General features: G+C 66.1%; 428 protein-coding genes and 14 tRNA genes (2 of these 442 running past the window's edge). 207 read left to right on the forward strand and 235 right to left on the reverse strand.

Annotated elements, in window-relative coordinates:
- Window positions 1-1,132, reverse strand: the 5' portion of a protein-coding gene (locus MG068_RS12360) for a TonB-dependent receptor plug domain-containing protein (protein ID WP_132810337.1). Its footprint begins 1,595 nt before the window's first position; the window shows 1,132 of its 2,727 coding nt (coding positions 1-1,132); it begins with the start codon at window positions 1,130-1,132; its stop codon lies off the left edge, out of view.
- A 218-nt stretch (window positions 1,133-1,350) separates the two neighbouring features.
- On the opposite strand from MG068_RS12360, the gene MG068_RS12365 reads away from it, so the two are divergent.
- Entirely contained in the window at window positions 1,351-1,950 is a 600-nt protein-coding gene (locus tag MG068_RS12365) for a GNAT family N-acetyltransferase (protein ID WP_132810338.1), read from the forward strand.
- On the opposite strand, the gene MG068_RS12370 is transcribed toward MG068_RS12365, so the two are convergent.
- Window positions 1,947-2,723, reverse strand: coding sequence for a CDP-diacylglycerol diphosphatase (locus MG068_RS12370; protein ID WP_107431455.1), 777 nt, complete (start codon window positions 2,721-2,723; stop codon window positions 1,947-1,949). The genes MG068_RS12365 and MG068_RS12370 overlap by 4 nt on opposite strands.
- A 67-nt stretch (window positions 2,724-2,790) precedes the next feature.
- Window positions 2,791-3,447, reverse strand: a complete 657-nt coding sequence (locus MG068_RS12375) for a hypothetical protein (RefSeq protein ID WP_049463092.1) — start codon at window positions 3,445-3,447, stop codon at window positions 2,791-2,793.
- Between the two features lie 171 nt (window positions 3,448-3,618).
- Between MG068_RS12375 and MG068_RS12380 the strand changes: the two genes are divergently transcribed.
- A complete protein-coding gene (locus tag MG068_RS12380; protein WP_006373100.1) occupies window positions 3,619-3,915 on the forward strand; it encodes an I78 family peptidase inhibitor in 297 nt (98 codons plus the stop codon).
- A 95-nt stretch (window positions 3,916-4,010) separates the two neighbouring features.
- Here the strand turns inward: MG068_RS12380 and MG068_RS12385 are convergent, their stop codons facing one another.
- The 5 genes from MG068_RS12385 to lldP all read right to left on the reverse strand — a co-directional run bounded on the left by MG068_RS12385 (window position 4,011) and on the right by lldP (window position 10,380).
- Window positions 4,011-4,895 carry a hypothetical protein gene (locus tag MG068_RS12385; protein WP_132810339.1) on the reverse strand — a complete coding sequence of 295 codons (885 nt, stop codon included), beginning with the start codon at window positions 4,893-4,895 and terminating at the stop codon, window positions 4,011-4,013.
- Window positions 4,896-5,056: 161 nt separating this feature from the next.
- Complete coding sequence (gene dld, locus MG068_RS12390; RefSeq protein WP_132810340.1) at window positions 5,057-6,763, reverse strand: D-lactate dehydrogenase; 1,707 nt, start codon at window positions 6,761-6,763, stop codon at window positions 5,057-5,059.
- Entirely contained in the window at window positions 6,760-7,899 is a 1,140-nt protein-coding gene (lldD, locus tag MG068_RS12395; protein ID WP_010485059.1) for an FMN-dependent L-lactate dehydrogenase LldD, read from the reverse strand. The genes dld and lldD overlap by 4 nt, the downstream gene beginning before the upstream one ends.
- A 4-nt stretch (window positions 7,900-7,903) precedes the next feature.
- Window positions 7,904-8,668 (reverse strand): transcriptional regulator LldR, encoded by a 765-nt coding sequence (gene lldR, locus MG068_RS12400; RefSeq protein WP_132810341.1) that lies wholly within the window; start codon window positions 8,666-8,668, stop codon window positions 7,904-7,906.
- 53 nt (window positions 8,669-8,721) lie between these two features.
- Window positions 8,722-10,380, reverse strand: coding sequence for an L-lactate permease (gene lldP / locus MG068_RS12405; RefSeq protein ID WP_132810342.1), 1,659 nt, complete (start codon window positions 10,378-10,380; stop codon window positions 8,722-8,724).
- Window positions 10,381-10,618: 238 nt separating this feature from the next.
- Here lldP and MG068_RS12410 point away from each other — a divergent pair, with 238 nt between their 5' ends.
- Entirely contained in the window at window positions 10,619-11,011 is a 393-nt protein-coding gene (locus MG068_RS12410; RefSeq protein WP_049422813.1) for a hypothetical protein, read from the forward strand.
- Between the two features lie 70 nt (window positions 11,012-11,081).
- Here the strand turns inward: MG068_RS12410 and MG068_RS12415 are convergent, their stop codons facing one another.
- Both MG068_RS12415 and MG068_RS12420 read right to left on the reverse strand, forming a co-directional pair.
- On the reverse strand, window positions 11,082-11,531 hold the full coding sequence (locus MG068_RS12415; protein WP_032129616.1) for an MgtC/SapB family protein: 450 nt from the start codon (window positions 11,529-11,531) through the stop codon (window positions 11,082-11,084).
- A 145-nt stretch (window positions 11,532-11,676) separates the two neighbouring features.
- Window positions 11,677-12,435 carry an SDR family NAD(P)-dependent oxidoreductase gene (locus tag MG068_RS12420; protein ID WP_132810343.1) on the reverse strand — a complete coding sequence of 253 codons (759 nt, stop codon included), beginning with the start codon at window positions 12,433-12,435 and terminating at the stop codon, window positions 11,677-11,679.
- A gap of 446 nt (window positions 12,436-12,881) precedes the next feature.
- On the opposite strand from MG068_RS12420, the gene MG068_RS12430 reads away from it, so the two are divergent.
- Window positions 12,882-13,835: a helix-turn-helix transcriptional regulator gene (locus tag MG068_RS12430; RefSeq protein WP_049398445.1), complete on the forward strand. Its 954-nt coding sequence runs from the start codon at window positions 12,882-12,884 to the stop codon at window positions 13,833-13,835.
- Here MG068_RS12430 and MG068_RS21275 read toward each other — a convergent pair.
- The 4 genes from MG068_RS21275 to MG068_RS12445 all read right to left on the reverse strand — a co-directional run bounded on the left by MG068_RS21275 (window position 13,821) and on the right by MG068_RS12445 (window position 18,010).
- A complete protein-coding gene (locus MG068_RS21275) occupies window positions 13,821-13,946 on the reverse strand; it encodes a hypothetical protein (protein WP_260467346.1) in 126 nt (41 codons plus the stop codon). The genes MG068_RS12430 and MG068_RS21275 overlap by 15 nt on opposite strands.
- Before the next feature lie 189 nt (window positions 13,947-14,135).
- The gene (locus tag MG068_RS12435; protein WP_132810344.1) at window positions 14,136-16,046 is read right to left on the reverse strand and encodes a CocE/NonD family hydrolase; all 1,911 of its coding nucleotides are present in this window, start codon (window positions 16,044-16,046) and stop codon (window positions 14,136-14,138) included.
- Window positions 16,047-16,265: 219 nt separating this feature from the next.
- Window positions 16,266-16,652, reverse strand: coding sequence for a DUF4440 domain-containing protein (locus MG068_RS12440; RefSeq protein WP_132810345.1), 387 nt, complete (start codon window positions 16,650-16,652; stop codon window positions 16,266-16,268).
- Window positions 16,652-18,010 carry an MFS transporter gene (locus MG068_RS12445; protein WP_132810346.1) on the reverse strand — a complete coding sequence of 453 codons (1,359 nt, stop codon included), beginning with the start codon at window positions 18,008-18,010 and terminating at the stop codon, window positions 16,652-16,654. The genes MG068_RS12440 and MG068_RS12445 overlap by 1 nt, the downstream gene beginning before the upstream one ends.
- A 105-nt stretch (window positions 18,011-18,115) precedes the next feature.
- On the opposite strand from MG068_RS12445, the gene MG068_RS12450 reads away from it, so the two are divergent.
- Window positions 18,116-19,012 (forward strand): LysR family transcriptional regulator, encoded by an 897-nt coding sequence (locus MG068_RS12450; RefSeq protein WP_132810347.1) that lies wholly within the window; start codon window positions 18,116-18,118, stop codon window positions 19,010-19,012.
- A gap of 100 nt (window positions 19,013-19,112) precedes the next feature.
- On the opposite strand, the gene MG068_RS12455 is transcribed toward MG068_RS12450, so the two are convergent.
- Entirely contained in the window at window positions 19,113-21,908 is a 2,796-nt protein-coding gene (locus MG068_RS12455; protein ID WP_132810348.1) for a beta-glucosidase family protein, read from the reverse strand.
- 337 nt (window positions 21,909-22,245) lie between these two features.
- Here MG068_RS12455 and MG068_RS12460 point away from each other — a divergent pair, with 337 nt between their 5' ends.
- Together MG068_RS12460 and MG068_RS12465 are read left to right on the forward strand one after the other, a co-directional pair.
- The gene (locus MG068_RS12460; RefSeq protein WP_049422820.1) at window positions 22,246-22,680 is read left to right on the forward strand and encodes a VOC family protein; all 435 of its coding nucleotides are present in this window, start codon (window positions 22,246-22,248) and stop codon (window positions 22,678-22,680) included.
- A 289-nt stretch (window positions 22,681-22,969) separates the two neighbouring features.
- Window positions 22,970-23,674, forward strand: coding sequence for an AraC family transcriptional regulator (locus tag MG068_RS12465; RefSeq protein ID WP_132810349.1), 705 nt, complete (start codon window positions 22,970-22,972; stop codon window positions 23,672-23,674).
- A gap of 9 nt (window positions 23,675-23,683) precedes the next feature.
- On the opposite strand, the gene MG068_RS12470 is transcribed toward MG068_RS12465, so the two are convergent.
- A complete protein-coding gene (locus MG068_RS12470; protein ID WP_012511388.1) occupies window positions 23,684-24,574 on the reverse strand; it encodes a sterol desaturase family protein in 891 nt (296 codons plus the stop codon).
- 132 nt (window positions 24,575-24,706) lie between these two features.
- Between MG068_RS12470 and MG068_RS12475 the strand changes: the two genes are divergently transcribed.
- The 7 genes from MG068_RS12475 (at window position 24,707) to MG068_RS12505 (ending at window position 33,478) form a co-directional block, all read left to right on the forward strand.
- Window positions 24,707-25,657 carry a LysR family transcriptional regulator gene (locus MG068_RS12475; RefSeq protein ID WP_193391257.1) on the forward strand — a complete coding sequence of 317 codons (951 nt, stop codon included), beginning with the start codon at window positions 24,707-24,709 and terminating at the stop codon, window positions 25,655-25,657.
- A 92-nt stretch (window positions 25,658-25,749) separates the two neighbouring features.
- On the forward strand, window positions 25,750-26,400 hold the full coding sequence (locus MG068_RS12480; RefSeq protein ID WP_132810350.1) for a DsbA family oxidoreductase: 651 nt from the start codon (window positions 25,750-25,752) through the stop codon (window positions 26,398-26,400).
- Window positions 26,401-26,435: 35 nt separating this feature from the next.
- Window positions 26,436-27,443: a cyclase family protein gene (locus MG068_RS12485; RefSeq protein ID WP_049422824.1), complete on the forward strand. Its 1,008-nt coding sequence runs from the start codon at window positions 26,436-26,438 to the stop codon at window positions 27,441-27,443.
- A gap of 296 nt (window positions 27,444-27,739) precedes the next feature.
- A complete protein-coding gene (gene imuA, locus MG068_RS12490) occupies window positions 27,740-28,354 on the forward strand; it encodes a translesion DNA synthesis-associated protein ImuA (RefSeq protein ID WP_012511391.1) in 615 nt (204 codons plus the stop codon).
- A gap of 9 nt (window positions 28,355-28,363) precedes the next feature.
- Window positions 28,364-29,773, forward strand: coding sequence for a Y-family DNA polymerase (locus tag MG068_RS12495; protein WP_132810351.1), 1,410 nt, complete (start codon window positions 28,364-28,366; stop codon window positions 29,771-29,773).
- A 6-nt stretch (window positions 29,774-29,779) separates the two neighbouring features.
- On the forward strand, window positions 29,780-32,890 hold the full coding sequence (locus MG068_RS12500) for an error-prone DNA polymerase (protein WP_132810352.1): 3,111 nt from the start codon (window positions 29,780-29,782) through the stop codon (window positions 32,888-32,890).
- Window positions 32,891-32,971: 81 nt separating this feature from the next.
- Window positions 32,972-33,478, forward strand: a complete 507-nt coding sequence (locus MG068_RS12505) for a hypothetical protein (RefSeq protein WP_012511394.1) — start codon at window positions 32,972-32,974, stop codon at window positions 33,476-33,478.
- Between the two features lie 134 nt (window positions 33,479-33,612).
- On the opposite strand, the gene ptsJ is transcribed toward MG068_RS12505, so the two are convergent.
- Window positions 33,613-34,899 carry a MocR-like B6 salvage transcription factor PtsJ gene (ptsJ, locus tag MG068_RS12510; RefSeq protein ID WP_132810353.1) on the reverse strand — a complete coding sequence of 429 codons (1,287 nt, stop codon included), beginning with the start codon at window positions 34,897-34,899 and terminating at the stop codon, window positions 33,613-33,615.
- 76 nt (window positions 34,900-34,975) lie between these two features.
- Here ptsJ and MG068_RS12515 point away from each other — a divergent pair, with 76 nt between their 5' ends.
- The 9 genes from MG068_RS12515 to MG068_RS12555 all read left to right on the forward strand — a co-directional run bounded on the left by MG068_RS12515 (window position 34,976) and on the right by MG068_RS12555 (window position 42,859).
- Window positions 34,976-35,749, forward strand: coding sequence for a YggS family pyridoxal phosphate-dependent enzyme (locus tag MG068_RS12515; protein ID WP_132810354.1), 774 nt, complete (start codon window positions 34,976-34,978; stop codon window positions 35,747-35,749).
- Window positions 35,746-36,447, forward strand: a complete 702-nt coding sequence (locus tag MG068_RS12520) for a glutamine amidotransferase (RefSeq protein ID WP_107432356.1) — start codon at window positions 35,746-35,748, stop codon at window positions 36,445-36,447. The genes MG068_RS12515 and MG068_RS12520 overlap by 4 nt, the downstream gene beginning before the upstream one ends.
- Complete coding sequence (locus tag MG068_RS12525) at window positions 36,444-36,668, forward strand: hypothetical protein (RefSeq protein WP_032129370.1); 225 nt, start codon at window positions 36,444-36,446, stop codon at window positions 36,666-36,668. The genes MG068_RS12520 and MG068_RS12525 overlap by 4 nt, the downstream gene beginning before the upstream one ends.
- Before the next feature lie 98 nt (window positions 36,669-36,766).
- Entirely contained in the window at window positions 36,767-37,273 is a 507-nt protein-coding gene (locus tag MG068_RS12530; RefSeq protein ID WP_132810355.1) for a hypothetical protein, read from the forward strand.
- A 124-nt stretch (window positions 37,274-37,397) separates the two neighbouring features.
- Window positions 37,398-37,907 (forward strand): RNA polymerase sigma factor, encoded by a 510-nt coding sequence (locus tag MG068_RS12535; RefSeq protein WP_132810356.1) that lies wholly within the window; start codon window positions 37,398-37,400, stop codon window positions 37,905-37,907.
- The gene (locus MG068_RS12540; RefSeq protein ID WP_132810357.1) at window positions 37,904-38,830 is read left to right on the forward strand and encodes a FecR family protein; all 927 of its coding nucleotides are present in this window, start codon (window positions 37,904-37,906) and stop codon (window positions 38,828-38,830) included. Before MG068_RS12535 ends, MG068_RS12540 begins: the two co-directional genes overlap by 4 nt.
- Before the next feature lie 64 nt (window positions 38,831-38,894).
- A complete protein-coding gene (locus tag MG068_RS12545; RefSeq protein ID WP_132810358.1) occupies window positions 38,895-41,366 on the forward strand; it encodes a TonB-dependent receptor in 2,472 nt (823 codons plus the stop codon).
- The gene (locus MG068_RS12550; protein ID WP_132810359.1) at window positions 41,353-42,153 is read left to right on the forward strand and encodes a ChaN family lipoprotein; all 801 of its coding nucleotides are present in this window, start codon (window positions 41,353-41,355) and stop codon (window positions 42,151-42,153) included. The genes MG068_RS12545 and MG068_RS12550 overlap by 14 nt, the downstream gene beginning before the upstream one ends.
- Window positions 42,146-42,859 (forward strand): energy transducer TonB family protein, encoded by a 714-nt coding sequence (locus tag MG068_RS12555; protein WP_049398426.1) that lies wholly within the window; start codon window positions 42,146-42,148, stop codon window positions 42,857-42,859. Before MG068_RS12550 ends, MG068_RS12555 begins: the two co-directional genes overlap by 8 nt.
- Here MG068_RS12555 and MG068_RS12560 read toward each other — a convergent pair.
- The 8 genes from MG068_RS12560 to MG068_RS12595 form a co-directional block, all read right to left on the reverse strand.
- Window positions 42,856-43,290: a RidA family protein gene (locus tag MG068_RS12560; protein WP_132810360.1), complete on the reverse strand. Its 435-nt coding sequence runs from the start codon at window positions 43,288-43,290 to the stop codon at window positions 42,856-42,858. The genes MG068_RS12555 and MG068_RS12560 overlap by 4 nt on opposite strands.
- A gap of 176 nt (window positions 43,291-43,466) precedes the next feature.
- The gene (locus MG068_RS12565) at window positions 43,467-44,369 is read right to left on the reverse strand and encodes a cation diffusion facilitator family transporter (protein WP_132810361.1); all 903 of its coding nucleotides are present in this window, start codon (window positions 44,367-44,369) and stop codon (window positions 43,467-43,469) included.
- Between the two features lie 28 nt (window positions 44,370-44,397).
- The gene (locus tag MG068_RS12570; RefSeq protein WP_132810362.1) at window positions 44,398-46,686 is read right to left on the reverse strand and encodes an Orn/Lys/Arg family decarboxylase; all 2,289 of its coding nucleotides are present in this window, start codon (window positions 46,684-46,686) and stop codon (window positions 44,398-44,400) included.
- Window positions 46,687-46,706: 20 nt separating this feature from the next.
- The gene (gene adiC, locus MG068_RS12575) at window positions 46,707-48,059 is read right to left on the reverse strand and encodes an arginine/agmatine antiporter (protein ID WP_132810363.1); all 1,353 of its coding nucleotides are present in this window, start codon (window positions 48,057-48,059) and stop codon (window positions 46,707-46,709) included.
- A 76-nt stretch (window positions 48,060-48,135) separates the two neighbouring features.
- A complete protein-coding gene (locus MG068_RS12580) occupies window positions 48,136-49,569 on the reverse strand; it encodes a DcaP family trimeric outer membrane transporter (protein ID WP_132810364.1) in 1,434 nt (477 codons plus the stop codon).
- 517 nt (window positions 49,570-50,086) lie between these two features.
- Window positions 50,087-50,929, reverse strand: a complete 843-nt coding sequence (gene dsbG / locus MG068_RS12585) for a thiol:disulfide interchange protein DsbG (RefSeq protein ID WP_049422839.1) — start codon at window positions 50,927-50,929, stop codon at window positions 50,087-50,089.
- A gap of 30 nt (window positions 50,930-50,959) precedes the next feature.
- Complete coding sequence (locus MG068_RS12590; RefSeq protein ID WP_132810365.1) at window positions 50,960-51,763, reverse strand: TlpA disulfide reductase family protein; 804 nt, start codon at window positions 51,761-51,763, stop codon at window positions 50,960-50,962.
- 80 nt (window positions 51,764-51,843) lie between these two features.
- Window positions 51,844-52,911 carry a GlxA family transcriptional regulator gene (locus MG068_RS12595; protein WP_132810366.1) on the reverse strand — a complete coding sequence of 356 codons (1,068 nt, stop codon included), beginning with the start codon at window positions 52,909-52,911 and terminating at the stop codon, window positions 51,844-51,846.
- A gap of 187 nt (window positions 52,912-53,098) precedes the next feature.
- On the opposite strand from MG068_RS12595, the gene MG068_RS12600 reads away from it, so the two are divergent.
- From MG068_RS12600 to MG068_RS12630, 7 genes are all read left to right on the forward strand, one after another.
- The gene (locus MG068_RS12600) at window positions 53,099-53,509 is read left to right on the forward strand and encodes a heavy metal-responsive transcriptional regulator (protein ID WP_132810367.1); all 411 of its coding nucleotides are present in this window, start codon (window positions 53,099-53,101) and stop codon (window positions 53,507-53,509) included.
- Window positions 53,510-53,598: 89 nt separating this feature from the next.
- Window positions 53,599-53,674: transfer RNA gene (locus tag MG068_RS12605), tRNA-Ala, on the forward strand.
- Between the two features lie 54 nt (window positions 53,675-53,728).
- Window positions 53,729-53,804 (forward strand) — tRNA-Glu (locus tag MG068_RS12610).
- Between the two features lie 185 nt (window positions 53,805-53,989).
- Window positions 53,990-54,065, forward strand: a tRNA-Ala gene (locus MG068_RS12615).
- A 49-nt stretch (window positions 54,066-54,114) separates the two neighbouring features.
- Window positions 54,115-54,190: transfer RNA gene (locus MG068_RS12620), tRNA-Glu, on the forward strand.
- A 46-nt stretch (window positions 54,191-54,236) separates the two neighbouring features.
- Window positions 54,237-54,312, forward strand: a tRNA-Ala gene (locus MG068_RS12625).
- A gap of 47 nt (window positions 54,313-54,359) precedes the next feature.
- Window positions 54,360-54,435, forward strand: a tRNA-Glu gene (locus tag MG068_RS12630).
- A gap of 165 nt (window positions 54,436-54,600) precedes the next feature.
- On the opposite strand, the gene MG068_RS12635 is transcribed toward MG068_RS12630, so the two are convergent.
- Window positions 54,601-55,017: a GNAT family N-acetyltransferase gene (locus tag MG068_RS12635; RefSeq protein ID WP_010484960.1), complete on the reverse strand. Its 417-nt coding sequence runs from the start codon at window positions 55,015-55,017 to the stop codon at window positions 54,601-54,603.
- A gap of 77 nt (window positions 55,018-55,094) precedes the next feature.
- Here MG068_RS12635 and MG068_RS12640 point away from each other — a divergent pair, with 77 nt between their 5' ends.
- Entirely contained in the window at window positions 55,095-56,051 is a 957-nt protein-coding gene (locus MG068_RS12640; protein ID WP_132810368.1) for an SOS response-associated peptidase family protein, read from the forward strand.
- 45 nt (window positions 56,052-56,096) lie between these two features.
- Here MG068_RS12640 and MG068_RS12645 read toward each other — a convergent pair whose 3' ends face one another.
- Window positions 56,097-56,294 carry a hypothetical protein gene (locus tag MG068_RS12645; protein ID WP_010484956.1) on the reverse strand — a complete coding sequence of 66 codons (198 nt, stop codon included), beginning with the start codon at window positions 56,292-56,294 and terminating at the stop codon, window positions 56,097-56,099.
- Window positions 56,295-56,363: 69 nt separating this feature from the next.
- On the reverse strand, window positions 56,364-56,744 hold the full coding sequence (locus tag MG068_RS12650; protein ID WP_132810369.1) for a response regulator: 381 nt from the start codon (window positions 56,742-56,744) through the stop codon (window positions 56,364-56,366).
- A gap of 132 nt (window positions 56,745-56,876) precedes the next feature.
- Between MG068_RS12650 and MG068_RS12655 the strand changes: the two genes are divergently transcribed.
- The 3 genes from MG068_RS12655 to MG068_RS12665 all read left to right on the forward strand — a co-directional run bounded on the left by MG068_RS12655 (window position 56,877) and on the right by MG068_RS12665 (window position 59,127).
- Window positions 56,877-56,962 (forward strand) — tRNA-Leu (locus MG068_RS12655).
- 70 nt (window positions 56,963-57,032) lie between these two features.
- Window positions 57,033-57,575 (forward strand): GNAT family N-acetyltransferase, encoded by a 543-nt coding sequence (locus MG068_RS12660; protein ID WP_032129386.1) that lies wholly within the window; start codon window positions 57,033-57,035, stop codon window positions 57,573-57,575.
- 115 nt (window positions 57,576-57,690) lie between these two features.
- Window positions 57,691-59,127, forward strand: a complete 1,437-nt coding sequence (locus MG068_RS12665) for a GGDEF domain-containing protein (RefSeq protein WP_132810370.1) — start codon at window positions 57,691-57,693, stop codon at window positions 59,125-59,127.
- On the opposite strand, the gene MG068_RS12670 is transcribed toward MG068_RS12665, so the two are convergent.
- Both MG068_RS12670 and MG068_RS12675 read right to left on the reverse strand, forming a co-directional pair.
- The gene (locus MG068_RS12670; protein WP_132810371.1) at window positions 59,124-60,950 is read right to left on the reverse strand and encodes a methyl-accepting chemotaxis protein; all 1,827 of its coding nucleotides are present in this window, start codon (window positions 60,948-60,950) and stop codon (window positions 59,124-59,126) included. The genes MG068_RS12665 and MG068_RS12670 overlap by 4 nt on opposite strands.
- Window positions 60,951-61,205: 255 nt before the next feature.
- Complete coding sequence (locus tag MG068_RS12675; RefSeq protein WP_240792074.1) at window positions 61,206-61,808, reverse strand: GNAT family N-acetyltransferase; 603 nt, start codon at window positions 61,806-61,808, stop codon at window positions 61,206-61,208.
- Window positions 61,809-61,903: 95 nt separating this feature from the next.
- On the opposite strand from MG068_RS12675, the gene MG068_RS12680 reads away from it, so the two are divergent.
- Both MG068_RS12680 and MG068_RS12685 read left to right on the forward strand, forming a co-directional pair.
- On the forward strand, window positions 61,904-62,992 hold the full coding sequence (locus MG068_RS12680) for a DUF5694 domain-containing protein (RefSeq protein ID WP_132810372.1): 1,089 nt from the start codon (window positions 61,904-61,906) through the stop codon (window positions 62,990-62,992).
- A gap of 64 nt (window positions 62,993-63,056) precedes the next feature.
- Window positions 63,057-64,016: a right-handed parallel beta-helix repeat-containing protein gene (locus MG068_RS12685; protein ID WP_071228832.1), complete on the forward strand. Its 960-nt coding sequence runs from the start codon at window positions 63,057-63,059 to the stop codon at window positions 64,014-64,016.
- Here the strand turns inward: MG068_RS12685 and MG068_RS12690 are convergent.
- The 10 genes from MG068_RS12690 to MG068_RS12735 form a co-directional block, all read right to left on the reverse strand.
- Window positions 63,990-64,274, reverse strand: coding sequence for a hypothetical protein (locus MG068_RS12690; RefSeq protein WP_223276933.1), 285 nt, complete (start codon window positions 64,272-64,274; stop codon window positions 63,990-63,992). The two genes, MG068_RS12685 and MG068_RS12690, sit on opposite strands and share 27 nt — an antisense overlap.
- 62 nt (window positions 64,275-64,336) lie before the next feature.
- A complete protein-coding gene (locus MG068_RS12695) occupies window positions 64,337-66,526 on the reverse strand; it encodes a PAS domain S-box protein (protein ID WP_049461919.1) in 2,190 nt (729 codons plus the stop codon).
- A gap of 207 nt (window positions 66,527-66,733) precedes the next feature.
- Window positions 66,734-69,121, reverse strand: coding sequence for a Tex family protein (locus MG068_RS12700; RefSeq protein WP_132810373.1), 2,388 nt, complete (start codon window positions 69,119-69,121; stop codon window positions 66,734-66,736).
- 207 nt (window positions 69,122-69,328) lie between these two features.
- Window positions 69,329-69,544 (reverse strand): hypothetical protein, encoded by a 216-nt coding sequence (locus MG068_RS12705; protein ID WP_005410085.1) that lies wholly within the window; start codon window positions 69,542-69,544, stop codon window positions 69,329-69,331.
- A gap of 730 nt (window positions 69,545-70,274) precedes the next feature.
- Complete coding sequence (locus MG068_RS12710) at window positions 70,275-70,727, reverse strand: hypothetical protein (RefSeq protein ID WP_071229598.1); 453 nt, start codon at window positions 70,725-70,727, stop codon at window positions 70,275-70,277.
- Window positions 70,724-70,927, reverse strand: a complete 204-nt coding sequence (locus MG068_RS12715; RefSeq protein ID WP_006452007.1) for a PspC domain-containing protein — start codon at window positions 70,925-70,927, stop codon at window positions 70,724-70,726. Before MG068_RS12715 ends, MG068_RS12710 begins: the two co-directional genes overlap by 4 nt.
- Before the next feature lie 65 nt (window positions 70,928-70,992).
- Entirely contained in the window at window positions 70,993-71,364 is a 372-nt protein-coding gene (locus tag MG068_RS12720) for a YfeK family protein (RefSeq protein WP_429000102.1), read from the reverse strand.
- Between the two features lie 54 nt (window positions 71,365-71,418).
- A complete protein-coding gene (locus MG068_RS12725; protein ID WP_132810375.1) occupies window positions 71,419-72,486 on the reverse strand; it encodes a class III poly(R)-hydroxyalkanoic acid synthase subunit PhaC in 1,068 nt (355 codons plus the stop codon).
- Complete coding sequence (gene phaE / locus MG068_RS12730) at window positions 72,483-73,544, reverse strand: class III poly(R)-hydroxyalkanoic acid synthase subunit PhaE (protein ID WP_132810376.1); 1,062 nt, start codon at window positions 73,542-73,544, stop codon at window positions 72,483-72,485. The genes MG068_RS12725 and phaE overlap by 4 nt, the downstream gene beginning before the upstream one ends.
- 22 nt (window positions 73,545-73,566) lie before the next feature.
- Complete coding sequence (locus tag MG068_RS12735) at window positions 73,567-74,181, reverse strand: CDP-alcohol phosphatidyltransferase family protein (RefSeq protein WP_032130352.1); 615 nt, start codon at window positions 74,179-74,181, stop codon at window positions 73,567-73,569.
- A 344-nt stretch (window positions 74,182-74,525) separates the two neighbouring features.
- Here MG068_RS12735 and MG068_RS12740 point away from each other — a divergent pair, with 344 nt between their 5' ends.
- Complete coding sequence (locus tag MG068_RS12740; RefSeq protein WP_132810377.1) at window positions 74,526-75,176, forward strand: class I SAM-dependent methyltransferase; 651 nt, start codon at window positions 74,526-74,528, stop codon at window positions 75,174-75,176.
- Between the two features lie 44 nt (window positions 75,177-75,220).
- Here MG068_RS12740 and MG068_RS12745 read toward each other — a convergent pair whose 3' ends face one another.
- The 5 genes from MG068_RS12745 to ppsR form a co-directional block, all read right to left on the reverse strand.
- A complete protein-coding gene (locus tag MG068_RS12745; RefSeq protein WP_132810378.1) occupies window positions 75,221-76,585 on the reverse strand; it encodes an MATE family efflux transporter in 1,365 nt (454 codons plus the stop codon).
- Window positions 76,586-76,703: 118 nt separating this feature from the next.
- A complete protein-coding gene (locus MG068_RS12750) occupies window positions 76,704-77,333 on the reverse strand; it encodes a DUF2239 family protein (RefSeq protein ID WP_132810379.1) in 630 nt (209 codons plus the stop codon).
- Window positions 77,334-77,458: 125 nt separating this feature from the next.
- Window positions 77,459-77,947: an NUDIX hydrolase gene (locus MG068_RS12755; RefSeq protein ID WP_049422442.1), complete on the reverse strand. Its 489-nt coding sequence runs from the start codon at window positions 77,945-77,947 to the stop codon at window positions 77,459-77,461.
- A gap of 40 nt (window positions 77,948-77,987) precedes the next feature.
- Entirely contained in the window at window positions 77,988-78,497 is a 510-nt protein-coding gene (locus MG068_RS12760; protein ID WP_132810380.1) for a DUF1249 domain-containing protein, read from the reverse strand.
- Window positions 78,498-78,645: 148 nt separating this feature from the next.
- The gene (ppsR, locus tag MG068_RS12765) at window positions 78,646-79,467 is read right to left on the reverse strand and encodes a posphoenolpyruvate synthetase regulatory kinase/phosphorylase PpsR (RefSeq protein WP_006452040.1); all 822 of its coding nucleotides are present in this window, start codon (window positions 79,465-79,467) and stop codon (window positions 78,646-78,648) included.
- Between the two features lie 145 nt (window positions 79,468-79,612).
- On the opposite strand from ppsR, the gene ppsA reads away from it, so the two are divergent.
- Window positions 79,613-81,991: a phosphoenolpyruvate synthase gene (ppsA, locus tag MG068_RS12770; protein WP_132810381.1), complete on the forward strand. Its 2,379-nt coding sequence runs from the start codon at window positions 79,613-79,615 to the stop codon at window positions 81,989-81,991.
- A gap of 136 nt (window positions 81,992-82,127) precedes the next feature.
- Window positions 82,128-83,021 (forward strand): mechanosensitive ion channel family protein, encoded by an 894-nt coding sequence (locus MG068_RS12775; protein WP_050509854.1) that lies wholly within the window; start codon window positions 82,128-82,130, stop codon window positions 83,019-83,021.
- 132 nt (window positions 83,022-83,153) lie between these two features.
- On the opposite strand, the gene MG068_RS12780 is transcribed toward MG068_RS12775, so the two are convergent.
- The 5 genes from MG068_RS12780 to MG068_RS12800 all read right to left on the reverse strand — a co-directional run bounded on the left by MG068_RS12780 (window position 83,154) and on the right by MG068_RS12800 (window position 87,050).
- On the reverse strand, window positions 83,154-84,269 hold the full coding sequence (locus MG068_RS12780) for an alkene reductase (RefSeq protein WP_132810382.1): 1,116 nt from the start codon (window positions 84,267-84,269) through the stop codon (window positions 83,154-83,156).
- 140 nt (window positions 84,270-84,409) lie between these two features.
- Window positions 84,410-85,285, reverse strand: coding sequence for an EcsC family protein (locus MG068_RS12785; protein WP_132810383.1), 876 nt, complete (start codon window positions 85,283-85,285; stop codon window positions 84,410-84,412).
- Window positions 85,286-85,443: 158 nt separating this feature from the next.
- Window positions 85,444-86,016 (reverse strand): oligoribonuclease, encoded by a 573-nt coding sequence (orn, locus tag MG068_RS12790; protein ID WP_110712728.1) that lies wholly within the window; start codon window positions 86,014-86,016, stop codon window positions 85,444-85,446.
- Between the two features lie 74 nt (window positions 86,017-86,090).
- Window positions 86,091-86,615: a tRNA adenosine(34) deaminase TadA gene (tadA, locus tag MG068_RS12795; RefSeq protein WP_110712729.1), complete on the reverse strand. Its 525-nt coding sequence runs from the start codon at window positions 86,613-86,615 to the stop codon at window positions 86,091-86,093.
- Window positions 86,616-86,690: 75 nt separating this feature from the next.
- A complete protein-coding gene (locus tag MG068_RS12800) occupies window positions 86,691-87,050 on the reverse strand; it encodes a winged helix-turn-helix transcriptional regulator (RefSeq protein WP_132810384.1) in 360 nt (119 codons plus the stop codon).
- 78 nt (window positions 87,051-87,128) lie between these two features.
- On the opposite strand from MG068_RS12800, the gene MG068_RS12805 reads away from it, so the two are divergent.
- The 3 genes from MG068_RS12805 (at window position 87,129) to MG068_RS12815 (ending at window position 88,666) form a co-directional block, all read left to right on the forward strand.
- Window positions 87,129-87,896, forward strand: coding sequence for an NAD(P)H-dependent oxidoreductase (locus MG068_RS12805; protein ID WP_132810385.1), 768 nt, complete (start codon window positions 87,129-87,131; stop codon window positions 87,894-87,896).
- A 67-nt stretch (window positions 87,897-87,963) separates the two neighbouring features.
- Window positions 87,964-88,401: an acetyltransferase gene (locus MG068_RS12810; protein WP_032129515.1), complete on the forward strand. Its 438-nt coding sequence runs from the start codon at window positions 87,964-87,966 to the stop codon at window positions 88,399-88,401.
- 58 nt (window positions 88,402-88,459) lie between these two features.
- Entirely contained in the window at window positions 88,460-88,666 is a 207-nt protein-coding gene (locus MG068_RS12815) for a hypothetical protein (protein ID WP_005410107.1), read from the forward strand.
- 22 nt (window positions 88,667-88,688) lie between these two features.
- Here MG068_RS12815 and MG068_RS12820 read toward each other — a convergent pair whose 3' ends face one another.
- Complete coding sequence (locus MG068_RS12820; protein ID WP_071227605.1) at window positions 88,689-89,195, reverse strand: GNAT family N-acetyltransferase; 507 nt, start codon at window positions 89,193-89,195, stop codon at window positions 88,689-88,691.
- Between the two features lie 258 nt (window positions 89,196-89,453).
- Between MG068_RS12820 and MG068_RS12825 the strand changes: the two genes are divergently transcribed.
- The 3 genes from MG068_RS12825 to MG068_RS12835 are packed head-to-tail and all read left to right on the forward strand — an operon-like array spanning window position 89,454 to window position 92,129.
- Entirely contained in the window at window positions 89,454-90,110 is a 657-nt protein-coding gene (locus MG068_RS12825; protein WP_206138647.1) for a hypothetical protein, read from the forward strand.
- 40 nt (window positions 90,111-90,150) lie between these two features.
- Window positions 90,151-90,804, forward strand: a complete 654-nt coding sequence (locus tag MG068_RS12830; RefSeq protein WP_132810388.1) for a hypothetical protein — start codon at window positions 90,151-90,153, stop codon at window positions 90,802-90,804.
- Window positions 90,801-92,129 carry an XVIPCD domain-containing protein gene (locus MG068_RS12835; RefSeq protein WP_132810389.1) on the forward strand — a complete coding sequence of 443 codons (1,329 nt, stop codon included), beginning with the start codon at window positions 90,801-90,803 and terminating at the stop codon, window positions 92,127-92,129. The genes MG068_RS12830 and MG068_RS12835 overlap by 4 nt, the downstream gene beginning before the upstream one ends.
- Window positions 92,130-92,183: 54 nt before the next feature.
- Here MG068_RS12835 and MG068_RS12840 read toward each other — a convergent pair whose 3' ends face one another.
- The 21 genes from MG068_RS12840 to MG068_RS12945 all read right to left on the reverse strand — a co-directional run bounded on the left by MG068_RS12840 (window position 92,184) and on the right by MG068_RS12945 (window position 112,717).
- Window positions 92,184-93,452 carry a hypothetical protein gene (locus MG068_RS12840; protein WP_240792075.1) on the reverse strand — a complete coding sequence of 423 codons (1,269 nt, stop codon included), beginning with the start codon at window positions 93,450-93,452 and terminating at the stop codon, window positions 92,184-92,186.
- Window positions 93,453-93,549: 97 nt separating this feature from the next.
- A complete protein-coding gene (locus MG068_RS12850; protein ID WP_132810390.1) occupies window positions 93,550-94,554 on the reverse strand; it encodes an XVIPCD domain-containing protein in 1,005 nt (334 codons plus the stop codon).
- 57 nt (window positions 94,555-94,611) lie between these two features.
- Window positions 94,612-95,148 carry a hypothetical protein gene (locus MG068_RS12855; RefSeq protein WP_010484878.1) on the reverse strand — a complete coding sequence of 179 codons (537 nt, stop codon included), beginning with the start codon at window positions 95,146-95,148 and terminating at the stop codon, window positions 94,612-94,614.
- A 733-nt stretch (window positions 95,149-95,881) separates the two neighbouring features.
- Complete coding sequence (locus MG068_RS12860; protein WP_343144039.1) at window positions 95,882-96,349, reverse strand: DUF4189 domain-containing protein; 468 nt, start codon at window positions 96,347-96,349, stop codon at window positions 95,882-95,884.
- A gap of 421 nt (window positions 96,350-96,770) precedes the next feature.
- Window positions 96,771-97,313 (reverse strand): DUF4189 domain-containing protein, encoded by a 543-nt coding sequence (locus MG068_RS12865; RefSeq protein WP_125893923.1) that lies wholly within the window; start codon window positions 97,311-97,313, stop codon window positions 96,771-96,773.
- A 39-nt stretch (window positions 97,314-97,352) separates the two neighbouring features.
- Window positions 97,353-97,793, reverse strand: a complete 441-nt coding sequence (locus tag MG068_RS12870; protein WP_343144040.1) for a hypothetical protein — start codon at window positions 97,791-97,793, stop codon at window positions 97,353-97,355.
- Between the two features lie 42 nt (window positions 97,794-97,835).
- Window positions 97,836-98,174, reverse strand: coding sequence for a DUF4189 domain-containing protein (locus tag MG068_RS21245; RefSeq protein ID WP_343144041.1), 339 nt, complete (start codon window positions 98,172-98,174; stop codon window positions 97,836-97,838).
- Between the two features lie 531 nt (window positions 98,175-98,705).
- On the reverse strand, window positions 98,706-99,245 hold the full coding sequence (locus MG068_RS12880) for a DUF4189 domain-containing protein (RefSeq protein WP_080356581.1): 540 nt from the start codon (window positions 99,243-99,245) through the stop codon (window positions 98,706-98,708).
- 39 nt (window positions 99,246-99,284) lie between these two features.
- Window positions 99,285-100,430, reverse strand: a complete 1,146-nt coding sequence (locus tag MG068_RS12885) for a TrbL/VirB6 family protein (RefSeq protein ID WP_010484868.1) — start codon at window positions 100,428-100,430, stop codon at window positions 99,285-99,287.
- Window positions 100,431-100,491: 61 nt separating this feature from the next.
- On the reverse strand, window positions 100,492-101,343 hold the full coding sequence (locus tag MG068_RS12890; protein WP_010484866.1) for a hypothetical protein: 852 nt from the start codon (window positions 101,341-101,343) through the stop codon (window positions 100,492-100,494).
- A complete protein-coding gene (locus tag MG068_RS12895; protein ID WP_132810391.1) occupies window positions 101,340-103,787 on the reverse strand; it encodes a VirB4 family type IV secretion/conjugal transfer ATPase in 2,448 nt (815 codons plus the stop codon). The genes MG068_RS12890 and MG068_RS12895 overlap by 4 nt, the downstream gene beginning before the upstream one ends.
- An 81-nt stretch (window positions 103,788-103,868) precedes the next feature.
- Window positions 103,869-104,177: a VirB3 family type IV secretion system protein gene (locus tag MG068_RS12900; protein WP_080347493.1), complete on the reverse strand. Its 309-nt coding sequence runs from the start codon at window positions 104,175-104,177 to the stop codon at window positions 103,869-103,871.
- Entirely contained in the window at window positions 104,170-104,580 is a 411-nt protein-coding gene (locus MG068_RS12905) for a TrbC/VirB2 family protein (protein WP_010484857.1), read from the reverse strand. The genes MG068_RS12900 and MG068_RS12905 overlap by 8 nt, the downstream gene beginning before the upstream one ends.
- Window positions 104,581-104,653: 73 nt before the next feature.
- Complete coding sequence (locus MG068_RS21335; protein ID WP_049463037.1) at window positions 104,654-105,637, reverse strand: lytic transglycosylase domain-containing protein; 984 nt, start codon at window positions 105,635-105,637, stop codon at window positions 104,654-104,656.
- Between the two features lie 3 nt (window positions 105,638-105,640).
- Window positions 105,641-106,684, reverse strand: coding sequence for a P-type DNA transfer ATPase VirB11 (gene virB11 / locus MG068_RS12915; protein ID WP_032976212.1), 1,044 nt, complete (start codon window positions 106,682-106,684; stop codon window positions 105,641-105,643).
- Between the two features lie 14 nt (window positions 106,685-106,698).
- Window positions 106,699-107,952, reverse strand: a complete 1,254-nt coding sequence (locus tag MG068_RS12920; protein WP_132810392.1) for a TrbI/VirB10 family protein — start codon at window positions 107,950-107,952, stop codon at window positions 106,699-106,701.
- The gene (locus MG068_RS12925) at window positions 107,949-108,728 is read right to left on the reverse strand and encodes a TrbG/VirB9 family P-type conjugative transfer protein (RefSeq protein WP_101765724.1); all 780 of its coding nucleotides are present in this window, start codon (window positions 108,726-108,728) and stop codon (window positions 107,949-107,951) included. The genes MG068_RS12920 and MG068_RS12925 overlap by 4 nt, the downstream gene beginning before the upstream one ends.
- Window positions 108,725-109,780, reverse strand: a complete 1,056-nt coding sequence (locus MG068_RS12930) for a VirB8 family type IV secretion system protein (protein WP_032129528.1) — start codon at window positions 109,778-109,780, stop codon at window positions 108,725-108,727. Before MG068_RS12930 ends, MG068_RS12925 begins: the two co-directional genes overlap by 4 nt.
- Window positions 109,781-109,869: 89 nt before the next feature.
- Window positions 109,870-110,316 (reverse strand): hypothetical protein, encoded by a 447-nt coding sequence (locus tag MG068_RS12935; protein ID WP_032129529.1) that lies wholly within the window; start codon window positions 110,314-110,316, stop codon window positions 109,870-109,872.
- Window positions 110,317-110,743: 427 nt separating this feature from the next.
- Window positions 110,744-112,423, reverse strand: coding sequence for a type IV secretory system conjugative DNA transfer family protein (locus MG068_RS12940; RefSeq protein ID WP_132810393.1), 1,680 nt, complete (start codon window positions 112,421-112,423; stop codon window positions 110,744-110,746).
- 36 nt (window positions 112,424-112,459) lie between these two features.
- The gene (locus tag MG068_RS12945; protein ID WP_006374755.1) at window positions 112,460-112,717 is read right to left on the reverse strand and encodes a hypothetical protein; all 258 of its coding nucleotides are present in this window, start codon (window positions 112,715-112,717) and stop codon (window positions 112,460-112,462) included.
- A 235-nt stretch (window positions 112,718-112,952) separates the two neighbouring features.
- Here MG068_RS12945 and MG068_RS12950 point away from each other — a divergent pair, with 235 nt between their 5' ends.
- Window positions 112,953-114,164, forward strand: coding sequence for an MFS transporter (locus tag MG068_RS12950; protein WP_132810394.1), 1,212 nt, complete (start codon window positions 112,953-112,955; stop codon window positions 114,162-114,164).
- 16 nt (window positions 114,165-114,180) lie between these two features.
- Here MG068_RS12950 and MG068_RS12955 read toward each other — a convergent pair whose 3' ends face one another.
- On the reverse strand, window positions 114,181-114,660 hold the full coding sequence (locus MG068_RS12955; protein WP_132810395.1) for a MerR family transcriptional regulator: 480 nt from the start codon (window positions 114,658-114,660) through the stop codon (window positions 114,181-114,183).
- A gap of 89 nt (window positions 114,661-114,749) precedes the next feature.
- Here MG068_RS12955 and MG068_RS12960 point away from each other — a divergent pair, with 89 nt between their 5' ends.
- The 7 genes from MG068_RS12960 (at window position 114,750) to MG068_RS12990 (ending at window position 120,297) form a co-directional block, all read left to right on the forward strand.
- Window positions 114,750-115,988, forward strand: coding sequence for an NADH:flavin oxidoreductase/NADH oxidase family protein (locus MG068_RS12960; protein ID WP_132810396.1), 1,239 nt, complete (start codon window positions 114,750-114,752; stop codon window positions 115,986-115,988).
- Between the two features lie 94 nt (window positions 115,989-116,082).
- Window positions 116,083-116,559, forward strand: coding sequence for a hypothetical protein (locus tag MG068_RS12965; RefSeq protein ID WP_049398236.1), 477 nt, complete (start codon window positions 116,083-116,085; stop codon window positions 116,557-116,559).
- A gap of 133 nt (window positions 116,560-116,692) precedes the next feature.
- Window positions 116,693-117,337: a hypothetical protein gene (locus MG068_RS12970; protein WP_132810397.1), complete on the forward strand. Its 645-nt coding sequence runs from the start codon at window positions 116,693-116,695 to the stop codon at window positions 117,335-117,337.
- 86 nt (window positions 117,338-117,423) lie between these two features.
- Window positions 117,424-117,693: a hypothetical protein gene (locus MG068_RS12975; RefSeq protein WP_049422469.1), complete on the forward strand. Its 270-nt coding sequence runs from the start codon at window positions 117,424-117,426 to the stop codon at window positions 117,691-117,693.
- A gap of 125 nt (window positions 117,694-117,818) precedes the next feature.
- Window positions 117,819-118,064, forward strand: coding sequence for a hypothetical protein (locus tag MG068_RS12980; RefSeq protein ID WP_132810398.1), 246 nt, complete (start codon window positions 117,819-117,821; stop codon window positions 118,062-118,064).
- A 98-nt stretch (window positions 118,065-118,162) separates the two neighbouring features.
- On the forward strand, window positions 118,163-118,411 hold the full coding sequence (locus tag MG068_RS12985; protein WP_049422470.1) for a hypothetical protein: 249 nt from the start codon (window positions 118,163-118,165) through the stop codon (window positions 118,409-118,411).
- Window positions 118,412-118,593: 182 nt separating this feature from the next.
- Entirely contained in the window at window positions 118,594-120,297 is a 1,704-nt protein-coding gene (locus tag MG068_RS12990) for a hybrid sensor histidine kinase/response regulator (protein ID WP_049422471.1), read from the forward strand.
- An 8-nt stretch (window positions 120,298-120,305) separates the two neighbouring features.
- Here MG068_RS12990 and MG068_RS12995 read toward each other — a convergent pair whose 3' ends face one another.
- Window positions 120,306-121,829, reverse strand: coding sequence for an FAD-dependent monooxygenase (locus tag MG068_RS12995; protein WP_132810399.1), 1,524 nt, complete (start codon window positions 121,827-121,829; stop codon window positions 120,306-120,308).
- An 82-nt stretch (window positions 121,830-121,911) separates the two neighbouring features.
- Here MG068_RS12995 and MG068_RS13000 point away from each other — a divergent pair, with 82 nt between their 5' ends.
- A complete protein-coding gene (locus MG068_RS13000; RefSeq protein WP_049398239.1) occupies window positions 121,912-122,556 on the forward strand; it encodes a TetR/AcrR family transcriptional regulator in 645 nt (214 codons plus the stop codon).
- A 73-nt stretch (window positions 122,557-122,629) separates the two neighbouring features.
- Complete coding sequence (locus MG068_RS13005; RefSeq protein WP_132810400.1) at window positions 122,630-124,771, forward strand: TonB-dependent siderophore receptor; 2,142 nt, start codon at window positions 122,630-122,632, stop codon at window positions 124,769-124,771.
- 56 nt (window positions 124,772-124,827) lie between these two features.
- Here the strand turns inward: MG068_RS13005 and MG068_RS13010 are convergent, their stop codons facing one another.
- Entirely contained in the window at window positions 124,828-125,109 is a 282-nt protein-coding gene (locus MG068_RS13010; RefSeq protein WP_012511452.1) for a hypothetical protein, read from the reverse strand.
- 208 nt (window positions 125,110-125,317) lie between these two features.
- Between MG068_RS13010 and MG068_RS13015 the strand changes: the two genes are divergently transcribed.
- From MG068_RS13015 to MG068_RS13050, 8 genes are all read left to right on the forward strand, one after another.
- Window positions 125,318-125,992 carry a response regulator transcription factor gene (locus tag MG068_RS13015; protein ID WP_032128606.1) on the forward strand — a complete coding sequence of 225 codons (675 nt, stop codon included), beginning with the start codon at window positions 125,318-125,320 and terminating at the stop codon, window positions 125,990-125,992.
- Window positions 125,992-127,341, forward strand: coding sequence for a sensor histidine kinase (locus tag MG068_RS13020; protein ID WP_032128607.1), 1,350 nt, complete (start codon window positions 125,992-125,994; stop codon window positions 127,339-127,341). The genes MG068_RS13015 and MG068_RS13020 overlap by 1 nt, the downstream gene beginning before the upstream one ends.
- Window positions 127,342-127,664: 323 nt before the next feature.
- Window positions 127,665-128,081, forward strand: a complete 417-nt coding sequence (locus tag MG068_RS13025) for a hypothetical protein (RefSeq protein WP_132810401.1) — start codon at window positions 127,665-127,667, stop codon at window positions 128,079-128,081.
- Between the two features lie 135 nt (window positions 128,082-128,216).
- Window positions 128,217-129,407 (forward strand): efflux RND transporter periplasmic adaptor subunit, encoded by a 1,191-nt coding sequence (locus tag MG068_RS13030; protein ID WP_132810402.1) that lies wholly within the window; start codon window positions 128,217-128,219, stop codon window positions 129,405-129,407.
- Window positions 129,404-131,368: a MacB family efflux pump subunit gene (locus MG068_RS13035; RefSeq protein ID WP_132810403.1), complete on the forward strand. Its 1,965-nt coding sequence runs from the start codon at window positions 129,404-129,406 to the stop codon at window positions 131,366-131,368. The genes MG068_RS13030 and MG068_RS13035 overlap by 4 nt, the downstream gene beginning before the upstream one ends.
- Window positions 131,369-131,458: 90 nt before the next feature.
- On the forward strand, window positions 131,459-131,854 hold the full coding sequence (locus tag MG068_RS13040; RefSeq protein ID WP_132810404.1) for a BA14K family protein: 396 nt from the start codon (window positions 131,459-131,461) through the stop codon (window positions 131,852-131,854).
- 26 nt (window positions 131,855-131,880) lie between these two features.
- A complete protein-coding gene (locus MG068_RS13045; RefSeq protein ID WP_132810405.1) occupies window positions 131,881-132,258 on the forward strand; it encodes an EF-hand domain-containing protein in 378 nt (125 codons plus the stop codon).
- 115 nt (window positions 132,259-132,373) lie between these two features.
- The gene (locus MG068_RS13050) at window positions 132,374-132,571 is read left to right on the forward strand and encodes a hypothetical protein (protein ID WP_032128612.1); all 198 of its coding nucleotides are present in this window, start codon (window positions 132,374-132,376) and stop codon (window positions 132,569-132,571) included.
- Window positions 132,572-132,680: 109 nt separating this feature from the next.
- Here the strand turns inward: MG068_RS13050 and MG068_RS13055 are convergent, their stop codons facing one another.
- From MG068_RS13055 to MG068_RS13065, 3 genes are all read right to left on the reverse strand, one after another.
- Window positions 132,681-134,003, reverse strand: a complete 1,323-nt coding sequence (locus MG068_RS13055) for a Smlt3024 family type IV secretion system effector (protein WP_132810406.1) — start codon at window positions 134,001-134,003, stop codon at window positions 132,681-132,683.
- Between the two features lie 31 nt (window positions 134,004-134,034).
- A complete protein-coding gene (locus tag MG068_RS13060; RefSeq protein WP_071227577.1) occupies window positions 134,035-134,898 on the reverse strand; it encodes a Smlt3025 familytype IV secretion system inhibitor in 864 nt (287 codons plus the stop codon).
- 203 nt (window positions 134,899-135,101) lie between these two features.
- Window positions 135,102-135,449 (reverse strand): winged helix-turn-helix transcriptional regulator, encoded by a 348-nt coding sequence (locus MG068_RS13065; protein ID WP_132810407.1) that lies wholly within the window; start codon window positions 135,447-135,449, stop codon window positions 135,102-135,104.
- 101 nt (window positions 135,450-135,550) lie between these two features.
- Between MG068_RS13065 and acuI the strand changes: the two genes are divergently transcribed.
- Window positions 135,551-136,540 (forward strand): acrylyl-CoA reductase (NADPH), encoded by a 990-nt coding sequence (gene acuI, locus MG068_RS13070; protein WP_107431663.1) that lies wholly within the window; start codon window positions 135,551-135,553, stop codon window positions 136,538-136,540.
- A gap of 128 nt (window positions 136,541-136,668) precedes the next feature.
- The gene (locus tag MG068_RS13075; protein ID WP_049463018.1) at window positions 136,669-136,989 is read left to right on the forward strand and encodes a hypothetical protein; all 321 of its coding nucleotides are present in this window, start codon (window positions 136,669-136,671) and stop codon (window positions 136,987-136,989) included.
- 69 nt (window positions 136,990-137,058) lie between these two features.
- On the opposite strand, the gene MG068_RS13080 is transcribed toward MG068_RS13075, so the two are convergent.
- Complete coding sequence (locus tag MG068_RS13080) at window positions 137,059-137,283, reverse strand: hypothetical protein (RefSeq protein WP_132810408.1); 225 nt, start codon at window positions 137,281-137,283, stop codon at window positions 137,059-137,061.
- A 163-nt stretch (window positions 137,284-137,446) separates the two neighbouring features.
- Here MG068_RS13080 and MG068_RS13085 point away from each other — a divergent pair, with 163 nt between their 5' ends.
- The gene (locus MG068_RS13085; protein WP_132811144.1) at window positions 137,447-140,200 is read left to right on the forward strand and encodes a UvrD-helicase domain-containing protein; all 2,754 of its coding nucleotides are present in this window, start codon (window positions 137,447-137,449) and stop codon (window positions 140,198-140,200) included.
- On the opposite strand, the gene MG068_RS13090 is transcribed toward MG068_RS13085, so the two are convergent.
- The 4 genes from MG068_RS13090 to MG068_RS21340 all read right to left on the reverse strand — a co-directional run bounded on the left by MG068_RS13090 (window position 140,155) and on the right by MG068_RS21340 (window position 143,260).
- Window positions 140,155-140,778: a hypothetical protein gene (locus MG068_RS13090; RefSeq protein ID WP_132810409.1), complete on the reverse strand. Its 624-nt coding sequence runs from the start codon at window positions 140,776-140,778 to the stop codon at window positions 140,155-140,157. The two genes, MG068_RS13085 and MG068_RS13090, sit on opposite strands and share 46 nt — an antisense overlap.
- Window positions 140,775-142,157, reverse strand: a complete 1,383-nt coding sequence (locus tag MG068_RS13095; protein WP_132810410.1) for a competence protein CoiA family protein — start codon at window positions 142,155-142,157, stop codon at window positions 140,775-140,777. Before MG068_RS13095 ends, MG068_RS13090 begins: the two co-directional genes overlap by 4 nt.
- 197 nt (window positions 142,158-142,354) lie before the next feature.
- Window positions 142,355-143,068, reverse strand: coding sequence for an HNH endonuclease (locus tag MG068_RS13100; RefSeq protein WP_132810411.1), 714 nt, complete (start codon window positions 143,066-143,068; stop codon window positions 142,355-142,357).
- Between the two features lie 48 nt (window positions 143,069-143,116).
- Entirely contained in the window at window positions 143,117-143,260 is a 144-nt protein-coding gene (locus tag MG068_RS21340) for a ribbon-helix-helix protein, CopG family (RefSeq protein WP_223276969.1), read from the reverse strand.
- A 325-nt stretch (window positions 143,261-143,585) separates the two neighbouring features.
- On the opposite strand from MG068_RS21340, the gene MG068_RS13110 reads away from it, so the two are divergent.
- On the forward strand, window positions 143,586-143,891 hold the full coding sequence (locus tag MG068_RS13110) for a hypothetical protein (RefSeq protein ID WP_132810413.1): 306 nt from the start codon (window positions 143,586-143,588) through the stop codon (window positions 143,889-143,891).
- 301 nt (window positions 143,892-144,192) lie between these two features.
- A complete protein-coding gene (locus tag MG068_RS13115; RefSeq protein WP_132810414.1) occupies window positions 144,193-144,507 on the forward strand; it encodes a hypothetical protein in 315 nt (104 codons plus the stop codon).
- A gap of 148 nt (window positions 144,508-144,655) precedes the next feature.
- Here MG068_RS13115 and MG068_RS13120 read toward each other — a convergent pair whose 3' ends face one another.
- Both MG068_RS13120 and MG068_RS13125 read right to left on the reverse strand, forming a co-directional pair.
- Entirely contained in the window at window positions 144,656-146,398 is a 1,743-nt protein-coding gene (locus MG068_RS13120) for a hypothetical protein (RefSeq protein WP_132810415.1), read from the reverse strand.
- A 28-nt stretch (window positions 146,399-146,426) separates the two neighbouring features.
- A complete protein-coding gene (locus tag MG068_RS13125; RefSeq protein ID WP_132810416.1) occupies window positions 146,427-146,855 on the reverse strand; it encodes a hypothetical protein in 429 nt (142 codons plus the stop codon).
- Window positions 146,856-148,841: 1,986 nt separating this feature from the next.
- On the opposite strand from MG068_RS13125, the gene MG068_RS13135 reads away from it, so the two are divergent.
- A complete protein-coding gene (locus tag MG068_RS13135) occupies window positions 148,842-149,450 on the forward strand; it encodes a hypothetical protein (protein ID WP_132810417.1) in 609 nt (202 codons plus the stop codon).
- A gap of 334 nt (window positions 149,451-149,784) precedes the next feature.
- Here the strand turns inward: MG068_RS13135 and MG068_RS21345 are convergent, their stop codons facing one another.
- From MG068_RS21345 to MG068_RS13145, 3 genes are all read right to left on the reverse strand, one after another.
- Window positions 149,785-150,003, reverse strand: coding sequence for a zincin-like metallopeptidase domain-containing protein (locus tag MG068_RS21345; protein ID WP_165929937.1), 219 nt, complete (start codon window positions 150,001-150,003; stop codon window positions 149,785-149,787).
- Complete coding sequence (locus MG068_RS13140; protein ID WP_165929938.1) at window positions 150,000-150,404, reverse strand: ArdC-like ssDNA-binding domain-containing protein; 405 nt, start codon at window positions 150,402-150,404, stop codon at window positions 150,000-150,002. Before MG068_RS13140 ends, MG068_RS21345 begins: the two co-directional genes overlap by 4 nt.
- A gap of 137 nt (window positions 150,405-150,541) precedes the next feature.
- A tRNA-Ser gene (locus tag MG068_RS13145) sits at window positions 150,542-150,631 on the reverse strand.
- A 124-nt stretch (window positions 150,632-150,755) separates the two neighbouring features.
- Here MG068_RS13145 and MG068_RS13150 point away from each other — a divergent pair.
- Window positions 150,756-151,829 (forward strand): DUF4241 domain-containing protein, encoded by a 1,074-nt coding sequence (locus tag MG068_RS13150; protein WP_132810419.1) that lies wholly within the window; start codon window positions 150,756-150,758, stop codon window positions 151,827-151,829.
- Between the two features lie 54 nt (window positions 151,830-151,883).
- Here MG068_RS13150 and MG068_RS13155 read toward each other — a convergent pair whose 3' ends face one another.
- Window positions 151,884-152,876, reverse strand: a complete 993-nt coding sequence (locus tag MG068_RS13155; protein ID WP_005410175.1) for a LysR family transcriptional regulator — start codon at window positions 152,874-152,876, stop codon at window positions 151,884-151,886.
- A gap of 122 nt (window positions 152,877-152,998) precedes the next feature.
- Here MG068_RS13155 and MG068_RS13160 point away from each other — a divergent pair, with 122 nt between their 5' ends.
- Window positions 152,999-153,586, forward strand: coding sequence for an FMN-dependent NADH-azoreductase (locus MG068_RS13160; RefSeq protein ID WP_132810420.1), 588 nt, complete (start codon window positions 152,999-153,001; stop codon window positions 153,584-153,586).
- A 222-nt stretch (window positions 153,587-153,808) separates the two neighbouring features.
- Entirely contained in the window at window positions 153,809-154,159 is a 351-nt protein-coding gene (locus tag MG068_RS13165; protein WP_049460795.1) for an SH3 domain-containing protein, read from the forward strand.
- Between the two features lie 179 nt (window positions 154,160-154,338).
- Here the strand turns inward: MG068_RS13165 and serS are convergent, their stop codons facing one another.
- Complete coding sequence (gene serS / locus MG068_RS13170; RefSeq protein WP_132810421.1) at window positions 154,339-155,619, reverse strand: serine--tRNA ligase; 1,281 nt, start codon at window positions 155,617-155,619, stop codon at window positions 154,339-154,341.
- 113 nt (window positions 155,620-155,732) lie between these two features.
- Between serS and MG068_RS13175 the strand changes: the two genes are divergently transcribed.
- The gene (locus tag MG068_RS13175) at window positions 155,733-156,371 is read left to right on the forward strand and encodes an energy transducer TonB (protein ID WP_049399657.1); all 639 of its coding nucleotides are present in this window, start codon (window positions 155,733-155,735) and stop codon (window positions 156,369-156,371) included.
- Window positions 156,372-156,490: 119 nt separating this feature from the next.
- The gene (locus MG068_RS13180) at window positions 156,491-157,063 is read left to right on the forward strand and encodes an energy transducer TonB (protein WP_032127721.1); all 573 of its coding nucleotides are present in this window, start codon (window positions 156,491-156,493) and stop codon (window positions 157,061-157,063) included.
- Between the two features lie 174 nt (window positions 157,064-157,237).
- On the opposite strand, the gene aroA is transcribed toward MG068_RS13180, so the two are convergent.
- From aroA to MG068_RS13200, 4 genes are all read right to left on the reverse strand, one after another.
- Entirely contained in the window at window positions 157,238-158,545 is a 1,308-nt protein-coding gene (gene aroA, locus MG068_RS13185) for a 3-phosphoshikimate 1-carboxyvinyltransferase (protein ID WP_132810422.1), read from the reverse strand.
- A 76-nt stretch (window positions 158,546-158,621) separates the two neighbouring features.
- A complete protein-coding gene (gene pheA, locus MG068_RS13190) occupies window positions 158,622-159,827 on the reverse strand; it encodes a prephenate dehydratase (protein WP_005410182.1) in 1,206 nt (401 codons plus the stop codon).
- A 51-nt stretch (window positions 159,828-159,878) separates the two neighbouring features.
- Window positions 159,879-160,964: a 3-phosphoserine/phosphohydroxythreonine transaminase gene (gene serC / locus MG068_RS13195; protein ID WP_132810423.1), complete on the reverse strand. Its 1,086-nt coding sequence runs from the start codon at window positions 160,962-160,964 to the stop codon at window positions 159,879-159,881.
- Between the two features lie 194 nt (window positions 160,965-161,158).
- On the reverse strand, window positions 161,159-161,965 hold the full coding sequence (locus MG068_RS13200; RefSeq protein ID WP_132810424.1) for an FHA domain-containing protein: 807 nt from the start codon (window positions 161,963-161,965) through the stop codon (window positions 161,159-161,161).
- Between the two features lie 126 nt (window positions 161,966-162,091).
- Between MG068_RS13200 and MG068_RS13205 the strand changes: the two genes are divergently transcribed.
- The 3 genes from MG068_RS13205 to MG068_RS13215 all read left to right on the forward strand — a co-directional run bounded on the left by MG068_RS13205 (window position 162,092) and on the right by MG068_RS13215 (window position 164,187).
- Window positions 162,092-162,367 carry a polyhydroxyalkanoic acid system family protein gene (locus tag MG068_RS13205; protein WP_108270211.1) on the forward strand — a complete coding sequence of 92 codons (276 nt, stop codon included), beginning with the start codon at window positions 162,092-162,094 and terminating at the stop codon, window positions 162,365-162,367.
- 80 nt (window positions 162,368-162,447) lie between these two features.
- Window positions 162,448-162,939 carry a phasin family protein gene (locus MG068_RS13210; protein ID WP_012480721.1) on the forward strand — a complete coding sequence of 164 codons (492 nt, stop codon included), beginning with the start codon at window positions 162,448-162,450 and terminating at the stop codon, window positions 162,937-162,939.
- 237 nt (window positions 162,940-163,176) lie between these two features.
- On the forward strand, window positions 163,177-164,187 hold the full coding sequence (locus tag MG068_RS13215) for a restriction endonuclease (protein WP_132810425.1): 1,011 nt from the start codon (window positions 163,177-163,179) through the stop codon (window positions 164,185-164,187).
- A 142-nt stretch (window positions 164,188-164,329) separates the two neighbouring features.
- Here the strand turns inward: MG068_RS13215 and MG068_RS13220 are convergent, their stop codons facing one another.
- From MG068_RS13220 to MG068_RS13235, 4 genes are all read right to left on the reverse strand, one after another.
- Window positions 164,330-164,722 carry a type II toxin-antitoxin system HicB family antitoxin gene (locus tag MG068_RS13220; protein ID WP_049399649.1) on the reverse strand — a complete coding sequence of 131 codons (393 nt, stop codon included), beginning with the start codon at window positions 164,720-164,722 and terminating at the stop codon, window positions 164,330-164,332.
- A 13-nt stretch (window positions 164,723-164,735) separates the two neighbouring features.
- Entirely contained in the window at window positions 164,736-164,912 is a 177-nt protein-coding gene (locus MG068_RS13225; protein ID WP_132810426.1) for a type II toxin-antitoxin system HicA family toxin, read from the reverse strand.
- A 94-nt stretch (window positions 164,913-165,006) separates the two neighbouring features.
- Complete coding sequence (hutC, locus tag MG068_RS13230) at window positions 165,007-165,735, reverse strand: histidine utilization transcriptional repressor HutC (RefSeq protein ID WP_132810427.1); 729 nt, start codon at window positions 165,733-165,735, stop codon at window positions 165,007-165,009.
- A 28-nt stretch (window positions 165,736-165,763) separates the two neighbouring features.
- On the reverse strand, window positions 165,764-167,134 hold the full coding sequence (locus MG068_RS13235; protein ID WP_132810428.1) for a formimidoylglutamate deiminase: 1,371 nt from the start codon (window positions 167,132-167,134) through the stop codon (window positions 165,764-165,766).
- Between the two features lie 67 nt (window positions 167,135-167,201).
- Between MG068_RS13235 and hutI the strand changes: the two genes are divergently transcribed.
- The 7 genes from hutI to MG068_RS13270 all read left to right on the forward strand — a co-directional run bounded on the left by hutI (window position 167,202) and on the right by MG068_RS13270 (window position 177,567).
- Window positions 167,202-168,425: an imidazolonepropionase gene (hutI, locus tag MG068_RS13240; RefSeq protein ID WP_132810429.1), complete on the forward strand. Its 1,224-nt coding sequence runs from the start codon at window positions 167,202-167,204 to the stop codon at window positions 168,423-168,425.
- A complete protein-coding gene (hutH, locus tag MG068_RS13245; RefSeq protein ID WP_132810430.1) occupies window positions 168,422-169,963 on the forward strand; it encodes a histidine ammonia-lyase in 1,542 nt (513 codons plus the stop codon). The genes hutI and hutH overlap by 4 nt, the downstream gene beginning before the upstream one ends.
- Complete coding sequence (gene hutG, locus MG068_RS13250) at window positions 169,960-170,814, forward strand: N-formylglutamate deformylase (protein WP_132810431.1); 855 nt, start codon at window positions 169,960-169,962, stop codon at window positions 170,812-170,814. Before hutH ends, hutG begins: the two co-directional genes overlap by 4 nt.
- The gene (gene hutU, locus MG068_RS13255) at window positions 170,811-172,478 is read left to right on the forward strand and encodes a urocanate hydratase (protein ID WP_132810432.1); all 1,668 of its coding nucleotides are present in this window, start codon (window positions 170,811-170,813) and stop codon (window positions 172,476-172,478) included. Before hutG ends, hutU begins: the two co-directional genes overlap by 4 nt.
- A 149-nt stretch (window positions 172,479-172,627) precedes the next feature.
- Entirely contained in the window at window positions 172,628-174,064 is a 1,437-nt protein-coding gene (locus tag MG068_RS13260; protein WP_132810433.1) for a serine hydrolase domain-containing protein, read from the forward strand.
- Window positions 174,065-174,372: 308 nt separating this feature from the next.
- On the forward strand, window positions 174,373-175,335 hold the full coding sequence (locus MG068_RS13265; RefSeq protein WP_132810434.1) for an IS110 family transposase: 963 nt from the start codon (window positions 174,373-174,375) through the stop codon (window positions 175,333-175,335).
- 120 nt (window positions 175,336-175,455) lie between these two features.
- Entirely contained in the window at window positions 175,456-177,567 is a 2,112-nt protein-coding gene (locus MG068_RS13270; protein WP_132810435.1) for a TonB-dependent receptor family protein, read from the forward strand.
- Between the two features lie 46 nt (window positions 177,568-177,613).
- Here the strand turns inward: MG068_RS13270 and MG068_RS13275 are convergent, their stop codons facing one another.
- The 3 genes from MG068_RS13275 to MG068_RS13285 form a co-directional block, all read right to left on the reverse strand.
- Entirely contained in the window at window positions 177,614-178,138 is a 525-nt protein-coding gene (locus tag MG068_RS13275; RefSeq protein ID WP_132810436.1) for a hypothetical protein, read from the reverse strand.
- A 254-nt stretch (window positions 178,139-178,392) separates the two neighbouring features.
- Window positions 178,393-178,776, reverse strand: coding sequence for a nuclear transport factor 2 family protein (locus MG068_RS13280; RefSeq protein ID WP_049463189.1), 384 nt, complete (start codon window positions 178,774-178,776; stop codon window positions 178,393-178,395).
- A 52-nt stretch (window positions 178,777-178,828) separates the two neighbouring features.
- Window positions 178,829-179,404 carry a TetR/AcrR family transcriptional regulator gene (locus MG068_RS13285; RefSeq protein ID WP_049422101.1) on the reverse strand — a complete coding sequence of 192 codons (576 nt, stop codon included), beginning with the start codon at window positions 179,402-179,404 and terminating at the stop codon, window positions 178,829-178,831.
- 69 nt (window positions 179,405-179,473) lie between these two features.
- Between MG068_RS13285 and MG068_RS13290 the strand changes: the two genes are divergently transcribed.
- Complete coding sequence (locus MG068_RS13290) at window positions 179,474-180,019, forward strand: thioesterase family protein (protein WP_132810437.1); 546 nt, start codon at window positions 179,474-179,476, stop codon at window positions 180,017-180,019.
- Between the two features lie 6 nt (window positions 180,020-180,025).
- Here MG068_RS13290 and MG068_RS13295 read toward each other — a convergent pair whose 3' ends face one another.
- Window positions 180,026-181,159, reverse strand: a complete 1,134-nt coding sequence (locus tag MG068_RS13295) for an agmatine deiminase family protein (RefSeq protein ID WP_132810438.1) — start codon at window positions 181,157-181,159, stop codon at window positions 180,026-180,028.
- Between the two features lie 105 nt (window positions 181,160-181,264).
- Between MG068_RS13295 and MG068_RS13300 the strand changes: the two genes are divergently transcribed.
- Window positions 181,265-182,149: a LysR family transcriptional regulator gene (locus MG068_RS13300; protein WP_132810439.1), complete on the forward strand. Its 885-nt coding sequence runs from the start codon at window positions 181,265-181,267 to the stop codon at window positions 182,147-182,149.
- On the opposite strand, the gene MG068_RS13305 is transcribed toward MG068_RS13300, so the two are convergent.
- Window positions 182,124-182,912 (reverse strand): SGNH/GDSL hydrolase family protein, encoded by a 789-nt coding sequence (locus tag MG068_RS13305; RefSeq protein ID WP_132810440.1) that lies wholly within the window; start codon window positions 182,910-182,912, stop codon window positions 182,124-182,126. The genes MG068_RS13300 and MG068_RS13305 overlap by 26 nt on opposite strands.
- Before the next feature lie 49 nt (window positions 182,913-182,961).
- Window positions 182,962-183,927, reverse strand: a complete 966-nt coding sequence (locus MG068_RS13310; protein WP_032127700.1) for a DUF2268 domain-containing putative Zn-dependent protease — start codon at window positions 183,925-183,927, stop codon at window positions 182,962-182,964.
- Between the two features lie 138 nt (window positions 183,928-184,065).
- Between MG068_RS13310 and MG068_RS13315 the strand changes: the two genes are divergently transcribed.
- Entirely contained in the window at window positions 184,066-185,049 is a 984-nt protein-coding gene (locus tag MG068_RS13315; RefSeq protein ID WP_132810441.1) for a hypothetical protein, read from the forward strand.
- A 10-nt stretch (window positions 185,050-185,059) separates the two neighbouring features.
- On the opposite strand, the gene MG068_RS13320 is transcribed toward MG068_RS13315, so the two are convergent.
- From MG068_RS13320 to MG068_RS13335, 4 genes are all read right to left on the reverse strand, one after another.
- Window positions 185,060-185,380 carry a hypothetical protein gene (locus tag MG068_RS13320; RefSeq protein WP_132810442.1) on the reverse strand — a complete coding sequence of 107 codons (321 nt, stop codon included), beginning with the start codon at window positions 185,378-185,380 and terminating at the stop codon, window positions 185,060-185,062.
- Window positions 185,381-185,513: 133 nt separating this feature from the next.
- Window positions 185,514-186,266: a hypothetical protein gene (locus MG068_RS13325; protein WP_132810443.1), complete on the reverse strand. Its 753-nt coding sequence runs from the start codon at window positions 186,264-186,266 to the stop codon at window positions 185,514-185,516.
- A gap of 109 nt (window positions 186,267-186,375) precedes the next feature.
- Entirely contained in the window at window positions 186,376-188,838 is a 2,463-nt protein-coding gene (locus MG068_RS13330) for a S9 family peptidase (protein ID WP_132810444.1), read from the reverse strand.
- Window positions 188,839-189,005: 167 nt separating this feature from the next.
- The gene (locus tag MG068_RS13335; RefSeq protein ID WP_006376346.1) at window positions 189,006-189,335 is read right to left on the reverse strand and encodes a hypothetical protein; all 330 of its coding nucleotides are present in this window, start codon (window positions 189,333-189,335) and stop codon (window positions 189,006-189,008) included.
- Window positions 189,336-189,907: 572 nt separating this feature from the next.
- On the opposite strand from MG068_RS13335, the gene MG068_RS13340 reads away from it, so the two are divergent.
- From MG068_RS13340 to MG068_RS13355, 4 genes are all read left to right on the forward strand, one after another.
- The gene (locus MG068_RS13340) at window positions 189,908-190,414 is read left to right on the forward strand and encodes a hypothetical protein (protein ID WP_223224724.1); all 507 of its coding nucleotides are present in this window, start codon (window positions 189,908-189,910) and stop codon (window positions 190,412-190,414) included.
- A 12-nt stretch (window positions 190,415-190,426) separates the two neighbouring features.
- The gene (locus MG068_RS13345; RefSeq protein ID WP_132810445.1) at window positions 190,427-191,848 is read left to right on the forward strand and encodes an XVIPCD domain-containing protein; all 1,422 of its coding nucleotides are present in this window, start codon (window positions 190,427-190,429) and stop codon (window positions 191,846-191,848) included.
- A 70-nt stretch (window positions 191,849-191,918) separates the two neighbouring features.
- Window positions 191,919-192,695: a HipA family kinase gene (locus tag MG068_RS13350; protein WP_132810446.1), complete on the forward strand. Its 777-nt coding sequence runs from the start codon at window positions 191,919-191,921 to the stop codon at window positions 192,693-192,695.
- The gene (locus MG068_RS13355) at window positions 192,673-193,065 is read left to right on the forward strand and encodes a DUF3037 domain-containing protein (protein ID WP_049400180.1); all 393 of its coding nucleotides are present in this window, start codon (window positions 192,673-192,675) and stop codon (window positions 193,063-193,065) included. Before MG068_RS13350 ends, MG068_RS13355 begins: the two co-directional genes overlap by 23 nt.
- Window positions 193,066-193,077: 12 nt before the next feature.
- On the opposite strand, the gene MG068_RS13360 is transcribed toward MG068_RS13355, so the two are convergent.
- The 3 genes from MG068_RS13360 to MG068_RS13370 all read right to left on the reverse strand — a co-directional run bounded on the left by MG068_RS13360 (window position 193,078) and on the right by MG068_RS13370 (window position 195,920).
- A complete protein-coding gene (locus MG068_RS13360) occupies window positions 193,078-193,302 on the reverse strand; it encodes a hypothetical protein (protein ID WP_132810447.1) in 225 nt (74 codons plus the stop codon).
- A gap of 62 nt (window positions 193,303-193,364) precedes the next feature.
- On the reverse strand, window positions 193,365-194,795 hold the full coding sequence (locus tag MG068_RS13365) for a serine hydrolase domain-containing protein (RefSeq protein ID WP_132810448.1): 1,431 nt from the start codon (window positions 194,793-194,795) through the stop codon (window positions 193,365-193,367).
- A 219-nt stretch (window positions 194,796-195,014) separates the two neighbouring features.
- Window positions 195,015-195,920 (reverse strand): LysR family transcriptional regulator, encoded by a 906-nt coding sequence (locus MG068_RS13370; protein ID WP_132810449.1) that lies wholly within the window; start codon window positions 195,918-195,920, stop codon window positions 195,015-195,017.
- A 119-nt stretch (window positions 195,921-196,039) separates the two neighbouring features.
- On the opposite strand from MG068_RS13370, the gene MG068_RS13375 reads away from it, so the two are divergent.
- Window positions 196,040-197,029 (forward strand): zinc-dependent alcohol dehydrogenase family protein, encoded by a 990-nt coding sequence (locus tag MG068_RS13375; RefSeq protein WP_032127690.1) that lies wholly within the window; start codon window positions 196,040-196,042, stop codon window positions 197,027-197,029.
- Window positions 197,030-197,072: 43 nt separating this feature from the next.
- On the opposite strand, the gene MG068_RS13380 is transcribed toward MG068_RS13375, so the two are convergent.
- The 7 genes from MG068_RS13380 to ligA form a co-directional block, all read right to left on the reverse strand.
- Entirely contained in the window at window positions 197,073-199,601 is a 2,529-nt protein-coding gene (locus tag MG068_RS13380; RefSeq protein ID WP_132810450.1) for a membrane-bound PQQ-dependent dehydrogenase, glucose/quinate/shikimate family, read from the reverse strand.
- A 131-nt stretch (window positions 199,602-199,732) separates the two neighbouring features.
- Window positions 199,733-202,447, reverse strand: coding sequence for a DNA gyrase subunit A (gyrA, locus tag MG068_RS13385; RefSeq protein WP_088431503.1), 2,715 nt, complete (start codon window positions 202,445-202,447; stop codon window positions 199,733-199,735).
- A 218-nt stretch (window positions 202,448-202,665) separates the two neighbouring features.
- Window positions 202,666-203,730: an S-methyl-5-thioribose-1-phosphate isomerase gene (mtnA, locus tag MG068_RS13390; protein ID WP_132810451.1), complete on the reverse strand. Its 1,065-nt coding sequence runs from the start codon at window positions 203,728-203,730 to the stop codon at window positions 202,666-202,668.
- 47 nt (window positions 203,731-203,777) lie between these two features.
- Window positions 203,778-204,506, reverse strand: coding sequence for a DUF3011 domain-containing protein (locus MG068_RS13395; protein WP_087923014.1), 729 nt, complete (start codon window positions 204,504-204,506; stop codon window positions 203,778-203,780).
- A gap of 142 nt (window positions 204,507-204,648) precedes the next feature.
- Complete coding sequence (gene epmA, locus MG068_RS13400; RefSeq protein WP_132810452.1) at window positions 204,649-205,605, reverse strand: EF-P lysine aminoacylase EpmA; 957 nt, start codon at window positions 205,603-205,605, stop codon at window positions 204,649-204,651.
- Window positions 205,602-206,087: a GNAT family N-acetyltransferase gene (locus tag MG068_RS13405; RefSeq protein ID WP_032127684.1), complete on the reverse strand. Its 486-nt coding sequence runs from the start codon at window positions 206,085-206,087 to the stop codon at window positions 205,602-205,604. Before MG068_RS13405 ends, epmA begins: the two co-directional genes overlap by 4 nt.
- Before the next feature lie 49 nt (window positions 206,088-206,136).
- On the reverse strand, window positions 206,137-208,608 hold the full coding sequence (gene ligA / locus MG068_RS13410; protein WP_206138719.1) for an NAD-dependent DNA ligase LigA: 2,472 nt from the start codon (window positions 208,606-208,608) through the stop codon (window positions 206,137-206,139).
- A gap of 364 nt (window positions 208,609-208,972) precedes the next feature.
- Here ligA and MG068_RS13415 point away from each other — a divergent pair, with 364 nt between their 5' ends.
- Window positions 208,973-210,097 (forward strand): pyridoxal phosphate-dependent aminotransferase, encoded by a 1,125-nt coding sequence (locus tag MG068_RS13415; protein WP_132810454.1) that lies wholly within the window; start codon window positions 208,973-208,975, stop codon window positions 210,095-210,097.
- A gap of 141 nt (window positions 210,098-210,238) precedes the next feature.
- On the opposite strand, the gene zipA is transcribed toward MG068_RS13415, so the two are convergent.
- From zipA to MG068_RS13450, 7 genes are all read right to left on the reverse strand, one after another.
- Window positions 210,239-210,976, reverse strand: a complete 738-nt coding sequence (gene zipA / locus MG068_RS13420; RefSeq protein ID WP_006376490.1) for a cell division protein ZipA — start codon at window positions 210,974-210,976, stop codon at window positions 210,239-210,241.
- 46 nt (window positions 210,977-211,022) lie between these two features.
- Window positions 211,023-214,526, reverse strand: a complete 3,504-nt coding sequence (gene smc, locus MG068_RS13425; RefSeq protein ID WP_132810455.1) for a chromosome segregation protein SMC — start codon at window positions 214,524-214,526, stop codon at window positions 211,023-211,025.
- Between the two features lie 259 nt (window positions 214,527-214,785).
- Window positions 214,786-215,235, reverse strand: a complete 450-nt coding sequence (gene rplI, locus MG068_RS13430; protein WP_005410227.1) for a 50S ribosomal protein L9 — start codon at window positions 215,233-215,235, stop codon at window positions 214,786-214,788.
- A gap of 105 nt (window positions 215,236-215,340) precedes the next feature.
- A complete protein-coding gene (rpsR, locus tag MG068_RS13435; RefSeq protein WP_002804494.1) occupies window positions 215,341-215,571 on the reverse strand; it encodes a 30S ribosomal protein S18 in 231 nt (76 codons plus the stop codon).
- 11 nt (window positions 215,572-215,582) lie between these two features.
- Window positions 215,583-216,020 (reverse strand): 30S ribosomal protein S6, encoded by a 438-nt coding sequence (gene rpsF / locus MG068_RS13440; protein ID WP_005410228.1) that lies wholly within the window; start codon window positions 216,018-216,020, stop codon window positions 215,583-215,585.
- A 162-nt stretch (window positions 216,021-216,182) separates the two neighbouring features.
- A complete protein-coding gene (locus MG068_RS13445; RefSeq protein WP_132810456.1) occupies window positions 216,183-216,725 on the reverse strand; it encodes a CbrC family protein in 543 nt (180 codons plus the stop codon).
- A gap of 78 nt (window positions 216,726-216,803) precedes the next feature.
- Complete coding sequence (locus tag MG068_RS13450; protein ID WP_006376495.1) at window positions 216,804-217,142, reverse strand: HesB/IscA family protein; 339 nt, start codon at window positions 217,140-217,142, stop codon at window positions 216,804-216,806.
- Window positions 217,143-217,270: 128 nt separating this feature from the next.
- Between MG068_RS13450 and asnS the strand changes: the two genes are divergently transcribed.
- From asnS to MG068_RS13510, 12 genes are all read left to right on the forward strand, one after another.
- The gene (gene asnS / locus MG068_RS13455; protein WP_132810457.1) at window positions 217,271-218,665 is read left to right on the forward strand and encodes an asparagine--tRNA ligase; all 1,395 of its coding nucleotides are present in this window, start codon (window positions 217,271-217,273) and stop codon (window positions 218,663-218,665) included.
- Window positions 218,666-218,695: 30 nt separating this feature from the next.
- Entirely contained in the window at window positions 218,696-218,995 is a 300-nt protein-coding gene (locus MG068_RS13460) for a hypothetical protein (protein ID WP_005417403.1), read from the forward strand.
- Window positions 218,996-219,002: 7 nt separating this feature from the next.
- A complete protein-coding gene (locus MG068_RS13465; RefSeq protein WP_006453002.1) occupies window positions 219,003-219,317 on the forward strand; it encodes a hypothetical protein in 315 nt (104 codons plus the stop codon).
- A gap of 7 nt (window positions 219,318-219,324) precedes the next feature.
- Window positions 219,325-219,963, forward strand: a complete 639-nt coding sequence (locus MG068_RS13470; protein ID WP_132810458.1) for an FMN-binding negative transcriptional regulator — start codon at window positions 219,325-219,327, stop codon at window positions 219,961-219,963.
- Window positions 219,964-220,035: 72 nt separating this feature from the next.
- The gene (gene can, locus MG068_RS13475) at window positions 220,036-220,698 is read left to right on the forward strand and encodes a carbonate dehydratase (protein ID WP_132810459.1); all 663 of its coding nucleotides are present in this window, start codon (window positions 220,036-220,038) and stop codon (window positions 220,696-220,698) included.
- Window positions 220,699-220,717: 19 nt separating this feature from the next.
- The gene (locus MG068_RS13480; RefSeq protein ID WP_132810460.1) at window positions 220,718-221,239 is read left to right on the forward strand and encodes a 3-hydroxyanthranilate 3,4-dioxygenase; all 522 of its coding nucleotides are present in this window, start codon (window positions 220,718-220,720) and stop codon (window positions 221,237-221,239) included.
- Window positions 221,240-221,442: 203 nt separating this feature from the next.
- A complete protein-coding gene (kynU, locus tag MG068_RS13485; protein WP_032127677.1) occupies window positions 221,443-222,717 on the forward strand; it encodes a kynureninase in 1,275 nt (424 codons plus the stop codon).
- A gap of 31 nt (window positions 222,718-222,748) precedes the next feature.
- Window positions 222,749-224,116 (forward strand): FAD-dependent oxidoreductase, encoded by a 1,368-nt coding sequence (locus tag MG068_RS13490; RefSeq protein WP_132810461.1) that lies wholly within the window; start codon window positions 222,749-222,751, stop codon window positions 224,114-224,116.
- A complete protein-coding gene (sbcB, locus tag MG068_RS13495; RefSeq protein ID WP_132810462.1) occupies window positions 224,116-225,555 on the forward strand; it encodes an exodeoxyribonuclease I in 1,440 nt (479 codons plus the stop codon). The genes MG068_RS13490 and sbcB overlap by 1 nt, the downstream gene beginning before the upstream one ends.
- Window positions 225,552-226,238, forward strand: a complete 687-nt coding sequence (locus MG068_RS13500; RefSeq protein WP_032127674.1) for a DUF2461 domain-containing protein — start codon at window positions 225,552-225,554, stop codon at window positions 226,236-226,238. The genes sbcB and MG068_RS13500 overlap by 4 nt, the downstream gene beginning before the upstream one ends.
- Window positions 226,238-227,218 (forward strand): aldo/keto reductase, encoded by a 981-nt coding sequence (locus MG068_RS13505; protein ID WP_049422074.1) that lies wholly within the window; start codon window positions 226,238-226,240, stop codon window positions 227,216-227,218. The genes MG068_RS13500 and MG068_RS13505 overlap by 1 nt, the downstream gene beginning before the upstream one ends.
- Before the next feature lie 42 nt (window positions 227,219-227,260).
- Window positions 227,261-227,812 carry a DUF2939 domain-containing protein gene (locus MG068_RS13510; RefSeq protein ID WP_132810463.1) on the forward strand — a complete coding sequence of 184 codons (552 nt, stop codon included), beginning with the start codon at window positions 227,261-227,263 and terminating at the stop codon, window positions 227,810-227,812.
- Between the two features lie 129 nt (window positions 227,813-227,941).
- Here MG068_RS13510 and MG068_RS13515 read toward each other — a convergent pair whose 3' ends face one another.
- The 3 genes from MG068_RS13515 to MG068_RS13525 form a co-directional block, all read right to left on the reverse strand.
- Window positions 227,942-228,886: a 5'-nucleotidase gene (locus tag MG068_RS13515; RefSeq protein ID WP_005417414.1), complete on the reverse strand. Its 945-nt coding sequence runs from the start codon at window positions 228,884-228,886 to the stop codon at window positions 227,942-227,944.
- Window positions 228,887-228,933: 47 nt separating this feature from the next.
- The gene (locus MG068_RS13520) at window positions 228,934-229,707 is read right to left on the reverse strand and encodes an NAD kinase (RefSeq protein ID WP_006376667.1); all 774 of its coding nucleotides are present in this window, start codon (window positions 229,705-229,707) and stop codon (window positions 228,934-228,936) included.
- Window positions 229,708-229,915: 208 nt separating this feature from the next.
- Complete coding sequence (locus tag MG068_RS13525; protein ID WP_132810464.1) at window positions 229,916-234,892, reverse strand: NAD-glutamate dehydrogenase; 4,977 nt, start codon at window positions 234,890-234,892, stop codon at window positions 229,916-229,918.
- 250 nt (window positions 234,893-235,142) lie between these two features.
- On the opposite strand from MG068_RS13525, the gene MG068_RS13530 reads away from it, so the two are divergent.
- The 4 genes from MG068_RS13530 (at window position 235,143) to MG068_RS13545 (ending at window position 241,603) form a co-directional block, all read left to right on the forward strand.
- Entirely contained in the window at window positions 235,143-235,799 is a 657-nt protein-coding gene (locus MG068_RS13530) for a TetR/AcrR family transcriptional regulator (protein WP_032127669.1), read from the forward strand.
- Entirely contained in the window at window positions 235,799-237,067 is a 1,269-nt protein-coding gene (locus tag MG068_RS13535) for an efflux RND transporter periplasmic adaptor subunit (protein ID WP_049422071.1), read from the forward strand. The genes MG068_RS13530 and MG068_RS13535 overlap by 1 nt, the downstream gene beginning before the upstream one ends.
- Before the next feature lie 15 nt (window positions 237,068-237,082).
- Window positions 237,083-240,256, forward strand: a complete 3,174-nt coding sequence (locus MG068_RS13540) for a multidrug efflux RND transporter permease subunit (RefSeq protein ID WP_132810465.1) — start codon at window positions 237,083-237,085, stop codon at window positions 240,254-240,256.
- 112 nt (window positions 240,257-240,368) lie between these two features.
- A protein-coding gene (locus MG068_RS13545) for an IS3 family transposase (RefSeq protein ID WP_240792077.1) occupies window positions 240,369-241,603 on the forward strand; the annotation gives its coding sequence in 2 pieces (ribosomal slippage) (window positions 240,369-240,720 and window positions 240,720-241,603; 1,236 coding nt in all).
- Window positions 241,604-241,738: 135 nt separating this feature from the next.
- Here MG068_RS13545 and MG068_RS13550 read toward each other — a convergent pair.
- Window positions 241,739-242,002, reverse strand: a complete 264-nt coding sequence (locus MG068_RS13550; protein ID WP_080355173.1) for a hypothetical protein — start codon at window positions 242,000-242,002, stop codon at window positions 241,739-241,741.
- 155 nt (window positions 242,003-242,157) lie between these two features.
- On the reverse strand, window positions 242,158-243,306 hold the full coding sequence (locus MG068_RS13555; protein ID WP_049463155.1) for an acyl-CoA dehydrogenase family protein: 1,149 nt from the start codon (window positions 243,304-243,306) through the stop codon (window positions 242,158-242,160).
- Between the two features lie 153 nt (window positions 243,307-243,459).
- Here MG068_RS13555 and MG068_RS13560 point away from each other — a divergent pair, with 153 nt between their 5' ends.
- The 3 genes from MG068_RS13560 to metH are packed head-to-tail and all read left to right on the forward strand — an operon-like array spanning window position 243,460 to window position 248,236.
- Window positions 243,460-244,389 carry an ArsR/SmtB family transcription factor gene (locus MG068_RS13560; protein WP_032127664.1) on the forward strand — a complete coding sequence of 310 codons (930 nt, stop codon included), beginning with the start codon at window positions 243,460-243,462 and terminating at the stop codon, window positions 244,387-244,389.
- 13 nt (window positions 244,390-244,402) lie between these two features.
- On the forward strand, window positions 244,403-245,494 hold the full coding sequence (locus MG068_RS13565) for a homocysteine S-methyltransferase family protein (protein WP_049422067.1): 1,092 nt from the start codon (window positions 244,403-244,405) through the stop codon (window positions 245,492-245,494).
- A gap of 57 nt (window positions 245,495-245,551) precedes the next feature.
- Window positions 245,552-248,236 carry a methionine synthase gene (gene metH / locus MG068_RS13570; protein ID WP_132810466.1) on the forward strand — a complete coding sequence of 895 codons (2,685 nt, stop codon included), beginning with the start codon at window positions 245,552-245,554 and terminating at the stop codon, window positions 248,234-248,236.
- Window positions 248,237-248,448: 212 nt separating this feature from the next.
- On the opposite strand, the gene MG068_RS13575 is transcribed toward metH, so the two are convergent.
- The 6 genes from MG068_RS13575 to MG068_RS13600 form a co-directional block, all read right to left on the reverse strand.
- Window positions 248,449-250,521 (reverse strand): acyltransferase family protein, encoded by a 2,073-nt coding sequence (locus tag MG068_RS13575; RefSeq protein ID WP_132810467.1) that lies wholly within the window; start codon window positions 250,519-250,521, stop codon window positions 248,449-248,451.
- 48 nt (window positions 250,522-250,569) lie between these two features.
- Complete coding sequence (locus tag MG068_RS13580; protein ID WP_132810468.1) at window positions 250,570-251,253, reverse strand: DUF2058 domain-containing protein; 684 nt, start codon at window positions 251,251-251,253, stop codon at window positions 250,570-250,572.
- A gap of 10 nt (window positions 251,254-251,263) precedes the next feature.
- The gene (locus tag MG068_RS13585) at window positions 251,264-251,503 is read right to left on the reverse strand and encodes a SlyX family protein (protein WP_019660397.1); all 240 of its coding nucleotides are present in this window, start codon (window positions 251,501-251,503) and stop codon (window positions 251,264-251,266) included.
- Complete coding sequence (locus tag MG068_RS13590) at window positions 251,496-252,845, reverse strand: UDP-glucose dehydrogenase family protein (protein WP_032127659.1); 1,350 nt, start codon at window positions 252,843-252,845, stop codon at window positions 251,496-251,498. Before MG068_RS13590 ends, MG068_RS13585 begins: the two co-directional genes overlap by 8 nt.
- Window positions 252,846-252,868: 23 nt before the next feature.
- On the reverse strand, window positions 252,869-253,846 hold the full coding sequence (locus MG068_RS13595; protein WP_019337358.1) for an FKBP-type peptidyl-prolyl cis-trans isomerase: 978 nt from the start codon (window positions 253,844-253,846) through the stop codon (window positions 252,869-252,871).
- 96 nt (window positions 253,847-253,942) lie between these two features.
- Window positions 253,943-254,530, reverse strand: coding sequence for a glutathione peroxidase (locus tag MG068_RS13600; RefSeq protein ID WP_019337359.1), 588 nt, complete (start codon window positions 254,528-254,530; stop codon window positions 253,943-253,945).
- Window positions 254,531-254,898: 368 nt separating this feature from the next.
- On the opposite strand from MG068_RS13600, the gene MG068_RS21350 reads away from it, so the two are divergent.
- From MG068_RS21350 to MG068_RS13635, 7 genes are all read left to right on the forward strand, one after another.
- Window positions 254,899-255,144, forward strand: a complete 246-nt coding sequence (locus MG068_RS21350; protein WP_080355172.1) for a hypothetical protein — start codon at window positions 254,899-254,901, stop codon at window positions 255,142-255,144.
- A 2-nt stretch (window positions 255,145-255,146) separates the two neighbouring features.
- On the forward strand, window positions 255,147-255,506 hold the full coding sequence (locus tag MG068_RS13610; RefSeq protein ID WP_006453095.1) for a GntR family transcriptional regulator: 360 nt from the start codon (window positions 255,147-255,149) through the stop codon (window positions 255,504-255,506).
- Entirely contained in the window at window positions 255,506-256,381 is an 876-nt protein-coding gene (locus MG068_RS13615) for an ABC transporter ATP-binding protein (RefSeq protein WP_032130455.1), read from the forward strand. The genes MG068_RS13610 and MG068_RS13615 overlap by 1 nt, the downstream gene beginning before the upstream one ends.
- Window positions 256,378-257,406 carry an ABC-2 transporter permease gene (locus tag MG068_RS13620; RefSeq protein WP_132810469.1) on the forward strand — a complete coding sequence of 343 codons (1,029 nt, stop codon included), beginning with the start codon at window positions 256,378-256,380 and terminating at the stop codon, window positions 257,404-257,406. Before MG068_RS13615 ends, MG068_RS13620 begins: the two co-directional genes overlap by 4 nt.
- Window positions 257,407-257,431: 25 nt before the next feature.
- Entirely contained in the window at window positions 257,432-258,319 is an 888-nt protein-coding gene (locus tag MG068_RS13625; protein WP_032130457.1) for a DUF4097 family beta strand repeat-containing protein, read from the forward strand.
- A gap of 31 nt (window positions 258,320-258,350) precedes the next feature.
- Entirely contained in the window at window positions 258,351-258,956 is a 606-nt protein-coding gene (locus MG068_RS13630) for a YggN family protein (protein WP_132810470.1), read from the forward strand.
- A gap of 106 nt (window positions 258,957-259,062) precedes the next feature.
- The gene (locus MG068_RS13635; RefSeq protein ID WP_107433067.1) at window positions 259,063-259,488 is read left to right on the forward strand and encodes a hypothetical protein; all 426 of its coding nucleotides are present in this window, start codon (window positions 259,063-259,065) and stop codon (window positions 259,486-259,488) included.
- Window positions 259,489-259,592: 104 nt separating this feature from the next.
- Here MG068_RS13635 and MG068_RS13640 read toward each other — a convergent pair whose 3' ends face one another.
- Window positions 259,593-261,020, reverse strand: a complete 1,428-nt coding sequence (locus MG068_RS13640; RefSeq protein WP_049462122.1) for a class II fumarate hydratase — start codon at window positions 261,018-261,020, stop codon at window positions 259,593-259,595.
- Between the two features lie 293 nt (window positions 261,021-261,313).
- Here MG068_RS13640 and purB point away from each other — a divergent pair, with 293 nt between their 5' ends.
- Entirely contained in the window at window positions 261,314-262,681 is a 1,368-nt protein-coding gene (gene purB / locus MG068_RS13645) for an adenylosuccinate lyase (RefSeq protein ID WP_107433064.1), read from the forward strand.
- A 474-nt stretch (window positions 262,682-263,155) separates the two neighbouring features.
- On the opposite strand, the gene MG068_RS13650 is transcribed toward purB, so the two are convergent.
- A protein-coding gene (locus tag MG068_RS13650) for an IS3-like element ISStma2 family transposase (RefSeq protein ID WP_132809301.1) occupies window positions 263,156-264,507 on the reverse strand; the annotation gives its coding sequence in 2 pieces (ribosomal slippage) (window positions 263,156-264,060 and window positions 264,060-264,507; 1,353 coding nt in all).
- Window positions 264,508-264,777: 270 nt separating this feature from the next.
- Between MG068_RS13650 and MG068_RS13655 the strand changes: the two genes are divergently transcribed.
- The 5 genes from MG068_RS13655 to lpdA all read left to right on the forward strand — a co-directional run bounded on the left by MG068_RS13655 (window position 264,778) and on the right by lpdA (window position 272,857).
- Window positions 264,778-266,193 carry a ribosomal protein uL16 3-hydroxylase gene (locus MG068_RS13655; RefSeq protein WP_132810471.1) on the forward strand — a complete coding sequence of 472 codons (1,416 nt, stop codon included), beginning with the start codon at window positions 264,778-264,780 and terminating at the stop codon, window positions 266,191-266,193.
- 9 nt (window positions 266,194-266,202) lie between these two features.
- Entirely contained in the window at window positions 266,203-267,099 is an 897-nt protein-coding gene (locus MG068_RS13660; protein ID WP_132810472.1) for a GNAT family N-acetyltransferase, read from the forward strand.
- Window positions 267,100-267,285: 186 nt separating this feature from the next.
- Window positions 267,286-270,117, forward strand: a complete 2,832-nt coding sequence (locus tag MG068_RS13665) for a 2-oxoglutarate dehydrogenase E1 component (RefSeq protein ID WP_132810473.1) — start codon at window positions 267,286-267,288, stop codon at window positions 270,115-270,117.
- A 40-nt stretch (window positions 270,118-270,157) separates the two neighbouring features.
- A complete protein-coding gene (sucB, locus tag MG068_RS13670) occupies window positions 270,158-271,357 on the forward strand; it encodes a dihydrolipoyllysine-residue succinyltransferase (RefSeq protein ID WP_032129627.1) in 1,200 nt (399 codons plus the stop codon).
- Window positions 271,358-271,420: 63 nt separating this feature from the next.
- On the forward strand, window positions 271,421-272,857 hold the full coding sequence (gene lpdA / locus MG068_RS13675) for a dihydrolipoyl dehydrogenase (RefSeq protein WP_049398740.1): 1,437 nt from the start codon (window positions 271,421-271,423) through the stop codon (window positions 272,855-272,857).
- A 148-nt stretch (window positions 272,858-273,005) separates the two neighbouring features.
- Here lpdA and MG068_RS13680 read toward each other — a convergent pair whose 3' ends face one another.
- The 11 genes from MG068_RS13680 to MG068_RS13730 form a co-directional block, all read right to left on the reverse strand.
- Entirely contained in the window at window positions 273,006-273,254 is a 249-nt protein-coding gene (locus tag MG068_RS13680; protein WP_132810474.1) for a hypothetical protein, read from the reverse strand.
- On the reverse strand, window positions 273,251-273,463 hold the full coding sequence (locus MG068_RS13685; RefSeq protein ID WP_010486834.1) for a hypothetical protein: 213 nt from the start codon (window positions 273,461-273,463) through the stop codon (window positions 273,251-273,253). The genes MG068_RS13680 and MG068_RS13685 overlap by 4 nt, the downstream gene beginning before the upstream one ends.
- Window positions 273,464-273,632: 169 nt before the next feature.
- Complete coding sequence (locus MG068_RS13690) at window positions 273,633-275,222, reverse strand: alkaline phosphatase D family protein (RefSeq protein WP_132810475.1); 1,590 nt, start codon at window positions 275,220-275,222, stop codon at window positions 273,633-273,635.
- A complete protein-coding gene (locus MG068_RS13695; RefSeq protein WP_121505103.1) occupies window positions 275,222-277,465 on the reverse strand; it encodes a TonB-dependent receptor family protein in 2,244 nt (747 codons plus the stop codon). The genes MG068_RS13690 and MG068_RS13695 overlap by 1 nt, the downstream gene beginning before the upstream one ends.
- Window positions 277,466-277,638: 173 nt before the next feature.
- Window positions 277,639-279,069: a replicative DNA helicase gene (locus MG068_RS13700; RefSeq protein ID WP_010486827.1), complete on the reverse strand. Its 1,431-nt coding sequence runs from the start codon at window positions 279,067-279,069 to the stop codon at window positions 277,639-277,641.
- A gap of 212 nt (window positions 279,070-279,281) precedes the next feature.
- On the reverse strand, window positions 279,282-279,842 hold the full coding sequence (locus tag MG068_RS13705; protein ID WP_132810476.1) for an NADPH-dependent FMN reductase: 561 nt from the start codon (window positions 279,840-279,842) through the stop codon (window positions 279,282-279,284).
- A gap of 66 nt (window positions 279,843-279,908) precedes the next feature.
- Window positions 279,909-281,852 carry an asparagine synthase (glutamine-hydrolyzing) gene (gene asnB, locus MG068_RS13710; protein WP_132810477.1) on the reverse strand — a complete coding sequence of 648 codons (1,944 nt, stop codon included), beginning with the start codon at window positions 281,850-281,852 and terminating at the stop codon, window positions 279,909-279,911.
- 3 nt (window positions 281,853-281,855) lie between these two features.
- Entirely contained in the window at window positions 281,856-284,135 is a 2,280-nt protein-coding gene (locus MG068_RS13715) for a thiamine pyrophosphate-dependent enzyme (protein ID WP_132810478.1), read from the reverse strand.
- Window positions 284,136-284,213: 78 nt separating this feature from the next.
- The gene (locus tag MG068_RS13720; protein ID WP_107433133.1) at window positions 284,214-284,870 is read right to left on the reverse strand and encodes a glutathione S-transferase family protein; all 657 of its coding nucleotides are present in this window, start codon (window positions 284,868-284,870) and stop codon (window positions 284,214-284,216) included.
- Window positions 284,871-285,045: 175 nt separating this feature from the next.
- Entirely contained in the window at window positions 285,046-285,588 is a 543-nt protein-coding gene (locus MG068_RS13725; protein WP_049460564.1) for a GNAT family N-acetyltransferase, read from the reverse strand.
- A 126-nt stretch (window positions 285,589-285,714) separates the two neighbouring features.
- On the reverse strand, window positions 285,715-286,560 hold the full coding sequence (locus tag MG068_RS13730; RefSeq protein ID WP_132810479.1) for a glycine zipper 2TM domain-containing protein: 846 nt from the start codon (window positions 286,558-286,560) through the stop codon (window positions 285,715-285,717).
- A 163-nt stretch (window positions 286,561-286,723) separates the two neighbouring features.
- Between MG068_RS13730 and MG068_RS13735 the strand changes: the two genes are divergently transcribed.
- Both MG068_RS13735 and MG068_RS13740 read left to right on the forward strand, forming a co-directional pair.
- On the forward strand, window positions 286,724-286,939 hold the full coding sequence (locus tag MG068_RS13735; protein ID WP_049398753.1) for a DUF6116 family protein: 216 nt from the start codon (window positions 286,724-286,726) through the stop codon (window positions 286,937-286,939).
- Window positions 286,936-287,715, forward strand: a complete 780-nt coding sequence (locus MG068_RS13740; protein ID WP_049420901.1) for a TatD family hydrolase — start codon at window positions 286,936-286,938, stop codon at window positions 287,713-287,715. The genes MG068_RS13735 and MG068_RS13740 overlap by 4 nt, the downstream gene beginning before the upstream one ends.
- A 71-nt stretch (window positions 287,716-287,786) precedes the next feature.
- On the opposite strand, the gene MG068_RS13745 is transcribed toward MG068_RS13740, so the two are convergent.
- Window positions 287,787-288,614 carry a tRNA threonylcarbamoyladenosine dehydratase gene (locus tag MG068_RS13745; protein WP_049460567.1) on the reverse strand — a complete coding sequence of 276 codons (828 nt, stop codon included), beginning with the start codon at window positions 288,612-288,614 and terminating at the stop codon, window positions 287,787-287,789.
- 70 nt (window positions 288,615-288,684) lie between these two features.
- Between MG068_RS13745 and MG068_RS13750 the strand changes: the two genes are divergently transcribed.
- Window positions 288,685-289,119, forward strand: a complete 435-nt coding sequence (locus MG068_RS13750) for a cytochrome c (RefSeq protein ID WP_049398757.1) — start codon at window positions 288,685-288,687, stop codon at window positions 289,117-289,119.
- 136 nt (window positions 289,120-289,255) lie between these two features.
- Entirely contained in the window at window positions 289,256-289,750 is a 495-nt protein-coding gene (locus tag MG068_RS13755) for a glycine zipper 2TM domain-containing protein (RefSeq protein WP_010486804.1), read from the forward strand.
- 71 nt (window positions 289,751-289,821) lie between these two features.
- Here the strand turns inward: MG068_RS13755 and MG068_RS13760 are convergent, their stop codons facing one another.
- Window positions 289,822-290,031, reverse strand: a complete 210-nt coding sequence (locus tag MG068_RS13760) for a cold-shock protein (protein WP_005410290.1) — start codon at window positions 290,029-290,031, stop codon at window positions 289,822-289,824.
- Window positions 290,032-290,267: 236 nt separating this feature from the next.
- On the opposite strand from MG068_RS13760, the gene MG068_RS13765 reads away from it, so the two are divergent.
- From MG068_RS13765 to arsC, 3 genes are all read left to right on the forward strand, one after another.
- Entirely contained in the window at window positions 290,268-290,753 is a 486-nt protein-coding gene (locus MG068_RS13765) for a DUF456 domain-containing protein (protein ID WP_049398758.1), read from the forward strand.
- A gap of 119 nt (window positions 290,754-290,872) precedes the next feature.
- Window positions 290,873-292,027, forward strand: coding sequence for a phospholipase A (locus MG068_RS13770; protein WP_019337376.1), 1,155 nt, complete (start codon window positions 290,873-290,875; stop codon window positions 292,025-292,027).
- Entirely contained in the window at window positions 292,027-292,368 is a 342-nt protein-coding gene (arsC, locus tag MG068_RS13775; protein ID WP_132810480.1) for an arsenate reductase (glutaredoxin), read from the forward strand. Before MG068_RS13770 ends, arsC begins: the two co-directional genes overlap by 1 nt.
- Before the next feature lie 71 nt (window positions 292,369-292,439).
- Here the strand turns inward: arsC and MG068_RS13780 are convergent, their stop codons facing one another.
- From MG068_RS13780 to MG068_RS13795, 4 genes are all read right to left on the reverse strand, one after another.
- Complete coding sequence (locus MG068_RS13780; protein WP_049398760.1) at window positions 292,440-293,075, reverse strand: glutathione S-transferase family protein; 636 nt, start codon at window positions 293,073-293,075, stop codon at window positions 292,440-292,442.
- A 58-nt stretch (window positions 293,076-293,133) separates the two neighbouring features.
- On the reverse strand, window positions 293,134-293,469 hold the full coding sequence (locus tag MG068_RS13785; RefSeq protein WP_132810481.1) for a hypothetical protein: 336 nt from the start codon (window positions 293,467-293,469) through the stop codon (window positions 293,134-293,136).
- 77 nt (window positions 293,470-293,546) lie between these two features.
- Window positions 293,547-293,942, reverse strand: a complete 396-nt coding sequence (locus tag MG068_RS13790; protein ID WP_049421524.1) for a hypothetical protein — start codon at window positions 293,940-293,942, stop codon at window positions 293,547-293,549.
- A gap of 119 nt (window positions 293,943-294,061) precedes the next feature.
- On the reverse strand, window positions 294,062-295,579 hold the full coding sequence (locus tag MG068_RS13795) for a fumarate hydratase (RefSeq protein WP_006377486.1): 1,518 nt from the start codon (window positions 295,577-295,579) through the stop codon (window positions 294,062-294,064).
- A 147-nt stretch (window positions 295,580-295,726) separates the two neighbouring features.
- Here MG068_RS13795 and MG068_RS13800 point away from each other — a divergent pair, with 147 nt between their 5' ends.
- The 5 genes from MG068_RS13800 (at window position 295,727) to MG068_RS13820 (ending at window position 300,824) form a co-directional block, all read left to right on the forward strand.
- Window positions 295,727-296,623: an RNA polymerase sigma-70 factor gene (locus MG068_RS13800; protein WP_132810482.1), complete on the forward strand. Its 897-nt coding sequence runs from the start codon at window positions 295,727-295,729 to the stop codon at window positions 296,621-296,623.
- A gap of 36 nt (window positions 296,624-296,659) precedes the next feature.
- Window positions 296,660-297,109, forward strand: a complete 450-nt coding sequence (locus MG068_RS13805) for a carboxymuconolactone decarboxylase family protein (protein WP_049460578.1) — start codon at window positions 296,660-296,662, stop codon at window positions 297,107-297,109.
- 66 nt (window positions 297,110-297,175) lie between these two features.
- A complete protein-coding gene (locus tag MG068_RS13810) occupies window positions 297,176-297,997 on the forward strand; it encodes a hypothetical protein (RefSeq protein ID WP_132810483.1) in 822 nt (273 codons plus the stop codon).
- A gap of 96 nt (window positions 297,998-298,093) precedes the next feature.
- On the forward strand, window positions 298,094-299,965 hold the full coding sequence (locus tag MG068_RS13815) for an ABC transporter ATP-binding protein (RefSeq protein WP_132810484.1): 1,872 nt from the start codon (window positions 298,094-298,096) through the stop codon (window positions 299,963-299,965).
- A gap of 79 nt (window positions 299,966-300,044) precedes the next feature.
- Window positions 300,045-300,824 carry a ferredoxin--NADP reductase gene (locus tag MG068_RS13820; protein ID WP_046984352.1) on the forward strand — a complete coding sequence of 260 codons (780 nt, stop codon included), beginning with the start codon at window positions 300,045-300,047 and terminating at the stop codon, window positions 300,822-300,824.
- A 77-nt stretch (window positions 300,825-300,901) separates the two neighbouring features.
- On the opposite strand, the gene MG068_RS13825 is transcribed toward MG068_RS13820, so the two are convergent.
- Window positions 300,902-301,381: a glutathione peroxidase gene (locus MG068_RS13825; protein ID WP_132810485.1), complete on the reverse strand. Its 480-nt coding sequence runs from the start codon at window positions 301,379-301,381 to the stop codon at window positions 300,902-300,904.
- A 130-nt stretch (window positions 301,382-301,511) separates the two neighbouring features.
- On the opposite strand from MG068_RS13825, the gene MG068_RS13830 reads away from it, so the two are divergent.
- Window positions 301,512-303,680: a M3 family metallopeptidase gene (locus tag MG068_RS13830; protein WP_132810486.1), complete on the forward strand. Its 2,169-nt coding sequence runs from the start codon at window positions 301,512-301,514 to the stop codon at window positions 303,678-303,680.
- Between the two features lie 125 nt (window positions 303,681-303,805).
- Here the strand turns inward: MG068_RS13830 and cfa are convergent, their stop codons facing one another.
- From cfa to MG068_RS13845, 3 genes are read right to left on the reverse strand one after another with little or no spacing between them, the layout of a single operon-like run.
- Window positions 303,806-304,921, reverse strand: coding sequence for a cyclopropane fatty acyl phospholipid synthase (gene cfa, locus MG068_RS13835; RefSeq protein WP_049421515.1), 1,116 nt, complete (start codon window positions 304,919-304,921; stop codon window positions 303,806-303,808).
- A 19-nt stretch (window positions 304,922-304,940) separates the two neighbouring features.
- Window positions 304,941-305,822: a DUF3298 and DUF4163 domain-containing protein gene (locus MG068_RS13840; protein WP_071229774.1), complete on the reverse strand. Its 882-nt coding sequence runs from the start codon at window positions 305,820-305,822 to the stop codon at window positions 304,941-304,943.
- A gap of 37 nt (window positions 305,823-305,859) precedes the next feature.
- Window positions 305,860-306,162 carry a GNAT family N-acetyltransferase gene (locus MG068_RS13845; RefSeq protein WP_006455911.1) on the reverse strand — a complete coding sequence of 101 codons (303 nt, stop codon included), beginning with the start codon at window positions 306,160-306,162 and terminating at the stop codon, window positions 305,860-305,862.
- A 209-nt stretch (window positions 306,163-306,371) separates the two neighbouring features.
- On the opposite strand from MG068_RS13845, the gene MG068_RS21095 reads away from it, so the two are divergent.
- On the forward strand, window positions 306,372-306,533 hold the full coding sequence (locus MG068_RS21095; protein WP_165929939.1) for a hypothetical protein: 162 nt from the start codon (window positions 306,372-306,374) through the stop codon (window positions 306,531-306,533).
- Window positions 306,534-306,576: 43 nt separating this feature from the next.
- Here MG068_RS21095 and MG068_RS13850 read toward each other — a convergent pair whose 3' ends face one another.
- Together MG068_RS13850 and MG068_RS13855 are read right to left on the reverse strand one after the other, a co-directional pair.
- Complete coding sequence (locus MG068_RS13850; RefSeq protein ID WP_032129656.1) at window positions 306,577-307,203, reverse strand: rhomboid family intramembrane serine protease; 627 nt, start codon at window positions 307,201-307,203, stop codon at window positions 306,577-306,579.
- Between the two features lie 7 nt (window positions 307,204-307,210).
- Window positions 307,211-308,776 carry a POT-type proton-dependent oligopeptide transporter gene (locus MG068_RS13855; protein ID WP_132810487.1) on the reverse strand — a complete coding sequence of 522 codons (1,566 nt, stop codon included), beginning with the start codon at window positions 308,774-308,776 and terminating at the stop codon, window positions 307,211-307,213.
- Window positions 308,777-308,939: 163 nt separating this feature from the next.
- On the opposite strand from MG068_RS13855, the gene MG068_RS13860 reads away from it, so the two are divergent.
- A complete protein-coding gene (locus tag MG068_RS13860) occupies window positions 308,940-309,788 on the forward strand; it encodes an endonuclease/exonuclease/phosphatase family protein (protein ID WP_071229750.1) in 849 nt (282 codons plus the stop codon).
- A gap of 132 nt (window positions 309,789-309,920) precedes the next feature.
- Here MG068_RS13860 and MG068_RS13865 read toward each other — a convergent pair whose 3' ends face one another.
- On the reverse strand, window positions 309,921-310,532 hold the full coding sequence (locus MG068_RS13865; protein WP_005410310.1) for a superoxide dismutase: 612 nt from the start codon (window positions 310,530-310,532) through the stop codon (window positions 309,921-309,923).
- A 219-nt stretch (window positions 310,533-310,751) separates the two neighbouring features.
- Between MG068_RS13865 and MG068_RS13870 the strand changes: the two genes are divergently transcribed.
- A complete protein-coding gene (locus MG068_RS13870) occupies window positions 310,752-311,204 on the forward strand; it encodes a guanyl-specific ribonuclease (RefSeq protein ID WP_132810488.1) in 453 nt (150 codons plus the stop codon).
- Window positions 311,204-311,617, forward strand: a complete 414-nt coding sequence (locus tag MG068_RS13875) for a barstar family protein (protein WP_032129660.1) — start codon at window positions 311,204-311,206, stop codon at window positions 311,615-311,617. Before MG068_RS13870 ends, MG068_RS13875 begins: the two co-directional genes overlap by 1 nt.
- Before the next feature lie 490 nt (window positions 311,618-312,107).
- Here the strand turns inward: MG068_RS13875 and MG068_RS13880 are convergent, their stop codons facing one another.
- Together MG068_RS13880 and MG068_RS13885 are read right to left on the reverse strand one after the other, a co-directional pair.
- Complete coding sequence (locus MG068_RS13880; protein ID WP_132810489.1) at window positions 312,108-313,880, reverse strand: hypothetical protein; 1,773 nt, start codon at window positions 313,878-313,880, stop codon at window positions 312,108-312,110.
- Between the two features lie 10 nt (window positions 313,881-313,890).
- The gene (locus MG068_RS13885; RefSeq protein ID WP_032129662.1) at window positions 313,891-314,490 is read right to left on the reverse strand and encodes an NfuA family Fe-S biogenesis protein; all 600 of its coding nucleotides are present in this window, start codon (window positions 314,488-314,490) and stop codon (window positions 313,891-313,893) included.
- A 90-nt stretch (window positions 314,491-314,580) separates the two neighbouring features.
- On the opposite strand from MG068_RS13885, the gene MG068_RS13890 reads away from it, so the two are divergent.
- The 3 genes from MG068_RS13890 (at window position 314,581) to zupT (ending at window position 316,252) form a co-directional block, all read left to right on the forward strand.
- A complete protein-coding gene (locus tag MG068_RS13890; RefSeq protein WP_006456031.1) occupies window positions 314,581-314,931 on the forward strand; it encodes a 4a-hydroxytetrahydrobiopterin dehydratase in 351 nt (116 codons plus the stop codon).
- Window positions 314,928-315,344, forward strand: coding sequence for an energy transducer TonB (locus tag MG068_RS13895; protein WP_032129663.1), 417 nt, complete (start codon window positions 314,928-314,930; stop codon window positions 315,342-315,344). Before MG068_RS13890 ends, MG068_RS13895 begins: the two co-directional genes overlap by 4 nt.
- A 98-nt stretch (window positions 315,345-315,442) precedes the next feature.
- Window positions 315,443-316,252, forward strand: a complete 810-nt coding sequence (gene zupT / locus MG068_RS13900) for a zinc transporter ZupT (RefSeq protein WP_006456115.1) — start codon at window positions 315,443-315,445, stop codon at window positions 316,250-316,252.
- Window positions 316,253-316,788: 536 nt separating this feature from the next.
- Here the strand turns inward: zupT and MG068_RS13905 are convergent.
- Window positions 316,789-317,763 (reverse strand): RluA family pseudouridine synthase, encoded by a 975-nt coding sequence (locus MG068_RS13905; protein ID WP_132810490.1) that lies wholly within the window; start codon window positions 317,761-317,763, stop codon window positions 316,789-316,791.
- A gap of 407 nt (window positions 317,764-318,170) precedes the next feature.
- On the opposite strand from MG068_RS13905, the gene rne reads away from it, so the two are divergent.
- Window positions 318,171-321,407 carry a ribonuclease E gene (gene rne, locus MG068_RS13910; protein WP_132810491.1) on the forward strand — a complete coding sequence of 1,079 codons (3,237 nt, stop codon included), beginning with the start codon at window positions 318,171-318,173 and terminating at the stop codon, window positions 321,405-321,407.
- 481 nt (window positions 321,408-321,888) lie between these two features.
- Here the strand turns inward: rne and MG068_RS13915 are convergent, their stop codons facing one another.
- From MG068_RS13915 to MG068_RS13960, 10 genes are all read right to left on the reverse strand, one after another.
- Window positions 321,889-322,776 carry an endonuclease/exonuclease/phosphatase family protein gene (locus tag MG068_RS13915; protein WP_132810492.1) on the reverse strand — a complete coding sequence of 296 codons (888 nt, stop codon included), beginning with the start codon at window positions 322,774-322,776 and terminating at the stop codon, window positions 321,889-321,891.
- Between the two features lie 2 nt (window positions 322,777-322,778).
- Window positions 322,779-325,946, reverse strand: a complete 3,168-nt coding sequence (locus MG068_RS13920) for a discoidin domain-containing protein (RefSeq protein WP_132810493.1) — start codon at window positions 325,944-325,946, stop codon at window positions 322,779-322,781.
- Window positions 325,943-326,779, reverse strand: a complete 837-nt coding sequence (locus MG068_RS13925; protein WP_006378064.1) for a carbohydrate ABC transporter permease — start codon at window positions 326,777-326,779, stop codon at window positions 325,943-325,945. Before MG068_RS13925 ends, MG068_RS13920 begins: the two co-directional genes overlap by 4 nt.
- Complete coding sequence (locus MG068_RS13930) at window positions 326,776-327,657, reverse strand: carbohydrate ABC transporter permease (protein ID WP_032129770.1); 882 nt, start codon at window positions 327,655-327,657, stop codon at window positions 326,776-326,778. The genes MG068_RS13925 and MG068_RS13930 overlap by 4 nt, the downstream gene beginning before the upstream one ends.
- The gene (locus MG068_RS13935) at window positions 327,654-328,994 is read right to left on the reverse strand and encodes a sugar ABC transporter substrate-binding protein (RefSeq protein WP_132810494.1); all 1,341 of its coding nucleotides are present in this window, start codon (window positions 328,992-328,994) and stop codon (window positions 327,654-327,656) included. Before MG068_RS13935 ends, MG068_RS13930 begins: the two co-directional genes overlap by 4 nt.
- 4 nt (window positions 328,995-328,998) lie before the next feature.
- Window positions 328,999-330,603 carry a glucoamylase family protein gene (locus MG068_RS13940; RefSeq protein WP_032129772.1) on the reverse strand — a complete coding sequence of 535 codons (1,605 nt, stop codon included), beginning with the start codon at window positions 330,601-330,603 and terminating at the stop codon, window positions 328,999-329,001.
- 251 nt (window positions 330,604-330,854) lie between these two features.
- Window positions 330,855-333,941 carry a TonB-dependent receptor gene (locus MG068_RS13945; RefSeq protein WP_049401101.1) on the reverse strand — a complete coding sequence of 1,029 codons (3,087 nt, stop codon included), beginning with the start codon at window positions 333,939-333,941 and terminating at the stop codon, window positions 330,855-330,857.
- A 76-nt stretch (window positions 333,942-334,017) separates the two neighbouring features.
- Window positions 334,018-335,055: a LacI family DNA-binding transcriptional regulator gene (locus MG068_RS13950; RefSeq protein ID WP_032129774.1), complete on the reverse strand. Its 1,038-nt coding sequence runs from the start codon at window positions 335,053-335,055 to the stop codon at window positions 334,018-334,020.
- A gap of 149 nt (window positions 335,056-335,204) precedes the next feature.
- Entirely contained in the window at window positions 335,205-335,480 is a 276-nt protein-coding gene (locus MG068_RS13955; protein ID WP_434060509.1) for a BolA family protein, read from the reverse strand.
- A complete protein-coding gene (locus MG068_RS13960) occupies window positions 335,477-335,776 on the reverse strand; it encodes a YciI family protein (RefSeq protein ID WP_032129789.1) in 300 nt (99 codons plus the stop codon). Before MG068_RS13960 ends, MG068_RS13955 begins: the two co-directional genes overlap by 4 nt.
- A gap of 375 nt (window positions 335,777-336,151) precedes the next feature.
- Here MG068_RS13960 and MG068_RS13965 point away from each other — a divergent pair, with 375 nt between their 5' ends.
- The 3 genes from MG068_RS13965 to MG068_RS13975 are packed head-to-tail and all read left to right on the forward strand — an operon-like array spanning window position 336,152 to window position 339,585.
- Window positions 336,152-337,057: a segregation and condensation protein A gene (locus tag MG068_RS13965; RefSeq protein ID WP_006456456.1), complete on the forward strand. Its 906-nt coding sequence runs from the start codon at window positions 336,152-336,154 to the stop codon at window positions 337,055-337,057.
- Between the two features lie 13 nt (window positions 337,058-337,070).
- The gene (gene scpB, locus MG068_RS13970; RefSeq protein WP_132810495.1) at window positions 337,071-337,946 is read left to right on the forward strand and encodes an SMC-Scp complex subunit ScpB; all 876 of its coding nucleotides are present in this window, start codon (window positions 337,071-337,073) and stop codon (window positions 337,944-337,946) included.
- The gene (locus MG068_RS13975) at window positions 337,939-339,585 is read left to right on the forward strand and encodes a pseudouridine synthase (protein ID WP_110712888.1); all 1,647 of its coding nucleotides are present in this window, start codon (window positions 337,939-337,941) and stop codon (window positions 339,583-339,585) included. The genes scpB and MG068_RS13975 overlap by 8 nt, the downstream gene beginning before the upstream one ends.
- Window positions 339,586-339,691: 106 nt before the next feature.
- Here the strand turns inward: MG068_RS13975 and MG068_RS13980 are convergent, their stop codons facing one another.
- On the reverse strand, window positions 339,692-340,480 hold the full coding sequence (locus tag MG068_RS13980; protein WP_132810496.1) for an AraC family transcriptional regulator: 789 nt from the start codon (window positions 340,478-340,480) through the stop codon (window positions 339,692-339,694).
- 90 nt (window positions 340,481-340,570) lie between these two features.
- On the opposite strand from MG068_RS13980, the gene MG068_RS13985 reads away from it, so the two are divergent.
- Together MG068_RS13985 and MG068_RS13990 are read left to right on the forward strand one after the other, a co-directional pair.
- A complete protein-coding gene (locus MG068_RS13985; RefSeq protein ID WP_132810497.1) occupies window positions 340,571-341,686 on the forward strand; it encodes an MFS transporter in 1,116 nt (371 codons plus the stop codon).
- 95 nt (window positions 341,687-341,781) lie between these two features.
- Window positions 341,782-342,075 (forward strand): hypothetical protein, encoded by a 294-nt coding sequence (locus tag MG068_RS13990; protein ID WP_032129780.1) that lies wholly within the window; start codon window positions 341,782-341,784, stop codon window positions 342,073-342,075.
- Here MG068_RS13990 and MG068_RS13995 read toward each other — a convergent pair.
- The 3 genes from MG068_RS13995 to MG068_RS14005 form a co-directional block, all read right to left on the reverse strand.
- On the reverse strand, window positions 342,062-342,496 hold the full coding sequence (locus MG068_RS13995; RefSeq protein ID WP_032129781.1) for a hypothetical protein: 435 nt from the start codon (window positions 342,494-342,496) through the stop codon (window positions 342,062-342,064). The genes MG068_RS13990 and MG068_RS13995 overlap by 14 nt on opposite strands.
- A gap of 103 nt (window positions 342,497-342,599) precedes the next feature.
- Window positions 342,600-343,406, reverse strand: coding sequence for an amidohydrolase (locus MG068_RS14000; RefSeq protein WP_107431716.1), 807 nt, complete (start codon window positions 343,404-343,406; stop codon window positions 342,600-342,602).
- Between the two features lie 14 nt (window positions 343,407-343,420).
- On the reverse strand, window positions 343,421-344,569 hold the full coding sequence (locus tag MG068_RS14005; RefSeq protein ID WP_032129783.1) for a pyridoxal phosphate-dependent aminotransferase: 1,149 nt from the start codon (window positions 344,567-344,569) through the stop codon (window positions 343,421-343,423).
- A 187-nt stretch (window positions 344,570-344,756) separates the two neighbouring features.
- Between MG068_RS14005 and ccmA the strand changes: the two genes are divergently transcribed.
- The 11 genes from ccmA (at window position 344,757) to MG068_RS14060 (ending at window position 353,114) form a co-directional block, all read left to right on the forward strand.
- Window positions 344,757-345,386 (forward strand): heme ABC exporter ATP-binding protein CcmA, encoded by a 630-nt coding sequence (ccmA, locus tag MG068_RS14010; protein ID WP_032129784.1) that lies wholly within the window; start codon window positions 344,757-344,759, stop codon window positions 345,384-345,386.
- Complete coding sequence (gene ccmB / locus MG068_RS14015) at window positions 345,383-346,078, forward strand: heme exporter protein CcmB (RefSeq protein ID WP_132810498.1); 696 nt, start codon at window positions 345,383-345,385, stop codon at window positions 346,076-346,078. The genes ccmA and ccmB overlap by 4 nt, the downstream gene beginning before the upstream one ends.
- 43 nt (window positions 346,079-346,121) lie before the next feature.
- A complete protein-coding gene (gene ccmC, locus MG068_RS14020) occupies window positions 346,122-346,892 on the forward strand; it encodes a heme ABC transporter permease CcmC (RefSeq protein WP_010486688.1) in 771 nt (256 codons plus the stop codon).
- Complete coding sequence (locus tag MG068_RS14025) at window positions 346,889-347,077, forward strand: heme exporter protein CcmD (protein ID WP_032129786.1); 189 nt, start codon at window positions 346,889-346,891, stop codon at window positions 347,075-347,077. The genes ccmC and MG068_RS14025 overlap by 4 nt, the downstream gene beginning before the upstream one ends.
- Entirely contained in the window at window positions 347,074-347,535 is a 462-nt protein-coding gene (gene ccmE / locus MG068_RS14030) for a cytochrome c maturation protein CcmE (RefSeq protein ID WP_132810499.1), read from the forward strand. The genes MG068_RS14025 and ccmE overlap by 4 nt, the downstream gene beginning before the upstream one ends.
- Window positions 347,536-349,455 carry a heme lyase CcmF/NrfE family subunit gene (locus MG068_RS14035; protein WP_132810500.1) on the forward strand — a complete coding sequence of 640 codons (1,920 nt, stop codon included), beginning with the start codon at window positions 347,536-347,538 and terminating at the stop codon, window positions 349,453-349,455.
- An 8-nt stretch (window positions 349,456-349,463) separates the two neighbouring features.
- Entirely contained in the window at window positions 349,464-350,081 is a 618-nt protein-coding gene (locus MG068_RS14040; protein WP_132810501.1) for a DsbE family thiol:disulfide interchange protein, read from the forward strand.
- 4 nt (window positions 350,082-350,085) lie between these two features.
- On the forward strand, window positions 350,086-350,535 hold the full coding sequence (locus tag MG068_RS14045; protein WP_032129419.1) for a cytochrome c-type biogenesis protein: 450 nt from the start codon (window positions 350,086-350,088) through the stop codon (window positions 350,533-350,535).
- Window positions 350,529-351,518, forward strand: coding sequence for a tetratricopeptide repeat protein (locus MG068_RS14050; protein WP_132810502.1), 990 nt, complete (start codon window positions 350,529-350,531; stop codon window positions 351,516-351,518). Before MG068_RS14045 ends, MG068_RS14050 begins: the two co-directional genes overlap by 7 nt.
- A gap of 138 nt (window positions 351,519-351,656) precedes the next feature.
- Entirely contained in the window at window positions 351,657-352,769 is a 1,113-nt protein-coding gene (metX, locus tag MG068_RS14055; protein ID WP_032129417.1) for a homoserine O-acetyltransferase MetX, read from the forward strand.
- On the forward strand, window positions 352,770-353,114 hold the full coding sequence (locus tag MG068_RS14060) for a DUF1294 domain-containing protein (RefSeq protein WP_049401133.1): 345 nt from the start codon (window positions 352,770-352,772) through the stop codon (window positions 353,112-353,114).
- Between the two features lie 91 nt (window positions 353,115-353,205).
- Here the strand turns inward: MG068_RS14060 and cydC are convergent, their stop codons facing one another.
- Window positions 353,206-354,879, reverse strand: a complete 1,674-nt coding sequence (gene cydC / locus MG068_RS14065; protein WP_132810503.1) for a thiol reductant ABC exporter subunit CydC — start codon at window positions 354,877-354,879, stop codon at window positions 353,206-353,208.
- The gene (gene cydD, locus MG068_RS14070) at window positions 354,876-356,621 is read right to left on the reverse strand and encodes a thiol reductant ABC exporter subunit CydD (protein ID WP_132810504.1); all 1,746 of its coding nucleotides are present in this window, start codon (window positions 356,619-356,621) and stop codon (window positions 354,876-354,878) included. Before cydD ends, cydC begins: the two co-directional genes overlap by 4 nt.
- Before the next feature lie 228 nt (window positions 356,622-356,849).
- On the opposite strand from cydD, the gene MG068_RS14075 reads away from it, so the two are divergent.
- The 10 genes from MG068_RS14075 to pgaD all read left to right on the forward strand — a co-directional run bounded on the left by MG068_RS14075 (window position 356,850) and on the right by pgaD (window position 367,542).
- Window positions 356,850-358,439 carry a cytochrome ubiquinol oxidase subunit I gene (locus MG068_RS14075; RefSeq protein ID WP_071229725.1) on the forward strand — a complete coding sequence of 530 codons (1,590 nt, stop codon included), beginning with the start codon at window positions 356,850-356,852 and terminating at the stop codon, window positions 358,437-358,439.
- A gap of 15 nt (window positions 358,440-358,454) precedes the next feature.
- Window positions 358,455-359,606 carry a cytochrome d ubiquinol oxidase subunit II gene (cydB, locus tag MG068_RS14080; RefSeq protein ID WP_014037846.1) on the forward strand — a complete coding sequence of 384 codons (1,152 nt, stop codon included), beginning with the start codon at window positions 358,455-358,457 and terminating at the stop codon, window positions 359,604-359,606.
- A gap of 58 nt (window positions 359,607-359,664) precedes the next feature.
- The gene (cydX, locus tag MG068_RS14085; protein ID WP_005410354.1) at window positions 359,665-359,781 is read left to right on the forward strand and encodes a cytochrome bd-I oxidase subunit CydX; all 117 of its coding nucleotides are present in this window, start codon (window positions 359,665-359,667) and stop codon (window positions 359,779-359,781) included.
- A 55-nt stretch (window positions 359,782-359,836) separates the two neighbouring features.
- Window positions 359,837-359,913, forward strand: a tRNA-Pro gene (locus tag MG068_RS14090).
- A 140-nt stretch (window positions 359,914-360,053) separates the two neighbouring features.
- Window positions 360,054-360,130: transfer RNA gene (locus MG068_RS14095), tRNA-Pro, on the forward strand.
- A gap of 222 nt (window positions 360,131-360,352) precedes the next feature.
- Entirely contained in the window at window positions 360,353-361,558 is a 1,206-nt protein-coding gene (locus MG068_RS14100) for a CynX/NimT family MFS transporter (protein ID WP_132810505.1), read from the forward strand.
- Window positions 361,559-361,901: 343 nt separating this feature from the next.
- Window positions 361,902-363,929: a poly-beta-1,6 N-acetyl-D-glucosamine export porin PgaA gene (gene pgaA, locus MG068_RS14105; RefSeq protein WP_071229724.1), complete on the forward strand. Its 2,028-nt coding sequence runs from the start codon at window positions 361,902-361,904 to the stop codon at window positions 363,927-363,929.
- A gap of 1 nt (window position 363,930) precedes the next feature.
- Entirely contained in the window at window positions 363,931-365,817 is a 1,887-nt protein-coding gene (gene pgaB / locus MG068_RS14110) for a poly-beta-1,6-N-acetyl-D-glucosamine N-deacetylase PgaB (RefSeq protein WP_071229723.1), read from the forward strand.
- Window position 365,818: 1 nt separating this feature from the next.
- Window positions 365,819-367,075, forward strand: coding sequence for a poly-beta-1,6-N-acetyl-D-glucosamine synthase (gene pgaC / locus MG068_RS14115; protein WP_010486660.1), 1,257 nt, complete (start codon window positions 365,819-365,821; stop codon window positions 367,073-367,075).
- On the forward strand, window positions 367,072-367,542 hold the full coding sequence (pgaD, locus tag MG068_RS14120) for a poly-beta-1,6-N-acetyl-D-glucosamine biosynthesis protein PgaD (RefSeq protein ID WP_132810506.1): 471 nt from the start codon (window positions 367,072-367,074) through the stop codon (window positions 367,540-367,542). Before pgaC ends, pgaD begins: the two co-directional genes overlap by 4 nt.
- A gap of 137 nt (window positions 367,543-367,679) precedes the next feature.
- On the opposite strand, the gene MG068_RS14125 is transcribed toward pgaD, so the two are convergent.
- The 11 genes from MG068_RS14125 to MG068_RS14175 all read right to left on the reverse strand — a co-directional run bounded on the left by MG068_RS14125 (window position 367,680) and on the right by MG068_RS14175 (window position 379,111).
- Window positions 367,680-368,951, reverse strand: a complete 1,272-nt coding sequence (locus MG068_RS14125; protein WP_132810507.1) for a glutamate-5-semialdehyde dehydrogenase — start codon at window positions 368,949-368,951, stop codon at window positions 367,680-367,682.
- Window positions 368,948-370,105 carry a glutamate 5-kinase gene (gene proB / locus MG068_RS14130; RefSeq protein ID WP_049401148.1) on the reverse strand — a complete coding sequence of 386 codons (1,158 nt, stop codon included), beginning with the start codon at window positions 370,103-370,105 and terminating at the stop codon, window positions 368,948-368,950. The genes MG068_RS14125 and proB overlap by 4 nt, the downstream gene beginning before the upstream one ends.
- Before the next feature lie 11 nt (window positions 370,106-370,116).
- A complete protein-coding gene (locus MG068_RS14135) occupies window positions 370,117-370,380 on the reverse strand; it encodes a YciI family protein (protein WP_032129404.1) in 264 nt (87 codons plus the stop codon).
- A complete protein-coding gene (argH, locus tag MG068_RS14140; RefSeq protein WP_049461415.1) occupies window positions 370,380-371,675 on the reverse strand; it encodes an argininosuccinate lyase in 1,296 nt (431 codons plus the stop codon). Before argH ends, MG068_RS14135 begins: the two co-directional genes overlap by 1 nt.
- 20 nt (window positions 371,676-371,695) lie before the next feature.
- Window positions 371,696-372,649, reverse strand: coding sequence for an N-acetyl-gamma-glutamyl-phosphate reductase (gene argC / locus MG068_RS14145; protein WP_049401150.1), 954 nt, complete (start codon window positions 372,647-372,649; stop codon window positions 371,696-371,698).
- Complete coding sequence (locus tag MG068_RS14150; protein ID WP_049401159.1) at window positions 372,646-373,248, reverse strand: GNAT family N-acetyltransferase; 603 nt, start codon at window positions 373,246-373,248, stop codon at window positions 372,646-372,648. Before MG068_RS14150 ends, argC begins: the two co-directional genes overlap by 4 nt.
- 3 nt (window positions 373,249-373,251) lie before the next feature.
- Entirely contained in the window at window positions 373,252-374,580 is a 1,329-nt protein-coding gene (locus MG068_RS14155; RefSeq protein WP_032129401.1) for an acetylglutamate kinase, read from the reverse strand.
- Window positions 374,581-374,655: 75 nt separating this feature from the next.
- Window positions 374,656-375,744, reverse strand: coding sequence for an acetylornithine deacetylase (locus MG068_RS14160; RefSeq protein WP_049401151.1), 1,089 nt, complete (start codon window positions 375,742-375,744; stop codon window positions 374,656-374,658).
- A gap of 152 nt (window positions 375,745-375,896) precedes the next feature.
- A complete protein-coding gene (locus MG068_RS14165; protein WP_032129399.1) occupies window positions 375,897-377,093 on the reverse strand; it encodes an argininosuccinate synthase in 1,197 nt (398 codons plus the stop codon).
- A gap of 119 nt (window positions 377,094-377,212) precedes the next feature.
- Entirely contained in the window at window positions 377,213-378,223 is a 1,011-nt protein-coding gene (locus MG068_RS14170) for an N-acetylornithine carbamoyltransferase (RefSeq protein ID WP_032129398.1), read from the reverse strand.
- Between the two features lie 318 nt (window positions 378,224-378,541).
- Window positions 378,542-379,111 (reverse strand): glycine zipper 2TM domain-containing protein, encoded by a 570-nt coding sequence (locus tag MG068_RS14175; RefSeq protein ID WP_032129397.1) that lies wholly within the window; start codon window positions 379,109-379,111, stop codon window positions 378,542-378,544.
- Window positions 379,112-379,299: 188 nt separating this feature from the next.
- Here MG068_RS14175 and cysS point away from each other — a divergent pair, with 188 nt between their 5' ends.
- The 3 genes from cysS to MG068_RS14190 are packed head-to-tail and all read left to right on the forward strand — an operon-like array spanning window position 379,300 to window position 382,426.
- Entirely contained in the window at window positions 379,300-380,676 is a 1,377-nt protein-coding gene (gene cysS / locus MG068_RS14180; RefSeq protein WP_132810508.1) for a cysteine--tRNA ligase, read from the forward strand.
- Window positions 380,677-380,729: 53 nt separating this feature from the next.
- Window positions 380,730-381,182, forward strand: a complete 453-nt coding sequence (locus MG068_RS14185) for a SufE family protein (protein WP_049435092.1) — start codon at window positions 380,730-380,732, stop codon at window positions 381,180-381,182.
- Window positions 381,179-382,426 carry an MFS transporter gene (locus MG068_RS14190; RefSeq protein WP_032129395.1) on the forward strand — a complete coding sequence of 416 codons (1,248 nt, stop codon included), beginning with the start codon at window positions 381,179-381,181 and terminating at the stop codon, window positions 382,424-382,426. The genes MG068_RS14185 and MG068_RS14190 overlap by 4 nt, the downstream gene beginning before the upstream one ends.
- Window positions 382,427-382,934: 508 nt before the next feature.
- On the opposite strand, the gene dksA is transcribed toward MG068_RS14190, so the two are convergent.
- Window positions 382,935-384,164, reverse strand: coding sequence for an RNA polymerase-binding protein DksA (gene dksA, locus MG068_RS14195; RefSeq protein WP_107432038.1), 1,230 nt, complete (start codon window positions 384,162-384,164; stop codon window positions 382,935-382,937).
- Between the two features lie 272 nt (window positions 384,165-384,436).
- On the opposite strand from dksA, the gene yidD reads away from it, so the two are divergent.
- The 3 genes from yidD to MG068_RS14210 are packed head-to-tail and all read left to right on the forward strand — an operon-like array spanning window position 384,437 to window position 386,887.
- Entirely contained in the window at window positions 384,437-384,691 is a 255-nt protein-coding gene (gene yidD, locus MG068_RS14200; protein WP_014037867.1) for a membrane protein insertion efficiency factor YidD, read from the forward strand.
- Between the two features lies 1 nt (window position 384,692).
- Window positions 384,693-386,039, forward strand: a complete 1,347-nt coding sequence (locus tag MG068_RS14205; RefSeq protein ID WP_132810509.1) for a dihydroorotase — start codon at window positions 384,693-384,695, stop codon at window positions 386,037-386,039.
- The gene (locus MG068_RS14210; RefSeq protein ID WP_049401255.1) at window positions 386,039-386,887 is read left to right on the forward strand and encodes a M23 family metallopeptidase; all 849 of its coding nucleotides are present in this window, start codon (window positions 386,039-386,041) and stop codon (window positions 386,885-386,887) included. The genes MG068_RS14205 and MG068_RS14210 overlap by 1 nt, the downstream gene beginning before the upstream one ends.
- A gap of 46 nt (window positions 386,888-386,933) precedes the next feature.
- On the opposite strand, the gene MG068_RS14215 is transcribed toward MG068_RS14210, so the two are convergent.
- The 5 genes from MG068_RS14215 to efp form a co-directional block, all read right to left on the reverse strand.
- Complete coding sequence (locus MG068_RS14215; protein ID WP_132810511.1) at window positions 386,934-387,638, reverse strand: isoprenoid biosynthesis enzyme family protein; 705 nt, start codon at window positions 387,636-387,638, stop codon at window positions 386,934-386,936.
- Window positions 387,639-387,649: 11 nt separating this feature from the next.
- Window positions 387,650-388,345, reverse strand: coding sequence for a phosphoglycolate phosphatase (locus MG068_RS14220; protein ID WP_110712927.1), 696 nt, complete (start codon window positions 388,343-388,345; stop codon window positions 387,650-387,652).
- On the reverse strand, window positions 388,342-389,058 hold the full coding sequence (gene ubiG / locus MG068_RS14225; RefSeq protein WP_049401248.1) for a bifunctional 2-polyprenyl-6-hydroxyphenol methylase/3-demethylubiquinol 3-O-methyltransferase UbiG: 717 nt from the start codon (window positions 389,056-389,058) through the stop codon (window positions 388,342-388,344). Before ubiG ends, MG068_RS14220 begins: the two co-directional genes overlap by 4 nt.
- Window positions 389,059-389,082: 24 nt before the next feature.
- Window positions 389,083-390,426, reverse strand: a complete 1,344-nt coding sequence (locus MG068_RS14230; RefSeq protein ID WP_014037873.1) for a TRZ/ATZ family hydrolase — start codon at window positions 390,424-390,426, stop codon at window positions 389,083-389,085.
- 197 nt (window positions 390,427-390,623) lie between these two features.
- On the reverse strand, window positions 390,624-391,190 hold the full coding sequence (gene efp / locus MG068_RS14235) for an elongation factor P (RefSeq protein WP_005410381.1): 567 nt from the start codon (window positions 391,188-391,190) through the stop codon (window positions 390,624-390,626).
- A gap of 96 nt (window positions 391,191-391,286) precedes the next feature.
- On the opposite strand from efp, the gene epmB reads away from it, so the two are divergent.
- Window positions 391,287-392,327 (forward strand): EF-P beta-lysylation protein EpmB, encoded by a 1,041-nt coding sequence (gene epmB / locus MG068_RS14240; RefSeq protein WP_132810512.1) that lies wholly within the window; start codon window positions 391,287-391,289, stop codon window positions 392,325-392,327.
- A gap of 73 nt (window positions 392,328-392,400) precedes the next feature.
- On the opposite strand, the gene MG068_RS14245 is transcribed toward epmB, so the two are convergent.
- The 3 genes from MG068_RS14245 to MG068_RS14255 all read right to left on the reverse strand — a co-directional run bounded on the left by MG068_RS14245 (window position 392,401) and on the right by MG068_RS14255 (window position 396,273).
- The gene (locus tag MG068_RS14245; protein WP_132810513.1) at window positions 392,401-394,527 is read right to left on the reverse strand and encodes a putative bifunctional diguanylate cyclase/phosphodiesterase; all 2,127 of its coding nucleotides are present in this window, start codon (window positions 394,525-394,527) and stop codon (window positions 392,401-392,403) included.
- Window positions 394,524-395,399: a phosphate/phosphite/phosphonate ABC transporter substrate-binding protein gene (locus MG068_RS14250; RefSeq protein ID WP_424143769.1), complete on the reverse strand. Its 876-nt coding sequence runs from the start codon at window positions 395,397-395,399 to the stop codon at window positions 394,524-394,526. The genes MG068_RS14245 and MG068_RS14250 overlap by 4 nt, the downstream gene beginning before the upstream one ends.
- Before the next feature lie 103 nt (window positions 395,400-395,502).
- Entirely contained in the window at window positions 395,503-396,273 is a 771-nt protein-coding gene (locus tag MG068_RS14255) for an RNA methyltransferase (RefSeq protein WP_005414025.1), read from the reverse strand.
- A 120-nt stretch (window positions 396,274-396,393) separates the two neighbouring features.
- On the opposite strand from MG068_RS14255, the gene MG068_RS14260 reads away from it, so the two are divergent.
- On the forward strand, window positions 396,394-397,221 hold the full coding sequence (locus MG068_RS14260; protein WP_132810514.1) for an inositol monophosphatase family protein: 828 nt from the start codon (window positions 396,394-396,396) through the stop codon (window positions 397,219-397,221).
- Window positions 397,222-397,920: 699 nt separating this feature from the next.
- On the opposite strand, the gene htpX is transcribed toward MG068_RS14260, so the two are convergent.
- A complete protein-coding gene (htpX, locus tag MG068_RS14265) occupies window positions 397,921-398,787 on the reverse strand; it encodes a protease HtpX (RefSeq protein ID WP_049401243.1) in 867 nt (288 codons plus the stop codon).
- Between the two features lie 93 nt (window positions 398,788-398,880).
- Here htpX and gluQRS point away from each other — a divergent pair, with 93 nt between their 5' ends.
- The 3 genes from gluQRS to phaR all read left to right on the forward strand — a co-directional run bounded on the left by gluQRS (window position 398,881) and on the right by phaR (window position 401,282).
- Window positions 398,881-399,801: a tRNA glutamyl-Q(34) synthetase GluQRS gene (gene gluQRS, locus MG068_RS14270; RefSeq protein ID WP_049463080.1), complete on the forward strand. Its 921-nt coding sequence runs from the start codon at window positions 398,881-398,883 to the stop codon at window positions 399,799-399,801.
- Window positions 399,802-399,818: 17 nt separating this feature from the next.
- Window positions 399,819-400,559, forward strand: coding sequence for an acetoacetyl-CoA reductase (gene phbB, locus MG068_RS14275; RefSeq protein WP_032130254.1), 741 nt, complete (start codon window positions 399,819-399,821; stop codon window positions 400,557-400,559).
- Window positions 400,560-400,742: 183 nt separating this feature from the next.
- Window positions 400,743-401,282, forward strand: coding sequence for a polyhydroxyalkanoate synthesis repressor PhaR (phaR, locus tag MG068_RS14280; RefSeq protein WP_032130258.1), 540 nt, complete (start codon window positions 400,743-400,745; stop codon window positions 401,280-401,282).
- Between the two features lie 74 nt (window positions 401,283-401,356).
- Here phaR and MG068_RS14285 read toward each other — a convergent pair whose 3' ends face one another.
- The 7 genes from MG068_RS14285 to MG068_RS14315 form a co-directional block, all read right to left on the reverse strand.
- Window positions 401,357-402,310 (reverse strand): TraB/GumN family protein, encoded by a 954-nt coding sequence (locus MG068_RS14285; RefSeq protein ID WP_132810515.1) that lies wholly within the window; start codon window positions 402,308-402,310, stop codon window positions 401,357-401,359.
- A gap of 1 nt (window position 402,311) precedes the next feature.
- On the reverse strand, window positions 402,312-403,244 hold the full coding sequence (locus MG068_RS14290) for a DUF1684 domain-containing protein (protein ID WP_132810516.1): 933 nt from the start codon (window positions 403,242-403,244) through the stop codon (window positions 402,312-402,314).
- A gap of 11 nt (window positions 403,245-403,255) precedes the next feature.
- Window positions 403,256-405,163, reverse strand: a complete 1,908-nt coding sequence (gene mutL, locus MG068_RS14295; RefSeq protein ID WP_132810517.1) for a DNA mismatch repair endonuclease MutL — start codon at window positions 405,161-405,163, stop codon at window positions 403,256-403,258.
- A gap of 53 nt (window positions 405,164-405,216) precedes the next feature.
- Window positions 405,217-406,179: an IS110 family transposase gene (locus MG068_RS14300; RefSeq protein WP_132810518.1), complete on the reverse strand. Its 963-nt coding sequence runs from the start codon at window positions 406,177-406,179 to the stop codon at window positions 405,217-405,219.
- Between the two features lie 309 nt (window positions 406,180-406,488).
- Entirely contained in the window at window positions 406,489-408,051 is a 1,563-nt protein-coding gene (locus MG068_RS14305) for an N-acetylmuramoyl-L-alanine amidase (protein ID WP_032130507.1), read from the reverse strand.
- Window positions 408,052-408,133: 82 nt separating this feature from the next.
- Window positions 408,134-408,616, reverse strand: a complete 483-nt coding sequence (gene tsaE / locus MG068_RS14310) for a tRNA (adenosine(37)-N6)-threonylcarbamoyltransferase complex ATPase subunit type 1 TsaE (protein WP_107431257.1) — start codon at window positions 408,614-408,616, stop codon at window positions 408,134-408,136.
- Window positions 408,613-410,097, reverse strand: a complete 1,485-nt coding sequence (locus MG068_RS14315) for an NAD(P)H-hydrate dehydratase (RefSeq protein ID WP_132810519.1) — start codon at window positions 410,095-410,097, stop codon at window positions 408,613-408,615. The genes tsaE and MG068_RS14315 overlap by 4 nt, the downstream gene beginning before the upstream one ends.
- A gap of 23 nt (window positions 410,098-410,120) precedes the next feature.
- Here MG068_RS14315 and queG point away from each other — a divergent pair, with 23 nt between their 5' ends.
- Window positions 410,121-411,191: a tRNA epoxyqueuosine(34) reductase QueG gene (queG, locus tag MG068_RS14320; protein ID WP_107431255.1), complete on the forward strand. Its 1,071-nt coding sequence runs from the start codon at window positions 410,121-410,123 to the stop codon at window positions 411,189-411,191.
- 44 nt (window positions 411,192-411,235) lie between these two features.
- Entirely contained in the window at window positions 411,236-412,567 is a 1,332-nt protein-coding gene (xseA, locus tag MG068_RS14325) for an exodeoxyribonuclease VII large subunit (RefSeq protein ID WP_049401233.1), read from the forward strand.
- Window positions 412,568-413,279: 712 nt separating this feature from the next.
- Here the strand turns inward: xseA and MG068_RS14330 are convergent.
- On the reverse strand, window positions 413,280-414,176 hold the full coding sequence (locus MG068_RS14330; protein ID WP_071229694.1) for a M48 family metallopeptidase: 897 nt from the start codon (window positions 414,174-414,176) through the stop codon (window positions 413,280-413,282).
- Between the two features lie 89 nt (window positions 414,177-414,265).
- A complete protein-coding gene (locus MG068_RS14335; RefSeq protein WP_132810520.1) occupies window positions 414,266-416,152 on the reverse strand; it encodes a formylglycine-generating enzyme family protein in 1,887 nt (628 codons plus the stop codon).
- An 84-nt stretch (window positions 416,153-416,236) separates the two neighbouring features.
- Between MG068_RS14335 and rnd the strand changes: the two genes are divergently transcribed.
- Together rnd and MG068_RS14345 are read left to right on the forward strand one after the other, a co-directional pair.
- Window positions 416,237-417,316, forward strand: a complete 1,080-nt coding sequence (gene rnd / locus MG068_RS14340) for a ribonuclease D (RefSeq protein ID WP_132810521.1) — start codon at window positions 416,237-416,239, stop codon at window positions 417,314-417,316.
- Between the two features lie 119 nt (window positions 417,317-417,435).
- On the forward strand, window positions 417,436-419,508 hold the full coding sequence (locus tag MG068_RS14345) for a DUF4034 domain-containing protein (protein ID WP_132810522.1): 2,073 nt from the start codon (window positions 417,436-417,438) through the stop codon (window positions 419,506-419,508).
- An 88-nt stretch (window positions 419,509-419,596) separates the two neighbouring features.
- Here MG068_RS14345 and MG068_RS14350 read toward each other — a convergent pair whose 3' ends face one another.
- Complete coding sequence (locus MG068_RS14350; RefSeq protein WP_032130294.1) at window positions 419,597-421,927, reverse strand: TonB-dependent receptor; 2,331 nt, start codon at window positions 421,925-421,927, stop codon at window positions 419,597-419,599.
- A gap of 237 nt (window positions 421,928-422,164) precedes the next feature.
- On the opposite strand from MG068_RS14350, the gene MG068_RS14355 reads away from it, so the two are divergent.
- Window positions 422,165-422,240 (forward strand) — tRNA-Ala (locus MG068_RS14355).
- Between the two features lie 62 nt (window positions 422,241-422,302).
- Here the strand turns inward: MG068_RS14355 and MG068_RS21100 are convergent.
- Window positions 422,303-422,473, reverse strand: coding sequence for a hypothetical protein (locus MG068_RS21100; protein ID WP_165929940.1), 171 nt, complete (start codon window positions 422,471-422,473; stop codon window positions 422,303-422,305).
- Between the two features lie 161 nt (window positions 422,474-422,634).
- On the opposite strand from MG068_RS21100, the gene MG068_RS14360 reads away from it, so the two are divergent.
- Entirely contained in the window at window positions 422,635-423,120 is a 486-nt protein-coding gene (locus MG068_RS14360) for a hypothetical protein (RefSeq protein WP_132811145.1), read from the forward strand.
- Window positions 423,121-423,126: 6 nt separating this feature from the next.
- Here MG068_RS14360 and MG068_RS14365 read toward each other — a convergent pair whose 3' ends face one another.
- The gene (locus MG068_RS14365) at window positions 423,127-423,888 is read right to left on the reverse strand and encodes an SDR family oxidoreductase (protein ID WP_132810523.1); all 762 of its coding nucleotides are present in this window, start codon (window positions 423,886-423,888) and stop codon (window positions 423,127-423,129) included.
- A 132-nt stretch (window positions 423,889-424,020) separates the two neighbouring features.
- Here MG068_RS14365 and MG068_RS14370 point away from each other — a divergent pair, with 132 nt between their 5' ends.
- Complete coding sequence (locus MG068_RS14370; protein WP_132810524.1) at window positions 424,021-424,863, forward strand: bifunctional transcriptional activator/DNA repair enzyme AdaA; 843 nt, start codon at window positions 424,021-424,023, stop codon at window positions 424,861-424,863.
- Window positions 424,864-424,972: 109 nt separating this feature from the next.
- On the opposite strand, the gene MG068_RS14375 is transcribed toward MG068_RS14370, so the two are convergent.
- Complete coding sequence (locus MG068_RS14375; protein WP_132810525.1) at window positions 424,973-425,998, reverse strand: NADP-dependent oxidoreductase; 1,026 nt, start codon at window positions 425,996-425,998, stop codon at window positions 424,973-424,975.
- Window positions 425,999-426,332: 334 nt separating this feature from the next.
- On the opposite strand from MG068_RS14375, the gene MG068_RS14380 reads away from it, so the two are divergent.
- The 7 genes from MG068_RS14380 (at window position 426,333) to dxs (ending at window position 432,911) form a co-directional block, all read left to right on the forward strand.
- Window positions 426,333-426,408, forward strand: a tRNA-Phe gene (locus MG068_RS14380).
- Between the two features lie 73 nt (window positions 426,409-426,481).
- Window positions 426,482-426,557, forward strand: a tRNA-Phe gene (locus MG068_RS14385).
- Window positions 426,558-426,698: 141 nt separating this feature from the next.
- On the forward strand, window positions 426,699-427,250 hold the full coding sequence (locus MG068_RS14390) for a lipocalin family protein (protein WP_132810526.1): 552 nt from the start codon (window positions 426,699-426,701) through the stop codon (window positions 427,248-427,250).
- 162 nt (window positions 427,251-427,412) lie between these two features.
- The gene (locus MG068_RS14395; RefSeq protein ID WP_132810527.1) at window positions 427,413-427,889 is read left to right on the forward strand and encodes an LEA/WHy family protein; all 477 of its coding nucleotides are present in this window, start codon (window positions 427,413-427,415) and stop codon (window positions 427,887-427,889) included.
- 65 nt (window positions 427,890-427,954) lie between these two features.
- Window positions 427,955-429,745 carry an acyl-CoA dehydrogenase C-terminal domain-containing protein gene (locus tag MG068_RS14400; protein ID WP_071229676.1) on the forward strand — a complete coding sequence of 597 codons (1,791 nt, stop codon included), beginning with the start codon at window positions 427,955-427,957 and terminating at the stop codon, window positions 429,743-429,745.
- 487 nt (window positions 429,746-430,232) lie between these two features.
- Complete coding sequence (locus MG068_RS14405) at window positions 430,233-430,898, forward strand: HNH endonuclease (protein ID WP_019336875.1); 666 nt, start codon at window positions 430,233-430,235, stop codon at window positions 430,896-430,898.
- Between the two features lie 105 nt (window positions 430,899-431,003).
- Window positions 431,004-432,911: a 1-deoxy-D-xylulose-5-phosphate synthase gene (dxs, locus tag MG068_RS14410; RefSeq protein WP_049462121.1), complete on the forward strand. Its 1,908-nt coding sequence runs from the start codon at window positions 431,004-431,006 to the stop codon at window positions 432,909-432,911.
- Window positions 432,912-433,063: 152 nt separating this feature from the next.
- On the opposite strand, the gene MG068_RS14415 is transcribed toward dxs, so the two are convergent.
- The 3 genes from MG068_RS14415 to MG068_RS14425 all read right to left on the reverse strand — a co-directional run bounded on the left by MG068_RS14415 (window position 433,064) and on the right by MG068_RS14425 (window position 434,337).
- Window positions 433,064-433,267 carry a hypothetical protein gene (locus tag MG068_RS14415; protein ID WP_005417823.1) on the reverse strand — a complete coding sequence of 68 codons (204 nt, stop codon included), beginning with the start codon at window positions 433,265-433,267 and terminating at the stop codon, window positions 433,064-433,066.
- A gap of 167 nt (window positions 433,268-433,434) precedes the next feature.
- Window positions 433,435-433,998, reverse strand: coding sequence for a DUF3011 domain-containing protein (locus MG068_RS14420; protein ID WP_049401711.1), 564 nt, complete (start codon window positions 433,996-433,998; stop codon window positions 433,435-433,437).
- A gap of 132 nt (window positions 433,999-434,130) precedes the next feature.
- Complete coding sequence (locus MG068_RS14425) at window positions 434,131-434,337, reverse strand: hypothetical protein (RefSeq protein WP_049423877.1); 207 nt, start codon at window positions 434,335-434,337, stop codon at window positions 434,131-434,133.
- Window positions 434,338-434,740: 403 nt separating this feature from the next.
- Here MG068_RS14425 and MG068_RS14430 point away from each other — a divergent pair, with 403 nt between their 5' ends.
- From MG068_RS14430 to MG068_RS14445, 4 genes are all read left to right on the forward strand, one after another.
- A complete protein-coding gene (locus MG068_RS14430) occupies window positions 434,741-435,025 on the forward strand; it encodes a hypothetical protein (protein ID WP_125894318.1) in 285 nt (94 codons plus the stop codon).
- A 12-nt stretch (window positions 435,026-435,037) separates the two neighbouring features.
- Window positions 435,038-435,271: a DUF1653 domain-containing protein gene (locus tag MG068_RS14435; RefSeq protein ID WP_032128669.1), complete on the forward strand. Its 234-nt coding sequence runs from the start codon at window positions 435,038-435,040 to the stop codon at window positions 435,269-435,271.
- Between the two features lie 86 nt (window positions 435,272-435,357).
- Entirely contained in the window at window positions 435,358-435,930 is a 573-nt protein-coding gene (locus tag MG068_RS14440) for a TetR/AcrR family transcriptional regulator (RefSeq protein WP_049401207.1), read from the forward strand.
- Window positions 435,931-435,943: 13 nt separating this feature from the next.
- A complete protein-coding gene (locus MG068_RS14445; protein ID WP_132810528.1) occupies window positions 435,944-436,276 on the forward strand; it encodes an SMR family transporter in 333 nt (110 codons plus the stop codon).
- A gap of 22 nt (window positions 436,277-436,298) precedes the next feature.
- On the opposite strand, the gene MG068_RS14450 is transcribed toward MG068_RS14445, so the two are convergent.
- The 5 genes from MG068_RS14450 to MG068_RS14470 all read right to left on the reverse strand — a co-directional run bounded on the left by MG068_RS14450 (window position 436,299) and on the right by MG068_RS14470 (window position 438,659).
- Entirely contained in the window at window positions 436,299-436,472 is a 174-nt protein-coding gene (locus MG068_RS14450) for a DUF1328 domain-containing protein (protein ID WP_006380555.1), read from the reverse strand.
- A gap of 94 nt (window positions 436,473-436,566) precedes the next feature.
- On the reverse strand, window positions 436,567-437,208 hold the full coding sequence (locus MG068_RS14455; RefSeq protein WP_132810529.1) for a LysE family translocator: 642 nt from the start codon (window positions 437,206-437,208) through the stop codon (window positions 436,567-436,569).
- 98 nt (window positions 437,209-437,306) lie between these two features.
- Window positions 437,307-437,915 (reverse strand): ATP-dependent Clp protease proteolytic subunit, encoded by a 609-nt coding sequence (locus MG068_RS14460; protein WP_132810530.1) that lies wholly within the window; start codon window positions 437,913-437,915, stop codon window positions 437,307-437,309.
- 37 nt (window positions 437,916-437,952) lie between these two features.
- Window positions 437,953-438,303: an SRPBCC family protein gene (locus MG068_RS14465; RefSeq protein ID WP_049423870.1), complete on the reverse strand. Its 351-nt coding sequence runs from the start codon at window positions 438,301-438,303 to the stop codon at window positions 437,953-437,955.
- Entirely contained in the window at window positions 438,303-438,659 is a 357-nt protein-coding gene (locus MG068_RS14470; RefSeq protein ID WP_240792078.1) for a metalloregulator ArsR/SmtB family transcription factor, read from the reverse strand. Before MG068_RS14470 ends, MG068_RS14465 begins: the two co-directional genes overlap by 1 nt.
- Before the next feature lie 41 nt (window positions 438,660-438,700).
- Between MG068_RS14470 and MG068_RS14475 the strand changes: the two genes are divergently transcribed.
- Window positions 438,701-439,393, forward strand: coding sequence for an aspartate/glutamate racemase family protein (locus tag MG068_RS14475; protein ID WP_132810531.1), 693 nt, complete (start codon window positions 438,701-438,703; stop codon window positions 439,391-439,393).
- 24 nt (window positions 439,394-439,417) lie between these two features.
- Here the strand turns inward: MG068_RS14475 and MG068_RS14480 are convergent, their stop codons facing one another.
- Entirely contained in the window at window positions 439,418-439,813 is a 396-nt protein-coding gene (locus MG068_RS14480) for a hypothetical protein (RefSeq protein WP_012511691.1), read from the reverse strand.
- Between the two features lie 240 nt (window positions 439,814-440,053).
- On the opposite strand from MG068_RS14480, the gene MG068_RS14485 reads away from it, so the two are divergent.
- Together MG068_RS14485 and MG068_RS14490 are read left to right on the forward strand one after the other, a co-directional pair.
- The gene (locus MG068_RS14485; protein WP_132810532.1) at window positions 440,054-440,563 is read left to right on the forward strand and encodes a DUF3011 domain-containing protein; all 510 of its coding nucleotides are present in this window, start codon (window positions 440,054-440,056) and stop codon (window positions 440,561-440,563) included.
- 85 nt (window positions 440,564-440,648) lie between these two features.
- Complete coding sequence (locus MG068_RS14490) at window positions 440,649-441,086, forward strand: GNAT family N-acetyltransferase (protein WP_132810533.1); 438 nt, start codon at window positions 440,649-440,651, stop codon at window positions 441,084-441,086.
- On the opposite strand, the gene MG068_RS14495 is transcribed toward MG068_RS14490, so the two are convergent.
- The 11 genes from MG068_RS14495 to thrS form a co-directional block, all read right to left on the reverse strand.
- Entirely contained in the window at window positions 441,065-441,406 is a 342-nt protein-coding gene (locus MG068_RS14495; RefSeq protein WP_204260625.1) for a low molecular weight protein tyrosine phosphatase family protein, read from the reverse strand. The two genes, MG068_RS14490 and MG068_RS14495, sit on opposite strands and share 22 nt — an antisense overlap.
- A complete protein-coding gene (locus tag MG068_RS21165) occupies window positions 441,403-441,603 on the reverse strand; it encodes a hypothetical protein (RefSeq protein ID WP_206138650.1) in 201 nt (66 codons plus the stop codon). The genes MG068_RS14495 and MG068_RS21165 overlap by 4 nt, the downstream gene beginning before the upstream one ends.
- A gap of 117 nt (window positions 441,604-441,720) precedes the next feature.
- A tRNA-Pro gene (locus MG068_RS14500) sits at window positions 441,721-441,797 on the reverse strand.
- Between the two features lie 68 nt (window positions 441,798-441,865).
- The gene (locus MG068_RS14505) at window positions 441,866-442,222 is read right to left on the reverse strand and encodes a MerR family transcriptional regulator (protein WP_005410431.1); all 357 of its coding nucleotides are present in this window, start codon (window positions 442,220-442,222) and stop codon (window positions 441,866-441,868) included.
- Complete coding sequence (locus MG068_RS14510) at window positions 442,203-442,502, reverse strand: integration host factor subunit alpha (RefSeq protein ID WP_005410432.1); 300 nt, start codon at window positions 442,500-442,502, stop codon at window positions 442,203-442,205. Before MG068_RS14510 ends, MG068_RS14505 begins: the two co-directional genes overlap by 20 nt.
- Window positions 442,503-442,529: 27 nt before the next feature.
- Window positions 442,530-444,926 carry a phenylalanine--tRNA ligase subunit beta gene (pheT, locus tag MG068_RS14515; protein ID WP_132810534.1) on the reverse strand — a complete coding sequence of 799 codons (2,397 nt, stop codon included), beginning with the start codon at window positions 444,924-444,926 and terminating at the stop codon, window positions 442,530-442,532.
- A gap of 121 nt (window positions 444,927-445,047) precedes the next feature.
- Complete coding sequence (locus tag MG068_RS14520; RefSeq protein WP_014037935.1) at window positions 445,048-446,043, reverse strand: phenylalanine--tRNA ligase subunit alpha; 996 nt, start codon at window positions 446,041-446,043, stop codon at window positions 445,048-445,050.
- Between the two features lie 193 nt (window positions 446,044-446,236).
- Entirely contained in the window at window positions 446,237-446,596 is a 360-nt protein-coding gene (gene rplT, locus MG068_RS14525; RefSeq protein WP_005410435.1) for a 50S ribosomal protein L20, read from the reverse strand.
- An 11-nt stretch (window positions 446,597-446,607) separates the two neighbouring features.
- Window positions 446,608-446,805 carry a 50S ribosomal protein L35 gene (rpmI, locus tag MG068_RS14530; protein WP_005410436.1) on the reverse strand — a complete coding sequence of 66 codons (198 nt, stop codon included), beginning with the start codon at window positions 446,803-446,805 and terminating at the stop codon, window positions 446,608-446,610.
- 266 nt (window positions 446,806-447,071) lie between these two features.
- Entirely contained in the window at window positions 447,072-447,614 is a 543-nt protein-coding gene (gene infC / locus MG068_RS14535) for a translation initiation factor IF-3 (protein WP_005410437.1), read from the reverse strand.
- 48 nt (window positions 447,615-447,662) lie between these two features.
- Window positions 447,663-449,564, reverse strand: a complete 1,902-nt coding sequence (gene thrS, locus MG068_RS14540) for a threonine--tRNA ligase (RefSeq protein ID WP_132810535.1) — start codon at window positions 449,562-449,564, stop codon at window positions 447,663-447,665.
- A gap of 429 nt (window positions 449,565-449,993) precedes the next feature.
- On the opposite strand from thrS, the gene MG068_RS14545 reads away from it, so the two are divergent.
- The 3 genes in view from MG068_RS14545 to MG068_RS14555 are tightly spaced (at most 10 nt apart) and all read left to right on the forward strand, a layout consistent with a single transcriptional unit that may run on beyond the window.
- The gene (locus MG068_RS14545) at window positions 449,994-450,290 is read left to right on the forward strand and encodes a hypothetical protein (protein ID WP_005410439.1); all 297 of its coding nucleotides are present in this window, start codon (window positions 449,994-449,996) and stop codon (window positions 450,288-450,290) included.
- Window positions 450,290-450,553, forward strand: a complete 264-nt coding sequence (locus MG068_RS14550; RefSeq protein WP_049401219.1) for a hypothetical protein — start codon at window positions 450,290-450,292, stop codon at window positions 450,551-450,553. The genes MG068_RS14545 and MG068_RS14550 overlap by 1 nt, the downstream gene beginning before the upstream one ends.
- Window positions 450,554-450,563: 10 nt before the next feature.
- A protein-coding gene (locus tag MG068_RS14555; protein ID WP_132810536.1) for a PepSY-associated TM helix domain-containing protein crosses the window boundary here: on the forward strand, window positions 450,564-450,966 show its 5' portion. Its footprint extends 1,157 nt past the window's final position; 403 of the gene's 1,560 nt are visible here — the first part of the coding sequence; its start codon is at window positions 450,564-450,566; the stop codon falls past the right edge of the window.

Here is a 450,966-nt window from a genome sequence, read left to right on the forward strand (position 1 = left end):
GCAGGCCGCCGATTTCCTCCGGCGCGAAGCGGCGGTACCAGCTTTCCAGGTTGCCGGTGGTCTGGTTGTAGAAGTAGTTGCGGGCCGAGGTCCAGGTCGGCGCACGCGTGTTGTTGTAGATCCGCGCGCTGCCCACGGCGACATCGGCAAACAGGTCAGTGGTCTCGTTGACGTGGAAGGTCAGCAGGCCATAGCCATTGAGGTTGCGCTTCTGGGTCTGCACGGTCCAGTAGCTGGCGGCGGCCTCGTTGCTGCCGCAGTACCAGCCCTGGCGAGGGTTGAAGGCGCGGAACACGCTGCCGCCATAGATGTCAGACGCCCCGTCGCAGCCAGTGACGCCCGGATCGATGTTGCGGCCGGTGGCGGCATTGCGGCGATAGGCGATCGCGGTCGCCTGCGGTGCCTTGCCGGCCGGATCATCGTCCAGCGAATCCATGAAATCGCGCTGGCGCGCGTGGATCGCCTTGCGCACATCGAACTCGAAGCCGAACAGCGCATCCCAACGCTCGCCGGAACTACCACCGACCACCTGCGCGCGCTGGTTGTCGCCGCCGCCCTGCTGGGTGCCACCGGCGCGCACGTTCACATCCACGCCCTCAAAGCGGTCCTTGAGGATGATGTTGACCACGCCGGCGATCGCATCGGAGCCGTATACCGCCGACGCACCTGCCGCCAGGACCTCGATGCGCTCGATCAGCGCACTGGGAATGTTGGCCAGGTTGACCACGTTCACCGACCCTTCGTAGGCCAGCGGGTAGTCGGCCTGGCGGCGGCCGTTGACCAGCACCAGCGTGCGGTTCGGGCCCAGCCCGCGCAGGTTGATGGTGTTGGCGGCCGGGGTGAAGGTGTTGCCGAAGTCCTCGCCCTGTACGTTGCCGGTGTTCTCGGTCAGCGCGCTCAGTGCGTCGAAGGCATTGCGGTAGCCCTGCGCATCGATCTGCTCGCGGCTGATCACCGTCACCGGCGACGGGCCCTCGACACTGGCGCGTGGAATGCGCGAGCCGGTGACCTTCACTTCCTGCAATGTGGTGGGTGCGCTTTCCTGCGCGAAGGCCGGCATCGAGACCAGCATCAGGGACGACAGTGCGAGCACCAGCGGACGCGGGCGCAGCGCCTTGTGGGAGGCGGACATGGGCTTCCTGGGGAGTTGGGCGGTTGTGGTACGGGGGCAGCGGCCTGTACGGCGCATAACGATCCCGTAACGAAAGTGTCCTGAATGGGGGGTTTCAACGGAAATGACCAGGCCTGATGGCCTTATGCCTGAACCGAATCAGACCCGCAGTGCCATCCACCACACTTTTGCAATGTTTTGAATGGTGCAGGGCTGCAGGCACGGCCATCGTGCCGGGGATGATGACCCCGTACCCCACTTCCCTCCTTCCCCCATTGCGCCCAGTGCTGCGCCGTCACCTGCTGCAGCTGCAGGCCGCACCGGTCACCCTGCGCCCGTTCCAACGCACCGATCTGCCACGCTGGCGCCTGTTCGATGACCGCCGCCGGCGCGGCCGCCGCGATCCGTCCGTCATCGATGAGGAAGCGCGCTTCCTCGCCCACATGCATCGCTCACGCCTGGAACAGGACAACGACCAGCTGCTGCTGGGGGTGTTCGATGACGAGCACGGCAACGTACTGGACCAGCTGCACGTACGGCTGCAATCACTACACGCGCGCAGCGCCGAACTGCTGTCGCTGCAGCATTGGCACCCGCATGCCGACGCGGCGCTGCAGGCGCTGTGCCCGTTCCTGTTCGAGGACGTCGGCCTGCATCGCCTGTTCGTGATGCTGCCACCGGACTGCAGTGATCCGTTCGCCACCGCGCTGCGGGCCTTCGGCTTCGAGCAGGAAGGCCTGCTGCGCGACCATCATCTGGATCTGGATGGCTGGCAGGATCGCCAGCTGCTGGCGCTGACCGCACCCATGTGGCGGAGCAAGCACAGGATGCTGGACTAGCGCACCCGCTCCAGCGCGTTGCCGGCACCGGTCAGCACCGAGCAGGCGTGGTCCTGCAGCTCTTCGGCGCTGGCCTCGTTGCCGGTGCCGGCGTCCACACGGGTGGCCAGCAGGATGAAGCCCGGGCCGCCCTGCACGGCGTCCCGGCCCGCCACAACCAGGCTCCACTGGCCGACGTCGTCCACGCCTGCGAGGTCATAGGCCAGCAGATTGAGCGGATTGGCGGTCAGTTCTGCGCCCGGCAGCAGGCGTGCCTGGTACTGATGGCCGCGCAGCAGCACCGGCAGCGGTGCCCACTGGCTGCCCAGGGCGGCAGCATGCGTATCCAGCGCCTGCAGCACGTCGGCACGCAGGCAATCCACATGAATATGCAACTGGTGCTGCGAGCGGCCGTGCGGCGAGTTCAACGCCAGGCTGGCGACGTTGCGCGGCAGCGGTTGGCCCAGCGCCCGTTCGGTGTGGCTGCGCGCCTGCCAGGCTGCAGCGAAGTAGTTCGGTGCACCACGCTGGTACAGGCTGCGGCTCTCGATGCCGCTGACCTTGTCCAGCGGCATCAGCAGGAACTGGTAGTCGCCGTGCGCGTCCTTGACCAGCACATCGCGGCGGTCTGCTGCCGTCTCCACCCGCAGGCAATCGCCACGCGGGCCTTCGGCGCCCTGGCAGTCACGTTCAATCAATCGCCACAATGCATCGGAATGGGCCGGCGGCGGAGGCGCGCTGGCACAGGCAGACAACAGCAGCAGGGACGACAGCAGGAAGGGGCGCAAGGACACGGCACGACTCACGGAGCAGGCACGGCAGACAGCGCCGCGCTGCATTCTAGCCAGTGCAACGCTGCAATCAGTAGGTGCCGAACGGCACTTCAACCACGATCGGGGCGGCACCCTCGCCGGCCTGCAGGCTGTAGCGGTCCAGCGCGCCATCGTCATCGGCGTGCGGCTGGCGCTGGAAATGCAGCGGGTAGCGGCTGTCCCCCAGGCGCACGGCACTGCCGTCGGCCTCCAGCGCGGCACCTTCCGGAATCAGCAGACCGCCCAGGTCGCTGTAGGCGCCAGGTACATCGGCGAAGCTGTAGTCGGCCAGCTCGTCCACCCGCTGCATCGCATAGACGTGCGGCACATAGGGTCGTGCAGGGCTACGGCCATTGCTCAGGTCCGTCACCCAGGCCTGCGGCAGGTGGTACTCCCCGCGCAGCGCAGCTACGCCCAGCGAGGGGCTGGCCACCTGCAGGCAGCACACCGCCCGCTTGCCCTCGCGGTCAAGGATGGCGAAACGGTCGCCGCGGGTAGCCGCCTGCGGCAGCATGGCGAAGGCCAGGTTACGCTGCGCCGGCGCGTAGCCGGATTCGGTCTGCAGGTTGCGCCAGGCGCCGAATACCGGGGATTGGACCTGCTCGGGTTCCGGATCGGCAGCGGAGGCGGCAAACGCCACGCCCAGCAACGACAACATCAGGGCCGTCATTGTCTTGTCCTTGCCGCGGAAACTGCCTGCCGTCATACCGTATCCAACACCTGCGCCGGAAAGGCCCGGCCTGCCCGCTGGCGTACTGCCAGCTATTCCTCCCACTATGCAATGACCACGCTGTGCCGGCAATGACCGGGGCGCTGACGCCTTTCGCACGCTCGGTGCTATCGTTCCCGCCATCGTCCCCTGCGCAGGAGCGCTCACATGTCTGCATTCCGTCTGTCCCTGTTGCTGCCGGCCTCCGCCCTGCTGCTGTCGGCCTGCGTCAGCACCCCTGGCCCGGAAGTCAAAGGCAGTGGCCGCTGCGACGCCAGCCAGCTGGGCTGGGCGATCGGCCAGCCGGCCAACGAGCCCAACATCCGTCGCCTGTCCCGCGAGAGCGGTGCCGGCCTGGTCAACCCGATCGGCCCCAGCACCATCACCACCAAGGACATCCGCCCGGACCGCCTGCGCGTGTTCGTGGACAAGGACAACATCATCACGTCCACCCGCTGCGAGTAAGCGCGGCAGCAGGCTTTTGTAGAGTCGAGCCATGCTCGACTGGTTTTCGGATGGGTCGCGCAGAAAACCAGTCGAGCATGGCTCGACTCTACATTTCAGGGTTCGGTATACCCCGCGCAATCCGGCAGCGCCTGGTCGGGGTGGAATACCCCATCGCTGAAGCGGAACAGCCGCGTGTAGGTGCACGCCGGGTCCTGCTCGGTGCGCAGATCCTGCTTCTTCAACGGCCCCTTGGCCAGCGAATCCTCGAAGCGCGAAACACCGGCCGGGAACCGGGTCGCCACGGTCTGGTAGCGCAGCACCGGCATGCCCTCGGCGACCGTATCCAGCGCCAGCTTCGCCGAGAAGCCGTATTCGTCATGGCAGGCACCTGCGCGCTGCTTGATGTCCTGTTCGCTGAAACAGGCGCGGATCATCGCATTGCCCAGCCATGGCACGGTCAACACGTCGTCGTCCACCTGGATGTCGTCCTGCAGGTGGCGCACGCGTGCCAGTTGCAGCGTGGACGCGTCGGCACCTCCACCGGAGTACATGGCGCTGAACGTGACGATGCCACCCACCAGCACATTCTGGCGGGCGCGCTGCTGCGGGTCGGTCACCGGTTCATCGCTGCCCACGCCAGGTGCCAGCCGCACGATCCACGGCCACAGCGACAGCTCGCTTTCCTGCGGCACGTCGATGCTGACGTGGTAGGTGTGTGGCGTGCCCTGGCCCGGTTCCTTCTCAAGTACTTCCAGCACGGTCGGCCGGTCACCATCTTTGGCAACCGGCTGCACGCGCACGCACCAGTTGCCGTCCCGCGTGCACTCGTAGAGCCCCGCCGGCCCCGTCTCATTGGCGATCAGCACCTGCCCCAGCGGCTCCATCACGTTGCCCGCAGCGTCACGCTGCTGCGGCAGGATCGAGCCTTGGGCGAGCACCAGCAGCGGGGTCGCCAGCAGTGCAACGCACACGGTCGTGCGGGCAAGGACGGGGGGCATGGATGAGATTCCTGCTCGTGGAATCCAGATGGTAACCGCTGCTCCGGTAGAGTCGAGCTTGCTCGACTTTGCATTTGTAGAGTCGAGCTTGCTCGACTGTGCCTGTCGGGAATTGCAGCCGAGCATAGGCTCGGCTCTACAGTAAAGCCACGTTGTATCCGTCAATGCCCACTACAGTCGCAGCCACCCCACCCCTTCGCCTTCGACGTCTGGCCGATACCCGGGTTGAAGGTATTGCTCGGGTCCAGCTGCCTGTAGAACCCGGCCAGCGCCGGCTTGGCCGGGTACAGGTGGCCGACGTTGTGCTCGGCTGGATACTCGGCGCCACGCTGGTCCAGCAACGCCCACATCGCATGCTCGATCGCCATCGGGTCTTCGCCTTTGCGCGCGATGTAGTCCTGGTGGAACACGTGGCACAGGAAGTGCCCGTAATACAGCTTGTGCAGCAGGCGGCCATCGATATCGACCGGCAACTGCTCGAACCAGTCGGCATCATCGCGGCGCAGGGCGATGTCCAGCGCCACGATGTCCTGCACCTGGTCGCGATGCACCTCGCGGTAGCGCACCGCGGCACCGGCCACGGCGAAGCGATGCAGGAACGCCTTGCGCCCCTCGTCGGCCGTGCAGTGGAAGTAACCACCCTCATGGTCGGCGAAGAAGTCGCGCAGCCAGGCCTCGGTTTCCCCTGCGTCCTGCGCGGAGACCTTCAGCAGCAGATGATGCTCGTAGCGCTGGCGGAACTCGCCCATCCGCTTGGGCAGGTGCGAGGGCAGCAGGCCGGTCAGCACCTGCAGCGCCCGGTCGGTCACCCCGCGCAGGCCCAGCCGCTCGAACCAGCCGTCAACCCGGCTCTTCAATGCGAACGCGGCCGGCACACGCGCGGTGCCGAGGCGATCGATCAGCAGGAAACTGTCCTTGCCGTAGCGCTCGCCGATGTCATAGGCATCGCGGTGGATGTATTCGCCGGCAATCGGCAGGCGTTCGAAGCCGGTCAGCAGCTGGCGCCGGATCGCGGTGAGGCTGCCGGTGCGGTTGCTGCCGATATAGAAGACCTCGGCCGCCTCCTTCTCGAAGGTGTCCAGGCGCACCGCGAACACTGCCAGCTTGCCGGCAGATCCCGCTGCCTCGAAGTGGCGGCTGGGGTCGGCATTGAAGCGTGCCGGCGTATCGGCATCGACCCGGCGCACTTCTTCGGCGTAGCGCGGATCGGAGGCGGCACGGCCATCACCGTCACCCACGTCGGCAGCACGGTAGTCGCCCGCCTGCAGGCGCTGCAGGATCTGCTCGGGCGTATCGCCCAGCGCGATGCCCAGATGGTTGACCAGCTGCAGCTGGCCCTGCGCATCGACCTGCGCATACAGTGCCAGCTCGGTGTAGGCCGGGCCGCGACGCACCAGCGCGCCGCCGGAGTTGTTGCAGATGCCGCCCAGCACCGAGGCACCGATGCAGGACGAGCCGATCACCGAATGCGGTTCGCGGCCGAGCGGTGCCAGCGTCTGCTCCAGGCGGTCCAGCGTCGCGCCAGGCAGACACAGCACCTGGCGGCCTTCGTTCAACAGCTGGATGCCGGTCAGGCGCAGCGTGCTGACCAGCACGATCGGACGCCCATAGTCGCTGCCATCCGGGGTCGAGCCACCGGTCAGGCCGGTGTTGGCCGCCTGCAGGATGATCGCCGCTCCGCCCTGCACCGCCGCCTGCAGCACACGCCACAGCTCCAGCAGCGTCCCCGGGCGCACCACCGCCAGCACCGGGCCGTCGCCGAAACGGTAGCCACGGCGAAAACGGCGGGTGGCCTTGTCGCCGGTCAATACATGGCGGTTGCCGACCGCATCGCGCAACTGCGCCAGCACGGCATCGTGGCCACTCATGGCAGGCTGACCAGCGAATCGCGACCGATGTCGGCGATGCGGCGCGCACCGGTCAGTGTCATCGCCACGCGCATTTCCTTCGCGATCAGGTCCAGCAGGTTGGCCACGCCCGCCTCACCCTGCGCTGCAAGTGCATAGACGAAGGCACGGCCCAGCAGCACGGTATCGGCACCCAACGCCAGCATGCGCACCACGTCCAGGCCAGTGCGGATGCCGGAATCGGCGAGGATCTTCAGATCGCCCTGTACCGCATCGGCAATCGCCGGCAGTGCGCGTGCGGTGGACAGCACGCCGTCCAACTGGCGGCCACCGTGATTGGAGACCACGATGCCATCGGCGCCGAACTTGACCGCATCACGTGCGTCATCCGGGTCGAGGATGCCCTTGATCACCATTGGGCCCTTCCAGAACTCGCGGATCCACTCCAGGTCCTTCCACGAAATGGAAGGATCGAAGTTGCTGCCGAGCCAGCCGATGTAATCCTCCAGCCCGGTCGGGTTGCCGCGGTAGGTGGAGATGTTGCCCAGATCATGCGGGCGGCCGAACAGGCCCACGTCCCACGCCCAGTGCGGGTGGGTGATGGCCTGGCCGATGCGGCGCAGCGAGGCGTTCGGACCGCTCATGCCGGAGTGGGCATCGCGGTAGCGCGCACCCGGCACCGGCATGTCCACGGTGAACACCAGGGTGGTCACGCCCGCAGCCTGCGCGCGCTCCAGCGCATTGCGCATGAAGCCACGATCGCGCAGCACGTACAGCTGGAACCACATCGGCCGCTGGATGGCCGGTGCCACTTCCTCGATCGGGCACACCGATACGGTGGACAGGGTGAACGGGATGCCTCGGCTGTCGGCCGCGCGCGCCGCCTGTACCTCACCGCGCCGGGCATACATGCCGGTCAGGCCGACCGGGGCCAGCGCCACCGGCATCGCCAGTTTTTCGCCGAACAGCTCGGTTTCCAGGCTCAGGTCGGACATGTTGCGCAGGATGCGCTGGCGCAGCGCGATGTCGGACAGGTCGGAAACGTTGCGCTTCAGCGTGTGCTCGGCATACGCGCCGCCATCGATGTAGTGGAACAGGAACGGCGGCAGCCGGCGTTGCGCTGCGGCACGGTAATCGGTGGAGGCGGAGATGATCATGGGGTCAACCGTGTGGGGAAGGTAGACGCGAAGCCCGCGCACGCCGGGCTTCGTTGTCATCGAGGGTGCGCAGCGTGGTGTGCACGAACTCGAGATGGGCATGCGCGGCGGCGCGCGCGCGTTCGGGGTCGCCGGCCAGCACCGCGTCCATCATCTCGCGGTGCTGGTCGGACAACGGCGAGAAGGTCCTCGCCGAGGTATAGAGCTTCTCGCGGCTCTGCGAGATGTTGGTCTGCAGCAGCTCGAACAGGCCGCGCATCACCTGCAGCAGCACCAGGTTGTGCGAGGCCTCGGCGATGGACAGGTGGAAGGCCGCGTCGGCCTCGGCTTCACCGGTGGGATCGTCCTTGCCGTGCGCGTCCATCATGGTCTGGAAGGCCTGCGCGATGCGCGTACGATCCTCACCGGTGGCGCGCAGCGCGGCGTGCCAGGCGGTGGCACCTTCCAGCGCGTGGCGGATCTCCAGCACGTCGAAGCGGTATTCCGGGTCGCCCTGGAACAGCGGCAGGTACGGCGCCAGCGGTTCATCCAGCGCCTGCCGCGCGCGCGCCGCGGGTTCGGCCACGTAGGTGCCGCCACCGACCCGTGCGGTCAGCAGGCCCTGGCTGGCCAACTGCGCGATGGCCTCGCGCAACGCCGTTCGCGAGACCCCCAGCTGCACCGCCAGGGTGCGTTCGGCCGGCAGCCGGTCACCCGGCTGCAGCCGCTGTTCCTGCACCAGGCCGCGCAGCTGCGCGGCCACCTTGTCCGAAATACGTTGCGTGCTCATGGCGTCATTGTGGCCCGAAGCGCGCAGCGGGTGGTCGGCTGACCGTGCATGGCTCAGGGAATCATCCAGGTCAGCCAGTAAGCCTGGGCCAGGGTGATCAGGCCGACCATCGTGGTGAAGATCAGGCTGTGCTTGACCGTGAAACGGAACAGGTCCGATTCCTTGCCGGCCAGGCCGACCGCCGCGCAGGCAATGGCGATCGACTGCGGCGAGATCATCTTGCCGGTCACGCCACCAGTGGTGTTGGCCGCCACCAGCAGCACGTCGGACACGCCGATCTGCTGCGCGGTGGTCGCCTGCAGTGCCGAGAACAAGGCATTGGACGAAGTATCCGAGCCGGTCAGGAACACGCCCAACCAGCCCAGGAACGGCGAGAAGAACGGGAACGCATCACCGGTGTGCGCCAGTGCCAGCGCCAGCGTCGCCGAAAGGCCCGAGTAATTGGCGATGAAGGCGAAGGCCAGCACCATGCCGATCGAGTAGATCGGCATGCGCAGCTCACGCACGGTCTCACCGAAGGTCTGCAGCGCCGAACGGGCCGGCATGCGCAGCGCGATGATGGCGATCACAGCGGCGAGGATGATCGAGGTGCCGGTGGCCGAGAACCAGTCGAACTTGTAGATCGCCTCGTAGCTGAGCGGTGCATCCACGATCGGCGGCATCTTCTGCACCATCTGGTCCAGGCCCGGCACCGGGATCTTCAGCACCCAGCTTTCCAGCGGGCCGTCCGCCGCGAACAGCGACTTGAACGGTTTGATGCTCCACAGCGTGACCATCGCGGTGAGGATCAGGAACGGCGACCATGCCTTGGCGATCTGGCCGACGCTGTAGCGCGGCGCCTCCAGCGCCTGTGCGGCCGCCTCGGCGCTGGTTTCGGTATCGAAACGGAAGATCCGCACCGGCTTCCAGCGGCGCAGGAACAGCGTCAGGCAGACAAGCGAGGCCAGCGACGCGGTGATGTCCGGCAGCTCCGGGCCGATGAAGTTGGAGGTCAGATACTGCGCGATGGCGAACGAACCACCGGCCACCAGCACTGCCGGCCAGGTTTCCTTGATGCCGCGCCAGCCATCCATGATCGCCATGATCCAGAACAGCACGATGATCGTAAGGAACGGCAGCTGGCGCCCAGCCATCTGGCCGATCTCGAATGCATCCAGGCCGGTGACCTGCCCGGCCACGATGATCGGAATGCCCATTGCACCGAACGCCACCGGCGCCGTGTTGACGATCAGGCACAGGCCGGCGGCATACAGCGGTTTGAAGCCCAGCCCGACCAGCAGTGCCGCGGTGATCGCCACCGGTGCACCAAAACCGGCTGCACCCTCCAGGAAGGCACCGAAGGCGAAGCCGACCATCAGCATCTGCAGGCGCTGGTCCTCGGTGACCGACAGGATCGAGGCGCGGATGATGTCGAACTGCCCGGTCTTGACCGAGACTTTGTAGAGGAATACCGCGCCGATGATGATCCAGGCGATCGGCCACAGGCCGTAGACGAAGCCGAAACCGGCCGCGCCCAGCGCCTGGCTCAGCGGCATGCGGTAGAACAGCAGGGCGACGCCGAGCGCGATGGCCACGGTGATCGTGCCGGCCAGCCAGCCCTTCATGCGCAGCACGGCCAGGGCGACGAAGAAGAACGCGATCGGCAGCAGCGCGATCAGGCTGGACAACCACAGGTTGCCGGCGGGGTCGTACAGGTGTTGCCAGGGCTGCATGAAGACTCTCGACTGGGGACGGGTTCAACACCGCAGGGGTAGGCGGTCATGGGCTCCAGCATTACTGGTCGTACCAATAATGGATTTATGGAGCCACTGGACGCAGATTGAACCGCTGATTGCGCGAAGAGCCTATTAGACCATAGGGCTAGAATCAATTATTGGTACGACCATTAAGACGGTTGAGACAGTGGCGCGCATCCACCACACTGGATCCTGCCCCATCTCTGGTACACGAATGACACTCGCCCCCACCCGCGACCTGCAGTCCATGCAGCAACAGGCAGCTGACTGCCTGGCCGGCTACGCTGAAGCGAACCTTCTCAATCATGCAGGCTTGGATGCGCTCATCGCCCACCTGCGCGCATATCCGGATTCGGGCGAACCCATGGCCCTGCCAGACTGGGATCAGGCAGGCTCAGAGCTTCAGATCGCGGGTCGAGGCGATCCATTGCCGCCATCTCTGTTGGGGCAGATCGCCACAGACAAGCACGAGGAGTTGAATGACCTGATCTGTTCCTGCGTTGAAGTGGGAATCGCAGATCTGTACGGCGCTACGACGGATGTTCCTGACCAGATGCTGGCCAGAGCACTGGCCATCCTGCAGCGCAACACTTCGCAGCAGACCTGACTGCTTCAACTCCGCCTTGGAATCACGATCAGATCCCCCGAAGGGACTCTGATCCCACTCCCTCAACCCCTTAGATCTTCTTCTCCAACCGCCGCATCACCGCCAGCACCAGCACGCACAGCACGCTCACCCCGATGGCAATCACGTACTTGCCGATGCCCACGGCGATGCCGATGGCCGCTGCCATGATCAGCGAGCTGGCCGTGGTCAGGCCGCTGACCTGGTCCTCGCGTGACCCACGCAGGATGGTGCCAGCGGCAACGAAGCCGACACAGGCCACCACCGCTTCGATCAGGCGCACCGGATCAACCTGCAGCAGGTCGCGGTAACGCTCTTGCTGGAAATGCTCGGCCACCGAGTCGCCGAGGCCGACGATCAACGCGGCGGCCCCTGCGATCAGCATGTGCGTACGCAGGCCAGCGGCGTGCTTGCCCATCTCGCGCTCGACGCCGAGCACGCCGCCGAACAGCATCGCTGCGGCAACGCGCAGCAGGATCGAGACATCCTGGGTGAGTTCCATGGCAAAGGCTCCGGCGGTTTTTCCCGGAGCCTTGCTCGGCGGTCGTAGGGCGGGAGTGAAGGCGATGGCACGCCTTCTTCACCGCACGCCTTCTTCACCGCACGCATTCCTCCACGCATGGCGTGGATCTACTGACCGCATTCGCTCACTGCGCCAGGTAGCCACCATCGATGGCGTAGTACGCGCCGGTCGCGAACGAGGCATCGTCGCTGGCCAGCCAGGCCACCAGCGCCGCCACTTCCTCGGCCGTACCCAGCCGCTTCAAGGCGTGACGGCCTTCCAGCGTGGCGCGCACCTTCGGGTCCATCTTCTCCAGCAGGGGTGTGCTGATGAAGCCCGGGCCGACCGCGTTGACACGAATGCCGTCGGCGGCATGTTCCCACGCGGCGGTCTGGGTCAGCCCGACCACGCCGTGCTTGGCCGCCACGTACGCGGTGGAACCGGCATAGCCCACCTGGCCCAGGATCGAGGCCATGTTGATGATGCTGCCACCGGTTCCGGCCGTGCGCATCGCCTGGATCTGCGCACGCTGGCACAGGAACACGCTGGTGAGGTTGACGTCGATTACCCGCTGCCAGCCATCGATCGGATAGTCACCGCTGCTGGCGGCCGGCCCGCCGATACCGGCGTTGTTGACCGCCACATGCAGGCCGTCGAGTTCCTTGATAGTGCGCTGCACCGCCGCTTCCACCGCTGCATCGTCGGTGACGTCCAGCGCGATGCCAATCGCCTGTGCACCGGCATCGCGCAACTGCGCCACGGTGGCATCCACCGCATCCTGCTTCAGGTCCCAGACCGAGATCCGCGCGCCGGACGCCGCCAGGGTCTGCGCCACGGCCAGACCAATGCCGGACACGCCGCCGGTCACGATCGCGGTCTTGCCGGTGAGCTGGTAGTCAATCATCTGCGTTCTCCATCAGTGGGGGTATCGATGTGACCTGCAATGGCCAACCGCCCCACCCTACGCGCCCGCTCGTGATGGCCCGGCCGACATCGCGTCTACGGGTGATCGTTCCAGCCATGAAACCTCAACTCAAGTTGATGTATGGAATTGCGTACGGATATGCATGCAAAACGCTGGCGTATGTTCGGCGGCATTTTCACTTTGGCCGTAATCGTCAATCGTTTTGACCATATTGAAATCAAAAGCGCGCGAATCAAGGCGACAATGGGAAACGTTTCCAGTTTCTTCGACACATTCCATTCAACCTGGTGTTCCCCCACCATCCAGCGTGCCCACGCCCCTGCTTCCCAGCATGTCTGCACGGGTAACGACGGGATCTGCATCTGCATTGCAGAGCGCGTGGGCGAGGTAATGCCAGCGTCCACCTCCAAAGCACGTGCCGAGCGATGTCCCGATATTTCACTTTTGCTGATTACCGCCGCTTCGGCCACCGCCATGGCTTCGATTACCGCGCCGACCCGGAACACCTGCGTGACGACCAGTGGGCCGGCCATGGCGAGGTCAACGAGCAGTTCCTGCGCGGCGGCATGAGCCTGATCGCCTCCGACGTCCATAATCGCTTCCCTTATGTCGCCACCGCCCAGCAGAGTCCCGGCCTGGCCATCCGCGTGATGCTGCAGGGCCAGGTTGATGTGCGCATTCCGCGACGTGGTGGTTTCACCCTGCGTGCTGGTACGGCGATGACCGCGCACCACCGCGAACAGGTTGAGATGACCGGTGCGCATCCTGGCGAAACGCGCATGCGCGGCGTCAGCGTGATGGTGCCCGGCCAGATCGATCCGGACCTGTTCCAGCTGCCACAGTTGGAGACCGCGCTCAACACCCACCTGGAATGCCGCCACTGGGCCATTCCGCATACCCTGCTGCCGGTGCTGGGCCAGCTGTTCGAAAGCCCATGGGAGGACGGCATCGACGCGTTGTGGCGCGAAGGCGTCGCGCTGCAGCTGCTGGCCGTTGGGCTGAAGGCCGAGGATCTGCAGACCGACCATGTACGAACGCTGCGGGCTGGCCAGCGCGAGCGCCTGGAGCGCGTGCGTGCCTACCTGCATGACGATCCCAGCCACGCCCATAGTCTGATCGAACTGGCCCAGCTGGCCTGCATGAGCCCAAGTTCGCTGCGCCGTCATTTCGCCCAGCAGTACGGCTGCTCGGTGTTCGACTACCTGCACGAACAACGCATGCGCCACGCCGAGCAGGGCCTGCGCGAGGACGGCTGGACTGTCGAGCAGGCTGCGGCCGCCAGTGGTTACCGCCACCCCAGCAACTTCGCGGCTGCATTCCGTAAGCGTTTCGGCCTGGTACCCAGCCGCTGGCGCACCGGACCCTCAAAGGTCGGATAGCAGCTTCTGCTTCACGCCATCGCGGATGCCGGCCAGCGGACGGCACGACCGCAGCCGCCTGAATCGACCTGCCATGGCTCCGCTCTGGTAGGTGTCGACCTTGGTCGACACGCTTTCACACCATCCCAGATGCCGGCAAGCGGCCGGCAGGATCGCGGCCGCCTGAATCGACCTTCCATGGCTCCCCTCTGGTAGGTGTCGACCTTGGTCGACACGCTCTCACACCATCACGGATGCCGGCCAGCGGACGGCACGACCGCGCACCGCCGGGTATCGCGCACCCGGCGCACCCCATCAACCTCAATACACCGGCAGATCGATGTAACTGGCCTGCGCCGCGCTGTGCCAGACCCGCTGCGTGGCCTTCTGGTAATCGCTTGGCTTGGCCAGGTAGATGTTCGGCACGTAGGTCTGCGGGTTGCGGTCGTACAGCGGGAACAGGCTGGACTGCACCTGCACCATCACCCGGTGGCCCTTCTGGAACGTGTGGTTGGCATTGGGCAGGTCGAAGCGGTACGGCAGCACCTGGTTCGCCGCCAGCGGCTTCGGATCGCTGAAGCTTTCGCGGTAGCGGCCACGGAAGATCGCCAGCGACACAGGCAGCTCGTAGCCACCCATCTCCGGCGTCGACGCTTCCTGGTCCGGATACACGTCGATCAGCTTCACCACCCAGTCACTGTCGGTGCCACTGGTCGAGGCCTGCAGGTGCACCACCGGCGCGCCGCCGATGCGCAGCGGCGCGGCCAGCGGTTCGGTGATGAAGGTCAGCACGTCCGGGCGGCCATCAACGAAGCGCTGGTCCTTGACCAGCCAGGTGGTCCACATGTCACGGTCACCGAAACGCACCGGGCGCGGCACGAACGGCACCGGCTTTGCCGGGTCGGACACGTACTCCTCGAAGTCCCCCTCGCCCGCCGCCGGCGCCTGGAATGCCAGCTTGCCGCCGGCCCGCAGGTACAGCGGCTTGCTGCTGGCGGCACAGCCCTTGTCGCAGCTGCGCGGCCAACCCTTCAGGCGATCCCAGTGGTTCTCGCCGGTGTTGTAGATCAGCACCGGCGGCGTGTCCGCCTTCGGCGCACCGTCCACCAGGTACTGGTCGAAGAACGGCTTGAGTACATCACGGCGGAACTGCAGCGCGGTATCGCCGTCGAACTTCAGCGCGCCCAGTTCGCTGCCGCTGTAGTTCACCTGGCTGTGCCGCCACGGCCCCATCACCAGGTAATTGCGGTTGTTGCCGCTGTCGCGCCCTTCCATTGCCTGGTAGGCGTGGTTGGCGCCCCACATGTCCTCCTGGTCCCACAGGCCCTGCAGCCACATGGTCGGCACCTTCAACGGTGTTTTCGCCATCACCGCGTCCAGCGCCTGACCCTGCCAGAAGCCGTCATAGGCCGGGTGCTCCACCAGTTTCTTCCACCAGGTCAGCTGGTCCACGCCGGTGAAACGCGCGTAGTCGCCGGCCGAACCGATACGCAGGAAGGTGCTGTAGTCATCGTAGCCGAGGCTGGGCAGCGGCGTGCCCTTGCCGCGCTTCTCGGTCTGCATCGCGAAGTAGTTGAAATTGACCTGGCGGAACGCGCCGTAGTTGAGCCAGTCGTCGCCCATCCAGCCATCCACCATCGGGCTCTGCGGCGCGGCCACCTTCAGCGCCGGGTGCGGGTCGGTCAGCGCCATCACCACGGTGAAGCCCTCGTACGACGAGCCGAGCATACCGACCTTGCCGTTGCTCTCCGGCACGTTCTTCACCAGCCAGTCGATGGTGTCCCAGGCGTCGGTGGAGTGGTCCACCTTGGTGTTGTTCAACGGTCCGCGCAGCGGCCGGGTCATCACGTAATCGCCCTCGGAGCCATACTTGCCGCGGATGTCCTGGAATACGCGGATGTAACCGCCATCGACAAATACCTCGTCGCCCTGCGGCAGCAGGTCGCGCATGCGCGGCGAATCACTGCGGCTGGCGCGGCCGGCAGCATCGTAAGGCGTGCGGGTGAGCAGGATCGGGGCATTGCGCGCGCCCTTGGGCACCACGATCACCGTATACAGCTTGGTGCCATCGCGCATCGGCACCATCACCACGCGCTTGTCGTAGTCACGACCGACATCAGGGGCAACGAAGGGCTTGCCGCTGATGTCCGGGGTCATCGGCGGGGTTTCGGCGGCCAGCACGGTGCTGGACAGGCAAAGGGCAATGGCTACAGCGACGGCACGCACACGCATGGACAACCCCTCCCGGCAGGAAAGCCTCAAGCCTACTCCTGCCTTGAGCCGTGAAGTGTGTGCAGGCTTTGCATTCTGCGGTGGATGCAGGCAGGACTGATGGCACATGTGCGACCAGCTGCTGCGCTCGTCGGCAACCGGTAGTGCCGGCCGCTGGCCGGCAACTTCATCCACCTCGGGCACGGTACGCGGTTGCCGGCCAGCGGCCGGCACTACCGATCAGGCTGCCGTTACCTCATGCAGCGCCAGCCAGCGCCAACGCCCCTCTTCCCGCCGCAGCACCGCCAGCGATTCCCGCCATACGGGCTCGCCGCCATCGATCGCATGCCCTTCGCGATAGCGCAGCACCGCCAGCGGTGATGGCGCCTCCACCGCCTGCACGGCGTCGATGGAAATCTGCAGCCCTGGACGCGCGCCATGGCCACCCGCGAACAGTGCCTGCAAGGCATTCCGATCCAGCCTGCGACCCGCGATGCCGACCATGCTGAAGTCCGCGCAGAAATGCGCCATCAGGTCCTCCAGTGCGTCGGTGCCGGCGTCGGCGCGGAACCAGGCCTGCAGCTTGTCGTGCAGGTGGTGGACTTCGTGTTCTGCGATGGTATCCATCAGGTGTCCTCCGGTTGTGAAAGGGTGAGCAACTGCGGCCGGCGCAGCAGCGCCATCGGCAGCAGGGTCAGTACGGCGGCCAGACCCAGCGCCGCGCCGGTGGCGCGGGCCGGCAGCCACTGCATGGCCAAGGCCAGCAGCAGCGCGATGGCCGCGGTGCCCAGGCAGAAGCTGAGCTGGCGATTGAGGTTCCAGAGCGCACTGGCATCGCCCAATGCTTCGCCCTCGACCCCATGGAAGGCCAGCGTCTGCGCCGTGCTGCTGCACAGGCTGCCGCCGGCGCCCATCAAGGCAAACAGCCATGCTGCAATGGCAAAGACCGGGTGTGGCAGCAGCGCCATCAACAACAGGCCGCAGGCCTGCAGGAGCATGCCCGCACGCAGCACCGAGGCTGGTCCGAAGCGAGCCAGCAGGCGCTTGCTGGCCGTGATCGCAATGGCCGAGGCCAGCGCCCACGGCAGCATCAGCGCGCCGATGCGCGCGGCACTATAGCCGGCCTGGTGCAACTGCAGGGTACTGACCAGCTGGCTGCCGATGAACACACCGGGTACGGCCAGATAGATCAGCATCGCCAGGCGCAGCCCGCGATGGGACAGCAGCGACCAGCGCAGCAGGGGCTGCGCCTGCTGCCGTGCATGCCGCAGGTGGGCCGCCGCCAGCAGCAGTGCGACCAACAGCAACACGGCACCGGCGCCGCGATGTCCGGGCTCGCCCAGCCAGGTCAACGCCAGCAGCAGCGCGCCCAGCGCCGCCATCGCGGTGGACAGCGCATAGGCCTGCAGGCGTGGCGCACTACGCGCGCCATCGGCCGGCATCCACGCCAGCACCAGTCCAATCGCCACCACGGCCAGCGGCAGGCTGGCCCAGAGCACACCGCGCCAGGACAACCACTGCACCAGCAGCCCACCGAGCGCAGGCGCCAGTGCCGGCACCAGCAGCGCCACCAGCAGGATGCGGCGGGTCAGCGCGCCACGCTGGTCAGGCGTGCACTGTCGGTACGCTGCCGCTTGTGCCACCGGAATCAGCAGGCCACCAGCCAGGCCCTGCAGCAGGCGCCAGCCCAGCAGCCAGCCGATACCCGGTGCTGCGCCGGCCAGCGCAGCGGCAACCGCGAACAGCAGCAACGCCACCAGCAGCAGGCGGCGCTCACCACAACGCGCGGCCAGCCAGGGCGCCAGCGGAATCACCACGCTCAGGCCCAGCATGTAGGCGGTGCCCACCCAGGCCAGGGTACTGATATCGGCGTGCAGCTCCGCTGCCAATGCCGGATAGGCCACCGTGGCGATGAACATGTTGACCAGATCCAGGGCGAACACCAGCAGGAAGATCGCCTCATGGCGCAGGCGGGGGGACGGCATCGGCGGCACTCCAGCGGGCAAGCGGCCAGCATGCGGTCCGGGCCTTGTTGGAAAAACACGACGACAGCTGCAACACTGTCAAATATGTTTTGACAATGGACCGCCATGGTCAGCCTCGATCGTTTCGATATCTTCCGCGCCGTGGTCGAGGCCGGCAGCCTGACCGCTGCGGCCGATCGCCTCGGCCTCAGCCGCGCGGTGGTCAGCTTCAACCTGAAGCGGCTGGAGCAGGAGCTGGGTGTGACCCTGCTGCTGCGCAGTACCCGTCACCTGGCCCTGACCGACGCCGGCGAACAGTTCCTGCAGCACTGCGTGCAGGCGTTGGATGCAGCGCAGGCGGCGATCGATGCCGCCCGCCGCGACCAGCACCAGCTGCAGGGTGTGTTGCGCCTGACCACCACCCCGGAGTACGCGCAGCTGCGCCTGATTCCCGCACTGGAAGCCTTCCGTGCGCGGCATCCGGCCCTGCAGTTGCACCTGTCGACCTCACCGGCGCCGGCCGACCTGATTCCCGAACGCTTCGACCTGGCGATCCGCCTCGGCCGTCTGCCCGATTCGGGCCTGCACGCCAGCGAACTGGAACGGCACCCACTGTGCGCGGTAGCGGCGCCGTGCCTGCTGGCACGCCTGCCCTCTGCCGATGCTGCCGATGACCCCGTGCAGCTGGGCACCCTGCCCCGCCTCGGCTACCCGCGCCTGGCCGACGTGCCGGTGGTGGCACCGGATGGCAGCGACGCCTTGTTTGCCACCAACCCGGGCAACGCAGTGGTGCGCGTGGATGGCGCCAGCAGCCTGCGGGCGTTCGCCCTGGCCGGCGCCGGGGTTACCGTGCTGCCGCGTTGGCTGATCGAGGACGACCTGGCCCAGGACCGGCTGCGGCCAGTACTGCGCCAGCACCGGTTCCCGCAGCAGAGCGTGTACGCGGTCTACCCGCACAGCACGCAGCCCTCACCGAAGGTGCGGCAGCTGATTGATTTCCTGCGCGGGTGGTTTGTCACCTGAAAAAAGGGGACGGAGGGGATTAAGTCGTTTATGCATAAACGACTTAATCCCCTCCGTCCCCTTTTTTGCATGGCCCCTTGCGGGGCCATGCCTTCAGGCATCAGCGCAGCACCTGCTCCACCAGCTGCACATCCACCGTCTGCAGCGGCTCGGCAGCGTTGCGCGACAGCTGCACCTGGTAGGTGCCGCCATCGATCTTCCACTGGCGGGCCTGCGCATCGTAGTGAGCCAGCGTCTTCGGCTCGGCTTCGATGCGGATGCGGCGCTGTTCGCCCGGCTGCAGGGTCACCTTGTCGTAGCCGATCAGGCGGATCGGCGTGGTGCTGCCGGCCGGCAGCTTCAGGTACAGCTGGGCCACGTCGGCGCCGGCACGCTTGCCGGTGTTGCGGATGTCGACGCTGGCGACCAGGCGCGAGCCCTCCACGCTCACCTTCAGATTTTCATAGGTGAACGAGGTGTAGGACAGCCCGTGGCCGAAGGCGAAGGTCGGGGTCAGGCCCTTGGCCGCCATCCACTTGTAGCCGACGTTGGCGCCTTCGATATCGAAATCGAACACATCACCGAACGGCTTGGCCGGCTTGAAGCCGAGGCCATCAATGTGCGGGCGTGGCAGCTGCGATTCGTCCGTCACCCAGGTCACCGGCAGGCGGCCGGACGGATTGGCCTGGCCGGTCAGCAGCGCGGCGATGCCTTCGCCACCACGGATGCCCGGGTACCAGGCCTGCAGCATCGCCGGCACCTGCGCCAGCCACGGCGTGCGCACCGGGCCATTGGTTTCCAGCACCAGCACGGTCTTCGGGTTGGCCTTGGCCACTGCCGAGATCAGGGCATCCTGGTTGTCCGGCAGCTGCATGTCCGGCAGGTCCACCGATTCGGCGGCCCACTGGGTGGCGAACACGATGGCCACGTCAGCCTGCGCTGCGGCCTTGGCCGCAGCGGCGGCATTGGTCCCGTCCACATACTCGATGGTCGCGTCCGGGCGCGCCGCACGCAGCGATTCCAGCGGCGAGGACGGATGGAAGATCACCGGGCCCGGCCAGGTGGTCGGCATCACGCCCGGCACCGCATTGGTGCCCTTGGCGGTGACGCCCACCATCGACGAACCACCGCCGCCGATCACGCCCTTGTCGGCATGGCCGCCGATGATGACGATGCGCTTCACGCTGTCGGCCAGCGGCAGCAGGTTGCCCTCATTGCGCAGCAGCACGCTGCCCTCTTCCACCGTGCGCTGGGCAACGGCGAAGCCGGCCTCGGCATCCACCTTCTGGTGCTGCGGCGGGTTGTCGAAGTTGCCATGCAGGAACATCGTGCGCAGGATGCGCGCCACCATGTCGTTCAGGCGCGCCTGCGGCACCACGCCGCCGTGCACGGCCAGGCGCAGCGGTTCGTCGAAGAACACCGCCGCGTCGAACACTTCACCGGCCGACTGCTGGTCCAGGCCGGCCAGCGCTGCCTTGGAACCGCTGTGCACGCCGCCCCAGTCGGACATCACGAAACCGGGGAACTTCCATTCCTGCTTCAGCACCTGGTTCATCAGGTAGCCGTTCTCGCAGCCGTAGGTGCCGTTGATCTTGTTGTACGAGCACATCGCCACGCCCGGGCGACCGGCTTCCAGCGCGATCTCGAAGGCCAGCAGGTCCGACTCGTGCATGGCCTGTTCGCCGATGCGCACGTCGTGGAAGTTGCGACGGGTCTCCATGTCGTTCAGCGCGAAGTGCTTCATCGACGAGATCACGTGCTGGCTCTGCACGCCCTGGATCAGCGCGCCAACCATCGAGCCGGCCAGCAGCGGATCTTCACCGGCATATTCGAAGTTACGGCCGTTGCGCGGGTCGCGCTGCAGGTTGACGCTGCCCGACAGCAGGATATTGAAGCGCTGCTGCCATGCCTCGCGGCCCATCGTGGCGCCACCGGCGAAGGCGACTTCACGGTTCCAGCTCGATGCGGTGGACGGGCCCGACGGCATCGCCGTGGCGAAATCGCCCGGGCGGATGCCACCCGGATTGGTCACGCCGACGCCGGCATCGGCTGATTGCTGCGACGGAATGCCCAACCGCGCCACGCCCGGCACGAAACCGGCCGAACCGACTGCGCCTTCCGGCAGCGGGCCGCCGTCCTTGCCCAGCCCGAAGTAGCTGTGCAGCATCTGGAACTTCTCATCCTCGGTCATCGCCTTCAGCAGCAGCGCAGCGCGCGCGTCGGCGTTGAGGGTGGTGTCCATCCACGGCCTGTCGCCATGCGTGTCGGCGGCGTAAGCCAGGGTCAGCAGGGTGGCGCGCAGGGTACTGCCTTCCACCTTGAACGGCGCACTGCTGGCGGCCTGGAAGCCATCGCTGAAATAGCTGGCATCGGCTTCCAGCGCGACACGCGCCGGATCGAAGCCTGCGGCCTTGGCCGATTCACCGGCCACCGCGCCGAGCAGCACCGCCGGTGCACCCAGCCGCGAACGGGTGACCAGCGCCGGCAGCTGCGCCGCACCTGCACCGGCATCGGTATAGACCGCCACGGTGTGGCGGCCGTCGTCCAGGCGCAGGTAGTTCAGGCCCGGCTGGTCGGGGCCGGATTCAGCGGCGATCGGCAGCCGGGTCAGCACTGCCTGGCCGCGCTGGGTCTGGCCATCGTCCTTGCCGGCAGCAATGAAGCGGTACGCGTAGCCCAGGCCATCGGCCAGCACCTGCAGCGGATCGACCTGGCCGATGCCGCGCTGCACCTGGCGCACGCTCACCGCGTCCACCTGCAGGGTCTTCAGCTGGGCGGCCAGGGCCGGCATCGCCTCGGCGGTCGGGGCCTGTTCCAGGGTCAGCACAGTGAACGCGGCGGGGTCGGCCCAGGCCGGGGCGGCCAGTGCGGCAGACAGGGCCAGGGACAGTGCAAGCGGCTTTGTAAACGTTTTCATCGGCAGGCGTAATTCCGTTGCCAAGGCAATCGGTCCAGGGAAAGTGCCGCCGAAGGGTGCAGCGTTCATGCCGCGCAGGGGTTGCCAGGCAACGTCCCGCAGGCCGATGGACGGGCCGGTCTGCGCGCGGGACCCTCCTCCCGGCGTGACAACCTGCCTGCCCGGGCCGCGCAGGGCGACCCAATCCTGTGAAGATTGTGCGAGGGCGTTCACACCTGTCAACAGGACCTAAGTCACAGGGGCAACCCGGCCAGCGGTTATCAGGCCATCACCGGCGGTCATCAGCGCGCCGCGCGAGGCTGCCGATAATGAGGGTCCCTGGCCACGAACCGAGCCCATGACCGTCCATCGCGACTTCGACCATCTCTGGCGCGACCGCTGTGATACCTCCAGCCAGCGCGCGCCGCGCGTGTTGATCCGGGTGTTCGTGGCCCCCGGTGAGCTGGAGCGCAGCGTGGCGTTCTACGAGCAGTTGCAGGGCGTGGTGGCCGATGCCGGGTTCCCGTTTCCGGAGGCCGGCCTGCGTCTGGCGATGGTCGGTGCGTTCCTGTTGATCGAGGGCAGCAAGGCGGCGCTGGCGCCGTTCACTTCGACCACGGGGACGCTGCTGGTCGATGACGTTCGGCCCTATCACGACAAGCTGGTGGCGGCTGGCGCTGAAATCATCTTCCCGCTGCAGGTGGTACCGACCGGGGCGGCGTTCAATGCGGTGCATCCCGATGGCACCGTGGTCGAGTACGTGCATCACCGGCCGGATCCGCAGGGGCGGTGAGGTGACGGCCGGGCTGCGCCCGGCACCCGCAGAGGCGACATCAACGTCAACAGCCAGAGCAACAGCAAAAGCTGGGCTCCTGCCGGTAGGCGGGGTGGGTCCGGTTGCGGGGGCCGCTGCAAGTACGTCCATGTAAGCTCGGTCGCCGCATCCATGCGGCTCACGCCCCCGCAACCGGACCCACCCCGCCTTCGACAATTCGCCGCAATCTGCAGTAGATCCACGCCATGCGTGGATGCTCTTCGATCAATCGTCGAATCAATCGATTTCGATGGAGATTCATCCACGCATGGCGTGGATCTACAATCCCTCCATGTCCTCTCCCGCCCTGCCCTGGAATGGCACGCTGCTGCTGGATGCTCACGTGGCCGTGCTGCAGGGCCACGCCGGTGGCAGCGATACGCACGCGCACTACGCCCATCAACTGTTGCTGAGCGAAGCCGCGCCCTGGCAGGTCGAGGTTGATGGCGTGCGGCACCAGGGCCAACGGCTGTGGCTGCCGTCATTCCAGCCGCACGCAATCCTGTCGGCGCCGGAAGCGGGCTGTACGGTGTTCCTCGAGCCCGCACATGCCGATCCCGGGCAGATCGAGCAGCACCTGCACGCGCTGCCGGGCAACGCGCTGGAGCTGCACGACTGGCTGCCACGGCTGAGTCGCCCGCAACCGCTGGACCGCCGCGTGCAGGCCGCGCTGTCCCGTATCGACCAGCACCTGCCCGGCCCGGTGCCGGCTGCCGATATCGCCGAGGCGGCGCATCTGTCGGCCAGCCAGCTGCATCGGCGCTTCCAGTCCGATCTGGCGGTGACCCTGCGCGGCTGGGTACTGTGGCAACGGCTGCGCCGCGCACTGATGCATCATCTGCGCGGGCACAGCCTGACCGACAGCGCGCACGCGGCCGGATTCGCTGACCTGGCCCATCTGTCACGCAGCCTGCGCCGCATGTTTGGCATCGGTGCCGCGCAGCTGCAGGGCCTGCAGCTGCACGCGGTCTGACATGTTCGATCATTCGCGCCTGCGCAGACCTTCCGGCAGCTCCGGTACCTCGCCATGCGGCAGTTCGCGGAACGGCGCCAGCAGCTGCCCGGGATAGTCACGCGGATAGTCCGGCTGGCTGCCGATGCCGAGGTCGCGTTGCTGCAGCCGATAGCCGGGCGCATCGAAGGCGGTCCCCAGCAGGTGATCCCAGACAGTCAGGAACAGGCCGAAGTTGACGTCGCCGGCGGTGCCGTAACGCATGTGGTGGAAGCGATGCAGCGGTGCCCAGGCCATCACCCGGCCCAGCACGCCGGGGCGCATGTCCACGTTGGAATGCTGCAGCAGCAGCTGGATGGCAATGGCGAAGGCCAGCACCGCGGCTACCGGCATCGGCAGGCCCAGCACCAGCAGCGGCAGCACGCCACCGACCGCTTCGGCCGCCTGGTGCAGCGGATGCTTCATCAGTCCGTTGAAACCATACATGCGGGTCACGCTGTGATGCACCGCATGCAGCCGCCACAGCCAGCCGATGCGATGGCTGGCGTAGTGCACCAGGGTGATGCCGAGATCGGCGCAGATGACGGCCAGCAGCACCTGCAGCGCGAATGGCCACTGCAGCGGCCAGGCCTGCCACGGAATGATGGCTGCCAGCAGTGGCACCGCCGCGATCGACAGCAGGTTCAGGCTCTCGTTGACCAGCGCATGCAGGGTGTCACGCAGGCTGTCGCCGTGATCGTGGTTGAACGCGGGGTCATACGGCCAAGCACGTTCGGCAGCGAACGAGACCGCGATGGCAACCGCCAGCAAGGCCAGCAGCCATAGCGGGTCGCCGTGGAGGTGGCCGACCCAGGCCACGGCGGCGGCAACGAAACCCAGCAGGAACAACGGGGCATACAGGCGGAGCATCCAGTGCTTCATGGGCAATCCGGAAAGTAAGGGGCCTGCATGCTGGCGCCGCGTATGGGGCGCCGGCTTGAACAAACGGCGCAACCCGGCGCGCTCCCCGGTGGATGACCATCGTGGACGGCACCACGTTTCCCACATCCATGCATGGCGTGGATCTACAATGGCGCCCTCATCGCGCCCGGGACCGGCATGGATTCCTTCAACCTGATGCGTGCCTTCCGCCGCATCGTCGAACGCGGCGGGCTGGCCCGCGCCGCCGAAGACCTGGGCATGTCGCCGGCCGGCCTGAGCAAGCAGCTGCGCACCCTGGAAGCGCACCTGGGCGTGGTGCTGCTGCAGCGGACCACGCGGCGCATGAGCCTGACTGAGACCGGCCACGCCTATTACCGCGAATGCTGCCGCCTGCTCGACGAGCTGGAGGCGCTGGAACGCGGCATCGCCGAACAGCGCGGCGACGTGGCCGGGCGCCTGCGCGTCAATGCACCGCAATCATTCGCGCTGAGCACGCTGTCGCCGCTGCTGCCGCGCTTCCTGCAGCAGCACCCGCAGCTGTCGCTGGACCTTGTGATGGAAGACCGCCTGCTCGATGCGGTGGGCGAAGGTTTCGATGTGTCGCTGCGGTTGCGTGCCGAGCTGGATGACTCGCGGCTGGTGGCGCGCCGGCTGGCCTCGCTGCAGCAGGTGCTGTGCGCGGCCCCGTCCTACCTGCGGCAGCATCCGGCACCGCAGGCGGTGGACGATCTGCAGACGCACAGCGTGCTGGCTTACAGCCTGTCCGACTCGCCCGGCAGCTGGCCGCTGCTCGGCCCTGATGGGCAGGTAACGATCACCCTGCCGGCGCGCGTCACCGTCAACAACAGCCTGCTGCTGCGCGACCTGCTGGTGGCCGGCATGGGCATCGGCGCCCTGCCCTCGTTCCTGGCGGCACCGGCGCTGGCCCGTGGCGAACTGCAGCAGGTGCTGCCCGACCACCGCTATCCGCCGCGCTTCGTGCATGCGGTCTACCCCACCTCGCGCCACCTGCAGCCCAAGGTGCGTGCCTTCATCGATTTCCTGCACGCCGAGCTGCCCGGCTGCGCTGGCCTGGATTCGTAACCGCCAGCGAAAACTGAGCTGCCCGCGGCGTGCTGTTTCAGACGCGCCGCGCTGCCTACTCTGCCGCCTCCCCTCTCACCGATGGCAGGCAGATGTCTTCCGTTCCTTCCCCCGCCACCGCCGCGCCGGTGGTCGATTTCTTCCACGACGTGGTCTGCGGCTGGTGCTTCGTGCTGGCCCCGCGCCTGCAGCAGGTCTCCGCCGAACTCGGCATCCAGGTGCGTCACCGCAGCTTCGTGCTGCAGGACTCGCGCGCGCAGATGATCGAGGTGTTCGGCTCGATGGAGCGCGCCAAGGCGATCATCCTGCGCCACTGGACCGACTGCGCCGCGCATGAAGACACTGCGCGCATCGATATCGAAGGCATGCGTGCACAGGACTTCGAGTATCCGTCCGGCTGGCTCGGCGCACTGGCCTGCCAGGCCGCCGGCATGCTCGGTGGCAACGACGCCCATGGCGCGATGTTCGATGCCGTGCAGTGGGCGCACCTGCACCAGCACCGCAACATCGGCGACGCCGAAGTACTGCTGGATATCGCCGAAGCACTGGGCCACCCGCGTGGCGCCTTCGCTGACCACATGCGCAGCGACGCAGCAGCCCGGCGTGTGCAGGCTGACCGTGCCGAAGCCGCGACCCTCGGCATCCGCTCCATTCCCACCGTGATCGGCGGCAACGGCCTGCGCCTGCAGACCCTGCCGCTGCCGCAACTGCGCCAGGCCCTGGCGCACCTGGTCGCGGCCTGAGCCGCACCGTCCCCCACCCTGCAAGGAGATTCCCCATGACCTCACGTACCCTGGCCACCGCGCTGGCCCTGCTGCTGGCCGGCACCGCCGCTTCCACCACCGTGTCCGCGCACGAACGCGTTCCCTCCGGCCAGCAGGTCGGCACCAGCCCCTGGGGGCCGAAGGACGAGATCGGCCGCCTCAACCTGATCACCGAGGCCTCGCGTGCGGCGATCCTGTCGCGGGTCAGCGGCGGCAAGGCCTATGATCTGGCCACCGAATACTACGTTGGCATGCCCAGCTGGCAGGATGCCGGCGACCCGCACTACCAGTTCTGGATGACCCACACCCCGCGCGGCACGGTGATGGATGATCCGATGGGCGTGGGTGAAACCATGAACCTCACCCGCAGCTACACCGGCACCGCGTTCTCGATGTACAGCCACACCGGCACCCACATCGATGCGCTGAACCACTTCGGCATCCACGGAAAGATCTGGAACGGCTTCGAGGCCGACAAGCACCTCGGCGACCGTGGCTGGAATGTCACCGGCATCGAGAAATTCCCGCCGCTGATCGCGCGTGGCGTGCTGATCGACGTGGCCGGCGCCAAGGGCGTGGACATGCTGCCTGACAGCTACCGCGTCACCCGCCAGGACCTGAAGGATGCGCTGGCACGCCAGCAGGTGAAACTGCAGCAGGGCGACGTGGTGCTGATCCGCACCGGCCGCATGCGCCTGTTCGAACAGCCCAAGGCCTACATGGCCAACCCGCCGGGCATGGGCCTGGACGCGGCGCGCTTCCTGGTGGAGGACAGCGGCGCGATGATCGTCGGCGCCGACAACCTCAGCTTCGAGACCTTCCCCTCGGAGGTGTCCGACGACTACGTGCCGCTGCACACCTACCTGCTGGCCCAGCAGGGCGCGCCGATCATCGAGCTGGTGGCGCTGGACGAACTGGCCCGCGACAAGGTCTATGAGTTCGCCTTCATCGGCGGCCCGCTGAAGATCCGCGGCGGCGATGCCGCGCCGCTGCGCCCGGTCGCGCTGCCGGTGCGCCCGTAACCGGGAGTGCCCGTGCCTGTAGGTGCCGACCCTGGTCGGCACCGTTTTCCCATCCACGCATGGCGTGGATCTACTGGAGAGAACCCTGGTAGATCCACGCCATGCGTGGATGCTTTACCCCTTCAGCAACCTGAAACCCGACCTTCCGATTTCATTAGTAATTCTACTCACAAGGCGAGTAGCATGTCCGGTCTCAGCCCCTGATACCGGCTCGTCGATACTCGCGCCATGCCCGCCGTTTCCGCCCGTTCCTGCCGCTTCCAGCCCGCTCGGCGCCTCCCTTGGAGGACCGGCTGATGGGTGCTGTCGTCGCCCTCGACCGGCTGCTGGACGGGCGCCAGCTGTGGCGCGGCCCGGCTCGCCAGGGACCGGCCAGCGACCACCTGGCCAGCGGTCACCCGGCACTGGACGCACGCCTGCCCGGCGGTGGCTGGCCAGCCAGCGGGCTGTGCGAGGTGCTGCAGGCCGCGCCCGGCGTGGGCGAGCTGGCCCTGGTCTGGCCGGCGCTGGCGAAGCTGAGCCAGCGCGACCGCCCGATCGTGCTGGTCGCCCCGCCCTACCGCCCGCATGCCCCGGCCTGGGCTGCAGCCGGGCTGGACCTGGCCCAGCTGCAGATCATCCACGCCGCGCCGAAGCAGGCGTTGTGGGCTGCCGAACAGTGCCTGCGCTCGGCCGCCTGCGCGGCGGTGCTGTGCTGGCCACACCAGGCCGACGACCGCTCACTGCGCCGCCTGCAGGTGGCTGCCGACAGCGGCCAGTGCCTGGGCTTCGTGTTCCGCGAGGCGCAGGCAGCGCGCAACCCCTCCCCGGCCAGCCTGCGCCTGCAGCTCGACCACGGCCAGGTGCGGGTGCTGAAGTGCCGTGGCGGCCTGCCACCCGCACAGCCGTTGCCACTGGCCATCGCCCACTGAGGCCGCGTCATGCATTGGGCCTGCCTGTTGTTGCCGCAGCTGGCACTGGACAGCGTGCTGCGCCTGCAGCCGGACCCGCAGCGGCCACTGGTGCTGCTGCAGGGGCCGGCACAGCGTCGCGTACTGCGTGCGGTCAGCCCATCGGCACGCGCAGCGGGGCTGCGCCCGGGCATGCTGCTGTCGGCTGCGCAGGTGCTGGTGCAGGACATGCACCTGCACGACTACGACCCGAACGCCGAACAGCACACCCGGCAGCTGCTGGCCAGTTGGGCCTACGCCTACAGCTCGCAGGTCAGCCTCGATTTTCCGCACGCGCTGGTCATGGAGATCGGAGCCAGTCGCGCCCTGTTCGGTGACTGGCTGACGATCGAAAAGCGCCTGCGCGGCGAACTGCATGAGCTTGGTTTCCGCCATCGCCTGGTGGCCGCACCCACCGCGCATGCCGCGCGCGTGCTGGCCAACGTCCACGACGGCCTCGGCATCGATGCGCAGCAGCTGCCAGCAGCACTGGCGCAGCTGCCGTTGCCGCGTTGCGGCCTGCCCAGCGACGCGGTGACCGTGCTCGGTCGTTCCGGGCTGCGCACGCTGGGTGCGGTGCTCGAACTGCCGCGCGACAGCCTGGCCCGGCGCTTCTCACCCGAGGTACTGCAGCAACTGGATGCGCTGCGCGGCCTGCCCACCGCGCCACTGCGTTACTACCAGCCACCGGACCGTTTCGATGCGCGCATCGAATTCGAATACGAGATCGAATCCAGCCAGGCCCTGCTGTTCCCGCTGCGTCGCCTGCTGCTGGACCTGGCCGCGTTCCTGTGTTCGCGCGATGGCGGCGTACAGCGCTTCGACCTGCACTTCGAGCATGACCTGCTGCCGGCCAGCGTGCTGACCATCGGCCTGCTGGCACCCGAGCGCGATCCCGCGCTGCTGTTCGAGATCGCGCGCAACCGCATGGAAGCCTTTGCCCTGCCCGCCGGCAGCCGTGCACTGCGCCTGCAGGCCGAGCAACTGCCACCATTCGTGCCCGCTGCGCGGGATCTTTTCGATACCCGGCCGGCACAGGCGATGCCCTGGAACCAACTGCGCGAGCGCCTGCGCGCGCGGCTGGGCGATGACGCCGTGCAGCCGCTGGCGGTGCAGGCCGACCATCGTCCCGAACGCGCCAGTGGCAGCCAGCCTGCGGCCAAGCCTCCGTCGTACTGGCCGCTGCGCCCTGGCTGGTTGCTGGACACCCCGCAACCGCTGCGTGATCCGCGGCTGCGCATCGTCACCGGCCCGGAGCGGATCGAATCGGGCTGGTGGGACCAGGCCGACGCGCGCCGCGACTACTACGTGGTGGAAACCGCACACGGCCAGCGCGGCTGGGCTTTCCGTGAGCGCAACGATCCGCATGCGCCGTGGATGCTGCACGGCTGGTTCGGCTGAGCCGCCATGCACAGCGAACTGCCCGGCTACGCCGAACTGCACTGCCTGTCGGCCTTCAGTTTCCAGCGTGGCGCCTCGATCGCCGAAGAACTGTTCGCGCGCGCTGCCGGCCAGGGCTACCGCGCGTTGGCGATCACCGACGAATGCTCGCTGGCCGGCATCGTGCGCGCCTGGCAGGCCGCCAAGACGCATGGCGTGGCGCTGATCGTCGGCGCCGAATTCCAGATCGAGGACGGGCCGAAGCTGGCCCTGCTGTGCACCGACCAGGCCGCCTACGCCGGTCTCTGCCAGTTGATCACCACCTGCCGGCGGCGCGCGGCCAAGGGCGAATACCGCTGCCTGCGCGAGGACCTGCTCGGCCTGCCCGAGGGCCTGCTGTGCCTGTGGCTGGACCGGCAACCGGCCGCCACCGATCTGGAACTGCTGCGCGCCGGCTTCGATGATCGGCTGTGGCTGGCGGTGGAACTGCACCATGAGCATGACGACGCGCGTCGCCTGCAGCAGCTGCAGGCCTTCGGCGAACGCCACCACCTGCCGCTGGTGGCCAGTGGTGATGTGCACATGCACGTGCGCCGCCGCCGCGCCCTGCAGGACACACTGACCGCCATCCGCCACCGCTGCAGCGTGGCCGAGGCCGGCTGGCGCCTGTTTCCCAACGGCGAGCGCCACCTGCGCCCGCGTACCGCGCTGGCCCAACTGTATCCGCCCGAACTGCTGGCCGAGACCCTGCGCATCGCCGAGCGCTGCCACTTCACCCTGGAGCAGCTGCAGTACACCTATCCGCGCGAACTGGTACCCGAGGGCCACGACCCGGACAGCTGGCTGCGCGTGCTGGTCGAGCGCGGCATCCCGTGGCGCTGGAAAGGCGGCATCGAACCGGCACAGCGCAAACAGATCGAGCACGAACTGGCATTGATCCGGGAAAAGAACTACGCCTCGTACTTCCTCACCGTGCAGGACATCGTGCGCTTCGCGCGCAGCCAGGACATCCTCTGCCAGGGTCGTGGCTCGGCGGCCAACTCCGCGGTGTGCTTCGTACTGGGCGTGACCGAGATCGACCCGGCACGCAGCAACCTGCTGTTCGAGCGCTTCATCTCCGCCGAGCGCGACGAACCACCGGACATCGACATCGACTTCGAGCACGAGCGCCGCGAGGAAGTGCTGCAGTACGTGTTCAAGCGCTATGGCCGCGAGCGCGCCGCACTGACCGCAGTAGCAATCAGCTACCGTGGCCGCAGCGCGATCCGCGACGTGGCCCGCGCGCTCGGCCTGCCGATGGACCAGGTCAACGAATTGGGGGCGGCGATGGACCACTGGGGCGGCCACGTACCGTTGCCGGAGACCCTGCGCGAGCGCGGCTTCGATCCGGATACGCCGTTGATGCAGCGCCTGCTGGCACTGACCACCGAACTGATCGACTTCCCCCGCCACCTGTCGCAGCACCCGGGTGGTTTCGTCATCTCCGAGCATCCGCTGTCGACCCTGGTGCCGGTGGAAAACGCGGCGATGGCCGACCGCACCGTCATCCAGTGGGACAAGGACGATCTGGATGCCACCGGCCTGATGAAGGTCGACTGCCTGGCGCTGGGCATGCTCACCGCCATCCGCAAATGCCTGGCGATGTTGAAGCAGCACGGCCTGCATGAAGGACGCATGGATGCGATCCCGCCCAAGGATGCAAAGACCTTCGACATGATCTGCGCCGCCGACACCATCGGCGTGTTCCAGATCGAATCGCGCGCCCAGATGGCGATGCTGCCGCGCATGCAGCCACGCACGTTCTATGACCTGGTGATCGAGGTGGCGATCGTGCGCCCTGGCCCGATCCAGGGCGACATGGTGCACCCCTATCTGGAGCGGCGCCGGATCCTGCGCGAAAAGGGACCGGACGCGTTGAACGACCCGGACAACCCGCTCTACCCACCGCAGCTGGAACGCGTGTTCGCACGCACGCTGGGCGTGCCGCTGTTCCAGGAACAGGTGATGCAGCTGGCGGTGGAAGCGGCCGGCTACACGCCGGGCCAGGCCGATGCCCTGCGCCGCTCGATGGCGGCGTGGAAGCGCCGTGGCGGTCTGGAACCGCATCGCGAGAAGCTGCTGGCCGGCATGCTGAAGAACGGCTTCAGCCGCGAGTACGGCGAGCACCTGTTCGAGCAGATCAAGGGCTTCGGTGACTACGGTTTTCCGGAAAGTCACGCCGCCAGTTTCGCCCTGCTGACCTATAACAGTTGCTGGCTGAAGTGCCATCACCCGGCCGCGTTCACCGCCAGCCTGATCAACAGCCAGCCATTGGGCTTCTACAGCCCCGACCAGCTGCTGCAGGATGCGCGCCGGCATGGCATCCGCGTGCTGCCGGTGGACGTGCGCCACAGCGACTGGGACTGCACGCTGGATTTCAGCAAGGGCGCGGCGGCGATCCGGCTCGGCCTGCGCCTGGTCGATGGCTGCAACGAGCCCGCCGTGCAGGCCATCATGCGTGAACGTGCGCGGCGCCCGTTCGACGATGTGGGTGACCTGTGCCAGCGTACCGCTCTGGACCGCCGCCAGCAGGGCCTGCTGGCCGATGCCGGGGCGCTGCGTGGGCTCAGCGGCCATCGCCATCGTGCGCGCTGGGATATCTCCGGTGTGGAAAACCGGTTGCCGCTGTTCGACCAGGCCCGCGCCACCACCGAAGCCCGCGTGCCACTGCCACTGCCCAGCGCCTGGGAAGACATGCAGGCCGATTACCGCAGCACCGGCACCACGCTGGGCCGCCATCCGATCTCGTTCCTGCGCGCGCAACTGCGCAGCCGTGGCTGCCTGGATGCCGCACAACTGGCTGCCCACGGCCATGGCCGGCGCGTGCGCATCGCCGGCCTGGTGCGCATGCGGCAGCGCCCGCAGACCGCCAGTGGCGTCACCTTCCTCACCCTTGAAGACGAGACCGGCATGGTCAACGCCGTGGTCTGGCGGCACCTGGCCGATCGCCAGCACCGGGTGCTGGTCGATACCCAGCTGATGCAGATCGATGGCCGCCTGGAACGCGTCGATGGCGTGCAGCACGTCATCGTGCAGCGCATGCACTGCCTGGATGAACTGCTGCAGGGACTGCGCAGCCACAGTCGCGATTTCCACTGACGATACACAACGTCACACAACGAACTGGCCATTGCCGGTCCGCATCCGCTATCGTCGGCACATCCAAGGAAGGACGACCCGATGTCCCGTGCGCTGCTGCTGACCACCCTGGTGGTCTCGACCCTCGCCCTGCTTGTTTCCGGCTGGACCGCCTGGAACCTGCATCGCAGCCAATCGCCACAGCGCATCATCGAGGCACGCGGGCTGATCATCCACGATGCAAGCGGCCAACCGCGGGTAATCCTCGGCGCACCGGTTCCCGATCCGCTCAGCCAGGGCCGCACCCAGGGGCCGCGCGCCACCGCCTTGTCCGGCCTGATCCTGCTCGGCCCCGACGGCTCCGAACGCGGCGGCTACGGCACCAGCGACCGCGGCGGCGAAGCCCTGCTCACCCTGGACGATGCCACCGGCACCACCGAAGTGTTCAAGGTCGTCGCCAACCCCGACCGCGGTGCCAGCCTGATGGTCAAGCACCAGAACAACACCGGCGCCATGCTCACCTCCTGGCAGGGCAAGCCGGAGCTGATGTTCGTCGATGACAGCGGCCAGTCCTACTACGTGCGCCCCGGCGCCAACGCCGCGCCCTGATCGGCTTCTGTAGCGTCGAGCCATGCTCGACTGCCGGTCATGTAGAGTCGAGCCATGCTCGACTGCTTCTACACAACAGCAGCCGAGCATGGCTCGGCTCTACAAAAGCGAAGCAAAGTCGAGCAAGCTCGACGCTACAGACCGCACACCGCTGCCAGGTCATCGGCCAGCTGCCGCAGCTGCGCCGATCCCAGCGCCGCACACGTAATGCGCAGCCCATGTCCCGGCGCTGCCACCGCGAACACTTCGCCTGCGCGCACATGCCATCCGCGCGAAGCCAGTGCCAGCACCTGCGGATGGCTGTCGGTTGGCAACGGCAGCCACAGGTTCAATCCTTCCATCGGTTGCGGTGTCGGCACGCCCCGCGCACGCAGCAGTTCCTGCAGCGACTGCAGGCGCTGCTGGTAACGCTCACCTGCCGAGGCGATCTTCGCCCGCTGCGTCGCCGACGCCAGCACCGAAGTCGCCGCATCCTGCAGCAGATGGCTGACCCAGCCGGTGCCGGACGCCAACCGCAACCGCAACCGCGATGCGGTCTCCTCATCGCAGGCCAGCCAGGCCAGCCGCAGGTCCGGACCCAGTGGCTTGGACAACGAACGCAGCACGGCCCAGCGACGACCATCCAGCGGCAGCACCGAGTGATAGGCCTGCTGCGAAAGCAGCGCGTAGTGATCGTCGATCAGCACCGCCACCTGCGGGTAGGCCGCCAACAGCTGCCGCAACGCCCGCGCCCGCTTCGCATCCAGGCTGGCCCCGGTCGGGTTGTGTGCCCGCGGGGTCAGCAGCACCGCGCGTGCGCCGGCCTCCAGCGCCTGCCGCAGCGAATCGACCTGCATGCCATGCGCGTCCACCGCCACCGGCAACGGCGCATGGCCCACCGCATTGAGCACGTTGAGGCTGCCGAGGAAGCACGGATCCTCCACCGCGATGCGATCCCCCGGCAGCAGCCACGCCGCCAGCAGGCGTTCGATGCCGTCGACCGCGCCATGGGTCAGCTCCAGCGCATAGCCCTCCGGGCAGTCCGCATCCAGCGAGGCCCTTGCCAGCGCCTGCAACCTCGGGTCGACCGTGCCTACGCCGTACAAACGCGGCGCGGCCGGCGCCAGGCGCAGGTTCGGCAGCAGGCGCGGGTCCGGGTTGCCACCGGCGAGGTCCTGCAGCGCCAGCCCTGGTGTGCTGCCCTCGCGCGCCAGCGTCGGCGGCAATCCGCGCACCACCGTGCCACGACGGCCCGCCGTGCTGGCCAGGCCCGCCGCATCCAATCGCTTGTAGGCAGCGGCCACCGTATTGCGGTTCACCCCCAGCTGCTCGGCCAGCTCACGCACCGGCGGCAGCACGCTGCCAGCCAGCAGACGGCCCTTGCCGATGCCGTCGCGGATGCTGTCGAAGATCGACTCGGCGCTATGCCCGGTGATTTTCATTTTGTCCTATGCCAAAATATCTCTTGTCCTGTGCCAGTGTATCCCACCCTGGCCACCCTGCATTGGAGGTACCCGCATGCCCCTTGCCGCTGCCGACTGGCCCGTCGCCCAGTCCGTTGAACAGATCGCCGCCAACCTGGTCACGGTGCGCCAACGCATCGCCGACGCCTGTGCACGTGTCGGCCGCGACCCGGCCAGCGTGCGCCTGCTGCCGGTCAGCAAGACCGTCGATGACGCCCGCATCCGCATGGCGGTGGCCGCAGGCTGTCACGAACTGGGCGAGAACAAGGTGCAGGAGGCGCAGCGCAAGGCCGAAGCAATGGCCGACCTGGGCGTGCACTGGTCGATAATCGGCCATCTGCAGACCAACAAGGCGCGCTACGTGGCACGCTTCGCCAGCGAGTTCCAGGCGCTGGACAGCCTGCGCGTGGCCGAGGCCCTGCAGCAGCGCCTGCAACTGGAAGACCGCACGCTGGATGTGTTCGTGCAGGTCAACACCTCGGCCGAACCGAGCAAGTACGGACTGGAACCCGACGCAGTCGAGGCCTTCGTGCAGCAGCTGCCGGCCTTCGATCGCCTGCGCGTGCGCGGCCTGATGACCCTGGCCATCTTCACCCCCGAGGTCGAGCGCGTGCGCGCCTGCTTCGTGCGCCTACGTGACCTGCGCGACCAGCTGCAGCGCGTCGCCCCACCCGGCCTTGACCTGTCGCAGCTGTCGATGGGCATGTCCGGTGATTTCGAAGTGGCCATCGAGGAAGGTGCCACCGTGGTCCGCGTCGGCCAGGCCATCTTCGGTGCCCGCGCCACCCCGGACAGCTTCTACTGGCCGAACAGCGGAGCCCCGGCATGAAGCACGCGGTTGTGCTGCAACACGTTGCCTTTGAAGACCTCGGCACCCTGCAACCGTTGCTGCTGGCCCAAGGCTGGCAGCTGCAGGTGCTGCAGGCCGGTATCGACGCGCTGGACTCCGCCGCAACAGCCGACCTGCTGGTGGTGCTGGGCGGCCCGATCAGTGCCAATGACACAGCGACCTATCCCTTCGTCACCGACAGCATCGCCCTGCTGCAGCGCCGGCTGCAGCAGCAGCGGCCAACCCTGGGCATCTGCCTGGGTGCACAACTGATGGCGCGTGCACTCGGTGCCAGTGTCGCTCCCAGCGGCGGCAAGGAGATCGGCTTTGCGCCACTGCTGCTGACCGATGAAGGCCAGCGCTCGCCGCTGCAGGCCCTGCAGGGCATTCCGGTACTGCATTGGCATGGTGAGGCGTTCGACCTTCCGGCCGGTGCACGCCGCCTGGCCAGCACGCCGGCCTGCCGCCACCAGGCCTTCGCCATCGGCAACCACGCACTGGCCCTGCAATGCCATCCGGAACTGGACGCCCGCCAGTTCGAGCGTTGGCTGGTCGGCCACACGCTGGAGCTGGCCCAGGCCGGCATCGATCCGAATGATCTGCGCGCGCAGGCGCGTCGCTATGGCGCACCACTGGCCGCGGCCGCCACCGCGATGTTCGACCATTGGCTGCAGGACCTGCCGGAGACACCGCGATGAACTATCGATTGCAGATCCACCGCGATGGCGTCTATTGGGGCCACTTCGACTGCAGCGGCCCTGATGCCCTGCAGCGCATGGACGCCATCGCGGCACAACTGCCTGCGGATCAGGGCTTCCAGCTGAAACGGCAGAAAGGTGTTGGCGAAGAGCGCATCCTGTCCAGCAATGCCGACGGCCTGCGCGTACTGGCTTCGCAGATCCAGTACCGCGACCTCTGATGATCGTCACGGTAGTGCCGGCCGCTGGCCGGTACTCGAATCTGCCGGCCAGCGGCCGGCACTACCGCGGCTGTTCGGCCGCGTGCGAAGCTTCACCGATGCTGACCCTGCAACGCGGCAACCACCACGGACTGCTCATCGCCCCGCGCTGGCCCTCCACCCGCATCCAACTGGAAGAAGAGGTACTGCAACGCCTGCTCGACGCGCAGGCAATGCTGCCTGTGGGGCTGCGGCTACTGCTCACCCGTGGCTTCGAACCCAGCCACAGCCGTCTCGGTGGCTTCCGCCGCCTGGTGCGTCGGCTCGGCATCACCCTCTTCCGTGCCTGTTATCCGCAGCGCCGGGATGAAGTCGACGCCATCTTCGGTGCCAACGGCCACGACATCGATGGCCGTCATGTCGATGTCTCACTGGTACTGCACGGCAAGCGGCTGCGGCTGCTGCCCCTGGGCGTGTTCACCCCACTGCGCTGGCAGGATCGTCGCGTTGCCCTTCATTCCGAAGCCGTCGCGCAGGTGAAGCGCAGCCTGCAGCAGTGCGGCTTCGAGCTGCATCACAACGCCACCGAAGCCCTGCAGATCCACTGCGACTATCGTCCGCGCTGACGCCGCGGTGACCCATGCGTGCCGTGCCTCGCGCCATGGATGCAAATGATTCTCTTTTGCTGTAAGGTGCAGCCGCTGCCCTTGCCGCCGCGGGCTGTTCCCTTTCCCAGTTGTCGCCCGCCCCGTGTCCACGCCTGTCGAACCGACGGATGTCGCGCAGCTGTGCGCGGCCCATTACCGGCCGCTGCACGCCCATGTCCGCCGCAAACTCCCGCAACGCAGCGACGCCGATGACGTCGTCCAGGAAACCTGGCTGCGTGTCGTCAAAGTCGCCGCCAGCGGCCTGCTGAGCAACGGCCGCGCCTATCTGTACCGCGTCGCCCACAACCTGATCGCGGATCACTACCGGCAGCGCCAGCGCCGTCGCGAAGAGGTACTGGATGACACGCAGCTGCAGGCCATCGCCGATCCTGCACCACTGCCCGAGCAGCGACTGCTCGACGCCGAACAGCTGCGCCGCCTCGACGCGATCATCGCCGCGCTGCCACCGCGCTCGCGCCAGGTGTTCCTGCTGGCGCGGGTTGAACAGTTGGCGCTGGCCGAGATCGGGCGCCAGCTCGGCATCAGCCGGCAGACCGCGCATGGCCATCTGCTGCGCGCACTGGTCGCCCTGCAGCAGGTGCCGGGCGCATGAGCCTGGACGCGATCGCGCGCGAAGCTGCACGCTGGTGGCTGGACGGGCACGACGGTGGCCGCGACGAGAACGCGTTCGAGCAGTGGTACCAGGCCGACCCCCGCCATGCTGCGCAGTACCGGCATCTGCAACACCTGTGGCAGGCCGGTGCGACGCTGCCCAGCCTGCAGCGGCAACAGCAGCGCAGGCAACGCCGTCGCCTGCGCGAAGCCGGCATTGCGGTTCTGTTGCTGTGCGCGCTGGGTCTCTACAGCCGCCATGTGTCGCCGCCTGTAGCGCAGGTCCTGCGAACGGCCGCTGGCGAGATCCGCGAGGAGACCCTTCGGGATGGCTCGCATGTCCTGCTGTCACCCGGCAGCGAAGTGAAGGTGCGCATCGATGGGCAGCGCCGCCAGCTCCAGCTGCAGCGCGGCCAGGCCTGGTTCCAGGTCGCCGCCGATGCCGACCGGCCCTTCCAGGTGCATACCCCACAGGGCACCGTCACTGCACTGGGGACCGCATTCGATCTTGCCGTGCAGGGCAACAGCAGCGTGGTCACCGTTACCGAGCATCGCGTGCGCGTGGACAGCGGCAACGTCAGCATGCTGGCTGACCACGGCGAACAGCTGCGCTTCGATGGGCAGGCAACAGCCCATGCAACAACGACCGCCCCCGGAGCATTGGCCTGGCGCGAGCGGCGCCTGCATTGGGTCTCGGCCCCACTGGCCGACGTCACGCAGGGCCTGGACCGCTGGCATGGCGGGCACACGTGGGTCGTCGGCGAGCAGCTGCGCCAGCAGCCGGTCACCCTGCTTGGCAGTGCCGACGGTGCGGCCGGCAACCGCGACCAGTTGGCCACTCAGTTGCAGGTGCGCGTGCTGCGCCTCGGCGCGGGCATACAGGTGTGGCTGCCGCCACGCAGGGAACAGCGTGATGGACCCTGACATCCGGCCTGCGGCTGCGTCTACCCAGGATGACGACGCTCTGCGTCAGCCCCTGGAGCCCCCGATGCTGTGCCCCCGCCCCCTTGTCCTCGCCCTGTCGCTGGCCTGTACCAGTGCCCTTCCGCTGCTGCCCGGCAGTGCCCACGCACAGACCGCCACCCGTACCTACGATCTGCCCGCACAGCCGCTGGCTGCCGCGCTGGATGCCTACAGCCGGCTGACCGGAGTCGATCTGGTGATCGGCGCGGCGCTGCCCGCTGGCCATTCGGCGCCTGCGCTGCGCGGTGACTTCGACGATGCGCAGGCCCTGTCGCGCCTGTTGGCAGGCAGCGGCCTGCGCCCGCGCTTCGTCGATGCGCGTCGTGCCGCCCTGGAGCCGGCACCGGCTGAACGCGCCGATGGCAGCCGTCGCACTGGCCCGCTGCGTGTGCAGGGTACTACCGCACACGGTCAGGCACCGGGTGCCGGCGCCAGTCAATATGTACCGGCCACCCGCGATGGCTTTGCGCCCTCGGTGGGCAGCGAGCGCGTGGCGATGGCCGAACGCCAGGAAGGCAACAGCCTGCTGCGTTCGATGCCGGGCACCCACAGCTTCCATTCGCGCAGTCAACCTGGCCTGCAGGTCAACATCCGCGGCATGACCGGTGCCGGCCGGGTCAACACCATGATCGACGGTGTCACCCAGACCTTCCGCAACAATGCCGGGCACGGCTCGGGCGGCCCGTTCGCCTATGTCGATCCCTTCCTGCTGGCCGGTGTGGACGTGCAGCGCGGTGCGGTCGCCGGTGGTGATGGCGCCGGCACGCTGGCCGGCAGTGCCAACTTCCGCACGCTGGACATCGACGATCTGCTCGGCGAGGGGCGCGACTGGGGCCTGCGTGCGGGCTACCGCCACGGCAACAACGGCTACGGCAGTGGCCGTACCTTCGCCGGTGCCTGGCGCCACAGCGAAGAGGGTGGCGACCGCCAGTTCGGCCTGCTGGCCGCCGCCAGCAGCAGCCGCAGCAGCGAATACGCGACCGCACGCGGGCAGAAGAACAACGCCGATCCGGGCAGCCAGCAGCCCAGCAGCTGGCTGTTGAAGGCGCGCCTGCAGCCCAGCGACCAGCATCGGCTGGACCTGAGCCACATGCGTTACGAAAACGACTTCTACCACAACTATCCGTGGCAGATTTCCGCGCGCAACCAGCGCGCCAGTTACCACTACACACCCTATTCGCCGTGGATCGACCTGCGTGCGACCTTCGCCAGCAACAAGACCCGGCTGTTCTACCCGCCGGTGGAGGACTCCAGCTACATCGGCCGCCGCACCCACAGCAGCCTTAGCAGCTGGACCGTGGACAACACCAGCCGCTTCGACATCGGTGCACTGCAGGCGCGCTGGAACACCGGCATCAAGCACCAATCGGACATCTATGTGGCCGATACGCCCATCCTGCGCGGTGCCAACCCGCAGGGTCGCAGCCAGCTGGACAGTGTGTTCAGCACGCTGGAGCTGCAGTACGACATCTATGCCCTGACCGCAGGACTGCGCCAGGACCGCTTCGGCATCCGTGGTCACATCCCGGTGTGCTCGGATGTGCCCGGCCAGTGCGCGGAGATCAATGGCGGCGACATCGACGTGCGTCGCACAGAGCGCGCACTCAGCCCGAGCCTGGCGGTTTCACTGCAGGCCACCGACTGGCTGCAGCTGTTCGCCGAGGTCTCGCGCACGTCGCGGCCGCCGCGCGTGCAGGAAATGTTCTTCGAGAAGATCCCGCTGGAGGACGCCAGCGTCGCCGACGGCATCGGCGCCAATCCGTTCCTGCGCCGCGAGCGCTCGCGCAACCTGCAGTTCGGCGCCAACCTCAGCACCGACTCGCTGCTGGTCGACGGTGACCTGGCACAACTGCGGGTCACCCGCTTCGACAACCGCATCCGCGACTACATCAAGCCGCAGTACCTGCTGATCGTGCATCCGCCGGAAGTGGAACCGTTCGTGGTGCCGATCGACAGCGATCCGCAGCTCAATGCCTGGACCGATGTGCTGGACGCCGACGACTTCAGCGCCACCACGCGCTGGATGAACCACCCCGGCGTGGTGCGCATGCGCGGCATCGAACTGGAAGCCCATTACGCCAGCGAGCACTACCACGCCACGCTGAGCTGGACCCGCTCGCGCACCAGCGCGCCGGCCATCGAGTTCGTCAACCTGGAAGACATCACTGCCCTGCCCGACCGCTACTGGACGCTGGACGTGGGCGGCCGCTGGTGGCAGCAGCGCGTGCAGGCCGGCCTGCGCGCCGAGTACTCCGGCCCGACCGAGGAAGGCTACGACTTCTTCCAGACCCGCAAGACCGGCGGCACCGGCGTGCTGCTGGACTTCTACGCCAGCTTCAAGCCGCAGGCCAACACCACGCTGTGGCTGAACATCGAAAACCTGCAGAACAAGGCCTATGACAACAATGCCTCGATCGACAGCATCTTCAGTCCGATCCTGGACCGCGGCAACGGCCGTGGCCGCACCGTCTCGATGGGCGTCAATGTGGCGTTCTAGCCGCCACTGGCTGCCGCTGTGCCTGCTCGCGCTCGCGTCGATGGCCAGCGCGCAGCCGATGCCCGGCAAGGTGCTGGACCTCGCCAGCGGCCAGACCCTGGACGAAGCTGCGTTCGTGAAGCGCGCAGCGAACGCTCCGCGACTGCTGCTGGGCGAACGCCACGACCTGGCCGGTGACCACGCTGCCCAGCGCTGGCTGCTGCACGCGCTGCAGCAGCAGCGTCCACAAGGCGCGCTGGTGCTGGAGATGATTGCCAGCGAACGCCAGCCGCGCCTGCAGCGGGTGCAGCGCTGGCTGGCCAAGGGCAACCATGCCGACGGTGCGCGCCTGCAGGAGTTGCTGGGCTGGGATACACGATGGCCGTGGACCGCCTACGGCGGGCTGGTGCAGGACGCCACCGCTGCCGGCATCCCCTTGTTCGGCGGCAATCTCGCGCGCGTCGAGGTCAACGCCCACCTGGCGTCCGCTGATGCGGCGCGGTTCCCGGTGCCCGCCGCCCGCCAACGCCTGTCGGATGTGGTACTGGCCCAGCACGCAGACGCGGCACCGATGCTGGAAGGGATGCTGGCCGTGCAACAGGCCCGCGACACGCGCATGGCACAGGTGCTGACCGCAGCACCCACACCCGCGCTGCTGGTAGCCGGTCGCTGGCATGTGCTGCGCGGCACCGGGGTGCCGGGCTACCTGTCACCGGATACGCCTGCGCTGGTGATCGCATTGGCCTCGCCGGGTGAAACCGTCGGTGCTGCTGATGCCGATCTGCTGTGGGTGCTGGACGATGAGTGAGCGCGGCCAACACTGGCAGGCGATCGTGATCACCGTCGTCCTGCACCTGCTGCCCCTGCTGCTGTTGGTGCACTGGGTTGCAATGCCGCCGATGCTGCCACCGCCGGAGCAGGACGTGCGCATCAGCCTGCGCCTGCTGGCACCGGCCACGCCGCCACAGCCCGTAGAGGAGCGCCAGGCCGATACCCCCAGCCAGGCGCAGCAGGCGCGTGCATCGCAACCGACCAAGTCGCCGCCACCACCGAAGCCTACCGCCGCGCGCGAGGGCGAGTTGGCCGCCAGCGAAACGGGCGGGACGGGTCGAAAGCCGCTGCCGGTCGCCCCGCCTGCGGCCGCGACCGATGCAAGTCCCGCACCGGCATCGATCACGGCCGCGCCGCCCGCTCCAGACGCGCCACCGGCGGACTTCCAGGCCGGCGCCGCCAGCGACCAGTGGGAAGCCCGCCTGATGGCGCGGCTGGAGCGTTACCGCTATTACCCTGCCGCCGCGCGCTCGCGCCGGCAGCAGGGCACTGCCTGGGTCAGGGCCAGCATCGACCGCGAAGGTCGCCTGCTGGCGCTGCGGCTGGAGCAGTCCAGTGGCCAGCCGATGCTCGATGACGCTGCGCTGCAGACCTTCCGTCGCGCGCAGCCGCTGCCGCCCATTCCCGATGAACTGAAGGCACCACAGGAACTGGTGGTGCCGGTGGAGTACTACCTGCGCTAGGCGGCGTAGGCCTCCGCCTCGATCTCGAACAGCATGCCGTCCAACGCCAGTCGCGGCACCGGGATCAGCGTGCAGGTGGGCGCCGCGCGGTTCGGCCAGCGCCGTCGCACCTGGTGGGCGATGATGCCCAGCCGGTCCTCATCGTGGTCGACCACCAGGATGCGCAGCCGCGCCACATCGGCCAGACTTGCCTGCGCCGATCGCAGCGCGGTCTGCAGGTTGTCCAGCGCCTGCCCGACCTGTTCTTCGAAGCCGGGCGAGAGGCGGCCCTGGGCATCTTCGCCGCCCTGCCCTGCGACATGGATCACCCGCGCCGGCAGGCGCACCACCGCCACGTGAGAGTAGCCGTTGGCCGAAGGATCGTAGAGACCCGGTGGATTGAACAGTTCCATCAGGCCATGGCTGAGGTCCGGTGTGGTCAGCAGGTTCATGCCGCGCGCCTCGTGGGGGATGCCGGCAGTCTGTGACCTCAACTCCGGTTGAGGTCAAATGGGTCCTGTGCAACAGAGTAGTCCGCCATGCGCAACGATCGCGCGTTCCCGTGGACTCGAGCCTGCTCGACTTCCACCGACCAGAAGCAGTCGAGCAAGACTCTACAGAAGCGTGGTCACGTCCACGCTGGGTCTGCGGTGAAATCAATGGTCAACCAGAACGTGCTGCCCCGCGCATCCAGCCGCACTGCAATCTCGTCACGCATCGCATCGACCTCGCCCACTGAACCCAGCGGCGTGGCCGGGTCGGCCAGCACGTGGATCTCGATGAAGCGCATCCGCCCCATCTTCGCCACATGGCTGGTGAAACCGGCATAGCCACGCTCGGCGACGAACGCCTGCATCACCCGCTGCACGCGCCGGTCCAGATCATCCGGTGCCACCTGCAGCACTTCGCGCATGGCCTTCCAGGCACTCCGCGCCGGCACCGGCAACACCGCCAGGCTGATCAACGCCAGCACGATCGAATCCAGGTACGGCACCCAGTGGTGCCACTCGCCACCGTGCAGGACCAGCGCCAACACGAAGGCCAGCACCACCGCCAGGCTCATCAACCCGCCCAGCAGCCAGCCGCGCACATCCAGCCACAACAGCGCGGAGCGCAGATGCCGCGCCCGCTGGGCGACGAACGCCGCCATCGCCAGGTTGCTGGAACTCAGCAGCGCCGCCCACCACAGCGCGGGCCCGAATTTCACCTCGTGTCCGCCCGTGGTCAAACCGATCACCGCGTTGGCCAGCGCATACACGCAGGCCAGCGACAGGATCACACCGCCCAGCGCCTCGACCATCGGCTCCAGGTGCCAGTAGCCGTACTGGAAGCGCGGGCTCTGTTCCCGCGCCACCAGCCGCAGCACCGACAGCGACACCAGGGTCAGGGCAACGTCGACCAGGCTGTACACACCGTCGAACAGGATGGCCTGCGATCCCACCAGCAGGCCACCGCTGAAGCCGACCACGCTGACCGCGATGGTGACCCCGATCGAGAACTTCAGGATGCGTTGCTCGCGCGCGGTATCCATCGTTCGCCGAAGGGCCGACCGTCGCCGGTCAGGCCTTCAGTACCTCCACCTTGTACGAGGTCACATCGCCGTCGTTCTCGATGATGAGCCCGTGCACGTCCGACTCGAAGCCCGGGAAGCGGGCATTCTGCTCACGGGCGATGCGCAGCGACTGGATGATCGGCTCATCGCTGTCGCCGAAGCGCTCGCCCGGCATGATGGTCGGAATGCCCGGCGGGTACGGCACCAGCATGGTCGCGGCGATGCGACCACTGACCTGCTCGATGTCGACCCGCTCGATCTCGCCCTTCACCAGGTGGTTGTAGGCATCGGCCGGGGTCATCACCGGGGTTGGCAGATCCACGTACATCTCGCGCATCACCTTGGCCACCGCGAACTCCTGGTTGAACGCATGCAGCGCGTCGCACAGGTCACGCAGGCCCCAACCGGCGTAGGTATTCGGATAGTCGGCGGCCAGCGTCGGCAGTGCCTGGCTGAGCGGCGCATTGCGGTCGTACAGTTCCTTGAACGCCATCAGTTCGGTGACCAGGGTGCTCCACTTGCCCTTGGTGATGCCCATCGAGAACAGGAACAGCACCGAGTACAGGTTGGTCTTCTCCACGGTGATGCCGCGGCCCCACAGGAACTTGCTCAGCACCGCCGCCGGAATGCCCAGCTTGCCCATGCTGCCGTCCATCACCAGGCCCGGCGTCAGCAGGGTCACCTTGATCGGGTCGATCAGAACATAGTCATCCACCAGGTTCTCGAAGCCGTGCCAGTGCGCATCCGGCTGCAGGTACCACTCCTCGCGTTTGGCCACCATCGGTGCCGGCGTATCGCCCTTGTCCAGACTGCGCTCGACCTGGGTCGGCTGCCACACGCTGAACCACCAGTCGTCGCGGCCGAGATCATCGCGGACGTGCAGCATCGCGCGGCGGAACGCGATCGCCTCGTCGTGCATTTCCTGTACCAGCGAACGGCCGGCATCGCCTTCCATCATCTTCGACGCCACATCGCAGGCCGCGATCACCCCGTAATGCGGGCTGGTCGAGGTGTGCATCATGAACGATTCGTTGAAGCGCTCGGCATCCAGGTCGCGCTGCGCCGAGTTGCGCACGTGGATCATCGAGGCCTGCGAGAACGCGGCCAGCAGCTTGTGCGTGGAATGCGTGGTGAAGATGATCGCATCCTGCTCGCGCGGCTTGCCCTTGGCCATGCCGTAGTGGTTCTCGTAGAACGGATGGAACGCAGCGTAGGCGTACCAGGCTTCGTCGAAATGCAGGAAGTCCACCGCGCTGCCGATCTCGTCGGCGATCTTCTCGGCGTTGTAGCACAGGCCATCGTAGGTGGAGTTGGTGACCACCGCGATGCGCGGCTTGGAGCCGGCCTTGTAGGCCTTGCTGGCCAGCGGGTTGGCGGCGATACGCTGCTGCAGCGACTCGGGCGTGAACTGGTCCAGGCTGATCGGGCCGATGATGCCATGCGCGTTGCGGCTGGGAGTGAAATACACCGGCACCGCGCCGGTCATGATCAGCGCGTGCAGCAGCGATTTGTGGCAGTTGCGATCGACGAACACCACATCGCCACGGGCCACCGTGCCATGCCAGACGATCTTGTTGGCGGTGGAGGTTCCATTGGTGACGAAGAAGGTATGGTCGGCACCGAAGTTGCGCGCCGCCTCGTTCTCGGCATCCTTGATCGGGCCGGTGTGGTCGAGCAGCGAGCCCAGTTCCGGCACCGAGATCGACAGATCGCTGCGCAGCGTGTTCTCACCGTAGAACTGATGGAATGCACGACCGACCGGCGACTTGGTGAACGCCACGCCGCCGGCATGGCCTGGCGTGTGCCAGGAGTAGTTCGACTCGGCCGCATGGTGGATCAATGCCTTGAAGAACGGCGGCAGCAGGTTCTTCATGTAGTCTTCGGCCGCGCGCATCACCTGCCGCGAGATGAAGCTCTTGGTATCTTCGAACAGGAAGATGAAACCGTGGATGTACTTGAGCAGCTTGCTCGGCACCTTCTCGATGGTGCGGCGCTCGCCGTACAGGAACACCGGCAGATTGGCGCGGCGTGCGCTCTGCTCGCGCAGGAAGGCGGTCAGGCGCTGGAACTCGCCATCCACCTCTTCACTGCCGTCGATCGAGATCAGCACCGCCGAGGCCGCCACGTAGGTGCGGGCACCGGCGCGGGCATCATCCAGGTTCAGGCCGCACAGCACGCGCTGGTCGTTGCTGCGCAGCTCTTCCACCAGGGCGCGGATCAGGATGCCACCGATGCGCGGCGACTCGTAGTCGTTGTCGATGACAATGACCGGGTAATCCAGGGACTTGAAGTACACGTTGATTCTCCTTGACTAACTCAGGAACGCTGGGCGCCGGCGCTGATGGCCGATGCCTCGCGGGCGCGCTGCCGCTGCTGGCGGCGCTCCTCGCTGAAGAAGGGATAGAACACGGTGATGAACAGCACGAACAGGAACGCGTACTGCACGATGGTTCCCGACGAGCCGTAGATCGCCCACAGGCAGTAAACGACGGTCAGGCTGGTCAGGGTCCAGAACGCACCGGTGTGGACCAGGGTGTGCGAGCGCTCGACCACGAAGTAGCAGGCCACGCACGAGTAGATGTAGGGCAGCAGGGTCAGCACCACCGCCGCCGATGTGATCACGTCGAACTGTGCCGACGCGGTTTCCGAGGTGGAGGTGACCAGCACCGCCAGGGTCATCAGCACGGCCACGATCAGCACACCCTTGACCGGCACGTCGTCCTTGTTGGTCTTGCTGAAGATGCTCGGGAACAGGCCGTCATCGGAGGCCGCCTTGGCGCTCTGCGCGGTCAGCAGGATCCAGCCGCCCAGCGAACCGGCGGCACCGATGAAGGCACACAGGCTGACCAGCGCACCACCCCAGCCACCGACGGCCTTGGCCGCAGCCAGTGCGAACGGCGCATCGGAAGTCTGCAGTTCGCCATTGGGCACCATGCCCATGATCACCGAGGAACTGGCGATGTAGGCGATGGCGGCCAGGAACACACCCGCCAGGGTGGCGCGGGCCACGTTCTTTTCCGGATTCTCCACCACGCCGGCAGTCACCGAAGCGGATTCGACGCCGATGAAGGCCCACAGGGTGAGTGCCGCGGCACTGGAGATCGCGCCGAAGTTGGATTCATCCGACACGTTGTAGGCGCCCTTGAAGATGTCGGCATCGAAGAAGAACCAGCCGAAGATGGCGATACCCAGGATCGGCACCAGCGCAAAACTGGTGGTGACGGTCTGCACCCGGCTGACGAACGCCGGACCGATCACGTTGGCGAAACTCAGCGCCCACACCAGGATCAGCACCGCGATGCAGCGCACCAGCGGCTCGGACAGGATCGGGAAGAAGTAGCTGAAATAGCCCACTGCGGCGATCGGAATGGCGACGTTGCCGATCCAGTTGGCGAACCAGTAGATGGTGTTGGTCTGGAAGCCCATGTACGGCCCGAACCAGTCGCGCGCATAGGCGTACGGGCCGCCCGCCTTGGGTGCCAGCTTGCCCAGCTTGGCGAACACGAAGGCCAACAACAGCGCACCGGCGGTGGTGATCAACCAGCCCCAGATCGAGGCGGTGCCAATCTTGGCCAGGCTCGATGGCAGCAGGAACACGCCTGAGCCCATCATGTTGCCGGCGACGAGGAAGGTGGCTCCGACCACCCCGATTTTCTTTGCTTCTGCCATGACGATCTCCGGTACTGGCATGAGCCCGGCAGCACCGGGCGTGGGGACGGTTGCGCTGGCGTACGACCGCTGGCGCCTATTTGATGAAGTTGTATTGCAGGCTGCCCTGCACCCGGACCGTGTCGCCGCGTGCGCCGCCCTGCTGTTCCAGGCGGCCGTACAACAGCTCCATGCCCATCGTCCAGGACGGCGCGGGGCTCCAGATCAGGTTGAATACGCCGTACCGGCTCTGCCGGAAGGCATCGGCCGCCAGTGCGGCGTTCCGCTCCAGGGTCAGCTGGCCGAAGATCAGGTTCGATCGCCACAACTCGGACCAGTAGTGGGTATAGCCGACGAAGCCGCCGTGCAGATCCAACGCGTCGAGGCGGCCATCGGCACCGACCACCGCGTCCAGCCCGGAGCCGGTCAGGTCGGCGGTATAGCGGCTGAGGCCGCGTCCTCCCAGCGCACCGAACAGCAGCAGGTCGCGCTCGCCCACCGAGGCCGAGCCACTCAGCTGCAGGCCGCCGGCCATTCGCCGGTCGTGCTCGCCATCGCCGTCATAGGCCAGACTGCGCGCCACCGCGCCCACCTGCAGGTGGCCCCAGTCGCGCTCCATGCGCGCGGTCACGGTTACGTCCGGCAGACGGTTCACCGCAGCCCGCTCATCACTGGCACCGGCAAGTTCAGTCTTCGGGTCTTCGGCCGCCACGGTCAGCGTGTTGCCCTTGCCCATCGTGAAGCTGTGGTGGATGCCGGCCACCAGCAGATAGCCGGCGCCGCCCGGCCCGGCGAAGTCCAGCGTGTCGGGCAGGCTGTCCGGGTCCATGAAGCTGGAGTAGCCATAGCCGGCATAGGTATTGCCGAGCTGTCCATAAGCATGCCGCAGGCGGAACTCGTAGCCATCGCTGCTGCCGAAGAAGTCGTTCTCCAGGTAGAAGCGCAGGTTGCCGTGCGTGGTCGGACGTCGCGCCTCGAAGCTGAAGCGGGTCTGCTTGGCATGGATGTTGAAGTTCGAGACATCACGATGACTGCCACCGACCGGCATCGACGAGGGAATGAACTGATCCTCATCCCCCGCTGCACGCGAATCGGCGATGGCATCCAGCTTGGCGTAGCCGCCGATACGGATCACCGTGTCAGTACCCGGAATGGCGAAGAAGCCCTTCAGATCCGGATCGGTCGGGCCGGCCGCACTGTCCGGTCGCGACGCGGCGGTGGACGGATCGGCCACCGATTCGCGCTGCGGCAGCACCGGCTGTGCCACGCCCGGTACCTGGGTGGGGTGCAGCAGGTTGGCAGTGCTGGCAGGCGCGACCACGGCGGCGGGTGCCTGCGCGGTGGCAGGCCCAACGGTTGCATCGTGCTGCTCAAGGCGGTCCAACCGCTGCTGCATGCCCTCCAGCGCCTGCCGCATGGCCGCAATCTCGCGACGCAGCGCCTGTGCGTACTCCTTGTCATCCACCTGTGCATACGCCGGCGTGATCGCCAGTGCTGTCACACAGGCCAGGCTCAGTACCGCCGCGCGCATTGCATCCTCCCTGGACGACCCCTGTTCGCAGCACGCAGACGGGACGCACGCATGCGCCACTCCGGCCTCGTGCTGCCGTTGCTGGAAATGCGGATACTGCGTCGACGACACCGGCCAGCCTGCGCATGGCAGGCAACAGGACGATGACACTGCCCTGCCCGCACCGATGTCGACGCCATCAAGGCCGCGCTGCCAGAGAGGTGACGACCGCAGCGGTCTGGGTAACAAGCACAGAGTGAGAGTGTCGTGAATGGCTGTGCCAGCCGACCCTGATCAGGGCGTGGCGAGCGCGGCATCCATCGCGCATTGACGCTGTATTCCATGCGTCACAGGCTAATCCGCCTGTCGTTTTTGGCCTTGATTGGAATCAAGGCGGGATGCTTGATGTCAGTCACGATTCATACGTGACGATGAACCACTGTTGCGCGGGCCCGCAACCGCAATGCCCGCCATGGAATGTGACAGGCCCGCATGCTGCCATGCGGGCCTGCGCAATGTTTCATGGGGCTGGCGCCACTCAGCGCGGGCCAAGCACCGTCTGCAGATCGGCACCCTGCGGCAGACCCGCACGACGCTGCACCTGGCCCTGTGCGTCCTGGAACAGGATGCCCGGGGTGCCCTGGAAGCCCATCTCGATCATCAGCACCTGATTGGCGTCGAGCTTGCCAGCGATCTCGCGGCTGATGTTCGGCAGCGCCTTGATGCCACCGCGATCAAAATCGTGCTCGTTCTGCAGCAGCGCCGCACTCGGGTCACGCGCGGCAAGGATCGCCGCGGCCTTGGCCGGGCTGTCCTCGCGGATCACGCCGACCATGATGTGACGCAGCTGCACCTTGCCAGCATCGACCCACGGCCGTGCCGCTTCCCAGAACTTGTGGCAGTACGGGCAGTTGGCATCGCTGAAGGTATAGACCACGCGCGGCGCATCGGCCTTGCCATCACGCACCCAGGCGCTGGCTTCCAGCTTGGTCCACATCTTGGCCGACATCGGCGAAGCCACCAGCTTTTCAACGGCCTCAGCGGCTACATCGTTGCCCTCCGCATCGAACAGGCTGCCGACCAGTACGTGCTTGCCATCAGCGGTGACATAGGCCGCTGCCGGCTGCTGGCCGCCGACCACGCCGGCGAAGCCCCGCAGGCCACCGGGGGCATCGAATTCTGCGACGACCTCGAAACCATGCTTCTCGATGCCCTTCAGCACCGCAGGGCGATCGCCCTTGTTAGCCGTGGCTGTGGCGCTCGCTGCCGGTGCCGCGGCGGTCTTGCCCGGTGGCGTCTGTGCCTGGCTGCAGGCGGCCAATGCCAGCAGGACCGGCAGCAACAGCACCGCCGGGGCGGTGCGCAGGGAAGTCGACAACATGGGAACTCCGTAGTGAGATGCCCGCGCAGGCTACCGCAGCCGGCGCAGTTTGTGTTCAAGACCGGCTGCCGTCAGTTCGCCCAGGTGCAGTTCACGCAGGCGCCCTTCGGCGTCGAAGAACAGGGTCGAGGGATAGGCCTGCACGCCCAGCACCGTGGATGCCGCAGCGTCATCGTCCAGCAATACGTTGTGCAGCAGGAGCCGTTCGCGCGCAACGAAACCCTGGACCTCCTCAAGGGTTTCACCCTGATTGAGGAACACGAACTGCACGTCCGCATGCGCCTGCTGCGCCGCAGCCAGGACCGGCATCTCGCGCCGGCAGGGCCCGCACCAGGTCGCCCAGAGATTCAGCACAAGCGGTTTTCCCCGGAACTGCTGCAGATCAACCCTGCCCCCCTGCAGATCAGCAACCTGCAGTACCGGCAAGGGCATCTGCCGCTCCTGCCATGCGGACAGCAGCTGACTACCGCCCGCCCATAGCAGCACACCCGCCAACGCCGCGCCCAGCACCGGGGCGCGCAACGCCCGCCATGGGCGCACCCGCCACAGCCCCCATGCCGATCCCGCAACCAGGACAACCACCAGGTGGTAGCCACCATCGGCAATCTGCAGAATGCTCCACGGCGCCTCGCGATACAGGGCGAAGTTCAAGGCCACGAAGCTGATGCGACCACACAGCAGGCCCACCAGCAGCATGTCCAGAACCATGCTGGGTGCAGAAGGCAGCGGCATGCCGTCCTTCCTGCGTGACCACAGACGCGCCACGGCCATGGCAATCACTACGCACACGAGAATCAACACCACCGGCATCGGCACCGGCCCAACGCTCGACATCAGACCACCTGTTCAATCGTCCACTGACTGCATGGTCGAAGTGTCGCGCTCCGGTTGCAAGCGCGACGATGCCGCCGACATCAGGCCGCGCTGCGCCCCAGTTGCATCACCGACGGCGATTGCAGCCCGCGCAGGCTGCCTGCCACCGACGGCATCAAGGGCCGCTCGCGACGCTTGCTGCTGACGTGACGCCGATAGTTGGCCGGCGTCATGCCAACGATGCGCAGGAACAACCGGCGGAAAGCACTCTGATCAGCATAGCCGACACCCCACGCCACCTCATCGATACCCGCCCCCTGCTGCAGCAGGGTCTGCGCCTTGGCGATGCGCAGCCGTTGGCAGTATTCGATCGGCCGCAGGCCGGTGGCCTTGAGGAACCGCCGCTGCAGTGTGCGCGGCTCCAGCCCGGCGACCTCGCAGATCGCGGCAAGGGTGGCGCCGCGTGCCGCCGTGGTGTGCAGCCAGCGCTGTGCCTTCAGCACATCACGATCGCCATGTGCGAAGTTGGCGCTGAAGCGCTCCAGGTCCTGCTGGATCGTGGCGGGCACGGTGATGCCCAGTTGCTGTGCGACCGCACTGGCCACGCCCTGCCCGTGCAGCCGGTACAACAGTCGCAGGCCAAGGAAGCGCCAGGCCTGGGCCCCGCCGACCGTCAGCAGGTCACCGTCATCCACCAGCGCCCGCTCGCTCGGCACCCAGCTCGCGGCCTGCGCCTGCAGGCCTGGATGGCGTCCGAGATCGGGGCCACTGACCGTACGCCCGGCCAGCAACCCGGCGCGTGCCAGCACGCTGACGCCATCACTGGCGGCGGCCAGCAGGCTGCCGCCGTCATAGTGCGCACGCAGCCAGTCCAGCAGGACCTCGTCCGCGCGCAGGCACGCGCCGGCACTGATCTGGCCGGGAACCGCGATCACAGCCGGGATGGCCGCATCGAGCATTTCCGCACCCGCAATACGATGCACCCCTGTCTGGCTGGCCGGCACGATCCAGCGGGTGACCAGCACCCGCTTGAACGGCCGACGCTGCTGCTGGGCAAGGCGATTGGCAACGTGCGCCATTTCGGCCAGTACGGAGGCGGCAGACGGATCACCTCCCGGGTATTCAACCACCGCGATCTCGACGAATCCTTCGTTCCTGAATCCTTCCACAGACCACCTCCTCGGTTCGTTGCAGGCCATCGAACGGCCGGTTCAGGCGAAGGGTAGGAACTGGTCCATCGGCGGGGCTATGAAGAAAGTTGCAAAGTGCGCTGAATGCGCGCACCCGGGCCAAGCATTGACTCTCGACCAGACTCCAGGCTTCACAATGGCCGGCAGGATCCGCAGGAAAGCTGCCATGAACATTGGACAACTGGCCCGTCAGGCGGGCGTGCCGATCGATACGGTCCGCTATTACGAACGGCAGCAGCTGCTGCCGACGGCGGCGCGCTCGGCGGGGGGTTACCGCATCTTCGGCGAGCCGGATCTGCGCCGGCTGCGCTTCATCCGCCGCGCCAAGGCACTGGGCTTCAGCCTGGAGGAAATCGGAGAACTGCTCGCGCTCAGTGATCACCACCAGCAGGACATGGGCAGCGTGCGTGACACCGCGCAGGCCCGCCTGCAGGACATCACACAACGGATGGCCGAACTGCAGCGCATGCACATCGCGCTGTCGCAGCTGGTCGACGCCTGCCCCGGCCATGGCGCGCTGGACCAGTGCCCGATCCTGGCCGCTCTGACCGACGACACTACGGCCGCAGGCGACTGACATCGGCTTCGCAACACGCGTGAAGAAAAGTGCAACAAATGCTTGCCAACCCCCTGGGGCAAGGCTATTATTTCGCTCCTCAGCGACGTGGGGCCATAGCTCAGCTGGGAGAGCGCCTGCATGGCATGCAGGAGGTCAGCGGTTCGATCCCGCTTGGCTCCACCAATCTTTCGGCATTAGGCCGTCGAAAGGTCGCTAAAGAACATTGATGAGAATTGCGTCCCCATCGTCTAGAGGCCTAGGACATCACCCTTTCACGGTGGCGACCGGGGTTCGAATCCCCGTGGGGACGCCACTCATCACGAACAACGAGGACCCGGCCGATAACCGGGTCTTTTTTGTTCACCGCCTACCGGCATTCAGGTTGTGGCGTTGCGGTTCCCCTGCCCTCGTGGTCGCGGTTGAACCGGAACGAAAAAAGCTCAAAAAAAAGCTTCCACAAACGTGAACACGCAGGTATGATAGGCGGCTCGGTAACACGGGGCCATAGCTCAGCTGGGAGAGCGCCTGCATGGCATGCAGGAGGTCAGCGGTTCGATCCCGCTTGGCTCCACCACTTTCGACATTAGGCCGTCGAAGGTTCTACAACTTGAAGTTTTTCGTGCGTCCCCATCGTCTAGAGGCCTAGGACATCACCCTTTCACGGTGGCGACCGGGGTTCGAATCCCCGTGGGGACGCCAGTTTCAAAACGGACTCTGCTCCCGGCAGATCATCCGGAGTTTCATTGGGGCCATAGCTCAGCTGGGAGAGCGCCTGCATGGCATGCAGGAGGTCAGCGGTTCGATCCCGCTTGGCTCCACCACTTCGACATTAGGCCGTCGAAGGATCTACAACTTGAAGTTTTCGTGCGTCCCCATCGTCTAGAGGCCTAGGACATCACCCTTTCACGGTGGCGACCGGGGTTCGAATCCCCGTGGGGACGCCAATTCTTTAAAACCCCGGCTTCGGCCGGGGTTTTTCTTTGCCTGTGATTCCTGGGAAGGCCCTATCCACGCATGGCGCGGATCTACTGCAGGGCCGGGATGGATCCGGCGGCCGGTTGGCCCAGTAGATCCACGCCATGCGTGGATGGCTTCAACTCGGCCACACCTCAGAACCGGCGATACATCCCGATCGATGCAGGTGCGGTGGGTGCGAAACCAAACTGCGCGTACAACCGGTGCGCTTCACCATCCGCCAGAAGGCTGACGTATGCCGACGGCGGCAGGTTCGCCTGCATCCAGCCCTCCAGGCGACGCATCACTTCCTTGCCCAGGCCCTGCCCCTGCAGGCGCGGCAACACAGCGATATCGCAGACCTGCAGGTGGCAGCCCCCATCGCCGACGATGCGCCCCATCGCCACCAGCTCGTTACCCTGGTAGGCACACACGCCATACAGGGTATTGGGCAGCGCGCGTGCCGCCGCCTCCTGGCTCTTGGCACTGAGGCCCGCCAGCACACGCAGCTGGCAATAGTCTTCGACCGTGGGCACGGCGTCGCGGAACTGGCAGGCGACGGAATCATTCATGCGCTATCTCCCTGTAGGTCGGGCTATCCTGCCTCATCCATGTCGCAGCTGCTGCGACCCACGCCCGCAGAGTTCCCATGTGCTATTCCGCCCTCATCCGCGCCGACTACGCCAAGCTGGTGCGCGAGTTCGGCGCCATCCTGTCGCTGGAAGAATTCGCGGAGCTGTACGCGCACGATCCTGGCAAGAAGCGCCCCAGAACTCCCAAGGCGATGGATGACGGCTTCGCCGGCGCGCGCACCGAGCAGGGCCGCGACATCGTCGCGAAAATCCAGCAGTGGCATGCGCAGGAACGCCAGGATCTGGAAGCGGAGCTGGCCCGCCAGCGCGAGCGACGCGATATTGCCAATGCCACGCTGGCGACCCGCCCCACCCAGAAGGCACGCAACGACCTGCGCGTGGCCGGCAACCGCATCGATCGTGCGCAGGCTCGGCTGGAAGACCTGCACCGGGTGCAGCTGCTGCCGCGCGACAACCGTATTTTCCCCGGTACCTACGCACCGGTGATGGTCGGCGAGGGCGGCAAACGTGTGATCAAGCCAATGCGCTACCAGTGCCGGCTGCCGGACAAGCCTGCGCGCAACGACATCCTCTATCCCGGCACCTACAACGCGCGGCGCGACAGCCTGGAAGGCTATTGGCGCGGTGCATTCGGGCTGCGCCACGGCGTGGTGGTGGTGCAGGCGTTCTATGAGCATGTGCCACGCCATGCCATCGCCGGCCATACACTGGGTGCCGATGAGAAGGATCAGGACGTGGTGCTGGAGTTCCGGCCCGATCCCCCGCGCGACCTGCTGCTGGCCTGCCTGTGGGCGGAATGGGAAGGACCGGAAGGTCGCCTCCTGTCATTTGCCACGATCACCGACACGCCTCCGCACGACGTCGCCGCTGCGGGCCATGACCGCGGCGTCGTTCCCATCCGCAAGGAACACCTCGATGCCTGGCTCAATCCCGATCCGGATGACCTGGCGCGGCAGTACCGCATCCTCGACGACCGCGAGGAGATCCGCTACGTATACGAAGAAGCGGGCTGAACACCGCGCACAGATGAAAAACCCCGCCTGGGCGGGGTTCATGGATCAGGGATTGCCGCCGCACATCGCCTCTTCGCAGAAGGCCTGTTCCTGCAGGCATTGTTCGACCTCTCCACCCCGCGCGATGCAGCTCTTGTAGAGCTGGAAACAGGGCTGGCCACACCACGCGGCAGAGGCCGTACCACCGAAGACCGCCATCGAAAGGACACCCGCAGCAACCATGCGCTTGATCCACTTCTTCATGCCACTCTCCTTGTAGGCCTGAGCATTCAGGCCCGGGCAGGATACGCCCACCGCTTCAGCACGCGCCAATCAAGCGCTGGCGCTGGCGCGGCCCACTGCGCGTACCAGCGCCTGGCTCAGCTCTGCCGAGAGATAGGGCTTGACCAGCAGCACGCCGGCCAGCATCGGCTCGGGCAGCTGCTCGGCCTGCATCCCGGTGGCCAGCACGAACGGCACCCCGCGCGCCGACAGTGCCGCAGCCACCGGCTCGCTGGTCTCATTGCGGGCCAGGCGGTAGTCGAGCAGGGCCACGTCCGGGGTCGACGCCTGCAGCAGGCGCAGCGCTTCAGCCACGCTCGCGGCCAGCCCCACCACCGTCGCACCGGCATGCACCAGCTGCATCTGCAGCAGTGCGGCACTCATCTCGTCGTTCTCGACCACCAGCACCCTCAGGTCCTGCAACACTGTCATCGGCTACCGCTCCTGGAGGCATTCAAGCCGCCGCAGTATAGCCATGACAGGGCCGAAGCCGACAGGACGCGCCCCGATCGGCCTCCCCACTATGAAAGCCATGCCGACCTCGGTTACACTCGCACGCTGCCTGCCGGTGTGGCGGAATGGTATACGCAGCTGACTCAAAATCAGCCGGGGGTGACCCCATGAAGGTTCGAGTCCTTTCACCGGCACCACTGCATCAAAGGCCAGGTCACCGACCTGGCCTTTTGCATTTTCAGGGCCCGTGCGCCGACACTGGCGACGATGCCAACGCCCGCCCTGCCCACGCTCCCTGCCACCCTGCCCGCACGGCTGCGTCCACTGCACGTGGATGATGCTGCCGCCTGGGCCGGCTATCTCTCGCTGCCGGGCGTGACCGAGCACACCAGCTGGGGCGACGTTTCCGAAAGAGCACTGCGCTGCCAGATCGCCGGTTACCTGCCCACGGCAACGGACCAGCGCTGGGCGCTGGTGGGCGCCGACAGCCAGCTGATCGGCACCGTTGGCCTGAACGGAATCGACCTGTCGCATGGCCGCGGCGAACTTGCCTATGATCTCGATCCGCGCTGGCAGGGTCAGGGACTGGCCACGCACGCAGCACGCGCGGTGCTCGAATGGGGCCATGCCGCACTCGCCCTGGTCCGAATCCAGGCGACTGTCCTGGACAGCAACGCCCGCTCGATCGCCGTGCTGGAACGCCTCGGCATGCAGCGCGAAGGCCTGCTGCGCGCTTACCGGCGGGTTCGAGGACAGCCCCGTGACTTCTGGATGTACGCCCGCGTCGAAGGCTCCGCGTCACCATGCTGAAACACAACTGCGACTTCCGGCAAGCTTCGAAATAGACGCAGCGCACACTTTTCTTGCAAGCCACACGTGCTTCTGCCTATCGTGATCCCAGCCGGAGCTGGGGGCGGGGGAATGCATGACGTTGCGTGCGGCACTGTTTTTTCTGGTCACGCACGCGCTCGTCATTGCCTTTGTTGGCCCGCAGGACCCGGTCGGCTCCTACCTGATGCTGATCACCGCCCCGTTGCTGGCTGCACTGGCCTGCGTGCGGCGTGCACGTGACAGCCGCCAGGCGGCCTGCAAATGGCGGACGCTGGGCGCTGCCGTGGGCCTGTTCTCGCTGGCCCTGCTCGCCCTGCTGTACCGCAATGTGGCCGGCCTCGATCCTGCGCAGATGACCGTGTCTTCGCTGATCCTGTACGTGTTCTACCGCATCCCCCTGACCTACGTGGCCGCCAGCCCGGGCGGCGGCAACCGCTGCATCCGCGCGGTGGACCTGCTGATCATCGCACTGCTGTGGCTGCTGTACTTCGGGCACACGCGGGCGATGGCGCATTTCAACGCCGCATTGTGGACGCAGTGCCTGAACGCCATGAGCAACCTACAGAACAGCCTGGTGTTCTGCTTCGCGCTGATCCGCTTCCTGGCCGAGGACAATCCCGACCGCCGCGATTTTTTCCGGACACTTGCGATCTACGCGCTGGGCTACTTCCTGCTGGCGTTCTACATCAACACCTGCCAGCCGCAGCTGCCTGACGGCAACTGGGGGGACCTGCTGATCAGCGGACTGTTCGTGATGCTGGCCGTCATGGCCGCCAGCAAGCGCCGCTATCCGGCGGTGGAGGTATCGCGCAGCCTGCGCCGCATCGTCGACGCCGGCGTGCCGTTGATGCTGCCCTTGCTGCTGATGATGGTGGCGCTGCTGGTCGCGCGCCTGCAGCCCACCCTGGCCACGGTGGGCTTCATTGGTGCCATGCTCGGTTATGCCCTGCGCAGCGTGCTGAGCCAGGTGGAGATCCAGCGCCAGCGCGATGAGCTGGAAACGCTGGCGCGGCGCGATCCGCTGACTGGGCTGGGCAACCGCCGCAGCTTCGACGAATCTCTTGGCAATGCCCGTGGCCGCGCACGCCGCCAGGGACTCGGGCTGGCGGTACTGATGATCGACATCGACCACTTCAAACGGCTCAATGACACCTATGGCCATCCGGAGGGCGATCGTCGCCTGCAGTCGGTCGCCGCCATTCTTGATGGCTGCCTGCAACGGGGTGACGATCTGCTGGCGCGCTATGGCGGCGAAGAGTTCATCGCCGCCCTGCCCTCGCCCGATGCCGCCCACGCCCTGGGCCTGGGCGAACGGCTGCGCGCTTCGGTCGAAGCCGCAGCCCTGCCCGCCCCCGAGGCCACCGTCACCATCAGCATCGGCGTGGCCTGGCAGGCACCCGGCGAAGACCGCGATCCGCGCGACCTGGTCGAACGCGCCGACCAGGCCCTGTACCGCGCCAAACATGCCGGTCGCAACTGCGTACGCGGCGACACCGATAGCAAGGAAGACCCGTCCGGTCGCCGCGCCTAGACCGCGTGCAGCCCCGCTGTTCCGTGCCGGTGCCCGGCCCCGCCCTGCACGCGGAAACTGGCCACGGTCTGCAGCAGCTGCGCCGACTGCTCTTCCATGCTGCGCGCCGCCGCCGACGCCTCCTCGACCAGGGCCGCGTTCTGCTGGGTGCCCTGATCGATCAGGTCGACCGCATGATTCATCTGCTGGATATCGTCGCTCTGCTGCTGCGAGGCCGTGCTGATTTCAGTCATCAGGTCACTGACCCGGCGCACGTTGGTCACGATTTCATCCATGGTACGGCCCGCGCTCTCAACCTGCGCCGTGCCGGCGCCCACATTGGCAACCGACTCATCGATCAGGTGCTTGATCTCCTTGGCTGCGCTGGCCGAACGCTGCGACAGCTCGCGGATCTCAGTGGCGACCACGGCAAAGCCGCGGCCATGTTCACCGGCACGCGCAGCCTCCACCGCTGCGTTCAGCGCGAGAATGTTGGTCTGGAAGGCGATGCCGTCGATCACTCCGATGATGTCGACGATGCGCCGCGACGAGGCATTGATCACCGCCATCGTCTCGACCACTTCATGCACCACAGTGCCGCCTCGAGCGGCGACGTCGGCCGCTCCGCCGGCCAGCTGGCTGGCCTGGCGCGCGTTGGTGGCCGTGCGCTGCACGGTCTCGGCCAGGCCCTTCATCGACACAGCGGTTTCCTCCAGCGAGGCCGCCTGCTGCTCGGTACGCTGCGAGAGGTCGCTGTTGCCCTGTGCGATTTCGGTCGCGCCGACTGCGATGGTGTCCGCGGCGAACTTGATCTGGCCGATGATCGCGGCCATCGCCTCGACCAGCGAATTCACGCCTTCGCACAGTTCGGCGATCGACCCGTTCTTGTCGGCGGTGGCCACGCGCCGGGTCAGATCGCCCTGCTTGGCGGCAGCCACCACCTCGCGGGTCTGCGCCACGGCGCGCTGCATGGCCTGGTTCTCGTGCACCTGCGCAGTGATGTCGGTGGCGTACTTGACGACCTTGAACGGCTTGCCATTGAGGTCCAGGATCGGGTTGTAGGATGCCTGGATCCAGACCTCGCGCCCGCCCTTGCCCAGGCGCCGATACTGGCCGGCGTCATATTCGCCGCGCCCGAGCTTCTCCCAGAACTGGCGATACTCGACGCTGCTGCGATGCTCAGGCTCGACAAACAATGAATGGTGCTGCCCGCGCACCTCGTCCAGGCTGTAGCCGGTAGCGGCCAGGAAATTGTCATTGGCCGACAGGATGCGGCCATCCATGCTGAACTCGATCACCGCCTGCGATTTGGCGATCGCGGCCAGTTGCCCCGCCGAGTCGGCCGCCTGCAGCTTCTGCGCGGTGATGTCGGTCGCGAACTTGACCACCTTGTACGGCCGCCCCTGGCGGTCCAGCACCGGGTTGTACGAGGCCTGGATCCAGATCTCACGCTGGCCCTTGCCGAAGCGCCGGTACTGTCCGGCGTCATATTCGCCACGCCCCAGGCGCACCCAGAAGTCGCGGTATTCCGCGCTGCGCGCCTGCTCGGGGTCGACGAACAGGGAGTGATGCTTGCCCTGGATCTCCTCCAGCCGGTAACCCATCGCCTGCAGGAAATTGTCATTGGCCCGCAGGATGGTGCCGTCGAGAGCGAACTCGATGACGGCCTGCACGCGATGCAGCGCGGCCACCTGCGCTTCCAGCTCGGTGCGGTCGGTCATCGCCGCCTCTGTGCTGGTGCGTTGCTGCGGCGCCAGCACGCCAAGCAGCGCACGCCAGGGCGACCAACGGGTATGCAGCTCGGCCGGCGCCTGCGCGCCTGCCGTGAAGCCTGGAATGAGCATTGTCTGATCCTCGGTGTCCGGTAAGCGGTTGTGACCCGACGGGCGGGATGCCCGGCGGCAACATCAGTTGCCAGGGACTACAGGTGCCAACGGGCACCTCTCGAGCGACTGCCAAGAACGTCTGCTGCGGGTGCGATCGGCATCTGGAAACGGCGGAACACACTGCGCGGACCACCCGTCGGGGGCAGCCTGGGGTCCTGCGGCGGGTGACTGGAGCGGGATCCAGAGGGAGTATCGGCGACGCCGTCGGCCGCTTTAGCGGGATTCCGCGACGTCCGTCGCAACTCTGTGCATTGCAGCCGGAATGCGGTAGACGATTGCCGTGTACTTCACGCCCTGCTCACGTGCCACAGCCTGCCCACCAAGGGACTCAGCCAATGCACGGCTGGACCGGTTCCGTTCCGCCACCGGGTAGCGGAACGCAGCACAGCGCAGGCGCCCGGAGGCCGCCGACCACACCGCCGCCACTGCCTCGCGGCCATAGCCGTGCCCATGCATCACTTCTGCGATCCAGATGCCCAGTTCGGGTTCTACTTCACGGGCTCGATGCAGGCCTGCCAGGCCAAGGAATACCCCATCCCCGCGCCTGCGGATCACCAACGTGATGTCGGTCCCGTCGGCGATGGTAAGCAGCCACGTCCGCCAGACGGCAACAAACGCCTCCTTCGAGGGTGGCGGCTCGAACGCCATATAGCGGGTCAGCCCGGGTGTGATTGCCACAAATGCCTCGTCGGCGTCACCGGGCGTGAAAGGGCGGAGGTGCAGCCGCGGACTGTCGATGGTCCAGTCGTCCAATGTCATCTTCTGCATCGCCTGGGCATTGCGTGCAGCATCGCTCAGCAGAAGGATGCAGCTCAAGGCAGAAAGGTTTACATGACCAATGCGGGATTCCCCAGCAGGAGAAAATGACCAGCATGAAGGTCCCGCAGGATGCTTATCGACATGGAGATCGCATGTTCCCTCGCTTAGCCAGCCTTCTCTTCCTGGCCCTGTGCAGCAGCAGCGCGCTGGCCAACGACGCCGCCTATCGACCCGCCTTCCACCCCGACCAGCTGAAGGGACCACCCGCAGGACGCCCGAACGAAGTGCTGGTGCTGGGCAGCCCGCACCTGTCCAGCCTGCCGGAGACCTTCACGCCGGCGATGCTGGAACCTCTGCTGCAGCGCCTGGAAGCCTGGCGGCCCACCGCGATCGCGGTGGAGAACCTGTCCGGCCTGCAGTGTGACTTCATGCGCCGCAATCCGGCCCGATACGCGGAGAGCGTAGCGGACTACTGCGTCGATCCGGCACCGGCGCAGGCCGCCACCGGCCTGGACGTGCCCAGCGCCAACGTGGAGATGGAACGCCTGCTTGCGGATTGGCCGAAGGCGCCGACCGCTGCCCAGCGGCGCCGATTGGCCGCCGTGTTCCTGGCCGCGGGCGAAAGCAGCTCGGCAGTCGTCCAATGGCTGCGGCTGCCCAGGGAAGAGCGACGTGCTTCGGACAGCCTGACACCGGAACTGGTGCAGTTCCTCGACACGCGCATGGCCCGCCGCAACGAGGCCGGACTGGTGGCCGGCGTACTTGCGGCACGCCTGGGGCTGGAGCGCCTGTGGTCGGTCGACGACCACACTGCAGATTCGCCAACACCGGAATCGCAGCAGAAGGCCTACGCTGCCGCCATACGCGGTGCCTGGGACAATTCCTTCGTCAAAGCGCGCAGGGCGGCCGATGAACGACTGGAGGCCAATCTTGCTCAACCGGATGGATTGCTCGCAATGTATCGCGCCTACAACGCCCCCGCGGCCGCGATGGTGGCCTTCAACAGCGATTTCGGCGCGACCCTCGTCGAGCCCTCGCCGGAAGGCTTCGGCCGCAACTACGTGGGCTTCTGGGAAACCCGCAACCTGCGCATGGTCGCCAACATGCGCGACATCCTGGGCCAGCATCCAGGCACCCGCATGCTGACCATCGTCGGTGCCTCGCACAAGGGCTACTACGAGGCTTACCTCAACCTGATGCATGACGTGCAGCTGGTCAGTTCGGATGAAGTACTGCGTTGACGTCAAGCCGGTCGGCTGCGGTATCTTGGATGCAACTTCAACCACTCCACGGAAGGAACCCATAATGAAACAACGCATTTCCGCCGTACTCTTTGCCATAGGCCTGGCCGGTGCTGCACAGGCCTCGGCATGCGATCTCACTCTCGACAGTGGTGGTGACCTTGCTGCCGCAGTGACCGCCGCACCTGGCAAGAAAATCTGCCTGCGGCCTGGCGCCTACGTCACTGGGCCTGCACCACTGGAAGTTCCCTCCGGCACGACCATCGAGGGATTGGGTGCGAGCATGGCCGACGTCGTGATCTCCGCCCATGGCTCCCCACAGAAGGCAATCGGGCTCGGCAGCGGCACCATGCTGCACAACTTCACATTGTCCACCGGTGCAGGCGGAAACTTCGGTGTACTGGCCTATCATCAGGACCGCATCATCATCTGGAGCCTCGATATCGTCGGCTTCCAGATCAGCACTGGTGTCGTGGGCGGGAAAGGTGTGGATATATGGGACACCTTCATGCGTGCCAACGGCATAGCGGGCAACAATGTGGCAGACCCGAATCTGTGGATCACCGATTCCCGCGACGTCACCATCCTCTATGGGCAGCTGACCGGACGCAAGGATGGCCCGGGGGGCGATGGCGAGATGGCCATCTACAACTCGAGCAACGTCATGATTGATGGCGCCCGCGTCATCGACTCCGGCGCCAGCGCCATCTATCTGGTGAACTGCGTCGACTGCACCATCAAGAACTCGGTGATCGAACGCCCTGGTGAATGGGGTATTGACGTCGTACAGGGTTCACAGCGCTTTTTTGCAGAAAACAATGCTGTAAGCGGTGCGAACTATGGTGGAGCGGTGTTTGAGACATCGGGCGGTACCACGGCAACATTCCGCTCCAACCGGTTCATTCAGAATCGTCGCTTGGGTGTTGGAAACTGCAACGGCATCAATGCAAAGGGTGGTGTTGCAGGCGTTCTATCGACAGGTAACATCTCTTTCCCTTCAGGTGATCTCTGCGCCTTCCCGTGAAGCATGGGCCTGAGCATCAAAAGCATGAGGCGGTACTTCCTTCCCGCCCGTCCGCCACAGCACGATGCTGGCGGCACCGATACAGGACAGCGTGAACACCAGCAGGGCGACCGCGCCGCCCTGCAGTACCGGCAGCAGGGCCTGCGCGTGAAGGTCGCCGCGCAGCTGTTCCGCACGCAGGCAGGCGGCCAGCGCGAGGCACCAGCCAACCATCGCCGGGGCGTAGGCCCGCATCGCAACCGGGTTCCAGACCTTCATGGGATCACCTGCATGAGTGGATGTGCGCGCAGTATTCGCGCACGTCCTCTCACAGGCTGAGATCAGCCTTCGGCGGCTTCGGAATCATCGCCGGGCAGCTCACTGGCCTCGCCCTGCACCTGTACGTTGTTGCGACCCATTGCCTTGGCCCGGTAGCACTGGGCATCAGCCGCTGCCACGGCCTGGTCCACGCTCATCCCACCCGCCAATGGCGCGATACCGATGCTGGCACCCACATGCAGGCGGTCCCGGTCCCACGGAATCGACAGCGACGCCAGGGTGTGCAGCAGTTCACCGCCGATGCGCGCGGCACGACGCGGCGTGCAGCCGGACAGGATCACTGCGAATTCGTCGCCGCCCAGACGCGCCACTACGTCCGAATCACGCACACCGTGGCGCAGCACGCTGGCCACCGCCCACAGCACGGCATCGCCGGCCAGATGGCCCCAGGTGTCGTTGACCGGCTTGAAGCGGTCCAGGTCGATGTACATCAACGACGCGGCCTGGCCAGTTCGCTCGACGCGGGTGATCGCCTGCTGCAGATGCACCTCGAAACCGCGACGGTTGCTCAGCTCGGTGAGCGGATCGATCTCGGCCAGATGGCGCGCTTCGCGCTGGCGCGCGCGCTGCTGGGTGTCATCACGCAGTACCCACACTGCACCGCGTACATGACCTTCATCATCGCGCAGCCAGGCACGGGTCAGGTCGACCGGGATCGTGGCCGTGCCCAGGCGCAGCAGAAGATCGGCGTGCAGGTCCACCGCATTGCTTTCCGGGTCCAGCAGGACCGACACATCCAGTACCGAGCCGGGCGCATATTCGGTGGTGAGTGCCAGCACGTCCTGCACCTTGTGCCCGGCCAGCGACAGCGCGCCATCACCCGCCAGGGTGCGTACTGCGGCGGCATTGGCGTAGTCGATACGGCCATCCAGGCTGACACTGAGCACCAGGTCGGCAACCGCATCAAGCGTGATACGGCTGCGCTGCTCGCTCTCGAACAGGCGCTGCTCGCTGCTGCGCTGGGCGCTGATGTCCTGGATCTGCGACACGAAATGCAGCGGTTCACCGTGCTCGGTGCGCACCAGCGACACCGACAGCCGCGCCCAGATCACCTTGCCGTCGCGATCGAGATAGCGCTTTTCCAGGTGGTAGTGGCTGCGCCGCCCGGCCAGCAGATCCTGCACCAGGGCCAGGTCGGTCTGCAGGTCATCGGGGTGGGTCAGGCGCTGGAAATCAACCTGCAGCAGTTCTTCGCGGGGGTAGCCCAGGATCCGGCACAGTGCGTCATTGACGTCCAGCCAGCGTCCTTCCAGCGACACCAGCGCCATGCCCAGCGCCGCCGACGTGAACGCACCGGCGAATTTCTCTGCCGACAGGCGTGCTTCGGCGCGCGCCTGCAGGATCTCGGTGATGTCGATGGACATGCCGACATAGCCGATCCGCGCGCCGCCGGCACCATCCATGCGGCTGATCGACAAGCGCACCTGGCGTGGCTGGCCATCCTTGCGCCGCAGTGTCCACTGCCGTGAATAGGTCTGCTCATCGGCGCGGGCGCTGAGTGCTTCAAACGCGCCCGGTAGGCTTCCATCCGCAGCCGCCAGCGGCCGCAGCCAGGCCGCCAGCTCGTCCGGATCGTGGAAATCACCCAGTCGCCGCTGGCCGACCACTTCTTCCGCGCTGTAACCCAGCAGGCGTTCCGCGCCGGTATTGAACAGGGTGATGGTGCCTTCGGTATCGGTCGCGATCACCGCCACCTCATCGGACGCGTCGACCACGGCCTGCAATCGCTGCCGGCTCTCGGCCGCATCCTGCCGCGCCTGCTGCAGCTCGGTCACGTCGGCGTGCGCACCGGCCATCCACAGCGGTCGTCCCTGCCCGTCCCATTCGAACACGCGGCCACGGTCGTGGATCCATATCCACTGGCCATTCTTGTGGCGCATGCGCAACAGGCAGACGTAGTTGTCGCTGCGGCCTTCGAAATGGTCCTCGAGCGCCGCGTCGGACAGGACGATGTCGTCGGGGTGGACCAGCTTCAGGAACGTCTTCTGGCACACCGGCTCCAGCTCTTCCAGGCGATAGCCGACAATCTCCGCCCAGCGCGCATTGACCCGCATTTCGCCGGTCTGCACGTTCCATTCCCAGGTACCGGCAGCGGTGCCGTCGATGATCATGGCCAGGCGCCGGCGCTCCTCTGCCAGTTCCTGCAGGCGCCGCTCGAGCAGCCCGTTGCCGTTGTTTCCCTGGCCCGCCATCAATCCGGTCCCCGGCCCGCACAGGCGGGCAGCAGCCGCAGCACAACGCTGCAGCCCTCAACGAAGACAACGGGTCCTGCTGGCGTCATGGCCCTCCCCAGCGACAGCGGGGAGGCCAAACGCCCCCCTCAGGCGCAAGTGTGCGCAATCACGGGGAAAATCGACAAGTCCCCCGCCACGAATCAAGCGTGACGGGGGACACGGTCCTCAACTGCGCTTGGCGCGGGCGAAGGCCTCCGCCAGGGCGTTGTTGGCCGGGGGCGCGGACTGAGCGGGACGGCCGCCATTGCCCTGGCCCCGGTTTGGCCCGCGGTTCTGGCCGCCTGCGTCGCGGCGCGGCCCCTGCCCTTGGCCGCGGTCATCACGCTGGCCCGGGCGGCTGGTGGCCTGCCCGGGGGTGTCGTCCAGGCGCCGGGTCAGGGCGATGCGCTTGCGCGCCACGTCCACCTCCAGCACCTTGACCTTGACGATATCGCCGGCCTTGACCACGTCGCGCGGGTCCTTCACGAAGGTATCGGAGAGCGCCGAGATGTGGATCAGGCCATCCTGGTGCACGCCGATATCGACGAAGGCGCCGAAGGCGGCCACGTTGCTGACCACACCTTCCAGCACCATGCCCTCGCGCAGGTCCTTGATGTCCTCGACGCCCTCGGCGAAGCGCGCGGCCTTGAACTCCGGACGCGGGTCACGGCCCGGCTTTTCCAGTTCCTTCAGGATGTCGCGCACGGTCGGCACGCCGAAGGTGTCGTCGGTGAACTGTTCTGCCTTCAAGCCGCGCAGGAAGCTGCCATCACCGATCAGCGCCTTGATCGGGCGCGCGGTGCTGGCCACGATGCGCTCGACCACCGGGTAGGCTTCGGGGTGCACCGCCGAGGCGTCCAGCGGCTGGTCACCATCGGCGATACGCAGGAAGCCGGCGCACTGCTCGAAGGTCTTCTCGCCCAGGCGCGCGACCTTCAGCAGGTCCTTGCGGCGCTTGAACGGGCCATTGTCGTCACGATGGCGCACGATGTTCTCGGCCACCGTGGACGACAGGCCGGACACGCGCGACAGCAGCGCGGCCGAGGCAGTGTTCACGTACACGCCCACGGCATTCACGCAGTCCTCGACCCGCGCATCCAGTGCCCGCGCCAGGCGGTACTGGTCCACGTCGTGCTGGTACTGGCCGACACCGATCGCCTTGGGTTCGATCTTCACCAGTTCGGCCAGCGGATCCTGCAGGCGGCGCGCGATGGACACCGCGCCACGCAGCGACACGTCCAGCCCCGGGAATTCCTTGGCCGCGAACTCGGACGCCGAGTACACCGACGCGCCCGCCTCGCTGACCACCACCTTCTGCAGCTTCGGGTTGGCGGCAGCCTTGATCGCTTCGCCGGCCAGCTTGTCGGTTTCGCGGCTGGCGGTGCCGTTGCCGATCGCGATCAGTTCCACGTTGTACTTGGCGCACAGCTGCTTGATCGTCTGCAGCGACTGCTCCCACTGGCGGCGCGGCTCGTGCGGGTAGATGGTGTCGGTGGCGACCAGCTTGCCGGTCGCATCAACCACGGCGATCTTGCAGCCGGTACGAATGCCCGGATCCAGCCCGAGTACAGTCTTCGGGCCCGCCGGGGCGGCCAGCAGCAGGTCCTTCAGGTTGTCGCCGAACACAGCGATGGCTTCGGCTTCGGCCTTTTCGCGAGCCTGGTTGAACAGGTCCAGCAGCAGATGGGTGTGCAGCTTGGCACGCCAGGTCAGGCGGCAGGCATCCAGCAGCCAGCGGTCGGCGGCACGGCCCTGATCGGCGATGCCGGCCTTGCGCGCCACGCGTCCTTCGGCGTACTGGTGACCGGCCTCGGCCTCGCTGCCCGGGTCCAGTTCCAGGAACAGGATTTCCTCGCGGCGCGCACGGAACAGCGCCAGCAAGCGGTGCGAGGGAATCTTCGCCAGCGCCTCGGCGTGTTCGAAATAGTCACGGTACTTGGCGCCTTCGGTTTCCTTGCCCTCGGCCACGCGGGCACGGATCACGCCGGTCTCGCCCAGCCAGGTGCGCAGCTCACCGACCAGCGCGGCATCTTCGCCCCAGCGCTCCATCAGGATCGCGCGTGCACCTTCCAGCGCGGCCTTGGTGTCGGCCACGCCCTTGTCGGTGTCAATAAAGGTGGCCGCGAAGACCTGCGGGTCCTGCGTCGGGTCGGCCAGCAGGCCATCAGCCAGCGGTTCCAGACCGGCCTCGCGGGCGATCTGGGCGCGCGTACGGCGCTTGGGCTTGTACGGCAGGTACAGGTCTTCCAGCCGGCTCTTGGTGTCGGCGGCCAGGATGTCGTTGCGCAGTTCGTCGCTGAGCTTGCCCTGCTCACCGATGCTGGCCAGCACCGCCGCGCGACGGTCTTCCAGTTCGCGCAGGTAGGTCAGGCGCACTTCCAGGTTGCGCAGCTGGGTGTCGTCCAGGCCCCCGGTCACTTCCTTGCGGTAGCGCGCGATGAACGGAACGCTGGCGCCCTCGTCGAGCAGGCCGACGGCGGCACGTACCTGGGCGGACTGGGCACCGATCTCGTCGGCGATGGTCTGGGCGATCTGCTGGGCGAGCGCGCTCTGGGCGTTCTTGGCGTCGTGCATTGCTTCAGGTCTGTGCCGCGTTACGGGAAGACCCCATTCTGGCAATCCACGACGGAGCCGGACAAGGCATTGACAGGGGGCGAGGTTCAGCAGCGAGGCCGGAGTGGACGCCGGCATCCTGGCGAAAAGAGGGCTCGGACTGGCCCTGGGCTGGGATGCCGGCGCGGGCGCGCGATGGTGGGCGCGCCCTGCCGCGTGTTGCGGAGGTCAGCGGTAGTGGCGGGCGGCGCGCTGCATGACGATCTCGTCACGCATGCCTTCCAGGGCCATCAGGCGGACCTTGCCGACACCCTGCAGTTCCATGAACCGCTCCGTGTAGAACTCCGGCCCCAGCGCGGTGTCGGCGCGGGATTTGCTGAAGCCGTAGGGCACCACGCCCTTCTCGCCATCCTTGCTACCACCGACATAAAGAACGATTGCCATGTGATGTATTCCTCCAAATTGCTACTGCGTACTGCACTCGATGAGCGATGCTGCGAGCTCATCGAGGGAGAGCTTACCGCGTCGAACCTGACTGGAACGTCACGAAGGCTAATGACGATCGGTTGCATGCAGATGACTGCGGGATCGCAGCAGAATGCTTACGGATCTTTAACTTCCGACTAACGAATCGGGGGTTTCCAGCCAACGGCGCAGCCCCTCGTGGGTGGTTTGGTTGTTCGCGGAAAGCTGGTTTCCCGGGGGCTGGCCGGGAGGGTGGGTAGTGCGGGGACGCCGTGAACCCGTCCCTGGGGGCTTGGCCGCGGCATCCATGCCGCGGACACCCCGCCCCACCCACCCTCCCGGCCGCTGACAGGTTCCTGATGCCTGCCTCCCCCCACGGAAAAGAAAAAAGAAGATCAAAAGCAAAAACAGCTTGGCCGGCTGATTTGTTGCTTCCTGTAGAGCCAAGCCAAGCCAAGCCATGCCCCGCTCGCGAGCAAGCGCAGCGCGCGACCCGCTTTTGCCTTGCTTTTTCTTCTCCGTGGCGGGCCGCGCAGGAAACTGTCAGGGGCCGGGCGGGGTGGGTTCGCGGGACCGTTGGCGCCATGGATGGCGCCATCGAGCCCCCAGGGACGGGTTTACGGCGTGTCCCGCGAACCCACCCCGCCCGGCCCAATCGCATGAACGCATTCCGCGACCACCCACGAGGGGCTGCGCCGTTGGCTGGAAACTACGGCCACCAGCCACGCCCGAACCGGGCGAAATGATCGGCCGCGCGCTCGAACGGGTTGCGCGCACTCACCCCGCCACACAGCAGGTACACCGGCAGGTACAGCGGCCCCAGCACCATGTACTGGTAGACGTGCGCGCGTTCGTGGTCATCCAGCCGGATCAGCGGCTCCACGCCCCACCCCGCCTGGTGTGCATAGGTGCGGCAGGAAATGCCCAGGTCATGCCCGGTGTGCAGGATCACATTGCCCAGGGTGATCGCCCCACCCGGCCCCCACGGCCAGCGATCGAACACCAACGCGCTGTCACGGCCGCTCCAGCGCAGCGTCGCGCCGCCGAGCATGCCGGCCAGTCCACCGATCAGGCCGAGCAGTGAATTGGGGGACGTCCACACCGCGCCCAGCACCTGCAGCGCGCGCAGCCAGACCGGCCAGGGCGTCACGGGAGTCTTCAATCGGCCTCGTTGGGAATCAGCAGCCACAGGATCAGGTAGACCAGGATGCCGGGGAAGGCCGCCGAGCCGATCGAGACCAGCACGAACACGATCCGTACCAGGGTGGCATTCCAGCCGAAGCGATGGGCAATGCCGCCCATCACGCCGGCAATCATGCGGTCGTTCAATGAACGCGACAGCGTGCGCGGCGTGGTGTTCATGGCGGTTCTCCTGGGCTACGGGAAAAAGCAGTCGAGCAAGGCTCGACTCTACACCGCTCCTATGTCTACGGAGCGCGGTGGCGCAGGGCCTGCAGGCGCGCGCCGAACCAGGCGGCTGCAGTCTGTTCAGGCTGCCCCGGGCACTGGATGCGATAGGGCTTGCCGCTCATGCTGCTCTGGCTGGCGGCGCGCTCGATGAACTGCTCGGCGCTGTCCACCATGTTCTTCTTCAGCAGATAATCATACTTGCGCTGCAGGTGCGACCGCGCATCGCTGCCGTCGTACCAGCTGCCATTGCGCTGGAACCGGCACTGGGAGCCGTCCAGGCTGGAGATCAGCTGGGCGATCTCCCGGCGTGCATCCGTACTGGGTGCGGCGTGGGCAACAGGTGCTGCCAGCAGCAGCGTGGCAAGCAGCAGCGTGAACCGTTGCGACATCATTATTCTCCAAGGCAGTCGAGCAAGCTCGACTCTACAAAAGCGAAGCAAGCCTTACACGTCGCGCGCCTTCAACCAGCCATCGATCGTGGCCGGCACTTCGCGCTGCGCGCGACCGGACACGTAGATGCCGATATGGCCGCCACGGAAACTGGACTCGGTGTAGTCCTCGGTGCCCAGGCGCCCACGCATTGCGCGCGAGGCATCCGGCGGCACCAGATGGTCCTGCTCGGCATAGATGTTCAGCACCGGCAAGGTCACCTGCGACAGATCCACCGCTTCCTCGCCGATCCGCACCGTGCCGTTCACCAGCCCGTTGCCCTGGTAGAACTGCTTGATGAAGTCGCGGAACGCCTCGCCCGCCAGGTCCGGTGAATCGAAGATCCACTTCTCCATGCGCAGGAAATCCTCCAGCGCGGCCTTGTCATCGAGAATGTCGAGCAGGCCGACGTACTTCTGCACGTTGAGGCGAAACGGCTTGAGCATCAGGTAACTGGCATTCATCAGGTCGGCCGGGATGTTGCCCAGCGTGTCAACCAGCAGGTCCACATCCACCTGCCGCGCCCAGTGCGAGAGCATGTTGTCGGCGGTGTGGAAATCGACCGGGGTGACCATGGTGATCAGCTTGCCCAGCTTCTGTCGGCGCAGCGCGGCATAGCACAGCGCGAACACGCCGCCCTGGCAGATGCCGAGCAGGTCGACCGGTCCACCACTGCGCGCGCGCAGCGCATCGACCGCGCCATCGATGTAGCGCAGCAGGTAGTCCTCCAGGGTCTGGAAGCGCTCCGAGCGATCCGGGTAACCCCAGTCCAGCACGTAGACGTCCTGCCCCAGCGCCAGCAGCTTCTGTACCAGTGAGCGATCGGCCTGCAGGTCGACCATGTACGGCCGGTTGACCAGCGCGTAGACGATCAGCAACGGCGTGCGGCGGGTCGGTGTCTGTTCGCCGACGAAGCGGTACAGCACCACCTTGTCGTCGCGCCAGACTTCCTCGCGCGCGGTCACGCCGTAGTCCACGTCTTCCACCTGCGGCAGCAGCTTCAGCCCTTCCATCAGCTTGCGCTGCATGGCCAGGGTTTCCTGCATCAGGTCATCGGCGTTGAAGCCCAGCGGTCCTTTCATCGGTCACGCGTCCGCGTGGAAGTACGGGGCGCTGCCTTTGGTGCAGCCTTTTTCGCAGGCGCCTTCTTTGCCGGCGCGGCCTTCTTCGCGGCCTTGCGCGCGACCGGCTTCACCTTCGCCGGCGCCGGCTGTGCCACCGGATCGACCTCGCCCCTTCCGGCCATGGCCGCCACCTGTGCCTGCAGGCGGCGCAGGCTGCGCTCCAGCTCGGCGATGCGGCGGTGCGCGGCGTCCATCTCACTGCGGGTCGGCAGGCCGATCCGTTCACTCATCTGTTCCACCTCGCGCTGCAGGCCGGCGCGCAGGCGCATCTGAGCGTTGCCCAGCGCGGCATACACCTGCTGGAACGGTTCGGACATGGCGACCTTGGCGTAGGCCTCCTCGGCCACTTCGATCCACAGGTCGAACATTGCGCGGGCGCTGGTCAGCTGGCTGCCCGGCTGCTCGTGCTCGGCCAGGCGCTGCTCGAACAGCGCGAAGGCCTCGTCCAGTGCCTGCTTGATCTGATCGACGTAGGCGCGTGAATGCTGCTGGTATTCCTCCTGCGCCCGCAGCAGCGCCTGCCAGCGCGCCTGGTGCTCGCGGCCGGGCCCGAACGCCGGGCTCTGCAGCCACGGACCGGCCTGCAGCTGGAACTGCTGCAGCCAGGCGGCAAACTCCGGTACAGCGGCGCCAGCGTGGGTGCTGCCACGGGCGCCCTGCAGCATCCACTGCAGCATGCCGTCGCCCTGCCCCTGCACCGCCTCGCGCCAGGCTTGTGCCACATCGGCACTGCTGGCGTCGCGGCCGGCGAAACGCGCGGCCACTTCCTGCATGGTGCCGTACCAGCTGCCCGCCTGTTCGCGGAAGCGGCGCACGGCATCTTCCGGCGCGCCCTGCCCCTGCTCGGGCAACAGCTGGCCCCACCAGTCGAACAGCCGTTGCCAGCTGCCGGGGTCGTCACCTGCCGGCGCACCGGGCGTGCTGGCGTGGCGCAGGGCATCGCCCCAGGCGCCGAAGTACTGCCGGGCCAAGGTTTCGAAATCACTGCTGCCGGCGTCGTGGGCCGAGCTGGTCATCGCAGGCCTCCGCAGGGCTGGCTCATGGCTTGGGGATACGCAGGGTCTTGCTGATCATCAGCGACCCGGACAGGGCGAACAACAGCACCATCGGGTGCAGCTGCCACGGGCCGATCTGCCACTGGCCGAACCAGATGTTCTGGCCGATGGCATCGGTACCGGCGGCGATCGCCAGCACGATCACCAGCACCAGGCTGGTCGGGATCGGGGTGCCCTCGAAATACGCGACCTTGCCCTCGTCGCCGGCCAGCGCCTCGGCGGTGACGTTGTAGCGCGCCAGGCGGCTGACGCCGCAGCAGACGAAATAGCTCAGCACCAGCCAGTCCCAGCCGCCCTGCATGCCGCAGGCGTAGGCCAGCGCCGCCGGGGCCACACCGAAGGAGATCACGTCGGACAGCGAGTCCAGCTCGCGGCCCAGGGTGGAGCTGGACTTGCGCCAGCGCGCGATGCGCCCATCGAGGGCGTCGAAAATGAAAGCCAGCGGGATCAACGCCATGCCGAACAGCAGGTAGCCGCGCTCGCCGTCCTGCAGGAAGCGCATTGCGGCAAAGACCGCACCGGTGCCGCAGAAAGCATTGGCCAGGGTGAACCAGTCGGCCAGCTGGAATTCGCGCAGCATCGAGAAGTGACGTTTCATGGGGTCTCACGGAGCATCAAGGCCCACAGGTTACCGCGAGCGCCGCCGCTGGCGACAGCGTTGGCAGGCCCCAGCCTTCACCGCTCCCTCACCTGTCCTCACCGGCGGTGAATTTTTCGCCACCCATCTTGACAGCCTAGGGGGGTGGCGCCTGTCGCGGCTTATCCACAAAGTTGCCCACGCGTAATCCACACCCCCTGTGGACAACCAGATCTCACCGACTGCGACGCTGGACATTTCCTCATCACCCCGAAGCGGGGTTTCCCTACTTCCCAAGCCACAAGGTCGGCGCTATGGTCACCGGCGGACCCGCCGCCGCCACGCCCGAAACTCTGCAACGGACGATGATGATGCTGGATGCTCCCACTCTGGCCGCACAGCTGCGGCAGCCCCATGGCGAGGCCGCGCTGGCGGTGGCTGACTCGATGAACCGCAGCAACAGCGCACTCAACCTGGCCGCGATCGGGCTGCTGGCCGTCGGTACTGGCGAACGGGTCCTGGAGATCGGCCCCGGCAATGCGGCCTTCGCGCCGCTGATGCTGCAGGCCACCGGCAGCCACTATCTGGGTATTGAGCTGTCCACCGCCATGGTCGAGGCCGGCAACCAGCGCCTGGCCAGCGCCGGGTTGGCCGAGCGTGCCGCGATGCGACACGGCGACGCTCATGCGCTGCCGGTCGCCGATGCCGCGATGGATGCCGCGCTGGCGGTCAACACCCTGTACTTCTGGCCGAACCTGGCGTCGGTGCTGGACGAGCTGGCGCGGGTGCTGCGCCGGGGCGGCCGCCTGTGCCTGGCCTTTGGCGACGCCAGCTTCATGCGAAGCCTGCCATTTGCTGCCGACTTCCAACTGCATGAGCTGGACGCGGTGGAGCTGGCGCTGCGTGTGTCGGGCTTCCGCGTCTCGGCCTGGCGCAGCCACCGGGAATCCGCAGCCGGCAATGACGGCCAGATCCGCGAAAAGCACTTCCATCTGCTGCTGGCACAGCGGCGCTGAAGTGGTAGAGCCGGCCGTTCCGCGTTGCCGGCCAGCGGCCAGCACTACCCAGCCTGCACCCGCCGCCGCCAATGCGCGAAGCAGAACACCTGCATCACCAGCATCGCCAGCAACCCCAGCGGCCACGCCCACCACAGGCCGGCCAGACCATGCCGCGCCTGCAACCACATCGCCAACGGCAGCTCCAGCAGCAGTACCGCTGCCATGCCCAGCAACGCTGGCAACATCACCGTGCCACTGCCTCGCATCACTCCGACCAGCACCGCGCTGCCTCCCATCGCCAGCACGCCCCATACCACCGTGCGCAGCTGCGATGCGGCCAATTCGCGCACCTCTGCGGCCGCCAGAATCAGCCCGGTCAGCCAGGGCGCCAGCGCCATCACCAGCAGCACCACCACGCTCAGCATCGCCAGCCCAAGCAGCACACCGGTGCGAGCGATGGCGGGCAGCCGTGCCGTACGCCCCGCGCCCATCGCATGCGCCGCGAGGATGGTGGCGGTGATCCCCAGCGACATCGCAGGCAGTTGCACCCAGCTCATCAACTGGTTGACCGCACCGTAGGCGGCCGTGGCCGTGTAGCCGTAGCGGTTGATCCAGCCCAGCAACACGATTTCGGCAATGGCCAGGCTGAGCATCTGCAGCGATGACGGTACGCCGATGCGCAGCATCGCGCGGATGAGCACGCCATCGAAACGGATGGCACGCAGCAGCTCACGTCCCGGCGCCAACGGGTGCTCCATCCTCTGCCACCGCCACATAAGGCAGGCCAGGGCCAGCAGCGAGGCGAACGCCGCCGAGACTGCCGCACTGGCCGAACCCAGCTGCGGCAGGCCGGCCCAGCCGAGGATCAGCAGCGGCGTGCACAGCAGGCCGACCACCGTTGCCAGCAGCAGCGCATGCAGCGGTGTCTTCGCATCGCCCACCGCGCGGCTCACCGCAGTGGCCAGCCACAGCAGGAAGAACACCGGTGCCGTCAGCAACAGCACGCGTGCGTAGACAATGGACTTACTGAGGACCGCTGCCGGCGTGCCCAACGCCACCAGCAGTTGTGGCGCGAAGCCGCCGCCCACAGCCATCACCAGCACCGACAGCAGCAGGATCAGCGCCACCGCGCTGCCAGCCACGGCGCGTGCCTGCTGCGGGCGGCCCGCGCCCCAAGCCTGGCCGATCAGCACCATCGCACCGGTCGCCAGGCCCATTACCAGGGCCAACAGCAGGAAGAAGACCGGAAAGAACGCAGCCGCTGCAGCCACTGCCTGTGTGCCGAGCAGATGGCCGAGGTAAATGTTGTCCAGCGTGCCTGCGGCCAGCTGCAGCGCATTGGTCAGCAGCATCGGCAGCAGCAGGGTCAGATAGGTGCGCCACAGCGGGGGTGCTGCCGGAGGTATCGGATGTACAGGGGTGCTCATGGGGTTCTCTGGGCAACGCGCCGCCCTGCCCGGCGTTTCCGCCAGCAAAGCACGCACAGGGGAAGCGGGCCTGGACCCGCGGTCAGGTGGGGCCGTCGCTCAGGAACGGCGCGATGGCTCAGCCGTCGGCGTGGTCCGCAGGATCGTCGAAGGCCAGGCGCAGGGCGTGGGCGCGTACATCCTCGGGCCAACTCCGTAGCGCTGCTTCCAGGCCCGCGCGGTCATGCGCGAACAGGACGCGGATGGCTTCCTCGAAGCCAGGCAGGTCACCAGCGATGGCCTGCAGGAAGTGATAGGCACGCTCGCTGTCACGACGCTGGCGGTCCTTGTCAGCACCGGCACGGCTGGCCGCCTCCACCAGCCTGCGCAGCACCACCGAGGCACCGCCAGGCTGCTCGGCCAGCCACGCCCAATGGCGCGGCAGCAAGGTCACTTCTCGGGCGACCACACCCAGCTTGGGGCGGCCACGGCCACGTGGGGTTGCGGGCGCCTCTTCGGCCGTGACGTCGGCATCCGTCTCCACGGCGGCGGGAAACGCTTCGTTTACCCGCGCCAGGAGTTCTGCGTCGCTGCCACGCGTATCGAAATCACGGGTGCGGCCGGTGGCGTTGTCGAACACCAGCAGCGGACCGGCAGCGTTGTTGGCACGCAGCTGCTTCAGCGCCAGCGCGGCCACTTCCGGCGTACCGGAAGCGACCAGGTGATGGCCGTCGAAACAACTGAAGGGAGGAAGTCGGGACGCAGGCATGGCAACGGCATCAGAGGCGGTGCGCGAATATTGCCCGGGTAATTCTCTCCCGTCAATATTGCCCGGGTATTAATATGCCAGAAGAGCGTGCCGACCAAAGGTTGGCAGCTACCCGATTTCCCGGCTCACAGGCGGCTGAAGGACCAGCTCACCATGCGCCCGTCCTTGTACGGCATCACGCCGTGGAACGGGCGCGGGTCGGCGTCGAACACCAGCGGCAGGAAGTTGCGGTCGCCCTCCCACATCGGCAGGGTGTCCAGCTTGTCCAGGTCCACCCACTCCAGCGTGCCTTCGTGGTTGCCGCCGTGCGGGGTGCCCTCGAATCCATCGATGACGAACACGAAACCCAGCCAATCCTCGCCGTGCTTGCCGAAGCCTGGCCAGCTGATGGTGCCGCGCAGGCGCATGTCCGTGCAGTCGATGCCGGCTTCCTCGGCGATCTCGCGGCGCATGCCAGCCGCCACATCTTCGGTGGGTTCGATCTTGCCGCCCAGGCCGTTGTACTTGCCCAGGTGATGGTCACCGGGACGGGTGTTGCGGTGGATCATCAGCACCTGGCGACGATCGGGCGACAGCACATAGCCCAGGGTGGCGACGATCGGGGTATACGGCATGGCAGCATCCAGCGGCAGGTCAGCCGTGGATTATGGCCGATCAGCGCACCAGCGACAGGTGGCGCTCTGCCGGCGTGCTGGCGCCGTCGGGATCGCGGCGCAGGGTGGCGACGCCGTGGCCACGTTCGGCCAGGTATTCCAGCCACTTGCCGAGGAAGGTGTTCATCCGCATGCGGTGGCTGATCAGCTCCGCCGGCGGCGGGTACAGACCCATCGTGTCCTGCCAGCGGCGGCCGACGTAGCAATGGGTGGTCTCGGCCTGGCGCGCGTCACGGTACAGACGCACATAGGCCGACGGATCCGGCTCACCGGTGACCGGGTCGGCCAGGTCGTAGGTCAGGCGCAGTTCCACCGTGTAGCGGTGGCACTCGATCACGTCCAGGCGGACATCCAGGCCGTCGCCGATCGAGGAAATGTAGCTGCCCGCCACCAGTCCGGCCGGTTCGAACAGACGCACCAGATGGCGGTAGTTTTCCGCGTACAGGCCCATGAGCCAGCTCAGCCGGCTCAGGCGGGGAATGCGTTCGGTGCGGGGCAAGGCTCGGGCCATGGGTCGATCCTACACGTTGGTGCTTCAACGTGGGGGCGCGCGCGTGCAAGCCAACCCCTGGGTAGTGCCGGCCGCTGGCCGGCAGCCCTGCATCGCGGCCGAAGGTTCATCCACCAGCCGGCCAGCGGCCGGCTCTACCAGATGAGGATCAATACAGCTCGCGCTGCAGCCCCAGCGTGGCCAGCACCTTGCTGGAAATCTCCTCGATCGAGGTATGGGTGGTGCTCAGGGTCGGGATCCGCTCCATCTGGAACATCACCTCGGCCGCAGCCACCTCGCGCTTGCAGGTGTCCAGGTTTGCGTAGCGCGAGTTCGGGCGGCGCTCCTGGCGGATCTGCTGCAGCCGGTCCGGGTCGATGGTCAGGCCGAACAGCTTGCGCCGGTAGTTGCGCAGGCGCGGCGGCAGGCGGTCGCTTTCCAGATCCTCGTCGGTCAGCGGGTAATTGGCCGCGCGCACCCCGTAATGCAGGGCCAGGTAGATGCAGGTGGGCGTCTTGCCGGCGCGTGACACCGCCACCAGGATCACGTCGGCATCGTCGTAGTTCACCGCGATGCCGTCGTCATGGGTCAGGGCGAAGTTCATCGCGTTGATGCGGCGGTGGTAGGTGTCGAAATCGACCATGCCGTGGGCCTGGCCGACCCGGGCCAGGCGCGGACTGGCCAGTTCACGCTCCAATGGCTCGATGAACGGCGCGAACACATCGAGCATCAGCGCGCCGCTGTCGGCCAGGATCAGGCTCAGGCTCTGGTCCACGCAGGAGTTCACCACGATCGGCCGGACCTGGTACCGCTCCCCTGCCGCCTGGATCCGGGCACAGGCTTCACGCGCTTTTTCGGGGTCGTCGACAAACGACATGCGATCGGTAATGAAGCTGAACCCGGAGAACTGGGTAAGCAGGCTATGCCCAATGGTTTCAGCGGTGATACCGGTTCCATCGGAAACGTAGAACACCGGACGGATGGTCGACATGCGCGCTTTTACCCCCTACGAAGCCTAAAAAGGCCGCCAGCACAAGCTTGTGCCGACGGTACTCTGCCCGGCATCATATCGGCTTCTTCCTACGGACGCGGCCATTCCAGCCCGCCTCGGGCGATGGCCAAACGGAGCATCGCGCTTGAACGAGAACATCCTGTGGTTGCACGAACTGCGTCTGGCCGACCTGGCCCGCGTAGGCGGCAAGAATTCGTCGCTGGGCGAGATGATCGGCAACCTGGCCGGTCTGGGCGTTTCGGTGCCGGGCGGTTATGCCACCACCGCTGAAGCCTTCAAGGACTTCATCGCGCACAACGATCTGTCCAAGCGCATCTTCGACAAGCTGGCCACGCTGGACGTCGAGGACGTCAACGCGCTGACCGCAGCGGGCAAGGAAATCCGCACCTGGGTGATCGATGCCCCGCTGCAGCCGCAGCTGGACCAGGACATCCGCACCGCCTACGCCCAGCTGAGCGCCGACAACGGCGGCGGCGACGTGGCCGTGGCCGTGCGTTCGTCGGCCACCGCCGAGGATCTGCCGGATGCCTCCTTCGCCGGCCAGCAGGAAACCTTCCTCAACGTCACCGGTGCCGACGACGTCGTGCACAAGGTCAAGGAAGTGTTCGCCTCGCTGTACAACGACCGTGCCATCGCCTATCGCGTGCACCACGGTTTCAAGCATGAGGACGTGTTCCTGTCCGCCGGCGTGCAGCTGATGGTGCGTTCGGGCGTCGGTTCCTCCGGCGTGCTGTTCACACTGGACACCGAGTCCGGCTTCCGCGATGTGGTGTTCGTCACCTCGTCCTTCGGCCTGGGCGAAATGGTCGTGCAGGGCGCGGTCAACCCGGACGAGTACTACGTCTACAAGCCCACCCTGCAGGCCGGCAAGCCGGCGATCCTGCGCCGCTCGCTCGGCAGCAAGGCCATCCGCATGGTGTATTCGGATGTTCCGGGTGAGCGCGTCAGGATCGAGGACACCCCGGTCGAACTGCGCAACACCTTCTCGATCAGCGACGAGGACGTGCAGGAACTGTCCAAGCAGGCGCTGGTCATCGAAAAGCACTACGGCCGCCCGATGGACATCGAGTGGGCCAAGGACGGTGTCAGCGGCAAGCTGTTCATCGTGCAGGCGCGCCCGGAAACGGTGAAGTCGCGCAGCCATGCCACCCAGATCGAGCGTTTCGCGCTGACTGAAAAGGGCGGCAACGTGCTGGCCGAGGGCCGCGCCGTAGGTGCCAAGATCGGTTCGGGCGTGGCCCGCGTGGTGAAGACGCTGGACGACATGAACCGCGTGCAGCCGGGCGACGTGCTGATCGCCGACATGACCGATCCCGATTGGGAACCGGTGATGAAGCGTGCATCGGCCATCGTCACCAATCGCGGTGGCCGTACCTGCCACGCCGCGATCATCGCGCGCGAGCTGGGCGTGCCGGCCGTGGTCGGTTCGGGCAACGCCACCAAGGTCATCGAAGATGGCCAGCTGGTCACCGTCAGCTGCGCTGAAGGCGATACCGGCTTCATCTACGAAGGCAAGCTCGGCTTCGAGCGCACCACCACCGATCTGGGCAACATGCCGCCGGCACCGCTGAAGATCATGATGAACGTGGCCAACCCGGAACGTGCCTTCGACTTCGGCCAGCTGCCGAACGCCGGCATCGGCCTGGCCCGTCTGGAAATGATCATCGCCAGCCACATCGGCATCCACCCGAACGCGCTGCTGGAATACGACCGCCAGGATGCGGCAACCAAGAAGAAGATCGACGAGAAGATCGCCGGTTACGGTGATCCGGTCAGCTTCTACGTGGATCGCCTGGCCGAAGGCATCGCCACCCTCACCGCCTCGGTCGCACCGAACGCCGTGATCGTGCGCCTGTCGGACTTCAAGTCCAACGAGTACGCCAACCTGATCGGCGGCAGCAACTACGAGCCGCACGAAGAGAACCCGATGATCGGCTTCCGCGGCGCCAGCCGTTACGTCGATCCGAGCTTCTCGGCCGCCTTCGCGCTGGAGTGCAAGGCCGTGCTGCGCGTGCGCAACGAAATGGGCCTGGACAACCTGTGGGTCATGATTCCGTTCGTGCGCACCCTGGAGGAAGGCCGCAAGGTCATCGAGGTGCTGGAACAGAACGGCCTGAAGCAGGGCGAGAACGGCCTGAAGATCATCATGATGTGCGAAGTGCCGTCCAACGCACTGCTCGCCGATGAGTTCCTGGAGATCTTCGACGGCTTCTCGATCGGCTCCAACGACCTGACCCAGCTGAGCCTGGGCCTGGACCGCGACTCGTCGATCGTCGCGCACCTGTTCGATGAACGTAACCCGGCGGTGAAGAAGCTGCTGTCGATGGCGATCAAGGCAGCACGTGCCAAGGGCAAGTACGTTGGCATCTGCGGCCAGGGCCCGTCCGACCACCCGGATCTGGCCGAGTGGCTGATGCAGGAAGGCATCGAGTCGGTGTCGCTGAACCCGGACACCGTGGTCGATACCTGGCTGCGCCTGGCCAAGCTGAAGGCCAACGGCTGAGACCGTGATTGCTGAGGGCTGACGTCGCTTTCATCGGCGCCGGCCCATACTTCAGCTGCATGCAAGCCCCGCCTCTGCGGGGCTTGTTGTTTCTGGCGTCTGCGCGCGCCACCTCCCCCGCTGCAAAGGAGCCCGCATGCTCGCCACTGCCCCACCCGCCCCCGCCGCAACACCCTGGTTCCACTCGCTCGATTGGGAACGCCTGCTGGAGACCTACGGCGTGCCATTGCTGGCCGCGATCGTGGTGCTGCTGGTCGGCATGTGGGTGGCACGACGCCTGTCCAATGCGATGCCACGCGCCACCGCGCGCATGGGCGTGGACCCGATGCTGGGTAACTTCCTGCGCAACGTGGTGTACGCCGCGTCGCTGGTGATCGTGGTGGTGCTGGCAATCGGCACGCTGGGCGTGCAGATCACCCCGCTGCTGGCCGTGCTCGGCACCGCCGGCCTGGCGGTAGGCCTGGCACTGAAGGATTCGCTGTCCAACATCGCCTCGGGCGTCATGCTGGTGACGCTGCGCCCGTTCCGCGTCGGTGATGTAGTGACGGTGGCCGGACAGACCGGCACGGTGCGCGAAGTGCGCATCTTCCAGACCGTCATCACCGGTGCCGACAATCAGCACACCACCATTCCGAACACGCTGATCACCGCTGCGCCGATCATCAACCTGACCGCCGAGCCGACCCGCCGCGTCGAACTGGTGGTGGGCATCGGCTATGAAGACAACATCCAGCTGGCGCGCGACACCGCGCTGGCGCTGATGAAGGCCGACCCGCGCGTATTGCAGACGCCGGCACCGGACGTGGTGGTGTACGAACTGGGCGCGCACGCGATCAATCTTGGCATCCGCTGCTACGTGAAGTCGGCCGACTGGTTCGGTACCAAGGTCACGCTGTTGGAGCAGCTCAAGCTGGGCTTCGACAAGGCCGGCATCAACATCCCGTATCCGCAGCAGGACATGCACCTGTACCTGCACGGCAAGGATGGCGGCGTGGTCGAGGCCGACGCGCTGGTGCGCGACAAGCCCTGATCCGACACAGAAATGCCGGCCAGCGGCCGGCACTACCCTGCCCCGCACATCCTGGTAGTGCCGGCCGCGGGCCGGCACCCACCCCATCTCCATACATCGGTAGTGCCGGCCGCTGGCCGGCAGCCTCCGGGATCAGGCGGCGACGCTTTCTTCCAGCGACGCGTAATCGGTGAACCCGACCGCACCACCGCCGAAGAACGTTGCGCGATCCGGCGGGTTCAGCTCCGCCCCCAGACGCAGGCGCTCGGGCAGGTCGGGATTGGCAATGAACGGGCGACCGAAGCCGATCAGGTCGGCCCAACCTTCAGCCAGTGCCTGCTCGGCGCGCTCGGCGGTGTACTTGCCGGCGTAGATCAGGGTGCCCGGGTAGACCATGCGCAGCGCCTGCTTGAACGCCACTGGCATCAGCGGTGCGTCATCCCAGTCGGCCTCGGCGATGTGCAGGTAGCCCACGCCCAGCTCGCCCAGCAGGTGTGCCGCCGCCAGGTAGGTGGCCTGCGGCGTATCGTCCACCGCGCCCTGCAACGTCGTCAGCGGCGCCAGGCGCACGCCAACGCGCTCACCACCGGCTTCTGCAGTCACCGCCTGCACGACCTCGCGCAGGAAACGCAGCCGGTTCTGCAGCGAGCCACCATAGCCGTCGGTGCGCTGGTTGGCCTGCGAATCGATGAACTGGTTGATCAGATAACCATTTGCACCGTGAAGCTCGACACCATCGAAGCCGGCGGCCAGCGCATTGCGGGTGGCCTGCGCGTAGTCGGCGATGATGCCCGGAATCTCGGCCTCGGCCAGCGCGCGCGGCATCGAGTGCTGGATCATCTCGCCCACGCCCGCTTCCGGGCCGGCGCCGGTGGGGTCGACAAACACCTTCACGCCCTCGGCCAGCAGCGCCGACGACGACACCGGCGCGGCACCGCCGGGCTGCAGCGCCACGTGCGAGACCCGACCCACATGCCACAACTGGGCGTAGATGCGACCGCCTGCAGCGTGCACGGCATCTGTCACCTGTCGCCAGCCCTGCACCTGTTCCGGGCTGTGGATGCCCGGCGTCCAGGCATAGCCCTGGCCCTGCGGGCTGATCTGGGTACCTTCGCTGACGATCAGGCCCGCGCTGGCCCGCTGCGCATAGTAGGCGGCCATTTCCGCGGTGGCAACGTTGCCGTCGGCAGCGCGCGAGCGGGTCATCGGCGGCATGACGATTCGGTTGGGCAGGGTCAAGGCGCCCAAGCAGTGGGAGGTGAACAACATGGCGGACATCTCTTGCGGGGGGAGTGCCAGCAAGAATGGGGACCGCCTGCGAAAGGCAACAGGCGTGTTGTGGCAAAACAGTTGTGCCCGGCAGGCAAAGGATGGCCTGGCATGAAGGCTCATCCATGCATGGCGTGGATCTACTCCAGGCGGGGTTCTATCCTGATCGTGCCATGCGCTACGCGGTCATAACAGGTGCGCACCACGTCTTCGCCGTACTTGATCTCCAGCCGGCGCACGATGAAGTGGCCGCGCGCCATGTCCTGGTAGTAATCGGTGAACATCGTATTGAGCGTCGCACCGGCGGCCGCACCCACAATCGGCACCGCCTGTGCGGCGAATTTCTCGGTGACCACCACGCCGAAGCGCGCGGCCACCTTCTCCACCATCTTCGCCAGCAGCTTGCCGGCTTCCTTCGGCGCCACGCCCAGGGTGAGGTCGCGGCCGGTCACCACGCGCCCGGCCAACTCGGCCGACAGGTGGCGCATCACATCGGTGGTGAAGCCACGGGCCAGGTAGTAACCGGTCTCGCTGGCGTCATCGCGCGGCGAGTTGCCACCCAGCGCGAACACCTCCAGGCAGGCCTGGCGTGTGCTGAACTCGGACAGGTCGAAGCCCTCGCTACGGGCCACGTCGGCTACCGCACGCATCATGATGGTGGTCGATACCGGCAGCTCGATGAACAGCGCGGCAAAACCAAAGGCGCCGCCCACCGCACCGGACGTCGCTGCCGCCAGCTTGTGCCAGCGGGTGGATGCCCCCTTGCCGGGCGTGTTGTCCATGCTCCACAGCGCCGCCTGCGCCGACTTGGACAGTGCTGCCTGCACCGCACCGTGGATGCGGCCGGAGACCGAGCTGGGCAGCGCCTTCACCGCGAACTCCAGCGGCGTGCCGACCAGGTTGGCCATGCGCGCGGTCAGGGTCGGTGCTTCCAGCAGGGTCACCGCCCGCTGCAGGTCAGACCAGTCGCGGGCGTCGTGGGCAATGTCGCGGGGGAGCAGGATGGGCTCGTTCATGGCGCCGATCTTAGCGCCAGGGAGTTGAACGGTTCGTCGCGGGGATCAGGGCCCTTTCCGCTGGAAAGGGAACCGCCCCCGGCGCCTTGCCGGCCAGCGGCCGGCACTACCAGTTCGCGTGTCACCCGGTAGCGCCGGGCCATGCCCGGCGGCGGCGTTCAAGCAGTCGGCAGGCCCGACAGCGCGCCCATGAACTGGCGGTAGTGGCGCAGCTCGGCGATCGAGTCATGCACGTCGCTCAGTGCGGTGTGGTTGCTGTTCTTGCCGACGCCGGCGGCCACGTTCGGCGCCCAGCGCTTGGCCAGTTCCTTCACCGTGGACACGTCCAGATTGCGATAGTGGAAGTACTTCTCCAGGCGCGGCATCTGGCGGTGCAGGAAGCGGCGGTCCTGGCAGATGGAGTTACCACACATCGGCGACAGGCCGGCCGGGATCCACTGCGCCAGGAAATTCACCGTCTGTGCCTCGGCCTGGCCGAGGGTGGTGGTGCTGTCCACCACGCGCTGCCACAGGCCCGAACGGCGGTGCTGGTTGCGGTTCCACTCGTCCATCGCTTCCAGCGTTTCCAGCGGGTGGTGGATGGCAAATTCCGGGCCTTCGGCCAACACGTTGAGCTGGGCATCGGTGACAACGGTCGCGATCTCGATGATCGAATCATTGTCGGTATCCAACCCGGTCATCTCCAGGTCGATCCAGATCAGTCGTTCGTTGGCCGCGCCGTTGTCCGCCATGTGTCGCCTCGCTGCTGGGCAGGCGCGCGGCCTACCGGTGGTGGAAAGAGGCGCCCATCATACCCGTTCGCCCCTCAACCCTCGCCGCCGTGGTCTTCCAGCAGCAGCGGTGGCTTGCCACGCTTGGCGCGGAAATAGTTGGTCAGGCGCATGCTGGCGTCCTTGGCCAGCACCCCGCCGTGGATCTCCACCCGGTGGTTGTGGCGGGCATCGCCGAGCAGGTCGAACACGCTGCCGCAGGCACCGGTCTTGGGATCGCTGGCGCCGTAGACCAGCCGCGAGACACGCGCATGCACGATCGCCATCGCGCACATCGCGCACGGCTCCAGGGTCACGTACAGCGTGCTGCCAAGCAGGCGATGATTGGCCAGCCGCTTGCCACCGGCACGCATGGCCACGATCTCGGCATGTGCGCTTGGGTCGTGCGAGGCGATGTTGAGGTTCCAGCCCTCGCCCAGCAGTTGGCCGTCGGCGCCCACCAGCACCGCCCCCACCGGAATCTCATCGAACTCGCGCTGCGCGCGTTCGGCCAGCGCCAGTGCATGGCGCATCCAGTGTTCATCGGCGTCGTGCACCGGTACACCCAGGGCATCGGTCATGGCGGTTCTCGTGTGTCTGCAGGGCCAGGATGGCCGCCGGGGCCGCATTGTACGCCCGGGGCCGTGCAGGCGCCGCTAACGCGCGTCGAAGCGCTCGCGGGCCGCATCCAGCGCCGGGAAGTTGTGCTCGGCCCAGCGGTCCAGGGCGGACAACGTCTCGACCAAGCCGTGCGCAACCTCGGTCAACCGGTACTCGACATGCATCGGCTTGCTGCCCAGATCGCAGCGCTCGACCAGGCCGTTGCGCTCCAGTTGGCGCAATGTCTGCGTCAGCACTTTCTGCGAGATGCCTTCGATCTTCCGCAGCAGCGCGCCGTTGCGTTGTGGGCCCTGCGCCAACGCTGGCAACAGCAGCATTACCCACTTGCCGGAGATCAGTGCCAGCGCATCGCGCGCCGAGCAGTCGGCGGCATAGACATCACCGGGATAGGCCATGGTTACCTCAAGGTACGTAATTGCGACAGTTCGCCGGCATCGCGAGGATGGTCGCACACTCCAACACGCCCTCTGCTGATGCGCGCCCTGATCCTGCTGGCCCACCCCGAACCCCGTTCCTTCAATGCCCACCTGGCCATGCAGGCGGCCGAGCAGCTGCGGCACGACCATCTGCAGGTGGACATGGTCGACCTGTATGCAGAAGGCTTCGATCCGCTGGAAGCGGCCTGGCACCATCCACGGCGCCTGCAGCCCGAACGCTTCGATGCCCAGCGCGAACAGCGCTACAGCGCCGAACACGACCAGTTGCCCGCCGATGTGCGGCATCACCTGCAGCTGCTGCAGGCCGCGGACCTGGTGATCCTGCAGTTCCCACTGTGGTGGTTTGCGGCGCCGGCCATCCTCAAGGGCTGGCTGGACCGCGTGCTGGTCTACGGGCCGATGTACAACAGCCGGCAACGCCACGAGCGCGGCGTGATGCAGGGCAAGCGTGCGTTGCTGAGCGTCACCACCGGCTCTTCGGCGCGGGCGTGCGCGGTCGATGGCCGCGAAGGCGATACCCGGCTGTTGCTGTGGCCGTTGATGTACAGCCTGCGCTACGTCGGCTTCGAGGTGATGGAGCCGCATATGGTGCACGGCGTGCGCTCAGGGCTTGCAGCGGAACGCGTGCAGGCCCACGACGAAGCAATGGTTGCAGCCACCCTTTCCTACCGCGAGCGACTGTCGCGATGGCGGCAGTGGCCGACCGTGCCCTTCAACAGCAGTGAGGACTTCGAGGATGGCGTGTTGCTGCGCGCGGAAGCGACTGCGTACAGTCCCTTCATCCGCCATCGCAACGCCGGATGAACCCGCACCTGCAGGCACGGCCGGAAAGCTTCATACTTCGCATTCCTGCAAGCACCTTGGTGAACATATGACCACCCTCCGTCCCTCTCGCGCTGACGACGGCGCCGCCCTTGTCGATCTCTGGCGCCGCGCCGTCGACGCCACCCACGACTTCCTCAGCACTGAAGATCGCCTGGCGATCGATGCCGAAGTCGCCGGTTTCCTGCCGCAGGCGCCGATGACCGTTGCTGTCGATGCACAGGATCGGCCGCTGGGCTTCATGCTGATCGACGGCACCCACATGGAAGCACTGTTCATCGATCCGGACGTGCGCGGCACCGGTATCGGTCGGCAGCTGCTGCAGCACGCACTGGCCCTGCACCCGCAGCTGAGCACCGACGTCAACGCACAGAACGCGCAGGCCGTGGGCTTCTACCTGCGCATGGGCTTTGTCGAAACCGGTCGTTCGCCGCTGGATTCGCAGGGCCGCCCGTATCCGCTGATCCACCTTCGGCATAAGGCCTGACATCCGTTGGCAGCAACTGCGTGTTAGCGTGGCTGCTTTCGATCAAGGAATGCCGTACATGGATGGTGCAAAAGCCCTGTTGACCCTGTTTGCGCTGGGCATCAGCCTGGTCTGGATCCTGGTGCCGTTCGCCATCTTCGCCGTGCGCAACCTGCTGCGTGAGGTACTGGTCGAGCAGCGTCGTACCAATGAACTTCTCGAGCATATCGGCGGCTACCGCATTCCGAAACCGCAACCCGAACCGACCGTCTGGCGTGCGCCCTGAGCGGGCGCACGCCAGCCGTGGCTCAGGCTGTCGCCTCGAAGGCCGGTGAGTACTGCACCTCGCCCTGAGCCAGCGGAGGCTGCAGGCAAAGCGCCTGGAAGTACTCCGCCGGCACGCCCGGCAACACCAGGCCCGGCTCGGCACGGAAGCCGAAGCGCCCGTAATAGGCCGGCTCGCCCAGCAATACACAGCCATGCGCACCCTGCTGACGCAGTGCTTCAAGTGCGGCGCGCATCAGGGCCGCACCGATGCCCTGCCCCTGCCACGCGGGCACTACCGAGATCGGGCCCAGACCAAACCAGCCCGCGCTGCCATCGCTGACCGTCACCGGCGACAGGGCAATGTGACCGACCACCTGGCCCTGAGTTTCGGCGACCAGCGAAATGCTCAACTCCCCGCGGGTGCGCAGGGCGTCGACGATGAACTGCTCGGTGTGGCTGCTGTGCGGGGCTTCGCGGAAGGCGGCCTCGGTGAGTGCATGGATGGCGGCGTGGTCGGCCGTGGTTTCGGTGCGGATCATGCAGTTCAAGAGAACGCCTTTGATAATGTGATGAATGCGTGAATTATTGATTTACGTCGCAGATTCAACCGCGAGCAGCCCCTGCCAGCAAGGCCAACGCGACGCCCGAATCCCCTGTGCTGCAATCGATTCGCCGGAATACACCGCATCGGGCGCGTCAAAAAGCCGTCGCGGCGGTGGCGCAGCGTTCCTGACACGCTCCATAATCGAGAAACCTGTCACCCAGGAAGGATATATGGACATGGACGCACGATGCAGGATCAGGCCATGGGAGTAGCGCTCCCTGAAAGGAAAAGGCAGCCGCTGCTGGCGTTGCTCGCCCTTATCCCACTGGCCGCATGCTCGCCCTATGCTGATGCCGAGCGCGACGTCGCCGCTGGTGGGCGCGGCCTGGCCAAACTCAATCCTGCACCAAAGCAGGGCTACGAGCTGGTGCTGATACTGAAGGATGCCCCCGGTCCCTTCGCGGTGGTCGAGGGCGTTGCCCAGTACGACGCACGCAACTACGCAGCATGTGGGCGGATCGTACCTGCAACGGGCACTGCGGGCCGCATCACCAGTCAGGAACCTATCGCACTGCGCCAGGTGGGCGAGAACGAATACCGCGGCACGTTCTACCTCGACCGAATGCAGGACGAGGATTACTACGGGCGTGGTGTCTGCCATTGGGCGCTGACGGGAGTCGGTGCGATGTTGCGCGCTACGACCGGCGAGGCGGATACGCGATTCCTGACGTTCATCGACAAGGAGCGCATGGAGAACGAGTCTCCTCTGACGCTCTACTACCCAAAGTTGATCTATCCACTCGCCGCCACCGTCGCCAACTATGGCGCCAGTGGCGAGGAGAATCCATCAGAGTACAGCGAAGATCTGCGCGACGCGCTGTTCTCGACCACCACCACTGTGCAGAAACTCGCGCCATGAGCTGCCAGTTCAACCATTCCTACCCCCAAGGAGGCCGACATTGCGCCACAAGATGATCCCGTGCCTTGCTCTGCTTCTATTGACCGCCTGCAATCCGGAGACCGCCATGAACCAGGAACGTGCCGCTGCTGAAGCCGATGTCGCCCAGGGTGGGCGTGGCCTCGCCAAGCTCAACCCCAGCCCGCGCAAGGCCTATGAACTGGTGCTGCGCCTGAAGGATGCACCCGGTGAGTTCGCGGTGGTTGAAGGTGTCGCGCAGTACGACGTGACCAACGAAGACCAGTGCGGGCACATCGAACCGGCCACCGGTACCGCCGCACGCATCACCAGCCAGGAACCGGTGGAGCTGCGCAAGGTCGCCGACGGCGAATACCGCGGCACCGTGTACCTCGACCGGATGCTGGATGAGGACTACTACGGTCGTGGCGTCTGCAAGTGGGAATTCAGCGGCGCCGGCGCGATGCTGAAAGCCACCGGCGCCGAGGGTGAAACGCGCTTCCTGTCGTTCATTGAGGCAGCGCCGTTCGTCAAAGGCGAGACCGAAACTCGCCACTATCCTCGCGCAGACTATCCGCGTGTGAACGAGATTCCTGATTACGGCGCAAGCGGCCAGGAAGATCCCACCAAGTTCCGGCCTGAACTGCAGAATGCGCTGTTCTCCGCTTCGCTTGAAGCCAGTGAGGTGCGCCAATGAGCCTCAACAGCCAGGACTATGCTGCACTATCCGAAGATGCATACAAGGATTATGCGGTCGGTCGTCGTGCACCTGGTCAAGAAGAGATCGTCCCGATCAACGGCCACAAGTACAAGATTCTTGAGCATGTTGATAATCGACTGAACGGCTATCAGGGAACGATCTACCAGCGAGTCGACACCAATGAAATTGTCGTCGCACATCGCGGCACCGAACAGATCGCACGCGATGCAATTCTGACCGATGGTGGCATGGTCGTCGCCCGCACCAACGTGCAGGCTCCGGACGCCATCGCGCTGACTCAACGCGCCCTCGCCTACGCCAAGAAGGAAGGGCAGGATCTCGGACAACGTCCGCCCGAAGTTACCGTCACAGGCCACTCCCTCGGCGGTGCCCTGGCCCAGATCACCTCGCACCACTTCAACGTCAAGGGCGAGACCTTCAACGCCTACGGCGCGGTCAGCCTCAGCTACCGCATTCCGGAAGGCGGCAACACCATGATCAACCACGTCATGGCTTCCGATCCGGTCAGCGCCGCCTCGCCGCACTTCGGCCAGGTCCGCATCTACGCCAAGCCCGATGAGATCAAGACGCTCGCGGCAAATGGCTTCAGCAATCACGCCCTGCGTGATCTGATTCCAGACCGTCCGATCATCGCGGCCACCAGTTCATTCGGCGCGCACAAACTGGGCAACTTCCTCAACGAAGGCTCGGTGCTGAAGCACCCGGAAACGCAGAAGCTGGCGAAAGACAACGCCAAGATGATCGAGGAGTACCGCGACGACGTGGAATCACTGCGTCGTGGCGTCACCCGCGCGGCACGCGGCATCCCTGGCGGCGCCATCGATCTGTACGACCACATCCGCGGCCCGCTGCAGCCCGGTGAACCAGCACGCCGCGAAGCAGAGAAGAACGGCCATCACACCAGCATGCTGCGCATGGACGATGCCAATCACCTGGGCAACCCGCTGTTCAACGACGCGATCCGTGGCGTGCATGCGCAGGACGTTCGCGTCGGCCGCGTGCCGGATGTGATGAGTACGCAGTTGGCCGGTAGCCTGGCGGCGGAGATGCACGCTGCAGGCGGCAAGCGCATCGACGAGGTGGTGATGAATGCCGATGCTTCGCGCAGCTTCGCGGTGCAGGGCCTGGGCGGCGACCCGGCGCATCTGCGCGTGTCGGTGGACACGGCCGTGGCGATGAACACCCCGCTGGAGCAGAGCAGCCAGCGCATTGATCAGCAAGCCGCGGGACAGCGCCTGGCACAGGACCGCGATCAGCAACTGGAACAACAGCAGAACCAGACCCGCAGCATGCAGGCCTGATGAACAGCGCGGGAGCCGGTCATTCCGGCTCCCGCGTCACTTCGGCCCTCTGCCTCAGGGGCTGGAGGCCACGACCGGCGCGGACGCACCGGCGGTCACGAACAGATCCGGCCCGGAATCCGGGAAGCCACCACAGGCGCGATCGCCCGGTGCTACCGGATCACAGGGCCACTGCGCCCGCGCGACCTTTTCGCGCAACTCGAAGCGATCCCCAGTCCAGACCACGAAGGCCAGGTGCTCGCGGTTCCAGTCACTGTAGGCACGCGGACCGCCCTTCTGCGCTGCCTCCGGGTACTGCACGAACCACCGCATGGCCGGGCCGTACTGCAGCTTGCTGTGGTCCAAGCTGATCCGGCCGTCGCGCGACAGCTGCCGAGCACGATCGGCCTCCGTCACTTGGGGCATGGACGGCATGACATCGGCGGTCACATCCCTCGGCGCGGCGTCCCCGCGAACCTGGTACACACGCTGGGCCACATAGGCCTCGCGGCAGTCACCCGCTGGCACACGTACCGGCTCCGCGCCGTACTCATCGCGGTTGGCGACCCGGTCGCTGCAGGTGAACGGTGCCGACACCAGGTAGAACGTGCTGTCGGCGTCGCGTCCTTCCAGCGAGCGCACCCAGATGTCGCCCATCCGCGCGATGAAGTCCGGGCGCTGGCCGTAGCCCGGCACCGCCTTGAACCAAACCTTCTGTTGCACCTCACGCTCGCGCCAGCTGCGCGGCAGGTGGATGTCCTGCTGGGGCAGCGCGACCAGCAGCGCGGCCAGATGCGCCGGCATCGTGCCCTGGCAGGCGCCGATCAGCAGCTCGCCCTGCGTCGCCAGCCGCCCAGCAAGATCCACCGGGCAGCGGGCGCCAAGCGCACGCTCGGTCGCCTGCTCGGGCGGCAACGGCGCGATGACCAAGGCGGGTGGCGCGGGAGCTACCGCCGGGACGGCTGGCTCGACGACAGCAGGCGGTGCAGCGACAGGCGCCGCCGCTGCGGGCGCAACGGGCACATGCGTCGGGTCTGCAGCCGGCGCCGGCTGCGCGTCCACCACTGGTGTCGCAGGAGGTGTCACGGCAGCCGGTACATCGGGAGCCAGCGCCGCGACAACGGCTTCGGTGGCCATGGGCGCTGCAACAGGTGCCATCCCTGCAGGCGCGTCAACGATCGCCTCGGCGGCGATGGGCGCCTCCACGACGGGCGCCGCTGTCTCCTGAGCCTGAGCCGACGCCGCGGCAAGTCCAAGTGACAGAAGCCAGAGCGGCGGCAGGCGGCGCACGGATGCATTGCAGCAGACAGCGGCGTGCCGGGCATTCGAGGGAACGATTCGCATGTGGTGTCCTTCCGAGTGGGTTTCCATGTCGGCGCCACAGGGCGCCACGCGTCGTACGTAAAGCGCCGGCGGGTCCCCTGCCCGCCGGCATCAGGTGTTACAGGGATCGAGAACGCTGCTCCTGCTCGCGGGCGAGCGCGGCCGCCGGGTCCTGCTGGGCGACACTGGCAGCCAACTGCTGGCTGCTCTGCGCCAGCGGCTGCTGCGCCGCCTGCTCGCGATCGACCGATGCGCGCAGCATGGCCGGATCGCCCAGCCCACCCTGTACCGCAAACAGCGTGCGACCGTCATTGCCGGCCAGGAGATGATCGATGCGCGACAGGCCGGCCTTATGCGCCCCCAGCGCCAATGCGCCAGCGGCATTGTCGAGCTCTTGTACGCTGCGCAGTCCACTCTGTGCTCCCATCTGCTGCAGGCGTCGGCGTGCATCCTCGAACAACGCGTTGCCGGGCTCACCGGTCTGCGACATGTCTCGGGCAACACTCTGCGCCGGCGCACCGACCTCACCCCGCTCCAGCCGCGCCATCACATCCGGCGTCAGCTTCTGTTGCCAGACCTCGAAGCGTTGCCGGCGAGCCTCAATGCCATTGAACGCGCCATTGAGCGCATGTGTTGCCTCGCGCACATCCTCGCGCGCCGCCTCCGGTACTCGCGTCTGCCACTGCCACACCGCAATACGGCCTGCGTGCGCGGGCTGCGCGGCCAGTTCCGGCTGATTCACCAGATCCAGATCCAGCGCTTTGCCGGCACGCTCGTAATTCTCCTTGCCGACCAACGGCAGATAGCCGCGGCCGTGGTACTTCAATGCGTCGCCGGGCACATCATTGCCCATGCGTCCGCCGTACATCAGCTCAGCCAGGTTTTCCGGGCGGCCACGCAGCGCTTCCTGGCGGGCGCTCTCCAACGCAGCGTTGCCATTGCGCCACGCAGCTTCCACCGGGATCTGCGAGATTCCCCGGGTGAAGTTGAAACTTTCATTGAGCCGGCTCAAGCCGCGCGACTCGTGCCCTGCCTGGGCCATGAAATTGGCCAGTTCAAGCGGGGAGTCGATGCCGGCTTTGGTCGCCTGCCGCAACAGCTGCGACTCTCTATCGGTCGACACAGTGCAACTCCTGAATCTTCATCAGCGCGGATTCCCTTCCGCCGGTTGGAGCTTGGCTCATGGAAGCGACACCTCCGCGACACTGGACGGGTCGAAGTCCTCGAACCGCACCCTGCCCAGCTCCGCCACCGAGTAATCCCGGATGTTGGTCGCTTCGGTCTCGATATCCACGACCTTGCGTCTCACCCCGTCCACCCAGCAGGCCTTGTCCGCGGGCGCATAGCGGAACCGGTAGGTGCTGCTCCAGCGCTCGCGGCTACCGCCGTTGGTGATCACGCTGAAGGTGCCCTCCTCGACCATTGCATACGCAAAAGGGTCGCCGGCCAAGCCACCTCGGGTGGAACACGGCACCAGCTTGTCGTTGCGCGCGGCCAGCTGCCAGCGCCCGCGCCCGTCACCGCGTAGCAACAGCAGCACCCGGTTCGGTCCGTGTTGGCCGGGCACCAGCCCTTCCGGCGTCGGCTGGTCGATGACCAGCAGCTGATACTCGATGCCATCGCCGTTGAGCTCGCCCCTGACGGCTTCCAGCAGGTTCGCACCGGACGGAACAAATGCCAGGGCATCGTCCATGTGTGCGCCAACCCTGTCTTCCATCCCCTCCCACTCCTTCAATATCGTCCCGCCGATGCTCGCGTCGTAGGCGGGCATAGTGGCGTTGCCCAGTCACGCCAGTCACCCTGCAGATGCGGATGATAGCTCCGGGAGCACCATGGCAGCGTCGGTGGCATGCGTCACCCGTTGAGCGGAGGGACAGGGTCCTCATGGACGGGAAAGCTCCTGCAATCGGTAGCGCCGAAGCGTCATTTTTCTGACGCCAGGAGAGCTTAGCGCGAGGAGGTCGCTTGCGTCGAAGATCGAAAGCTTGAAATGGCGCTACCAGTCACAGAATCGGGGACCGCATCCACGAAGCAAGACGGGCGCAGGCGGCGCAACACCCCCAAATCGCCTGTAGCTTCACATGCAGTTGTTGAATGCCAGAGGACAGGCTTTCGCATCGGCGTCGATACATTCTCCCACTGCCTTTTCCTCCGCCTCGGGCAGCGTCCGGCCGCGTACGCCTGATATCTCTTGAAAAGTGGAATAGCACACGCGACGTAGACGGATCTGCATTGTGCTCCCGCCGCAGCTCTGCAGTCCCGCAAGGCAATCTAAGTTGCCCAGCTTACCGTACTAGCATTAACGCATTCCGTCCCAGTGAACATCAGCGCAGTAGAAGAGACTGCTGAGACACATTCAGCCGGAAGTAGGCGCGCAGCATTTTATGCCGTGGCTCTCCAACGACAACATTCTTCGAGACTATACCAGCGAGCCCGCCGACACATTTACATCAAAATTCTTCAAAAATAGGCTTGGTACAGTTTTCATACAGCACCGCGCACTTCCCGCTCACATCATTCTTGCACTTGGAGTGCGCCATTATCAGCGCCATTTCCGGCGTAGCACCACGCCCCAGCGCCGACATTCCACGACCCGTCTTCCCACTTGGAATGACCCAAGCCACACACTGATTTCGATACGCCAAACTGACGGAGCAATCGGCGGCACCAGTTGAACTGCACTTCCGCAACGCCTCTTGCTCTGCCGCTAGCTGTGACCGAAGGCCAGTCGATGCTCCTGCGTCCTGAGTAGACCGGGACTCGGCGATTGCCCCCCAAGTCTTTATCCACCGCCCCGTCGGAGAGTTTGCGGGCAATTCGGAAATCCCGCCACTCGATGTGCTACTCGGTGCGCCACTTGGAATGGGGCACAACCGCCGGCGCCCTGACCTCCAATCGGATAGTACCCTGGCGGACAATTGCCTTCAGCGAACGCAACTTCGGTCAATGAGACGAGAAGAAAGAAGAAAAGAATCACCCATTGCTTTGCTCCATTCATGAAACTGTCCTCACCCCCTTCTCATTGGACCAGCTGGACGGCACCGGAATTGGCATTCCCCCTAAGACCAGAGGCTGACGGCACCGAATCGCCTCCGCCATACAATCGTGGACTGACCACCTGCCCCACACCACCAACATCAGCTTGCGTCACAGAAGGCGAACTCGGTTTATAGCTCTGCCCGCCCGTCGAACCCGGCGGCTGACCATTCGGGCCCGGCGATGCTCGGGAGGTGCGCGCTTGGCTGACCGTTTGGGGTACTCAGACAACGCATTGACTCGACCGGCGCGTGTACCTCCTGGTGTGCCATTGCTCTGATATTCCTTGCCGCATGCCCTTGATCAGAATTCATCAAACAAAGGCTTGGTACAGTTCGAATAGAACACTTCACACCGTCCTGCGCGATCATTGCGGCACATTGCTTCCGAAGCGACAAGCGCCAACTCGGGGGTAGCCCCTGTCCCAAGTCCCGCACGTCCAGTACCGGATCGTCCGCTTGGAATGACCCAGGAAATACACTGGTTGAAATAGCTCATGCTGACCGTGCAGTCCCGGGCACCTGACGCTCCACACTTTGAAACTGCTTCGCGCTCGGCCTCATTCTTGGATCGCAACCCCGTTGAAACCCCTGCATCCTGAGTACTTTTCGACTCCGCAATTGCCCCCCAGGTCTTGGTCCATTTGCCAGTCGGAGTTGCGAGACGGATCTCAGAGGAGCCAGTGCTTCCAGTGGCACCTCCCGGAATCGGCGCACATCCGCGCGCGCCCTGCCCGCCAATAGGGTAATACCCGGGCGGGCAGTTTCCTTCTGCCCACGCACGATCAACACCACCCAATAGCAGCAGGCACGAGGCGAGCAATACCCAATGTGCAATCAACTTCATAGCGAACGTACCTCCACCGTCTCCAGCCAAGCGATCAAACTAGGCAACTCCTGAATTGGCGTTCCCTCTGAGGCCAGAAGACGGATGCTGAGGCTCATGTCCACCTTGCAATCTTGGCATTACCGCTTGTCCTCCACCCAACTGAGATCCCGCAGCTGAGGACGGTGCCTCTGGCTTGTAACTCTGACCACCGCCCGTCGAACCCGGCGGCTGACCATTCGGGCCCGGCGATGCAGGTACTGCACTACCGCCTATCTGCGAATATGCCATGAAGCTGCCCAATGTTCCCTGGAAGAACATCGCCGCCATTGGGGGCGCAGTCAGAATCAGCGTGGTCAGGATCAGGCCCATGCCGCCTTGCTGCAGTGCCATGCTCGACACACCTTCACTGAAATTCTGACCCATCAGCGTGCCCGTCAACGTGCTTCCCCAGAAGGCGAACGCAACCTTGGACACCATCTTCATCGCGATGCCGGTCACATCAATGGACCGGAATATCAGGGCGCGACATAAGCCTGCAACTTAGAACTCATCAAATATCGGTTTACTGCAGTCCGAATAGATCTCTTCGCAATATCCCGGCTGATCATTCTTGCACATGGCTTGCGAGTTGAATTTTGCCCTTTCGGGCGTGGGACCAGATCCAATCCCGGCACGACCTGCGCCAGAACGCCCCCTTGGAATGACCCACGAGACACACTGATTTTGATACGTGAAGCTAACCGAACAATCAGCGGCACCAGCTGATCCGCATTTTGAAATTGCCTCACGAGAAGCCTCCTCCTTGGATCGCTTACCGACAGAGGTGCCCGCGTCCTGAGTCGTTTTCGATTCAGCAATCGCCCCCATGTCTTGGTCCATCGCCCAGTAGGAGAGTTTGCGGGCAATTCGGAAACCCCGCCACTCGATGTGCTACTCGGTGCGCCACTTGGAATGGGGGCGCAACCTCGGGCGCCCTGACCTCCAATTGGATAATACCCTGGCGGACAATTGCCTTCAGCGAACGCAACTTCGGTCAATGAGACGAGAAGAAAGAAGAAAAGAATCACCCATTGCTTTGCTCCATTCATGAAACTGTCCTCACCCCCTTCTCATTGGACCAGCTAGACGGCACCGCGATTGACATTTCCTTCGTCTCATAGATCGACTCAGAACAAGCGGAACAGGCCGCTTTACATTGCACTCCATCAGAGCACATACCGCGCGAAGCCGGCAGCTCCAGTCGCTCGATGAAACACACACGGCGCTGCCGCTTGAGTCGTAACGCGGTACAGCACCACACGTGGCGCCCCTCACGCCCTATCGCTCGTAGAAGGCGAATCGCCAATAGCGCCCACCAGCGGCTATTTGGCATGGCAATTTCCGAGGCCATCAATTAACTATTTAAGAGAACTAGAACTCCTCAAAAATCGGTTTCGTGCAGTTGGCATAGAACTCCACACATTTTCCTGGCTGATCATTCCTGCACATTAACTGGGCCACAAATAGCGCTCGCTCCGGCGTGGGCCCACCACCCACTCCCGACTGCCCGCCCCCAGAACGCCCACTTGGAACGACCCAAGAAGCGCACTGATTAAAGTAGGCCAAATCGACCTTGCAGTCACGCGCTCCTCCCGATGCACACTTGGAAAGAGCCTCTTGCTCTGCCAGCTCTTTGGCTCTCTTTCCCGTCGACACTCCTGCGTCTTGAGTGTTCTTGGAAGACGCTATCGCCCCCCAGGTTCGCACCCACTTGCCAGTAGGACTGGCAAGCTGAATCTCCGCTGTGGTACCACCTCCACTAGCGGCCCCGGGTATAGGCGCACACCCCCGTGCCCCTTGCCCCCCAATCGGGTAGTAACCAGGAGGGCAATTACCTTCGGCAAAGGATTGATATGCCACGCCCAAGATCAAAGAACTGGCGAGAATCGCTTGCGATACAAGAATTTTCATCGCCCGCCAACTCCACCTTTATCATGCATATCGAACTCGCTATGCAACGCTGCCATTCGCATTTCCTCTAAGCCCAGACGATGGTGGCGGAGAGTCAAAGGCACCCTGCAATCTCGGAGTGACTGCAGAGCCTACACCCATCGGTTGAGATTCGTGAGTCGCCGGTGCGTTCGGCTTGTATTGTCCGCCTCCCGTCGAACCCGGCGGCTGACCATTCGGGCCCGGCGATGCCGGTACTGCACTACCGCCTATCTGCGAATATGCCATGAAGCTGCCCAATGTTCCCTGGAAGAACATCGCCGCCATTGGGGGCGCAGTCAGAATCAGCGTGGTCAGGATCAGGCCCATGCCGCCTTGCTGCAGTGCCATGCTCGACATACCTTCACTGAAATTCTGACCCATCAGCGTGCCCGTCAACGTGCTTCCCCAGAAGGCGAACGCAACCTTGGACACCATCTTCATCGCGATGCCGGTCATCGCTGCCAGAACCGCCATGGAGAACATCGTGCCTATGCCGTAGAGCAGCCACTTCTGGAACAGCTGCTTGGTCTGGTCAAACAGCAAGCACAGGATGAACAATGGCCCCAGGCCGATGAACAACGCCAGCGCGACCTCATATAGCAAAAGCATTGAGCCAGCTGTGACTGCCGGACCACCCGTACCCATGCCAATGAACCACATGGCACGGGTCTTCGCGTTGTCCAGCGTCACGTCGCTCATCACGTCCAGCGCGTCAACGCTGGATAGCGCCAGCTGCATGTAGCCCAGGTTCTCATCGATCAGATCCTCCGGTGAGTCCTTCTTCCCGGTCACGACGTAAGTGATCTCGTTCTTCACGTCATTGATGAGAAAGCCATGCATCTCGCGACCGAACATACCCATGGTCGTGGCAACCGACACGATCAGCGCGGCCTTGGCCATGTTGGTCACGAGCACCATCATCGAATCGCGGCTGCGACCGGTGGCGATCCGGAAACCCTGAATCAGCACCCAGAGCGTCATGAGAGTCAGTGCAATGCCACCGACCCACGCCATCATGCGTCCAAGCAGCTTGACGCCGTACTCCGCGATTTCCTTATGCAGGTAATCGAGGATCAGCCGGAAGAACACAAAGTCACCAATTGAGGATGACGCGTGCAGATTCTGCAGCATGTGCAGGGGGCCTTGCCCCAACATGCCATCCATCAGCCCAAGATCCATAACTTCACCTAGAATGTGATTGCAGCTCGACCGGAGCAGCGTCTAATCAGTTGGAGAGCGCTGCCTTCAGTGCCGCGGCCTTCACTACGGTACCGAGAGGTGACTGACCGGTACCCTTCAATGCGCGCTGCGCAAGAATCTGCTGCATCTTGGTCAGCGCCTGAATCTGCTTGTCATACCCTTCAGTCTTCTTTTCCCAGGTCGCAAAATCCGCCTGCATATAGGCGTCAGAAACGACTGCATTCGCGGAGGCCTCTGCCATCGCACCCTCGCCGCTCCACAGATCGCGGATATCCTTGATCCTGTCCAGCACCTTGCGCATGTCGGGCATCGTCTTCTGCACAACTTCCACGGTCTCGTTGTACTTCTGATTCTCCATGACCTGGATTGCAGCGCAGATGTTGCGCTGCTGGGCGATGATGTCCCCACCCGGGCTCAAGTCCAACGCAGTGAGGATACCGCTCAGGCTCATGATATTGCCGGCGCCGCAGCGCTCGGCGACATTCCACTCAAGCGGAACCGGCTCCAGCTTCACGCCTTGAGGCATCAGTGGCGAGGCGATGATCTGATTGAACTTCGCCAGCTTCTGCGCCCAGTTCTGAGTTGTTTCCAGAAACCGTTGCGCCTGGGTACTGTACTCGAGCAAGGCTTCCCCCTGAGCGGCAAGCGTATGGACCTCAGTCAGCGTGCTGTTGAAGGTATTCAAGCCAACCTCAACCACCGGGATGGTGTATCCCTTCACGGGGAAGCTGAGCAATGCGGCGACGGAAATCGCCATGGCGGTGGAACGGAGCCGGGAGACTGCACTCGGCGTCTTGGCAGTACGGGCAGTGGTTTCCATGTTCTTCTCCATCGAATTCAAGGGGCTTGCTGCGTTCACGTCTGTTGCGACAGTCATGCTGCAACCTCCTTACTGTTGGATGCGGGCTTTCCGGAGCCCTTGCGGTTCTTGTAGAAATCTTCCAGCCACTGTTCCGGCGTCAGCTCATCCACCGTCACGCGTGCACGCACGGCGGCGGTCTGCAGGACACGATGCATGATGTCGATGTTGTCGGTCGACGCCGAGATCACCGACAGGATGTCGTCCATGCCGCGCAGGTTGAGCTGGCAGACACTGGACGCATGGCCCTGCTTGACCAGGAAGCAACGCGAGCGCTCGTCCAAGGCGGTAACCACATTGAACTCGGCCTCGGTCAACTTCAGGCCATCCATATAGTCGCTCTTGCTGGCATTCGGGTTCGGCAGCAGGATCAGGGTAGCGGTCTGTTCGATCAGGGCGGCGGAGATATCACTCTTCAGCGCGTCCTCCGGGCTCTGTGTGGCAAAGATGCCGAGACCATTCTGCTTACGGATGGTCTTCTGCTTGTTCTTCGCGAACTCCTTCAGGCCACCCTCGCCATCCAGGATCTTCCAGAACTCGTCCATCACATAGATCAGCGGACGGCCGTCGATCAGCGACTCCAGGCGGTGCAGCAGGTAATTAATGACCGGCACGCGCACTTCAGGGTTGTCGATGATGTCGGTGTAGTCGAAGCCGATGATGTTGGCCTTGCTCAGGTCAACGGTATCCACGGGATTGTCGAACACCCAGCCCAGCGAATTGCCCGAGGTCCAACGGCGCATGCGCGCGTAGAGGCCATCGTCGCCCATGTTGGGCAGGCTCTTCTGGAAGTTGGTCATGCTGCGCAGATGCATCGGCGTATCGAGCATGCTTTCCACGGCGCGGTAGATGTCTTCTTCCTCGCGTGCGCTGTACTCGCGCTTGCCGGCCAGCACCTTGATCAGGTCGGCCAGGAACTGCACGTTGGCTTCGTTGTTCTCGCACTGGAACGGATTGAAGCCGGTGGGCGCGCCGTTCTCCAGGGCCAGATAGTTACCTCCGCAGGCCCGCACGAAGATCTCAGCACCGCGGTCCTTGTCGAAGAAGAAGATGGTCGGCGACGGCTCGTACTTCTGCACCTGGCTGAGCAGGAAGTTGATCAGCGCGGTCTTACCGGTACCGGACTTGCCGATCACCATGGTGTTGGCGATCGCCTTCTCGCCCAGCGAGTTTTCCGACGGATGGGTCGCGTGGAAATTGAAGTAGTACGGCTGGCCGTTGGTGGTCTGCAACGTGGTGACGCAGTCGCCCCACGGATTGTTGTGCTGCTTGCCGGTGGCGAAGTTGTGCAGCGGCGACAGTCCCAGGAAGTTCAGCGAACTGACATTGGCCAGGCGAGTGCGGTAGCGCCAGTTACCCGGCAGCTGCGAATAGAAGGACGAGGTAACCGCCAGGTCTTCCTTGGTCGACACGAATCCGGCGTTTGACAGCTCGGCACGGGTCGAGGCGACGTTCTGCGAAAGCTTGGCCTGCGTGTCGCCGTAGACCGCCATGATGAAGTGGTATTCACCCAGCACGAAGTTGCCCGACGACAGCTGATCCATGGCCTGGTCGAGCTCGACGATCTGGCTGACCGCCTTGTCGCCGGAGGAGATCATCATGCCCTTGGTGCGGTCGAGCACCTTCAGCGCATCCTGACGCCCCATCGGGCTGAACGAATGGGTGATGACGTACTCGTAGTCCAGATATTTCAGACCGTTGAGGATGCCCGGATAGGTCCCCTCGGCATACTCCTTGATGTTCAGAATGGCGCCGTAGTGATTGGCACCATTCGGGGTATTGATCGCGAAATCGCCGGTCTTGGCCGAGAACATATGGCGGCTGACCGGCAGGTAATCCTTGATCGGTGCCGAAAGCACCGGCACCGGCTCGTCGATGCGATTGATCAGGTAGCCGAACAGCTCCAGCGTTTCCGAAAACACAACGCCATTCTTGGCTTCGTACATACCCAGGCGATACGGCGCGTAGTCGCGGATCACGGCCTCGACGTTGCCGGCCAGTTCCATCAACTTCTCTACCGCCTGCTCCTGCTCGGCGCGCAGCTTCTCCACGTTCGCCGACTTTTCGACGAAGCGTTTACCCGCCACCACCGGGCGGTAGATCATGGTCAGGTACAGCTCGTTCTGCATGATGCGCTGCGAGGACAGCATGCCCATGTACTGGTCGGACACGTCCTGGTTGAAGCGCTGCTTGTAGCTGCTCTTGCCCTTCAGCGTGCGGCGGCGACGGATGTCGTGCACCCAGAAAGCCACGTTGACAAAGTCCGGTGCGCGCAGGGTCTGCAGCAGGCGGTTGAACGTGTTGTGGCGATGCTCGAGCTCCCACTCCTCTCGGCCGACGAACGGCAGCCCTTCCAGATGCCAGGTCAGCAGGTAGTCGCCGCCCGTGGTCTTGACCACGTTCGGGGCGACATGCGACGACAACGGGATGAACTCACTGATGGAGGTGTCAGGACTGAACATACGACTGCTTCCAAAGAGGTACTGCCAAGGAGTTTCAAGAGACCTGGCGAGCGCGGACGCCCGCCAGGCCGGATCCGGACCTCAATCCATTCGGGCCGGCTTGTTGCGGTAGTGATTGGGGTTGAACACCCACATGCCATCGTGTTCCGGCACGTTGCGCACCTTCAGCTTGAACATCAGTCGCAGGCCCAGCAGGCGGAAGATCATTTCGTCACGCTTGGCCATGTGCCGCATGATGAAGATCGCCACCGGGATGGTGAGCAGGAACCAGAAGTTCGTGTACACACTGAGCAGCAACAGCCCGCCTGCCACCATGAAAAATGGCAGATAAGGCACGCCCAGGAACATCGCTGGGCGCGTGCAACCGCGGAACAGGACGTTCTTATGCACTGTAGTACTGAATCGCGTTGTTGATCAGGTAGTAGGTCGTGCTGGTGCCAGCACCGCACTTGCCGTCGCTGCCTTCACCCAGCAGCATGCGCGCGATCTGGCCGGCGGCACCGATCAGCACGCCACCGATCAGGATCGGCGCGACGTCGCTGATGCGCTTGTGAGCAAAAGCGATCTGGTAGCCGGCGAAGATCACCGCAATGGTCACCACGGCGATCGAGGCCATGTTCAGCAGGCCGTTGATGTTGGAGAAGAAACCGCAGACCTTCTTGTCGGTGCCGCCGAAGTCGGTGTTGGTAGCGAACACCTGCGGGGCGAACAGTGCGCCAACGAAGATCGTGGCCATCAGCAGGGTCTTCAGCGTGCGCTGGGCCTGGACGAGGTCGAGATTGGATCGCTTCATGGATTGATTTCCTTGTTGATGGACTAACACAACTGAATCGACCAGCCGGGGGACTGGCCGCACCACGACTTCGTCAGAACACGAAGGCCGCATCCCCTGCGGGAATCTGCTGCAACGGCGCAGCCTGCACCGGTGCATTGAATGAATTTTCGCCACCGGCCACAGGCTGGTTGCGCTCGCTCCAGGGCCGCAGCATCACGGGCCCCTCGCTGCCGGCGCTGGCAGCGCCCGGCAACTGCTGCGGCATGGCCATTGTCTGCGCCGGACCCTGCTGAGGCAGCTGCTGAGGCAGGCCACCGGCCTGTTGCTGCGGATAGGCGGCCCCTTGGGTGGGCTGCGCCTGCGGCTGCATCATCCGATCCACCGAGCCCAGTACCACTTTGGAAAGCGCCTGGTCGGCGATGTTCAGCAGGCTGCCCCGCGCCATTGCACCGGTGGACGGATACACGACATACGCACGTGCCGGATCTTCCGACGGCACGTACACCGGGCCACTCGCCTGCGCAACGATGCGCGCCTGCGCCGGCGAAGCGAGCTGCGGGTGATGCTCGACCTTCACGCTGCGGCGTTCGCCGCGACTCACCACGTCGATCGGTGCAACACCATTGCTGGCAAGCTGCTGCCCACGGCGCATCGAGTCATAGACCTTCTGCACATAACCATGACGGAAGCCGGTCTCGAAATTGCCCGAGTAGTAGCAGCTGAACGACTTGCCCCAGTCACCACCGGAGCGCTTGTAGCACTCGGCGAGGATGCGCGAACCGGCCTGCAGGTTCGGGCACTGCTGGAAGGCCTTCTCGTAGGAATCCAGACCGTACTTGCCGAGGTTGTAGCGATTGACCTGGGCCAGGCCAATGGAGAAGTTGTAACCCTTCTCCTCCAGCATGCGAACGGTGGCCAGCGCCTCGTCCAGGGCCTTGGGCTGGCGCACCAAGGCACCGCCGACCACGCCGATGGCGTAAGGGTTGCGCGACGATTCCACGTTGATGACGTGCTGCATCACGTCCATCGAGACGGCCATTTCCGGGCACGCCATCATTTCCAGTCCTGGCAGCATTGGTCAGCCCTCCTGCCCCTGGGCACGCCCAGGATTGAAATCAATACCGGTGATATAGCGCGAGCCTGCGTGCGCCTTGATATGCACGACGATGTCGATGGTCATCATCAGCAGTCGCTTGATCACGTTGAATTCCAGGCCCGAACCTTCGGTCGAGGCCTTGACCATCAGCGCCAGCTGATCCCAGGTCTGCTCCGGGCTGCCGGCATGGCAACTGGTGATCGAGCCCGGATGGCCCGATGCGCAGTTGCGGATGAAGTAGAACGCCTCGTCACCGCGCAGCTCGGCGAGGATGATGCGCTCGGGCTTCATGCGCAGGCAGGCTTCCATGCAGCTCTTTGCGCTGACATTGCTGGTGCTCTGCCCCCCCTTGGAGTACAGCAGGTGCACCACATTGGGTTGGGTCAGAAACAGCTCGCGCGCATCCTCGATCGTGACCAGGCGCTCGCTGTCCGGGATATGATTGACCAGCGCTTTCATGAAGGTGGTCTTGCCGCTACCGGTCGCACCGGATACGACGATGTTCTTGCGGTACATGACCGCACGCCGGAAGAACTCGGCGTACTCGCGCTGCTGGCGCAGCTCCAGCAGCTCGCGATCCTGCTCGCTCAGACTGCCATCCTGTTCCAGAATCTGGTTGAAGAAACCATCCTCGTGGTACTGGGTGAGCGACTTGGTGTGCTTGGACGGCAGGCGGATAGTGATCGAAACCTTGCCGGCATCGCAGGCAGGCGGAATTACGAACTGCGCACGCTGCCCGGTCGGGAAGGTCAGCGAGACGACCGGATCAGCATCGGTGATGCGCTGGCCGGTATTGCTCTCATTGACGACGGCCGTGCAGAACTGCCGGGCCCGCTCGAAGGTCAGGCTCGGCACGTCTACCCGCTGCCACCCCGCCCGGGTTTCCAGGTACAGCTCACCGGGACGGTTGATGCAGATTTCCGTCACTTCCGGGGAAGTCATGTACTCGGCGATGCCCAGCACTTCGTACTGATAGCGCAGGAAATCGCTGGAGACGAGGGCGAGGGGTGACACTTCGGCGTCCATGATCGTTCGTTGGGTTACCGGCGGGGGTGGAGCACGTTGGTGAAGTCGACGTCCTTGGCGACGTAGACGTTCACGATCGTGCCCTGGTTGATGGTGACTGTCGGCGGACGACGGTTGCTGCTGAGTGCCTCGTTGGCCAGGCGCTCCATCGTGCGTGCGGTAGCACTCTCATAGGGCGACTGCACCGTCATGCCGTTGTTGGCGATGGTGGTCGTCTCCGGACCGTGTTCGGCAGCCGCGTACTTGAAGGCATCGGAAATCAGGCTGATCATCAGCGCCGAGGCGATACGGCTGCCCCAGTGCGCGCTGTACTGGCCCGGATGACCGGCGCCGCCCAGCTGATCCACGCCCGGGCTGGACATCGCAACATCGATGCCATTGGGGGTGGTGATGCGATCCCAGATCACTTCCACGCGCTTGCCGATCGGACCACCGCCGTAGGCGCCATAGATCTTGGAGCCCTTGGGCAGCAGCAGGTTGCGACCGTTGATCGAGTACACCGGCTCGGTCAGCAGGCACGACGTGTAGCCGGCCAGATCGGTGATGATGCGGGTTTCCAGCACGCACCGCAGGTAGGTGCCGCGCACCAGCAGCGCATCGGGGCTCTGGATGTAGGTGGCACTGGAAACGTCTTCCACATCCGGCCCACGGCGGATCTTCTGCTGCCCCTGCTGGTTGGGCATCATGTTCGCAAGCAGCGCCTGGCGGGTCTGTTCGTCGAGCGCACTGCGCTGCGGTTGCGGGCGATTGCCTGCCGCAAGCGCGGCATCATCCACGCCAGCCATCCGGCGCTCGACCAGCGTCGGCTCACGGGGTCCCATGGCTTCCGGCCGGGATGCGATGGGCACCAGCTTCGGACCTTCGTCCTGTGGCATCGGCGGAAGCATGGGAATCGGTTCGGCGGCAGTCGGCGGCGCCTGCGGAGGCGGCGCAACGTCCGGCAATGTCGGCGTGCTGGCACGTGCGACATCCGGCACCTTCTGCACGGCGTCATCACTATCCTGGCCCTTGCGGAACAGCAGGAAGCCCATTGCCATCAGCAGCAGCACGATGCCGCCGAGGAACAGCAGGGCCTTGCGATTCAACCGCTGCTCTTCGGCCGAGCGCAGCTGCGGCGCGGCCGCATCAAGGTCCGGCGCTGGCTCGGCCTGGGCCGTGCCGAAGTAGGGATTCGACGGCGCGTCCGGGGCACCCTGTGCGCCATACGGGCTCTGGCTCTCGTCGCGTCCGTTGTTCGGGTCGTTTCCGGGAGTGTTCTGCTGGCTCATTTCTTCACGTTCCTTCGCAGGCCGACGACGAAGTCGCCGTGGCGGATGACCAGGTACGGGTGCGTCCCGTGCACGATCAGCGTATTGCCTTCAACCGTGGTGTTGACCACGAAGTCTTCACCGTATTCCGTTTCGCGACCGAAAACCGCCGGGAAGATGCCGGTCTTGTACTCCGGCGAATTCGGCAGTTTCAGATAGGTGAAACGACCATCGTCATAGGCGTTGACCGGGATCAGCCATCCCATCTTCTTCGCCTTGCTGGTCGAATAGGAGTAGTTGAAGTTGTACTGGCGGTCCTTGGCCAGTTCAGAGCTCAACAATGGCTTGGCCTCTTCTTCGACCGCTTCCTGGGCGACGCCGAACACGGTGTCGTTCGGATAGACGAAGGCGATCTTGTACTGCACTCCTGCACGACGGGCCTGTTCCAGCTGGCGCCAGTCGGTGGCCACCACCTTCAGCTCGAAAATGTAGGAATGAGTCTCGGTGCGCACCATCATGTTGGTGTCCACGTCGACGTTCTTCGGCTTGATGTAGAACACGTTCTCACGACGGGTCAGCTCCCAGCCGCTGCTGAAGCCGGTGCTGTAGTCGAGGATCTTCTCGTTCGGGCTCAGTTCGATCTGGGTGGTCAGGCCCAGACCGGTGCGAACCGGATAGATGCGGTCCTTCTCGTACTCGTAATGGTCCACCGCCTGCGCCATCGCCGCTGCTGAAAACAACAGCGACAACATCGACAGCAGCGCCAGCGCGCTTCCCCTGATATTTCGACTACTCATCGGTTGCTTGCTCCATCAGCAGTTCCGGTGGAATTGTTCTGCGCCGGCCTCATGGCCGGCTGTCCGGGCATGGCCTGCCCCGGCATTGCTTGCCCCTGCACCGGCTGACCCGGCATGGGCTGCCCCTGTACGGGCTGACCCGGCATCGGCTGGCCCGGCGTCGGGCCATTGGCCGGGACGGCGACCGGCTGGCCGGTGGCCGGATCGATCATCGTGGCCGCGGCCGGGTTGTTGGGATCGTAGACACCCTGGGCCTGCTGCGCGGCCTGTGCAGCCTGCTGCGCCTGCGCCTGCATGGCGCCGTCATCCGGCACCGGGACGCCACGGGAATAGTCGTTGTCGACGCGATACTCGGTGACCTGGAAGGCCAGCGGATTGAGGATGCGATCCTGCTCGGACAGCGCGAGGTTCTGGTTGTAGCCGAAGCGCATCGTCACCAGCTGGTTGTCCAGGTAGGTGGCAACGCCAGTGCGCTTGTCCAGCAGGCTGCGCTGGATGCGCACCGAAGCGCCGCGGAAGCTGCCGTTCGCTTCGGCGCCCAGCGGCGTGATGCTGAGGATCTTGACCCGGATGGCACGCTCGCGGCCATACATCACGAACGGGTTCTGCGGGTTGTTGCCGGCATAGCGCACGCGCATGGACTGCGCCACCGGATCGGTGGACATCACGAACACCAGTTCCCAATCGCGCAGGCCCATCACCGCCGAGTCGTACGACTCGCGCGCCAGTACGTACTGGGCCACATTGCTGCGATTGATCGCTTCGTTGCTGGTAATCGTCTCGCCCTGGAAGGTCCCGCTCAGGCGTGCGACCGTCGCGGTACCCGTGTACGCATCGGCCATCACCAGGAACGGCACCTTCTCCTTCAGCGGCAGCATGTAGTAGTAGCCGCCCGCCAGTGCGAGCGACATCAGCAACGAGCCCGTGGCGACCCACCAGGCACGGCGCTCGCTGCGACGCGCCATGTCGGCCACGGTGATCTCGTAGCTGACCGCCTTGGCGACCGACTGCTCGACCTTGGGACTGTTGCCGGGATCCTTCTTGCGGAACATGGATTCTTCCGTACTGCTGAAACATCAATGGGCATGGAGCCCCTGCGACAGGCGCGGGGAGCGGCACGTTCGATGGTTTCGAGGTGGACTCAGGTGCCGCTGTTGGAATCAGCGCCCTGCGCCGACGCGGTGGGCGTCGAGCCTGCGCTCTGCACAACGATCTGGTTGCCAACAATGGAGACGGAGATGCCTTGCGCCGAATACGCCGAAGTCAGATCGATCACGGCCTGCTGCGCATTGGTGGTGTCGATCTTCGAGACCGCGCCATACAGCGTGAAGTCCGAGCTGAGGCGGTAGTCCAGTGTTCGTCCGGAATCCTTGGCCCAGCGCTCGAGCATGGCTTTGAGCGTGCCATCCATCGGCGAGGCCTGGTAGACGTAGCTGGAATACAGCGGGATCTCGGTCGTCGCCACGGCAAAGCGGTTGACCGGCTTCCAGCGCCCACCGAAATCGGGGGCGGACTTGGTGGCACACCCTGCCACCATCAGCGCCGCGACTGCGGCGATGGAGATTTTCGCGATAAACGCCTGATTCATACGGGCTTCACTTTGACGTACGAAAAAGCAGTCCCGAGCGTTGGTTCCCTGGCCGTCCGGCGCTGCATGGCGCACGCCGGAATCGGGGAGACGCGCTGGCATGCAGCACACCTGCCCCGGCTCCCCTGCAGCCCGAAAGCTGCCAACCAGGTCGCGGGGCCGCCAGACGTTGCCGACGACACACCCGCACACCCTCACCAACGTCGAAACCATCCTTGTTTCCATGGCACAAACTCCTGGCCACCCTGCGTTACAACTTTTGGCATCCAGCACACACTTCTGGATGACGCACACAGAGTTACACAACCACGCGTCAATTCCATGTCAGACAAGTCTGAAAATCTATGAACAGATGCCGAATTTTTGACTCAGCTCACGGTTTCACGTCGGTGAATATGAATCTACGTCACAAATTTAGCGACGTGAATTAGACGTTAAGCATCGGAACGTCGACCTTCGGCAGCAGCCGCGATGTGAAATAGCGATCCTTGTAATAGCGGATCTTGTCGCACTTCACCGGATGCGGTATGCCCTCGTAGAGGAATACTTCCTTGTCCGGCCCCATCGCCTTCAGCTCCTGCGGCAGCATCAGTGCACGCCGCTCTTCGGTGAAGTTGTGGGTCTTCTCACGGGCATGGGTGACGTTCTTCTTGCGGACGGTGGTGTAGCCCAGCATGTCCGAGTAGTCGTTGGCGTCCTGCTGCTCGCGCGGCGCGTACAGGATCTGCAGTGCGTGGTTGGTGATGATCGTGCGTGACACTTCCCGGCCGTAGGTGGCATCAAGCTGGGACATGCTCTGGATGATCGGCAGCAGGCGGATGTTGTAACCGGCCATGTAGGACACCGCCGAGGCGATGATCTCGACCTTGCCGATCGAGGTGAATTCGTCCATCAACAGCAGGCACTGGTACTTCAGGTCCGGGTTGGACTTGGGCAGTTCCTTGGTGTTGAGGTTGATCAGCTGGCTGAAGAACAGGTTGATGATCAATCGGCTCTCGGCCAGCTTGTTGGGCTGGATGCCGATGTAGATGGTCATCTTCTTCCTGCGCACGTCGGTCAGCAGGAAGTCGTTGCTGCTGGTGGCCTTGTCCAGCACCGGGTTGATCCAGGGATTGAGCGGCTCCTTGAAGGTGCCCAGGATCGAGGCGAAGGTCTCATCGGCCTGGGACAGCATGTTGGCGAATGCCGAACGTGCGTTGCCACTGAGGAATGACCGCTCCGACAAGGCCTTGAGGTACTTCTTCAGGTCTGTGCCGTCGCCCGATGACAACCGGTAGACAGCGCCCAGCGTCGGCGTGCCCGAGCCGCCCGGGAATCCGCTGCTGCGCTCGTCATCCCAGTTCTCGAACAGATACAGGGTGAAGGCCATGAACGCATTGCGCGCCTGGCTGACCCAGAACTTCTGGTCCTCGGCACCATCCGGATACAGCATCGCGGCGATGCTCATCAGGTCCGAGACACGGAACGCCGGGTCATCGGACACATAGCTGAGCGGGTTCCAGCGGTGCGTGCGCCGATCTTCAGCGAAGGGATTGAACAGGTAGATCTCCTGCCCTTGGCTGGCACGCCAGCCACTGGTCAGGTCGAAGTTCTCCTGCTTGATGTCCAGCACCACCAGCGATTCGCCGTACTCCAGCAGGTTCGGGATGACGACGCCCACGCCCTTGCCTGAACGGGTAGGCGCTGCAAGGATCACGAACTGCTGGCCGTCCAGCCGCACCAGCTTGCCGCCATGGCTGCCAACCACGATGCTCTGGCCGGTCTTCTTGAACATGCCGTGCTTGGACAGGTCGGCGCCGGTGGCAAAGCGCGCGTCGCCGTGCAACGAGCGCTTGTCCTTCTTCAGTAGCAGCACCAGGCCGGTCACCAGCAGCACCAGCAGCGGCAGGCCGAAGCCGAGATAGCCGGCCCACTTGATCTTGCCCACGAACGGCGCGACCTGAGGCTGGCCCAGCGCGTTGAAGTACTGGTAGTAGGTGTTCCAGGTGAACAGCTTGGTGTCCAGCCCCAGCAACAGCAGGGTCAGGTAACCGGAAAACACGAAACCAAGCAGCAGGGTCGCCAGCGTGATGATGGCGATGAGCAGATACTTCTTACTGGGCAACACCCGGATCCTCCATGATGCGCACAAGGGCGCGACGGCCTAGCGGCGGCGCCAGCGCGACGCCTTCTTCCGCAGGTGGTTTTCGTTCTCCAGCCCGGGCTCTTCGCCCTCTTCACGCACCAGTGCCTGCAGGCGTTGGCGCGCTTCGGCCAGCGACATCAGGTCGGTCAGACGATCCCCATCGTCGGCGACGACCGCATGGCCGACCACATCGCCCGGAGCGTACACCGGCGCGTAGGACACCGCTACCAGCTGATAGCGGCCGCGCGTCTCCAGCACATGCCTGAATTCCTGCATCGACATCCTCCTTGTTCCAGCACTCCGCAGCCCCTGTGTTTCGCATCATGCCGACGTCCATGTCGTCATTACATGCAGGACGCCGACAACAATGCGCCGAACCTGCTTTCGTACCGAGCCCGTGCCCGGCTTGCCGCAACCCCACGGATCAAACGCTGATTTACCCTCAGCATGGCTGCTGCTGTTGCGGTGCAGCAGTACAATGCACGGCTCCCCGCCCCCATCGCGCCCCCGCATGAGCCCCAACTCTTCCCTGGCTGCGCGGCTGACGCCCCGTCAGCGCACCCTGATCATCCTTGCCCTGTCCCTGGGCGGCTTCGCCATCGGTACCAGCGAGTTCGCCAGCATGGGCCTGATGCTGGAGATCAGCCGTGGCCTGTCGATCTCCGAAACCCAGGTCGGCCACCTGATCAGCGCCTATGCCATCGGCGTGGTCGTCGGTGCGCCGATCCTCGCCTTCGTCGGCGCCAGCTTCCCGCGCCGCAAGCTGCTGCTGGCGCTGATGGGCTTCTACGCCGTCGGCAACCTGGCCAGCGCCCTGGCCCCGAACTACGGCACGATGCTCATTGCGCGTTTCGTCGCCGGCCTGCCGCATGGCGCCTACTTCGGCGTGGCGATGCTGGTGGCCGCCGCGATCAGCCCTGCCGGCCAGCGCGGCCAGGCGATGTCGCGCGTGTTGCTGGGCCTGTCGATCGCGATCCTGGTCGGCAATCCGCTGACCACCTGGCTGGGCCAGCAGCTGAGCTGGCGCACCGCCTTTGCCCTGGTCAGCGTGCTGGCCATCGCCACCGTGGCGATGATCGCGCGCTTCCTGCTGCCGGACCCGGACGAGGTGCGCACCTCGCCGATGCGCGAACTGCGTGCCTTCAACACCCCCCAGGTGTGGCTGGCGCTGGCGATCGGCGCGGTCGGTTTCGCCGGCATGTTCTGCGTGTTCACTTACCTCGCGCCGACGCTGGTGCAGGTCACCGGCGTGGCCGAATCGTGGATGCCACTGGCCGTGGGCGTGTTCGGCATCGGCGCGATCATCGGCAACATCGCCGGTGGCTGGCTGGTCGACAAGTTCCACTTCAAGGCCGCTGCGGTGGTGCTGCTGTGGTCGATCGTGATGCTGCTGCTGTATCCGCTGGCCGCGCAATCGGTGTGGACCATCGGCCCGATGATCATCACCGTCGGCACCATGGGTGCGCTGGCGGCAGTGCTGCAGACGCGCCTGATGGACGTGGCCGGCGAAGCCCAGACCCTGGCTGCCGCCTCCAACCATGCCGCCTTCAATACCGCTAACGCGCTCGGCCCGTGGCTGGGCGGCATGGCGATCAGCGCCGGCTTCAACCCGGCCAGCACTGGCTACGTCGGTGCAGCCACCGCGATCGGCGGCCTGCTGCTGTGGTGCGTGGCGGTGATGGTGGACAAGAAGCGCAAGATCACCGTCACAGGCAGCCACTGAACACCGCGCCGGGTCGTCAGCCGTTGCCCATGCGGCGGCGGCGATCCGGTCGCAGCATCGCCACGTCGCCGGCCGCCAGCGTCGGCCGCGCCAGCTCACCGCGCTTCACGCGGTCCAGCACCCGCCGGGAATTGGCCGCGCAATCGATGCCCTCCGGCCGCGCCTGGATATCTTCGATCAGGGCCAGCAGGTGCGCACGGCTCTCTGCCAGCCGCAACTGCAGCGCTTCGATGTCGGCCACCTTCTGCTGCAGCATCGTGATCAGTGCCTCGTGCTGCCATTGGCCCATGTCCGGCGGCAACAGCGCGCGGATTTCTTCCAGGCTGAAACCGGCGCGCTGCGCACCGGTGATCAGTTCCAGCAGCAGCACCGCCTGCTCCGGATAATCGCGGTAGCCGTTGGCCTGGCGCTGGACCACCAACAACCCGGCCTCTTCGTAGAAGCGGATGCGCGACGCTGCCAGGCCCGTGCGGCGGGCCAGCTCACCGATCTTCATCTGCCTGAATCCTCGACATGGAAGCCTGTTGACCTTCAATCAAACTTGAAGGTTAGCGTAGCCCCATTCCCCTGTCCTGGAGCTGTCCGATGTCGCTGTTCTCGCCCCTGGCACTACCCTCCGGTGCCGTCATCCGCAACCGCATCGCCAAGGCGGCGATGGAGGAAAACATGGCCGACGCCGACCACGCTCCCTCCGAAGCGCTGCTGCAGTTGTACCAGCGCTGGGCCGACGGCGGCGCCGGACTGATCATCACCGGCAACGTGATGGTCGATGGGCGCGCCATGACTGGGCCCGGCGGCGTGGTACTGGAGGATGACCGCCACCTCGACCGCTTCACTGCCTGGGCGGACACTGCCCGCTCGCGGGGTGCGCAGATGTGGATGCAGATCAATCACCCGGGGCGGCAGATGCCGGCCGCACTCGGTCAACCCGCGCTCGCGCCGTCGGCCGTTGCATTGCAGATGGGCGCGCTGTCCAAGCAGTTCGCACCGCCGAAGGCGATGACCGAGGACGACATCGACTCGGTGATCGCGCGCTTCATCCGCAGTGCCGAACTGGCCGAGCGCGCCGGTTTCAGCGGGGTGGAGATCCATGCCGCGCACGGCTACCTGCTCAGCCAGTTCCTGTCGCCGTTGTCGAACCGGCGCGAAGACCACTGGGGTGGCAGCCTGGAAAACCGTGCGCGCCTGCTGCTGGAGATCGTGCAGGGTGTACGCGCGGCGGTGGCGCCCACGTTCGTGGTGGCGGTGAAGCTCAATTCCGCCGATTTCCAGCGCGGCGGTTTCTCGCCCGAGGATGCGCGCGCCGTGGTGGAGATGCTGGCCCCCCTCGGTGTGGATCTGGTCGAGCTGTCCGGCGGCAGCTATGAAGCACCGGCCATGACCGGCGCCGCACGCGACGATCGCAGCGTGGCCCGCGAAGCGTACTTCCTCGAATTCGCGCGCGAGATCGCCACGGTGGCAACGATGCCGCTGATGGTCACCGGCGGCATCCGCCGCCGCGAAGTGGCAGAGCAGGTGTTGGCCAGCGGCGTGGCCATGGTCGGCATCGCCACGGCGCTGGCGATCGAGCCGGATCTGCCGCAGCACTGGCAGCAGGGCCGCGATCCGGTGCCGACACTGCGCAACATCAACTGGCGCAGCAAGCCGCTGGCGGCCAGTGCGCACATGGCCGCAGTGAAGTATCAGCTGGGCCGGTTGAGCCGGCGCCGCCCCACCGCACCCACGATTTCACCGGTATGGGCCCTGCTGCTGGCACAGGCGGCCGCAAAGTGTCGGACCCGCCGCTACCGGCGCTGGATCGGCGCCCGCGCCCTCGCACACTGAGCCGCGCGGTCTTCTCATCGCCGCAGCGATGCTCCACCATCTGCAGGATCGGCGGCAGTTCCGCCGCCGGTCGCAGCATGGAGACGGAACCCACGTGGCAGCAGGATCGACCAGGAACCGGGAGAAGCTGCTCGATGACCTGCTCTCGCTGGGCCGTAACTGGGCGCTGGCGATCGCCATCGCAGGTGCCGGGGCTGCCGTCCATTACAACGAATCGGTCTACGAGGCCGGGCTCTGGCGCGGCCTGTTGCCCACGCTCTGCTTCCTGGTCGCGATCATCTGGATTGTGCTCAGCATCATCCGCTTCGACCTGACCATCCAGCAGCACTTCGAGCGCAAGCTGTCACGCTGGCTCAGCCGCCTGCTCTACGTGGTGCTGCTCGGTACCGGCATCACCGCCGTGTTCTTCGTCACCGAGCTGGCAGAGAACAATCATATTGCGCGGATGTGCGACTCGGTAGCCAACGAACCCGGCAGCCGCATCCACAGGTCGGCCGAATGCCAGCGCCTGTATCAGCACCGCGCTGCCTACCGGCAACGGCTGGAATCGGCCGAGGGTGAGTTCGACTGAGCAGATGCGTGGGCGAAGGCGCACGAGGACTCACACAGAGGTCCAGCACGGGTGGATTCGAAATAGTTGCATGGACTTCATTGCAACGCGACGCGACCCTCTCTTGCCGGAAAGCCGTGATCGAACACAGTCCATGAAGTTACCCATCGCCCACTCCCGCCTCCCCGCCCGGCCCCGGAAGATCGACAGTGAAGTGCGCATCTTCAGGCGCTATCACCAGTACGCCATGTTTGCCATCGGGGCCGTACCACTGGCAATACTCCTGTTCGCCCGCGCACCCGAACTTGGACTTCTCACCGCACTGGGTGCGGCAGCGGTTTTCACGCTGTCGGCGTTGATCCTCGCCTTCGCTGTCTATCCCCCTCGACGGGACCGGGTGGCACTGGAACATGATCGTCTGGTATTCCAGCACCGTGCTCCTCTCCCGTTCAAGCAGATCCGGTCCTACAACCTGGACGATCATGTTGATCTGACCCTGATCGATGGACCGAGCGTGCTGCTCCAGCGCACACGGGCATCGACGCATGAATTCTCAACCTTCCGGGACGCGCTGGCAGAGGCTCTCGCGAAGCGGCCCGCCAATGCTGCCGCCGCTCCGCAACGTCGCCACTTCTTCGGTGCCTGGCCCGCACGCGCTTGGGGTGCGGTCCTGTTGCTGGCGACGGCGGCACTGGTGATCACGGGCGTACTGCAGGGCTGGCCGTTGTACAAAGCACCGATGCTTGGAATCGTGCCCGTGGTGGGCATTGGGCTATTGCTATCGCGCCGCCGTCACTGATTACGTCGTCGGCGAAGTACACATGGCGTGGATGTGCATTCGGGCACAGTACGCGCGCCGCTCACGCTTGGAACCATCCAGCCACCATGCTTCACGCGCCTGCCCCCGCACATCACGATGCCATTGCCCTGCAGGCGGGAGTGCTCGGCAGCGTGTTGGGCGTGGCTCTGTACAAGGCCATCGCGTTGTCGGCGCTGGCGACCGGATCCTTGATTGTGATCGGGCTGTGGCTGCTGGCCTGTGCGCTGCTGGCTGCCTGGGCACTGGCCGCCTGCCTGGCCTGCCTTGCGCTCAGCCGGCGCGTATTCGTGCTGATGCTGGCGCTGAGCATGATGCTGATGATCTGCGTCGCCTGACAGCAGCAGGCGCCGGACTATCGCGCATCTGTTACAGAATAACAAGTGCGATTGGTCGGATTGTCTGCGCCCGGTGTCACGGATTTGAATTCCATGGCCAGCCCGGCACCACCCGAGACCTCCCCATGATCCTGCAGCGCCTGCTTCGCGCCTCCCTCACCGCCTTTGCCCTGGCCCCGCTCAGCGCCTGTGCCACGTATGACGACAGCAACATGCACCAGGCCTGCGAGGAGTCGCCGCATCTGAAGGACCTGCCGCCCGAAGTGGCTGCCCGCGAGAGCCGCTGCAACAAGAGCATGGAAGTGTGGTCGAGCGAGCGCAAGGGCAGTGACAGGCCGATCGACCTGAGCGGCAAGAAGAAGGATCTCTGAGCCGCCGGGCATCTTGATCGTTCCAATGCATGCGGATGACCAGCCCGTCACGATCGGGGGGGGCAGGATAAGGCCTCCCCATCACGACGACTTTCCCGATGCCGGCCACTGGTCACCCTGTCATCCATGCCTTTGAAGCTGTGTTCGACCTGTCTGGCGGGGTGGAGCGCATTACGGCGCTCACTGTCATCTGCCGGCATTGCTCTGAAACCCGCTCGGCCAACGAAGACAATCTGGTCCAGCTGCCGGGCGGCGCCTTGTTCCGCTGCGACGGATGCGGCAGTCATCAGGCGGTGAGCCATGCGCGGGTTGCCGATTGGCAGGTGAATTCGCTTCTGGGTGTCTGAGGCTGCAATACGACGGTGCCACGACGCAGGCTGTTGGCGCAGGGATGATGGTGCAGTCAGAGGGCGCCCCGTGAGCCATCTCGTCCGCCGCGCAGGGCCGATGACAGCCAGGGCAAAGGAGCTGTGCAGGGCGCAATGACATCACCTCGGCTAAGCTGCGGCACCTTTCTTCGCGCACGGCCATGCATCCCTTCCCCCTTCCTGTCTCGGCACCCGATCAACTCGCCTACCGACTGCTGCAGGACAGCGACTGGGCCCGTTCCACCGACGCGATCAACACGCCTCCCGAACTTCGCGCTCTGCTGGCGATGATCCTGGATTCTCCGGAGCCGCTGTGGATCGCATGGGGCCGCGACAACAAGGCGTTCTTTTTCAACGATGCCTACCTGCCGATGCTGGGCGGCAAGCTGCACGGCGCCATGGGCAGCCGATTGGAAGACGTCTGGGCGGACGTCTGGGCCGACGTCGTCGATGCTGTCAACGACGCCTTCGGCGGCACGAGCCGCAGTTTCAAGAACATGCCGTTGATGATGGACCGTGATGGCACGTTGCGCGAGACATTCTGGACGTTCTCCTACTCGCCGCTGCGTGCCGGTTGCGGAGGCGTGGCCGGCATCATCTGCATGGTCAGCGAGCAGACCGAACGGGTGATCGAACGCGACCGGCACACCCGCCAGGTAGCGGCCATCACCGAGCAGGCACGCGAGGCCCATCTTGAACTGGTACGCGCCCGCGAACAGCTGCGGCAGTCGCAGAAGCTGGAGGCCATCGGCCAGCTGACCGGCGGCGTTGCCCACGACTTCAACAATCTGCTGCAGGTCATCACCGGCTCCGTAGACATGCTGCTGCATACCTGGCCGGCCGAAGATGCGCGCCTGCGCTATGTACAGGCGATCGAAACCGCCGCTGACCGCGCCACTCGCCTGACCGCCCAGCTTCTGGCGTTCTCGCGCAGGCAGAGCCTGTCGCCGCAGGTATTCGACCTCTGCGAGAGCATACGCGCGCTTTCAGACATCATCACCACAGTGCTGGGTGCACGCATCTCCGTGTCGGTGAACCTGCCCGACGCCCCGTTGCCGGTGCTGCTGGACCGGACCCAGCTCGACACCGCACTGATCAACATCGCGGTGAACGCGCGCGACGCCATCGACGGCCACGGCAAGGTGACGATCGATGTGGAACAGCTGACATCGGTGCCTTCCGTGCGGTTCGCGGCGCCGATGAAAGGCAACTTCGCTGCGATCAGCGTCAGCGACACCGGTTCCGGTATCGATCCGTCCGTGGTGGACCGGATCTTCGAGCCATTCTTCACCACCAAGGGAGTGGGCGCGGGCACCGGGCTTGGCCTCAGCCAGGTGTTCGGCTTCGTCAAGCAGTCCGAGGGCGAAGTGGACGTACAGAGCCAGGCCGGTGTCGGTACGCGCTTCACGCTGTATCTGCCGCTGGCGCAGGCAAACGCCTCCATCGAGCTGCCGACCGCGCAACCGGGATTGCTGCATGGTCACGGATTGTGCGTGCTGGTGGTGGAAGACAATGTGGATGTGGCCGAATTTGCAGTCGGTGCGCTGCGCGAGCTTGAGTACAACGTCGTACTCGCGCGCAATGCCGACGAAGCACTGGCGGAGCTCGAGCGCGACGCTGCGCGTTTCCACGTGGTGTTCAGCGACGTGGTCATGCCCGGGACCAATGGGCTGGATCTGGCCCGCACCATCCGCAGCCGCCTGCCCGATCTTCCGATCATCCTCACCAGTGGCTACAGCGAACTGCTGGCCCGCGATCCAGGCCACGGTTTCACGCTGCTGCGCAAGCCCTACTCACTGAAGCAGCTGGCCTCGGTGATGACCGAGGCCAGCTGTCGCTCGCAGACGATGGTGACTGCGTATTAGCCGGCAGATCACCGGGTCGGACCGGTCCAGGAAGCAAGCGCTGAATCGAGGCCGGACATATCCCCGCGTGTGCCACAGGCCCAGGCAACGATGCCATCCGGGCGCACCAGCAACGCCCCCAGGCCCGACGCCGCATCCCCGGTATCTGCGGCGCAGGCGATGGAAGGTTGCCAGCGTCGGCCATGCTGCGGCGGCGAAGAGGCCGGGTCGAAAACAAGCAGCGCCCCCTGCCCCGCTCTCAGCAGTTCGCCCAGACGGCGGCCATCGACCAACCGGAAGTCCGGCGCGCTCCTGCCGACCAGCGGGTGGTCTCCGTCAAGATCCAGCTGCTGCGAAACACCCCAGATCCGCTCGGCCAGATACGTGGCCCCATCGCGGGTGCCGGCCAGGTCGGCCATGATCGCTGCCAGCGCGCGCGAACCGGGCCCGGGTCGCATCAGCGCAACCTGCGCGCGCGACCAGTCCAGCACCTTGGCACCCACCGGATGGCGTTCCGCGTGATAGCTGTCCAGCAGCGCCTCATCGGCCTTGCCCCGCGCTACGGCGGCCAGCTTCCAACCGAGGTTCATCGCATCGCCGATGCCGAGGTTCAGTCCCTGGCCGCCCAACGGCGAATGCATGTGCGCGGCATCACCTGCCAACAGCACACGTCCGCTGCGATAGGCCGTCGCCTGGCGCGCAGCATCGGTCCATGTCGTGGCCAGGTGCAATGCAGTGATCGTTGCCCCGCGGCCAGACACCCGCCGCAGCAACGCTTGCGCGGTGTGCCGGTCCAGTGGCGTGCGATGGCCGGCGCCACCATCGAAATCGGCCAGCGCCAGCATGCCTGGCGGGTTGAAATTGCACATCCCGTGATCGGTGAACTGTCGGCCTGGTGTGAGTACACACCCATCTGCCAGTTCGACCAGCAGCGTGTAACCGGTGAACTCTGGCCCGGTTCCAGCGAAGAGGAAGCCCGATTGTTTGCGTACCGTGCTGCGGGCCCCATCACAACCGACCAGCCAGCGGCCGTGGACCCTGCCGGAGCCGGTGTGCACGGCAACCTGCGCCTCGTGCGCATCCACCGCCTGTACCGCACGCCCGCGTTCGATGCGCACGCCCAGCGCAGTCGCACGTTCGGCAAACACCGCTTCCAGGGCCTGCAGCTCCACCGCCATCTGGGTGCCCACCGGTGTCGGCAGGCGCCAGCTCCAGCGCGTCTGGTCCACATCGTCCAGTGCAAATGGAATACCCGCGAAGTGCCCACCCAGCGCACGCGGCTGCGCCAGCCAATGGGCGGTGCCGGGCGGCGGCGCGCCCTTGTCGGGCTTGAGCACCTGCGTCGCGGCGACCGCGTCCAACAGGCCGCGCCGATCCAATGCCTCCAGCGTAGGGGCGTTCAAGCCGCGGAGCCCGAATGGCAAGCGCTTCAACGGCGAACCGGCGGACCTGGCCTGTTCCAGCACCAGCACTGAACACCCGGCCAGGGCCAGTTCACAGGACAGGAACAGGCCCACCGGGCCAGCACCGGCAATGACGACGTCGTACAGCATGGGGAATCCTTGTGAGCGCCGGGTCGGCGCTCTGGCGGGTCAAATGTTACACTTGGTGTACGTTTCCACAAGTGAACCGCCCATGACCCCGCCTCCAGGTCGTCGCGAACAACGCAAGGCCGAGACCCGACAAGCGATTTCGGACGTCGCCACCGAGCTGATCATCCGGCGTGGCTTCGAGGCCGTCTCCATGTCCGAAATCGCCGAAGCCGCGGGCGTCTCACGCAAGACGGTCTTCAACTACTTCGCCAGCAAGGAAGACCTGGTGTTCGATCGCGATGAGGAGGCGCGCATGCTGCTGCGCGAGGGCATGATGGCGCGCAGCGGCATGACCCCGCTGGCGGCCTTCCAGTCACTGGTGCGCGAATTGCTGGAGGCTGGCCATCCGCTGCTGCGCATCAATGCCGGCGCTGCCGCCTTCTGGGGCACCGTGGCGGAGAGCCCGGTACTGGTCGCGCACGCGCGACGGCTCCAGGCGCAGTTGACTGACGACCTGGCGCGATTGATGGCCGACGCTGCCGGCCGGCCAGAACATGACGCCGAAGCGCGATTGGGCGCGGCCATGCTGCTGGCGTCGATGGTGGCGGCCTATGAGAAGGGATTGGCAAGCCAACTGCAGGGCGAGGACCCGCGTGAGGCCATGCTGCAGCTGATCGTGCGCGGCGCCACCGGGGTACTGGTGGCCTTGGCGGGCACCCCGTATACGGACCCCGGCGCGCGTCCATAACGCATTCGGGGGATAGGTCACGAAGTGTTGCAAATGCTAATCTTTCTCATTTGCAGACACACCCCCTCTCCCGATGCCTTTTCCAATGCCCCTGAAACGCGCCTTGTGCCTGGCACTGACCCTGCCCCTGGCAACCCTTGCCCATGCTGTCGAGCCCTCCACTGCCGCGCCAAAGGACCTGGACAAGGTCGAAGTTCGCGGACGTGCACAGACCCTGTACCGGGTGGACGATGCTGCGGTCGGCACCCGCACGGATACACCGCTGGAGCTGGTCCCACAATCGATCCAGGTCATCCCGCGTGAACTGATCGACGATCAGGCCGCGCGTCAGGTGACCGACCTCTATCGCAGCATCAGCGGCATCAGCTACTTCAGCTATGCCGGGGTGACCCTGCGCGGCTTCCGCCAGGAGAACGTGCTGTATGACGGCCTGCGCGGCGACCCATATGCAGGTTTCTCGGTCCCGCAGTTGTTCAACATCGAGCGCGTGGAAGTGCTGAAGGGACCGGCAGGTGCGCTGTATGGCGGTGGTGATGCAGGCGGCGTCATCAACTATGTAACCCGCAAACCGAAAGCCAGTGCCGGACGCAACATCGAGATCCAGCTGGGCGACAAGAACTTTCGTGCCGGATCGTTCGAGGGTACCGGGCCGTTGAATGCCTCCGGCAGCGTGCGCTATCGCGCCGGGCTGTATGCCGACAGTGAAAAGGGCGTGCGCTGGAACACCGACAGCGAAAGCGTGATCGGCGACGCCTCGCTGGCCTTCGACATCGGCCAGACCGGCGAGCTGGTGCTGCAGTTCACCGACATCACCCAGAACCTCGGCGGCAACCGCCTGCGCGGCGTGCCGGTGAATGATGCGGGCACCTTCCTGACCGATCGCCGCTGGAACCACAACGAGGCCAGCGACTTCCTCGACATGCGCGCCAAAGTGGCGCTGGCGCAGTACCGCTTCGCACCACGCGACAATCTGGATGTGGACTTCGCCGCTCGCTGGTTCAGCAACAACGAGCACCAGATGTACCACGAGCCGATGGGCCTGATCGATCGTGACCGCGATGGCGTGGCCGAGTGGATGACCCGCCAGCTGCGCAACCAGATCCGCGACAACGAAGCATTCACTGCCAACGGCAATGCCGTCTGGCGGGTGACGACCGGCGCGGTTGAGCACAAGGTGTTGTTCGGTGCCGATGTGTACCAGCTGGATGCGGATTTCACTGCACAGACCGCCAACAGCGCCGACCTTGCCCGTGGTGCGGGGCCGGTGCGCGGCATCGACCTGTTCAATCCCGTGTACGGCGCCAGTACCTGGCACGACTACAACCTGGCGGCCCTGCCCTGGCGCAGCACGTCCACCCGCAGCACGCGCTATGGCGGCTACCTGCAGGACGAACTGGCACTGGGCACACGCTGGCATGTGCTGGCCGGGTTGCGCTGGGATGGCTTCAAGGACGACGACCGCATTGCCGGCAGCAGCGTGGACGGCAACGACCTCAGCTGGCGGCTGGGCAGCACGTTCACCGTGCGCGAGGGCCTGAATGTCTACGCCAACGTGGCCAGCGGCTTCGTACCGCAGAGTGCTGCCAACCAGAACCCCGCCGCTGGCGGGCCGTTCGATGCCGAGCGCAGCAAGCAGTGGGAAGTGGGCATGAAGTCCCTGCTGGCCGACCGTGTGACCTTGAACATGGCCGCCTACCGGATCGACCGCAGCAATATCGTGCAGGCCACCGGCGAAGTGATCGGTGGCGTGAACCAGTTGGCCGCGCTGGGCCTGGTGCGCAGTACCGGCATGGAGCTGGATCTGCTGGCCGACCTCAGCGAGCGCTGGGTGCTGAATCTGACCTACGCCTACAACGATGCGCGGGTGAAGGATGCAGGCCCGAATGGCATCACCAACGCTTCCGGCGACCGATTCGCCAATGCGCCGCGCAACAAGCTGGGGCTGTGGACGCGTTATGACCTTCCGGCGATCAACTCCGCCATCGGCTTTGGTGCTGACCATGTGGGTGAGCGCGTCAGTCTGGACGGGCAGACGGTCAAGGCTTACACCGTGTTCGACATGAGCTGGAAGACCACATGGAAGCAGTGGCAGTTCCAGGCCAACGTCAAGAACCTGTTCGACAAGGTATATGCAGCCAGCGGTTTCATCGCGCGCAACGGGCATTTCCCGGGTGAGCCGCGGCGGGTGTACGTGCAGGCCGCTTACAGCTTCTGACGCAGGGCTGGGGGCGGTGATGACGGGGAGGTGGCAACCCACCTCCCCTGTGGGTGTCAGTGCGAGCAGGCCACCAGCATCGAGCGGGTGGCCATCTGGGTGGAAGTGAAGCCGTTCTTGTTGCCCACCGCGATGGCGTTGCCGTCGTCGCCATCCTTGCTGAAGACTACATAGCCGCCTGGGCACATCTGTCCGGCCTTTTCGTAGCAGCCACTCCAGGAACTGGAGCCGCTGCAGTCGATGGAGACGCCGCGCCGGCCATCAGGGGTAACGGTCATCTTCGCGGTGGTACAGCCACTCAACGCGGCCACGAGCAACAACGGAACGAACAACTTCATGGGTACTCCAGGGATTGGGGGGCAGCGAGTGGGCGCCAAGGCTGGAGTGCCTGGATTGCGCGAACCTTGCGCCGACAGCGTGTTTCCTGCGTCACCACAGCCGTGCGGAAGATCGGGAAGGCACGCCATGTTCACGCAATGTTCCTGTAATACGGTGCCGGCGCGTGCCGGACCGCCCTGCCACGCCCTTCCTGCCCAAGCCCTGCCGATGCACATCCTGCTGATCGAAGACGAAGCCGAACTGGCCGCCACCCTGAAATCCGCCCTGCAGCGCGAGCGCTACGTGGTGGACCTGGCCAACACGCTGGCACTGGCCCGCGAAGCGGCCCTGTGCGGTTCGCACGATCTGGTGCTGCTGGACCGCACCCTGCCCGACGGTGACGGGCTGGGATTGATTTCCCTGCTGCGTGAGCGCAACCCCGGGGTGCCGATCATCGTGCTGAGCGCGCTGGGGCAGCTACCGGACCGCATCGCCGGCCTGGATGAGGGCGCGGACGACTATCTGACCAAGCCCTTCGCGCTTGAGGAACTGTTCGCCCGCATCCGCGCTGCAGGGCGCCGGCCGAGCGGCATGCAGGTGGAACTGGTCAGCATCGGCCGGTTGGTGTTCGACCCGGCATCGGGTGAAGCCAGTGTGGGCGGGCAACGGCTTGAGCTGCCGCGCCGCGAGATCCGTGTGCTGACCGCGTTGGCCCGGCGGCTGGGGCGCACCGTGCTGCGCGAGTCGATTGAGATGGCAGTGTATGGATTCGATGACGGCATCCATTCCAATACGCTCGACTCTCACGTCTCGCGCCTTCGCCGCAAGCTGGCCGATGCCGATGCAGGAGTAGAGATACACGCCATCCGCGGCGTCGGCTATCTGATGCGGGAAGCCAAGTAATGGCGCGTCGTCCCTCGCTGAAGCGCCCGTTGATCGTCAAGACGCTGATCTATCAGCTGCTGGCGTTGCTGGTGGCGTTCTTCGCGCTGCTGATGGTGCTGATACGTGCCGACAGCGGTGGCTACTACACCATCCAGACCTTCGCGCCGGTGGCGGCCGACGCGGTGCACCGCGACCGCAATGGCGACCTCTACGTGCAGAACACGCCGGAACTGGCCGAACTGCTGAAGGTTGTTCCCGGTGCATGGTTCATCGCCGAGGATGAGCACGGCCACCACGTTACGTTCGGGCCTGTGCCGCCGGCCTATGCCTCGCTGGTTGGCGCACTGGATGGCATCCCCTTTGGCGACCTGCGCGGGCGCGACCGCAGCGATGGCCTGGCCGTCGTGGTCCGCCAGCACAGCGGGCCGGCCGGCAAGCTGACCATCATGGCCCACGGCGAAACCGATACGCTGACCTGGCAGATGGCGTTGGCGGCACACATCATCACCCTGCCGATCTTCCTGCTGCTGGGCCTGGCCACCATCGTCCTGACACCGATCATCGTGAGACGAGCTCTGGCCGGGGTGGAGCGCATCGCCCAGGAAGCCCGCAACATCTCCGCCAGTCGGCGCGGTGTCCGCCTGACAGAAACCGCGGTGCCGGTGGAGATCGCTCCGTTGGTGACGGCGGTGAATGAAGCACTGGAGCGGCTGGACGAGGGGCACGAGCGGCAACGCCGCTTCATCGCCGCCGCCGCGCATGAGCTGCGCACCCCCATTGCGATTCTGAGGGTGAAGGTCGATGCGGCCGACGACGCCACCTCGCGCAACCTGGCCGTGGAAGTGGCACGGTTGGCGACGCTGGCAGAGCAGTTGCTGGATCTGCACCGCATGGACGAAGACGGGCCGAAGGAAACCATCAACCTGGCGCGGGTGGCCAAACGGGTGGCCGCCGATCTGGCGCCGCTGTTGATCCAGTCGGACAAGACCGTAGCCGTGGCGGTGGAATCGCACTTCCCGGTGTTCGGCGAGACCGGCGCAGTGGAGCGGGTAATCTCCAACCTGGTGCTGAATGCTGCCGAACATGGCGGACGCCAGATCATCGTGCGCGTTCAGGGCAGCTGCCTGGAGGTCGAGGACGACGGCCCCGGCATACCGGTCGACCAGCGCGAACGGGTTTTCGAACCCTTCCAGCGGCTGCGGCCACGGCAGACAGGCGCAGGACTGGGGTTGAACCTGGTGCGCCAGGTGATCGACCGCCACGGCGGCCACGTCACGATTCTGGATGCGCCTGGCGGTGGTGCATTGATCCGTGTTGAGTTTCCACTGCACCCGGGCGTGACCAGCGCGCCACCGCTGGAGCACTGAACACACCGCGTGCACCTGTGTAACTGGCACCTGTCCATGCGATGCCGGTAGCGAGGACAGGCAAGGTTGCGGCAATGTTCGCTGCCCAGCATCGGGGTGTGGCACCTGCCGTGCCACCGCGTTCCGATCTGACAGGAAGCCTGCATGTGACCCAGGGAGCTCCGCCACCGTCCTCTTCCACGCGCACTGTGCCACCGCGGAATTCGCCGGGCCTTACCGCTGCCGCATGGAATCGCCACCCGCGCACTGGCCGTGCACTCGGCCTGGAACATTGGCCGCTCTGGCTGCGGGAAGTTCCCGAAGCCGAGCGCGCAGGTGTATTGATGCGGCTGTTCGGCGCCCTGTTCCTGCTGCTGCCCGGCATTGCACTGGTGGCTTCAACGTATAGGCACGCCAGCGCTGCGGCGGCCGCTGCTGTGCTCCTGTTCATTGCCGTGCATGCCGCGCTGCATGGGTTGGCGGCATGGCGCGCGGCAACCTCGCGCCCGATGTCACCACTGCTGCGCGTCCTGGATGGTCATGCCACCGGGATGATGATTGCCAGCGCGCTGCTGATCAGCATCGGTGCAGGGATGGCGAAGCTGCCTGTTCCAGCATTCTTCTGGTTGTTGGCCGGAGCGGTGAGTCAACTCTTCGCTGCGCGATTGGCAGGTCACCGGCTGCGCAATGCAATGCTGGTTCTCGGTAGCGCCCTGCAGTTCATCGCCGTAGCATTGCTCGCCCTTCTTGCCGCACGCTGACACAGCGATAGCCCCGCAAGGTTCACGCAACCCAGCGCATCGAGACTCGACGGCCAACCCCGTCTGCCACGCCAGACGTGTGTCTCTTCTGCTGCGAGGACCCGCGATGACCTGTCTCTACTGGATGCTGCGACGATGAGCGCCGCACCACGCAAGCGCCGCCGCGCGCTCATGATTGCTGCCGCCCTGCTGTGCAGCGCGCTGATTCTGTTTGCATGGTTGCGGCCCGCACCACCTCCGCAACTGCAGGTTGCGCCGGTCGTTCGCGGCAACATCGAACAGGTGGTGGAAGCCACTGGCACGCTGAAGCCCTCGCGGCTGGTCAGCGTGGGTGCGCAGGTCTCCGGCCGCATCGACACCCTGCATGTGAAACTGGGCGACAAAGTGAAAGCCGGCGATCCCATCGCCGATATCGATTCGCGTACTCAGCGCAATGCATTGCTGAGCGCGCAGGCCGCACAGCGCACCGCGCGCGCCAACCGCGATGCACTGGCCACCGACCTGCGCCAGTTCGAGTTGACACTGCATCGGCAGCAGCAACTGGCTGCCGTGCAACTGGTGGCCCGCGCCGACTTCGATGCAGCCCAGGCCAAGGTCGACGCCACCCGTGAACAGATCGCCGCGTTGGACGGTGAAGTTGCGCGCCGACAGACCGACGTCGATGTCGCGCAGACCAATCTCGAGTACACCCGCATCACCGCCCCCACCGACGGCACCGTACTGGCCGTGGTCGCGCGCCAGGGGCAGACCGTGAATGCGGTGCAGAGCGCACCGACCATCGTGATGCTGGGCAATCAGGACGTGATGACGGTATACGCCGAGATCTCCGAGGCTGACGTCGTACACACCGCTGTTGGGCAGGAGGCGTTCTTCACCATTCTTGGTGATGCCGGTCGCCGCTACAGCAGCAGGCTTCGGGATATAGCGCCAGCACCGGAATCGATCACCAACGAAGACAGTTCCAGCCTCGCCGCACCGGCGGTGTCGGGTGGCAGCCGCACGGCCATGTACTACAACGGCCAGTTCGACGTGGACAACGCCGATGGCCGCCTGCGCAGCTACATGACCGCGCAGGTTCGCATCGTGCTGGGCCGCGCCAACGACGTACTGACCATTCCCTCGGCCGCATTGGGGGCGCGCACCGCCGATGGCAGCTACAGCGTGCAGGTCCGTGGTGCCGACGGCCGCGCCAGCACGCGGCGCATCACCACCGGGCTGGATGACCAGATCCAGGTGGAAGTACGCGACGGGCTGAAGGAAGGCGAACAGGTCGTGCTGGCGCAGGCCAACGTCGAAGCCACCAGCGCACCCGCGCAACCCGAATGAGTACGACCATGACCGAGCCACTGCTGCGCGTTCGCGGCGTACGCCGTGAATTTGCCGCGGGCGAGCAGACACTGGTGGTACTCGACGGCATCGACCTGGATGTTCACGCAGGTGAACTGGTGGCCATCGTAGGCCAATCCGGTTCGGGCAAGTCCACGCTGATGAACATCCTGGGTTGCCTGGATCGCCCTTCCGCCGGCGTCTATCAGATCGCCGGGCGCGAGACCGCGCAGATGTCGCCTGATGAACTGGCCGAACTACGCCGCGAGCACTTCGGCTTCATCTTCCAGCGCTACCACCTGCTGACCGATCTGACTGCACTGAGCAATGTGGAGGTGCCTGCGATCTACGCCGGCATGCCTGCCGAAGCACGCCATGCACGGGCAGCCACCCTGCTGTCGCGGCTGGGTCTGGGCGAGCGCATGCAGCATCTCCCTGGCGAGCTCTCGGGCGGCCAGCAGCAACGCGTTTCGATTGCGCGTGCGCTGATGAATGGTGGCGCGGTGATCTTCGCCGACGAACCCACGGGTGCGCTGGATACGCATTCCGGAAAAGAGGTGATGAAGATCCTCGGCGAGCTGCACGCCGAGGGCCATACTGTGGTGCTGGTCACGCATGACATGGCCGTGGCCGAGCATGCGCAGCGCATCATCGAAATCCGCGATGGGCGGATCGTGGATGATCGTGCAACCGGTACAGCTCTGGCAGCGGGCGTGGCGACGCCAGCCGCGCCCCAATCCACGGGTAGCAGCGGCTGGCAGGTCTGGCGGGACCGGTTCGCTGAAGCCTTCCGCATGGCACTGCGCGCGATGAACGCCCACCGCATGCGCACCTTCCTGACCATGCTCGGAATCATCATCGGCATTGCTTCGGTCGTGGCGGTGGTAGCACTGGGCACCGGTGCACGGCAGGCCATCCTGTCCAACATCTCCTCGTTGGGTACCAACACCATCGAGATCTATCCCGGTTCCGGTTTTGGCGACCTGCACTCGGCGCGGGTGGAAACACTCACTCCCGGCGACAGCGTGGCCCTGGCCCGGCAGCCATTCGTGGACAGCGCCACCCCGGGTGTTGCCACCAGCGGCACCGCCCTGCGCGGCAATCGCTCTGCCAGTGTGCAGGTGCAGGGCGTCAGTGAGCAGTACTTCCGCGTGCATGGCCTGAAGCTCGGCGAGGGCGCCTTCTTCGGTCCACCCGGCGTGGCCGGCTACCAGCAGGTGGTGGTGATCGACGCCAATACCCGCGCACGCTTCTTCGCCGCGACCGACAATCCGATCGGGCAGACCCTGCTGCTGGGCAATGTCCCGGTGCGCGTGGTGGGTGTGGTGAAGAAGGACGCCGGTGCGGCCGGTGGTGCATCGCTGCTGCGGGTATGGCTGCCCTACACCACCGCAATGGCGCGCGTACTGGGGCAGAGCCACGTCTCCAGCATCACCGTGCGCGTCTCGGATGCGATCAGCATGGAAGCGGCCGAGCAGGCCATCGCGCGACTGCTGACTCGCCGCCACGGCAGCACCGATTTCTACATGAGCAACAACGCGCAGATCCGTAGATCCATTGAACAGACCACCGGCATCCTGACCATGATGATCAGCTCCATCGCTGCCATCGCACTGGTGGTGGGCGGAATCGGGGTCATGAACATCATGCTGGTCTCGGTGACCGAGCGAACCCGCGAGATCGGCGTGCGCATGGCGGTGGGCGCGCGACGCAGCGACATCCTGCAGCAGTTCCTGATCGAATCGGTGCTGGTCTGCCTGCTCGGTGGCGTGCTCGGCATCGGCGTGGCGCTGGCGCTGGGCGCGGTCATGGAGCTGGCCGATGCGGGCTTCAGCCTGGTGTTCTCCGTCAATTCGATTCTGGCTGCATTCGTGTGTTCCAGCCTGATCGGCGTTGGTTTCGGCTTCCTGCCGGCACGCCGTGCCGCACAGCTGGATCCTGTGGAGGCGCTGGTTCGATAGCCGCTGCAATTGCTCGCCCTGACGGCAGGTTCGCGCAATGTCTGCAGGGTGTACTACGGCTACCAACGATGTCCGCACAGGAGCTGGACGATGTTTCTGAAGACAGGAAGAACCGCGCTGATTCTGGCGGTCGCTGCGCAGCTGGTGTTGATGCCGTACGCCGGCGACGCCCATGCGCAGCGTGGCGGCCGCTACAACCCGCAGTGGAACCAGGACTACCGCGATCGGGAGCGCGATGCATGGGAACGGCGCGAACGTGAGCGGAATCATGAGCGCGAACGCGAGCGCCGGCACGATGCCAAGACCGCCGGTGTCGTGGTGGGCGTGGTAGGTGCAGCGGTGGTGGCCGGCGTGATTGCCGCTGCCGCCAAACGCGAGCGCGAGACCCGCGAGCGCGCCGACTACTGCATGAACCGCTACGGCAACTACGACCGCCGCAACGACACCTATCGCGGCTTCGACGGCTACACCTATCCCTGCCGCTGATCTGCAATTTTCAAGGAGAATCACCCATGACCAGGATCACTCTGTTGATCGCGCTGTGCACTGCCCCGTTGCTGGCCCAGGCCTCACCGACCGACCCGAAGCAGGCCTACATCGACGCCACATTCACCGCCATGGATGCCAACAACGACGGACGCGTTGACAAGGTCGAGTACGCGACATTTCAGCAGGAACGTTTCAGCAAGCAGGCCGATTCCATCGACGCCGCGTTTTCCGCGATGGACAGGAACAAAGACGGCAGGATCAGCAAGGAGGAAGCCAACGTGGTGCCGGAGATCGCGAAGTACTTCGCGGGCCTGGACGCCGATGGTGATGGCTATCTGTCGCTGAAGGAAATGCAACAGGCCATGGTTGCCGCTCAGACTGCAGACGCGCCAACAAAGTAAATGCAGGGCGGGGCGCTGAAGATGGATACCCATCCGGGCGCGGTGCGGGTTGAATACACCCTCTTCCCACGTTAGCCTCCGAGGTGCCCAAGGAGGGCTATCAACGGAGTGAAGCATGAAGATTGGATTCAAGCTGTCTGTTGCTATTGCGGCTGCTGCACTGACCCTGGGAATCGGCAGTGCCTCCGCGCAGTCCCGCTGTACCCCGTGCTACACCGCGTACGAGGCCTGCCTCGCAGCGGGCAATGGCGAGAAGGTGTGCTACCCGGCTTTTGCCCGCTGCCTGCGGAACAGCGGCTGCACCATCCCGTAAGTCACGCACTGCCGTGATGTGTGCCGGCCCCCATTTCGGGGGCTGGCATTGGCTGCCAGGCGCTGCCCCTTGCTACTGAAGAGGTTCCATACGCGTGGGCGGAGTGATTTCATCCCATCCGCATCGCGTTATTTTCGCGCGCCTGCACTCCGATATCCTGCTGGTGTTGCCCGGCGGTCTGCTGCCGCTCCAGACTGGCGGCTTCCATCTGCTGCAACGACTGTGCAACCGGCGTATGCACTGCTACATCTGTGGGCATTGAAACGCGCAGGTGGGCGGGATCGTTCATCTCGCCCTGCACCACGAACACGTTCCGCCCTGCGGGAGCGTCGTCCGTCTGGGCGCTCAGCAGCACGTGATCGGCGCGTTCAAGCTGGTTGCGGCGGGCCAAGGCCATCACGCTCGCCACAAGACGCTCGCTGCTCTCATCGTGGGTGCGCCCGGCGCTGGCATCGATCGCGGCAACGCCTTCGCGCACCTGCTGCATCAGTGCGTACTCCCGATGGCCTGGGCCGATGTCCGCCAGGCGGGTCAGCGCCTGTGAGGGATCCGGCACGTCGTCCACCGCTGCGGTCAGCGGGCTGCGGGTAATGGTCCGATACGGGTCGTCCGGGTGGAACTGGGTACGTTTTTCCTGGCGTTCCAGACGAACCTCGCGCGCGTCGTTGAGTTCAGCGATACGGGCGGGATCGGTGATCTCGCGCAGCGACATGTGACCGCCGCCCGCATTGACGCTGGCCCATTTTCTGTCCGCTTCGAAGTACATCGCGTAATAGCTGTTGCCACCGATGATGTTCGGATCGACCGCCGAGCGCCCTTCCAGGGCCTGGGTGGCTTCCAGCACACTCAACCGGGTCAGGTACTGGCCGCCCTTCGTCCATCCCATCTGGCTGATGGCATCGACGCTGGTGTTGCCTACGCGGGGGCCTCCGGCGTAGTCGTTGTTGAGCATGTTGGTCCAGATCTGTTCCAGCTTCGCGGGGCCGCTCTTCTGCTCCGCCGCCTGCAGCAGCACGCGCGGCGTCCAGCAGTTGGGATCAAGCTCATGCCGTTCAAATGCCCGGTCGTGGGCCAGCATCACATCCTTGCCGGGAAGATTCAGTGCCAGGTCTGGGCGGCGTTCGTTCATCCACTGCCGCCGCAGTTCAAGATCTCTTTCGAGCAGGGTCTGCCCGAAGGACTCCCATTGCCGCTCGGTCAACTGTGCATTCGAGAAACGGGATCCCTCTTCCTGCTGGGTCTTCGCGTAGCTCTGTGCATAGCTGTTCGCTACGCGCCCCGGCAGGCTGTCATTGCGTACAACACCCAGCGCCAGTGTCCCGTACCCATCGGCGCCCGGCAGCTGCGACAGGTAGTTCCAGTAAAGCTCGCGGTTGCCATCTCTGGCATAGCTGCCAAGGATTCTGAGATCGTGTTCGGTCAATCCACTCATGCCTTACCCCTTCTCTTCCCTGAACCACCGATCACTTGGACCGGGTGCGCGCGATGACATCCCTGACGGCCTCTTCCATACGCTTCCAGTCCTTCAGAAACGCTCTCTTGTAGTCCAGGCTGATGGACAGCCTGTTGTCGATGTCCACGAAATAGTGAACGCAGCCCGCTGCCACTTCTCCCGGCTCGCTGATCACCTCGCCCCCCTCCAACCGCACGCCATCGCGTCGGAATTCCTCGCCGTCACATTTGATGAACGAGCTGATCCGGCCATCGCCCTGGCGTGCGATGTACCAGTCTCTCTCATAGGCCGGATTGCGGACAGGCGGCTTCCCGTACCGCGCCTCATGCTTCTTCGCGTACAACACCATCTTCGCTTCATCGATTGCATAGGGCGTCAGACCCAAGGTCTCCGGCTGTGCAACGCGTTGATCTAGACGGTCCCTGGGATCCTCCCTTTCCACAGAGCCCTCCTCCGTGATGGCTTCATTTGACGACAGCCTTGAGAGCAGTGTTTCGACGGGAACCCGATCAACGTAGTTGATCCGAATGGGAATCTCCTTCCGGAAATCATTCGTACGTGGGTTCGCCCGGGCGCCCGGCGGCGTCGGCTTCATGTCCGGCCATTCGATGACCAGGGTCACACCTTCTCCGGGCCACGGTGCGATCTGGCTGTCCAGATAATTGGCCGGAATGCGGAAGGTATTCGGCCCGAGCTTCACGTCCACGGGCGCATCGGTATAGGTGTGGCCGTTGATCGTGCGGCCGGTCTGGGTTGCGCCGGACATGGCGGGATTCCTTTCATTCTCGGTGGACGGCGGCCGTGCACACGCGCTGGCACTCACTGCGATGGCAAGTGCCAGCGGCAGACAACGGCGGGGGGACATCACGTGCATGGGCATTCCATTGCAGGGCTCCTGGGCCACTATAGGCAAGCGGGCGTCAACGGAACAGGAACCGCATCGCCGCCCTTCACGAAGCGAGGCAGCGCTCCACATGCGCTGCCTGCGGCAATACCACTACCGCGATTGCTATGGCCTCCGAAACGCTGCGGGGTGCGCGGGCCATGTCGACCACACTCGGCGCTACGCTTCAGACCTCAGCTGTCGGTGTCCGTGCTTCTATGGCCACGATAGGTTTCGCCCCACTCGCGCATGGCCAGCAGCACCGGCACCAGCGTGCGCCCGAATTCGGACAGCTCGTACTCGACCTTCGGTGGCACCTCTGCATAGACATGGCGGATCACCACCCCATCAGCTTCCAGCTCCCGCAGCTGGCTGGTCAGCATGGACTGGGTGGCATTGGGCACCCGCCGCGTCAGCTCCATGAAGCGACGCTTGCCGGTCATCAGGTGAAAGAGGATGACAGGCTTCCACACGCCCCCCATGACCGACAGCGTGACCTCCACGGCGCAACCGCTCTTGCCATCCCAACGCTTGCTACGCATGCATACTCCGGAAAACCATAGTACCTACGGAAAATCATCGTTCTTGTTGCAATAGCAGTGCGAGCCTAGCATGGCCCCATTCCTTGAATGTGAGCCCCTCCATGACGTTCAAAGCACTGCTCGCCCGCAAGACGAACAACCAGGTTTCGACCGATCTGGTCGATTTTGATGAGGCCGATCTGATGGACGGCGACGTCCTGGTGCAGGTCGAGTACTCCACGCTCAACTACAAGGATGCGCTTGCCCTCACCGGCAAGAGCCCGGTCATCCGGACTTTCCCGCTCATTCCCGGCATCGATCTGGCAGGCGTGGTGCTGGAATCCAGCAGGGCCGACTTCAAGCCAGGCGACCGCGTTGTGCTCAATGGCTGGGGCCTGAGCATGAGTCACCACGGCGGCCTGGCACAGCGCGCCCGCGTGCGCGGCGAATGGCTCAACCGGATTCCCGACAACCTGAGCACCCGCGACGCAATGGCCATCGGCACCGCGGGCTATACCGCCATGCTGTGCGTGCTGGCCCTGGAACATGCCGGCGTGACGCCCGACAAGGGCGATGTGCTGGTGACCGGCGCCAACGGCGGTGTCGGCTCGATTGCGGTGGCGATCCTTTCAAAGCTGGGCTATCGCGTGGTGGCCGCCACCGGGCGCCCGGAGCATGCTGAGTATCTGCACAACCTGGGTGCGAGCGAAATCATCGACCGCGCGCAGCTTTCGGAACCACGCGACCGGCCGGTGAGCGCCGAACGCTGGGCCGGCGTGGTGGATGTGGCCGGCGGCCCTACCCTCGTCAACGCCATCGCCGAGACCAAGTACCGCGGTGCCGTGGCCGCGTGCGGCCTGGCGCAGAGCGACGCGCTGCACGGCTCGGTGCTGCCTTTCATCCTGCGCAACGTGACCCTTGCGGGCGTGGATTCGGTGAACGCGCCGCAGGACGTCCGCCAGCGCGCGTGGGACCGGCTTGCCACCGACCTGGATCCGCAGAAGCTTGAAAGCACGGTGCAGCTGATTGGGCTTGCCGACGTGCTTGAGGTTTACGAGCAGATCATTCCGGGCAAGGTGCGTGGGCGGATAGTGGTGGATGTGAATGCCTGAGGAAGCCTCCCCAGCGGATTCCATCCGGCAACGAATGGTGAACACGCCGTGAAACCATGCGTGCGGCAGTGGCCGTTTGCCACTGCTGCTCGCATACGCTCAGGTTTCCGCCGACTGTGGACACCGCCATGTCAATGACTGCACTCGCACTTGCGACCGCTCTTTCCGGCCTGCCCGACATTGCCTGGGAGCGCGAGCGCGGCGAAGACGCACATCAGCTGATGCTCTGCCAGATCCATCGCGATGAGCTGATGCAGGATGACGCGAAGAGCGATGCCTACCAACGCGCCAAGGCTGTCTGCGATCTCCTGGCGCGTGAGTACAGGAACAAATGGGATTTCGATGCGCAGGAGGCATTGGCGGCATCGGCAGTGGATCTGGATGAGCTGATCCGGCGGGGAGACCTGGTTGAGGTGCCTCCAACAAGGCAGGACCGCGTCTACGAGTGATTCCGTGCCGGCAGGTGCTGGCACCTGGAGCTGCCGCAGGGCAACCAGGTCCAGTGCCGATCGGCGAGGCTAGCGGATGCGACTCCGCGCCAGTGCCAGGCGCCTGATCTCGACTGGCAGAAACACGACGCCGTCCTCCATTTCGATGCGCATCTGCGAGGCATCACCTTCGTGCCCCTGCATTGCAGCGGCCACCAGAATCTTCAGTGCATCCGTGCGGATATCGTAGCCGCCGACGGTGTGCTTCAAGGTACCCACACTGTTCCAGTCGATTTCCATGATCGGCGTCCACATCCACAGGCTTCATGCTGGCAACGGCCTTCGCCCACGTCAATGAAACCGGTCGCACGGCCGACCATGAAGCGAAAGGCCACGCGCGTGGTCAAGGCCCCTTATCATGGAGGGGTAAGGGCTCTGCAAGCCCAGTTGACGTACGCAAGGCAGTATCTGGATGTCTATGGAATGGCGCCCCTCGGGCTGGGGCCTACGTGTGACCCGCTCGCCGAACTGGTGGCTGCGACTTGACGGCGAACATGTTGAGCTTTTGATTGAAGGTCGCCAGTACCGGCAACACGTGGCTGACGACGAGCGCGTGCAGGTCATCCCTGGACTATTCTGGGCCAAGGTCGTCCTGCAGACCCAGGGCGACGGCGTCCTGACCGTGGATGGACTGTCCAACAGCCAGGCTTCCCGGCTTGCGGCAGCGCTGCAGCAGCTGCGCTTTACGGGTACCACGCGCGGGCGCAAGGCACTGTTCGACACGATTCTGGAGCAGATCCAGTCGTGGCTGGCCGAAGCAGATGCCCTCATCGACCGGGGCAGCACCGGCCGCCGCTGGATCACGCACGAACAACAGCAGGCACTGCTGGCCGGTCGCCCCGCCCTGCCGCTCCCGCCGCGCGAGCTGGAACAATTGTTCCTGGATGAGGATGTGCACGAGGACCTGCATTCGCCCAGCCACCGTGCAGCACTGGACGCCCTGCACGACTGGCAGCTGGACTGGCCCGCGGCGTGGGCCGACGCCAACGCAACCATGACAGCGCGCGAACGGGTACTGGCCAAGGACTTCCTGGACCGGGTCGAGAGCAAGCCGCTGACCGACGAGCAGGCCCGCGCGGTCATATGCTTCGACAATCGCGTGCAGGTCGTGGCCGCAGCCGGCTCTGGCAAGACCTCCACCATGGTCGCCAAGGCCGCTTATGCCATCGATCGCGGCTTTGTCGAACCCGAACGGATCGTGATGCTCGCCTTCAACAAGGACGCCGCCAGGGAGCTTGAAGAGCGCGCGGAGCGATGCTTCGACCGGCTCGGCATGGGCGACACCGTGGTTGAAGCCCGGACCTTCCACGCCCTCGGCCTGGCCATCGTCGCCAAGGCCACCGGACGCAAGCCCGACATCCCCGAATGGACCACTGACGCCACGCTGGGCTTCAACAAGCTGGCCGAACTGGTGGACGACCTGAAGGACCGCTCGACCCACTTCCGCACCCAGTGGGATATGTTCCGCCTGGTGTTCGGGCGTGACCTGCCGCCATTCGGCGCGGAAATGGAGGCCGACGGCTACGACCGCGATGGCACGCCCTACATCCGTACCCTGCAGGGGGAACGGGTGAAGAGCCTGGAAGAGTGCGTGATCGCCGACTGGCTCTTCTACAACGGCGTGACGTACGACTACGAGCGGCGCTACGAGTTCGACACTGCGACAGACACCCATCGCCAGTATCGTCCGGACTTCTACTATCCGGACGCCCAGCTGTATCACGAGCACTTTGCGCTGGATGCCGATGGCCAGCCGCCGAAGCACTTTGCCAACTACAGCGAAGGGATGCACTGGAAGCGCCAGCAGCATGTGGCGCGCGGCACGGCCCTTGTCGAGACGACATCCTTTGGCCTGCGCAGCGGGCATGCCCTGCTGGATCTCGCAGAGAAGCTTGGCGAGTGCGACATCGAGCTCGACCCGAACCCGGACCGCGAGCTGCCCGATCAGGGCGCCAAGCCGATGCCCGATGCGGACCTGATCGGCTTGATGCGCACCTTCATTGCCCACGCCAAGAGCAACTGCCTGACGCTGGACGATATGGCCGCACGCCTGCGGCAGATGCCCGAGGATCAGTTCAAGGAGCGACACCGTCGCTTCCTGGAAATCGCAGGGCCGGTTTTCCAGGCCTGGGACAACGCGCTGGCTGACGAGCGCGGCATCGACTTCGAGGACATGCTCAACATGGCGGCCGGGCTGCTGGAACAGGGCCACTATGAATCACCCTACGATCTGGTGATGGCCGATGAATTCCAGGACGCTTCGCGCGCCCGTGCGCGCCTCTGCCGTGCATTGGTCAGCCGCCCCGGCCGCTATCTGTTTGCGGTGGGCGATGACTGGCAGTCGATCAACCGCTTCGCCGGTGCCGACGTTTCGGTGATGACCGGATTCCGCGAGTGGATGGGCCATGGCCAGGTGCTGAAGCTCGAGCAGACATTCCGCTGCCCGCAGGCACTGTGCGATGTGTCCAGCCGCTTCATCAGCCGCAACTCCGCGCAGATCGCCAAAGCAGTTCGCTCAACTGCAACGGCCATGGGCCCGGTGCTGCAGGCGTTCCAGATGAATCGGCGTGAGGAGGTGCAGGATGGCGTTCGCCAGTACCTCGCCAAGCTGCATCAGCAGTTGTTGTCCGGGGCGGTGCCGCAAGGGCGCAACGGGCGCGTGACGGTCTTCATCCTGGGGCGCTACCGCGCCGATCGCAGCGCGATGCCTTCGGATTGGAAGACAGCCTTCGGCAGCACGATGGAGGTCGAATTCCTGACCGCACATCGATCGAAGGGGCGCGAAGCGGACTACGTGATCCTGCCGGGCATGATCAACCGCAGCTTTCCGAGCTTGCGCGCGGATGACCCGGCGCTTTCGCTGGCGATGCCGGATGGGGATACCTATCCGCTGAGCGAAGAACGGCGGTTGTTCTATGTCGCGCTTACGCGGGCGCGACGGTCGGTGGCGATGTTCACCGTGCAGGGGAAGCATTCGCCGTTCCTGGATGAGCTGGTGAAGGACGGGGCAGTGGAAATAACAAGCCTGTCTGGCGTGACCATCAATGAAGAACGCTGCCCAGTGTGCAAGGTCGGCGTGTTTGTGGACCGCAATGGGCCGCATGGGGCTTTCCGGTCGTGCTCAAGTTATCCGTTGTGCCACAACAAGCCGAAGGTTGGGCGACGCGGGTAAGTGCGTTCAGCTGAACCCATATGCGCCCGCCCATACCGACCCACCCGGCCCCCTGTTGCCATGACGACGCTGATTGAACTAAACATGTTGGAGCTCAACGCAGCGGAGGCCAGCAGCCACGTTGAACTGAACCCACCGGGGTCCGCGGCCAGGTCTTTGAGGGCAATAGCCACCCACTTTCCTTTCTCGTTCTTCTTTCGGGGGCCGCGATCTTCCCGGAGAAAGTCCTCCAGCTGTTCGTCGTCGGCAAGGAACTGGACAAACACTGCCCGCAGGAATTGCTCAATCTGGGAGCGGTGCATCGCCAAGGCCACTGCGGGGAGATCGATGGGATGGGTCTCCAGGAGGAACAGCAGCGCACGGCCGTAGTCCATCGATGCCCTCAATAGCTGGAAGGTCACCCGGTGGCGCTCACTGCCGGCGGGAACAGTGATGCGGGCCATGCAGGACATGTTCGATTCCAGGCTGACCTTGGCCTCTCTGGCCTCCTGTGCGATGTCCAACGCCGTGGGCTGGCGCTTGGCAGCACGAGCGTCCAGCGCCGATTGAATGCCGCGGCTCAACGGGTCTTCCTTCATGCCATCGCCTCTTGGGGTTTCTTTGCCTGCTGGCGCGGCTTCAAGGCATCTGTCGCCACCTGCCTTGGATCCGCCAACCACAAAGGCGCCACCTCGGGGAACAGTCGGAGCATGAGAGGATCCCAGGACCGGTGGGGCGCAAAGGTCGTCTCCCCCCGGGCCAAACTGGTGAGCACGCCTTTCATCTTTGCCTGGAGCTTGCCGGTGCGATCTTGGGACACGACCGTCTTCAATTGGTGGTGTGCACGGAGCATGCAACGGTAGAACCACAAGCTCTTGGGCCAGATTTTGTGGGCGTGGTGGCCCAGCTCGGCCAGCGTTTCAAACCCGATGCCCAACGGCCGCCCTTCGCCGTGCTTGATCGAATAGCCAATCACCAGCAGTCGGTCCAAATCGGGGGCTTCCTTGGCATAAGCCGGCAGCGCGATCCCCACCGGGGAGAACAAGCGGCGCAAGTCTTCCCAACGGCGATCGCGCTCCTTGTAGTCGGTGATCTCTCCCCGCAGCAGGGCCACGTAGAAGGTTTCGAAAGCCTCTCGCCGATGGCTCCAGACCTGCTCCTCCTGCCAGGCCATCCGGTCCATTTCTGCTTGAGCTTTGCGCCCTTCGTAGTCGAAGGCGTAGGCCCGAGGGATGCCTCGGCTGCAGGTGTCGAACGTGAGATCGTCGAAGAAAACCTCCCGCCGCACCTCCTCGTCGTGGATCGTGCCGCCCTCCAGGCGGGGCTCCAGCCAAACACCTTCGAGGCAGAAGCGACCCTCACGCTGGGAACGGGCCACGGTGGCGGGCGTGACCCGAAACGCATTGCGGTTGTTGGCAAAAAACAGGTCGTCTTCGGACAGTCGGAACTGGTCCAGATCCAAGTCCTTAAAGAGCCACAGCATGCGCCCTCCGTTCTTTCGGTAATGCCGCATCCGCTCGGCGATGACGTGAACGAACGTGGTGGAGAGCTGGATCTCAATGGCCCACCGCTGGCCGTCCCGCTGCGTCTGCACGTCGGGCTGGCGCCACTTCACGCCCTCAATGTCCCACCACCGCTCTTCCAGCTTGGTCTCCTGGAAAGACGGATCAGCGTCCAAGCTGTCCCTCACCCACCCCTTGAACGCCTTGTGGAGCGCGCCCTCCTTACACAGCCCAAACCGTCGCGCCAGGATGGCTTGGGGCGAATGTCCCTTACGCCCGGTGCAGGTTTCGCGGTGGCGAGCCGTGAGGTGATCGAAGTAGAAACGGTATTCGGTTCGGGCACGGATGGCTTTGGACCTCACGCCCATGGTGTCCTGGCAATAGGGGCACATGAACCTCGGGATGCCGCCGAGCACCTCCAGTTCGGCCGCCAGCCGCCCATCCCGGACGACCTCTCCGTAATCCCGGCCTTCCATGAAGGCCTCCAACGTCAAGCATTCGCCACCCTTCCGATCCCAGACCAAATCGTGGGATCGCTTCGCAGCTGGCATGTAAAGGACGGTTCTCTCCATGGAACTACTTTAGTCAGAACCTGTCTCGCCAGATGAGACCCTGATCCGAAAGGCATTGGCACCCAACACATCAACGCCGGCAGGGGAACAGCAACCAAGGGTCAATCGTCGCCAGCATCCACCACCACCTCAACCACCAAGCGAAAAGCGTTCGCTGCTCGATTCTGGTGGATACGCAACAATTGACGGCGTCTCGCCAGCGTTGCTTGCTCGAGCTCGAGCGCCTCCCGAACGAAATCGTCCCCATGCAGATCCGATTTGCGCGAGTTGCAACTCACACATGCCAACACGATGTTGGAGATGAAGTGGCTCCCCCCGTGATGCAAGGACACGTAGTGATCCTCGTGGCAACTGGTGGGCTCGCCTGGGCCGTTTACAGCACCACCCGGTCCCTCGAGGGATCTGTAGCAGTAGTAGCAGCGACGCTCCTGGAGTGCCAGCAGCGCCCTAATCTGCTCAGCGGTGCGCGAGCCCGGCGCCGCCTTCGACTTCAAGGCCCGGTGAAACGACGTTCGTCGACGTGTCTCTCGGACGCGGACTTTCCAATGTGCATGAAAGGTATCCAAGGGCAAGAGCACCTCCAGATCGGAGGACTGGAAGAAACGGCGAGCACCTGCTTTGCACGCCTCGTGAATGCTCCAATCCTCCAGCGTTTCGTTGCAGCGTGCACATCGCCCATGCTGGGTAAAAAACTGCCTCAGCTCGTCGCTGATCCCAAAACGTGCGTTGAGATCCACACGCTGAAACCGGCAACCGATCATGCCGTCGGAAAAGACCTGATCTCCCAGGCGCTCATAGGGATAACGACGGACCATGCCCCCCCCCCGCCTTTGTCAGACACCCGAGAATGGTGCCCGCTTTCCCTACCAGCTGCCAGCAGAGATCGCCCGTGGTTGGTCCAGACCATCTCTCAGCAACAGCCGCACCAACTCGCTGACGTGAACCCCCTCCCGGGCCGCCGCCTGCTCCAGCCGCTCTTTCAGCTGCCGTGGCACGCGAACGGCCATCTGCACGTAAGGTGGCCGGCTCACGTGGACAGCCTCGCCACGGTGAGCACCCACGCCAACGCCGAACCACTTGTCGATCAGCGGTGATCCGCATGGCTACTGGGGCCGGAACCGTGTCGGCCCGGGCTGAGCGAACTTCGACTACCCAGATGCAAAACGGCGGCGAGTGGCCGCTATTTTTTCTCGCGGCTGTCTTTCCTCCCCCCCCCAAACCTCCGGACGCGGCCAACAAACTGACCTAGCCCAGCAATAGGAGGTTCGCTTGAGCGCAACTTTGTACCTGACTGATGCATGAGAACATTCCAGAAGGAATCTGGAGAACGCCATGTCCACCATCACCACCTACGCTCTCATCGCGGCTCTCGCCGTGGTCGTTGTTGCGGCGCTGTTCTACGCCTTCAGGCGAGACGCCGAAGCTGAGCGAATTAAGACGACGAAGGTGCTAATGCTCAAGCAGGTGCTCCCAGCTTCTCGACCACACGACGAAGCAGCCAGCGAGGCAGACGCGACACTGCCGAAAATCGAGATATCCTTGTTCAGTAACACGGACGATGCGTATCGCAGGAACCACGTTTCGGTGATCGGTGAACGCGATGGATTCCACGGAACAAGTAACATCGGCCCTCCTTAAGATCGAATGACAGTAAGACCATTGAAACCCGATTTCAGCTAGCCATACTGGAAACGCATCTAGAAACCTTAGGACTATTGTTTTTGACCAGTGACCGAGAGTGCGGGGAACCACCAAGTGACGCGCCACAAGGGAGTGTCACCGGGCAGCTTCTATCCATTTTCTGCAGGACAGCCTGGCCAGAACATGGCAAGTCAGAATATCAAGATTCTCGCCGTCGTTCCGATACACCTAAGTGCCAAACACGTGGCGCGCACATGCTTGGAATCCAAGCGAATTGACAAAATCTCAAGGACTCGGGATGAAACTATTTTATTGCACCACCACCGTCGCTCTCGTTGCTGTCCTGGCCCTGCCAGCGCTTGCCCATGCGGAAATCCTGAAGGGTGAGCGCATCGTCGGCCATTATGGATGCGGGACCATGACCTGCAACTTTGAAACCCCCGATGCAGGCACTTTCGATTTCGAGATGGAAGACAAGAACGTTGCACCGAAGATCTTTGCTTCTTGCAAGATCGACGACATCTGCGCCATCACCGGAGACTTTGACATCGACAATGCGACCATCGTCAAAGTGACCAAGGTCGAGAATAGCGACCAGAAGCACCAAGACTGACACCGCGACGCAGAGATGCCCACGGAGCAAAAGAAGACCCAGAGCCTAATCAGGCGCTGGGTCTTTTCTTAGGGGACGCTCGAAGAGACTTTCAGCGCCCCCCCCCCCTAATACCCGGTACCAACTCTCCGGGCCACGGCCAGCCGCGTTACTCAACCTCGTTCAGCACCTCTTCCTCGATCTCGTCGAGGGAAGCCTGAACGACGGCCTCCTTCGGCAGCGTGACCGTTGGGCGCGCCTTGGCCATCTTTTCGCAATCCGGTTCGAAGGCTTGGTAGACGAACCGAGCCCTGTCCTTGCTCGCATACATGTCCCTCAAGAACGACGCGTTGAGCCGAGACTTGATGATCTCAACCAACGCATTGGTCTCCGATTCGGACAGCAAGTAGTCGTTCGCCACGGCTTCTACATAGCCAGGAAGCAGGCGTAGCATCTCCTTGGCATCGTCCTCCACCAGCCCATCAAGCAGGTATTTGGACGCCACACTGGACGCAGTACCACCCGCCAGCGCTCCCAGAATGCCACCGATCACCCCACCAGCAGCGGTGCCAATGACCGGAACCACCGAACCAACGGCAGCCCCACCCGCAGCGCCAGCCATCCAGCCGCCAGCACCGCCCGCTACGCTTGCGCCGTTGACCGCGAGGTTCTTACCGAACTGCGCCCAAGAGATGTTGCGGCTGAACGCGGCCCGGTAGAAGTCCGGCCCAGAAATCACGGCAGTGGTCACAGCCCCTGTGATGGCGTTGGTGCGCAACAGCTTGGCGACGTGATTGACCGCAGCGGCGCCGTAGACTGCCTTGCCCAACGACACCTGAGCGACCTTCTGAATTGCACTGCGGCCAAGGGCGCTCTGGGACACGAACTTGACCCCATCACGGGCTGCCACCACTCCAATGGCCGCGGCCTTGGTTCGCAGGATCTGGGCGGTAGCGATCCCAGAAACAAAGGAAGTTGCACCGGATTCCAGTGCCATGGTCAGCGCACCATTCAGCGCCTCCATACTGGTTCGCCCATCCCACTTTTGCCGAGCGAAGTTGATGGAGAAGGAGATCGCGAATGCATAGCTGGAAGCGATGCTCTGCGTCTTCATGTCATAGGTCAGGCTATCGATGTTGCCAGCCCGGGCGATGTTCCTCGCCTGACGGTAAGTCGTGCTGCCCTTCTTAATGATGCGCTCGGCTTCCGCCGGATCGCTGATACCCGGCACCTGACCGCTGCTGATGCGCTTGCGCATCAACTTGATCGCGTCCTCATACTGATCGGACGGCACTTCAAGCAACTGCCCTTCGTAGCGATAGCCATCCGCTCCAAACGCCGATCCAACCGTTTCACTCGCGGTCGCAAAATACTTGGTCTGAATCCGAACGCCGTCCACGATTCGATCGGGGCCGTTGAGCGAATTGTCCGCGCCAACCTGCTCAACCTTCCGACCAGCAAGGATGTCGGCAAAGGCGTTTGCCTCCTCCGCTGCGAAGCCCGTTCCACCTTTGGTGTGGAACTTGTTGATCTGGGTGCGCTCCAAGCCGACAGCCACCGCCGACGTTGACAGCATTTCATAGAGGTTGCCGATGCCGGGCGGATCGGAAAACGCCACCGTGCCCATGAGCACGGAAGCAGCAGTCTCATCCCAACGGATCATCAGAATCGGGGATTCACCCTCCCCCGCGACGTTGGTGACCACAAAGCCCTGAGCATCGAGTGACTTCAACACCCGCTCCAGCCCAGCAGCGATTGCTGGGGTATCCATCACAAAGCGCAGCGCGCCATGCCCGCCGCGGGACGCTGCATCGATGTGGGTGGTCAACGTGGACAGAACCTTGTCCGCCCAGGCGTCGGAACGCTGCTGCGCCGTCCGGCGGAGGTCTGCAGCCGAAACAATCGTGTTCAAGACGAGCTCCTTTCGCTTGGCGAGGTGATCAGATCAACGGCGCAGGGGTCGGCGGCAGGCTAGAGCCGCTTGCGTCTTCGGATTCTTCCTGCTCCTCGGCCCAGCTGATATCCAGAACCACAGCTTCTTTGTGACGCGGTGCCTCTACCGAGGCATCGGTGTCAGCTCCACTGCCAGCGGCCGTCCGCAGCACTTTCTTGGTAACAGCCGTTGAGACCGCAAGGCGCTTCCCGCGCTGCGAGACGTTGAAGCCTTGTTGAGTTAGGGCGTCCATAACTTCCTCAAGGCCAGCCTCCTCGTTCTCACTCACCTGGAGCTCATAGGACGCTGCCATCTCGCCGCTATCGGAGGCGGCCGAGATTACCGCGGTGATCTGCTCCAAGTGTGCCGTCCGCCACTGTTCGCGCACTGCGGCCATGTTGCCGCGCGCCTGGGCGGCCGAAATATCCAATGCCATCTTGAAGCTCCTTGTGTTGGTTGGGACGCCAGTGGAACCGAATCTCGTCGCACACATTGAGAAAGTGGAGAACATAGTTTGCGCCCCCCCGGCCCTTGCGCAACTGGCACCACAAGTCTGGTCGTCCGTGAGGTTAGCGGCCGACAATCGCCCAGCTTGAGACCCCGATTCTTACAACCACTGGGTAGCGCGCGTCCTCGGTCGAAAGAGCTAACGATCTGAGAATAAAGGGCTTCTCGAACACGCCATTGCCGGCCCAAGGAATGCCAACAAGACAAAGCATCGGGAGCCGAACACGCTCTATCCACAATCAGTGGCGCCTGGGCTTTGGACGCAACCCCAGGTGAGCCAGGTCGGCGCTCACCACAGGTGATGGAACGCCCAGGGCTTGGGCAATGGCCGCCCGGCGGTGTTCCTCTCTAAACATCCGGGCGACTTCGGAGCGGCGGTGGGTAAGATCTCGACTCAACCCTAACGTCTCAGTGCCGCCCGGCCACAGGCGCCCTCGTTGCATGACGATGCATTCTCACCACCACCCCATGCTTCAACACGCGCAATCGGCACAACCCGTGTCTTACTGCCCTCCCCCACCAGGAACACTTGGTCGCCTTCGCGCACGTCCACGTCGGCGTCTTGGACTACCGCCAGGACGCGCTGGCGGCGATCGGACAAGACGCACACATAAATCTCCACTGCACGGCGGCCGCTGAGGCCCTTTTGAATGGCGGTTCCGGCGCCCCACCGATGACGCCACCGGCCACACGGGCGGCATTGCGGTAGTCACCGTCCACCTTGCGAGCCGCGCCGTAGCCCACAGCGGCGCCGACGGCCGAGCCAGCGTTGAGCCGCTGGTCTGACTTCAGCTGAACCGTGCGAACCATCAGGACCTCGCCCAGTCGGCCGCCCTAGACGGACAGGGCTTCGGACGAACCGTAACAGCGAGCAGAGGTGGAATCGGCGGCAAAGGCGGCTGGAGCAGACAACGCCAATGCAATGGTCAGAACGATGGGCTTCAAGGTGCACCTCCATTTCGTGAGTAGGTTTACCTATGCATGGATCGATTTTGGAAATGCGCAAGGGGTGCTTCGGAGTTCGGTTACACAAGCTGCAGCCCGCGTCATTAAATTGACGGAAAAGCGACAAAATGATGCATATAGACAGAGATTGATGCTCAGGCGATGATTCTGCCCACAACTGGCAAGGAAGAAGAGTTCATCGGCCGCAGGTGCCGCGATTTCGACCGGCGGCGGAGCTGTGGCTGGTGCGACCTCAGCGATCCTCGGCGTAACCAGTGGTGCAGCAGCCGGAACCGCCGGTGCAGCCGCTGTGACCTCCGGCCTGGCAACCGTCGGAAGTGTTGTGGGTGGTGGCATGCTTGCTGGACTGGGCGTGGTCGCGGCCGCACCAATTGCGGGCGGTGCCGCGATGTTCGGCGTTTACAAGCTTTACCAACGCATGGCATCCAAGAAGTAACTGCTTAAGCGGTTTCCATCTGCATCGCGCAGACTTCATCAATGCCTGAAGGTGGCCATCCAAGCTAGCAACCTTGGTGGCCGCTCTTGCCAGCTTGTGGCTCAACCCCTTGGACCAGAAGGCCACGTTGACCTCAATGCCCTGCTGGCGCGGCCAGAGCGCGGGCGTGACGCGTAAACCCGAGCGTACCGAGGCCGTTCACGCAGGGTCAGCAACCGGCGGAGCGCGGGATAGTCCGCGCCCACCCGCTGGGATGCACGATGGGTTCGCGCATGCTCGATAGCACACGCATAGAGATGGCTGTTGCCCCAGGTAGATCAGACCGGCCATTTCTTCTGCTTTCTCTCTCGCACCTCCGTATCTGGCAAAGAATCTGAGTCCGGCAAACTCTCCTGTCGTGCGATGATCTTGATCGACATTCAACCTGTGATGATGTGGGAACGCCCTCCCTCAACCTGCCAAACCGTCTATGGAAGTGGCAAAATTGGAGAATCACTCACAGGGGGAAATTGGATGTCCGACACAACCTACAGCCACCGCATCCTCAAGACTTATGGCCTGCTGGTGGACTTCGAAGGTAAGCCACGCCTCAAGAACGTTCCGTCGCCTCTAACCGGCCAAAAGAAGGCAAAGGAGACGATGGAAAAGTGGACGCAGCGAGTGCTGGGTGATGAGGTCAGCAAGGTCCGTATCTACCGACCGGCACGCGTTAAAAGTGACACACTCATTGCCAGCCTTACAGACACGCACGATGCCAAGCTGGTGCGGGACATTGTTCGCGGCGCCGTTCGCAAGAAGAGCAAGTCAGCGAAAGCAAAGATTGAAGAAATCAAGGTGGAGCACGCCGCCGAGCTTAGGAAGCGCGGAGCCACCGCGCGAGAACTTCGGAAGGCACACGAAGAAGACCTGTCGGGAAAGCTCGATGAGATCTTGGCTGCGACGGCCTATCTGCCGTTGGACGACCTTCAGGACTTGGTGGTGGAACTCGGAGACGACTTGAGCCCTTCGGTCCGCAGCTGGGCACTTGCCTTGACTCCGGCCAAAGATGCAGACGAGGTTTCCGTCATCGACGTTCTCAAGCAAATGCTCTTGCGCATGGACGTGCTTTCGAAGAACAAGTAGCCAGAATTTGGCAACCACTGTCGCGCACCCTGCCGCCTCCCGAGAGGCGGGTGCGCATTCAGTCACTTGTTCGCGGGTCACACTGCCATATTCAGACGCGCCCCTCTTGCCCGGGAGCGCGGTCGAGGCTGGTCGTTGGAGGCATGTTTTTCAGCCTCCTGCAGATTAGCCGCAACGGACTGCCACTCCCGCTTAACCTTGGGGAGCGGCTCGCTAACCAGCTCGGGCACCTTCAGGAACTCCACCACCCGCTCGGCCGCCGCGGAAGAGCTCCCGGGGATCGTCCCGCAGGATTTAGATCCAGGACTTCACGTAAGCCGCGTGCTGGGTGGGGTCATGGCCAATGCCCAGTCGTTCGCCTATCAGCATGCTGGAGATCTCCCCCTACCAGTTCTTCTTTGGCGTAGTCGATGCTCCCGAAAGCCCCCTTCTGATCGCGGCTGAGGCGGGTTGGAAAATCTGTCCAGTGGCCCAGTTCGTGCAACGCGGTGACGTAGTAACCGCTGGACGAGTGGAAGTTGTTGCGCTGAGGCAAGTGGATGCTGTCCGTCATCGGCCGGTAGAACGCCTGCCCCCGTCGTGATGGATCTCGGCCCTGCTCTCCTTGAGCACCGCTTCGCAAGCCTGGTGGATGTCGGGCTCTGGGCGCGGGGGCGGCGGGACCAACGCCGGCACCCCATCGATCTGCATCGCGTTGAACACGCGGAGGAAGAACACCTTGGGATGGGCCTTGGCGATGAACTCGGGATCCCCACTCTTCTTAGCCTCTTCGACCGGTGACCAATCCCAGTATTCGATGAAGCTGGCCTTCTCGCCTTTGCGCACTTGGGCGCCCACGGGGGCGGCTTGCTTGTAAGTCATCCAGCGGTTGTCCTGGTTGTCCCAGGCGCCTAGCAAGGCCCACAAGTGGAGCAAGTTGCCGCCCCGGTAGCTCTTGCCGGTGGTGGGGTTCATCGGCAACTGGTAGCGACCAGTGAAAGAGCGAGTCAGATAGCTTGGTAATCGCATCGGAGTTGTTCTCCGATTTGCACCCCAAGCCGCCCTTCAAGTGCCTGAAAAATGTTTTTTCAAAACAAACACTTACTCAGGATTGGCGGAGAGAGTGGGATTCGAACCCACGGAAGGTTTAACCCTTCGCCGGTTTTCAAGACCGGTGCCTTAAACCGCTCGGCCATCTCTCCAATCGGGTCCCGGTCGCCCGGGCAGCGGCGTATTCTCGCACGTGAAGAGCATTTGCCCAAGACCACCCTTGCCCCCGCCCTTCGCATCCGGCACGGTGGGGCCTTCACTGCAATCGGAGCCCCCATGGCCCACCTCGATCTGGCCAACCTGCGCACCACCCTGCTGGACGACACCCAGCTGGCCGCAGTGGCCCTGCACCGCACGTTCGCCGGGCACCTGCCGGTCAGCAGTGGGCATCTGGTGGTCTGCGATCCGCTGGTCCAGGCCGAGGCGCCCGCGCTGGCCGACTACACCGCCCCGCTGGGCCGGCATCCGGTCGAAATCATCGTGCACAGCGGCCGCCCGGCGCTGGCCGTGGTCTGGTTCAAGCCCCGCGAAGCCCTCACTGCGTCTGCCCTCCACTGGCAGATGGCGCGCTGGACCACGCAGGACCTGACCGGACTGGATGAGGACAGCTTCATCGGCTACCCGGTCGACGCCGGCATCGGCTGCTTCATGGATACCGACACCCAGCAGGCACTGCTGGCCCTGATCGAACAGGCCGATGGCGACGAGGGCAGCGCGTGGTCGGATGCGCTGATCGACCATGACGGCCTGGATGAAGGCGCCGAATACCGCCCCTGGGGCGAGGACTCTCCACACGGCCTGGTCGTATTCACCAGCGGCTGGGGCGACGGCGTCTATCCCAGCTACTGGGCGCTGGATACCTCCGGCATTCCGGTCGCCCTGGTCACCGACTTCCTGTGCATCCAGGGCGGTGATGGGCGCGACGAGCGCGAGATCGCCGACCAGGCCTATCGCGACAGTCTTCCACCCGAAGAAGCTGAAGCGCTGGCACGGCTGGTTGTCGCCGTGGACCGCGACGACCCGGATGCGCTGCGAGAGCTGTTGAAGGATGCGCCACAACGCGCCAACCAGATCGAACCCGGTTGCGGCGGCACCGCCCTGTTCGAGGCGATCCGTCTGGACCGTCCGCAGGCATTGCGCGTGCTGCTGCAGGGCGGCGCGTTGCCGGCGATGCCGGAGCGCCTGCACATGAGCAAAGTGACCAGCTACCTGGACTATGCGCGCTTCCTGAAGAAGCCGCGCAGCGTGGAGCTGATGGCAGTACTGGAAGCGCCGGTGGTGGCTATCACCCCCACGCCGATGCCGGCACCTCAACGCAGTTTCTGGGACCGGCTGTTCGGGCGGAAGTGATCGACCCCGGGAACAGCAACGCCGGGCATGGCCCGGCGCTACCGTTCAGCTCTCTCAGCCCGCATCCACCGCCAGCGCGCCGAGAGCACTGGCCTTGATCCGCTCCTTGGCCTTTTCACAGGCGCCACCGCAATCCAGGCGCGAGGCCTCCAGCTGCGGCGGCAGGTGCTCGGCCAGGAAGTCGATGAACACGCGCACCGCCGGCAGCAGGCCGCGGCGCGAGGCAAACACGGCATGGCACACGCCCTGCGGCAGCGACCAGTCCGGCAGCACCACTTCCAGTTCGCCGTTGCGCACCGCATCGGCGCACACGGTTTCCGGCAGCATGGTGATGCCGAAACCGTCCTTCACCATGCTCTGCAGCAGCGGGAAGTCGAAACCGGCCACGCGCGGCTGCAGGTCGACCCGGCGCACTTCGCCTTCCGGGCCGTGCAGCTCCCAGCGCTGGCGGGCTTCGTCTTCGCTGATGCTGAGGGTGACGTGCTGGGTCAGCTCTTCAGGATCCTTCGGCCGGCCGGCGCGATCCAGGTACTTCGGGCTGGCCACCAGCAGTTCCTGCACCTGTCCAAAGCTGCGCATCACCAGGCTGCCATCGTCGTCCAGGCGCGAGCGCACGCGCAGGGCCACGTCGTAGCCTTCATTGATGATGTCCACGCGGCGGTTGCTGATGTTCAACTGCAGGCGCACCTTCGGGTACTGCTCAAGGAACTTGGGCAGCAGCTTGGGCAGCTGCATCTGCGCCAGCGATACCGGCACGCTGGCGCGCACCACGCCGCGCGGTTCCGCGCTGAGGCGGTCCACCACTTCGCGTGCGGCCTGTGCCTCGGCCAGCATCGTCTGCGCGTGGCGGTGCACGCTGGTGCCGACATCGGTGACGGCGAAACGACGCGTGGAGCGCTGCAGCAGGCGAACGCCCAGGTCGGTTTCCAGCTGGCTGATGCGGCGGCTCAGGCGCGACTTGGGGATACCCAGTGCGCGCTCGGCGGCGGCGAATCCGCCATGGTCGACCACCATCGCGAAGTAGTACAGATCATTCAGGTCATGCATGCCCGAGTTCCATATCTAGAACAATACGTGGCATTCAACCACCTTTATCCCGCCTTTGCAACAACCTATCGTTCTCTCCGTCGGCGGCAAGTCCGCCACCTCTCCCGAACATAGGTACTGCCATGAAGCTTCTGCACATCGACGCCAGCGTGCTTGGCGACAACTCCGTCTCCCGCCACCTGACCGCCGCCGTGGTGGCCCAGTTCACGCAGCAGATCGACGGCCTGCAGGTTGATTATCGCGATCTTGACGCCAATCCGGTACCGCATCTGCGCAGCGGATCGCTTGCCAAAACCGACGCTGCCGAAGCCGCCGATGCTGAACAGGTACTCGAGCAGTTCCTGGCGGCCGACATCGTGGTGATCGGCGCGCCGATGTACAACTTCAGCATTCCGTCCACCCTGAAGGCCTGGATCGACCGCGTGGCCGTGGCCGGGCGCACCTTCAAGTACACCGAGAACGGTCCGGTCGGCCTGGCCGGTGGCAAGCGGGTGATCATCGCCAGCAGCCGTGGCGGCATCTACACCGATTCGCCCGCGGACTTCCAGGAGCCCTTCCTGCGCCAGACGTTTGCCTTCTGGGGCATCAACGATGTCGAGTTCGTACGCGCCGAAGGCATCGCCTACTCGCCGCAGCACCGCGAAGACGCCATTGCTGGCGCACTGGCAGCGCTGCCGTCGCACGAAGCGGCCGCGGCCGCTGCTGCATAAGCGTTCCAGCGTTCGGCGCCGCTCTCTCCTCGTCTAGGCGCTGAACGCGGGCCGGGATCCCCTCCCCCATCCCGGCCCACCCTGGCGGCCCCGCTTTGCGGGGCCGTTTTTTTGTGGCGTATGGACTGAGCGCTACGTCATCCACGCATGGCGTGGCTCTACCGCACGTGCGCGTGGATACGCTGCCATGCGCGACGCTCACCAGAACGTTAGGCTGGGGCCATGAACTACATCGTGACCACTGCACACCGCAGCGAATTTCCGCACCCGATCACCCTGCGCCGTGGCCAGGCGCTGGTGGTGGGCGAACGTTATGAAGGGCCTGAAGGCTGGGAAGACTGGTTCCTGTGCGAGGCAGAGGGCCAGCAGCCGGGATTCGTGCCCGCGCCGGTGATCGGCCGCGACGCGCAGGGTGGCGCATTTGCCACGGAAGACTACTGTGCGCGCGAACTGGATGTGGATCCCGGGCAGCTGCTGCGTGGCGAGCGCACGCTCAATGGCTGGGCGTGGTGCGTGCCGGAGACGGGCGAACCGGGCTGGGTGCCGTTGGAGAAGGTGCGAGTTGTGGAGTGATCACGGTGGTTCATCCACGCATGGCGTGGATGTAGCCCGCATCGTAGATCCACGCCATGCGTGGATACGGTGCCATGCAAGCATGGCACCCACCAGAGCCGCAGCAGTGCCATGCAAGCATGGCACCCACCAGAGCCAGAGCAGTGCCATGCAAGCATGGCACCCACCCCATCAGGCTATCAGCCGATGGTTTCCAGGCCACCCATGTACGGGCGCAGCGCCTCCGGCACGGTGATGCTGCCGTCGGCGTTCTGGTAGTTCTCCATCACCGCGATCATCGCGCGGCCCACCGCCACGCCCGAGCCGTTCAGCGTGTGCGCCAGCTCCGGCTTGCCGGTGGCCGGGTTGCGCCAGCGGGCCTGCATGCGGCGGGCCTGGAAGTCACCACAGTTCGAGCACGAGGAGATCTCGCGGTAGGTCTCCTGCGACGGCAGCCAGACTTCCAGGTCGTAGGTCTTCACCGCCGAGAAGCCCATGTCGCCGGTGCACAGCAGCACCTTGCGGTACGGCAGGCCCAGCTTTTCCAGCACCACTTCGGCGCAACGGGTCATGCGCTGGTGTTCGGCGTCGCTGTCTTCCGGGCGGCTGATCGAGACCAGCTCGACCTTCTCGAACTGGTGCTGGCGGATCATGCCGCGCACGTCGCGGCCACCGCTGCCGGCCTCGGCACGGAAGCACATCGAGTGGGCGGTCATGCGCAGCGGCAGGCGTTCGGCATCGACGATCTCGTCGCGCACGATGTTGGTCAGCGGCACTTCCGAGGTCGGGATCAGGTAGCGCGTGGAATCGCCCACGGCCGTCTTGAACAGGTCGTCCTCGAACTTCGGCAGCTGGCTGGTGCCGCGCAGCGAATCGGCGTTGACCAGCAGCGGCACGTTGGTCTCCTCGTAGCCGTGCTCGCCGGTGTGCAGGTCGACCATGAACTGGGCCAGCGCACGGTGCAGGCGCGCGATCGGGCCGCGCAGCACGGTGAAGCGCGAGCCGGACAGCTTGGCGGCGGTCTCGCCGTCCAGCCAGCCGTTGCGGGCGCCCAGTTCGACGTGGTCGAGCACCTTGAAATCGAACTGGCGCGGGGTTCCCCAGCGCGACTGCTCGACGTTGTCGTTCTCGTCGGCACCGGCCGGCACGTCATCGGCCGGCAGGTTCGGGATGCCCATCGAGATCGCTTCGATCTTCTCGCGCAGCTCGTCCAGCGCCACTTCCGAGGCCTTCAGCTCGTCGGCGAAGGCGGCGACCTCGGCCATGATGGCCGAGACGTCCTCGCCCTTGGCCTTGGCTTGGCCGATGGCCTTGGAACGGCTGTTGCGCAGGCTCTGCAGCTCCTGGGTCCGCACCTGGATGCGCTTGCGATCAGCCTCCAGGGACTCCAGGGCAGACACGTCGAGCTCGAAGCCGCGGCTGGTGCGCAGGCGTTCGGCGAGGTCGGCGGGCTGGTGGCGGAGCAGGGCTGGATCAAGCATGGCAGGTGTCGTGGTGGGTATCAGGGATGGGATTATCGCTTGTTATACGGATTTCTGCCGCCCGGTTCATTCCCGCCGTGGCAGAATCGAGCCATTCCGTACTGGTCCGGTCCATGTCTGCACCCCGCTCGTCGTCCGCCAAGTCGTTCACTGTGCATATCCCGCGCAACGCCCTGAAGATCGCCGGCATCGCCTTCGGCGTGGGCGTACTGCTGTTCGTGCTGGTCTGGCTGACCGGCCGCGACAAGGAGTTCTTCCGCGCCGACCCGGCCGCACAGACCCCGCAGGAAACCGCCCAGGTCGAGCCCCTGCCGGAACCCTTGGCCGCTGCAGCCGGTTCCAGCGACATGCCTGACGCCAAGCCGGCACCGGTGGAGGAAGAAGCGCCGAAGCTGGTCGAAACCGCTCCGCCGCCACCCGCCCCGATCGCCGAGCCGGCCCCGGCCGCCCCGGGCGCTGCGCCGGCTGCGACCAGCAACAGCCAGCCGATGCCGATTGCCGGCCAGTCGCCGCCGCCGTCGTACCCCGCCGCCGCCCTGCGCGCCGGGGAAACCGGCACCGTGGTGGTACGCGTAGACGTGGACGCCACCGGCTATCCCAACAACGCCACAGTGATCCAGCGCAGTGGTTCACGCGACCTCGACCGTGCCGCCACCGACGCGGTGCGCCGCTGGCGTTTCACCCCGGCGCAGAGCAATGGCCAGGCCGTGCCCGGCAGCATTGAAGTGCCGTTCGACTTCAAGACGCAGTAACTGAACGCTTCCCGGCAGGCAAACTGAACCCTGCCGGTGGCGTTGACGCAGCGCTGACACTTCCCGTCCATGGCTCGGGCAACACTTCCCACGTCGTCAGTTGACGGAAGGAGTTTGCGATGACTGCCACCACCCACGAAGACCTTCATTCGCCGCAGCTGCAGCAGGATTCGAGCGTGCAGCACAAGCCCACGTCGCCCTGGATGTGGATCGCGCTGATTGTGGCGATGTTTGCGGCCGCCCTGCTGTGGCTGCGCCATTCCAACCAGGAGGATGTGGCGCCGGCACCGGTCGGTGAGCGCATGTTGCCCGCCCCTGAGCAGGCTGCGGTGACCGATGCAGCAGCACCTGCAACGCGCCAGGCCGCCCCGGCCTCCAGCCAGCACAAGACTGCGCCGGTCGCGCGTAATCGCGAAGCACGCCCTCTGGCCAGCAACCGCATGCCCACCTACCCCGCTGCCGCACTGCGCAGTGGCGTGCAGGGCAGCGTGATCGCCAGCCTGAATGTCGATACCCGTGGCAATGTCGCCAACGCTGCGATTGTTTCGCGCAGCGGCGAGCGCAGCCGCGACCTGGATCGTGCGGTGCTGAACACCGTGCAGAACTGGAAGTTCCAGCCGGCGGTGCATGACGGCCGAGCAGTAGCAAGCGTGGTGCGGGTCCCGGTGGATTTCCGTACCGAGCAGCGTTGATCGCGGACGAGGGGTTCGTGATGTTTCGACGGAGGCTTCGGCCTCCGTCCTTTTATGCGGGAAAGCGTGCCAACCAAGGTTGGCACCTACCGGGAGATGTGAGCATGCCAACCAAGGTTGGCACCTGCCGGGCAATGCGATCCGCCGGGCATGACCCGGCGGATGCAGTAACGATCAGGCCAGGTTGAACCCGGCGCTGCGGGCCAGGCCGTCGAAGTCCGGGAAGGACGTGGCGACGTTGGCGATATCGTTGATGCGCACCTCGCCGTCACTGATCTGGCCGGCAATGGCGAAGGCCATGGCGATGCGATGGTCACCGTGGCTTTCGATGGTGCCGCTGCCCAGGCGCACGCCACCATGCAGGGTGGCACCGTCTTCGGTTTCGTCCACCTGCATGCCCAGCGCGCGCAGGCCGGTGGCCATCGCTGCGAGACGATCGGATTCCTTCACCCGCAGCTCGGCGGCGCCGGTCACCACGGTCTGGCCTTCGGCGGCGGCGGCGGCCACGAACAGCGCGGGGAACTCGTCGATCATGTCCGGCACCAGTGCTTCCGGAATGCGTGCACCCTTCAGCGGGGCGTAGCGCACCACCAGGTCCGCCACCGGTTCACCGCCCTGCTCGGCCGGATTCTCTTCGGTGATGTCGGCACCCATCAGGCGCAGCGCGTGCAACAGACCGGTGCGGCGCGGGTTCAGGCCGACCTGTTTCAGGCGCAGCTCGGAGCCCGGAATGATGCTGGCAGCCACCAGATAGAACGCCGCAGACGAGAAGTCGGCCGGCACCACGATATCCGTGGCACGAAGGCGTTGGCCGCCGCGCAGGCGCGCCTTGCCCGGCGAGAATTCGATGTCCACGCCGAACGCGGACAGCATGCGTTCGGTGTAGTCACGGGTCGGGTGCGGTTCGGTCACCTGGGTTTCGCCCTGCGCGTACAGGCCTGCCAGCAACACCGCCGACTTGATCTGCGCGCTGGCCACCGGCGAGGCGAAGTCGATGCCGTGCAGCGTCTGGCCGCCATGCACGTGCAGCGGCGGCGTCCCGTCTTCCTGGGTGTCGATCTTCGCGCCCATCTGCGACAGCGGGCCGGTCACGCGGCGCATCGGACGGCCGGACAGCGACTCATCGCCGATCAGCGTGCAGTCGAACGCCTGGCCCGCCAGCAGGCCGGCCAACAGGCGCATGCCGGTACCGGCGTTGCCGCAGTCCAGCGGCGCATCCGGCGCCTTCAGGCCGTCGATGCCGACGCCGTGCACGATGCGCTGCGACGGGCTGGGGGTTTCGATGCGCACGCCCAGCTGGCCGAAGATGCGCGCAGTGGCGCGGGTGTCCTCGCCTTCCAGGAAACCTTCGATATGCGAGGTGCCATCGGCCAGCGCGGCGAACATCACCGAGCGGTGCGAGACCGACTTGTCGCCGGGAATGGTCAGGCTGCCCTGCAGCGGCTGGCCCTTGCGGGCGATCCAGTGTTGCGCGTTGCTCATCGTTCGATCGTTCCGTAAACGCCGGCAGCGCCGGCGATGCATCAGGGAGCGGCGGCCGTGGCCGCCGCCGCAGCACTCAGGGCACGGCCACCGGATAGGAGCCGAGTACCTTGATCTGTGCCGAGTGCGCTTCCAGTTCGGCCAGCGCGGCCTGCATCGGCGCATCGTCGATGTGGCCGGCCAGGTCGATGAAGAAGCCGTATTCCCACTTGCCGTGGTGCGACGGCCGCGACTCGATGCGGTTCATGCTGATGCCGTGGCGGGCGAACGGACTGAGCACGTCGAACAGCGCACCGGGCTTGTCATGGATGAACACCAGCACCGAGGTGCGGTCGTGGCCGGAGGTCGGGAAGATATTCCGGCCCACCACCAGGAAGCGGGTGGTGTTGTCGGCGTCGTTCTGGATCGGCTTGGTGACCACCTTCTTCAGGCCGTAAACATGGCCGGCACTCTCGCCACCGATGGCCGCTGCGTCGTCGGCGTTGCGCGCACGACGCGCACCTTCGGCATTGCTCGAGACCGGAATCTTCTCGGCCTTGGGCAGGTTGGCGCGCAGCCACGCCGAGGTCTGCATGAACGACTGCGGATGCGCGTAGATGCGCTCGATGTCCTCGATCCGGCCACTGCGCGACATCAGGTACTGCTGCACGCGCAGTTCCACTTCGCCACAGATCTTCAGGTTGGAGGTCAGGAACATGTCCAGGGTGATCTGGATGGTGCCCTGCCCCGAATTCTCCACCGGCACCACGCCGAAATCGGCGTTGCCCGCTTCCACTTCCTGGAACACTTCTTCGATGCTGGCCATCGGCAGGCCCAGCGCCGAGCGGCCGAAGTGCTTGAGCACGGCCTGCTGGCTGAAGGTGCCTTCCGGGCCGAGGTAGCCGATCTTCAGCGGCTCCTGCTGGGCCAGGCAGGCCGACATGATCTCGCGGTAGACGTGCACCAGCAGCTCATCGCTGAGCGGGCCTTCGTTGCGGTCCACCACCATGCGCAGCACCTGCGCTTCGCGCTCGGGGCGGTAGTAGTCGACGGCAGCGGCCAGCTTGCCCTTGGCCTTGCCGACCTGGTGGGCGAAACGTGCGCGCTCGGCGATCAGGCTCTGGATGTCGCGGTCGATCTGGTCGATCTTCGAGCGCACATCGGCCAGCGCCAGCGGCGCCAGGGTGGGCGCCGGATTCGACGCAGCCTTGGACGTGCTCTTGCCCTTGGCCTTGGTGGAGGCGCTGTCCTTGGCCGGTTCGGCCTTCTTCGGCGCCTTCTTGCTGGATTTGCTGCTTGCCATCGGAATTCCCTGTTGCGGGGCACGCACCCGACGGTGCGCGCCGTTCATTGCTCAGCCGTGACGCTGCTGGAAATCGGCCATGAAGGCGACCAGCGCCTCGGCCCCGGCCAGCGGCATGGCGTTGTACAGCGAAGCACGGATGCCGCCGACCACCTTGTGGCCCTTCAGCGCCAGCAGGCCAGCGGCCTTGGCTTCGGCGACGAAGCGGGCGTCGAGTTCGGCATCGGGCAGGAAGAACGGAATGTTCATGCGCGAACGGGCCGCATGTGCGACTTCATTGCGGTAGAAGCCGCCGGAGCCGTCGATGGCGCCGTACACCAGCGCGGACTTGGCGGCGTTGCGCTTGGCGAATTCGGTCACGCCGCCCTCGGCCAGCATCCACTTGAACACCAGGCCGGCCAGATACCAGTTCCAGGTCGGCGGCGTGTTGAGCATCGAATCGCGGGCGACGTGCGAGCGGTAATCGAAGATGTCCGCGCGCGGCTGGCCACTGCGCTCGAGCAGGTCGCGGCGGATGATCATCACCGCGATGCCGACCGGGCCCAGGTTCTTCTGCGCGCCGGCGTAGATCACGCCGTAACGGCGCACGTCCAGCGGTTCGCTGGCGATGGACGAACTGAAATCGGCGATCAACGGGACGTTGCCGGTATCGGGCACATCACGGAACTCGACGCCATGGATGGTCTCGTTGGCAGTGATGTGCACGTAGGCGGCATCGGGTGACAGCTGCCAATCGGCACGCGCCGGCAGTTCGCGGTAGCCGTTGGCCTCGCTGCTGGCGGCGATGTTGACATCAACGTAGACACCGGCCTGCTTGACCGCCGTCTTGCCCCAGTGACCACTGACCACGTAATCGGCACGCTGGCCGGGGGTGGCGAAGTTGAGCGGGATCAGCGCCTGCTGGGTGGTGGCACCACCGGACAGGAACAGCACCGCATAGTCTTCGGGGATATCGAGCAGTCGACGCAGGTCGGCCTCGGCCTCGGCGGCCACGGACATGAACTCCGCGCCGCGATGGCTCATTTCCACGATCGAGGCACCGGTACCGTGCCAGTCCAGCATTTCCGCCTGCGCCTGGCGCAGGACCGATTCCGGCAAGGTTGCAGGGCCGGCACTGAAGTTGAACGCGCGCGTCATGTCACACCTGTGGGGCAAGACCCCTAGTATGCCGCAGTGCACCAGCCTTGCGGCCTAGTGCGGCAAGGGAAATTTGGTTTCATTGGAATCCATTGGCGACGCGACCGGGTAGTGCCGGCCGCTGGCCGGCAACCTCATGGATTCGGGGCGGCGGCTGCCGGCCAGCGGCCGGCACTACCGTCACCGCGCGACCATCAGCGCGCGCCGAACCAGAGCAGCAGGCTGAGCAGTGCGGCCAGCAGCAGCGCACTCACCAGCAGCCACGGCCAGCGCCGGACCTTGCGCGGCGCGGCCGGCAGCACCGGGGTCTGTTCGGCCTCCTGGCTGGACTCGTCTTCCGCAGGCAGCGGACGCCGGCGCGGGTCGTGCGGCACTTCCAGCACGAACCGGTGCTGGCCATCGAACACCACCTGGTCGCCCGCCTGCAGCCAGCAGTGGCGCACGGCCACGCCATTGACCCGGGTGCCGTCGGCACTGCCCAGGTCACGCAGCAGCACGCGCTCGCCGTGCACTTCCACGCGGGCATGCTGTTCGGCGAACGCAGGATCGTCGATGGCGATGTCGGCGTCGTTGCCGCGGCCGATCAGGCGGGCCCGCGACAGGGTATAGCTGCGCCCATGGTGCAGCCCGCCGACGCCGCGCAGCAGCCGCTGCTGCTCATCGGAGCCATCGTCGTTTTTCGGTGCGGGCGCCTGCAGCAGGCTCTCGACTTCGCCCTGCAGGACCATTTCCACGCCATCCACGTACACCGCATCGCCTGCACGCAGCAGGGCCATCCGGCGAACCGGGCGACCATTCACGTGGATGCCGCGGATACCGTTACCGACCTGCAGCCAGAGGCCGCGATCATCCATGCAGAACTGCGCCAGCAGAAGGGCACCGTTGCCGGCATCGCCGAGCCGCACACTACCGTTGGCCTGGCGCACGATGCGTTGCACCCCGGGCCGCAGCGGCTGGTCGGGCTGTTGTTGTTGACTGAAGTGAACAAGCAGGTTCTGCACGCGGCGCAGCCTAGCAGGTTGGTCGCCAACGAAGAAGAACCCACGATGAGTGCTTGGCGCGAAGGCCCTCGATGCGCACAATGCTCGCCCTCTATTGATCATCCCCGCCCTGCGCCAGGAGCCCGTATGTCCAGCATCGATGTCCGCCACGCCCACGCCCTGCCCGACGCACAGGCGCGCGCCGCGATCGAACAGGTTGCCGCCAAGTTGTCCGAGCGCTTCGGCCTGAAGTCGTCCTGGACCGCCGACGTGCTGAACTTCTCTGGCAGCGGCGTGGACGGTGCGATCGAGCTGCAGCCGGGCGCCGTGCGCGTGACCGCCAAGCTGGGCTTCCTGCTGTCGGCGATGAAGGGCATGGTCGAGGGCGAGATCCAGCGCGTGCTGAAGGAAAAGCTGGGCTGAACCCCGGCGGCGGCCGTCACGGCCGTGCAACGCCATCGCGCGCTACTCTCGGGGCAGGCCCAACTCCCACGGGAAGTGCGATGAACCAGTACGAAAACGATGACCGCCGCAACGACGACGCCTCGTTCGGTGACCAGGCCGAGCGCTTCTCGCGCAAGCTGAGTGACTCGGCGCAGCAGGTCTGGCTGGCCGGCCTGGGCGCCCTGGGCCGTGCACAGGCCGAAGGCAGCCGCTTCTTCGACGGCCTGGTGAAGGAAGGCGAAGCCTGGGAGGCCCGCCGCCGTGAACGCCACGGCGAACAGGGCCCGGGCTGGCGCGACAACGTGGAATCCTCGCTGGATGAGGCCCGCGAGAAGGCCTCTGGCACCTGGAACAAGGTCGAAAAGGCCTTCGATGACCAGGTGCAGGGCGTGCTCAAGCGCCTGCATGTCCCCACTGCGGACGAGGTGACCGCGCTGGAAGCCCGTATCGACGCCCTGCACGCGCGGCTGGCCAAGCTGGAAAACCGTGCGGCCTCGGGCACCGATGCTCCCGCCCCGGGCAGCCATCAATCGCCAGGCAGCGTGCCCTGACCGGCCATTGTTGCAATGCAATAAAATTTGATTGACAATCGCGAGCAACCCGCCAATCGCTTCGGCTGCCGTTTGTTCCCTCCCCTCACGGCTTCAGGATTGGCGGGTTTTTCGTGCCTGCCGTATGCCGATCTGAGCGTTCCATCACGCTTCCTGTCAGGAACGTCCTGACCCAGCCGGATAGTACGACCTTTACACTGTCGTCTTCCGCATTCGCCCCTGCCGCGCACCTCCTGCATGCTCCCTTGGATCCTGGCCCTGCTGTCGGCCCTGCTTACCTGTTCCCTGGCTGTTGTCTATCTGTGGTGGATCAAGCGGCGGCAGAAGGAGATGCAACTCGGCCTGCAAGCCCTGGCCGGCATGCACTGGCGCGAGTTCTCGGTACTGGTCAAGCGCATGCTGCGCGAACAGCGCGGCCTGCGTGAACTGAATGACCCGGCGGAGGAGTCCCGCGAGCCAAGCAGCGATTTCCTGCTCAGCGACGGCCCCAACCAGTGGCTGGTGTCCTGCAAGCATGGCCTTGCCTACCGTATCGGCACCGCCGCAGTGAACGAGCTGGGGGCTGCTGCGCGCCTGGCCGGCGCCAAGGGCGGCGTGCTGCTGACCGAAGGCCGGATGGAACGCGACGGCCGCAGCGCTGCCGAGAAGCAGGCGGTCGAGGTGCTGGACGGTCCACGCCTGTGGCCGCTGCTGCAGCCCTACCTGCCGGCGGAAATCGAAACCCGTGTGCGCGCCAGCGCCCGTCATGAAGCCCTGCGCCGGATCGCCATTGCCGCGCTCGGCGCGGTCACGCTGGGCCTGCTGGTGGGGTTGAGCCTGCAAGGGCTGCATGTGCAGGACGCCCCGCCTGTTGCCGAGGTGGCGGACACCCCCGCGCCGGTTGCGCCTGCGGTTGAAGCGGCGCCCGAACCGGCGCCGGCCCCCGCCACCACGCCGCCGGCCGCTGCGCCTGCGCCGGCCACGCTCTCAACCGATGCGCGCAGCAATCCCAACCCGGATGCCGCCACGCTGGAGCGCTTCCAGGCCGATCTGTCCCGTGCCTTGGCCGGCAAGCCCGGCATCGCCAGCGGTGTCTGGCTGACCCGGCAGACGCTGGCGATCAACCGCACCGGCGAGCTGGACGCGGTGTGGCCGCGGGTCTGCGAGGAAGTGCTTCACTATCCTGCCCTGCGCAACGTGCGCATCCAGCTCAACGCCCGCCCCGGCGTGGATGAGCCGGTGCGCTGGCGGCAATGCGCCACGTATTGATTGGGACCAACATCCACGCATGGCGTGGATCTACTGAATCCCGGTTGCGATCATGCGATGCGCGCGAACCCCTGGTAGATCCACGCCATGCGTGGATGCCTTTGCAGAGTCGAGCATCGGCTCGGTTCTACATGGCGCCCGCTCAGCCCAAAGCCGCGAGATGGGCGATGTAACTGGAGCGCGATTCACCTGCCGCTCTGGCCTGCGCATCCAGCCTCGCCAGGATCCGACGTGGCAGGCTGATGTTGACCCGCTCGATGGTGTCGTCCAGCAGGGCCGGATCAATGCAGATGTACGCAAGAATCCAACGGATGTCCTTGGATGCCTCGGCGGCGATTTTCTGTGGCGCGGAAGGTGTCGGAATCGAGCGCCCGTCATCCAGGGCCGCATCAATCCAGGCGAGCGCAGCCTCCTCGGCAGCGCTGAGCGCCTCCTCAAGCGTGTCGGCCGCCGAGAAGCACCCCGGCAGATCCGGAACGACCACACCCCACGCGGTGCGCTCATCGCCTGCCTCGATCAAGACTGGATATCGCATGGGCCCTCCTACGTCAGTCCTGCGAGCATCCGCATCGCCTGCACCAGCCCTTCCCCAGATCCTTCCTTGGGTGAGGAACGGTGATGATGTGAGGGTGCTGCGGGTGCACGAATACACTATGGGATCCGCGGATCCGACGACAGATCCAACCTGCCGCTTCCAGATCCCGGATGGGGTCCCTGCTCTTCATGCAGGGACGATACACATCGCACACACGCCCCGACAGAGTTCAAGGCGACAGTCGTTCCGGCCCAGTAGATCCACGCCATGCGTGGATGGAATCCCTATCGCGCGCCCGGCGCGAAGCGCGCCACCAGATCCCAGGCATCCCCCAGGAACACCTGGCGCACACGGGTGATCGGCTGTTCGCCGCGCCAGGTCAGGCGCTCGATCACCAGACAGGCGGTGCCGGGTTTCACCTCCAGCAGCTTGGCGGTGGCGGTGTCCGCGCCCCAGGCACTGATGCGGTGCTGGGCACGGGTCCACGACACGTTCTGCAGCAGCCAGCTGCCCGGCGCGGTGGTACTGAAATCGACCTCCAGCACCTCGGGCACGCCCACCGGGCTGATCAGGCGGTGCTCCAGCGCCAACGGACGGCCATCGGCCAGGTGCAGGCAGCGCATCGCCAGCAGCGTCTCCTGGCCGGCCAGCTCCACTTCACCGGCATTGCCAGCGTCGGCCAGGCGCAGCTCGCGCTGCAGCAGAAGATAGGCGTACTGATGGCCGCGCGAGCCGACCTCCATCGCGATATCGGGAATCTCCAGCGCCACCTGCTCCAGGTGTGGGGGCTGCCGCGCCACGAACGAACCGGCGCGGCGGCGCCGCTCGATCATGCCGCTCTCGGCCAGCGCGGTCAGCACCTTGTTCACCGTCATCCGCGAGCAGCCGTACTGCTCCATCAGCTCGTGCTCGTACGGAATACGGAAGCCCGGCGCCCACTCTCCGCTGAGGATGCGGCTTTCCAGATCGCTGCGGATACGCTGGTTGAGCGTGGCGGACTTGCTGGCCTTCACGTGATGGGGTCTCGGTGGCGGGATGCGATCAGCCCAGCACGCCGCGCAGGGCGGCAGCGAAGGCGGTGGTGATCGCCTCGCGTTGCAGGTGGCGGCCGTCGGCCACGCACTGGCGGCCATGGCGCCAGACCGATCGCAGCGCGCCATTACGTGCGGCGAACACCCAGCTGTCAAGCCATGCGTCGTCCTGCCGCGCCTGTAGCGCGGGGTGTGCGGCATCCAGCTCGACCAGGTCGGCACTGGCGCCGACCTGCAGGCCGGCGGCCACGCCCAGGGCCTGTGCACCGCCGTGCAGTGCGCCCTCGAACAGGAAGCGGCCGGTGCTGCGGGTGGCATCCGGTGCCAGCACATTGCGCCCGCGCAGGGTCAGGCGTTGGCCGTATTCAAGCAGGCGCAGTTCTTCGGCCGCATCAATCAGCACATTGGAATCGGAACCGACACCGAAGCGACCGCCCTCGCGTGCGAACGCCTGCATCGGGAACAGGCCGTCGCCCAGATTGGCCTCGGTGATCGGGCACAGGCCGGCCACGGCCTGGCTGGCCACAATGGCCGCGCGCTCGTCGTCGGTGATGTGAGTGGCATGCACCAGGCACCAGCGCGCATCCACCGGCGCATGGTTGTACAGCCACTGCACCGGGCGCTGGCCGCTCCAGGCCAGGCAGGCCTCGACTTCACGTACCTGCTCGGCGATATGGATGTGCACCGGGCCGTCGGTCAGCGGCAGCAACGCACTCAGTTCTTCGCCGGTGACCGCGCGCAGGCTGTGCGGGGCAATGCCGAGCACCGCATCGGGCAGCGCGGCCAAAGACGGCTTGGCGGCGTCCAGCAGATGCGCAAATCCCTCTACGTCGTGGATCAGGCGTCGCTGCGCGGGGTTCGGTGCCGCCCCGCCGAAATCGGCATGTGCATAGAACACCGGCAGCAGGGTCAGGCCGATGCCGGTCTGGTCGGCCGCCGCCGCAATCCGCGCGCTCATCTCGGCACGGTTGGCATACGGCCGGCCGTCAGCATCGTGGTGCAGGTAGTGGAATTCACCGACGCGGGTGAAGCCGCTTTCCAGCATTTCCATGTAGGCCTGGGCGGCGATGGCCTGCACCGCGTCCGGGCGCAGATGGGCCAGGAAGCGATACATCAGCTCGCGCCAGCTCCAGAAGCTGTCACCGTCGCCGCCGCCGATCTCGGTCAGCCCGGCCATGCCGCGCTGGAACGCATGGCTGTGCAGGTTGGGCAGGCCCGGCACCAGGATGCCGGCGCGGGTATCGCCCGCCTGCGCGCCCTGCCCCGTACTGATCGCCGTGATGCGACCGTCCTGCACCTGCAGGCGGACATCGCGGGCCCAACCCTCGGCCAGCAGGGCGTGGGCGGCATGGAAACTGTGCGGGGAACGCGAATCGGACATGGCTGGACAACCCGAAATGGACGCCTATATTGTATAGACATATAAGCACAGCCGCGTTGTGGATGCCATGCACGTCGATACCCTCTGGTCCAACGTTCACCTGATCACCCTCGATGGCGAGGGGCTGGGTGTCATCCGCGATGGCGTACTGGCCTGCGCCAACGGCCGCATCGTCCATGTCGGCGCGGCCGGCAGCGATGCCCACCTGCAGCCGACCACCCGCATCGACGGCGAAGGCCGCTGGATTTCGCCCGGACTGATCGACTGCCACACCCACCTGGTCTACGCCGGCAACCGCGCCAACGAGTTCGAGCAGCGCCTGCAGGGCGTCAGCTATGCCGACATCGCCCGTGCCGGCGGCGGCATCGTCTCCACCGTGCGCGCCACCCGCGCCGCCACGCCGGAACAGCTGGCCCGCGAAAGCCGGCCGCGCCTGTTGGCGATGCGCGCCGAGGGCGTGACCACCCTCGAGATCAAATCCGGCTACGGCCTGACCCTGCCCGACGAGCGCAAACAGCTGCAGGTGGCGCGTGCGCTGGGCGAGGAATGCCGGGTCAACGTGGTGACCACCTTCCTCGGCGCACACGCGATTCCGCCGGGCCGCGAAGCACAGGAATACACCGACGAGGTGTGCAACGTGATGATTCCGGCCATCGCCGCCGAAGGCCTGGCCGAAGCGGTGGATGTGTTCTGCGAGAACATCGCCTTCTCGCCGGCGCAGGCGCGGCAGGTCTTCGAAGCGGCGCGCGCCAACGGGCTGGCGGTGAAGATCCACGCCGAGCAGCTGAGCAACCAGCATGGCGCCGAACTGGCCGCCAGCTTCGGTGCACTCTCGGCCGACCATATCGAACACCTGGACGATGCCGGCATCGCCGCGATGGCCGCGGCCGGGACCGTGGCGGTGCTGCTGCCCGGTGCCTTCTATTTCACCCGCGATACCACCCTGCCACCGATCGCGGCGCTGCGTGCGGCCGGCGTGCCGTTGGCGCTGGCCACCGACAGCAACCCCGGTACCTCGCCACTGACCAGCCCGCTGCTGGCGATGAACATGGGCGCGACCCTGTTCCGCCTGACCGTGGACGAATGCATCGCCGGCTTCACCCGTGAGGCGGCGCGCGCATTGGGCCGTGGCGACCGAATCGGCCGCCTGGCCGTGGGCCTGGACTGCGACCTGGCGATCTGGGACATCGACGCCCCCGCCGACCTGGTCTATCGCATTGGATTCAACCCGCTGCACGCGCGCGTGGTGCGCGGACAGCCCGACCTGCCTGCCTCCTGGAGCAACACATGAGCAACACCCTGGTTCTTCGCCCCGGCCATGTCACTCTCGCCCAGTGGCGGCAGGTCTATCGTGGTGCGCCGCTTGCACTGGACCCGGCCGCGCTGCCGGTGGTGCGCGCCAGTGCGGCGGCCGTCGCCGCCATCGTCGCCAAGGGCGCGCCGGTGTATGGCATCAACACCGGCTTCGGCAAGCTGGCCAGCGTGCGCATCGAGCGCGAAGACCTGGCTACCCTGCAGCGGAACATCGTGCTTTCGCATGCGGCCGGTGTGGGCGAGCCGATGCCGGCCAGCGTGGTGCGTCTGATGATGGCGCTGAAGCTGGTCAGCCTGGCGCAGGGTGCTTCGGGCATCCGCGAGGAAACCCTGCTGCTGCTGGAAGCAATGCTGGTCAAGGGCGTGCTGCCGGTGGTGCCCGCACAGGGCTCGGTGGGTGCCTCGGGTGACCTGGCGCCGCTCTCGCACCTGGCCAGCGTGATGCTGGGCGTGGGTGAAGCCTTCATCGGTGACGAACGCCTACCGGCGGTCGACGCACTGGCACGTGTCGGCCTGCAACCGATCGAGCTGGGCGCGAAGGAAGGCCTGGCCCTGCTCAACGGCACCCAGTTCTCCACCGCCTATGCGCTGGCCGGCCTGTTCGAGATCGAGACCGTGTTCCAGGCCGCGTTGATCACCGGCGCGCTGTCGGTGGAAGCTGCCAAGGGTTCCGACACGCCCTTCGACCCGCGCATCCACGCGATCCGCGGCCAGCGCGGGCAGATCGCCACCGCCGCCACCCTGCGCGCGCTGATGCAGGGCTCGGACATCCGCGAGTCGCACCGTGACAACGACGTGCGCGTGCAGGACCCGTACTGCCTGCGCTGCCAGCCGCAGGTGATGGGCGCGGCGCTGGACATCCTGCGCCAGGCCGCGACCACGCTGGAAATCGAAGCCAACGGCGTGTCCGACAATCCGCTGGTGTTCACCGACACCGGCGAGGCACTGTCAGGCGGCAACTTCCACGCCGAGCCGGTCGCCTTCGCCGCCGACATGCTGGCGATGGCGGTGTGCGAGATCGGTTCGATCAGCGAGCGCCGCCTGGCGATGCTGGTGGACCCGGCGCTGTCCGGCCTGCCGGCGTTCCTGACCCCACGCCCGGGCCTGAATTCCGGCTTCATGATTCCGCAGGTGACCGCCGCCGCGCTGGTCTCGGAAAACAAGCAGCGCGCCTACCCGGCCAGCGTCGATTCGATCCCGACCTCGGCCAATCAGGAAGACCATGTGTCGATGGCCGCACACGGTGCGCGCCGCCTGATGCAGATGGCCGAGAACGCCGCCAACGTGATCGGCATCGAGCTGCTGGCCGCCGCGCAGGGCTGCGACTTCCACGCCCCGCTGCGCTCCAGCGCCGCGCTGGAAACCGTGCGCGCCACCCTGCGTGCGCAGGTGCCGACGCTGGAAGAAGACCGCTACTTCCATCCGGACATGGTTACCGCCACCCATCTGGTGCGCAGTGGCGCGCTGGCGCAGGGCCTGACCGACCTGCTGCCAACCGTGGAACCGCAGGCATGAATACCCATCCCGAATGGCTGACGGTGCACGAAGGCGATGCCCCGTTGATCGTCAGCTTCCCGCATACCGGCAGCGAGCTGCCGCACGACCTGATCGGCGACTACCACTCGCCGTGGCTGGCCCGCCGCGATGCCGACTGGTGGGTGCACGAACTGTACGATTTCGTGCGCGGCATGGGCGCGACCACGGTGCGCTCGGCGATCTCGCGCTCGGTGATCGACCTCAACCGCGATCCCAGCGGCGTGTCGCTGTACCCGGGCCAGAACACCACCGGCCTGTGCCCGCTCACCACCTTCGACAACCAGCCGCTGTACCACGCCGGCCGCGAACCGGATGACGTGGAAATTGCGCGCCGCCGCGACACGTATTTCCTGCCCTACCACGATGCGCTGGCCGCACAGATCACGCGCCTGCGCGCGAAGTTCGGCACTGTCGTGGTGTACGACGCGCACTCGATCCGCTCGCATATCCCGCACCTGTTCGACGGCGAGCTGCCGCAGTTCAACCTGGGCACCGCCGGTCCCTCCGGTGCTCCGGACACCTCCTGCGACAACGCGCTGAGCGATGTGGTGGAGAACCTGCTGAAGATCAGTGGCATGAGCCAGGTGCGTAACGGCCGCTTCAAGGGCGGCTGGATCACCCGCCACTACAGCAACGTCGCCGGCGGCGTGCACAGCCTGCAGATGGAACTGGCCTGCCGCGGCTACATGCACGAACCCCTGCCGGACCAGGTGGACGAGCACAGCTGGCCCACCCCGCTCGACCCCGACCACGCCGCACCGCTGCGCCACACCCTGGCGCAGGTGCTCAACGCCTGCCTTGAATTCGCAACGAACCGGAGCGCCGCATGACCCGCAACGACCCGACCCGCACCATTGCCGCGCCGACCGGCACCACGCTCAACGCCAAGAGCTGGCTGACCGAAGCGCCGCTGCGCATGCTGATGAACAACCTGCACCCGGACGTGGCCGAACGGCCGCAGGAACTGGTGGTGTACGGCGGCATCGGCCGTGCCGCGCGCGACTGGGAGAGCTTCGATGCCATCGTCGAGACGCTCAAGCGCCTGGACGATGACCAGACCCTGCTGGTGCAGTCGGGCAAGCCGGTGGGCGTGTTCCGCACCCACGCTGATGCACCGCGCGTGCTGATCGCCAATTCCAATCTGGTGCCACGCTGGGCCAACTGGGACCACTTCAACGAACTGGATAAGAGGGGCCTGGCCATGTACGGCCAGATGACCGCCGGCAGCTGGATCTACATCGGCGCGCAGGGCATCGTGCAGGGCACCTACGAGACCTTCGTGGAGATGGGCCGCCAGCATTTCGGTGGCGACCTGACCGGCAAGTGGCTGTTCACCGGCGGCCTGGGCGGCATGGGCGGCGCGCAGCCGCTGGCTGCCGTAATGGCCGGCGCGTCCTGCCTGGCCGTCGAGTGCCGCAAGAGCAGCATCGACATGCGCCTGCGCACCGGCTACCTGGACACCTGGACCGACAACCTGGACGAAGCGCTGCGGCTGATCGATGAATCGTGCAAGGCCGGTACGCCGAAGTCGGTGGGCCTGCTCGGCAACGTCGCCGACGTACTGGCTGAACTGCTCAAGCGCGGCGTGAAGCCGGACCTGCTGACCGATCAGACCTCCGCGCACGACCCGGTGAACGGCTACCTGCCGCAGGGCTGGACGGTCGAGCAGTGGGATGAGAAACGTGTCTCCGCCCCCAAGGAAGTGGAGAAGGCTGCACGCGCATCGATGGCCAACCACATCCGCGCCATGCTCGGCTTCCACGCACTGGGCGTGCCGACCGTGGACTACGGCAACAACCTGCGACAGATGGCGCTGGAAGAAGGCGTGGAGAACGCGTTCGACTTCCCGGGTTTCGTGCCGGCCTACATCCGTCCGCTGTTCTGCCGCGGCATCGGCCCGTTCCGCTGGGCCGCATTGAGCGGCGACCCGGAAGACATTGCCAAGACCGACGCCAAGGTGAAGGAACTGATTCCGGACAACCCGCACCTGCACCGCTGGCTGGACATGGCTGCCGAGAAGATCAAGTTCCAGGGCCTGCCGGCGCGCATCTGCTGGGTCGGCCTGGGTGATCGCGATCGACTCGGCCTGGCGTTCAACGAGATGGTCGCCAACGGCGAGCTGAAGGCACCGGTGGTGATCGGCCGCGATCATCTGGACAGCGGCAGCGTGGCATCGCCGAACCGCGAAACCGAAGCGATGGCCGACGGTTCGGATGCGGTCTCCGACTGGCCGCTGCTGAACGCCCTGCTCAACACCGCCAGCGGCGCGACCTGGGTATCGCTGCACCACGGTGGCGGCGTCGGCATGGGCTTCTCGCAACACGCCGGCATGGTGATCGTCTGCGACGGCACCGAGGCCGCGGCCAAGCGGATTGGCCGCGTGCTGTGGAACGACCCGGCCACAGGCGTGATGCGCCATGCCGATGCAGGCTATGAAATCGCGATCGACTGCGCGAAGGAAAAGGGGCTGGATCTGCCAGGAATCCTGGGCTGATCGCAGGGGTGCCGGCCAGCGGCCGGCACTACCGGAAGCGTAGGGTAGTGCCGGCCGCTGGCCGGCTCTCCCTGATGCGGGAATCGGTGCCCTTGACCCGCTCTCCCGCCGTGACCAACATGCGCCATCACCGCTGACGGATCACCGCGATGTACCGCACCTTTGCTGCTGCATTGCTCTGCGCCCTGTTCGCTGCTCCGATCGCTTCGGCGCGTGAGTCCCCTGGCGATCTTTCCAATCAGCTCGACACCCAACTGCAGGCCAACCGCGAGCGCTACGGCATCGCCGGCCAGGCGGTACTGGTCGCGCACAATGGCCAGGTGCTCTACCAGGGCGCCAGCGGCGAACGCGATCCCGCTGCCCATGTGCCTGCCACTGTCGATACCATCTTCGCCGCGCAATCCATGGCCAAGCTGCTGACCAGCACACTGGTGATGCAGCTGGTCGACCAGGGCAAGGTGGATCTGGACGCACCGGCCAGCCGTTATGTTCCGGACCTACCGACGGCATGGCAGGCAATTCACGTACGCGATTTCCTCAACCACAGCTCGGGTATCGGCGAGTATTACGACCGGGTGGACAACCGCTGGGTGAGCAAGGGCTACACCGGAGTGGCGCCTAACCTTGGCGCTGCACTGAAGGTGGCCGGCGCGACACCGATGCAGTTCGTCACCGGCAGCCGAGTGCAGTACACGCAGGCCAACTACCTGGTGCTGACCGCCTTGCTGGAAGCGCATTACGGCAAGCCCTACCCGGCCATCGCGCGCGAACGCATCCTGCAACCGCTGAAGATGACCAGCACCTCATGGGGCGTCACCAGCGTGCCAGCCACGCGCGCGGCGGTGCCTTACATCGGCAAGGACGGCCAACTGCAGCCGGCCAATGAAGACCCCTGGCCGAACTACGGTTGGGGCCACGCCGACCTGCAGACCACCGTGGGCGACATGAACCGTTTCCTGCAGGCGCTGGCGACCGGCAAGCTGCTGCGCACGTCCACGCTGGAAACGCTCTGGCAGCCGCAGAAGCTGAGCGGCGGCGGCAGCAATTTCTTCTCCACCGGTTGGGACACCACTCGCAGCGACGGCTACACCCAGGTCGGCCACGATGGTGGCACCCGCGTGCGGGCACGGCTGGCCTACAAGGGCACGCTGGCCAGCGGTTACTGGGTATTCGTGTACCTGACCAACGGCAGCGCCCGCAATGTCTGGTCGAGCACGCTGGTGGAGAGCACGATGGCGGTCGCCGCACCGCGGGAGTTCCCGCATGCGGTGCTGTCCGAGCGGCTGATCGCGTATGCGCTGGATGACAGCGCTGGCGCGGCCGAAGCAGTGCGTAGCTGGCTGCGCGTCAGCAACGGCGTTCCCACCGGCGAACTGGAACGTGCGATCAATGCCGATGGCTATGCCATCCGCGAGAGTCTGGGTGCCAGCAAGGCACTGAAAGTGTTCGCGCTCAACGCCGAGCTGTATCCGGATTCGGCCAACGCGTGGGACAGCCTGGCCGAGTGCCATGCGGCGCTGGGCGATGCAGAGATTGCCAAGGCGCTGTACGCGAAGGCCAAGGCGCTGGCGAAGCCGGCTCTGTAGAGTCGAGCCGTGCTCGACTCCGCGACACAGAGAAAGTCGAGCACGGCTCGACTCTACAGAAAGCGAAAGACAGTCGAGCAAGCTTGTATGTTCCTCCCGGCTCCTACGAGGTATGTAGGAGCCAGGGTGGAGGGACCGTCAAGCATGCATCTGCGGATACTAGCCGACAGACGAGTCGAGCGATCCCCATCCCGCACACGAACGTCGATAAAGGATCGTACGGCCCCCAAAGGGGATCGTCGATGTAGGCAAGCTAACGTCGGTGCGGTACCACCCCAGCCCCTTAAAGATAGCTGGGAGCCGTACAAATGTCTGATTCTCTCGATATTGGCGTGGACGTGGACTCCAAGGAGTTCGTACCGGCAGTGGCCGACCGCAAGGCCGGCGACAGGATCGCCAACACCCGGGCCGGCATAGCCCAGTGGCTCAACACCTTGCCCCAGCGATGCCGGATTGGCATGGAGGCGACGGGGCGGTACTACGAGTTGTTGGCTCGGATGGCTGGCCAGGCAGGCCACGTTGTCTATGTGATCAATCCACGTCTGATCAAGCACTACGGCCGGGCGACGGGCTCGCGTGGCAAGACGGACGCCATGGACGCCGAAGCGATCGCCCGGTACGTGAAGAAGGAGAACGATCGCCTGCGTGAATACGTACCGCGTACCGACGAGCAGCAGCAGATGCACGATTTGCTGCGCAAGCGGCAGACGCTGGTAAAGACACGCGCGCGCCTGGAGCAATCCTTCGGGGTAAGCAAAAGTGCCCCCGGGGAGCTGTCAGATCTGTTCTGCGCTCTGGCTGGGACGCTGTCCGAGCTGGAAAGCGAACTGCAGCGCTTGGCTCGCGATGGAGAGCATGGCACGCTCTACAAGCGCCTGTTGACCATCCCTGGTATCGGCCCCGCTGTCGCCGCTCACCTGATCTACTACATGACGCGCTGGCCGTTGGCCAACGCCAACGCGTGGATCGCCTGCACCGGCCTGGATCCCCGGCCCAACGAGTCTGGCGGAAGAACGGGACGGCGTCGGCTGTCCAAACAGGGCGCGCCAGTGCTGCGCCAGATGCTCTACATGGCCGCCATGGGGCTCAAGCGGTGTCGTCGGGGGCAACCGCTCTACGACGAGCTGTCAAAACGCGGTCACCCCAGCACCGCCGTCTTCAACATCCTGGCCAGAAAGCTGGCCAGGATCGCCTGGGGTGTCTTCAAAAGCGGCCGGGACTTCGATCCGGCCATGCTGAAGGTGGGTCAAGCCTGCTTCCAGCAGGCTTGACCACGAACATAGGATCTCGACTCTACAAGGAGCGCGGGCGGCCATACGCCGCCGATGGGTGACGTGACGTCGCCGACCTGTTAACTTGCGCGCCACTTTCTTGGTTTACAGCATTCCCGCATGTCGCTCTCGCCGTACCGCCCCACCCCGTCGCTGCTGTTCCTGGCCGTTTCCCTCTGCCTCTCCTCCACCGCCGCTGCGGCCCCGCAGGCCACCACGCTGGATGCCGTGCAGGTCACCGCCGCTGCCGATGCCAGCGCGCAGGCGCGCGCGGCGCTGAAGCGCGTGCCCGGCGCCAGCAATGTCATCGACGTGGCCAAGGCCGACAGCCGCTTGTCCAGCAGTGCCGATGTGCTGGCCTATCAACCGGGCATCAGCGCGCAGTCGCCGGGCAACGAGGGCACCAAGATCTCGATCCGTGGCTCGGGCATCAACCGGGGCCCGGGCGCGCACGCCTCGGGCATTGCGGTGTCGATCGACGGTCTGCCACTGACCGGCCCGGGCGGCACGCCCTACGAGCTGCTGGAACCGCTGTGGCTGTCGCGCGTGGAAGTCCTGCGCGGCGCCAACGGCTTCGAGCGCGGCGCGCTGGCGCTGGGCGGTGCCATCGACTACGTCAGCCGCAGCGGTCGTGATTCGGCGGGCCTGCAGCTGCACTACGAAGCCGGCAGCCGTGGCTACCAGAAGCGCGGCATCAGCTGGGGCGGCGTCAGTGGTGATGTCGACTACTTCCTGGCCTACACCGATACCGAATTCGACGGTTACCAGCGCCATGCGCGCGGCGACGGCAAGGGCGCGATGGCCAACATCGGCTGGCAGATCACGCCCGATCTGCAGACGCGCTTCTTCGTGCGCTACCGCGAGACCAATCACGAAACGCCCGGTCGCCTGACCCGCGATCAGATCCGCAACGATCCGCGTGCCGCGAATGCCGCCAACCTGGCCATCGATGCACGTCGCCCGCAGCCCGGCAGCACGTGGGTGGGCAATGTCACCACGCTGCAGATCGATGAGGACTCCTCGCTGCAGGCCGGGCTGGTCTACCACAAGTATCCGATGGACTTGAACGAGAGCCTGTACCGCCAGCAGCTGGACTACGCCAACGTCAACGCCACGTTGGACTACCGCCACCGCCACCGGCTGTTCGGACTGGACAGCGAAACCACGGTCGGCCTGCGCGTCACCCACGATCTGGACGCCGATGTGCGCGAGTCGCTGCGTTTTGCCAGCAACGGCTATGCCGCCGACACGCGCACACGTGACTTCCGCCACCACGGCACCGACAGCACCCTGCACGTCAGCAACACCCTCTCCTTCAATGACCGCCTGCGCATGCAGACCGGGCTGGCGCTGATCAACACCCGCCGCGATGTGCAGGTAACCTGGCCGAGCAGCGGCGGCCGCCTGCGCGACCACGACTGGGACTACGCGCCGCGACTGGGCTTCACCTGGCAGCACAGCGCCCAGACCCAGTGGTTCGGCAACCTCAGCCGCTCGGTGGAAGCACCGCACCCGTGGTCGATGATCTGGGGCTCGAACCAGTACTTCGGGCCGGGCAATGGCCCGTCCACCGGACGCCAGCGCACGCCGGTGCCGATGCAGAACCAGACCGCCACCACGCTGGAACTGGGCGCGCGCGGTGACGCGGCGCTGGGTCGTTGGGAGCTGACCGGTTACTACGCGCACGTGAACCACGAACTGCTGAGCGTCGAACTGCAACCGGTGCCGAACCTGTTCATCGCCGAGAACAACGCCAGCCCCACCGTGCACCGCGGCATCGAAGCGGGGCTGGACAGCACGCTGTGGCAGGCTGCACCGGGCCGCGTGTCGCTGCGCCAGGCGTACACCTTCAGCGACTTCCGCTATCGCCACGATGCGCGTTTCGGCAGCAACCGCCTGCCCGGCCTGCCGCGCCACGCCTACCAGGCCGAGCTGCGCTTCGATCACGCGTCCGGCCTGTACGCTGCGCTCAATACCGAATACGCCTCGCGCATCGCCGTCGACTACGCCAACAGCTACTGGGCCGGCAGCCATGTGATCTTCGGCAGCCGCATCGGCTACGACGCACCCGGCGGTCGCTGGCAGGCCTGGGCGGAGATGCGCAACATCGGCAACCGCCACTACGCCGCCACGGTCACGCCAGGCTACAACGATGCCGGCAAGGATATTGCCCGCTCGACGCCGGGCGAAGGCCGTGGCATCTACGCTGGTGTGCGTTTGCGCTTTGACTGATGACCGCAGGCGGCGCCGGGTGTGATCCAGCGCCGCCGTTTCAATGTCAGCTGATGCGCCACGCCGGCAGGCGCTCGCTGCGTTTCCAGATGGAAGGCGCGAAGCCGATCAGCACCATCGCCGCCAGCCACTTCGGTGAGGTAGTGAGCAGTGTCGATGTGAGCGAGCCATCGACGGGGGCAGCCATTTCCTGCCACGGGTTGTAGCCCAGGTAGACGATGCTGCCAGCCCACCACAGCAACGCCACACCGAAACCCACCAACAGCAGGGCCAGCGTTCGGCAGGTCCAGCGCTGCGAGGTGGTACCCCATTCGCGGGATACCGCCACCAGCAGGCCCACCACCAGCAGCGAAATCAGGGCTACCAGGCCGATATCGACCTTGGGCCCAATACGCTCATAAGTGCAGGCGCGGCATTGCGCCTCTTCCGTAGCGGTGGTGGTGGCATTTTCGGTGATGTCGGCCTGCCCGGCTGCGGGCTGCGCGAGTGCTGCAAACGGCAACAACACCGCCAGCAGCACCATCATGGTCCAACGAAACAACGTCCTGTTGCGGTGTGCAGCGACATCCATGCGCTCTTCCTCGTCAGTGGTGGTTGACAGCCGGCCACATACCTTGGCCTTGGCGCGGATCATAGCGCAGGGTAGGCCAGGAGCGAAAAACCGAGCTCGGCCATCCACATACGCCGCTACAGCTCGTGGAGCATGGGGGCTCAAGAGCCTGATGCAGCATGCAGACATCCTTGCCGGGCACGCGCGGGTGGTGTTGCGCGGATTCGACCCCGGTCGGGGCCGCTGTCCAGACTAGGGGCCTATGCCATCGATCCTCAGCTGCGGTCGATGATCCGCACGATGCGACCGTCCTCAAAAGCGAACTCGCTGCGTCCCTGCAGGGCCAGTTCCGTGCCCGCACTGGGACCATCGGGAATGTCCTGCGCGAACACGCCACGCCAGCCGATCCTGGCCAGCGCCATGCCATCCTCGAAGGTCAACTCGAGCAACCGCTGCTCGCGCTCGCGGAACAACGGCGCCGATTGCCGTGCCAGTTCGCCGAAGGCATCGATGCCTTCGGTGACCATCGTCAGCTGGCTGCCGCTGTGGTTCTCGAATCGCACGTTATGCGCCAGCACCGCCAGCATGGCGTCGATGTCGAAGCGGTTGTAGGCCTGCAGGTAGTGCTCAATCAGGTGGCGGCAGTGCGATTCGTCCATGGCGGCGTCCAGTCAGGGCCTGCGCCGAGTCTCCCGCGACCGTGCCGCCGGATCAAGGCCGCGCGGCGGCTTTCAACAACTGCGCGGCCACCTGGTCGAACGGGGCGATGTCCTGCAGAGCGCGGCACATCGCCACCGCACCTTCCACGCTGGCGATCACCAGACTGGCCAGCCCACCTGCGGCGGCCGGATCGTGTCCGTCGGCGACGAACGCTGCGGCCAGATGGCCCTGCCAGCGTGCGAATACCTCTGCAGCTGCCGCGCGCGGCTGGCTGTGCACCGCGTCAACCGGCTCCTCCACCGCAGCGGCCAACACCGGGCAGCCGGCGCGGAAATCCGTGCGCAGCAGGCGCTCGCGCCACATCGTCAGGAACTGCTGCAGGCCCTGCACCGCCCCGCCCTTCAGCAGCTCCACCAACAACGCTTCGACCTTGTCGCCGGCCATATGGGTGGCACGCGCCAACAGCTCCTGCTTGCCGCCGGGAAAGTGGTGATAGGTGGAGCCCAGCGGTGCCTCGGCCAGCTTGGTGACCTCACGGATGCTGGTGGCATTGAGACCCACGCGCGCCAGCATCTGTGCCGCAGCATCAATCACGCGTTGTGGCGCATCAGAGGGACGCGGGCTCACGGGAGGCTCCTTGCCAGGACAGTCGTCATAGATTAGCGTACCGGCGATTCTATAACAGTCGTCATAACCATGAATCTCTGGTTCCGCCTGCTCCACCTGCTCCTGTGCAGCCTGTTCCGGCCCAAGCTGGAGGCCCCGTTCGGGGTCTCGCGGCTGCAGTTCCGGGTACTGCCCAATGACCTGGACAGCAACCTGCACATGACCAACGGCCGCTACTGGAACATCTTCGACCTGGGCCGGCTGGACCTGATCCTGCGCATGGGCCTGGGCCGGGTGGCGCTGCGCGAGAAGTGGGCACCGATCGTCGGCGCCGGCACCATCCAGTTCCGCCGCGAACTCAAGCCATTCCAGCGCTTCACCCTGGAAACGCGACTGGTCGGCTGGGTCGGTTCGCGCGGCATCATGGAGCAGCGCGTGCTGATCGGTACCGAGCAGAAGATCGCCACGCGCGCGCTGCTGGTCACCGGTATCTACGACCGCCGCGCGCGGCAGTTCCTGGGCATGCCGAAGATGATGGAATCGATCGGCGTGGTCGCCCCGCCGTCGCCGCCGCTCAGTGCGGCCGCCGAGGCGCTGCTGGCTGCCGATGCGGCATTGAAGCAGGACGACGCCTGAGGCGCGTCAGCCCACCTTCGGCATGTTCTTGGTCACGCAATGGATGCCGCCACCGCCGCCTGCGATGGCATCGATATCCACCTGCTCGATCACGCGGCCGGGATACATGTCTTCCAGTAGTTCGCGGCAGAATCCATCGGCTTCGTCGTCTCCGAACTGCGGCGCGACCACTGCGCCGTTGATCGGCAGGTAGTTGATGTAGCCCATCGCCAGATCGTCGTTGTCGCGCGTATGCACGTTGTCGCGCCCGTCCTGCGGCGGCGGCAGCGTATGCACCTGCAGGCGACGGCCATCGTCATCGGTGGCCCCGCGCAGGATCCGCAGATGCTCGCGGGTCAGGTCGTAATCGTAGGACTCCGGATCGTTGTCCAGATTGGCGATCACCACGCCCGGGCGTACGAAGCGCGCATAGAAGTCCACGTGCGCATCGGTGATGTCCTTGCCGGCGATGCCGGGCAGCCAGATCACCTTGCGCAGGCCCAGGTGATGCTCCAGCTCGGCCTCGATATCCGCGCGCGACCAGTCCGGATTGCGGTTGCGGTTGACCCAGCAGCTTTCGGTGAGGATGGCCGTGCCATGGCCATCGACTTCGATGCCACCGCCCTCGCCCACCAGATCGCTTTCCAGCAGCGTCGCGCCAGTCACCTGCGCCAGCCACGGCGCCACCGCGCCATCGTTGCGCGCGCTCTGCTTGCCGCCCCAGCCATTGAAGTTGAAGTCGACCAGGCCCAGCCCGCCCTGGCCATCGGTGACGAAGCACCCACCATAGTCGCGCACCCAGATGTCATCCAGCGGCACCTCGAGGAACTCGATGTTGTCGCGGCCACAGCGATCCTGCGCCTGCTTCAACTGCGCCGGGCGGCACAGCACGCTGACCGGCTGGTGGCGCGCGATGGTACGGGCCAACCGCGCCACGGCGGTGTTCACCGCATCGGCTTGCGCGCCCCACACCCGCGGCTGCGCGGCGAAGGCAAGGAACACGCGTTCCTGTGGGCCATGTTCATCGGGCATGCGCCAGGTGGCTGCGCCCGGCGCCGCCGCAGCCACGCGACCCGGCAGCCCGGCCAGGCCCAGAGCGGCCAGGCCACCAAGACCGGCGGCGCCCGCCAGTTGGGTGAGGAAGTGACGACGGTTGCTCATGACAGGCTCCAGGGCCGGTGTGGGATGGGCGCTATGCTGCGCTTGCCTATACATAAGAACAAACGATAGATTCAGCCATCAATTGAACAGTTCTACTTATCTGAAATGCTCAAGCACTGGCCACCACTGAACGCCCTGCGGGGTTTCGAGGCTGCGGCCCGGCTGGGCAGTTTCCACCGTGCGGCGGAGGAACTGCACCTGACCCAGTCGGCCATCAGCCAGCAGATCCGGGGCCTGGAAGCGTCGCTGCAGCAGCCGTTGTTCTTCCGGCAGGGCCGCAGCGTCACCCTCACCGATGCCGGCATCGACCTGCTGGAAACAACGCAGGCGCTGCTGCGGCAGCTGGCCAGCGGCATCCGCCGGCTCGATCAGTACCGCAAGCCCAATCAACTGATCGTCAACGCCAGCCCGGCCTTCGCCCGCCATTGGCTGGTGCCACGCCTGGCCGGGTTCCACCGCCTGCATCCCGACGCCGACCTATGGCTGCTGACCAGCGAGGAAGCACCAGACATGACCACGCAGACGCTGGACGTGTCGGTGCGTGATGACCTCGACTCACAGGCGCAGTGCCAGCACCGCGTGCTGCTGCAGGACCGTCTCTATCCAGCCTGCCATCCGGCCCTGCTCGCCACACCGGCGCACGAACGCCTCACCCTGCATGGCGAGCGCGAGATGGACTGGAGCCAATGGCAGGTGCAGGGTGGCGCCGATGTCGGCCAGCGCCGCGAGGGAATGAATTTCTCCGAGCCCGGGCAGTTGCTGGATGCCGCGTGCCAAGGGCTGGGTATCGCACTGGTCAGCGAGCTGCTGAGCGCGCGTGCCTGCGAACAAGGCCTGCTGCAAGCCCTGGATGATGCACGCGTGCGCGGCCCGCGCTGGAGCTGGCTGGTGCATGAGGACAGCGCGGCCGATCCGCTAGTGATCAGTTTCTGTGAGTGGTTGCTGGCGAGTCTGCCCGCAGAAGCTACTTCTGCTGCAGCGCGCGCTTGACCGCCGACTCGGCCAACGGCGCCATCACCGCATAGCCCTTCGCCGTAGGATGCACGCCGTCCTCCGCCAACTGCGGGTCCAGTCCGCCGATCGCATTGGCCATCGGCGTGTAGTAGTCCAGATAGACCAGCTGCTGTGCATCGGCATAGCGCTTCAATGCCGTGTTCAATGCACGCACCTTGGGCGCAGGTGCTGTGCCCGGCAGCCACGGGTAATCGCTGACCGGCAGCACTGATGCCAGCACTACGGCGATGCCATGTGCACGGGCCAGGTTCACCATCGCGTGCAGGTTGTCTTCGATCATCGCCTGCGTGGACGGGCCGGTGTTGCCTGCAATGTCGTTGGTGCCGGCCAGGATCACCACCACCTGTGGCTTCAGTGCCAGCACGTCCTGCGGGAAACGCACCAGCATCTGCGCCGTGGTCTGGCCGCTGATGCCGCGGTTGAGCCAGCCCTTGCCGGGGAAGAAACCGGCACTGCCCTCCCTGCCCCAGCCCTCGGTGATGGAGTCACCGAAGAACACCACGCGCGGCTGGCCGGGCACCGCATCAGGTAGGCGCGCATTGGCATCACGATAGCGTTGCAGCTCCGGCCAATCGGCCAGGCGCTGCTGCATGAAGCGCACTTCGTCGGGGCGTAGCTGGTCGATGGGCGTCTGCAGTAGCGGGTTGACTGCGACGGCCTCAGCGGCGCCCAGCGGAGAAGCCAACGCGAGGCCCAACGTCACGACAGTGGCAGTGGCAAGCTCAACAGGTCCACGCATGCGGGTACTCCTGAAATCATCTTCAGCAGTCTAACGCCCCACCCTGTGCTCAGCGTGCAGCCGTACGCGCCGCCACACCCGTGACTTTCGCCGGCATCCACATACCCGGCGTCCAGCCGCTGGCGGCCAGGATCGCCTTCGGGTTGTCCTGCTGGATCAGCGCACGCACCGCGTCACGCTTGTTCTTGGCCTGCAGGTAATAGGCCTTGGCGATGCGGTATCCCACCCAGTACCCGAGGTCATAGGGCTCCTGCGAACCGGGCTTGTAGTTGTACAGCCACGGCGACAGATCGGTGCTGTCCAGATCCAGCGCGAATGCGCTTTCGATATGCACTTCCCGACCACGGGTCCAGGCCGCATGGCGCCCGTTGCCGACGTTGCCGGAAATCAGTTCGGCGATGAACTCAGCAATGCCCTCGCCCAACGAAACACGCAGCACCGTCGCATGCGGGTCGCCCGGCTCGAAGTCGGTCAGGCCGGTCTGCTGGATGTGCACGTACTCGTGCGCGATCACATGCACGAAGCGGTCCTGCACATTGGGATTCATGAAATCGGCTGCGCACAGCGCTTCCAGGCCGATGATCACGCCGCTTTTCGAGGTCAACCCTACCGGACGACCACGGCCGACGGCGATGGTCACCGGCGGAAACGCAGCCTGCGGATAGATGGCCTGCAGGTTGGAAAACACCTGCGTCAGACGTTGTTTCACCGCCGGCAGTTCGGCCAGGCAGCTTCGCCCCTGCACATACAGCTCCGGCTGGCTGGCGATGGACTCGGCAATGCGCTCGGGGGTGACCCGGCGCGCCTTGGCCAGCTCGGCCAGGCCCGCCGAACCCTCGGCCATGTAGCCACGCAACTGCGCAACGCTGGGTTTGCCACCTGCGTTGTCGTACAGCGCGTAGAAACGGCTGACATCGTCAGTGACAATCTGCGGCCCGGCCGGTGCCGCCGCCGTGGCCATGCCAACCACCCCGGCACAGGCCAGGGCCAACAGGCCGCGCAGGATCATGGACATCGCTCCGTCCTTGGTGGAGTGCATGCGAAGCGCGCAATCTATCACTCCGGCCCGGCCGCCGCAGCAAGCAGATGCGGGCACCCCGGCGCTGTGCCAGACTCGCGTTGGCACCTGCCACGGAAGATAGAGCACCCCGCGATGATGATCGTTCCCGCCTACTGGGCTGAAGCCCGCCTGCAGGCCCGTTTCCGTGGCCGGCCGGTGGTGGTGCGCCGCTTCGGCTGGTCCGACGAAGGCCCTGCCGAGGCGCAGGTGCACGCCGACCGCCGCGCCAATGAAGCCCTCAATGCCATCCTCGCCGGACAGGTGCTGCCGCGTCGCGAAGTGCGCAGCAACTACGGCGTGGAAGGCGTGCCGATCCGCGAGCAGATCGTGCAGCGCGACGGCGACGTCGTCATCACCCGCAACAGCTATGGCGCACTGTGCCTCAACAGCCCGGACGTACTGTTCGCCGACATCGACCATGCGCAGCCGCCAGCCGGCTGCGTTATGCCGGCCATCGTTGCGGCGGTCGTGCTGCTTGCCAGCGCCGTCACCGGCACGCTGCTGTGGCATTGGCTGGTGGGACTGGTGCTGGGCGTGGCGGCGGTGGTTCTGGTCAATGCGGCATTGCTGATGCGCCGCAGGCAGCGGCTGGCCGCCGCCGGGGGCGCCGAGGGGTTGGCGCTGCGACGCGTGGAAGCCTTCAGCGAACAACACCCCCACTGGCATCTGCGCGCCTACCGGACGCCCGCGGGACTGCGCGTACTGGCGATGCATGCCACGTTCTCCCCGGAGGACGAGCAGCTGCAGGCATTCTTCAAGGCACTGGGCACCGATACCCTGTACGCGCGCATGTGCCGGCTGCAGCATTGCTTCCGTGCGCGACTGACACCGAAGCCGTGGCGCGTCGGCCTGAAGTACCGCATCCGCCCGCCAGTGGCCGCGTGGTCATCCGAACAGGCCAACAACCCGGATCGATTGGCCTGGATTGCCGAGTACGAAAAGAAGAGCGCCGGCTTCGCAGCCTGCGCTTATCTACGCAGTTTCGGCGATACCACCCGGGTGCATGCCAAGGCCGAGCACGTGCGCGACCTGCATGACGGGTTATCCCACGCGCAGGACCGCCTACCGCTGGCGTGAGGGCGGGTGCTCAGTCAGCGCTCTGCACGAACGGCTGCCCTGCCAGGGTAGTGCCCAGCCGCACCGCGATCTGTTGACCGTCCTTTTCGAAGGTCGTCGCACACTGCTTTCCGTCCTTCTGGCATCCGACTTCCGGAAAGCCCTCCAGCGACTCCGGCGCGCCCTGCGCAGGTTTCGCCTGCCAGCCTGCAGCATCCAGCAGGCGCTTGGCCTTGGCGTAAGGCATGCCGGCGACAATGCCCAATTGCATCAGCTCAGCAGGAAACGACTGAGCATATGCCGTTGAAACCAGGGCCAACGACAACGTTGCAGCAAGGAGAATGGCTTTCATTGCACCGACCTGGAACGAGCGATCAGGTTCAGCCTAGACCATTTGCGTGGCATGCGAATGTGCCGGTAACACGTCGTTACCGAGTCTCCACAGTTGATTGCAGAGCATCCATGGATGATCAATCTGCCGTTTCCTAGCGCAGGGTTCCACAACGCAGCGCCTCCAAGGCAAGGTCGCCGCGTAATCTGTTCTGAAACCAAGCGATCTTGAAGCGTTCGCGTGTGGGTTCTCCCGCAGGTAGCAGCCCCATCAATGCATCGCTCAACGCCGGACGCCACTCTTCCTGAGCACCTTCCAGAACCTGCTGATCGAAGTCCGCCGACGACAGGCGCTTCCAAGGCAGCATCATCGTGTGCTGGGAGGTGGACACCAAGACGGTATCCGGGTGGCCCAGCCGGGATACGACCACGGTCATGATGGGATAGTCATCGGTCCGGAGACTGTTGAAGTGCTCTGCAACGCGCTCCTGCAAACCCTGCCCGGCCAGAGCTTGCCGTGCCCAGGCCTGCTGCTGGGCAAACGAACATCTGGCCGGCGGCATGCTGCGCAGCTCCGGATCCAGCTTGAGTATCGCGGGCCGGTCCAGCTGCGAAGTGATCAGATCCACCGTGGCGTCCCTGGTCAACGGTGCTGCCCGCAGCGCGGCCTCGAACGCTGACAGCGCCCCGAACGGCAGAAGCTCCGGCAAACGCGGCTGGACGTCGGGCGCATCAACCACCTGTACACGGGTGGTCAAGCCATAGGCATCGCGCCGGATGACCCAGCGCTCAGATACAGAACCCCAACCAGACCAGTCGTACGTCACGTGCACGCTCATCGGGGGCTGCACCGCCATTGCCACGGGAGAAACCAACAACGTGGCCAGTACCAACATCCATGCCTTCATGAGACTTTCCTATCTCTGTCGAACAGCAGCCGAGCATGGCGCGGCTCTACAGGATGCAGGAAGGCCGCCCGAAGGCGGCCTCGTGCAAAGCAGTCGAGCTCGCTCGACGCTACTTGGCGTTCTTCACGTAGGTGTCGAACCAGTTCAGCATCTCCGACACCAGCTGCTCGTTGGACTCCAGCGCGGTGTACCAGTGCGGTTCGTTCGGCAGCATCACCAGGCGGGTGGTACCGCCGTTGCCACGAATGGCCTGGTACAGCTTGCGCGACTGGAACGGTTCGGTGCCCGGGTTGGCATCGTCCTCACCGTGCACCAGCAGCAGCGGCAGCTTGATCTTGTCGGCATAGAAGAACGGCGAGGCCTTCAGGTACACGTCCTGCGCCTGCCATACCGAGCGACGCTCGTTCTGGAAGCCGAACGGGGTAAAGGTCTTGTTGTACGAACCGCTGGTCGCCACACCGGCCTTGAACAGGTTGGTGTGCGCGATCAGGTTGGCGGTCATCAGGCCGCCATGGCTGTGACCGGTCACGCCGATGCGGTTGCGGTCGACCACGCCCATGTCCACGGCCTTGTCCACCGCTGCCTTGGCGTCGGCTTCCAGCTGCTCCAGGTAGGTGTCGTAGGCGTTCTTCGGGTCGCCCACGATCGGGAACGAGGCGTTGTCGATGATCGCGTAGCCGGCCAGCAGCATCAGGCGGTACGGCTGCAGACGGGTGAAGGTCTGCTGCGAACCGGACACCTGGCCGGCCTGCGCAGCATTGGCGAAGTCGGCCGGGTATGCGTACAGGATCGCCGGCACGCGCTGGCCTTCCTTGTAGCCCGGCGGCGTATACAGGGTGAACGACAGGTCCACGCCGTCGGCACGCTTGTAGGTCACCAGCTGCTTCTTGATCTGGCGCACTTCCGGGGTCGGGTCGACCAGCTTGGTCAGCGCGGTCGTGGTCGACGCGAACTGCGCCTCGCCGGCCTTCGCATCGGCCACTGCCTCCCCCTGCTGGCGGATGAAGGCGTTCGGCGGATCGATCACCGACTGGTGCCAGGTCAGGTAGCGCCCCTGCGTGTTGCTGAAGCCGAGGAACTGTTCGTAGGCGTCGGCACTGCTACGGAACAGGCGCTCGCTCTTCAGCGTGCCCAGGTCCAGGCGGTCGAGGAACGGACGATCGCCCTGCGGCGAGGCGCCACGGCCGCTGAGGAACACGTGGTTGCCCTCACGGCGCACGACCTGCGCACCATTCGGCAGACGGGTGAACACCAGGTTGCCGGGGTTGGCGTACAGCTCGTCGCTGGACATGTCCCACAGCAGGCGGCCTTCCTTCTTCGGCTGGTCCACATCGACGATGCGGGTCTGCATCCAGTGGCGGTTCTCGTCGTTCTCGTACTGGAAGGCTACGGCCGGATCGGCGGTCCACGCGAAGCCCTCGAATCGCTGCGCGGTACGGGTGATCTCGGTCGGCTTGCCGTTGAACGGGGCCTTCAGCATCAGCACGCGGTCACGGTGCGGCACGCTGACCTTCCAGTCGCCCTTGTCCAGCGCTTCGGCATAGACCAGGGTCGCCGGATCGGTGGCTCGCCAGTCGAAACCGCGCGGGCCTTCCGGTACGCCGTGCACCGGCACGCGATCCGCCAGCGGCAGGCTGGCGATCGGCGTGCTACGGCCATTGCTCACGTCCAGTACGGCCACGTCGTTGGCGAAGCGCTGGTAGGTCACCGCATGTGAGTACGGCGCCTTGATCGATTCGGTCAGCACGTGCACGCCATCGGGCGCGGCGCTGACCTCGTTGAACAGCGCAGGCTGCCCCACCGGGCGCACGCTGCCCGCGGCGGTATCGACCACGGCCAGCTGCGAAGCGCCGTAGTAGGCGAACAGCTTTTCATCATGCACGCTGGTCAGCGTGTCGCGGGCTTCGTAGGTGCTGCTCTCGCCACTGCTGCCCAGCGATTCCTGCGCATCCGGACCGGTCGGCACGCCACCGTTGGACGGCGCCGGACCCTGATTGGCCGGCACCAGTTTCACCAGCAGGTTCTGGCTGCCACCCAGCCACTGCACGGTGTAGCCGAAGATCGGATTCAGCTGCACGTTCGGCACCTGCTTCACCTGGCCGGTGGCCGCATCGCCCACCCACAGCTGCACGCTGGTATCGACCGCATTCTGGAAGGCGAAGTGGCTGCCATCGGCCGACCACAGCGCGCCGGTGGCGCAGCCCTGCGGCAGGTTGACCTTGGTCTCCTTGCCGCTGCCGATATCGACCAGGGTGAAGTCGGCCACGCAGGCCGGAATACCGTAGCCGCCGGGGGTGTCATGCCGACTGCGGTTCTTCGGCTCCAGGCGCACGCCGGCCAGCTTCAGGTACGGCTGGGCGACGCGGCTGATCGACGGGTAGGTCTGCGCGGTGGTCAGCAGCAGGCGCTGGCCGCCCGGGGCCACGTTCGGTGCTGGCGGCGGCGGTGCCTTCAGCACCTTGAGCAGGTGCTCCGGCGGCTTCGCGTAATCGGCAAGCGCCGGGCCAGCGGCCAGCAGGCCGACGGTGGCAACGGCAACGGCCGCTGCCAGAGAGGTTCGACGGATCAGCATCCTTATCCCCTGGGGTGTGAATGGGTACCCGGAATCGGGCATGGCCCCGAATCTAGCACCGCAGGGGTTGTCGTGAATGGGCCGGAAGGGCTAGTGGCCGGATGGGGCAAAGTGCAGCTCCGGCAGGTGCCGGGGAGCTGCCGGCACCTGCCAGGCATGGCCTGGCACTACTGCTGGGCGTGCAGGTCCCAGGCGGTGAGATAGTCCGGGTCGACCACGATCATGCCGCTGTTGCTCATCCGGTACTCGCCCGGCTGGGCCGGCAGGTACTGGTCGAGCATCGGCGGCAGGTAACGCTCGTGGCCATCATTCTCGTCGGCCAGCACCACGCCTTCATCGGCACTGATGCGCAGCACCGTTCCCGCGTACTGCTCCAGTCCCTGCACCTGGCCGTCGCCGCCGTAGCGGGTCACCCCGACCAGCACCAGTTTTCCGATCATTTCCTCGACCTTGGCATCGTCCAGGGCCGGCAGCATTCGTTCGTATTGGTCGCTCATCGGTGCACCTCCAAAGCCTGCAGGATCATCATGGACAAGCCAGCCTCCGCGCTGCGAAGGCCATCGGGCAACGCAGAGGACAATCTGGCGGGCGTATGTCTGTATTGCAGGGCCGGCAAGAGCATGCCGGGACCGCATCGGGTGAACAGTGGCAGATGCTGTGGGTGGCGGCCATCCGTGCCGGCAAAGTGGCCGTATCAGACCAGGGTCAACACCACGCGTTGCATTGCATGCAGGTTAAAGCGTGACAGCTGCGCAGTTGTTGCATGACGGCCTCCTGTTGAAGGTCACACGCGAAGTTGATGCTCCATGGACCCGATGCTGACATCGCGCGCGGAATGGTCAAGTGAAGAATGCGCACCCGTTCACCTTTTGTAACGCATTCGGATGCCTCGATTACGCTTAACCTCTGCTTCATCCGGCTGGCCCTAGGGTCAGCCTTCAATCTGCAAGGAACGCACATGCCCCGGTACGCATTCATACGACCGTGGACGCTCGCACTTTCAGCGGCCGCGCTCTGCGCCTGCGCACATGCCGCCGACCGCACGCCGACTTCTCAAGGAACCGACACCATGGCCCCCGCCGTATCCGAGACCACTTCGCCCTCCCCGCTCAATGCCGAGCAGTTGCTGCTGCGCCTGCTGGACCTGATCAAGGTCACGACCTCCACCCGCGAGCTCACCGCTGAGCGCCTGTCCGCAGCGATGCAGGCGCCGGCGCAGGTCTTCGGCCCCGGCCACTTCGGCTATGGCGGCACGCTGACACCGGAATGGGGCTATGGACTGGAAGTGCAGCGGGCCGGCACTGCCGACGCGCGGCTGGATCTGAACTTCATGGACACAAGCAGCGATCGCAAGGCCTCGGCTGCGGCGATCTGCCAGGTCGACTTCAACCACTTCGCTTCGGCACTGGATGCCGCCGGCTTCAAGCGCGAGACGGTGCGCGGCGAACACGGCCGAGTGATCTACGACCGCTTCGATCGACCACAGCTGAGCATCAAGGTCGACACGATGCCCGAGAACCCCCACGCCCTCGGCGACGCCACGCATGCCTGCGTGCGTCTTGTCACCGTGCAGTAAGGGGAGCCATCAATGACGATCCTTTCCGCAGAAACGGAACGCCTGCTGGGCGAATTCGCTGGCAAGACCGACGTCACCAGCGACCAGGTCGACAACCTGCGCAGCGTCATCGCGGGCTCGCCCGTGCTGGCAAAGCAGGTGGACGCCGCCATCGCGGCAGGCCACCTGGAACGCTTCGAACTATTGCCCGCTACAAGCAACGCGGGTGGCACCTACGAGACCGGCACGAAATCCATCAACCTGCCCGCCAGCAGCTTGTCGACCCCGTCGGCCCCGGACAGGTTCGACGCGGCTGAGGTTGCCTTTGTGCTCGGTCACGAGATCCAGCACGGCTTCAACGATGCTGATGTCGAGCGCGCCTACGTGCAGTTCGAAGCCGACGTGGAGCAGGTCGCGGGCCGTACAACGAGCCATGATTACACCGAGGCGATCGGCACCCTGCTCGCGGCCAACCGCCGCGATGAGGCTTCTTCGAACATCGCAGGCTGGAATGCGCTGGTCAGCCAGGTACGTGCCAACAACCCGGACGCCACCCTGCGCGACCTGTACGAAGCCAGCACCCGCTCGACAGATGTCATCCAGTCGCGACCCGGCCCGCCGATCACCTATGCCCCGCACCCGGAGCTGACCCTCAATGCGGACCTGACCATCTCCCCCACCGCAGCCAACATCGAGGGAATGGCCAGGCACTATTACGATCAGGGCGTCAGCACCGGCCTCGGCCATCATGGGAATTCGGACTACCAGAATTTCTACGGCGCCCTGGCGATCGGACTGGCCAGCGAATTCGAGGCCGCGAATCCAGCGCCCGATGGCGTCAGCCGGATGGAAGTGAACATGAAGAAGCTGGGCCTGGACGAGCGCCTGCTGGAGCAGAACGGGCTCAACCTCGGCGAGGGCTCGCCCCCGCGCCAGCCCTACTTCGATACCAGTACCTCGCCGTCGACGCTGCATTACTTCGACCACACTGAGGGCACGCATACGCATGTGCCGATCACCACACAGCATGCGGTGGAGGGCGATGGCTTACCGACGCTGCTTGCGGAAGGCCGTGACCGTTCGCTGCACGAGCAGATCCGCGGCAAGGTAGCTGAGCTGGATGCTGCCAACGGACGCAGTTTCGATGCGTCCAGCGAGCGCCTGAGTGCCAGCCTGCTGGTGCTGGCCCGCGAAAACGGGCTGGACCGGGTCGACCATGTGGTGCTCAGCCGCCAGACCGAGGGTGTGGGCGCGGCACAGAACATCTTTGTGGTGAAGGGGCCGCTGGATGATCCGGCCTCGCTGCGCGCCTCATCACCCACTGCCGAGGCCGCCCAGCGCCCTGTGCAGGACAGCCTGGATACGCTTGCCGTGGTCAACCAGCGGCAGGCCGATCAGGCCACGCAGGAACAGGTCCGCGTGCAGGAGCAGCAGCGCGGCGCGCTGACGCACTGACGGGGAACGACATGGAGCCGCCGGGACGCGCCCGGCGCTCCCTTGGCGGCACCCACGCTAGAATGCGCGCATGCGCACCGTACATGCCCTCCGCTACATCACCCCCTTGCGGGAAGGTGGCTCCCTGCCGGCCGTGGTCGAGACCGACGACGACGGCATGGCCGTGCTGAAGTTCCGTGGCGCCGGCCAGGGCCCGAAGGCGCTGATCGCCGAGCTGATCGCTGGCGAAATGGCGCGCACGCTGGGCCTGCCGATTCCGGAGATCCTGTTCGTGGAGCTGGACCGCGAGTTCGCCCGCACCGAGCCCGACCCGGAGATCCAGGAACTGATACGCGCCAGTGAAGGTTTGAACCTGGGCCTGGACTACCTCCCCGGTGCGATCAACTACGACCCGGCGGCGATGCCGGTGGATGCCGACCTGGCATCGCGCATCGTCTGGTTCGATGCGTTCACCAGCAATGTCGATCGCACCACGCGCAACCCCAACCTGATGGTGTGGCATCGAAAGCTGTACCTGATCGACCACGGTGCGGCCATGTATTTCCATCACGACTGGGCCAACGCCGGCGATGCCTGCGAAAAGCCATTCGTGCTGATCCGCGACCATGTGCTGCTGTCGTTCGCCAGCCACATCGCCGAGGTGGATGCCGAGCTGGCCGCGCGCCTGACCGATGCCGAGATCGAGCGCATCGTCGGCCTGGTGCCGGACAGCTGGCTGGTGAATGAGCCGGCGTTCGACAGCCCACAGGCCTATCGCCAAGGCTATATCGACTATCTCAAGCAGCGCCTGAAAGTGCGTGCGGTGTTCGTGCAGGAGGCCATCCGTGCCCACGCTGCACACGTATGACTATGCGGTCATCCGCGTGGTACCGCGGGTGGAGCGCGAGGAATTCATCAACGTCGGGGTGATCGTCTCCTGTCCCGGTGCGCGTCATCTGGAAGCGGCCATCGAGATCGATCCGGCACGCCTGCACGCCTTCGCGCCAGCGCTGGACCAGGAGGCGCTGCAGCCATGGCTGGATGCGATCGTGGCGATCTGCCGCGGCGATGCCAGCGCCGGGCCGATCGCGCAGCTGCCGGCGCGCGCGCGCTTCCATTTCCTCACCGCCAAGCGTAGTTCGGTCGTGCAGATGTCGAGCACGCATGTGGGCCGCACGGCCGATCCGGCGGGTGTGGTGGAACACTTGATGACGAAGATGGTGCGGGTGCCGCGCTGACGCGCCCGTCTCTCACTTCCTGGCGCGCGCCCTGTGCCAGGCAATGAGCGCACAGGCTGCTGCAGCGGCAATCAACACCCACCCGGCTGCCGCTTGTCCATGCAGGTAGCCTTGTGCATACGCAGCACTGGCACCTTCGCTGGCCATGGCCGGAGCACCCTTGAGTATCACGTGCACCCCACGCAGCAGCAGCACCATGCTGGCGACCAGACACACCACGGGAAGGAGTCGGCTCATGGCCCGATTCTGGTCCGCCACCTGCCCCAGCGTCAACATCGCTGTGGCATAGTCGCTCGGGACTACAGCGGCACTCTTCGCGCGATGTAGTTGACCACATTGCCGATCGCATCCGGGTCGACATTGGCCAGCCCAACGATCACATAGCCCTGCGCGGGTAGCACCACGATGGCACTGTTCGATCCGGGCGCACCGCCTTCGTGGCCGTACTGATGCTCCCTGCCCTCGCCCTGCACCACGAAGCCGAACCCGTACCAGCCCTTGTGGTTCTGCGCCGTGGTGGCCTGCTGCAGCAATGCAGGTGAGACCAGCTTTCCGCTGCGCAGCGCCTCGGCGAACTTCACCATGTCGCTCACCGTGCTGTAGCCACCACCGGCTGACATGCCGCGCCAGGGCAGCGACTTCGTTTCACGCACCCATTGCCCATCCTGCTTCGTATAGGCGACCGCACGCTGTGGCACCGTCACTGTTTCCGGTTCGAAGCCGGTGCCGGTCATGCCTGCCGGGCGCAGGATGTGTTGCTCCACATAGGCGTAGTACGACTGCCCGGAGACGGCCTCGATGATCCGCCCTAGCACGATGAAGCCATAGTTCGAGTAGCTGTCCTGGCTGCCGGGCGTGAACTGCGGTGCATCCTTGGCAAAACGCTGCACATAGTCATCCAGCGTCTTCAGCGACGCGGAATACTGCTCGAAATCGTCGCCGAAGAAATCACCCAGGCCACTGGTATGGGTCAGCAGCTGGCGAACCGTCACGCTGTTGGCAACGGCCTTGTTCGGATAGTCCGGCAGGTGCTTGCCGATCGTGTCATCGAGACTGAGTTTGCCCTCCTGCACCCGCTGCAGTATGGCCACTGCGGTGAACATCTTGTTGGAGGACGCAAGGCGGAACTGCGTATCCACGCCCACTGGAATGCCAGCGGTGCGATCGGCATTGCCACCGCGCCAGTCCAGCAGCACCTTGCCGTTCCGTGCCACCTGCAACGCACCCGACAGCGCGTCCTGGGCCCGCAGCGCCTCCAGCCTTGCTGTGGCATCGGCCATCAGGGCAGGCAAAGCAATCCTCTCCGGCTTGAACTTGTCCGGCGTTTCAGTGCCTTCGATCTGGAACTGCTTCAGGTGCGCCGGATTGTCCGGGTCCATGCTGGCCGTCACCCACATCGCGCGCTCGTTCAGCTGGCCCATCACCAGCACCTTCGCGTGACCGGGCGCGCTCTGGCGTGTTTCCAGCACACTCAGCGGGCCGGTGCTCTCGCGGAACTCGAGATAGTCCTTGGGGCTGCTGCCTTCCTTCTTCGCATAGGTATCAGCGAACGCCTGCAGTTGCTCGAGGCTGCCAGCGTTGAAGGCCACCAGCCAGTCATCGATGGCGTCCTGCGCACGTGGATGTGCACGCTCGGAAGATGTAGCGCCGATTGCTGGAAAAACCGGGGTAACCATTAGAACCCAGCAGGCCAGTGCATTGCAGAGAAACAGGCGTCCAACAACCCTCATGGCAGTTCCTTTGCGGGGATTCCTGGCCGCATCCTAGACCAAGGATGCGGCCGCCGCATCGACGCCAGGGACTCTGCCGCAACACCTCAACAGTGACGCTGAATGCTTCGATGCGACGCCATCCACTCCGCCTGCGTGGTGGAATGCGCACAGCCCCGGATGCAACGTGAATGCGTGATCCTTCGCAGTTGATGGAAACCCTGCTACCCGCTGGCCCCGCTATCGCCTTGCCATCGTCTGTTCGCTGAATCGCGCCACGCAGAAGTCCAGGAAGCTGCGCAGCTTGGGCGTCAGCTGGCGATCGCGCGGATACACCAGGTTGATCCAGGTCGACACCGGTACGTAGTCCGGCAGCACTTCCACCAGCTCACCACGCGCCAATGCTCCGGCCAGCATTTCGTGCGGTTGCAGGATCAGCCCCAGCCCTCCGATGGCGGCGGTCAGCAGCGGCTCGGCCTGGTTGACCATGAAGCGGCTGGACACTGGCACGGTCAGCACGCCGCCATCGGTATCGCGAAAGCTCCAGCGGGTGCGGATGATCGAATGCGCGAAGCCCAGGCACTCGTGGCGGCTCAGGTCATTGGGATGGGCAATGGCCGGTCGCGAAGCCAGATAGTCCGGCGAGGCACACAGGACCAGCGGATACGGCCCCAACCGCCGCGCCACCAGCCCACTGTCGGCCAGATCGCCAGTGCGGAACACCAGGTCATAGCCGTCTTCAACGATGTCCACCAGACTGTTGGACAGGTTCAGATCGACCTGCACGTCCGGGTACTGCTGCATGTAGGCCACCACCGCAGGGCCCAGCGCGTGCACCCCGAAGGTGACCGGCGCACTGATGCGCAGGCGCCCCATCGGCCGCCCGCGCGCCACTTCGGCCAGCTGCTCGGCCCCCTCCACTTCCTCCAGGATCACCCGCGCCCGCGCCAGGTAGGCCTGGCCGAAGTCGGTCAGGCTCTGCTTGCGCGTGGTGCGGTTGAGCAGGCGCACACCCAGATGCTGCTCCAGCGCCTGGATGTGCTTGCCGACCAGCTGCGGCGACAGGTCCAGTGCCTCGGCAGCGGCGGCGAAGGAGCCGACCTCGGCCACCTTGGCGAAGGTCCGCAGGGGAACGATCAGGCCCATTGCAAACAATTGTTTTTCAATGAAACGCCAGATTACCCCTTATTCTGGATGCAGACTACGCGCACAGTAGCGCTCACCCTTTCGCCGGCGCCCTCGCCGGCCCTTCCTCGGAGCCCCCCATGAGCCAGGTTGTCCGCATCCACGAATATGGCACTGCCGATGTACTGCGCATCGACGATATCGACGTTCCCGCCCCCGCCCCTGACGAAGTCCAGATCCGGGTGAAGGCGATCGGCCTGAACCGCGCCGAGGTGATGTTCCGTAACGGCGCCTACCTGCAGGAAGCGCAGTTCCCCAGCCGCCTGGGCTACGAAGCGGCCGGCGTGGTTGAAGCCGTCGGCAGTGCAGTGAGCGGATTCACCGCGGGCGATGCGGTCAGCGTGGTGCCGCCGCTGGATATCGCGCGCTGGGGCACCTACGGCGAACTGGCCAACGTGCCGGCACGACTGGTAGTCAAGCATCCGCAGGCACTGGACTTTGAAACGGCCGCCGCGGTGTGGATGCAGTACGTCACCGCCTGGGGGGCGCTGTTGGAGCAGGCGCACTTGTCCGCCGGGGATTTCGTCATCATCACCGCCGCCAGCAGCAGCGTCGGCCTGGCCGCCATCCAGATCGCCAATGCAGTCGGCGCCACGCCGATCGCTGTGACCCGTGGCCCGGGCAAGCGCCAGGCCCTGCTCGACGCCGGTGCCGCCCATGTCATCGCCACCCAGGAACAGGATCTGGTGGCCGAAGTGGCGCGCATCACCGGCGGCGCAGGTGCCCGCGTGGTGTTCGATCCGATCGGTGGCCCGCAGTTCGTGCCGCTGACCGAAGCGATGGCGCGTGGCGGCATCCTGCTGGAATACGGCGCGCTGAGCAGCGAACCCACGCCGTTCCCGTTGTTCAACGTGCTGGGCAAGTCGCTGACGTTGAAAGGCTACCTGTACTCGGAGATCGTTTCCGACGATGCCGCGCTGGCCCGCGCGAAGGCATTCATCGTGGATGGCCTGGACAAGGGCACGCTGGCACCGAAGATCGCCAGGGTGTTCCCGTTCGCGCAGATCCAGGACGCACACCGTTACCTGGAATCGAACGAGCAGATCGGCAAGGTGGTAGTGACGGTGTGATCCAGCGTCATGCAACGGGGGCGGCCCACCGCCCCCGTTGCGGTTACCTCGGCAACGCAAACGCCATCACGTAATCGCCGTTCGGGGTTTCCATGAAATGGTGGCCGCCGGCCATGATCACCACGTACTGGCGCCCGCCCTGCTCGTACACCATCGGGTTCGCCTGGCCACCGGCAGGCAGCTTGGCGTGCCACAGTTCCTTGCCGGTCTTCAGGTCGATGGCACGCAGCAGATCATCGGTGGCGGCGGCGATGAAGATCAGGCCGCTGGCGGTCACCACCGAGCCGCCATTGTTCGGCGTGCCGATCTCGATCGGCAGGCCGGAGCGGATGCCGAAGGGTCCATTGCCACGTGCACTGCCGAACGGGCGGTCCCACAGCAGTTTGCCGGTGCGCAGGTCGATGGCACGGATGCCACCATAGGGCGGCTGCTTGCACAGCAGACCGGTGAACGGCAGGCGCCAACCGGCATTCACCTGGATGGCATAGGGCGTGCCCACCTGTGGGTCGCCCGCGCCCTCAGCGCCGCCCTTGTCGAACCGGATCTTTTCGCGCGGCAGCCAACCCAGGCGATCGGCCTCGGCACGCGGCACCAGCCGGTTGTAGTTGGGCATGTCGTTGTAGTTGGCCACGATCACGCCACGACGCGTATCGATGGACACGCTGCCCCAGTCCGAGCCGCCGTTGTAGCCGGGGTACTCGATGGAATGGCGGTCACTGCTCGGCGGCGTGTAGAAACCTTCGTAGTAGGCCTTGCGGAACTGGATGCGGCAGACCAGCTGGTCGATCGGGGTGATGCCCCACATGTCGCGCTCGGTCAGCTCATGCTCGCGACGCAGCGTGTGGTACAGCGAGAACAACTGCGTGGGCGAGCGCTGCTCGGGTTCAACACCACCGATGGGCACCTTGCGCTCTTCGGCCGCGGTCAGAAGCTGGCCGTTGCGGCGGTCGAGGATGTAGATGTCGCCCTGTTTGGTCGGCAGCAGGATCGCCGGCACTTTGCCGGCAGCGGTCGGGTAATCGATCAGGCTGGCCTGCGAACCCAGGTCGTAATCCCACACGTCCTTGCGCACCGCCTGGAAATGCCAGGCCGGCTTGCCGGTGGCCACGTCGATCGCCACCAGTGAGGTCGAGTAGCGATTCTGGTTTTCCGTGCGCGAGCCGCTCCAGTAGTCGCCTGCGGAGTTGCCCAGCGGCAGGTAGACCAGGCCCAGCGCCTCATCACCGGTGGCGGTGGTCCACATGTTGGGCGTGCCGCGCGTATAGGTCTGCTCGCGCGGCGGCAGACCGCTGCGCTCGGGCTGGTCCATGTCCCACGCCCAGCGCAGCTTGCCGGTGATGGCATCGTAGGCCTGGATCACACCCGACGGCGCATCGCGGCGCTGCCCGTCCAGCACCTGGTGACCGGTCACGATCACCCCGCGCACGATCGCCGGTGGCGAGGTGATCGACACGTAACCCGGTGGCACCTCACCCATGCCCAGGGTGATGTCGACCTGGCCGTTGTTGCCGAAGTTGGCGCAGGGGCGGCCGCTGTCCGCGTCCACCGCGATGATGCGGCCGTCCAGCGTGCCTTCGATGATGCGTGCCCAGCACGCCGGACGGCTGCCCGGTGCAGCACTGCGGGTGACGCTGGGCGGCGGCTCCGGCAGCGCCAGATCGGCGGCGACATCGGCCAATGCCGCATCGGCAATGGTCGGCGTGCGGGGCTGCTCGTAGTAGCTCACCCCACGGCAGGCGGCGGTGTACGGAATCGAGGTGTCCTTCACCTTGGGGTCGAACCGCCACAGTTCCTTGCCGCTGGCGGCATCGAGTGCGATCAGGCGGTTGCGCGCGGTGCACAGGTAAAGGCGATCGCCGATCTTCAGCGGCGTGGTTTCCGCGCCCCAGCGCTTCTTCGGCATATCGCCGGTACGGAACTGCCAGGCCGGCTGCAGCGTGGCCACATTGGCCGGGGTGATCTGCTGCAGTGGCGAATAGCGGGCGCCCGCATTGCTGCGGCCCCACGCCGGCCAGTCGCCCTCGGCGGGCTGGTCAGCCGGCTGCAGGCCCGTGGTATCGCGCGTGGGTTCCAGTCCGGCGCTGACTGCGCCTTCCGGGAACGGCAGGTGCCCGTCCACTTCCCCATGCGGGGCAAAGGCCAGGCCGAAGGCGGCCACGAACACCAGCATCAGCACGCCCGCCACGCTGCGCGACAGGCGTTTTGAAACCGGCTCGCGCAGTGTCGGCGCCAGCAGCGCCAGCACGATGCCGAGCGCAGTCACCAGCCCGAGCCGCGGTACCCAGCGCCAGTAGTCGCTGCCCGATTCCCACCAGGTCCACAGCAGCGTGCCGATGAACACCAGCGCATACAGCAGCGCGCCGCTGCGGCGGTTGCCGAACAACAGGATTCCGCTGGCCAGCAGGCCGAGCCCGGCGATGGCGTAGTACGCCGAGCCACCCAGGCTGAGCAGCCACCCACCGAGGCCACCGATGAGCAGGCCGAGCACGACCAGCAGCAGTGACAGCACGGTGACGAGGGGATGCCGGGAGGCGCGGACGGGAGCAGGAGCGGACTGCGGCGTGGCGGACATCGTCGATCTCCGGGGGCAGCATGCGCCGTTATCCCACCGCCTGCGTGAAGCGCGCGCGTATGTGTGGCATCCGGATACGACGACGCCGGCACAGAGCCGGCGTCGTCGGGTACCTCAGGCTCGCGGCAGGATCACTCCTGCGCGGCGTCCTCGCTGCTGGCAGCAGCCGGTGCGCCGTCGGTCGTGGCCGGGGCGGCGGCAGCCACCTCGTCCTCGTCCTCGTCGATCGAGGCATCCATGCGCTCCACCGCCTGCAGCTTCTCGTCCTTGGAGAGGCGGATCAGGGTCACGCCCTGGGTGTTGCGGCCGACGCGGCTGATTTCCGAGCCACGCGTACGCACCAGGGTGCCACCATCGGAGATCAGCAGGACTTCGTCGCTGGAGCCCATCAGCACCGCGGCGACCAGCTTGCCATTGCGCTCGGTGGTCTGGATGCCGATCACGCCCTGGGTGCCACGGCCCTTGCGCGGATAGTCCGGCAGCGGGGTGCGCTTGCCATAGCCGTTCTCGGTCGCGGTCAGGATGTACTGAACGCTGGCGTCGTCGGCGCCTTCGATCACCGCATCGCCATTGCCGGCGGCTTCCTCGACACCGCTGTCGTCCTCGTTCTCGTCCTCGATGCCACCGGCACTTTCGGCCACGATCAGGCTGACCACTTCCTCGCCGGCCGGCATCTTGATGCCCCGCACGCCGGTGGCGGTACGGCCCATCGAGCGGACCTTGTCCTCGCCGAAACGCACGGTCTTGCCATTGGAGGCGAACAGCAGGATGTCGCGCTGGCCGTCGGTCAGGCCGACGCCGACCAGCGCGTCGCCCTCATCGAGGTTGATCGCGATCTTGCCCCGCGCCAGACGGAAGGCGAACTCACCCAGCGGGGTCTTCTTGACCGTACCGTTCTTGGTGGCGAAGAACACGAACTGGCCATCGGCGTAATCGCGCACCGGCAGTACGGCCTGCACGCGTTCACCCGGTTCCAGCGGGATCCAGTTGATGATCGGACGGCCGCGGGCGTTGGAGCCCGCTTCCGGCAGTTGGTAGACCGGCAGCCAGAACACCTTGCCCGAACTGGTGAAGGTCAGCAGCGTGTCATGCGTGTTGACCAGCCACAGCTGTTCGATGAAATCCTCTTCCTTGGTCGCCGCCGCACTACGGCCACGACCACCACGGCGCTGCGCGCGGTACACGCTCACCGGCTGGCGCTTCACGTAACCGGCATGCGACACCGTGACCACCACGTCTTCAGGCGCGATCAGGTCGAGGATGTCCAGGTCTTCTTCGCTGTGGCGGATCTCGGTACGACGCTCGTCGCCGAATTCGGCCTTCACACTGACCAACTCTTCGCGGATCACCTGCAGCAGGCGGTCGGGATCTTCCAGGATGTGGATCAGCCCGGCGATCACTTCCAGCAGCTGCTTGTACTCGTCGGTCAGGCGGTCCTGCTCCAGCCCGGTCAGGCGGTGCAGGCGCATTTCCAGGATCTGGGTGGCCTGGATCTCGGTCAGCTGGTAGCCGCCCTCGATCAGGCCCACGCCCTTGGGCAGGTCTTCCGGACGCGAGGCTTCGGCACCGGCGGCACCCAGCATCGCACCGACCAGGCCCGGCTCCCACACGCGCGCCAGCATGCGCTCGCGTGCTTCATTCGGGTTCGGCGAGGTCTTGATCAGCTCGATCATCTCGTCGATGTTGGCCAGCGCAACGGTCAGGCCTTCCAGCACGTGGGCACGGGCGCGCGCCTTGCGCAGCTCGAACACGGTGCGACGGGTGACCACTTCGCGACGGTGGCGGACGAACGCCTCCAGCATCTGCTTGAGGTTCATCAACTGCGGGCGGCCATCGACCAGCGCCACCATGTTGATGCCGAACACCGATTCCATCTGCGTCTGCTGGTACAGGTTGTTCAGCACAACCTCGGCAGATTCACCGCGCTTGATCTCGATGTAGATGCGCATGCCGTCCTTGTCGGACTCATCGCGCAGCTCGCTGATGCCTTCGATCTTCTTTTCCTTGACCAGCTCGGCGATCTTCTCGATCAGACGCGCCTTGTTCACCTGGTAAGGAATTTCGGTGACGATGATCGATTCGCGGCCGTTGTCGGCCACTTCGATATCGGCCTTGGCACGGATGCGCACGCGGCCACGGCCGGTGCGGTAGCCGGCGACGATGCCGGCGGTGCCGTTGATGATGCCGGCGGTCGGGAAATCCGGGCCCGGGATGTACTCCATCAGGCCGTCGACGTCGATTTCCGGGTTGTCGATCAGCGCGATGCAGGCGTTGATCGATTCGCTCAGGTTGTGCGGCGGGATGTTGGTCGCCATGCCCACCGCGATACCGGCCGAACCGTTGACCAGCAGGTTCGGGAACCGGGTCGGCATGACCGTCGGCTCCAGTTCCTTTTCGTCGTAGTTGGGCTGGAAATCGACGGTTTCCTTGTCGATGTCCGCCATCAGCTCATGCGCCAGGCGCGACATGCGCGCTTCGGTGTATCGCATTGCCGCGGCGGAGTCGCCATCGATGGAGCCGAAGTTACCCTGGCCATCAACCAGCATGTAACGCAGCGAGAACGGCTGTGCCAGGCGCACCAGCGTGTCGTACACCGACTGATCGCCATGCGGGTGGTACTTACCGATGACGTCACCGACGATACGCGCCGACTTGAAGTAGGGCTTGTTGCTGTGCGCGTTGAGTTCATTCATCGCGAACAGCACGCGGCGATGCACCGGCTTGAGGCCGTCGCGCGCATCCGGGAGCGCGCGGCCCACGATCACGCTCATGGCGTAATCGAGGTAGCTCTTGCGCATCTCGTCTTCCAGGTTGACCTGGATGATTTCCTTGGCGGTTTCTGCCATTCGGGTTCCGTTGTCTGGTAGCGGTCCAGTCCGGCGCAGCCCCCTGCGGGAGGGGGTCGTGCCGGAACCTCGATTCAACCTGCGGATACTACCACAACAGGCCGTTTTCCGCCTCCCTTTACGGGTATTTTACCTGCACAAATCAGGAACTTAGGGGGTTGCCGGCCCGCGGCCGGCACCACCGGGGCGGAGGTCACGCGGCCCCTCCCCCCCGCGCGTCAGCCGCCGAAGGCGGCGCGCATGTTCTCCGGGGTCGGGTTCAGGATCACGCCGCGCTCGGTCACGATGGCATCGATCAGTTCACCCGGGGTGACGTCGAACACCGGGTTCCAGGCGGCGATGCCTTCGGCCACGGTGCGGGTGCCGCCCACGCCGTACAGCTCGCCCGGGTCGCGCTGCTCGATCTCGATCTGGCTGCCATCCACGGTCTCCATGTCCACGGTCGAGGACGGCGCCACCACCATGAACTTGACCCCGTGGTGGCGAGCGGCGATGGCCAGCTGATAGGTGCCGATCTTGTTGGCGGTATCGCCGTTGGCGCAGATGCGGTCTGCACCGACGATCACCCACTGCACGGCGCCGGTCTTCATCAGGTGCGAGGCTGCCGAATCGGCGATCAGGGTGGCGTCGATGCCATCCTGCTGCAGTTCCCACACGGTCAGGCGTGCGCCCTGCAGCCACGGACGGGTCTCGCCGGCGAACACGCGGGCGATGCGGTGCTGGGCCATGCCGGCACGGATCACGCCCAGTGCCGTGCCGAAGCCGGCGGTGGCCAGCGAGCCGGTGTTGCAGTGGGTCAGCACGCCGCTGCCGGCCTCGATCAGGCCCGCGCCCAGCGCGCCCATGTGGCGGTTGGCGGCCAGGTCCTCCTCGGCAATGGCCTGCGCTTCGGCTTCCAGCAGAGCCTTCCAGTCGGCGCCGGCGACGTTCAGGCAGCGACGCATGCGCGCCAGCGCCCAGGCCAGATTGACGGCGGTCGGGCGCGATGCGTTCAGGCGCTGCAGCGCCGGTTCCAGCTGCTGCAGCGCGTGCGCACCGTCTGCAGCCTGCACGTCACGTGCGGCCAGCACCACGCCCCAGGCGGCGGCGATGCCGATGGCCGGCGCACCGCGCACGGTCAACGCGTGGATGGCCGCCGCCACTTCGTCACTGTCATGGCAGACCACATGCTCGACCAAGAACGGCAGCTTGCGCTGGTCCAGCAGTTGCAGGGCATCGCCGGTCCACAGGATCGGGCGGATATGGTCGTAACGGGCGTAGTCGATGTCGGAGGCAGTGTTCATGGGCCCATTGTAGGGCCACGCCCCGCGTGGTTGGAGCCTGCCCGGGCTCAATTCACCGAGAACTCGGCGCGGCAGCCACCGTCCACCCAGATGCCGTTGCGGCTCCAGCCCCAGGTACTGCCTTCCTCGCACGGCGTGCTGGACAACTGCTCGGTAACGACCGCGCCGACCGAAATGCTCGCCCCACAGAAGCGGCGCTTCTTCGACTTCGACTCGCAGGTCAGGCGGCGTGGCACGTCGACAAAACGGCCGTCCTCGTCAGCCACTTCGAAATCGCCCTGGCAACCGCGGCTGGTCCAGACTTCATTGCGCTTGTAGCCCCAGCCCTGCCCTTCGCGGCACGGCAGCACCGACAGCTGGCGCAACAGGCGCACCGGCGCCCCGTCCAGGCGCACCGGGCAACTCTGCGGGCGGCCATTGGATTCGCAGCGCACCACACGGCGGACCAGGCGCTTGCCTTCCGTTGCCGCAGGCGCTGCACCTTCCGCACGACGCGCACGGAACTCTGCGCGGCAGCCAAGGGTGACCCACACGCCACTGCGGTCGGTGCCCCATTCGCTGCCACGGATGCAACTGTTGCTGGACAACTGGCGCACAAGGTCGATGCCATTGCTGACGTCGATATCGCAATGCACCCAGCCCATGTCGCGCGATTCGCAGGTCACCACTTCGCCGTCATAGCCCGCCTGCTGGGCCGACGCCGATGACGGCAGCCAGGCACCCCAGAGCGCGATGGAGTACACCGGTGCAGCGACAACCGCAAACCACTTGACCAAAGCCTTCCCCAGCAGGAATGGATGAACTGCGTGCCAGTGTCCGGCATCTGCCGTGATAAGAGCATCATCCTGCTTGCCGAAGCAAGCGCGGAAACGCGGAATTCCGTTCAGCCTTCGATGTTCAGGAACGTGCGCACCGCGCTCACGCGTGGGCGAAGTCGTAAGCCAGCACATCGGCGATACGCGGCGTGCGGTTCATCGCCATCAACAACCGATCGACACCCACCGCCACGCCAGCGCAGGCAGGCATCGATGGCAACGCCGACAGCAGCGCCTCATCCACGGACGGTTGCACCTGGCCCCGCTCATGGCGTCGCTGCAGGTCACGCTGGAATCGCGCACGCTGTTCGTGCGCGTCGTTCAGTTCGTGATAGCCGTTGGCCAGTTCCACGGCCCCCAGATAAAGCTCGAAACGCTCGGCCAGCGGCGGCGTGCCGGCTCGAATGCGCGCCAGTGCGGCCTGGCTGGCAGGCCAATCATGGACCACGGTCATCACCGCGTCATCGAAATGCGGCTGGATATGATGGGTCATCAGCAGATCCAACCAGTCATCGCGGGTCAGCCCGACCGGGTCGATATGTACCTCGCCCAGCGCGCCACGCAACGCGGCCTCATCGGCATCGAACGGATCCACACCCACGTACTGCTGGAACAGCTCGCGGTAACTGAGCACACGCAGCGTCGCACTGCGCCCGACCAGGGCCAGCGCCTGGCCAACCAGCTCGGCGGTTTCCTGCACCAAGCGATGGTGGTCCCAACCGACCCGGTACCACTCCAGCATGGTGAATTCCGGATTGTGGCGGCCGCCCGCCTCGCCGTTGCGGAACACCCGGCCCAGTTCGTAACAGTCACCCACGCCCGCCGCCAGCAGGCGCTTGAGCGGATACTCCGGCGAGGTGCGCAGCCAGCGGCGGCGGCCACCGGCATCGACATGGCCGGTGAAATCGGTATGGAAGCTGTCGATGTTGGGCTCGGTGTTGCCGGCCACCGACAGGATCGGCGTCTCCACCTCCAGCACATCTCGATCGGCGAAGAAGCGGCGCACCAGCGCGTTGAGCGCGGCACGCTGCTGCAGCGCGCGCAGCAGGGCCTCGCTCACAGGATGCCCTCCGGGCGCGGATGATCCAGCGGCAGGGTCAGCAGATCGCGGGTGTCATCGATGTAGCCACTGGCCAGGTACAGGCGCCGGGCCAGTTCGTTGTGGTGGTTCACTTCCAGCCGCAGGCGGCTGACGCCACGCCCGCGAGCGCGCTGTTCGCAGATGGCCAGCGCCTGCTTGCCGCGGCCGCGGCCGCGCGCGCGGTGGCTCAGGTACAGCTCGTCCAGCAGCATGAAGTGGCCGCCCTGCTCCAGGCTGAAACCCATCGCGATCACTGCGTAGCCCACCACCTCGGCGGCCTCGTCCAGCCACAGCAGCACCTCGCCATTGCGCGGATCGGCCAGCAGCGCGTCCACGCCGCGACGCACGCGCGCGTCGTCGAAGTCGATCTTGTCTTCGGCATAGAACTCGCGCATCAACGCGATCAACAGTTCTTCGTCGGCACGGGTGGCCAGGCGGAAATCCAGCGGAGCGGTCTGCATCGGTGTTCCTTTGTGTTTCATGCCGGGCGCCAGGCACCCGGCGGGGTCATCATTCGTGTTCGGCGAGGTAGGCCAGCAGGCGGTCTTCGTCCCATACCGGCACGCCCAGCGACTGCGCCTTGTCCAGCTTGGAGCCGGCCTCGGTACCGGCCACCACGAAGCTGGTCTTCTTCGACACGCTGCCGGAGACCTTGGCACCCAGCGCTTCCAGGCGTTCCTTGGCGGCATCGCGGGTGAGCTGGGCCAGGGTGCCGGTGAGCACCACGGTCTGCCCATCCAGCGGGCCGGCCACGATCTCGGCCAGCGCCGGCGCCTTGGCCAGGATCTCCCGCATCGCGTTCTCGGCGGCCAACAGCATCGCACCGTGGCCATCAGCGTCCAGCCATTCGGCCAGACCGCGCGCGGTGTCATCGGGCAGACCGGCGTTGACGAACTGGCCATGCTCGGCGTCGAGCACCGCCTGTGCGCCGGGAAGCGCAGCCACCAGCTTTTCGGCGCGCAGGCGGGTGATGCCAGGGATCTCCGATTCGACCAGCAGCTGCGCCAGATCCAGCCCTTCGCGCAGCTTGGCACTGGGCGCATGCACATCGCTGATGCGCACCTGACCGACCTGCAGCAGGTCATCGATGGCCTGCTGGTTGCCCTGCTGCTCGAAGAAGTGGCCCAGCGAACGCGCCACTTCGCCACCGATGTCCGGCACACGCTTGAACAGCGGCCACGGCAGGTGACGGATCAGCTCCAGGTCACCGAACCACTGCGCCAGCGCCTTGGCGGTACTTTCGCCCACATGCTCGATGCCGAGCGCGAACAGCAGGCGCTCCAGCGTGGCCGCACGACTGGCGTCGATCGCCGCGATCAGGTTGTCGGCCCACTTGGTGGCGATCTTCTTCGTGTTCCATTCGAAGCTGGCCGGCTGCGCCAGCGCCTGCGCGCGCCAGCCCGGATCGTTGCCGTCCAGCTTGAGCACCGCATTGAGCACCGCACCACTGCCCTCGGCGGGAAGGTGCAGCTTCAGCGCCGCTGCCAGCGCCGACGGCTCCTCGGCGTCCAGCACCAGCTTCAGGTGCAGCAGCGTATCGCGGCTGAGCCGGTACAGGTCGGCCACGCTCTTGACGATGCCCGCGTCGACCAGGGTTTCGATGTACTTGTCACCCAGGCCATCGATATCCATCGCGCGACGCGAGGCGAAATGGGCGATGGCTTCCTTGCGCTGCGCCGGGCAGGACAGTTCGCCCGAGCAGCGCCATGCGGCAGCACCTTCCTCGCGCACGATTTCCGAGCCGCACACCGGGCAGCGCGTCGGCATCTGCCACGGCGTGGTGCCCGGCGGGCGGCGATCAAGGATGACGCTGACCACTTCCGGAATCACATCACCGGCGCGGCGCACGATCACGCTGTCACCCACGCGCACATCCAGGCGTGCGATCTGGTCGGCGTTGTGCAACGTGGCGTTGGACACGATCACGCCGGCCACCGCCACCGGTGCCAGCCGCGCGACCGGTGTGGCAGCACCGGTGCGGCCGATCTGGATCTCGATCGCCTCTACCGTAGTGCTCTGTTCCTGCGCCGGGAACTTGTGCGCGATGGCCCAGCGCGGCGCACGCGAAACGAAGCCCATGGCCTGCTGGCCAGCGCGGTCATCCAGCTTGTAGACCACGCCATCGATATCGAACGGCAGGCCATCGCGGCGCTCACCGATATCGCGGTAGTAGCCGAGCAGGCCGTCGGTGCCTTCCACCACCTTGCACAACTCGCTGACCGGGAAGCCCCAGGCACCGAGCTGGGCCAGTGTGCCCGAATGGGTGTCCGGCAGCTCGCCGCCCTGCACTTCGCCGGTGCCGTAGGCGAAGAAACTCAGCCTGCGCTGGGCACTGATCTTCGGGTCGAGCTGGCGCAGCGAACCGGCGGCGGCGTTGCGCGGGTTGGCCAGCACCTTGCCGCCCTGCAGGCGCGCACGTTCGTTGTAGGACTCGAAGTCGGCGCGGGCCATGTAGACCTCGCCACGCACCTCCAGCACATCCGGCCAGTCCTTGCCGTGCAGCCTCTTGGGAATATCACCGATCTCGCGCAGGTTGGCCGTCACGTCCTCGCCGGTACTGCCATCGCCGCGGGTCGCGCCGAGCACGAAATGCCCGTCTTCGTAGCGCAGGCTGATCGCCAGGCCGTCCATCTTCGGCTCGGCCGAGAAGCGCAGGCTGCGACGGCCCAGGCGCTCATCGATGCGGCGCACGAAGTCGGCCACTTCCTCATCGCTGAAGGCATTGGACAGCGACAGCATCGGCACCGCGTGGCGCACTTCCGGGAAGCGGCCGGAGGGGCGCGCACCGACCTGCTGGGTCGGGCTGTCGGCACGGGCCAGCTCCGGATGCTCGCGCTCCAGCGCTTCCAGCTCGCGCACCATCCGATCGTAGTCGACGTCGGTGATCTCCGGCGCGTCCAGCTCATGGTAGGCGCGGTTGGCCTGGGCGATCTGCCGGCGAAGGTCTTCGGCGCGTTCGGCGGGGCTGGGGCTCATCGGGATCCGGTGGTTCTGGGATGGCCGGGGATTCTACCGCGCCCGACCGTCAGGCCCTGTAACGCTCCCGCCTTTGTAGCGTCGAGCTTGCTCGACTGGTGCTCCCTCGCTCTGGCAGGTGCCAACCACTCCCCCACCCTGGTACGTGCCAACCACTCCCCAGCTCTGGTACGTGCCAACCACCTTCCCGCTCTGGTAGGTGCCGACCACCCTCCAGCTCTGGTAGGTGCCAACCACTCCCCAGCTCTGGTAGGTGCCAACCTTGGTTGGCACATCTACAGTCGAACATGGTTCGACTCCGCAGAAAAGCAGCTTGCCGTCCACGCCCACCAGCGCTAGCGTGCGACGGTTGCCCCTCGGAATCCCACCCGTGCCCCTGCCCGCTTCCCGTCGACGCTTCTTGCAACTGGCCGGTGCTGGCCTCGCCGTCGCCGGCACCGGCCTACCGCAGCTCGGCCATGCCCAACCCGCGACAGCCGCCGCCCCAGCCCCTGCCGAAGGCGCCGTACTACTGAACTTCAACGAATGCCCGTACGGCCCCTCGCCCGCCGCCCAGCAGGCGGCGCGCGACAGCATCGCCAGCTGCGGCCGCTACCGCTTCGCTCTGGCGGCACAGGTTCGCGATGCCTTCATCGAACAGGCGCGCATCCCGGCTGATCACGTGCGGCTGTATGCGGGTTCCAGCGAGCCGCTGAACCGCGCCGCCGTGCTATGGACCGGCCCGCAGGCGGGGCTGGTAGTGGCCGACCCGACCTTCGAGACGCTGGGCGAGGTCGCCGCCGCACACGGTGCACACGTGCAGAAAGTGCCGCTGCGCGAGGACGGTGCACACGACCTGCGTGCGATGGTCGCCGCCGCACACGCACGCCCGACCGGGCTGCTGTATGTGTGCAACCCGAACAACCCGACCGGCTCGATCAGCCCACCGGATGAGCTCGCCTGGCTGCTGGCCCACAAGCCCGCTTCCACCCGCGTGCTGTTGGACGAGGCGTATCTGCAGTACAGCGAACAGCCGAGCCTGATCGCGCAGGTGGCGCGGCGCGATGACCTGATCGTGTTGCGCACGTTCTCCAAGCTATATGGCATGGCCGGCCTGCGCCTGGGCGTGGCGGCCGCACATCCCGACCGCCTGCGCGAACTGGCCAGCCTCGGCGACAACCCGCTGCCGGTGCCGGCGCTGGCGGCGGCACTGGCCAGCCTGCGCGATCCGCAGTTGATTCCGCAGCGCCGCCTGCAGAATGCCAAGGTGCGCCAGGCCACCATCGCGTGGCTGGGCAAGCGTGGTTTCAGCTGCGTGCCGTCGGAAGCGAACTGCTTCATGGTCGACGTGCAACGCGATGGCAGCGCGTTCGCCAAGGCGATGGCGGACAACGGCGTGGTGATCGGACGCAGCTGGCCGATCTGGCCACAGCGCGTGCGCGTGACCGTCGGCACCGAAGAAGAAATGGCCGCGTTCCGCCATGCGTTCGCGAAGGTGGCCGGCGTACCGGCCTGACCCTGTTGGTGGGGGCGAACCTTGGTTCGCCCCATCCACGCATGGCGTGGATCTACTGTTGTGGGTGCCGACCGTTGGTCGGGGTGGGTGCCGACCGTTGGTCGGGGTGGGTGCCGACCGTTGGTCGGCACGCCATGGCGCTTACCAGCGCGGGGTCTTGGTCAGCGGCGGGGCCTGGTGCTGCCGGTCGTAGGCGCGCAGCTCGTCACGGATGTGTGCGATGCGCTGGCGGCCCAGGGCATTGCGGCTGTCATCCAGCACCACGCCATCCAGCAGTTCAGCCATGCGCTGCACCGTCGGCAGCATCTTCTCCCAGGCGTCCAGCGCGGTCAGCGGCGCCGGCAGGGTCAGGAAGAAGGCGATGGCCGGGGTTTCCATGGCACGGATGTTGGCCATGTCGAAGCTGCCCGGCTTCATGATGCTGGCCATCGAGAAAATCGGGCCGCGCTCGGGGTGACCTTCCACCAGGCGGTGGAACACGTTCATGTGGCCGAACACCAGGCCGGTCTTCTCGGCCGCCACCACGATGTCTTCGCCACGCAGCTGCTCGCCGGCCCGGGCAGCCACGAACAAGGAGACGATCTTGTCGAAATCCTGGGTGGCGCGCTTGCCGAGATCACTGGCGCCCGGGTCGGTTTCGCCCAGACCAAGTTCGGCCTGCTCGCCTTCCGTGCCCATGCCCGGTTCGACGCGGCCATCGGCCACGGCGACGCCGTCTTCGCCCAGTACCGGTTCGCGGCGCTCGCCGCTGGTCGGTTCCGCGCCTTCCACGCGGCGCCCCTGGGGCTTCTTTTTCGGACGGCCAAACAGGAAGATCGCGGCGATCAACAGCAGGCCGGCGGCCAGGATGCCGATGCGCAACAGTGCCGTGTCGGACATTCGATAGGTTCTCCGGCTAGTTCATTCAGGTAACTAGGATGGCACGTCAGGCCGCGCCCGCCAATCGCGCGGCTTCTTCCAGGTCCACGCTGACCAGGCGGCTGACGCCCGGCTCGCGCATGGTCACGCCCGACAGCTGGTGCGCGGCCTCCATCGTCGCTTTGTTGTGGCTGACGAACAGGAACTGCACCTTTTCGCTCATTTCCTTGACCATGTTGGCCAAGCGGCCGACGTTGGCTTCGTCCAGCGGCGCGTCCACCTCGTCCAGCAGGCAGAACGGCGCGGGGTTGAGCTGGAAGATGGCGAACACCAGCGCCACCGCGGTCATCGCCTTCTCGCCGCCGGACAGCAGCGAGATGCTGGACACGCGCTTGCCCGGCGGACGCGCCATGATGGTCACACCGGTGTCGAGCAGGTCTTCACCGGTCAGTTCCAGGTAGGCGTGGCCGCCACCGAACAGGCGCGGGTACAGCGCCTGCACGCCAGCGTTGACACGATCGAAGGTGTCCTTGAAACGACCGCGGGTCTCGCGGTCGATCTTGCGGATCGCATCTTCCAGGGTTTCCAGCGCGGTGGTCAGGTCGGTGTGCTGCGAATCCAGGTAGTCCGAACGCTGCGAAGCCTCGCCGTACTCGTGGATGGCGGCCAGGTTGACCGGCTCCAGCCGGCGCATGCGGCCATCGATCTGGTGCACGGCCTGCTCCCAGTCACCCAGGCGGGCGTCCTCGGGCAGTGCATTGAGCACGTCCTGCAGCACGAACCCGGCCTTCTCTACCGCGCCCTGCAGGGTATCCGCGCTGAGCACCAGCGCCTGCTGGTCCAGCTTGCGCTGCGAAATACGCTCGCGCTGGGCCAGCGCCTGTTCGTCACGCTGGTGACGGGTCTGCTCGTAATTGCGCAGCTCGGCGTCGATGCCGTCCAGCAGCGTGCGCGCCTCGGTCAGCACGCGATCGGCCCGCACACGCTCTTCCAGTGCGTTCTGGTGCTCGGCCTGCAGCGACTCGACCGGCGAATCACCTTCGTCCAGCTGCGAATGCAGTTCGCCCAGTCGCGAATCCAACTGCCCGCGCTGGGTACCCATGCGTTCCAGCGCCTGGCTCAGTGAAGCCAGCTGCGCCCGCTGCGATTCCAGGGTCAGCGCCAACGAGTGCGAGCGCTCGCGCACTGCTCGCGCGGCGTCTCTGGCCAGATCGCGGGCCTCGGTCAGCTGGCGGCGCTCGCCCTCCAGCCGCTGCCGGGTCGATTCCAGGTCGCCCATGCTGCTGACCGCGTTTTCCAGCCGCGAGCGCGCTTCACGCGCCTGCTCGTTATTGGCTTCCAGCGTTTCCTGCAGCTGCTTCAGTTCGCCTTCGATGCGGTCGATGCGCGTGCGCGCCGCCTCCACCTTGCCCTGCTGCCCCTGCAATTGGCCAGCCAGTTCAGAGACCGCACGATGGGCCTGGTACAGCGCACGCTGTGCGTCTTCGCGCTGCTGCTCGGCAGCCTGCAACTGCTCACGGAAACCAGAAAGCTGCTCTTCCAGCTCGGCCTCGCGGTCCTGCAGCTGCTCGATCTGCTCGCGCAGCTCGTTGATCTCGCGCTCGCGCAGCAGCGCGCCCTGCTGGGCAGCACCGGAGCGCGATACGCGCAGCCAGCCCTGGCCCAGGCGCTCGCCGCTCTGGGTGATGATCGAATCGCCTTCCGGAAGAGTGCCCTGCAACACCTTCGCCTCGGACAAGTCCTTGGCTGCGTGCAGGTGTGCCAGCAGTCGACGGATCGCGGCCGGGCCACGCACGCGAGCCGCCAGCGAGGTCGGCGCGACCTTCAGGTCCGCGCCATCGTTGGCGACCAGTGCGATGTGGCCCTCGCCAAGTTCGCCGAGCGCATCGACCAGGCTGGCCGGATCATCAACCAGCACGCCTTCGATCAATTGGCCCAGCGCACTTTCCACCGCGTTTTCCCAGCCGGCATCCACGTCCAGGCGTTCGCCGACACGCGCTGCCGAATCCAGCCCACGCGCCTTCAGCCACGCCACGGCAGCGCCCTGCTCCTGGCCCAGCGCGGCCTGCTGCAGGGTTTCCAGCGAGGCAAGGCGACCGCGCAGGCCGTTGGCCTGCTTGCGCAGTTCGGCCAGTTCGTTCTGGCCATTGCGCTGCTGTTCCTGCACGGCCGCCACGCCCTGCTTGCGCAGCTCGACGTCTTCGCTCAATTCATCCAGCGCAGTCTTCTGCGTGTCGTGCTGCAGGTGCAGCTGCTCGAAGGCTTCTTCCAACGCGTCCACGTCCAGGCCGGCGCGCTCGGCGGCCAGGGCCTCGCGACGCCGGTCAGCGTCGAGGATCTGCTTGTCCAGGTAGTCCACGCGCGTGCGCTCGACATCGCCGGCGCGCGACGCCTCCGAACTCTGCGAGGTGTGCTGCTCCCAGCGCTGCTGCCAGCTGGCCAGCCGGTCCTCGGCCTCGCGCAGGCTTTCCTGCTTGATCTCGTTCTCTTCCTGCAGTTCTTCCAGCTGCGGGGTGGCGGCCTCGACCGCCTCGCGCAGCACCTTCAGCTTGGCCTCATCACCACTGATGTGCTGGCCCAGTTCCGCCAACGCCTGGCGGGTCTCGTCGCGCGCCTTGTGCAGGCGCTGCGACAGTTCGCGCTGGTGCTGGATCTGCTGTTCCACGCGCGCCAGCGTGCTGCCAACCTGGTAAACCGCAGCCTGCGCAGTGTTGAGCGCATCGGCGGCCTCTTCGCGTCGAACGCGCGAGGTCTCGATGCGGGCCTCGGCGTCACGCTGGTCGGCGATCAGCTGCTGCAGCTTCGTCTCTTCCTGCGACAGCCCTTCGCGGAGCTTGGACAGGCGACCGTCCAACCCGCGGAACTCCAGGGCCTTCCACTCGGCATCCTTGACCCGGCGCTCTTCCTGCAGGGCCCGGTACTGCTCGGCCTGCTTGGCCTGGCGCTTGAGGTGCTCGAGCTGCTTGCTGATCTCGTCACGCAGGTCGCCCAGCCGGTCCAGGTTCTCGCGGGTGTGGCGGATGCGGGTCTCGGTCTCCTTGCGGCGCTCCTTGTACTTGGAGATGCCGGCCGCCTCTTCCAGGTACACGCGCAGGTCTTCCGGGCGCGCCTCGATGATCTGGCTGATCATGCCCTGTTCGATGATCGAGTAGCTGCGCGGGCCCAGACCGGTGCCGAGGAACAGGTCGGTGATGTCGCGCCGGCGGCATTTGGTGCCGTTGAGGTAATAGTTGCTGGTGCCGTCGCGGCTGACGGTGCGCTTGACCGAGATTTCGTTGAACGAGGCGTACTCGCCCGAAATCGTGTGGTCCGAGTTGTCGAAGATCAGCTCGACGGTGGCCTGCGACACCGGCTTGCGGGCATTGGAACCGGAGAAGATCACGTCGGTCAGCGAGTCGCCGCGCAGGCGGCTGGCCGAGCTCTCGCCCATGACCCAGCGCACGGCGTCGATGATGTTCGACTTGCCGCAGCCATTGGGTCCCACCACGCCGGTCATGTTGGTCGGCAGGTGCAGGGTGGTCGGATCGACGAACGACTTGAAGCCGGACAGCTTGATCGTGGAAAGACGCATAGGGGTTCCGGACTGGGGCCGGCAAGCGGCCTGCGTTTACCCTCCAAGTCATTGATCCTGCTGGGATCGATGCCCGTGGAACGGGTGTGACGCCCTGAGTATACCGATGTGGCCGTGTTCTACGAATGGGCGTGGAACATTGTCCAGCCCTGCCTCGTCGGCCGGACGTCGCTCGACACCCCGAACCGGAGCCATAAAACAAAACGGGCACCCTTGCGGGCGCCCGTTCTGCGGTGATTCCAGGCCTTGCGGCGTGGGATCAGGCTTCGGCGACGACGACGACCTTGACGGTGGTCTCGACGTCGGCGTGCAGGTGGACCAGCACGTCGTATTCGCCGATGTTGCGGAAGGCGCCTTCGCCCAGGATGACTTCGCTCTTTTCCAGCGGCAGGCCGGCGGCGGTGAAGGCCTCGGCGATGTCGCGCGGGCCAACCGAGCCGTACAGCTTGCCTTCGGTCGAAGCGTTGGCGGCGATGGTCACGCTCGCGCCTTCCAGCTTGGCCTTGCGGCCTTCGGCGTCAGCGTGGATGGCCTGGGCCTTGGCTTCGTATTCGGCGCGCTTGGCTTCGAACTCGGCCTTGTTGCTCTCGGTGGCCGGCACGGCCTTGCCCTGCGGCACGAGGAAGTTACGGCCGTAGCCCGGCTTCACGTCGACCAGGTCGCCCAGGTTGCCGAGGTTGGTGACTTTCTGCAGGAGGATCAGCTGCATGGTATTGCTCCAGATAAGTTATTCGTTAGCGAGGCGATGCCCCGCAACAAAGGCTGTCCGAATAGCTGGCACAGCGGGGGCGGCACCGGGCCGCCCCGCCGGGCATCAGACGTCGTGGTTGTCGGTGTACGGGATCAGGGCCAGGAAGCGAGCGCGCTTGACGGCGGTCGCCAGCTGACGCTGGTACTTCGACTTGGTACCGGTGACGCGGCTCGGCACGATCTTGCCGTTCTCGGTCAGGTACTGGCGCAGGGTGTTGAGATCCTTGTAGTCGATCTCCTTCACACCTTCAGCAGTGAACTTGCAGAACTTGCGGCGACGGAAGAACTTGGACATGGGAAGGCTCCTTAGGCGGCGGAAGCGGCGTCGTCGCCGGCTTCGTTGTCAGCGGTGTTGTTGGACTCGCCTTCTTCGTCGTCACGACGACGGCGCTCACCGCGCTCCGGCTTGTCACCCTTCTCGTCCTTGCTCTTCATGATCAGCGACTGCTCGGTGTCAGCCTCGTCACGCTTGATGACCAGGTTGCGCAGCACGGCGTCGTTGAAGCGGAAGCTTTCGGTCAGTTCGTTCAGAACGGCCTGGTCGGCTTCGATGTTCATCAGCACGTAGTGGGCCTTCACCAGGTTCTGGATCGGGTACGCCAGCTGGCGGCGGCCCCAGTCTTCCAGACGGTGGATGGTGCCGTTGCCGTTCTCGACCAGCGACTTGTAGCGCTCGATCATGGCCGGGACCTGCTCGCTCTGGTCCGGGTGGACCATGAACACGATTTCGTAATGACGACTCATGTTTTTTTTCTACCTTTCGGATGTGGCCTTGCGGCCGGACAGCCCCCCGCCGTTGATACCGCGGTGGGGCAAGGATTCCCGCCGGGGAGGCAGGAAGCCGCGCATTATGGCGCAGATGGGGGTGCCGGGCAACCGGCGGGCCACAGGGCAACCTGAACCGGGCTACCCCAGATCCACATGAAGGCGGTGCTGGCCGCATTCCAGGCACTGGAACAGGCAGCCGACCATCATCCCGTCCCGGCTCAGGTGCGCCAGCACCCAGTCGGCGTCGCGTGGATTGACTGCCGCCACATCTGGCCGGACCTGGTCGAGGATGGGCAGCAGATCTTCGCTGCCGGCGTAACCGAGGAAGGCGCAGGGCCGCTCACAATGGCTCAGCCAGACCGATTGCTGCCAGGACGAGTAGCCCGGGGTGCGCTCGCAGATCTCCAGCAGCAGCTCGCGGGCGATGGTCGGCGGCGGATCGGCCGGATCCGGGGATACCCCCTCGATATCGCTCCAGCCGGTGAATTCACCCTCGTAACTGGCCACTGCCCTGCCATCGGCAATGCACCAGGGGCACAGGTAATCGGGGCTCAGAACGGAGTAGAACGGCCCCCGGTAGCGCAGTGTGCGCGGCTGACCGCAGCAGTCGCAGACCCCGTCGACCTCTTCGAAGGAGAGGGCGTAGGCGTTGGGGTGATAAATGAAAAGCGGTCGTTCCATCCGTGGATCCCTTCCCCGCCGACCAAGGTCGGCATCTACCAGCGCCCGGCCATGCCCGGCGGACGCCAGAACCAGCCCTCAGGCCTTGTCGGCGTCGGTGGTGAAGCTTTCGCCGCAGCCACACTCGGCGGTGGCGTTCGGGTTGCTGAACGTGAACGTTTCGCTCAGGCCGTGCTTGCCGAAGTCGATCACGGTGCCGTCCACCAGCGCCAGGCTCTTGGCGTCGACGTAGATCTTCACGCCGTCCTGGTCGAACACGGTATCGCCCTCGCGCTCGTCGCGGGCCAGGTCGGTGATGTGACCCCAGCCCGAGCAACCGGTCTTGGTCACGCCGAAACGCAGGCCCAGCGCGCCGGGGGTCTGGGCGACAAAGCGCTGCACGCGCTCGAAGGCAATGGGGGTCAGGCTGACGGCCATGGGGCTACTCCAGAGGTACGGGGACATTATAAGGAGCCGTTGCCACGAAAAATGCCTCGCAAGCAGAACGCTGCAACCGGTAAACTCCCGTGTTCACAGATCGAGTCGATCAGCAGAGGATTCAAGTCATGACGGTGGTCAGCGTTGAACATGCGCTTGCCGGGAAGATCCCGGAAGGCGGCGAAGTCACGGTACGCGGATGGGTGCGCACGGTGCGCGGTTCAGCGAATCTGGCTTTCGTGAATGTGAGCGACGGCTCCTGCTTCGCGCCGATCCAGGTCGTGGCCGGCGACAGCCTGGCCAACTTCGATGAGATCAAGCGCCTGACCAGCGGCTGCTCGGTCATCGCCACCGGCACCCTGGTGAAGTCGCAGGGCAAGGGCCAGTCATTCGAGATCCAGGCCAGCACGCTGAACGTGGTCGGCTGGGTCGAAGACCCGCTCACCTACCCGATCCAGCCCAAGCCGATGTCGCCGGAGTTCCTGCGCGAAGTGGCGCACCTGCGCCCTCGCACCAACCTGTTCGGCGCGGTCACCCGCATCCGCAACTGCCTGGCCCAGGCCGTGCACCGTTTCTTCCACGAGAACGGCTTCAACTGGATCAGCACCCCGATCATCACCACCTCCGACGCCGAAGGCGCCGGCCAGATGTTCCGCGTGTCCACCCTGGACATGGTGAACCTGCCGCGTGACGAAAAGGGCGCGATCGACTTCAGCCGCGACTTCTTCGGCAAGGAAACTTTCCTGACCGTGTCCGGCCAGCTGAACGTCGAGGCCTACTGCCTGGCGCTGAGCAAGGTCTACACCTTCGGCCCGACCTTCCGCGCCGAGAACAGCCACACCACCCGCCACCTGGCGGAGTTCTGGATGATCGAACCGGAAATCGCCTTCGCCGACCTGGCCGAAGACGCGCGCCTGGCCGAAGAGTTCCTGAAGTACCTGTTCCGCGCGGTGCTGAACGAGCGTGGCGACGACCTGGCCTTCATCGCCGAGCGCGTGGACAAGAACGCGATCACCAAGCTGGAAGACTTCATCAATGCGCCGTTCGAGCGCATCGACTACACCGATGCGGTCAGCCTGCTGCAGAAGTCCGGCAGGAAGTTCGACTTCCCGGTCGAATGGGGCCTGGACCTGCAGACCGAGCACGAGCGCTGGCTGACCGAAGAACACGTCGGCCGCCCGGTGGTGGTGACCAACTATCCGGAGCACATCAAGGCCTTCTACATGCGCCTGAACGACGACGGCAAGACCGTTGCCGCGATGGACGTGCTGGCCCCGGGCATCGGCGAGATCATCGGCGGCAGCCAGCGCGAAGAGCGCCTGGACGTGCTGGACGCGCGCATGGCCCAGTTCGGCCTGGATCGTGAGCACTACAGCTGGTATCGCGATTTCCGCCGCTATGGTTCGGTGCCGCACGCCGGCTTCGGCCTGGGCTTCGAGCGCCTGGTGGTCTACGTCTGTGGCCTGTCCAACATCCGCGATGCGATCCCCTACCCGCGCGCCCCGGGCAGCGCGGACTTCTAAGCCCCACACGACCACGGAGGTACCGCTCCCATGACCCTGTTCTTCGCCCTCTGTTTCGTCGGCGTTGCAGTGGCCGGGTTCAGTGCCTTCGTGATCTTCTGGCCGCTGACCCTGGTGCACGTACGCGACCGCCATCCGGCGCTCGCCGAGCGCTTCGGCAGCGGCGCCTTCCTCAAGCCCGATGCCCTGGCCTGGCTGCTGCGCCGTGACTATCGCCAGCAGCCGGACCGCTCGCTGTCCGGGCTGGCGACGCCGGCCTGGGTATCGCTGCTGACCCTGCTGGCCGGACTGGGCATGGCCGCCCTGCTCTGGCTGGCCTCGCTCTGGTAACACATCCATGAATGACATCACCGCCTCGCGCGACAGCTGGTGGCTGGCCAGCCTCGGCAACACCCTGATCTGGGCGCGCCTGCGCGTGCGCCCGGCCGGCACCGCCGAAGTGCTCGACAGCGACGGCAACACGCTGAGCTATGACAGCGAAGACACCGCGCGTTCGCAGCTGTTCGACGCCGAATTCGTCGAGTACGACGGCCTGGACGAGGAAGACGCGCTGGTGCGCGGCTTCAGCCTGCACGAAGTGCAGCCGCCGCAGGCCGACAGCGACGAGGGCCTGCGCGGCCGCATGATCCAGTCGCTGGGCGGGCGCGCCTGACCCCTGCATGTTCACCCCGCGCGCCTTCGCCGAGACCGATCTGCTCTGGCTGGACCGCCTGCTGGCGCGCGACCCGTTCGTTACCGTGCTCACGCCCGGCAGCGATGGCCTGCCGGAGCTGACCCGGATGCCGGTGCTGTACCGGCGTGACGGCGACCAGATCGAACTGCGCGGCCACTGGGCGCGCGCCAACCCGCAGTCGCGCCACCGCGGCGCGGCCAAGGTACTGATCGATGGTCCGCATGGCTACGTCTCGGCCAGCTGGTATCCGGACAAGGAACCCGCTGCGCGGGTACCCACCTGGAACTACGCCGCCGCCGAGCTGCGTGGCCAGCTGCAGACCTTCGACGACACCGAGGCGCTGGCCGAACTGGTCGGCGCGATCAGCGATCGCTTCGAATCCAGTGTCGGCCAGGCCTGGCAGTTCGATGCCACGCGTGCCGAACATGGCCCGGAGCTGCGTGCCATCGTCGGCTTCCGTTTCCAGGTCGAACAGGTGCAGCTGAAGCTCAAGCTGAGCCAGAACCATCCCGATGCCAACCAGCGCGCCGTGATCGCCGAGCTGGAACAGCTGGGCACCCCCGCTTCCACCGAGTTGGCGCAGTGGATGCGCTGGCACCGCGAACAGGCCGCCCGCAGCGACTGAACGCCCCAGATTCCCGCAGCGCCGCAGCCGGATGGTTGCGGCGCGCCCCCACCCGACGCCAGGGACCCATACATGAAAGACATCCACAAACTGCTGCAGAACAACCGCGACTGGGCCGACCGCATCGAGAAGGAAGACCCCGAGTTCTTCCACCAGCTGGCCAAGCAGCAGCACCCCGAATACCTGTGGATCGGCTGTTCCGATTCGCGCGTGCCGGCCAACCAGATCATCGGCATGGCCCCGGGTGAAGTGTTCGTGCACCGCAACGTCGCCAACGTGGTCGCCCACACCGACCTGAACTGCCTGAGCGTGGTGCAGTACGCGGTGGACCAGCTGAAGGTGAAGCACATCCTGATCGTCGGCCACTACGGCTGCGGCGGCGTGCATGCCTGCCTGCACAACACCCGCGTCGGCCTGGCCGACAACTGGCTGCGCCACGTTGGCGACGTGATGCAGAAGCACACCGGCATCCTTGATGCGATCGAGACCGACGAGTTCAAGCACGCACGCCTGTGCGAACTGAACGTGATCGAGCAGGTGGCCAACCTGTGCCGCTCGACCATCGTGCAGGACGCCTGGGCCCGCGGCCAGAAGCTGATGGTGCACGGCTGGGTCTACAGCCTGAAGGACGGGCGCGTGCGCGAGATGGGCATCGACGTCGGTTCGCAGGAAGAGCTGCAGCCCGCCTATGAAAAGGCCCTGTCCTACGTCCCGCGCAAGGGCAAGCGCGACTGATCCCTTACGGATGACCACCATGCTCGCTTCGCCGATCAACCTGCACGCCTGGATCGAAGAAAACCGCCACCTGCTGAAGCCGCCGGTGGGCAACAAGATGATCGACAACGGCGACTTCATCGTGATGGTGGTGGGCGGGCCGAACTCGCGTACCGACTTCCACTACGACGAAGGCCCGGAGTGGTTCTACCAGCTCGAAGGCGAGATGGTGCTGAAGGTGCAGGAAGACGGCGCGGTGCGCGACATTCCGATCCGCGCCGGCGAGATCTTCCTGCTGCCGGCAAAGGTTCCGCACTCGCCGCGGCGCCCGCCCGGTGGTATCGGTCTGGTGGTCGAGCGCAAGCGCCTGCCGCACGAGATGGACGGCGTGATCTGGCACTGCGAGCGCTGCAACCACAAGCTGCACGAAGAGTATTTCCCGCTGCAGAACATCGAAACCGACCTGCCCAAGGTGTTTGCGCGCTATCACGCCAGCCTGGAACTGCGTACCTGCAGCCAGTGCGGGCACGTGGACCCGCTGCCGGCGCCAGCGGTCGGCTGAGCCTCGAACGGTAGTCGCCCACCCTGGTGGGCGCATGCTCGCTCCCGCTCTGGTAGTTGCCCACCTTGGTGGGCGCTTGCTTGTACGTGCGCCAACCAAGGTTGGCGGCAACCGGGTCATGCGGCGCTGGCGTTGGGTTGGCAGCTACCGGGCCATGCCCCAGGCGCTACACTGGCGGTCCCGTTGCAGCCTGTTGCCCGACCATGTCCGACCTGCTCAGCCGCACCCACGCCATTGCCCTGGACGCCGCCGATCCGCTGCGCCCGCTGCGCAATGAATTCCTGATTCCGCGCCATGGCGGCGGCGAGCAGACCTACTTCGTCGGCAACTCGCTGGGCCTGCAGCCGCGTGGCGCGCAGGCGGCCGTGCAGGAAGTGATGAAGCAGTGGGGCGAGCTGGCGGTGGAAGGCCACTTCACCGGCCCGACACAGTGGCTGTCCTACCACCGCCTGGTGAGCGCGCAGCTGGCCCGCGTGGTCGGTGCGCTGCCCAGCGAGGTAGTTGCAATGAACACGCTGAGCGTGAACCTGCACCTGATGATGGTCAGCTTCTACCGGCCCACGGCCGAGCGCCCGGTGATCCTGATGGAAGCCGGCGCATTCCCGACCGATCGCCACGCGGTGGAAGCACAGATCCGCTTCCATGGCTTCGACCCGGCCGAGTGCCTGGTGGAAGTGCAGCCGGACGAGGCCAACGGCACGATTTCACTGACCGCGATCGAGCATGCCATCGCCGAGCACGGTTCACGCCTGGCGCTGGTGCTGTGGCCTGGCGTGCAGTACCGCACCGGCCAGGCCTTCGACCTCGATGCGATCACCCGCGCCGCACGTCTGCAGGGCGCGCGTATCGGCTTCGACCTGGCACACTCGGTCGGCAACCTGCCGCTGCGCCTGCATGACGTGGCCCCTGATTTCGCCGTGTGGTGCCACTACAAGTACCTCAACAGCGGCCCGGGCGCGGTGGCCGGCGCGTTCGTGCATGAGCGCCATCACCGCGACACCAGCCTGCCGCGCTTTGCCGGCTGGTGGGGCCATGAGGAATCCACCCGCTTCCAGATGGCGCCGCAGTTCACCCCGGCCATCGGTGCCGAAGGCTGGCAGCTGAGCAATCCGCCAATCCTCGGCCTGGCGCCGCTGCGCGCCTCGCTGGACCTGTTCGAGCGCGCCGGCATGGAGGCGCTGCGCAGCAAGTCGCTGGCACTGACCGGCATGCTCGAAGCACTGGTGCGTGCACGCCTGTCCGGCGTGCTCGACATCATCACCCCGGCCGAGCCGCAGCGCCGTGGCTGCCAGCTGTCATTGCGTGTGATCGGTGGCCGCGAGCGCGGCCGTGCGCTGTTCGAGCATCTGCGCGGTATCGGTGTGCTCGGCGACTGGCGCGAGCCCGACGTGATCCGCATCTCGCCCACGCCGCTCTACAACCGCTACCTGGACGTGCACCACTTCGTCGAGGAAGTGGAAGCCTGGGCCGGCCTCTAAGCCGGCCCCTCCCCTACTGCTGGACAGTTCGTTGATCGCACACGCTTCCCGCTCGTTGAGCATTATCGGTGCCGGCCTTGCCGGGTCCCTGCTGGCCATCCTGCTGTCACGCCAGGGCTGGCGCATCACCTTGTACGAACGCCGCGGCGATCCACGCGTGGCCGACTACGAGAGCGGCCGCTCGATCAACCTGGCGTTGGCCGAGCGTGGGCGCAACGCACTGCGTCAGGCGGGCGTCGAGGACGAAGTGATGGCGCGCGCGGTGATGATGCGCGGCCGCATGGTGCATCCACGCGACGGCGAGCCGCAGCTGCAGCGCTACGGTCGCGACGACAGCGAAGTGATCTGGTCGATCCACCGCAGTGATCTGAATACCACGCTGCTGGAGCTGGCCGAACAGGCCGGCGCCACCGTGCACTTCCATCGCCGCCTGCACACCGTCGATTTCGATGCGGGTTACGCACGCTTCATCGATGACCGTGACGACAGCCCGCACGACATCCGTTTCGACACCCTGATCGGTGCCGACGGTGCCGGTTCGGCACTGCGTGCGGCGATGAACCGGCGCGCGCCGCTGGGTGAGGACATCGCCTTCCTCGACCACTCCTACAAGGAGCTGGAGATCCCGCCGGCTGCCGATGGCAGCTTCCGCATCGAGCGCAATGCACTGCACATCTGGCCGCGCGGCCACTACATGTGCATCGCCCTGCCCAACCACGAAGGCACCTTCACCGTCACCCTGTTCCTGCCCAACCAGGGCGATCCCAGCTTCGCCACGGTCAACACCGGCGCGCAGGCCGAGGCGCTGTTCGCGCGCGAGTTCGTCGACACCCTGCCGTTGATCCCGAACCTGCGCGCGGACTGGGAGCAGCATCCGCCGGGCCTGCTTGGCACGCTCACTCTGGAACGCTGGCACCAGCAGGGCCGCGCCGTGCTGATCGGCGACGCCGCGCATGCGATGGTGCCGTTCCATGGCCAGGGTATGAACTGCGCGTTCGAGGACTGCGTTGCGCTGGCCCGTCACCTGATGGAGGCCGATGATCTGGAAGGTGCGTTCGCCGCGTTCGAAGCCGAGCGCAAGCCAAATGCGCGCGCAATCCAGCAGATGGCGCTGGAGAACTACCTGGAGATGCGCGACCGCGTGGCCGATCCCGCCTTCCTGCTGCAGCGCGAGCTGGAACAGGAACTGCAGCGGCGCTGGCCGACCCGCTTCGTACCGCACTACACGATGGTCACTTTCCTGCACACGCCGTACGCCGAGGCGCTGCGCCGCACCGAACTGCAGCGCGACATGCTGGTGGCCGCCACCGCCGGTCACGATTCACTGGACAACATCGACTGGACCGCACTGGAAGCACAGATCCACGCGCAGCTGCCGGTCTTGGAGGGGGCGCACTGATGGCTGACAGCTTCCTGTTCTACGACCTGGAAACCTTCGGCCAGGACCCGCGGCGCACGCGCATCTCGCAGTACGCCGCGATCCGTACCGACGCCGATCTCAACGAAATCGACACGCCGGTCAGTTTCTTCGTGCGCCCGGCCGATGACCTGCTGCCCTCGCCGATGGCCACCCTGGTCACCGGCATCACCCCGCAGCAGGCACTGGCCGAGGGCATCAGCGAAGCCGAGGCCTTCGATCGCATCAACGAGCAGCTGTCGCGCCCCGGCACCTGTGCGCTGGGCTACAACACGCTGCGCTTCGACGATGAGTTCGTCCGCTACGGCCTGTTCCGCAACTTCCACGACCCGTACGAACGCGAGTGGCGCAACGGCAATTCGCGCTGGGACCTGCTGGACATGCTGCGGCTGATGCGCGCGATGCGCCCGGAGGGTATCCAGTGGCCGCTGCGCGAGGATGGCGCCACCTCGTTCAAGCTCGAGCACCTGGCCGAGGCCAACAACGTGCGCGAAGGCGATGCGCACGAAGCGCTGTCCGACGTACGCGCCACCATCGGCATGGCACGCCTGTTCAAGCAGTCGCAGCCACGGCTGTGGGAGTACGCGCTGAAGCTGCGCGACAAACGCTTCGTCGGCAGCCTGCTGGACGTGGCCGCGATGAAGCCGGTACTGCACATTTCCATGCGCTACCCGGCCAGTCGCCTGTGCGCGGCCCCGGTGCTGCCGCTGGCCGCGCACCCGACCATCAACAACCGGGTGATCGTGTTCGACCTGGAAGGCGAGATCGACGATCTGCTGGAACTGCCGGCCGAGGTGATCGCACAGCGCCTGTACATGCGCGCCAGCGAGCTGCCCGAAGGCGTGGCGCGGGTGCCGCTGAAGGAAGTGCACCTGAACAAGGTGCCCGCGCTGATCGCCTGGAACCACCTGCGCGCCGATGACCACGCGCGCCTCGGCCTGGACGTGGCCGCGATCGAGGCCAAGGTGGAACGCCTGCGCGCGTTCGCCCCGCAGCTGGCCGAGAAGGCCCGGCAGGTCTACAACCAGCCCCGCGCCGCCACCGTGGCCGATGTCGATGCCTCGCTCTACGACGGCTTCCTCGGCAATGGCGACAAGCCGCTGCTTGCGCTGGCACGCACCACCGCGCCGGAGCAGCTGGCCGCACTGGAAGGCCGCTTCCGCGACCCGCGCCTGCCGGAGCTGCTGTTCCGTTACCGCGCGCGCAATCATCCCGACAGCCTCGCACCGGCTGAACGCCAGCGCTGGCAGGATTACCGCCGCCAGCGCCTGCTCGGGGACGGAGGGCTGGGCGAACTCAACCTGCCCCAGTACCAGCAGCAGCTCGATGCACTGGCCGCCGAAGCGCCCGACGACACGCGGCGCCAGGCCCTGCTGCAATCGCTGCGCGACTGGGGCCAGCACCTGCAGGAGACCTTGTGAGTACCTATTTCTCGGACGCCAGCTTCAAGTTCCTGCGCAGCCTGGCGCGGCATAACGACAAGGCATGGTTCAACGACCACCGCCAGCAGTACGAAGACCACGTGCGGCAGCCGTTCCTGCGCCTGCTGGGCGACCTTCAGCCGGCGCTGGCCGAGGTCAGCGACCACTTCCGCGCCGATACCCGCGGCGTCGGCGGCTCGCTGTTCCGCATCCATCGCGACGCGCGCTTCTCCAACGACAAATCCCCGTACAAGACCTGGCAGGGTGCACGCCTGTTCCATGAGCGCCGCCGCGAAGTAGCCGCGCCCTCGTTCTACGTGCACCTGCAGCCCGGCGAGAGCTTCGTCGGTGCCGGCCTGTGGCATCCGGAACCGGAGACCCAGCGCCGCGTGCGCCACTTCATCCTCGACAACCCGGGCAGCTGGAAGGCCGCAGCGCATGCACCGGCCCTGCGCAAGCGCTTCGACTTCGAAGAGAGCGAGAAGCTGGTGCGTCCGCCGCGCGGCTTCCCGGCCGACTTCGAATTCATCGACGACCTCAAGCACCGCAACTGGGTGATGTGGCGCTCGCTGGACGACGCCACCATGACCGGCCCGCGCCTGCTGTCCACGCTGGGCAAGGACCTGGCCGCGCTCGGCCCGTTCGTCGACTACCTGTGCGCGGCGCTGGACCTGGAATTCTGATGCCGTTGGCACAGCAACGCCGCACGCTGGGCCGCACCGGCCTGGCGGTTTCGCCGGTGGGCCTGGGCTGCTCCGGCTTCTGGGGGCATCGCCGCTTCCCGGAACAGTCGGCCGCGCACGTGGTCGAGCATGCACTGGCACAGGGCGTGAACCTGTTGGACACCGGCCACAACTATTCCGGTTTCCACGCCGAGCCGCGGCTGGGCCGCATCCTGCGCCCGTTGCTGAAGCGATACCCGCGCGAGTCGCTGGTGATTTCCAGCAAGGGCGGCACACTGACCGGCCAGGCCGGCGTCAGCGGCGCCGAGCAACGCAATTTCTCGCCGGCAGCCATCACTGCCAGCTGCGAGGCCTCGCTGCGCAACCTCGGCCTGGATTACTTGGATATCTACCAGCTGCACGGTGCCAGCCAGCACGACATCAACGATGACCTGCTGGCCGCGCTGCAACGCCTGCGCGAACGCGGGCTGATCCGGCACACCGGCATCAATACGCACACGGCATCGACTCTGCGCTGGATGATCGACCATCCCACGCTGTTCGACGTGGTGCTTCTGGACTACAACGCCCTGCAGCAGGACCGTGAACCCCTCATCGACCAGTTGCACGCAGTGGGCATCGGCGTACTGGCCGGCACAGTGCTGGCGCAGGGCCATCTGCTGCCACCACGCCCGCGCCTGCCACGACCGGCGGATGCCTGGTACCTGGCCAGGGCTTGGCTAAAACCGAGCAGCCGCACACTGATGCACAGCGCACGCAACATGCGGAAGACGCTGGCCGCCATCCGCAGCCAGCGCCCCGCCCAGACCGCCTTTGCCTACGCCCTGGGCCATCCCGGCGTGGCCAGTGGCATCCTGGGTACCACCCGCACCGCCAGCCTGGAAGAAGTACTGGCAACGCGGCTTGAGGCACTGACCGCAGCCGAACGCCAGCAGCTGGTGGACGCCTTCGGTGATGGCCGCGGATCTCCCAGTCATTGAGTCTTCACCCCATGCTGCTGCGGTTGCGGCAGTCTGGGCGGCATGAAGAAACTCACCGCACTCGTTGGGCTGTTGGTCCTGGCCTTGGCCGCATGGTGGTTCGGCGGCCCGTACATGACCGTCAATGGCCTGTCCAAGGCCATCGAGCAACGCGACACCGCGCGCCTGGAGCGTTACGTCGATTTCCCGCGCGTGCGCAGCAGCCTGCGCGCGCAGCTCAATGACTATCTGGTGCGCCAAGCCGGCCCGGATGTGGCGGCCAGCCCGTTCGGTGCCCTGCTGTACGGGCTGGGCGACCAGCTTGGTGGTGCCGCGGTGGACACCATGGTGACCCCGACCGGGATCGGCGCGATGCTGCAGGGTCACGTGCTGTGGAAGCGCGGCCGCAATGAACTGCAGGGCGGCGATGCCTTCGGCGCGACCGAACCCGCGCGGCCGCTGAAGCATGCCGAACATCATTTCGAAGCGCTGGACCGCTTCGTGATCGATGTCGATCGCGGCCCCGGCCAGCCGCCGTTGAAGGTGGTGCTGGAACCGCAGGGCCTGCGCTGGAAGGTGGTGGACCTGCAGCTGGGGATGTCGGGCAGCCCGTGACCGGACCCGTGGCCTGACGGCAATGCCAACCAAGGTTGGCGACTACCGGGGTACAGCGCTCTGGTAGATGCCCACCTTGGTGGGCATGCATCCAGAACAGCGCCAACCAAGGTTGGCAACTACCAGACCCTATCCTTCGTTGGCAACGCCATGCGGTACGTGGCCGGCGGCTACATGCTCTCGGGCGCTGTCGATGTTGTGCTGCGAATCATCGAAGAAGATGTCGGCGCCGAACGCCTGCAGGAACGGGCCCTTGTGGCGGCCACCGAGGAACAGCGCTTCGTCCAGGCGCACACCCCACTCACGCAGGGTGCGGATCACCCGTTCGTGCGCAGGTGCCGAACGCGCGGTCACCAGTGCGGTGCGGATCGGTGCACTGTCTCCGGCCGGGAACACTTCCTGCAGCGTGTGCAGCGCCGACAGGAAGCCACGGAACGGCCCGCCGCTGAGCGGCTCTCGGGCGCGCTCGCGTTCGTGGCGGCCAAAGGCTTCCACGCCCTGCTCGCGCGAAATGCGCTCACTCTCGTCGCCGAAGATCACGGCGTCACCGTCAAAGGCGATGCGCAGCTGACCGGCCGGGCGACCGGTATCGATCTGGTCGGCCGCCGCGGCGGCGGTTTCTCCAGGCGGCTTGGGCAGGATGGTCGCCGCCGCGATGCCATGGCGCAGCGCGCTGCGCACCGATTCCGGGTTGGCCGACAGGAACAGGTCGGTGCCGAACGGCTTCACGTACGGCCAGGTCGGCTCGCCGGCGGTGAACGTCGCACGGATGATGCCCAGGCCGTAGTGCTGGATCGAATTGAAGATGCGCAGGCCGGTATCGGCCGAATTGCGCGACAGCAGGATCACCTCGACCCGCGGATTCTCCGGGCTGGCGCCCTGGTTCAGCGCCAGCAACTTGCGCACCACCGGGAAGGCCACGCCGGGCCCGAGGATATCGTCCTCGTGCTGGCGCTGGAATTCGGCATAGGCCGCCACGCCATCGCTCTCGAACAGCGCATGGCTTTCCTCGAGGTCGAACAAGGCGCGCGAGGTCACCGCGACGGTCAGCAAACGGGGGGAGTTGTCGCCCATCGGTGGGGGTCCTTCAAGCGGTCGGCGCGGCCGGCCGCCTATTGTCGTCAAAAAACGAACTGTTCGCTCAGGATCCGGTCTTCCAGGTTGTGCTCCGGGTCGAACAGCAGGGTCACGCGGCGGTCCTTCGACTCGCGGATGGTCACCTCGACCACGTCGCGGGTCTCGTGCGAATCCGCTGTGACGCTGACCGGGCGCTTGTACGGATCGAGCACGCGGAAACGCACTTCGGTGTCGGCCTTGAGAATCGCCCCGCGCCAGCGTCGCGGCCGGTACGGGGCCAACGGCGTCAGCGCGATGGTATGCGAGCCCAGCGGCAGCACAGGACCGTGTGCGGAATAGTTGTAGGCGGTGCTGCCGGCCGGGGTGGCCACCAGCACGCCGTCACCGATCAGTTCGGCCACGCGTTCCTGACCGTTGAGGTCGATGCCGATATGCGCGGCCTGCCGGGTCTGGCGCAGCAGCGACACATCGTTGTAGGCCAGCGAGCCGGTACTGGTGCCCGACTCGGTCAACGCCACCATTTCCAGCGGGCGCAGGTTGGCCGGTTCGGCACGGGCAATGCGCGCCTGCACGTCGTCGTCGCCACGGTACTGGTTCATCAGGAAGCCGACGGTGCCCAGCTTCATGCCGAACACCGGCTTGCCCAGGTGCCCGTGCCGGTGCAGGGTCTGCAGCATGAAACCGTCGCCGCCCAGCGGGCACAGCACGTCCGCCTGCTCCGGCGCGTGATCGCCATAGCGCGAGACCATCGCGGCGCGGGCCATCTGCGCGGGCTCGGTGGTGCTGGCCAGGAAAGCGATGCGGGGGGTGTCGCTCATCGGTGGATCCGGGTGGGTGTGCCAGCAAGAGCATACCCGGTAGTGCCGGCCGCTGGCCGGCAACCGCCTATCTGCGGGGAGGTCCATGGGGTTGCCGGCCAGCGGCCGGCACTACCCGTCCCAGGCATGCGCCGCAAAACAAAACGGCCCCGCTTTCGCGGGGCCGTTCTGTTCTACACGTGTCGGGCGTGGCCCGGCGTTACATCACTTACGCACCATGCGCGGCCAGCTGGCCCAGGCGCTGCACCGCGACCGAGACGGTCGGGTAGTCCAGGGTCTTCTGCTCGGCCAGTTCGGCCAGCATCGCCAGGGTGAAGCGCAGGCTGTTGTCGTCGCGACCCATCCAGGCCGCCACCTTCGCTTCAGCACTGCTGCCCTTGGTGCCCAGCACCTGGCCCGCTAGGTTGCGGTGGTTGGCGGCCAGCTCGTCACGCAGCACGCCACGTGCCACGGCGTGCCAACGGCCATTAACCTCCAGCGCGTCGACCTGCTCGAACAGCCACGGCAGCTGCAGGGCATCGCCCAGGCGGAAGTGGACCTTGGACACGTCCACCGGCTTCAGCTTGCGGGTACGGGCCAGTTCGATGATGTCGAACGCCGGCTCCAGGAAGTGCAGTTCGGCCAGCTGCTGCGCCAGTGCGGACGGCAGGCCCTTTTCCTTCCACTCGGCCACCAGGGCTTCGTAGGTCGGACGCTGCGAATCCGGCAGCACACCCGAGGCAACACGGATGTCGTTGAACGGACCCTGGTAGCGGTTGACCGCTTCGGTGATGCCCGGCATCGCGCCCGGGCGCGACAGCAGCCAGCGCACGAACGAGCGCTGCAGCTTCCAGATCACTTCCAGCGCGTCGATCTGCACCGACTCCGGCACCTTGCCGTCGAGCGCATCGATCTGCGCCCACAGCGCGCGTGCATCCAGCGTTTCGCGGCTGATGGTGTAGGCCTTGGCGACCTCGGCGATGGAACGGCCGGTGTCTTCCTGCATGCGCATCAGGAAGGTGGCGCCCATGCGGTTGATGGTCTGGTTGGTCACGGCCGTGGCGATGATTTCGCGCTTCAGGCGGTGACGCTCCATTGCGTCGGCGTACTTCTTCTGCAGCGGGGTCGGGAAGTAGCGCTGCAGCTCCTTGGACAGGTACGGATCTTCCGGAATGTCCGAATCCAGCAGCTGGGCGAACGCCACCAGCTTGGAGTAGGACAGCAGCACCGACAGCTCCGGACGGGTCAGGCCCTGGCCGCGTGCCTTGCGCTGCGACAGCTCGGCATCGGACGGCAGGAATTCGATCTGGCGATCGAGCAGGCCCTGCTGTTCAAGCGTACGGATGAAGTGCTGCTTGGAACCCAGGCGCTTGACTGCCATCCGCTCCATCAGGCTCAGCGCCTGGTTCTGGCGGTAGTTGTCGTTGAGCACCAGCTCGGCGACTTCATCGGTCATCGAGGCCAACAGCTTGTTGCGCTGCTCGACGGTCAACTTCTTGGCCCGCACCACATCGTTGAGCAGGATCTTGATGTTGACTTCATGGTCGGAGGTGTCGACACCGGCCGAGTTGTCGATGAAGTCGGTGTTGAGCAGCACGCCGGCCTGGGCGGCTTCGATGCGGCCCAGCTGGGTCATGCCCAGGTTGCCGCCCTCGCCCACCACCTTGCAGCGCAGCTCGCCACCGTTCACGCGCAGGGCGTTGTTGGCGCGGTCGCCGACATCGCTGTGCTGCTCGCTGGCAGCCTTCACGTAGGTACCGATGCCGCCGTTCCACAGCAGGTCGACCGGTGCCTTCAGGATCGCGCTCATCAGATCGTTCGGCGACAGCGCCTTGACGTTGTCATCCAGGCCCAGCGCTTCACGCACCTGCGGGGTGATCTCGATCGACTTCAGGCTGCGCGGGTACACGCCGCCGCCCTTGCTGATCAGCTTGGCGTCGTAGTCCGCCCAGCTCGAACGCGGCACGGTGAACAGGCGCTCACGTTCGACGAACGTGGTGGCCGCATCCGGGTTCGGGTCCAGGAAGATGTGGCGGTGGTCGAAGGCAGCGACCAGGCGGATGTGGCGCGACAACAGCATGCCGTTGCCGAACACGTCGCCGGACATGTCGCCGACGCCGACCGCAGTGAAGTCCTGGGTCTGGCTGTCACGGCCCAGCGCACGGAAGTGGCGCTTGACCGATTCCCACGCACCGCGTGCGGTGATGCCCATGCCCTTGTGGTCATAGCCAACCGAACCACCGGAGGCGAACGCATCGCCCATCCAGAAGCCGTGCGCGATGGCCAGGCCGTTGGCGATGTCGGAGAAGGTTGCGGTGCCCTTGTCGGCGGCCACCACCAGGTACGGATCGTCCATGTCGTGGCGCACGACATCCACCGGCGGCACGATCTTGTTGTTGACGATGTTGTCGGTGATGTCCAGCAGGCCCTGGATGAACAGCTTGTAGCAGGCCACGCCGTTGGCGAAGATCGCGTCGCGGTCGCCGTTCACCGGCGGGGTCTTGGCGAAGAAGCCGCCCTTCGCGCCGACCGGCACGATCACGGTGTTCTTGACCATCTGTGCCTTGACCAGGCCCAGCACTTCGGTACGGAAGTCTTCGCGACGATCCGACCAGCGCAGGCCACCACGGGCGACCGCGCCGAAGCGCAGGTGGGTACCTTCCACGCGCGGGCCGTAGACGAAGATCTCGCGGTACGGGCGCGGCTTCGGCAGGTCCGGCACCAGCGCCGAATCGAACTTGAAGCTGATGACATGGCCGTGCTGGCCGTTGGCATCGGTCTGGTAGTAGCTGGTACGCAGGGTCGCGTCGATCACGCCCATGAACGAGCGCAGGATGCGGTCCTCGTCCAGGCTGGACACGCGGTCCATCAGCTTCAGCAGCGCATCGCGCGCGGCCTGCATCTGCGCGTCGCGGTCACCCTTGCGGGCGTCGACCACGGTCTTGAGCACCTTCAGGGTGGCGTCGTCGCCAGCGGCCAGTACATCGAAGTGCGCCTTCAGCTGGGCCTGGCCGGCAGCGATGTCGTCCTTGCCTTCGTGGCCGGTGGCCGGATCGAAGCGGGCTTCGAACAGCTCGACCAGCAGGCGGGCCAGCAGCGGGTAGCGCGCGAAGGTGCCTTCCACGTAGGCCTGCGAGAACGGCACGCCGGTCTGCAGCAGGTACTTGCAGTAGCCACGCAGCATGGCGACCTGGCGCCAGTGCAGGCCGGCAGCCAGCACCAGGCGGTTGAAGCCGTCGTTCTCGGCATCGCCGTGCCAGACGCGGGCGAAGGTCTCGCCGAAGGCTTCATCGACGCTGGCGGCATCGATCGCGCCGGCGGTCGACTCGACCTCGAAGTCCTGCACATACACCGGGGCGTTGTCGACCGACAGGCGGTACGGACGCTCGGCGATCACGCGCAGGCCCATGTTTTCCATCATCGGCAGCGCGTCCGACAGCGGAATGTCGTCCAGCTGGCGATACAGCTTCAGGCGCAGGCCATCGCCGCTTTCGCGCGGCACGGCCTGCAGGCTCAGGCGCAGGTCGTCCGGGCCGGTCAGGGCGTCGAGCTGGCTGACATCGTTGGCGGCAACGGCGGTGCTGTTGTCTTCGATGTAGCCGGCCGGCAGTGCCTTGCCGATGCGGGCAGCGATGCGCAGGCCTTCGGTTTCGCCGTGGCGGGTCACCAGCGCTTCGCGCAGGTCGTCCTGCCAGTTGCGCAGCACCTGGGCCAGCTTCTGCTCCAGTTCGGCGGTATCGACGTCCAGCATTTCGCCCGGCTTGGGGCGCACGATCAGGTGCACCTGGGCCAGCGGCGATTCGCCCAGCACCACCGAGCTGTCCACGTACTCGCCGTGCAGCGCGTCCTTCAGCATCGCTTCGATGCGCAGGCGCACGTCGGTGTTGAAGCGCTCACGCGGCAGGTAGACCAGCGCGGAGATGAAACGGCTGTACTTGTCGCGGCGCAGGAACAGGCGGCTGCGCACGCGCTCCTGCAGGCCCAGCACGCCCATGGCAGTGCGGAACAGTTCGTCCTCGCTGGACTGGAACAGTTCTTCGCGCGGCAGGGTTTCCAGGATGTGGCGCAGGGCCTTGCCGCTGTGGCTGGCCGAGGCCAGGCCCGACTGCTTCATCACGTGCTCGTGGCGCTGGCGCACCAGCGGGATTTCCCACGGGCGACGGTTGTAGGCACTGGAAGTGAACAGGCCGAGGAAGCGCTGCTCGCCGATGATCTTGCCCTTGGCGTCGAATTCCAGCACGCCGATGTAGTCCATGTAGCCGGCGCGGTGCACGCGCGAACGGGCATTGGTCTTGGTCAGGATCAGCGCGTCCTTCAGCCCGGACGTGGTGTTCAGGCCCTGCGCGGCCAGGGTCTTGACCGGACGGGCGGCGGACTTGTCCTTGCCGCGCATCAGGCCCAGGCCGGTGTCGTTCAGCGGCGCCAGCACCTCTTCCTTGCCCTGCTTCTCGACGCGGTACTCGCGGTAGCCGAAGAAGGTGAAGTGGTTGTCGGCGGCCCAGCGCAGGAATTCCTGTGCTTCCTTGCGCGACGCGTCGTCGACCGGCAGCTGGCGGCTGCCCAGGTCGTCGGCCAGCGCCAGCGCCTTGTCCTTCATCGGCTGCCAGTCGCGCACGATCGCACGCACTTCGTCCAGCGCCTTGCTGATGGCCTGCTCGATGGCCGCCATGGCTTCGGCCGGCTGGCGGTCGATCTCCAGCAGCATCACCGACTCGGCATCACCCTCGCCGACCTTGACCAGCTTGCCGGCCTTGTCGCGGGTGAAGCGCAGCACCGGGTGGCCCAGCACGTGGACGCCCACGCCCTGTTCGGCCAGCGACATGGTGACGGTGTCGACCAGGAACGGCATGTCGTCGTTGACGATCTGCAGCACGGTGTGCGGCGATTCCCAACCGTTGGCCTTCGCGGTCGGATTGAACACGCGGACGTTGGCCTTGCCGGCCTTGCGGGCACGGGCGAATTCCAGCGTCTCAGCCGCGAGAGCGGCCCACTCTTCAGCGCTGTGGTGCGGGAACTCGTCCGACTCCATGCGCTTGTAGAAGTCAGTGGCGAAGGCCACCGCTTCGGCCTGTGCGGCCGCGGGGTAACGCTTGCGCAATGCCGTGTACACCGGCTCCAGGGAGAAACCAGCGGTCACTGCGACCTCCGACTCTGCTGGTTTGGTCTTGTTTTTCACGGTCTTGGCTGCGGTTTTTTGCGGTTTCATGGCAGAGCGATGCGCTTGCTCAGTTGGGAAAATGAAATTGTAGCCCTACCGCACGAAAAGGCCTTGCTGCAGGACGGAATAACCAGATTCGGGTTTGCTGCGGTTTAGACGCCTATTCAGTTCGCACCGGTATGGTGCTGGCGCGCGCTTCAGCACTGCCGACAGGATCGGCAAAGCGTGTTACCGGAAGACACACGCGGCGACGCCGATTCGATTCCACAATCCTGAACTGGACGGTATAGTCCACCGCGTGAACCCGGCCTACCTCCCCGTTGCCCTCGACGCACGCGATGAGCGCGTGTTCGATGCCGTGCGCGAGCTGCTGGCCCAGCAGGGCATGCAGATGAGCATGGACGCGGTGGCCCAGCATGCCGGCTGCTCCAAGCAGACCCTGTACTCGCGCTACGGCAACAAGCAGGAACTGCTGCGCCGGGTGATGCAGCGCCATGTCGGCCACGCTACCGGAGCCATGGTTCGTGCACTCCGCACTGACGACCTGCGTGCCAGCCTGCTCCAGTTCGCCACCGACTTCCTGGAGCATTTCAACCAACCGCACGTAGGGCAGGCCTGTCGGCTGATCGCCGCCGACGCGGCCCAGTTTCCCGAAGAGGCGCGTACGCTGTACCGGCATGGCGCCGGCGCGCTGACGCTTCATCTTGCTGAATGGATTGAAACCGTTTGCATGCGTGGCCAGCTCCGGCATGACGACCCGCACTTCATGGCCGAACTGCTGCTGAGCATGATCGCCGGTCAGGATTTCGACAAACAGCGTTTCCATACCCCCCATCGTGATGACGCGCAGCTGCGTCGGCGCTGGGCAGAGTTCTCCGTCGACAGCTTCCTGCGCGCCTTCGCGCCTCAGCCGTCGGCGGCCCCATCTTCAAACCAACCCCGGAGTTCCTCCTGATGACCGCCCCACTCCGCACCCTTGCCTTGACGTGCGCCGTTGCTGTTGCGCTGGCTGCCTGCAAGAAGCCGGAACAGCAGACGCCCCCGCCGCCGGAGGTGGGCGTGATCGACGCCAAGCCGCAGACCCTGCCGCTGCAGCGTGAGCTGGTCGGCCGCCTGTCGCCGTTCCGCAGCGCCGACGTGCGTGCGCGCGTGCCGGGCGTACTGCTCAAGCGCGTCTACCAGGAAGGCTCGCAGGTCAAGCAGGGCCAGCCCCTGTTCCTGATCGACCCGGCGCCGCTGCGTGCTTCGCTCAATGCCTCCGAGGCCCAGCTGGCCTCGGCCCGCGCGACCTACGCCAACGCCAAGGTCGCCGCCGACCGCGCGCGTTCGCTGGCGCCGCAGCAGTTCGTCTCCAAGTCCGACCTGGACAACGCCGAATCGGCCGAGCGCACCGCGCTGGCCGCGGTCAAGCAGGCCGAAGCGGCGGTGACCTCTTCGCGCATCAGCCTGGGTTATACCGAAGTGACCGCGCCGATCAGCGGTGTGGCCAACAAGCAGCAGGTCACCGAAGGCGCGCTGGTCGGCCAGGGCGATGTGACCCTGCTGACCACCGTCGACCAGCTCGACCCGCTGTACGTGAACTTCTCGCTGAGCGTGGACGAGTTGACCCAGCTGCGCGCGCAGCAGGCCAAGGGTGCGCTGGCGCTGTCCGGTGACGGCAAGGCCACGGTCAACGTCAAGCTGGCCGACGGCAGCACCTACAGCGAGCCGGGCACGCTGGACTTCTCTTCGACCACGGTCGACCCGGCCACCGGCGCGGTGTCGCTGCGTGCGCTGCTGCCGAACCCGCAGCAGATCCTGCTGCCCGGCGCCTTCGTCAGCTTCCAGGCCAACCTCGGCGAGCGCAACAACGCCTACCTGGTGCCGCAGCAGGCGCTGCTGCGCGACACCACCGGCGGCTACGTGATGGTGGTCGGTGCCGACGGCAAGGTCGTGCGCAAGAACGTGAAGACCGATGGCGCGCAGAACGGCAACTGGCTGGTCAGCGACGGCCTGGCCGCCGGTGACAAGGTGATCGTGGCCGGCGTGCAGAAGGTCAAGGAAGGTGCGCCGGCGGTGGCCAAGCCGTGGACCCCGGGGCAGGACGCCAACGGCAAGCCTGCCGCAGGCGGCGCCGCTCCGGCGGGCGCAGCACCGGCCGCAGGCAAGGCACCGGCCGACGCGGCCAAGCCCGAGCAGGCCGATGCGGCCAAGCCGGCCGCCACCGATTCGAACAAGCAGTAACGGGAACCTTCCGTCATGCCTAAATTTTTCATCGAACATCCAGTCTTCGCCTGGGTGGTTGCGATCCTGATCTCGCTCAGCGGCGTGATCGCGATCCTCAACCTGGGCGTGGAGTCCTATCCCAACATCGCCCCGCCGCAGGTCACCGTCTCGGCGACCTACCCGGGTGCCAGTGCGGACACCACGGAGAAGTCGGTCACCCAGGTGATCGAGCAGCAGCTGACCGGTATCGATCACCTGCTGTACTTCAGCTCATCGTCCGCCTCCAACGGCCGCGCGCAGATCACCCTGACCTTCGAGACCGGTACCGATCCGGACATCGCCCAGGTGCAGGTGCAGAACAAGGTCTCGCTGGCCACGCCACGCCTGCCTTCGGAAGTGACCCAGCAGGGCGTGGTGGTGGCCAAGGCCAACGCCGGCTTCCTGATGGTGGTGGCGCTGCAGTCCGATACGCCGGCCATCAACCGTGACGCCCTGAACGACATCGTCGGCTCGCGCGTGCTCGACCAGGTCTCGCGTATTCCCGGCGTCGGCAGCACCCAGCAGTTCGGTTCCGAGTACGCCATGAACATCTGGCTCAACCCGGAGAAGATGCAGGGTTATGGCCTGTCGGCCAGCCAGGTGCTGGCGGCGGTGCGCGCGCAGAACGTGCAGTTCGCCGCCGGTGCGCTGGGTTCGGACCCGTCGCCGGAAGGCCAGCACTTCACCGCCACGGTCTCGGCTGAAGGCCGCTTCAGTTCGCCGCAGGAGTTCGAGAACATCATCCTGCGGGCAAATCCGGACGGTTCGCGGGTGCTGATGAAGGACATCGCCCGCGTCGCCTTCGGTGCCAACAACTACGGTTTCGACACCCAGTACAACGGCAAGCCGACCGGTGCCTTCGCCATCCAGCTGCTGCCGGGCGCCAACGCCCTGAACGTGGCCGATGCGGTGCGCGCCAAGATGGACGAGCTGCAGCCCAGCTTCCCGTCCGGGGTGACCTGGTTCTCGCCGTACGACAGCACCACCTTCGTCAAGATCTCCATCCAGGAAGTGGTCAAGACACTGTTTGAAGCAGTGTTCCTGGTGTTCCTGGTGATGCTGATCTTCCTGCAGAACTTCCGCGCCACCCTGATCCCGACCCTGGTCATCCCGGTGGCCCTGCTCGGCACCTTCCTGGGCATGTGGATGATCGGCTTCACGATCAACCAGCTGACCCTGTTCGCGATGGTGCTGGCGATCGGCATCGTGGTCGATGACGCGATCGTGGTGATCGAGAACGTCGAACGCATCATGACCGAGGAAGGCCTGGCGCCGAAGCCGGCCACGCAGAAGGCGATGACCCAGATCACCGGCGCGGTGGTGGCGATCACCGTCGTACTGGCCGCGGTGTTCATCCCGTCCGCCCTGCAGGGCGGCGCCGCCGGTGAAATCTACAAGCAGTTCGCGCTGACCATCGCCATCTCGATGGCGTTCTCGGCGTTCCTGGCTCTGGGCTTCACCCCCGCGCTGTGCGCGACCTTCCTCAAGCCGACGCACAACGACAACCCGAACATCATCTACCGCACCTTCAACAAGTACTACGACAAGATCAGCCATACCTATGTGGGGCACATCACTTCGGCGGTGCGCCATGCACCGCGCTGGATGATCCTGTTCGTGGTGCTGACCGCACTGTGCGGCTTCCTGTTCACCCGCATGCCGGGCAGCTTCCTGCCGGAAGAAGACCAGGGCTATGCGCTGGCGATCGTGCAGCTGCCGCCGGGCTCGACCAAGGGCCAGACCAACGAAGTGTTCGCGCAGATGCGTGGCATCCTGGAAAAGCAGGACGGCTATGAAGGCATGCTGCAGGTGGCCGGTTTCAGCTTCGTCGGTTCCGGCGAGAACGTGGGCATGGGCTTCATCCGCCTGAAGCCATGGGAGGAACGCAAGTTCACCGCGCCCGAGTTCATCCAGAACATGAACGGCGCGTTCTACGGCATCAAGGAAGCGCAGATCTTCGTGGTCAACCTGCCCACCGTGCAGGGCCTCGGCCAGTTCGGCGGCTTCGACATGTGGCTGCAGGACCGCAGCGGTGCCGGCTACGAGCAGCTGACCCAGGCCCGCAACATCCTGCTTGGCCAGGCTGCGCAGAAGCCCGACCACCTGGTGGGCGTACGCCCGAACGGCCTGGAAAACGCCCCGCAGCTGCAGCTGCATGTCGACCGCGTGCAGGCGCAGTCGATGGGCATGTCGGTGTCGGACGTGTACAGCACCATCCAGCTGATGCTGGCCCCGGTGTACGTGAACGACTTCTTCTACGAAGGCCGCATCAAGCGCGTGACCATGCAGGCCGATGGTCCGTACCGCACCGGCCAGGAATCGCTGAAGAGCTTCTACAGTCCCTCCAGCCTGACCAAGAACGCCGATGGCACCAGTTCGATGATCCCGCTCAATACGGTGGTCAAGTCCGAATGGGTGTCGGCACCGCCGTCGCTGAGCCGCTACAACGGCTACTCGGCGATCAACATCGTCGGCTCGCAGGCACCGGGCACCAGCTCGGGTGAGGCGATGCAGACCATGGAAGGCATCGTCAACGACGATCTGCCGGCTGGCTTCGGCTACGACTGGTCGGGCATGTCCTACCAGGAAATCCTGGCCGGCAACGCGGCGACGCTGCTGCTGGTGCTGTCGATCGTGGTGGTGTTCCTGTGCCTGGCCGCGTTGTATGAAAGCTGGTCGATCCCGGTGGCGGTGCTGTTGGTGGTGCCGCTTGGCGTGCTTGGCGCCCTCGGCCTGTCGATGCTGCGTGGCCTGCCGAACGATCTGTTCTTCAAGATCGGCCTGATCACCGTGATCGGCCTGGCCGCCAAGAACGCGATCCTGATCGTCGAGTTCGCGGTGGAACAGCGCGCAGCAGGCAAGACCCTGCGCGATGCCACCATCGAAGCGGCCCGCCTGCGCTTCCGCCCGATCCTGATGACCTCGTTCGCGTTCATCATGGGCGTGATCCCGATGGCGATCTCCACCGGCGCCGGCGCCAATTCCCGCCACGCCATCGGTACCGGCGTGATCGGCGGCATGCTGTTCGCCACCCTGCTCGGCCTGCTGATGATCCCGGTGTTCTTCGTGGTCGTGCGCCGAATGCTGGGTGACAAGCTGGATGAGTCCTCCAAGGAATTCATGGAGCGCCAGCGCGACGCGGAAGCCGCGCACCGCCCGGATCGTTGATCCGGCGGTGAGTTGAAACGAAAAGGCCCCGGAGCGATCCGGGGCCTTTTTCATTCGTGTGACCCGTCCTGAATTGGGTTGACACCTTTTCCCTCTGGAAAAGGAATGTTCAATGAAATCAACAATCAGGCGCAGTCAGCGGGATTACTCGCTGGCCTTCAAGTTGTCCGTGGTCGATCAGGTCGAGCGTGGAGAACTGACCTATAAGAAGGCTCAGGAGCGATACGGTATCCAAGGTAGCAGCACGGTTCTGAAGTGGCTTCGCCGCTATGGTCGGCAGGATTGGTCAGGTGGTGCATCATCTGCCCCCATGACGACTTCTCCCAAAAGTGGACCGGCCACGCCGCTGACGCCGGAACAACAGATCAAGGCCCTGCAGGTCCAGTTGCGGGAGGCCAACGAGAAAGCACAGCTTTTCGAAGCCATCGTGGATGTCCTCAAAGAGGATTACGGGGTGCGCATCGTAAAAAAGCCTTCAGGCAAGTCCTCACGCAAGGGCGCCTCAAAGGCGTAAGCGTGGCAAGGGCTTGCCGCCATTTCGGCATCAGTCGACAGGCGTTCTATCAAGCGGGGTGCCGGCATCAACGACGACGCGCCAGCGAGACCAAAGCACTGGCGCTGGTGAGCGATTGCCGCGTGCGGCAGCCACGGATCGGGACGCGCAAGTTGCACCATTTGATCGGACCGAAGCTGCAGGCGGCGGGAATCACCATGGGACGTGACCGGTTGTTTGACGTACTTCGGGAAGCGCGCCTGCTGGTACCGAAACGTCGGGCTTATCACAAGACTACCGACAGCCATCATCGCTTTCGCAGGCATCCGAATCTGCTCAAACCTGGCCAAGGATGCGTAATACCAACCGGTAGCGAGCAGGTGTGGGTGGCGGACATCACCTATCTGCCGACGCAGGGGAAGTTCGTGTATCTGAGCCTGGTCACCGATGCCTGGTCGCGCAAGATCGTGGGCTGGAGCGTGCATGAAACGCTACAGACAGAGCAGGTAGCTCAGGCGCTGGAGATGGCGCTGAAAGGGAGAAAGACATCGCAGAAGCTGATCCATCACTCTGATCGTGGAATCCAGTACTGCTCGGATTACTACCAGAAGATCCATGCGCGGCACGGCCTGACCTGCTCGATGACCGACGGCTACGACTGCTATCAGAACGCTCTGGCAGAGCGAGTCAACGGGATCCTCAAGTGCGAGTTCCTGCTTCATCGCCCACGGGACCTGGGGCAAGCCCGCCAGATGGTGGCTGAGGCCGTAGACATCTACAACGCTGAGCGCCCCCACCTGTCCCTTAAAATGCAGACGCCCGATGCGATGCATCGGGCGTCTTTGGCCGCCTGACGGCGGCCGGACCATCCACCCATCGGTGTCAACCTATGGCAGGACGAGTCAGTGCCATGAAGCCGGTAGTCGCCAACCTTGGTTGGCGCCGCTGGATCCATGCCAACCAAGGTTGGCGCATGCCAAGCCGGCGTCTCAGCGCAGCAGCGCAACCACCACGCATACCACCACGAGAGCCAATGCAGCCCATTGCATCGGCACAAAGAAGAAATGATGGGGTGCAGCCATACCCTTCTGCCGGGGCGCACGGTTGAGCCACAAACCCAGCAATACGTTCACCGCTGCGCCGATGCCTGCACCCAACAGAACCTGGGGCAGCGGCGTGTTGCCCCTGGAGCCTTCATGCGGAAAGAAGTACGCCAGCAGCAGGATGGCTGCAATCGGCGTCACCAGCGTCATGAATCCCCAACCTCGATAGATCATCTTTGCAGACCGCGTAAAAACCGGCTTGCATTGGACCAGATCGGGTATCGCTCGGCCAAGAAGACCGTGTATCCACGCATGGCGTGGATCTACTGGCCGCGCCGCCGTTGCAGCGGCGCGGCCGGTCGAACTCAGCGCAGCCCGGTCTCGTTGCGGGCGATCACCAGGCGCTGGATTTCCGAGGTGCCCTCGTAGATCTCGGTGATCTTGGCATCACGGAAGTAGCGCTCCAGCGGCATTTCCTTCGAATATCCCATGCCGCCATGAATCTGCACGGCCTGGTGGGTGATCCACATCGCCGCTTCCGAGGCGGTCAGCTTGGCCACCGCTGCTTCGGTGCTGAAGCGCTTGCCCTGGCCCTTCACCCATGCCGCGCGCAGGGTCAGCAGCAGCGCTGCGTCCAGCTTGCACTTCATGTCGGCGATCTTGGCCTGGGTCATCTGGAAGGTACCGATGGCCGCGCCGAACGCCTTGCGCTCCTTCACGTACGCCAGGGTCGCTTCATAGGCGGCACGGGCGATGCCGATGGCCTGCGAGGCGATACCGATGCGGCCGGCATCGAGCACGCTCATCGCGATCTTGAAGCCCTCGCCTTCCTGGCCCAGCACGTCTTCGGCCTGTGCCACGTAATCGTTGAACTCGATCTCGCAGGTGGCCGAGGCACGGATGCCGAGCTTGGGCTCGGTCTTGCCACGACCGAAGCCCGCCTTGTCGGTATCGATGATGAAGGCGGTGATGCCGCGCGCGCCCTTGTCCGGCTCGCTCATTGCGAACAGCACGATGTACTTGGCCACCGGGCCGGAGGTGATCCAGCTCTTCTTGCCGTTGATGACGAAGGTGCCATCGGCCTGCTTCACTGCACGGCAGCGCATGGCGGTGGCGTCCGAACCGGACTGCGGCTCGGTCAGCGCGAACGCGCCGATGGCCTCGCCTTCGGCGATGGCACGCACGTAGGTCTGCTTCTGTTCCTCGGTACCGTGGGTGAGGATGCCGTTGCAGAACAGCGAATTGTTGACCGACATGATGGTCGAATGGGCTGCGTCGGCGGCGGCGACCTCCACCATCGCCAACACGTACGCCACCGGGTCCATGCCCGCGCCACCGTATTCGGTCGGCACTTCGATGCCCATCAGGCCGTTTTCGCCCAGCAGGCGGATGTTGTCCAGCGGGAACTCGCCGGTGCGGTCATGGTGCTCCGCGCTGGGGGCGATCTTTTCCTGCGCGATGCGCCGCGCCACGTCCTGCAGCATCAACTGCTCTTCAGTAAAGCTGAAATCCACAACACCCTCCCGGGTACATGAAGTTATGGGCCGCGCACCGCGCGCCCAGGTGCCTCGATTGTACCGGGGCCCGCCAGTTTCCGTACGCCAGCGACTTGACCGCGGCAGGCGTTCTCAGCGAATATATCTCTATATCGCGATAGGTAGATATTTATGGATCTGGAAGACTGGTCGACCCGCCTCAAGGTGTTCGCCGATGCCACCCGCGTACGCCTGCTGGCGCTGCTGGAGCAGGAGGAACTGACCGTGGCCGAACTGTCGGCGATCACCCGGCTGGCACAGCCGCGGGTATCCACCCACCTGGCGCGCCTGAAGGAAGCCGGCCTGGTCCGCGACCGCCGTGCGGGCGTGTCGGCCTATTACCGCTTCGACGAGGCCCAGCTGGACCCGGCGCAGCGTGCATTGTGGCATGCCTTGAGCAATGGAAGCGACGACCCCTTGCTGCGGCAGGACGCTGAACGTGTCGCCGCCGTGCTGGCCCACCGTGCCTCCGACCAGAACTGGGCCGACAGCGTGGCCGGCGACATGGAGCGCCACTATTCTCCCGGCCGCACCTGGGAAGCCCTCGCGCGTACCGCGTTGCCGCTGCTGGAGACCGGCGACGTGCTGGACATCGCCTCCGGTGACGGCGTGCTGGCCGAACTCGTCGCCCCGCATGCCAAGCGCTACATCTGCATCGATACCAGCGCGCGCGTGGTTGCCGCCGCCAGCGAGCGCCTGCGCCGCCTGCCCAATGTGGAAGTGCGCGAGGGCGACATGCATGCGCTGCCGTTCAAGGACGGCAGCTTCGACCTGGTGGTGCTGATGCATGCGCTGACCTACGCCAGCAAACCGGCGCAGGCGGTGACCGAAGCCGCGCGCGTGCTGCGCTCCGGCGGCCGCCTGCTGCTGTGCAGCCTGGCCCGCCACGAGCACAAGGCGGCGGTGGAGGCCTACGGCCACGTCAACCTCGGCTTCAGCGACAAGGAGCTGCGCAGGTTCGTCGACAAGGCCGGCCTGCAGGTATCCAGCCTGGAGACGGTCACCCGCGAAAAGCGTCCGCCGCACTTCGAAGTGATTTCACTGATCGCCAACAAGCCCTGAGCCCGAGATCGCCATGCCTGCCCTGCCCTGGTTGCATCCTGATCGTGCCAACGCCCTGCTCGACGCCCTGCGCGAGCGGATCCTGATCATCGACGGCGCGATGGGCACCATGATCCAGCGCCATGGCCTGCAGGAAGACGACTACCGCGGCGAGCGCTTCGCCGGTGGCTACGATCATGTGCATGGCCCCGCTTGCGACCACGCCGTGCAGGAAGGGCATGACCTGAAGGGTAACAACGATCTGCTGCTGCTGACCCGGCCGCAGATCGTCGCCGACATCCATACCGCCTACCTCGAAGCGGGCGCGGATCTGGTCGAGACCAACACGTTCAACGCCACGTCGGTCAGCCAGGCCGACTACCACCTCGAACACCTGGTGTACGAATTGAACAAGGCTGGCGCAGCGGTGGCACGCACCTGCTGCGATACAGTAGCCGCAACCACACCAGGCAAGCCACGCTTCGTGATCGGGGTGATCGGCCCGACCAGCCGCACCGCCTCGATCAGTCCCGATGTCAACGATCCGGGCTTTCGCAACACCAGCTTCGACGAGCTTCGCGACACGTACCGCGAAGCCATTGACGGCCTGATCGACGGCGGCGCCGACACCATCATGGTCGAGACCATCTTCGACACACTCAATGCCAAGGCCGCGCTGTATGCACTGGAGGAGGCCTTCGATGCACGCGGCGCAAGGTTGCCCGTGATGATCTCCGGCACCATCACTGATGCCTCGGGACGCACGCTGTCCGGGCAGACCGCCGAGGCCTTCCACGCGTCGCTCGCGCATGCACGCCCATTGTCGATCGGCCTGAACTGCGCACTGGGTGCCGATGCGATGCGCCCGCACGTGGAAACCCTTTCGCAGGTCGCCGACTGCTACGTCAGCGCGCACCCCAACGCAGGCCTGCCCAATGCCTTCGGCGAGTACGACGAGACGCCCGAGGACATGGCCAGCACCCTGCGCGGTTTCGCCGAGGATGGCCTGTTGAACCTGGTCGGTGGCTGCTGTGGCTCCACCCCTGACCACATCCGCGCAATCGCCGAGGCCGTGGCCGGGCTGCCGCCGCGCGCCCTGCCCGGTGTCCAGGAGCAGGCCGCATGAATGTCGCCGCCACCGTTCCGCACTTCCCGCCCTATTGCTGTTGAGCTGACGCCTGCCATGACGCCTGTCCGCCCTACCCGCCTGTCCGGCCTGGAGCCTCTGGTCATCACTCCGGACCTGCTGTTCATCAACGTCGGCGAGCGCACCAACGTCACCGGCAGCGCGCAGTTCCGCAAGCTCATCAAGGAAGGCCGCTACGAAGAAGCGGTGGACGTGGCCCGCCAGCAGGTGGCCAGCGGCGCGCAGATCCTCGACGTCAACATGGACGAGGGCCTGATTGATTCGGAAGCGGCGATGACCCGCTACCTCAACCTGATCATGTCCGAGCCGGACATCGCCCGTATTCCGGTGATGGTCGACTCCTCCAAGTGGAGCGTGATCGAGGCCGGCCTGAAGTGCCTGCAGGGCAAGAGCGTGGTCAATTCGATCTCGCTGAAGGAAGGCGAGGCGCTGTTCCGCGAGCACGCGCGCAAGGTGCTGCGCTACGGTGCTGCCGCGGTGGTGATGGCATTCGACGAAAGCGGCCAGGCTGACACCTGCGCACGCAAGGTCGAGATCTGCACCCGCGCCTACCGCATCCTGGTCGACGAGATCGGCTTCCCACCGCAGGACATCATCTTCGACCCGAACATCTTCGCCGTCGCCACCGGCATCGAAGAGCACGACAACTATGCGGTGGACTTCATCGAAGCCACCCGCATCATCAAGCAGACGCTGCCGCACTGCCATGTGTCCGGCGGTGTTTCCAACGTCTCGTTCTCGTTCCGCGGCAACGAAACGGTGCGCCAGGCCATCCACTCGGTGTTCCTGTACCACGCCATTGCCGCCGGCATGGACATGGGCATCGTCAACGCCGGCGCCATGCCGATCTACGACGAGCTGGAGCCAGAACTGCGCGAGCGCGTGGAGGATGTGATCCTCAACCGCCGCAGCGATGCCACCGAGCGCCTGCTGGAAATCGCCGAGCGCTACAAGGGCAAGAAAGGCGCGGCGAAGACCGAAGACCTCGCCTGGCGCGAGAAACCGGTGGCGCAGCGCCTGGCGCACGCGCTGGTGCACGGCCTGGATGCCTTCGTGGAAGAAGACACCGAACTGGCCCGGCAGGCGTCCAGCCGCCCGCTGGACGTGATCGAAGGTCCGTTGATGGATGGCATGAACGTGGTCGGCGACCTGTTCGGCGCCGGCAAGATGTTCCTGCCGCAGGTGGTGAAATCCGCGCGCGTGATGAAGAAGGCCGTGGCCTACCTGCTGCCCTACATCGAGGCCGAGAAGGCGCGCAGTGGCGACACCGCCAAGAGCAACGGCAAGATCATCATGGCCACGGTGAAGGGGGATGTGCATGACATCGGCAAGAACATCGTCGGCGTAGTCCTGGCCTGCAACAACTTCGAGGTGGTCGACCTTGGCGTGATGGTGCCGGCGCAGAAGATCCTCGATGCCGCGCGCGAGCACAACGCCGACCTGATCGGCCTGTCCGGCCTGATCACTCCATCACTGGAAGAGATGAGCCACGTGGCCCGGGAGATGCAGCGCCAGGGCTTCGACCTGCCGCTGCTGATCGGTGGAGCGACCACCTCGCGCGCGCACACCGCGCTGAAGATCGACCCACATTACAAGGCGCCCACGGTGTGGGTGAAGGACGCCTCGCGCGCGGTCGGCGTGGCCCAGTCGCTGATCTCGCGTGACCTGCGCGAGGCCTTCGTAGCCGCCAACGAGGCCGACTATGCCGAGATCCGCGCGCGCCATCGCAACCGTGGCGATGCCAAGCGCCTGGTTTCGCTGGAACACGCGCGTGGGCAGAAGTTCCAGGGCGGCTGGGACACCTACACGCCGCCGGCACCGAACCAGCCCGGCCTGCACGTATTTGACGACTACCCGCTGGCCGAACTGGTCGACTACATCGACTGGACGCCGTTCTTCCAGGCCTGGGAGCTGGCCGGCAAGTTTCCGGCCATCCTCACCGACGAGATCGTCGGCACCCAGGCCAGCGATCTGTACAGGGACGCCCGCGCGATGCTTGAGCGCATCGTCAATGAGAAATGGCTGACCGCCAAGGCCGTGTTCGGCCTGTGGCCGGCCAACAGCATCGGCGACGACGTGCGCGTGCAGCACCCGCAGGGCGAGACCACCCTGCACTTCCTGCGCCAGCAGGTGGACAAGCCGGCCGAGCGCCCGGATTTCTGCCTGGCCGATTTCATCGCCCCGGCCGACAGCGGCAAGCAGGATTGGATCGGCGCCTTCGCGGTCACTGCCGGCATCGGCATCGACGCGCACGTAGCGCGCTTCGAAGCCGACCACGATGACTACAACGCGATTCTGCTGAAGGCCCTCGCCGATCGCTTCGCCGAAGCGCTGGCCGAGCGCCTGCACCAGCGCGTGCGCATCGATTTCTGGGGCTACGACCATGCCGAGACGCTGGACAACGAGGCGCTGATCGACGAGGAGTACCGTGGCATCCGCCCGGCACCGGGTTACCCCGCCTGCCCGGAGCACAGCGAAAAGCGACGCCTGTTCGACCTGCTGCAGGCCGAAGCCAACGCCGGCATGGAACTGACCGAGAGCTTCGCGATGCTGCCTACGGCGGCCGTTTCGGGCTACTACTTCAGCCATCCGCAGAGCCAGTACTTCGTGGTCGGCCGCCTCAGCCGCGAGCAGGTCAGCGACTACGCCCGCCGCAAGGGCGTGGACCGCGCCCAGGCCGAGCGCTGGCTGGCCTCCAACCTCGACTACGACCCCGAATGACACAAAAGGGGGACGGAGGGGATTAAGTCGTTTGTGCCCAAAACGACTTAATCCCCTCCGTCCCCTTTTCGCTTCATCATTGCGCTGGGCTTTGACGGTTTCTCGTCCGGTGTCGTTTGCCCTGGTCGGCGCACTGCTGTGCTTCTTCGCACCGAGCCTGCCACTGATCCGCGCACGCCGGAGCCGCTTCAAGGCCTGACGCCGGCGCGGTCCTACTGCTGCCGCAGTACCTGCTGCAGCGACGGCAGCAGCACACGGTTGCCATGCGCGCTGAGGTGATCGCCATCGAAGAACAACGGCCGGCCATCGCGCTGCGCCGGGCACAGCACGTCATCACACAGCACCGGCATCGGATCCCACAGCACCCCCCCTGGCAGGCCATCGACCACCTGCTGCAGGCTGCCCAGCATCGGCGCACGCAGCGTTTCCATCGCCTCACGCGTGCTGTCCAGGCCGTTGCGGCAGACCTCGTTGCGTGAATTGAAGCGGTCAGAGCAGCGATACGGCGGCGCCGGCAGCACCGGTTTGGGCGCCTCCAGCACAATTCGCACACCGCGCTCGGCCAACGGTTTCCACTGGGTGATCGCCTCGGCCACTTCGGCCTCGCGTCCTGCAGTGGCTTCCGGGGTCAGCTCGCCCGCCAGCTGCGCCTGCGCATCGAACAATACGAACTGATCGGACAAGCGCGGTATCCGCAGCGACACCAGCACCACGGCATCACCTGGCTGCGCACGCTGCGTGACATCGGCGAGCATCGCTGCGTCGAAATCACTGCAACCGGCACCCGCGCCGCGCCACTTCTGCAGGCTCACCTGCGGGCATCCACCACGACCGTAGAGAATCACCTCCGAGCCACTCTCAAGCGCCAGCCGCTGCAGCAGCTCGATGTAGGCCATTGCATGCGAATCGCCAGCAACGAACACCTGCTTCGGCGCACCGGCAGGCGCCGGCCGATCGCAGTCACCACGCGCATAGGTCCGCATGCTGCCACCTTCGAAGCGTCGCTTGGTGGTCACCAGGCTGCAGTCGGGATAGTCGCCTGCCACGCTCTTGCCGTTGGGATACCAGTCGCCGGGATGCCGACTGACCGTGCTCAGTGATATCCGCGGTGCCTGCAGGTACAGCAGCGTCTGGGTGCCGGCCGCGACCAGCAGCACAGCCGAACCTGCCAGCACCCAGCGACCCGGGCGCAGACGCTGCGCCAAGGGGCCCCGGAACGGTTGCTCCACCCAGCGCCACGACAACCACGACAGCAGCAGCACCAGCGCCATCGCAGCGCTCATCTGCAGGGGTGTCTGCAGGCCCACGGTCCAGCGCATCAGCACGAATACCGGCCAGTGCCACAGATACAGCGAGTACGACAGCAGGCCGATGGAGCGCATCGGCCTGCTGGCCAACAGGCGTGCCACCCAGGACCGGGGATGATGATGCAGCGCCCACAGCAGGCCTGCCGCCGCAAAGGTCGGCAGCAGGCCATCAGGCCACGGCGAACGTCCGGCCCGTGCGGTCCACAATGCCCAGCACAGCAAGGCCAGCGCCACCATCGCGAGCAGCGAGAACACGGGCGCAGCACGCTTCAGTGCAATCGTCGTCACCGCATCCACTGGCTGGCGAACATGCAGCAGCTGGAAGAGCAGTACGCCAACACCCAGTTGCCACAGCCGCGTAGTGGTGGCGTAGAACGCCCACGATGGCGGCGCCTCGCGCAGGCCCAGCACCGCCGCATGCAGCAGCGACGCCGCGCTGACCACGGCAAACAGGCCAAGGCTGATCCAACGCCCGCGCACGCCGCGCGCCCAGGCCAGGAACAGCAGCGGGAACAGCAGGTAGAACTGCTCCTCCACGCCCAGCGACCAGGTATGGGTATAGGGATTGAATTCGGCCTTGGGCGCGAAATAATCGTTGCCGATCAGCGCCAGCACCCAGTTGCTGAAGCCGAAGAATGCCATCAGCCCGGTCTTGTCACTGGCCTCGCTGAGCCAGGACTCGGGAATGAACAGCACGCTGCCGACAGCGGTCAACAGCAGGCAGCTGATCAGCGCAGGTGCGATGCGGCGGATGCGGCGCGAATAGAAGCGCAGCATCGACTGCCACAGCGACAACGGCGGCAGCCGGTGCACCGACGCGCTGACCACGAACCCGGAAATGACGAAGAACACGTCTACGCCGGTGAACCCGCCCGGCAACCAGGCCGGGTCCAGGTGGAACACGATGACGGCCAGCACGGCAATCGCGCGCAGGCCGTCAATGTGCGGCACGTAGCCACGGCTTGGATCAGCGGTCATCCCTTCCCCCCAACCGCGGGGGCAGTGCCGTCCGCGGTGGTTGCGCCTTTACCAGACCAGGTCGTCCGGCACCTGGTACTGCGGGTCCGCGTACGGATCTTCCTCGGCCGGCGCATTCGGATCGACCTTCAGCGCCACCGAGGCGGCGAACACGGCCTCGGACTGTGCCAGCACGTCGGCCGTTACCAGCAGGTAGCGGCCATTGAGCTGGACCACACCCAGCTCACCGGCATTGAGCGCGGTCAGCTGTTCGGCGGTCACATAGATGCGCTTGATCTTGCCGCCATACGGGAAGTGGCGGGCGATGTCCGCTGCCTCGGCGTTGAGGCTCTTGTCCTTCAGCAGTTCTTCCAGCTTGGCCTTCGCCTCGCGGCGCACGCGTGCTTCTTCCTGCTTCAGGCGCTCGGTCTCGATGCGCTCTTCCTTCTCCCGCTGCGCCCGGATGGCATAGGCCTTGGCCAGGTCCATCTCTTCGGTGCTGCGCGGCTTGCGCGGGCCCTGCTGGCCCTGGCCACCGCGGGCATGCCCGCCGGGCTTGCCCGCGCCATGGCCCTGGCCACGACGCTCACCGGGCTTGTGCTCGCCCTTGCCTGCGCCCTGCGGTTTTCCATTGCCGTTGCCACCCTTGCCCTGCGGGCGGCCATCACGGCGGGGGCCATCATTCTTGCGCTCGGGCTTGGGCGCGGGCTTGAAGCCCAGGCCCATCAGCTGGTCGCGGAGGGTATCGCTCATAGGATTCGGATCAGTAGTGCGGCGGCGGCGGTTCGCTCGCCGGATCGGAAGAATTCAGTGCGTTGCGGACCTTGCCCAGGTCTTCCAGCAGCACGCGCAGCACATCGGCGTTGCGCATGCCCTGCATGCGGGCATCAGCCAGCGCGTCGCTCAGCTCGGCCAGCGCCTGTTCCTGGAAGGACACGCGCATTTCCAGCTCGACCAGGCGCGCTTCCAGCGCCTGCTCGCGTTCAGTGGGCAGATCAGACATGCAACGAGCGCCCCCGGCCAATGCCGTAGTACGCAAGACCTGCGGCTTCCACTTCGCCCGGCTCATACAGGTTGCGGCCGTCGAACACCGCCGCATCCTTCAGCTGCTCGCGCAGCTTCTGGAAGTCGGGGCTGCGGAACTGCTTCCACTCGGTGACCACCACCAGCGCGTCGGCACCCTGCAGCGCTTCATCGGCACTGTTGCAGAACACCAGGTCATCGCGTTCGCCGAAGATGCGCTGCGACTCGTGCATCGCCTCCGGATCGTAGGCACGCACCGTCGCACCGCCTTCCCACAGCTGCGCCAGCAGTCGACGGCTGGAGGCCTCACGCATGTCGTCGGTGTTCGGCTTGAAGGCCAGACCCCATACGGCGAAGGTCTTTCCACGCACGCCCTCGTCCTCGCCCTTGTCGTAATGACGCTGGATGAGGGCAAACAGATGACCCTTCTGCGCATCGTTGACCGCTTCAACCGCATTGAGCAGCTTCGGCTCAAGGCCATACTGCTGGGCGGTACGGGCCAATGCCTGCACGTCCTTGGGGAAGCACGAGCCGCCGTAACCGGCACCCGGATAGATGAAGTGCCAGCCGATGCGTGGATCCGAACCAATGCCCTGGCGGACCTGCTCGACATCGGCACCGACGCGTTCAGCGATGTTGGCGATTTCATTCATGAACGAAATCTTGGTCGCCAGCATCGCATTGGCGGCGTACTTGGTCAGTTCGGCCGAACGCACGTCCATTTCCACCACGCGGTCGTGGTTGCGGTTGAACGGCGCGTACAGGCGACGCATCACCGCCACCGACTCTTCGTTCGCCGCACCGATGATGATGCGGTCCGGGCGCATGCAGTCCGCAACTGCATCGCCTTCCTTCAGGAATTCCGGGTTGGACACCACGTCGAAGGCGATGTCCGCGCCACGCGCGGCCAGCTCTTCGGCAATGGCGGCACGCACCTTGTCGGCGGTGCCGACCGGCACCGTCGACTTGTTCACCACCACGGTCGGCACACTCATGTGCCGACCAATGGTCCGGGCTACGGCAAGCACGTATTGAAGATCGGCACTGCCATCCTCGTCCGGCGGCGTACCAACGGCGATGAACACCACCTGGCCGTGATCGATGGCGGCCGCGGCATCCGTGGTGAACGCCAGCCGCGCTGCGGCATGGTTGGCCTTCACCATCGGCTCCAGGCCGGGTTCATAGATCGGGATGATGCCCTGGTTGAGGCCATCCACCTTGGCCTGGTCGATATCGACACAGACCACCTGATGACCAACATCGGCCAGGCAGGTACCGGTCACCAGTCCAACGTAGCCGGTACCAAAAATCGCAACGCGCATATCCGTATTCGCTCCTGAATGACTTACGGCAGAACGCCCAGCAGCTCGACGTCGAACGTCAGAGTCGCGTTCGGGCCGATCGGGCCGCCCGGGGTGCCGTTCTCACCGTAGGCGAGTTCGCCCGGGATCCAGAAGCGGTACTTCGAACCGACCGGCATCAGCGCGACGCCTTCGGTCCAGCCCTTGATCACCTGGTCCAGACCGAACTCGGCCGGCTGGCGGCCGTAGGAACTGTCGAACACGGTGCCGTTGAGCAGCTTGCCTTCGTAGTTCACGCGCACCTTGCTGCTCGGCAGCGGGCGCTCGCCGCTACCCGGGCGGATCACCTGGTACTGCAGGCCCGACGAGGTGGTCACCACGCCCGGCTGGGTCTTGTTCTTGGCCAGGAATGCGTTGCCTTCCGTGCGGTTGGTCTGCGCAGCCTGGGCGGCCTTGGCCTGCATTTCAGCCTGCTTGGCACCCATGAAGGCCTGGATGGTGGCGGTCGCGTCAGCTTCCGTCATCTTCGGCTGGCCCTTGGTCAGGCCGGTGCTGATTGCGTCAAACAACGAGGCGACATCGATATCGTCCTTCAGCTGCGCCAGCGACGGACCCACCGAGTAGGAGCCGATCATCTGCGACACCTTGACGCGGTCGACCTTCGGCGGCTGCGAGCCCGGTGCCACGCCCGGCACCTGCTGGCCGCTGCGGGCCATCACGACCTGGCGCAGGGCGGCATCGGTGGCCTTGGCCTGTTCCTGGGTGATCTGCGGCTGCAGGCCCTCGAACGAACGCTCAACGGCGGTGCGCAGGGCGGCCACATCGATCTCATCGGCGATCGGGGTGAACGACTTGGCGACATCAAGGCCGATGGCGTAGCCGAGCTTCTGCTTGGGGGAATTCAAGGTTGCGGTCTCCTTGGCGGCTGCGGGGGCAGCCGGTTGTTGCGACAGAGCGACACCCGAAGTGCCCATCGCCAGAATCAGAACCGACGCCGCGGCGCCGCGCATTCCCATCTTCATTCGCTGCATTCCTGGAAGTGTCTGGGCGCCGACGTCGGCGCGAAAAGAAACATTGTCGCACGCATGCCGTCGATGTCGAGGCATGCGTGCTGGATATCAATGCGTGGCGGCTGCCGCCAGCGCCTTGTCGATGGCCGCGGTCAGCTGCGGATCGTCCGGCGTCACCTTGCTGGCGAACTGGGCAATGACCTTGCCATCGCGGCCCACGAGGTACTTGTGGAAGTTCCAGGCCGGCGCAACGCCGGTCGCTGCGGTCAACCGCTGGTACAGCGGCGTGGCCTGCGTGCCGACCACATGCACCTTCTCGAACATCGGGAACTTGACGCCGTAGGTCAGGGTGCAGAAGTCCTGGATCTGCTTCTCGTCACCCGGTTCCTGGCCCTTGAAGTCATTGGAAGGAAAGCCCAGCACCGCAAAACCGCGGCCTGCATAGCGCTTCTGCAGCGCCTCCAGCCCTTCGTACTGCGGCGTGTAGCCACACTTGCTGGCGGTGTTGACCACCAGCAGCACCTGCCCGTGATAGCGCTGCTGCAGATTCACCTGCTGCTTGCTGGCCAACGGCCGGTATTCCAGATCGAGCAGGTCGGCCGCCAGCGCACTGGCGGAACCGGCGGCGCCGGCCACCATCAGGGCCAGCAGGGACAGGCCGCGCAGGCGGCACGGGGAAACGGTCGGCAGGGGCATCAGAGGCGGTCCGCGGTAGCCATTCACAAGGCCCGGCCAGTGCTGGCCGGGAATCGGCCGAACTATAGCACCGGGCTCTGGAGCCCCTGATGGCACAGGTCCATTCCGGGCTTTGCGCGGCGTGGCGAATGTGCTGCCCGGGCGCCATCGAAGGCGCAGTGATGACATAGCATGGACATCACTGAATGGAAGGCCGCCCCGAAAAGCCCCCTGCAGAAGATCAATTTCCCTTTTAAATCAATCGACTAAAGGGATGCTTCAGCAATCTGACCACCCCTGCCATCAGTTGGGGACGGCAAGGGGTTGCACGTAGGCGTGCCGGTGTTATAGTTGCATACAACACCAGTCACCTGAGACAGGGGGAAGCCATGAATGTCCGGATCCGTCGCAACCTCACCGCACCCGCGGCCGTCGCTGTTTCGACCCTGCTCGTGCTGGCCTGGTGGGCCACGCCCACCGCCCCTGTTTCCGCCGCTGCTGAAAGTGCGCAGGACGCGACTCTCTCCCCCGCAGGGAACGCCCCCTCCTCCTCCCCCCCTCCCCCGCGTCGGCTGCACAGCGCGCTGTCCATGCCGTATTTCTCGTTCGCCCAGCCGCTGACCCCACGGAGCTGAATATGAGCGACATCCAGTGGAGCGACGGCGCTCCCATCTACCGTCAGTTGAAGGAGCGCGTGATCGCCATGATGCTCGACGGAATCCTCAAGCCGGGCGATGCCCTGCCTTCGGTGCGCCAGGTGGCCGCCGACTATCAACTCAACCCCATCACCGTTTCGCGCGCTTACCAGGAGCTGGCCGACGAAGGCCTGGTCGAGAAGCGCCGCGGCCTGGGCATGTTCATGACCGAGCAGGCGGCCACGCAGCTGCGCAGCAGCGAACGCGACCGTTTCCTCAACGAAGAATGGCCGGCGGTTCTGGAGCGCATCCAGCGCCTGGGCCTGAGCCTCGACGAATTGCTGCCCCAGGGGAAAGTCTGATGAATAGCACTGCAAGTGAGTCGGTCATCACCGCCCGAGGCCTGCGCAAGGCCTACAAGACCACGGTCGCCCTCGACAACGCCAGTTTCAGCATTCCAAGCGGGCGCATCGTCGGCCTGATCGGGCCCAATGGCGCCGGCAAGACCACCGCGCTGAAGGCCATTCTTGGGCTGACCTCGGTGGAGGGTGAACTGAGCGTGCTCGGCCGCGACCCGCGACTGCACCGCGACGAACTGATGAACGACATCTGCTTCATCGCCGACGTCGCCGTGCTGCCGCGCTGGCTGAAGGTGCGCGAGGCGATCGATTTCGTGGCCGGCGTCCACCCGCGCTTCGACCGCGCCCGCTGCGAGCGCTTCCTGGCCAACACCAAGCTGCAGCCGAAGCAGCGCGTGCGCGAGCTGTCCAAGGGCATGATCGTGCAGCTGCACCTGGCGCTGGTGATGGCCATCGATGCCCGCATCCTGGTGCTGGACGAGCCGACCCTCGGCCTGGACATACTGTACCGCAAGGAGTTCTACCAGCGCCTGCTGGAAGACTACTTCGACGAACAGAAAACCATCATCGTCACCACCCACCAGGTGGAGGAGATCGAGCACATCCTCAGCGACGTGATGTTCATCCGCGATGGCCGCATCGTGCTCGACGCGGAAATGGACGACGTCGGCCAGCGCTATACCGAGCTGCTGGTCAATGCCGACCAGCTGGACACCGCGCGCGCCCTGAAGCCGATCGACGAGCGCAGCCTGGCGTTCGGCAAGACGGTGATGCTGTTCGATGGCGTGCCGCGCACCCAGCTTTCCTCTCTCGGCGAGACCCGCATCCCGGGCCTGGCCGACCTGTTCGTCGCCATCATGAAGGGGACCTACGCATGAATGCCGTCAACCACCCCATCAGCCCGATCGGCACCCTGCGCTGGCTGCTCAAGCGCGAGTACTGGGAGAACCGCGGCGGCTTCCTGTATGCCCCGTTGATCGCGGGCCTGATCTCACTGGTGATGAGCATCGCCGGCATTGCCTTCGGCCTGTTCGCGCTGAACCGTGCAGCACGCGACGGCGGCCTGCACATCGATGGCGAGAACGTGAACATCAACGGCCTGAACCTGGCCCTGCTCACCCGTGACATCAGTGCCAAGGACCTTGCTGATCTTGGCAACGGCCTGGACCTGACTCTGGTACTCAGTTCAAGCTGGCCGTTCGTGGTGCTGGCCTTCGTCGTGTTCTTCTACTGCCTGGGCGCCCTCTACGACGATCGCCGTGACCGCAGCATCCTGTTCTGGAAGTCGTTGCCGCTGTCGGACACGCAGACCGTGCTGTCCAAGGTGATCAGCGCACTGATCGTGGCACCGTTGTTCGCGGTCATCGCCGGCATCCTCACCATGTTCGGCTTCATGCTGATCATCAGTGCCGTCGCGCTGCTGCACGGTGGCAGCCCGATGACCCTGATCTGGGGCCCGGCCAGCCCGCTGACCCTGGCCGCTGGACACCTGGCCTGGATTCCGGTCTATGCCCTGTGGACCCTGCCCACCGCCGGCTGGCTGCTGCTGTGCTCGGCATGGGCCAGGAGCAAGCCGTTCCTGTGGGCGGTAATGTTGCCGCTGTTTGCCGGCATCATTGTCAGCTCCACCAAGATGATGCCGCTGTTCGGCCTGACCACCGGCTGGTTCTGGCAGAACATCGTCGGCCGCCTGCTGCTGGGCGGCGTGCCCGGCATGGACCTGCTGTATCGCCTCGGCGCCGACGAAGCATCGCGCCGCGATCTGGACTCGGTCGTCAGCCTGATGTCCCCCGCCTCGCAGCTGAAGTCGCTGGCGATGCCGGAGCTGTGGATCGGCGCCGTCGTCGGTGCAGTGTTCATCTTCCTTGCCATCCGCCTGCGCAAGCGCGCCGGCGAGATCTGATCCCATCCATCCGGAGGCACCACCCATGCGTTCTTTGCTCGCCTGTTCTGCGTTGTTGCTGTTGCCGTTGTCGGCGCTGGCCGCCGATGCTCCGAACTGCAAGTTCACTGCCGCCCGCGCACTGAAGCTGGACGTGGCTGGTGCCAGGACGGTGGTGTTCGAGGTCAATCAGCATGACCTGAAGGTGGTCGCCAGCGCTGGCGGCGGCCAGCTGGACGGCCGCGCCTGCGCGTCCAGCCAGGAATGGCTGGACCAGCTGGTGCTGGAGCAGCGCAAGGTCGGCGACAAGCTGGTGGTGAGCCTGCGCCGCGACGGCCGCCAAAGCGGCATCAGCCTGGGCAACAGCTACGCCTGGCTGGATATCCGTGGCAGCGTGCCGGACAACATGCCGCTGCAGTTCAAGATCGGCTCGGGCGATGCCAGCGTGGAGAACGCACAGTCGCTGAGCGTGGACGTGGGTTCCGGTGATGCCGTGGTCCGCGGTACCCGCGGCAGCATCCACGCTGCAGTGGGTTCGGGCGACCTCAACATCGATGGCGGCAGCTCCCTGAATCTGCTGTCGCTGGGTTCCGGCGACGTCACCGTACGCAACATCAGCGGCGATGCCAGCACCGGTACCGTCGGCTCCGGTGACCTGAAGATCAGCGATGTGCGTGGCAACGCGCGGCTGGATACCGTGGGCTCGGGTGATATCGAGTTCAAGCGCGTGCAGGGCAGCGTTGAAGTGGGCGTGGTCGGCTCCGGCGGGGTCGATCTGGCCGACATCGGCGGCAATGTGCATGTCCGCAGCCACGGCTCGGGCGACATCAACGTCGACGGCGTGCGCGGCACCCTGACCGTCGACCACAGCGGCAGCGGTGACGTCGATCATCGCAACGTCAGCGGCCGGGTCACTCTGCCGCGCAGCAAGTAAACCCTCTTCCAGACACTACCAGGGGAACACCATGAACCTGTTGCGCCTGTTGCCCGCTGTGCTGCTGTCCCTGCCGCTGATCGCCTGCGGCGGCACGTCGTCAGCACCCGACAAGACCGTTGGCAAGAACGTGGCCGAAGCCACAGGCGGCGTCGGCGAGACCGTCAGGAACGCCATGGACGATGCCCGCAAGGATATCGCCCAGGGCAACATCAAGATCTCGGCGGACAAGCAGCCGCGTGCGGAGATCACGCCGGATGGCCGCCTGCTGATCGCGGGCAAGGAGATCGCCGCCAACGATATCCAGCGCCGTCATCTGCAGGACTACCGCGGCCACGTGGTCGCCATCGCGATGGACGGCATGGATGTCGGCCTGGCCGGCGCCAAACTGGGTGCCAGTGCTGCCGGCGAAGCGCTGAAGGGCATTTTCAGCGGCGACAGCGAAGGTGTCGAAAAGCGCATCAATGCCGAAGCCGAGAAGATCGAAGCCCAGGCCAAGCGCATCTGCGACCGCCTTCCGGCGATGCTGGCCAGCCAGCAGGCGCTCGCACGTGAACTGCCGGCATTCAAGCCCTACGCGACCATGGACCAGAGCGACGTGGACGACTGCGGCAAGGACACCGTGGTCCAGCGCTAGGCCTGTGACAGATCAGCGCACCCGGCCGGCAGCGGCGTCCGGCTGCCGGCCGTAGTGCGCCGCCCGGCTTACAATGGCGGCCCCGGACGCCCCCGAACCGAATGTCATGAAGAAGCTGTTTCTGCTGTTGACCGCCCTGCTCTGCCTCGGCCTGGCCGGCTGTGACCAGGAGTACCGCAACCACCGCGCCGAGCGTGGCAAACCCAAGATTTCCGTCAGCGAAGGCATGGTCACCGTGCGTCGCCCGCCCGCGCCGAACATCATCATCCTCGCCGACGGCACGATGAAGATGGACGAGATCCAGATTCCGCTGGACGACGGGCAGAAACAGATGCTGCAGACCATGTTCGGCAAACTGCAGGTGCTGCGCCAGAACACCCTGGTGGCCGCACCGGCCGATCCGAACATGCAGCCGGTGAAGATCCAGCCGCCGGAGGGCATGGAGGTGATCCCGGCCGACCTGATCCAGCGCATCCCTGAGTTCAAGGATTACACCGACACCTTCGGCAACATCGTCGCCGACCGTCGCTGAAAAAAAACGCCGCCCAAAGGGCGGCGTTTCTGCTTTCTGTAGAGTCGAGCCATGCTCGACTCCGGAACAACAGTCGAGCATGGCTCGACTCTACAACCGGCCGATCAACCGCCGGCGCCGCCCCCACCGGCCTGGATGCCACCGGCGGTCAGCGCGGTCGGGTCCAGCAGGCGACGCAGCTCGGCCTCCTCCAGCCCACTGTCCTCCAGCGCCACATCCAGCACCGGGCGCTGTTCCTTGTACGCGCGCTTGGCAATCGCCGCAGCCTTCTCGTAGCCGATGATCGGGTTGAGGGCGGTAACCAGGATCGGGTTGCGCGCCAGCGCCTCGGCAACGCGGTCCTCGCGCACCTTCAGCCCGGCAATCGCACTGTCGGCCAGCAGGGTGGACACGTTGGCCAGCAGGCCGATGCCATCGAGCAGGTTCACTGCGATCAGCGGCAGGGTGACGTTGAGCTGAAAGTTGCCGGTCTGCCCGGCCACGGTGATCGCAGTGTGGTGACCGATCACCTGTGCACAGGCCATCACCGTCGCTTCCGGAATCACAGGGTTGACCTTGCCCGGCATGATCGAGCTGCCCGGCTGCAGCGCCGGCAGTTCGATCTCGCCCAGCCCGGCCAGCGGACCGGCGTTCATCCAACGCAGGTCGTTGGCGATCTTGATCAGCGCCACCGCCAGCGCATTGAGCTGACCGGAAAGCTCCACCGCGTCGTCCTGTGCGGCCAGGCCTTCGAACTTGTTCTCGGCACTGTCGAACTTGAAACCGGTCTGCTGCTTCAGTGCCTTGGCCACCTGTGCACCGAAGCGCGGATCGGCATTGATGCCGGTGCCGATGGCGGTGCCACCCAGCGGCAGCCGGCGCACGCGCTTGAGGCTGTCTTCGATACGCTCCTGCGCCGACGCCAGCTGCGCCGACCACGCGCCGAATTCCTGCTCGAAGGTCAGCGGCATCGCATCCATCAGGTGGGTGCGGCCGGTCTTGACCACCTTGCGCAGGCTGCGGCCCTTCTTGTCCAGGGTCTTGCGCAGGTGCACCAGCGCCGGCAGCAGCTGCTCATGCGTCGCCAACACCGCCGACACCCGCAACGCGGTCGGAATCACGTCGTTGGAGCTCTGCCCCTGGTTGACGTGGTCATTGGGGTGCACACTGGTCTTGCCCGCCTTGCCGGCACGGTTGGCCAGGGTGGCGATGACCTCGTTGGCATTCATGTTCGAGGACGTGCCAGAACCCGTCTGATAGACATCGATCGGGAACTGCGCGTCCCAGTTGCCGGCGGCCACTTCGGCGGCAGCGGTCTGGATGGCCTTGGCCACGTTCTTCGGCAGGTGGCCCAGTTCTGCGTTGACGCCCGCGGCGGCGCCCTTGACCAGGCCCAGGGCACGGATGAAACCGCGCGGCATGCGCTGGCCCGACACCGGGAAGTTCTGCACGGCACGCTGGGTCTGGGCGCCCCACAGGGCGTCCGCAGGCACCTGCAGCTCGCCCATGCTGTCGTGTTCGATTCTGAAACCCTTGCTTGCAGCTTTGCTCATTGCATCAACTCCGCACTACTTCAGTTGGGGAAAGGGAAGCGGCGGCTGGCAGGGTGTCGCTTCCCGGGCTGGCGGCTGCGCCAACGATACTCCCTTGCCCGCAGCGTGGGATGACGAGGGCGGGCCAGATCGTTTCATCCGCAGGGCCGATCTGCACGCGCAAGGGTAGTGCCGGCCGCTGGCCGGCAATCCATGGAAGCGTGGGCCGTGCGTGGTTGCCGGCCAGCGGCCGGCACTACCTCACCGGCACGTCGTAGAATATGGCCCCCGCCGCTCGCCCCAGCCCTGCCGACATGTCCGATTCCGCCCTGCTCGCCCTGTCCCCGCTCGATGGCCGCTATGCCGGCAAGGTCGACGCCCTGCGCCCGATCTTCTCCGAGTACGGCCTGATCAAGGCCCGCATCACGGTCGAAGTGGAGTGGCTGCTGGCCCTGGCCGCCGAGCCGGGCATCGTCGAACTGGCCCCGTTCTCCGACGCCGCCGTCGCCCGCCTGCGCGCCCTGGCCGCCAGCTTCAGCCCGGTCCAGGCCGCGCGCGTGAAGGAGATCGAACGCACCACCAACCATGACGTCAAGGCGGTGGAGTACTTCATCAAGGAACAGCTGAAGGACGACGCCGAGCTGGCCCCGGCGCTGGAATTCGTGCATTTCGCCTGCACCAGCGAAGACATCAACAACCTCAGCTACGGCCTGATGCTGGAACAGGCCCGCCGCGAGGTGCTGCTGCCGACCCTGGACGGCATCGCCAACAGCCTGCGCAGCCTGGCCCACGCCCAGGCCGGCCAGCCGATGCTGTCGCGCACCCACGGCCAGACCGCCTCGCCCACCACCCTGGGCAAGGAACTGGCCAACGTGGTCGCCCGCCTGGAGCGCCAGCGCAGGCAGATCGCTGCGGTCGAACTGACCGGCAAGATCAATGGCGCGGTGGGCAACTACAACGCCCACATCGCCAGCTACCCGGACGTGGACTGGCCGGCCTTCGCCGAGCGCTTCGTGACCGGCCTGGGCTTGGTGTTCAACCCGTACACCACGCAGATCGAGCCGCACGACAACATCGCCGAAATCGGCGATGCCGCACGCCGCGCCAACATCATCCTGATCGACCTGGCCCGTGACATCTGGGGCTACGTTTCTCTGGGCTACTTCAAGCAGCGCCTGAAGGAAGGCGAAGTCGGCTCGTCGACGATGCCGCACAAGGTCAACCCGATCGACTTCGAGAATGCGGAAGGCAACTTCGGCATTGCCAACGCGCTGTTCGAGCACTTCAGCGCGAAGCTGCCGATCAGCCGCTGGCAGCGTGACCTGACCGACTCCACCGTGCTGCGTGCGCTGGGCACCGCGTTCGGCCACAGCCAGGTGGCGCTGGATTCGCTGGCCAAGGGCCTGGGCAAGCTGGAAGTGAACCCGCAGCGCCTGGATGCCGATCTGGACGCGGCCTGGGAAGTGCTGGCCGAGGCCGTGCAGACGGTGATGCGCCGCCACGGCCTGCCGAACCCGTACGAGCAGCTGAAGGCGCTGACCCGTGGGCAGGGCATCACCGCCGAGTCGATGCGTGCGTTCGTGGAGGGGCTGGAGCTGCCGGCGGATGCGAAGCAGCGCCTGCTGGAGATGACCCCGGGCAGCTACACCGGCCTGGCCGAGTCGCTGGCGAAGAAGATTTAAGGTGTTTCCTTTGCGGCGGCGGCCGCGGGCGCTGCCTGCGGCAGGCAACTGCAACAGCAACAGCAACAGCGATCCAGGCTCTGGGTTGCTGCGGGCTGGGCGGGGCGGGAGGGGCCAGCGGGACGCGCCGTGAGCCCATCCATGGGGGCTCGATGGCGCCATCCATGGCGCCAACGGTCCCGCTGGCCCCTCCCGCCCCGCCTCTGACAGATTTCCGGTGACGGATCGAAGAGCGTGGGGTTGTCGGGACGGAATTTGAAAGAGGGACGCGGCTTCGCCGCGTCCCTCTTTTGTTTTGGGATGAGCAAGCGCAGCGCGCGACCCGCTTTTGCCTTGCTTTTTCTTCTTCCATTCCGTGGCGGGCCGCGCAGGAAACTGTCAGGGGCCGGGCGGGGTGGGTTCGCGGGACCGTTGGCGCCATGGATGGCGCCATCGAGCCCCCATGGTGAAGTGACCCCCGAGACTTGGACGGGGTCAGGCGGCCGATTGGGCCTGCTCCCGGTACTTTACCGGGCTCAGACCTTTCAGTTTCAGTTTGATGCGTTCTTCGTTGTAGTACTGGATGTATTCCACCAGCCCAGCCTCCAGACTCTCGAGGCTGTCAAAGCTGTTCAGGTAGAAGAATTCCGACTTCAGCGTTCCAAAGAAGCTCTCCATCGCCGCATTGTCCAGGCAGTTGCCGCGCCGGGACATGCTTTGCTTCAACGAGTGCTTTTCCAGCATGTGCCGGTAGTTTTCATGCTGGTACTGCCAGCCCTGGTCGGAGTGGATCATGGGGCGCTCATCCGGGGAAAGCTTCTTGATGGCCTCCTCCAGCATTTGACCCACCAGATCAAATACGGGCCGACGCTTGATCTGATAAGCCACGATTTCGCCGTTGTAGAGGTCCATGATCGGCGACAGGTATAGCTTCATGCCCTGCACCTTGAACTCGGTCACGTCAGTCACCCACTTCTGGTTGGGCCGCTCGGCATGGAACTGGCGATTGAGGTCATTGCCAACCACAACATTGGCCGCCCCCTTGAAGGCCTGGTAGCGCTTCACACGCACCCGCGATTTCAGCCCCATCTCCCCCATCAGGCGCTGAACCCGCTTGTGATTGGTCCGATGACCCTGATTGGCTAATTCCAGCGTCACCGTGCGATAGCCATAGCGCCCTTGGCTTTGATCGTAGATTGCACGGATGCGCTCGCACAGGGCTGCCTCATCCTGATCCGGATGGGCCAGGACATGGTTCTGGTAATAGAACGTACTGCGTGACAGCTCAGCTGCTTCGAGCAGAAGCGACAGCGTATGAACCTGCCTCAATCCTTGGACGGCTTGCGCTTTGCGTCCTGCGCCGCCTGCTCTTCCCGGATCAAGGCATCGAGTTTTTTTAGGTAGTCGGTCTCCGCACGCAGATAGGCGACTTCCTTGAGCAGCTCATCGCGGCTCATATCTTCAGGCGGCTTGGACGAACGGGTCTTCTTCATCGGCTTTCGGGGCGGCGGCGGAGGGGGTGCCAACGCTTGGGCACCGCCTTGAGCATACAGGCGCCGCCATCGCCCCACCGCGCCGGCATCGCCAATTTGAAAGTAGGTGGTGGCCTCGCGCCCGGACAGGCCGTCCTGGCTCATCTTCTCCAGGACAGCCAGCTTGAACGGGAGGTCATAGGACCGGGCCTGGCGATGAAATCCCCGCCAACCATGCAGCCGATAGGTCGCCACCCAGCGCCTGACCGTGGAGAACTCCAGGCCGTGGCGACGGGCAATGGCTTTGACCGATGTGGAGGTCTTGCAGGCCTCTTTGGCGACCTGCAGTTTGAAACGCGCGTCGTATTTGTTCATGTATCCCTCGGGGTTGGATCTAGCGTCCAACTCCCGGGGGTCACTTCATGGATGGGTTCACGGCGTGTCCCGCGACCCCACCCCGCCCGGCCCAGCCCAGGAAGCCGGCGCTTTGCGCGACCAACCACCCCGCCACGAGGGGCTCCGCCGTTGGCCGGACACCCCGCGACAAACCCGCGCACGTGCGCAATCCCCACGAACGGCGGACAATGGAGATCTCAGGCGGCCCGCCGCGCCGCCCCTCCCGCTTTCCGCTGCAAGGATTCCCCCATGGCCGCCCGCAAGTCCTCCGCCCCCCTCATCGAAGTCACCGCCCGCCCCGGCCAGCCGCTGGGCATGGCGCCGGCCACCTTCCTGCGCGACTTCTGGCAGAAACGCCCGCTGCTGATCCGCAACGCCTTCCCCAACTTCCAGACCCCGGTGCAGCCGGAAGACCTGGCCGGGCTGGCCTGCGAAGAAGGCGTGCTGGCACGCCTGATCGAGCACGACAAGACCCAGGACGGCTGGCGCGTGCGTACCGGCCCGTTCCAGGAAGACGTGTTCCCCGCCCTGCCCGACCACGACTGGACCCTGCTGGTGCAGGACGTGGACAAGTGGGACCCGGACGTGCGCGCCCTGATCGAGCACTTCAGCTTCCTGCCGCGCTGGCGCATGGATGACGTGATGATCAGCTTCGCCGCCACCGGCGGCTCGGTCGGCGCCCACGTCGACCAGTACGACGTGTTCCTGCTGCAGGCCCATGGCCATCGCCGCTGGCAGATCGATGCCAGCGAATCGATCAAGGGCAAGCAGCCGCCGCTGGGCTTCCGCCCCGACGTGGAGCTGAAGCTGCTGAAGGTGTTCAAGCCGACCCACGACTGGGTGCTGGCGCCGGGCGACATGCTGTACCTGCCGCCGAACGTGCCGCACCACGGCGTCGCCGAAGATCCCTGCCTGACCTTCTCGTTCGGCATGCGCGCGCCGTCTTCGGCCGAGCTGATCAGCGACTACCTGGACACCCTGATCGCCGATGCCGACGAGAACATCCGCTACCAGGATGCCGACCTGAAGGTGCCGGCCGACCCGCACGAAATCGACACAGTGGCGATGGCGCGGGTGATCACCGCGCTCAACGCCATCCGCATGAACGACCCGGACAAGCTGGGTGACTGGTTTGGCCGCTTCATCACCACCTACCGCGCCGCCGGCGAAGTGATGGCCCACCAGGCCGCACCGGCACAGGAAGAAGTGGTCCAGGCCCTGGCCTCGGGCCTGCTGCTGCAGCGCCACCCGTGGGCCCGCCTGGCCTGGCGCCGGGCCAAGCGTGGCGCCAGCCTGTATGTCAGCGGCCAGGACTTCGCGCTGCCGGTGAAGGACGCGCAGCGCCTGGCTGGCACCGAACAGCTGGACGCCGCCGCTTATCGCGGCCTGTCCGACAAGGGCCGTGCCGTGGTCCAGCAGCTGCTGGTCGGCGGGGTGTTCCAGCTGATCGACCCGAATGAGGTATACGAGGCCGAAGACGAGGAAGACGGCGAGGATGCCGTGGTGCTCGGCGAGGTCGTCGAAGGCCGCGACCGCGTGGATGCGATCGACGCCGACGCGGTGTCCGACGATGTCCACACCGTGACCGTGCACGACGACGGCATCGAGGTCATCGTCAACTTCGAGGACGACGAGGAAGACGACAGCGGTGCTGGCCGCGCCTGAGTCGCCACCATGATCCGGGTCCAGCAGGTCAGCCACGCCGACGCCCACGTTGCCATCCACGAGGTGCGCCAACGCGTGTTCGTGCAGGAACAGGGCATCGCCGCCGAGCTGGAACGCGATGCGCTGGACCCGGTCAGTGCCCATGTGCTGGCGCTGGACAGTGACAACCAGCCGGTCGGCACGGGCCGGCTGGCCCCGGATGGCCGCATCGGCCGCATGGCGGTGCTGGCCAGCCATCGCAGCCGCGGGGTCGGCGAGGCCCTGCTGGAAGCACTGGTGGAGGCCGGGCGCCGGCTCGGCCTGGCCGAGCTGCATCTGCACGCCCAGCTGCCCGCCCGTGACTTCTATGCCCGCCAGGGTTTCCTGCCCGAAGGCGAGGTGTTCGAGGAGGCCGGCATCGGCCACCAGCAGATGCGCCGCCGGTTGGGCGCGGCCAGTGCCATCGACAGCCGCGAGCAGGCGGTGGCCATCACCACGGCCATCGTCCACCGCGCCCGCCGCCAAGTGTGGCTGCACAGCCGTCAGCTGGACCCGGGACTGCTCGACGCGCCGTCGGTACAGGCCGCCCTGCGCCGCTTCGTCACCGCCCGCCACGACAAGCAGCTGCGGGTGATCGTGCACGACGCCGCCGCGATCGCCTCTGCCGGGGCGCCACTGCTGGCGCTGGCCCAGCGCCTGCCCAGCGTGATCCAGTTCCGCGAGGTCACCGACCCGGTCGACCGTGCACTGGCCTCGGCCTGTCTGCTCAACGATGCGGGCGACTTCTACTTTCGTCTGATCGGCCATCGCCTCGACGGCGAAGCCGGCATCGCGCTGCCGACACGTTCGCAGCCGTTCGAGCAGCAATTGCAGCGCGTCTGGGACCGTTCGCGTGATTGCAGCGAACTGCGCGCGCTCGGCATCTGAGCGGAGCGGGCTGACTCAACCTGTCTGGAACCGGCACCGGGGGACGCGCGATACCTCTAGTGGTGCCCCTTCGTGTCCGGTTGGGGGTACAATTTGGCTGTTTGAACGCGCCCGCGCAGGGCTATTCATCTTCCTGCCGGGTCCTTCTGAAGCCATACCCCACAAAGCGAATCAACACCCTCCATCGTGGACAATCAACTGAAGCAGTTTGCGCAATCTTCGCAACTCGCCGGCGGCAACGCCTCCTATGTCGAGGACCTGTACGAGCAGTACCTGGTCTCCCCGGATAGTGTCGATCCCAAATGGAAAGCCTACTTCGACGGCTTCAAGGGCCGTGAAGCAGGTGACATTCCGCACTCGGCCGTCATCTCCCACATTGCGGACGCGGCCAAGGATGCGCTGAAGGCCGGTACCGGCAACGGTGCAGGCGACGAGCGCGAGCGCAATGTCGGTCGTCTGATCACTGCCTACCGTTCGCGCGGCCACCTGGACGCCCGCCTCGATCCGCTGGGCCTGGCCGCACCGGTCAACACCCCGGACCTGGGCCTGCCGTTCCACAGCCTGTCCGATGGCGACCTCAACAGCGAGTTCAGCACCGGCGGCGTCGGTGGCCAGCCGCGCATGAAGCTGCGCGACCTGCTGGCACGCCTGAAGGCGACCTACACCGGCTCGATCGGTGCGGAGTTCATGCACATCTCCGAGGTCGAGCAGCGCCAGTGGATCTACAAGAAGCTGGAACTGGCCGGTGGCAACTACCAGCTGGACGCTGATACCCAGCGCCGCACCCTGGAGCGCCTGACCGCGGCTGAAGGCCTGGAGCGCTACCTGCACACCAAGTACGTCGGCCAGAAGCGCTTCTCGCTGGAAGGCGGCGACTCGCTGATCCCGATGATGGACACCATCATCCGCAGCGCCGGCAAGGATGGCGTCAAGGACGTGGTGATCGGCATGGCCCACCGCGGCCGCCTGAACGTGCTGGTCAACACCCTGGGCAAGAATCCGCGCAAGCTGTTCGACGAATTCGAAGGCAAGTTCGAGCACGACGAGCACGCCTCGGCCGGTGACGTGAAGTACCACATGGGCTTCTCCGCCGACGTCGCCACCGATGGCGGCCCGGTGCACCTGGCGCTGGCGTTCAACCCGTCGCACCTGGAAATCGCCGACCCGGTCGTGGCCGGTTCCGTGCGTTCGCGCCAGGAGCGCCGCAAGGACACCGCGCGCAAGCAGGTCATGCCCATCCTGATCCACGGCGACGCGGCCTTCTCCGGCCAGGGCGTGGTCATGGAACTGTTCCAGATGTCGCAGGCCCGCGGCTTCGCCGTCGGCGGCACCGTGCACATCGTGGTCAACAACCAGGTTGGCTTCACCACCTCCAACCCGCTGGATACGCGTTCCACGCGCTATGCCACCGACGTGGCGAAGATGATCGCCGCCCCGGTGCTGCACGTGAACGGCGATGATCCGGAAGCCGTTGTGTTCGCCGCTCAGCTGGCCTTCGAGTTCCGCCAGACGTTCGCCAAGGACGTGGTCATCGACCTGATGTGCTACCGCCGTTGGGGCCACAACGAGGCCGACGAACCGGCGATCACCCAGCCACTGATGTACCAGGTGATCCGCAAGCACGCCACCACCCGCGAGATGTACGCCGAGCAGCTGGAAAAGGCGGGCGTGATCGCCGCCGGTGCCGGCAAGGCGATGGTCGATGCCTACCGCGAGAAGCTGGATGCCGGTGAAGTGACCACCGAGCTGGCCAAGGTCGAGAAGACCCCGCCGACCAGCCCGCTGTTCGTCGATTGGCCGAAGCTGCTGGAAGGCAAGCTGTCCGACCCGATCTCGACCAAGGTCGAGAAGAACAAGCTGGTCGAACTGGCCAAGCTGATCAACACCATTCCGGACGAAGTGCAGCTGCACTCGCGCGTGGCCAAGGTCTACGACGACCGCCGCAAGATGGCCGCTGGCGAGATCCCGGGCGACTGGGGCTTTGCCGAGAACCTGGCGTACGCCACCCTGCTCGACGAAGGCAGTGCCCTGCGCCTGGTCGGCCAGGACGTGGGTCGCGGTACGTTCACGCACCGCCACGCGATCCTGCACGACCAGAAGACCGACAACTACTACATGCCGCTGCGGCAGCTGGTGGATTCGCCGGAGAAGGCCACCGTCATCGATTCGCTGCTGAGCGAAGAAGCGGTGATGGCCTACGAGTACGGCTTCTCCACCACCGATCCGAACACGCTGTGCATCTGGGAAGGCCAGTTCGGCGACTTCGCCAACGGTGCCCAGGTCGTCATCGACCAGTTCATCGCCGCCGGTGAGGCCAAGTGGGGCCGCATCTCCGGCCTGACCCTGCTGCTGCCGCATGGCTATGAAGGTCAGGGCCCGGAACACAGCTCGGCGCGCCTGGAGCGCTTCCTGCAGCTGTGCGCGCTGGAGAACATGCTGGTGGTGGTGCCGTCGACCCCGGCACAGGCCTTCCACATGCTGCGTCGCCAGCAGCACCTGACCACCCGCAAGCCGCTGGTGGTGATGTCGCCGAAGTCGCTGCTGCGCCACAAGCTGGCCGTGTCGACCCTGGACGAACTGGCCAACGGCGAGTTCCAGCACCTGATCGGCGACGCCAACGCGGACGCCAAGAAGGTCAAGCGCGTGGTGCTGTGCTCGGGCAAGGTCTACTACGACCTGCTGGAAGACCAGACCAAGCGTGGCCAGGACGACGTGGCGATCATCCGCGTGGAGCAGCTGTACCCGTTCCCGCGTGCGCTGCTGGCTGCCGAACTGAAGAAGTACGGCAAGGCCACCGACGTGGTGTGGACGCAGGAAGAACCGCAGAACCAGGGTGCGTGGTACCAGATCCGCCACCACCTGCAGTTCTGCCTGGCCGATGGCCAGAACCTGCACTACGCCGGTCGCGCACGTTCGGCTTCGCCGGCTGCCGGTCACATGGCTGACCACGTCCGCGAACAGCAGCAGCTGGTCGCCGATGCACTGGTCAACCCGTTCAACGACACGTTCGCTGAATAATCCTCCCCCTATTTAGAAGACAAACCAGGAAGCTCCCGCAATGGCCACCGAAGTCAAAGCCCCGGTACTGCCCGAATCCGTCGCCGACGGCACCATCGCCACCTGGCACAAGAAGGTGGGCGACGCCGTCAAGCGCGACGAAAACCTGCTTGACCTGGAAACCGACAAGGTCGTCCTGGAAGTGCCGTCGCCGGTCGACGGCGTGCTCAAGGAAATCAAGTTCGCCGAAGGCTCGACCGTGACCTCCAGCCAGGTCGTGGCGATCATCGAGGAAGGCGCCGTCGCTGCTGCCCCGGCTCCGGCCGCTGAAGAGAAGAAGGCCGAGGCCGCTCCGGCCGCCGCTGCGCCGGCCGCTGCCGCCGCTCCGGCCCCGGCTGCCAAGTCGGCCGCCGACACCCTGCCGCCGGGCGCCCGCTTCACCGCCATCACCGAAGGCGTGAACCCGGCCGACGTCGACGGCACCGGCCGTCGCGGCGCAGTGACCAAGGAAGACATCGTCAACTTCGCCCGCAACGGCGGCGCCGGCAAGGCCGGTGGCGCACGTCCGGAAGAGCGCGTGCCGATGACCCGCATCCGCAAGCGCATCGCCGAGCGCCTGATGGAGTCGAAGAACTCCACCGCCATGCTGACCACCTTCAACGAAGTCGACCTGTCCAAGGTCTCGGCGGCGCGCAAGGAACTGCAGGACGAGTTCGTCAAGGCACACGGCATCAAGCTGGGCTTCATGAGCTTCTTCGTGAAGGCCGCTGCCAATGCCCTGCAGCGCTTCCCGCTGGTCAACGCCTCGATCGACGGCGACGACATCATCTACCACGGCTACTCGGACATCTCGATCGCCGTGTCGACCGAGAAGGGCCTGGTCACGCCGGTGCTGCGCAACGTCGAGCGCATGTCGTTCGCCGACATCGAGAAGACCATCGCCGACTACGCCAAGAAGGCCCGTGACGGCAAGCTGAGCCTGGAAGAACTGCAGGGCGGCACCTTCACCGTGACCAACGGCGGCACCTTCGGTTCGCTGCTGTCGACCCCGATCATCAACCCGCCGCAGAGCGCCATCCTGGGCATGCATGCCATCAAGGAGCGTCCGATCGCCCAGAACGGCCAGGTCGTGATCGCGCCGATGATGTACCTGGCGCTGTCGTACGACCACCGCATCATCGACGGCAAGGACTCGGTGCAGTTCCTGGTGGACATCAAGAACCAGCTGGAAAACCCGGGCCGCATGCTGTTCGGCCTGTAAGACACCTCCCGCCCCTCCGCGCCTGCGCGGAGGGGTTCTGGTAATGCATCAAGGAATAATTCAATGGCTGAACAATTCGACGTCGTAGTCATCGGTGCCGGCCCGGCCGGTTACCACGCTGCCATCCGCGCGGCACAGCTGGGCCTGAAGACCGCCTGCATCGACGCAGCGCTGGGCAAGGACGGCAAGCCGGCCCTCGGCGGCACCTGCCTGCGCGTGGGCTGCATCCCGTCCAAGGCGCTGCTGGATTCCTCGCGCCAGTTCTGGAACATGGGCCACATCTTTGGCGACCACGGCATCAGCTTCAAGGATGCCAAGATCGACGTCGAGGCGATGGTTGGCCGCAAGGACAAGATCGTCAAGCAGTTCACCGGCGGCATCGGCATGCTGTTCAAGGCCAACAAGGTCGCCGCCTACTACGGCTTCGGCGAACTGCAGCCGGGCAACGTGGTCAAGGTCACCCAGCATGACGGTTCCATCGTCGAGCTGAAGGGCACCAACGTCATCATCGCCGCCGGTTCGGATTCGATCGAACTGCCGTTCGCCAAGTTCGACGGCGAGACCATCGTCGACAACGTCGGCGGCCTGGACTTCACCGAAGTGCCGAACCGCCTGGCCGTGATCGGCGCCGGCGTGATCGGCCTGGAACTGGGCAGCGTGTGGAAGCGCCTGGGCGCTGAAGTCACCATCCTGGAAGCACTGCCGGACTTCCTGGCCGTGGCCGACGCCGAAGTGGCCAAGACCGCTGCCAAGGAATTCAAGAAGCAGGGCCTGGACATCCGCCTCGGCGCCAAGGTCTCCAAGACCGAGATCACCGGCAAGGGCAAGAAGAAGGAAGTCGTTGTCACCTACACCGACAGCGAAGGCGAAAAGACCCTGACCGTGGACAAGCTGCTGGTGGCCGTTGGCCGTCGCGCCGCCACCAAGGGCCTGCTGGCCGAAGGCACCGGCGTCAAGATCAACGAGCGCGGCCAGATCGAAGTCGATGCGCACTGCCACACCGGCGTCAACGGCGTGTGGGCGGTCGGCGACTGCGTGCGCGGCCCGATGCTGGCGCACAAGGGCTTCGAGGAAGGCATCGCGGTGGCTGAGCTGATCGCCGGCCTGCCGGGCCACGTCAACTTCGACACCATCCCGTGGGTCATCTACACCGAGCCGGAGCTGGCATGGGTCGGCAAGACCGAAGCACAGCTGAAGGCCGAAGGCATTCCGTACAAGGCCGGCAGCTTCCCGTTCGCCGCCAACGGCCGTGCCGTGGCGATGATCGAGCCGGCAGGCTTCGTGAAGATCCTGGCCCATGCCGAAACCGACCGCATCCTCGGCATGCACCTGGTCGGCGCCAACGTCTCCGAGCTGGTGCACGAAGGCGTGCTGACCATGGAGTTCAGCGGCTCGGCCGATGACCTGGCCCGCATCTGCCACGCTCACCCGTCGCTGTCGGAAGTGATCCACGACGCCGCGATGGCGGTCAGCAAGCGCGCCATCCACAAGGCGAACTGATCTGCACCCAGGTGGGTGCCGACCGTTGGTCGGCGCACTCCAGCAATCAAAAAACCCCGCCTCGGCGGGGTTTTTTGATTGCGCTGATGATGTAGAGCCGAGCCCACGCTCGGCTATCCCGGGAAAAGAGCCGAGCATCGGCTCGGCGCTACACCTTTCCAGCCGGCTTCTTCGGCGGATCATCACAGATCCGGTGCTGGACCACGGTTTCACCCGCCTTCCATTCCTTCACTACCCGGCAGTGCTCCTTGGGTTTGACCGCCTTGGCCGCCGCTGCATCCGCCTCGTCGGCAGCGGCAGTCTGCTGGCGCTCCAGCCACACCGAGGGTGGCGCTGGAGGTGTGGCCAGTGCCGGCCCCGCGAGCAATGCCAGCGCCACCAGCAGCACCGTCCTCATGCAGCCACCGCCCGGCCACCGAGCAGGCGCGCCGGCAGCATGAACAGCGCGCGCAGGAACGCGAACAGGGCCGAGAAGGTGATGCCGACCAGGCGGAACGGCAGACTCAGCAGCCACACGAACGGCCAAGCGATCAGGGCGAGGATCGCCAGCGGCCAGCACAGCACGAACAGCAGGCACCACACACCGAGCGCGAACAAGGTCTTCATCACGGTCTCCTTGTGGCGGCACCCTGCCGCCTGCGGACACCTTGGCGCCCCGCCCTGGCCGCCCGCAAACGGTTTGCGACGAAACCCGGGCTGGGGGCGATGAAACCGATTGTGGGGAAACCGGAGATTCAGGAGATTGCCGGCCAGCGGCCGGCACTACCGCAGGGATTTACACCGGGACCGCGCCCGGGCGGCCGTGGGTCACCTGGAAACGCGCCGCGGTGCGCACCACAGCGTCCGCACGCAGCACGCTGTCGGCGAAGCGTAGTTCCGCGTCCACGGTCTGCCGGTTCAGCTGCAGCTTCCACCAGCCACGGCGGTCACCGTCGAAGTAACGGATATGCGGGTTCTGCGGAATCGACGGCCCGTAGTACGGCCCGTATGGCGTGTCGTCGCCGCCACTGCTGATCGCCGGAGCGATGAATTCGGTGGCTACGACCGGCGCACTGGCCGCGTCGAAATCCAGCTTCAGGTCGTTGACGAAGGTGGAATGCCAGTCGCCACCCAACACGATGGCATTGCCCTGCCCGCCTGCCTGCATCGCCTGCAGCAGCCGGTTACGTGCGGCGGGATAGCCATCCCAGGCGTCATTCCAGAAGCGCTCGCGTGGCGTGCCACCGTCCAGCCGCAGCTGCGCCATCAGCAACTGCTGCACCACCACGTTCCAGCGCGTGCCCTGCGCGGCCGCCATCGACTGCGCGAACCACGCCTCCTGGCCCGTGCCGAGCATGCTCATGCGCGGGTCCAGTGCAGCATCACAGCGTGGCGACTCGCCCACGCCACAGGGATTGGCCGGGCGGAACTGGCGGCAATCGAGCAGGGTCAGCTGCGCCAGATCGCCGTAACGCAGGCGCCGATGCACGCGCAGGCCGCCGTTGCCCGCAGGTGTGCTGCGCATCGGCAGATGCTCGTAGAACGCGCGGTAGGCGGCGGCGCGGCGGATGATGAAGTCCTCCGTTGATACGCCGGGCTTTTCCGGGTGGACGCCGGAGTAATCGTTCTGTACTTCATGGTCGTCCCAGATCACCGCGAACGCGTGTGCGGCATGCGCGGCCTGCAGATCCGGATCGAGCTTGTACAGCGCGTACTGGTCACGGTAGCGCTCCAGGCTGACGGTCTCGCCACTGAAGCGTTGCGCATCCAGCGCACGACCACGCGCGTTCTGCAGCGGGCTGTATTCGTACAGGTAGTCACCCGCATGCAGCACCAGGTCGACATCACTCTGCGCGATATCGCGCAGCACCGGGTAGTAGCCGCTGTTCCAGGCCTGGCAGGTGCACAGGGCCAACCGAAGCTGCTGCAGTTGCGTGTCCAGCGGCGGCGCGGTGCGGAAGTGGCCGACCGCGCTCTCCTCGTCGCCATCGCAGGCGAAACGATAGTAGTAGTCACGGCCCGGGCGCAGGCCGTTGACCTCCACGTGCACCGAATGCGCCAGCTCGGGCACCGCGGCCGCAGTCCCCCGCTGCACCAGCCGGCGCATGCCCGGGTCCTCGGCCACGAACCAGCGCACCGGCACCGCCCGCGACGGCATGCCGCCGCCATTGAGCGGGTCCGGTGCCAGCCGCGTCCACAATACGGCCCCCTGTGGATCCGGATCACCGGCGGCGACACCGAGGGTGAACGGATCGCGCCCCAGCCGCGGCCGTGGGCCGGCCGTGGCCAACCCCGGCATCGCCGCCAGCGCGATCGCCGCCCCCGCGCCCTGCCACGCCATGCGCAGCAGGCGACGACGGCTTTCCGGATCGACAGGCCCGCGCATCAGAAGCGCACGGTAGCGGTGGCCATCACCTGGCGCGGCGCGCCGACCTGCATGGTCGCCAGGCTGCGGGTCGGGTCGGCGGCGTAGGTACCGTTGGTGTTGATCGAGGACAGGTAGCGCTTGTCGGTCAGGTTGGTCAGGTTCAGCGCTACGGTCAGGTTCTGCGCCGGGCCGAGCTTGCCGAAGTCATAGGCCGCCGAGGCGTTGACCAGCCAGTAGCTCGGCACCGACACATCGTTGGTATAGGTCACATAGCGCTTGCCGACATGGTTGGCGGCCAGGCGCAGGTCCCACGGGCCCGGGGTCCACGCCAGGGTGCTGGCGAACATCCATTCCGGGGTGTCGACGGTCGTCTTGCCGCGGGTCGGCACCACGCCGTTGTTCACGTAGTCGTTGTCGTAGGTGCTGTCATTCCAGGACAGCGCATTGGACCAGGTCAGGTCCTGCATCGGCTTCAGCTGCAGGGTCGCCTCGGCGCCGCGGCTGGTCACAGAACCGACGTTGGAGAACAGTGCCGGGCAACCGAGGATGCCCACGCACTGCGCGATGGCCAGCAGGCGGTTGTCGAACTTGACGTCGTACACCGCCACCGAGGCTTCATAGCCGCGGCCGTAGCCACGCCAACCCAGCTCGATGGTGCGCGACTGTTCCGGCTTCAGGTTCTTCGCGCTGGCATCGAAGGCGGCCTGCGGCACATTGAACGGGCTGCCCACGCCCAGCGCATAGGCGGCGACGTTTTTGGCGAACGAACCGAAGATCTCGTTGCCTTCGTTGAGCTTGAAGTTGAAGCCGGCCTGCGGCAGCAGGCCCTTCTTCGAGGTCAGGCTGCTGTTGTTGGCATAGCTGCCCAGCGGCGTGCGCACGCTGGTGCGGGTGTGCGGCGACTTCGCGCCGATGTCGATGGTCAGGCGGTCATCGAACAGGCGGAAGCGATCCTGCACGTAGAACTGGCGGGTGATGGTGGTGTAGCGCTGGTGCCACACGCGCTGGTCCGGGTTGCGCAGGAAGAAGTCGTCGGTGATCGGGCCGTCGATGTAGTAGAAGTTGCGCTGCACGCTGTGGCCGTTGTCCTCGTACCAGAGGCCGGCTTCCAGTTCGTGGCCACCGACGTTCCAGGTGAACGCCGAGGTCACGCCGGTACGGTCGATCGCGTACTCGGTGGTGCGGATCGAGATCGGAATCTCGCGGCTGGTGCCCGGGTTCGACGGATTGGACGGGCTGAACCAGTGGCCCTGGCCACGGTTGCTGTGGTTGTAGACATTGACCTTCAAGCGCATCGACTCGTTCAGGCCGAAATCACCGGCAATGCTGGACAGGTCATCGTTGCGCAGGCCGTGGCCGGAGTAGTACGCATCCCACGGGCTGTTGACGCCGCCGCTGAACTTGCCGCGTGCGGCGGCGACGGCGCGATCCCAGTCCGGCGCGTAGTTGTCCCAGTCCCAGCCGAGGCGATCGATCATTTCCAGCGACAGATCCTGGTAATCGGCCTCGACCCGGCGCGAGGCGTTGAACAGCGCGGTGATCCTGCTGTCCGTTCCGAAGTTGTAGGTGGCCTTGCCGTTGAACTGCTTCAGCTCCTGCGAGCCCTTGCCCTTCCACTTGTCACCTTCCGAATACACGCCGGACAGGTAGGCGGCAAAGCCCTGGTGCTCGCCGGTATCGAGGCGTGCATAGCTGCGGCGTGCGCTGTCACTACCAAAGCTCTGTGCCAGCACGACCCCATACTCGGTGGACGGATCGATCGAGTAGAACTGGAACACGCCGCCGAGGTTGCTGGTGGACGGCGTACCCAGTGCGCCGATGCCGGTGGAGACCTCCGCACCGCCCAGGTTCTCGCTGATCACCGCGCGGCTGATATGCAGGCCGTTGCTGTTGCCATAGGCCATGTTGCCCAGCGGGATGCCATCAAGGGTGTAGCCCAGGCGGTTCTGGTTGAAGCCACGCAGGCTGATGGTGGTGGACCATTCGTAGGCGCCGGTGGCATCGGCCGATTCGAAATGCACGCCCGGCTTGGTTGCAAGCAGCTTCAGCGGATTGGCACCCGGCGGCAGCACCTTCATGTCCTCGGCGGTCACGCGCTGCACCTGGCGCGCTTCACCGCGGCCGATCACCGAGACCGAATCGAGGGTGGTGGCCGACTGTGCGTCGGTGGCGGGGGCGGTTTCAGCGGCAGCCAGCGACGGCAGCGAAGCACAGACCAGCAGGGCCAGCAGATTGCGGCGAAGCGGAGCGTGGGACGGCATGGGGGCGGATTCCTTGGGCACGCTGGACGCCGAAGGGCGGCGTCGAAGGGCAGCAGCGGCGGAATCGTAGAAGCGTCGCGTTACATGTCATTTACACGCCACATACGGACGTTTGGCGTTTCGAATGGTTTGCCGGCCGTGGGGTGGTTGCCGGCCAGCGGCCGGCACTACGGTTACTCGAATGAACCGACCGAGTCGTGGGCCAGGTTGTCGAAGCGGGTGTACTCGCCGAAGAACTTCAGCTTGCACGACCCGGTCGGGCCGCCACGGTGCTTGCCGATGATGATCTCGGCCAGGCCCTTGTCCGGCGAATTTTCCTTGTTGTAGTAATCGTCGCGGTAGATGAAGACGATCATGTCCGCATCCTGCTCGATTGCGCCCGATTCGCGAAGATCGGCCATCACCGGGCGCTTGTCGGTACGCGTTTCCAGCGAGCGGTTGAGCTGCGACAGCGCGATCACCGGCACGTGCAGTTCCTTGGCCAGGCCCTTCAGCGAACGCGAGATCTCCGAGATTTCGGTCGCGCGGTTTTCGCTGTTGCCCGGCACGCTCATCAGCTGCAGGTAGTCGATCACCACCAGGCCCAGATCATGCTCGCGCTTGAGGCGGCGGCACTTGGAACGCAGCACTTCCGGCGACACGCCAGGCGTGTCGTCGATGAAGATCTTGGTTTCCTTCAGCATCTTGATCGCGCTGGTGACGCGGCTCCAGTCCTCGTCTTCCAGCTGGCCGGTACGCAGGCGCTGCGCGTTGATGCGGCCGTTGGAGGAAATCAGGCGCATCGCCAGCTGCGATGCCGACATTTCCATCGAGAACACCGCCACGCCCTTCTTCGACTTGATCGCCGCGTACTCGGCGATGTTCAGTGCGAAGGTGGTCTTGCCCATGGCCGGGCGCGCGGCAAGGATGATCAGGTCGGTCGGCTGCAGGCCGGAGGTCATCGCATCGAAATCGTTGTAGCCGGTCGGCAGGCCGGTGATGTTGCCGCCGTTCTCGAAGCGGCTGCGCAGCTCTTCGAAGGCATCCTTCAATGCACCGGGCATCGCCACGAAATCGGTACGGCCGCGTGCGCCCTGTTCGGCGATGGCGAACACGCTCTTTTCCGCCGAGGCCAACAGCTCGCTGCTCTCGCGTCCCTCGGGCTGGAAGCCGTCGTTGACGATGTCGGTACCCACCTGGATCAGCTGCCGCAGCACCGCCTTGTCACGCACGATCTCGGCGTAGGCCACGATGTTGGCCGCCGACGGGGTGGTACTGGCCAGTTCGATCAGATAGGCACCATCGCCCACCAGTTCCATCTTGCCCTGCGATTCGAACCACTCGCCCAGGGTCACTGCATCGAACGGCCGCTCGCGCTCGGACAGCTCACGGATCGCGCGATAGATCATCTGGTGGTCGCGGCGGTAGAAATCGCCTTCGGTCAGCTGGTCATTGACCCGGTCATAGGCCTCAGGGGCCAGCATCAGGCCACCCAGCACCGCCTGCTCGGCTTCCACCGAATGGGGCGGTACCCGCAACTGGTCGATGCGCGACTCGTCGCGATCGCGATCGAAGCCATCACCGCGCTCTCTGCGGTTGGAACGGAAGCCGGGGCGAGCGGACATGCTGCGGTGTTTCCTGCGAAAGTGGGCCGGACGAGTGTAGGCATGCGCCGACCCCGGCGGCCATGGACAAGCCTGTGGATAAGCCGTGGAGAAACGGGGGATATCCGCCGGTGCCTGGCCAGACTGGCGTGGGAGCGTCGCACTGCCTGCGACGGGCGCCATTGCGGCACCCGAGTGGACATTATCGCAGATGGGGCTGGCAACCGCTGGCGTCAATCGCCCTTGACGTGAACCGCGATCAGCGCCAGGAACCGGTCCACGTAGCCCTGCAGGAATTTCTGCGTGCCTTCATTGTGGACCGTGCCATCGGCATCGATCAGGCCGTCCTTGAAATGAATGAACGCCTCGGGCTGGCCGAGCACGTGCATGTCCAGGAAGGCCAGGCTGTTGCGCAGGTGCTGCTGGGCCACGGCGGTGCCGATCTGACCGATGGAGGCGCCGATCACCGCCGCCGGTTTGCCGGCAAACGCGCTGTCACCGTACGGGCGCGAGCCGATATCGATGGCGTTCTTCAGCACGCCCGGCACCGACCGGTTGTATTCCGGGGTCACGAACAGCACCGCATCGGCGGCACGGACCTGGTCCTTCAGCCGGGTACCCTGCGCCGGATACTGGCCATCGAAGTCCTGGTCGTACAGCGGCAGATCACCGATCTGCACGTACTGGAAGCGCGCACGGTCACCGGCAATCTTCTCCAGCGCATGGGCCAGTTTGCGGTTGCAGGAATCCTTGCGCAGGCTGCCGACGAACACGGCGATGGTGGGGACGGACATCGGGACATACTCCTCACGGTGCGGGAGGCCCAGCCTAGTCGCCGGGCCCTTGCATGCCGGTGAAGATCAGCCGCCGGTCACGCCCGCGCGCACCTGCCGCCAATGCGCCTGCCAGGCCTGGAACATCAGCACGTTCCACAGATGGGTATGCCACTTGCGTTGGCCGCCGAGGAACTGCTGCCACAGCGGCTGTACCGCGGCAGCCGACAGCACGCCCTCACGCTCCAGCCGTGCCGGCTGCAGCAGGTCTTCGGCCCACGGCCGCAGGTCGCCCTTCAGCCAGTCACTGACCGGCGCGCCGAAACCACGCTTGGGCCGGTGCACCATCGACTGCGGTACATAGCGGCCCAGCACGCGCTTGAGCAGCACCTTGCTGGTGGTTTCACTGCGCTTGAAGCCCAGCGGCAGCGACCAGGCGAACTCGGCCACGCGAGAATCCAACAGCGGTGCGCGGGCTTCCAGGCTGACCGCCATCGAGGTGCGGTCGACCTTGCACAGCAGGTCATCCGGCAGGTAGGTCACGTAATCGGCCAGCATCATCGCATCGGCCGGTGTGCCGGCACCGTGCAACGGGTCGGCCAGGTCGTAGAAGCTGCCCGCGGCCTGCGCCCCGGGCACTGCCGCCGCCGGGTCGCGCCAGCGCGAGATTCGGTTGCGGTACACGTCACCGATGCCACGCGCGCCGGATTCTGCCAACAGCGCGGCCAGGCCGCCGGTACGCGAGGCCTCGCCCTGCTGCTGGGAGCGCGCGCCCATCCAGCGCCGCAGCGGCCCCGGCACGCGGCCCAGCATCTGCCAGTTGCGCAGCGCGCGTACATAGCGGGTATAGCCGAAGAACAGCTCGTCGCCACCATCGCCGGACAACGCCACGGTCACGCCCTGCCGCGCCAGGCGGGCGACCAGCGCGGTCGGCACCTGCGAGGCATCGGCGAAGGGTTCGTCGAACATCGCCGGCAACTGCGGCACCACCGCCAACGCATCGGCACCGCTGACGTAGAGTTCAGTGTGGTCGCAGCCCAGATGCGCGGCCAGTTCCTTGGCCAGCGGCGCCTCGTCGTGGCCCGAACCGGTGAACCCGATACTGAAGCTGTGCACCGGCTGGCCACTTTGTGCCTGCATCAGCGCGGCCACCAGCGACGAATCGGTGCCGCCGGACAGGAACACGCCCACCGGCACGTCGGCCACCATGCGCAGCGCCACCGCGTCACGCAGCAGCCCGTCCAGCTGCTCCTCGGCTTCCTCGATGCGGCCCTGGAACGGCGCAGCCAGCGCCGCCTGCATGCGCGCACGCGCATCCCAGTACGGGCGCTGCGCCTGTTCCGGCCGGTGCGCGGCCGCACCCGTCGCCACGGCTTCCGCATCCAGGCGCAGCACGCGCCCGGGCATCAATTTGTAGCAGCGCTGGTGGATGCTGTGCGGCGCCGGAATGTAATCCAGCCGCAGCAGCAGGGTCAGGGCGTCACGGTCGATGTCGTTGTCGAAGGCCGGGTGCTGCCACAGCGCCTTCAGTTCCGAACCGAACACCAGCGTGTCGCCGGCCCAGCCGTAGTACAGCGGCTTCTTGCCGACACGGTCGCGGGCCAGCCACAGGCACTGCTCCTGGCGGTCCCACAGCGCAATGGCGAACATGCCGTTGCAGCGCTGCAGGGTGTCTTCCATGCCCCACTGCAGGATCGCTGCCAGCAGCACCTCGGTGTCGGAGTGCCCACGGAAGGCGTGTCCCAGCGGCTCCAGTTCGGCACGCAGGGCGGCGAAGTTGTAAACCTCGCCGTTGTAAGCCATCACGTAGCGACCATCGGACGAGGCCATCGGCTGGTGGCCCAGCGGCGACAGGTCGAGAATGCTCAGCCGACGGTGCGCCAGCGCGATGCCGGCCCCGGCATCGACCCAGCTGCCGCCATCATCCGGCCCGCGGTGGTGCAGCGCCTCGCCCATGGCCAGGACCTGCGCCTGCAGCACCTCGGCCGACGCCACCGGCGCCGGCAACAACATTCCCGCCAATCCACACATGCATCAAGGTTCCTGCGCCAGTTCAAGGGCGGCGCCAATCACCGCATTGTCGCTTGGAAGCCCGAACATTGCTGCCCCCGCCAGCGGCGTATAGGTATCGGCACCGCAGACCCGGCGCAATGGCAGGTGGCCGAAACCGGCCTCGACCAGGGCGGTGACCACGCCCTCGCCCACCCCGCCACTGTGGCGGCCCTCGTCCAGCACCAGCACGCGCCGGGCGCTGGCGGCTTGCGCGGCGATGAAACCAGCATCCAGCGGCACCAGCCAGCGCAGGTCGACCACCCGCACCTGCCAGCCCAGCTGCTGCTCGATTGCCCGCGCCGCGCGCAGCGCCATCGGCACGCCATTGCCATAGGTGTAGACCACCAGGTCGCCTGCCTCCGGCGCATAGACCCGCCCTTCGCCCGGCACCAGCGCCTGGCCCTGGGCGGGGTAGTCGAACAACCACTGGCCATCGCCCGGCGCATGCAGGTCCTTGCTCATGTACAGCGCGATCGGCTCCAGGAACACCGCCACCCGCCCGTCCACCCGCGCCAGCGCGGCCAACGTGCGCAGCATCATCACCGCATCGTCGCCGCGCGACGGGCAACCGACCACCAGGCCGGGAATGTCGCGCAGCGCGGTGATCGAATTGTCGTTGTGGAAGTGGCCACCGAAGCCTTTCTGGTAGCCCAGCCCGGCCACCCGAACCAGCATCGGGTTGCGGTACTGGTCATTGGAGAAGAACTGCAGCGAGCACGCTTCGCCGCGCACCTGGTCGATGGCGTTGTGCAGGTAGGCCAGGTACTGGATCTCCGGAATCGGCAGCATGCCCATGTTGGCCAGGCCCTGCGCCATGCCCAGGATCATGGTCTCGTCCAGCAGGGTGTTGAACACCCGGCGTGGGCCGAAGCGGCGCAGCAGATCCTTGGTGACGGTATAGACACCGCCCTTCTGCGCGACGTCCTCGCCGAACAGCAGGCTCTGCGGATACTTGGCCAGCAGTTCCTGCAGCCCATGGTTGATCTGGATGGCGAGGTGCCGAGGTGCCTGCCGCTCGGGCAGGGCCTCCGCACCGCCATACAGCGCTTCGCGCGCATCGGCGGGCACCTCGCGCCGCGCTTCGGCCTGCACCGCCGCCGGCGTGTACGGTGCCAGCGGCGCCATCACCTCCTGTAGCGACTGCAGCGTCGGGCGGCCTTCGGCATCCGCCGCCGCGGCCATGCAGCGCGCGCGCATCGTTTCGTAGGCCACTTCGATGGCAGCCGCATCCATCCAGCCCGACTCCATCGCGATCTGCGCCGAGCGCAGCAGCGGATCCTGCGCCTCGGCCGCGCACAGCTCCGGCAGCGCGCGCCATTCCACCTCGAAGTCGGTGCCGGCGTGGCCCATCAGGCGGGTGGTGCGCAGATGCAGGAAGGTGGGTCGCCGCGTGCGCCGGCAGTGCTCCACCGCCGCCTGCACCTGGGCGTGCCCGGTGGCCAGGTCGAGACCATCAGCGAAGAAATAGTCGAGCCCCGGCTGGCGGCTGAAGCGCTCGGCAATCCAGCCTTCCGGCGTCTTCACTGAAATGCCCAGCCCGTTGTCCTCGCAGACGAACAGGATCGGCGCCGGCAGCTTCTGGTAGGCCGACCACATCGCGGTGTTGAACGCGGTCTGCGCGGTGGCATGGTTGGCCGAGGCGTCGCCGAACGAGCACAGCACGATGCTGTCGGCCGGGATCGGCAACGGCTGCCCCAGGCGCTTGCCGCTCTCGATGGCCAGCGCGGTGCCCAGCGCTTTCGGCAGGTGCGACGCGATGGTCGAGGTCTGCGGCAGCACCCACAACGGTTTGCTGCCCCACACCTTGTGGCGGCCCCCGCTGGCCGGGTCATCGGCGCTGGCGGCGAAAGACAGCGCGGCATCGCGTAGCGGATCGATGCCCGGCACCTGGCGCGAACGCTCGGCCATGAAGGCACCAGAGCGATAGTGCAGGAAGGCTGGATCGGTATGCCGGCAGGCCCGCGCCAGCAGCGCGTTGCCCTCGTGGCCGGAGGAACCGATGGTGTAGAAGACCTTGTTCTGAACGCGCAGCACGCGTGCCATCAGGTCCAGCTGGCGGCTGGCCAGCTGCGAATCGAACAGCTCGCCAAACGCGGCGGCAGTGAGCGTGCTGCCCGGCAGGATCGGCGCATCCGGTGCCGGGCGCGGACGCGGGGTGCCGCGCCAGCCACGTACCGCATCGAGGAAGTTGACGTCGCACACTTCGGCGCGGTTGAGCACGCGCATGCGTGCGGGAATCGGATCTGGAACCACAGCGAACATCGAACACCCTCCGTGTCGTTGTTGCATTCCGCCCGGCGCTGGCCAGACGCTACCCTGTGGGGGTCACCTTGGTGAGAGTCACGCGGCCTCGAATCGCGAGCGCACTTCGGCAGTCACAGCCGGCATCGGCAGGAAACGCGGTTGTTCACGCACGCGCTGCAGCCAGCCACGCACTTCCGGGAATGGCTCCAGGCTGATACCGCCCTCTGCCGCCACGTCGGTGTAGGCGAACAGCGCGATATCGGCGACGCCATATCCGTTGCCGGTGAACCACTGCGCTTCGCGCAGATGTTGCTCCATTACTGCCAGCGCGGTGGCGGCGCGCTCGTGCAGGCGCGGCAGTTCGGCTCGGCGCGGTGAATCAGCGGGGGTCCAGCCACGGATGAAGCGCGCCACCGCCACGCACGGCTCGTGCGTGTACTGCTCGAAGAACATCCAGCTCAACGCCTGCGCGCGCTCCCAGCCATCGGTGGGCAGGTACGGCGTGCCCTCGGCCAGCCAGAACAGGATCGCGTTGGATTCGGTCAGCACGCGGCCATCGTCGCGGACGATCAGCGGCACCTTGGCATTCGGATTCAACGCCAGGAATTCGGGGGTGTGGGTCTGGCCATGGGCGCTGTCCACCTCCACCCAGCGGTAGCGGCTGCCGAGCTGCTCCAGCAGCAGGCGCACCTTGTGGCAATTGCCCGAGACCGACATGCCATGCACCGTCAACGGGACGCGCTCTTCCACCATCGCCTGCTCCATCGGATCCGGCCGGCGGCCAGCTGCGTGCAGTCTGGCAAGCGCGCCGATGAATGCCAAGCGCGGGTGCAGCATGGCAACCCGGTAGTGCCGGCCGCTGGCCGGCAATCGCGCGAATCTGCCGCAACGCGGTTGCCGGCCAGCGGCCGGCACTACCGGGCAAGGCTCAGCGCGCGCGCTGCCGCCACTGCTCGCGCGACTGGCCCCAGATCTGCATCGGCTTGTCGTTGTACGGCGCTGGCAACTCCCCCATGCGCAGCAGGGTGCTGCCGAGCTTGCGCGCCACGGCCCGCGAGTTGTCGTTGTTCTCGGCAATGGTGTGGATCACTTCGTCCCAACCCAGCGTGTCGAACGCCCAATCGATTGCTGCGACCGCCGCTTCCGGCGCATAGCCCCGGCCCCAGCTGGCATGACGGATGCCCCAGCCGACCTCGGTACCGGGCCAGTCCTGCGGTTGCCAGGGCCCCATCCGCCCGATCCAGTCACCGCTGGATTTCTCGATCACGCTGAACATCGAGAAGCCAAACAGCTGCCAGGCGCCAGCCAGGCTGCAGAAGCCACGCCAGGCCACCGAAGGCGGCTGCACGCCACCGAGGGTGCGCATCGTTTCCTCATCGGCGCAGAACGCCAGATACGGTTCGTAGTCCTCGCGCAGCAGCGGGCGCAGGATCAGGCGCTCGGTTTCGATGCGCAGGTCGAAGATGCTCATGCCGGCTCCATGTCGAAGGAAGCGTCCATGATGGTGGATTCGCGCCCCGCGCGGATGAATTTCGCCGGCTGCAACGAAACGGGCCGGCATAAGCCGGCCCGTCAGGTACTGCATGCGGCGTCTGGATTACTGGCCCGTGCTGGCCGCCGTGGCACCGGCAGCAGCGGTCTGCGTGACCAGCTGGCCATCGACCACCGGCAGGCGATCGCTGGCCGGCTTGTTGTCCATGCGCACCGTCTTCTCGGCGCCGTCGTAGCGGTAGGTCACGTTGTACCCCTTCACCACGTCGTTGGTACCCATGGCAATGCGGTTGCCCGGCTTGCTGGCCATGCGCATGGTGCCGGTGGTGCCGTCCTCGTTGCGGTAGGTCACGTTGTAGCCGGTGACGCGGCTCGACTCGGAGGTCGCGGTCTCGGTGTGGCACTGGCGCTCGGTGCGGTTGACCACGCGGCCACCCACATGGCGCTTGTCGATCTGGTTGCCGATGAAGCCACCGGCCACCGCGCCGGCCGCAGTGGCGGCCTTCTTGCCATTGCCGCCGCCGACCTGGTTGCCCAGCAGGCCACCCACCACAGCACCGACCACGGTACCGCCGACGTTGCCGTCACGTTCCGGCAGGCGCTCCTGCACCGTCACGTCCTGGCAGACTTCATGCGGGGTCTGGGTGGTGGAGGTCTCACGCACCGCGTCGGTGCCGATCACGGTGGCGTAGGCCTTCTGCTTCTCGGTGATCGGGTCGACCTTCAGCACATCGGCATATTCCAGCCCACGCGGTGCGGTCGGGTCGAGAGTGTCACCACGCGCGCCATCGTCGGTGGCGTTGCCATCGACCAGGCGCGATTCACCATTGGGGGTTCCGGCGCTGATGGAATCGGGCGATCTGTCGCCACTCTTCATGAAGGCGGCAGTGGCGATGCCACCGACCAGCAGCGCGCCCGCTGCGACCAGGACAGTTGTAGTTGTGCTTTTCATGACCTGCTCCTTGCGGACCATCCGCAACGTTCTCGAATCAGATTGCAGCATGCGCTGCCTGAACGGAATCTCCACATTTCCTGCTCATTCCCGTAACCCATTCAGCATCGGGAAATGCTGGGCCCGTGGTAGCGTTTGCATATTCCCCAGGAGGACCCCCGCCATGGCCAACCCGATGCTGCTGCCGGTACTGCAATGGGCGCGCCGGCTGCGCTACCCCACCCTGTTCAAGCTCACCGCGGGCCTGTTCGCGCTGACCCTGTTCATCCCGGACCCGATTCCGTTCGTCGATGAGCTGGTGCTCGGCTTCGGCACCCTGCTGCTGGCCAACTGGAAGCGCCGCAACACCACCACGCCTCCGCCGCTGGAGCAGCATTGAGCCTGCTGGTCGACAGCCACTGCCATCTGGACGCCAGCGAGTTCGACCGCGACCGCGCCGCGGTGGTCGAGCGTGCGCAGGCCGCTGGCGTGCACCAGCAGGTGGTGCCGGCGGTGACCGCAGCCAGCTGGCCGAAGCTGCGCGAGGTCTGCCAGCAGGCGCCGGGGCTGTACCCAGCCTACGGCCTGCATCCGATGTTCCTGGCCGAGCACCAGCCTGGGCACCTGCCGCTGCTGCGCGAGTGGATCGAACGCGAACGCCCCTGCGCGATCGGCGAATGTGGTCTGGACTTTTTCGTTGAAGGCCTGGATGCCGAGGCGCAACAGGCATATTTCATCGGTCAGCTGGAACTGGCCCGTGAGTTCGAGCTGCCGGTGATCGTGCATGCACGGCGCGCGGTGGATGCGGTGATCGCCGCGATCCGTCGCGTCGGCGGCCTGCGCGGCGTGGTGCACAGCTTTTCCGGCAGTCCGGAACAGGCAGCGCAACTGCACAGGCAGGGCTTCCTGCTCGGGCTCGGCGGCCCGTTGACCTACGAACGCGCGCAACGCCTGCAGCGGCTGGTGCGCGAGATGCCGCTGGAACAGCTGCTGCTGGAGACCGACGCTCCGGACCAGCCTGACGCCGGCATCCGCGGCCAGCGCAACGAACCGGCACGGCTGGCGATCATCGCCCGCCACGTGGCGGCGCTACGCGGGATGGAGCTGGACGCGGTGGCCCAGGCCACGACGGAGAACGCGCGGCGGCTGTTCGCGCTGCCCGCTATGCAACGGTAGGTGCCGGCCGCTGGCCGGCATCTGCGCTGATTCAATCATTCCGGGTTGCCGGCCAGCGGCCGGCACTGCCATCACGCGTCAGCGTGATCCTCGACCACTTCGGCCTTCACCTTCTTCGGCTCCAGCAGCATTTCAAGCGCCTTGCCGACCGCCGCGAACGCGAACGCACCGGTGATGTGGGTCGCCGCACCCAGGCCCGCGCCGCAGTCCAGCTTCAATGCCGCATCAGCGCCCAGGTTCGGGCGGATGCCACAGACGCTGCCATCGGCCTGCGGGTACTTCACATTCTCCAGCGAATACACCGCCGGCACGCCGAAGTAGCGCTTGGCATTCTTCGGGAAGTTGAACTCGCTGCGCAGCTTCTTGCGGATCAACGCCAGCATGGCGTCGTGCTCGGTGCGCGAGACATCGCGGATGCGCACCAGGGTGGGATCGGTGCGGCCACCGGCGGCACCCACGGTCAGCAGCGGCAGCTTGCGGCGGCGGCACCAGGCAATCGTCTCGACCTTGACCCGGAAGCTGTCGCAGGCATCGATCACCAGATCAAAGCCACGGTCCAGCAGTTCGGCCATGTTCGACACCGTCAGGAACGCCTGTACGGCATCGACCGCGATGTCCGGGTTGATCGCGCGGCAGCGTTCGGCCATCGCCTCGGCTTTGTTGCGGCCGTAGTTGCCTTCCATCGCCGGCAGTTGCCGGTTGGTGTTGGACACGCAGATGTCATCGGCATCGATCAGGGTCAGGTGACCGACCGCCGAACGGGCCAATGCCTCCACCACCCACGAGCCAACGCCACCCATGCCCACCACCGCCACGCGGCTGCTCTGCAGGCGCTCGAGTGCGCCCACGCCATACAGCCGTTCGATGCCGGCGAAGCGTTGTTTGACCTGTTCGTTCATCCGGCTATTTTAACGTGCAGGCGCCAGCGCCTGCAGCGCGCCGGCATCGAACCCATCCGGAGAGCCCGCCATGAACGCCAGCCCGCCCCGCCGCCCGTCCACCGCCTACCGCTATCTGTTCGTGCTCGGCCTGGGCCTGTTGATCGGCCTGATCGCCACGGTGATGGTCGGCCGCGCCCTGCAGGCCCGCCGCGATCCGTTCCCGGACAGCCTGATGCAGGTGATGCAACGGCAATCACAGCTGCTGCAGCAGGCCCAGCAGCAGAACCGCTGCAGCCTGGCCGACAGCGTGCCGCGGTTGCAGGCGATGCGCCTGCTGTCCAACGACCTGGACCTGGCCTTTCCCGGGCTGAAGGACAGCGCGCAGTTCCAGCAGCATGCCAGCCAGCTGCGCGGCAACCTCAACGCCGCTCTGGCGGCGCCGCCCAGCGACTGCACGGCCCTGGCCCGGGTGGTGGAAACGGTGCAGGCCGACTGCCGCGCCTGCCACCAGGACTTCCGCTGAGCCGCATTCATCCTGCAGCCGGACAAGGCCTGCGCGGTTGGCGCCTTGTTCACGTTCAAAAGGGGACGATTCGTCCACCCTGCTGCATGACGCAGTACCACCCCAGACACCCGCCTTCACGGCCAGGAGACGCCCCATGAAGATCCAGCTCATCGCCGCCAGCGCCATCGCTACCCTTGCCCTGGCTGGCTGTGCCACCTCGCCCGGCTACGGCGGTGGTGGTTACAACAACGGCTACAACAATGGCGGCTACGGCAACAATGGTGGCTACAACCAGGGCCGCTGCGCCGACTGCGGCATCGTGACCCGCATCAACACCGTGCAGTCCGGCCGTACCGCGCCCAGCGCGACCGGCGCGATCCTGGGCGGCATCGTCGGCGCCGTGGCCGGCCACGAGATCTCCGACCACACCGGCGGCAGCCGCGGCAACAAGAACATCGCCGCCGCTGCAGGCGCGGTCGGTGGCGCACTGGCCGGCAACCAGATCCAGAAGAACGTGACCAGCGATACCTACGACATCAGCGTGCGCATGGACGATGGCCGCACCATCGTGGTCAACCAGCGCGACCTCGGCGGCATCCGCGAGAACACCTACGTGCGCGTGGTCAACGGCAAGGTCATCCTGCGCTGACCTGCATCGGGCCGACGGCAAAGAAAAGGCCCGCTTGCGCGGGCCTTTTCATTTGACGGTATGCAGCGCGATCAGGTCGGCTGAACGGCGTCGGCCTGCAGGCCCTTCTGGCCCTGCACGACGGTGAAGGTGACCTTCTGGCCTTCCTTCAGGCTCTTGAAGCCCTGGGTCTGGATGGCACGGAAGTGCACGAACACGTCTTCGCCGTTTTCACGGCTGATGAAGCCGAAGCCCTTTGCATCGTTGAACCACTTGACGGTACCGGTCTCGCGATCAGACATCTCACTAACTCCCTGGTGACTCTCTCTTGTTGTAGGAAACGCCTGGTGGGCGGCTGACAAGCAAGGGGGAAGCGAGGTGCATCGATGCAGCGGATCGGGAAGATCTTGCTTCATCAGGCCACGATCCACGGTGACCTTGCCAAGCTCAGCGACTGCAACTTAACCCGCCCAAAACGAAAAAGCAACTGGCAAAATCTTTCACTGTCAACCCCAAAACGACCACCATACGGGACAGCATGGGACTCTCATTCATCTTATATCTGCTAGCGGTCATTTTTGTCCTCGTCGGCATCGCCGGAATCATCCTTCCGGCCCTCCCCGGCATCCCGCTGGTATTCATCGGACTGCTGCTTGCGGCGTGGGCCGACGGCTTCGCCCACGTCGGCTGGCCGACCCTGGTCGCGCTGGGCGTACTGACCCTGCTCTCGCTGCTGGTGGACGTACTGGCCACAGTGGTGGGTGCGCAGCGGGTCGGTGCCAGCCGCAAGGCGCTGTGGGGCACGTTCGTCGGCAGCATCGTCGGGCTGTTCTTCATGCCGATCGGCCTCTTTGCCGGGCCCCTGATCGGCGCCTTGGCCGGCGAGTACTGGCACACCCGTGAACTGGGCCGCTCGACCAAGGTGGGTCTGGCCACCTGGCTCGGCATCCTGCTCGGCCTGGCGCTGAAACTGGCCGTGGTGATCGCGATGCTGGGCCTGTTCGCCTTCGCCTGGTTCCTGTAAGCCGCACCGTCTTCACGCCGCGCGCACGCGGTGGCCGTGCATAAACCGTGGGGGCTGGCCGCGATGCGGTACAGCCGCCACACTGTGCGATTCCCGTATTCACCGAAGGGCCTGCTGGAATGACCCTCCCCCCGCTGCTTCCCCGCCTTGCGCCGCTGGCGCTGGCCCTGGCCAGTGCCCCATTGGCCGCGCAGGAATTCGTGCCCAGCACCGATACCTCGCCCGCTGCGTGTGCCGCCATCACCACTGACGCGGCGCGCCTGGCCTGCTATGACCGCCTGTTCGCGCATACGCCGCAGGCCACGGCCGCCGCGGATGCCGCTGCCGAGGCGGCCGCGCAGGCCCGTCGCGAAGAACGCCAGACCGCACGCGTGAGCCAGGGCGAAGAGAAACTGCGCGAGCGGGTCAGCGACCTGTTCCGCCCCGCTGCGCCGGACAGCGCGCTGGCCAATGCCGGCCGCGGTTCGCTGTTGGACAGCCGCTGGGAACTGGCCGAGGACTCCAAGCTCGGCCCATTCCAACTGCGTGCCTACAAGCCGGTGTACCTGCTGCCGGCGTTCTGGACCAGCGACCGCAACACCACGCCGCATTCGCCGAATCCGGCCAACACGGTCACCACGCCGCAGGTGCTGGACAGCGCCGAACTGAAGTTCCAGATCAGCTTCAAGACCAAGATCGCCGAGAACCTGTTCGGCGACAACGGCGACATCTGGGCCGGCTATACCCAGAGCTCGCGCTGGCAGGCCTACAACGGCGAGGATTCGCGCCCGTTCCGCGAAACCAATTACGAGCCGGAAGTGATGATGGTGTTCCGCAACGGCTACTCGATCGGTGGCTGGCGCGGCCGCATGACCGGCATCGCGCTGAACCACCAGTCCAACGGCCGCGCCGATCCGCTGTCGCGCAGCTGGAACCGGGTCATGCTCAACATCGGCCTGGACCGCGAGAACTGGGCGCTGGTACTGCGCCCGTGGTACCGCATCCCGGAAACCCGCAGCGACGACAACAATCCGGATATCGAGGACTACATGGGCCGCGGTGATGCGACCCTGACCTGGAACCGCAACGGCCACGAAGTCTCGTTGATGGCACGCCATTCGCTGCGCACCGGCAGCCGCTCACATGGTGCCCTGCAGCTGGATTACGGCTTCCCGATCAGCAACCTGCTGCGCGGCCACGTGCAGATCTTCGACGGCTACGGCGAGAGCCTGATCGACTACAACCACAAGGCCACCTACGTGGGCGTGGGTGTGTCCCTGCTGGAGTGGTTCTGATGGACGTGACGATCTGGCACAACCCGGCCTGCAGCAATTCGCGCGGCGCACTGAAGCTGATCCGCGATGCCGGCTTCGAGCCGGAGGTGATCGAGTACCTCGGCAATCCACCCGATTTGGCCACACTGCGCCAGGTGCTGGCCGAATCCGGATTGAGCGCACGTGATCTGGTGCGCAGCAAGGAAGCACAGTTCACCGAACTGGGACTGGAAGAGGCCGACGATGCCACGCTGCTCGCCGCGATGGCCGCACACCCGCGCCTGATCAACCGCCCCGTGGTGCGCACGCCCAAGGGCACCCGGCTGTGCCGTCCACCGGAAACGGTGCTGGAGATCCTGTAACGGAAAAGGGGACGGAGGGGATCAAGTCGCTTGTGCACAAACGACTTAATCCCCTCCGTCCCCTTTTCTGGTTACCGCCAGTCGGTGATGCCTTCGCGGCGGTATACCTCGGCGAACGCCGGGCGCGCCTTCATCGACGTGGCATGTGCCTTGAGCACAGGCCAGGTGTCGCTGGGCTTCGGCATGTTGCGCGACCAGCGCATCAGCATCACCAGCATGTAGTCGACCACGCAGGGCGTGGTGCCCAGCAGGTAGGGGCCATGCGCCTGCAGGTGCGTGGCGACCTGCTGCCAGGCCGCCTCAAGGCGCTGACGGGCCATCTCGCGGCTCGCTTCGATATTTGCCTCGCCCGCCATTTCATGCGGATAGAACCAGGCACGATAGGCCGGCTGCAGCGTATTGGCACACCAGAACATCCAGCGGTAGGCATCGGCGCGCTGCGGCGTGCCCAGTGCGGGCAGCAGGTTGGCCTCCGGATGGCGGTCAGCCAGATACAGTGCGATCGCCGCCGCTTCGGTCAGTACCAAGCCATCGATCAGCAGCGTCGGCACCACACCGGCCGGATTCAGCGCCAGGTACTCCGCCGACTTGTGCTCGCGCGCGTCGAAATCCAGCAGCACCAGTTCGTGCTCGATGCCCAGCTCGATCAGCAGCCAGTGCACCACCAGCGCGGCGGTACTGGTTGAACCATACAGCGTGGTGCTCATGCGGAAGATCCTGTGCAGGTGGATCAGCCGATTATGCGCCCACGCGCGCAATCGTTGCTCAGCCGCAGCGGCTCATGCAGGTATCGCGGCCTTCGCTACAGGACATGATCGGCGTGCGTATCGCGCAGTCGTGCGTCTTCAGTTCACAGGAACGGCGCAGCTCGGGGTTGGCAATGTCCTTGCAGCGCTTGTCCGGCGCCGGCACCATCTGTTGTTCGCAGCTGAAGTCGTTGCTGCCGATACTGCCCCGCGCCATGCAGCTGCGATAGTCGGCCTGGCACTGCATGCGGCACTGCGAGGAGGCGGAGAAATCCGCACCTTCATAGGATGACGTTGTGCTGCAGCCGGCCAGGACCAGCAGGAACACAGCCGCGACGGATCGATGCAGGCGCATGGGCACATCCAGTGCAGGGGTGTTCCGACCTTAGCAGACTACGGTTACTCGTGCAGTCAGCGACGCGCGCCCCCGAATCAGTACACGGGAATGCCGGTGTCGGTGCGGACTTCATTCACGGTGCCGCCGCAGGAGAGCAGGCACTGGGCGTACGGAGCACTGCATGAAGGAAGCGCCGGGGAACCGCAGTAGGTGCCGGCGCCGTTGCCCCCTTCACAGTTGTGCCGCTGCTTGTCGTCGGCGATACCACTGCAACGGCTGATGATCCGGCTCTTCTCGCTTTCGCAGCTGCGCTGATCCGATTCCGCGCGGGCGCGGTTGTGGAAGTCGCACGTCGCCTTCTGGCTCTCGCAGACCGACGCGCAGATCCTCCCCGCTTCGTGGGTTGGCGGTTCGACGAAATAACGTGGCCCGCAGGCACTGCATGCCAGCGCAGCGACCAGCAACACGAAAACACGCGACCACTGCAGCACGATGGACTCCCTTCCAATACGTCAGACAGCGCACGTTAGCAGAGCACACCATCCACGGGCAGGCTGCATGCAACAACGGCGCCACACGGGCGCCGTTGTCTGGACCGGAACGGGAGGGATTACTCCACCACCACCGGAATCTTGCCGATGCGGGCCTGCCATTCGCGCGGACCGGTCTTGTGCACCGATTCACCAGTGGAGTCGACCGCCACGGTCACCGGCATGTCCTGCACGGTGAATTCGTAGATCGCTTCCATGCCGAGGTCGGCGAAACCAACCACCTTCGCCGCCTTGATCGCCTTGGACACCAGGTAGGCCGAACCACCAACGGCCATCAGGTAGGCCGACTTGTTGTCACGGATCGCTTCGATCGCCGCCGGACCGCGCTCGGCCTTGCCGACCATGCCCAGCAGACCGGTCTGCTCCAGCACCTGACGGGTGAACTTGTCCATGCGGGTCGCCGTGGTCGGACCAGCCGGACCCACCACTTCGTCGCGCACCGGATCGACCGGGCCGACGTAGTAGATGAAGCGGCCCTTCAGATCGACCGGCAGTTCCTCGCCCTTGTTGAGCATGTCGACCATGCGCTTGTGCGCGGCGTCGCGGCCGGTCAGCAGCTTGCCGTTCAGCAGCAGGGTCTGGCCCGGCTTCCAGCTGGCCACATCTTCCGGCGTGATCGTGTCCAGGTCCACGCGGGTGCCCTTGGACGAATCGTAGGTCAGCTTCGGCCAGTCCTCCAGCGACGGCGGGTCCAGCATCACCGGGCCGCTGCCATCCAGGGTGAAGTGCGCATGGCGGGTGGCCGCGCAGTTCGGGATCATCGCCACCGGCAGGTTGGCCGCGTGGGTCGGGTAGTCGTTGATCTTGATGTCGAGCACGGTGGTCAGGCCACCCAGGCCCTGCGCGCCAATACCCAGCGCGTTGACCTTCTCGTACAGCTCCAGGCGCAGCTCTTCAATGCGGTTGGACGCACCACGGGCCTGCAGCTCGGTGATGTCGATCGGCTCCATCAGCGCTTCCTTGGCCAGCAGCATCGCCTTCTCGGCGGTGCCGCCGATGCCGATGCCGAGCATGCCCGGCGGGCACCAGCCGGCGCCCATGGTCGGCACGGTCTTCAGCACCCAGTCGACGATGGAATCGGACGGGTTGAGCATGGCGAACTTGGTCTTGGCTTCCGAACCACCACCCTTGGCGGCGACGATGACATCGACGGTGTTGCCCGGCACCACCTTGACGTTGACCACGCCCGGGGTGTTGTCCTTGGTGTTGATGCGCTTGCCGGCCGGATCAGCCAGCACCGAAGCGCGCAGCTTGTTGTCCGGGTGCATGTAGGCGCGGCGCACGCCTTCATTGGCCATGTCTTCCACCCCCATGGTGGCGTCGTCCCAACGCACGTCCATGCCGATTTCCAGGAACACGGTGACGATGCCGGTGTCCTGGCAGATCGGACGGTGGCCTTCGGCGCACATGCGCGAATTGATCAGGATCTGCGCCATCGCTTCCTTCGCGGCCGGCGACTCCTCGCGCTCGTAGGCGGCGGCAAGGTTCTTGATGTAGTCGACCGGGTGGTAGTACGAGATGTACTGCAGCGCGTCGGCGATGGACTGGATGAGGTCTTCCTGCTTGATCGATGTCACGACTTGCTCGCTTGCTGGAGGCTGGCGGGGGTAATCCCCCCATTTTACCCCCTCCCCCGGCCGCAGGGTGGTAGTGCCGGCCGCTGGCCTGCACTATCCACGCACACCCTCTGTCACGCCACGCGCCACTGCGGCGTCCTTGCCCACATGAACGCTGAAACCGCTTTCCAGACCCACCGTCCGCGCCTGATGGCGCTGGCCTACCGCCTGCTCGGCAGTCGCGCGGACGCCGAAGACGTGGTCCAGGATGCCTGGTTGCGCTGGTCCGGCGCCGACCCGGCGGCCGTCCGCGACCCCGAAGCCTGGCTGGTCACCACCACCACCCGGCTCGGCCTGGACCGGCTGCGCGCAGCCAAGCGCGAGCGCGTGCATTACGTCGGCCCGTGGCTGGCCGAGCCACTGGCGGTCGCCCTGGAGCCCGACCCAGCGCCCGGCCCCGCCCAGCTGCATGCGTTTGCCGACGATGTCTCGGTGGCTTTCCTGACCCTGCTTGAACAGCTCGGCCCCGAGGAACGCGCCGCCTTCCTGCTGAAGGAAGCCTTCGACCACGATTACCGTGAGATCGCCGACCTGATCGGCCACAGCGAGGCCAACTGCCGGCAGCTGGTGCATCGTGCCCGGCAGCGCCTGCAGGCCGGGCGGCCGCGCTTCAACGCCGACGCCAGCCAGCACCGGCAGCTGCTGGCGCGCTTCATGGACGCTTCCCAGCGTGGCGACAGCGAAGCGATCCAGGCCCTGCTGCACGCCAACGCGGTACTGGTTTCCGACGGCGGTGGCGTGGTTACCGCGGCGGTGCGGCCCCTGCTGGGCGCCGAGCGCATCGGCCGCCTGTTCTGGGCCATCGCCCGCCGTGGCGCGGCGCATCCGGCGCAGTTGGGCTACGTCAACGGCGAGCCTGCGATCCTGCGCTTCCAGGGCGATCGCCTGCACTCGGTCACCACCATCGAGGTGGTCGATGGCCGCATCGCCAACGTGTACAGCGTGTTGAATCCGGAAAAGTTGCCGGACGTTGTCACGCGCGGTGACGGCACGGCGTCCTTGTAATGAAAGGCGGCCATCGTGGCCGCCGTGGAGCCGAAAATGTCCGACCACGCCTCTCCCCGCGTCCCTTACACCCGCTTGGCCGCCGAAGCCTTCAAGGGCCTGCTGGCCACCAGCCAGGCGGTGCATGACAGCTCGATCGATCCGACCCTGATGGAACTGCTGTTCCTGCGGGTGTCCCAGCTCAACGGCTGCGGCTACTGCATGGACATGCACGGCACGGCGCTGCGCAAGGGCGGCATCGAGCCGCGCAAGCTGGATACGCTGCCCGCGTGGCACGAAAGCCGTTTCTTCGATGCCCGCGAGCGTGCGGCGCTGGGCTGGGCCGAAGCGCTGACCCGGCTGACCGACGGTGCACCGTCACAGGCGGCGTTCGATGCACTGGCACCGCACTTCGATGAGAAGGGCATCAGCGACCTGAGCATGGGCATCGCGGTGATCAATGCCTGGAACCGGCTGGGCGCCGGGCTGCTGCCGCCGCTGCCCTGAGCGCTTCGTTGACAGTGCCTGGACCGCCGGGCACTGTGCCTGCCCCGCAGGAAGCATCCGAACGTCATGGCCGACGAAGCCCCCGACACGCCCAGCAAGGAGGCGCTGAAGGCGCTGACCCAGTACCGGGAGCGGGACACCGCGCCGCCCGAACTCCTGTCGACGCTTGAACGGCATGGACTGTTGTGGCCCGTCGAACATCCGGGCCATGAGGCCCTCCAGGTGCGGATGTTCGCCGCCTATGCCCGCGCCGACCGCCAGCATGTGGCAGACAACTTCATCCTCGGCGTACAGGAGAACCGCAGCGACCTGCGCGCCGGGCTGTCGGCGTATGCGTTCATGGTGCACTTCCCAAGGCATCAGGAGCAGCCACACCCCAGCCTCGCCTGTGCGGTCTGCGGCCAGGTCCGCGAAGGCAGATTCGACCCGACCACCTGGGCGCGCGTCCGCCACAACATCGGGGTCGTGCTCGGCGGAAGCGTAAACGCCATCACCTTCCTGTTGGAACAACACAATCTGACGCCCAGACGGGCGCCCGGCGACATGAGCACACTGGTGGCACTGCTGCGGCTGCTGCACCACGAGAGCGACGCCAAGGACACCCCGTCGACCATCGTCAAACGCGTGCGCGCGCTGCCGGGCCTGAAACTGTCCGTCGAGCAGGCGCGTCACCTGCTGGATGCCCTGGGCCATGCCGGGCTGCTGCAGACCCCCGAGCATCCCGGCCTGGCGCAACGCTTCACCCGGGTCGGTCTGGCACCGCGCACGTCGCGCTCTTCGGACTGGAGCTATCCCGTCGATTTCTGGAAAGGCGCCTACGGCATCGACAGCGGGGCCCTGCGCTTCTGGTTCGCTCACCATCCTGCGCTGCTGGCTGCGCTGGACTGAGCGCGCAGGCGGCGCCGACGCGCTGCCCTGCCGGCGCATGGCAGGCATGCGCCCCGTTCATGCCTCCGCCACGCGCAGGGCGCGCACAATACGCACATGCCTGCTACCCCCACCGCTGGCGCTGCCGCCGCGAAGAAACCCAGCCTGCGCCAGCGCTTCAGGGCGATGCGCAACCTGCCACCGTTCCTGCGCATGGTCTGGAAGACCAGCCCCGCGCTCACCTTGGCCAGCCTTGGCCTGCGCCTGATCCGTGCGCTGCTGCCGGTGGCGATGCTCTACGTCGGCAAGCTGATCATCGACAGCGCGCTGCACCTGAGCCAGCACGACGCTGGCTTCCCGCCGCTGGGCGAAGCACTGTCCAGCGGCATACTGAATCCGCTGCTGGGCCTGCTGGCGCTGGAATTCGGCCTGGCCATCGCCTCGGATCTGCTCGGCCGGCTGGTCAGCTACGCCGATGCCCTGCTCTCGGAACTGTTCGCCAACGTCACCAGCATCCGGTTGATGGAACACGCGGCAACGCTGGATCTGGAGGACTTCGAGGACCCGGACCTGCAGGACAAGCTGGACCGTGCGCGACGCCAGACCATGGGCCGGATGAACCTGATGAGCCAGCTGTTCGGCCAGGTGCAGGACGCGATCACCGTGGCCAGCCTCGCCGTCGGCCTGCTGGTCTACGCGCCGTGGCTGATCCTGCTGCTGGCGCTGGCCCTGGTGCCGGCCTTCATCGGCGAATCGCACTTCAACGCGGCCGGCTACAGCCTCAACTTCCAGTGGACACCCGAGCGCCGCCAGCTCGACTACCTGCGCCAGCTCGGTGCCAGCGTGGAAACGGCCAAGGAAGTGAAGATCTACAACCTGCACCGCTTCCTGGTGGAGCGCTACCGGCGCCTGTCGGTGGCGCTGTTCCAGGCCAACCGCGCCTTGGCCCGGCGCCGCGCGTTCTGGGGCACGCTGCTGGCCGCGCTGGGCACGCTGGGCTACTACACCGCCTACGCCTACATCGCCTGGCGCACGGTGCGCGGCGACTTCTCGATCGGCGACCTGACCTTCCTCGCCGGCAGCTTCCTGCGCCTGCGCCAGCTGCTGGAGGGCCTGTTGATCGGGTTCTCGCAGGTGGCCAGCCAGGCGCTGTACCTGGATGACCTGTTCTCGTTCTTCCAGATCCAGCCGGAAATCCACTCGCGTGAAGGTGCGGTGCGCGTGCCGCAGCCGATCCGGCAGGGCTTCGTGTTCGAGAACGTCGGCTTCCGCTACCCGGATGCCGAGCAATGGGCGGTGCGCCACCTTGATTTCCAGCTGCGGGCTGGCGAAGTACTGGCGCTGGTCGGTGAGAACGGCGCTGGCAAGACCACACTGGTGAAGCTGCTGGCGCGGCTGTACGAACCGGACGAGGGCCGCATCCTGCTCGATGGGCGCGACCTGCGCGACTACGACCTGGACGACCTGCGCGCCAATCTCGGGGTGATCTTCCAGGACTTCGTGCGCTACAACCTCAGCGCCGGCGAGAACATCGGCGTCGGCCAGGTCGAGGCGATGGACGACCAGGCGCGTATCGCCGACGCCGCACGGCGCGGAATGGCCGAGGAAGTGATCGACGACCTGCCTGGCGGTTACAACCAGCTGATCGGCCGCCGCTTCAAGCAGGGCGTGGACCTGTCCGGCGGCCAATGGCAGAAGATCGCCATCGCCCGCGCATGGATGCGCAATGCGCAGGTGATGATCCTGGATGAGCCAACGGCAGCGCTGGATGCGCGAAGTGAGTTCGAGGTGTTCCAGCGGTTCAGGGAACTGGCGGATAATCGCACCGCAGTGCTGATTTCCCACCGTTTCTCCTCGGTACGCATGGCCGATCGCATCCTGGTGCTGGCCGATGGCCGGATCGAGGCCAGCGGCACCCATGAAGAGCTGATGGTCCAAGGCGGCCGCTATGCCGAGCTGTTCGAGCTGCAGGCGGCCGGCTACCGCTGAGAACGCCTCTCGTTCCGCCTAATGAGAACCTGTCTCATTTGAGATAGAATCACCCCGACGACTTCCGATAGATACGCCCATGTCCTCCGCTTTTGGCGCCGAAACGGTGCTTGAGGTCCGTCATTGGACCGATGCCTACTTCAGCTTCACCCTCACCCGCGACAGCGGTTTCCGCTTCGAGAACGGCCAGTTCGTGATGATCGGCCTGGAAACCGAGGCGCGGCCGCTGCTGCGCGCGTATTCCATCGCCAGCGCCAACTGGGAAGAGCACCTGGAGTTCTTCAGCATCAAGGTGCAGGACGGCCCGCTGACCTCGCGCCTGCAGCACATCAAGCCTGGTGACAAGGTGCTGGTCGGCAAGAAGCCCACCGGCACCCTGCTGATCAGCGATCTGCACCCCGGCAAGAACCTGTACCTGCTGGGCACCGGCACCGGCATGGCGCCGTGGCTGTCGGTCATCAAGGACCCGGAAACCTACGAGCGCTTCGAGAAGGTGATCCTCTGCCACGGCGTGCGCTACGAGAAGGACCTGGCCTACCGCGATTACTTCGAGAAGGAACTGCGTGAGCATGAATTCCTCGGCGAGATGATCGGCGACAAGCTGCTGTACTACCCGGCCGTCACCCGCGAGCCGTTCGCCAACCAGGGCCGCCTGACCCAGCTGATGGAAAGCGGCGAGATGCAGCGCACCCTCGGCCTGCCGGAGCTGAGCCCGGAGAACGACCGCGCGATGATCTGCGGCAGCCCGCAGATGCTGGCCGACCTGCGCAGCGTGCTCGATGCCCGTGGTTTCCAGGTCTCGCCGCGCATCGGCCAGCCGGGCCACTACGTGTTCGAGCGCGCGTTCGTCGAGAAATAAGCAAAAAGGGGACGGAGGGGATTAAGTCGTTTGTGCACAAACGACTTAATCCCCTCCGTCCCCTTTTCGGGTTCGTCTCACAGCAGCGCTTCGATCTCGCCGCGCAGCTGCTCCGGCCTGGTGGTGGGCGCGTGACGCGACACCACCTGCCCCTGGCGGTCGACCAGGAACTTGCTGAAATTCCACTTGATGCGGGCGCTACCCAGCAGGCCGCGCTTCTCGCGTGACAGCCATGCCCACAACGGATCAGCCCCGTCGCCGTTGACCTCGATCTTCTCCGACAGCGGGAAGCTGACCGGGTAGTCCAGCGAACAGAACTGGCGGATCTGCGCGGCATCACCCGGCTCCTGCGCGCCGAACTGGTTGCACGGGAAGCCGATCACCACCAGGCCGCGTTCGCGGTACTCCTGCCACAGCTGCTCCAGCCCGGTGTATTGAGGGGTGAAGCCACAACGGCTGGCGACGTTCACCAGCAGCAACGGATGGCCCTGGTACCGGGCCAGCGCCTGTGGCTGGCCGTCGAGGTCGCGGAAGCTGAAATCGTAGGCGGTGGTCATGATGGCGGGCCGTGGGCGGTGACTGCATGGTACCCGCGCCCGGCCCCGGCAACATGCCTTTTGACACAAGTGCGGGCGCCACCGGCCGGGTTACCCTCGGGCCCTTGTTTGCCTTACCGGAGCTTCTACCTTGACCACTCGACTTGCCCTTGCCGTGGCCATGTCCCTCGGCCTTGCCCTGCCCGCCTTCTCGGCCGGCGCCGCCACCCCGGCTGCCAGCACCCATGCCCAGCAGGCCAATCCGTTCTTCGCCGAAAGCCCGCTGCCGCTGCACTTCCCGCAATTCGACAAGATCAAGGACAGCGACTTCGCCCCGGCCTTCGACGCCGGCATGGCGCAGCAGCTGAAGGAAGTGGAGGCGATCGCCAACAACAAGGCCAAGCCGACCTTCGACAACACCATCATCGCCCTGGAAAAGAGCGGTGACATCCTCGACCGTGCGACCACCGTGTTCTTCAGCCTGGTCGGCGCCGACACCAACGACACCCGCAAGAAGCTGCAGGCTGATTACTCGGCGAAGTTCGCCGCGCACAGCGATGCGATCGCGCTGAACGGCAAGCTGTTCGCCCGCATCCAGGCGCTGTACGACACCCGCAGCCAGCTGGGCCTGGACGCCGAAGGCGTGCGCCTGGTCGAGAAGTACTACGACAACTACGTGCGCGCAGGCGCCAAGCTGTCCGACGCCGACAAGGCCACGCTGAAGGAGATGAACGCCGAGCTGGCCAACCTGGGTACCAAGTTCAGCCAGAACGTGCAGTCGGAGGTGAACGCTTCGGCGATCACCGTCGACGACGTCAAGCAACTGGACGGCCTGTCCAAGGAGCAGATCGCCGCCGCCGCCGAAGCCGCCAAGGCCCGCGGCCAGGACGGCAAGTACGTGATCACCCTGCTCAACACCACCGGCCAGCCGCCGCTGACCAACCTGGCCAACCGCGCCCTGCGCCAGAAGATCTACGAAGCGTCGGTGAGCCGCGGCAGCCGCGGCGGTGAGTTCGACAACACCGCTCTGGTCTCGCGCATCATGCAGCTGCGCGCCGACAAGGCCAAGCTGATGGGCTTCCCGAACTTCGCCGCCTACAACCTGACCAACCAGACCGCCAAGACCCCCGAAGCGGTCAACGCGATGCTGGGCAAGCTGGCCCCGGCCGCGGTGGCCAACGCCAAGCGTGAAGCCGCCGACCTGCAGGCGATGATCGACCAGGAACAGAAGGCCGCTGGCAAGCCGACGTTCAAGCTGGAACCGTGGGACTGGGCCTTCTACAGCGAGAAGGTGCGCCAGGCCAAGTACAACTTCGACGAGTCGCAGCTGAAGCCGTACTTCGAAATGAAGAACGTGCTGGAGAACGGCGTGTTCTACGCCGCGGGCCAGGAATTCGGCCTGACCTTCAAGCAGCGCACCGACCTGCCGGTCTACCACGATGACGTCACCGTCTACGACGTGTTCGACGCCGACGGCAGCCAGCTGGCGATCTTCATCTTCGACCCGTATGCACGCGCCTCCAAGCGCGGTGGCGCGTGGATGAACTCCTACGTCTCGCAGTCCAAGCTGACCGGCTTCAAGCCGGTGGTCGCCAATCACCTGAACATTCCGAAGCCGCCGGCCGGCCAGCCGACCCTGCTGACCTGGGACGAGGTGAACACCACGTTCCACGAGTTCGGCCACGCCCTGCACGGCATGTTCTCCAACGTGAAGTACCCGTACTTCTCGGGCACCTCGGTGCCGCGTGACTTCGTCGAGTTCCCCTCGCAGGTCAACGAGATGTGGGCCGACAACCCGGTCATCCTGAAGAACTACGCCAAGCACTACCAGAATGGTTCGGCGATGCCGCAGGCACTGCTGGACAAGGTGCTGGCCGCTGCCAAGTTCAACCAGGGCTTCGCCACCACCGAGTACCTGGGTGCGGCCATGCTGGACCAGCGCTGGCACCAGATCGGCGCCGACCAGGTGCCGGCCGCCAAGGACGTGATGGCCTTCGAGCGCGCCGCGCTGGAGAAGGACGGCATCTACTACGCGCCGGTTCCGCCGCGCTACAAGACCCCGTACTTCAGCCACATCATGGGCGGCTACTCGGCCGGCTACTACGCCTACATCTGGTCGGAAGTGCTCGACGCCAACACCCAGAAGTGGTTCAAGGACAACGGCGGCCTGAGCCGCAAGAACGGCGACCACTTCCGCGCCACCCTGCTGTCCAAGGGCGGCAGCGTGGATGCCATGCAGCTGTTCCGCGATTTCGCCGGCCACGAGCCGCAGATCGAACCGCTGCTGGAAAAGCGTGGCCTGACCGGCGCCGGCAACTGATCGCCAGCGCAGTCGCCTGAAACGAAAACCGCCCGGGAGACCGGGCGGTTTTTTTGTTGTGGTTGGGGTCAGAGCCCTTTCTGCGAAAAGGGATCTGACCCCGGGGTCTCCGCCCCGTGCTGGCTTCAGCGTGGCGCCACGTACCCACCTGGCACGCCTTCCGGCGACAGCACCAGCTGCCACAGCTGCGCGTGCCGGCAACGGAAGGTGGCCATCGACCCGGCCAGGTAGAAGCGCCACATGCGCCGGAAGTGCTCGTCGTAGCGCGCATCCAGCCGCGGCCACGCCGCTTCCACGTTGCGCCGCCAGGCCTGCAGGGTCAGGTCGTAATCGGTGCCGAAGTTGTGCCAGTCCTCCAGCACGAAGCGGCCCTCGAACGCCTTGGTGATCTGCACCGCCGATGGCAGCATCGAGTTGGGAAAGATGTAGCGCGCGATCCACGGGTCCGTACGATGCCGCGAGATGTTGGTGCCGATGCTGTGCAGCAGCAGCAGGCCGCGCGGTGACAGGCAACGCCTGGCCACCTCGAAGAAGCTGGCGTAGTTCTTGTCGCCGACGTGCTCGAACATGCCGATCGAGAAGATCGCATCGAACGGCTCGTGCAGTTCGCGGTAGTCCTGCAGGCGGATCTCGATCGGCAGGCCGGCGCACAGTTCGCGCGCGAACTCGGCCTGCTCCTGCGAAATGGTCACGCCGACGCCACTGACACCGTAGCGCTCGGCGGCAAACTTCAGGGCTTCGCCCCAGCCACAGCCGATGTCCAGCACACGCTGCCCCGGGCGCAGGCCCAGCTTGCGGCAGACCAGGTCAAGCTTGGCTTCCTGCGCGGCGTCGAGATCGCCGGCATTGCGCCAGTAGCCACAGCTATAGACCAGGCGCTGGCCCAGCATGGCCTGGTAGAGATCATTGCCGAGGTCGTAGTGGCGGCGGCCCACCTCGTAGCTGCCCTGTCCCACCTGCAGGTTGAACAGGCGCGCCTTCAGTGCATCGGCCACTTCGCGCCAACCGTGCACCCGTTCGTCCAGGTGCGCCTGCATCAGGTGGACAAGGAATTCATCCAGGACGTTGGCATCCCACCAACCGTCCATGTAGCTCTCGCCGAGGCCAAGCGAGCCGTGCGCCATGACCCGCGCGAAGAAGCGCGGGTCATGCACCTGGATATCCTGTGGCTGGGTACCGCCGATGCGGACCCCGGCTTCCTGCAGCAGGCCGGCGACCCGCTCCTGCAACCCTGTATCCACGCCACCTCCTCAACTGCGGTCAACCGCGTGCGAACAGCTCCACGTAGTCCTTGGCCACGTGCGGCAACAGCACCGCCGCCGGTACATCGGCGGTCTGGGTGCCGTCCGAGTATGGACCCACCTGGTACGGCGGGAAAACAAAGCGCAGCGCGGTGATCTGCCCCTTGTCGTCGGTCAGCGGCTGGAACTGGCTGAAATTGTCGGCCTGCGGGCCGGTGCCGTCGGCAATCATGCGCGATGCGTTGCGCAGCGATTCCTGCAGCTGGGCCGGATCCATGTCCTCACCGCTGAGGCGGGTGGCCACGCGTTCACGCAGCTGGTCGGCGACGAAATCGCTGATCGCCTTCCAGCCCTTGGCATCGGCCACCAGCTTTTCGGCGCTGAGCATCTGCTGATGCTGCGGCAGCCACACGAATCGGGCCACCAGCGGTTCGCCATGGGCGCCACCGGTGTAGCGGCTGCCATCGGCACTGACCACCACCAGCTGCGGGGTTTCCAGCAGCTTCTCGAAGCTCAGCGACAGCTCGTACGGCATGGTCGGCTTGTCATTGCCCAGCCCGTCCAGCGCCTGTTGCAGGTCACTGCGCGCACTCGTCGCATAGCTCTGCAGCGCGCGGGCCAGGCCCGGGTAGCGGTCGATGCCGGCCGGGTAGCTGATACCCACCACTTCGCGTTCGTTGTTCTCGATCACGTCGCGCAGATCCAGCGGCGCTTCCGTGGCCGGCGTTTCACCTGCGGCGGTGGCTTCGGCGGCGGGCGCCGCGTCGGTCGCCGGTGCCGGCTCGCTTTCACGCTGGCAACCGGCGAGCAACAGCACGCCCACCACGCCGGCCAGCACGCTGCCGTGCAGTGGCCGGTTGTTTCCAATCTTCATCGGGATCCCCTGTTCATGTTTGTACATCATCGCCTGCCATGGCTGAAGCGTGGCCCGCTGGCATTCAGCCAACGAGCAGGTCGTGGTACTCCTCATGTCGCTGCAGGAAGGCCTCGGCGTAGGAACACGCCGGCACCACCTTGTACTTCTGCTCACGGGCAAAACGCAGCGCCACACGGGTCAGCTCACCGGCGATGCCTCGGCCGGCAATCGGCTCGGGCACCTCGGTATGCGTGATGACCATGCGCCTGCGTTTGATCTGGTAGTCCAGCACCGCCAGCTGTCCGCGCACACGGGCGGTGAAGCGATGGTTGGCCAGGTCGTGTTCGACCTCGTAGGCCAGACCGGGGGGCGTGACCGAAGCCATGGAACTGTCTCCTGCGGCGACTGCGTGGATGGTGCGCAGCCGGGCGCCATGATCGCGTGAAGCCTGAACAGGGGCAAGTCCGTTCCATTCACGTCAGTTTGCGACCCTCAAGCTGGAGCGCTGGCGGCCGCTATCGCCTGTGGAGGGGTACGGCCAGGCTGGCACGGCCCTTGCGACCGTTGATCATGCGCACCACCGCGGAGGCTCCGATGCACCCCAGCGATTCCCATTCAGATACCGACCGCGCCCTGCTGGAGGGCCTGCTGCAACTGGCCGTGGAGGGGCAGACCCAGGACCAGGATTTCCAGCGCATCGGCGAAGAAGTGTTCGCCCGCCTGCTGGATACCTACGGTCAGCAGCCCACGCTCTGAAACAGCGGGGGCGGATCGCTGCCGATCCGCCCCGCTCCCGTCATCAACCGCCGCCGAGGCGGAAGGTCGGGTTGGAAAGTTCGCGCAGGAAGTGAGTGAAGATGCTCGGCTGCATGGCCAGCATGAAGATCACGCCGAACGCCGCGCCTGCCAGGTGCGCGCTGTGGTTGATGCGGTCACCGCCGCGCTTGTCCATCCAGATGCTGTAGCCGACGTAGAACGCGGCGTAGACGATGGCCGGCGCCGGGATGAAGAACACCAGGATGATCGACCACGGCTTGATCAGGATGAAGGCGAACAGCACCGCCGACACCGCACCGGACGCACCCAGGCTGAGGTAGTTCGGGTTCTTCTGGTTCTTCAGGTAGCTGGGCAGGATCGAGACCAGCAGCGCACCGATGTAGAACGCCGGGTAGGTCAGGTAGCTGCCGGTCAGCTGCACCATCACGCTCTCGATGAATCCCCCGAAGAAGAACAGGGTGATCATGTTGAAGATCAGGTGCGACCAGTCGGCGTGGATGAAGCCATAGGTCACCAGCCGGTCGTACTGGCGGTGACGGTCGACGGCTGGCGGCCACAGGATCAGGCGATCGGCCAGCTTGCGGTTGTTGAACGCCATCCACGACAGGATGGCGGTGATGGCGATCAACAGCAGATTGACGGGGGTCATGTCAGGCTCAGGCGCTACGGTAGTTGTCGACCATACGATAGCGTTTCGCATACCAACCGAAGGCCAACGCCGCGACGAAGGCGAAACTGGCGAAGAAGAACATCAGGAACGCCGCTTCACTCAGGCCCGTACTGGCGATCTTGTGGGTCACCGCATCGTTGCGCACCGCCGCGTTGGACAGCAGCACCCACAGGTTGCCGATGGTGGTGGTCAGGTTCCAGAAGCTCATCACCACGCCCTTCATCGCCTGCGGCGCCTGGCTGTAGGCGAACTCCAGGCCGGTGGCCGAGACCAGCACCTCACCGAAGGTCAGCAGCGCATACGGCAGCATCTGCCAGAAGATCGACATGGCGTTGCCGCCGTCCATCACCACCTGGATGCCGCCGACCACGATCCAGGCCAGGCCGCTGAAGGCGATGCCGGCGGTCATGCGGCGCAGCGCGGTCGGCTCGAAGCCGAAGCGGCGCAGGGCCGGGTACAGCACCAGGTTGTTGAACGGAATCAGGATCATCACCAGCAGCGGGTTCAGTGCCTGCATCTGCGAGGCGGTGAACCAGCTCGGCATCTGCATCTGCTGGCCCTGCAGGACCCAGGTCGAGGCCTTCTGGTCGAACAGCGAGAAGAACGGCGTGGTCAACGCGAAGATCACCAGCACCCGCAGCACCGAGCGCACGCCTTCGACGGCTTCGGCCGGATGCTGGCCACGGGCGCGATCGAGCTGCAGCCAAGTGCCACCGCCGATACCGGCCAGGATCGATACCAGCGCCAGGCACAGGCAGATGACAATGCCCAACGAGCCAACCAGGCCGAACGAGGCCACTGCCAGCACCAGGCCGAGCACGGCGATCACCAGGCCCGGACGGCCCTGGCCGGCCACGCGCGCGGTCAGCGCGGTGCGTACCACGTTGGCGAACGAATGCGGATCCTTCGGCGGCAGTGGCACCAGCACGTAGCGCTTGCGGCCCAGCCAGAACACGAAGGTGGCGATGAACATCAGGATGCCCGGGATGCCGAACGCCCACTGCGGGCCCCAGTTCTTCAGCACCAGCGGGATCAGCAGCGAGGCGAACAGCGAGCCGAAATTGATGATCCAGTAGAAGGCATCGAAGACGACCTTGGCCAGGTGCTTGTTGCTCTGGTCGAACTGGTCACCCATGAACGAGGCCACCAGCGGCTTGATGCCACCGGCGCCGAGCGCGATCAGGCCCAGGCCGAGGAAGAAGCCTTCGCGGCTGTTCTCGAACAGCGCCAGGCACAGGTGGCCGGCGCAGTAGACCAGGCTGAACCAGAGAATGGTGTGGTACTTGCCGAAGAACCTGTCGGCCAGCCAGCCACCGAGCAGCGGGAAGAAATACACGCCGATCATGAAGCTGTGCATGATGTCCTTGGCTTCACCGGCACGGCCTTCCGCCGTGATTTCCTGCAGCAGCAGCGAGGTGATCAGGAACTGCACCAGGATGTTGCGCATCCCGTAGAAACTGAACCGTTCGCAGGCCTCATTGCCGATGATGTACGGAATCTGGCGCGGCATCTTTCCCTGGCCGGCGATGGGGGCGACTGCGTCGTGGCTCATCCTGTAAGGCATTCCTGCAAAGCGAAAGGCGCAAGATTACCGGAACCGGGGCTTGCGAAGCACGCTGCAGGGCTGCATGACAACGGTGCCAATCCATGGCAGGCAGCGACACTCCGTGCCGGAAGTCACGGCACCTGCACGACAAAAGCGTAAACTTATCGTTATGCGCCCCCTCGCCCCCGCCCGTCTCCTGCTCAGTTGCCTGGTGCTGCTGATGGCGTTGCAGGCACAGGCGCGGCCGCAGGCAACGGCCGCCACTGCCAGTGACAACGAGCCCCGGCAACTCACCGTGGCCGCGCTGGAACTGCCCAGCCGTGATGATGCGCATTGGAAGCAGCGCCGCGAGCAGGTCGCGCAACTGCTGACCGAGCTGCAGCCGGACGTGATCTCGGTGCAGCAGGTGCTGCAGCAGCAGGGCCGCAATCCAGCCTGCTGGCTGGCCAGCCGGCTGCGCTACAGCTGCGACTTCGTTACCGCCGATCCGCCCAGCCAGCCGTTGCGGCATGGCAACGCGATGCTGACCCGGCTGCCGGTCAGCGAGGATGGCGTGACCCTGCTGCACCCACCCGGCACCTTCAGCGCCGCCGGCATGATGCGGCTGAAGCTGGGCGAGGCACTGGTCAACATCTATGTGGCACGGCTGCGCCCGGACCCGGACGAGGCCACCGCCCGCCAGCATCAGACCAGCGACCTGATGACCTGGATCGGCGCCACCGCCGAGGGCATGCCTAGCCTGATCGCCGGCGATTTCTCCGCCAACACGGTGGAACTGGTGCGCAGCACGCCCGGCTTCCAGCCGGCCCGGCGCAATCCCGGCGGCCGCGCCGAGGCGCCTGCGGCCAGTGGCGGTGGCAGTAGTGGCCATGGCCTGGATGTGCTGTTCCAGGTCAAGCACTTCGGCGGCATCCGCCAGCAGCCGATCCTGCTGCCAGCCGACGGCGACCTGCCCGGCCTGCGCCTGGGCGTGATGGCTACGCTGCGGCTGCAGGGTGATACGGCCACCGCGGAATAGGTAGTGCCGGCCGCTGGCCGGCTCCTCGGGTACCACACGATTGCCGGCCAGCGGCCGGCACTACCGAATGACTCCTGCAACAGAAAAGGCCGGGGTCTCCCCCGGCCTTCTCACTTCATCCCGTTACCGCGATCAGGCGATCGCTTCCTGGTAACGGCGCTCGACTTCGTTCCAGTCGATGACGTTGAAGAACGCGCCGATGTATTCCGGACGACGGTTCTGGTACTTCAGGTAGTACGCGTGTTCCCACACGTCCAGGCCGAGGATGGGGGTGTTGCCTTCCATCAGCGGGCTGTCCTGGTTGCCGGTGCTCTCGACCACGACCTTCTTGTCCGGGGTCACGCTCAGCCACGCCCAGCCGCTGCCGAAACGGGTCAGCGCCGCCTTGGTGAAGGCGTCCTTGAACTTGTCGAAGCCGCCCAGGTCCTTGTCGATGGCCTTGGCCACGTCGCCCACCGGGTTGCCGCCAGCATTCGGAGCCATCACGGTCCAGAACAGCGAGTGGTTGGCATGGCCGCCACCGTTGTTGCGCACCGGACCCTGCAGGTTCTCCGGCAGCGACTTGAGCTTCTTCACCAGTTCTTCGACCGGCAGGTCAGCGTACTCGGTGCCTTCCAGCGCCGCGTTGACGTTGTTGATGTAGGTCTGGTGATGCTTGGTGTGATGGATTTCCATCGTCGCCGCATCGATATGCGGTTCCAACGCGTCGTAGGCGTAGGACAGCTTGGGCAGGGTATAGGCCATGATGCATCTCCTGATTGCGAGGGCACCCGACGGTGTCGGGCGTTGCGCGGTGAATGATGGGGACAGACCGCCAGATTACCAAGGGGGATGTAAAGGAAATTGCGTCCTGCCAGTGAGCATGACGGCAATTGTTACGCAGCAGTGACGCGACGCCGTCCTCATGCACCGTGCAGCGCACAGGCGCTACAGTGCCCGCACCACCCTCGCCCGCCCCTGCCCATGCGCAACCCCCGGCTGCTGATCACCGCCATCGCCCTGCTGCTGCTCGGCCTGGTCGTCAACCATTTCATGCAGCGCCCGCCTGCGCCGCAGTTCGCGCCGGACCTGCAGGGTGCGCCTGCCGCGCGCGCGCCTGCCACGGCCGCAACCGGCAACGACAGCGGCCTGCCCGCATTCCTGCCCGCCGAAGCCCGGCAGACCATCGCCCTGATCCAGCGTGGCGGCCCGTTCCCGCACCGCCAGGACGGCAGCACCTTCGGCAACCGCGAGCAGCAGCTGCCGCAGCGCCCGCGCGGCTACTACCGCGAATACACCGTCGACACCCCCGGTGCGCGCACCCGTGGCGCTCGCCGCATCGTCACCGGCGGCGATCCGCCGGAGGCGTGGTACTACACCGACGACCACTACGAATCGTTCCGCAGCTTCACCGTACCGGCCCAGGGAGCGCAGTGATGAGCCACGATGATTTCGGCCTCGGCCTGCATGACATCAACAATGCCGGCGTTTACGCCATCGACAGCGACGACATCGGCGCACTGGCCGCGGCGATGCGCGATGCCGGGCTGAAGGTGATCCGCATCGACCTGGAAGGCGTGGCCGACAAGCGCACCCTGCTGGCCCGGCTGGCCGCGCAACTGGATTTCCCTGCCGGCTTCGGCGGCAACTGGGATGCGCTGTCGGACAACCTGCGCGACCTGCAGTGGCTGCCGGCCAACGGCTACGCGCTGTTCCTGGCCGACGTGGACACGTTGCGCGCCTCCACGCAGAAGGATTTCGACACGTTGCTGGACGTGATGGACGAAGCCAGCCGCGACTGGGTTGGCCGCGACGTGCCGTTCTGGGTGTTCCTGTCGCAGAGCGCGTGAGGTCATCGCCCAGGCAGAGGCCGCCCCTGGTCGGCACACGTGCTCCGGTAGAGGCCGACCTTGGTCGGCGCACGTGCTCCGGTAGAGGCCGACCTTGGTCGGCGCACGTGCTCCGGTAGAGGCCGACCTTGGTCGGCGCTTCTGTGCCAACCAAGGTTGGCACCTACCAAAGCGCGAGCCGGCCAGTGGGTTGGCCGCGACGTGCCGTTCTGGGTGTTTCTGTCGCAGAGCGCGTGAGGTCACCACCCAGGTAGAGGCCGCCCCTGGTCGGCGCACGTGCTCCGGTAGAGGCCGACCTTCGTCGGCACACGTGCTCCGGTAGATGCCGACCTTGGTCGGCGCTTCTGTGCCAACCAAGGTCGGCACCTACCAAAGCGCGCCAGCATGGCCGTCACATCCCGCGATGGGTCCATCAAAAAGCCCCCTTGTTGTTCAAGGAGGCGCGCCAACGGCGCGGGGACAAGGAAACATGCGTGGACAACGGGAGCGGTTAGCGGCTCCCGTTATCTTCCTGCAGCTCTTTCTTGAACGGGATGTCCGGCGGCGGTCGTGCCACCGCCGGCTGGTCCTGCATGTTGGGGTTGGTCAGGCCACAGCCACCACCGGCCTGCAGGATCGAGATCACGCAGGAGATCCTCGTGCTGGTACCCGGCAACGGAATCTCCATTGCCTTGACGCCCTTGCGCACCCACTCGGCCAGCAGCGATTCCTGCGGCACCCAGTACTTGTCGAACGAGGTAGGCGTGTAGTCGTACGGCGGTCGCTTCAGCCAGGTGCCCGATTGCGCGATGCGTTCCTTGCTCCAGCCGTCGTTGGCGCCACCGGGCGCACCGCGCTCGGCACGCCCCTCGCCTTCCTGGCCCGGCACGCGGACGCTGCCATCGGCATTGAACAGGCCACTGCCCTTGCCGCTGGTACTGGCCTGGCGGGCGCCCTTGTCGGCGCCGTCCTGGTTGCGGCTCGATGCACCCCAGTCATCGCCCTTGGCGGGCGTGGCCCAGTTGCCCGGATTGGGGGCCGGGCGCGCTCCGGCCTGGGCCGGGGTCGTGCTGGATGCAGCAGGCCGCGCGGCGCTGCTGCTCGCCTGCGTCGCGCTGCCATTGGCCGCCGGCGCGGGCGCTGCCGCGGGTGCATTGCCACTCGAAGACGAAGGGGCTGCCACCGGTGCCGAGGCTACTTCGCGCTCGCGCACCTGTACGTCACGACCCGCCGGCGCATGCACTGCCGGTTCACGACCGGCGACGGTCGCCATCCGCACCTGCGGATCGACCACCGCCTGCACTTCACGCTCGCGCACCTGTACGTCCCGCTGCGGCACGCGCACCTGCACATCGGCCGTGCGCAGTGGCTGCGACACCACCGGTGCATCGACCGTACTGACTTCGCGCTCCTGCACCGGGATGTCACGCAGCTGCGGCGTCCGCACCGCGATCTGCGGCGCACGCATCGCGGTTGGGGTTGGCGGCGCCTGCACCGGCTGCACGCTGCGCTCGCGCACCGTGGGCGTGGTGTCACGCGGCACGATGCTGACCTCGGTGCGCGGCACGCTGACCGGCGGCACCACGAAATCCGTGCTGGCCTGCGCCACTTCGGTGGCCTGCACCGGCGACGGTGGCGGGGCCGCAAGCGGGGCCGGCCCGGCTTCGGCCGGCGGCGACGGCACGCTGGCTGCCGGTGCTGGAGCCGGTGCAGGTGCAGGCGCAGGCGCCGACGCGGCCGCAGGACGCGGCTCAGGTGCAGTCGCGGCCCCTGCTGCCTGGCCGGCGGCAACCTGGCCGGCCGGTGCAGCCGCAGCCGCCTCGGCACCCGGCTGATCGCCTCCGCCCTCCTGGGAGGCGCGGCCGACGAATTCCACCTGCACACGCTCGCCTTCGGCGCCCTCTGCTTCCGGTGCCGTGGTGCGGATCACCGCAACCCACAGCAGCAGCATGAAGAACAACAGGTGCAGCAGCGCGCTGGCCAACGCCGAGGTCCAGCGCATCCAGCGCTGATCGCGCGGCGCAGCATCCCAGTCCTGCCAGAACAACCTGCGCAGCGCCTGCCACGGCGACAGCCGGGGTGATTGGCCCGGCGCTCCAGGCAGCGGGCGCGGCAGCAATACCGCAATCACTTCGCGGGCGTGGAACGGCCGCGGCAGCGGGCCCAGCGAGCGCAGCCACAGCGCCCAGCCATAGGGCAGGCGCGTGGACTTCTCGAGGACGGCGCGTGGCTGCTGGCGGGCCAGCAGCAGTTCGATGAGTTGCTCGGCCCGGGTCAGAGGCACGCGTCAGCGGTCAGGCGACGTTGCCGCGCGGGATATACGGCGCGTGGCCGCTGTCATGGTCGGTCGCGTCGCGCACGGCGGTCACGCCCGGCACGCGGCCCATCAGGGTCTTCTCGATGCCCTGCTTGAGCGTCACGTCGGCCATCCCACAGCCCTGGCAGCCACCACCGAAGCGAAGCAGCACCACGCCGTCGGACGAGACTTCCTGCACGGCCACCTTGCCGCCATGCGAGGCCAGCTGCGGATTGACTTCGTTTTCCACCACCCAGTGCACGCGCTCGACCAGCGAAGCGGCATCGCCGGGGGCCTCGCCCTTGATGCGCGGCGCCTTGATGGTCAACTGCTGGGTACCGGCGGTGCCGGCGACGATGTCGATCTCGGCGCCATCGAGCCAGCCGACACTGCTCGCATCGACGTAGAGGGTGAAGCCATCGCAGTCCACCGCCCACTCGTCACCGAGCAGGTCGGTCGGTTCAGCGAACTCCAGCCGGGCATCGGCGCGCGGGGTGCCGGGCTCGACCGCACTCAAGCGCACGCCCATGCCGGGCACGCCCTCGCGTTCGATCAGCTTGCGGAAATGGGTCTGGGCAGTGTCGGAGATCTGGATCATCAGGCTATTCTAGCCAAGTAAGCGTCAACCGCTCATTCGGTTTATACACCGTCCGGCGCATTGTTCAGTCAACACGAGGTGGAGATTCCCATGGCCGACCTGATTCCACTGGCCCAGGCCCGTTGCGTGCCGCGCAAAGGCAGCGACCACAAGCTTGGCGAAGCCCGCCTGGCCGAACTGCTGCCGCAGATTCCCGGCTGGGAGCTGAGCGAGGGCGGCCAGGCCCTGTCGCGCACCTTCCGCTTCAAGGATTACTACGCCACCATGGCCTTCGTGAACGCGCTGGCCTGGATCGCCCATCGCGAGGACCACCATCCGGACCTGGGCGTGCACTACGATCGCGCGGTCGTGCGCTTCTCCACCCACGATGTGGGCGGCCTGAGCGAGAACGACTTCATCTGTGCGGCGAAGACTTCGGCCCTGACGGAGCAACTGCCATGAACGTACGTTTGCTGAGCCTGTCCCTGATCGCTGCGACCGGCCTGGCCGGCTGTGGCGCGTCCGAACCAGCGGCACCACCACCGCCGCCGCCCACCGAAGTGGCTGCGGTGAAGACACCGCCGCCGCAGTATCCGCTGGAACTGGCCTGCATGGGCGTGGGTGGCACCAGCACCTTCAAGGTGACCATCGGCACCGACGGCAAGCCGAGCGAAGTGGCGCTGCTGACCGGCGCCGGCAACCCCCAGCTGGACGAGCTGGCCAGGACCGCCGTGCAGGGCTGGCAGTTCAATGCCGCCACCCGCAACGGCCAGCCGGTGCCGGCCACGATCCAGGTGCCGGTGAGCTTCAACCCGCCGCAGCCGAAGCCGGACCAGTGCTTCGCCATCGAAGAACGCCTGCGCCGCGGCGGCTGATCGCGCGCTCCCCGACGAGGCCAGCCGACGCCCGCCTCGCCCTCCCCGCCCCGGGTTCATCCGGGGCGGTTGTCTGTTGACCAGGACCGCGTCGGTACATGCTGCAGATTCCCCCCGAAAATGTCTGGATCGCACTGGCGGTCACCCTCGCGGCCGGCCTGGCCACCGCCATCGGCAGCCTGCTGGTGCTGTTCTCGCGCCGCCCCAACCCGCGCCTGCTGGCCTTCGGCCTGGCCTTCGCCGGCGGTGCGATGGTCTATGTGTCGCTGTCGGAGATCCTCAACAAGTCCATTGCCTCGTTCGCACTGGCCTATGGCGAGCGCACCGGCTTCACCTACGGCACTCTGGCCTTCCTGCTGGGCGTGATCGTGATCGTGCTGATCGACCACTTCATCCCCAACCCGCATGACAGCCTGGACAAGCAGGACCCGGCGTTCCGCGAGAACAGCCGCGAGTACCTGAAGCGGGTTGCCCTGCTGACCTCGATCGCGATCACCGCGCACAACTTCCCGGAAGGGTTGGCAACCTTCTTTGCCACGCTGGAGAGTCCGTCGGTCGGCATGCCGCTGGCCTTCGCCATCGCCATCCACAACATTCCCGAGGGCATTGCGATTGCGGTGCCGGTGTACTTCGCCACCCAGAACAAGTTCTACGCGTTCAGCGCCAGCCTGCTGTCGGGCCTAGCCGAACCGGTAGGCGCGGCGCTGGGCTACTGGCTGCTGTCCGGGTCGCTGTCGCACGCCACCTTCGGCTGGGTGTTCGGGCTGATCGCCGGCGTGATGGTGTTCCTGGCACTGGACGAGCTGCTACCGGCGGCCAAGCGCTATGCCAAGGGCCACGAGACGGTGTACGGGCTGGTGGCGGGCATGGGCACGCTGGCGATCAGCCTGGTGCTGTTCAAGTGGTGAGGGGTTTGCGGCCAACGGGCTGAGCCCCCTCGCGGCTGGTACGTCCCGCAGCATCGAGAGGTCACGGGCGGGGGCGGCTTGCAGGGGACGCCGTGAATCCATCCATGGAGGCTTGGCCGCCGCATCCATGCGGCGGACACCCCTGCAAGCCGCCCCCGCCCGTGCCCCGTCATTTTTCTGTGCGTGCCAGTCACGCGATGAAAGAATAAGAAAGCGAAGCCCGCGCTGCGCGCGCGAGTCGAGCGTCGCTCGACTCTACAAAGGCTACGTGCGGGTATGGGTCTACGCTGCGGCTGTCTGGTCCGCCTTGTAGCTAGCCGAGCACCGCAGGTCCGGCGAGGGTGAAGAGGCGCGGGTGTCTGAGCGCAGCGAGTTCCGCGCCGCCCCTCGGCGGACCGAGGAGCGCAGGGCGCCGGCTCGCGGATGGCGGCGTGTTTCTTTGGTTGCTTTCTTTGCACGAGCAAAGAAAGTGACAAGCCCACTCATCGCAGGGAAGCGACGGCGCCGACCAAGCACCCGGCGCCGCCGAACCGCCGTCAGCGCAGCCGGTCCAGCGCCTCGACCAGCTCATCGGCCAGCGGTGCGTTCAGCACGTACGGGCTCTTGCCGTCGTCCAGCGCGAACTCCAGCGAGGCCGCGTGCAGGAACAGACGCTTCAGCCCGATCTGCTCACGAAGCTGCTTGTTGACCGCAGGATCGCCGTATTTGTCGTCTCCGGCCACCGGATGCCCCAGATGCTGGGCATGCACGCGGATCTGGTGGGTACGGCCGGTCTCGATGCGGACTTCGCAGTAGGAATGACCACCGCGACGCTCCAGCACACGGAAGTGGCTGATCGATTCCTTGCCGATCGCATTGACCTGCACATGGCGCTCGCCGCCCTGGCGCAGGCCCACGTGCAGCGGCGCATCGACCGTCATCACGCCGTCGGGCATGCGCCCGGCCAGCAGGGTCAGGTAGCGCTTGCGGATGCCGGCGCCGTGATCTTCACGCAGCAGCGCCTGCAGTTCGCTCAGCGCGGAGCGCTTCTTGGCCACGATCAGCAGGCCCGAGGTGTCTCGATCCAACCGGTGGACCAGCTCGAGGGTCTGGCCCGGGCGCAGGGCGCGCAGGGTCTCGATGGCACCGAAACTGATGCCGCTGCCGCCATGGCTGGCCACGCCAGTGGGCTTGTTCAGGGCCAGCAGGCGGGCATCCTCGAAGACGATGGCCTGCTCCAGGCGGCGCATGAACGCCTCCGGCGGACCGGCCTTGTCTCCCTCTTCGGTGAGACGGACCGGCGGCACACGCACCTCATCACCCGCCTCGAGCTTGCGTTCGGCCTTGGCGCGGCCACCATTCACCCGTACCTGGCCGCTGCGCACCAGCTTGTAGACCAGGCTGCGCGGGGCACCCTTCAGCTGGCCGAGCAGGAAGTTGTCCAGGCGCTGGCCGGCACGGTCGGCGGGAACGGTGATCATGCGCACGGAAGGCTTGTCGCCAGCGGGTTTGGTGGGGTCTTGGGCAGTCATCAGGCTGTTTATTCTGTTACACTCGGGGGGCGAGATAAGGGATTGATTTCGTTGGAAGTTACTCAGGGCCAGAAGCCCAGCTTCCGACGAATCCGGCACAGTGCGCGACCACCGCCCGCGGGGCGGCCATGTTAGCGGCTCACCGGCCTTCCCGGCCATCGCCGGATGCCTGACACGCAACCGTGCTGAACATGTCCCGCGTGGCGCTCCAGCCTGGCTGACAGCTGCCTGCGGCCTGTAACACCCCAAAACCCATAAGAGTGAAGCGCTCCCGCGGCCTGCCGTGGTGTCGTAGCGCTGGAAACCCAAGCCGCCCTCCCCGCGCTTGCGCGAATGGGCGGCGAACCGTGTCCAGAGGCGAAACCCCATGGCGTTCCGCGCGGTAGCCGCTTGCGAGGAACGCAACAATGAAGCGAATGCTGATCAACGCCACGCAGGCTGAAGAGCTGCGTGTTGCCATCGTGGATGGCCAGTCGTTGTATGACATCGACATCGAGCAGCCGTCGAAGGAACAGAAGAAGTCCAACATCTACAAGGGCCGGATCTTCCGCATCGAGCCCTCGCTGGAAGCGGCCTTCGTTGAATACGGTGGCGGCCGCCATGGCTTCCTGCCGCTGAAGGAAATCTCCCGCGATTACTTCCAGGCCGGTGTCGACCACAACAAGGCCGGCATCCGCGAACTGCTGAAGGAAGGCCAGGAGATCGTTGTCCAGGTCGACAAGGAAGAGCGTGGCAACAAGGGCGCCGCCCTGACCACGTTCATCTCGCTGGCCGGCCGCTACATGGTGCTGATGCCGAACTCGCCCAGCGCCGGCGGTGTCTCCCGTCGCATCGAGGGCGAAGACCGGGCCGCCCTGAAGGACGCCCTGGACAAGCTGAACATCCCCGACGACATGGGCGTGATCATCCGTACCGCCGGCGTCGGCCGCGATGCGGAAGAGCTGCAGTGGGATCTGGATTACCTGCTCAACGTCTGGCGCGCCATCGCCGAAGCCGCATTGAGCAAGCCGGCCCCGTTCCTGATCTACCAGGAATCGCGCCTGATCGTGCGCGCCCTGCGTGACTACCTGCGCGCCGACATCGGCGAGATCCTGGTGGACACCGAGGAGATGTACGAGCACGCCCGCGAGTTCATGCAGCAGGTGATGCCGCAGACCCTGCGCAAGCTCAAGCATTACAAGGACGACATCCCGCTGTTCAACCGCTTCCAGATCGAATCGCAGATCGAAGGCGCCTACGAGCGCAACGTGCGCCTGCCGTCGGGCGGCTCGATCGTGGTCGACCAGACCGAAGCGCTGACCGCCGTCGACGTGAACTCCTCGCGCGCCACCAAGGGCAGCGACATCGAGGACACCGCCTTCCAGACCAACCTGGAAGCGGCCGAGGAAGTGGCCCGCCAGCTGCGCCTGCGTGACCTGGGTGGCCTGGTGGTGATCGATTTCATCGACATGGCCTCCAACAAGCACCAGCGTGAGGTCGAGAACCGCCTGGCCAACGCGCTGAAGTACGACCGTGCGCGCGTGCAGGTCGGCCGCATCTCGCGCTTCGGCCTGTTGGAAATGAGCCGCCAGCGCCTGCGCCCGAGCCTGGGCGAGTCCAGCCAGATCGTCTGCCCGCGTTGCGACGGCCACGGCCGCATGCGCAGCGTCGAGTCGCTGTCGCTGTCGATCATCCGCGTCGCCGAAGAGCATGCGATGAAGGAGAACACCGGGCAGGTGCTGGTGCAGGCCCCGGTGGAGATCGCCAACTACCTGTTGAACGAAAAGCGCAGCGCCCTGCGTGAGATCGAGCAGCGCCACGAGGCGCCGATCGTGATCGTCGCCGACGAGCAGCTGCACACCCCGCACTACACCGTCACCCGCCTGCGTGAGAACGAGCTGGGTGAAGAGAGCAACAAGCCCAGCTACCAGCGCGGCACCCCGCGCAAGCTGCCGGTGCACGCCCTGACCAAGGGCCAGTTGAACATCCCGCCGCCGGCCGTGACCCAGGTCAAGCACACCTCCCCCGCTCCGGTGCGCGAGGAAGTGGAGCCGGCCGCAGCGGCACCGGCCCCGGTCGTGGCAGCGCCGGTTGCAGCGGCCCCGAGCGGCGGCGTGATCGGTTGGCTCAAGCGCGTGTTCGGTGGCGAACCGGCGCCGGCACCGGCACCGGCGGCTCCGGTCGCCCGCCAGCAGCAGGACGGCGGCCGCAAGGACCGCAACAAGGATCGCAACAAGGACCGCAAGGACCGTCGCGACGACAACCGTGGCAACGGCGGCAACGGCAACGCGCAGCAGCAGAAGGACGGCGGCAACCGCAAGGAGCGCGGTGAGCAGCGCAGCAAGGACGGCCGCAACGGTAACAACGGCAATGCCCAGCAGCAGCCGCAGCAGGGCAAGCAGAAGGAGCCGCAGCAGAAGGATGGCCAGCACCAGCCGCAGCAGCAGAACAAGCCGCGCAACGAGCAGCAGGGCCAGAACCCGCAGCAGCCGAAGCTGAAGCAGCCGAAGCAGCCGCGCCCGCAGCAGGACGGTGACAAGCCGGCCGAGAAGCCGCAGCGCAACGCCGCCGAAGCACCGGCCGAAGCCGTGACCGCGGCTGCAGCCGTGGCCGCCACGGCGGTCGCCGCCAATACGGTGACCGCGCAGGAAGCGACCGCACCGGTTGCGCCGGTGGCCGCCGCTCCGGCCGAAGCCGCAGCACCGGTCGACACCACTGCCAACGCCGCCAGCGAGACCGAGGTGGTTGCGGTTGCCGGTGAAGAGGCTGCAACCGACGCCAATGGCGAGCAGACCGGCGAAGGCGCGACCCGCCGTCGTCGCGGCCGTCGCGGTGGCCGTCGCCGTCGTCGTGGTGGCGCCGAGAACGCCGCCGGCAGCGACGCTCTGGGCGATGACCAGGATGATGGTGAAGACGGTGATGACGCCGAGCCGAGCGTCGACAGCACTGCCGGCACTGCGCCGGTCGCTGCTGCGCAGCCGGCCCGTTCGCAGCCGGAGTTCGACTTCGATGACGAAGCCGAACCGGCCGCTGCCGACGCCGCAAAGCCGGTCCGTGCTGCCGCCGCTGTTGCCGCCGCACCGGTTGCCGTGGTGAGCAGCGCTGTGGTCGAAGCCGCCGCCCCGGTCGTGGCTGAAGTGCAGGCCCCGGTCGAAGCTGCTGCGAAGACTGAAGCGGCGTCCTCGCCGGTGCAGACCAGCATGCTCGATGCCATCGACGCCGCGACCCCGGCCCAGCCGGTAGCCGCTGCCGCGCCGGTGACCGAAGCAAAGCCGGTCGCGGTTGAAGCCGCCCCGGTGGTTGAAGCCGCTCCGGTGATCGAAGCGAAGCCGGCGGCGGTCAAGGCTGCGCCGGTCGTTGAAGCCAAGCCAGATATCGTTGAAGCCGCTGCGGCGGTTGAAGCCAAGCCGGTGGCCGTTGAGGCCGCGCCGGTGGTTGAAGCCACGCCGGTCGTCGAGCCCGTCGTGGCCGCCGAACAGCCGGTCGCTCCGGTGGCGGTGGAAGCCGCGCCGATCGAGGCCGCTGCCCCGGTCGCCGAAGCGGTGGTGACGCCGTCGATCGACCCGGTCGCCGATGGCCATGCCGACGCTGCGGCCCAGGCTGCAGAAGCCAAGACCGATGAAGAAGACGAAGAGGCCGCCAAGCGCACGCCGCCGGCGAACTGATCGCTCCTTGATCGCGTGAAAACGAAACGGCGGGGATCAATGATCCCCGCCGTTTTTGTGTGTGCGTTTGGCGCTGGCTTCGCTTTGGTAGAAGCCAACCTTGGTTGGCGCCGTTGATTCAGTGCACGCAGACACGTTCGTGCCAACCAAGGTTGGCACCTGCCAGGGCACACCCCGCACACGGTCACTGCTTTGGTGGAGGCCAACCAGCGCACACCCCGCGCACGATCACGGCTTAGGTAGAGGCCAACCTTGGTTGGCGCCGTTGATTGAGTGCACGTGGACACGCACGCGCCAACCGAGGTTGGCACCTACCAGGGCACACCCCGCACACGGTCACTGCTTTGGTGGAGGCCAACCAGCGCACAACCCGCGCACGGTCACTGCTTTGGTAGAGGCCAACCTTGGTTGGCGCCGTTGATTGAGTGCACGCGGACACGTTCGTGCCAACCAAGCTTGGCACCTGCCGGAGCCTGCTCCGTCAGGGTTTCGGTGCGAACTGCAACCGGGTCCACACGCCGTAGTGGTCCGAGGCCCAGCGTCCGCTGTCATCGGGCTGGTCGAACAGCAGCTTCGCCTCGCGCGCGACCATCTCGTCCTGCTGGAAGAAGATGTGGTCGATCCGCGACGGCGCCTGGTAATAGTGGCGGTTGAGCGTACTGACCCCGGACAGGTCGGTATTGACGTGCACGCTGCCGTAGCTGTCGCCGTAGTGGCTGCGCAGCTCGCTCAGGTCGCCAGCATCCACCAGCGCATTGAAGTCGCCCGCGATCACCACCGGCGCACCGGCGGACGTCGTAGTGATGAAGCGCAGCAGGTCCTCGACCTGGGTGCGACGGATGCGCTGCCCACTCTCATCGCTGCGCTCGTTCAGATGCGTGGCGTAGACGTTCACCGGCGTGCCGTCGACGTCGATGCGCAGGTGAGCCACGGTGCGGTAGTCGTCCAACGGCAGCAGCAGATGATCCCCCTGGGCGAGGATCGGCCGCCGGGTCAGCAGTGCATTGCCGTAGCGCTTGGGTGCCCCGACCGGATCGGTGGACACGAACACGTACTTGTAGCCGAGTTGGCTGGCCAGCCATTGCGCCTGGTTTCGCACGTTGCGGCGCTGGATCACCTCCTGCAGGGCAACCGCATCCGGCTGCAGGCGCTTGAGCTCGGCCAGGATGGTGCGGCGCCGGCTCGGCCAGTCTTCGCGGTCATGATGCAGGTTGAAGGTGACCATGCTCATACCCGCTGCGCTGGCAACGTCGGGCGCCGCGTTCGCGGCAGCCGGCTCGGCCGCCATCACCGCGCCCGGCACTGCCAATGCAATTGCCAGCCCCAGGGCACGCACCGACGTGCGCACCCTTGCCCTCTGTTGCTTCATCGTTACTGCCCCTTGCGCTCGGCGCGGCGCACTGCGCTCGGTATGTCGATCTCAACCCGCGCCGGCAGCTGGTGCACGTGCAGTTCCTTGTTGACCCACTCGGCTGCTTCGCCGTTGATACTCGCCTCGCCCGGTTCACCGACGTATGGCCACGGCAGCACCACGCCTCCCACCGGTGGCACCAGGCCCGGCTGCACCTCCAGCACCAGCTGTTTGTCGCTGCGCTGCAGGCGGTAGTTGAGCTGGCCCTGCGGCGTACGCAGGCCTTGCACGGCGATGCCCTCGCCCTGCAGCCACGCGGTCGGTACGCCGGCGGCCAGCACCAGTGACTCGTCCATGTCGCGGTTGTAGGCGAACATGTCCAAGGCCGAGCGCACGAAGTCCGAGGCCACCCAGGCATGCGGCAGGTCACCGACGAAGAACGGCTTGCGCGGCGTACGCGAGACCACTTCGGCCCACTGGTTCCAGGCCTGCGGTGCGCGGTCCTTGAAGAAGAACTCGGTGGCCTGCCAAGCGCGATCGCGCCAGCCCAGGCGCACGAACGCGGCCACGTTGCGCCACTCGTACGGGGTGTAGTCCTTCCACTCGCGCTTGCCGTCGCGACGGGCAACGAACTCGTTCCAGTAGCGTTCGAAGGTCGCCTCCAGCGCCTGCTGCGGCAACCTGCCCTGTTCGCCGCCCGGGGCCAGTGCGATGGTCGTCGACGTCGCGTCGAAGTCACCCAGCTCGGCCGAGCCCGGCAGGTAGTCGATGTTGTGTTGCTGCATCGCGGACAGCAGCGAGGCCTGCAGATCATCCCGGAACTGGTCGCGCGACTCGGCGATCTGCATCGCCTCGACCTTGCCCAGCTGGGTCGCCAGCAGGGCCGCGTCCTTGTAGCCGCGCAGCGCCCAGAAGTTGTCCCAGTACGAGTGCATCGGCTTGGCCGAATAGCCTTCGTGGCTGATCGAGGCCGGCATCATGCCGTAGAAGGCCGGGTTGCGTGCCCGGTTCTCCTCGGTGCGCTCGCTGGCGCGCAGCTGCTCCATGTAGCCGTAGGCGCCCTGCACATGCGGCCACATCAGCTCGGTGAAAGTGCTGTCGCCGGTGTAGCGCCCGTACTCGGCGATGCTGTAGATCAACTCGCCATGGCTGTCGTTCTCCGGCACCGGGTCGCTGCCGCGGGCATCGACGCAGCACGGCACCTTGCCGTTCTCGAACTGATACGGCGCATACCAGTTGATGTAGTCGCGCACCGCATCACTGCGGCCCATGCGCAGCAGGCCCTCGGAAATCATCGCGCCATCGCGGATCCAGCTGCGCGCATACGAACGCGTGCCCGGCTGCAGGCGTGGGCCGACGCGCGAGATCAGCATGTGCGCGACCGCGGTGCGCAGGGTATCCACCAGCGCCTGGCCCGCAGCCGGCACCTGCAGCGAGACCACGCCCAGCTTCTTGCGCCACTGCTCGGCCACCTGCGCCTGCGCCTTGGCCACGTCCAGCGCCTGCGGTGCCCAGCCACCGGTCTGTGGCAGCACCACCGCCACTTCACGGCTCTGGCCGGGCTCCAGCTTGATCGTGTACATCAGCGCACCCGACGCCATGCCGGTGCTGTCCTTCACCGCTGTGGTCGCCGGGTATGTGCCGCTTTCCAGATGCATCGCATCAAGCTTGCCGTCGAACGTACTGGCAAAGCGCGCGTCCGGCACCTGCAGCGGGTAGATGCGCGGCTCACCGTTGACCCGCACCAGCTGCTCACCCACATCCAGTGCATCGATGCGGCTGAAACCACCGACGGTGTTGAGGAACTGGGTGGGCGGGTTGACCTGCCACGGGCGGATCGCCAGCGCCAGGGTGTACTCGTGCGCGACCTTGTCCGGATTGCTCAGACGGTAGCGGCCGATCAGCTGCGCGCGCTCCGGCGTACCCTGCACGAAGCTGGTCACTGCCAGGCCGACCTTCTCATGCACCCAGTCGACGTTGGCGATCGGCAGGTAGTGATCCTGCAGCGACTGGGTGATGGCCACCTTCGACCAGTCCAGCAGCTTGCCATCGAGGCGGATGAACGGCTCGATGCTGAAGCTGCCCTTGGCCGGCTCCAGTGCGCCATCCTCGCTGATCAATGCCTGTTCCTGGCCACCATCAAGGCCGAGCAGGGTCCAGTACGGCTGCTCGCCCACATAGGCACGAGGCAGCGAGCCCCGTGGCAGGTCGGCGGCGACCGAGGACAGGAATGCGTTCGGGGTGGAAGCAAAGGCCAGCGGCTTGAGCGCGATGTCGCGGATGCCGTAGCGCCAGTTCGGGCCGTCCTGCAGATCGAAGCGCACGTAGCGCGCATCGGTGTCCGGCAGCGCCAGCCAGTCGCGGCCACCGGCACCACTGGTGACTTCGCGCACGGTGCGCCAGTCGCGGCCATCCTCGGAGGTGCGCACGGTGTAGCGGCGGGCTTCCAGGTTCGGCAGCCAGTCGATCACCGCACCACCGATCTCGCGGCTCTTGTGCAGGTCCAGGCTGATGGTCTGCTGCTTGACGCCACCGCTGATCCAGAACGTATCGCTCTTGCCGTCGATCATGCGGTCCTGCAGCGCGGTGGCGGTATCGGCGATCACCGACGGCACCAGCGCCGAGTCATCCTGGGCTGGCAGGCCCTGCAGGGTCAGCTTGTCGAAGCACACCGTGCCGCGGCCGCCGACCTTGCTGTAGATCGTGAACTCGACCGCAGCGCTGCGTGCCATCTCCTTCTCGGGAGACGGCCCCCACGCCTTGTCGATCTGGCGACGGCGATACTCGACCGGCGTCCACGCCTTGGGGAAACTGTAGCCGGGACGATTGACCCACCAGACGTTGTCGCCGCTGGCATCGATCAGCTTGAACTGCAGGTCGTTGCCCGGTGAATCACCGCGCAGCTGGAAACCGAAACGGTAATTGACCGGGTATTCGATGTTCAGCGCGCGGCGGATGCCGACGTAACCGGAGACATCGTGGAAATCATAGTCCAGGCACAGCGCGCGGCCACCACCGGCGCCGCTGACCGGCCGCAGCGAACCGCTGACCTGGTCGGACAGCACCAGCTTCCAGGCTGCGATGTCGTCGAAGTCGTCCAGCACCTTCGGTGCCGGCAGCGCCGGTGGTGCGGCGATCGCCAGGGAGGTCCACAACAGGCCCAGTCCAACGGCGATCGCTCGCTTCATCCTTTGACGCTCCCCAGCAACAGACCTTGGATGTAGTACCGCTGCAGCACCAGGAACAGCGCCAGCACCGGAACCACGGTGACCACCGCACCGGCCATCATCATTTCCACGTCCATGATGTGCTCGCGCGAGAGGGTGGCCAGCGCCACCGGCAAAGTGTAGTGCTCCTGGTCGGTCAACACGATCAACGGCCACATGAAATCGTTCCATGCGCCCATGAAGGTGAAGATCGCCAGGGTCACCAGCACCGGCTTGAGCATCGGCAGCACGATCTGGAAGAAGATCCGCAGCTCCCCTGCCCCGTCGATGCGGGCCGCTTCCAGCAGTTCGTCAGGAATGGAACGCGCGTACTGGCGCACCAGGAAGATGCCGAACACGCTGGCCAGCGCCGGCACGATCACGCCGCCGAAACTGTTGACCAGACCGAGCTGCTTCATCAGCAGGAACAGCGGCAGCATCGCCACCTGGGCCGGAATCACCAGCGCCGCCATCAGCACCTGGAACAGGCGCTCGCGGCCGACGAAGTTCAGCTTGGCGAAGGCATAGCCGGCCATGGTGTTGAGCAGCAGCGAACCCAGGGTGATGCCGACCGACACCAGCAGGCTGTTGGCGAAGTTGCCGCCCATGCCGGTGCGCGCGAACAACTCATGGTAGTTGCGCGTGGTGATGCTGGACGGCAGCAGCGGCGGCGGGAAATGGGTCGCCTCGCCCTGTGGCATGAACGAAACCGAGAGCATCCACAGCAGCGGTGCCAGGCTGACCAGGGCCAGCACCAGCAACGCACCATTGATCAACCACGGGTACCAGCGCGACTGGCCGATTTCACGACTCATACCAACTGCCTCTTGCGGCCGAAACGCAGCATCACGGTGGTCACCGCAAGGATGATCAGGAACAGCAGGAACGCCACCGCGGAGGCGCGTCCCAGGTTCCACCACTTGAAGCCTTCCTCGAACATGAAATACAGCACGCTGACGGTGCTCTGCAGTGGGTCGCCGCGGGTCATCACATACGGTTCGGCGAACAGCTGGAAGTAGCCGGACACGGTGATCACGCCGACCACCAGCAGCACCGGGCCGAGCATCGGCAGGGTGATGTGCAGGAACTGCTTCCAGCGCGAGGCACCGTCGATGCGGGCGGCCTCGTACAGGTCATGCGGGATGGCCTGCAGGCCGGCCAGGAAGATCACCATGTTGTAGCCGAAGTTCTTCCACACTGCGAACAGCATGATGGTCGGCATCGCCCAGTTGGGATCGCCCAGCCAGTCGATCGGGCTGATGCCCAGGTGACCCAGGCCGTAGTTCACCAGGCCGTAGCTGGTATGGAACAGATAGCGCCAGATCACCGCCACCGCCACCAGTGTGGTCACCACCGGCGCGAACAGCGCGGTGCGGAACAGCGCCTTGAAACGCGCGGCGGGCGCATTCAGCAGCATTGCTGCGCCCAGCGACACACCGATCGACAAGGGCACGCCGATCAACACGAAGTAGGTGGTGTTCCACAGCGACTTCCAGAACATCGGCGTCTGCAGCAGATCGATGTAGTTGCCGAGGCCGACGAAGCGCAGGTTGCTGCTGTCGGCCAAGGCATACAGGTCGAAATCGGTCACGCTCAGCGCCAGCGCCGAGGCGACCGGCAGGCCGAAGAACATGCCCAGCACGATCAGCGAGGGACCGGCGAAAACCCAGCCGGCAAGCGAGGTACGTTTCATTGCGCGCTCCCGGCGGCCACGGCACTGCTCGATTGCGGCGACGGCACGCGCTGCTGCAGGCGTTGTTGTTCATGCATCCAGCGGCGCTTGGCCAGCACCTTGTCCACGCGCTGGTCCAGCTCTTCCACGGCCTTGTCCTGCGCCAGGCCACCACGCACCACCTTCTCGGTGACGATGCGCATTTCCTGCACGATGCGCTCCCACTCAAGCACCTTCGGCGTCGGCTTGACCCGCTCCAGCTGGTCACGGAACGCAGCGGCCAGCGGATCGTTGGCCAGCGACGGCGCGTTCCAGGTACTGCGGCGCGGCGGCAGGTCGCCGATGATCGAATGGAAGCGCGCCTGGATTTCGGGTCGCGACAGGAACTCGATCAGCTTCCACGACGCCTCCTTCTGCTGCGACTTGCGGAAGATCACCAGGCTGGTACCACCGGCAATACCGGCGCCCGGGCCGTCCGGACCCGGCAGCGCGGCCGTACCCCACTGCCCTTCCAGTTCCTTCGGCTGCAGCTTCTTGAACTCGCGGATGTTCCAGGGGCCGGAAATGTAGAACACGTTGAAGCCACGGAAGAACTCATCCCAGACGTTGGAGATCTGCGTCTCGGACATCTTCGGCGCCCAGCCCTGCTCGAACATGTTGGCGTAGAAGGCCAGCGTGCGACGGAAGCCCGGGCTGGCGAAATTGCCGCGGGTGTCGTCATCGCGCAGCAACGGATCAGGCTGCTGCAGTGCCAGCGAAAGCTGCTGCTCGAACTCGTTGATCGGCATCAGCACCGCATAGCGGTTCGGGCCCTGCATGCGCTTGATCGCCGCCATCTGCTCGTCCCACTCCTGCCAGTTGCGCGGCGGGTGGTCGTAGCCGGCCTTGGCCAGCAGGTCCTTGCGGTAGTAGATCAGGCGGGTGTCGACGTACCACGGCACGCCTACCAGTTCGCCGTGGATCACATTGGTATCCCAGATGCCCTGGAAATAGTCCTTCGGGTCGACCACGGACGAACGCTGCACGAACGGCTGCAGCGGCGTCAGCGCGTCCAGTTCGGCGAACTCCGGCACCCAGGTGTTGCCCAGCTGGCACACGTCCGGCAGGCCGTCCGCGGCGAACGCGGTCAGCAGCTTCTCGTGCGCGGCGGTCCACGGAATGTTCTGCACATCCACCTTGATGCCCGGATTCTCGGCCTCGAATTCATGGATCAGCTCGCTGACCACCTCGGCTTCGCGGCCCATCGCCCAGAAGCGCACGGTGGTGGTGCCCGGTTCGGTACGGGCGCAGCCGGCCACGGCCAACACGGCCAGGGCAGGCAGCGCCCAGCGGCGCAGGCGGTCGATCCAGTTCGGCATCGGGTTACTTGCCCTGGCCTGTATTGCGGTTGGCATTGTTCTTCTGTTCCTGCGCGGCAGCCGCGCGTGATTCGGCGATACCCACCGCGCGTGCCGCCGCGGCCTTTTCGTCTTTCTGCAGTTCCAGCGGCTGGAACGAACCTTCCGGTGCCAGCCAGCCACCGCTGAACCCGGCCCGTTCCAGGCCCTTGCGGATGTACGGGTTCTTCTTCATCACTTCCCAGACGAAGTCATCGCGGTAGTTGGCGATCATGGTCAGGATCGGGCCCTGGTCGATGGCGATGTAATCGCTGGCGACCCAGCCGCGATCCGGCACCAGGCGGCCGGTCTTGATCGGGATGTCGTAGTTGAAGCTGGGGTTGAACGAATCCAGGAAACCGTAGCTGGAATAGATGTAGTCGCCGTAGCGCTTGTGCATTTCCAGCGTGGCCGGGATCACCTGCTCGGGCGCGAACACCACCGAGGCGATCGCGGCGGTGGGGGCAATGGTGCCGTCATCGAAGTTCTCGCGCAGGCCGGCGCCGCGCGAGGAGTAGTGGCGGAACTGGCGCTGCTCGCCGCGGTACTCCTGGGTGGTGTTCTGCGGGCCGTCGCTGGCGGTCAGGCCCCATACGTTCTCGCCATAGTCCTTCCACTGCATCGGGTTGGCGATGGCGTACTCGCGCTGGGCCAGCGCAGCCGAGCGGCTGTTGAGGAAGTAGGTGCTGCCGCGCTCGCGCATGTACGCGTCCTGGATATCGCGGAAGTCGATCCAGACATGGCTGTACTGGTGGCCGAACAGCGGGCCGAACGACAGGTATTCCTGGCCCTGGTAGACGCCCCAGTCGTTGTCGTAGGTGCGCGTCCACACCGTCCACGCATCCGGGCTGACCGGGTGCGTCGGCGAACCCAGGGCAAGGATGTAGACCATCATCGCCTCGTTGTAGCCCATCCAGTCGTGGTCGATGAAGCCGCTCTCCGGGAACCAGCCCATCGAGATCAGCGGCGCACGCTGCTGCAGCCACGGCCAGTCGACCTTCTTGTACAACGTGTCGGCGATCTGGCGGATCTCCTTCTCGCGCGGATCGTCACCGTCGTAGTACGACTGCGCGAACAGCACGCCCATCATCAACAGCGCGGTATCCACCGAGGACAGTTCAACCCAGCTGTCGTAGCGACGCCCTTCCTGCATGTCCAGGAAGTGGTAGTAGAAGCCCTTGTAGCCGGCCTTGCCGGTGCGCTGCGGCCCCATCGGCACGTCGCGGAAGAACTTCAGCGTGGTCAGGGTGCGGTCGATCGCCTGGTTGCGGCTGACCCAGCCGTTCTCGATGCCGATCGGATAGGCGGTCAGCGCGAAGCCGACCGAGGCGATGCTGGCGAACGGCCGCGACGGATAGCGGTCCGGGGTCAGGCCGTTGATCTCGTTGGTGGTATCCCAGAAGAACTGGAAGGTACGGCGCTCGATGTCATCGAACAGCGGCGGCAGCACCGGCTTCATCGGCCGCGGCGGTGCGTCGGCCTCGATCAGGATCACCGGCGGCCGCGGCTTGGCAGGTTCCTGCTGGGCCGGCTGGCAGGCGGCCACGGCCAGGCTCAACGCTGCGGCGGACAACAGATGGCGTGCCTGCATGGCGCGATTTCTCCGGTGGTCTGATCGATGGGAAAGCATACCGTCCAATGATCTGAAATCGTTTACAAGATGCGTTCTGAAAAAACCACGAAAAACGTGGTTTGACACCGCGATCATTGCCCATGCCGCTGCCGCCTGGCCGGCAGCGGCATGGGCAATGGACCGGCACGGGGCCGGCCATTGCCTTTTTTCTTCCTGCCGATGCCGCCGGCGGAGCGGCGGCATCGGGGTATTGCTTCAGGCCGATCCGCTTAGAAGCGGAAGCCCACTTCGGCCTTCACCTGACGCGGGGTACCGATCACATCGCCGGTCTCGTTGTAGCTCACCAGCAGCTTGCCATCGCTCTTCACGTAGTTCAGGTTCGAGAAGTTGTCGAAGTTGAGCACGTTGATGATGTCGATACGCGCATACAGCTCGGTATCGCCGGCCAGCTTGAAGGTCTTGGTCGCCTGCAGGTCCAGCGAGCGGTAGCCGAAGATCTTGCCACCGAGCAGGAAGCGGCCATTGCCGCCCGGAGTACCCGCGGCCGGAGTCGGCAGGCAGTTGGCAGTGCCAGCCTGCGCGATGCAGGACCAGTCATTGCCCGGGGTAGGCGTGGCCAGGGTCAGCTTGCCACCAAAGGTGATGCCCCAGAAGCCGTCATACGAGCCGGTGACCACCAGGCGATGGCGCGGCGCGCCGTTGGACTTGATGGTCGGGTACTCACCGATGGTGCCGCGATCGAACGAGTAATGCTCGTTGATGTTTCGGTTGTGACGCGCGTTGGTCCAGGTATAGGCGATCGAGGTGCCCCAACCGCTTTCCTTGCTGTACGGCTTCTGCGCCGACAGCAGCACCTGGGTGGAACGGGTCTTGATGCCCTGCTGGCCGATGATCAGGCTGCCGAAGCCCGGAATGTTGCAGTTCCACGGCTGGCCGTAGGTCGGCTCCTTGGCACCACACAGCATCTGGTTATCGAAGAAGTTGCCGTTGTTGAAGCGGTTGCCCAGGGTGAAGGCGAACCCATCATAGGTCAGCGTGCGAGAAATCGTCGCGTCGGTCAGCCACTCACCGAACTGGTTGCTCATGCCCAGGCTGAACTGGTCGGCGTACGGCACCTTCATGTTGTTGTTCAGCAGATCGACTTCCATGCCTTCATTGCTGGTGGAACCCAGCAGTGCCTGCACGTTCTCGATGCCGTTCATCAGGTTCGGGTTCCAGTCAAAGCACGGAGTCTGGCCGTACATGCAGTTGCCGGTGGCCGGGTTGCGGAAGTAAACGGTCGGCTGCGGCAGTGCCAGCTTGGTGGTTTCCAGTGCCAGGTTGTCGAACAGGTCGCGGTCATAGGAACGGCCGGCGCCACCATGGAACACGTGCCGTTCGTCGGCATTGACGTCATACGAGAAGCCCAGGCGCGGCTGCCAGGCGTTCTTGAAGTTCTTGCGGTTGTGGCCGGTGCTGATGTAGTCGTTGACGTTCAGCCCGCTGAGCGCCAGCGTCTGCGCATAGGTCTGGGACACGCCCGCCGGCGCGTTCGGATCCTGCGAGAACAGGGCCTTCACGACCTCCGGCGGGGTCACGAAATCGGTGTAGACCGGGTTCTTTTCGTAGTCCCAGCGCAGGCCGATATTCAGCTGCAGGTGGTCATTGACCTGCCAGTCGTCCTGGATGAACAAGCCGATCTGCTTGACCTTGGCGCGCACTTCGGACTGCACGCCGGTGACGCCGGTGCTGGCCTTGGTGAACTGCGCCTTATACGGCGTGCTCGAGGGGAACGCCGGGTTGTCGATGGTGTAGGAGAACTGAGGGTTGATCTGCGCCGCGTCGGAAGCGTACAGGTCGATCTGCTTGTACTTGGCGCCCATCTTGATGGTGTGGTCGCCCGCCCACTGCAGGCCGTCCAGGGTCAGGTTGTCCTCGATCGCCCAGCCCTTCTGGCCCTTCACCTGCGAGGCGAAGGCATCAGCCGCGCCAACCTGGACGAGTGTCTTCTCCTGCGGGCGGTTGGCGTCCGAGTCGCCGAAATCCGGTGCGGTGTAGATGATGCCGTTGCCCATGGTCAACGGCAGCGGATTGTTGAAGGCCTCCTCGTGGGTCACCATCAACTCGTTGTAGAAACGCTCACCGCTGTGGTTCCAGCGCAGCGCATAACGGCGGTCGGTGTTGTCCACGACCTTGCCGTGTACCTTCGCGGTCTGGCCACTGAACTGCTGCTGGGTTTCGTCGCGGTCCTGGAAGGTCAGTTCGATGCGATCGTTGTCAGTCGGCTCGAAGTCGATCTTGGCGAAGATCAGGTCCTGCTGGAACGGCTGGCTGGCCGGGCCGAGACCTGCGAGACCATCGGCGGGCAGATTGGCGGCCGACGGAGTGACGGCACCGTCCGGCGCGATGGTCACCGGCAGATCGAAGCGCTTGGCTTCATAGGTGACGAAGAAATGGGCCTTGTCCTTGATGATCGGGCCACCCAGCGCGAAGCCGTATTCCTTCTCGGCCGAGTCTTCCTTGCTCTTGCCCGGCTGGCGTTCGGCCGGGGTCATCGCACGCATGCTTTCGTTGGTATAACGGTAGAAGGTCTCACCCTTGAACTCGTTGGTACCCGACTTGGTCGCAGCCGTGATCGCGGCGCTGGACACCTGGCCGTACTCGGCCTTGTAGTTGCCGGTGATGACCTTGTACTCACCGATGGCCAGCTGCGGGAACGGGTTGCCCGCGCTGCCGGACTGGCCGGAGATGCCGCCACCCTTCACGTAGCTCTTCTGGCCCACACCATCGATATAGACGTTGGTGCCGTCGGAGTTGGTGGCACCGCCACGCAGCGAGGTGTTGCCCTTGGCATCGCGGGTGAAGATCATGCCCGGCACCGCGTCGGCGAACTCCAGGAAGTTGCGCGAGACCTGCGGCGTGGTCTGGATCTGCTGCAGGCTGACGGTCTTGCCGACTTCGGACGTGCGCACTTCCTGCAGCAGGGTCGGTGCGACAACGTTGACGGTGTCCAGGTTGGTGGCCGCGGTCGAACCCGGGGTGCTGCTGGCGGCACCGGCGAAGTTCAGGGTAGCAGTCGAGGCCACGGTGACGGTGACCTTCTGCGACTGGCCGTTGGCGACCACGTCATAGGTGCCCGGGTCCAGGCCCATCAGCGAGTAGCTGCCATCGGCACGGACGGTGCCGCGACGGACGGTGCCGGTGGCCAGGTTGGTGGCGGTCACTTCGGCGCCGGCCTGGGCGCCGGAAACCTGGCCGCGCAGGCTGGCATTGGCCGACTGCGCCATGACGTTCGGAGCGGCGGCCAGCATCAGGCAGCTGACCAGTGCGGTGCTCAGCAGCCGGCGTGCCGGCGTGCGGAAGGTGGTGTGCATCATCAACTCAATCTCCGGGTGGCGGTGACCGCTCGCGCGGTCCCTGCGATCAATCAAAAAAGAAGGAACGCCTCTGGCTTCAATGGCCCGATGGCGGAGTGGTGGAATCGCGAACTATCAAGCGGGGAACCAGGGTCTGCTTGTCCCCTGTCCCGTCCGTGGAGGTGCCGTCCATCAACTGCAGCAGGCGCGTCATGGCCCGGTCGCCGAGCTCGGCGATGCTGACCTGCATGGTGGTCAGCGACGGGTGGACGAAACGCGCCAGTGGAATGTCATCGAAACCCGCCAGGGCGACATCGGTCGGAACACGGACACCGGCCTGCGTGAATGCATACAGGCATCCCAGGGCCATCATGTCGTTGGCGGCGAACACGGCATCAGGCAGCGCTCCGGCTGCCAGCAACTCCTGACCGGCGCGATGGCCGGAAGCTTCGTCGAAATCACCGGGCAGCTCGATGCCCTCGGCGCCACCGCCAAAAGCCGCCAGCGCGTCACGGAAGCCGCGCAGGCGCTCGCGCGCGTCGAAGTTGAGATCCGGGCCAGAAATGAAAGCGATGCGACGGTGGCCGGCGTCAAGCAGATGGCGGGTCATCGCCATCGCACCGGCATGGTCGTCGATGCTCAGCACCGGGTGGTCCTGCCCGGGCAGATAGGTGTTGATCAACACCGTCGGCAACGACTGCGGCAGGTTGTCGGTCAGGAAACCGGGGCTCTCGGCATAGGGCGAGAGCACCAGCAGGCCGTCGACGCGGCCGCGCATGGCGCGCAGGGCCGCGCCCTGCTGCTCCTGGTCACCGTGGTAGCTGGACACCAGCAGGTGCTGGCGACGGCTACGGGCGACATTGTCGATGCCACGCATCAGTTCGGAGAAGAATTCGCCGTACAGGTCAGGCAGTACCACGCCCACCGTATTGGTGCGGCGGCTGCTCAGGCTGCGGGCGGCGGCGTGCGGGGTGTAACGCAGCCGTGCGGCCACCTCCAGCACAAGCTGGCGGACCGGTTCGGCGACATTTTCATGCCCGTTGAGCGCGCGGGAAACCGTGGCCACGGAGACCCGGGCTTCGCGAGCGACGTCTTTGATTGTGATAGCTGCCTTGTTCACGAAGCCGCCCTCCACGGCTTGGACCTACCAGCATTGGCGCGGAATGTAAGCGTTTCCATCTGGGCTTGTAAACAGTCCGTTAGGCGAATGTCCCGAAATGGACATGGAAATCTGTCTGCAGCGAGCCCCCGCAGGGACCCGCCAGGACAGCGTGGGACAAGGGCTCAGCCCTGTTCTGACGGGGTCTGCGCGCGGATGGACAACGCGTGGATATCGGTCTCCATCATCGTCCCCAGCGCGGCGTACACCGCGCGATGCCGGGCCAGCGGGCCCAGGCCGGCGAAGCGTTCACTGACCACATGTACGTTGAAATGGCCGCGGCCATCGCGCGCACCGGCATGGCCTGCGTGGCGATGGCTGTCGTCCTCGATCTCGAGCACGCTCGGCGCCAGCGCATGCTGCAGCGCATCACGCATTCGCGAGATCCGTTCCGCGTTCACGGCAACACCTTCCGGAACGGTCGCACCTGCACGCGGGTGTAGACGCCGGCGGCCACGTACGGGTCGGCGTCGGCCCAGGCCTGGGCCTGCAGCAGCGACTCGAACTGCGCGATCACCACCGAGCCGCTGAAACCGGCCGGGCCGGGGTCTTCACTGTCCACCGCCGGGCAGGGGCCGGCCAGCAGCAGGCGTCCCTCGTCGCGCAGCGCGTGCAACCGCGCCAGGTGTTCCGGCCGCGCCTGCAGCCGCTGCGCCAGCACATCCTGGCCGTCATACCCTTCGATCACATACCACACCGGCATTTCCTCGCTTGCGTTGTCGGGTCCGCAGATTCTAGCCAATGCGGCCCCTGCCCCGGCCCGGCTGGACACTGGCGCAACAAAGGCTTACCCTAGACTCCATTGCACGTGGCTGGATGCAGCAGCCCGTCGGTTTTTGCGGCCAACGCAGCCCCCGACGACCGTCCCGCTGCTTCAAACCGGACCACCTGGCCGGGCCACGTAGACGACCTCCCCGTAGTTCCGTCGCTGCCGTTTCCTGCGGCGCGTCCTGCTGTTTGATATGTGTGGAATCGCGCCGATCCCGGCGTGTCTGGTGCCCTGGGGCTCCGTGGCGTTGGCCCGGCGAACCCGGTGCCGCGACTGGTCCGTTGCAATCCTGATGTCCATTAGATGACTTCCGAACTCGCGCTCGACGCGAACCCGCCAACCCGGCCGCCCGCCCCCCAGCAGCAGGAAATGCCGCTGGCCGTGGTGCATGGGCAACCGGTCCTGCAGATTCCGCAGGACCTGTACATTCCGCCGGACGCGCTGGAAGTCATCCTGGATGCCTTCGAAGGCCCGCTGGACCTGCTGCTGTACCTGATCCGCCGCCAGAACCTGGATGTCCTGGACATTCCCGTCGCCGAGATCACCCGGCAGTATGTGGAATACATCACCGTGATGCGCGAGCTGCGCTTCGAGCTGGCCGCCGAGTACCTGGTGATGGCCGCGATCCTGGCCGAGGTGAAGTCGCGCATGCTGCTGCCGCGCCCGGTCAGCGAGGAAGGCGATGAGGCCGACCCGCGCGCCGAGCTGGTGCGCCGGCTGCAGGAATACGAACGTTTCAAGCAGGCCGCCGAGGACATCGACGCCCTGCCCCGCCAGGACCGCGACACCAGCCTGGCCCATGCCTTCATGCCCGAACGCGCTACGGTGAAACTGCCGCCGCCGGTGGACCTGAAGGAGATGCTGCTGGCGCTGCACGACGTGCTCAAGCGCGCCGAGCTGTTCAGCGGCCACGCCATCAAGCGTGAGGCACTGAGCGTGCGGCAACGCATGGGCGAAGTGCTGGGACGCCTGGAAGATGGCAAGTTCTATCGTTTTGAAGGCTTGTTCACGGCCGAAGAAGGCAAGCTGGGCGTGCTGGTCACGTTCCTGGCGGTGCTGGAACTGGCCAAGGAACAGCTGCTGGACATCGTCCAGGAAGAACCGCTGGCGCCGATCTACGTGAAATCGCTGGCCGCCGGCAACACCAACGCCCCGCTGCAGTTCAGCAGCGAGTTCGACGACAACGACGCCGCCAATGCGGACGAGTGAGCGCTGACTGCCGATGGATCAATCGCTGATCGACCGCATTGTCGAGGGTGCCCTGTTGGCCTCCAGCCAGCCGCTCACCCTGGCCCAGCTGAAGGACCTGTTCCCGGAAGAGGAACCGGCACCGCCGGGCAGCATCGAACGCGCACTGGAACGCCTGCGCGAAGCCTGCGAAGGGCGCGGCGTGGAACTGGTCGAGGTCGCCTCCGGCTTCCGCTACCAGGTCACCGGCGAAGTGCATGGCTGGATCAGCCGGCTGTGGACCGAACGCAAGACCCGTTACACCCGCGCCACCCTGGAAACCCTGGCGCTGATCGCCTACCGGCAGCCGATCACCCGTGGCGAGATCGAGCAGGTGCGCGGCGTGGCGGTCAGCAGCAACATCATCCAGGCGCTGGAAGAACGCGAGTGGATCCGCGTGGTCGGCCACCGCGACGTACCCGGCAAGCCGGCGCTGTTCGGCACCACCAAGGGCTTTCTGGATTATTTCGGCCTGAAGCGATTGGATGAGCTGCCGCCACTGTCGGAACTGAAGGACCTGGGCGAGCTGGAACCCCAGCTGTCCCTGGACCGCGATGCACCGGCAGCGGCAAGCGCCGACGGTCCTGACCTCTCGACCGGCGACGAAAGCGCTGCCGCGAACGATGATGCCGGCCTGGCCGGCAGTGACACCCCCGATTCCGCCGACGCAGCCCCTGCGCCGGCTTCCGATGAGCAAGCACCTTCGCCCCTCGATGATGGGCACCCCGATTCCGCGCCGGGCGAGCGCGCGGTGCCAGTGAACGAACGCGAAGACAACGCCGTCGCGATGACGACCGTGGCTGTTGACCAAGCCGATTCCGAACCAGAGGCCGACCTCGAAACCGTCGGCCGGAGCAAAACTGATGAGTGACACCCCTCGCAAGCTGTCGTTGAACAAGCTCTCGCTCAAGCGCGAAGCCACCTCCGAACAGTTCAAGTTGGAAGAACGCCTGCACAAGGTGCTGGCACAGGCCGGCCTTGGCTCGCGCCGCGCGCTGGAACAGCGCATTGCCGAAGGCCTGGTCAAGGTCAACGGTGAAGTCGCGCAGACCGGCATGTCGGTCAAGAGCGGCGACAAGATCGAACTGGATGGGCGTGGCTTCGTCGCCACCGCCCTGGCCGAGCCGTCGCGCGTGCTGGTCTACAACAAGCCGGAAGGCGAAGTGACCACCCGCGATGATCCGGAAGGCCGCCCGACCGTGTTCGAATCGCTGCCGCCGCTGAAGGGCGCGCGCTGGATCGCGATCGGCCGCCTCGACATCAACACCACCGGCCTGCTGCTGGCCACCACCGACGGTGAACTGGCCAACGCCATGATGCACCCGTCGTTCGAGGTCGAACGCGAATACGTGGTGCGCGTGCGTGCACCGGAAGGCGAGGAAAAGGTCTCCGACGCCATCGTCGACCGCCTCACCCGTGGCGTGGCACTGGAAGACGGCCCGGCCAAGTTCGACGAGATCGAACGCATCGGCGGCACCGATTCGCACGACTGGTTCCGCGTCGTGGTGAAGGAAGGCCGCAACCGCGAAGTGCGTCGTCTTTGGGAATCGCAGGGCTGCCAGGTCAGCCGCCTGAAGCGCACCCGCTACGGCAAGGTGAGCCTGCCGCGCGAACTGGCCCGTGGCCATTCAGTGGAACTGGGCACCGCGCAGGTTGAAGCCCTGCGCGCGCAGCTGAAGCTGGAAGAAGGCGCACCGTCGGCACTGACCCTGCAGCCGGTGATCGGCCAGCGCCGCGCCGCCAAGACCACCGTGCGCGTGCGCGAAGGTGGCCGCGGCAACGCCTACGTCAACGGTCACAACACCGCTGACGAAGGCCGCGAGCTGCGTCGCTTCGACAACGTGCGCGAAGACCGCGGCCGTGGTCGCGGTGGCAAGGGCGGCGGCTTCAAGGGCGGCCTGACGGTCAGCGGTGAAGCGGCAGCCAAGCAGTCGCAGAAGCCGTTCAAGCAGCGTGCCCAGAAGAACGATCGTTCGCTGCCGGAAGGCAACCCGGCCGCGTTCCGCACCTGGTACGTGCCGGATGGCGTGAGCACCGGCCCGAGCGGCCATCGCAACGCCGGTCCGGGCGCACGCGGCCCCGGTGCCCGTGGTCCGGGTGCGGGCGGCCAGGGCCGTCCGTACGGCAAGCCGAAGGGTCCGGGTGCAGGCGCCGGTGGCGGCCAGGGCCGTGGCGGTTTCGGTGGTGAAGGCCGTGGCGGCGCAGGCGGCCAGGGTCGTCCGGCCGGTGCGGGCAACCGCTCGCAGGGCCAGGGCAACAAGCACCCGTACGGCCATCCGGGCAATGCCCCGAGCTTCCCGTCCGACCACGCCACGCCGGGCTTCAATCCGTATGGCAGCCCCAAGCCCGCGCAGGGCGCCCGTCCGGGCGGTCGCGGCCCGGGCGGCGGCAACCGTGGCCCGGGCGGCAATCGCGGCCCCGGCGGTCCGGGTGGCAACCGTGGCCCGGGCGGCCCCGGCGGCAACCGCGGTCCGGGCGGCCCGCGCCGCAGCGGCCCGCGCGGCGGCTGATCGGCGATCCGACTGAAATGAAAAACCCCGGCTCCGGCCGGGGTTTTTCTTTAAAAAGGGGACGGAGGGGATTAAGTCGTTTTTGCCTCAAAGGGGCGAAAGCGACTTAATCCCCTCCGTCCCCTTTTGCGTGGCGCTGGAACGCGGCGGGTGTGGTGCCGGTCATGCTGCGGAAGAAGGCGATGAACGGGCTCTCGGCGGAGAAGCCGGTGTCCTGCGCCACATGCGCGACGCGATGGCCGAGCAGCAGCAGCTCCATGGCCCGCATCAGGCGCCATTGCTGGCGCCAGGCCTGGTAGCTCATGCCGGTATCACGCTGCATTAGCCGGCCAACGGTACGCACGCTCAGGTCCGCACGCGCGGCCAATTCGCCCAGTTCGGGCGGCAACTGTTCGGCCAGCGGCAGACAACGTGCGATCCGCGGATCACGCGGCAGAGGCAGGTCCATCGGCGCCACCGGTGCAGCGACGATTTCCAGCACGCACAACGCCAGTTGATGGTGCGCGCGCGGCGACTGCCAGTCATGGTCGAACGGTGCCTGCGCGATCGGCTCCAGCAAGGCCTGCAGCAGCGGACCTACGCCGATGATGGCCGGCTGGCGGGGCAGCTGGGCCGACAGGGTGGCATCGAAGTACAACGAACGGTACTCGACCGCCTGGCGCATCTGCGCGCGATGGCGCAGCCCACCCGGAATCCACGCTGCGCGCGCGGGCGGCAGCAGGCTGATGCGATCACCGTAGGTCAGGCGCGTACAGCCCTGCCGGGTGTACAGCAGCTGCGCGCGCGCATGCTGGTGCCAACCCGAGTCGTGATCGGCCAATGAAGCCGCGATACCCAGCACCGGAGCGCCCCAGGCATCGGCGTCGAAGTGCGCATCCGGCTGCAACCAGGCCATGTCTGATTTCATGCATTCGATGACAGGATAGACAGAGTGCGCCATTGCGGACGCAACCACAATGCGCGGCCCTGTTTCTGGAGCGCCCGCATGTCGCGCCGCCTGTTGCTGCTCACCATTGCACTGCTGATGTTTCCGCAGTTGGCACAGACCCTGTACAGCCCGGCCCTGGCCGATCTGGCCGAACGCTTCGCCCTGCCGCCGAGTGCCGCCAGCCAGGCCATGAGCCTGTACCTGTTCGGCTTCGCTGCAGGCGTGCTGCTGTGGGGGCGTCTGGCCGATCGTATCGGTCGTCGCCCTGCCCTTCTCTGTGGCCTCGGCGTTTTCGCAGCGGGCGCATTGGGCGGGCTGGTGGCTGGCAGCTTCGGCCACGTGCTGCTGGCCCAGGCGTTGGCCGCAGTCGGCGCCGCCGCCGCTTCGGTGGTGACCCAGACCGTGCTGCGCGACCATCTGCAGGGGCCAGCGTTGGCCCAGGCATTCTCCTGGATCGGCATGGCCTTGGCCCTGAGCCCGGCCATCGGTCTTGCACTGGGCACGCTGCTGGTCGCCGCCAATGGCTATGTCGGCGTACAGTCCGGCCTGCTGCTGATAGCTGTCCTGCTGGCAGTCGCATGCCTGGCTGGCCTGCGCGAAAGCCGCCCTGCACATATCCCGCACACGCCCATGCTGCCGCTGCTGCGGGAACTGCTGCACGATCGCTGGATCTGGTCACACGCGTTGCTGGTGATGGCCTTCAACGTGGCGATGTACAGCTGGTATGCACTCGGCCCCTTCGTGTTTGCGCGCCTGCACTGGCCAGCCACCTGGTTCGGCGCCAGCGGCGCGGTGCTGGCATTGGGCTCGGCACTGGGCGCGTGGGGCAATGGCCGCCTGCTGCGTGCAGGCGTTGCCGCAACCACGCGCATCCGCATCGCCGCAGGACTGGTCCTGACGGGAGGCCTGCTGGCCACGCTGCTGGATGATCACCCTGCCCTGGTCGCGGCGATGGTGCCGGTGGTGACGGGCTTCGGCCTTGCCATTCCCAATGTGCTCGGCCAGGCTCTGCGCGGCTATCCGCATTGTCTCGGCAGCGCAGGCGCGCTGTTCGGCCTGCTCTACTACCTGTTGATCGGCGCGGCAATGGCGTTGGTCGGCGCAGTGCAGCTGCTGGCACCGACCCTCATCGTGTGTGGCCTGCTGGCCTTGTGGCTGCAGCCGCGGCCTTAGGAATTGCTGCAAAAGCAGCGCACTGTGCGTGGCTTCCGGGAACGGCTTTGATTCCCTGGCTATCGTGCGCGCTCTCCCACACCAGGCAGATGCCCATGATCACCATTACCGCCGAACAGGCACGCGCCAACGCCGATGCCGCCAAGCGCCCGATCGAACAGTTCTACCGCGACCTCGACAACTCGATCCAGATCGGCTCGGAGAATGGCCGCCGCTATCTCGTGTTCGGCTTCAGCCAGGTGATGGCCAGCGAGCAGCTCGTCGAAGACGTGACCGCACAACTGCTCAAGAATGGTTTCGGTGTCGAACGGTTGTTGAGCGATTCCGAACAGCACTACATCCGCATCAGCTGGGGATCTGCCGAGCCGTCGCGCCTCAGCGCCGGCTGAGGGTGAACGCGGTGCCGTCCACGCCCAGGTCCCAGCCCTTGCCGGTACCGGACAGGGCCAGCGAGATGTCGCCCTTGGTCATCACCTGCGCGTTGCTGGACTTCACCGCACCGGCGTGCGCACCCACCGAGGCGTAAGTACCCAGCAGTTCGTTGACGCTGACCGCGCCGGTGAAGCTGCCACGCCCGTTGGTGATCTTCGACTTGCCCACGGTCAGGCCGCCGCCCTTCATCTGGATGCGCACCGGCATGCTGGCGCCGTTGCTGCAGGTGACCGTGCCATTGCCGGAGGCGGTCTTGTAGATCAGCGACCAGCCGGACAGGTTGTAGCGCAGCTCGCAGTCGAGGTTGCCGGCGGCGTGCGCGGCCGGGGCCAGCGATGCAGCGGACAGCGCCAGTAGCAGGGCGAAGGACGTGTTCATGGCAGGACTTCCAGTTCGGTCGGACTGGCGGCGAATCTAGCAGCGCGCGCGTGCACGTTGAATGCAGGCGCACGCGCTGGTGCGGCGGCGTTCAGGCCGTCGCTCAGGCCTGCTCGTCCAGGTGGAAGGCATCGGCATCAAGCATCGCCGGAAAGCGCGCGCGGTGTGCGGCCAGCGCCTCGGCCGAGATGGTGGTGGTGACCACCTGTTCGCGCTCGCGGATTTCCACCTGCGGCTGGCCGAGGAAGTCGATCACCGCGCTGTCGCCGGCATAGTGCAGCTGGTTGCCATCGACGCCGACACGGTTCACCGCGGCAACGAAGCACAGGTTCTCGATCGCACGTGCACGCAGCAGTGTCTTCCACGCATAGGCACGTGCCGACGGCCAGTTGGCGACGAAGATCTGCAGATCGAAATCCAGCTGCTGTGGACGTTCAACGTTGTAGCGGTTGCGGCAGAACACCGGGAAACGCAGGTCGTAGCAGACCTGCGGATTGATCCGCCAGCCCTTCCATTCCACGCTCAGGCGCTCGCGGCCGGCCGCATAGCGCTCGTGCTCGCCGCCATAGCGGAACAGGTGGCGCTTGTCGTAGTACTGCAGCTCGCCGTCGGGCGTGGCGAACAGCAGCCGGTTGTAGACGCCTTCGCCATCACGCAGCTGCACGCTGCCGATCACCGCCGCGTCCAGCGCCTTGGCCTGTTCACGCACCCAGGCCACGGTCGGACCATCCATGCCTTCGGCCTGGGCGATGGCTTCATTGGAGAAACCACTGGTGAACGTCTCCGGCAGGATCACCAGATCGGTGGTGCCGGCCAGCGGTGCCAGCAGCGCGCCGTAGTACTCACGGTTGCCCGCCGGGTCATGCCAGCGGGTGTCGCCCTGGACGAGGGAAATGCGCAGGTCCTGCATGTTCACGCCTCCGCTCAGAGCAGGCGCAGGCGTTCGATCGCCGCGTCCATCGTTGCTTCATTCTTGGCGAAGCACAGGCGTACCAGGCGCTGGCCGGCCGGCGGGTTCTCGTAGAACGGCGACAGCGGAATGGCAGTGACGCCCTTCTCGATGGTCAGCCACTTCACGAACTCATGGTCCGGCAGGTCGCTGATGGCCGAGTAGTCGACCAGCTGGAAGTAACCGCCCGGCACCGGCAGCGCCTTCAGCCGGGTGCTGGCCAGCTGTTCGCGGAAACGATCGCGCTTGGCCTGGTAGAACGCACCCAGCTCCAGGTGGTGTTCGGGCTCATCGCGGATCATCGCGGCGAAGCCGTACTGCGCCGGGCCGAAGCTGGTGAAGGTGTTGTACTGGTGCACCTTGCGGAACTCGGCGGTCAGCGCCGGCGGGGCGATCGCATAGCCGATCTTCCAGCCAGTGCAGTGGTAGGTCTTGCCGAAACTGGAGATGACGAACGCGCGTTCGCGCAGTTCCGGGTAGCGCAGCGCCGATTCATGGCGGCGGCCGTCATAGATGATGTGTTCGTACACCTCATCGGAGATCAGGTAGATCTGCGTGCCGCGCAGCAGCTCGGCCAGCGCCTGCATGTCCTGCGCCGACAGCATCGCACCGGACGGATTGTGCGGGGTGTTGACGATCAGCATGCGGGTACGCGGGGTGATCGCCGCACGCACGCGGTCCCAGTCGACGGCGAAGGTCTGCGGATCCAGCGACACATGCACGGCCTTGGCGCCGGCCAGATCGATCGCCGGTTCATAGCAGTCATACGCCGGGTCGAGCACGATCACTTCCTCGCCCGCACGCACCACGGCATGGATGGCGTTGAAGATGGCCTCGGTGCCGCCGCTGGTGACGGTGATTTCGCTGTCCGCGTCGACCTGCGCGCCGTAGCAGTCCAGCGCCTTCTGCGCGATGGCCTGGCGCAGCGGCGCCACACCCGTCATCGGCGGGTACTGGTTCAGCCCGGCGGCCATCGCCCTGGCGGTTTCATCGATCAGGCGCTGCGGTGCGGAAAAGTCCGGGAACCCCTGACCGAGGTTGACTGCGCCGTGTTCGGCGGCGAGCTGGGACATCACGGTGAAGATCGTGGTACCGACCTTGGGCAGCTTGGTGGTGGGTTGCATCGGCCTGGGGATATGGGGAGACAGACCCCTGAGTTTACGCAATCCCTGCTTCGGTAGTGCCGGCCGCTGGCCGGCAACCCCAGGCAATCTGCGACGCTGGGTCGCACCTGCCGGCCAGCGGCCGGTACTACCCTGTGAATTCACCGCTACAATTGCCGCCGCACTCCGGCATGAAGACCTTTGCCCCTTGAACACCCCTGCATTGCTGGCCGCCAGCGGCCTGAGCTTTTCCCGCAATGACGAGCCGGTGTTCGGCCCGCTGGACTTCCATGTGGACGCCGGCGAAGCCCTGCTGGTTCAGGGCGGCAATGGCGCCGGCAAGACCACCCTGCTGCGCGTGCTGGCGGGCCTGGCCCGGCCTGGTGCCGGGCAGGTGCAGATCGATGGCAGGCCGGCCGGCAATGCCGAGCGCGCGCGTTACGTCGCCTACCTCAGCCACCTGCCCGCATTGAAGCCCGATCTGGACACGCTGGAGAACCTGCATTTCCTGTGTGGCCTGCACGGCCGTCGCGCACGGCAGATGCCGGGCAACGCGCTGGCCATCGTCGGCCTGGCCGGTTATGAGGACACTCTCGTTCGGCATCTGTCCGCCGGACAGAAGCGGCGGCTGGCACTGGCACGCATCTGGCTGTCACCGGCGCCGTTGTGGCTGCTCGACGAACCCTATGCCAACCTTGACCTGGAGGGCATCACCCTGGTCAACCGGATGATTTCCGCGCATCTGCGTGCCGGCGGCGCTGCACTGGTCACCACCCACGGCGCCTATGCCGCACCGCCGGTGCGTACCCGCCAGCTCGACCTCGGCGGTACCGCATGATCGCGCCAGGCACCGAACCGGGCCTGTGGCAGACCGCAGCGGCCCTGCTCAAGCGCGACCTGCGCCTGCTCTGGCGCCGCCGCGGCGATGCGCTGCAGCCGCTGCTGTTCGCGGTACTGGTGGTGGTGCTGTTCGCGCTCGCCCAGGGCCGCGAACCGCAACTACTGGCCGCCACCGCCGGCGCGGTGCTGTGGCTGGCCGTGCTGCTGGCCGGCCAGCTGTCACTGGATTCACTGTTCCGCTCCGATGCCGAAGACGGCTCGCTGGAGCAATGGCTGCTGGCGCCGGTGCCGCTGGCCTGGCTGGTGCTGGTGCGCGTGCTGCTGCACTGGGCCACCACTGCGCTGCCGCTGATCGTGGTCAGCCCGTTGCTGGCCGAAATGCTGCATCTGCCGCATGACCAGCTGCCGATGTTGCTGGCATCGTTGATGCTGGGAACACCGTTGCTGAGCCTGATCGGTGGCGTGGTCGCTGCACTGACCGTAGGCATCCGGCGCTCTGGTATTCTCGTGGCGTTGCTGTCGTTGCCGCTGTACGTGCCGGTGCTGGTGTTCGGTGCAGGCAGCCTGGCAGCGGCGGGACGCGGACAGGATCCGGTCGGTGCGCTGCTGATGCTGGGCGCCGGCCTGCTGGTCGCGCTGGTGCTGGCGCCGTTGGCCACCGCCGCTGCAATACGTATTTCTCTGAGTTGACCGAGCTGAGAGCCAATCCACCCCTGCTGGATAGCCGCCACGCATGAATCCGATTGTCCGCTGGTTCCACCAACTCGGTTCGCCCCCCACGTTCGACCGATTCGCTGCCCGCTGGTCGCGGGTGTTCTACCTCGCGGCGGTGCCGGTGCTGCTGGTCGGCATGTGGCAGGCGCTGCTGGTGGTGCCGCCGGAAGCCAAGCAGCTGGACAGCTTCCGCATCCTCTACATCCACGTGCCCAGCGCCTGGATGAGCCTGTTCGTGTTCGCGCTGATGGCGCTGTATGCCGCCATCGCCCTGATCTGGCGGATCAAGGTCTGCGAGATCCTGGCCATGGCCTGCGCACCGATGGGTGCCGGTTTCACCCTGATCACCCTGCTCACCGGCAGCATCTGGGGCAAGGGTACCTGGGGCACCTGGTGGGACTGGGACCCGCGCATGACCAGTGAGCTGGTGCTGCTGTTCCTGTACCTGGGCGTGATCGGCCTGTATCACGCCATCGAAGACCGCCGCAGCGCCGCACGCGCAGCCGGCCTGCTGGCCATCGTCGGAGTCAGCCTGCTGCCGGTGATCCGCTATTCGGTGGACTGGTGGGGCGGCCTGCACCAGCGCCAGTCGATCAACGTGTTCGGTGAATCGGCGATCAGCAGCGCGATGATCGCGCCGCTGTGGTGGATGGTGATCGGCACCAAGTTCTGGTTCGCCGGTTCGGTGCTGGCCAAGGCCCGTGCCGACAATCTCGACCGCGAGGCCGGCAAGGCCTGGGTCGGCGGCCGCGTCGATGCCGCACGTGCGGCCGGGGAGGCCCAGCCATGACCCACCTGCCCTATGTGATCGGCGCCTATGCCGTGTTCGTGCTGGTACTCGGCGCCGATGCCATCGGTTCGTGGCTGCGCCTGCGCGTGGCACGCCGGTTGGCGCTGGCACGCCAGCAGCGGCAGCAGACCCGCGCCGTCAAACAGGACGCTGCGGCGCCGCTGTCGACGGAGCTGGAACGATGACGCCGGTACAACGTCGCCGCCTGGTCTGGGTACTGCTGGCCCTGCTCGCCTCCGGGCTGGCCACCGCACTGGTGGCGATGGCGCTGGAACGCAACATCGCCTACCTGTACACGCCTTCGGAAGTGCTGCGCGGCGATGTCGATGCGCAGTCGCGGTTCCGCCTGGGCGGCATGGTGGTGAAGGGCTCCTTCAACCGCCCGGTGGGTTCGCTGGAAGCACGTTTTGAAGTGACCGACGGCGATGCCCAGCTGGCGGTGACCACGTCGCGGATCCTGCCGGACATGTTCGCCGAAGGCACGGCGGTGGTTGCCAGCGGCCGCATGCAGGACGGCACCTTCATCGCCGACGAGGTGCTGGCCAAGCACGATGAAAAATACGTGCCGAAGGAAGTGGCCGACAAGATGGGCGACGCCCATCGCAAGCACGACGTGCCGGTGACGGCACCCGAGGTGCGCTGAGTGCTGCCCGAACTGGGTCAGATCCTGTTGTTGTGCGCGTTGCTGGCCTCGCTGCTGCAGGCCGGCCTGCCGCTGGTCGGCGCGCATCGCGGCAACACGGCATGGATGGCGGTGGCACGGCCAGCCGCCTTCGCACAGCTGCTGCTGCTCGCCGGCGCCTTCGCGGTGCTCACCGCCGCGTTCGTGCAGCAGGACTTCTCGGTGCGCTACGTGGCCGAGAACTCCAATTCGCTGCTGCCGATGATCTACCGCTACTCGGCGGTGTGGGGTGCGCACGAGGGCTCACTGCTGATGTGGGCGCTGGTGCTGGCGCTGTGGACCGGTGCAGTGGCGCTGTTCTCGCGGCACCTGCCGGCACCGGTGCAGGCGCGTGTACTGGCGGTGATGGGCATCGTCAGCGTCGGATTCCTCGCCTTCCTGATCTTCACCTCCAACCCGTTCCTGCGCCTGAATCCGGCCCCGCTGGAAGGCCGTGATCTCAACCCGCTGCTGCAGGACCCGGGCCTGATCATCCATCCGCCGATGCTGTACATCGGTTACGTGGGCTTTGCTGTGCCGTTCGCGTTCGCGGTGGCGGCACTGCTGGAAGGCCGCGTCGACGCGCGCTGGCTGCGCTGGACGCGGCCGTGGACCAACGTCGCCTGGGGCTTCCTGACCCTGGGCATCGCGCTGGGCAGCTGGTGGGCCTATTACGAGCTGGGCTGGGGCGGCTGGTGGTTCTGGGACCCGGTGGAGAACGCCAGCTTCATGCCGTGGCTGGTCGGCGCCGCACTGATCCATTCGCAGGCCGTCACTGAAAAGCGCGGCACCTTCGGCAGCTGGACCCTGCTGCTGGCGATCGCCGCCTTCGCACTGTCGCTGCTCGGCACCTTCCTGGTGCGCTCCGGCGTGCTGACCAGCGTGCATTCGTTCGCCGCCGATCCCTCGCGCGGCCTGTTCATCCTGGTGTTCCTGTCGGTGCTGGTCGGCGGCAGCCTGCTGCTTTACGCGTTGCGTGCCAGCCAGCTGAGCGTGGACGCCGACGATCCGCGCCGTGGCTTCACCGCCACCTCGCGCGAGACCCTGCTGCTGGCCAACAACCTGCTGCTGGCCACCGCCTGCGCGATGGTGCTGCTCGGCACACTGTATCCGTTGCTGGCCGATGCACTGTCGCTGGGCAAGATCTCGGTCGGCCCGCCCTACTTCGGCAGCCTGTTCCTGCTGCTGATGGCACCGATGATCCTGCTGCTGCCGTTCGGCCCGCTGGTGAAGTGGCAACGCGACCAGCCCTCGCGCGCGTTCGCGCTGCTGGCACCCTGGCTGGGGCTGGCGGTGCTGCTGGGTGCGCTGGCCTGGTGGCAGGCGCCGCAGAACGGCTGGAAGGCCGGTCTCGGTGTCGCTGCCGCGGTCTGGGTCGGCTTCGGTACCGCACGCTTCGTCTGGCAGCGACTGCGCGGCAATGGCCGCTTCACCGCCGAAATGCTCGGCATGATCGTCGCCCATGCCGGCATCGCCGTGTTCCTGGCCGGTGCGCTGCTGGTGGAAGCCCTGAACGTACAGCGTGAAGTGGCGCTGGCACCGGGCCAGCAGGTGGTGGTCGGCCGCCACGAAGTACGCTTCGAGGGCGTGGACCATCGCGAAGGACCGAACTTCATCGCCGACCGCGGCCACCTGCGCGTGTTCCGCGACGGCCGCGAGCTGGCCCTGCTGCATCCGGAGAAGCGCCAGTACGCCAGCGGCGGCCAGGTGATGACCGAGGCCGGCATCGATGCACGCTTCGATGGTGATGTCTACGTGGCATTGGGCGAGCCGCTGGGCAACAATGCATGGGCGGTCCGGGTGCACATCAAGCCGTTCGTGCGCTGGATCTGGCTGGGCGCGCTGCTGATGGCCCTGGGCGGATTCATCACCGCCGCCGACCGCCGCTTCCGTCGTCCGTAGGAGTTCCCATGTCCGAGTCCCCCACCCCGCACCCCTCCCGCCCGCTGCCGCCGGTAGCCATCGTGATCGGCGTGCTGTTCTTCTTCGGCCTGCTCGGGCTGATGATCTACGGGGTGATGAAATCGGGTGATCCGCAGCGCGACGTGCTGCCATCGGCGCTGATCGACAAGCCGGCGCCGGCGTTCGCGCTGCCGGTGCTGCACGACCCGGAAATGATCGTGCACAGCGACGAACTGCGCGGCGCGCCTTACCTGTTGAACGTGTGGGGCAGCTGGTGCGCGGCCTGCCGCGAGGAACACCCGGTGCTGACCCGTTTCGCCGAGAGCAAGCGCGTGCGCGTGATCGGCTACAACTGGAAGGATGAACCGACCGATGCCCTGCATTGGCTGGAACAGCTGGGCAACCCGTTCATGGTCGTGCTCAGCGACGTGGAAGGCCGCACCGCGATCGACTGGGGCGTGACCGCGGCACCTGAAACCTTCCTGGTCGATGGCAGCGGCGTCGTGCGCTGGAAGTACAGCGGTGCGATGACCCAGCGCGTGGTCGACGAGAAGCTGATCCCGGCACTGGAGAAGATCGAGAAGGCCCAGGGCAATGCCGGCAGCACGCTGCACACGGCGCCCTGAGCCCATGCGCTGGCTGCTGGCATTGCTGCTTCTGATGCTGCCCTTGGCCGTGCTGGCACAGCAGCCGTTGCATGATCCGCAGCCACTGCAGTTCCGCGATGGCGCCGAAGAACGCCGCTTCCACGACCTGGCAGCGCAGCTGCGCTGCGTGCAGTGCCAGAACCAGTCGTTGGCCGACTCGAACGCGCAGATCGCGCAGGACCTGCGCCGTGAGGTGCTGCAGCTGATGCAGCAGGGCCGCGACGACGCACAGATCAAGCAGTTCCTGGTCGCGCGCTACGGTGAGTTCGTGCTCTATCAACCGCCTCTGCAGCCGGGCACCTGGCTGCTGTGGGGCGGTCCGCTGCTGGTGCTGGGCGCCGGCGCGCTGGTGGTACTGGGCATCGTCCGCCGCCGTGGCCGCACGGTTGCTGCCGCCCCCGCCAGCAAGACCGATGAAGGAGACGGATGGTGAGCCATTGGCTGCCGATGCTGGCTGGACTGGTGGCCGCACTGATGGCGGCGCTGGTGCTGTGGCCGCTGCGCCACCACGGTCGCCGCGGTTTCGTGGTGGGCGTGCTCGCGCTGGGCGTGGCCGGTGCCTGCCTGTATCTGCTGGTTGGTGATCCGCGTGCAGCACAGGTACAACCGACCCCGTCGGTAGCCACCCTGCGCGATGGCGTGCAGGCCCTGCAGGATGCACTGAAGCGAGACCCGCAGCGAGCCGATGGCTGGACGCTGCTGGGCCGGTCGCAGGCCGAACTGGGCAACGCCGCAGCCGCAGCGGATGCCTTCGCACGTGCTGCCGCTCTCGCCCCGGAAGACCCCGGCGTGCTGGTGGAAGCGGCGCAGGCACGTGCGCAGGCCGATGCCGGCAAGCAGTTCGATGACACCGCGATGGCCTGGTTGCAGCAGGCTCGTGCGCTGGCGCCCGATGCGGAGCGCGCCAGCTGGCTGCTGGGCATCGCCCTGCGCCAACGCGGAAAGAACGCCGAGGCTGCCGACGTCTGGAGCGGCCTGCTGCCACGGCTTGAGCCCGGCGCCGCGCAGGCGCTGCAGGCGCAGATCGCCATCGCCCGCGAAGCCGCCGGCCAGGCGCCTGATGCTGCCGCTGCGGCGCCACCGGCGCTGCTGCAGGTGCGCGTGCAACTGCCTGCGCTGAACAACGCCGAGTGGCCCGCCAGCACCCAGGTATTCGTGCTGGCCCGCGCCGTGGGTGGACCGCCGATGCCGGTGGCCGCACGCAAGCTGCCTCTGGCCGGTTTCCCGGCCACGGTAGGGCTGGGCGACGCAGACAGCCCGATGCCGACCGCACCGTTGTCCGCGCATCGCGAAGTGGAAGTGCTGGCACGCATCTCGCGCAGCGGCAGTGCCAACCGCGGCGAGGATGACCTGCAGAGCGTGCCGGTGAAGGTGAGCCTGCCGCATGAAGGCGTGGTGGAGCTGCGGTTCCCGTAGTGCCGGCCGCTGGCGGGCAACCACGTGGGCGCATCCAGATTCATGAGGTTGCCGGCCAGCGGCCGGCACCACCGGGGGCATCGCCGATGGAAACCAGCGTGTCGCCAGCTCCACATGCGGCCCCGCTAGAATGGCTGCATGACCGAATTCATCCCGCCCGGCACCCGCTTCCACGCCCTGCCCTCGCCGTTCCCGTTCAAGCGCGGTGGCGCCCTGCACGGCGCACGCGTGGCCTACGAAACCTGGGGAACGCTGGCGGCGGACGCCAGCAATGCGATCCTGATCGTGACCGGCCTGTCGCCGGACGCGCATGCAGCGGCCAACGAGGCCAACCCGGCACCGGGCTGGTGGGAAGGCATGGTCGGCCCCGGCAAGCCGATCGATACCGACCGCTGGTACGTGGTGTGCGTGAACTCGCTGGGCAGCTGCAAGGGTTCGACCGGCCCGGCATCGCTCAACCCGGCCACGGGCCAACCGTATCGCCTCGACTTCCCCGAGCTGTCGATCGAAGACGGCGCACGCGCCGCGATCGAAGTCGTGCGTGCACTGGGCATCGAACAGCTGGCCTGCGTGGTCGGCAATTCAATGGGCGGCATGACCGCACTCGCGGTACTGATGCTGCACCCGGGCATTGCGCGCAGCCACGTCAACATTTCCGGCAGTGCGCAGGCACTGCCGTTCTCGATCGCGATACGTTCGCTGCAGCGCGAGGCGATCCGCCTTGATCCGCGCTGGAATGGCGGTCACTACGACGATGCCGAGTATCCCGAGTCCGGCATGCGCATGGCGCGCAAGCTGGGCGTGATCACCTACCGTTCGGCACTGGAATGGGATGGCCGCTTCGGCCGCGTGCGGCTGGATTCGGACCAGGCCGACGACGATCCGTTCGGCCTGGAATTCCAGGTGGAAAGCTACCTGGAAGGCCATGCCCGGCGCTTCGTGCGCTTCTTCGATCCGAACTGCTACCTCTACCTGAGCCGCTCGATGGACTGGTTCGACCTGGCCGAATACGCCGACGGTGATGTGCTGGCCGGGCTGGCGAAGATCCGGGTGGAGAAGGCGCTGGCGATCGGCGCCAACACCGATATCCTGTTCCCGGTGCAGCAGCAGCAACAGGTCGCCGACGGCCTGCGCGCAGGCGGTGCCGATGCGCGTTTCATCGGCCTGGAGTCGCCGCAGGGCCATGACGCCTTCCTCGTCGATTTCGAGCGTTTCGGCCCGGCCGTGCGCGGCTTCCTCGACGCGCTGTAAGTGGCATGGCGGCGTAACCTCGCGCTGGCCGCATTCGGTGCGTTGATCGCACTGACGGTCAGCGGCGTGCTGCCGCTGTGGCTGGGCGGTTGGTGCCTGCTCGCCAGCGCGGTGTCGTTCGGCCTGTACGGCCACGACAAGCGCGCGGCGCAGCGAAAGCAGTGGCGGATTCCCGAGCGCACACTGCAGTTGCTGGCTTTTGCCGGCGGTTGGCCGGGCGCGCTGCTGGGCCAGGCGCTGTTCCGCCACAAGCATCGCAAAGCCGGATTCCAGTGGGTGTTCTGGCTGTGCGTGCTGGCCAACGTGGCCTCGATCGCGGTGATGCTGCGCGAGTTCTCACGGTAACCCTTCGAATGGGTAGTGCCGGCCGCTGGCCGGCAATTCCGTATCCATATCAAGCGCCATGAGGTTGCCGGCCAGCGGCCGGCACTACCATTCACGCTTCGCGCACCAGAACCCCATCACGCAACCGGTACTGCGCATCCACCACGCCGTCGGGCAGGTCGTCGTGGGTGATCATCAGCAGGCTGCGCCCGTCCAGCAACCCGGAGAGGTCCTGCAGCAACGCACGTGCGGTATCCACGTCCAGGCCTTCGGTCGGTTCGTCCAGCAGCAGGATCGGCGCATTGCGCAGCAGCGCGCGCGCCAGCGCCAGGCGTCGTGCCTGGCCGGCCGACATCGTCGCGCCGTTCTCGCCCACCCAGGTCTGCAGGCCACCGTTGCGCTCGGCCCACTCACCCAGGCGCACGCGACGCAGCACCGCCCACAACGCTGCGTCACTGGCATCGGGATCACCCAATCGCAGGTTCTCGGCCACGCTGCCGGCAAACACCGGCGCGTTCTGCGGCAGCCACGCCAGTTGCCGGTGCCAGTCGGCCTGGGCGAAATCACGCAGGTCGCGGCCCCCGTAGGTCAACCGTCCCTGTTGCGGATCCCATAACCGCAGCAGCAGGCTCGACAGGGTGGTCTTGCCACTGCCGCTGTCGCCGCGAATCGCGATCCGCTCGCCCGGCGCCAGGGTCAGCTGCAGGCCGGACAACACCGGCCGCGCCGCACCGGGCCACTGGAAGTGCACGTCATCCCAATGCACGCGCGCGGCCTGCGGCACCGCCTGCGGCGCCTGCGGGTCCTCCACCGTCGGCGGTTGCTCGACGATGGCCTGCAGGCGATCGGCGGCGATGCGCCCGGACTGCAGCGACTGCCAGGCCAGGCCCATGCCGGCCCACAGTTCGATCAGTGCCACGGTGAGGAACACCAGACCCGCTGCCATTTCCGGCGCGATGCGCTGCTGTTCGGCCGCATGCAGGGCCAACGCCAGCATCGCCACCAGGCCCAGTCCGGCGACCAGGCCATGCAGGGTCGAGGCCGCGATCAGGCGCCAGCGCCGACGACGATCCCGCGAAGCCAGCTGCTTGGCGGCCACGCGCACCTTCAACTGCCACGCTGCATCGGCATGCAACGCGGCCAGATCACCCGCGCCCTCCAGTCCTTCGAAGGCTGCGGTACGCAGGGCAGCACGATGCGCGGCACGGTCGGCCTCCTCATCGTCGCGACCACGCACGCCCAGCCACGGCACACCGAAGGCGATCAGCAACGCCAGCACCGCCAGCAGTACCGCCGCAGACGGCAGGATCACAGCGGCCGAGGCGATCGCCACCAGTGACAGCGCACCCAGCGCCACCAGCGGCCCGATCGCACGCACCAGCAGGCCATCCACCTCATTGATGTCACCCAGCAGGCGTGCCAGCAGTTCGCCGGTACGCGTGGCCCCCAGCCGCGCCGGTGCCAGTGGCAGCGCGCGGCGGAAGAACCACACGCGCAGGTCGCGGGCGATGCGCAGCGTGGCATCGTGGCCGACCAGCTTCTCGAAGTAGCGCGACACGATGCGCGCCATGGTCAGGCCGCGGATGCCGGCCGACGGCGAAAAGAAGTTGAAGCCCTGCGCCAGCCCGGCCGCACCGGCCAGCGCAGCGGCGGTCAGGAAGCCACCGGACAGGCCCAGCAGGGCGGTGCCGGCCAGCATCGTGATCCACAGCAGCAGCACGGTCAGCAGCAGGCGCGGGCGATGGCGCAGGAACACCGCGCGCAGCGAATCAGGCGAACGGCTCATGCGCGCACCGCCTGTGCCGGCTCGACCAGGCGGCCTTCCGGCAACAGCAGGCAACGGTCAGCCCACGCGATCACCGCCGGGCTGTGGGTGGCGACCACCACGCTGCGGCCACGTGCATACGCGGCCAGGCTGCGCAGCAGTGCGGCCTCGGTATCGGCATCGAGGAACGCGGTGGGCTCGTCCAGCAGCAGCACCTGCGGATCACGCAGCAACAGGCGGGCCAGGCCGATGCGGCGGGCTTCGCCGCCGGACAGGCCGAAGCCACGTTCGCCGATCACCGTATCCAGGCCCTGTGGCAGGCGCTGTGCGAACTGCAGCACCTGCGAGGCCTCGGCCACTGCGCGCAACCGCGCATCGCTGGCGCCGGGATCTGCCAGGCGCAGGTTGTCGGCGATGCTGCCGTGGAACAGGTACGGCCGCTGGCTGGCATAGGCCACCTGCACGCCGGGCCGCAGCTGCAGCTTGCCGGCGCGCGGCGGCAACCATCCGGCCAGTGCTTCCAGCAGCGTGCTCTTGCCGGATCCGCTGGGGCCGACCAGGGCCAGGCGCTGGCCCGGTTCCAGCAGCACATCCAGATCCTGCAGCACGTCCTGCGGCGCGCCCAACGGGCGCAGCACCAGCCCCTGCGCCTGCAGCGGCGGCAATGCGGCCTCGGCCGGCTCCACCGCCAGCGGCACGATCTCGTTCTCGATCAGGCCCTGCTCATCGGGCAGCGACTGCAGCAGGCGCTCCACCTCGGCGGCGGCAGCCAGTGCGTTGGCACGATCGTGGTAGTGCGCGGCCAGCCGCCGCAGCGGCGCGTAGAACTCCGGCGCCAGCAGCAGGCAGAACAGCCCAGCGCCCAGCGTCGGCACTGCTGCATGCAGCGTCATCAGGCCCAGATAGCTCAGGCCCAGGTACAGCGCAACCATCGCCACGCTCACCGAGGCGAAGAATTCCAGCACCGTGGACGACAGGAAGGCGATGCGCAGCACCTTCATCGTACGCACGCGCACGCCTTCGGCAGCGGCCGCGATGCCGTCCAGTTCGGCCTCGCCGCGGCCATACAGGCGCAGCAGGCCCAGACCCTTGATGCGGTCGGCGAAGTGGCCGCTCATCCGCGCCAGCTCGCCCAGCTGCGCACGGCCGGCGGCTTCAGCGCCCCAGCCCACCAGCATCATGAAGAACGGCACCAGCGGTGCGGTGAACAGCAGGATCAGCGCCACCACCCAATCCACCCAGGCCACTGCGGCCAGGATCAGCAGCGGCACCACCACCACTTCGGTGCGCACCGGCAGGAAGCCGCTGTAATAGCTCTCGATCGCATCACCGTGATGCAGCATCAGTTCGCCCAGCTCGCCGGTGCGGCGCTGGCGCAGCCACAGCGGCCCATGCCCAAGCAGGCGCGCGAACACACGCTCGCGCAGCGCCAACCGCGCAGCATCGGCCACATCACCGGCAGCCGCCTGGGTGGCGCTGCCCAGCAGCGTGCGCAGCACCAGGATCACCGCCAGCCCAGCGAGCACCGGCAGGCCCGACGCCAGCGGTGCGCGTTCCACCAGCACCTGCTGCACCAGCCAGGCGATGGCAGCGGCCTGGCCGATCAGCAGCGCGCCAGACAGGCTGATGCACAGCGCCGCCAGACGCTGGCGACCTCGAGCGGAGCGCGCAAGATCGGCCAGCCAGGCGGTGCGGGCACGCCGCTGGCGGGTCGTTTCGGCTTCCGGGGAAAGGCCGTCAGGGGTCGTTTCGGCAGCGCTCAAGGGGTCTTCACGGGTAACAGGGGAGACACGGCATTGTAGGCGCAGGCAACAGCCTCCCCCTGCGGCCGGCGGTCGCAGTCTTCATCGGGTTGGCATACGATCCTCCTGAATACCCATTCATACATTGATCTGGATCAAGGCTGTTTGAAGTAGTCGGTCACATCATTCACCCCGTAGACCACCCTTCCCGCCACCTGCAACGGCACTATCCAACGAGGTAGCCAGGCCATGATTGATCAGACAGTCGTAGAACTGTCGCGGCTGCAATTCGCGCTGACCGCGATGTACCACTTCCTATTCGTACCGCTCACCCTCGGCCTGTCCTTCATGGTAGCCATCATGGAGAGCGTGTACGTGATGACCGGCAAGGAGATCTGGCGCAGGATGACCCTGTTCTGGGGCGTCCTGTTCGGCATCAACTTCGCCATGGGCGTCGCCACCGGCATCGTCATGGAATTCCAGTTCGGCATGAACTGGTCCTACTACAGCCACTACGTGGGTGACATCTTCGGTGCACCGCTGGCCATCGAAGGCCTGATGGCGTTCTTCCTGGAAGCCACCTTCGTCGGCCTGTTCTTCTTCGGTTGGAACCGCCTGACCAAGGTCAAGCACCTGATGGTGACCTGGCTGATGGCGCTGGGCACCAACCTGTCGGCCATCTGGATCCTGATCGCCAACGGCTGGATGCAGAACCCGACCGGCGCGGTGTTCAACCCGGAAACCATGCGCATGGAAGTCGTCGACTTCATGGCCGTGGTGTTCAACCCGGTGGCGCAGGCCAAGTTCGTGCACACCGTCAGCGCCGGTTACGTGACTGGTGCAGTGTTCGTGATGGCGATCAGCGCCCTGTTCCTGCTGCGCAACAAGCACAAGGACCTGGCCCGTCGTTCGTTCGCCGTGGCCGCAGCCTTCGGCCTGCTGTCGTCGCTGTCGGTGGTGGTGCTGGGTGACGAGAGCGGTTACGCCGCCAGCGAACACCAGAAGATGAAGCTGGCCGCGATCGAAGCGATGTGGGAGACCGAGCGTGCACCGGCCGACTTCACCGCCTTCGGCATCCCGAACCAGGAAACCCACCAGAACGACTACGCGGTGAAGATCCCGTACCTGATGGGCCTGATCGCCACCCGTTCGTTGAACCAGCCGATCCCGGGCATCCTGGAACTGGTCGAGCGCGCCGAACACCGCGTGCGCGGCGGCCAGCTGGCCTACGGTGCGCTGGAACGCCTGCGCGCGAACAAGAACGACGTTGAAGCGCGCGAGATGTTCGACCGCCATTGGCAGGACCTGGGCCATGGCCTGCTGCTCAAGCGCTACCGCGATGACATCCTCAACGCCACCCCGCAGGAAATCTCGCAGGCGGCGATGGACACCGTGCCGCGCGTGATGCCGCTGTTCTGGACCTTCCGCGTGATGGCCGGACTGGGCTTCTACCTCATCGCCTTCTTCGCGCTGGCCTTCTACTACTCCTGCCGCAACAACTTCCAGGACAAGCGCTGGTTCCTGCGCCTGGCCCTGTGGACGCTGCCGGCACCGTGGATCGCGATCGAATGTGGCTGGTTCGTGGCCGAATACGGTCGCCAGCCGTGGGCGGTCGACGGCGTGCTGCCGACCTTCTATGCAGCATCGGGCCTGGCCCTGCATGAAATCGTGCTGACCCTGGCCGGCTTCACCGCGATCTACACCGCGCTGATCGTGGTCGAGATCAAGCTGATGCTCAAGGCGATCCGCAAGGGTCCGGACGAGGTGCTGCCGTCGCTGCAGTCGCCCCAGCCGCATGCTTCCCACAATGCCTCGGCGCCGGCCGCCGGCCAGGCCTGAGGCAGGAGAACCAAGATGGATTTCATTCTTCTGGACTACACCACGCTGCGCGTGATCTGGTGGTTGCTGCTCGGCATCCTGCTGATCGGTTTCGCCGTGATGGATGGTTTCGACCTGGGCGTGGGCACCCTGCTGCCCTTCGTCGCCCGCAACGACGCTGAGCGCCGGCTGGTGATCAATACCATCGGTCCGGTATGGGAAGGCAACCAGGTATGGCTGGTGCTCGGTGGCGGTGCGATCTTCGCCGCCTGGCCGCCGCTGTATGCGGTCAGCTTCTCCGGGTTCTACCTGGCGATGTTCGTGATCCTGTTCGCCCTGATCCTGCGTCCGGTCGGCTTCAAGTTCCGCAGCAAGATGCCCAGCGAGCGCTGGCGCAACACCTGGGACTGGGCGCTGTTCATCGGCGGCTTCATCCCGGCGCTGATCATGGGCGTGGCAGTGGGCAACGTGGTGTTGGGCGTGCCGTTCCACTTCGATGACAGCATGCGCATCTTCTACACCGGCTCGTTCTTCGGCCTGCTGATGCCCTTCGCACTGCTGGCCGGCCTGCTCAGCGTGTCGATGCTGGTCGCCCACGGTGCCGCCATGCTGGTGCTGAAGACCGATGGCCCGGTGGCCGAGCGTGCGGCCCGCTTCGGCAGCATCGCCGCGATCATCGCCTTCGTGCTGTTCGCCGTCGGTGGCGCCTGGGTGGCCTTCGGCCTGCCGGGTTACCAGATCACCTCGCAGGTGGTCACCGATGGCGCCACCAATCCGCTGCTGAAGACCGCCGAACTCGGCGCCGCCGGTGGCTGGATGCGCAACTACAGCACGATGCCGGCCACGATCCTGGCCCCGCTGCTCGGCCTGGCCGGCCTGCTGGCCAGTGCGGTGCTGCTGCGTGCCCGTCGCGGCGGCCTGGCCTTCATCGCCTCCGGTGCGGCCATCGCCGGCATCATCCTGACCGTCGGCTTCGCCATCTTCCCGTTCCTGCTACCGTCCTCGAGCCAGCCCACCTCCAGCCTGACCGTGTGGGATGCCTCGTCCAGCCACCTGACCCTGTGGATCATGCTGCTGGCCACGGCGGTGTTCCTCCCGATCATCATCGGTTACACCACCTGGGTGTACCGCGTGCTGAAGGGCAAGACCACCACCGAAGAGATGGGCAACAACCCGAACGCGTATTGATCGCTTGCATGTGTGCCGACCAACGGTCGGCACCTACCCGGAATGAAGGAGACTGATCATGTGGTATTTCGCCTGGATTCTCGGCGCCGGCCTCGCCTCGACGGTGGCCATCCTCAATGGCATGTGGTTCGAAGCCCGCGAGCAGAACCGCATCGAGAAAGAAAATCGTCGCTGAGCTGTAAAAAAACCTTGCCGCCTTGGCCTTCACACGGTATCTTAGGCGGCTCCTTCGGGGTGTAGCTCAGTCTGGTAGAGCGCTACGTTCGGGACGTAGAGGTCGCAGGTTCGAATCCTGTCTCCCCGACCACTCATGTGGTCGCATTGAAGCCTGGTGAAGTCGTCCAGGCTTTTTTGTTCCCTGAAGTGGCACTGCTTCGGCAGTGTGAAGAAAACGGCATTTACCCCTTGCCGCCATCAGGGTAAATCGCTAGAATAGGCGGCTCCCTTCGGGGTGTAGCTCAGTCTGGTAGAGCGCTACGTTCGGGACGTAGAGGTCGCAGGTTCGAATCCTGTCTCCCCGACCACTTCGGTGGTCACCAAGAAGCCTGGAAGACATCACTGTCCTCCGGGTTTTTTTGTATCAAGCGCCAGGCCGCCCGCGTGACGGGACCTTGCCGCGCAGCGCACGTACAATGGCCGCGCTGCCGGCCCTCCTGCAGCCCCCACCCCCACCTGCCGCTTCGGCGTAGACCGATGCCGGCGCTGCATGCCGTTGCTGCGGCGTGCGACACCTGCAAGGACCACCGATGAGTTCCTCCCCTTCCGATTCGCCGTCGCTGCTGCACGGCCGTGTCCTCGCGTTTGCCGCGATCCTGCTGGCAGCGGTCAACCTGCGCACTGCGGTCACCTCGATCACCCCGCTGCTGGACGTGCTTGGCCAGCAGTTCGGCTTCGGCACCACCATGACCGGCGTGCTGGGCATGCTGCCGACCGCCTCGTTCGCGCTGTTCGGCGTGGCCACGCCGGCATTGGCGCGGCGCCTGGGCCTGGAACGCACCACGCTGCTGGCGATGGTCATGGCGATGGCCGGCCTGCTGCTGCGTTCCAGCGCCGGCAACGTCGGCACGCTGCTGCTCGGTTCGGTGGTTGCACTGGCCGGCATGGGCATCGGCAACGTGGTGGTGCCGCCGCTGGTGAAGCGCTATTTCGCCAGCAAGGTTGGCACCATGAGCACGCTGTACATCAGCGTGCTGCAGCTGGGCACGATGCTGCCGGCGCTGCTGGCAGTGCCGGTAGCCAACGCTGCGGGCTGGCGCGTGTCGCTGGGCATGTGGGCGCTGCTGGCGCTGGCCGCCGCCCTGCCGTGGCTGCTGCTGGCCAGGCGCGCACCGAAGCCGCAGGCCGACGCCACCGATCCCACCGCACAGCCGCACGGCAAGGTCTGGCGCACGTCGCTGGGCTGGAGCATGACGCTCATGTTCGGCATGACCTCGCTGATGACCTATTCGATGTTCACCTGGCTGCCGCGCATCGTGGTCGAGGCCGGTGGCACGCCCGCGTTCGGCGGCGTGATGGTCGCCGTGTTCTCGGCACTGGGCCTGCTGCCGTCGCTGGTCATTCCGTCGATGGCGGTGCGCCTGCAGAACCCGTTCCCGCTGGTGCTGATCGGTTTCTTCTCGTTCGTGATCGCCTTCACCGGCCTGCTTGTGGCCCCGATGAAGGCGCCGCTGCTGTGGGCCTGCCTGCTCGGCGTCGGTCCGTCCACCTTCCCGCTGGCGCTGACCCTGATCAACCTGCGCACCCGCACCCCCACCGGCTCGGCCGCGCTGTCCGGGTTCATGCAGGGCGTGGGCTACAGCTTCAGCTGCCTGGGGCCGTTCCTGGTCGGCTGGCTGCACACCGTCAGCGACGGCTGGACGATCCCATTCAGCTTCCTGTTCGGCTGCGCCACCCTGATGCTGTGCGCCTCCTGGGTGGCCTGCAAGCCGCGCAAGCTGGAAGACCTCTGGTAAGCCACGTGGGGCCTCGCAACCGGCCCCACCTACCGCTCGTCAGCCCGTCTGCGCATTTTGACGCCGGGCTGACAATTCCGGGCGGATAGTGCCCACGAATGCCCATCCTTGCCGCGTGCCGGCATCGGGCATGGGGGCGGCAGCGCCGCCCAGGCCACCACTCGGTGTGCGGGGGACTCTCGTTTCAGACAAGACATTGCAGGTCGCTGTCCTGGTTTCGCCCATCCCTGCTGGATGGGAGTTCGCGAGGGGAGTGACGCAGGCCACGGCCATCCCAAAATCTGGCATGTGATGTGCGTCACATTTTTCAGGTTGTCTGGTTCGGAAGCCAAGGGGGTCCCCAATGGTTGTCCACCGCCGGCTGGCGCTCTGCGTCGGCCTTGCCTGTACCGCCCTGGCCTGGGCCAGCAGCGCTGCCCCGCCTGACCGCGAGGCGGCCCTGGCCGAGATCGGCCGCTACCGCGACCAGGCCCGTTGGCTGGATGCGCTCGGCGCGATCGAGCGCGCCAGCCAGCAGCAGCCCAACGACGACCTGCTGTTCAAGCTGCGCGTCCTGACCCTGGGCGACATCGGCAATGCCTGGCGCGCCTGGGAGCTGTACCAGCAGCGCCCGCAACTGTTCGACGCTGCTCAGAAGCAACGCATCGAAGGCGACTACCTAGCCAAGCTGGTGGTCTGGAGCCTGGCCTACAGCAGCAGCGAAGACAGCCGGCTGGAAGAAGCCGAATCGACCCTGGCGCGCATGCAGCGCTATCTGGGCAGCGAAGGCACCCCACCTGTGCAGGCGCCATTGCGCATCCGCATGGACCGGCTGATCCTGCTCAACCGGCTGGGCCGCCATGCGCAGGTGCGAGAGGAAGCCCGCGCACTGCAGGCTGAAGGCCATGCCCTGCCCGACTATGTTCTGCCTGCGGTCGGCGATTCGCTGATGGGCACGCTGCATCCGGAAGAAGCCATTCCGGTGCTGCAGGCGGCCGTCGCAGGCGATCCGACGCGCGACGCCTCGCATTCGGAACTGGCTTACGCCTACCTGGAAAGCGAGCAGCAGGAAAAGGCCGTCGACCTGCTGCAGGCGTGGCGCGACAAGGAACCTGCCTGGCGCTGGAGCAACGGCAAGTCGCCGTATCCAAACTGGTCGCGCTACGAAGCCGACCTCAACCTGGCGATGGTGCGCGCCTACAGCGGTGACCTGCCCACCGCGCAGCGCGATCTGGAATCGATGGTCGACATCGCACCGGGCAACGGCGGCCTGCAGAGCGCGCTGGGCAGCGTGTACATGATGCGCGGCTGGCCACGCAGGGCGCTGCAACGGCAACAGATGGCGCATGCGCTGGACCCGCGCGACATCGAGCCACGGCTGGGCATGCAGGAAGCCTACGTCGCCCTGCAGCGCGATGACCTGGCGCGACCGCTGCACGACGATCTGGTCGCGCGCTACCCCACCCAGCCCGCCGTCGAACGCATGGACCAGGCCTGGCGCGCGCACCGCGGTTGGCAGCTGAAGGCATGGACCGACATCGGGCGCAGTTCCGGCGGTGGTGGCACCTCGCCACTGGGCAACGACGACCGCCGCTATGGCATGGAAGTCCAGACACCCGTACTCGACGATCGCTGGCGGCTGTTCGCCTTCGCTGACCGGCGCTCGGTCGATTTCCAGGACCAGCGCATCGACCCGCTGTGGCTGGGCGCGGGCGTGCGCTACCGATTCGGCCGTCTGGATGCGGAAGCTGCAGTGCTGCGCGCCAACGACCACATCGGTGATACCGGCCTGCGCGTCGGCGTGGGCTGGCAGTTCAACGACCACTGGCATGCCGGACTGACCGCCGCACGCAATGATCCGGATGCATCAATGCAGGCGCGCGTGGCCGGCATCACTGCCGACAGCGTCAGCGCGCAGGTCGACTACCGGCGCAGCGAACGCACGCACTGGATGTTCGGCGCCAGCCGCTTCCGCTACGACGATGGCAACCATCGCGAACTGTTCAGCACCAGCGTCGAGCAGCGGCTGCTGACCCGCCCACGGTGGCTGATCGATGGCCTGGGCAGTGCCTACACCAGTCGAGGCAGCCGCGATGATGCTCCCTACTTCAACCCGAAGCGTGATCGCATGGTCGAGATCGGCCTGCGCATCGACCAGCAGTTGTGGCGCCACTACGAACGCCACTTCCGCCACCGGCTGACCGTCTCGCTGGGCGATTACTGGCAGGACGGCTTCGGCAGTGCACTGGTGCCGTCGGTGTCATACATGCACGAGTGGCAGCTGGGCCAGGGCCGCGTGTTCGAGTATGGCGTGCGCTGGTCGCGGCCGGTCTACGACGGCCATCGCGAACGCCATATCGGCTTCGAAGCCGCACTGCGCTGGGGAGACTGACATGACCCGCATCCTGCGCCTGATCGTGCTCCTGCTGCTGTCGGCTGCGCCGCCGGCCTTCGCGCAGCAGGCCCTGCATCTCGATGCGATCGACAACGGCCTGCTGATCCTCAGCTACCACGACATCCGCGATCAGGTCGCAGCCAAGGGGGATGCCGATACCTATGCGGTGAGCACGCAGAACTTCGCCGCCCATCTGGACTGGCTGGGGGCACACGGTTACCACCCGGTGTCGCTGTCGCAGGTGATCGACGCCTCCCGGGGACGCGCCACGCTGCCACCGAAACCGGTGCTGCTGACCTTCGATGACGGCCTGCGCAGCGTCTACGACAAAGCCTTCCCGTTGCTGCAGGCTTACCGCTATCCGGCGCTGGTGGCGGTGATCACCGACTACGTGGACATGGCACCTGGCCGCACCATCGACTATGGCTACCGGCCGTTCGGCCGCGACGACTTCATCACCTGGGCACAGCTGAAGCAGATGCACGACAGCGGCCTGATCGAAGTGGCCAGCCATACCGACGACCTGCACCACGGGGTGCTCGCCAACCCACAGGGGAACTCCACCCCGGCTGTCGTGACCCGCGTTTACAACCCCGCCACGCGCAGCTATGAGAGCGAGGCGCAGTACGCGCAACGCCTGCGCGCCGATCTCTCGCGCAGCGTGCAGCGCATCGAGCAGCATCTGGGCGTGCGCCCGCGCGCCATCGTCTGGCCATACGCGGCCTACAACCAGTTGAGCAACGACATCGCCGAGCAGCTGGGCATGCCGGTGTCCTTCGATCTGGAGGGCCGCAGCACGCCGGTGGCCAGCGACCTGCATGGCCTGGCGCGCTTCCTGGTCAGCGACAACCCGACCGTGGAGGGGCTGGCCTACGAGCTGCGCCGCGACGTCGCGCTCGATGGCATCCGTGCCCTGCAGATCGACCTGGATGATGTCTACGATCCGGAGCCCGCACAGCAGGCGCGCAATCTGGATGCACTGATCGAGCGGGTCAAGCGCATCGCACCGACGCACGTCTACCTGCAGGCGTTCGCCGATCCGGACGGCAACAACACCGCCGATGCACTGTACTTCCCCAACCGCCACATGCCGATGCGCGCGGACCTGTTCAGTCGCGTCGCCTGGCAACTGAAATCGCGTGCGGGGGTGAAGGTCTACGCATGGCTGCCGGTACTCGGCTTCGAGCTGCCCGACCCGGTGCAGCGCAAGGCGCTGGCGATCCGCAACGGCGATGCCGATGGCATGTACCGGCTGGACTTCACCAATCCCCAGGCGCGCCAGGTCATGCTCGACCTCTACGAGGATCTGGCGGTCAACTCCTACTTCGAGGGCCTGCTGTTCCATGACGATGGGTATCTGCGCGATACCGAGCTGCCCACGCTGGCACCCGGCGATGGGGGCAGCGCACGCACGCAGGCGTTGATCGACTTCACCCTGGCGCTGCGCAACAGCGCGCAGCGCTGGCGGCCGAAGCTGGCCACGGTGCGCAACCTGTACGCGGAGCCGGTGCTGCGCCCGCAGAGCGAAGCCTGGTTCGCGCAGCGCCTGGACCTGTTCAACAAGGCCTACGACCAGACCGCACTGATGGCGATGCCGTGGATGGAAGGCAGCAAGCATCCGGAGCGCTGGCTCGACCAGTTGCTGGCCGCGGTGCGTGCACATGACCCACAGCTGCAGCACACCCTGTTCGAACTGCAGACCGTCGATTGGCGCAGCGGGCAACCGATTCCCGCCGAGCGACTGCGCGCGCAGATCCGCCAGCTGCAGGCGCAGGGCGTGCACCACTTCGCCTGGTACCCGGACGACTTCATCGCCGACCAGCCCTCCACCCGCGATGCCCGCGCGGCAATGTCCGCCGGCAACTTCCCGTACCCGGAGAAGTGACATGGACATGCATCCGTTGCTGCAGGTCCTGTTCCAGTTCGCCTTCTACTACCCGATGGTGATGGCATTCTTCTGGATGTCGGGCGGCCTGTATTACTACTTCCGGCGCGAACGCCATTCGCGCCCACGCAACGACCCGCCGCTGATGGTCGATCCACCGTTCGCGAGCCTGCTGATTCCCTGCCACAACGAGTCGGCAAACCTCGACGATACACTCGGCGCGGCGCTGGCACAGCGCTACCCGGCCGACTATGAGGTGATCGCCATCGACGACGGCAGCAGCGACGACACGGGTGCGCGGCTGGACGCCCTGGCGGCAAAGCACCCACGGCTGCGCGTGCTGCACCTGGACCGCAACCTCGGCAAGGCCAATGCGCTGCGCATGGGGGCGCTCGCCGCACGCTCGGAATACCTGGTGTGCATCGACGGCGACGCGATGCTGGAAGAACACGCGCTGCACTGGATGATCTGGCACCTGGTCAGCGGCAACCGGGTCGGCGCGGTCACCGGCAACCCGCGCATCCGCAACCGCTCCACCCTGCTCGGACGCCTGCAGGTGGCCGAATTCTCCTCGATCATCGGCATGATCAAGCGCGCGCAGCGGGTGTACGGGCGCATCTTCACCATCTCCGGCGTGATCGCCGGCTTCCGCCGCACCGCCCTGCACCAGGTCGGCTGGTGGTCCGATGACATGGTGACCGAAGACATCGACATCAGCTGGCGCCTGCAGCGCGCGCACTGGGACATCCGCTACGAACCCAACGCACTATGCTTCATCCTGATGCCGGAAACCCTGAAGGGGCTGTGGCGGCAGCGGCTGCGCTGGGCCCAGGGCGGCGTGGAGGTGATGCTGCGCCACGCCCGCTCGCTGCTGCACTGGAAGGAGCGGCGCATGTGGGGCGTACTGCTGGAGTACGTGCTCAGCGTGATCTGGGCTTACACCATGTTGTTCATCGTGGTGCTGTGGGCGCTGGGCAAGTTCATCGAACTGCCCCCGCAACTGCATATCGCCAGCCTGCTGCCGGAGTGGCATGGCGTGATCCTGGCCCTGGTCTGCCTGCTGCAGTTCGCCAGCAGCCTGATCATCGACCGTCGTTACGAAACACAGATTGGACGCAACTACTTCTGGGTCATCTGGTACCCGATGGCGTACTGGTTGATCAGCCTTTCCACCACCCTGGTGGCGTTGCCGAAAACCCTGCTGCGCCGTCGCAGCAAGCGCGCCACCTGGACCAGTCCCGATCGGGGGATCCGATGAACGCACAACGCCCGTCCAACCGCTTCGACTCGCGGATGATCCGCAAGCCGCATCGCCAACCACGCTTCCAGCGCACCGCCTGGGGCTTCGTAACCCTCGCGTTCTGGGGGTTCTACTTCTACCTGTGGGCCCCACTGGTCACCCTGGTGTCGTGGCTGGTCGGCGGCCAGCTGGCCTGGCAGCAGCTGTACGAACGGCAAAGCCAGTTCGACCCCTATGTGCTGGTGGCGTTGCCGCTGATGCTGCTGTGCGCCAGCGTACTGCTGATCGGCTGGGCCGAGTACAACCGCGCGCGCTTCCGCGGCCACGACCGGCGCCTGCGGCGGCCGCTGGCCAGCCTTAACGAAGTGGCCGCCGACCTGGGGGCCAGCACCGGGCTGGCCGAGCGCCTGCTGGGCTGCAAGGCCGCCACGCTGCACATGGACGATCATGCGCGGCCGATCGGCATCCGCCGCGAGGTGGTGTAACTCGATTGCCCTGGGTGCCGACCCTGGTCGGCACTTGCTTTGGTAGATGCCGACCTTGGTCGGCGTTCTCTCTGGTGGGTGCCGACCTTGGTCGGCACCGCGGTCTACCGCGAAGAGCATCCACGCATGGCGTGGATCTACGTGCGGGTCTGCCCTTCACCGCGCACGACAAATCGTTCGACGGTGAGTGCCTCCAGCCCCATCGGGCCATACGCGTGCAGGCGCGTGGTGGAGATGCCGATCTCGCTGCCCAGGCCCAGCTGGCCGCCGTCGGAGAAACGCGAGGACGCATTGACCATCACCACCGCCGAGCGCAGTGCGTTGATGAAGCGCTCGGCATGGCCGGCGTCTTCGGTGGCGATCACTTCAGTATGGTCGGAGGTGTAGGCACGGATGTGCGCAATGGCAGCGTCGAGATCGTCAACCACGCGCACCGCCAGCACCAGATCGAGGAACTCGGCGGCATAGTCGTCTTCAGTGGCCAACATGCTGCCCGGCAGCAGCGGCTGCGCCAGTGGATCGGCGCGCAGCTGCACGCCGCGCTCGCCGAGCGCCTGCGCCACGCGCGGCAGGAACGCTTCGGCCACCTCGCGGTGCACCAGCAGCGTTTCCAGCGAGTTGCAGGCTGCAGGGCGGCTGCACTTGCCATCCACCAGCAGGTCAATGGCCTTGCCGAGGTCGGCGCTGGCATCCACGAACAGATGGCACACGCCCTTGTAATGCTTGATCACCGGCACCCGCGCATGCTCGGCGACGAAGCGGATCAGGCCTTCGCCGCCACGCGGAATGGCCAGGTCGATCAGCTCATGCAACTGCAGCAGTTCCAGCATCGCTTCGCGGCGCAGGTCGGTCAGCACGGTCACCGCAGCCGGCGGGACGCCGTTGGCCTTCAATGCGCCGGACAGCGCCTGGGCGATGGCGGTGTTGGAGTGGATCGCCTCGGAACCACCGCGCAGGATCACGCCATTGCCGGCCTTCAAGCACAGGGCGGCCGCTTCGGCGGTCACGTTCGGGCGCGCCTCGTAGATCATCGCGATCACCCCCAGCGGAACGCGCACCTTCTGCACCCGGATGCCGTTTGGACGCACATCGTCGCGGGTGACCTGGCCGACCGGATCGGGCAGCGCAGCGACCTCACGCACGGCTTCGGCCATCGCGAACAGGCGTGCCGGATCCAGCGCTAGGCGGTCGAGCATGGCACTGCCAACGCCCTTGTCGCGCGCGGCGGCGAGGTCACGCGCATTGCCGGCCAGGATCAGCCCGGCATTCACTTCCAGTGCCTGGGCCATTGCCAGCAGCAGCGTGCGGCGCGCCACACTGTCGAGGCCGGCAACGATCTGGGCCGCGTCACGGCAGGCACGCGCCTGCGCTTCGATTTCGCTCATCGGGGTGTCCTTCAAACCGGTCATGGCAGCACCAGATCGTCGCGATGGACGACACTGCCACCGTAGTTGTAGCCCAGCACGGCCTCGATGTCGCGCGAATGGCGACCGGCGATCCGGCGCACATCATCGGCGGCGTACTGGCTGACACCGCGGGCGATGCAGACACGGCCCTGTGGTGCATTCCAGCACACCTGCACCATATCGCCACGCCGGAACGCGCCCTCCGCACCGGTGATGCCACCGGGCAGCAGCGAGGCGCCCTTCTCGCGCATGGCCTGTGCCGCACCGGCATCGATCACGATCGCGCCTTCGGTCAGCGGTGCATGCCGCAGCCAGTGCTTGCGGGCCGCCTCGCGGCTGCGCGCGGCGTGGATGCGGGTGCCGAACAGGCGGTCCTGCGCCAGTGCACGCACCACGTCGCTGCTGCGGCCGTTGAAAAGGTAGGTCTCGATGCCGAGACGACCCGCCTTGGCCGCCGCCTCAAGCTTGGTCCGCATGCCGCCGGTACCGGCGCGCGACCCTGCGCCGCCGGCCATCGCCAGCACCTCGTCACTCAGTTCCGGCACGTCGTGCAGTGGCCGCGCATCGGCCACGGTGCGCGGGTCCGCGCTGTACAGGCCGTCGATGTCGGTGGCAATGAACAGTGCATCGGCATCGACCAGCGCGGCCACGGTGGCGGCCAGGTTGTCGTTGTCGCCGAGCTTGAGTTCGTCCACCGACACGGTGTCGTTCTCGTTGACCACCGGCAACGCGCCCAGCCGCAGCAACTCATTGAGCGTGGCGCGTGCGTTGAGGTAGCGGCGGCGGTTGCGCAGGTCGTCGTGGGTCAGCAGCACCTGCGCCACGGGGCGCTCGAAGAAGCGCTGCCAGAGCCCGATCAGCTGGGCCTGACCGAGCGCGGCCAAGGCCTGCCGCGCCGCCATCGCCGCACCGGGTTCATCGGCCCGCGGCAGGATCGCGCGCCCCGCCGCAACCGCACCGGAGGAGACGATCACCACCTCACGCCCGGCCAGGACGTTGGCGGAAACAAACTGGGCCAGGCCCAGCGCGTGGCGAGGTGACAGGCCGCCGCCATCGGCAGCCAGCAGGCTGCTGCCGACTTTCAGCACCGCACGCCGCCACGGCGGCAGCGCTTGTTCGGGGAACGGCGAGGCGACGTGGGCAGCGTGCTGGATCATCGGTCAGGCTCTCAGCGGGTGTTCCATTCGTGCACGGTCAGCGCGGAGGCCTGCATCGTCACCAGCGGATCGGTGGCGACGATGGCCTGCGCCTGCGCCAGGCTGTCCACGTTGCACAGCACATAGGCGCCACCGCTGCCATCGGCAAAGCCGCCGGTCAGCTGCAGCTTGCCCTGTGCCTGCAACGCATCGAGAAAGTCACGGTGCGGCTGCACGGCGGCGGCGTTGAAATCGGGCCGGCGCATGGCCAGCACCAGGTAGACGGTGCCGGCCATCAGGACAGCGCCTGCCAGCGCGCGTGCAGTTCGTCCAGGCGCAGGTCGGCGGCCGAACCCGGCGATACGCGTGCGGCCAGGCTGCCTTCCGGGGTACGCCCCTGCCCTGCGCTGTCGGCACCGGCGGCAGCAGCCTTGTAGGCCTCGCGGAACGGCACACCGGCCACGGCCGCTTCCACCGCCACATCGGTGGCGTACATGCCCGAGTCGATTGCCGCGCGAACCTTGTCGTCGCGCCATTCCAGGTTGGCCAGCAGCGCCGGCAGCAGTTCCAGCGCCGACAAGCCGCGACCGAAGCCGTGGAAGATGGCGCCCTTGGACGACTGCAGGTCGCGGTGATAGCCCGACGGCAGCGACAGCAGCTGCTCGATCTCGGTACGCGCGGCGGCGACGCTGGCGTGGGTCGCGCGCATCAGCTCGATCACGTCCGGATTGCGCTTGTTGGGCATGATCGAACTGCCGGTGGTGTACTGCGCCGGCAGCGCGACGAAGCCGAACTCGGCGCTGGTGAACAGCGACAGGTCCCAGGCAATGCGGCGCAGGTCCAGCGTGGCGCCGCCCAGCGCTTCCAGCGCGGCCAGTTCGAACTTGCCGCGCGACAGCTGCGCGTAGATCGGCGAGATCTGCATGCGGGCGAAACCGAGCGCGGCCGTGGTGTGCTCACGGTCCAGCGGCAGGTTCACACCGTAGCCGGCAGCCGTGCCAAGCGGATTGGCGTCGACCAGCGCATGGGTGTCGCGCGCGCGGATGGCGTTGTCGATGAAGGCCTCGGCCCAGCCGGCCCACCACATGCCGGCCGAGGACACCACGGCACGCTGGATGTGGGTGTAGCCGGGGATCGGCAGATCCTTCTCGGCCTGCGCACGGTCCAGCGCGACCTTGGCAACCTCGGCGCTGAGCTGGGCCACACGCTGCAGCTTCTCCTTCAGCCAGAGGCGGGTGGCGACCAGGATCTGGTCATTGCGGCTGCGGCCGGTGTGGATCTTGCGGCCGGCATCGCCGAGGCGTTCGGTCAGGCGCGCTTCGATCGCCGAGTGACCATCTTCGTATTGCGTGTCCAGCACGAAGCGGCCTTCACGGAAGTCCTGCGCCAGCACGTCGAGCTCGCGCAGCAGGCCCGCCAGCTCATCGGCGCTGAGGATGCCGATGTGCTGCAGGCCCTGTGCATGCGCGGCGCTGGCGGCGATGTCGTGCAGGAAGAATTCGCGATCGAGGATCACGTCATCGCCGGCGAGGAAGGTCTGGATCTGGGCGTCGACGGCGACGCCGGGCTTCTGCCAAAGAAGGTCTGCCATGGGGGCTCCGGAATACGTGTTCAGTGCGGGATCGACGTCAGTTCGTCGATGCCCAGCGCGAGGTTGAGGTTCTGCATGGCCTGGGTGGCCGCGCCCTTCAGCAGGTTGTCCAGGGTCGCCACCACCACCACCCGCTTGCCGCCCGGGGCCAGGGTGAAGCCACCGACCTGCGCACCGTGGCGGCCGGCGATGTGGCTGACCCACGGCGCTTCATCCACTACCTCGATCAGCGGTTCGCCCGCATAGGCCTGCTGGAAGCGCTCGACGATCTGTTCGCGGGTCTGCACGCGGTTCAGCCACAGGTTGGCGGTGAGCGTGATGCCCCGGAAATGCGGCGCGACATGCGGCATGAATTCAACCGCAACGCCCAGCTGGACCGACACTTCACGCTCGTGCACGTGGTTGGTCAGCGCATACGGCATCAGGTTGTCGGCGAGCAGTTCGACGTTGTTCTTGTCCGACGGCGTGGTGCCGGCGCCGGAATAGCCGGACACACCGAAGCACTGCGGCGGGCCGGCCAGCAGGTCCAGCAGCGGATGCACCGCCAGCTGCATCGCCGTGGCATAGCAGCCCGGGTTGCTGATGTGCTTCTGGCCGTTGTAGCGGCCTCGGGTCAGCTCCGGCAGGCCGTAGTACCAGCTGTTGTCGAAGCGGTAGTCGGCCGACAGGTCGACGATGACGGTGTCCGGCTTCGCCGCTTCCAGTGCGGCCACGAACGGTGCGGCCAGGCCGTTGGGCAGGGCCAGGATCACCGCGTCCACGCCCTTGGCGGCCACCGCGTCGGCGTCCAGGTTCTCGTACTGCAGCTCGCCCTGGAATTCCGGATGGTGGTCGGACAGGCGCTGCCCGGCGCGTTCGCGCGAGGACACGAAGGCCAGCTTCAGCCGCGGATGTGCGGCCACCAGCTTGATCAGCTCGGCACCGGTATGGCCACGGGCGCCGACGATGCCCAGGGTGAAAGTCGAATCGTTCATGCGTGGCTGTCCAGGCGGTACTGCAGGTGGCGCTTCACGCCCTGCCATTCCGTATCGATGATGGAGAAGATGACGGTGTCGCGCGGCGTGCCGTCGGCGTGCCGCTTGTGGTTGCGCAGCACGCCGTCCTGCTTGGCGCCGAGGCGGGCGATGGCGGTGCGCGAGGTGAAGTTGAACCAGCTGGTTTCCAGCACCAGGCTGATGCAGCCCATGGTTTCGAAGGCGTGCTGCAGCAGCAACAGCTTGGTTTCCGTGTTGACGCCGGTACGCTGCACGCGCGGTGCATACCAGGTGTAGCCGAGGCTGAGCTTGGGCACGCCGGCATCCAGGTCGTAGAATCGGGTGGTACCCACGATGTCACCCGCCGCATCGAGGATCACGAACGGCAGCACCTTGCCTTCCGCCTGCGCCTGCAGCGCGGCCTGCACATAGTGCTCGACCCGCTCCGGCGAAGGCACCTGGGTATACCAGAGCTGGTCCAGGCCGCTGCCCTCCACGGCGGCGCGCAGGCCAGGCACATGCTCGGGCTGCAGCGGCTGCAGTGTCACGTGCTGGCCGCGCAGGGTGGGAATCGTAGTCCAGTGATCGGAATGGTCCATCATTCAGCCCTGCAGGCTCGGTGCGCGCTGGGCGCAGTGGTCGACATAGGTGCTGATCCGGTCGATGCCATCGGCGCCGTACCAGAACACCTTCCAATGGCCCTGCTTGTAGCAGCCATCGGATTCAGCATAGTAGAAGTGATTGATCGGGTTGCCATTGCGCGAACGCCAGAACAGCTGCGGCGTTTCATCCCGCATCACGTTCCACACCGCGCGGCCGAGGCCTTCACCCTGTGCATCATCGAGCACGGCGAACTTGTCCAGGTACACGCCCTCGGCTTCGTCGGTGAGGATCACCGCGGTGCGGTAGTTCTCGCTGACATAGGCGCGCAGCAGCTTGGTCTTCTGGAAATAGTCAGGCACCAGCGTGCGGCCGAAGCTGGATTCGATCAGGCCCTTCAGTCGTGGCAGGTCCAGCTCGTTCCACGCGGTGGCGCGCAGCACCTTCTCGCCCTTGCGCACCAGCGTGCCCGAGCCCTTGTGGGTGAACAGTTCCTTGGCCAGGTCAGCCGGGCGCGTGATGGACACCGACGATTCCAGCGGCAGGCGGTCGAGCAGATCCTTGATCTGTTCGATCTTCACCTTCATGCCACCGTGGATCCACGGCTGCGCGATCAGGTGGTCGTACTCGGTGGACAGGTTGATCGAATCGATCACGCTGCCCTGCTCGTCCAGCAGGCCGCCGGTGCCGGTCAGGAAAATGATCTTGTACGGCTGCAACTCCTGCACCAGCTCGTTGGCGGCGAAGTCGGCGTTGACGTTGAGGATCTGGCCACCCGCGGTTTCGCCCAGGCTGGTGATGACCGGGATAGAACCGGCGCGCAGGCTGGCCTCGATCGGCGCCAGGTTGACCCGCTTCACTTCACCGACCAGGCCGTAGGTGTCCACGTCCAGGTACTCCGCCTCGAACACGCCACCGGTGATCGAGGTGGCACGCGCGCCGTTCTGCTGCAGGGCTTCGACCAGGCGCAGGTTGGACTGCTGGAACACCCGGCGCACGATCGCCAGTGCCTCCGGCGAGGTCACGCGCAGACCGTTGACGGTCTGCTTTTCGATGCCGGCGGCCGACAGCTCGGCATCCAGCTGCGGGCCGGCGCCGTGCAGCACGATCGGGGTCAGGCCGACTTCCTGCAGGAACGACAGCGAAGAGGTCAGCGCGTCGAGGTCGTCGCGCAGCACCGCGCCGCCGACCTTGACCACGGCAAAACGCTTGGCGTCCAGCTGCGAGAAGCGCTTGAGGTACTGGCTGATCTCCTTCGCGCTGGCCATGCTGGAAAGCAGGCGCACGATGGTCTGGCGGGTCTGGCGGTGAGGCTGGAGGGCAGGAGACATTTCGGTTTCGTCACAGGCGGCGGTCGCCGCGTTGCAGTTCCACCCGGCCAGGGCCGGGCGGCGTTGTGGGGTCGATCAGGCGCCGGCGGCGATGATGCGGTGCACGGCGTCGGTGTAGCGCTGCAGCTGCTCCAGCGTCACGAACTCATCGGCGGTGTGGGCCTGGGCGATGTCACCCGGGCCGAACACCAGCGTGGTGTAGCCAGCAGCGGAGAACAGCGAGGCCTCTGTCCAGAAGTCCACCGCGTTGCCGATCGGCAGTTCCAGCGCATCGGCCACGTCGCGTGCCAGCAGGCGGCGGTTCTCGGCCTCGGCGATGTCACCGGCCGGCAGGCTGGGGCCACGGAAGGTTTCGGTGAACAGTGCAGCTTCCGGTTCGGCAAAACCGGCGAAGGTCGCCAGCAGGCCATCGATGTCCATCGACGGCAGCGGACGGAAGCCGAAGCGCACTTCGGCGGCCGGCGCGATCATGTTGGCCTTGATGCCACCTTCGACGCGACCGATGTTGAAGCGCAGGCCGGTCAGCCCGCCGAAGCGCGCCGAGGCCAGCGATTCCACATGGTCCAATGCGCGGTTGCCCCAGCGCATGGCCTGGTGCAGCGCGCTGGCGGCCGCATCCTGCTTGCCCGACGCGTGCCCGGCGCGGCCGGCGAACTGCATCAGCACCGAACTGATGCCACGGTGCGCCAGAACCGCTTCGCTCATGGTCGGCTCCGCCACCAGCACCGCTTCATACGGCAGGCCACGGGCCAGGAACGCGGCGATGCAGCGCGGATCGTTGGCTTCTTCGTCGCTGGAGAACAGGAACGCGGCATCGCCATCACTGGCGTTGGCCGCGGCCACCAGTGCAGCGGCGGCGCCCTTGATGTCACACACGCCCAGGCCGACCACACGGTCGTCCAGACGCCGCATCACGTGCGGGTCGGCACTCCAGTGCGGCGAATCCGGCACGGTATCCAGATGCACGTTGAACAGGTACTTCGGCGTACCACGCACGGCGTACAGGCTGACCGCACCGGCGCCATGGTCGATCACCTCGACGTTGAAGCCGGGCAGGTTCGCGCGCAGGTAATCGAAGATGCCACCGGTGGTGATCGCACGCGGCGGGTTGCGGGTGTCGAAGGACACCAGGGCCTGCAGGTGATCGAGCGTCTGTTCAAGCATGTGTCTGAATATCCGTAGGGTTCGAAATCGGTAGTGCCGGCCGCTGGCCGGCTCCGCAATGATCCAGCCGTGCCACGAGCCGGCCAGCGGCCGGCACTACCCTCCATCGACGTTGCGAGGCGCCGGCCAGCGGCCGGCACCCCCGTCACAGGTCAACCGCGATTGACCTGCGCATAGACAGTGGAGCTCATTCCGAACAGCTTGATGAAGCCCTCGGCCTCCTCCACGCCCCAGTCGGCCGACTGCGCGTAGGTGGCGCCCTTGGTGTTGAGCAGGTGCGGCGACTTCACCGCCACTGCATCGACGCGGCCGCCGCGGGTTTCCAGCACCACTTCGCCGTTGACTTTGGCCTGCGAGGACTTCAGGAAGGCCTCGATGTCGGTCTTCAGCGGGTCGTGGTAGAAGCCTTCGTAGACCAGCTCCACCCACTTGCGCGCCACGTCCGGCTTGAAGCGGTTCTGTTGCTTGGTCAGCACGGCATCTTCCAGCGCGCGGTGCGCGGCCAGCAGTGACACCAGGCCCGGGGCCTCGAACACGATGCGACCCTTCAGGCCGATCACGGTGTCGCCGGTGTAGACACCGCGGCCAACGCCGTACGGGGCGAACAGCTTGTTGAGCTGGGCCAGGATCTGGTCGCCCGGCAACGCCTTGCCGTTCAGTTCGACGGCTTCGCCCTCGACGAACTTCAGGGTCACGTTCAGCGCCTGCTCCGGCCACTCGCTGCGCGGTGCGCACCAGCCACGGGCGCCCTCGCCCGGCGCTTCCCAACGGTCGATCTCGCCGCCGGACATGGTCAGGCCCAGCAGGTTCTCGTTGATGGTGTAGGCCTGCTGCTTGGCGCGCACGCCGAAGCCACGCTCTTCCAGGTACTTCTGCTCGTAGGCGCGGGTCTGGGTGTGTTCCTTCTGGATCTCGCGGATCGGCGCGATGATCTGGTAGTCACCCAGGGCCTTCACCGCCAGGTCGAAGCGGACCTGATCGTTGCCCATGCCGGTGCAGCCGTGGGCGATGATGTTGGTGCCCAGTTCGGCGGCACGCTTCAGCGCGGCATCGACGATCAGGTAGCGGTCCGAGACCAGCAGCGGGTACTGGCCCTGGTAGCCCTCACCGGCCCACACGAACGGCTTGACGAAGCCTTCCCAGATGGCCGGGCCACCGTTGACGGTGACGTGGCTGGTCACGCCCAGCTCGGCGGCGCGCTTCTCGATGAAATCGCGCTCTTCATCATCCACGCCGCCAGTGTCGGCGAACACGGTGTGCACGTTGTAGCCGCGCTCCTGCAGGTACGGCACGCAGAAGCTGGTATCCAGGCCGCCGGAGAAGGCGAGAACGACATCTTTGTTGCTCATGGGGATCAGGTCCACTTGGGGGATGGGAATTCGGTAGAGCCGACCGCTGGTCGGCTGAAATGTTGGATGCGCCGCTGCGGGAGCAGCCGACCAACGGTCGGCTCTACCCCTTGTTTGATTCAGCGCCCGGCAACCGCCGCCATGATCGCCTTCTGCACGTGCAGGCGGTTCTCGGCTTCGTTGATGGCGATGCACTGCGGCGAATCCATCACCGCGTCGGTCGCCTTCACGTTGCGGCGCAGCGGCAGGCAGTGGCTGAACACACCGTTGTTGGTCAGCGCCATCTTCCGCTCGTCCACGATGAAGTGCTTGAACTGGTCGCGGATCGGCTTTTCCGGTTCCCAGTTGCCGAAGAACGGCAGCGCGCCCCAGCTCTTGGCGTAGACCACGTCGGCACCGGCGTAGGCGCTGTCGATGTCATGGCTGATCTTCAGCGAGCCGCCGCTCTCGGCCACGTTCTGCTCGGCCCAGCCCATGTAGCGGTCGTCGAGGATGTAGTCGGCGGTCGGGCACAGCAGGGTCACGTCCATGCCCATGCGGGTGGCGATGGTCAGCGCCGAATTGGCGACTGCGGTGTTCAGCGGCTTGGGGTGGTAGGTCCAGGTCAGCACGTACTTCTTGCCGCGCAGGTCCTGGGTGCCGAAGTGCTCCTGCAGGGCCATGATGTGGGCCAGCTCCTGGCACGGGTGGGTGATGGTCTCCATGTTGATGACCGGCACCGGCGAGTACTTGGCGAAGCTGTTGAGGACGATGTCCTGGCGGTCGTAGGCCCAGTCGATGAACTTGGGGAACGCACGCACGGCGATGATGTCGCAGTAACGGCCCAGCACCTTGGCCACTTCAGCGATGTGCTCTTCGGTATCGCCGTCCATCACCGTGCCGAGGTTGAACTCGATCGGCCACGCATCCTTGCCCGGCTGCAGCACCACCGCGTGGGCACCCAGCTGGAACGCACCCAGTTCAAAGCTGGTGCGGGTGCGCATGGACGGATTGAAGAACACCAGCGCGATCGACTTGCCCTTGAGCTGGTCGCCGAGCTTGTTGCGCTTGAACAGCGCGGCCTGGGTCAGCAGCGCGTCGAGCTCGCTGCGGCTCCAGTCCTGGGTGTTCAGGAAGTGCTTGGGGGACATCATCTTTCCTTGCGTGGCGGCGCCGGGTTCGACGCGGTGGAAGGGAAAACAGGAAGCAAAGGTGGTACGAAAAGGTTGCAGTTGCAGCTTTCATGACGCGGAAACGAAAAAACCCAGCCGGCGGGCTGGGTTTTTTTCGGACGAACAGCAAAAAGCTCCGGTTACCCAGCGAGGATGTGGGGTTCCGGTCGACGCGCACGCGAGGTCATGCCCGACGCCTGTCGGGCTGCGCTGCTGTCGTGCTGGAAGTCGGTGAGCTTCATGGTCATCCATCTTTGCATGCGGCCGGGGCCGACGCAAGGGGCCGGGGTCGCAGAATCAGGGATTGCCGGCGGCGCCCTGCTCGGGGCCGACCCAGGGGGTGATCGACACCCGGATCTTGAGCCGGTTGCCGGGATCTTCCGGCAGCCGCGAGCGGTACTTGGTGCCCTTGTAGACGTAGTCCACGTCGTAGGCGATGGGCCGGCGGAATTCACGTCCCACCGGCACGATGCGACAGTCGCGGGTCAGCATCGGACCATTGTTGGCCGGTGCCGGCGCCGGGGCCGGTGACTCGGCGGCGGTGTCCTCGGAGACCTCTTCATCGCTGCGCTTGAACATCGAGCGTACCGAGTCCCAGAAGCGGCTGATCCGGCCCTTGTCCTCGACCGGCTCCTCACCAGTGACATTGACCGGCGCCAGGGTCCGGGTCGAGACCGGCTCGCAGTGTTCTTCGGTACGGGTCGCGCGCAGGGTCTGGAACACGGGTTCGACGTTCAGTACCTGCGCGTAGTCGAACTTCACGTTCTCCACGATCACCACCCGGTTGCGGGGCTCGGCCTCCTGCGCCTGGGCCACGGCGGCCAGCGCCGACAGGCAGGCCAGGGTCAGCAACGCGGTGGATTTCATTGGCGAAGGGAGCAAGGACACGGCAATAGTGTAGGCAGTGGCGAGCGCAAGGGGCTGAACATTACCCGTCCACGCTGCTCCTGCCCACCCCACCCTGGTTGGACCCGGCGTCCACCGGTGGCAGGCGGTGCCCCCAAAGGGGGCCGACACGTTCTAAAATCACAGGCTTGTCCCCCAGCCACAGCCCCATGACCCTGCGCCTGCACAACAACCTGACTCGCCAGCTCGAACCGTTCACCCCGCTCGACCCGGCCTGTCCGACCCTGTATGTGTGCGGCCCGACGGTCTACAACTACGTGCACATCGGCAACGCCCGTGGCCCAGTGGTGTTCGGGGTGCTGGCCGATCTGCTGCGGCGCCGTTTCGGTGGCCTGCGCTACGCGCGCAACATCACCGACGTGGACGACAAGATCAACAACGCCGCGCGTGAGCAGGGCGTGCCGATCAGCACCATCACCGACAGGTTCGCCGCCGCCTACCGTGAAGACATGGCCGCGCTGGGCGTGGTGCCGCCGGACATCGAGCCGGAAGTGACCGCGCACATCCCGCAGATCATCACCATGATCGAGCAGCTGATCGCCAATGGTCATGCCTACGCCGCCGAAGGCCACGTGCTGTTCGCGGTGGCCAGCTTCGAAGGCTACGGCAAGCTCTCGCGCCGCGACCCGGAAGAGATGCTGGCCGGCGCCCGCGTCGACGTGGCCCCGTACAAGCGCGACCCAGGCGATTTCGTGCTGTGGAAGCCGTCCAGCAACGACCTCCCTGGCTGGGAGTCTCCCTGGGGCCGTGGCCGCCCGGGCTGGCATATCGAATGCTCGGCGATGGCCGCCGCCCACCTGGGCGAGACCATCGACATCCATGCCGGCGGCGTCGATCTGCAGTTCCCGCATCACGAGAACGAGCTTGCGCAGAGCGAATGCGCCCACGGCGGCAAGATCTTCGCCCGCTTCTGGCTGCACAACGGCATGCTCAACTTCGGCGGCGCCAAGATGAGCAAGTCGCTGGGCAACATCGAACGCGTGCACGACCTGGTCCGCCAGCACCCGCCGGAAGCGCTGCGCCTGGCCCTGCTGTCGGCCCACTACCGGCAGCCGCTGGACTGGTCCGATGGCCTCATCGAGCAGTCGGTGCGCACCCTGGACCGCCTGTACGGCACCCTGCGCGAGCTGGCGTCGGTCGAGGCGGTCGTGGCGATCCCGGCCACGGTCGAGGCGACTCTTGATGACGACCTGAACACCCCGCAGGCACTGGCCGAAGTGGCCCGCATCGCCGCAGATGCACGCCGGGCCACCGACCCGGCCGAACAGGCGCGCCTGAAGGGCGAACTGCTCGGTGCCGGCCTGGCCCTGGGCCTGCTGCAGGCCGATCCAGCGCAGTGGTTCGGCACCGCGGCCAGCGATGATGGCGAAGATGCCCGCATCCAGGGCCTGATCGACGAGCGTGCCGCCGCCAAGCAGGCACGCGACTTCGCCCGTTCCGACGCCATCCGCGACCAGCTGGCCGCCGAAGGCATCGTGCTGGAAGACACCCCGCAGGGCGTGCGCTGGTCACGCAAGCGCGGCTGACCCACCCTGCCCCGTGGCCGGTCCGCCGACCACGCTCCACTGTAGAGACTGTTGTGACCGACTCTCCGTTCCCGCTTGAACCCACCGCCGCCGAGGCCCAGGCCGCCATCGCCGAGGAATTCGGCTTCTTCGGCGACTGGTCCGAGCGCTACCAGTATCTGATCGACCTCGGCCGTAAGCTGCCCGCCTTCCCGGACGAATGGAAGACCGAAGAGCACCGCCTGCTCGGCTGCCAGTCGATGGTCTGGATCGTGCCGGAAGGCAATGCGCAGTCGCTGCGCTTCCACGCCATCAGTGATTCGGCCATCGTTTCCGGCCTGATCTTCCTGGCCCTGCGCGTGTACTCCGGGCGCTCGGCGCAGGAGATCCTGGATACCGAGCCCAGCTACATCCAGGACATCGGTCTGGCCCGCCACCTCTCGCCCACCCGCAGCAACGGCGTGGCGGCGATGCTGGCCTTCATCCGCGAGACCGCGCAGGCCCAGCTGCAGCGCGACCCGTCGTGAGCGAACCCGCCACGGCCGAAGACACCGCGCTGGGGCTGCTGTCCCGGCCCGGTTTCGCCAAGCTGCTGGCCTACCGCATCTTCGCGATGCTGTCCTACCAGGTGGTCGCGGTCACCGTCGGCTGGCACATCTACGAAGTCACCCGCAATCCCTTCTCGCTGGGCCTGGTTGGCCTGGCCGAGGTGCTGCCGTTCTTCTGCGTCGCACCGTTCGCCGGCTATCTGGTCGACCACCTGCCGCGCCGCCGGCTCGGCATGGTCGCCTGCTCCGGGTTGATCGCCACCGCGCTGGTGTTGACCGGCGTGGCCAAGGGCTGGCTGCCGTTCGAAGGCGTGTGGCCGATCTATGCGGCCATTGCGCTGACCGGCATGGTCCGCGCCTTCCTGTCGCCGATCTACAACGCACTGTTCGCCCGCGTGCTGGCCCGTGACCAGTTCGCGCGTGGCGCTGGCCTCGGCGCCGTGGTGTTCCAGGCCGGCATGGTGGCCGGTCCGGCATTGGGTGGCGTGCTGGTCGGCTTCGGAGGCAAGGGCCTGTCCTACGCGGTGGCCACGGGCTTCGCGCTGGTGGCGATGGCCTGCCTGGCCACGCTGAAGGTGGAAGAACCGGTGCATACCGGTCCAGCCGCCCCGATCTTCAAGAGCATCGCTGAAGGCGCGCGCTTCGTGGTCGGCAACCGGATCATGGTCGGGGCGATGGCGCTGGACATGTTCTCGGTGCTGCTGGGCGGCGTGGTGGCGATGCTGCCGGCGTTCCTGCACGAGATCCTGCACCACGGTCCGGAAGGCCTGGGCATCCTGCGCGCGATGCCGGCGCTGGGCTCGGTCTGCGTTGGCCTGTGGCTGGCGCGCCACCCGCTGCACCGCAATGCCGGCCGCGTGCTGCTGTTCGCGGTGGCCGGCTTCGGCCTGTGCGTGATCAGCTTCGGGCTGTCGCAGCACTTCTGGCTGTCCGCGCTGATCCTGTTGTTCTATGGGGCCTTCGATGGCGTGTCGGTGGTGATCCGCTCGACCATCCTGCAGCTGGCCACGCCGGAAGAGATGCGCGGGCGGGTGTCGTCGATCAACGGCATCTTCATCAGTTCGTCCAACGAACTGGGCGCGTTCTATGCCGGCACGATGGCAAAGCTGCTCGGCCTGGTGCCGGCAGTGGTGCTGGGTGGGTTCGCGGTGCTGAGCGTGGCCGGGATCACGGCGTGGAAGAACCCGACGTTGCGGAAGCTGAATCTTCGCGACCTGCAATAGAGCGGATTTCCGCGCGCCCACGCGCCGGTAGCGCCGGGCCATGCCCGGCGGGCTCTTTCCGTGACCGCGGTGGGGTGTCGCTTTTCTTTTCGCGCGAAAAGAAAAGTAACCAAAAGAAACGCGCCGCCATCCGCGAGCCGGCGCTACGCGCCGGTGCCCTGTACTCCTCGGTGAATCAGGGGACGGCGCCGAACTCGCTGCGCTCAAACAGCGGCGCCTCTTCGCCCCTGAATCCCCTGTGGTGCTCGGCTCGCTACAAGGCGGACCCAACAGCCGCGAGCGCACGCATGACCGCCCTTGGTAGAGCCAAGCCATGCTTGGCTGCTTTTGCTTTTGCTCTTCTTTGCCCGCGCCTTCGACCCGAGCCGGGCACGGGCTAGGCTTTACAGCAACCGCGCACACAGGCTCCCTCCTATACCCGGAAGGCCCCGTTCTACCCAGCCAACCACACCCAACAAAAAACCCGGCCGAGGCCGGGTTTTTCGCATGACCAGACAACGATCAGGAATCAGTCGCCCTGCTGCTTCTGCAGGTGCTCCCAGCGCTCCTGGGCGTCGATGGTGCGTTCGGCGGTCAGGCGCGCTTCCAGGCGCTCCAGGCCGATTTCTTCGCCGGTGTCGACGCAGTAACCATAGTCGCCCGCTTCCAGGCGCTTGAGGGTGCTGTCGATCTTGCCGATCAGCTTGCGATAGCGGTCGCGGGTACGCAGTTCCAGCGAGTTCTCGGTCTCGCGGGTCGCGCGCTCGGCTTCGTCGCCGATGTCACGCACTTCCTCGCGCAGGTTCTCGATGGTCTGCTTGGACTCTTCCACCAGGTCCGCGCGCCAGTTCTGCAGGCGCTGACGGAAATACTCCTGCTGCAGCGGGCTCATGTATTCCTCTTCCGAGGACGGCTTGTAGCCAGCCGGCAGGATCGGGCGGCCGGTGGCCTCGTCGGTCTTGTACTCGACCACCTTGTACTTGCTGCGCGGGGCCGGTGCCGCCGAGCGGGCGGCGACGGCCACGGCAACCTTGCCGACAGGGCGCGACACGGTCTTCGGGGCGGAATCGGATTTCACGGCGGTTTTGGCAGGCGATTTCGAAACGGGCACGGGATTCTTGGATTGCGGGGCCTTCGAAGCAGCAGGAGCGGCGGCCGGGGCCGGCTTGGGGGCCGGTTGGGCTGCTGCCACTGCCACGGTCTTGGCCGGGACAGGCTTGGCCGGAGCCGGCTTGGGGGCAGGCTTCGGTGCGGACTTCACTACGGGGGCCGGGGTCGGCTTTGCGGCCGGCGCGGCAACATTCTTGGTGACTTTCTTTACAGCGGCAGGCGTGGCCACCGGTTTAGCCGCAGCAACCTTCTTCGCTGCAGGTTTGGCGACCGGCTTGGCCGCAGCCTTCTTCACCGCCGCCTTCGGCGCCGGCTTGGCTGCTGCCTTCTTCGCCACCGGCTTGGCGGCGGCCTTCTTCACCGGCGCGGCCTTGCTGGCGGCTTTCTTCACCACCGGCGCCTTCTTGCTGGCAGCAGCAGGCTTGGCCTTGGCGGGCGCAGCAGCCTTCTTCGCCACCGGCTTGGTTGCCTTGACCGGCGTTTTCTTTGCGGTGGCCTTCCTGGCCGCCGGTTGCGAGGACGCTGCCTTGGTCGCCGGCTTGCTGGCCGGTTTCCTGGCAACGGGCTTTGCCGCCAACTTCTTCACAACAGGCTTGGCGGTTTTCTTGGCGGCCGTTGCGGCCTTCTTTGCAGTTTTTTTAGCAGCCACGAAACGCTCTTCCTTGGATTCCCCGGGGCCCGGGAAAGCGGGCCTTTATAGCCTACCCGACCCGCAGCAGCAACCTCGACCCCCTGCTCCATTCAGTCCTGGAGTCAAGGCGCCCTTGGAGGCAGTCCGACGAACACGGACCGCCTTGCGCGGTACGGAACCTGGCCAGCACCCGAAGGTACTGGTACCGGTCGCAGGCCATCGGCGACATGCGACCAACGGCCCATCCTGCACAAATGCGGCCTTCATGCCAACTGGCATAAGATGACTGGGTGATCTCGCGCCTGCTCATTGCCCTGCTGCGCTTCTACAAGCGCTTCATCAGCCCCCTGCTGGGGCCACGCTGCCGTTTCGTGCCGAGCTGTTCTGAATACGCGATGGACGCCATCTCGCGGCACGGCCCGCTGCGCGGAAGCTGGCTGGCTGCGCGCCGGCTGGGCCGCTGCCACCCGTTCCATCCCGGCGGCTTCGATCCCGTGCCCGAGTCCCCCAACGCCCCCTCTTGCCGTTGCACAGGAAAACACTGACATGTCCTCCACCCTCATCACCAACGCCCGCATGGTCAACGAAGGCCGCACCTTCGACGGCGACCTGCGCATCGAGAACGGCCGCATCGCGCAGATCGGCAACGGGCTGGCGCCGCGCGACGGCGAGCAGGTGGTGGACGCAGCCGGACGCTGGTTGCTGCCTGGCATGATCGACGACCAGGTGCACTTCCGCGAACCGGGCCTGACCCACAAGGGCGACATCGCCAGCGAATCGGCGGCTGCGGTGGCCGGTGGCCTGACCAGCTTCATGGACATGCCGAACACCAATCCGCCGACGCTGGATTCGACCATCCTGGAAGCCAAATACGAGCTCGCGCGCGGCCGCGCCTGGGCCAACTACGGCTTCTACCACGGCGCCAGCAATGACAACCTGGACGCCATCCGTGCGCTGGACCCGAAGAAGGCCCCGGGCGTGAAGGTGTTCATGGGCGCCTCCACCGGCAACATGCTGGTAGACAATCCGGAAACGCTGGACGCGATCTTCCGCGAATGCCCGACGCCGATCATCACGCACTGCGAAGACACGCCGATGATCGACGCCAACCTGAAGGCCTTCCAGGAGAAATACGGCGACGCGCTGACCCCGGACATGCATCCGGACATCCGCTCGCGCGAGGCCTGCATCAAGTCGACCCGCCTGGCGATGTCGCTGGCGCGCAAGCACGGCACCCGCCTGCATGTGCTGCACATCTCCACCGCCGATGAGCTGGCGCTGTTCGAGAAGGGTCCGCTGATCCGCGCCGACGGCAGCCGCAAGCAGATCACCGCCGAAACCTGCGTGCACTTCCTGCACTTCGCGCGTCCGGACTATGCGACCAAGGGCAACCTGATCAAGTGCAACCCGGCGATCAAGGAAGTGTCCGACCGCGAGGCGATCACCGCCGCGCTGGCCGATGACGTGCTGGACGTCCTGGCCACCGACCACGCGCCGCACACCTGGGAAGAGAAGCAGAAGCCCTACGCACAGGCGCCGTCGGGCCTGCCGCTGGTGCAGTACGCGCTGGTGGCCGCGCTGGAACGCGTGCACGAAGGCAAGCTGACCCGCGAGCAGGTGGTGCAGAAGTTCGCGCATGCGCCGGCACAGCTGTTCGACGTGGAAGAACGTGGCTTCCTGCGCGAGGGTTACTTCGCCGATCTGGTGCTGGTCGAGGAGGTGCCGTTCACGGTCAAGCGCGAGGACGTGCTGTCCAAGTGCGGCTGGTCGCCGTTTGAAGGCACGACCTTCCGTTCGCGCGTGGCCTCCACCTGGGTCAATGGCCAACTGGTGTGGGACGGCAGCGAACTGGTGGGCGAGCCGGCCGGCCAGCGCATGACCTACGACCGCTGATGCGCTCCGCACTTCTGATCGGGGCGCTGCTGCTGGCCGCGCCCCTGTTCACCGCACCGTCGGCGCAGGCACAGGACGGCATCGGCAGCCTGATCGACAGCCGCGTGGTGTTCCCGGCCAGCGCATCGCAGGGCGCACTGGTGATCGGCAAGGTACCCGCCGGCAGCCGCGTGCAGTACGCCGGCCGCCAACTGCGGGTGAGCGGCTATGGCAGCGTGGTGTTCGGCATCGGCCGCGACGAGAAGGGTCCGCTGCGCGTGCAGGTGCAACGCCCTGATGGTGGCAGCGAGACCGCGACCATTGCGGTGACCCCGCGCGACTGGCCCACCGAGCGGGTCAACGGCGTGCCGCCGAAGACGGTCAACCCGCCGCCGGCGATTGCCGAGCGGATCAAGCGCGAACAAGCACAGGTGACCGCCGCGCGTGCCCGCGATGACGACCGTACCGACTTCACCCAGACCTTCATCTGGCCGGTGCAGGGCCGCATCAGCGGCCGCTTCGGCAACGCACGCGTGTACAACGGACAGCCCGGCGCAGGTCATTCCGGCATGGACATCGCGGTACCGACCGGCACGCCGGTGAAGGCGCCGGCCGCCGGCATCGTCACCTTCGCCGGCCCCGACCTGTACTTGACCGGCGGCACGCTGCTGCTCGACCACGGTTTCGGTGTCAGCTCCAACTTCCTGCACCTGTCGCGCATCGACGTAAAAGTTGGCGACCGTGTGGAACAGGGCCAGGTGATCGCTGCGGTCGGCGCAACCGGTCGTGCCACCGGCCCGCACCTGCACTGGGGCATGAACTGGTTCGATACCCGTATCGATCCGTTACTGGTGCTGGAACGGAAGTAACGCGCGACGAACGGCCGCCGGGCATGGCCCGGCGAGCGCAGCGGCATCAGCCGCGCGCGGCCCACCACACGCGCAGCAGCGTGCGTACCGGCGTGGCTTCGATCGGCTTGCCTGCCGCCTGCGCGGCAACGCGTGCACGCGCCAGGCTGGACCACACGCGGCGCGGGCGCGGGCCGGGCACGCGGCTGCCCCAGCCCTTCAACAGATGCTGCGCCCAGCGCTGTGCGGCCGTGCTGGCATCACCGTCCAGCAGGCTGCGCGGCACACCGGCTGCGCCGGCATCCTGCAGGCGCTGGGCCAGAGTCTGCAGCTGCACTGCGCGACCGGCGCCAGCTCGCGGCTTGTCCGCGAACAGGGCTGCCTCCACCGCGGCCACGGCCTCTGCGTAGTTCGCCAGCGCGCGCTCGGCGCCGGCCGCATCCAGCGCGACCGTGCGCGCTTCAACCAGATCCGGAAGCGCTTCGGCCAGTTGTGCCCACGGCGCACGCACCGGCTCCAGCAGGCGGCCCAGCGGATGGCGCGAACGATGCGCGGCCCAGCTGCGCAGCTCCTCGCCCCACCACGCCAGCTTGGCGTCGGCCGGCAACGGGTCGCCGCTGGTGTTGAGCATGTCGTCGAATTCCTGCAGCAGCGCGAACCACGCCACCGCAAGCTCGCGTTGCGATTCGGCCACGAACGGGGCGGCCACCGACCATTCCGGCCAACGGCTGCGCCACTTGTCGAGGAAACTGTCCAGCGCGGTACTGCTCACTACGTGATTCCTTACGGCTGGGCCGGGGCTGCCGGCCGGGTCGGCCAGAGGCTGGCCAGTTGCAGAAGTTCGGCGTTCTCGACCAGCACGTCGGCCTGCCAGGCCAGCGGATCGTCGCTGTGCAGGCGATAGCCCCACAACGCCGCCACCGACGGCATGGCCGCGGCACGCGCGGCGATGATGTCGCGCTCGTCGTCACCCACGTACACGCAGTCTTCGGCGGCAATGCCGATGGCCTGCGCGGCGTGCAGCAACGGCAGCGGATGCGGCTTGCGTTCGGCCAGGCTGTCACCACCCACCAGTACCGCACAGCGCTGCTGCCAGCCGTGCTGCGGCAGGATCAAGCGCGCCAGGTATTCAGGCTTGTTGGTGACAATGCCCCACACCGTACCGGCATCGTCCAACGCGGCGAGCATGCCGGCCACGCCATCAAACAGCACTGCGTGCTGGCCGATCAATGCTTCGTAGCGCTGCAGGAATTCCGGGATCAGCGCGTCACGTGCGGCAACGTCCAGTTCCGGGAACGCAGCCGAGACCATCGCCCGCGAGCCCTTCGACACCACGGGGCGCAGCGCGGCCGGATCGATGGGTGCGCGTCCACGCTCGGCCAGCATCGCGTCGCAGGTGGCGACGAAGTCGGGCGCGCTGTCCAGCAGGGTGCCGTCCAGATCGAACAGCACCGCGCGCGGGAAGCGGGCCGCGGTCATGCCGGCTTGACCGCGTAGGCCAGGTAGTTGATGTCGGTACGGCTGCTCAGGCGGGCCTGGTTGCGCCAGGGCTCGTAGGCCATGCCGCTAACATCCACCAGCTGCATGTCGGCCTCGCGCAGCCAGCGCGCCAGCTCGGCAGGCTTGATGAATTCCTGGTAGTGGTGCGTGCCCTTGGGCAGCAGCCGCGCCACGTACTCGGCGCCGACGATCGCCACCGCGAAGGCGGCGGCGGTGCGGTTGATGGTCGACAGGAACAGGTGGCCGCCCGGCTTCAGCAGGCGCTTGCAGGCCTCGATGATCGCGCCCGGGTCGGGCACGTGTTCGAGCATTTCCATGCAGGTGACCACATCGAAGCTGCCCGGCTGCTCGGCGGCCAGATCTTCGGCAGCCTGCACCCGGTAATCGACCTTGGCGCCGCTTTCCAGCGCATGCAGGCGCGCGACCTTGACCAGTTCCGGGGCCAGGTCGATGGCGGTGACGTCAGCACCGGCCTGGGCCAGCGCTTCACTCAACAGGCCGCCACCACAACCGATGTCGAGCACGCGCGCACCGCGCAGCGGCACGCGATCGGCCACGTACTGCAGGCGCACCGGGTTCAGCGCATGCAGCGGCTTCTGCGGGCCGTCAGCGTCCCACCAGCGGTTGGCCAGCGCGGCGAACTTGTCCAGCTCGGCCTGATCGAAATTGGAGGAAGCGTGGGGGGCAGTCATGAGGGGTCCTTGCGGCGCCGGGGTTCAGGCGCGGATATGACGGATGCGCTCGCGCCACTGGCGCGCGTTGGCGATGATGCCCGGCAGGTCCATGCCGACCAGCTCGCGCTGCACCAGCTTCGGCTTGCCGGCAATCCAGACGTCGCTGACCTGCTGACGGCCGGTGGCGTACACCAGCTGCGACAGGACGTTGTGCAGTGGCTGGGTTTCCAGCGCGGACAGGTCGACGCAGACCAGATCGGCCTGCTTGCCGACTTCGATGGAACCGATGCGGTCGCCGAAGCCCAGTGCGCGGGCGCCACCCAGGGTGGAGGCGCGCAGCGTGGTCGCCGCATCGAGCGCGGTCGCATCGTCGGCCACGGCCTTGGCCAGGATCGCCGCGGTGCGGTTCTCGCTGAACATGTCCAGGTCGTTGTTGCTGGCGCAGCCATCGGTGCCGATCGCCAGGTTCACGCCGGCGCGCTGCAGGGCGCAGGCCGGGCAGAAACCGGAGGCCAGCTTCAGGTTCGATTCCGGGCAGTGCACCACGCTGACGCCACGTTCGGCGCACAGGTGGATTTCCGCATCGGTCAGCTGGGTCATGTGCACCGCGATCAGGCGGTCGTTGACCAGGCCGAGCCGATCCAGCCGCGCCAGCGGGCGCTGGCCGTGCAGCTTGATCGAATCGTTGATCTCCTGCGCGGTCTCGTGGGTGTGCAGGTGCACCTGCATGTCGAGCTGGTCGGACAGCATCCGCACCCGCTCGAAGTTGGCATCGTTGACCGTGTAGGGCGCATGCGGCGCGAACGCGGTGCCGATCAGCGGATCGGTGCGCCACTGGTCGTGCAGTTCACCGGCCTTGGCGAAGTATTCGTCATCGGTCTTGGCCCAGGCGGTGGGGAAATCGATGATGACCGCGCCCACCAGCGCGCGGAAACCGTGCTTCTTGTAGACCGCGGCCTGCACGTCGCCGAAGAAGTAGTTCTCGTTGGCACAGGTGGTACCGCCGCGCAGCATCTCGGCGATGGCCAGAGTGGTGCCGTCGGCAACGAATTCGGGGCCGATCACCGCCGCTTCCACCGGCCAGATGTGCTGCTGCAGCCAGGTCATCAGCGGCAGGTCGTCGGCGACGCCGCGCAGCAGCGTCATCGGGTTGTGCGTGTGCGCATTGACCAGGCCCGGCATCAGGGCAGCCTCGGGGCGGCTCACCACCTGGGTGGCGCGGAACCGCGCGCGCGCCTCGGCACGCGGCAGGATGGCCACGATTTCACTGCCACGCACGGCAACGGCATGGTCTTCCAGCACCACCGCGTGCGGCTCGATCGGAACGACGTAACCGGCTTCGATGAGCAGGTCGCAGGCTTCGGGGAGGTGCGGGCTATCGCTCATGCGGGCTCACTGGCTGTGGGGCGAGATACTTCTGGGGGACACGCCCCTGAGTCAGGGGCTGCCGCGAAGCGGCGGGGTCTGGAGACTCGTGAAGCGGGGCCCATGATCTGCCGAAGCAGATCATGGGAGCGCCAGCGCGGATGCGATGGCGCGTACCCGGCCAGCGGCCGGCACTACCGTAATCCGGCTGCGCCGGATTACTTGACGCGTGCGGAGTATTCGCCCGAACGGGTGTCGACGCGGATCACTTCGTCCTGGTTCACGAACAGCGGCACGCGGACCACGGCGCCGGTTTCCAGGGTGGCCGGCTTGCCGCCGCCGCCCGAGGTGTCGCCACGGACGCCCGGATCGGTTTCGGTGATCTTCAGCTCGACGAAGTTCGGCGGCTGCACGAAGATCGGCTCACCGTTCCACAGGGTGACCACGCAGGACTCCTCGCCCTTCAGCCACTTCTCGGCGCCGCCCATGCCGGCCTTGGTGGCCTGGACCTGCTCGAAGGATTCCGGGTCCATGAAGTGCCAGTACTCGCCGTCGCTGTACATGAAGTTCATGTCGGTATCGACGACGTCGGCTGCATCCAGCGAGTCGGTCGACTTCATGGTCACTTCCTGGGTACGGCCGTCCTTGATCAGGCGGTACTTCACGCGGGTGAAGGCCTGGCCCTTGCCCGGCTTGACGTATTCGGTGTCGATGATGACGGCCGGTTGGTTGTTGACCAGGATCTTCATCCCGTTCTTGACGTCGTTCATGCCGTAGCTGGCCATGCGTAAACTCCTGAGTGGCAAAAACGCCGCGGGTGCGGCGAGCCGTTAGAATGGAAAGCCCACCGGATGCCGGTGGGCGACTGTTTTTCTGCCCCCATGATAACCGCAGGCCCACTCTCCATGCAGCTTTCCGCCTTCCCACGGCCCCAGTCGCCAGGTGCGCCCGCGCGCTGGCAGCAGCTCTGGCGCCAGGCGCTGCGCGACCCGCACGCCCTGCTGGCCCGGCTGCAGCTGGACCCCGCCGCGCTGGGCGTCTCGGAGGCGGCCATGGCCCAGTTCGCGCTGCGCGTGCCCGAGGGCTTCGTGGCCCGCATGCGCCCCGGCGATGCGGCCGACCCGCTGCTGCGCCAGGTGCTGCCGATCGACGCGGAAATGCACCCGGCGCCCGGGTTCAGCTTCGATGCGGTGGGCGATGGCGCCGCCAAGAAGGCCACCGGCGTCATCCAGAAGTACCGTGGCCGCGCCCTGCTGGTCGCCACCGGCAGCTGCGCGATCAACTGCCGCTACTGCTTCCGCCGCCACTTCGACTATGGCGCGGAGAACGCCGCCAAGGGCGGCTGGCAGGAGGCCGTAGCCGCCATCGCGGCCGATCCGGACATCGACGAGGTGATCCTGTCCGGCGGTGACCCGCTGTCGCTGGCCACGCACAAACTGGTGGAACTGACCGACGCCCTGCGCCAGATACCGCACATCCGCCGCCTGCGCATCCATACCCGGCTGCCGATCGTGCTGCCGGAACGCGTGGACGATGAACTGGTCTCCTGGCTGGGCAGCCTGCCCTGGCCACTGGCAATCGTGGTCCACGCCAACCATGCCAATGAATTCGACGCCAGCGTGGACGCGGCCATGGCGCGCCTGCGTGGCACCGGTGCGCAACTGCTGAACCAGGCGGTGTTGCTGCGCGGGGTCAACGACAGCGTGCAGGCCCTGCAGGACCTGAGCGAGCGCAGCTTTGCTGCTGGCGTGCTGCCCTATTACCTGCACCAGCTGGACCGGGTCGAGGGCGTGGCCCACTTCGAAGTGGACGACACCCAGGCCAAGGCGCTGATTGCCGGCCTGACCGCACGCCTGTCCGGCTACCTGATCCCCAAGCTGGTGCGCGAACTGCCCGGCGACCCAAGCAAGCGCCCGCTGTAACAAAAAAGGGGACGGAGGGAATTAAGTCGCTTATGCATTTGCGACTTAATTCCCTCCGTCCCCTTTTTTGGGGTCAGACGCCCGATTCGATCATCCGCACCACTTCGGTCGCGGTCACCGGGTGGCTCAGCCAGTAGCCCTGGCCAAGGTCGCAGCCGCGCTGCGCCAGCAGCTCGAACTGTGCCTGCTGCTCGATGCCCTCGGCCACCACGGTGATGCCCAGCGCGTGGGCCATGGCGATGATCGCCGTGGTCAGCGCAAGGTCGTCGGGATCGCGCTGCATGTCGGCAACGAAGCTCTTGTCGATCTTCACGCCGTCCACGGGCACCTGGCGCAGATGACTGAGCCCGGAGAAGCCCGTACCGAAATCGTCCAGCCACACCTTCACGCCGGTGCGGTGCAGCTTGTCCAGCAGCTGCGCGGCAACCATCTCGTCGCCGATCACGGCGGTTTCGGTCAGCTCCAGGTGCAGGCGCGACGCCGGCAGCCCGGACTCATGCAGGCACTGCGCGACCAGTGCCGGCAGTTCGCCGCCACGCAGCTGCCGCGGTGACACGTTGACCGACACGAACAGCTCATCGCCCGCTGCCCCGCGCGGCCACTGCGAGGCCTCCATGCAGGCCGCACGCAGCACCTTCGGGCCGATGATCTCGATCAGGCCACTCTGCTCGGCCACCTCGATGAACACCGAGGGCGGGATCGTGCCCAGGGTCGGATGCTGCCAGCGCAGCAGTACTTCAACGCCGACCATGCGGCGGTCGCGCATGCGGAAGATCGGCTGGTAGGCCAGGCGCAGCTCACCGCGCTCCCAGGCGCCGCGCAGCTCCTGTTCCATATGCACGCGACGCTCGACCGCATGGTCCATCGCCCGGCTGTAATAGCGATAGCAGTTCTTGCCGGCCATCTTCGCCTGGTACATGGCGATGTCGCCGTTCTTCAGCAGCGTGGTCGCATCAGCAGCATCGTCGGGGAACAGGGTCACGCCGATCGAGGTGCCCAGGAACAGTTCCCTGCCCTGCACCACCAGCGGCTTGCCCAGCTCGCGCACCAGCACTTCGGCCAGCAGCCGCGCGTTGGCGGCCACGTCGCCATCTCCGACCAGGATCACGAACTCGTCGCCGCCGAAGCGGGCCAGCAGGGCTTCATCGCCCCCGGCCTCGGTGACCGCGCGGCCGATACGCTGGGCGAACTGCAGCAATGCCTCATCGCCGGCCTCGTGGCCAAGGGTGTCATTGACCCGCTTGAAATCGTCGATATCGGCGAACAGAAGGCCCAGCCGGTGATTGGCGGCACGGGCCGCCATCAACCGATGATCAAGCGCCTCGCGGAATGCCAGCCGGTTGGTCAGCCCGGTCAGCGCGTCGGTATAGGCCATGCGCCGCACTTCGCGGTCATGGCGTGCGATCGCATCGCGCATCCGGGCGAAACCGCGGACCAGTTCGCCGACCTCGTCGTCGCGGGTGTTCTCGGCCAGGGGTGTCTGGTAGTCACCGGCCTCGATGCGGCGGGCGGCGACGGCAAGATCACGGATCGGCGCGACCAGGGTGCGCTGCACGTACAGGATCACCACCACGCCGATCACCACCAGCAGGCCCAGCATCAGCAGCAGCCAGCCCAGGTGACGGCTGCCAACCTGCTGCAGGCGCTCGCCCAGGGTGGCGTTGGCCGCCTGCTCGCGCTGCTGCACCTCATCCAGCGCCATGCCGACCCGGACGCCGCCAATGCGCTGGTTGCCGATCATGATCGGCATGGCGTTGTCGAGCACCTTCGGCGATTCCTGCACGACCAGCATCTGCGCGGCCGCGGCCTTGGGTGCCAGTGGATCGGCCATCGGCTGACCGAATCCAGACACCTCGACCGAGCCATCGTGTACCAGCCGGCCGCGTTCATCGAACACCAGTACATAGCGCACCACGGGCTGGCGCGCGGTACTGCGCACCAGTACGCCCACCTGGTCCAGGTCACGGTAGTACAACGGGTTGGCCAGCGCGTCGGACAGCTCACGCGCCATCGCCTCGCCGCGGCTGCGCACGCTGCGGTCGAACAATTCATGGATGACGCCGCCGCTGAGGTTGCGCACCTCGCCCTGCATCGCGGCCTGCCGCCCCAACAACACCGCAAGGATCGCGATCACCACGACCATCGCCCCGCCCATCGCGAGCAGGAACCGGGCCTGCATCCCCGAGCCAAGCCACTTCATTCCACTTCCATCCGCACGCGCGTCAATCCTTGTTTCAATTCATCCAGCCGCTGCTGCGCATGCGCATCGACGCGGTGGAAACCGGAAGTGCCGAAAAACCGATGCAACGCCCCCTGCGCCTGCGGGTCACTGGCCGCCTGCAGCAGGACTTCCTGCAGCCGGTCACGCACCCGCGGGTCGAGGTCGGCGCGCACCATCTCCACCGCCCGCGGGTAGGGTTCGGTGCGCAGCAGCTCGCGGAAGTCGCGCCGGAATGCCGCCGGCACCCGTCGCTCGTCGTTCCAGTCCACGCTGCTCACCGCCCCCACCTCGACCACGCCCTTGTGCACGAACGTAGCGATGTTCAACTCGCTGCGCGCGAACACATACCCCACGCTGTCCCGGCCCGGCATGTCCCACGTACCCGCCAGGATCTGCGGTGACAACCCTTCCTGCAGCAGGGTCATCACCGGCACCAGGTAGGCACTGGTGGACGCCGTGTTCTGCAGCGCCAGGCGATGCCCGCGCAGGTCCTGGATCCGCTGGATTGGACTGTCGCGGCGCACGAAGAACACGGTCTGGTACTCACGCACGCCGTTGCGCTCGGTCAGCAGCAGCGGCCGCGCGCCACTGCGCTGGCCCAGCGCCACCGCCGTGCCCGACGTTTCCGTGACCCAGTCGACCCGCCCCCGCCGCAGATAGCTGGCCATCTGCTGCGGGTCGCGCGCCATCAGGATCCGCCCCTCCTTGATGCCGACGTCATGCATGCGTGCCACCACATAGTCCAGCAACGGCTGCAGCTGCTCGTAATGGGCCTTGGGATCATCGCTGATCCGGCCCAGCACCAGCACCGGGTCCGGTGCTGCATGCACCGTCCCGGCCAGCAGGATCATGACCAGGCTCAGCAGTCCCCTCTGCACTGCCCTTCGCAGACCCGACACAGGCTTCATCCCCCCTGGGTATCCGGACAGACTACCCGAAAAAATGAGAACGTCGTCAGCTGTCCTTGCTGCCCGCTTGTGCCAGTCGCGCCATGCGCTGGGTGTCGGCCAGGATGCCGCGCAGCAGGCGCACTTCCTGCTCGCTCGGCTCGCTGCGCAGGAACAGGCGGCGCAGCTTGCGCATCGCCGATTCCGGCGCGCGGCCCTTGTGGAAATCGATCTCGTCCAACGTGTCGCCGAGCTGGGCGAAGAAGCTCTCCATCTGCTCGTGGCTGGCCGCCTGTTCGCGGAAACCCGGTTCGGCATCGGCAGCCGGCTGCGCGCCCAGCAGCTGCATGCGCGTTTCATAGGCCAGCACCTGCACCGCGGCAGCCAGGTTGAGCGAGCTGAACTCCGGGTCGGACGGGATATGCACCGCCGCATGGCAGAGCTGCAGCTCCTCGTTGGTCAGGCCGGTGCGCTCACGGCCGAACACCAGCGCCACCTCGGCCCCTTCGCCGGCCTTGGCCACCGCACGGGCGGCGGCATCGGCCGGCAGGTACTCCTCCAGCTGGACGCGGCGGGCACGGGCGGTGCAGCCCAGCACCAGGCGGCAATCAGCCACGGCCTCGGCCAGGGTGGCCACCACCGGGGCGTCCCCCAGCACGTCTTCGGCACCGGCCGAGCGGCGGAAAGCCTCCTCGTCCAGTGGTTTTTCGGGGGCGACCAGCACCAGGCGGGCCAGGCCCATGGTCTTCAGGGCACGGGCGGCAGCGCCCATGTTGCCGGGATGCTGGGTACCGACCAGGACGAATCGGAGGCGGGTGGCGGCGGGAAACTGGGACATGAACAGGGAAAAGGTCGAGCTGGACGATGACCAATGGTAAACTGTGCGGCCGGCCACTGCGCCGGACCCGCTCTTTTCCCCCGCCAGTCCATCTCTTCTGCCTTTCCGGGAGCCCACGCCATGCAGAAACCCGCCGTAACCGTCATGGTCAAGGCCGCCCGCCTCGCCGGCAACGTCCTGTTGCGCAACATCAACAAGCTCGAGGCACTGAACGTGGTGCAGAAGGGCCGGATGGACTACGCCAGCGAAGTGGATGCGGACGCGGAAAAGGTCATCGTCAAGGAACTCAAGCGCGCTTACCCGGACTACGGCATCTTCGGCGAAGAAGGTGGCGTGCAGGGCGAGCGCCGCCAGATGTGGGTCATCGACCCGCTGGACGGCACCAGCAATTACCTGCGCGGCGTGCCGCACTACTGCGTGTCGATCGCCCTGGTCGAGAACGGCGAGCCGACCGATGCGGTCATCTTCGACCCGCTGCGCAATGAACTGTTCACCGCCAGCCGTGGCGCCGGCGCCGTGCTGAACGACCGCCGCATCCGCGTGGCCGAACGCAAGGATCTGGAAGGCACCATGATCCACACCGGCTTCGCGCCGCGTGAGCGCAACCGCGCCAGCGCCCAGCTGAAGGCGGTCGACGCCCTGCTGGTGCACGGCGAAGACATCCGCCGCACCGGCTCGGCGGCACTGGACCTGGCCTACGTGGCCTGTGGCCGCGCTGATGCCTACTTCGAAGCCGGCGTGAAGGCGTGGGACATCGCTGCCGGCCTGCTGCTGGTCCGCGAGGCCGGTGGCAAGGTCTGCGACTTCAAGGGCGCGACCCTGGGCCGCATGGACAACCGCGGCCCGGAGACTCACCAGATCGTCGCCGGCAACCTGAAGGTGGCCGAGTCGCTGCAGAAGGTGCTGGTGAACACCGGCTACGCCGCCGAGTTCGACGCCAAGTTCTAAGCGTCCCGGCAACGCGGCTCACTGAAACGGCACCTGCGAGGGTGCCGTTTTCGTTTGTGCGCACGGAGATTCGTTTCCGCGACCGCGGAGGGGTATCACTTTCTTTGCGCGCAAAGAAAGTAACCAAAGAAACGCTCCGCCGGCCGCGAGCCGACGTGCTTCGCACGCCGGTGCCCTGCGCTCCTCGGTCCGTCGAGGGACGGTGCGGGAACTCGCTGCGCTCAGACACCCGCACCTCTTCGCCCTCGTCGGACCTGCGGTGCTCGGCTCGCTTGAAGGCGGACTGGAAGGTCAAGATCAAGGGCAAGGGCAAGGGCAAGGGCAAGGGCAACAGCATCCATGCATGGCGTGCATCTACCGGGTGCAGCTGTGGCATTTGACCTTGAGTCCGCCTTGAGCGAGCCGAGCATCGCAGGGGAATCAGGGGCGAAGAGGCGCCGATGTTTGAGCGAAGCGAGTTCGGCGCCGCCCCCTGATTCGCCGAGAAGCGCAGGGAACCGATGCGCAGCATCGGATCGCGCCCCGGCGGCGTGTTTCTTTGGTTACTTTCTTTGCACGAGCAAAGAAAGTGACACCCCTCCGCGGTCGCGGAAATGACTCTCGCCGGGTCATGGACGGCGCCGCCAATGCGTCGGCGCACAAACAAAAACGCCCGGCGCGAGGCCAGGCGTTCCTGCACTACCGTGGAAGTACGGAGGCTTACGCCACCGTCGACGCCCGCAGCGCGGCGATGCGCTCTTCCAGCGGCGGGTGGCTCATGAACAGCTTCTTCGCCGTCGAACCGGCAATACCGAACGCCGCAATCTGGGTCGGCAGCGTGCTCTGGCCGTGGTTGAGCTGCAGGCGTTCCAGCGCGGCGATCATCTTCTGGCGGCCGGCCAGCGAGGCACCGCCTGCGTCGGCGCGGAACTCGCGATGGCGCGAGAACCACATCGAGATCATGGTGGCGAACAGGCCGAACACCATCTCCAGCACGAACACGATGATGTAGTAGGCGAAGCCACGACCGCCACCTTCGCGGTTGCCCGACAGTGCGCTGTCGATGATGCCGCCGACCACGCGGGCCAGCACGATCACGAAGGTGTTCAGCACACCCTGCAGCAGGGCCATGGTGATCATGTCACCGTTAGCGACGTGGGCGATCTCGTGGCCCAGCACCGCTTCGGCCTCGTCTTCGCTCATGTTGTGCAGCAGGCCGGTGGACACCGCGACCAGCGCATTGTTGCGGTTGGCACCGGTGGCGAAGGCATTGATCTCCGGACCTTCATACACGGCCACTTCGGGCATGCCGATGCCGGCCGCCTTGGCCTGGCGCTCGACGGTAGCCAGCAGCCAGCGCTCGGTCTGGTTGCGCGGCTCGGTGATCACCACCGCACCGGTGGAGCGCTTGGCCATCCACTTGGACAGCAGCAGCGAGATGAAGGAACCACCGAAGCCGAAGATGCCGGCCATGACCAGCAGGCCACTCATCGAGCGCGAGTCCACGCCCAGGAGGGACATCACGATGCTGGCCAGGATCAGCACCGCAAGGTTGGTCGCTAGAAAGAGGGCAATACGGGTGAACATGGGAAATTCCGGCTCGGAAGGGGTCGATATCGATCAATTTGCGGTGCGGTCAGCTTGAATTCAAGCGCCAACCTGACCGACGATTCAGCCAGCATGACCTCCCCCATTCCCTGCGGCCGTTTCGCCCCTTCGCCGACCGGCCTGCTCCACCCCGGATCCCTGCTCGCCGCCTTCGGCAGCTGGCTGCTCGCCCGCCATCACGGCGGCCTGTGGCGGCTGCGCGTCGAAGACGTCGACCCGCCGCGCACCGTGCCCGGTGCGGCGGAATCACAGCTGCAGGCGCTGGCCGCGTTCGGCCTGGGCCACGATGGCCCGATACTCTGGCAGAGCACGCGCGGCGAGGCTTACCAGGCCGCGCTGGATGAACTGCTCGCCAGCGACCAGGCCTTTGTCTGCCACTGCAGCCGCAGCGACCTTGCCGCCAGCGGCGGCATCCATCACCGCTGCGTCGCCCGGCAACCACGACCGGACCCGGCCGTCCGCTTCCGCGTGCCGCCCGGCAGCCTTGTGCACTTCGACGATGGCCTGCGCGGCCCGCAGCAGCAGGACGTGCATGCCGAGGTCGGCGACTTCGTGCTGCGCCGCGCCGATGGCTGCTGGGCCTACCAGCTGGCGGTGGTGGTCGATGACGCCGCGCAGGGGGTGACCGAAGTGGTGCGCGGTGCCGACCTGCTCGACTCCACCGCACGGCAGATCCTGCTGCAGCAGGCGCTGGGTCTGGCGGTGCCGCGCTACTGGCACCTGCCGCTGCTGCTGGATACGCCGGGCCACAAGCTGTCCAAGTCACTGGCGGCGCTGCCGGTGGACAGCGCACGCCCGCTGCCGGTGCTGCGCCAGCTCTGGCAGCTGCTCGGCCAAGCCCCTGAGGCGCTGGCGCAAGCACACGATCTGGACGCGCTGCTGGCTACCGCTCGGCGGGCCTTCGACCCGGCGCGGTTGCCGCGTAGCGACATCCTGTTGCCGGCCGGCGCACTTTCCGCGCCGATGTTGCAGAATCACCCTTCCCCCACCTGATACCCGGACAGCACTCCATGACATCTCGCGTCGCACTGGTCACCGGCGGAACCGGCGGCATCGGCACCGCCATCTGCCAACGCCTGGCCGACCAGGGCCACCGGGTCGCCACCAACTACCGCGACGAGGCCAAGGCCCGCGCCTGGCAGCAGGCGATGACCGAACGCGGCTACAGCGTGTCGATCTTCCCGGGCGATGTCTCCGATCCGGACAGCGCCGAAGCGCTGGTGCGCGCCGTCGAGACCGAACTGGGTCCGGTCGAGATCCTGGTCAACAACGCCGGCATCACCCGCGATACCACCTTCCACCGCATGCGCGCGGACCAGTGGCACGATGTGATCAACACCAATCTCAATTCGGTGTTCAACGTCACCCGTCCGGTCATCGAGGGCATGCGCCGCCGCGGCTGGGGCCGGGTCATCCAGATCAGCTCGATCAACGGCCTGAAGGGCCAGTACGGTCAGGCCAACTACGCGGCGGCCAAGGCCGGCATGCACGGCTTCACCATCTCGCTGGCCCGCGAGAACGCCGGTTTCGGCATCACCGTTAATACCATTTCGCCCGGCTACGTCGCTACCGACATGGTGATGGCGGTGCCGGAGGAGGTGCGTGCCAAGATCATCGCCGACATCCCCACCGGACGCCTGGGCAAGCCGGAGGAAATCGCCTACGGCGTCTCGTTCCTGGTCGCCGATGAAGCCTCGTGGATCACCGGTAGCAACCTGGACATCAACGGCGGCCACCATATGGGTTGGTAAGCCGCGCAGCGGGCCATCGCGGCGAACGCCGCCGGCCCCTGCCAAGAGTCATGCTGCGCAGCACGCAAACCCTTGTTGCGCAACATGATCGCCCCTGAAAGCCAAGCCTGGCGGGGGCTGAGGCGGTTGCAACGGCTGCTGCACTGCGCCATGCTGCGCGTCTACTGTGACGAGTACCGCTTCATGGCTGCGACCCGCATCATCAAGAAGTATCCGAACCGCCGTCTCTACGACACCGAGATCTCCAGCTACATCACCATCGAGGACGTGCGCCAGCTGATCCTGGACGGTGAAGACTTCGAAGTCCGCGACGCCAAGAGCGGCGACGACCTCACGCGATCGGTCCTGCTGCAGATCATCGCCGACCAGGAACAGGACGGCGAACCGATGCTGTCCACCCAGCTGCTGAGCCAGCTGATCCGCTTCTACGGCGATTCCCTGCAGGGCTTCATGGGTAACTACCTGGAGCGCAGCATGCAGGTCTTCCTCGACCAGCAGCAGCAGTTCCGCCAGCAGATGGGCAACCTGCTGGGGCAGACCCCGTGGGCGATGATGAACCAGCTGACCGAGCGCAACCTGGAGTTGTGGCAGGAATTCCAGCGCAACATGGGCACCGGCTTCGGTGGCCCGCGTCCGGGCGGCACCGGAACGGGAACCGGCGCAGGTACCGGCAACAAGCCGAACGAACCGGGCACCGGTACCGGCGGCAAGACCCGCCGCTGAGCTGCAGCATCGGCTGATACGAAAACGGCGCGCCCCTGGCGCGCCGTTTTGTTTGGCATCGCGCCAACGATACGTCAGCGTTTCGCCTTGCACCCCGTGCATACGCGCTCGACCTTGTAACCCTTCGCCTTCAGCTTCTCGACCACGCCGTCGTTGCCCAGCAGGTGCAGCGTGCCCACCACCACCAGCGTACCGCCCTGCCCTGCCTGCAGGTACGGCAGCAGCTTCGGCACCCAGGCGTCATTGCGGCCGGTATTGATGCGCTGATACAGCTGCGGATACTGCTGGCGCATTTCCGCCGCCATCCGGGTCCACAGCACGCGCTCGTCACCGCGGCGCCAGGCGTCGTGCAGCTGGCGTGCCTGCTCGTCGGCCTTGCCGGCCTGGTCCAGCGCTTCGGCCAGCATCTGCCGCTGTTCCTGCAGCGTCATTCCGTCGAGCATGCCGATCTGGGTGTCGATGTCTTCCAGTCCCGCAGTCTTGCGCCCGGTCTTCTGCGCACGCTCCATGAAGTGACGGTCCAGGCCCAGTGCCGGGTCCAGGCCCAGCTTCTGCATCTGCCCGACCGAAATGCTCAGGCCGACAAACCACGGCTTCATCCCCTGCATCTGCGCCAGCGGCAGCTTGTTTTCGGTGGCGAACACCTGCAGCTTCTGCCAGGTCGCAGCATCCAGATCGCGCTTGAGCTCGCTGCCATCGGTGCGGACCGCGGCCTGCACCATGCGGCTGGCCAACTGTGGTGACTGCATGTCTTCCGGCGACAGTTCGAACACGACCCGCTGCGAGGCTTCGAACGCCTGTTCGACATCGGACGACAACGGGTAGTCCTGCGGCTTCAGCAGGTGGAAGGAACCGAGCAGGTAGAGGCGCGAATCGCCCGGGCCGGTCACTTTCCACAGCAACGGCACCGGCGGCTTGGCCGCCGCTGCGCCAGCGGTATCGGCTTGCACGGTACGCGCTGCAACCAGCGGTGCCAGCGCACAGGCCGCCAACAGAACGGTGGCACGCAACAGGGATCTGATCGGCATATCAGCCTTCTCCTTCAGGCAGGTGGTACGCCTTCTCGCCCGCTTCCACACGCAGGTCCAACCGGTTTTCCGGTGGCGCCAACGGGCAGGTCGCGTAAGCGGTGAACGCACACGGTGGGTTGTAGGCATGGTTGAAATCGATGCGCACGGTGCCATCGGCAGCGGGGGCATCGGTATCCAGATAGCGACCGGCCGGATAGCTGCCACGGCCACTGGTGCGATCGGCAAAGATCAGGAACAGCGGCTGCCCCGGCGCACCGATCGCCTCCAACCGCCAGCTGCGGCCATCGCGCTGGAACTCGACCGCGCCGGCATTGGGCATTTCGGTGGTCAGGCCGGTGATGTCGACGATGGGCAGGGTCTTGCCCGGCGGGTGCGCGATGAAGCGCGCCTGCACCTGCCAGTCCGGGCCGCCCGGCCAGTACTCCAGCCCACCGAAATCGCGACGTGCCGGCGCATCGGCGTGCTTGACCCGCAGCGCATCGCGCGGACCGCGGCGGATGATGCTGAGCTGTCCCTTGCCACCATCGAAGGCCAGCAGCGTCGGCTGCGGATCCTTGTCGGTGTCGACACGGATGCGGCCGCGCACCGGCTGCCCGTCCTGGCTGACGTCAACGCCGGCCTCCGGTGTGAACCACCATTGGCTGCCTTCGCGGCGCAGCAGGCCCAGCTTGTCCGGGCCGACCGCCAGGCGGATGCCATTGGTCGCGCCGCTGCCGACGAAGTGGGATTTGTTCTGCAGCCAGTGCAGGCCAACCAGTGCCGTCCAACCATCCGGCCGGGTCAGGTCCTGATAGCGTGCCACCCGCCACTGCTGCTGCTCGGCGGCATAGGACGGATCCTCCGCGGCCGAAGCCGGTGCCGGCGGCGTCGCCGGGCTGCAGGCGGCCAACACCAAAGCAGCCAGCAGGCCGCCCATTCCCCGATAACGCATCGATGCTCCCCTCAACGTCCGCGCAGGAACCAGCGGTCGATCTCCGCCAGCGAAAAACGGGCCCAGGTCGGTCGGCCGTGATTGCACTGGCCCGATCGTTCGGTGATTTCCATGTCGCGCAGCAGCGCGTTCATTTCCGGCACGGTCAGCCGTCGGTTGGCACGCACCGCGCCATGGCAGGCCATGGTCGACAGCAGCTCATCGCGCGCACTTGCCACACGCCGGCTCTGGCCGTGTTCGCGCAGGTCGGTCAGCACGTCGCGCAGCAGCCCTTCCGGTTCGGCATGCGCCAGCAGCGCCGGAATGCTGCGCACGTGCAGCGAACCGGGGCCGGCACGGGTCACTTCGAAGCCGAGTGCGGCCAGCGTTTCGGCTTCGCTTTCGGCGGTGTCGGCCTCGCGCTCGCCCACCGCCAGCGTGATCGGCACCAGCAACGGCTGCGACTGCAGGCCGATGCCATCGTGCGCGTTCTTCAGCCGCTCGTAGCCGATGCGCTCGTGCGCCGCATGCATGTCGACCACGATCAGGCCTTCGGCGTTCTCGGCCAGGATGTAGATGCCATGCAGCTGCGCAATCGCGTAGCCCAGCGGCGGCACGCCGGCATCGGCACTGGTGACCGGCAGTCCGTTCTCGGTCGGCATCGACGGCAACGCAGCACCGCGCTCGGCGCCGGCCGGTGCGGCATACAGCGCGGCATAGGCAGCCGGAGCATCGGCAACCTGCAGCCCCAGTGGCTGTTGCGGGCGCCAGCCTGAGAATCCGCCACCACCACCACCGGAGCCAGCGCCGGGTGCGGGACCGCGCACCAGTCCGAAACCGGAGGCGCCCGCGGTTGATGCCACCGGTGCAGCGGCCGCATCCACCGGATGCACGGCGCCAGCACCGATCTCCTGCGCCGACATGCCGGCACGGGTATCGGCCAGGGCATCCTTCAGCGTGCGGTAGACAAAATCATGCACCAGCCGCGAATCACGGAAACGCACCTCGTGCTTGGCCGGGTGCACGTTGACGTCGACGCGGGTCGGGTCGAGCTCAAGGAACAACACATAGGCCGGCTGGCGGCCGTGGTACAGCACGTCGCCGTAAGCCATCTTCACCGCGTGGGCGACGCTGCGGTCGCGCACCGAACGGCCGTTGACGTACAGATACTGCTGGTCGGCGCTCGCGCGCGAGTAATGCGGCTGCGCGATCCAGCCATGCAGGCGCAGGCCGGCACCACTGTGGTCGACGCGCACGGCCTGGTTGGCGAAATCCTCGCCCAGCGTTTCGGCCAATCGCGCATCGGAATACAGATCGCCCGGCTTGTAGCGGCGCGAGGCCTTGCCGTTGTGCGAGACGCGCAGTTCGACATCCGGCCGCGCCAGCGCCAGCGAGCGCAGCCATTCTTCGATATGGCCCAGCTCGGTGCGCTCGGCGCGCAGGAACTTGCGCCGCGCCGGTACGTTGTAGAACAGCTCACGCACTTCCACCGTGGTGCCCGGCGCATGCGCGCGCGGGGTCACTTCGCCGATCTTGCCGCCTTCGATCTGCAGCGCCGAACCGTGTTCGTCATGTGCGCGGCGCGAGGACAGGGTGAAACGGCTGACCGAGGCGATCGACGGCAGCGCTTCGCCACGGAAACCGAGCGTGGCCACCGATTCAAGGTCGTCCAGATCGGCGATCTTGCTGGTGGCGTGGCGTGAAACCGCCAGTGGCAGCTGTTCCGGTGCGATGCCACTGCCGTTGTCGCGGATACGGATCAGGCGCACGCCGCCCTCTTCAAGATCGATATCAACGCGGCTGGCACCGGCATCGATCGCGTTCTCGACCAGTTCCTTGACCACCGACGCAGGACGTTCGACCACTTCGCCGGCGGCGATCTGGTTGATGAGGATCTCCGGCAACGGCCGGATCGGGCGCGGATGGGTAGCAGACGTCATGCGGGGATGATAACGGAGCGGCCGAGGGTAGAGTCGAGATCCTATGTTCGTGGTCAAGCCTGCTGGAAGCAGGCTTGACCCACCTTCAGCATGGCCGGATCGAAGTTCCGGCCGCTTTTGAAGACACCCCAGGCGATCCTGGCCAGCTTTCTGGCCAGGATGTTGAAGACGGCGGTGCTGGGGTGACCGCGTTTTGACAGCTCGTCGTAGAGCGGTTGCCCCCGGCGACACCGCTTGAGCCCCATGGCGGCCATGTAGAGCATCTGGCGCAGCACTGGCGCGCCCTGTTTGGACAGCCGACGCCGTCCCGTTCTTCCGCCAGACTCGTTGGGCCGGGGATCCAGGCCGGTGCAGGCGATCCACGCGTTGGCGTTGGCCAACGGCCAGCGCGTCATGTAGTAGATCAGGTGAGCGGCGACAGCGGGGCCGATACCAGGGATGGTCAACAGGCGCTTGTAGAGCGTGCCATGCTCTCCATCGCGACCCAAGCGCTGCAGTTCGCTTTCCAGCTCGGACAGCGTCCCAGCCAGAGCGCAGAACAGATCTGACAGCTCCCCGGGGGCACTTTTGCTTACCCCGAAGGATTGCTCCAGGCGCGCGCGTGTCTTTACCAGCGTCTGCCGCTTGCGCAGCAAATCGTGCATCTGCTGCTGCTCATCGGTACGCGGTACGTATTCACGCAGGCGATCGTTCTCCTTCTTCACGTATCGGGCGATCGCTTCGGCGTCCATGGCGTCCGTCTTGCCACGCGAGCCCGTCGCCCGGCCGTAGTGCTTGATCAGACGTGGATTGATCACATAGACAACGTGGCCTGCCTGGCCAGCCATCCGAGCCAACAACTCGTAGTACCGCCCCGTCGCCTCCATGCCAATCCGGCATCGCTGGGGCAAGGTGTTGAGCCACTGGGCTATGCCGGCCCGGGTGTTGGCGATCCTGTCGCCGGCCTTGCGGTCGGCCACTGCCGGTACGAACTCCTTGGAGTCCACGTCCACGCCAATATCGAGAGAATCAGACATTTGTACGGCTCCCAGCTATCTTTAAGGGGCTGGGGTGGTACCGCACCGACGTTAGCTTGCCTACATCGACGATCCCCTTTGGGGGCCGTACGATCCTTTATCGACGTTCGTGTGCGGGATGGGGATCGCTCGACTCGTCTGTCGGCTAGTATCCGCAGATGCATGCTTGACGGTCCCTCCACCCTGGCTCCTACATACCGCGTAGGAGCCGGGAGGAACATACAAGCCATGCTCGACTGACGGGCTACCGGGAAGGCCCAGTCGAGCGCCGCTCGACTCTACAGAAAGCAGTAACCCGCCTTCGGCGGGTTACTTGCTGCCGCCGGCCATGGTGCCGGCGGCGTCGATCTCGGCCTGGGCCCGGGCGGCATACAACGTGCCCGGCGGCGGCTGACGGCTGAAGAACGTGTGCACACCGTCCAGCACCGCACCGGCGATCTTGCGCTGGTAGGCCGGGTCGATCAGGCGACGTTCTTCATCCGGATTGGAGATGAACGCGGTTTCCACCAGCATCGCCGGCATGTCCGAAGTACGCAGCACCGCGAAGTTGGCGCGCTCGATGTTCGGCTTGTGGTTGTTGCCGATCCGCTTCAGGCCGCCCAGCACATGGCCGGCCGCGTCCTCGGACGCCTTCATGTAGCCGCTCTGGGCCAGATCCAGCAGCACGTTGGCGAGCGTGCCTTCGGTCTGCTGCAGGCGCACGCCACCGACCAGGTCGGCCGCGTTTTCCTTGTCCGCCAGCCAGCGGGCGCGCTGCGAAGAAGCGCCCTTGGTCGACAGCACGTACACCGATGAGCCCGTGGCCGAACGGTTTTCCGCCGCATCGGCATGGATCGAAATGAAGATGTCGGCCTTGTTCGCACGCGCCTTCTGCGCGCGCATCGGCAGCGGAATGAACACGTCGCTGTCGCGGGTCAGGTAGGCCTTCAGGCCCGGCGTCGCGTTGACCTGGCGGGCCAGCTCACGCGCTACGGCCAGGGTCACATCCTTCTCGCGCTTGCCGGTCGGGCCGATCGCACCGGGGTCCTGGCCGCCGTGGCCCGGATCGATGGCCACCACCAGGTGGCGCATGCCAGCCTGCATGCGGATGCGCGAGGCATCGCTGGGCATGGCCGGACGCGGTGGCACCACCGTGGTCGGAACCGGTGCAGGCGCTGTGGCCGGCGGCGTGGTTACCACGGCGGCGGTACGCTGGCCGGCAAGGATGGCAGCCGGCGATGCGGACGGCGTACTGCTGGCAGCCGTGCCCGCTGCCGCGACCTGGGCCGGTGCAGTGGACGGGGCCGGGGTCGGAGTGGCCGGTGTGGCAGCCGCGGCGCTGGCCTGCTGCTGTACCTGCGCGGTCAACAGCGCGGTGGCGCGCGCGGCGTCGTTGCGCGACTGCGCGCTCTCGGCCGGCGTCGGTGCGGGCGTGTTGACCGGTGCCTGCGGCTGCACCGCCGGCGTCGCTGGCGGGCGGCTGGCGGCCACGGCCGGGCCATCGCCCGGCCATTCGATCACCAGCTTGGATTCATTGCCTTCGCGCTGCATCTGTGGGCGGAACGGCGCCACCGATTCAGCGAGGTCGAAAACGACACGGAAGGTCCCCGGCACCGGCTGTCCGGTACGCACCGCCGTGACCACGCCCTGCGCGGCCGGCATCTTCAGGTTGCGTATGGCGCTGGAGTCCGGGAAATCGACCACCAGGCGGTTCGGTCCGGCCAGCGACAAGGTCTTGTAACCGCCACTGCCGACCAGCGAGATCTCGGCACGGGTGCCGGTGGCGCCGGTATTCAGCAGGACCTGACGGACTTCACCGGCCCACGCACTGACGCTCGCCAGACTCAGTCCGACGGCGGCACAGATGGCAATGAGACGGTTCCCCGGGCGCATGGCTCAGGATTCAATCACCGCGCTGAACGGAATGCAACACCTTTTTCCTTAATAATCCGTAACCTGCCGGTGTTTGTTCTCGTCAGCCGACAGAAATGGCCTGCAAGTCGCCCCCTTGGGGGAGCCGTTCCAGCCATTCATGTCCGACGTCGCTGGCTCCAGTGAGACGGACGCGACGCCCCTGCCCCTCGATCTCCAGCGCCACCACCAGGTCGGTCGGCGGCAGCGCGCCAGCGCCGCGTTCCGGCCATTCCACCAGCCACAACACCGCGCTGCCCTCGTCCAGTCCGAGAAAATCGAGCTCGCCGGCCTGGCCGATCCGGTACAGATCCAGATGCCAGGCCTCGCCACCGCTGGCCAGCGGATAGCGCTCGACCAGGGTGTAGGTCGGGCTGCGGATCGCCCCCTGCACGCCCAGTGCGCGCAGCAGTGCGCGGGCGGCGGTGGATTTGCCGGCGCCCAGGTCGCCGCGCAGTTCGACCAGCGCCTGCGGCGGTCGGGTGGCGGCCAGCCACTGCCCGAGCAGTTCAGTGGCATCGCTGTCGGCAAGGAAGAAATCGATCATCGGGAAAGTTCCGGGTTGGCCAGTCGCCGCAGCGGCGACAGCAGATCAGTTGGAAGCAGGCCGCGCGCGCCGTCGGCGGCAGCGACGTCGCCGGCAAGCGCATGCAGCAGCGCACCAGCGGCGGCGGCATCGAAGGCGGCCAGGCCTTGCCCACGCAGGCTGGCGATGATGCCTGTCAGCAGGTCTCCCATGCCACCCACGGCCATGCCGGGATTGCCAGCCGCAATCAGTCGTGGCCGTTGCCCCGGCGCTGCGACGATGCTGCCGGCGCCCTTCAGCACCACCACGGCGTGGAAGCGCTCGGCCAGTGCCTGCGCGCAGGTGAAGCGATCGGCCTGGATGTCAGACGTGCTGCAACCCAGCAGGCGCGCGGCCTCGCCCGGGTGTGGCGTAAGGATGGCGTCGGGCAGCGCGCGCGGATCCTGCGCCAGCAGGTTCAGTGCATCGGCATCGACCACCAGTGGCCTGGCGCTGGCCAGCACCCGCGCAAACAGTGCGCGCGCCCATTCGTCCTGGCCCAGACCGGGGCCGATCGCCACCACCCTGGCCTTGTCCAGCAGTGCCGGCAGCGCGTCACCATCTTCCAGTGCATGGGTCATGGCCTCGGGCAGCCGAGCCAGCAACGGGCCGACGTGGTCGCGGCGGGTGCCCAGGCTCAGCAATCCAGCACCCGCGCGCAACGCCGCTTCAGCCGCCATGGCGATGGCGCCGCCGCTGCCATGGTTGCCGCCGACGCACAGCACGTGCCCGGATTCGCCCTTGTGGGTATTGGTGCGGCGCGGCGGCAGCAGGGCCGGCAGGCGCACCTGCGTCCAGAGCTGCGCAGCGGGTGACACGCCCTGCCATGCGGCCGCGGATAGCTGGAGCGGCGCCAGCGCCTTCCGCCCGCAATGGTCCAGTGCATCGCCGGTGTACAGCCCGCGATGCGGCACGATGAACTGCACAGTCAGCGCCGCCCTCACCGCCTCGCCCGGTACGGCGCCGCGGTCGGCATCCACGCCACTGGGGACGTCCAGCGCCAGAACCGGTGCCGCCTGCGCGTTGAGCGCGGCAATCAGCGTCTGAGCCACGCCCTCCGGCACGCGATCGAAGCCCAGCCCGAACAGTGCATCGACCCAGATATCGGCCTCGGGAAGCGCGCCGTCGAAATCGGTGAGGGTGCCGCCGTCGGATGTGAATTCCGATGCTGCACGCTGTGCCAGCGCGGTTGACGGTGGCTTCCCCGGCAAGGCGATCACCGTCACCTCACGTCCGGCCTGCAGCGCATGGCGGGCCAGCACATGGCCGTCGCCGCCGTTGTTGCCCGCACCAACCACCACGCCGATCCGCTGCGCCTGCGGCCAATGCTGCAGCAGGCACTGCCAGGCGGCCTGGCCGGCCTGTGCCATCAGGCCCCAACCGCCCTCGGCGGCCAGCGCCGAGGCCTGCGCATCAAGCGCACGCGCGGCAGCGGAATCGAACAGATCGGCAAGGTTGGCCATGCGGGGATTTTATACTGGTGCACATGTCCCCCGTTCCCGCCCCTGTCGATCCGGCCCAGGCCGTGCAGCGCATCCGCGAACTCGCCCGTGCGCATGGCTTCCAGCGCTGTGGCATCGCCGGCATCGAGCTGGGCGAGGATGAAGCGCACCTGGCCGACTGGCTGGGCCAGGGCCTGTACGGCACGATGGACTGGATGGCGCGCCACGGCACCCTGCGCGCGCGCCCGGCCGAACTGCTGCCCGGCACCGTGCGGGTGATCTCGGTGGGCATGGACTACAGCCACAAGGACGACACCGAAGCCTGGGCAACCCTGGCCGACCCGGGCCGCGCCTACGTGGCCCGTTACGCTTTGGGTCGCGACTACCACAAGCTGATGCGCAACCGCCTGCAGAAGCTGGCCACGCAGATCAACGATGAAGTGGCACCGCTGGGCTACCGCGTATTCGTCGATTCCGCCCCCGTGCTGGAACGCGCACTGGCGCGCAATGCCGGCCTGGGCTGGATCGGCAAGCACACCTGCCTGATCGACCGCCATGGCGGCTCCTGGTTCTTCATCGGCGAGATCTACATCGATATCCCGCTGCCGATCGATGCAGCGGCCACAGCACACTGCGGTACCTGCACGCGCTGCATCGATGTCTGCCCGACCCAGGCCATCACCGGCCCGCAGCGGCTGGACGCGCGGCGCTGTATCTCCTACCTGACCATCGAGCACGATGGCGCCATTCCCGAAGAGATGCGGCCGTTGATCGGCAACCGCATCTACGGCTGTGATGACTGCCAGCTGGTCTGCCCCTGGAACAAGTTCGCCAAGCGTACCGACGAAGCCGATTTCCGCGCGCGCAACAACCTCGATACCGCGCGGCTGGACCAGCTGTTCGCCTGGGATGAAGCCGAGTTCCTGCGCCGTACCGAAGGCAGCCCGATCCGGCGCAGTGGCCATGAACGCTGGCTGCGCAACATCGCCGTGGCACTGGGCAACGCACCGTCCTCTGCCGAAGCGCTCGCCGCATTGCATACCCGCATCGATGATCCCTCGCCGCTGGTGCGTGAACACGTGCAGTGGGCGCTGGGCCAGCACACGGTGCGCTGACGTGCGATCCTGAGCCCCCGTTCCGCCCGCAGCACGCCGTTCCCATGCAGCCACGCAACAACGACATCCTCACCCCCAGCCAGCTCAATACCCTGGCCCGCGACCTGCTGGAAGGCAGCTTCCCGGCGATCTGGGTCGAGGCCGAACTGGGCAGCGTGGCGCGCCCTGCCTCCGGGCACCTGTATTTCACCCTGAAGGACGCACGTGCGCAGCTGCGCGCAGCGATGTTCCGGATGAAGGCGCAGTACCTGAAGTTCGTGCCGCGCGAAGGCATGCGCGTGCTGGTGCGCGGCAAGGTGACGCTATACGACGCCCGTGGCGAGTACCAGATGGTGCTGGACCACATGGAAGAAGCCGGCGAAGGCGCGCTGCGCCGCGCCTTCGAGGAGCTGAAGGCACGGCTGGAGGCCGAGGGCCTCTTCGACCCGGCACGCAAGCGGCCGCTGCCGGCGCACGTGCAACGCCTGGCAGTGATCACCTCGCCCACCGGTGCCGCCGTACGCGACGTGCTGAGCGTGCTCGGCCGCCGCTTCCCACTGCTGGAAGTGGACCTGCTGCCGACCCTGGTCCAGGGCAGCAGTGCCGCCGCGCAGATCACCCGCCTGCTGCAGGCCGCCGACGCCAGTGGCCGCTACGACGTGATCCTGCTGACCCGCGGCGGCGGCTCGCTGGAAGACCTGTGGGCCTTCAACGATGAAGCCCTGGCCCGAGCGATCGCCGCCAGCCGCACCCCGGTGGTGTCGGCGGTGGGACACGAAACCGACTTCAGCCTCAGCGATTTTGCCGCCGACCTGCGCGCACCGACGCCGTCGGTGGCGGCCGAGCTGCTGGTACCCGACCAGCGCGAACTGGCCCTGCGCCTGCGCCGGACTGCAGCGCGCATGGTGCAGCTGCAACGGCATGCGATGCAGCAGGCGATGCAGCGCGCCGATCGTGCCCTGCTGCGCCTGAACGCACAGAGCCCGCAGGCGCGGCTGGACCTGCTGCGCCGTCGCCAGCTCGATCTGGGCCGACGCCTGCATGCCGCGTTCAACCAGCAGCAGGAACGCCGTGCCGCACGCCTGCGCCATGCGGCGGCGGTGCTGCGCGGGCACCATCCGCAACGCCAGCTCGACGCGATGCAGCGCCGCCTGGCTGCCCTGCGCGGGCGCCCGCAGGTGGCCATGCAGCGTCTGCTGGAGCGCGATGCCCTGCGCTTGCGCGGATTGGCGCGTTCGCTGGAAGCGGTCAGCCCGCTGGCGACCGTGGCCCGTGGCTACAGCATCCTGACCCGCAGTGACGATGGTGCCCTGGTGCGGCACGTCGACCAGGTGCAGCCGGGTGACGCCCTGCAGGCCCGCGTTGGCGACGGCGTGATCGAGGTGCAGGTCAAGTAAAGGGGTGTTCGGCAGGGCTGCGCCCTGCACCTGCAGAGGCTTCAAGCCAAGGCAACGTCAACGTCAACGTCAACGTCAACGTCAACGTCAAAAGCGAGCATTCCGTGGGATGGCGGGGCGGTGTCGGAGTGCGGGGACGCTGCAAGTACGTCCCTGTAAGCTTGGCAGCCGCATCCATGCGGCTGACACCCCGCACTCCGACACCGCCCCACCTCTGACAGATTCCGGAGGCTGTTGGTAGTTGTCGACCTTGGTCGACACGGTAGATCCACGCATGCGTGGATGAATCTCCATCGGAATCGAATATTTCGATATCGGAACGATTTGAGCCGAGCATGGCTCGGCTCTACAGAAGAGCGAACAGATTGCGAGAATCTGTCGAAGGCGGGGTGGGTCCGGTTGCGGGGGCGTGAGCCGCATGGGCCCGAGGCATGCCTCGGGCGGGTTGGGCACGACGCCCAACCCCGGTCTTGCCGTGTGCGCAGGACTGCGCACACGAGCAAGCGGCGACCGAGCTTACATGGGTGAGGGCGCTCTGCTTGCGAAGCACTGCTTCGCAAGCGCCCGAACGCCCAGCCGCCAGCGGCTGGGCCGGGCCCCGGAGGGGGACTTGCAGCGGCCCCCGCAACCGGACCCACCCCGCCATCCCACGGAATGCACGCTGTTGCTGTTGCTTCGGCAGGTGCAGGGCGCAGCCCTGCCGAACAACCCTCTACTTTGCCTGCTCGCAGAACTTCTGCCGGTACTCGAGCGCCTTCGGCATCAACGCCTGCAGGTTCTGGATGCGGGTACCCGGGTTGGGATGGGTCGAGGAGAATTCCGGCGGCGCCTGGCCACCGCTGGCCTGGCTCATGCGCTGCCACAGCGGCACCGCCTCGCGTGGATCGAAGCACGCCGCTGCGGCCAGCATCAGCCCCACTTCATCGGCCTGCGTCTCGTGGCTGCGCGCATACGGCAGCAGATACCCATAACCCATCGCCGACATCATCATCTGTTGCTGCTGCGCGTCCATGCCGCTGGCAGCGCCGGCCACCTGCCCGATCTGGGTCAGCTTCTGCTGGGCCATGCGCTGTGCACCGTGGCGCAGCAGCGCATGGGCGATTTCATGGCCCATCACCACTGCCATCGCATCGCGGGTTCGTGCCACCGGCACCAGGCCGGTGTAGACCGCCATCTTGCCGCCAGGCAGGCAGAACGCATTGGCCTGCTCGGACGGGATCACGTTCACTTCCCACTGGAAATCACGCGCGAAATGCGCCGGCTGCACGCCGTGCTCCTGGGCCAGCGCGGTCTCCACCACATCGACCTTGGCAATCAGCCGCTGGGCGATGTCGCGCACATCGCGCGCGATCGGCGCATTGGGATCCATCGGCCGTTCCTGCGACAGGATCTGCTGGTAGGCCTGCAGCCCCAAAGCGGTCTCCTGCCGCGCATCCAGGCTGCTGTCGATCATCACCTTCTCGCCGGTATACGGATCCACCGTGCGGTTGGAAAACCAGTAGAAGACCGCATAGCCGGCGGCCAGCAACAGCACCCACCAGCGGATGTTGCCGAACAGGCCGCGCCGTTGCGGGCCTTGCGGCGAGCGGGAGAAGGGATCATTGCGCATCGGGTCGGCTTCCAGCAGGCCCCGCCGGCCGGCGGGCACGGCGCAATCTTAGTGCGCCGATGCCAGCAACGGGTGAAGCCGGCCGCCGATCAGATGCCGCGTACCAGGCGGAAGCCGATGCGCGCGTTGGTGGTATCCGAGTCCTGGGATTGCCGCCAGGCGGCACGGGTCTGCTCCGGCGCATTGGCCCAGTTGCCGCCCCGGATCACCCGTGCGCGGCAGCCCGGGTTGAACCAGGCGGCGCCATCGGAGGGCGCGCGCCGGTAGCTGGCATGCCAGCAATCGGCCACCCATTCGCTGAGATTGCCGCCCATGTCGTGCAGGCCGAAGGCATTGGCCTGGAAACTCCCTACCGGTGCCGGCCCCCACCAGCCATCGCCATAGCCGATGAAGGCGTTGTGCCAATGCCGCCCGGACGGCGACACGTCCTTGCTGCCGGTGAAATTGCCGCTGCCCGGCGGCGGCGTGCCGGCATCGCCCCAGGGGTAGCGACCACTGCTGCCACCGCGCAGCGCGTACTCGAACTCTGCTTCACTGGGCAACCGGTAGCTGCGCCCGGTCTGCTCGGACAACCACGCCGCATAGTTTTCGGCATCGCGGATGCTGACGTGCATCACCGGCGAATTGGCCATCGCGCGGCCACCGTCGTAATCCGAGCGCCAGTCCACGCCGCTGCGGCGGATGAAGTTGCCGCTGCGTTCGTCATAGACCACCGAATGGCCGCGCCGCGTCGCCCGTGGGCGCGCATTGGTCGCCTTCACGTAGCGCTGGAAATCGCTGACCGTGACCTCGGTGATCGCCATCGCAAAGCCTCGATCAAAGCGCACGTAGTGCGATGGTCGCTCGGCATCGCTCGAGCCCGGATCGGCATCGCCGGCGCCCATCTGGAAACCGCCATGCGGCACCACCACCATCTGCGGCCCGCGTCCGCCATCGCGCATGGCGTCGCTGAACACCTGTCCAGGGCGGAAGCTGCCGTAGTGGGTGGCCAGGTCGATACGCTCACGCAGCTGGGCCACCACCGCGTCTCCCGGCAGGGCGATGCGCAGGGCCTCGGCCAGTTTCTCGCGCGCCGGCTTCAGGCCCTGCGGCGTGGACAGGTCGCGCAGGCCGTCATCGCGCAGCTGCAGCAATGCCGCCGCACGGATCTGTTCGATGCGCTCGAACGCGTCGGCGATGGTGGGCGACGAGTCGCGCACCTTGCTCGCTTCGGCCAGCCAGGTGCCGGCGCTGGCGAAATCACGCGTGCGTGCCGCGTCTTCGGCGCGGCGGATCAGTCCACTTTCGGCCGCGGCCAGTCCCTGCCGTGCGCGGCTGTTGTCCTCATCCAGTGCCAGTGCCTCACGGAAGTTGCCGATGGCCCCATCCCCATCTTCACCGATCCGGTCCGAGCGCAGGTCCTCTTCGCCGGCGCGGTTATAGGCCACGACCCGCTGGGCAAGCTCCACCCGTCCCTGCAGCGCACGCACCTTCTCGTCCTTCGGCGCCAGCGTCAGCAGCACCAGCGCCTGGCGGCTGGCCTCGGCCAGCGCCTCGCGCTGCTTCAGCGGCCGCACCAGCAACGCATCCGCCTGCTGCTGCAGGCGCTGGCGGGCGCGCTGCAGGCCTTGGCGGGCCTGGCGGTCATCCGGATCCTCTTCCTGTACCGCCAGCCACAGCGGGATGGCGGCATCGGCATCCTCATAGAGCCGTCCTTCGGCGAACGCCTGCTCGGCGGCGCGGTGCAACTGGGCCAGGCTGCGGCCCTGGCGGTCCACCCGCGGCGGCGTCCACTGCTGTACATCCTCGGCGGCATCCTCACCGGCGATGGTCACGCTGCCCTGCCCGGCCTGCGGGCGCTCGTCGCTGTCTGCGTCCGCGGACCGGCGCGCCTGTTCCCCGGCACTCCGGTCCGTTGCCGTGGGGGGCGACGGCGTGCAGCCGACCAAGGCCAAGGCCAGGACGGTGCACAGCACGGGCGACAACGAAAAACGCAAGCAGAGCCTCCTTCGGCACGGACGCGCACCGACGTTAGGCTATTCTCCCCTGCCTGAGCAAACCCGAGTAGTAGGCCCTGACCCGTGGCAACCTGGATCACCACCCCCGCCGAGCTGGATGCGTACTTCCAGCAGCGCCCGACCCGCATCGGCCTGGACACCGAATTCATCCGTGAACGCACCTTCTGGCCGCAGCTGGCCCTGGTGCAGATGGCGGTCGGGCAGGACATCCTGCTGATCGACCCGCTGATTCCCGGCATGACCGAGGCGCTGGCGCCGTGGCTGGCCGATGAATCCATCACCAAGGTGATGCACAGCGCCAGCGAAGACCTGGTCGCCTTCAAGTGGGCGTGCGGCGTGCTGCCACGGCCGCTGTTCGACACCCAGATCGGCGCCTCGCTGGCCGGCATCGGCGGTGGCATGGGCTACCAGAAGCTGGTGGCGGAAATCACCGGCGTCGCACTGGCAAAGGGTGAGACCCGCTCGGACTGGATGCGCCGACCGCTGTCGGAGTCGCAGCTGCAGTACGCCGCCGACGACGTCGAACACCTGTTCGCACTGCACGACGCCATCGATGCCAGGCTGCAGGCGCTGGGTCGCCAGCAGTGGCTGCATGACGACGGCGAGCGCCTGCTGGCCAGCGTTGCCAATGACGAGGACCGCTGGCCACACCTGTCGATGCGCTCGGCACAGTTCCTCGACGCCGCCGCACAGCACCGCCTGTTGCGCCTGCTGCGCTGGCGCGATGTGCAGGCGCGCAGCAGCGACCGCCCACGCAGCTGGATCCTGGACAACGAACTGGCCGCCACGCTGGCACGCACGCCACCGGCCGATGCCGCCGCGCTGGGCCAGCTGTTCGAGCAGTTCCCGAAGGCACCGCGCAAGCTCGCTGGCGCCGTGTGGCAGGCGCTCGAGACGCCGCTGGCCGATGAGGCCGACGCCCCGCTGGCGCTGCCGGCCAACGACAGCAACAAGCAAGCGCTGAAGAAGCTGCAGGATGCCGTGGCCGAACGCAGCCGCGAGCTGGGACTGCCGGATGGCATCCTTGCCTCGCGCAAGCACCTGGAAAGCTATCTGGAACGTCGCCAATGGCCCGCCGCACTGGCCGGCTGGCGCCAGCAGGAACTGGAGTCGCGCCTGCAGGCGCTGCTGCCGGCACGCTGACACTGCGGGCGCCGGCACTGTGCCGGCGCCCGTAACACGCAGAATGAGCATCTGCCACGCTTGCCGACGCGAGCGCGGGACTGTCCAATAGCGTCCCCGCCAATGTTGGATTGCATCAGATGACAAATGGAGTTGCGAAGGACGGCCTCTCCGCCGCGGACCTGGCCTGGCGCACAGGGGCGCGCGCTGCCTTGCAGGCGAAGCGCTACTCCGAACTGGACGCGCAGCTGGCGCCGCACGAACAAGCCTGGCTGGGCGGCGAACGGCCACTCCCCGGCATCCGCTGGCGCCTGCGCAACCTGCAGGATCCCACCCTGACCCTGGATGAGCGCCTGCAGCAGGCACAGCAGTGGGTCGCCGCCGCCCCCCACAGCTACTACGCCCATCTGCGCCTCGGTGCCTGCTGGGAAGAAGCGGCCGGTGCCCTGCGCAGCGCCGATGTGGCCGCGCTGGTGGAAGACAGCCAATGGCTGGCGGCGCAGCTGGCCCGCGATCATGCCGTGCATGCCTACCTGCAGGCGATTCCGCTGTCGCCACGACCTGCGTTGGCGCTGGATGGCATCAAGCGCATCACCAGCTACCTGCGCGAACCGAACTGGCTGCGTGCGCTGCAGGCCGGGGAGCCCGCCGCATCCGATGACGCCGCGCTGGCCGAGCACTACCCTCAAGCCTGGCCACAGGCATTGCAGCTGCTGTCGCGCTTCGGTGCGCCGTTGCAGACGCTGCCGGATACGCTGCCCCCGTTGCTGCGCGAGCGCAGCCAGGACGATTTCGACGCACCGCTGGCGTACTGGATGCGCCTGGTGCTGGAGCAGCGCCCGGACGATCTGGCCACGCTGGAAGACACCCTGTACTTCCTGTACCCGCGCTGGGGCGGCAGCCATGAGGCGATGGAGAACTTCATCGAGGGTGGCTGGTGCCGTGGCCTGGAACTGGCGCAGAGCAACGCGCTGCGCTGGCACAAGGAACAGGACTGGATGGGCGATCTGCCCCACCGCGAGGATGCCGACGCCGTGGCCGCGCACGAGCGCGCGTACGCGCAGATCCTCGACTGGCACCTGGACCGCAACCTGCGCGCGCAGGTGCTGGCCCAGCGTGCCGGGCTGCGCTACCGGCTTGGCCGCGTTGAAGACATCGAAGACGTCGTGCAGTGGGATCCGCACCACATGCAGGCGGTGCTTGAAGATCTGCAGCAGGCATGGGCACTGGACCGCGATGTGGTCCTGCATGAGGGGCTCAGCAACCTCGAGGCCTGCACCTGGTTCGCCCATGTCGACGGTGCCGAAGCACTGTTCGCACAGGTGGTGGACTATGCCGCGCGCGAAGGCGATTCGGCGATCGGCCTGCTCTGGGCCGCTACCGCCATCGAGCATGGCCTGCTCGGCCAGGCCAGCGACCCGACGCGCGCCAGTATCCTGCTGCAGCGCGCGTTGAAGCTTGCGCAGCAGGACAACACCTCGGCGGTGACGTTCGCCGCCAACCTGTTCTGTGATGTTTCGCAGGCCGCGGGCCTGTCACTGCTGCAGCGCATGGCTGAAACCGGTGACGCTGGTGCGATGTCGGCGCTGTGCGACCTGTACAAGGGCCGCCTCGGTGGCCGCGACCAACCGCAGTTCGCCGATGCGGAAAAGGCCGCCTACTGGCAGGAGCGTGCGGTGGAAGGCGGCGACCTGATCGCCACCTACAACCTGGCCGTGCGCCTCGTCGCCGCAGGCGGCGCGGAGAATGAAGCGCGTGCGCGCGGGCTGTACCTGCGCTGCCTGGATGAGGCCGAGGCCGGCGAGCGGGTGTGGGGCCCGACCTGCCGCAACCTGGCCTGCCTGGCGCTGGATGGCCAGAATGACGCGCACAAACGCGAAGCGGTCGAGCGCGCATTGATTCCGCTGTGGTGGCGCGGTGACGACGACGACAAGCTGTGGGCATCAGGCTACCTGGCCGACATCTACCACGTCGGCAACGGCGTCCCGGCCAATGCATTCCTCGCCCTGACCTGGCTGCAGCGTGCCAGCGAGATCGATCCGGAGTATGTGGACGTGGTGCGCATGGCGCCGCTGATCAACGGCGAGGGTCGCTGGTTCGGTGCCAGCCGCGCACGCAAGCAGCAGGAACAGGACCGCCAGCAGGTGGACAGCGCCACCTGGGCCCTGACCTTCGGCCAGCGCAGCCAGGACAGCAACCTCACTGCGGTCTGAAGCAACGAAAAGGGCGACCCGGTAATCCGGGCCGCCCTTTTCATTCCAGCAGCGCGATGGCGGGACGGCCCGCCACCGCGACAGCGCATTACCAGTTCATGTTCAGCGAGACACCGACGGTACGCGGCTCGTTGTAGACCGCGGCCATGTAGTTCTCGATCACACCCTTGAGGTTCTTCTCGTTGGTGATGTTGCGCGCGAACAGCGCCACTTCGTAGGCACCGTAGTTGCCCGAGTAGCCGATCTTCAGGCCACCCTCGAAGTCACCCTTGGAGTTGAACTCCTTGCTGTCGTACAGCACGAAGCTGGTGTAACCCTGCTTGTTCCAGTCGGTGGAGACGAACATGGTGCCGGCGTCGCTGACCGGGAAGTCGTAGCGGGCGGCCAGGTTGACGTTGTACTTCGGCGCGTTCGGCAGCGGGTTGCCGTCGATCTGCGCGAAGGTGTTGGCACCGACCTTGATGGTCGGGTCGCCGACGGTGCAGACCACCTGGCCATTGAGGCCGCAGACCTGCGCGTACACGCGCTTGTCCTTGATCTCGCTGTGCAGCAGGCTCAGGCCGGCGCTCAGGGTCAGGTTCGGGATCGGACGCAGCTCCATGTCCGCTTCAAAGCCGTAGGCCTTGGCCTTGTCGGCGTTGAACAGCACGCCATTGCCGTCCGAATCGTTGCCGTTGAGCTGGATGTCGTTGACGGTGTAGGTGAACGCGGTGGCGTTCAGGCGCAGGCGGTTGTCCCACAGGCTGCTCTTCACGCCCGCTTCCCAGGACAGGATGGTCTCGGAATCGGCGGTGGTGAAATCGGCATTGAACACCGCCGAACGGCCCTGGATGGTCGGGCCGCGGAAGCCGCGTGCGACCTTGGCGTAGACGCTCACGTCCGGCGTAATCTGATACATCGCGCTCAGATCCCAGCTCGGCGTGGTGTCGGACATCTTGACGTCGGTGCGGCCCTTGTAGGTGACCACGCCAGCGGCAGTGTCAGCCGTCTTCAGCAGGCGGGTGTGCTTCTCGTCCTTGGTCTGGCGCAGGCCGGCAGTGACGGTGAACTTGTCGGTGAAGGCGTAGCTGATCTGGCCGAACCCGGCCCACGAGGTGTTCTTGTTGCGCAGGCGCACCCAGTTGTTCGGGTTGCGGGCGGCGCCCTGCAGGAACCACGCGCGCTGGTAGAAGTCGGTGGTGTCGCTGCCGTTGAAGTAGAACGCACCGGCCTGCCACTGCAGGGCGCTGTCGTCATGGCTGGCCAGGCGGAATTCCTGGGTCCACTGGTCCAGATCACGGATGCGGCCCATCGACTGGCCGTAGCCGTTCGGCACGCCGTTGACCGGGAAGTTCACCGCGGCGCCGCCGTCGGTGTCGCCACGGCTGTAGCCGGAGGTGGTTTCGTAGGCGGTGATCGAAGTGAAGTCGATCGCGCCGAAGTCATAACGCGCCTTCACCGAACCGCCATAGGTCTTGTACGCCTGCGGGTTGTTGCCGGCTTCGTCGTAGGCGACCTTGTCGCGCGGCACGTCGGTCTTGTTCGAGCCCTTGGTCAGCGCACCGCGCAGGAACAGGGTTGAGGTGCCTTCGTAATCACGGGCGTGGGCCGAGGCCAGGATCGAGAACTGGTCGCTCGGGGTCAGCAGCAGCTGGGCGCGCACGTTGCGGTCATCGAAGCCGCCCATGGCGTTCTTCTTCGGGCTGACCGTGCCGTCGGCGCTCGGGCCCTTGTAGGTGTTGTCGACGTAATCGTCGCGGTGCTGGTACAGGGCCGACACACGGAACGAGGCGATGTCGTTGATCGGGCCACCGAAGCCGCCGTCGATCGACACGCTGTTGTAGGACGCGTAGCTGGCGCTGACGCGGCCGGTGTAGTCCTGGGTCGGCTTCAGGGTGTCGAACTTGATGATGCCGGCGGTGGTGTTGCGGCCGAACAGCGAGCCCTGCGGGCCGCGCAGCACTTCCACCTGGTCCACGTCATAGACCGGGTTGGACTTCAGCACCACGTGTTCCAGCACTACGTCGTCCTGGATGATCGACACCGGCTGCGAGGCACCCAGGTAGAAGTCGATGTTGCCCAGGCCACGGATGTAGAAGCGCGGGAAGATGCGACCGGTGGTGGTTTCCGCATACAGGCTCGGCACGCGGCCGGACAGCGCCAGCAGGGTGTCGTCGCCGCCGGCGGTGAAGTCGCGCATGCGCTCGCCCTGCACCACGCCCACCGAGACCGGCACTTCCTGCAGGTTCTGCTCACGGTGTTCGGCGGTCACGGTAATCGTGTCCAGGCCGGTCGGGGTCGGCGCGCTGTCCTGTGCGGCGGCGCCGAAGCTGCCGACCAGGGCCAGGCCGGCACAGGCCAGGGCCAGCGGATGGCGGCGGAAGGAAACGAAGGAAGACGACATACCCGACAGGCGGCGGGAATCGGAATGGGAGGGCATGAAATGCTCTGAGGAGGCGTCCGTGCGGCCTGCGCGAGCCGGGCGGCAAAAAGGAGGATAACTGCGCAAGCCGCCATTATCCCCCAAATTGTTACGATTTCGTTGCGCAGCACCCAAACCCGGCGAAACAAGCGGTTTCGGCACAGTCACCCGCTGATGTGCCTCGCGTCTCGACATGGAATTCCTTTGATCGGCTTGGCAAGCGGCAGGCGCTTGGCTAGACTGAAGCCCTGCCGTGGGGCCATAGCTCAGCTGGGAGAGCGCGTCGTTCGCAATGACGAGGTCAGGAGTTCGATCCTCCTTGGCTCCACCACTATTCAGAAGAACCCGTAGATCTCCGTGATCTGCGGGTTTTTTCTTTTCAGCGCCCGCGGCTCAGGCCGGCTCCTCGCCGCCGTCCTTGCGCTGCGGGCTGCGCGAGTGCGTATCGCGCACCTGTTGATCGCGCTGCCCCGGCCGCTGCTTGGCCACGTCGTCCTGCTTCCTGTCCTGGCGGCTTTCCTGGATGCCCTGCTTCGGGTCCTGATCCTTGCCTCGCTCGTTCATTGAAATCTCCCTCGCCGGCGGAACGCCAACGTTGCCCATCACGCTAGAGGTTGCCGGGTAAGCCACAGGTCAGTCCTGTGCCAACGTCATGTGCAGGCACTGGCTTGCCGCTGCGGCCCCCGTGCAGCCAGAATCCGAGGCACCACGCCCACCTGTATGCCATGCCCTCTTCTGTCCAGCACGCAGCACACGCCGTGCCGATGCGCCTCGATGCGACCGACGGCAGCATCCAGCTCGGCAATCTGCCGACACTGATCGGCCCCACCCTGTCACGGGATGAGGCGCGTATCGCGTTCGCCACGCTGGTGCGAGGGGAGCACGACGTCGGCACCGGCTATCACTGGCTCAGCCTGCACCGGCTCAGCCTGGGTGGTGCGCCCGCTGGCATCAGCCTGTGCTTCCACGGGCAACAGCTCGACATGGTGACGATGGGCGTCGATCTACCCGGTGCAACACTGGAAGACGGCTGGCCAACCCATGCAGCGATCGATGCCGAAGTCGCGTTCATGCGCCGCACCTTGGCCACGGCATTGGGGCGAAAACTGGCCGGCGGCTGCGCCCGGTTCAACTGGGGCGAAGCCTGGGCCCGTTTCGATCCGAAAGGCTTCATGGCCAGCAGCGGCATTCGCTACTCACCACGCACGTGACCGCGCTCAGGTACGGGTGATCGACACCCCACCCTCCACGCGCATCGCGGTACCCGTAACGAAACTGCTCTCATCGCTGGCCAGGAACAGCGCCGCATTGGCGATCTCCTCCGGCTCGGCGAGGCGCTTGAGTGCGTGCAACGAGCGCACGAAGTCGCGGGCATCGCCGGTCGGTGCGGCCTTCCGGCCCATCTCCGTATCGGTGCCACCGGGCAGCAGTACGTTGCTGCGCACACCGCGCGCACCGTATTCGGCAGCGATCACCTGGCTCAGGCCGATCAGCCCGGCCTTGCTTGACGCATAGGCCGCCATGCCCGGGAATCCCACGGTGTGGCCGACGAAGGTACCGACGAACACCAGCGAGCCGCCGCCGCGCGCCAGCAGTGCCGGCAGCTGCGCGCGTGCCGCATGGAAGGCGGCGTCGAGATTGGTGGCCATCACCTCGCGCCAGGCATCCACCGGAAACTCCGCCGCCGGCACGCCCGGGCCGAGCATGCCGGCATTGTTGAGCGCGATGTCCAGGCCGCCGAATGACTGCTGGGCCAGATCGACCAGCGCCTGCGCCGTGCCCGGGTTGGCCACGTCGGCGGCATGCACCACGGCTTCGCCACCGGCAGCGCGAATCTGCTCGGCCAGCGCCTGCAGCGGCTCCGGCCGCCGTGCGTTGAGCACCAGCTTTGCTCCTTCGGCGGCGAAGCGCAGCGCGCTGGCGCGGCCGATACCGGCGCTGGCACCGGTGATGAGAGCGATCTTGTTGTTCAGGCGCATGGTCGTGGTACCGGTTGTGAAGTGGCCGCCACGATGCCGTGCCTTCGGCCCGCCAACACTCCGTTTCCGGGCCTCACAGGTGAGTGCAGGAAACGGAGTTTCCGCAGCACCGGCACGTGCCAGAATCCGGCCATGGACAGTACCGCCACCACCGCCCTCGATGACCGCATCGAACGGGTCTGCCGCCACCTGCAGACCAGCCTCGACGAACCCTCGCTGCAGGAACTGGCCGATATCGCTGGCTGCAGCCCGACGCGCCTGCATCGCCTGTTCAAGCAGTCCACCGGGCTGACCCCCAAGCAGTACGCCGCCGCGCTGCGCGCCGACCGCCTGCGCACCGGGCTGGAACAACAGGAACGCATCACCGACGCCTTCCACGATGCTGGCTTCGGTTCCAGTGGACGCTTCTACGAGAACGCACCGAAGTTGCTGGGCATGACGCCCAAGCAATGGCGCGCAGGGGGGCGCGGCGAAGTCATCCACTTCGCGCTTGCCGAAAGTTCCCTTGGCAGCGTGCTGGTGGCCAGCAGTGCCACCGGCGTGGTCGCGATCCTGCTCGGCGACGATCCGGAGACCCTGCTGCAGTCGTTGCAGCAACGCTTCCGCCAAGCCGAACTGGTCGGCGCCGACCAGGGCTACGAGCAACTGGTGGCGCAGGTCGTAGGCCTGGTCGAGGATCCTTCGCGGGGCGCCACGCTGCCGCTGGACATCCGTGGCACCGCGTTCCAGCAACGGGTGTGGCAGGCACTGCAGCAGATTCCGCGCGGGCAGACTGCCTCGTATGCGGATATCGCCGCGCGTATCGGCGCGCCGCGCTCAAGCCGTGCCGTCGCACGCGCATGCGCAAGCAATCCGTTGGCGGTGGCCGTGCCCTGCCACCGCGTGGTGCGCCGCGATGGCGACCTGTCCGGCTATGCCTGGGGCGTAGCGCGCAAGCGCGAACTGCTGCGCCGGGAAAAGGCCTCGACTGCCTGAAGTGGGTGCCGACCTTGGTCGGCACACTCAGCTTCCCGTAGCTGCCAACCTTGGTCGGCACACTCAGCTTCCCGTAGGTGCCGACCTTGGTCGGCACACCGCCAAGGCCTCAATCCAGCTTCACCACCAGCTTGCCGAAGTTGCGCCCCTGCAACAGCCCGAAGAACGCCTCCGGCGCATTCTCCAGCCCTTCCACCACATCCTCGCGGTACTGGATGCGGCCGTCGCGCAGCCATTGCGGCATCTCGCGTTCGAACTCCGGCCACAGGTGGTTGAAGTCGTGCACGATGAAACCACGCACGGTCAGGCGCTGGCGCAGGATCTGGCTGAACAGTGCGGGCAACCGGTCCGGGCCGGGCTGCTCGACGCCCCGCTCGTTGTAGGTGGCGATGGTGCCGCACACCGGAATGCGGGCGAAATCGTTGAGCAGCGGCAGCACTGCATCCAGCACGTGCCCGCCTACGTTCTCGAAATACACGTCGATACCCCTGGGCACCGCCGCACGCAGCTGCGCGGCGAAATCAGCGGCGCGATGATCCAGCGCCACGTCCACGCCCAGCGTCTGCAGATAGGCTCGCTTGGCTTCGCCGCCGGCGATGGCGACCACGCGCGCGCACTGCAGCTTGGCCAGCTGGGCCACGGTTGCGCCCACCGGCCCGGTCGCGGCAGCCACCACCAGCGTCTCACCCGGCTTCAAACGGGCGATTTCATGCAGGCTGGAATAGGCGGTGAAGCCGGGCATGCCATACACGCCCAGCGCGGTACTCAGCGGCAGTCCGGCCGGGTCCAGGCGGCGCCCCAGTGCCCTGGCCGGCAGCACCGCGTGGGTCTGCCAGCCACCCGGCGCCAGCACCAGCTCACCTGCGGCTACGCCCTCGGCGTTGGACTGCAGCACCTCGGCCACGGTCTGCCCTTCCATCACCGCACCCACCGCCACCGGCGCGGCGTACGACGGGCCCTCGTCCATGCGTCCACGCATGTACGGGTCCAGCGACAGGTACCGGTTGCGCAGCAGCACCTCGCCAGCGGCCAATGACGGCAACGCAACCTGTTCCAGGCGGAAGTTGGCTGCACTTGGCGCCCCCTGCGGACGCGACGCAAGCACGATGCGGGAGGTGGTCGAGGGATCGGACATGGCCAGGTCTCTGCTGTTGCCAGCATCAGGAAAGGAGTGCCGACACTACGCCGCAGCCATCCCCGATGGCGGCCACGAAAACAGCGTTCCATCGCCCGGACCGGCGCGGGTCCGGCGCAGCCCTCGCCCTTGCAGCTTTGGCGATCGCCGCGATCTGCTGATTTCCACCGCAGACGATGATCGACTGGCCACGCCCCGCCCCAGGACGGAGGATCAAGCACTTGCGAGCGCGCAGACGGCAATGTGAAGAAATCTTGGCAAAACGCTTGCCGAAGGCAGCCGACCTCCGTAATATACGCGTCCTTGGCAGCGACCTCGCTGCAACGAAACATGTGGCCGAGTAGCTCAGTTGGTAGAGCAGGGGATTGAAAATCCCCGTGTCGGCGGTTCGATTCCGTCTTCGGCCACCACTTTCGAAGGCCTGCAGAAATGCGGGTCTTTTTTTTCCGGAAACCGGGTTTGATCACGGTTGCCACACAATTTGGCCGAGTAGCTCAGTTGGTAGAGCAGGGGATTGAAAATCCCCGTGTCGGCGGTTCGATTCCGTCTTCGGCCACCATCTTCAGAGACCTGCAGAAATGCAGGTCTTTTTTTTGTTCGCGCTCCGCGCAAGCGGCGGCCACACCACCCGGTTGACGAAACATTTACACCGGCATGTGCGGTGGCACCTACGCTCCAGACTCCTGCCTGGAGCCTGCCGATGCCTCTGCGCCCCACTCTGCTTGCCTGCCTGCTGCTGGCCGCCCCCCCGGTGATCGCCGCCGAACCGGTGCGCGCAGTCGACACGCTGGACATCGACCGCTACGCAGGCCAGTGGCACGAGATCGCGCATCTTCCGGTGTCGTTCCAGAAGCAGTGCGTCGGCGAGATCACCGCCAACTACGGGCTGCGCCGCGATGGCCGCATCAGTGTCACCAATGCCTGCCGCAACGGCGACGGAGAACGCGTGGTTGCTGAAGGCGTGGCACGCCCGGTTGCCGGCCATCCCGGCAAGTTGCAGGTGCGCTTCGTGCCGGACTGGCTGAGCTGGGTGCCACTGGTCTGGGCCGACTACTGGGTCCTGGCACTGGACCCGGACTATCAGTGGGCGTTGGTCGGTGAGCCGGACCGTAAGTACCTGTGGATCCTCTCGCGCCTGCCGGAAATGGATCGCGCCCGGTTCGAACAGTTGAAAGAGAAAGCCGAGACGATGGGCTACGACCTCGGCCCACTGCGCCTGATGGCTCCGATTCGCGATACGCCCGCCGACTGAACCGCGCCGCATCCGGCGCACCACGCGCGCGCCATCCGGCGCCGCGCACGCCCGGCCGCCATCTTCACGCGCTACCCTCTGCGACGGGTCGCCACAGGCGATCCAAACGACCATACGCCGTAGTATGCTTATCCAACGCACCCCTCCAGAGGACCTGCGCCCATGCTCCACCGCTTCCGTATCGCCTTGATCGTCCTGTGCACCCTCGCCCTTGTTGCCTGCAACAACGGCATCGTCAAGCGTGTTTCGGAACCGGCGGCCAGCCTGCAGCAGCTGACCGTGCGCGCCGACGGCAACTGGACCGTGGCCCTGCGCCTGCAGAACTACAGCTCCATGCCCATGACCTTCGATGACGTCGCGCTGGCGCTGACCGTCGGCGACAGCTACGCCGGCACCCTGCAGGCCAAGCCGGGCATTTCCATCGGCGGCACCTCGGCCGACGTCATCCAGGTCAACCTGGTGCCCAGCTCGGCCGCACGCCTGGTGGTGGCCGATGCGCTGGCCAGCAACCGCACCCTGGCCTATGGCCTGAAGGGAACGGTGGCAGCCACGCCGCAGGAAAAGAAGCAGCGCAGCTTCGACATCAGCAGCCGCAGCACCCTCAACCAGGCCCCGGGCCTGCCGGGCGTGCTGCGCTGACTCCCGCTTTCCGCCGCGGCGCCCGGCGCCGCTCCCCCTGTCCCTGATCCAATCGAGACGTACCGATGAGCAGCTACACCGCCCCGCTTTCCGACCTCCGTTTCGCCCTGCACGATGTGCTCAAGGTCGAACCCCTGTTCGCCCGCCTGGGCTTCACCGACGCCACCGCCGACGTGGTCGATGCCGTGCTGGAAGAAGCCGGCCGCTTCAGCGCCACCGTGCTGGCCCCGCTCAACAGCGTCGGCGACGAGATCGGCTGCGTGCTCGACCAGGCCTCCGGTGAAGTGACCACCCCGCCCGGCTTCAAGCAGGCCTACGACCAGTTCGTCGATGGCGGCTGGACCGGCCTGACCGCCTCGCCGGAGCTGGGCGGCCAGGGCCTGCCGCACACCCTGGGCGTGCCGCTCAACGAAATGATCAATGCCGCCAACCTGGCGTGGGGCAACTTCCCGCTGCTCTCGCACGGCGCCATCGAAGCGCTGAAGCAGCACGGCGAGGCCTGGCAGCACGAGGCCTTCCTGAAGCCGCTGATCGAGGGCCGCTGGACCGGCACCATGTGCCTGACCGAACCGCACTGCGGCACCGACCTGGGCCTGCTCAAGACCAAGGCCGAGCCGAATGCCGATGGCAGCTACTCGATCACCGGCACCAAGATCTTCATCACTGCCGGCGAGCACGACCTGACCGGCAACATCGTGCACCTGGTGCTGGCCAAGCTGCCCGACGCCCCTCCGGGTGCCAAGGGCATCTCGCTGTTCGTCACCCCGAAGTTCAAGGTCGACCGCGAAGGCAACGTCGGCGAGCGCAACGCACTGCGCTGCGGCTCGATCGAGCACAAGATGGGCATCAAGGGGTCGGTCACCTGCGTGATGAACTTCGATGGTGCGCAGGGCTACCTGGTCGGCCAGCCGCACAAGGGCCTGCAGGCCATGTTCACCATGATGAACACCGCGCGCCTGGGGGTCGGCCTGCAGGGCATCGGCCTGTCCGAGCGCGCCTACCAGAACGCACTGAAGTACAGCCGTGAGCGCCTGCAGTCGCGCGCCCTGAGCGGCGCCAAATTCCCGGACAAGCCGGCCGACCCTATCCTGGTCCATCCGGATGTGCGCCGCATGCTGCTGACGGTGAAGTCACTGGTCGAGGGCAGCCGCCTGCTGGCCCTGCACGCCGCCACCCTGATCGACGTCGCCCACCACGCCGAGGATGCCGCCGAGCGCGAGCGCGCCGACACCCTGGTGAGCTTCCTGACCCCGATCTCCAAGGCCTGCCAGACCGAATGGGGCATCGAGAACACCTACAACGCCCTGCAGTGCTTCGGTGGCCACGGCTACATCCGCGAACACGGCATGGAGCAGCTGGCCCGCGATGCCCGCATCACCACGCTGTATGAAGGCACCACCGGCATCCAGGCGCTGGACCTGATCGGCCGCAAGACCGCGTCCAGCCAGGGCGCGGGTCTGAAGCTGATGCTGGCCGAGATCGAGGCGTTCGCCAAGGCCAACGAAGGCAACGAAGCGCTGGCCGAGTTCATCGGCCCGCTGCGCGCCAAGGCCGCCGAATGGGGCAAGCTGACCCTGGACGTGCTGCAGCGCGCGGCCGCCAACCCGGACGAACTGGGCGCAGCCAGCTACGACTACCTGTTCTATTCGGGCTACGTGGTGCTGGCTTACTGGTGGGCCCGCAGCGTGGCGGCCGCCGATGCCAGCGCGCACGGCGCCGCTTTCGCCCAGGGCAAGCGCGAGACCGCACGGTTCTACTTCGCCCGCGTGCTGCCGCGCACCCTCGCCCACGCCGCCGCGATCCAGGCCGGCGCCGCCCCGCTGATGGCGATGGACGACGAGCGCTTCGGCGCCTGAGCCGGGCTGCGCCCGGCACCCGCGGAGGCAACGGCTGGAGCAACAGCAACAGCCGGCTTCCTGAGGGATGGCAGGGTGGGTCCAATTGCGGGGGGCGCTGCAAGTACGTCCATGTAAGCTCGGTCGCCGCATCCATGCGGCTCACGCCCCCGCAACCGGACCCACCCCGCCCTCGACAGATTTCTGCTGCTGGTAGGTGTCGCCCTTGGTCGACACCGTAGATCCACGCCATGCGTGGATGGAAACCACCGAAATCCATCTGGAGAAAAGCCCCCTTTTGTTAAAGGGGGCGCGCCGACAGGTGCGGGGGGATAGGAGGAATGCGCGGGCAACCCAGCGCGCCAACGGCGGGCTGGGGTTGCTAAAGGGGGCGCGCCGACAGGTGCGGGGGGATAGGAGGAATGCGTGGACCTGAATGTTGACGATTTGCGTATCGCCGACAGGCGATACACAAATCGTCAACATTCAGGTATAAGCTGTTCTCCCGATGGAGACAGACACTACACGCTTGGGTCTGATCGAAGCCGGAGCTCCGTTTTCTGCTCCGGGCGCCGAAGCATCGCCCAACGCCACGACGCTGCATCGCCCCGGTTCGGTCCGGCTGCTCTCGCTTGATGCCCACGGACGCGTACTGGACTGGATCACCTGGCAGGATGCGGCGTGCCTCTACGCCCGCGAAGCCGTCGCCTGGACACTCGGCGATCCCTGCCTGCACATCCACGGCGGTACCAACCGCTTCAGCGGACTGCAGAGCGGCATGGACCTGCACCCGATCATCGCCGCCCGCGGCCACGCCCGCTCCCGCGCGATCGACCCCACGCCAAACCTGACCAACCCGGCCCTGTTCGCCCGCGACGCGCACCTGTGCATGTACTGCGGCCAGCAGTTCAACCGCCCCACGCTCACCCGCGACCACGTCATGCCGCTGTCCAAGGGTGGCCTGGACTGCTGGGAAAACGTGGTCACCGCCTGCTTCCACTGCAACTCGCGCAAGAGCGACCGCACCCCGCAGCAGGCCGGAATGCCGTTGCTGGCGGTGCCTTACCGGCCCAGCTGGATCGAGCACCTGATCCTGTCCAACCGCAACATCCTGGCCGACCAGATGGCCTTCCTGAAGGCGCAATTGCCCAAGCGGTCAAAACTGAGCACCTGAATCGCTGAAAATGCAACCCTCACCGTCCTGTCACGGGCGGCGGCGTTTGCTTGCCCCACCCCCGTTTGAGGGCGAAAATGGGCGTTCAGAACAAGTGCGAACATGATGATCGACTCTGCCCGCTATCCCCGCCTCGCGCGCATCCAGACACCGGATGACCTGCGCACGTTCGACGAATCCGAATTGAGGGCGGTCGCCGACGAACTGCGCGCCTACCTCATCGAGTCGGTGGGCAAGAGCGGCGGCCACTTCGCCGCCGGCCTGGGCGTGATCGAACTCACCGTGGCCCTGCACTACCTGTACCAGACTCCGCAGGACCAGCTGGTCTGGGACGTCGGTCACCAGACCTACCCGCACAAGATCCTGACCGGTCGCCGCGACGAGATCCACACCGTCAAGCAGAAGGACGGCGTCGCGCCGTTCCCGAAGCGCGAAGAGAGCGAGTACGACACCTTCGGCGTCGGCCACTCCTCGACCTCGATCTCGGCCGCACTCGGCATGGCCATCGCCCGCCAGTCCGAAGGCGACAACCGCCAGGTCGTTGCAGTGATCGGTGATGGCGCAATGACCGCCGGCATGGCGTTCGAAGCGCTGATGCACGCCGGTGGCATGGAGCCCGAGCCGAACCTGCTGGTGATCCTCAACGACAACAACATGTCGATCTCCGAGGCGGTCGGCGGCCTGACCAAGATGCTCGGCCGTGCCACCGGCAGCCGCACGCTCAATGCGCTGCGCGAAGGCGGCAAGAAGATCCTCGGCGACAAGAAGAACAATCCGGCGCGCTTCGTGAAGCGCTGGGAAGAACACTGGAAGGGCATGTTCGTGCCGTCCACGATGTTCGAGGAAATGGGCTTCCACTACACCGGCCCGATCGACGGCCACGACATGCCCGCCCTGCTGTCCACGCTGAAGACGCTGCGCGCCTCCAAGGGCCCGAAGCTGCTGCACGTGATGACCACCAAGGGCAAGGGCTACGAGCCGGCCGAAGGCGACCAGATCGGTTACCACGCCGTCGGCCCGTTCGATCCGGACAAGGGACTGGTGGCCAAGGCCGGTGCCAAGAAGCCGACCTACACCGATGTGTTCAGCGACTGGCTGTGCGATGCCGCCGCTGCCGAGCCACGCCTGTACGGCATCACCCCGGCGATGCGCGAAGGCTCCGGCCTGGTGCGTTTCAGCAAGGAATACCCGCAGCGCTATTTCGACGTGGCAATTGCCGAACAGCACGCGGTCACCCTCGCCGCCGGTATGGCCACCCAGGGTGGCAAGCCCGTGGTGGCGATCTACTCGACCTTCCTGCAGCGCGCGTACGACCAGCTGGTGCATGACGTGGCCATCCAGGACCTGGACGTGCTGTTCGCGATCGACCGCGCCGGCGTGGTCGGTCCGGACGGCGCCACCCATGCCGGCAACCTCGACCTGAGCTTCCTGCGCTGCGTGCCGAACCTGGTGGTGATGGCTCCGTCCAATGAAGCCGAGTGCCGGCAGATGCTCAGCACTGGCCTGCAGCATCCGGGCCCGGCTGCCGTGCGCTATCCGCGCGGCACCGGCACCGGCGTTGCCGCCGGTACCGACCTGTCGACCCTGCCGATCGGCAAGGGCGAGCTGCGCCTGCAGGGCAGCCGCGTCGCGCTGCTCGCCTTCGGCAGCACCGTGGCCGCCGCTGAGCAGGTCGGCCGCGAACTGGGTCTGAGCGTGGTCAACATGCGCTTCATCAAGCCGCTGGACCGCGAGCTGGTGCTGGCCGTGGCCGCCCAGCACGAGGGCCTAGTCACGATCGAAGACAACGTGGTGGCCGGCGGCGCCGGCTCCGGCGTCGGCGAACTGCTCAACGCCGAAGGCGTACTGCGCCCGATCCTGCACCTGGGCCTGCCCGACAGTTACCAGCACCACGCAAGCCGTGAGGACCTGCTGGCCGAAGCCGGTATCGATGCGGCGGGCATCCGCGCGGCGGTGCTCAAGCGCTGGCCGCAGCTGGCTGCCGGGACCCCGCCGCTCAGCGCAGCAGGCTGAGGCCGGTCACCACCAGTAGATCCACGCATGGCGTGGATCTACTGCGGAACAGGGGTCGATCCACGCCATGCGTGGAGATAGATGCAAAGTAGATCCACGCCGTGCGTGGATGGCGGGCTCCGGAACGATGATCTGGCCGGAAACCCCAACCCTCAGCCGTAGCTGACCGCTTCCACGAACGCACCGCTGGCCTCCACCCGCACCGCAGCGCGCTGCCCGGTGTCGACGAAGTGGAGGCGTGCAAGGGTTTCAGCGAAATCGTAGGCCCGGGCACCATCACGGAACTCGATCGGTTCCGGCCGGTCCGGGTGCAGCACGCGCCATTGGCGTTGCTCGCATTGCAGGCGGATCAACATGCAGCTCACTCCTTGAGGCAGCGTATCGACGGTGGCGGGACGGGCGTGCCGGTTACGGCAGACTTCATCGCGACGGATCAGGGGCACGCAGGGGTGCCCTGATCACAGAAGATACGACGTTCAAAATGTGAGCTGTATCAGATTATTCTGATTTTCGATGGGCGAGCTCAATTCACCTGGAACTGCGCCCGGCAGCCGTCGCTGACCCAGATGCCACGACGGTTCCAGCCCCAGGTCTGGCCCTCGATGCAGGCGCTGCGTGAATCCTGACGCACCAGGCGCACACCACGACGGATGCGGGCATCACAGTACTCCTGGCGGTGGCCGTTGGAATGGCAGGTGATCACCTCCCCCCCGCCCCAGCCATTGCCACCGTTGCCCCAGCCGTTGCCATGGCCACCACCCCAGCCACCGCCACGGCGGTACTCGCCAACGAACTCGGCACGGCAGCCCTGGGTGACCCACACACCGTAGCGCGATTGCCCCCAGGTCTCGCCTTCCACGCACGGCGAACCGGACAACTGGCGGATCATCCGGGCACGACCTTCCAGACGACATTCATTGCTGCGGTTCTTGATCGATTCGCAGCGGACGATGCCACCGCCATCACGACCGCCATAGCGATCGTCGTCATAACCGTAGCCATAGCTCTGCGCCTGCGCGCCGCCTGCGGCCGCCAGCATCGGCAGCAGCGTGCAGGCCAGGGTGCGCCAGGTGAGTGCCTTGCCCATCGGAATCTCCGGATGAATACGATGGCGCAAGCATCCGGGATTCGTGGCGCGGCGCACAGGGGGGCGCCCCACGGCGGTTTTTTCCCCATTCAAACAACTCAACCGTGGCTGACTGCGCCTCGGCCGGTGGCGTCACTCCCCGATATGGAGCGCATCCACGGTGCTGCCGAGCGCCTCGACCCGGACCGTGCTGCGCTGGCCGGTGCGACGATGGTGCTCGAGGGCCAGCGCAGCGGCCGCGTCGAAGGCATCGGCACCGCGGGCGTAACGGGTGGCGTCACCCGCCTTCGGATGCAACACGGACCAGTGCCGGGCAGTGCATTGGACAGTAAAGACCATGAGAAGCTCCTGCGGAAGGAAAGAGGCGGTGACAGGCGGCAGGGCCACGTGCCAGTACACCCTCAGGCTATCGATCGCGTCGGAGATGGCCCATCAGATTTGTACGAAAATGCCTCAGGATTCGGTCGGGCGCTTCCCAACCCTCACATCCCTGAGGCTGTTTAGTGAAGGCGTTCCGTGACCCTTGTCACGGAGTTGACGGAGCTTCACACTACCGTCACCAACAGGGCCCCTTCCACATGCGCACCTTCTTCTCGCAGCAGCGCTGGACGCTGCTGAAGTTCTATTTCGTGGCCAGCTATCTGGTGCTGATTGAAGAGCTGATCCGCGCCGCCATGCACTGAGCGCTTGCTGGAGGGCTATTTGCGACAGACACTGTCGCTTTAGGCACGGAGCCCGCCCGATGAAAGCGCTTCTTCTGATTCCAGCCCTGCTGGTGCTGACCGCGTGCGCCAACCAGCACGACGCCGCCGCACGTGCCGATGCGGCGACCACCTCGTCTGCGATACCGAAGGTGGGCGGCGATCGCGATGCCCACGGATGCATTGGTTCGGCCGGCTACCAGTGGTGCGAGCACAGCCAGCGTTGCGAACGCCCGTGGGAACTGGCACAGGCACAGGGCCTGGCCAATACCGCCGAGGCCATCGATGCCTACTGCGCGAAGCCGGCCAGCCCGGCACGCAAGTGAGGCGCACACCCCATGGCTGAGCTGAGCCCGCTACCTACTCTGGCCCCGGGTCGCTACCGCCACTTCAAGGGCGGCGAGTACGACGTGCTCGATATCGTCCGCAGCAGCGAGACGCTGGAGCCACTGGTGCTGTATCGCGCGCTCTATGGCGAAGGCGGCCTGTGGGTGCGCCCGTATGCCATGTTCGTCGAACAGGTACCGGGCGAACACGGACCGCAGCCGCGTTTCGCCCGCATCGACGCATGACGGTTCCGCTGCCGGCCCTGGCCGGCAGCGCGGTGACGCCACGGGCCTGCGTTACAATCGTACCGTCCAGTCGGTTTCTTCCCGCCATGTCCGCATCCCCCTCCCGCTCGCGCCGCAAGGCGCCCGACAGCGTGCGCCAGTCACTGCTGCAGGCCACCATTGAAGTGATCGGCCGTAATGGCCTGGCCGCGCTGACCGTGCAGGACGTCGCACAGGCCGCCGGTGTCAGCAAGGGTGCGCTGTTCCATCATTTCAGCAGCAAGCAGGCACTGGTGGATGAAGCCATCGGAGCGCTCATCGGCGAATTCGAAGCGCGGGTACGTGCCCTGCTGCAGGAAAACCCCGAAGGGCATGGTCGTTTCAGCCGCGCCTATGTGCAGGCCAATTTCGAGCATCTGCTGCAGCAGGAACAGGACAACGACATCGGCCTGACCCTGGGCAACCTGATGGAACCAGCCCTGCTCGCGCATTGGCGTACCTGGAAGCGTGCGATGCTGGCCGAGTTCGCCGGCGAAGCCAACGATCCCCGACTGTATGCGGCGCGCTGCGCTGCCGATGGCTACTGGGCCACGGCCTATGGGCGACCACTGGACGAGGAAGAACGCGCCAACGCATTGGCGATGGCCGAACAGGCCCTGAAACTATGCGACCCGCAGTGAGCAGGAGCGCTCAATGAATCCCTACCTCTACCTTGCCGCTGCCATCGTGCTGGAAGTAATTGCCACGTCGCTGCTGAAGGCATCCGAAGGCATGAGCCGGCTGGCGCCGACACTGGGCGCGCTGGTCGGCTATGGACTGTGCTTCTACCTGCTGTCGATGACCATGAAGTCGATCCCGACCGGCATCGCCTACGCGATCTGGTCCGGCGTCGGCATCGTGCTGATCTCGCTGATCGGGCTGGTGGTGTTCAAGCAGCGCCTGGATGCACCGGCGTTGATCGGCATCGGCCTGATCTGTGCTGGCGTACTGGTGATCAATCTGTTCTCGCGCAGCAGCGCACACTGAGTACGCTGCTGCGCGATCAACGCTAGCTGACCTTCTTCGCTACGGTCATGCCGAGCAGGAACAGCACCACGGCGATGATGATGCCGGCCCAGAACAGGAACTTGGCGATGCCGACCGCGGCGCCGGCAATGCCGCCGAAGCCGAGCACGCCCGCAATGACGCCGATGATGGCGAAGATGATGGCCCACTTGATCATGTCAAACCTTTCCCCGTGGGGACTGCGTACTGGATGATCAGGCTAGGCCGTAGCCGATGCGGCAGTCGTGAACAGGCCGCGTGCGCGGCGTGAATCAGCGCGGGCGGAAACGCAGCAGGGCCACTGCAAAGGCCAGGAAAACGCTGCCCACCAGCCGCTCGAACCAGCGCCGCGCGAAGGGTTTGGCCAACCATCGGCGCAGGCCATGGCCACCGGCGGCATACATCACGTACCAGAACAGTTCGCAGCCGGCGAAGGTGGCAACCAGCACACTGTACTGCAGCGTCTGGCCACGCGACGGGTCGACGAACTGCGGCAGGAACGCCGCAGCGAACAGCAGCAGCTTGGGATTGCTCAGGCCCACCAGAAGGCCACCACGGAACACCTTCCACGCGCCCAGCGACGCCGCAACCGGCAGCGCGGCATCGACCGTCACCGGTGGTGCCGGCCGGCAACTGTCACGCCATGCCTTCAGGCCCAGCCAGGCCAGATAGGCCACGCCCAGATAGCGCAGCACCTCAAACAGCATCGGCGAGGAATGCAGCAACGCACTCAGGCCTGCTGCGGAGGCCGCCAGCACCAGCAGCATCGCCAGCAGGCAGCCAGCCATCGCCGGCACGCTACCGCGAAAGCCGAGCCCGACGCTGCGACCGAGGATATGCAGCATGTTCGGCCCCGGCGTACCACACAGAACGAACACCGTGGCGAGGAACCACCACCAGGTATGCAGGGCCATATCGGACATCCACTTCAGAAGATCCCACCAGCATAGAGTGCGCCGGCCTGGCGCGGCACACACAGCGCAGCATGGATGCGGTGGTTACAGAGGCAGGCTCAGGCCGCGAGCGCGTCGCGCCGTACCAGTATCTGATCGATCAAGCCCCATTCGCATGCCTGCTCGGCACTCATGAAACGATCGCGGTCCAGGGTCTGCTCGACCTCCTCGACACTGCGTCCGCAATGCTGCGCATACAGCCGGGTGATGCGCTGCTTGGTGCGCTGCATTTCCTCGGCATGGATGAAGATGTCCGACGCCTGGCCCTGCACCCCGCCCAGCGGCTGATGCACATGCAGGCTGGCATTGGCCAACGCCGCACGGTGACCGGGCTCGCCGGCCATCAGCAGGAACGAACCCATCGACCGCGCGGTGCCCATGCACAGCGTATGCACCGGGGCCGAGATGTATTGCATGGTGTCGTACATCGCCAGGCCGCTGGAGATCACTCCACCCGGCGAGTTGATGTACAGATGGATCGGCTTCTCCGGGTTTTCCGATTCCAGGAACAGCAGCTGCGCGCAGACCAGCGCCGACACAGTGTCATCGACTTCACCGTTGAGAAAGATGATGCGCTCGCGCAGGAGCCGCGAGTAGATGTCATGGGAGCGCTCACCGCGCTCGCTGCGTTCCACCACCATTGGTATCAGCTGCATTCTGTCCCGCATGTGCCTGCTCCCTGTAGCGTTTGATCCAGGCGCCGGCTCAGGCCGCGCGCATCATGGTGCGATGATCGTCGTTGGCGGCCAACGGCAGCAGCGCGCGCAGGTCGGTGAGCCGATGCACGATGGTCAGCACCGTCCCCCCGCCGTCATCCGCGCGCAGCCGGAAACACACCAGGCTGTGCAGATGCGGGGGCTGCGCATCGCGCAGGTGGAACCCCAGTTCCCGCCCCTCCTCGCACAGGCAAGGCTGCGGATCGGCAAGATCGGCCGCAGGCAACCAGCGCTCACGCAGCGCCGGATCGAACAGTGCGCGCCAGACCCGTTCCGGTGGCGCTGGCAGCCACTGCTCCATCACCAACGCGGGAGCCGCTTCGTTCAGAACATCGTCCATCAGTCCATCTCCTTCAGCAGATCCTGCAAGGCATCCATCCGCGCGGGCCAGTAGGCCCGGTAGCGCTGCAGCCAGTTGCCGATGTGCGCCAGCCCGCGCGGATCGACCTCGTAGTGGACGAAACGGCCTTGGCGCTGTTCGCTCACCAGCCCGGCATCGCGCAGCACCGCCAGGTGCTGGGACATCGCAGACTGGCTGATCGCCATGCCCTCGCGCAGCGCGCTGGCATGCTGCCCGCCCCCGGCCAGCTTTTCGAAGATGTGGCGGCGGGTGGGGTCGGCCAGTGCTTTGAAGAGGGCGTTCTCGATCATGACCGACACATTAGCAATCACTAATGTGTAGTGCAACTCCCGCATCGGCTGTGCTGCAATGACGGCTCCCCGGCATGGAGCTGTGCATGAAGACCCTTGGCCTGATCGGCGGCATGAGCTGGGAAAGCTCGGCGCAGTATTACCGGCTCATCAACGAGGACGTGCGGCAGCGCCTCGGTGGCGCACATTCGGCGCAGCTGCTGCTGTGGTCGGTGGATTTCGCCGGCATCAAGCAGCTGCAGCATGACGGCGACTGGAATGCGCTGGGCGACCACATGGCCGACACTGCACGGCGCCTGCAGGCCGGTGGCGCCGATCTGCTGTTGATCTGCACCAACACCATGCACAAGCTGGCCGACCGCATCGAGGCGGTCTGCCCACTGCCGCTGCTGCATATCGCCGACCCCACCGCCCAGGCCATCGTGCAGGCAGGCGCACGCAAGGTGGGCCTGCTCGGCACCGCCTTCACCATGGAACAGGACTTCTACCGCGGCCGGCTGCAGGATCGCTTCGGATTGGAGGTGCTGGTTCCCGAAGCCGATGATCGTCGCAGCGTGCACGACATCATCTACCAGGAACTGATCGCCGGTGTGGTCAGCGAGCACTCACGACAGGTCTACGCCGGCGTGATCGCGAGACTGGTGGCGCGCGGTGCCGAAGCCATCATCCTGGGCTGTACCGAGATCATGCTGCTGGTACGACCGGAAGACAGCGCAGTGCCGCTGTTCGATACCACTGCACTGCACGCACGGGCTGCGGTGGACGCGGCGCTGGCGTGAATCGATGCGCGCCGGAGCGCGGAATCAGTCCGCGCCCTGCACTTCCAGCGCGGTGATGAGCCACTCGACCACCGCCTGTGAATCGCACAGGAAAAAGATGGCATCGCCGGAGCGCGCCTCGGTAAGCAGGCGATAGACCGTGATCGCCACCGCCGACTGGTTGGCGATGAACACTTCCGGGCTGCGCGGCCCCTCGCTGTGGCCGGCAACCGCGTGCAGCGCCTTGCGTGCGGCCACGGTGGCAGCCGGGTCCGCGCTGCGGGTCAGTTCCGGCCCGCGCAGGCCCCAGGCAATGAACACATGCTTGCCCTTGAACGTGGTGTCCAGGACCCGCACCTCGGCGCCACCTGCGTCGGCCGAGCGATGAATGACGGTACTGCTGATCAACGCAACCCCCTGTGGTCGTCGTGGTCCGCGCATCCTCCTCCACGCGCCGGCCGCATGCCAGTGACAACAGCCACAGGCTGTGCCGACCGGCGTGGGAGACATGTAAGAGGGTGTAAACCGATGCGATCGGATGTGCAGCGATGATACGGGATGTAAGCCTCTGCATGGGCCCGCGCGTACTACTAAACCGCCACTGAGCCATCTTCGGAACGAAGCGTTCCGGCAGCCCCGGACTGGGCCATTCTTGCCGCCCCATCCCCACCGAGCCTGCACATGTCCCATCGCCTGCTGCTGACGATCACCGGCACCTCCCTTGCCCTGCTGCTGGCCGCCACCACCGTGGCCGCACAGGACTACGACACCGATCACATTCCGGCGCTGCGCTGCGAATCGCAGTTCAACAAGACCGCGCAATGCCCGATCGAAGGCCCCATGCGCCTGGCCAGGCAGCTGTCGGTGACCCGGTGCGTGGAGAACCAGAACTGGGGCCAGAGCCGCCGCACGTTGTGGGTGACCGACGGCTGCCGCGCCGAGTTCGTCGCCGACGGCTATGGGCGCGGACGCTGGCCGGGCCGCGGCAGGGACCGTGACGATGATGGCGAGCGCCTGGTCTGCGAGTCCTACGAAAAGAAGGACAAGGAATGCCGTATCCGTGTGCGCCACGAGGTGCGCCTGATCAAGCAGAAGTCGGTGACGACCTGCATCGAGGACCAGAACTGGGGCTGGGACCGCCGCGGCGTGTGGGTCAGCGACGGCTGCCGGGCCGAGTTCCGCGTGTATTGACTGCCGAGCACGCGCTGGCTGCGGCGGGTGCGGCTGCGCCTGCGGCAGAGCCGATAGACTGAGCCCTCCTGTCAGGAGCCCGACCATGCCCGCTGCGACTGCGCCGCGCGTCCGCGACGCGACGCCCGCCGATGCCTCTGCGCTGATCGCACTCGACAGCGTGGCGGCAAGCGACCCTCGACAGGCGGAACAGATTGGCGAGTGGTTGGCGCGGGGCAACGTGCATGTTGCCGAGCAGGAGCGCGAGATCGTTGGCTACATGACCCTCCATGAGCACTTCTTCGGCGAAGGCTTCGTCGAAATGCTGATGGTCGCGCGCGAGCGGCGCAGCCAGGGCGTCGGCGCCGCACTGCTGCGGCACGCGATCGCACAGCGTGGACAGCGCAAGCTGTTCACCTCGACCAATGCCTCCAACATCGCCATGCAACGCCTGCTCGCCGCCTCGGGTTTCATCGACAGCGGCATCGTGCATGGCCTGGACGAAGGGGATCCGGAGCTGATCTACCGCTTTGCCGGCAGCTGATCCAGATACGAAGTTACCTTGGCGTCAAGCAGGTCCATCAACAGCGGATCCATGCAGCGGTAGTCGTCGGGGATGTCCAGGCAATGCAGGCGCTTGTGTTCCAGCAGGCGCGCATACGCGGCCTGCAGGCGATGCTGGTGCTTGGCCTCCATCACGAAGATGACATCGGCCCAGCGGATGTCCGCCGGACCGATGGGGCGTCGTGCATGCGGGCTGGTGCCGGCCGACAGCGCAGTGAAGCCGGGCCGCCGTCGCCACATGGCTTCGGCGGTCGGGCTGCGCAGCTGGTTGCGGCTGCAGACGAACAGCAGGTTGATCATTCCTGTTCCTGCAGTTGGCGGACGCTGAGGACCGGATAGGTGAAGCCCAGCTGGCGTGCACGCGCGAGCTTGGCATCGCGCGTATACAGCAGCTTCCAGTTCTTTTCGGGCTTGTAGCTGTAGGCGGTCGTGGCGCGGTCGCCACCGCGGTTGCGGGCCTGGCTGCGACGCCAGGCGCGGTTTCTTGCAGATTCCATGATGTGTTCTCGTGAGTACCGGGTTCAGCAGCCGCGGTAGTACGAGTGGCGCGCAGCATACACCGCACGCACAAAAAAGCCCACGCATCGCTGCGCAGGCTTCTTGATCCATCACAGTGGTCGGGACGGCCGGATTCGAACCGACGACCCTCTGCCCCCCAGGCAGATGCGCTACCAGGCTGCGCTACGCCCCGACTGATGCTGCGATGTGCCCGCCAGTGCGGCGGGCCGTGAAGTATAGCGGATTATGATGGAAATGGGATCAGCGACGCAGCAACTGCAGCACTTCTTCCAGCTCCATGCGCACCTGCTTGATGATCTGGTTGCTCAGCGCCGATTCCTCGCGGGCATCGGGACCGTCCAGACGCAGGCGTGCACCACCGATGGTGTAGCCCTGTTCGTACAGCAGGCTGCGGATCTGCCGCACCATCAGCACGTCATGGCGCTGGTAATAGCGGCGGTTGCCTCGGCGCTTGGCCGGCTCAAGGCTGGGAAACTCGGTTTCCCAGTAGCGCAGGACGTGCGGCTTGACGTCGCACAGCTCGCTGACCTCACCGATGGTGAAGTAGCGCTTGGCCGGGATCGGCGGTAGTTCGCGGTTACTGCCCGGATCCAGCATAAGCTTCCACCCTCTCCTTGAGCTTCTGGCCCGGACGGAAGGTGACCACCGTACGGGCGGAAATCGGAATTTCCTCGCCGGTCTTGGGGTTGCGACCCGGGCGCTGGTTCTTGCGCCGCAGATCGAAATTACCGAAGCCCGACAGCTTCACCTGACGTCCCTGTTCCAATGCTTCACGCAGCACATCGAAAAACGCGTCGACGAATTCCTTGGCTTCCCGCTTGTTCAGACCGACTTCGTCGAACAGCTTTTCCGCCATCTCCGCCTTGGTCAATGCCATTGCCTGCTACCCCCGAGTGCTGCCCGCTCAGCCGCGGATCCGGGCGTGGTGTTCACGCTCGATGGCAGTGACCGCCTCGGCCACCACCGCATCCACGTCGCGGTCCGTCAGAGTGCGCGACTTGTCCTGCAAAATCAAGCCCATAGCGAGACTCTTGAATCCCGGCTCGACGCCCTGGCCGACATAGCGGTCGAACAGGTTCAGGTCGCGCAGCAGCGGGCCAGCGGCCTGGCGGACGGTGGCCGCCAGATCGGTCCAGGCCACCTGTTCAGGCACAAGGAACGCCAGGTCGCGGCGCACCGCCGGGAAGCGCGACAGTTCGCCGGCACGCGGCAGGCGGCGGGCGGTCAGCGGCTCCAGGTCCAGCTCGAAGGCATAGACGTCGGCTTCGATCTCCATCGCCTTGGCCAGGCGCGGGTGGACCTGGCCGATCCAGCCGATCGCCACGCCATCACGGAGCACCTCAGCCGAACGCGCCGGGTGGCCGTAGGCGCGGGCGGACGGACGGAACTCCAGCCGCGCGCCACTGGCGGCCGCCAGCGATTCCAGGTCGCCCTTCAGGTCATGGAAATCGACCTTGCGGGTCGGCAGGCCCCACTGCACCGCCTGCGCGTCACCGCAGACCGCAGCGGCCACGCGCGGGGTCTCCAGCGGCGCCGGCCGGCTTTCGCCGAGCGACGCGTCGCCGGCCTGCTGGGCGAACACGCGGCCCAGCTCGAACAGGCGCACGCGGCCGAGCTGGCGGGCGGCGTTGCGGCCCAACGTGGCGACCAGGCCCGGCAGCAGCGACGGGCGCATCACCGCCAGTTCGGCCGACAGCGGGTTGGCCAGCGGCACCAGGCCGTCGCGCAGCTGCCACTGGGTCAGCAGCGCATCGTCGACGAAGGCGAAATTGACGGTTTCCTGCTGGTCACGGGCGATCAGCTGGCGACGCACGCTCAGCGCGTCCAGCTGGGTTTCGCTCGGCATCGCCACGCGCGAGGCACCACCCGGCAGCGTGGTCGGGATCTGCTCGTACCCGTGGATGCGGGCCAGCTCCTCGATCAGGTCTTCTTCAATGGCGATGTCGAAGCGGCGGCTTGGCGCGGCCACCTGCCAGCCATCGGCGGTGGCAACCACCTCCATGCCCAGCGCGCGCAGGATGCGCTCGACTTCCGCATCTTCGATGGTGATGCCGAGCACGCGAGTGATGCGGGCGCGGCGCAGCACGATGGTTGCCGGCTGCGGCAGATCGGCATCACGCACCGCCTCGGTGACCGGCGCCGGGGTACCCCCGGCCAGATCCAGCACCAGGCGGGTGGCGTACTCGATCGCGGTGCGCGGCAGCGCCGGGTCGACACCACGCTCGAAGCGGTGGCCGGCATCGGTGTGCAGGCCCAGCTTGCGGCCACGGCCCATGATCGCGGCGGGCGCGAAATGCGCAGCCTCCAGGAACACGGCAGTGGTGGCGTCGGTGACGCGGGTATCGAAGCCCCCCATCAGGCCGGCCAGGCCGACCGCACGATCGGCGTCGGTGACCACCAGGAAGCTGTCGTCCAGCGCGGCATCGCGGCCGTCCAGCAGCTTCAGCGTCTCGCCAGCGCGCGAACGGCGCACCGCGATGCTGCCCTGCAGGGTGCCGAGATCGTAGGCATGCATCGGTTGGCCCAGTTCCAGCATCACGTACTGGGTGATGTCGACCAGCAACGAGACAGGACGCACGCCACTGCGGCGCAGGCGCTCGGCCATCCACAGCGGGGTCCTGGCAGCGGCGTTGACACCTTCGATGACGCGGCCCAGGTAACGCGGCGCTTCGGCGCCGGCGTCGAGCTGGATGCTCAGCTCACGGCTGCCGACAGCCGCAATGGCGTCGGCAGCGAAGTCCAGCACTTCGCTGCGGGTGGCGGCGGCGACGTCGTAAGCGATGCCGCGCAGGCTGAAGCAGTCTGCGCGGTTCGGAGTCAGCTTGATCTCGATGCTGGCGTCCGGCAGCCCCAGATACTCGACCAGGGACTGGCCGACCGGTGCGTCGTCCGGCAGTTCCAGCAGGCCGGAAGCATCGTTGTCCAGGCCCAGCTCCTTGGCCGAGCACAGCATGCCGTTGGACTCGACGCCGCGCAGCTTGGCCGGCTTGATCTTCAGCTCGCCGATCTGCGCGCCGACCATGGCCAGCGGCGCAACCAGGCCCGGGCGCGCGTTCGGCGCGCCGCAGACGATCTGCAGCAGCTCGCCCTGCCCGGCATCGACCTTGCACACCTGCAGGCGGTCGGCTTCCGGATGGCGTACGGCGTCGACGATGCGTGCCACGACCACGTGATCGAGGCCTTCGCCCAGCGCGGTCACTTCTTCCACTTCCAGGCCAATGGCGGTCAGCACCGCGCTCAGTTCATCGCGCGAGGCGCCGGTCGGGACGTGGCTGCGCAGCCAGTTTTCGGAGAATTTCATGGTGTCACCCTGGTGGGAGGCGTGCCTCCCGTTGCGGTTTTTGTGGTCGCCCAGCGCATGCGCAAGGAGGCGTCCATCCAGAAAAGCAGCCGAGCATGGCTCGGCCCTACACGGTTGCGGCTTACGCGAACTGTTTCAGGAAGCGCACGTCGTTCTCGAAGAACGCGCGCAGATCGTTGACGCCGTAGCGCAGCATCGCGAAGCGCTCCACGCCCATGCCGAAGGCGAAGCCGGTGTAGCGCTCCGGATCGATGCCGACGTTGCGCAGCACGTTGGGATGGACCATGCCGCAGCCGAGCACTTCCAGCCAGCGGGTGCTGCCATCGGGCTGCTGCCAGGCGATGTCCACTTCCGCACCCGGCTCAACGAACGGGAAGTAGCTGGGACGGAAGCGCATCTCGAAATCGCGCTCGAAGAACGCACGCACGAACTCGGCCAGCGTGCCCTTCAGGTCGGCGAAGGTCGAATGCTCGTCCACTAGCAGGCCTTCCACCTGGTGGAACATCGGCGAATGCGTCTGGTCGCTGTCGCTGCGGTACACCTTGCCGGCGGCGATCATGCGCAGCGGCGGCGCGTGGTCGCCCATGTAGCGCACCTGCACGCCCGAGGTATGCGTGCGCAGCAGGCGGCCGTCGCCGAAGTAGAAGGTGTCGTGCATGGCACGCGCCGGATGGTGCGGCGGGAAGTTCAGCGCCTCGAAGTTGTGCCAGTCGTCCTCGATCTCCGGACCTTCCGACAGCTCGTAGCCCAGCCGGCCGAAGATGCCGGTGATGCGCTCCAGGGTGCGGGTGATCGGATGCAGGCCGGCACGATCGCCATTGCGGCCCGGCAGAGTGATGTCGATGGTTTCAGCGGCCAGGCGTGCATCCAGTGCCGCGTCTTCCAGCAGCGCCTTGCGCTCGCCCAGCGCGCGGGTCAGCGCGTCGCGGGCCTGGTTGATCGCTTCACCGGCGGCCTTGCGCTCGTCGGCCGGCAGGGCGCCGAGCTGCTTGAGCTGCGAGGTGATGCTGCCACTCTTGCCAAGCAGGGCCACGCGCAGCTGTTCCAGCACGTCGGGGCTCTGTGCGGCGGCCACATCGGCCAGCGCCTGGGTGGTGAGGGATTGGATGTCGCTCATGGGGGGCCGGAACTCCAGTCGATCTGCCATCGCGATGCGCGAAGGGCCGACCCCTGTCGCCACCGCCGTCCCCGCGCTGCCGCCATGGCCTCGCCGGGACCCAAAAAAGAATGGGGAAGGACTTGCGCCCTTCCCCATGCATTGCCTTGACCTGACACCGTTCCGAGTGAACGGTTACGGCATCGGGAAGGACTTATGCCGCCAGCGCGCCCTTGGCCTTTTCGGCCAGCGCAGCAAAACCAGCTGCGTCGTGCACGGCGATGTCAGCCAGGACCTTGCGATCCAGGGTGATGCCGGCCTTCAGCAGACCGTTCATGAAGCGGCTGTAGCTCAGGCCGTTGATGCGGGCAGCCGCATTGATACGGGTGATCCACAGCGAACGGAAGTTGCGCTTCTTCTGCTTACGGCCGATGTAGGCGTACTGCTGTGCCTTGATGACCGCCTGCTTGGCGACGCGGAAGACCTTGCGACGGGCGTTGTAATAGCCCTTGGCGAGATCCAGAATCTTCTTGTGGCGGCGACGCGCCTGTACGCCACGCTTAACTCGTGCCATTTTTCAGTTCCTCAGAGGTAAGGGAGCATGCGGTCCAGACGGCCTGCGTCTTCTGCACGGACATGGCCCGTCTGACGCAGATTACGCTTACGCTTGGTCGCTTTCTTCGTGAGGATGTGGCTACGGTTGGCGTGGCCGCACTTGTACTTGCCCGAGGCGGTCTTGCGGAAACGCTTGGCCGCTGCCCGGTTGGTCTTGATCTTGGGCATTGCAATGTCCTTGATGGGATATGACCCTGGTTTCTGACTGATCTGGCGGCGGCCTGGGCCGCTCTTTCCGTCCTGCCATGATCGGCGTACGACCCGTCCTGGGTGGGTCGAGCCGGGCATGATACAGGCAAAACCGCCCTGCCACCAGCCCCTGCAACCCTTTCGCCGGCAATTCACCGGCTTCCTGCAAAAGCAAAGGGACGCCCATGGCGTCCCTCTACCCTGAACCATTCAGCCAGGCGCCCCGGAAGGCGGCCCGTCAGGCCTCAGGTCTTCTTCTTCGGCGCGATCATCATGACCATCTGACGCCCTTCCAGGCGCGGACGGGATTCAATGACGATGTCCTCGCCCAGATCGGTCTCGATCCGGTTGGCCATTTCGCGGCCCAGTTCCTGATGGCTCATTTCACGGCCACGGAAACGGATGTTGACCTTGATCTTGTCACCATCTTCGAGGAACCCGCGCATCTTGCGCAGCTTGATCTGGTAGTCGCCCTCGTCCGTGACCGGACGGAACTTCACTTCCTTGATCTCGACCTGCTTGGTCTTCTTCTTGGCCTCGCTGGCCTTCTTCTGCGCTTCGAACTTGAACTTGCCGAAGTCCATGATCTTGCAGACCGGCGGATCGGCCTGCGGCTGGATTTCGACCAGGTCCAGGCCTTCATCTTCGGCCATGGACAGCGCTTCGTCGCGCGACAACACGCCGATCATTTCTCCGTCACTGCCGATCACGCGGACGCGCGGCACACGGATTTCCTGATTCTTGCGGTTCTGTTTGTTGTCAGGGGTGCTGATATTACGTTCTCCCAAGGGTATCGAACCGGTCCGGGTGCCTGTGCGCCCGGACCGGACCTTTGCTTACGCGCCCTCGGCGTGGAGCCGCTCGATGAAGGCCTGCAGGCTCATGCTGCCCAGGTCTTCGCCAGAACGCGTACGCACCGCCACAGCCCCATTTTCCTTCTCGCGGTCACCAATGACCAGCAGGTAGGGCACGCGCTGCAACGTATGCTCGCGGATTTTATAGCCGATCTTCTCGTTACGCAAATCCGAGCTGACGCGGAAGCCTTGCTCCGCAAGGGTTTTGGTCACGCCCGCGACGTAGTCGGCCTGGGCGTCGGTGATGTTGGCCACCACCACCTGGGTCGGCGCCAGCCAGGCCGGGAACTGGCCGGCATGGTGCTCGATCAGGATGCCCAGGAAGCGCTCCATCGAGCCGACGATGGCGCGGTGCAGCATGACCGGGTGCTTCTTCTGGCTGTTCTCGTCCACGTACTCGGCGCCGAGGCGGCCCGGCATCATGAAGTCGACCTGCATGGTGCCCAGCTGCCAGGTACGGCCGATGGCGTCCTTCAGGTGGTACTCGATCTTCGGGCCATAGAAGGCGCCCTCGCCCGGCAGCTCCTGCCATTCCACGCCACAGCTGGACAGCGCCGAACGCAGTGCACCCTCGGCCTTGTCCCAGGTGGCGTCGTCGCCCAGGCGCGATTCCGGGCGCAGTGCGATCTTGATCTGGATCTCATCGAAACCGAAGTGCTGGTAGACCGCCAGCGCCTGCTGGTGGAATGCGGTCACTTCCGATTCGATCTGGCTCTCGGTGCAGAACACATGGCCGTCGTCCTGGGTGAAACCACGCACGCGCAGGATGCCGTGCAGCGCGCCGGACGGCTCGTTGCGGTGGCAGGAACCGAACTCACCGTAGCGGATCGGCAGGTCGCGATAGCTGTGCAGGCCCTGGTTGAACACCTGCACATGGCCCGGGCAGTTCATCGGCTTGACCGCGTAGGTACGCTTCTCCGACTCGGTGAAGAACATGTTGTCCTGGTAGTTGTCCCAGTGGCCGGACTTCTTCCACAGGCTCACGTCCAGGATCTGCGGGCAACGCACTTCGCCATAGCCGCTGCTGCGGTAGACCTTGCGCATGTACTGCTCGACCACCTGCCACAACGCCCAGCCCTTCGGGTGCCAGAACACCAGGCCCGGCGCCTCTTCCTGCAGGTGGAACAGATCCTGCTGCTTGCCGATGCGGCGGTGGTCGCGCATTTCGGCTTCCTCGATGCGCTTGATGTACGCCTCGAGCTGCTTCTTGTCGGCCCAGGCGGTGCCGTAGATGCGCTGCAGCTGCTCGTTCTGCGCGTCGCCGCGCCAGTAGGCACCGGAGATGCGGGTCAGCTTGAAGGCCTTCAGGAAGCGCGTGTTCGGCACGTGCGGGCCGCGGCACATGTCCACGTATTCCTGGTGGTAATACATGCCCATCGCCTGGATGTCGTCGGACATGTCCTCGATCAGGCGCAGCTTGTAGTCCTCGCCACGGGCCTTGAAGATCTCGATCACTTCGGCGCGCGGCGTCACCTTCTTGATGACGTCGTAGTCCTGGGCGATCAGTTCACCCATGCGCTTCTCGATCGCGGCCATGTCGTCCGGGGTGAACGGGCGCTCGGAGTAGATGTCGTAGTAGAAGCCCTCGGCGATCACCGGGCCGATCACCATCTTCACGTCCGGGTACAGCTGCTTGACGGCGTGGCCGACCAGGTGGGCGCAGGAGTGGCGGATGATCTCCACGCCCTCCTCGTCCTTGGCGGTGATGATGCGCAGGCTGGCATCGTGGTCGATGACGTCGCTGGCATCGACCAGCACGCCATCCACGGCACCGGCGATGGTGGCCTTGGCCAGGCCGGCGCCGATCGACTGGGCGACCTCCATGACGCTGACGGGATTTTCGAATTCGCGGCGGCTGCCGTCGGGAAGAGTAATGTTGATCATCGCAGTGGCTTCGTGCGGGGCCCGCTGGGCGGGCTGGAAAGCGTTCCCGGGGCGGCGCCCGGGCAATAAAAAAGCGCCGCGAGGGCGCCTGGAACACAGGGCCTTCGGGGGCAGGTCAACAGTGGGCGGTGGTAGTGCTCATGTCGCACGCTCGGCCGGCGTTGGGCGCGGGCCACCTTGTTCCAGTCAGGGTTCTGCGATGATCTTAAACCAGCCCGGCGGAAAGCCCAAGGGCTACCGTACGGTCCGCTGAATGGGTCTCGCTGGCGGCGTGAAATTGCAATGATTACCATGTCGGCGCAGGCCGCCCTGTGCCAGCCTGCCCGCTTTCCCCCAGGACCCCGTGATGCGCCACCCGCTCCGACCGGCTCCCGCCGGCCCCGCCCGTGCCCCGCGTTCGCCGGCCCGCTGCCACGCTGGCCGCCCGCGATGATCACCGTCGGCCTTTCCACGCTCGGCTTCTGCAGCCTGGGCATGCTGGCGGCGATGTTCTCGGCGCTGGCGTTCTATGCCGCCTCGCCGCACTGCCGCTGGCCGCGCCTGCGCCGTGCCGGCCGCCTTGGCCGCCAGATCGGCCTGGTCGCCGCTGCCGCCGCGCTGTGGCTGTGGATGGCCGAGCTCGGTTTTGCCGCCGGCCTGGTGGCGATGCTGTGCACCTGGATGCTGGCCGCCATGCTGCTGCCGGCGCTGGCGGCCTGGCACCGCCCCGGTACGGAGTCGCCGTGATGTGGCCGCGCGCCTTCGCCGGCATCGTGGCCGGCTTCCTCCTGGCCGCCGCCGTCACCGGCCTGCTGGCGTGGCTGCCGCCCGGCCCGTGGCAACGGGCGCTGGTGCCGACCCTCATCGCCTTCATCCCGCTGTGGATGCTGGCCGCCCTGTGGGCGTTCAGTTTCCGCAGCGCGCTGCGCGCCTGGCTGGTGCTGGCCGGCAGCGCCGCCGCCGGCTTTGCCGTGCTCGGGCTGCTGCGCCTGACCGGCGCGGTGCAATGAGACCTTTCCCATGAAGTTCAGTTCGCAGACGCTGCGCACGTTCACCACCCTGCACACCTGGGTCGGCCTGGTTGCCGGCTTCGGCCTGTTCGTGGCCTTCTACGCGGGTGCGCTGACCCTGTTCCACCACGACCTGCCGCTGTGGCAGACGCCCGGTGCAGCCACCGCACTCCCCGCCGGCCTGGACGACGCGCAGTACCTGCTGGAAGACGTGCTTGCCGCGCATCCGGAAGCGCGCCGCCACGTCGGCATGACCTTCCCCGGCACCGAACACCCGCAGCCACTGGCCTACTGGCAGGCCGATGACGGCAGCTGGCGCTACGCCTGGCCGGGACAGATCGCCGGCAGCCCGACGCCGCCACAGACCGGGCTGGCCGAACTGGTCAACGAGCTGCATTACAGCCTCGGCCTGC

The sequence above is a fragment of the Stenotrophomonas sp. ASS1 genome (assembly GCF_004346925.1).
Taxonomy (GTDB): domain Bacteria; phylum Pseudomonadota; class Gammaproteobacteria; order Xanthomonadales; family Xanthomonadaceae; genus Stenotrophomonas; species Stenotrophomonas maltophilia_A.

Bases quoted from the DNA above. Each gene is read 5' to 3' on its own strand.
- MG068_RS12365 (WP_132810338.1), top strand. From the start codon at position 1,351: ATGATGACCCCGTACCCCACTTCCCTCCTTCCCCCATTGCGCCCAGTG.
- MG068_RS12375 (WP_049463092.1), bottom strand. From the start codon at position 3,447: ATGACGGCAGGCAGTTTCCGCGGCAAGGACAAGACAATGACGGCCCTG.
- MG068_RS12380 (WP_006373100.1), top strand. From the start codon at position 3,619: ATGTCTGCATTCCGTCTGTCCCTGTTGCTGCCGGCCTCCGCCCTGCTG.
- MG068_RS12385 (WP_132810339.1), bottom strand. From the start codon at position 4,895: ATGCCCCCCGTCCTTGCCCGCACGACCGTGTGCGTTGCACTGCTGGCG.
- dld (WP_132810340.1), bottom strand. From the start codon at position 6,763: ATGAGTGGCCACGATGCCGTGCTGGCGCAGTTGCGCGATGCGGTCGGC.
- lldD (WP_010485059.1), bottom strand. From the start codon at position 7,899: ATGATCATCTCCGCCTCCACCGATTACCGTGCCGCAGCGCAACGCCGG.
- lldR (WP_132810341.1), bottom strand. From the start codon at position 8,668: ATGAGCACGCAACGTATTTCGGACAAGGTGGCCGCGCAGCTGCGCGGC.
- lldP (WP_132810342.1), bottom strand. From the start codon at position 10,380: ATGCAGCCCTGGCAACACCTGTACGACCCCGCCGGCAACCTGTGGTTG.
- MG068_RS12410 (WP_049422813.1), top strand. From the start codon at position 10,619: ATGACACTCGCCCCCACCCGCGACCTGCAGTCCATGCAGCAACAGGCA.
- MG068_RS12415 (WP_032129616.1), bottom strand. From the start codon at position 11,531: ATGGAACTCACCCAGGATGTCTCGATCCTGCTGCGCGTTGCCGCAGCG.
- MG068_RS12420 (WP_132810343.1), bottom strand. From the start codon at position 12,435: ATGATTGACTACCAGCTCACCGGCAAGACCGCGATCGTGACCGGCGGC.
- MG068_RS12430 (WP_049398445.1), top strand. From the start codon at position 12,882: ATGTCCCGATATTTCACTTTTGCTGATTACCGCCGCTTCGGCCACCGC.
- MG068_RS12435 (WP_132810344.1), bottom strand. From the start codon at position 16,046: ATGCGTGTGCGTGCCGTCGCTGTAGCCATTGCCCTTTGCCTGTCCAGC.
- MG068_RS12440 (WP_132810345.1), bottom strand. From the start codon at position 16,652: ATGGATACCATCGCAGAACACGAAGTCCACCACCTGCACGACAAGCTG.
- MG068_RS12445 (WP_132810346.1), bottom strand. From the start codon at position 18,010: ATGCCGTCCCCCCGCCTGCGCCATGAGGCGATCTTCCTGCTGGTGTTC.
- MG068_RS12450 (WP_132810347.1), top strand. From the start codon at position 18,116: ATGGTCAGCCTCGATCGTTTCGATATCTTCCGCGCCGTGGTCGAGGCC.
- MG068_RS12455 (WP_132810348.1), bottom strand. From the start codon at position 21,908: ATGAAAACGTTTACAAAGCCGCTTGCACTGTCCCTGGCCCTGTCTGCC.
- MG068_RS12460 (WP_049422820.1), top strand. From the start codon at position 22,246: ATGACCGTCCATCGCGACTTCGACCATCTCTGGCGCGACCGCTGTGAT.
- MG068_RS12465 (WP_132810349.1), top strand. From the start codon at position 22,970: ATGGCGTGGATCTACAATCCCTCCATGTCCTCTCCCGCCCTGCCCTGG.
- MG068_RS12470 (WP_012511388.1), bottom strand. From the start codon at position 24,574: ATGAAGCACTGGATGCTCCGCCTGTATGCCCCGTTGTTCCTGCTGGGT.
- MG068_RS12475 (WP_193391257.1), top strand. From the start codon at position 24,707: ATGGCGTGGATCTACAATGGCGCCCTCATCGCGCCCGGGACCGGCATG.
- MG068_RS12480 (WP_132810350.1), top strand. From the start codon at position 25,750: ATGTCTTCCGTTCCTTCCCCCGCCACCGCCGCGCCGGTGGTCGATTTC.
- MG068_RS12485 (WP_049422824.1), top strand. From the start codon at position 26,436: ATGACCTCACGTACCCTGGCCACCGCGCTGGCCCTGCTGCTGGCCGGC.
- imuA (WP_012511391.1), top strand. From the start codon at position 27,740: ATGGGTGCTGTCGTCGCCCTCGACCGGCTGCTGGACGGGCGCCAGCTG.
- MG068_RS12495 (WP_132810351.1), top strand. From the start codon at position 28,364: ATGCATTGGGCCTGCCTGTTGTTGCCGCAGCTGGCACTGGACAGCGTG.
- MG068_RS12500 (WP_132810352.1), top strand. From the start codon at position 29,780: ATGCACAGCGAACTGCCCGGCTACGCCGAACTGCACTGCCTGTCGGCC.
- MG068_RS12505 (WP_012511394.1), top strand. From the start codon at position 32,972: ATGTCCCGTGCGCTGCTGCTGACCACCCTGGTGGTCTCGACCCTCGCC.
- ptsJ (WP_132810353.1), bottom strand. From the start codon at position 34,899: ATGAAAATCACCGGGCATAGCGCCGAGTCGATCTTCGACAGCATCCGC.
- MG068_RS12515 (WP_132810354.1), top strand. From the start codon at position 34,976: ATGCCCCTTGCCGCTGCCGACTGGCCCGTCGCCCAGTCCGTTGAACAG.
- MG068_RS12520 (WP_107432356.1), top strand. From the start codon at position 35,746: ATGAAGCACGCGGTTGTGCTGCAACACGTTGCCTTTGAAGACCTCGGC.
- MG068_RS12525 (WP_032129370.1), top strand. From the start codon at position 36,444: ATGAACTATCGATTGCAGATCCACCGCGATGGCGTCTATTGGGGCCAC.
- MG068_RS12530 (WP_132810355.1), top strand. From the start codon at position 36,767: ATGCTGACCCTGCAACGCGGCAACCACCACGGACTGCTCATCGCCCCG.
- MG068_RS12540 (WP_132810357.1), top strand. From the start codon at position 37,904: ATGAGCCTGGACGCGATCGCGCGCGAAGCTGCACGCTGGTGGCTGGAC.
- MG068_RS12545 (WP_132810358.1), top strand. From the start codon at position 38,895: ATGCTGTGCCCCCGCCCCCTTGTCCTCGCCCTGTCGCTGGCCTGTACC.
- MG068_RS12550 (WP_132810359.1), top strand. From the start codon at position 41,353: ATGTGGCGTTCTAGCCGCCACTGGCTGCCGCTGTGCCTGCTCGCGCTC.
- MG068_RS12555 (WP_049398426.1), top strand. From the start codon at position 42,146: ATGAGTGAGCGCGGCCAACACTGGCAGGCGATCGTGATCACCGTCGTC.
- MG068_RS12560 (WP_132810360.1), bottom strand. From the start codon at position 43,290: ATGAACCTGCTGACCACACCGGACCTCAGCCATGGCCTGATGGAACTG.
- MG068_RS12565 (WP_132810361.1), bottom strand. From the start codon at position 44,369: ATGGATACCGCGCGCGAGCAACGCATCCTGAAGTTCTCGATCGGGGTC.
- adiC (WP_132810363.1), bottom strand. From the start codon at position 48,059: ATGGCAGAAGCAAAGAAAATCGGGGTGGTCGGAGCCACCTTCCTCGTC.
- MG068_RS12580 (WP_132810364.1), bottom strand. From the start codon at position 49,569: ATGCGCGCGGCGGTACTGAGCCTGGCCTGTGTGACAGCACTGGCGATC.
- dsbG (WP_049422839.1), bottom strand. From the start codon at position 50,929: ATGTTGTCGACTTCCCTGCGCACCGCCCCGGCGGTGCTGTTGCTGCCG.
- MG068_RS12590 (WP_132810365.1), bottom strand. From the start codon at position 51,763: ATGTCGAGCGTTGGGCCGGTGCCGATGCCGGTGGTGTTGATTCTCGTG.
- MG068_RS12600 (WP_132810367.1), top strand. From the start codon at position 53,099: ATGAACATTGGACAACTGGCCCGTCAGGCGGGCGTGCCGATCGATACG.
- MG068_RS12635 (WP_010484960.1), bottom strand. From the start codon at position 55,017: ATGAATGATTCCGTCGCCTGCCAGTTCCGCGACGCCGTGCCCACGGTC.
- MG068_RS12640 (WP_132810368.1), top strand. From the start codon at position 55,095: ATGTGCTATTCCGCCCTCATCCGCGCCGACTACGCCAAGCTGGTGCGC.
- MG068_RS12645 (WP_010484956.1), bottom strand. From the start codon at position 56,294: ATGAAGAAGTGGATCAAGCGCATGGTTGCTGCGGGTGTCCTTTCGATG.
- MG068_RS12650 (WP_132810369.1), bottom strand. From the start codon at position 56,744: ATGACAGTGTTGCAGGACCTGAGGGTGCTGGTGGTCGAGAACGACGAG.
- MG068_RS12660 (WP_032129386.1), top strand. From the start codon at position 57,033: ATGCCAACGCCCGCCCTGCCCACGCTCCCTGCCACCCTGCCCGCACGG.
- MG068_RS12665 (WP_132810370.1), top strand. From the start codon at position 57,691: ATGACGTTGCGTGCGGCACTGTTTTTTCTGGTCACGCACGCGCTCGTC.
- MG068_RS12670 (WP_132810371.1), bottom strand. From the start codon at position 60,950: ATGCTCATTCCAGGCTTCACGGCAGGCGCGCAGGCGCCGGCCGAGCTG.
- MG068_RS12680 (WP_132810372.1), top strand. From the start codon at position 61,904: ATGTTCCCTCGCTTAGCCAGCCTTCTCTTCCTGGCCCTGTGCAGCAGC.
- MG068_RS12685 (WP_071228832.1), top strand. From the start codon at position 63,057: ATGAAACAACGCATTTCCGCCGTACTCTTTGCCATAGGCCTGGCCGGT.
- MG068_RS12690 (WP_223276933.1), bottom strand. From the start codon at position 64,274: ATGAAGGTCTGGAACCCGGTTGCGATGCGGGCCTACGCCCCGGCGATG.
- MG068_RS12695 (WP_049461919.1), bottom strand. From the start codon at position 66,526: ATGGCGGGCCAGGGAAACAACGGCAACGGGCTGCTCGAGCGGCGCCTG.
- MG068_RS12700 (WP_132810373.1), bottom strand. From the start codon at position 69,121: ATGCACGACGCCAAGAACGCCCAGAGCGCGCTCGCCCAGCAGATCGCC.
- MG068_RS12705 (WP_005410085.1), bottom strand. From the start codon at position 69,544: ATGGCAATCGTTCTTTATGTCGGTGGTAGCAAGGATGGCGAGAAGGGC.
- MG068_RS12715 (WP_006452007.1), bottom strand. From the start codon at position 70,927: ATGAACACCACGCCGCGCACGCTGTCGCGTTCATTGAACGACCGCATG.
- MG068_RS12720 (WP_429000102.1), bottom strand. From the start codon at position 71,364: ATGTCGCAACGGTTCACGCTGCTGCTTGCCACGCTGCTGCTGGCAGCA.
- MG068_RS12725 (WP_132810375.1), bottom strand. From the start codon at position 72,486: ATGAAAGGACCGCTGGGCTTCAACGCCGATGACCTGATGCAGGAAACC.
- phaE (WP_132810376.1), bottom strand. From the start codon at position 73,544: ATGACCAGCTCGGCCCACGACGCCGGCAGCAGTGATTTCGAAACCTTG.
- MG068_RS12735 (WP_032130352.1), bottom strand. From the start codon at position 74,181: ATGAAACGTCACTTCTCGATGCTGCGCGAATTCCAGCTGGCCGACTGG.
- MG068_RS12740 (WP_132810377.1), top strand. From the start codon at position 74,526: ATGATGATGCTGGATGCTCCCACTCTGGCCGCACAGCTGCGGCAGCCC.
- MG068_RS12745 (WP_132810378.1), bottom strand. From the start codon at position 76,585: ATGAGCACCCCTGTACATCCGATACCTCCGGCAGCACCCCCGCTGTGG.
- MG068_RS12750 (WP_132810379.1), bottom strand. From the start codon at position 77,333: ATGCCTGCGTCCCGACTTCCTCCCTTCAGTTGTTTCGACGGCCATCAC.
- MG068_RS12755 (WP_049422442.1), bottom strand. From the start codon at position 77,947: ATGCCGTATACCCCGATCGTCGCCACCCTGGGCTATGTGCTGTCGCCC.
- MG068_RS12760 (WP_132810380.1), bottom strand. From the start codon at position 78,497: ATGGCCCGAGCCTTGCCCCGCACCGAACGCATTCCCCGCCTGAGCCGG.
- ppsR (WP_006452040.1), bottom strand. From the start codon at position 79,467: ATGTCGACCATCCGTCCGGTGTTCTACGTTTCCGATGGAACCGGTATC.
- MG068_RS12775 (WP_050509854.1), top strand. From the start codon at position 82,128: ATGCTCGCCACTGCCCCACCCGCCCCCGCCGCAACACCCTGGTTCCAC.
- MG068_RS12780 (WP_132810382.1), bottom strand. From the start codon at position 84,269: ATGTTGTTCACCTCCCACTGCTTGGGCGCCTTGACCCTGCCCAACCGA.
- MG068_RS12785 (WP_132810383.1), bottom strand. From the start codon at position 85,285: ATGAACGAGCCCATCCTGCTCCCCCGCGACATTGCCCACGACGCCCGC.
- orn (WP_110712728.1), bottom strand. From the start codon at position 86,016: ATGGCGGACAACGGCGCGGCCAACGAACGACTGATCTGGATCGACCTG.
- tadA (WP_110712729.1), bottom strand. From the start codon at position 86,615: ATGACCGATGCCCTGGGTGTACCGGTGCACGACGCCGATGAACACTGG.
- MG068_RS12800 (WP_132810384.1), bottom strand. From the start codon at position 87,050: ATGGCCTATCCCGGTGATGTCTATGCCGCCGACTGCTCGGCGCGCGAT.
- MG068_RS12805 (WP_132810385.1), top strand. From the start codon at position 87,129: ATGCGCGCCCTGATCCTGCTGGCCCACCCCGAACCCCGTTCCTTCAAT.
- MG068_RS12810 (WP_032129515.1), top strand. From the start codon at position 87,964: ATGACCACCCTCCGTCCCTCTCGCGCTGACGACGGCGCCGCCCTTGTC.
- MG068_RS12815 (WP_005410107.1), top strand. From the start codon at position 88,460: ATGGATGGTGCAAAAGCCCTGTTGACCCTGTTTGCGCTGGGCATCAGC.
- MG068_RS12825 (WP_206138647.1), top strand. From the start codon at position 89,454: ATGGGAGTAGCGCTCCCTGAAAGGAAAAGGCAGCCGCTGCTGGCGTTG.
- MG068_RS12835 (WP_132810389.1), top strand. From the start codon at position 90,801: ATGAGCCTCAACAGCCAGGACTATGCTGCACTATCCGAAGATGCATAC.
- MG068_RS12840 (WP_240792075.1), bottom strand. From the start codon at position 93,452: ATGCGAATCGTTCCCTCGAATGCCCGGCACGCCGCTGTCTGCTGCAAT.
- MG068_RS12855 (WP_010484878.1), bottom strand. From the start codon at position 95,148: ATGGAAGACAGGGTTGGCGCACACATGGACGATGCCCTGGCATTTGTT.
- MG068_RS12865 (WP_125893923.1), bottom strand. From the start codon at position 97,313: ATGAAGTTGATTGCACATTGGGTATTGCTCGCCTCGTGCCTGCTGCTA.
- MG068_RS21245 (WP_343144041.1), bottom strand. From the start codon at position 98,174: ATGGACCAAGACATGGGGGCGATTGCTGAATCGAAAACGACTCAGGAC.
- MG068_RS12880 (WP_080356581.1), bottom strand. From the start codon at position 99,245: ATGAAAATTCTTGTATCGCAAGCGATTCTCGCCAGTTCTTTGATCTTG.
- MG068_RS12885 (WP_010484868.1), bottom strand. From the start codon at position 100,430: ATGGATGGCATGTTGGGGCAAGGCCCCCTGCACATGCTGCAGAATCTG.
- MG068_RS12890 (WP_010484866.1), bottom strand. From the start codon at position 101,343: ATGACTGTCGCAACAGACGTGAACGCAGCAAGCCCCTTGAATTCGATG.
- MG068_RS12895 (WP_132810391.1), bottom strand. From the start codon at position 103,787: ATGTTCAGTCCTGACACCTCCATCAGTGAGTTCATCCCGTTGTCGTCG.
- MG068_RS12905 (WP_010484857.1), bottom strand. From the start codon at position 104,580: ATGAAGCGATCCAATCTCGACCTCGTCCAGGCCCAGCGCACGCTGAAG.
- MG068_RS21335 (WP_049463037.1), bottom strand. From the start codon at position 105,637: ATGCTGCCAGGACTGGAAATGATGGCGTGCCCGGAAATGGCCGTCTCG.
- virB11 (WP_032976212.1), bottom strand. From the start codon at position 106,684: ATGGACGCCGAAGTGTCACCCCTCGCCCTCGTCTCCAGCGATTTCCTG.
- MG068_RS12920 (WP_132810392.1), bottom strand. From the start codon at position 107,952: ATGAGCCAGCAGAACACTCCCGGAAACGACCCGAACAACGGACGCGAC.
- MG068_RS12925 (WP_101765724.1), bottom strand. From the start codon at position 108,728: ATGAGTAGTCGAAATATCAGGGGAAGCGCGCTGGCGCTGCTGTCGATG.
- MG068_RS12930 (WP_032129528.1), bottom strand. From the start codon at position 109,780: ATGTTCCGCAAGAAGGATCCCGGCAACAGTCCCAAGGTCGAGCAGTCG.
- MG068_RS12935 (WP_032129529.1), bottom strand. From the start codon at position 110,316: ATGAATCAGGCGTTTATCGCGAAAATCTCCATCGCCGCAGTCGCGGCG.
- MG068_RS12945 (WP_006374755.1), bottom strand. From the start codon at position 112,717: ATGCAGGAATTCAGGCATGTGCTGGAGACGCGCGGCCGCTATCAGCTG.
- MG068_RS12950 (WP_132810394.1), top strand. From the start codon at position 112,953: ATGAGCCCCAACTCTTCCCTGGCTGCGCGGCTGACGCCCCGTCAGCGC.
- MG068_RS12955 (WP_132810395.1), bottom strand. From the start codon at position 114,660: ATGAAGATCGGTGAGCTGGCCCGCCGCACGGGCCTGGCAGCGTCGCGC.
- MG068_RS12960 (WP_132810396.1), top strand. From the start codon at position 114,750: ATGTCGCTGTTCTCGCCCCTGGCACTACCCTCCGGTGCCGTCATCCGC.
- MG068_RS12970 (WP_132810397.1), top strand. From the start codon at position 116,693: ATGAAGTTACCCATCGCCCACTCCCGCCTCCCCGCCCGGCCCCGGAAG.
- MG068_RS12975 (WP_049422469.1), top strand. From the start codon at position 117,424: ATGCTTCACGCGCCTGCCCCCGCACATCACGATGCCATTGCCCTGCAG.
- MG068_RS12980 (WP_132810398.1), top strand. From the start codon at position 117,819: ATGATCCTGCAGCGCCTGCTTCGCGCCTCCCTCACCGCCTTTGCCCTG.
- MG068_RS12985 (WP_049422470.1), top strand. From the start codon at position 118,163: ATGCCGGCCACTGGTCACCCTGTCATCCATGCCTTTGAAGCTGTGTTC.
- MG068_RS12990 (WP_049422471.1), top strand. From the start codon at position 118,594: ATGCATCCCTTCCCCCTTCCTGTCTCGGCACCCGATCAACTCGCCTAC.
- MG068_RS12995 (WP_132810399.1), bottom strand. From the start codon at position 121,829: ATGCTGTACGACGTCGTCATTGCCGGTGCTGGCCCGGTGGGCCTGTTC.
- MG068_RS13000 (WP_049398239.1), top strand. From the start codon at position 121,912: ATGACCCCGCCTCCAGGTCGTCGCGAACAACGCAAGGCCGAGACCCGA.
- MG068_RS13005 (WP_132810400.1), top strand. From the start codon at position 122,630: ATGCCTTTTCCAATGCCCCTGAAACGCGCCTTGTGCCTGGCACTGACC.
- MG068_RS13010 (WP_012511452.1), bottom strand. From the start codon at position 125,109: ATGAAGTTGTTCGTTCCGTTGTTGCTCGTGGCCGCGTTGAGTGGCTGT.
- MG068_RS13015 (WP_032128606.1), top strand. From the start codon at position 125,318: ATGCACATCCTGCTGATCGAAGACGAAGCCGAACTGGCCGCCACCCTG.
- MG068_RS13020 (WP_032128607.1), top strand. From the start codon at position 125,992: ATGGCGCGTCGTCCCTCGCTGAAGCGCCCGTTGATCGTCAAGACGCTG.
- MG068_RS13025 (WP_132810401.1), top strand. From the start codon at position 127,665: ATGCGGCTGTTCGGCGCCCTGTTCCTGCTGCTGCCCGGCATTGCACTG.
- MG068_RS13030 (WP_132810402.1), top strand. From the start codon at position 128,217: ATGAGCGCCGCACCACGCAAGCGCCGCCGCGCGCTCATGATTGCTGCC.
- MG068_RS13035 (WP_132810403.1), top strand. From the start codon at position 129,404: ATGAGTACGACCATGACCGAGCCACTGCTGCGCGTTCGCGGCGTACGC.
- MG068_RS13040 (WP_132810404.1), top strand. From the start codon at position 131,459: ATGTTTCTGAAGACAGGAAGAACCGCGCTGATTCTGGCGGTCGCTGCG.
- MG068_RS13045 (WP_132810405.1), top strand. From the start codon at position 131,881: ATGACCAGGATCACTCTGTTGATCGCGCTGTGCACTGCCCCGTTGCTG.
- MG068_RS13050 (WP_032128612.1), top strand. From the start codon at position 132,374: ATGAAGATTGGATTCAAGCTGTCTGTTGCTATTGCGGCTGCTGCACTG.
- MG068_RS13055 (WP_132810406.1), bottom strand. From the start codon at position 134,003: ATGAGTGGATTGACCGAACACGATCTCAGAATCCTTGGCAGCTATGCC.
- MG068_RS13060 (WP_071227577.1), bottom strand. From the start codon at position 134,898: ATGCACGTGATGTCCCCCCGCCGTTGTCTGCCGCTGGCACTTGCCATC.
- MG068_RS13065 (WP_132810407.1), bottom strand. From the start codon at position 135,449: ATGCGTAGCAAGCGTTGGGATGGCAAGAGCGGTTGCGCCGTGGAGGTC.
- acuI (WP_107431663.1), top strand. From the start codon at position 135,551: ATGACGTTCAAAGCACTGCTCGCCCGCAAGACGAACAACCAGGTTTCG.
- MG068_RS13075 (WP_049463018.1), top strand. From the start codon at position 136,669: ATGTCAATGACTGCACTCGCACTTGCGACCGCTCTTTCCGGCCTGCCC.
- MG068_RS13080 (WP_132810408.1), bottom strand. From the start codon at position 137,283: ATGTGGACGCCGATCATGGAAATCGACTGGAACAGTGTGGGTACCTTG.
- MG068_RS13085 (WP_132811144.1), top strand. From the start codon at position 137,447: ATGGAATGGCGCCCCTCGGGCTGGGGCCTACGTGTGACCCGCTCGCCG.
- MG068_RS13090 (WP_132810409.1), bottom strand. From the start codon at position 140,778: ATGAAGGAAGACCCGTTGAGCCGCGGCATTCAATCGGCGCTGGACGCT.
- MG068_RS13095 (WP_132810410.1), bottom strand. From the start codon at position 142,157: ATGGAAGGCCGGGATTACGGAGAGGTCGTCCGGGATGGGCGGCTGGCG.
- MG068_RS13100 (WP_132810411.1), bottom strand. From the start codon at position 143,068: ATGGTCCGTCGTTATCCCTATGAGCGCCTGGGAGATCAGGTCTTTTCC.
- MG068_RS21340 (WP_223276969.1), bottom strand. From the start codon at position 143,260: ATGGCCGTTCGCGTGCCACGGCAGCTGAAAGAGCGGCTGGAGCAGGCG.
- MG068_RS13110 (WP_132810413.1), top strand. From the start codon at position 143,586: ATGTCCACCATCACCACCTACGCTCTCATCGCGGCTCTCGCCGTGGTC.
- MG068_RS13115 (WP_132810414.1), top strand. From the start codon at position 144,193: ATGAAACTATTTTATTGCACCACCACCGTCGCTCTCGTTGCTGTCCTG.
- MG068_RS13125 (WP_132810416.1), bottom strand. From the start codon at position 146,855: ATGGCATTGGATATTTCGGCCGCCCAGGCGCGCGGCAACATGGCCGCA.
- MG068_RS13135 (WP_132810417.1), top strand. From the start codon at position 148,842: ATGTCCGACACAACCTACAGCCACCGCATCCTCAAGACTTATGGCCTG.
- MG068_RS21345 (WP_165929937.1), bottom strand. From the start codon at position 150,003: ATGACGGACAGCATCCACTTGCCTCAGCGCAACAACTTCCACTCGTCC.
- MG068_RS13140 (WP_165929938.1), bottom strand. From the start codon at position 150,404: ATGAACCCCACCACCGGCAAGAGCTACCGGGGCGGCAACTTGCTCCAC.
- MG068_RS13150 (WP_132810419.1), top strand. From the start codon at position 150,756: ATGGCCCACCTCGATCTGGCCAACCTGCGCACCACCCTGCTGGACGAC.
- MG068_RS13155 (WP_005410175.1), bottom strand. From the start codon at position 152,876: ATGCATGACCTGAATGATCTGTACTACTTCGCGATGGTGGTCGACCAT.
- MG068_RS13160 (WP_132810420.1), top strand. From the start codon at position 152,999: ATGAAGCTTCTGCACATCGACGCCAGCGTGCTTGGCGACAACTCCGTC.
- MG068_RS13165 (WP_049460795.1), top strand. From the start codon at position 153,809: ATGAACTACATCGTGACCACTGCACACCGCAGCGAATTTCCGCACCCG.
- serS (WP_132810421.1), bottom strand. From the start codon at position 155,619: ATGCTTGATCCAGCCCTGCTCCGCCACCAGCCCGCCGACCTCGCCGAA.
- MG068_RS13175 (WP_049399657.1), top strand. From the start codon at position 155,733: ATGTCTGCACCCCGCTCGTCGTCCGCCAAGTCGTTCACTGTGCATATC.
- MG068_RS13180 (WP_032127721.1), top strand. From the start codon at position 156,491: ATGACTGCCACCACCCACGAAGACCTTCATTCGCCGCAGCTGCAGCAG.
- aroA (WP_132810422.1), bottom strand. From the start codon at position 158,545: ATGAGCAACGCGCAACACTGGATCGCCCGCAAGGGCCAGCCGCTGCAG.
- pheA (WP_005410182.1), bottom strand. From the start codon at position 159,827: ATGGCAAGCAGCAAATCCAGCAAGAAGGCGCCGAAGAAGGCCGAACCG.
- serC (WP_132810423.1), bottom strand. From the start codon at position 160,964: ATGACGCGCGCGTTCAACTTCAGTGCCGGCCCTGCAACCTTGCCGGAA.
- MG068_RS13205 (WP_108270211.1), top strand. From the start codon at position 162,092: ATGTCCAGCATCGATGTCCGCCACGCCCACGCCCTGCCCGACGCACAG.
- MG068_RS13210 (WP_012480721.1), top strand. From the start codon at position 162,448: ATGAACCAGTACGAAAACGATGACCGCCGCAACGACGACGCCTCGTTC.
- MG068_RS13215 (WP_132810425.1), top strand. From the start codon at position 163,177: ATGCTCCCTTGGATCCTGGCCCTGCTGTCGGCCCTGCTTACCTGTTCC.
- MG068_RS13220 (WP_049399649.1), bottom strand. From the start codon at position 164,722: ATGCGATATCCAGTCTTGATCGAGGCAGGCGATGAGCGCACCGCGTGG.
- MG068_RS13225 (WP_132810426.1), bottom strand. From the start codon at position 164,912: ATGAAGAGCAGGGACCCCATCCGGGATCTGGAAGCGGCAGGTTGGATC.
- MG068_RS13235 (WP_132810428.1), bottom strand. From the start codon at position 167,134: ATGTCCGATTCGCGTTCCCCGCACAGTTTCCATGCCGCCCACGCCCTG.
- hutI (WP_132810429.1), top strand. From the start codon at position 167,202: ATGCACGTCGATACCCTCTGGTCCAACGTTCACCTGATCACCCTCGAT.
- hutH (WP_132810430.1), top strand. From the start codon at position 168,422: ATGAGCAACACCCTGGTTCTTCGCCCCGGCCATGTCACTCTCGCCCAG.
- hutG (WP_132810431.1), top strand. From the start codon at position 169,960: ATGAATACCCATCCCGAATGGCTGACGGTGCACGAAGGCGATGCCCCG.
- hutU (WP_132810432.1), top strand. From the start codon at position 170,811: ATGACCCGCAACGACCCGACCCGCACCATTGCCGCGCCGACCGGCACC.
- MG068_RS13260 (WP_132810433.1), top strand. From the start codon at position 172,628: ATGTACCGCACCTTTGCTGCTGCATTGCTCTGCGCCCTGTTCGCTGCT.
- MG068_RS13265 (WP_132810434.1), top strand. From the start codon at position 174,373: ATGTCTGATTCTCTCGATATTGGCGTGGACGTGGACTCCAAGGAGTTC.
- MG068_RS13270 (WP_132810435.1), top strand. From the start codon at position 175,456: ATGTCGCTCTCGCCGTACCGCCCCACCCCGTCGCTGCTGTTCCTGGCC.
- MG068_RS13275 (WP_132810436.1), bottom strand. From the start codon at position 178,138: ATGGATGTCGCTGCACACCGCAACAGGACGTTGTTTCGTTGGACCATG.
- MG068_RS13280 (WP_049463189.1), bottom strand. From the start codon at position 178,776: ATGGACGAATCGCACTGCCGCCACCTGATTGAGCACTACCTGCAGGCC.
- MG068_RS13290 (WP_132810437.1), top strand. From the start codon at position 179,474: ATGAATCTCTGGTTCCGCCTGCTCCACCTGCTCCTGTGCAGCCTGTTC.
- MG068_RS13295 (WP_132810438.1), bottom strand. From the start codon at position 181,159: ATGAGCAACCGTCGTCACTTCCTCACCCAACTGGCGGGCGCCGCCGGT.
- MG068_RS13300 (WP_132810439.1), top strand. From the start codon at position 181,265: ATGCTCAAGCACTGGCCACCACTGAACGCCCTGCGGGGTTTCGAGGCT.
- MG068_RS13305 (WP_132810440.1), bottom strand. From the start codon at position 182,912: ATGCGTGGACCTGTTGAGCTTGCCACTGCCACTGTCGTGACGTTGGGC.
- MG068_RS13310 (WP_032127700.1), bottom strand. From the start codon at position 183,927: ATGTCCATGATCCTGCGCGGCCTGTTGGCCCTGGCCTGTGCCGGGGTG.
- MG068_RS13315 (WP_132810441.1), top strand. From the start codon at position 184,066: ATGATGATCGTTCCCGCCTACTGGGCTGAAGCCCGCCTGCAGGCCCGT.
- MG068_RS13320 (WP_132810442.1), bottom strand. From the start codon at position 185,380: ATGAAAGCCATTCTCCTTGCTGCAACGTTGTCGTTGGCCCTGGTTTCA.
- MG068_RS13325 (WP_132810443.1), bottom strand. From the start codon at position 186,266: ATGAAGGCATGGATGTTGGTACTGGCCACGTTGTTGGTTTCTCCCGTG.
- MG068_RS13330 (WP_132810444.1), bottom strand. From the start codon at position 188,838: ATGCTGATCCGTCGAACCTCTCTGGCAGCGGCCGTTGCCGTTGCCACC.
- MG068_RS13335 (WP_006376346.1), bottom strand. From the start codon at position 189,335: ATGAGCGACCAATACGAACGAATGCTGCCGGCCCTGGACGATGCCAAG.
- MG068_RS13340 (WP_223224724.1), top strand. From the start codon at position 189,908: ATGGCCCCCGCCGTATCCGAGACCACTTCGCCCTCCCCGCTCAATGCC.
- MG068_RS13345 (WP_132810445.1), top strand. From the start codon at position 190,427: ATGACGATCCTTTCCGCAGAAACGGAACGCCTGCTGGGCGAATTCGCT.
- MG068_RS13350 (WP_132810446.1), top strand. From the start codon at position 191,919: ATGCGCACCGTACATGCCCTCCGCTACATCACCCCCTTGCGGGAAGGT.
- MG068_RS13360 (WP_132810447.1), bottom strand. From the start codon at position 193,302: ATGAGCCGACTCCTTCCCGTGGTGTGTCTGGTCGCCAGCATGGTGCTG.
- MG068_RS13365 (WP_132810448.1), bottom strand. From the start codon at position 194,795: ATGAGGGTTGTTGGACGCCTGTTTCTCTGCAATGCACTGGCCTGCTGG.
- MG068_RS13370 (WP_132810449.1), bottom strand. From the start codon at position 195,920: ATGGGCCTGATCGTTCCCCTGCGGACCTTCGCCAAGGTGGCCGAGGTC.
- MG068_RS13375 (WP_032127690.1), top strand. From the start codon at position 196,040: ATGAGCCAGGTTGTCCGCATCCACGAATATGGCACTGCCGATGTACTG.
- MG068_RS13380 (WP_132810450.1), bottom strand. From the start codon at position 199,601: ATGTCCGCCACGCCGCAGTCCGCTCCTGCTCCCGTCCGCGCCTCCCGG.
- gyrA (WP_088431503.1), bottom strand. From the start codon at position 202,447: ATGGCAGAAACCGCCAAGGAAATCATCCAGGTCAACCTGGAAGACGAG.
- mtnA (WP_132810451.1), bottom strand. From the start codon at position 203,730: ATGAACACTGCCTCCGACATCGACTACGCCCGTTACGACCATATCCGC.
- MG068_RS13405 (WP_032127684.1), bottom strand. From the start codon at position 206,087: ATGCAGACCGCTCCGCTGGATTTCCGCCTGGCCACCCGTGCCGACGAA.
- zipA (WP_006376490.1), bottom strand. From the start codon at position 210,976: ATGTCCGACACGGCACTGTTGCGCATCGGCATCCTGGCCGCCGGCCTG.
- smc (WP_132810455.1), bottom strand. From the start codon at position 214,526: ATGCGTCTTTCCACGATCAAGCTGTCCGGCTTCAAGTCGTTCGTCGAT.
- rplI (WP_005410227.1), bottom strand. From the start codon at position 215,235: ATGCAGCTGATCCTCCTGCAGAAAGTCACCAACCTCGGCAACCTGGGC.
- rpsR (WP_002804494.1), bottom strand. From the start codon at position 215,571: ATGTCCAAGTTCTTCCGTCGCCGCAAGTTCTGCAAGTTCACTGCTGAA.
- rpsF (WP_005410228.1), bottom strand. From the start codon at position 216,020: ATGAGTCGTCATTACGAAATCGTGTTCATGGTCCACCCGGACCAGAGC.
- MG068_RS13445 (WP_132810456.1), bottom strand. From the start codon at position 216,725: ATGGAACGACCGCTTTTCATTTATCACCCCAACGCCTACGCCCTCTCC.
- MG068_RS13450 (WP_006376495.1), bottom strand. From the start codon at position 217,142: ATGGCCGTCAGCCTGACCCCCATTGCCTTCGAGCGCGTGCAGCGCTTT.
- asnS (WP_132810457.1), top strand. From the start codon at position 217,271: ATGACGGTGGTCAGCGTTGAACATGCGCTTGCCGGGAAGATCCCGGAA.
- MG068_RS13460 (WP_005417403.1), top strand. From the start codon at position 218,696: ATGACCCTGTTCTTCGCCCTCTGTTTCGTCGGCGTTGCAGTGGCCGGG.
- MG068_RS13465 (WP_006453002.1), top strand. From the start codon at position 219,003: ATGAATGACATCACCGCCTCGCGCGACAGCTGGTGGCTGGCCAGCCTC.
- MG068_RS13470 (WP_132810458.1), top strand. From the start codon at position 219,325: ATGTTCACCCCGCGCGCCTTCGCCGAGACCGATCTGCTCTGGCTGGAC.
- can (WP_132810459.1), top strand. From the start codon at position 220,036: ATGAAAGACATCCACAAACTGCTGCAGAACAACCGCGACTGGGCCGAC.
- MG068_RS13480 (WP_132810460.1), top strand. From the start codon at position 220,718: ATGCTCGCTTCGCCGATCAACCTGCACGCCTGGATCGAAGAAAACCGC.
- kynU (WP_032127677.1), top strand. From the start codon at position 221,443: ATGTCCGACCTGCTCAGCCGCACCCACGCCATTGCCCTGGACGCCGCC.
- sbcB (WP_132810462.1), top strand. From the start codon at position 224,116: ATGGCTGACAGCTTCCTGTTCTACGACCTGGAAACCTTCGGCCAGGAC.
- MG068_RS13505 (WP_049422074.1), top strand. From the start codon at position 226,238: ATGCCGTTGGCACAGCAACGCCGCACGCTGGGCCGCACCGGCCTGGCG.
- MG068_RS13510 (WP_132810463.1), top strand. From the start codon at position 227,261: ATGAAGAAACTCACCGCACTCGTTGGGCTGTTGGTCCTGGCCTTGGCC.
- MG068_RS13515 (WP_005417414.1), bottom strand. From the start codon at position 228,886: ATGGGCGACAACTCCCCCCGTTTGCTGACCGTCGCGGTGACCTCGCGC.
- MG068_RS13520 (WP_006376667.1), bottom strand. From the start codon at position 229,707: ATGAGCGACACCCCCCGCATCGCTTTCCTGGCCAGCACCACCGAGCCC.
- MG068_RS13525 (WP_132810464.1), bottom strand. From the start codon at position 234,892: ATGAAACCGCAAAAAACCGCAGCCAAGACCGTGAAAAACAAGACCAAA.
- MG068_RS13535 (WP_049422071.1), top strand. From the start codon at position 235,799: ATGACCGCCCCACTCCGCACCCTTGCCTTGACGTGCGCCGTTGCTGTT.
- MG068_RS13540 (WP_132810465.1), top strand. From the start codon at position 237,083: ATGCCTAAATTTTTCATCGAACATCCAGTCTTCGCCTGGGTGGTTGCG.
- MG068_RS13550 (WP_080355173.1), bottom strand. From the start codon at position 242,002: ATGACGCTGGTGACGCCGATTGCAGCCATCCTGCTGCTGGCGTACTTC.
- MG068_RS13560 (WP_032127664.1), top strand. From the start codon at position 243,460: ATGGATCTGGAAGACTGGTCGACCCGCCTCAAGGTGTTCGCCGATGCC.
- MG068_RS13565 (WP_049422067.1), top strand. From the start codon at position 244,403: ATGCCTGCCCTGCCCTGGTTGCATCCTGATCGTGCCAACGCCCTGCTC.
- metH (WP_132810466.1), top strand. From the start codon at position 245,552: ATGACGCCTGTCCGCCCTACCCGCCTGTCCGGCCTGGAGCCTCTGGTC.
- MG068_RS13575 (WP_132810467.1), bottom strand. From the start codon at position 250,521: ATGACCGCTGATCCAAGCCGTGGCTACGTGCCGCACATTGACGGCCTG.
- MG068_RS13580 (WP_132810468.1), bottom strand. From the start codon at position 251,253: ATGAGCGATACCCTCCGCGACCAGCTGATGGGCCTGGGCTTCAAGCCC.
- MG068_RS13585 (WP_019660397.1), bottom strand. From the start codon at position 251,503: ATGTCTGATCTGCCCACTGAACGCGAGCAGGCGCTGGAAGCGCGCCTG.
- MG068_RS13590 (WP_032127659.1), bottom strand. From the start codon at position 252,845: ATGCGCGTTGCGATTTTTGGTACCGGCTACGTTGGACTGGTGACCGGT.
- MG068_RS13595 (WP_019337358.1), bottom strand. From the start codon at position 253,846: ATGAAGATGGGAATGCGCGGCGCCGCGGCGTCGGTTCTGATTCTGGCG.
- MG068_RS13600 (WP_019337359.1), bottom strand. From the start codon at position 254,530: ATGCCCCTGCCGACCGTTTCCCCGTGCCGCCTGCGCGGCCTGTCCCTG.
- MG068_RS21350 (WP_080355172.1), top strand. From the start codon at position 254,899: ATGAATGTCCGGATCCGTCGCAACCTCACCGCACCCGCGGCCGTCGCT.
- MG068_RS13610 (WP_006453095.1), top strand. From the start codon at position 255,147: ATGAGCGACATCCAGTGGAGCGACGGCGCTCCCATCTACCGTCAGTTG.
- MG068_RS13615 (WP_032130455.1), top strand. From the start codon at position 255,506: ATGAATAGCACTGCAAGTGAGTCGGTCATCACCGCCCGAGGCCTGCGC.
- MG068_RS13620 (WP_132810469.1), top strand. From the start codon at position 256,378: ATGAATGCCGTCAACCACCCCATCAGCCCGATCGGCACCCTGCGCTGG.
- MG068_RS13625 (WP_032130457.1), top strand. From the start codon at position 257,432: ATGCGTTCTTTGCTCGCCTGTTCTGCGTTGTTGCTGTTGCCGTTGTCG.
- MG068_RS13630 (WP_132810470.1), top strand. From the start codon at position 258,351: ATGAACCTGTTGCGCCTGTTGCCCGCTGTGCTGCTGTCCCTGCCGCTG.
- MG068_RS13635 (WP_107433067.1), top strand. From the start codon at position 259,063: ATGAAGAAGCTGTTTCTGCTGTTGACCGCCCTGCTCTGCCTCGGCCTG.
- MG068_RS13640 (WP_049462122.1), bottom strand. From the start codon at position 261,020: ATGAGCAAAGCTGCAAGCAAGGGTTTCAGAATCGAACACGACAGCATG.
- purB (WP_107433064.1), top strand. From the start codon at position 261,314: ATGTCCGATTCCGCCCTGCTCGCCCTGTCCCCGCTCGATGGCCGCTAT.
- MG068_RS13655 (WP_132810471.1), top strand. From the start codon at position 264,778: ATGGCCGCCCGCAAGTCCTCCGCCCCCCTCATCGAAGTCACCGCCCGC.
- MG068_RS13660 (WP_132810472.1), top strand. From the start codon at position 266,203: ATGATCCGGGTCCAGCAGGTCAGCCACGCCGACGCCCACGTTGCCATC.
- sucB (WP_032129627.1), top strand. From the start codon at position 270,158: ATGGCCACCGAAGTCAAAGCCCCGGTACTGCCCGAATCCGTCGCCGAC.
- lpdA (WP_049398740.1), top strand. From the start codon at position 271,421: ATGGCTGAACAATTCGACGTCGTAGTCATCGGTGCCGGCCCGGCCGGT.
- MG068_RS13680 (WP_132810474.1), bottom strand. From the start codon at position 273,254: ATGAGGACGGTGCTGCTGGTGGCGCTGGCATTGCTCGCGGGGCCGGCA.
- MG068_RS13685 (WP_010486834.1), bottom strand. From the start codon at position 273,463: ATGAAGACCTTGTTCGCGCTCGGTGTGTGGTGCCTGCTGTTCGTGCTG.
- MG068_RS13690 (WP_132810475.1), bottom strand. From the start codon at position 275,222: ATGCGCGGGCCTGTCGATCCGGAAAGCCGTCGTCGCCTGCTGCGCATG.
- MG068_RS13695 (WP_121505103.1), bottom strand. From the start codon at position 277,465: ATGCCGTCCCACGCTCCGCTTCGCCGCAATCTGCTGGCCCTGCTGGTC.
- MG068_RS13700 (WP_010486827.1), bottom strand. From the start codon at position 279,069: ATGTCCGCTCGCCCCGGCTTCCGTTCCAACCGCAGAGAGCGCGGTGAT.
- MG068_RS13705 (WP_132810476.1), bottom strand. From the start codon at position 279,842: ATGTCCGTCCCCACCATCGCCGTGTTCGTCGGCAGCCTGCGCAAGGAT.
- asnB (WP_132810477.1), bottom strand. From the start codon at position 281,852: ATGTGTGGATTGGCGGGAATGTTGTTGCCGGCGCCGGTGGCGTCGGCC.
- MG068_RS13715 (WP_132810478.1), bottom strand. From the start codon at position 284,135: ATGTTCGCTGTGGTTCCAGATCCGATTCCCGCACGCATGCGCGTGCTC.
- MG068_RS13720 (WP_107433133.1), bottom strand. From the start codon at position 284,870: ATGGTGGAAGAGCGCGTCCCGTTGACGGTGCATGGCATGTCGGTCTCG.
- MG068_RS13725 (WP_049460564.1), bottom strand. From the start codon at position 285,588: ATGAGCATCTTCGACCTGCGCATCGAAACCGAGCGCCTGATCCTGCGC.
- MG068_RS13730 (WP_132810479.1), bottom strand. From the start codon at position 286,560: ATGAAAAGCACAACTACAACTGTCCTGGTCGCAGCGGGCGCGCTGCTG.
- MG068_RS13735 (WP_049398753.1), top strand. From the start codon at position 286,724: ATGGCCAACCCGATGCTGCTGCCGGTACTGCAATGGGCGCGCCGGCTG.
- MG068_RS13745 (WP_049460567.1), bottom strand. From the start codon at position 288,614: ATGAACGAACAGGTCAAACAACGCTTCGCCGGCATCGAACGGCTGTAT.
- MG068_RS13750 (WP_049398757.1), top strand. From the start codon at position 288,685: ATGAACGCCAGCCCGCCCCGCCGCCCGTCCACCGCCTACCGCTATCTG.
- MG068_RS13755 (WP_010486804.1), top strand. From the start codon at position 289,256: ATGAAGATCCAGCTCATCGCCGCCAGCGCCATCGCTACCCTTGCCCTG.
- MG068_RS13760 (WP_005410290.1), bottom strand. From the start codon at position 290,031: ATGTCTGATCGCGAGACCGGTACCGTCAAGTGGTTCAACGATGCAAAG.
- MG068_RS13765 (WP_049398758.1), top strand. From the start codon at position 290,268: ATGGGACTCTCATTCATCTTATATCTGCTAGCGGTCATTTTTGTCCTC.
- MG068_RS13770 (WP_019337376.1), top strand. From the start codon at position 290,873: ATGACCCTCCCCCCGCTGCTTCCCCGCCTTGCGCCGCTGGCGCTGGCC.
- arsC (WP_132810480.1), top strand. From the start codon at position 292,027: ATGGACGTGACGATCTGGCACAACCCGGCCTGCAGCAATTCGCGCGGC.
- MG068_RS13780 (WP_049398760.1), bottom strand. From the start codon at position 293,075: ATGAGCACCACGCTGTATGGTTCAACCAGTACCGCCGCGCTGGTGGTG.
- MG068_RS13785 (WP_132810481.1), bottom strand. From the start codon at position 293,469: ATGCGCCTGCATCGATCCGTCGCGGCTGTGTTCCTGCTGGTCCTGGCC.
- MG068_RS13800 (WP_132810482.1), top strand. From the start codon at position 295,727: ATGAACGCTGAAACCGCTTTCCAGACCCACCGTCCGCGCCTGATGGCG.
- MG068_RS13805 (WP_049460578.1), top strand. From the start codon at position 296,660: ATGTCCGACCACGCCTCTCCCCGCGTCCCTTACACCCGCTTGGCCGCC.
- MG068_RS13810 (WP_132810483.1), top strand. From the start codon at position 297,176: ATGGCCGACGAAGCCCCCGACACGCCCAGCAAGGAGGCGCTGAAGGCG.
- MG068_RS13815 (WP_132810484.1), top strand. From the start codon at position 298,094: ATGCCTGCTACCCCCACCGCTGGCGCTGCCGCCGCGAAGAAACCCAGC.
- MG068_RS13820 (WP_046984352.1), top strand. From the start codon at position 300,045: ATGTCCTCCGCTTTTGGCGCCGAAACGGTGCTTGAGGTCCGTCATTGG.
- MG068_RS13825 (WP_132810485.1), bottom strand. From the start codon at position 301,381: ATGACCACCGCCTACGATTTCAGCTTCCGCGACCTCGACGGCCAGCCA.
- MG068_RS13840 (WP_071229774.1), bottom strand. From the start codon at position 305,822: ATGTACAAACATGAACAGGGGATCCCGATGAAGATTGGAAACAACCGG.
- MG068_RS13845 (WP_006455911.1), bottom strand. From the start codon at position 306,162: ATGGCTTCGGTCACGCCCCCCGGTCTGGCCTACGAGGTCGAACACGAC.
- MG068_RS21095 (WP_165929939.1), top strand. From the start codon at position 306,372: ATGCACCCCAGCGATTCCCATTCAGATACCGACCGCGCCCTGCTGGAG.
- MG068_RS13850 (WP_032129656.1), bottom strand. From the start codon at position 307,203: ATGACCCCCGTCAATCTGCTGTTGATCGCCATCACCGCCATCCTGTCG.
- MG068_RS13855 (WP_132810487.1), bottom strand. From the start codon at position 308,776: ATGAGCCACGACGCAGTCGCCCCCATCGCCGGCCAGGGAAAGATGCCG.
- MG068_RS13860 (WP_071229750.1), top strand. From the start codon at position 308,940: ATGCGCCCCCTCGCCCCCGCCCGTCTCCTGCTCAGTTGCCTGGTGCTG.
- MG068_RS13865 (WP_005410310.1), bottom strand. From the start codon at position 310,532: ATGGCCTATACCCTGCCCAAGCTGTCCTACGCCTACGACGCGTTGGAA.
- MG068_RS13870 (WP_132810488.1), top strand. From the start codon at position 310,752: ATGCGCAACCCCCGGCTGCTGATCACCGCCATCGCCCTGCTGCTGCTC.
- MG068_RS13875 (WP_032129660.1), top strand. From the start codon at position 311,204: ATGAGCCACGATGATTTCGGCCTCGGCCTGCATGACATCAACAATGCC.
- MG068_RS13885 (WP_032129662.1), bottom strand. From the start codon at position 314,490: ATGATCCAGATCTCCGACACTGCCCAGACCCATTTCCGCAAGCTGATC.
- MG068_RS13890 (WP_006456031.1), top strand. From the start codon at position 314,581: ATGGCCGACCTGATTCCACTGGCCCAGGCCCGTTGCGTGCCGCGCAAA.
- MG068_RS13895 (WP_032129663.1), top strand. From the start codon at position 314,928: ATGAACGTACGTTTGCTGAGCCTGTCCCTGATCGCTGCGACCGGCCTG.
- zupT (WP_006456115.1), top strand. From the start codon at position 315,443: ATGCTGCAGATTCCCCCCGAAAATGTCTGGATCGCACTGGCGGTCACC.
- MG068_RS13905 (WP_132810490.1), bottom strand. From the start codon at position 317,763: ATGACTGCCCAAGACCCCACCAAACCCGCTGGCGACAAGCCTTCCGTG.
- rne (WP_132810491.1), top strand. From the start codon at position 318,171: ATGAAGCGAATGCTGATCAACGCCACGCAGGCTGAAGAGCTGCGTGTT.
- MG068_RS13915 (WP_132810492.1), bottom strand. From the start codon at position 322,776: ATGAAGCAACAGAGGGCAAGGGTGCGCACGTCGGTGCGTGCCCTGGGG.
- MG068_RS13920 (WP_132810493.1), bottom strand. From the start codon at position 325,946: ATGAAGCGAGCGATCGCCGTTGGACTGGGCCTGTTGTGGACCTCCCTG.
- MG068_RS13925 (WP_006378064.1), bottom strand. From the start codon at position 326,779: ATGAGTCGTGAAATCGGCCAGTCGCGCTGGTACCCGTGGTTGATCAAT.
- MG068_RS13930 (WP_032129770.1), bottom strand. From the start codon at position 327,657: ATGAAACGTACCTCGCTTGCCGGCTGGGTTTTCGCCGGTCCCTCGCTG.
- MG068_RS13935 (WP_132810494.1), bottom strand. From the start codon at position 328,994: ATGCCGAACTGGATCGACCGCCTGCGCCGCTGGGCGCTGCCTGCCCTG.
- MG068_RS13940 (WP_032129772.1), bottom strand. From the start codon at position 330,603: ATGCAGGCACGCCATCTGTTGTCCGCCGCAGCGTTGAGCCTGGCCGTG.
- MG068_RS13945 (WP_049401101.1), bottom strand. From the start codon at position 333,941: ATGATGCACACCACCTTCCGCACGCCGGCACGCCGGCTGCTGAGCACC.
- MG068_RS13965 (WP_006456456.1), top strand. From the start codon at position 336,152: ATGACTTCCGAACTCGCGCTCGACGCGAACCCGCCAACCCGGCCGCCC.
- scpB (WP_132810495.1), top strand. From the start codon at position 337,071: ATGGATCAATCGCTGATCGACCGCATTGTCGAGGGTGCCCTGTTGGCC.
- MG068_RS13975 (WP_110712888.1), top strand. From the start codon at position 337,939: ATGAGTGACACCCCTCGCAAGCTGTCGTTGAACAAGCTCTCGCTCAAG.
- MG068_RS13980 (WP_132810496.1), bottom strand. From the start codon at position 340,480: ATGGCCTGGTTGCAGCCGGATGCGCACTTCGACGCCGATGCCTGGGGC.
- MG068_RS13985 (WP_132810497.1), top strand. From the start codon at position 340,571: ATGTCGCGCCGCCTGTTGCTGCTCACCATTGCACTGCTGATGTTTCCG.
- MG068_RS13990 (WP_032129780.1), top strand. From the start codon at position 341,782: ATGATCACCATTACCGCCGAACAGGCACGCGCCAACGCCGATGCCGCC.
- MG068_RS13995 (WP_032129781.1), bottom strand. From the start codon at position 342,496: ATGAACACGTCCTTCGCCCTGCTACTGGCGCTGTCCGCTGCATCGCTG.
- MG068_RS14000 (WP_107431716.1), bottom strand. From the start codon at position 343,406: ATGCAGGACCTGCGCATTTCCCTCGTCCAGGGCGACACCCGCTGGCAT.
- MG068_RS14005 (WP_032129783.1), bottom strand. From the start codon at position 344,569: ATGCAACCCACCACCAAGCTGCCCAAGGTCGGTACCACGATCTTCACC.
- ccmB (WP_132810498.1), top strand. From the start codon at position 345,383: ATGATCGCGCCAGGCACCGAACCGGGCCTGTGGCAGACCGCAGCGGCC.
- ccmC (WP_010486688.1), top strand. From the start codon at position 346,122: ATGAATCCGATTGTCCGCTGGTTCCACCAACTCGGTTCGCCCCCCACG.
- MG068_RS14025 (WP_032129786.1), top strand. From the start codon at position 346,889: ATGACCCACCTGCCCTATGTGATCGGCGCCTATGCCGTGTTCGTGCTG.
- ccmE (WP_132810499.1), top strand. From the start codon at position 347,074: ATGACGCCGGTACAACGTCGCCGCCTGGTCTGGGTACTGCTGGCCCTG.
- MG068_RS14040 (WP_132810501.1), top strand. From the start codon at position 349,464: ATGTCCGAGTCCCCCACCCCGCACCCCTCCCGCCCGCTGCCGCCGGTA.
- MG068_RS14045 (WP_032129419.1), top strand. From the start codon at position 350,086: ATGCGCTGGCTGCTGGCATTGCTGCTTCTGATGCTGCCCTTGGCCGTG.
- MG068_RS14050 (WP_132810502.1), top strand. From the start codon at position 350,529: ATGGTGAGCCATTGGCTGCCGATGCTGGCTGGACTGGTGGCCGCACTG.
- metX (WP_032129417.1), top strand. From the start codon at position 351,657: ATGACCGAATTCATCCCGCCCGGCACCCGCTTCCACGCCCTGCCCTCG.
- cydC (WP_132810503.1), bottom strand. From the start codon at position 354,879: ATGAGCCGTTCGCCTGATTCGCTGCGCGCGGTGTTCCTGCGCCATCGC.
- MG068_RS14075 (WP_071229725.1), top strand. From the start codon at position 356,850: ATGATTGATCAGACAGTCGTAGAACTGTCGCGGCTGCAATTCGCGCTG.
- cydB (WP_014037846.1), top strand. From the start codon at position 358,455: ATGGATTTCATTCTTCTGGACTACACCACGCTGCGCGTGATCTGGTGG.
- cydX (WP_005410354.1), top strand. From the start codon at position 359,665: ATGTGGTATTTCGCCTGGATTCTCGGCGCCGGCCTCGCCTCGACGGTG.
- MG068_RS14100 (WP_132810505.1), top strand. From the start codon at position 360,353: ATGAGTTCCTCCCCTTCCGATTCGCCGTCGCTGCTGCACGGCCGTGTC.
- pgaA (WP_071229724.1), top strand. From the start codon at position 361,902: ATGGTTGTCCACCGCCGGCTGGCGCTCTGCGTCGGCCTTGCCTGTACC.
- pgaB (WP_071229723.1), top strand. From the start codon at position 363,931: ATGACCCGCATCCTGCGCCTGATCGTGCTCCTGCTGCTGTCGGCTGCG.
- pgaC (WP_010486660.1), top strand. From the start codon at position 365,819: ATGGACATGCATCCGTTGCTGCAGGTCCTGTTCCAGTTCGCCTTCTAC.
- pgaD (WP_132810506.1), top strand. From the start codon at position 367,072: ATGAACGCACAACGCCCGTCCAACCGCTTCGACTCGCGGATGATCCGC.
- MG068_RS14125 (WP_132810507.1), bottom strand. From the start codon at position 368,951: ATGACCGGTTTGAAGGACACCCCGATGAGCGAAATCGAAGCGCAGGCG.
- proB (WP_049401148.1), bottom strand. From the start codon at position 370,105: ATGATCCAGCACGCTGCCCACGTCGCCTCGCCGTTCCCCGAACAAGCG.
- MG068_RS14135 (WP_032129404.1), bottom strand. From the start codon at position 370,380: ATGGCCGGCACCGTCTACCTGGTGCTGGCCATGCGCCGGCCCGATTTC.
- argH (WP_049461415.1), bottom strand. From the start codon at position 371,675: ATGGCAGACCTTCTTTGGCAGAAGCCCGGCGTCGCCGTCGACGCCCAG.
- argC (WP_049401150.1), bottom strand. From the start codon at position 372,649: ATGAACGATTCGACTTTCACCCTGGGCATCGTCGGCGCCCGTGGCCAT.
- MG068_RS14150 (WP_049401159.1), bottom strand. From the start codon at position 373,248: ATGGACCATTCCGATCACTGGACTACGATTCCCACCCTGCGCGGCCAG.
- MG068_RS14155 (WP_032129401.1), bottom strand. From the start codon at position 374,580: ATGTCTCCTGCCCTCCAGCCTCACCGCCAGACCCGCCAGACCATCGTG.
- MG068_RS14160 (WP_049401151.1), bottom strand. From the start codon at position 375,744: ATGCTTGAACAGACGCTCGATCACCTGCAGGCCCTGGTGTCCTTCGAC.
- MG068_RS14165 (WP_032129399.1), bottom strand. From the start codon at position 377,093: ATGAGCAACAAAGATGTCGTTCTCGCCTTCTCCGGCGGCCTGGATACC.
- MG068_RS14170 (WP_032129398.1), bottom strand. From the start codon at position 378,223: ATGTCCCCCAAGCACTTCCTGAACACCCAGGACTGGAGCCGCAGCGAG.
- MG068_RS14175 (WP_032129397.1), bottom strand. From the start codon at position 379,111: ATGAAATCCACCGCGTTGCTGACCCTGGCCTGCCTGTCGGCGCTGGCC.
- cysS (WP_132810508.1), top strand. From the start codon at position 379,300: ATGACCCTGCGCCTGCACAACAACCTGACTCGCCAGCTCGAACCGTTC.
- MG068_RS14205 (WP_132810509.1), top strand. From the start codon at position 384,693: ATGTCCTCCACCCTCATCACCAACGCCCGCATGGTCAACGAAGGCCGC.
- MG068_RS14210 (WP_049401255.1), top strand. From the start codon at position 386,039: ATGCGCTCCGCACTTCTGATCGGGGCGCTGCTGCTGGCCGCGCCCCTG.
- MG068_RS14220 (WP_110712927.1), bottom strand. From the start codon at position 388,345: ATGACCGCGGCCCGCTTCCCGCGCGCGGTGCTGTTCGATCTGGACGGC.
- ubiG (WP_049401248.1), bottom strand. From the start codon at position 389,058: ATGACTGCCCCCCACGCTTCCTCCAATTTCGATCAGGCCGAGCTGGAC.
- MG068_RS14230 (WP_014037873.1), bottom strand. From the start codon at position 390,426: ATGAGCGATAGCCCGCACCTCCCCGAAGCCTGCGACCTGCTCATCGAA.
- efp (WP_005410381.1), bottom strand. From the start codon at position 391,190: ATGGCCAGCTACGGCATGAACGACGTCAAGAACGGGATGAAGATCCTG.
- epmB (WP_132810512.1), top strand. From the start codon at position 391,287: ATGATAACCGCAGGCCCACTCTCCATGCAGCTTTCCGCCTTCCCACGG.
- MG068_RS14245 (WP_132810513.1), bottom strand. From the start codon at position 394,527: ATGAAGTGGCTTGGCTCGGGGATGCAGGCCCGGTTCCTGCTCGCGATG.
- MG068_RS14250 (WP_424143769.1), bottom strand. From the start codon at position 395,399: ATGATCCTGCTGGCCGGGACGGTGCATGCAGCACCGGACCCGGTGCTG.
- MG068_RS14255 (WP_005414025.1), bottom strand. From the start codon at position 396,273: ATGTCCCAGTTTCCCGCCGCCACCCGCCTCCGATTCGTCCTGGTCGGT.
- MG068_RS14260 (WP_132810514.1), top strand. From the start codon at position 396,394: ATGCAGAAACCCGCCGTAACCGTCATGGTCAAGGCCGCCCGCCTCGCC.
- htpX (WP_049401243.1), bottom strand. From the start codon at position 398,787: ATGTTCACCCGTATTGCCCTCTTTCTAGCGACCAACCTTGCGGTGCTG.
- gluQRS (WP_049463080.1), top strand. From the start codon at position 398,881: ATGACCTCCCCCATTCCCTGCGGCCGTTTCGCCCCTTCGCCGACCGGC.
- phbB (WP_032130254.1), top strand. From the start codon at position 399,819: ATGACATCTCGCGTCGCACTGGTCACCGGCGGAACCGGCGGCATCGGC.
- phaR (WP_032130258.1), top strand. From the start codon at position 400,743: ATGGCTGCGACCCGCATCATCAAGAAGTATCCGAACCGCCGTCTCTAC.
- MG068_RS14285 (WP_132810515.1), bottom strand. From the start codon at position 402,310: ATGCCGATCAGATCCCTGTTGCGTGCCACCGTTCTGTTGGCGGCCTGT.
- MG068_RS14290 (WP_132810516.1), bottom strand. From the start codon at position 403,244: ATGCGTTATCGGGGAATGGGCGGCCTGCTGGCTGCTTTGGTGTTGGCC.
- mutL (WP_132810517.1), bottom strand. From the start codon at position 405,163: ATGACGTCTGCTACCCATCCGCGCCCGATCCGGCCGTTGCCGGAGATC.
- MG068_RS14300 (WP_132810518.1), bottom strand. From the start codon at position 406,179: ATGTCTGATTCTCTCGATATTGGCGTGGACGTGGACTCCAAGGAGTTC.
- MG068_RS14305 (WP_032130507.1), bottom strand. From the start codon at position 408,051: ATGCGCCCGGGGAACCGTCTCATTGCCATCTGTGCCGCCGTCGGACTG.
- tsaE (WP_107431257.1), bottom strand. From the start codon at position 408,616: ATGATCGATTTCTTCCTTGCCGACAGCGATGCCACTGAACTGCTCGGG.
- MG068_RS14315 (WP_132810519.1), bottom strand. From the start codon at position 410,097: ATGGCCAACCTTGCCGATCTGTTCGATTCCGCTGCCGCGCGTGCGCTT.
- queG (WP_107431255.1), top strand. From the start codon at position 410,121: ATGTCCCCCGTTCCCGCCCCTGTCGATCCGGCCCAGGCCGTGCAGCGC.
- xseA (WP_049401233.1), top strand. From the start codon at position 411,236: ATGCAGCCACGCAACAACGACATCCTCACCCCCAGCCAGCTCAATACC.
- MG068_RS14330 (WP_071229694.1), bottom strand. From the start codon at position 414,176: ATGCGCAATGATCCCTTCTCCCGCTCGCCGCAAGGCCCGCAACGGCGC.
- MG068_RS14345 (WP_132810522.1), top strand. From the start codon at position 417,436: ATGACAAATGGAGTTGCGAAGGACGGCCTCTCCGCCGCGGACCTGGCC.
- MG068_RS14350 (WP_032130294.1), bottom strand. From the start codon at position 421,927: ATGCCCTCCCATTCCGATTCCCGCCGCCTGTCGGGTATGTCGTCTTCC.
- MG068_RS21100 (WP_165929940.1), bottom strand. From the start codon at position 422,473: ATGAACGAGCGAGGCAAGGATCAGGACCCGAAGCAGGGCATCCAGGAA.
- MG068_RS14360 (WP_132811145.1), top strand. From the start codon at position 422,635: ATGCCCTCTTCTGTCCAGCACGCAGCACACGCCGTGCCGATGCGCCTC.
- MG068_RS14365 (WP_132810523.1), bottom strand. From the start codon at position 423,888: ATGCGCCTGAACAACAAGATCGCTCTCATCACCGGTGCCAGCGCCGGT.
- MG068_RS14370 (WP_132810524.1), top strand. From the start codon at position 424,021: ATGGACAGTACCGCCACCACCGCCCTCGATGACCGCATCGAACGGGTC.
- MG068_RS14375 (WP_132810525.1), bottom strand. From the start codon at position 425,998: ATGTCCGATCCCTCGACCACCTCCCGCATCGTGCTTGCGTCGCGTCCG.
- MG068_RS14390 (WP_132810526.1), top strand. From the start codon at position 426,699: ATGCCTCTGCGCCCCACTCTGCTTGCCTGCCTGCTGCTGGCCGCCCCC.
- MG068_RS14395 (WP_132810527.1), top strand. From the start codon at position 427,413: ATGCTCCACCGCTTCCGTATCGCCTTGATCGTCCTGTGCACCCTCGCC.
- MG068_RS14400 (WP_071229676.1), top strand. From the start codon at position 427,955: ATGAGCAGCTACACCGCCCCGCTTTCCGACCTCCGTTTCGCCCTGCAC.
- MG068_RS14405 (WP_019336875.1), top strand. From the start codon at position 430,233: ATGGAGACAGACACTACACGCTTGGGTCTGATCGAAGCCGGAGCTCCG.
- dxs (WP_049462121.1), top strand. From the start codon at position 431,004: ATGATCGACTCTGCCCGCTATCCCCGCCTCGCGCGCATCCAGACACCG.
- MG068_RS14415 (WP_005417823.1), bottom strand. From the start codon at position 433,267: ATGTTGATCCGCCTGCAATGCGAGCAACGCCAATGGCGCGTGCTGCAC.
- MG068_RS14420 (WP_049401711.1), bottom strand. From the start codon at position 433,998: ATGGGCAAGGCACTCACCTGGCGCACCCTGGCCTGCACGCTGCTGCCG.
- MG068_RS14425 (WP_049423877.1), bottom strand. From the start codon at position 434,337: ATGGTCTTTACTGTCCAATGCACTGCCCGGCACTGGTCCGTGTTGCAT.
- MG068_RS14430 (WP_125894318.1), top strand. From the start codon at position 434,741: ATGAAAGCGCTTCTTCTGATTCCAGCCCTGCTGGTGCTGACCGCGTGC.
- MG068_RS14435 (WP_032128669.1), top strand. From the start codon at position 435,038: ATGGCTGAGCTGAGCCCGCTACCTACTCTGGCCCCGGGTCGCTACCGC.
- MG068_RS14440 (WP_049401207.1), top strand. From the start codon at position 435,358: ATGTCCGCATCCCCCTCCCGCTCGCGCCGCAAGGCGCCCGACAGCGTG.
- MG068_RS14445 (WP_132810528.1), top strand. From the start codon at position 435,944: ATGAATCCCTACCTCTACCTTGCCGCTGCCATCGTGCTGGAAGTAATT.
- MG068_RS14450 (WP_006380555.1), bottom strand. From the start codon at position 436,472: ATGATCAAGTGGGCCATCATCTTCGCCATCATCGGCGTCATTGCGGGC.
- MG068_RS14455 (WP_132810529.1), bottom strand. From the start codon at position 437,208: ATGGCCCTGCATACCTGGTGGTGGTTCCTCGCCACGGTGTTCGTTCTG.
- MG068_RS14460 (WP_132810530.1), bottom strand. From the start codon at position 437,915: ATGCGGGACAGAATGCAGCTGATACCAATGGTGGTGGAACGCAGCGAG.
- MG068_RS14465 (WP_049423870.1), bottom strand. From the start codon at position 438,303: ATGGACGATGTTCTGAACGAAGCGGCTCCCGCGTTGGTGATGGAGCAG.
- MG068_RS14470 (WP_240792078.1), bottom strand. From the start codon at position 438,659: ATGCGGGAGTTGCACTACACATTAGTGATTGCTAATGTGTCGGTCATG.
- MG068_RS14475 (WP_132810531.1), top strand. From the start codon at position 438,701: ATGAAGACCCTTGGCCTGATCGGCGGCATGAGCTGGGAAAGCTCGGCG.
- MG068_RS14480 (WP_012511691.1), bottom strand. From the start codon at position 439,813: ATGCGCGGACCACGACGACCACAGGGGGTTGCGTTGATCAGCAGTACC.
- MG068_RS14485 (WP_132810532.1), top strand. From the start codon at position 440,054: ATGTCCCATCGCCTGCTGCTGACGATCACCGGCACCTCCCTTGCCCTG.
- MG068_RS14490 (WP_132810533.1), top strand. From the start codon at position 440,649: ATGCCCGCTGCGACTGCGCCGCGCGTCCGCGACGCGACGCCCGCCGAT.
- MG068_RS14495 (WP_204260625.1), bottom strand. From the start codon at position 441,406: ATGATCAACCTGCTGTTCGTCTGCAGCCGCAACCAGCTGCGCAGCCCG.
- MG068_RS21165 (WP_206138650.1), bottom strand. From the start codon at position 441,603: ATGGAATCTGCAAGAAACCGCGCCTGGCGTCGCAGCCAGGCCCGCAAC.
- MG068_RS14505 (WP_005410431.1), bottom strand. From the start codon at position 442,222: ATGCTGGATCCGGGCAGTAACCGCGAACTACCGCCGATCCCGGCCAAG.
- MG068_RS14510 (WP_005410432.1), bottom strand. From the start codon at position 442,502: ATGGCATTGACCAAGGCGGAGATGGCGGAAAAGCTGTTCGACGAAGTC.
- pheT (WP_132810534.1), bottom strand. From the start codon at position 444,926: ATGAAATTCTCCGAAAACTGGCTGCGCAGCCACGTCCCGACCGGCGCC.
- MG068_RS14520 (WP_014037935.1), bottom strand. From the start codon at position 446,043: ATGAGCGACATCCAATCCCTCACCACCCAGGCGCTGGCCGATGTGGCC.
- rplT (WP_005410435.1), bottom strand. From the start codon at position 446,596: ATGGCACGAGTTAAGCGTGGCGTACAGGCGCGTCGCCGCCACAAGAAG.
- rpmI (WP_005410436.1), bottom strand. From the start codon at position 446,805: ATGCCCAAGATCAAGACCAACCGGGCAGCGGCCAAGCGTTTCCGCAAG.
- thrS (WP_132810535.1), bottom strand. From the start codon at position 449,564: ATGATCAACATTACTCTTCCCGACGGCAGCCGCCGCGAATTCGAAAAT.
- MG068_RS14545 (WP_005410439.1), top strand. From the start codon at position 449,994: ATGATCACCGTCGGCCTTTCCACGCTCGGCTTCTGCAGCCTGGGCATG.
- MG068_RS14550 (WP_049401219.1), top strand. From the start codon at position 450,290: ATGTGGCCGCGCGCCTTCGCCGGCATCGTGGCCGGCTTCCTCCTGGCC.